This is a genomic window from Flavobacterium sp. CLA17, assembly GCF_013112255.2.
Lineage (GTDB): Bacteria > Bacteroidota > Bacteroidia > Flavobacteriales > Flavobacteriaceae > Flavobacterium > Flavobacterium circumlabens.
Genome location: NZ_CP068294.1, coordinates 4,721,312 through 5,182,684 on the forward strand (window position 1 = coordinate 4,721,312; position 461,373 = coordinate 5,182,684).

The window sequence follows — 461,373 nt, forward strand, 5'->3', positions numbered from 1 at the left end:
CCGTAACATCATTTAATTTTGGTGTTTTATCTGAAATTCCCATCTCAGATAAATTTTCTTTCCAGCCTGAATTGATGTATTCTGGTCAGGGATATGATCTAAATGATAATACAATTGCTTTAAGTTACCTGAACGTTCCTTTAATGGGAAAATATTATTTAACAAAAGGATTGAGTCTTGAAGCCGGACCACAAATAGGTTTTTTACTTGCTGCTAAAAATGAAAAGACAGATGTAAAAAATTCGTTTAATACTTTTGATTTTGGCGTTAATTTCGGTGTAGGCTATAAACTTGACAACGGACTAAATTTTAGTGCAAGATATAATCTGGGACTAACAGATATTAATAATTTAGATAGTTCTTCGAGTAAAAATAAAAACGGAGTATTTCAATTATCTGTCGGTTATTTCTTTTTCTAAAACTTAATAATTTCATCACTTTTTTTTACCATGGTATGGACCAAAAATTAGAAAGCTTAAATAATTAAACTAAAAATCCTTATTCAAAAAAAGAATAAGGATTTTTTTATGATGCTTACAGGTTCTTATAAAGAAATAATCCGTTGACTGTTTTACATAAGTTAACCCGTTGGGTGTAATTAGTTTTTGATGATGATTTTTGGTCAGTTCGAGTGATTTTCGATAGAAAATAGTATCGAGAACAGAGAAATTATCATTAAAAACGGTTCTCGATACACGTCACTTCTAGTGCGAAGCGTATCGAGAAGTTTGTTCCGTTTTACTACACAAAAAGCACTCGAACTGATTTTTTAATAATTTCACCCAACGGGTTATAAATAATATAGTATTCCCCTGATACATATAGATTTGTTTTAAATTTTCGCTTTAGAAACGGTTTTGAAAGATAAACTTTACAGCCTTTTAGACCTTCATTTTAGTTTGTGTTTTAATAAATAAAATTATGTTAATTAATTTTGCTGTATTAATGCTTTATTGCAAATTTACCGTCAGATTACCAAACCAAATACTCAAAAACTACCACAACAAAATTGCTGAAAAATACATTTAAAAGATCACTTCATTTTTATTTTTCACTTGGGATTATTATTGTCTCAATGAGTTTTTTTATATCCTTTGGACAATCTGTTGATTTGTTTAAAAGAGATGTTATTTTAATCAAAAGTAGTAGTTTTGTTCCTAATTTTGTTTTTCAAAAAAAGACAAACTTTCCAATAGCCTTATCCAATCAGAAACATAATAATAAGAAGAGAAATTCTCGTAACAAGTCCCGCGTTAATAATTTCCTTAAAAAAAAGAATATAAAAATCTACCAAACAAATCTTTTTGCTGGTTTAATTATTTTGGCAAATCAGCAAAACAGGGCTCTTTCTGAAAACACTTATTATTATTACCACTTTATTTCTTCTATTTTTCGTCCGCCACATTTTTAATTTAATTATCCGCTAAATCTTTAGTTCAAAATCACTGATCAAGATAGATTAATCTGGAAGTAAGCTTCTATTTAAATCTCTTTTTGAATCTTCTTTTCATTGGTTTTTTTTAAAGAAATAAACAAAAACAATAATTAAATAAAAAACTTAAAAACGATGAAAACATATATTAAACAAATAAGTATCGCATTAATAGCAACAGTAATGTTCGTTTCTTGTAATAAAGATGAAACGAATGAAACGAATGAAACTAATACGGAATTTCCAGAAGGCATAGTAAGTTATAATTATCCTCTTGGAACAACCAATATCCAGGGGCAATCGCCTATTAGCATCAACACAAGTACTACCGAAAAAATGAATACCACTGATCCTGTTATTCATTATAATGCTATAACACTTAGCAGCGTAGAAAACACAACCGAAAATCTGAAAGTAAGTTTATCAACTACCGATAAAGCAAACAATTACATTACGATTAAGGGTATGAAATATGAATTACAGCAATTTCACTTTCACCGTCATAGCGAACACAATGTAAACGGAGAATATGGTACTATGGAAATTCACTTTGTAAACAAATCAGAAACAGGTGCTTATGCTGTTTTGGGTGTAGTTATCAAAACCGGAACTGTTAATAGTGCTTTGCAAACGCTTATCAATGGATCTCCAACAGATAAAGGTATAAATGCAATGACTGATACTTTTTACCTAAGTTCTATCATGCCTTCAGACACAGGAAAATATTATAGCTACAGTGGTTCACTGACAACTCCAAATTTGGATTCAACTCCAAACCAAGGGCCAGTTACTTGGATCGTGTTCAAGAATAATATTCAAATGACAGCTGACCAATTAGAAGATTATGCGGATATATATGAAGAAGAAAATTTCCGTGCAATACAACCACTTAACAGCAGAACTGTTTACGAAAACATTAGATAAATTATACCTTTAAAAGGCTTAACTAATTCATAAGCTTAAGTTTTAAAAAATAAGTTACTTGAGCCTTATAAAATCTTCTAAATCTGTGCACCAAATTTTCCGCGCAGATTTAGAAGATTTATCGTTTTACTTAGTCTGAAGAGACTATGGAAATTAAGTTATGCAACAATCCTAATCAGTCATTTTCTTCTTCTCCCAACTCCCTATTTCAATATTGAGTCACAATTCAAAGAACTTATAATATCTAAAACTTTAAAATATTTTTTTACTATGTTTGACATAGATATTGGTGGCCTATCTACTTCAATACACTGAGATTCATCATCTTGACTAATATCTAAGCAATGTTTTTTACTTCAAATAATTACACCTAACGGATTAAATTAGTGAATAACATTCATATTTCTTTTATGGTTTTGTTTCTTATTTTCATAAATGGTTTTTCTACTGTCAAGTGAAGAATATAGGCTCCTAAAACACAAGTAATCATACAAATTAGAAGCATGACATTATTCTCTATTTCAAATTCTTTTAATAGCTGGTGGGTTGTATGAATTATTCCTTTATGTGTCAAATAAATTGAAAAAGAAAGATGAGCTATAAAGGTTGTAATTTTTGAATTCATTTTATATAAAAAGCTAATAGGACTAATCGAACCTGCCACCATAAAACCAAAGCCAAGTGCAATTAATGGAAATCCAAAAACAGATGCCTTGAAAGTCATTAAGTCTTCACATAAAAAATAAGCAGCTGTCAAAATACATAAACTGAATAAAATAAATTGATTCCCATATTTTGAAAGTTTGATCCATAAATTTGGTAAAAACTGATAAATGCCTGCAATAGAAACACCAACTAAAAGTCCGTCTAAGCGATTATACGTCGGATAGTAAATAAATTTATACCAGTACATCCAACTATTTTGTTCACCAATTTTCGGCAGATACAAGTGATTAAAACTATAAAATCTAATCGCAAAACCGAATAAAAACAAGCCTATTAATAGCCAATATGATTTAGAGAACAGTTTTGAAGTCTGTAGAAATATTAAAATAATTGGCAAAAAAAGATAAAAATGTTCTTCTACACATAGCGACCAGCAATGTGAAAATGTTCCGTAGTCCTTTAAATTAAGATTAAAATTCTGAGTAAAAGTAAGAAATCTCCAAATTGCAGGTAGTGCTTCTTTTTCTCTGAAATACGGGAAGCAAAAATAAATCCCAACTGTTGCTAAAAATGCCGGCACAATTCTAAAAAATCGTTTGATAAAAAAAACTTTAAATGAAATTAATTGCCCTTTTTTAATTTGTAGAAATAGTTGAGAAGAAATTAAAAATCCGCTTAACACAAAAAACAAATCAACTCCTGTCCAACCAAATGAAGCTACATCAGGAAGCCATTCGGGTTCTCCGTCACTTAGAATATAATAATGAAAAAAGAAAACTAAAATAATAGCTAAAGCCCGTAAATGATCAAGCCCATATAGTTTTTCAGGAACTTTAATCTCTAATTTATCTGTCATTACATCTTTTTAATTTTTCGCTGAACTGTGAACAAACATAACATTTAACTTTTCAATATACACGAAAAAGAAAAGTGAAATTTAAAGTTTATCATTCAAGCTAAAAAAAAGTAAAATCTTGCTGCAGCTTTATAAAAATTCCCTGTAAAATGGTTAGCTATTTGACTGCTTCCCCTACAAAGACAAAGCTTCAGAGAAATCTGGGGCTTTTTGTTTTTATACTAATTCGTAATACTGAGTAAAATAGTTAACTATTTAAAAAACGATTTTTTTTAAATCCGATTCCACGTCTAATCAAATAGGCGTGATAAGAACTGGGAATATCATGTTGCCACTTTGGTAATATCAAAATAATCAGAATAACATCTGCATGGGAAATAACAGCCATGATGATTGCAACGGCAAAAGGTATTCCCGTATGCCCAAATCCGATCATTGATGTAAATGCAAATAAGAGCGTAAGTCCCCAAACTTTTGATAAAAAAGCATGAGTACAGGTTTCCTTTTGAAATTTTATGATACTGATTACATAACATAATCCTTCCATAGCAAAAACAGTGAAAATATAATATTTGTTTTCACTTATCAATTCAGGATAGAGTAACCATGAACTTATTCCTATTGAAACCCAGAATATCATGTCGACCTGACTATCTAATCTTCGCAATTTTTCAGTAGAGCAATTTTGTTTTCTGGCAATTATTCCATCCAGAATATCACTAATTAAACCCAGATACATTAGAAATAAAATTAGTACCGCTCCTTTGGTACCCCATTGCCAGGCAATAAGTAGAATTAAAGGTGAAAGAAGTAATCGTAAGAGAATAAGTTTTTGAGGTGTGTTCATTCTGTTTTTAATAAATTTCATATTCGGCTCTCCGAAGTTTTTTTAAAAGCTACAATTGCAGCATGATTTGTAATGATTCTTGAAATTCTTTTTTTTGATATATCATTTGCATCTGAATTGATCTTGGAATAGAAAATTAAAATGTGTCCAAGAATCCGGCTATAATCTTTACATTTAATTGTAGCATTTCAGAATAATAAGCTTTTTAAGCTTTTCCTTGTAACAAAACTCTTAACTCTTTTGCTCCTATTTCTTTTATATTAAAAATTTTATAGCTATCGAAGTCAATACTATCTTCTTTAAAATACGAAATGAAATATATTGTTTTTTCTTTATGTAAAAATCTCACATCTTCAACAATACTTACTATAGAATCAAAAGACAAACCAGCTGTTCCTATTACTATACAGTCGGTTTTCTTCAAAAGGTAATTAACAACACTGTACAATTCATTTGGTAAATTTGATGCAGAAATAAGTGAATTTTTAATATAATCTAATTTGTTCTTTTTAAAATACTGATTAACTTTAATTGATTTTTTAAGATTTAAATTAACAAAAATACAATCAGAGAGATAATTCAAATCATTCTCAATTAAGTTTTCATTTTCACACAGAATCAAATAAATACCTTTTTCTCTTTTTAATTTCATATCTATTAATTTTTTTAATTGTCGAATATTACGCTTTGAATTCGCGAGACGCGTCAAGTAAATCTTTATAAAAGTTAATTTCTATTTCAATATTCAATCTTGACAGGTTTTCTTCAATACTTTTATAATAAGTGAATGTGGAATTTTGCCCAAAGTGCTCTGTTTCATCAATTAACGTCCTTTCTCTTCGAGGTAGTTTTCTTCGTAAAAGTCCACAATAAATCTCCCCTGAAGAAATATTTATTTTTTTTGAATTAATTGGAACTTGATCATTAATGTTACAGACCGTAATGTTTTCATTTTTGGTTTGATATTCATTTTGTCCGGTCTTGCATGAAAATGAAATGAGTAATAAAAGGATAATGAGTTTTTTCATAATTATTTTATTAAGCTTAGTGATTCTTGCGGTTTTTTTTTTGAATCTAATTTTCAAATAAAAATTTATTTATTACTTCCTGCTTTTATGCAACCCTTTTTTGTACCATTTTTTATTTTTATAAAATAGTTTTGTACTGTCAGGTTTAATTTCCGTTTTATAAAATAGTAATGTCTTTGGCTTGTCTAATAACTCTATCTTTCTTAAATATGAATAGGACGAAAATAATTTAATCGTACTATCATTTACAATTATCCCTTTATCTTCTATAACCCATCTCCTAAAAAACTCATTATTATTAGCTCCAAATACTTGAAAACAAATTGTATCGTTTGAAATGGAATATTGACCAAATACATCAGGTTTTATTTTGTACTTTTCTTGATATTTTAGCATTCGATTATATTCTTCATCCAGATAATATTTTGGATTTTTCCAAAAATTCTTATCCTGTGAATTTGGCAAGCAAAGGCCATTATTATACAGATAATAACACTCTTTTGAATTTATATATCCATTTACAGAGTCAACTACATAAACTCCATTTGTTTTTAATTTTACTGATTTTTCAAACCGTACAGGTTTTTCATAATTGGAAAAACCTTCCCATTTAACGGGACCAATTCCACAAGATGAAATAAATAGTAAAATGAGCATATAAATTGTCTTTCTCATATTAATTAGAATATAGAGTCAATGGATTATATGTGAAATTTTGTTGAAATACACTTGGTAATCAGTATTGAATAAGGTCTTTTTTCTTTTTTTTATGAATCTCGTTTATAATTTCAAATCATATCCTATATCTCTTCTTTCATCTTGTACCAATCGCCAACCTTGCCTTAATTTTTCTTCCGCCTCTTTACCTGCGTAAAAACCGTCTATTAACTTAAACTCTTTTTTTATTTTTTTTGAAAAAAAATCATACAAATCTTTAGAAAATTTTTCAACAAATAAATAACTTATACTAGACTCAACTAAAACATTTTGCTTTGCAGTGTATATTCCAGCAAATCTAAAATTAATACTATCCTTATTAGAATTTGAGTCTGCTGTAAATTTTAGACCTCCCTTTATTTGAGGTATTTCTTCTATATTTAAAGATGCCGTTTTTGGAATTAATAAATAATTAATACCAAAATTATTCCCTATTTCAGTGTATCCTAAATTAGGGATTTGTAATATCGAATCGTATCGTGTAAAGACTTTATCGTCTGACAAATATCTTTTTGTGTCATAACATTGTATATCAAAAACACTTTCTACACATTTTATAATTGGTTCAATATCATTTAATGTTGCAAAAAATCTAGTTACTTTTCCTTTCATTATTTTTATCTTTTAGGAATTAATATTAGATATTCTCCCGCTGATATTTTGATCAAACACGAACGATTCGTGCAGAAACGGGAACCTTCAGAGAACAGAACTGTAACTACTAACTTTACAAAACTTCATGCGAAACTTCTTTACATTTAATAATAAAAGTTGAATTGGGATTTTCTTCTAAATAATCAAAATGATCTATTGGAAAAAAATCAAAGGTTATTAACCCATCATTTTCTTTGATCAAAACATCTTTTGGTGCAAAATCAATTACATCTTCTCTTTTAATTAATTTATAACTAATAATTTTGTAAATGAAATTTTTACTTTTTCGTAACTATAATTTTTATTTTTATTAGAACAATGAATTATTAATTCAAGAGCGTTTTCATTACTATCCTTTACTAATTTAACTTCAGAAATCCAAGAATCTGAAAACTCACCATAATCTTCTATCATTTTCTTTATCATAAAATTCAATATTTAAAAATTTTATTTTTTTACCATTATATTTTTCACTCAATAGTCTATTTAGTAAATTCCCTTCAAAAGAAAATTTATTATTTAATTTAAATACATCGTCTTGATAATTAAACCAAAACATTGTTCTATCTATAACTAATTTCGTTTCTTATTTTATTAAGCTTAGTCGTTCTTGTGTATTTTTTGAATCTAATTTTCAAATAAAAATTTATTTATTACTTCCTGCTTTTATGCAACCCTTTTTTGTACCATTTCCTATCTAAAAACCAAGCTTTTGTACTATCAGGCTTTTTACTTATTGGATAAAATCTATATATAATTGGTTCGCCAAGAAGTTCCTCCTTGTTTAAGGTATAAGATGACAAAATTTTAACAATAGTATCACTTAAAATAACATCTTTATACTCTAATATTTTCTTACTGTAAAATTCATTATTATTACTATAAAAATCTTGAATAATTATTGTGTCTTTTCTAATTATATATTCACCAAAATCATTACTATTTTCATAATAAGAACTTCTTTTCTTCAATTCTTTTTCTGGTGATAGCCAAAAGTTGTCGTCAAAATATTCATAGTGATATATTCCATTTTTATATAAGTAAAACCCTTTAATTCCCTTAAGGCTATTTCCTTCATTAATCGAAACATAAATTCCATTTGTTTTCAATGGAAAAATAGAATTATTTAAAATAATAACCTTTTTATAATTATCAAAACCATCAATTTTTTTCGGACCTAATCCACACGAATAAATACTAATAAGCGCTAGTAAACAGATTTTTTTTTTCATTTAATTAGAGTATAATGTCCATGGATTATAAGTAAAATTCTGTTGAAACAGACTTGGTAATGATCCTAAATTAGTATTAAAATAAGGCCCTTTTACAACGTTTTTATGAATTCCATTTTGAAATAAATCTTGTACTTCTGGCCCATCATAACCTAATCTTTGTATATGATTTCCTCTTCTGACTCCAATATACATTCCCGCAAATACACGACTACCTTTTGAATAAGTTGCCCTGAAATTTCCCTCTTTGTCATTAGAATTTCTTTCCCAAATGGGAGAGTTATAATTCCTATTACCTCCTACATGTGGTTTCGACTTATATTCACTATCAGGTGGTGATGATGTATATATATTGTACTCCCTTTTACCAATCAGGTTTTGTTATCCTAATTTTTTTAGGAATGCTTTCTTTTGCATAAAATGATTTTACTTGAGCATCTAACTCAATATTTCGTTTAGTTAAAACCAAACTGTCTCGCTCAATAGATAATATTTGACTGTATAATTCCGAAGCATTTGCATTACTATTATAAAATTGAACAATAAAATCCTCCCCATTATAATTATAGTAGCCCATATATCCCTTTTTAGCTTCTAGGACACCGTGTTTTTTTAAATCAACATTACGATCATAAAACTCTGCAATCCGACCATTAGAATAAAACTTATAATATCTTGCTCTAAAATCTCCAGTAGCGTTTATGCGTTCTTCTCTAACTAACCTATAAATAACATTAGTATCAATTATCGCATAAGCTCTATCATCAGAATTTGGGGTTATAGTAAACTTTGAGAAACCAACCCTGTAAAAACCATATTCTTTATGCCTCATGCAGGAATTACAGCATACGATTATAAACGCAAAAAATAAAAGCCTTACCATGATGTAAATTTATTTGTAGTTCTGTATTATGAATATCCCTTCCAGTCCCATGATTGGTTTTCAAAACCCTGATCATGAATTACCCTATCTTCAATAGCATGCCTACATATTAGCTATTAACCCGTCTTTATAAGCTCTATAATTCATTTTTAATTGCACTACCAATCTGGTTTATAAATTAAAAACTCCCTGGGTAAATCGAGAATGTTGTAAATTCTTAACTGATTATAACCCGTCAATATTAATTGTTCTTTATCAATTTTATGCAATTTATATTTTAACAAACCACCGCCTTGTGGGTGCTCGAAATAAGTTTGAACGGTTAGAGTTTTACCATCATAATTATAATATGCCATTTTAGCTTTTTTGGGGTCTAATGATTTAACATCACTCTCATAATAAACTTCAAATTCTCCAACCCTACCATTGGCATAGAATTTAAAAAAATTCTTCCTTATATATGGCCTCTCATTGTATATTGTATCTATAACATCCACTAATTGATATAATTTTGTAGTGTCAATAATTTTATAAGCATCGGCATTTGAGTTTGGTTTTATTGTAAATCGATACGGTTTAAATCTAATATTACCATAATCTGTTCGGGTATAAAAACAACTTACCATACAAAGTAAGAGTGCTGATAGAATTACTTTTTTTACCATGATGTATATATATTAGTAGTTCTGTATTGACTATAACCATTCCAATCCCAAGAAGTATTCATAAATTCATTATCTCCAATCATTAAGAAATTTATTCTCAATATTTGGCACATTTTCATCTAGTTCAAACTTATAAACCAAATCTATTTTTTTTATTGTGTTCTTACGATAATTCTTTAATTTAGTTAAGCGAAATGTTTCATTGTTTATAATATACCCTGTAAATTCATACAAGAAATAGTCATTAAACGAATCTTTTTTTTCATTTTTCATTTCTGCTTTATAATATTGAATTTTAATAGAATCATTTTCTATCGTAAAAAGGCCTTTTCCATCAATATCGTTATTTTTTATTTTACAAGAACTAAATTTAGTACTATCAAGTATCTTAAGTCTTGATTTATACTTGCTGATTGCATTATCAAATGAATTTTCATTATTATTAGTTGTTGTACAATAATTTTTAGCATTGCCAAAATAAACCCCATCATATATAACATACCCATCTTTATATAACAATAATGTCATAATGGCTTTCGAATCGACATTATTATTTAATTCTGAAAATTCACAATAATAAAAGCCATTTATTTTTATTGGGATAGATTGGTTTGATATTAATTTTGCTTTTATAAAATCGCTTTTATTATGAACTAATGAAGTACATGAAATCATCAGAAACAATATGACAATGATTAAACTTTTTACCATGATGTATATATATTGTACTCCCTTTTACCAATCGGTTTTGTTATCCTATTTTTTTTTATTTCTAATTTTTTTCCCACTTGTCAGGTATGATTGTCTTAATATATACATGAGATTTTTTTCCATTATTAATACTTGTCAAAGTATCCCCATTATTACTTATTTTATATTTTATAATTATATATTTACCTCCTTCAGCAATCACAAAAGTTTCATAATTAATGATATTTTCTTTCGAATTGTAGAAATAATAATCAGTCAATCTTTGTTTAGGTCTTAAATTATTTTCTTCTAGTTTCTCAGTGCCAAAACTAAAAGCTTGACCATTTCGGTAAAATTTTTTATAAACTGCCCACTTTCCAAAATTTAAATCTTTAACTAATTTATTATTTTCGTAATAGCCGTAGAATCTATACACATTTAAAGTATCTAAGGAATCGGGAAATATAAAACCCTTTTTATCTTTCAGTGAATAATTAGGGTGCTTCGGTTGAAAAAAGCCGTACTCATTCTCAGAGTATCTCACACAGGAATTTAATAATAGTATTACTAATATTAGAAAAATGACTCTTACCATAATGTAAATATATTAGAAGTTTTGTATTGAGAATAACCTTTCCAATCCCCACTTTGCATTTCAAACATTCTTTGATTTGCAATAAAAGTACCATGGATTGCCACGTTTTGTATTGAATGTCTTACCCATTCGCTATTTGTTCCAACTCGATAGGATTTGTAACTAAAATATGCTGCTCCCATTCTATAAGCTTGTCCCCTTTCATTAACGAATCCATTTTTATAATGTTCACCAAATTTTCCATTTGAAGCATAACCTAATTCGCCGCCTAAAAAATTTTTCTCCAATTCATAATCGTCTTTCGTTCTAGCTCCAGTAAATAAATTAAAACCTGTACCAAAACTTCCGACATTCAAAGACAAAGCCGCGGTCCTATATTGATCATTTCCGTCACCAGACACTCCTGAAAATGGTTTTCCATCATTTTCATAAATAGCATTAAAATCGCCGAAATGTAATCCCAAAACTCCTGTTTGCTGTTTAAATTCCTTCATTCCGCCATTTCCACTCCAAAAATTAGTCCCAAGACTAAACCCAGTGTTTCCATCATCGTAAGCTGCCAGAATAGATTTCCGTATTTCTAAACCGCTTTTCCCAAAGCCATTATAATTGCTATTACTCATAATGCCGACTCCTGCAGAAAAACTAAAATCACCATTATTGTAAGTTACTGCTACATTTGCTCCAATACCCATAGTGTTTCCAAATGCAATGGCCGGCGATATACTAAACCCCCAATGATTATTCACTTGAATTCCGATAGGAGGCATAAAATAACTTACACCCGCACCCGCCGCAGAAGATGCTATAAAATTCCACATTCCTGTATTTCCATTAACACAACTATCTGAAAATGTTGATGCCCCCATTGTGTTATACCCTATCCATCCCATAGCTGCACTTATAAGTCCGGATTTTACGGAACTCCAACCCCAATTCCCCGTACTAATTGAACTTGAGACATAACCAATAACAAAAGAAGTTGCAGCAACAACTAAATCATCCCACCCAAACCATTCTCCATTATAGTCCGCATATTTGAGTGGATTATTCCAGCAGTAACTGTATCTGTTAAAACTCTGCGTATTATAAGGATCCTGCACAAAATTATCCGGCTGTAAAAAACGATGCAGTTTAGGATCGTAGATACGGCCGTTCATATTGATCAGGCCAACACTCTGCAAATGCTCGTGTCCGGTGTATCCGCGATCTAAAACGGTGAGACCAGTAAGCGTATTTCCGGCACCATCCTGTACCTTTGCAATATTTCCCCAGGCATCAAACAGGCGTTTTTCGATCACTGCCCCGGCCTGATTGGTTATCGATAGTATTGACCCCTGATAATCGCGTTGTAAATATAAATAATCAGATGTTGTTCCGTTGCTTCTGAGTACGATTGGTGCTGAGTAGCCATCACCGCCAATGTAGGTAATGAATTCAAAAGTACCCGTTGTCCTGTTGTGCTTAATCTCCATACTGCCATCGGCTGCATAATATTTTCGTAAAGGCCTTAGCAGAATTTCATCCTCCAGACCTCCATAAAACATAGCACTTCGGCTGTTGCTGTCATTGTAGGTAAAGCTGATTTTATCTACTCCTGTTTCCTCTATTTGTACGGGACTTTTAAAGGTATTACAACTAATGCTCAGTTTCCTGTCGGCAGTAACCGGATTGCCTGTTTTGCGAATCTGAACATCATCAAACCACACATTGCCCAGGCCATTGTTGTCCAGACGGATATTCAGCTTTTTGATATTGGCGGGTACCAGAACTGTTTTTTCAATTTTGGTCCATTGTTTTTTAATCCCCGAAACCGCATTATCGATCCCTGTGAAATACCCCGCTTCGTTGTCTTTTTTCATAAACAGGAATATTTCGGCCTGCGGATTGTCACTATACACCCATGCCGAATAGGTATAGGAAGTAGCAACCGCATTGTCAATCGCAATCCATTTATCGGAGTGCAGGTATTGTTCTGTTGTGGTGGTATTGGCTATTTTCAGGGCTGTTTTACCCGTATGAACATTTGCAGTATCATACGTATACACCATTGAAGCCGGGTATTTTGCCAATCCGAAACCGCTCTTTTCTTCCATGCCGTCACTGTAAATTCCCTCGCGGTTGGCATAATAGGCTAAGGCATCTGCTTCCACCGGATTGATGGAGGTCTGCTGATACGGTTTCGCTTTTTGGGTGTACTGATAGGTTCCTAAATTATTTTGTGTTATCCTTCCCTGATCATCATAGGCCTGTTTCTCCTGTACCCCCTGACCATTGGTATAGTCAGTGAGGCGATCCTGGCTATCGTAGTCAAAACTTTCATTTCTGTTAAACATACTATTGGTGCGGCTGTTCAGATTTCCTTTTTTGGCATCAAAAACCGTATTTAAAGTCAGTATATTGACAGAGCCGGCAGTTCTGTCGTATTTCAACTGAGACACTAAACCAGAGCTGCCATAGGTATTGGTTACCGTAGTGGGTCCGTTTTGTGCGCTGGTGAGCTGCCCTCTTGCGTTTACGGCATTGGTCTGCCATAAAACAGCATTGGTATCGTTGTCCAGTATTTGCCAGTGCGCTCCGTTTTTATAGGTGTTTTTTATGGTTTTGGAACTTGATTTTCCTCCTGCCGTCGCGCTTGACTTTTCGGAAGCGACCCGCCCGAAACCATCATAGCTGAATTCTTTTGTAAACACGGCATAAGGCGTCTGCTCTGTTGTTTTGGTGATTCTTTTTGAAGCATCGTAGGTAATCGAATTCAGTATGGTATGGGCTCCGTTAGTAAAGTCTTCGAATTTACTGCTCAACAGCAATTTACTGGACGGATCATAAGTATAGGCCGTCTTGGAATCAGTTTTCGTACCGAAAATTGTTTTTTGCGTTACTTTTCCGAAGGCATCCAGTGTATAATTGGTCGTTCCGTTGGGAGTCGTTTCTTTTGTAGTTTCTCCAATTGCATTGTATTCATATCTATACGTACCTGCAGAGGAATCGACCAATTCTATTTTTCTTCCCCAGCCATCCTGCGAAATAGTGGTTTTTACCCCGGCATAACTGGATTCGTAAAGATTTCCATTTGGGAAATAGGTGTAGGTAATCGTACCTCCCGGAGTATCGGTGACAGCGATCACATTTCCGATGGCATCCTTAACCGTCGTTTTCGATTTTGTACCGTCGTTTACCGTGGTGCGCAAACCGGAATAGGTAATACGGGTGTTCTTTCCGGTAAACGAATTATGCTCCGTGACCCTGCCGTAAATATCATATTTAGTTTCGTTCCATTGCGTTGGAACGTTTCCGAAATAGGGTTCACTTACTTTATAATTTCGATCGTAAATGTCATAGCCGTAATCGACATACGAGAACGTTCCCATACTATTTTTACTGCCTTCCCTTATTTTTCTGCCCAGATCATCAAAGGTTTCCTCGCTGGCACTGCCATCTTCTGCGGTTGCGGTAATGATGGTTTTCTCCGCACTGCGCGTATAGACGTACGTATTGTTCTTACCCAGATAATCTGTTGTTTTGATTTTCTTAAACCACGAATCGTAGGCATAAGAAGTGGTTAAGCCGTAAGGACTTGTTTCGGACAACAATAATCCGTTGCCCTGATTATATATGAAATTAGTAGACAAGCCTTCTATATCTGTACTTCTGATTAAAAAACGACCTGAAGCATCATACAAATAACCGGTTACACGCGGTGCAAGTCCTGTTGCCAGTATGGTTTTTTTGGTGATATTGCCAAAGGGGTCATATTGATTGTCTTCCGTTATATAATCTGTGTTGGTTCCTTTCTTTTTAACCCGGGTCAGTAGATTTCCGGAATAGGAATACAGCTCTTCGGTAAACATTGTATTTCCGGCAACGGTAATGCTTTGTTTTTTACTGATCGGCTGCCCGACTATATAAGGTGTTGCTGAAGAGGTATTCGCTGATGAAGGAACATTATAGGCTATAGTAGAAACGCTGCTTTGTACAATCGTTTTTCCTTCCTTTACCAAAGTTGTTGATTTGAGAGGGTTATTGTACCCATCATAATCTGTAACCGTCTCCGTACCGGTGCCTTCCAAAGTATTTACTTGTTCTGTTTTTAAAGCTTTAAGTTTAACTACCTTATTGCTTTGCAGGGCATCTGCAGCCGTATTATAAGTAACCGCCGATTTTGTAATAAAGGTGTCGGACAGATAATTCGCAGATACAAACCCCAGTATTGAATAATTTTCGGTATTGGCGCCTCTCAGACCAACGTCATTTCTGGAGATAGTAGAGATAACTTGTGAGTTGTCCTTATACCAATTGGTTCTCATTGTGGCCCGAAATCCTAAAAAGCCCAATCCCTGACTATTGGCCACAGCACCATAATAATTGAAGGATTGTTTTTTAGAACCGGCAGCACTCATTTTCTCCAGCATTTTTACGACTTTGAAATTAAGAGCTGTCTGAATATCAATATTGGGGTATATTTCCGTTAAAGGTGCCGGCGAATAGATGGTTTCGTAGGGATCCTGCTTTAAGAGACTATAGGTAATTGACTCGGTAACTCCATTGCCTGTAGTCACTTTCTTCAAGAGCACATCTTTCCTATGGTCTACAGCACTATTGAAGGATTGAATAGCATTGTCACTAATTAAGGAATATTCTAAATTTAAATTTATTTTGTTATGATTGATAAAAACAGGAATTGGATATCTTTTTGCCGCCGCAAATTGTGCACTGGTGTTCAACAAATTAAAAGTGATTGTATTTCCCGTACACGATTTATTTTCAAGTAAAACCAATTTAGTAATCTGAGACGCTCCTCTTCTTGCATAAACATTTCTTTTTTCAGACAGGATATATTCTACCGTAAGATTCTGCTGGTATAAAATATCTGTTTTACCATCGCCATTAAAATCGTTTGCTACAAAAGATCCTTCGTTTAAGCTGTACGTGTCAAAAGGAAATCCAACAACACCATAATAGCCCATTCTTGAAGTATCGTACGCCAGACCAATTGCCGTATTTAATGTACTGAAAGTGGTTCCTGTAGAAAAATAGAAGTTCCAGCTATCTTGATTAGTGGTTTGAGGAATTACAAAATCTGTTTTGCCATCTCCGTTATAATCTCCCATCAGAATTTGTTTATCCAAAATAATCCCTTCATCTGTTTTCGCAAACAATAATTCAAATTGTTTAGTATCGTTCAGTGCGTAAACAGCAACCTTTCCCTGATCAAATACACCAATATCCGATTTACCATCTCCGTTAAAATCGGCCACTATTAATTTACTAGCCGATCCTGCATTGATTCGGCCTGCATCCGTAACAAAGTTTGAGGTAACATTCTTATCTAAATTCACTAAATAAGTTGTACCATAATGAGTGCTGGTGGCATTAAGTACCTGACCGTCACTGTCACAGGGCCCCAGATAAGAGTAGGATGTGTTTCTTTCGACAACAATAATATCGGTGATACCATCTCCGTCAAAATCTCCGCTTAAATTAGATTTTGCTATTTGCGCGGTAAGTTCGCGAGGTTTTCTGTTACGTTGTACACAGCTTAAAGGGTGTTCTGAAAAATACGTTATAACCGGAAAATCATATTTCTTTTCATCATATTGTACAATCCCCATAGTTCCCTGAAAATAAGTGGTAAAACTATTCTCCTTGACAACAACCCAGGCTTGCATTGGCATTACTTTACGATCATACCCTAACCATGTTACCGGAAAAATTTCCTGAAATGAGCCAACGGACTGTCTGGTGCCGAAATTCACATTTCGTGTCGTAATATCGGTATATAGGCTGTACTCCTTTTTTGCATTGTCTCCTTTTGTAGGATACAAAATAAGATCCAGCTGGCCATCACCGTCAAAATCACCCGAAACATATTCGGTGTTTGTGAAACTAACTCCTGAGAGATCCAGTATTCCGGAATTTTTAACCTTTAGGGCACCTCCGCCTGCTTCAGTATGGTATTCAAACACTGTTGGATTATAATTTTTACTGCTATATCCATTTTTCTCTGTAATACCAGTTAACCTTTGATAGCCTAAGGAAGTAGTATCGTAATTGAGTGCATAATTTCTAAACCCCACACCATTTCCTGTTATCTGGATCTTATCTAAAATAGTATTTCTTAGCATACTCTGACCACCCACATATTCCTGCTCAGCTCTTTCTTTCTGTTTATAAATAAATTTAATTTGGTTGATTGGCGTCGCCCCTGGCCCTGAACCGTAAGTAATACTGGAGATATTCAGGGTATTATTGGCTAAAAAATAAGCATAGCTAATTCTGATGCCCTGGGGATTTTCCCAATAGGTAATGGCCCAGTCTGTTATGGAGCAGGAATCTGCAGCACTGCCATAATACGCCTTTGAACCATCCGGATATTCTACAATAAAATAAGCAGGTCCATAATTTATTCCTTTAGAATGAACGCCATAGGAGGTAATTTTGATATTCGAAAAGCTTTCCGTTTCATAGGCCGTACCGTTCAGACCGTATATTTTATTCGTCCCGTTTTTAACCAGTAGTCGCTGACCGTCCAATGCAAAACGATCGAAAATATCAAAATCTACGGGATCAATAGTCCCATCGTGAAATTTCGTTGACGGAATTCTGGAAATCGCAGAAACACCTCCTATATTCCACCCATATCCGGCGATGCCGTTTCCCCCCTGACTGTTGTAGGTTAGGCTAATCTGAGGTACCACTCCGTTTATACCGGGCGGCACTGCAATAGGAATGGTATAATTTGCAGCTCCGGTTAAAGACACTGCTAACTGACCTTCTGTAACACCCACTTCTGTTGAAGAACCGGTTGGTGCAGTCTGGGCATGTACCCATACCCCAACTAAAAAAACAAGGATAGAATAAAGACTTTTCATATCGTTATTGTTTGATGATTTTAACAGCTTTTTGAGAACCATTGCTGTAGTACAGCACTATGGCATAGATTCCTGCGGAATAATTTTGAAAAGGGACGTTCAGCTCATTGACCCCTGACTGGATGGGATAGGTTCCTAAAACCTGACCTTAAAGAGCGAAAACCTGAACCGAAGTCACCCCATTATTTTCCTGTAGTTGCCATTTCAGATACAAAGTTTCTTTGACCGGATTGGGATAATAAGAAAGAACCTCTTCCGATGAAAGTGTTAGTCCCTTTTCCTCCGCCAAAGCTTCAACTTCTTTTGTCTGATCTTTTTTGCCCGTTGCCGAGGGACATTTTAAACACAAAGATCTTTTTACCTGATTGCCGGCAGCATCGTATTCGAATACAATTTTATTGGTTTGTGCATTTGATAAGAAGGAAACCAGGAACATCATAAACAGGACTTCTTTTTTTATATGTGAGATTTATTTTTATAAAAACTTATCGTATTGTACGAAATAAGCTAAAAAAATAAACATCCACAATACCCTCTTTCCGGTATATTTCAATCAACCAAAAGGAATATTTTTAACTAAATGAGGTATCAAAATGGCTATAAGGGCATAAAAGCAACCCTTTTTTATTAAAAGATTTTGAAGCTGTTTAGGACAGAAATGTTGTGCTTCTAAGTTTAGCGCACGGCTTCTCACTCCGATTGTTGGAAAATTTAAATTAAAATCAACTTTCTCAACTTCATGTTTTCAAAAATTTCTGTTGTAAATCTTTTGTTGTAAAAAAATATTCAACAAAAATATTTCAACAGCTTTGTTGTAAAATGAAAATCAAAATAAAATTTTCAACAGCAAAACTGAAAATAAAATCAACTTTCCCACACTTGAAAATGCATAACCAAAAAAAAAGCCCCGCAATAACGGGGCTTTTGTGGTATTTGCAAAATTTAAATCCCGACAAATTAAGTTGCTTTCGCAGCTTTAATAGCAACGCAGGCTTTCTGAATTTGCTTGTCTGTAAAAGGAGACAGGGTTTCTGCCAGATTCCTGCTGGTTCTGAGACAGCTTAGCATTTTTTGTCGGAGCTCCTGATCATTGCCGAATTCAGTTTCGAGCATTAACTCGAAAATTTCCTGCAAATACAGCGGCTGTTCTTTAAAATTTCCTTCAAACCAAAGGTCGGAAAGGAAATGAACTACGGATGGCACTACATCCTGGTGCGATGTTTTTTGATTTTCATTTTGCATAATCGAAAATAATAGACACACGAAACCCCCGCTTTAGATGTGCTAAAATACCCAATTCGGATAGATTTACCATTGTTTCCGCAGGTACATCATGGCGAGGGAATCGCTTATATTAATTAATAAAGTTATTCAGGATAGAATCCTTAGGTATTTTAGCAAAGCAAAGATACACATTTTAAATAAAAAAGATGTATTTACTTACAAATAAAAACCTGTTCTACTAATTATTTGTTCTATATATAGTGTTGCAAATTGAAACGACGACAAAAGTATAAAAATGATAAACTAAACAAAGCAAAATTTGTCAGGAATTTGCAACTTAAAATATTTAAGGGCATTTCATCTAAAAATCAAAAACGAATGTTTTGTTTTTTGAATTATTAAAGTTTAATAGTCATTACAACTGCTCAGGTTCTTTTATGACTGAAAATAAAACAACACCTTGTTTCACAAACAAACATTTAAAAATCAGTATTTTAACCTGTACAAAAAGGGTGTTTTTCCCCTTTTTTGATACCTCTTCCTTTGTATAACTTCGACAATTCAATTAGCACCCGATTTAGTACCAATTGAAAGCACGCCGGAAGCCCCCACTTCTTTATTTTAAAATCTAAGCCTTAGATCACATCCGTCAGCAAATTCATATCGAGTTATCATAAACGGGATGTCTTTAAAAAAATAAAAATACCTGCTTGATTAACAATACTATAGAATGTATTAAAACCCATTATAAGATGATTTTTGAAGTTATTCAGATAATTACAGAACAAGTAAACAACTATCTCGACGAAATCGGATTGGATAAAACCGTTGTGGCTGAAAATATTGCTTTTTTAGAGTCCCAAAACGAAATCGTATCGGCTAATTTAGAAGATAAAGTAGCACTGACCTTAATCAATCTGGATGAGGAATCTACCTTAAAGAACTTTCCGAATCATGCGATTGAAAACAATAAAACCATTTATAAAAACAGTGTTATTAATTTAAATCTGTATTTACTTTTTAGCGCCAATAGAAATAAATACATCAACTCGCTGAATGATATTTCGAAAATTATAGCCTTTTTTCAGGGCAAAAAACTCTTTACACAAGCCAACACTATTTACAACCGAAATAATGTTGCCATGACCAACATTGACAACTTCAGATTCTCGGTGGAGCTCTACACGCCCACTTTTGAAGAGCTGAACTATATCTGGGGAACGTTAGGCGGTAAACAATTTCCGTCGGCTTTGTACAAAGTGAGCATGATACAAATTGAACGCAATATCGCTCAAAGCGAAGGACAACTGATCAGCAGGGTCAAAGGTATAACAAAAACAAAAGAGCAATCATGAGTTTTCATCTTACATACGGATTGTTATTTGAAGTAACATTTTTACACAATTATTTTCTGAACAGTGGTGAAGATACCTATGCCGGTATGTCGACAACGGATAAGGAAAAGATGCTGCAAAAATTCGATTATGATTCCTTTGCCGCTATCACCCCAACCGTAGAAACCCAAACAAGGTTAAGAAACTACAAAATGGCGTTTAAACCAACCAAAACGGGAATCCGGGTCTACGTTAAAGTGAAAGAAGCCGATGAAACTGATCCCTATATAAGTCTTCCTCCTGATTTGAAACTGGACTTTATAGTGTCTGTCAAGGACTATCAGTTTGAGAATTACACCGATTTGGAATTTGTCCCGGATCAACTGTTTTTATTCAGCAACGTCAAGCCTTCCACTGAGCCGGTAACGTTTCAATACATTTCAAAAAGCAATGAGAATGTCCTGATTTCAAATGCCTATTTAGTATCTGAAAAAACAACAGCGCAATTCCTATCCGAACTTCATACCGCAGAAAGACAAGATGTTTTCGGAATCCTGTCCCTGAGCATGAAAGCCGATACTGCTGCAAAAAACATTGTGACTGATTCGGGCAAAATGATCACCCCAAATTTTAAGATTCATTTTGACAACAGGAAAACGCTTTGGAGATATATCAACAGGAAAACAGCCATCACAATTAGAACCAATGCCGTCAAGCCCCTAACCTATTCGGGTTTTGTTGAAATTGATCCGGCGGCAGACTTTACTCCCTCTCAATTACCAGACACTCAATATCCTAATCCATCTGTAAAATCAATAACAAAAAATGATGGTGATTATTATTCGGAAATATTTATTTAATAATTAAAACAATCAATTATGGCAACAACTTACAAAACACCTGGCGTATATATTGAGGAAATCGTAAAGTTCCCTCCGTCCGTTGCCCAGGTAGAAACAGCGATTCCCGCTTTTATTGGCTATACAGAAAAAGCTGTTAAAAAAATCGACAACGATTTAGACAGGGTTCCTACCCGAATTACTTCTTTACTGGATTATGAAACGTATTTTGGGTTCGCGTATCCTGAAGACTCTATAGCCGTAGAAATTACAGATGTAGTCACTGACAATGTTCTTACCGATAGAAAAATTGTAGTAAATCAACCCAGCGATCCTAAGCCTTTTTTGATGTATTATGCCCTTCAGATGTATTTTGCAAATGGCGGCGGACCTTGTTATATTGTATCTGTCGACAGATATGAAGATCTGAATGGTAATCAAAATACTGTTCTGTTTAATGATTTATTAAATGGAAAAAGCTTAAAAAATGGTCTTGAATTGCTAAAGGGTGAAGATGAACCAACACTGATCTTATTTCCGGATGCAAAGGCCTTAAGTGAAGCTGATTTTTATGCGCTCTATGGTGATGCCTTGACACAATGCCATGATATGCAGGATCGTTTTACAATCATTGACACCTATGCTTCTGATGATATTGAAGATGATGCTGCTGCTTTGAGAGATCAAATCGTGCTGGAGAAAGACTATCTGAAATATGGTGCAGCTTACTATCCGTACCTGGAAACTATATTGGATTACCGCTACAACGAAGATGATATTTTAATCCATCATATCACGAATGTTCCTGACGCGATAAGTACAGCATCAAACGATGTTGATAAGGCCTTATTAACAATTCCAACCAGCCTTTCAAGCATTGTCAGTATTAGTAATGCAGGCGGAACTCCCGCAGATGATACTATCGAAGGAAAAATAGCGAATGTCCTTTTATTTATAGATTCTCCTAATCCGACTGGTTTTAATGTAGCTGCCGGGCCTGCCAATTATGCCCTTAATTTAAAAAATGGGTTTGCAGACAAGCTGACTACATTAACTGCCGATTTAGGTTTATTAATTGCCGATAAAAAAACAGTAGAAAACGCAGCCAATTCGGTGATAGCCTCTGTTAAAGATGATAATCCCGGTGCCGAAGCTCCTCTTGTGGCAGCCCTGGCAAAATTTGTGACTTTATTTGAAGGCACTGATAAAATTGAAAGTGTAAAAACAGCCCTGGATGACATGAGAGCAAAAGTACTTGCTTCCAAAACAACCGCAGCATTAGGTACAGTGGTAGATAATGTAGTGGTTGAGATTGCAAAATTATTTAAATTTTCTGCTCCGGCTTCTATTCTTGATTTACCGGATGATACCCTGACAATTGGAACGGACGTCTTTAACAAACCATTGCCCGGAAAAACCATAACTGCACTGGTTAATGATATCAAAACCGAAATTAATGCTATTAATTCTGAAGACACCAACAACGGTGCCATGAACGGCCGTTACCTGGGTGATATTGAGGGCTTAGACAACAAATCTTACAATGCCATAAAAGCAGAAATCGGAGCGCTTCCTCTTACACTGCCTCCAAGCAGCGCCGTAGCCGGAATCTACGCCCGTGTTGATTCTAACAGAGGCGTTTGGAAAGCTCCTGCCAATGTAGGGATCAATTATGTGATAAAACCAACACTTAAAATAACAAATGGTGATCAGGACAACTTAAATGTTGATACTGTAGCCGGTAAATCCATCAACGCCATCAGAAGCTTTACGGGTAAAGGGACCTTGGTTTGGGGGTCAAGAACCCTGGCAGGTAATGACAACGAATGGCGTTATGTACCGGTGAGACGCTTTTTTAACATGGCCGAAGAATCCATCAAAAAAGCAACGGAACAATTTGTATTTGAACCTAATGATGCCAATACCTGGATAAGAGTCAGAGCGATGATTGAGAATTTCTTAATCCTTCAGTGGAGAGCGGGAGCTTTGGCCGGAGCCAAACCGGAACAGGCTTTTTATGTAAGGGTTGGACTGGGTCAGACGATGTCGGCTTTGGATATCCTGGAAGGCAGAATGATTATTGAAATCGGAATGGCAGTGGTTCGTCCGGCAGAGTTCATCATCCTTCGTTTCTCTCACAAAATGCAGGAATCTTAATTTAACTATCAACATTAAAAAAATATAAATCATGAGTTATCCATTATCAAAGTTTCATTTCTCAGTAGACTGGGGCGGAACAAAAATAGGTTTTACAGAGGTCTCCGGATTAGATGTAGAAACTGAAGTGATCGAGTACCGTCAGGGCGCAAGTCCGGAGTACAGCAAAATCAAGATGCCGGGTATGCAGAAGTTCTCTAACATTACGATGAAAAGAGGGACTTTTAAAAGCGATAATGAATATTACGCCTGGTGGAATACGGTAAAACTAAACACCATCGAAAGAAGAGACATCACTATCAAATTGCTGAATGAGGAACACGAACCGGTGATTACCTGGAAAGTAAAAAATGCATGGCCCACCAAAGTGCAGTCGACTGATTTAAAAGCCGACGGAAACGAAGTCGCTATCGAATCGCTGGAATTAGTGCATGAAGGTTTATCGATTCAAAATGATTAATCATGGCTAACTATTATCCACCTGTCGGTTTTCACTTTTTAGTTGAATTTGAAGGTCTTGGTTCACAAACCAAAGACCATCAGTTTCAATCGGTTTCCGGTTTATCTGTCGATATTGAAACTGAAGAGATAGCCGAAGGTGGTGAAAACAGATTCAAACACAAACTTCCGGTCAAGACCAAATATCCAAACCTGACTTTAAAAAGGGGAATGCTGATTGATTCTGCCGTGATCGACTGGTGTCGGGATGCGATCGAAAACTTTTCGTTTAAGCCTGTCAACCTGACTATCAAATTACTCGATGAGGAACATCAGCCCCTGGTTTCATGGAATGTAGTGCATGCTTATCCCGTAAAATGGGCCGTTGAGGATTTTAATGCGGAAGAAAGTAAGCTCGTTGTCGAAAACTTTGAGCTTACCTACAATTATTTCACTTTAATTAAAAGTTAGTCATGCCGATAGAAATAAAAGAGCTTCACATCAGGATAAACGTCGATGAGGGAGCAAAACCAAATGCTAAAGCAGACGCTTCAAAAAGCAAAGGGGAAGATCCGGTAGCCGAATGTGTGGAACAGGTAATGAAAATTATGGAACGTAAAAAAGAACGATGATATGGCTGGTGAATTAGAAAAACTTAAAGTTGTGGCTTATAGTGATCCGGAATTTAACAACAAAATTGCGGATGGTGAATTTTCTACTTTAATGAATCCGGAAAAGTACACCTATCATTATAAAATTGAAACCGATGAAACTCAGGCTTCCGGCACGAGTACGGTTTCTCCGAAGTTCAATAAAAAATTACCCGAAAATCTGGAACTCGATTTCGTGTTTGACCGTTCGGGAGTAATTAACGGCTATGCCAGTTCTGACGATGGAATCATTGACGACATTGAGAAATTCAAGAAAGTGATCCTGGATTACAATGGTGACGAGCACAAGCCCAATTACCTGATTATTTCCTGGGGAACCCTGCTCTTTAAAGGCGCACTGACCGAAATGAATGTGGAATTCAAACTCTTCAAACCCGACGGTACGCCAATCAGGGCGATTGCAAAAGCAAAATTCCAGGGTTTTGTGGAAGATAATTTAAGGGCTGCCAAAGAAAACAATAAGTCACCCGATTTAACGCATTACAGAACGGTAACAGATGGTGATACTTTGCCGCTGATGTCCTTTACGATCTACGGCGATTCCAAATATTATCTGGAAGTCGCCCGGGTCAATAACATTGTCAATTTCAGAAAACTAAAAACAGGGCAAAAACTATTTTTTCCACCCTTACAAAAACCATCCTGATGAACAACAGCGGAGTCATACAAACCAGTAAAAGTGCCGATTTAGTAACGCATAAAATTTTAATTGAGGGAGAAGAGTTATCTAAAACCTATCAGGTAAAAAGTGTTGTGGTACAAAATGAGGTGAACCGGATTCCTATGGCCCAAATTGTGCTGACAGACGGAGAAGCTTCTGAAAGAGATTTTAAATTAAGCAATGAAGAGCTGTTAATTCCGGGTAAAAAAATTGAAATAACGGCCGGTTATCACAACGATGAAGAAACGATTTACAAAGGCATTGTCATCAAACATTCGATCAAAATAAAAAGCGGTGCCTCTTTGTTGATTATCGAATGTAAAGACGAAGCTGTAAAACTTACGATCGGCAGAAAAAGCAAATATTTCTATGATGTAAAAGACAGCGAAGCCTTTGAGGAAATCATTGATGCTTACGGATTGGAAAAAGAGGTAGAAGCCACGAATTTCAGTCATAAAGAACTGGTTCAGTACAATACCTCCGACTGGGATTTTATAGTGTCACGGGCGCAGGCCAACGGCAAACTTTGCTTTGTGGAGAATGGTAAAATCACCATCAGCAAACCCAATGTAACGGCAGCAGCTGTTGAAACGGTAACCTTCGGATCCAGTTTATTGGATTTTGATGCTGAAATAGATGCCAGGAATCAATTTGCAAAAGTGTCTTCGTACAGTTGGGATTACAGCAATCAGGAATTGGTTGAAATTGAAGCGACTGATCCGGCTATTTCCTTAAACGGAAATTTAACACCATCAGATCTGGCCGGAACAATCGAATTGGAAAACCTGCAGTTGCGTCATGGCGGCAATATATCGGATGTGGAACTTCAGGATTGGGCCGATGCCAAATTGCTCTTTCAGCAATTATCCAAAATCCGCGGAAGAGTGAAATTTCAGGGAATCCCTGCCGTAAAACCCAACACCATTATTACGCTCGAAGGCGTTGGTGACCGGTTTAACGGAAAGGCGTACATCACCGGAGTTTTTCATGAAATAGCAGCAGGAAACTGGACTATTGATGCACAATTCGGATTGAATCCGGAATGGTTTTCTGAAACATTTGACATTCATACGCCTACCGGTTCCGGAATCATTCCCGCTATAAAAGGGCTGCACACCGGAATTGTAACGCAACTCGAAAGTGATCCCAATGGTGAGGACCGGATTTTAGTAAAGATTCCCATCATCAACAATGAAGAACAAGGGATCTGGTGCCGCGTAGCTTCTCCGGATGCAGGAGAAAACAGGGGAATTTTTTTCAGGCCTGAAATTGAAGATGAAGTAATCATCGGTTTTATCAATGAAGATCCGAATAATGCCATTGTTTTGGGAATGCTGCACAGCAGCGGAAAACCTGCCCCGATAACAGCTGCCGATGCGAATCATCAAAAAGGAATTGTAACCCGCAGCGAAATGAAGGTTTTGTTTGACGATGAAAAAAAATCAATCGGAATTGAAACTCCTGCCGGGAAAAAAATCACGCTTGATGAAGACAAAGGCGTCATTATTATCGAAGATGAAAATTCGAACGTGATCACGATCGACAGCAAGGGCATCAAAATGGAAAGCGCCGGAAACATCGAAATAAAAGCGACCGGAGATGTCAAAATCGAAGGAACCAATGTTTCAATCAGTGCCTCCGCACAATTTAAGGCAGAAGGAAGTGCAGGTGCGGAAGTATCCTCCGGAGCCACTGCCATCTTAAAAGGAAGTATCGTACAAATAAATTAGCATCATGGGAGCACCAGCCGCAAGAGTTTCAGATATGCATGTCTGCCCAATGGTAACCGCAACCGTTCCGCATGTTGGAGGTCCGATTTTACCTGCCGGCGTACCCACGGTTTTAATTGGCGGAGTTCCGGCAGCCTGTGTTGGCGATATGGCCACCTGCAGCGGTCCGCCCGACAGCATTGCAATGGGCTCGTCAACGGTTTTGATTGGGGGGAAACCTGCAGCCAGAATGGGAGATTCAACCGCACATGGCGGAACAATAGTAGCGGGATTAGCAACTGTTTTAATTGGTTAATTATGGAAAGTGAACAAGCTTTTTTGGGAACCGGATGGAGTTTTCCACCCGAATTTAAGAAAACAACAAAATCTGTTGTAATGATTTCTGATGAGGAAGATATCAAGAGCAGTCTCGAAATTCTATTGTCAACCAAAATAGGAGAACGCATTATGCTGCCTAAATATGGCTGCAATATGGATGAACTTCTTTTTAATCCGCTGAACAGAACACTAAAAACTTTTGTGTCTGAATTAATAAAGACCGCCATTTTGTACCACGAGCCCCGTATTGATGTGGAGAAAATCGACATCAGCCAGGGAGATGATCTCAATGGGGAGTTGTTAGTGGTTTTAGATTATAAAATAAGGGCAACCAATTCAAGAACTAATATGGTTTATCCTTTTTATATAGAAGAGGGAACTAATATTTAGTATTGAGTTATGAGTTATGAGTTTTGGGTTGTGAGTGGTGGGTTGATAATTCTTTTTGATCACTATCTGGCTGGCTGAGCAACTCAATATTTGTCAGGCTGAGCGAAGTCGAATTGTCAGGCTGAGCGAAGCCCAAGTACCAATTGGAACGCCCTTTGACTCCTCTCAGGGTGACCATTCATAAGGCAAAATATATGCTAAAATATTTCGCCACAGATTAAAGAGATGAGAATGATTTTTTTTATCTCCAAAATCTCCAAAATCTGCGAGAGTAATTTTTTCCCGCAGATTTAGCAGATCAGGCAGATTTTTAATCCATTTAAATCCTTTGTCCTGATAGCTTTCGGGCGTGGCAAAAAATTGCGGTCTGCGGGAAAGAAGTAAAGCTATGCTTCTAAGTTTTTAATGAAACGTTTAATGAATAATACCCAACAGGGTTAATATTTAATAGTATTATGTGTAACAACAGCGACCATACAAACGATATATTATTTAAAAGAAATGGCACAGATCAGGGCGATCGCCTGAATACTATTCTCGATCCCGACAATCTGAAGCTCCATGACTTTGATATGGAAGACTGGTTGCTTTTTACCTATAATTTCGCCAAACAAGTTAATTTCTTTGAAACCAACGATAGCGAAAATGCAGCCGGTAACTGGCAGGAGATTTTTGATCATTTTGGCTTGCCAAAAGATATCCCGTACAGAAAAGACAAACCTTATAATGTTTTAAAACAAAACATATCCAAAACCCTTAGCAGCATCGAATTTGAAGGTACGCTAACCCCTCACATGACCCTTTTTGTATGTTTCTTAAAGCTATTGGAATTATCTCAGACACGCTTTAATTTAATTACAAAAAAACACCTGGATTTCTTTTATAAAGACATTTTACAAATCGGAAAACTTCCGGCAAAAGCCGATAAAGTGCATATCATTTTTGAATTGGCCAAAAAAAGTACCGAAGAACGAATTGCACCACAAACGCAATTAGATGCCGGAAAAGATGCTGAAGGAAACAAACTTATTTATAAAACTACCGAGGAACTCATTGCTAATAAAGCTAAGATCGTACAACTTAAAAGTGTATATAATGACATTAATCTGGGAGAAATAAAATCCAGTGAAGTGGCTAATTCCCTTGACGGATATGGAGAAAGCCTTAAAGAGGAATCAAAATACTGGCTGCCATTCGGATATACGTCTGCTGAAAAAAAATATACGGAACTGAAAACTGCCAAACTGGGTTTTGCAATCGCTTCTCCGTTATTGGCATTACAGGAAGGGGAAAGAAATATTGACATCACCATCAATTTTGAAGAAGTCTTTACTTTTAAATCCGGCCCCTTTACGGCAAATGATCTTACCGATACTATCAGTATTTTTTGCAGTGGTAAAAAAGAATGGCTGGGGGATTTTAAGCTGAATGGTGCAGCTGGTGCTTCCAGTATTTCAGGAAATCAGTTAAGACTTGTCTTTCAGGTTTCAAAAGATACTCCTGCCATTGTCAACTATGATCAAAAAATACTGGGCGAATCTTTTTCCGTTACGCAGCCTGTTGTTCGATTTTTAATTCATACCGAAAATAAAAAAGGGCATTCTTTGTTTCGAAATTTAGTCAACAAAACCATTAATGACATTACGGTAAAAGTAGATGTGAAAGATGTTAAATCTTTAGCACTGGAAAGTGACACAGGTCTGCTCAATGCGACCAAACCTTTCTACCCTTTTACGACACAACCCACTAAAGGTTCTTCGTTTCTTATCAATTATCCGGAAATCTTTTCGAAAAAATGGAAAAATGTTGACATTACTATCAACTGGAAAAATACGCCAACTTCTTTCCAGACCCATTATGACGCTTACAAAAGCAAATACCTTACTACAATAAGCAAAAACATTTTTTACCAGGGAATGTTTATGGAAGAAATAGTAAAGGAATTATCGGCCAACCAGCCGGAAGATCCAGAGCCGAAAGATAACATTGTGGTCACTACTCCGGATAAAGGCAAGCTGGTACTAAATTCGAATACATCGGATCTTATTGTAGATTCAGATGCTTATTTTAAAGCGACTGTGTCGGTATTGAATAAAGAAAACTGGGAGGCTAAAAATACCAGCACCGTACTGTTTACAAAGAAAGATACGCTGTATGAAACCAAATTCTCCGTAGCAGGAAATACCTATGACATTGACAAAAGCGGCCCGATTCGACTGACTTTAAATCAGTCCTTCCTGCATTCTTTGTATCCGAAAATATATACGCTCGCCATCATGAGCAAAATTCCCGAAACGCTTATTCCAAATGAAGCCTATACGCCATTTGCAGAAGCGATCAGTTTAAATTATACGGCGGAAGAAACCACCGATTTTACCAATGAAGCCGAAGAAGAATACCGAACCGAACGAATAAAACTGTTTCATGAAGCCCCTTTTGGCCAGAGTGAAGAACATTCTTATTTAAAAAAACTGGCGAGACAAAAAGCGGTTCTGGCTGTAAATAGTGCGATTGCAAGCCATCTGGTTCCTGATTATTGTAATGGAGGTGAATTTTATATCGGACTTGACGAGGCAGAAACAGCACAGCAGGTTGCTCTATTGTTTCAGATCCTGGAAGGAAGCGAGAATCCGCTGGCCGAATCCTTTACCGGGAAACAAAAAGTGGAATGGTTTGTACTCTGCGATAACTACTGGAAAAATCTTGAAAATGAAATTCTGGGAAATTCCATCGATAATTTTTTAAAGTCGGGTATCCTGAAGTTTAACATTCCTAAACAGACAACAAAAACCAATACTTTATTTCCGGAGAACCTCATCTGGATCAAAGCAAAAATGCATAAAGCGTACGATGCAGTCTGCAAAGTGATCGATGTAAAAACACAGGTCGTTACAGCCGAATTTTTCAACAACGAAAATGAGTTGTCGCATTTGGAAAAGGGATTGCCTGCCGAAACGATTTCCAAACTTATTAGCCGTATCACACAAATCAAAAGTGTATCACAGCCTTTTAATTCTTTTAACGGAAAACCCCAGGAATCGGATGATACGTATTACAAACGTGCAAGCGAGCGTCTGCGCCATAAAAACAGGGCCATAACACTTTGGGATTATGAACATCTGATCCTTCAGGAATTTCCGGAAGTATTCCGCGTAAAATGCCTGAACCATACCAACAATGCCACCAATTCCTTTCTTTCACCGGGCGATGTAACGCTTATTGTCGTTCCGGATATTATCAACAAAAATGTATTTGATATTTATGAGCCGCGAGTGAGTACGGCGACCTTAAATAAGATTCAGAATTACATCAGCAACTTAAACAGTATGCATGTAGAAGCTGCAGTCATAAATCCGGAATACGAAAAAGTGGTGGTCAAATTAAATGTCAGATTCTATCCGGAATACGATGAGAATTTTTATAAAAAACAGCTCAATGAAGATATCGCAAAATTCTTGTCTCCGTGGGCATTTGACACTTCTCAGGACATTCTTTTTGGAATTGAACTGCACCGAAGCACTGTAATTGACTACATCGAAAAATTATACTATGTAGATTATCTGGCAGAATTAGAAATGGCGAAACTGGACGATACTGCGGAACCCGAAAATGTAAATGATCCTGCTTATCAGGCTGTGCTGGAATTTTTACCGGTAGTGTCGCCATCGAACCCGAAACGTATTCTTGTATCCGTAAAAAACCATATCATTTCTACCGATATCAAAACTTGTAAAAACCCTAATATTCAAGCACCAGAGACATGTCAATATTAAATCCACATAACACTATTCCCAAAAAAGTTGCCACCGGAGACGACCTGGACTTCTTTTACCTGAGAAAAAAAGGTATTCAGTATATAGAGGATCTTGGGGGCAAATTATGGACTGATTTTAACTCGCACGATCCGGGTATAACGATGCTGGAGATGCTTTGCTACGCCATAACCGACCTTGGCATGCGAATGGATCTTCCGATCGAAAATATTCTGGCTTCCGATGACAAGAGCAAAGGGATTGCTTCGCAGTTTTTTAAAGCCTCGGAAGTATTGCCTACCAGTCCGGTAACAGCACTCGATTACAGAAAACTGTTTATCGATATTGACGGCGTTAAAAATTGCTGGCCTGCGAAACATAAAAAAACAGTCTATGTCAATTGTAAGGATAATGAATTGTCTTATGATTATAAAGATTTTAATGAAGTTCCGAGAGGTTTTAAAAAGCAGTTTGAACTTAAAGGATTGTATGATCTTTATGTAGATTTTGAAAGCAAAAAGCCTTCCGAAATTAATAGTGTCAAAGAAAAAATCAGAGCAAAATACCATGCCAACCGCAATCTGTGCGAGGATCTGATCAATATTATAAAAGTAGAGGAATATCCGATAAAAATCTGCGCCAGTATTGAAGTCGATACGCAAGCCGATGAAGAAATGGTGCATGCGCTTGTCTTACAGGCACTGGATGGCTATTTATCGACTACCGTTAATTTTTATTCGGTTCAGCAAATGATAGAGAAAGGCTATTCTTCCTTAGAAATTTTTGACGGCCCGATTCTGGAAAATGGTTTTATAGATACCAAAGAGTTAATGGAAGCGGAACTCACCAGTGAAGTACGATTGTCTGATATTATAAAATTAATAATGAATGTTCCGGGTGTTATAACCATCAAAGATATCTCTCTGGGAAATTGCGGCGATGGGGAACCTGATGCCAATCAATGGTTAATCTGTCTCAAGGAATACCAAAAACCGGTCATATGTTATAAAAGTGTTTTCAATTATAACAAAGGTTTGCTGCCGCTCAATATCAACAAAGCGCAGGTTCAGGTTTATCTTGATGAGATTAAAGCTGTAAAAGACGAGGCGACCGATTTTTCAAGCCACAATAAAGAACTGAAACTGCCTGCCGGCAATTATTTTGAAATAGACAGCTATACCACCATACAAAACGATTTTCCGGATACGTATGGTATTGGAGAAACCGGTTTGCCTACCAGAGCTACAATAGCCCGAAAATCACAGGCAAAACAACTCAAAGGCTATCTTTTATTCTTTGATCAGATTTTGGGCAGCTATTTTAAACATCTGGGTCAGGTTAATGAAATGCTTTCGGTAAGCGGCAATCTCACCAAAACATTCTTTACGCAGGCTATTAAAGACATCGACGGACTTAGTGAACTGGTAAGCGACTATCCTGAAAACAACGATGCATATCTGACCGAAATACTTTTTAAACAACTGGACAATAACATTGAGAGAAGAAATGATATTCTGGACCACCTTTTAGGGCGTTTTGCAGAGCGTTTTTCCGAATATGTTTTCATCAACAAAAGTATCTACGGTACGGCTACAGACGAAGTAGTCCTAAAAACCAAAGAAGACTTTCTGAAAGATTATAAAATCGTAAGCAAAAACCGCGGCAATTCTTTTAACTATTACAAGCAGCCGCACAGTAATTTATGGGATACCGATAATGTTTCAGGTGTAAAAAAGAGGATTTCCAGACTTTTGGGGATCAAAGATTACAACCGAAGACATCTTTCAGATTCTTTTGTCGATTTATACCATTTTATCGATTCCGACAATCAGCTGGTGTATCGATGGAGAATCAGGGATACTGAAAATAATATTATACTCTCGGCAACTGATGAGTATTATGATACCTCAGCAGCCAACAGGGAATTGTATTTTGCGGTTTTACAAATTATCCAGACGCGGGAATACAATGTAGAAGAAGCCTTTAAAAACGGAATTTCGGATCCTGAAGTTATTGATAACATTCAGATTCATCAGGCCGATTCGGGCAAATATTCGTATGACATCATTAATCCGTTAATTACAGACGAAGACAATCCCGACCGCATTATTGCAAAGCGATATACGTACTATGACACTTTACAGGAACTAAAACAGTCTATTCTGGATTTAATATACTTCATGAAAGAAGTTTTTACCGAGGAAGGCATGTTTATAGTCGAACATATGATGCTTCGTCCGGATGTAAATCTGACTACGGTAAATCCGGCAACCTTTTTACCGATTTGTACTGATGAGTGCAAAAGCTGCGAACCTTTGGATCCCTACTCCTATCGCGTAAGCATTGTACTGCCCGGATACACTTTGCGTTTCGCGAACACCGATTTCAGGAATTATATGGAAAAAGTAATTAAGGAAGAATTACCGTCACATGTTTTGGCAAAAATCTGCTGGATCGGACATCGGAAAAATGAAATTGAAAACCCGGCAGAGAATGAACTTTTGCAGTTGGAAAACACTTATAAAGCCTATTTGTTTGCTAAAACGGCACTGAACCAGGAACAACCGGAAACAGAACTTATACCCTTTATTAAGTCCTTATCCAGCCTTAGCAATTTATATCCTACGGGAAGACTATTTGATTGCAGCGACGAAAATGAAAATCAATTCGAAAAAATAATACTAGGAAAAACAAATTTAGGATCACTATAAATACCATTCAAAATGTTAGCAAAACTTTCAACCATAACAACTCTGTACCGAAAATTTACAAAAAATCAGGTACTTACAGAAGGACATCTTAACGAGATTGTAGATTATTTTGATGATCAGGACCGTCTTTCCAGAATTGGCCTCAGTGGCGTAGGGATCATTTGCGGTTTCCAGGTTTCTTATAATGAAGCTGCAAAAAACATCTCTATAACACAAGGCAGCGGAATATCTACTGATGGTGATCTTTTTCATCTCTATAATACTATTCCCAACGGTGAAAAAGTCATAGATTTTGAAAGCAAACAATACACGCATTATAAAGTATACGACAATAAAAAGGCCGCATACAAACCTTATTTCTATAATGGTACGGATCAGCTTGAAATTTTCGAACTCTTAACTTTTGAACAGCAAGCGCTCGATAATGCCAATACTTTCCCGATACAATATCTGAAAGACAATACAAAATTAGACGTAAATGATGCTGTAGTGTTATTGTATATCGAATCGTATGAAAAAGATCTGGATCTCTGTGTCAGCCTTTCGTGTGATAATCAGGGATTGGAAATTATTGGCAATCACAAGGCATTATTGGTTAGTAAGGATGTTGCTACACAAATCAACAGCCACGATACAATTATTACGGCCACCAATTTCGCTAACCTGTACTATAAATTACCGGACGTCATATCCAACCGTATCGTACTGCAGCCTGAAAATTTCATCAATTACAATGAAGTTAAAAAGAAATTCACCAAGGGTCTCTTTAAAAACAATGTGGTTAACAAATTGCGTGATGGTTTTGAAATACTATTGAATGGTCTGCAAATGCCGCTAATGCTGGCTTCTATTAAAAAAAATCTGGGCGAAATCTATAGTTTTAACGATGCGAATGTCCCTCCGGATTTTCAATACCGATACGATCTTCTCAAAGATTTAATTGATACGTACAAGGAGATAAAACTCTTATTGTCTGCTATGGATGGCGAATTTTGCTGCCCGGACCTCAAATCGTTCCCCAAACACTTAATGTTAGGAGAAGTATTAAAAAGCGGGCCTTATTTTGAATACCGACATGCTTTTTACAAATCACCTTTGCTTACGGGTCAAAACCTGAGTACAGCCAACGATTGTTTACCCTATGACCCGCTTTTGGAACCGGGTGCTGAAGGTACGGTTGCCGAATTTGTTATCGATCTGGAAGGCAAGGAAATTAAAATCTGCTACGGAAAAAGCACGGACCTGCAGCAATTGTACAGCCTTATAAAACGCTGTGTACAACTGTTGGCCAACTATAATGTGAATTACAATGCGATAAAAATAACACCCAGTTTTGAATTAGGTGTTTTAGGTAAAAAAGCGATTCCGTTTTATAATAATGTGGGAAATCACCTTATTGAACTTTGGGATTACGAAAAAACAGCTATCGGAAAACAACGCAGCAACAGAAGTTATCACGACAATTTTTTAAACACAAAACGTCCGCTGGAAGTGGTTGCAGACTCTGATTTTTACAGAATTGAAGGACATCACGGCAAGAACTACAAAGAGGCCTTAAAAATTATTCAGGATATCAGACGTCAGAACGGTTTAGGATTTAATGTAGTTGTTCTGGGCATCAATGCCTATGAAGCACAGGAAGTTATTGAAAATTTTACTTCTTACTACCTGAACAAAAATCATGGATACGAACATAAAGCTGGTGTAGCACCCGGAGGCACCTTTGTCATGATTTATATTGAAGGCGAATACAGCCAGTATCCGTATTATTATGGCTACGGTTATCCGTATGAATTTCCACGAGGCAATTCCCTGGCAGGTGATTTTGAAAAGGAAGGCGATAATGGCGAATCCGTTGTATTAAATCCAATCATAGCCGACTTTACGCTGCCTTATTTGTGCTGCGATGATAATTTCATAGCGCTGTCATTACCGGTAGACAAACTTTGTTTTGATGAAGCAACTCCGTATTACCCGTTTCATGTAACACCAACCGGAGGATTTGTAAAGGCCGATATAGACGAAGATTTAAACGGAGGAGTTACCAAAAATCAATATGGTGAATTTGTTTTTGATCCGAAACTGGTCAGCGAAGAACTCATTGGAAAAACAATAACTTTTACGGTTAATAATCTTGACACAAAATGTGAAGTAACCATTTTCAGAAAACCAAAATTTGATTTCACCATTGTAATCACCAAATCAGAGAAAACGAATGAAGTTACGGCCGATTTTACCATTACCGGAGAAAATCAGGAAGGCATGAAATACGTTTGGAATTTTGGTGACGGAACCGATAGCATCACTACTACAGAGACAAAAATTCAGCATATTTATACCTATGAAGTACCGGCTAAAGACAGCTATAGTTTTCCGGTAACCGCTATCGGGGACAATGGAAATTGCAGTTTTCAGGTGAACCATTCGGTAACTTTTGAGATTACGGATATTAAAGTGAGCATTGAAAGTAAATACATCTGCAGAAATGACGATACCCCGTATGTTCTTACCATAGAATCCAAAAACAAGGTAATCTTAAGTGGTGACGGTGTATCTCAGGATGATTCAGGCCAGTATGTTTTTATTGGTTATGATGTTCCTGAAAATGTAGACAAAGTCATTATACTGGCAAATGGCAAACCTACAGATCTTGTCATTACCATACAAAATCCGCCGCTAGCACGCTTCAACTATGCCATAAAAGAGGATGATCTTACACTTACCAATAATGCTACAGATGCGGAAATATATACATGGGATATTTCGGGAGAAGTAATAGAAACAGAATCTAAAGACCCCATAATACGCTCTGTCTCTAAATATAACACCGGATCTATAACCGTATCACTTACGGCAATGAATAAAAGATGCGGTGAAAGTACAGATGCAAAAGAAGTAATCCTCATAGAAAGGGTTCCTGTAAATACCTGCCTGAAAAATGCCGCGCTGTTTATCAAAAAAACACTTCCGGGTTTTGAAGATATCAAACAGCAGCCTGAAGCAAATGCATATAGTAAAGAAACTATTGGTCTCCTAACCGAAATTGAAAATCAATTTAACACTGTTGGTGAAAATACAAATGAATACATCAATGGCGATTTTAATGGTCAGTTAAGTGAAATGTTCAGAGACAGTATTTACGAGAATTTATTACTGGCTGTACAAAATACTAAAATCGATGCCGAAAGAACTGCACTGAGTTTTATCACCGAAAGTCATATCGAACTGTTTTACACGATCTTGAAATGTCAGAAGAAAGAAAACTTTACAGCATTCGAAAAACAGATTACAGCGATTACAACCCGCATGGATACACTGTTAAAAGGTTTTGTGAAAATGAAGTACAATACCGATCCTAACGGAACATTAAAAAAATTCCTGTCAGGCCTGATGGTTTCGTTTAAAGGCACCCAGTATATTTTGGACGCCATCCAATCACAATCCAGTAATTTAAGCTAGGTGCAGGCTGCTAACCGACATATTATCAATAAATTATTTGTTGAGGTGAATACGTCTTCCAAAGAAAACGCGTATTACCTCAAAGACAATCTGGACACGTTTCTAAAAGACGAGCTCCTTCCTATTTTAGAAACGTATTTTGATACGCTTGATAAAAAAATGTCCTTCCGCAGTCTTCAGATAGAAAAATTAAACATGGATCTTTCTATTGCTGCTGCTTTTGATTTCGAAATTATAAAACTCGAAATTATCAATCAATTTCAAAAACAAATTGAGAAACAAATGGAACAGGGCTTTCCTGATACGAAACAGTACCAATTCATTGATAATAAAGAAAAAAGCCTCAATGAGTTTTTCTGTTTTTTAGAAACCGGATCCCATTCCTGGTGGGCTGATTCAAAAAACAGGTCAAACCTGACAGCAGCTGATCCATTTGAAAAAATGATCGGCGACAAAACGTTTGGTTTTAAATTACGAAATGTATTAGAGAGCCGCTCCATCAGAATCCGCTTTATAAAACAATTATCGGATGACCAGATTTACACCATTCTAAAAAACACATTTCTTTTAGCATCAGCTCCCGAAGAAACGACCTCGAAAAATATCGACAGGATTAAAGCCAATATGACGGCTGTTCTTTCGCAATCTAAGACAGGATTGCATCAGCGAAATCTAATCTGGGATATCATCCTGTCCCAATTATTGAAGCATACTGAAAGTAGTATCAAAGAGAAATTACTTCTCCTGATTACTTCTTTTGAAGCTGTTCGAAAATACGAGACAAAATTTGTTTTAGAACACCTCAACGCACAAATCAGCAACAGATCTGTTTTAGAAGTACTGGGTAATCTTACTCAGGAAATCCTGACAACCACCACCATTCTGGAACAAAAAGCGTTAGAAATACTTCAAAAAAACAGCAACACACCGCTACAATCCAATTCTAAAACCGATGAAGCTCCGGCGTCCGGTACTCAAAAGGATTTAGAAATGAATTCGGTATTCAATACTAAAGAAACCCAAGAGGCTGAAATTTTGGATCCTGCTTTATTTTTAAAGGAAGTAATAGTTCCTGAAATTCCTTCCAATCATTATGTAAACAATGCGGGACTGATACTGATTCATCCCTTTTTGAAACAGCTTTTTGTGAATTGTGAATTACTGAACAAAGACAATACGATAAAGGATCCGGAAGTTGCAGTACATCTTTTACATTATATCGCCACAGCGAAAGAACAGGATTATGAAAATGAAATGCTGTTCGAAAAATTATTATGCAACATTCCTCTCAACCAAACCATTAACAGAAACATCATACTGTCTGAAGCGTTAAAAAAACATAGTAATGAAATGCTTCGGGCGGCTTTAGACCACTGGCCTGTTATGAAAAACTCCTCTGTCGCCTTATTACAAAACGAATATTTACAAAGACCCGGGAAAATAATCCTCACCGGAGATAATCCTAAAATCCTTGTCGAAAGAAAAACACAGGACATCCTGCTGGATAAGATTACCTGGAATTTAGGAATTGTAAAACTGGCATGGAAAAACAAAGTAATTTTTGTGGACTGGTAATTTTAAAAAATATGGATACCGAAGAAAAAACATTCCTGAAAGAAGATGAAAAAAACATTTTCTATGAGCAGCAACAGGCTCTTAAAAATATTTTTGAAAAACTCGATTTGTCAAAAATTGCGTTTGTAGGCGGAATTGCAGATTATATCAATCTCCGCAGTTATTATGATATGCCCGTAAATGATATCGATATTATTTATGAAAATGAAGAGGATTTATTGCCTATTGAAGAACAGGATGGAATAACAAGGTATTTCAGCAGGTTTTATAATATAAATGTCGGGGAAGTTTTAGTCTCGGAATTCTTTGTCAATAACAAGAATGTTCACACGGATTATTACAAAAGAATTTTTTCCAAAATACAACTCACGCAATCACCCTTACTCGGCAGAATGGTCTGGCATGCCACTTTTAATGAGATGAAAGTATTTCATAATACGCAGTTACCGGAAGTAACCTCACAGGCGATGGGTCATAAATACGAGTGGAAAAGGCTTTACAAACACAGTAAAAAGGCTTCGTTATACAACAACATTTCCTATTTAGAAGAAAAGCAGCTGCTCCAAACACTTAAAAAATAATTTTATGAAAGAAGAACCAAGAATTATATACAGTCTGGATGCTTTTCCGCTGATCAATAACCGCTGGCAGATGGGCAATAAACTCAAGGAAACCATCTACATGACGGCTTTGAGTGTTTTATACAGTCATCTTTGGTACAAGGACATTGAACTTTATGCAGATGAAACGGCTTATAAATTTTTATACATGCTGCCGTGCAGAGTTACAAGAGTGAGTAATGAAAAAAATAAGGAACTCTGGATGAAATCTAAAATTCATGCCATCGAAAAACAGACCAGACCATTCGTTCATCTGGATACGGATGTATTTATAAAAAGAAAAATCGATTTTAGTTTCGACAGTATTATCCTGGAACGAAAAGAATGCGGCTATGAAATGCACTATAAAAAACAAATTGATTTTTTTAACCAATATACGCAGCATTTACCGTATTGGCATTCCAATTTAGGACACTCGTACAGTTGTGGAGTACTGGGTTTTAATGATCTCACGCTTTGCAGGAAATTTGTAAACGCCTACTATGAGCTGGAAGAAATTTTTACAGCACATCGCGAAGAATTTACTCCCTTAAAAGAACAAGGATTTGAACCGTGTATTGTAATCGAACAATACAATCTCGCTTCTATATTAGACCATACTAACATTACACCTACACTACTTCTGAAAGGAAGAAACATAATGGAGCAAAGCGTCTATGCCAATGAAATGGGGTATAGCCATCTCTTTGGCATTAAAAAGTACAAAAAAGACATTACAGACGAAATTGAACACCGACTGTTTAAAATATTTCCGTACTGGTATGCCCAAATAAAGATTGAATTAGAAAAACATCAGATCATCCCGAAAGAAGAGGCTAACGCTAAAACTATGGTAGCATAGGTTGTTTGAGAAAAAATTAACCCTGTTGAGGTTAACAAGAATACTTATTTGTTTCAAATTGTAAAACCATAAAGTTATGAGAACTTTAGAAAATAAAAAGCCGGACAATCACACCTCATCTCCTTTTTTTGGACCCAAAATCCAAAAAAAACTAACGACTGGTACCGTGGGAGACAAATATGAGGTAGAAGCAGATAATGTTGCCGATAAGGTAGTGAACAAACAAAAAGGCGGCGGATTAATACAATCCAAAGGAGAAGGCGTACAGAAAAAACCAATTTCCGAAACCATATCCACCGTTCAGAAACAAGATTTAGAAAAAGAAAAACCGGTACAGAAAAAAGGCAAGGAAAAAGAGGAAAACAAAAAGAAAGTACAAAAAAAGGCCGATAAGGAAGAGGACAAAAAAGTACAAAAAAAGGGCAAGGAAAAAGAAGACGATAAAAAGAAAATTCAAAAGAAGGCGGATAAAGACGAAGATAAAAAAGTACAAAAAAAGGGTAAGGAAAAAGAGGACGATAAAAAGAAAATACAAAAGAAAGCAGATAAAGACGAAGATAAAAAGATACAAAAAAAAGGCAAAGAAAAAGAAGAAGATAAAAAGAAGCCCGTTCAGAAAAAATCAAATACTGGTGAATCTACTGTAAATGACACCAAAATAGAAAACAATCTAAAAAGCAGTAAAGGCGGCGGATCACCTCTTGCTAAAGGGGTAAAAAGTGAAATGGAATCCGGTTTCGGAACCGATTTCAGTCAGGTTCGCATCCATACCGACAGCAATGCCATGCAAATGAGTCAGGACTTAGGTGCTCAGGCTTTTACGAATGGAAATGATATTTATTTTAACTCCGGAAAATACGATGCCGACAGCAAACAAGGCAAACATTTGCTCGCACATGAGCTTACCCATACCGTACAACAAGGTTCTAATGTTCAAAAGAAAGAACAGACTCCAATACAAAGAAGCTGGCTTGGCGATGCCTGGGACAGTGCAACAGATACAGTCAGTGACGGATGGGATGCGGCGACAGGAGCCGTTTCTGGTGTAGCCTCAGGTGTTGCTGATACCGTAAGTGACGGATGGAATGCAGCGACGGGAGCAGTTTCTGGTGTGGCCTCGAGTGTTGCAGGTGGTTTAACTGCTGCCTGGGATACCGCTACTACCTTTCTTGGCGATACAGCTGCTGCTGCCTGGGGTGGTATGAAATCCTTAGGAAGCGATGCACTCAATTGGTTATCGGGTGCGGCCTCTTATGTCTGGGACGGAATTAAGTGGTTTGGAAGTAAAGCATGGGAAATCATTAAAGTTATTGGTACTTTTTTATGGGAAAAACTATGTCTTTTGGGCAACAACGTCTGGTCCTTCATTTCTAATATTCCATCCCGATTATGGAGAATACTTGTTCATGGCTGGGATGCAATAACAGGCGTATTAGGCTGGGCCTGGGACGGACTGAGTGCCGCCGCGGGACATTTATGGGAAGGTGTAAAAGGTGTCTTTAGCTGGTTGGGAAGCGGTATATCGGGAGCAGCAAACTGGATCTTAGAGGGTGTAGTTGCCGGGTATGACTGGGCTGTCGATTTTATTACAGCACCAAGCCTGTCCAAACTCTGGAATGCCTTAACAGGAACTTTAGACTGGTTAGGGAAAGGTATCTCCGGCTTTGCACAATGGGGATGGAACGGTATCGTTGGCGCAGCAGTCTGGGCCTGGCAGGGCATAAAAGGTTTTGCCTCCTGGATATGGGACGGCGTGTTGGGCGGACTTACCTGGGCAGGAAAACTTTTATTATATATTATCGATTTACTTGGAATCTTTGAAATATTACAGCTGATATGGGGACTGATCTTCAGAATGCGAAAATTAACCGATGTAGAAATAAATGCTTCGCTGCAAGTACATCCGGCAGGAATGATTCCGTACGATCAGGTCTATGTAGATGAAGGTTCTCTGGTAGCGTACATTTCCGGTTATTTTTCCGGAGGAGGTTACAGAGCCGTAACCACAGCGCATATCATTCATGCGGCACCGGGAGAAGATACCGCAACCATGGTTCACGAATTGTCACATGTGGCACAATATGAGCACGCAGGATCGGTATACATGGCGCAGGCGATACATGCACAGGCTTTTGGCGAAGGTTACAATTATATGAATAGTGACGGAACCTTTAAACATGCCCATTTTAATGAATTCAACAGAGAACAGCAGGCCTCCATATGTGAAGATTATTACAAATCCCTAAATGGCGGAGGAGGAAGTGCTTCCGGTGCTGCGCTGCAGCCCTTTATAAATGAAATGAGAAGTGGTCAATTTTAAAATTCAGCAATTATGAAATTAGTAATTCTAAATTCCAATAAGTATAAATTCCAAATTCCAATTTTAAAACAAGCCGATCAATTGGAGTTTAAAAATTGGGAGTTTAAATTTTTGGGATTTGCAGCTGTTTTCTGTTTGATGTGTTGCTGCTTTTCGGGATGTGACACGATTTATAAAAACAACTCAAACCCTTTATGCCTAAAAGCTGATTCGTCCCTGTCACAATCGCTTAGAGTTGAAGGCGTGTTAGCTGTTTTTCCAAGTTTAAAAGAAGTACATATCAATGCTAAGAACAGCAAGATTTTAAAAGACAAAATTCTGGTCCTTATTTTTCATGATAAAAAAGAGCTGTTGGCCTTTAGAAATAAAATAAGCCGGGACAGTAGCCAATCGATTGAGACTGTAAAATCAAAAATTGACACTCAAAAGGAAAATTATGCCGTAGTTCCGGCAACCAGCACGAGTCCGTATGTTTTGTCTTTAAGTAACATAACGGTATTTAAAGAAGGATTGTGGATTGTTTTTTATTCGGAAACCAGTCAGGACATAGAAACCTTTTTAGAATTTAAGAGAATAGGAGTTAATGAAATTCCCAAAACAAGTATAATTCCAATTTAATATTGATAAAGAATGTCATCCTTTTCACCCAAAACAAAAGCAAGTTCTCCGCACTCCTCCTCTCATCAGGATAAGGGGCCGGACTCTTTTTTTGGGGTACAGGCAAAATTAAATATCGGAAAATCCAACGACAAACATGAGGCCGAGGCCGACCGGGTAGCAGACCATGTAATCGCCAATAAAAAAACGGCAAATACGGAAACCTTCTTTTCCCCTTCATCAGTAGTCCAAAAGAAACTGGCCGAAGAGGTACAAAAACAAGAAGATCAAAACCAGGAAATTCAGCAAAAAACAGTAGCCGAAACCATCACTCCGGTGGTCCAGCTAAAAGAGAATCCAATCCAGAACAAGCTGGATGCTAAAAAACCGGAAAAGCGTGAAATCAATACAGATTTTTCCAAACCAAAAACAGTAATTCAGAATAAACCTGAAAATAAGGTTCAGCAAAAAGAAGAGCCGCCACAAAACAAAAAGGAAGTCAAAAAAACAGAAACGGTTCCCACAAAAAAAGTGGAACTTAAACCTGAAATCCAGACTAAAACGGAAGAAGAGGTTCAGAAAAAAGACGAGAAATCCAAAGACGAAAAAAAGACAGAAATACAGCAAAAGCCATTGGCAGAAACTGTAACTCCGCCCGTAGTACAGCCAAAAGCAGAAAACAGTACTAATACTGTAGCCGCTAAAGCAGTGATCCAGCCAAAACCGGAAAAAGAAATCCAGGCCAAAGAAGAAGAGGAAATCCAGGCCAAAGACGACGAAAAAGAACTTCAGATGAGTGCGGGGGCAGATGCCAACCCTTCTGACACTTCTAATCTTGAAAGCACTTTAAACAGCAGTAAAGGCGGCGGTTCTCCCCTGTCCGGAAAAGTAAAAACCGAAATGGAATCCGGTATTGGAGCCGATTTCAGCAATGTCCGCATTCACAATGACTCCTCCGCCGTTCAGATGAACAAGCAATTGGGCGCGCAGGCCTTTGCCACCGGAAACAATATTTATTTTAACGAAGGAAAATACAATCCCAATTCACAATCGGGCAAGCACCTGCTTGCGCACGAATTAACCCATACGGTTCAGCAAGGGGCAGCCATTAGAAAAAAACCGGAGCCGACGATCTCCCCTGCTCCCGAAATGATTCAGGGTTCGTTCCTGGATTTAGTTCCCGACTGGATCATCAATGAAGCACGACACATTCCCGGTTACACGCTTTTCACCGTTATTATCGGTTATGATCCCTTACGCGAGGTGGATGTAGAACGAACCCCTATTAACCTGGTAGAAGGATTAATGGGACTTGTTCCTTTTGGAACAGCCATATTCGACAAACTTCAGGAATATGGAATACTGCAACAGGTTTTTGACTGGGTTGAAGGAAAATTAGGTGAACTCGGATTAACCATCGACAGTATTTTAGATCTGGTTGAAGAAGTCTGGGACGAAGTATCCTTTCCTTACACCGATATCATTGATTTGGTTACTGAAAAATTCAACGAATTAGTAAACAGAATAACTTCTTTTGTAAGTGCCACAGTAGATCAGGTAATCACCTGGATAAAAGAAGCATTGATTGGTGTGGCAGAACCTATACTGGCAGAAAACAAGGCCTGGTCATTAATCAAAAAAATAATCAAATACGATCCGTTACGAGACGAAGAAGTAAATGCCACAACGGTAGAAATATTAGAAGATTTCTTAATCCTGATCGACAAGCAAACCGAACTGGAACAAATGCGTGAAAAAGGCACGCTTCAAAAAACAGCCGACTGGCTGGACACTCAGGTCGGAACTTTTACTTCGTTGTTGGGGGAACTTCGCGGACTTATCACTTCAGCCTGGGATGCTATTCAGCCTTCCAATCTGGCCAACATTGCCGATAATCTCTCGGCGCTTGCAGCTCAGGCGGGAGGATTCCTGCAAAGAGTTTGGGATTTTGCTGTAGGTGTGGCACTCAAAGTATTAGAACTTGTTAAAGAGTCCTTATTAGGATGGCTGTCTTCTCAGGCGGCTACCGTAAGAGGTTACTCCCTGGTAAAAGTAATTATAGGACGGGATCCTTTCACCAACGAAACGGTTGAGCGATCCATTCCAAATCTCATCAGAGGTTTTATGAGCCTGATGGACGGTGGCGAAGAACAATATGCACAAATGGTTGAAACGGGCGCCATAGCCCGAATTGCAGGCGAGATTGAAGCAGCTGTTGCGACTTTAAACATGACGCCTGCCGCTATTATTCAGCTCTTTACCGATCTCTGGAACTCGTTTACAATCGATGATCTTATTCATCCTCTTGATGCCTTTGTCCGTATTATTGAAAAATTCGGAGAACCTATAGGACGCCTTATTGCTTTTGTGGCAGAAATCGTGCGAATTGTGATTGTGGCCATACTCGAGATCATGAATTTCCCATTCGACCTCATCGGAAATATCATAACCCGGGCCATGCAGGCAATCGATGACATCAAAAAAGATCCGATTGGTTTCCTTAAAAATATACTGCGTGCCATCAAACAGGGATTTGTTCAGTTCTTTGACAATATTGTAACCCATTTAATCGACGGTGTTACCGGCTGGTTAATGAGTGAATTGAAAGATGCCAATATTCCGGTTTTAACCGATTTTACTTTAAAAGGAGTGATTTCATGGGTACTGGAAGTGCTGGGAATCTCCATGGAAAAAATATGGGAGAAACTGGCTGCCCATCCCAGAATTGGTCCTGCCCGTGTAGCCCGAATCCGTGGAATGATCAATACGCTTGAAGGCATCTGGACCTTCATCAAAGATGTTCAGGAGCGCGGTATGGCGGCGATTTGGGATAAAATTCAGGAACAGCTCAGTAATTTATGGAATACCGTTCTTGATGCCGTGAAAAACTTTATCATGGAACGCATCGTCAACCGCATCACTGCGCGACTGCTGAGCATGTTAGACCCAACCGGGATTATGGCGGTGATCAACGGGGCAATGGCTTTATACAGTGCGATTCAGAGTTTTATAAAATACCTGCGTGAAATGCTGGAAGTGGTCAATTCATTTGTCAACGGTGTGGCCGATATCGCCCAGGGAAATGTAACTACCGCCGCCAATTATCTCGAAAGAACCATGGGTCAGGCGATGCCAATTGTAATCGGGTTCCTGGCCAATCAGGTCGGACTTTCCGGAATTGGCGCAAGGGTTGGCGAGATGATTGTTTCGGTTCGTCAAATGGTTGATGAAGCACTGACCTGGTTAGTGAATAAGGCTGTGGATACGGGAATGAATATGTTGGATAGGTTGATGGGGAATGGTGATACAGACAGTCTTGCAGTTGTGAAACAAAACCTTCATCAGGAAGAACAATCGCGTTTAACAAATGGAGGAATCAAAAGAGAAGAAGCTCAGGAAGTGGCACAAAATGTAGCAACTAGAAATAACACTTTAGTAAATTCTATACAAGTAGTTGATGGAGGACAGAACTGGAATTATAACATTGTTCAAAAAGCAGAAGAAGAAAATGGTCCAAGAAAAGAAGAAATTGTTAGCGATGGTGCAACTCTTGAAGTGGTTTTTGAAGGAACTAAAATACGACTGAATTTTTTAGACGAAGAAACAACAGCTGAAATAGCTCCTGCAGTTAGTGATGCCAGATTGCTTCAAGTTCTGCGACAATTAAAAATGGATATGCCACAGGCGATTTTATTTTTTAATGAGCTAAAAGGAAAAAATATAATAAACACCAGTGAATTCAGACAATTGTTAATTGCTCATGCCAGACCTCAAAGCGCAGGAATGGATCCTATTACGTTTTTGACAAACAAGCTTAATATGAATCAGTCAACTGCCGCCGCATGGAGCAGTCCTCAAGGAAGTAGCATGAGAAACAGAGGTGTAAATCTCGGTCCTGATGAAGAAGGTAATCAACGGGAAACTCTTTCTCAATATGCTCAGATTTTTTATGAAAAAGAAGTTGGAGATTGGATAGGCAGACCATTAGAGAGAAGTGCAGGTCCTGACGAACCTCGTATATTAGAATATATATATCAAAAAGAAGGAAACCCAAACGTGGTCTCTTTAGGGGTTGTTGAACTAAATGATGCTGGAGAGATTATAAGAATCGTTACAGTAAATTCAGCTAATATAAGTGGAGGTGAACAAGGCTTGATTCAATTACTAACAAGAAAAAATTGGAAAATGAAATTTTAATAAAATGAAGTAGCGACCGAACAATATATCGTTCCAAAAACAATACATCTTTCAACATAATACTTTTTCAAATTCTAAACAAACCATTATAAGCAACTTTTATAACCTTAAAAAACTTTAGCCATGCAAAAAACATTCTACCAAAAAGAACTGCTTATTAAAGCCGATCAACAAAGAAAAGGCATCAATAATAACAAAAAAGACGTTGAAAAAATTCAGTCCTGGCTTAACTTATTTGCCTTGCAAAATCCAGGCTCCGGAACCGCAACGGGTATCGATGGTGATTTTGGACCTGCAACAGAAAAAGCCGTGCTGAATTTTCAGAAATTTAATGGCTTATCCCAAACCGGCAGTGTAGATCAAAAGGTATTTGATATACTTGTTACACCACTCAAAAAAGCTTTTGAAGATCCTGTTTCAGGTACTAATTTGAGAGAATTAGTTCTAAATACAGCCAAAAGCCATCTTAAAAATCATCCTTTTGAACTTGTAATCAACAATCAGAGTAATACGGGTCCGTGGGTGCGAAGTTATATGGATGGTCATGAAGGAACCGAATGGTTCTGGTGCATGGGATTTGTTCAGGCCATCATTGATCAGGCGGCTTCTGTTCAGAGAAAAAACTTCAAAACCCTGATGCCGTTAACTTACAGCTGCGACACTGTTGGTACAACCGGGATTCAGAAAAAACTATTGACCCGTTATCAGGTGGCAAGAACGAATCCGGCTTTAATAAAACCTGCAGATGTATTTCTGATTCAGAAAACAACAAACGACTGGTTTCATACCGGAATTGTAACTGCCGTTCATGGTGATATAATTGAGACTATTGAAGGCAATACCAATGCTGCTGGTTCCCAAAACGGAAATGCCGTTATGAACAGAATCAGAAACTATAAACAATCCAAAATAGATTTTTTTTCAATCGAATCCTTAGTAGTATAAAATGGAAAATGTATTCACTTACTTAAAAAACCAATTCGCATTTCAGCTGGACACCCTTTTTCAGGTCGAAAACCCAATGGAAAAACCGGTTTTGAATCAAATCGATTCAACCGGATTTATCAACGAGTTCATCATTGAAAACAATCTGACTGAAATCGATATTCTTTTATTGGGACTGGCGCTTGCTCCACACGTAAAACCGGATTTCCTGAGTTCGGTTATTGCCGAATATTTACCTAATGGCGGCGAATTGCCTGAATTTGGCGGCATCAAAACGAAGAACCACCGCGGCATTTTACCAACTGGTGAAACGGCTCAGTTTTTAGTGGGCGGAAATGATCTGGACAACCGAATTCTGTTCTATAATTACCTGCACAATCAGTCCTTTCTTTACCATAAAGGAATCATCAAAATAGATTCCGTTCCGAATGGCGAGCCGAAACTGAGCGGTCTGCTGATTTTAGAAGACGAATACATCGAAAAATTCATCACCGGAAAAATTTTAAAACCGCAGCTCAGCAGTGTCTTTCCGGCACAATTAATAGAAACTTCACTGGAATGGGACGATTTGGTGCTCAATACTACTACGCTAAATAACATCAGGGAAATCGAAACCTGGCTCAAATTCAACGAGATTCTGCTTCACGAATGGAACATGAAAGCCAAGATAAAACCGGGTTTCAGAGTCATGTTTTACGGCGCACCGGGAACCGGAAAAACGCTTACGGCTTCCCTGTTGGGAAAATATACCAAAAGAGACGTGTACCGAATTGATTTGTCTATGGTGATTTCGAAATACATCGGGGAAACCGAGAAAAACCTTTCTTCTCTTTTTGACAAAGCGGCTGACAAAGACTGGATTCTCTTTTTTGATGAAGCCGATGCCGTTTTCGGAAAAAGAACCAACGTCAGGGACGCACACGATAAATACGCCAATCAGGAAGTTTCGTATTTGCTGCAGCGTATCGAAAATCATCCCGGACTGGTTATTCTGGCTTCCAATTTTAAAACGAATATTGATACGGCTTTTACCCGAAGATTTCAGTCTATCATAGAGTTTGAAGTACCTTCGTCCGGAGAACGTTTACAGCTTTGGGAGAACAACCTGCCTAAAGGAATTAAAATTGCTGAAGACGTCAATCTTAACGAACTTTCAAAAAAATACGACATTACCGGTGCGAATATTGTCAACATCATTCAATACGCCTGCCTGCGAACATTAGAAGACGAAAACGAAAGTATTAATCTCCATCACCTTATTCAGGGCATTAAAAAGGAATATGCGAAAGAAGGGAAAATGATGTGAGCAGGGCTTAATGCGTTTTTTTTAATCAGAAAAAGATCGAAGCTTCAAAGAAATCGGTAGCTTTTTGTCCAGAATAAAATATCCGCAACATTGTCATTTCGACGCAGGAGAAATCACACAAGCAGATCGACAAAGATTGGCGACATTCTTTACTGAATTACGAATGTGATTTCTCCTGCGTCGAAATGACAAACTGTACTAGTAATATACATAAAATCAGCCTTCAATCAGACAAATCACAAAAGTCGTTTTATCCTCGTGATTTCTAAAATCAAGATAACCGCCATGCGCTTCAATGATACTTTTGGAAAGCGTTAAGCCAATTCCGGCACCTTCTTTTCGGGTTGTGAAAAACGGAAGGAATATTTTATTTTCGATCTCAGCATCAATTCCGTTTCCGTTATCGGTAATTTTTATGAATAACCTGTTTTCTCTGACTTCAGCAGCAATTACAATTTGTTTGTCTTCCCGGTCTTCCAAAGCATGCATGGAATTGGTTAAAAGATTAATCAGCACCTGCTCGATTTGCTGATGGTCGACCAGAAGCAAATGATCAAATGAAATGGTATTAAGGACTTTTATCTGTTTGTTTTTGAATAACGGATTCATGACCTGAAAACAGTTCTCAATGAGTTTCCCCAGTTCTATTTTTTCTTTTTTGGGTGAAGGCAGCATGGCTAATTTCCGGTACCCTTCTACAAATTTCTGCAGGAGATCACTTCGCCTCAGCATCGTTCCGACACCTTCTTTGATGTCTTCCAGATCATCGGATGAAATCGAATCCTGTTCGACCAGTTCCTGCAGGTTTTGGGAAATCGAACGAATGGGCGTGATAGAATTTAAAAGCTCATGGGAAATTACTTTCATCAAATTGACCCAGGCTTCTTTTTCTTTTTTCTCGACTACATTCTGAATGGAATCCAGCAAAACGATGAAATAATCCAATTCGCAGATTTCTGTTCTTGAGGTCTGCATGACGAATGTCTGCGCATTTCGCTCATTGACACGGATTTCTAATGACGTTTTGATTTCCTGAAAATCCTGTTCCTCGATGACTTCACATAAAGACGGCAGCTGGCTTTTAAGCAATTTCCATTTGGAAACTTTTGGCACATCAAAATGTTTCGAGAAATAATCGTTCATCAAAAAAACATTCCATTCGTTGTCTTCTTTTCTCAGAATAATAATTCCGGTCTCAATATTGTTTAAAATCGACGTATAAATAATATCTCGCGAAACCTGTTCGTTCTGTTTGTTTTTTAAGATGTCATAGAGCTTAAAGAGATCATTCTGATTCGACTGATATCTGGAAAAATCCGAGGTGAAATCGTTTTGTATGATCGAAGAAATGGTTTTGTCATACACCATAATAAGGCTCCTTACATAAAAATACAATTCAATGAGCAGAAAGAGAACAATCAGAAAACCAAAAACAGGCGCAAAAACAAATTTGATTTTGTGCAGGTAAAGCGAAAATTCAATCCCCGCCAGAATCAAAAGCAGTCTCAGGAAAATAAGGTTGTATGTTTTTAACGATTTGAGCATATTAGTTCGTGCTGATGTTATATTTTTCTAAACGGCGGTACAACGAACCTCGTGACAATCCCAGTTCTTCGGCCGTTTTGCTGATATTATTGTTGTTTTTTAATAAGGCTCTTTCTACGGTTGCTTTCTCGACAGCAGAAAGCTGAATGTCATCCGGATTGTCTTCATATTCCGTGATCTGCTCCAAATCCAGATCTGTAATTGTAATGATATTATTTTCACAGAGAATAACCGCCCGTTCTATTTTGTTTTCCATTTCACGGATGTTTCCGTTCCAGGCGTGCTTTTCAATTTGTTCGCGTACTTTATGCGCAAAAGTAATTTCGTCCCTTCCGTATTTTTCGATCATTTTTGAAAGAAGATATTCCGCTAATGGAATTTTATCTTCGTTTCGCTCGCGTAAGGGAGGCAGCACAATTTCCATCGTATTGATGCGGTAATACAAATCTTCCCTGAAATTTTTATCTGCCACTTCCAGTTTCAGGTTTAAATTTGTCGCGGTTATGATTCGGACATTCAAAGACCTTGGTTTTGATTCGCCCAGTCTGGTTACCGTTTTACTTTGAATCACCTGCAGTAGTTTGGATTGCAGATGTAGCGGAACATTCCCGATTTCATCCAAAAAAATAGTACCGTTCTGCGCCATTTCAAAGCGTCCTGGTGTATCGGTTTTGGCATCTGTAAAAGCACCTTTGGCATAACCGAACAATTCGCTTTCGAAAATATTGGTATTCAAAGAACCTAAATCAACTGCGATAAAAGGCTGGTTTTTTCGTTCTGACTGGCTGTAAATATGATGGGCCAGTACAAATTTTCCCGTTCCGTTTTCACCCAGTATTAAAACGTTGGCATCGGTTTTGGCTACTTTGTCTGCCAGTGAATAGGCTTTTTTTATAATGGGAGAATGACCTGTAAAAAACTCATCCTTAATTTCAGTATTCCTCTCCTTTTTCTGCTCTTTACGGCTTTTATCAACGGCTTGTTTCACCGATTCCAGCAATTTTATATTTTCCCAGGGTTTTAGAATATAATCAAACGCACCGTTTTTCAGGCCTTCAACGGCAGTTTCGACTTTTCCGAAAGCGGTCATTAAAATAACAACGGTTTTTGGCGAAAGTGTTTTTATTTCCTTCAATAGATACAAACCCTCTTTTCCGTCCTCAAAACCAATCCTGTAATTCATGTCGAGCAAAACAACATCAATGGTATTTTTGGCCAGTAATTCGACGATGTTTTTGGGATTATTGAGCATATAAATGGTCTCAAAATACTTTTTCAGATACAATTTCGACGCAAAAAGGATGTCTTCCTGATCGTCTATGATTAATATTGAAGCGTTGGTCTTTTTCATTTTTGTTCGGTTTTGGACTAAAGGTGTCCAATTATGGACAGTGGCTCTTTTTTTCAAATACTAAAACTTTAAAAATAAGTTAGTTACGCTATTTAAATTTCTGGCACGAAAATCACATTAGAGCTGATAAATCATTCATTATTAACCCCTTTCAAAAGTAAAAATAACAAAATAAATAGCTTTAAAACATGGTTAATTATCTTAATTTTCAGACATGGTTCTTTTACTTCGAAAACTAAGATTATTACGAAATCAATCCAATCAAAAAACAGCAATTATGATCACTATTAAAAAACTTTCCAAAATTTTCAGAACAGAAGAAATCGAAACCAACGCATTAGCAGAAATTTCATTAACGATTAATCAGGGTGATTTTGTTTCAATTATGGGTCCGTCCGGAAGCGGAAAATCCACTTTATTAAATATTGTCGGATTATTGGACAGCGCTTCAGCTGGCAGTTATTTGTTGCTTGGCCGGGAAATGATCGGATTAAAGGAGAAATTGAAATCGAAAGCCAGAAAAGAGAACATTGGATTTATTTTTCAGAATTTCAATTTAATTGATGAATTATCGGTTTATGACAATATCGAATTGCCACTGATTTACAATAATGTTCCTTCTTCGGAAAGAAAAACAAAAGTGCATGAAATTGCAACCAAATTAAATATTGCACACCGGCTGAAACATTATCCGCAACAACTTTCCGGAGGACAACAACAGCGTGTCGCGGTGGCCAGAGCCCTGATCAATGATCCGAAAATAATTCTTGCCGATGAACCTACGGGAAACCTGGACAGTAAAAACGGAAACGAAGTAATGGAATTACTAACGAATCTGCATGCCAACGGCGCTACGATTTTGATGGTAACGCACTCTGACTATGATGCTTCTTTTTCTCAAAAAACAATTTTAATGAAAGACGGAATTATTCTTTCTGAAAAACTGAATCATAGAAATGTAGATGTTTTGGTAACCAATTCTAACCACTAGGATCATGTTGAAAAATTGGATAAACGTTTTTATTTACCACACCAAAAACAACAAGCTGTTTACCGCTTTGAATGTTTTGGGCCTGAGTATTGGAATTTCCACCTTAATTTTTGCCATTCTGTATTGGAATGAAGAGCACTCCTACGACCAGTGGAATCCTGAAAAAGACAACGTATATGCTGTCTTAAATGATATGGGAGGCGGAAGCATCTGGACAGTAAATCCAACGGCAACGGCACCAGCCCTAAAAGCAATTTCTTCTGATTTAGAAAGTTACTGTTACTTTACTACCAATTATGCTAAAGAAACAATAATCTATAACGGAAAAAAAGAATTAGTCAATAAGATCTTTTCAGCGCAGCGTAATTTTTTCTCCTTCTTCCCTTTCAAATTTATTTACGGAAATGGAAAAACCGCCATTCAGGATAACAGCAGCATTGCCCTTTCTGAGGAAACTGCTTTGCGTTTATTCGGAAATGAAAACCCGATGGGCAAACTCGTAAAACATCTCGATCGGCTCTTTACGGTTCGGGGTGTCTATCAAATCACTGAAAAATCTTCCGTGATGCCCGAAGCGGTTACAAGCACCATTGAAGATGAATTAGAAAAAAACAAAGGACAATGGGGCTATAGTTATGGATTAATGCTAAAAATAAAAAATCCGAAAGCAACTGCCTCGATCATCAAGATCCTGGATGATATTTATATTGAGAACAATGCCAAAGTACAGGCAAAAGAAGCCGGATTATCTCTTGAAGAATATGTAAAAACGTATGGAGATCTTATTAAAGCTGTTTTATTGCCTTTACCGGAAGCAAGACTTTATAACGGAAATTATATTTTCCCGGAAGAAAACGGAAATAGGCAGTTTCTCCTGATTTCAATGGGTTTATCAATCTTAATCTTGTTGCTTTCTATAGTAAATTATATCAATCTGGCTACGGCCAATGCCATAAAAAGAGCTAAAGAAGTAGGTGTAAGAAAGATTACCGGCGCTGGAAAAGGACAAATTATCGCTCAGTTTGTATTTGAAACGGCCTTACTTACTTTTTTTTCTGTGCTGCTGGCCTTGGTAGTTGTCGAAATTGTACTTCCTTATTACAATTCTTTTTTAAATAAAAACCTATTGCTGATTGGGGCTCAGTTTTACATTCAGTTAATACTGATTTCCCTGATAGTCATTTTTGTTTCCGGAGTTTTGCCGGCGGTATATGTTTCCAATTTTGAAGTTTTAAAAGTGCTGAAAGGAAATTTTTCCCGCAGTAAAAAAGGAATCTGGCTGCGCAACGGAATGCTGATTTTACAATTTGCAATAGCCGCCTTTTTTATCACCGGATCTTTTATCGTCTACAAACAGGTAAATTATATGGCCGCCAAAGACTTAGGTTTTAAAGGAGCGCAGGTTCTGGACATTGTTTTTAAAGCAAAAAAAGGAATCAGTCCATACGAAAGATATAAAACAGTACAACAGGAAGCTCTTAAAATTAAGGGTGTTGAAGCCGTTTCGGGAGCCTTATTCTCTATGGGAACGCGTGACAATTCGTGGTCCAGTTTTACGTATAAAAACAGTAAGGCAATCATGATTCAGGAAATGGGAATTGATTTTGGAACGCTGGATGTTTTAGGTATAAAACTAAGCAAAGGAAGAGGCCTGAGTCCTGCCTTTTCTTCTGATACGATTTCTTCTGTCTTACTGAACGAATCTGCTCTTAAGGCAATCGGCGAAAAACAGCCAATGAACAAAATGATTGACTGGAGAGATCGAAAATTCAAAATAGTAGGTGTTGTGAAAGACTTTAATTATTTTGGACTGGAGAGTGATATATCGCCCATGATTTTCTATCATCTGACGACAAAAAATGTGAGTGAAATTAAAGATGATGTACACCATGTTTTTATTAAGATCTCGTCCCGGAATGTATCTCAGACTATTGCTGATCTGAATAAATTCTGGTCCGAAAAAGTAGATCCCGATTATCCATTTGAGTATAATTTTGTAGATAAAAACTTCGCCAGAACGTATAAAAAATACGAAGACCAGAGAGACTTATTTGCGCTCTTAAATGTAATCGTTATTCTGATTGCCGTTTTCGGATTATTTGCTTTAGCGTCTTTTTCAATGGAAAGAAGATTACGCGAGATCGCCATCCGGAAAACACTAGGTGCAGAAACCTCTGTTTTACTCCGCGAATTGTCCGGACAATATGTGCTCTATTGTCTGATTGGTTTTGTGATCGGAATTATTCCGGCCTATCTGTTATTACAAAAATGGCTCGAAAATTTTGCTTTCCGAATCGACATTCCGGTGCTGCCTTTTATCATCGCTTTGGTGTCTTTATTATTGCTGACACTTGCCATCGTTTTGGCAAAAGCCTATCAGGTCACAAAAGTTGATGTTTTACATTATTTAAAATACGAATAAGCAACATCGTTAAACCAACAGTTATTTTTAAATCTTGCTTCAATTAGTTCACAGATTGTCCTTTTAGGATTAATAATTAAAGCTTCGGAGAAATCTGAAGCTTTTTTTGTTTTGGCTTTTCATAGTTTAAGTATTAATTCGAAGTAATCAGGGGCTTTTCCGGACAGGGCATTTCTTTTCAGTAGAAAATTGATGCTGTTCTTCAAAATCAGGCATAAAAAAAGACTGTCTTACAAACAGTCTCTCTTTTTATTTTTTTCAATGCAAAAGCCTTAAGCCACAAACAAAGCGTATTTATTATAGTTGTATAAAACCTGATCGTAAGGCACCAGTTTAGAAGCGATCTTTTCTGAAGAAGCGTCAAATTTGATTCCGTTATACTTTCTAAACAAATAGATTTCTTTCAGGCAATTGGACAAACTTTGGTGAATTGCCGTTGTAAAAGTAGGGATTTGTTTGTCCCCTACCAGTAAATCGATCTGGTAATTAGAACTGCTTTTTGAAAGGTTATTTCCAATAATTCGTATCGTAAACGTTGTAGACTTTCCGTATTGTTCTCCTTTATACTGTACTACCATAATTTTAGGATTAAAAAGTTAAAATTAATTATTTCGGCACTTCGGCACGCTACTGCTGAATTGAATAATAAAGTTATGAAAAAAAATCAAATTCCTATTCAGACTGATGTATAATTATTAAATCGGCACAAAGTTAGTTCGAAAATTATTTTAAAAAAGGATTTTCAATGCACAACTTTTAATAAAACGGGAATCCATTCAAAAAAAGACATAAAAAAAACCGTAACGGAGTACGGTTTTCAGTAATGAACTAAATATATTTAATCAACTTTGTTAACGAGAGTAATTTTCATTCGTAAGCCCGATTAATTTTGGGTAAGAATTGTAGTTTCTTTTTCAGTATTAATTTGCAATAAAACCGGATTTCCGTTTTCATCAAACATAGTCATATTCAGCGCATCTAATAGTGCCAGATTTTTAGAAACAACTCCCTTAAATTTATTATACGAAAGATTCATTTCCGATAAATGATGCAGTTTCTCCAACCCTTTGGGAATTTCACCTTCAAAGCTATTATCAAACAAACTTAGATTTTCGAGAGCAGAAAAATTTAGCACTTCATTACTTAGATTTCCTGACATCTTATTATTATTCAAAAGCAGCACTTTCAGGGTCCTGATTTTATATAAGGAACTGGGTAATTCTCCCTGCAGATTATTGTCAAACAGCGATAGTGTTTCTAAGCTTCCTAATTTGCCAATCTCCGGAGGCAATTCACCTGAAATTTTATTCTCAAAAAGCGCTAAATCTTTGAGTTTTTTTAATTCGCAGATAGAAACCGGCAATGTTCCGGATAACTGATTAATCGAAACATCAAAAACTTCAAGTTCCTTCAGGTTGTGAATCGTATTAGAAAGCTGCCCTTTCAGATTATTTTTATGCAAATCGACAGCAACTAAATTCACTAAATCATAAAATGCACCGGGTAATTCTCCCTGCAGATTATTGTTGGCTAAATTAAGCCCGACTACTTTTCCGTTTTCAGCTGTCACTCCATACCAGGTTGATACTGAAGATGATAAATCCCATTTTATTTTCCATTGTGATCCATTTGTAGCATGGTACAATTTAATAAGGGCATCTTTTTCTTTATCAGAAACAGTATCAGCAAAAATAGTATTAGAAAAAACAAGTGCTAAAAAAAGAGTGATAAAACTTTTCATAACAGATTTGGGGATTTGTTTTCAGGGTAAAATTATACATTTTACAGCTATAATACACAGAATGTCGATAAACTGTTGATAAGTAAATATTTAACATTACTTATACTACTTACAGCTAAAAGCGAAAGTTTCTGTTTTTTTGATTAAATTTGAACAACTAATCCTAAAAACCTCATATTATGGAATTTAACTTTATTGCATTACTACTTGCCGGGCTTGTAACACTTGTAGTTGGATTTATCTGGTATCATCCGAGTGTTTTCGGAACCATCTGGATGAGAGAAAACAACCTTACCCAGGAGCAGCTCAAAACGGGTAATATGCTTAAGATTTTCGGCTTCACGTACATTTTTTCTTTAATGATTACGATGACCCTAATGTCGCTGACAATTCATCAGTCCGGAGCGATCGGAATGGTTGGCGGACCTCCGTTAGTTGAAAGTGCAAAACATTCCTTCGCCGCTTTTATGGCAGATTACGGAACAGCATACCGTACTTTTAAACATGGTGCCCTGCACGGTTTTATCTCAGGCCTGTTTTTTGCTTTTCCGGTAATTGGCATTAATGCCTTATTTGAAAGAAAATCATGGAAATACATTTTTATCCATGCAGGATTCTGGATGGTAACCTTAACTTTAATGGGCGGCATTATCTGCGGATTTGCTTAGATATCCTAAATATAAAACCCGCTTGAAAACAAAACTCAAACGGGTTTTTCTTAATAATAACTTAAACCCGCTTAAGTATTACAAATATTATCTAATTTTGAACAAATTAGCTTCACTTTTGAGTACAACTTATTCTTTCCAAATTTACAATCGCGTCTCCTTACTGCCTTTAGAATGGAATTCGCTTGCTGCAGAAAACATTTTCCTGACCAGGGAATATCTTGAAGTGCTGGAAAACTCTTCTCCGGTAAATATGATCTGTCATTTTATTGGAATTTTTAATGAAGAGAAACTGGCCGGAATCGTCGTAACTCAATTTTTATTTGCAGAAAAACTGGATTCCTTTGGAGAGCGCGATCAGTGTTTAAAAACTTCTGTACGTAATTTTGCTTTTAAAAATTTCGCTTCGCATGTATTATTTGTTGGCAACAATATGCTGACGGGACAAAATGCCTTTTCTTTTGATCCGTCTGTAAAGCAGTCTAAAGCAATTCAGACACTTCACAAAGCAATTAACCAGCTCAAGAAAGACCTGAAAAAAAGCGGAAAGAAAGTGCACATTACAAGTATAAAAGATTTTACTGCCTTACAAATTGAGCCATTACAAGCTGAATTTAAAAACAATTATACGTTTTCGACTCAACCTAATATGATTTTTGAAATCAATAAAAACTGGAAGTCGGAACAGGATTACATTGATGCCTTGTCAAAAAAATATCGGGATCAGTACAAACGTGCCCGAAAAAAAGCCGAAGGGATTAAAAAGCAAAAAATGTCTTTGACTGAAATTAAACAGTATGAAGACGTTATATACGATTTGTATTTTCATGTAGCTAAAAATGCCCCTTTTAATACTTTTTTTCTGGCGCGGAATCACTTTAGTTTTTTTAAGGAAGTAATGAAAGAAGATTTCCTGTTTTATGGCTATTTTCTGGATGAAAAACTTATTGGTTTCAATACGCTCATCAAAAACGGAACCGTAATGGATACTTATTTTTTAGGTTATGATGAAACTATTCAGCGCGATAAAATGTTATACCTCAATATGCTGTACGACATGATTGCTTATTCGATCAATCAGGGATTTTCTGAAATAGTTTTTGCACGAACGGCCCTGGAAATCAAAAGTTCAGTAGGCGCAAAACCACAAAAAATGTACGGATTAATTACGCACAGCAACGCGTTGATTAATCACAACATTGCCACACTGTTTAATTATCTGGAACCCAAAACCGACTGGAAAGAGCGAAACCCATTCAAAGAACAACTTTGACCGATAGTTAGTTGTAAACTGAGACTGTAAACTGTCACTGCAAACTTAGAGTACAAACTCCAATCAAGGAACCGCAATCTTCATTTGCTTGTGCAGAATATGAATTTCCAAAAGGCGCTGCGCCCCGCAATACTCACCGTCAATCTGAAAGTTAACTGCATAATCGGTTTCAATAGTCGCTTTATCAGTGGAGATAATCACAATATCATCCGAATCAATTGGCATATTTCCGGTAATGATTTTCCCAAGTAATAATAAATCCAGGCTTTTTAAAATTACCAATTCAAATTTTCCATCGTTTACAGCTCCATTCGGATTGATTGTAACTCCGGTTCCGTATTTCTGCGAGTTCGCAATTACGATCATTCTTGCCGTATGTTGAATGGTTTCTTTATTTGCCGTGATCGTTGCTACAAAAGGCTCATTAGAATCTACCAACGTCGTATAGGCCTGCAGGGCATAACCCCAAAATCCTCTCAGATCACTTTCTTCATAATTTTTAACCAGATCGGCATTAATACCAATGTCACTCAGGTGAATACTTTTTTTGCCGTTAATGCAAATCATATCCATTTCTATATAAGAATTTAAAAATGCAATTTTCAGGTTCTCTTCTATGGTACCGGGTAAATTTAAATCTACAGACAGCCCGTTGGCAGAGCCAGCCGGCAGAATACCAATAACAACATCATGCTGCTCCATCGCTTCGGCGACCATTTTTATAGTGCCATCCCCGCCGGCTACAATGATTCTTTCCGGATCAAACTCGTCGTAAAGTCGATGAATTGCTTTTATATCCTGCTCGCCGGTTGTCTCATGAACAACCAGATTGAAATTATGGGTAATCGAAAACTCATGCACAGCATCTATTAAATCAGATTTATCCAGGTCTCCGGAAATAGGATTTACAACAAAAATGATATTCTTTTTCAAAATTTAATTTTTAAAACCGATTAAAATAATTAATTTACAACATATATAAAAATACACAATTAATGAAACCAATCCTACAATTATATCGCGGTTATGCTAATGAACAAGAATTAATTGTGATGGGTCATGTTTTTAAAAGAATGTATGATTATGATTTTCAGAAGAAAAACTTTAAAAATGCTACTTCCGTAATTAATCAGTTTCGAATAAAAACCATTCAGAATTTTGATATTTATCTCAAATACGGCAATCAGGAAATCCATAGCAAGACATTAGACGATGGTTATTTTAAATTTTGTATTCCGCTTGAAGAAGAATTTAATTTTGGATGGATGGAATATGAAGTCAGTCTCAAATACAATTCTGAGGTGATTATTTCAAAAGGAAGTTTTATCAGGCCTCACAAAGGAAATCTCGGCATTATCTCTGACATTGATGATACTTTTCTGATTTCTCACACGCATAATTTCTTCAAAAAAATATATATTCTTTTGTTTAAAAACGTCAACGACAGAAAAGTTTTTAAAGATGTTGTTCCGCATTATCAGGCCCTGAGTTCTGCCGGAAGAAATAATAAGGAAGAAGAAAATGCTTTTTTTTATATCTCAAGCAGCGAATGGAATTTGTACAATTTCATTATAAAATTCACCAAAATTCACCAATTACCGAGAGCGGTAATTTTATTGAAAGACATTAAGAGAGGCATTACTGATTTTTTTATGAGCGGAAGAGGAAATCACGATCATAAGTTTGACAAAATAAAGCATGTTTTAGAATTTTATCCCAATCTTAAATATGTTTTATTGGGAGATGACTCCCAGCACGACCCCGTTCTCTACGAAAGGATTTGCAAAATATTTCCGCTTACCGTAACGGCCGTTTACATCAGGCAAACCGGTAAAAGTCAAAAGAAAAAGACTAAAACTATTTTGAAAAACATGGAATCCCTGAATATTGCTGTTTGTTACTTTAAAGACAGCAGCGAAGCCATCATGCACTCCAAATCGATTGGAATTATTAAGTAGTTTGATTTTTTGTAAAATGTAAAATATGGGATGTAAACTGTAAAATGTAGCAATTTAAGACTAAAAAAAAAACCTTTGCGAAAGTCCAAAACTTTGGCAAAGGTATATGATGAATGTTATTTTCAAAAAGTAAAAAGTGAGACTGCGACTGACAACTTTTTTACAAATTAGCGTTATCTATTTCCTCCTGAACGATCTCCCAATCCAATAAAAACTGTTCAAGATCTGCTTTTTTCTTATTGTAAGCGGTAAAGAATGATGCGTCTTCGATATGTTTGTCATAATTGGAAGCCAGCATCTTATCGTCATGCTGAATGTCTCTTTCTAATTGCTTGATCTGACTTTCAATTTTACTTAATTTGTTCTGAAGTGCTTTGCCTTTTTTCTGGTCTTCGTAAGAAACTTTATTGCTTTCTTTTGGAGCAGCAGCTTTGGCAACATCTTTTTTCTCGACTTCACGCATGTTTTCCATATTGCGCTGTTCCAGGAAATAATTAATATCCCCTAAATATTCTTTGATTTTCTGATCTTTGAATTCATAAACGATATTAGACATTCCCTGAAGGAAATCTCTGTCGTGCGACACCAATAGTAAAGTTCCGCCAAATTTTTGAAGAGCAGCCTTTAAAACGTTCTTAGATTTAATATCCAGGTGATTCGTAGGCTCATCCATCAGTAAAACATTGATCGGCTGCAGCAATAATTTACAAAGTGCCAAACGGTTACGTTCGCCTCCGGAAAGTACTTTTACTTTTTTCTCTACATCATCACCGCGGAATAAAAACGATCCAAGCATATCACGAACCTTTGAACGATTGGTATCCATTGCTGCATCTTCCATCGTCTGAAGCAGCGTAATTTCGCCATCGAGATATTCCGCCTGATTTTGGGCAAAATACCCTAACTGAACATTGTGTCCTAATTTGATATTTCCCTGGTATTCAAACTCGTTTACAATCGCTTTAATGAAGGTTGATTTTCCCTGACCATTTTGTCCCACAAAAGCAATTTTGCTTCCGCGTTCTACCAATAAATCAATATCCTTTAAAATAACTTTATCGCCATACGCTTTCGTTACATGTTCAGCTTCAACTACCACTCTTCCCGGCTCTTTTGAAACTGGAAAAGAAATATTCATAACCGAATTATCGTCTTCATCAACTTCAATTCTTTCTACTTTATCTAATTTTTTAATTAACGATTGTGCCATCGAAGCTTTAGAAGCTTTCGCACGGAATTTCTCGATTAATTTCTCTGTTTCCTCAATCTTTTTGGCCTGATTTTTCTGCGTTGCTAATTGCTTTTCGCGAATTTCATGACGCAATTCCAAATACTGGGAATACGGTTTATTAAAATCGTATGCTTTTCCTAATGAAATTTCGATAGTACGATTGGTTACGTTATCTAAAAACATTTTATCGTGCGATACAATTACCACAACTCCGGGATAATTACGAAGAAAACTCTCTAACCAAATGATACTCTCAATATCTAAGTGATTCGTAGGTTCATCCAGAAGCAATACATCATTTGCCTGTAATAATAGTTTCGCCAATTCGATACGCATTCTCCAGCCACCAGAAAAGGTCTCGGTTTGATTATTGAACACTTCTCTTTTAAAACCTAATCCTAAAAGAATTTTCTCGGTATCACCTACATAATTATAACCTCCTAAAAGTTCAAAACGATGGGTATAATCAGAAAGGTCTTCAATGATCTGACTGTATTCTTCACTTTCATAATCGGTTCTGGTAACCAATTGATGATTGATATGTGCTAATTTTTTTTCAACAATTTTAATATCAGTAAAGGCTTCATAAGCTTCCTCCAAAACGGTTCTTCCCTGTTCAAAATCAATATCCTGACGCAAGAATCCCATTCTGACTTCTTTTTCGGTAGCAATCTGTCCGGAGTCCGGTTTAAAATCACCCGCAAGGATTTTAAGCATGGTAGATTTTCCGGCACCATTTTTCCCGACAAGTCCAACACGGTCTCCCGCACCTAAACGAAAAGTAACTTCTTCGAATAAATATGTACCCCCAAAAGAAACCGATAAATTATGTATATTAAGCATGTATTGTTATTTTATAACTAATTGATTGTGTAAATTTACACTCCCAACTCAATGGGTAATTTAATTTTTTGCAAATGTTAAAAAAAGGATCCAAACTAAATAGTATTTTAACAGGAAGTTGTCCAAAATGTCAAAATGAAAGTATGTATTCAGACAAAAATCCGCTTCATTTGACTAAAGTTCTCAAAATGAACGAAAATTGCAGCCATTGTGGATTAAAATATCAGATTGAACCTTCCTTCTTTTACGGAGCAATGTATGTGAGTTATGGATTAAATGTAGCTGTCGGAATCGCAGCTTTTATTATTTCATTTGTCTTTTTTAAAACTACAATCGAAAAATCTTTTTTAATAATAGTAATAAGTCTGATTGCACTGTTTCCATTTGTATTAAGGCTCTCCAGAAATTTATATATTAATATGTTCGTTTCATATGATCCTACGGCCGGTCAGAAATAAGGGTCTTTAAATATCTTTTATGAAATCGCTGAATGTCGATTTCAAGATCTAAAGGAATTTCGTTTTCAATCTTATCAAAAAGGGCTTTCGCCATTGCAGGTCCCAACATTACACCGCGGGTTCCTAATCCATTAAGAATATGAAGTGATTTACGCTCGTGATGTGTTCCAATTAAAGGCCTTCTGTCTTTAACAGTGGGGCGAACTCCGCCAAAATGCTTTACGATTTCGAAATCGCAAGTGATAATTTCTTTAATTCGATCAGTTAACTCCTGCTTTCCTTCCTCAGTAGGCACAGCTGTTTTATCCTGCCAATTGTAGGTAGCCCCCACTTTAAACAGATCATTACCCAGTGGTAATATAAAGACGCTTGTATTGACAATAAGATCCAGGTCTAACTCCGGAGCTTTTATTATAAATAGCTCTCCTTTTGTACCATCTAATGGCAAATAATTGAAAAACGGGTTTTTATGCAGGCCAAAACCTTCGGCAAAAATAATGTGACGCGCCTGAGTATTTTTATATTGAATTCCGTAATCAAAAAATTCTATCAACGTACTATCGAAAGACTTTTCTAACAATAGTTCATTTTCTTTTAAATATGCTGTATACTTATCTAACAACAAAGCAGTGTCGACATATCCGGTATGCAGCACTTCTCCATAATCATAAGGAGAATCAATACTATTGTATTTTTTGGTAATGAGTTTGGTAGATAAAAAGGGCGCCAGATTTTTCTTGTCTGAAGCAGCAAACCAATTATTCTGTTCCTCAACAGAGAAGAACTTTCTTAAAATCGGCAATTTAAAATTAAACTTCGTCTGCAATTTATCTTCAATCTGATTGTAAAAATCATTCATTAACACCAATTGTTCCTGTGCTTTCCAGACTTCACTAAAGCGTTTTAAAATAACAGGATTATACAAACCTCCCGCTACTCTCGATGAATTTTGAGATTTATTATCAACAACTAAAATAGTTTTATTGTTTTTAAGAGCAACTTCTGCAAAAGAAATCCCGGCCAATCCGGATCCGATAATGAGATAATCAATCATAGTAATAGGTAAAATAAAAAAACTCTTACTACAAAGGTAGTAAGAGTTTTTGTTATAATGTAAATTTAGAAACTTAGTAGTTCCACATATCCTGCTCGAAGTTACGAATCTTCTCTTTTACTCTTTCTGATTCTAACAACTGGTTCTGCGCGTTATCTTTCATGTATTCTTTGATCTCACGATCTCCGTACAAGTTTTCTTCTTTGTAGACAACAGCATTAAAACGTCTTGAGTTCAAAATCTGATCGAATGAAATTGGAAGAGCTGAATTGTTGTCATTAAAAGCTTTTGCTTCGTGCAAAGCTTCTCTTGAGTTTGGATAGAAAATCCAGAACAACTCAATATAATCCTTTTCATCACTGTTCATTGTATAAACATCCGGAGTTACAGGACAAATTCCAAGTAAACGATATTTCAATTCACTTTGACGTTTGTCAAAATACCAATATCCTTTTATTTTGTATTGTGTAACGTCTGCAGAAGTAAGATCTTGTTTCAAGATATATTCAGCAGGAACAGTTCTGGTAGCACCTACAGTTTCATCAACATAAGTTACGACTTTCTTTTTACCAGTACCGGTAACCACTTTTTTCTTCACAACGTGAGTTTTGTAGTCGTCCGGGTATTGGTTAATTAATTCTCTACCTGCATCTGTTGTATCGATACGTGATAATGATCCCTGGATGTCTTTCAAAGATTTTTTAGTATTGAAATAACTATCAGAATAAACTTCAGTTATTTTGCCATTTTTCATAGCTTTCGTCAAAACATCATAAAGAGAACGTCTGTCAGAACCAATATTAGCTGTGTCTACTGGAAAGTACAATGGAAAATTGATTTTTTCATTCAAATCAATGATCTCCCAAGTAGTTTTTCCCATCAATACATCTCTATCATCCACATAACCATAAGCCAAAGGTTTATCATTATCTGAGATAAGCTGTGCAGGAGTTTTAAGTCCTATCTGTTCTGGTGTTTTTGCATTAAGCAAATTCGATTGCGCATTAGAAGCAAAACCTCCGGCGATAGAAACAATAGCTATTAAAAAATTTCTTACTTTCATCATGATATCATTATAAGATATTGAACGTAGTTTTACCTACTTTATTATTGTATTTCGTAAATTACCGGAGCAGTTCTTGGTAATAAGTAACTACCAGCTCCGACAAGTTTAGTTTTAATTTCAGAAATAGTAACCTGATCTCCTTTACCTGCTCTTGAAAGTATTTGTTTACATTGTGCATTTAATCTGTTACCAGTAACTACAACAGTAGGCTGTCCGGTAACTTTAAGGTTAAATCCAACAACGTCTAAACCAACTTCAAAGTCAAAATCAAGTAATTTAGCACCAATTGTAGCAATTTCTAAGTTAGATTTTGGTCCTTTAACAACACCCATCTCACCTCTAATTGTTCCTGTTGGTCCAGGAATACCTTTAATTCTGAACGTTTTCTTATCTGTAACTTTATCTCCGTTTGGTAAAGTACCAGTTACAGAAATAGTAGCTTCAGTACCCTGACCCGGGCTCATGTTATATTTACCTGGTTTACCAGCAGAAGCTAATCCCGGAGCACTTGCAACAATTTTGTTAGCATCAACACCAGCAAATGAAACAGAGATTGGGTTAACAACTCCTCTGTAAACAACATTCATTTTATCAGCAGAGATTGTAGCAGAGTTTGGTCTTGGTACAACAACATACTTTCCAGCAAATTTAAGAGGGATGTTTTTTCCATCTTCAAGGAATGTAAATTGACCATTAATGTCCTGCTCTCCAACACCACCTGCAGTTAATGAGATAACTGCTTGTCCGTTTACGATTTGCCCCGGACCTTGGAATGAAGTTGGTTTTGTGTTTTCGTCATAACGACCTAAAACTACTTTACCAGTTACTTTTTCTCCTTGGAAATAAGCATTTTTATCTAAAACAACAATTGCCTGATAATTACTGTAAGATGCAGCAGCAACAGCCGCTTTTCCTAAAGCACTGTTATAAACATCAGCTTCAACTTTTTTAACGTCATTCTGCCAAGCTGAAAGTTTAGCAGCCGATGCAATTGCAGGGAAACCTTTAAAATGATATGATAAGTATTTTTCTTTTATACCTTCTTTGTTTTTAACTTCAGAAACATCAAATTTTTTCTCAACTTCAGCGATAATACCAGCGTATTTTTTATCTGTTCCTAAAGCTGCTTTAATGTCTGACTTGTATTTTTCAATTTTAGAAATGATTTCGTTACCTTTTTTAGTGTAACCGTCGCCTGTGAACCAGTCATCGATATTATCACCTCTGTCCATAGACTCGTAAGGTAATTTTCCGGTTTCTTTATCTACTTCAAATCCTTTAATAGACTGTGCTTTTAAAGTTGCGATGTAATCATAAAATTCCTTTGAAATTGTTTCAACTTTATGAGCAGTTACTGCAGCAATAGCGAATTCTCCTTTTGCTTCAGCAGCTTTTTGATCTAATGCCGTCAATAATGAAGTGTTTGTTTCATTTGAAGAAGTATTTGCACTTTCAAACTTTTCATTCATCAGACCAAAAGCAGAAATTACTTCTTTTGATACGTTCATTGCTAACATTGCGATGAAAACCAGATACATTAGGTTAATCATCTTCTGTCTAGGGGTTAATTTTCCTCCTGCCATTTTTTTCTAATTAGTTCTTATTAATAATTTTAATATAATAGTTAAAAACTAATTATCCTTTGTTACTCATTGCAGAAAGCATACCACCGTAAACATTGTTCAAAGAAGCAATGTTTGCAGTCATTGATTGCATTTGTTCTTTTAATTTAGATGCATTATCAGCAATTTCTTTGTTAGCGTCAGCATTTCTTGCAGCGCTTTCCAATTGTACTTTGTACAAGCTGTTTAATGATTCCATTTGAGCAGCAGCCATTGATAATTCTTCGCTGTATTTTTTAGTAGAAGCGATAGAATCTACAGTAGGAGCAATTCCTTTAGCAGCTGATTCGAAATTTTTAATACTGTTTCCTAAACTTGACATTAATTCTCCGTCAATTTTAGCTTCTTTTAACATTACGTCTAACTTTTGAGACAATAATCCTTGAGCATCAGAAGGGGTTTCTTTTTTGTCAGCTTTTGTTCTGGCTTGACCGTTAGCTAATTCAGGGTACACAAGAGTCCAGTCCAACTCTTCATCAACAGGTTCAAAAGCAGAAAGAGCAAAAATTAATGCCTCAGTTAATAATCCCACTGAAAGCATAACTGTACCTGTTAGAGGTCCAAGTTCAAAGTGCGTAATTTTGAATAATGCTCCAACGATTACCACTGCCGCTCCCATACCATAAGCGAAATTCATTGCTTTTTTACTTAATAATGCCATAATACTTTTTTTTAGGTTTTAATTTGAAATAGATTTGATTTGGTTATTGAATTTATTATAATTTACTTTTTTCTGTTTCCGGTTACCTGAGTTCCCATGTAATCTTGTACAGTTCTGAAACCGATATAACTTCTTGCTGAATCCGCATATTCGTGATCACGAGTACTAACCTGAAGGAAATAAGCAACATCTTTCCAGGATCCTCCACGAACTACTTTTCTTTGATTGTTTCCATCAATTACGTTTGGATTCATTGTTGAAACATATTCGTAAGCATTTGGATTATAAGCTGAATCTGTCCATTCTGAAACGTTACCAGCCATGTTGTACAAACCATAACCGTTTACCTCGTAAGATTTTGCTTCAACTGTGTACAAAGCCTCATCTGCAGCATAATCTCCTCTGCTTGGTTTGAAGTTTGCAAGGAAACATCCTCTGTCACTCTTAGTGTAAGGACCTCCCCAAGGGTAAGTAGCTGATTCCAGACCTCCTCTTGCAGCATACTCCCATTCTGCCTCTGTTGGCAATCTGAAAGCATTTACTAAGTCACGTCCTTTTTTCTTAGATTTAATATAACTGTTTTTATTTAAAGTTCTCCAGGCACAAAATGCTTTTGCCTGTTTCCAGGTAACACCAACTACAGGATACTCTCCGTAAGCTTTATGCCAGAAATAGTCATTATGCATTGGCTCATTATAAGAGTAAGCGAAATCTTTAATCCAAACTGTTGTGTCAGGATAAACACTAACTTGCTCCGTTTTAACGAAATCTTTTCTTTTTCCAACTTTAGCTTTTGCAGCAGCCTGAATATCCATCCAGGAATAACGGAATTTCAATTTATTTACATCAATTGTTCTTAAACCATTATATGATTCTTCAATTGGCAAATACATAGAATCCATTACTTCCGTATAATACTCATCCGGATATGCTTTAGTATCTTTGATTAACTTTACTTTTTTGTTTAATTTTCTTCCTGCATAAGGATCATCTGCAGTACCTACACTATAATAGTTATCATACATGTATTTGTCATACGCAGTCATTTTTTCAGGATCTGAATCGTTAAATGCATAATCAGCAATACTACCTGCTTTTTTACCTTTAGCGTCACCTGCTCCTTTTTGCCCTGTCTCATCAGCTAAAATAGCCAGACGAACTCTCATTGTAGAATCTTTTACCCATTCCACAAATTGACGATACTCGCTGTTTGTAATTTCAGTTTCGTCCATATAAAAGGAACGTACCGTTACTGTTTTAGTTGGAGCATCTTCTACATTAGCCAAATCAGCATCTGATTTACCCATAATAAAAGATCCACCTGGAACCAATGTCATTCCATAAGGTTTTTCAGGATGCCATTTTCCTCCTGTAACACCAACTAACTCACCTTTATCACCTGATTTTCCACAGCCAATAACTAGGGTTAACATTGCTGCAAATGCAATAAACTTCTTCATATAAATTTGGGATTATCTATTCATTATTATAAGTCCGTAAACGTATTTATTATTTAGCTAAAAAACAATACTACTCACGTAATTTATTTCACCGTTCAAAAATAATGTTAAATAAAATAAAAAAAAAATATTTTGTCGATAAACTAACTTAAAAAATCGACGTAAAACGTTAAATTTTATAATATATACTTCTTTTCTTACTAATATTTTTTAACTTTTTTTTAATAATTTTGAAAAATTCTGATTTCTGTTAAAATTTCCTTCTACAAAGCATTTTTTCGCTGCGCTTTCCACCATCTTTCCGGTAGCTCTTGGTTACAAGCGAGCAAATATTCGTCGTAAGAACATGGTAATAACGTATTTCTTTTCAGTTTATTATGGCCGTTAGATTCGTAAGGAATTTCTATCCACCAACGATCTGTCTTGTCACTTTTATAAAAAATTAATTCTTCCTCTTCTAAAGGAACAATATATTTTAAATAATTGGCTCTGCTTCCAAATGGATATTCTTTGGAACGATAATGATACCCCTCGATAAAATACCAGACGATCTGAGCAATAATACCTGATTCCTGTACGGTACTATTATGATTAAATATTCCAAATGAGGAAACTTTATCACTGATACCGGCATATCTCGCCAGAGAACAAATCTCTTTCCCATTAAAACCATTCGGTTCAAAGGAAACATTATTTCCTGAATCTGAAGACTTTACCGAATTCAAATCAATACTAACCAAATCGGCATCTCTGAAAACCGGTTCCGCCAGTGCAATTTTATTCGAAATCTCTCCTAAACGGTAGGCATCAAAAAACAGCTTTTCAATTAAATCAATCTCTTCCTGAGAATTGTAATAGGTCTGATAACCAATATTACAATAGTTAAACAGGTTATTAGGTTCGTCAATTATGATTTTTGTCAGATAGGAATTAGCCGAAACCAGTTCATTTTCTTTACCAAAATCAAATTTATTATCTACCGAAACCATGTTTACCATCTGCTCTAAATCATCATAGGCACGATACAAAGCATAGGTCAGATCCTGTGAACCTCCCAGAACTATCGGAATCACTTTATTCTTAATCAAAGCAGCTGTTACTTTCTTAAGCGCAAAATAAGTATCCTCTACTGAATCTCCTGCAAGTATATCTCCCAAATCGGCAATTGACGCATCCCAGTTACCGGGGAACATACCGTAAAATTTCTTTCGGACCGCATTCAGATTTACTTCATTGAAACCATCTGTATTGCGTCGATCCTCTAAAACTCCAACAATTGCGATCGTAATTTTACTAATATCAGGAAACTGGTCCTGTGTATGAAAAACAACTTTACTGCCCAATTCCTGAGAAGACAACAAACTAATGAATTTTAAAATTCCATCATTAACTGGTTCTAGAAAATCAAATTCCATTTTTTATTTCTTTTTAGCAGCTGTTTTTTTAGCTGGGGCTTTTTTAGTTGTTGTTGCTTTTTTCGCTGGTGTTTTCTTAGCCGGTGTTTTTTTGGCGATCATTTCCTGAACTTCTTCCAATGTCAGCTTTGTAGCATCAACATCTTTACTCAGTTCAATTTTGATTTTACCTTTTGTAATCACCGAGCGGCCCCAACGTGCTTTTTCAACCAAAATCCCTTCATCCTCCCAATTATGGAGTACTTTATCTATATTTTTCTGCAATTTATCCTCAATCAGTTCTTCAACATCAGATTGGGATAAATTATCAAAATTGTATTTTTTACTTACGTTTACAAAAAGGCCGTTCCATTTGATGAATGGACCAAAACGCCCCACACCTTTCTGAACTCCCTCTCCTTTATAAACAGCGATTGGCGCATCTGCAAGCGCTTTTTCGTCAATCAGTTCCTGCGCTCTTTCTTTAGAGACACCCAAAGGATCTTCTCCTTTTGGCAAAGAAATAAAAGCACTTCCGTGACGTATATAAGGGCCGTAACGACCATTACTTACCTCTACGTCCTCTCCTTTATATTCCCCTAAGCTCTTCGGCAATAAAAACAAATTAAGTGCATCTTCTAAGGTGATGTTTCCAATATTCTGATCCGACATTAAGCTGGCGAATTTTTTATCTTCATCATCTGCTTCTCCAATTTGAGCCATTGGCCCGAATTTTCCTAAACGAACAGAAACCTGTCTTCCGTCAGCATCCTTCCCTAAAATTCTTTCACCGCTTTCGCGTTCCGCATTAGCCTCAACTTCTTTTACATTCGGGTGGAATTTATCGTAGAATTCCTGCATCATGGTTGCCCAGTCAATATTTCCTTCCGCAATTTCATCAAAATCCTGTTCTACTTTTGCCGTAAAATTATAATCAAGGATGTTTCCGAAATTCTTAACAAGGAAATCTGTAACGATAGTACCGATATCCGTTGGAACCAATTTTCCTTTATCAGAACCTGTATTTTCTTTTAACAGCTTTTCTCCAACTTTACTATTTTGCAAAGTAAGTTGCGTATAGTTACGTTCCTGACCTTCAAGAGTTCCTTTTTCAACATAATTTCTGTTGATGATAGTCGAAATAGTTGGTGCATACGTAGACGGACGGCCAATTCCTAATTCTTCTAACTTTTTTACCAGCGAAGCTTCTGTATAACGTGCCGGTGGTCTTGAATATCTTTCGGTAGCCGTAATATAATTATTGGCTAATTTTTCATTTACTTTTAAGGCCGGAAGCATACCTTCCTGCTCTTCCTCATCATCATCATGTCCTTCTAAGTATACTTTTAAGAAACCTTCAAAAAGTAAAACTTCTCCGGAAGCTGTAAAGATTTCACCGTGATTATTAGCTTCAATTTTTACGTTTGTTCTTTCCAGTTGTGCATCACTCATTTGAGATGCCAGTGTTCTTTTCCAGATCAAATCGTACAAACGTGCCTGATCACGATCAATATTTACAGTGTGACGAGACATGTCTGTCGGACGAATTGCTTCGTGAGCCTCTTGTGCCCCTTTACTTTTAGTAGCAAAAGTTCGGGGCTTAGAGAATTCTTTTCCGTATGATTTTATAATTTCAGCTTCTGCAGCATCCATAGCATCTTTAGAAAGGTTTACACTATCCGTTCTCATATAAGTGATAAGTCCGGCTTCATATAAACGTTGTGCTAACTGCATCGTGATTCCAACGGGCAAATACAATTTTCTGGCCGCTTCCTGTTGCAAAGTCGACGTAGTAAAAGGTGCTGTTGGAGATTTTTTGGTAGGCTTGGTTTCTAAATCCGCTACCTTATATATAGAACCGATATTTTGTGTTAAGAAATCTTCGGCCTCTTTTTTAGTCGTAAAGTTTTTTGGTAATTTGGCTTTGAATGCTTTTCCGGCTTCATTAACAAATTCTGCCACAACGGAATAACTCGCAACTGCATTAAAATTCTGAATTTCACGTTCTCTTTCCACAATTAAACGAACAGAAACAGATTGCACACGGCCAGCAGACAAACCGCCTTTAATCTTTCTCCATAAAACAGGTGATAATTCATAACCCACTAAACGGTCTAAAACACGACGCGCCTGTTGGGCATTTACCAAATTATAATCGATTTCTCTTGGATTTTCGATTGCTTTAAGAATGGCACTTTTCGTGATTTCGTGAAAAACAATTCTTTTGGTTTTTTTAGTATCCAGTTTTAATTCTTCCGCAAGATGCCATGAAATAGCTTCCCCCTCGCGGTCCTCATCACTTGCCAGCCAAACCATTTCGGCATTTTTAGATAGTGCTTTCAGTTTACTTACCAGGGCTTTTTTATCCGGAGAAACTTCATATTTAGGTTTAAATCCATTCTCTACATCTACTCCTATTTCTTTTGACGGTAAATCGGCTATGTGTCCATAACTTGACTCAACCTGAAAATCACTTCCTAGAAACTTCTCTATCGTTTTCGCCTTTGCAGGTGATTCCACTATTACTAAATTCTTTGCCATTGTTCTATATTTCTGCAACAAAAGTATCTATTTTTTTTAAATATCAACCTTGCTTATGCATTTTTGAAGTATTTTGATAATATGTTTCTAAAAATTACAGATTTATCTGTAAAGCTGTCGATAATATATATAGGTATAACCTTTAAAGGTTTATACTCCGGAAATGTGCTTTTTTTAACACTTAAAATCCCATAACCTAAATTACATCTTCACTTTAGAAGCACAGAATAAGAACAAACATTGAAAAAAAAAGAAACCTTTTCCCGACAAATCTTAAACCTGAACTCTAAAATTACCTGTATTAAAAATCTATCAACATTTCTGAAAACATTGTTAATTCTTTATCTGACATCTTGTCATCTTTATAGGTTTTGCGTTATCTTTGCACTTTGAAATTACGCAATGGAAAAGATTATTGAAGAAAGTAAGCAAGGTGAAAATCTTGTTTTAGAAAATAAACCTGAGAATACTAAAAAGCTTTTTATAGAAAGTTACGGCTGTGCGATGAATTTTTCGGACAGTGAAGTCGTAGCTTCCATTTTATACGAAGGCGGCTACAATACAACTTCAGTTTTAGAAGAAGCCGATCTGGTGCTCGTTAATACCTGTTCAATCCGCGATAAGGCTGAACAAACCATTCGTAAGCGTCTGGAGAAATATAATGCCGTAAAACGTATTAATCCGAAAATGAAAGTGGGCGTTTTGGGCTGTATGGCCGAACGTCTGAAAAGTCAGTTTCTCGAGGAAGAAAAAATAGTCGATCTTGTGGTAGGGCCTGATGCGTACAAAGATTTACCCAATTTACTGGCGGAAGTTGAAGAAGGCCGCGACGCAATTAATGTAATTTTATCGAAAGAAGAAACGTACGGTGATATTTCGCCAGTTCGTTTAATGAGCAATGGAATTACAGCTTTGGTTTCCATCACCCGTGGTTGCGATAATATGTGTACGTTCTGCGTTGTACCTTTTACACGTGGTCGTGAACGCAGCCGTGAGCCACAAAGTATCATGAAGGAAATTCAGGATTTATGGGACAAAGGTTTTAAGGAAATCACGCTTTTAGGACAAAACGTTGACAGTTACCTTTGGTACGGAGGCGGCCTGAAAAAAGATTTTGTAAATGCTTCCGACATGCAAAAAGCAACTGCTGTTGATTTCGATCAGTTACTAGAAATGGTTGCTGTTGGTTTTCCTAAAATGCGCATCCGATTTTCGACTTCTAATCCGCAGGATATGCACGAAAGCATCTTGCATGTTATTGCAAAATACCCGAATATCTGTAAACATATACACTTACCTGTTCAATCCGGAAGTAACCGAATTTTAAAAGAAATGAATCGTCTGCACACTCGTGAAGAATATATGACGTTGATTGACAAAATCAGATCTATTATTCCGAATGCATCGATTTCACAAGATATGATTGCCGGCTTCCCTACAGAAACAGAGCAGGATCACCAGGATACCATGAGCCTGATGGAATACGTAAAATATAATTTCGGTTATATGTATTCCTATTCGGAACGTCCCGGAACTTTGGCCGGAAGAAAAATGGAAGATGATGTTCCGGAAGAAACCAAAGCCAGAAGATTGCAGGAAATTGTAGACTTACAACAAAAACATGCCTGGTTCAGAAGCGAAGAGTTTGTGGGTCAGACGGTTGAAGTTTTAGTCGAGAAAGTTTCTAAAAAATCAACAGAGGAATTCTCAGGAAGAAATTCCCAAAGTATTACGGTCGTTTTTCCAAAAGAGAATTATAAAATTGGTGATTTCGTAAATGTAAAAATCACAAGCTGCACCAGTGGAACCTTAAAAGGAGAAGCTGTTGGGCTGAGTAGTATGAATTAATATTTTTTTTTGCCACAGATTATAAGATTAAAATTATTTTGTATTATTTTTCTTATTTTTAAAAACTGTGGTAAATAAATTAAATTATGCAATATTATAAAGAGAATGAAACATATAAGATTATCGGAATTTGCATGGAAGTGCACCGAAATCTTGGAGCTGGATTACTAGAAATAGTTTACAAAGACGCTTTAGAAATAGAATTTAAAGAAAATAATATTCTTTTTGAAAGGGAAAAAGAATATTCAATTGAGTATAAAGGCAAAATTTTGCCTCATAAATTTTATGCTGATTTTATTATTAATGAAGATATTGTTTTAGAGGTTAAGGCAATAAAAGAATTTTCAAGCGAACATATTGCTCAGATTTTAAATTATATAAAATTATCTAATTCAGAAGTAGGATTGCTTGTCAACTTTCAGACAAAATCCCTTCAATATAAAAGATATATTTTATAAAATATTTAAAAAAATCTGTGCTTATCATTTTAATCTGTGGCAAAAAAATAAATACATGGAAACAGTTCAGGCAATAAAACAACGATTTGAGATTATCGGGAATGACCCGAAGTTAAACCGCGCCATAGAAAAAGCCATTCAGGTTGCTCCTACTGATATTTCGGTAATGGTAACCGGTGAAAGTGGTGTTGGTAAAGAAAATATTCCTAGAATCATTCATTCGCTTTCACACAGAAAGCATGGTAAATATATTGCGGTAAACTGTGGAGCCATTCCGGAAGGAACAATTGACAGTGAACTATTTGGTCACGAAAAAGGTGCTTTTACAGGTGCAACCAGCACACGCGAAGGATATTTTGAAGTCGCTGACGGCGGAACAATTTTCCTGGATGAAGTAGGTGAATTGCCTTTAACAACCCAGGTTCGTTTACTTCGTGTACTTGAAAACGGAGAATTTATAAAAGTAGGTTCGTCTCAGGTTCAGAAAACGAATGTCAGAATCGTAGCCGCAACCAATGTCAATTTATTCAATGCCATCGAAAAAGGAAAATTCCGTGAGGATTTGTACTATCGTCTGACTACTGTAGAAATTACATTGCCACCACTGCGCGAAAGAAATGAAGACATTCATTTGTTATTTCGAAAATTTGTGGCCGATTTTGCACACAAATACAAAATGCCGCCCTTAAGACTGGACGACAATGCGGTGCTGCTCCTGCAAAAATTCAGATGGAACGGAAATATTCGTCAGTTGCGAAATGTGGCGGAACAAATTTCGGTTTTAGAAACCAATCGCGATATTTCACTGGCAACCTTGCAATCTTATTTACCAACTGAAGGAAGCAGTTTGCCTTCTGTAATCAATGATAAGAAAAAAGAAAGCGATTTCAGCACAGAAAGAGACATCTTATATAAGGTACTTTTTGACATGAAAAGTGATTTGAATGATTTGAAAAAACTGACTTTAGAATTAATGAAAAACGGTTCTTCGAAAGTACAGGATATCAACCCTAACCTGATTCAGAAAATATACGGTTCACAGGAAAATGAGAGCGAAATAGATTTCGAAGAAGAGCCAGGAACAGCCGTTATGGCCCCGGCAACCCGCGAAGATAATTATCACATACAAGATGATAACAATTATCTGGATGCCGAAACAATCGAGGAAGAAGAAATTTTACGCCTGGAACAAAAAGAAATCGAAATGATCAAAAAATCATTAGAAAAAAATAAAGGAAAACGTAAAGCTGCTGCCGATGAACTAGGGATCTCAGAACGAACTTTATACAGAAAAATTAAACAATTCGATCTCTAATAGAAAATTCCAACCCTGAAGCCCTCGGGATAAATTCCAAATTCCAAATTGCTATATTTGAAAAAAATTGGAACTAAACCCAACACCGGAGAATTGCAATGCAATTCTTAAAATTGGAATTTGGACCCGAGCGCTAGCGAACTGGCGCAGCAATTTAAAAAATTGGAATTTTTATTACCCCAACAATTTATGAAAAAAATATATTCTTTATTAGCCTTAATAAGCCTCTTTATGCTAAGTGGCTGCTCTGTTTATAACTTTACAGGGACAGGGAAAATTGATGCAAAAACGTTTCAGGTTAACTTTTTCCAGAATAATGCCGATTTGATCGAGCCGGGAATCGACAGGGATTTTACTTTGGCATTGCAGGATTTAATTCAGAATCAGACGAATTTAAACTTAGTCAGCAATGGCGGAGACTTGGTTTATGAAGGAGAAATCGTAGACTACAGAACAACTCCAATGACAGCAACTGCTGTGATATCAGGTGGTGATGTTGGAGCAGCACAAAACCGTTTGACAATCCGTATTAATGTGAGATTTACCAATAAGAATAAGGAGTCTGATGATTTCGAAAAAACATTTGAATTCTATAAAGATTACGCAGGAACAGAACAACTTGTAGGTTCTTCCCTGAATGCTGCCGTTAAAGAGATTTACGAACGAATTACCCAGGATATTTTTAACGAGTCATTAGCAAAATGGTAAAATATTGATTTGTACATCGGTTAATCGTCAAAGCGGTTTGCAAACGATTAAACAATGAAACGAATAAACGATTAAACAAACAAAAATGAATGTAACTGATTATACACACCTAATAAACAAACCCGATGCTATTACTGAAAAGCAAACGGAAGCATTAGGCAATGTTCTGAATGAATTTCCTTATTTTCAAAGTGCGAGGGCATTGCGATTAAAAGGACTTTACAATCAGAATAGTTTTAAGTATAATTATGCTTTAAAAGTTACGGCAGCTCATACTACAGATCGTTCCGTATTATTTGACTTTATCACTTCTGAAACCTTTGTCTCTATTCAAAATGAGTATTACGATCAAAAACTCAAAGATCTTTTGAACATTACTGTTTTTGAAAGTGAAGTTGTAATACCTGAAATCCAGAAGGTTCCTGCAATAAGAATTGATCCGATCGAACAATCTATTTTGTCTTCTATAAGAGAAGCCACAACAGTAGTTTTTGAAGAACATAAAAAACCAGAAGAAAAAACAGTTGATGTTGTTGTTGACCAACCTGTTCTGACTCCTGTAAAAGAAGAAGCTCCAGTTGTTATAGAAGAACCAATAGCAATCGAAGAAATCACTTTAGACTCTTTTGTAGAACAAATCGTTTCTCCTGCTGTCAAAGAAGAAGTTCCAATTGTTATTGAAGAACCCATTACAGTCGAAGAAATTACAATCGATTCTTTCGTAGAACAGTCAGTACCTACTTCTTTAGAAGAAGAAACTCCAATTGTTACGGAAGAACCAATCAGAGTAGAAGAGATTACAATTGATTCTTTTGTGGAACAGCCAGCTTCAACATCTGTAGAAGAAACCCCAACTCTTACGGAAGAACCAATTAGAGTAGAAGAGATTACAATTAATTCTTTTGTGGAACAGCCAGCTTCAACTTCTGTAGAAGAAACTCCAATTGTTACGGAAGAACCAATTATAGTGGAAGAGATTACAATTGATTCTTTTGTAGAACAGCCGGTGTCTGCTTCTGAAGAAGAAGAAACCCCAATTGTTACGGAAGAACCAATTATAGTGGAAGAAAGAGAACAAACTCCCGATATCCGTATTGAACCGATTGAAGAATCCGTATATAATTCTATAAAACAAGCTACAACAGTTGTTTTTGAAGATTTAAAAGAAACTGAAGTACCAAAAGAAGTTGAAGTTTCTGAAACAGTAAAAAATGCCGAGGAAAATCTGGAAATCGGAAAACCTTTGGATTTTTCTGTTAATGAAAAACATTCTTTCCAGGAATGGCTGCAACTAGCAAGAACAGAACCTATTGACAGAACAAAAGAAGGTCCTGCAGAAAATAAAGAAACCATAAAAGAAGTCGAAAAAACTCCTGAACCCATAACTCAGCCTATTGCTGAAACAGAAGAAACGGAGTCAATTGAAGAAGAAAAAAAGAAAAAAGCAGAGATTATTAATAAATTTATACAAACGAATCCGAAAATTCCGCCTATAAAACCAACTGCAATTGTTCCAACAGTAATGCTGGACCCCAACAAAAACGAGGACAATTCGTATTTAATGACCGAAACTTTGGCGCGGGTATATCTGGAACAAAAAAAATATACAAAAGCGATACAAGCATATGAAATATTAATTTTGAAATATCCAGAAAAAATTAGTTTCTTTGCAGACCGTATTTCGGATATAAAGATTTTACAACAAAATAACAATAATAATTAAACAATGAGCACATTTTCAATTTTTTTAGTTTTAATCACAATAGTTTGCTTTCTATTGATCGTAGTAATCATGGTTCAAAACCCTAAAGGAGGCGGATTGTCTTCTACTATCAGCGGAACTCAAATGTTAGGTGGAGTACAAAAAACAACAGACTTTTTAGATAAAAGTACCTGGACGTTGGCTACTATCCTTATTGCATTAATCTTACTTTCAAGCTTAAGCTTTACAGGATCATTAAGTGATACAGATTCTAAACTTATTGAAAAAACGGAAGCACCTGCGACTACGCCTGCAGCTCCGGCACAAGGAACTCCTGCTCCGGCAGCTCCAGCAGCAAAATAATATTTTTGATATAAAATTAAGATGCCAGCCTGTCAAAGCTGGCATTTTTTTTAGGAAATAATGTCAGTTTTTTGAGCATGGCACAATTTCTGAAAGTTTAATGAACGTTAAAAAAGTATAACCTAATATAAAATAAAATTATGGCTTTAAATATTAAACCGCTTTCAGACCGCGTACTTATTGAGCCTGTAGCAGCTGAAACCAAAACTGCTTCAGGAATTTTTATTCCGGACACTGCCAAAGAGAAACCACAAAAAGGAACTGTAGTAGCCGTAGGAAATGGATCTAAAGATCACACCATGACCGTGAAAGTTGGTGATACTGTTTTATATGGTAAATATGCCGGAACAGAATTAAAACTGGAAGGAACCGATTATCTGATCATGCGTGAGGATGATATCTTAGCGATAATCTAAAAATTGCTGTAAGCTGTAGGCTTTAAGCTATAGGCTTTTAAAAAAAGCTTAAAGCATATTGCCTAAAGCCTAATGCAAAAAAGATTGCTGTAAGCACTAAGCCGTAAGCTGTAGGCCTTAACAAAAAGCTTAAAGCATATTGCCTAAAGCCTAATGCAAATAAAGATTGCTGTAAGCTCTAAGCCGTAAGCTGTAGGCCTTAACAAAAAGCTTAAAGCATATTGCCTAAAGCCTAATGCAAAAAAGAATGAGAGATTTTAAAAAATATGATATCTGGCAATTAAGTCATTCTTTTACTTTAGAAATCTATAAAATGACTTCTAATTTTCCAAAAGAAGAATTATATGGATTGACGAGTCAAATCAGAAGAGCTTCTTCATCAATTCCAACGAATATTAGTGAAGGATGCGGAAGAAACAGTGACAAAGAATTCAATCAGTTTCTTAACATAGCTTTAGGCTCTGCCAACGAAACAGAATATCTTTTGATCTTAGCTAAAGATTTAAACTATATTCATAATGAAATTGCAGAAAATCATATAGAAAAAATCAACAGCATAAAAAGCAAAATTTACAAATTAAAACAAATACTAATTCAGCAGTAGGAAAAGCCTAAAGCTTAAAGCCTCCTGCCTAAAGCAAAAATAGAATGGCAAAAGATATAAAATTTGATATTGAAGCACGTGACGGATTAAAACGTGGTGTTGATGCATTGGCAAATGCTGTAAAAGTAACTCTTGGACCAAAAGGTCGTAACGTAATTATCGGAAAATCATTTGGTGGACCAACAGTTACCAAAGATGGAGTTTCGGTTGCAAAAGAAATCGAATTGAAAGACCCATTAGAAAATATGGGTGCACAAATGGTGAAGGAAGTTGCTTCTAAAACCAATGACTTAGCAGGAGACGGAACTACAACTGCTACAGTTTTGGCTCAGGCGATTGTAAAAGAAGGTTTGAAAAACGTTGCTGCAGGAGCAAATCCAATGGACTTGAAACGCGGTATCGATAAAGCAGTTGAAGCTATCGTTGCTGATCTTGCAAAACAAGCTAAAGTTGTTGGAAGTGATTCTGATAAAATCAAACAAATTGCTTCTATCTCTGCAAACAATGACGAAGTAATTGGTGATTTGATCGCTACTGCTTTTGCTAAAGTGGGTAAAGAAGGTGTAATCACTGTTGAAGAAGCTAAAGGAACAGATACCTACGTTGATGTTGTGGAAGGAATGCAGTTTGACAGAGGATACCTTTCTCCTTACTTCGTTACAAATCCGGAGAAAATGGAAGTTGAATTAGACTCTCCATACATCTTATTATACGACAAAAAAGTATCTTCTTTAAAAGAATTACTACCAGTTTTAGAGCCGGTTGCACAATCAGGAAAACCATTATTGATTATTGCTGAGGATGTTGACGGAGAAGCTCTTTCTACTCTTGTTGTAAATAAATTAAGAGGTGCTCTTAAAATTGCTGCCGTAAAAGCTCCTGGTTTTGGAGACAGAAGAAAAGCAATGTTAGAGGATATCGCCATCTTAACGGGTGGTACTGTAATTTCTGAAGAAAGAGGATATACTTTAGAAAACACTACAATTGAAATGTTAGGAACCGCAAAAAGAGTTTCTATCGATAAAGACAACACTACAATTGTAAGTGGTGCTGGTGAAGCTGATATCATCAAAAACAGAGTAAACCAAATTAAAGGTCAGATGGAAACCACAACATCTGATTATGATAAAGAAAAATTGCAGGAGCGTTTGGCTAAATTAGCCGGTGGTGTTGCTGTTCTTTATGTTGGTGCTGCTTCTGAAGTTGAAATGAAAGAGAAAAAAGACAGAGTTGACGATGCTTTACACGCAACTCGTGCTGCTGTTGAAGAAGGAATCGTTGCTGGTGGTGGTGTAGCGCTTTTAAGAGCTAAAGCCGCATTAGCAGATCTTAAAGCGGACAACGCTGACGAGGCAACAGGAATTCAGATTGTAGCCCGTGCTGTTGAATCTCCGTTAAGAACTATTGTTGAAAATGCAGGTCTTGAAGGTTCCGTAGTGGTAGCAAAAGTAGGTGAAGGTTCTGGTGATTTTGGATACAATGCCAAAACTGACGAATATGTAGACATGCTTAAAGCAGGAATTATCGATCCTAAAAAAGTAACTCGTGTAGCGTTAGAAAATGCTGCCTCTGTTGCGGGAATGATCTTAACTACTGAGTGTGCCCTAATTGATATTAAAGAAGAAAACGGAGGCGGAATGCCAATGGGTGGCGGTATGCCGGGAATGATGTAATCATTCTTCACTTCTTACTTATAAACGCCAGATTTGATCTGGCGTTTTTTTTTCCACAGATTTTATAGATTAAAATGATTTTTTTTGCCACGAATTACACGAATTTTCGCGAATTATTTTTTCTATTTATTGCGTATAAAAATTTATGAAAATTCATGTAATTGCTTCGCCTATTCCCTTCAATTGATCGGGTCGGGGCAAACTTTTTAGCCAAAGATTTAAAGATTTCCGCAGATCAATCTATTTAATCCGTTAATCTGTGGCAAACTTTTTTTACGTAAACATTCGTGGAAATTCGTGCAATTCGTGGCAAACTTTTTAAGCCACAGATTTAAAGATTCCCGCAGATTAATCCATTTAATCCGTTAATCTGTGGCAAACTTTTTCACACAAAACATTCGCGGCAAACTTTTTAAGCCACTGATTAAAAGATTTCCGCAGATTAATCTATTTAATCCTTCCATCTGTGGCTAAAAAATTTTCACACAAAACATTCGTGAAAATTCGTGCGATTCGTAGCAAACTTAACATTCCCTTTTTCATTAAAAAATCTGTTATGAATATCTTTGCAGTTCTATTAAATTACAAAATGAGAAAATTCACTACTCACCTATTAGCTTTTACATTCTTACTTCTAACCACGTTTTCACAGGCCCAGACCAATAAAGATACTTACGTAGTCTTAGTTTCTATGGACGGATTTCGCTGGGATTATGGTAAGCAATTTAATCTTCCGAATTTAAAGCAAATAGCCAAAGAAGGCGTTCATGCAAAATCAATGAAACCCTCCTATCCGAGCAAAACTTTTCCGAATCATTATTCGATTGTAACAGGTCTTTACCCGGACCATCATGGCATCATTAATAACGTTTTTTATGATGCTCAACTTAACGAATCCTTCTCCTTATCATCGAATGCTAAAAATGATTCCCGATTTTATGGCGGAAACCCCATTTGGAATGTTGCCGAACAACAAGGAGTAAAAGCCGCTTCTTTTTTCTGGCCGGGATCAGATACCGATCAGAAAAGACCTGGTATTTACAAAAAGTATGACGATAAAGTATCGTACGAAAGCCGAATTGACACCGTAATAAAATGGCTGCAGCTTCCTGAAAAACAAAGACCTCATCTGATTACTTTATACTTTGACCAGCCCGATCATACCGGACACAATTTTGGTCCGCTTTCTCCGGAAAATAAAAAAGTAATCATTCAGATGGATTCTATCATGGGACAATTGTCTGCAAAACTGGATCAATTGCCTATCGGAAAACAAATCAATTTAATCATCGTTTCCGATCACGGAATGGCCGATATCAGCAATGCTAAAAAGGTTGCCATTTTAGACTATCTAAAACCCGAATGGTTAGGGTACAAAGCTGTTATTAATCCGATTATGAGCTTGCAGGCCAAACCCGGTTGTCAGGATTCCATCGCAGTAGCTTTAAAAAAAGTACCGCACATCAAATTCTGGAGAGCCGGAAAATTGCCAAAAAGATTGCACTATGGCACCAATCCAAGGGTGCATGATTTTGTCATTGAAGCCGAGAAAGGATATAGTTTGGTAAATGATAAAGACCAAAATATAAAAGGAGGAACACACGGATACGACAATAAAAACAAAGACATGCAGGCTATTTTTTACGCAAAAGGCCCCGCTTTTAAAGTTAATAAAGAAGTCAGATCTTTTCAGAACGTTTCGGTTTATCCTTTAATCGCCCATATCTTAGGATTAAAAATCGATGAAGTGGATGGAAAGTTCAGCGAAGTGGAGGGGTTAATTAGGTAATTAGATAATGAGAAAATGAGATAATGTTTAAAATTTTCTAATTGCTTAATTTTCTAATTGACTCATTATCTAATTGACTAGTGAACTACTTTATACGTCGGATCCTCAATAACATTTACCGTAATAACTGCTTCGGCATTTTTGAGTAACAGGATGGAGTCAGGACTCAAATGCGTCAGTTCGACCGTTTTGTTTAACTGACTGTATTTTTTCGTCAGATTATTTAATGCTTCAATCGCAGACATATCGGCTATGCGGCTTTCTTTAAAATCAATAATCACGTGATTGGGATCATTCTGCATATCAAATTTTTCCATAAAAGCAGCTATTGAACCGAAGAATAAAGGCCCGTAAATTTCATAGTGTTTTACACCTTCTTCATCCGTGAAATGTCTTGCGCGGATTCTTTTGGCACTTTCCCAGGCAAAAACCAATGCCGAAATAATAACTCCGATTAATACCGCCAAGGCCAGATTATGCAGCAGAATTGTAATGAGGGCAACCAATATTCCAACAAAAATATCGTGTTTGGGCATCTTATTTATAATCCTGAAACTTGCCCATTCGAAGGTCGTTATCGCCACCATCATCATTACTCCGACCAAAGCCGCCATTGGTAATTTTCCGATTACGGGAGCTCCAAAAAGTATAATGATCAAAATGGTCAGTGACGCAATTATTCCCGAAAGCCGTGCTCTCGAACCTGCCGAAAGATTGACCAGTGTCTGTGCAATCATCGGGCAGCCGCCCATTCCGAAGAAGAAACCGTTTAAGATATTCGAACTTCCCTGGGCAATACATTCCCGATTGCTGTTTCCACGGGTTCCCGTAATTTCGTCCACCAGATTTAAGGTTAGCAGCCCTTCTGTTAAACCAACAGCTGCAACGATTACCGAATACGGAAATATTACTTTAAGCGTATCAAAAGAAAAAGCAATATTGGGAATATGAAAAGGCGGAAATCCACCCTGAACAGAAGCAATATCTTCTACCGTTTTGGTGTCGATATGAAACAAAAGTACAATAGCGAAAACCACCATTATGGCAACCAAAGAAGCCGGAACTGTTTTTGTAATTTTAGGAAAAAGAAGAACAATACCCACTGTCAAACCAACCAAACCCAACATAATGTAAAGCGGTGTGCCCTGTAGCCAGGAAACCTGCCCGTTTACAACCGTTTTAAATTGTTCCAGCTGCGACATAAAAATAACAACAGCTAGTCCGTTTACAAAACCAAACATGACGGGCTGCGGCACCAGTCTGATAAATTTCCCGAGTTTAAAAAGTCCGATACAGATTTGTACGATTCCACCGAGTGCTACGGCTGCAAACACATATTCAATTCCGTGCGATTTCATCAGGGCGATCAGAACAATTACCGTTGCTCCTGCCCCACCCGAGATCATTCCGGGTCTGCCGCCAAAAACAGCGGTAACCAAACCGGCAATAAAGGCAGCGTACAAACCAACCAACGGAGGAAAACCAGCCAGAATGGCGAACGATAAGGATTCGGGAATCATGGTCATGGCTACGGTTAGCCCTGCTAAAATTTCATTTTTATAATTAACCTTTTGCGAAAAGTCAAAGAGGGAGTAGGCTTTTTTCATAAGAGCACAAATTTAAAAAATTATGCGCATAAACAGAAGAAACCTTCTCAATACTGAAAAAGTCCGGAAATTTATTATCCGGAAGAAACCGTTCTTTTTAAAACTGATTCAATAATAACAATACAACCGAAAGGATAAAACTAATCATATAATAATTTATTGGATGCCTTTTTCTGGCTTGAATGTAACGTATGGTGAAGAAATTATGACAGCAAAAGTATCATTAATCTTTTATATAAAAAACGGGTATTTTCCCCTGATTTTGACCAGGAAAAATACCTCCGGTATGTTATAAATATTATTCTAAAGGCACACAGATATAGCCCAGGCAATTGACATAGTCGATTATATTTTTGGGTTCTAATGCAACACCTTCAACTCTCAGGATTTTGTCGCAATCCTCCAGGTCAAAATTGACTTTATAATCAGGAAACTGAGTTTGGATAACTGCAATAATGTAATTTTTGTCCAGCTCTCTCTGAACATTTGTTTTAAAAACCTCAACTGCCATAATCAATTATTTTAAGTACTAAAAAAACCGTAATTCTAATTTTCTAAAAAGGGTTGTACGATATTCCGAATCTAAAATACCCCTGGGTGTCTTCTTTATGATCGTAAACATATCGATTGGTTCGTTCTCCCTTTTCGGTAATTCTGGTGCTTAAAACGTTATTCACGCCGCCTTTTATCATGCCAATTACCTTTGGTGAGAAGTGATATTCATAAGTAATACCCGATTTTAGTTCCAGCTGGTTTAACTCATAAATTCCTTTTAAATTTGAGGTATTTAAATTTAAGTAAAAATTTTCTGAATTTAACTCCGTTCCTAAGGAAATTCTTCCATTTTCTAAAAGCTCCCTCCTGAACAGCAAACGCTGCGGAAGAATAAAATCAATATCCCATTTCGAATTTTCGAACTTATGGTTATACGTAAAAAGCGGTGTAACCGGGATAATCGCTGAAGGATCTAACATGGCCAGCGCTCCAATGGTTATAGTTGTACTGGCCGTTCTTTTAAGCACCAAACTGGCGGTTGCAAAACCTTTTACCCGTTGCACATTCTCCTCGTTTCCGTCTACCGTAGCGGTTGCGTTGTAAATAATAGGCTTCTTAAAAAGTGTAGACATATAGGTCGCACTTACAGCCGCCGCGAAGTAATGAAAATCCTCCTGATTCCGGGTATAAGATGTCGCTGTATTATAATTATAAATAGTTCCGAAATTGTAGGTTTCATATTTATAACGAAGCGAAGCTGTTAAAATAAAACGCTTCGAATCAGATACGTAAAACGGCATATTAAATGCTGCTTTTAGTCGACTGTGACTTTCAATTCTGCCTCTTTCCAAATCATTCCCAAAAAGCTCCGAATCATAATTGGCCGGGCCTAATTGTTCGTATTGTACATCAAAAGTCCGGGTGGCCGGGAATTTGTCGGTTATTGCTTTAGCAAAAGTTTTCATACCCGGTTCTTTTTCCTGAGCCATAATTTGCAACGATGTACAGACAAATAATACAGAAATGATTTTTGCTCTCATAAATTGGCGTAAAGTTTAATTGTTGCCGGGATTGCTGATTGAAACCCGGGATCAAAAGTAATGGAGATCCTTTTATTATAACAGCATAATTATACCAATGGCGTATTATTTATACCAACGGCGTTCGTATAATTTTCAGCTGACAAATACCTATAAACTATAATATTACCCTAATTTTGCCGTTATGACAATTCTTAAAATTTATCAGAATTTTTTCCTCCGGAACCTCATCATTAATACCATTATATTCGGAGTTATTTTAGCTTGTGCCTATGATGAAGTAAAGTTTGAGGGATACGACTTGACTTATATATGCTACAAAATTGCCATAGGCTATTTTCCGTGCATGATCTGGATTACTTTTTTTAACCTTTTTATTATAAAGCCCTTTTTATTCGAAAAAAAAATTAAAACATTCTTTTTCCTTTTGATCCTCTACTGGGTGGCTTTTTACTACTTTATGAGCTGGTATTTTCCGCTCGTCTTTTTAGGAAGATTCAAAACCCTGCCGGTTATATCCCTTGTAATAAACGGAATTGCTTTCTATTTACTTCATACAGGGATCATGAAAAAAATATCGCAGACCAATAAGGATCTTATCAATTTCAAGTCCGAACTTTCGTTTTTGAAACAACAGCTCAATCCGCATTTTCTGCTTAATGCGATGAATAATTTATACGGAGAATCCCTCTCTGATCCTGATAAAGTGCCGGACAGGATATTGAATCTCTCAGACATGCTTCGGTATCAGATTGAAGCTACTAAAAAAGATTATGTTTTCTTAAATGAAGAAATCGATTTTATTAAAAAATATGTGGAGTATTATACTTTTAGAAATGAAAGGCTTGTGATTACCCAAAATTTTGAAGGTACTGTTGACAGCATCGATATTCCGCCCTTGTTCTTTTTGCCTTTGGTAGAAAATGCCGTTAAATTTTCGGCAGAAATGCCGGAACCTTTTATCCATATTGATTTGAAGGTAAAATGCCAGAATTTGTCTTTTACCATAAAAAACAACTATCTGGATTCCGGTTCGCGGCTTTCAAGCACCGGAATTGGAATTGAAAACCTGAAAAGGCGCCTTGAAGTGTACGGACTAAAACATGAGCTGAGCTGTAAAAAAGAAAAAAATACCTTTATTGTAAAATTAAACATATGGCACTTACCTACCGCTGTCTCATAATAGATGACGAATCGCCGGCACACAAGGCGCTCGCATCGCACATTTCGAAGTTTGACGAACTGGAACATTCCGGAAGTGCCTTCAGCGGAATGGAAGCGGTAAAAATGCTCAACGAAAACAACTACGATATTATCTTTCTGGATATCAATATGCCCGTAATTTCGGGTGTTGAATTGATGGAATTACAGCCCAATCGCCCGCTTACGATTGTCACGACGGCATACTCTGACTACGCTCTTTCGGCTTACCAAAACGATGCGATCGATTATTTACTCAAACCCATTTCGTTTGATAAGTTTGCCAAAGCCATCGAAAAAGCCAAGATTTACTTTTCCGGAAATACGATTAAAAAAGGGACTACACCTAACGGAAAAATGCTTTCGCAACGTGTAAACGGCCAAATGACGGATATTCTTCTGAGTGATATTCTGTATATTGAAAGCTTAGGCAATTATATGAAACTCTATAGCGCAAGGCTCAATCTGCCACTCATTATTTACGGTTCGCTCTCGAGCATTGCGGCAGAAATAGACAGCGCTAATTTTCTTCAGGTACATCGTTCTTATATTGTAAACATCAATAAAGTGACCACTACGACTTTCAAAACCTTAACGATGTGTAATAATGAAATTATTCCGGTAGGAAGAAAATACCAGATTTTACTGGATAGTTTTTTCAAATAATTGTTAAATCTTGCTAATTTGTCCTATTTTATTATAAATATGCCTTTTTAAGGCTGTTCAATTCCTTAATTGACCTTTAGTTTACTGTTTCAATTATTTTTAATTAAAACCATAAACTATGGCAATCGAAAATTTAAATTCCCTGCACTACACTGCACAGGAAAAAACTATTGTAGCAAACGCTCTGGCCACTATTGAAGGTTCTCTTGCCGCAAAATTCAAGAATCTTACACCCGAAGAGCGAACGAAGTACGGTAGTGTAAACGAGCAAAACAAACTTGTAATCAACAAGGTAAAAGATTTCAGAACCAATCAGCCTGCTTTGAGCAGTCCGGATATTGACTGGGTCGAATTTCAGAATGATGTGGACTCGAGAGAGTTTCTTCAAAGTATCATCTCCCGTTTAGAAAGTCTGGCCAGCAGCCTTAAAAACAATAAAATCCTGCACGATTTCGATTGTTATCAGGCCGCACTTACCGATTATGATTTCAGTAAATACAAAGTCGGCACAAAAGCCGCTGGTTTTCAGGTCAAAGTAAATGAGTTGGCACAGTTCTTTAAAAAAACAACCCCAGCAAACGAAAATAAACCGGACGATCCTACCGTAAATAAGAAAGAATAACAAACAGCCTCTCCAGCGTAAAATCCGGGGAGGCTGTTTTATTAGAAAGGTGCTTCTCTGAGGTGCTATGACCTATCATTCGGGTTCTGACAGGCAGGATTGGCGTCCGGCAACGTATTATTTGGCGTTAGCAAACCCATCCGATACGTTCGGAACGCCAATCCTGGCGTATTAAGAGGCATTTTTGGCGTACCCAAACGTATATTTTGACGTTTAAAACCCCATTCGACAACTGCGGAACGCCAATCACGACTGATCGAACGTATCCTTATACGTTGGGGAACGCCATTGATGATTGTTTTTGATAGTCAGGTAACTGATTTCACGTCATCGCTTCTTTATCAAACCTCGCTGATGATGCATTTCAATAGTTAGTCACACATTTCATTTCGACCGAAGGGAGCCCCTAACAAACAATACTTAACCACAATATTTGTCATTTCGACGAAGGAGAAATCTCCGTTAGAAGCTCGAAAAAGTTTTATACCCACTGAAATGGAGTTACTTGCGGAGATTTCTCGTTCCTCGAAATGACAGAACTGCACGACAAACAATACTTATCCGCAATATTTGTCATTTCGACCGAAGGGAGAAATCTCCGTTAGAAGCTCGAAAAAGTTTTATACCCACTGAAATGGAGTTACTTGCGGAGATTTCTCGTTCCTCGAAATGACAGAACTGCACGACAAACAATACTCATCCGCAATATTTTTCATTTCGACGAAGGGAGAAATCTCCGTTAGAAGCTCGAAAAAGTTTTATACCCACTGAAATGGAGTTACTTGCGGAGATTTCTCGTTCCTCGAAATGACAGAACTGCACGACAAACAATACTTAACCACAATATTGTCATTTCGACCGAAGGGAGAAATCTCCGTTAGAAGCTCGACAAAGTTTTATACCCACTGAAATGGAGTTACTTGCGAAGATTTCTCGTTCCTCGAAATGACAGAACTGCATGACAAACAATACTTATCCACAATATTTGTCATTTCGACGAAGGAGAAATCTCCGTTAGAAGCTCGACAAAGTTTTATACATACTGAAATGGAGTTACTTGCGAAGATTTCTCCTTCGTCTAAATGACAGAACTGCACGATACAGGGATTTAACTCATACAAAAAGAGGATGCCAAATTTGACATCCTCTTTTATGTTTAAAATTAAATTATTCCTTACGGCTTGCTTTCTCCTAATGTTAGCGGTAATGAATAAAGAAATTTTACCGGCATACCTCTTACAAGTCCAGGGTTCCATTTTTTTGCTTTCTTTATTATTTTCATTGCCTTCTCATCCAGCATGGGGTGAACTCCTCGTATTATTTTAGGCTCAGTCAGGCTGCCGTCTTTCGCTACAATAAAACTCAAAAGCATTTTTTGTCCGTTAAAGCCCTCAAAGTTCATCATGTATGTTGACATTTCCCTTGCTACATAAGTATAAAAAGATTCTATACCTTTTTTGGGGACTGCACCCTGATTTACAACATTGTAAGAATGCTCAACATTCAGACTATCAATACTAACTCCAGATACCAGCTTCCCATTTTCATAATTCTCTGTAAAACTATATTTCTGATCGATATTTTTTCCTTTCCAGATCCCATCAGGATATCCGTTTTTTACTTTTCCTCCTTGTTCAAAATGGCCTTTACTATATTCATAGTCACCATTACCATTCGTTACCTTTTGCTCTTTTTGAGGATTCCAGTAATTGTTTATCTTAAATAGGTGTTGTCCACCTGTGTTTTCAAAATATTCAATTTCAGATTTTACATTTCCGTTTTCATACCATGAAAATTCTTTTCCAGTTTTCTTTCCATTCAAATAGCTAACTGTTAATTCCTTATTCCCGTTTTCATAATAGTAGATAAATTGTCCTTCCTCAATTATATTATCTCTACTTGATGACGTACCGATCATCTGCAAAGTCTTTGATTTATAGTAATCTTTAACTTTATACAGTTTTTTATCAGAGTAATAATCTTCAACCAGCCTAATATACTGATAGTTTTCACTGTTTGTCTCTGCCCATGCAGCGTCTAAATACGTTATTTTATTTTCCGTTGCCGGAGCCTGGCCGAATACTTTTGCCGTCAGGAACAAAAAACAGACTGCCCTAAAATAATAATGAACAAGAAGTTTCATAAAATGTGTTTTTAAAATTATAGAAATTTATTATTGTTAAAATAGATTATACTCCCAATCTACCTTGTATTTAAATAAAGTATTTTGATGTGTTTTTTCTAAAACAAATATTATAAAATACTTACAGAAATCTGTCGGAGGATACATAAATTGTTTCTTTTTATTTAGGAGTTAAATTATCCCCACTGCTGGCACGAGCGTCCCGCTCGTGAATATTGAGTTATAATACTAGTAACTTATGAACAAGCCTTCGTTACCTTTAATAATATAATCGAAGGAAATTATCTTATCATTTATCAAAGAAAAATACATTATAGGCTTATTCTTGCTTACTAAAATAAAAACATTATCTGTTCTTTTTTCAAAAACAACTTTATCGCCTTTATAGTCATTGTATGTTATAACATAGAAATCTGCAGCATCCAATAATGAGCTTTTTTCCTCCTTTATTTTTTTCAAATGTTTATCAAGAATTTTTACTCTTTGCGAAAGAGAATACTTTGTATTATTGATTGGTTCAAAATATATATAACTGTCAGCAATAGACTTTGCTGTATTTTTTTCAAAAAAAACTGCTTTTACAAAATCGTTTACAAGTAATTTCTCCTCCGTTTTGTTTTGACTTACAGAACTAACCGTTATCAATAACAATATAACTAGTAACATAGATTTATTTATTTTCATTTTAGCATCCTCCTTTCTTTTTCGGGGCATTCCCTTTTGTTACACTTTTTGTTGCACCACCAGGTGTATTCATATTTCTAATATCTTTACCTAAATCGCCAGGATTACGTCCTTTAAAATTCACAATAACCGCATTATAGGAACCGGTAGTCTTTAGTAATTTTAACCCTCCTTTTTCTGCAGCACCTATTGCAAAGTCACTACAATTATAATTATTTAAGTCATATGTTTTAGAGTAATCATTAATATAATTAATGACACTTGATAATTTGTCTGCATATAGTTTATTACATAATAAATACCATATATATTAAAAATAAAATCACTGCTTTATCTATCCTTTTTTACTAATGGTTCATATAAGATATATTTTCGAGACAAATCTCTTATGTAATATTTTTTGCCGCCAACATTTTTGAAAAGCAATTCTTCATTAACTATTTTGATTTCTTTCAAATAATACTTTTGCTCGGATATTTTTAAATCCCAAATTTGCTCGGGGTTAAAAACACCATCTCCAGGATAGTTATAACAAATGTCGATGGCATAAATTCTATTACCAAACCTTTTGATGTCAACATCGTTAATTACCTCAAAATCTGCGACAAAACCTATCCGTTTACAATTTGTTGTATCACTACATAATACTTTATTATGATCCGATTTTATCGCTCTTACTTTGATCGCATAATCTTCAAGAATAAAAGGCTTATTCTGAGCATAATTTATGCATGAAAACAAAGAAAGAATCAGTACTAAAAAAATATTTTTCATAATTTTGGTTGATATGGTAAGTCAAAATAATTTCAAAGTAAATAAAACAGCTTTCAAAATATTGAAAGCTGTTTTTATTTATTGCTATTGTTTATTTAATAACATTGATTTGGTTGGTAATATTTGCTCTGCTACTTTAGGGCATTTACTACCATCTATTATATCCTGATAAGCTGCTAAGTATAACTTCATTTGTTTATTATCTTTTGAAGTAGAAATGAAAAGATCGCCAGTTTGACCGCATTGTGAATTCTCGCCAATATAACTTAATACATAATAACCAAAATTTTTACCAAAATATAAGCCTGCTATTACTAAATTATTGCCATCTGGTAAACTTCTGGTATCTTGCAAAATAACTCCTGTATTTGAAGTGATTAAATAACGTATTGATAGTATATCACTAAAGACGCCCCTGAACTCCTTTTTGTATGGTGTTACTATAAAAGTGTAATTTTTATTTTCGTACGTACCTTTCCATGTTCCGATATATTTAGTAAGTAAACCATTACTATCCTTAAAATATGTTCCTACCGGGGCTTCATCTAATTTTGTCTCTAAAGCTACGATCTGTTGCGCTTTGCATGATAGAGTAATTAAAATTATGGTTAATCCTATTATTATCTTTTTCATAGTCTTATTTTTTTTAAATCCTCAAGTATAAAAGAATATTTGAGGATTTTAGACACAAACTATTGTTTGGTAAGCATTATTGAGTTCTGACGTGGAAATGTGAGTTCTGCTAATTTAAAACCGGGACAGGTTTTCTCAGAAATCATGATTTTATTTGGCTCAAAACCCAATGACATTAGTGTATTTGCTGCATTTTTGGTACGAATAAATACTGTTCCTGCATTTCCACACAGAGAATTTTTACCAGTAAAATCTGATGCATACGAAGTTAAATCCTTGCTGAAATAATTTCCTTTTATCACATAAGTATTGTTGTCCGGTACATTTCTAGTATCTTCCAATACAGTACCATTTGAAGACGTAATTAAATAACGTGTCAACAATATGTCTTCAGTTATTTTATCAAATTTTGAAGTATATTTGATTATAAAAAGCGTATAGTTTTTGCCTTCATAACTACCTTTCCAAGTGCCTACATACTTATTAAGTAAATTATTAATGTCTTTTAAATAAGTATTGTCTGGTATTCCATTTTCTGATGTTCTGTAGTCGATCGCTTTTTCGATAGGTTCAATTGTTTGTGCTTTGCAGGATAATGCAAATAGCAGAATAATTCCTAATATGAATATTTTTTTCATGTTTATTTTAATTACAATTAATAGTTGATACTTTTCCGTTAGTATCCAATGTTTTTCGAGAATTTCCTGAGGCTTCAATTTTATACAATTCAATACCGTTAATCCCTATTTGTTCATTTAAAAATTTTAAAAAACCCAATTCTTTATTTCCTCTCATTGCTACTTTATAGAGGTCATCTAATGCGTCCCAATTCATACTACCGCCTTTTAAACTAACATCAGCTATATTTCCTGTAAATCTCAGTTGATATGTTGCTGAACTGGAAACCATTGTTCCGTAAATATTATCAATAGGAATGTTGTTCCTACTGGCATTAAGAAGCAAAATTACAAATTGTTTCACATCTCCGGGAGAAAACATTTTTATCGGCGCTACAGATTGTGTCTCACCATTTGGCAGTACTCTTTCATAGGGGTCAAGATGGGTATGGATATAGCCTACTGTATTCGCATCTGATGCAAGACTTATCTTATCTGAATTTTCCGTACTTGAAGTTCCTGTAAGGGGTGTAAAGGGACCATTTTTACTTTGCGAATATCCAGACTCAACTTTCAAATTTGTTTTTTTAAGAAGTTCCTCTAGTTTAACAATAAAATTAGGGTTAGCCATTAGTATTTTCATTTTATCACATGGATTTAACGCCGTCGCAGGAGGAGGAGCAGAACCACCACCTCCATTTCCACCACCAGGTGAGGTATAACCCCCGGGAGTTGTTCCTCCAATTACAGGAGAACGTGGTCCATAGTAGGCCACAGGAGTTCCCAATTTAGGTTTAGGTCCGGTATAAGAATTAATCTTAACAACTTCTCTTAATTCGGTTGGTAGTATTCTTGGCACTTGAATTGGGTTGCCCCCACCTGCCCCATCATTGCAGCCATCACCACAAGGATTAAGAGAAGGTGCCCTGTAAGTTGTCTTATCTTCTCTGGGCAACACTTCTACAATTCCGTCTTCCACCGCGTGATTGTCTTTAAATTGAGCTGCTTTTACAAAACCTTTCTTGAGATCCCAGACGCTGATATATCCGTTAAAATTTCCGCCCTCCATAGACTGGTCCTCTTGTGGGGCGGCTTTGTCGGGATAGATTTCAACCACTGAGGCCTTGTAGCTGCCATCGGGTAATTTATAGAGATATAAGCGCTGTTGCCAGATTTCTGACTGGTTTATTTTTAATTCTTTTATCGGGACCACAATCATTTCAGTCCCGTCTTCAGCTTGTTTCACGATCGCCCCCGGCCAATCGTAAAGGAGGTTCTGGAGGTAAACATAATTATCTCCTTTTGCCTCATACTCTTTAAACCATTGTTTGGCGGAAGACAATGTTGTGCCCTGCGTACCTACTTCTTCATCTTCCTGCTGACATCTTGTAAAAAAGACAGCAATCAGCACAACAGTAATAACACCTGCTGCTCTCTTAAAATTTTCTTTCATCATGTAATTCTTTTAGGTTATTGTTTTGATTTTTTCTGAACAAAAACGCCCTTTTAAGCTGCTGCAGCTAAGGCTTAAAAGGTGTTCTTTTTATAAAGTAAAAGAATATTTTTTGTAGTTTGATACACCAATTGATAACTGTAGGGAACCAATTGATAAGTGTTGTTAATTGATTCGATGCAACCTAAATTTGGGTGGAATTCTCCTGAAAAAAGTGTCAAACGCTTTTCTGTCCCTGCTCTTTTTTTCAGGTTTTTATCAATTGGTAATCTTTCAAAAATTAAGAAGTAAAACCACCAACTATTAGTTGATTTTCATAGATTTGTAAAATCTATTTTCCGAAAGTCATCAGGAGGAAAAAAATTATAAAATCTTAGAACAATGAAAGCTGTTTTTTTAACATTTTTATTTTTAACGTTTGCCTGTTCAACTTGTTACTCGCAATTGAGTTCAGATAAAATATTCGAAAGTTTTAAACAGGGAGAACGCACCAACTGTTCTTCGATTGCTTTTATTAAGGCCGCTTTAAATATTTACGGACTGGATAATCTTTATACAGCCGAAAAAACAGCGGACAGTCTCTTTTATATCCGATTAAAAAACAACGCTTCCTTTCAGCTGAAAAAGGACGAACTGGAGAAAGCTCAGTTTTCTGCCGGTTTTGTATTTATCAAAACGAATGAAGAAAGCAAAAGAATAAAAGACTACGCCATACTGACCTATGCCGTGATGGCCAAATACAAACAAATTATCGACCGGGAGTCGACTTTTGACAAGGCCTTGGAGGATTTGGAAGATGGTGAAGTATATACCCCTACCATTTATAAATATTTGGGTTTCGAAAAAGACAAACAAATACTACCCTTAAAGCGACTATCCGGAAGTGAATATTGCGGCGTTGTGGCCTGGTCTACAGCACATGCCGTTTTTGTTTGTGAAGAATACATGGACTATTATGGCAACAAAAAAAACATCTGGGGAAAATATCCCGGGCGTTTTAGAATTGTCAATACGGAACCACTACTACCAAAAGTTTCAGAAAAAACAGATAACGCAGATAATTCAGATTTGTAATTCGTACCTTCTTATTTTTAAAACACAGCCCATTCATTAAAGTCCCCAACTGAATATGACACGAGAAAATTATATTCCGTTTAACAAGGAATTCTTGCTCGAACAACAAATAGCCACGTTCTCTGAAGACAAAAAAAAGGTTGATGATTTTAAAAAGCTTTTCGATATTGTCGAACACTACTTTCATTACGAGGCTTTTAACCTGAACCGGAATCTGAAGCAGCATTATGCTTTATTCGATCCCGACCTGAGTCCGAAAGAGCGGGAAGCGTTTATTGGTAAAAGTGATTTTTCGGTGTTTAAGGAAACTCTTCTCACAGTTTTAAAACATGGAAATTATACCCGCATAGATCAGGAAACTTTAGACAGGGCTTTTAAGGAATCTGATCTGATTGGCCTGAATCTTTCTATTGATTTTAATGCTTTTAAAGATTATGAATTGTACGTTCGCGGACATCATAAAGCGAAAGAAACGGTTAAGAAATTTATTTTCTGGAAAAAGGAAATACAAGTCGAATATTATGACCGCGTCATGATTTACCTGAACTATAACGAAGCCGATTATCTGAAAGAAAAGAAAGTAAAACTAGGAAAAATGCCTGTTGATCCGGGGTCCATCGGATTAAAGATTTTTAAACGGGTTCCTAAAAACGATCTTGAAACGATATTTCCTAATGCCATTCCGAGAATGTCTACCAGAGATAAGTTATTCTTCTGGGTTCCTGGAATCGGAGGCGGCATCTCTTTATTGAGTACCACCGTAATTCCGGCTTTAATTGGTATGTACGCAGCGTATCAGTCCGGTGAAGCAATTGATTTGTTAAACAGTAAAGCTTCGCTAAATCAGGGTTTAATTGCTTTGGGAATCTTGTCTGCCTACTTGTTTCGCCAGTACAGCAACTTTATCAATAAAAAAATCAAATACGGAAAAATGCTTTCTGACAGTCTTTACTTTAAGAATCTCGGAAACAACAGCGGTGCTTTCTATTCGCTCTTAAATTCTTCGGAAGAAGAAGTGCTTAAGGAAACGATACTCGCCTATGCTTTTTTAGACCGTAGTCCAAATCCGATCACTGCGGAAGAACTCGATCATCAAATTGAATCCTGGTTCAGGACTAAGTTTCATGCTGACCTTGATTTTGATGTAAAAGATGCTTTAGACAAGCTAAAAAATATTGGCCTGGGTTTAGAAACAAACGGAAAATGGGAAGTTATCGCTCTGGATAAAGCCCTCGTGAAGATTGATGCATTATGGGATAGTGTTTTTGAGTATAATGAGAAATAAGCGTTAAATGCAACTACGTTTATAAGTAAAAACAAAAAAGAGAACCAAATAGTTCTCTTTTTTGTTGTATAATATTGTGAATTATTCGTTTTCAACCTCAATAAGATCTTCTACGGTTTCTCCCATGTCACCAACAGCAACCAGTTCCGGTTTTGAAGCTTTTAGTGCATTGAATCTTTCCAATTGTTCTAATTCTCCTTCTTCTCCGCTAAAATAAGGGAAAACATCCATAATCGGCGACTCTGAAATAGCAGGAATAGTGTAATCTCCCATTGTATTTTTCATTACCGTAATGGTATTGTCATAGGCTTCTTTTACATCGTTGGCCTGAACCAAAAGATACATATTGGTTTTTCTTTCTTTACCGCTTTCTTCGTCATAAGCCATTAGCGTAACTTTTGACTTAAACCAGCGATCAGCATTTTCAAACGGGTGTATCTCGGCGTAATTCGCCACTTTTATATTGGTGATTTTAAATTCTTCACTCACATACGCCCCCATTTCTTCATTGATTCTGCTTTCTGCTTCTGTATAAGACACAGCGTCTACCAAATACGGCTCTGTAGTAACTTTTTGTCCTCCAGTCTCATCGGTCTTTCTATATTTTACTTTGCATTCGTACCAAATTGCGCTCATTTGTTCTGTTTTTTAAGGTTGCCAAAGATAGATTTTAACGGGCATAAAATCGACAAATCCCAAAATAGATATTCACAATTTCGAATGAATTTCAGGATAGATTATTCTTTGTTTTGTAACTCCTTATCTTTCAAACAGAAGCATTTTGCTATAGGGTCAAAACAATTAAAACCCTTCCGACCAGGTTAATAACCGAGGTGGTTAAAGCAAGGATTTCATTTACATTATTGAGTTTTTTCAGGCTCTTGGCCAAATTGTCGGCTTCTTCTTTTGTCGCAGTGGTGAGCTGGGTGTAACGGGGATTGTTTTGATCCAGTTCCCTTTTCAGAATTTCAAAATACGCATCCCGAAGTGCATCGTATTCTTCTACCAGTTTATCCAGTGCAGGTTCTCCTCCTTCCGTAAAGGCATCCTGCAAAAGCTGTGTTCTTCTGTTATTAAACTGGGTAATCGCTTCTGATAATGATTTTTTTAATTCTTCCTGCATTTTACTTGTCTTTTAGAAGTTCTTCGATTTTGTTTAAGGATGAAATAACAGTACTGATATCTGTGCTTTGTTTGGCAATTTCAGCATGCGCTTTGTTCAATTCTTCAAGTGCCTGACCGAAAGTGACGAGTTGCTTTTTCAGATCATTTTTTTGCATCAGGATGTCATCCCTGTTTCGCAGTCGGTACATCAGGATAATGGTGGCACTATCACTATAAGGCTCGGAATTGCTCTGAGAAATTTTGTTGACATCATACCGTTTGGAATCAACGGTATTGAGCCCTTCAGCATAGGAATTATAAATCAGATCGACATATTCGTTCCAGGTTTGTTTATCGGCATTCCATAACTCCAAATACACTTCGGAAAGGACATACAATATTTCATTATTTTTTTTCACTTCTTTTGCCTGAACGGCTTCTCCAACCATTTTCAAAACATTGGGCAGTTTTGTTTTGACATCAGCCGGTAAGTCGGGCATTTTTTCGATTGCGTCGTAACTATCCTGCAGGGCTTTCATCGCGTCTTTTGTTTTGTCCGAATACTTTGGGTCTGCTAAAAGCGAAAATGCTTTGTAAACCTCAAATAAATTTTGATACGCCTGTATTCTTGGTTGTAATTGTTTCGAAAAATCCGGGGCTTTGGTGTCCGGTAATGCCATAGTAGAAGGGCTTGGATGCGTAAGCACTTTTACTTTGTCCTGCTGCGACTTATCAATAGCAGACTGCTCTGATAACGTTGCATAAATTCCCTGTGCTTTTTGCGAGACATCCATCCCTTTTGTGGCTGTCGCACTTCCCAATTCAATAATTTTTGAGGAGGAACATGACGTTAAAAACACTACTAATAGTACAATCAGACTTTGTTTCATTTTTTTTGTTTTGGGGGTGGAACAGTGTTTTACAACTCCTTACTGTGAAGGAATAAAATTACAAAAAAAGTTTTTACCTATTAAAATAAATCAGGCTGATTCTTTGCCTTAAAATCTATTTAATCTTTGAAAGATGAACATCTGGCCGTCAAAAAATCTACTCGAAATTTCTGTTGCATAGTTTTATCCGGCCTAATGCTAAAAATGCAAAATATTCAATAGCTTTGTTAGATACCTAAATCCAAAAATATGAGAACATTAGAGCAATGGTTTGAAGAATATGCAGTAAGTCATCAGAATCCAAAAAACAAAGCGATTCATTATGTCTGTGTTCCGGCGATTTACTTTTCGATTGTTGGTTTATTAATGAGCATTCCGAGTGGTATTATTGCTTCTGTTTTACAATTAAACGCCCCTATTATAGAAAACTGGGCTTTTATTGTGCTGCTTTTTGTACTTGTTTTTTACATTCGGTTATCGGTTGCGATGGCGATGAAGATTGCTATTCTTTCTGCTGTTTGTCTGGTTATAAATTATTATATCGGACAGGTTTTACCTTTATGGGCGTTCTCAATCGGCGTGTTTGTAATCGCCTGGATCGGACAATTCTACGGCCATAACATTGAGGGTAAAAAACCTTCTTTCCTGAAAGATCTTCAGTTTTTAATGATTGGCCCGGCCTGGGTGGTAGAGAATTTGTTTTCCAGAAAGGGATGATTGTCTGTAACTTTTCTAACCAAAATTAATGTAATTGTTCCGATGATGCCCTAGCCCGGACAGGAACGGCATCCTTTTGTGGCGGTCCCGAGGCTTCGGGATGGCCACAAAAGATACAGTGGATGGCCAGAATCAGCTCCTAAACAAAATGGGGACAAAAAACTGCTTCTTTGTCTCCCTGATTATGATAATCTTTTAAAGGATTTTTTTAATTCCCGGAATTTGCAAAAGCAATGCTCCCAAAACATAACTTGCGATGACTATTATCGGTGCAATGATAATGAATTTGAAGGCCGGATCGATTTGCCAGTTTCTGATCATTAACGTTAAGCCTACAATTACCAAGGGATGAAAGATGTACACGACAAAATTACTGCGGGATAATTTAGCGCGTAACCCGGAGGTGTGGTTCCAGCTTTTTCTTCCTTTTGTAAGAAAGACGATTATGATGGAAAGTCCGATGCATTGTTCCCAAACGGCATACAACAGCGACTGCCAGTGAAATCCGCCTGAATACCACGAAACAGGCATGTCTAATTTTGCACGGATCAGGAAAAATATGGGAAAGAACAACAAAAATAACCATATTGATTGTTTCAGGTGTTTTCCGGTCTGGTCTGTGATCTGATCTAACCAATTGTTTCTGGCTGCCAGTATACCAATTATAAACAAGGAAATATATTGTGTAAAATGTCCTAATTGAAAACCAACCGACTCCAAAACCCATCCAACCGGAAATACTATTCTGACGATAAAACTGATTGTTCCTAATACAACTGCAAATGCCAGTATTTTAAATGCTCCTAGAGCGGGAATTGCTTTTTTAAAATCGGTTTTGACAAACTGCTGCACGAAGACATAGAGCATCGTGAAAACCAACAATGCCGCTACGAACCACATTACCCCAAAATCGATCCAGCTGTCGTAGCCTGAAAGATATTGAAGAAAGGTAATATGATCCCCTTTTGCAAAATAATACACCAAATAGCTCAATATCGGAGAAAGTACAAAGGAATAAAACAATAACGGTATTCCCAGCCTGACCAATCGGTCTGTAATGAATCTAGCGGTGCCTTTTTTGAGATAGGAGGACTCGGTAAAATAAGCGGCAAGCAGAAAGAAAAAGCCCATGAAAAAGGACTGGTTTATACTGACAAACATGGTCATTGGAACAAGTGCTGCAAAACAACTTGTTTTCTGAACCCAATACCAGCCGCCTGAACCTCCGTAGGTAATAACGGTGTGATGCAGAATGACCAATATCGTCAGTATTATTTTGATATTGTCTATGTATACTAATTTGTGTGATGAACCGGAAGTCGAAATTGCTGATGACATGATGGTTTGTTTTTACCGTTATTTTGCAACCGGCTATCGGTTGACTGCCGCAAACGTACAACAAGAAAAAGGCTTGTAACCCGGGGTTGTTATCAGCAACTAGCTTTTGTGATGAACAACAAGGTTAAGCTATATAACGCTGTCTGAGGCGTTGGTAACAGCTATTGAAACTGTCCAGCTGTTTTCTGGAGACCGGGATTTTTTCGTTGGTATCTGCAAACGATAATAGATATCCTTGTGAATTTCCGGTGACTTTTTGAATCCTGAACATGTTGACTAAATAGGTTCTGTGGCATCTGAAAAAATGAGGATAGGCCGAAATTTGCTTTTCAAATTGGGTGAGGGAAATTCTTTTTAATTCCGTTTCTATTTTAGTATGGACTGACTTTGTTAATTCGATATAATTTCCGTCTGCTTTTACAAATAATAAATCGTCTATATTCAGACTAAAATCATCTTGCTTTACTTGTGTATTGATGAAAAGTATGGCTGGAATCTCTTTTTTATCGTGCTCAGTTTGGAGTGGCTGAAATTGAAGCACAAATGGTGCTCCTTTCTGTGATTGAAAATAAAAACTTACCACTCTAAGGAAAAAGTAAAAGAAGATCCCGGCAATAAAACAGTTTCTGATTTCTTCATATAAATAAAGAAGCGACCAATTACCCGAGTTATTGTAGATGAGATCACGCATTAAGAAACTGGCCAAACCTGATAAAATAAGAAAACCTCCAATATTGAGATATTCTTTGAGCAAGTTCCAGTTATGAGATTGATCTTTTCCTTTTATGAAATAATTGACAATGGAGAAATAAACAACGAAAAGCAACGCAGGCGAAAAAGCATGCAAACCACAGATAAAAAAGTAATTCATTTTATGCTCGGGTTCATACACTCCAAATGGGGTAAACAGCAAAAGAAAAACCAAGAGCGTAACAAAAACAACAACAGCACTTTTGAGCAAATTTGCAGGCTGAAATCTCAGGGGATATTCTATTTCTTTAAGTAAATGTTCGCTGTTGATGTAGAATGGCATAATGATAAACGTGCTTTCGGTTGCTTTTTATTATACTCTGTTTTTGATATCACTGATCACTCTTTCTTCCGTTGGCCTTAACGCAATAAGATATACAATTAATAGTATTCCAGCCAGCAGGAAATCAGGTTTCAGGAACAATATGATAAAAGCGGCTCCTTCCAGAATCACCCAGCGCATAATGGAAGCCGTTTGGTAAATGGGTAAGTTTTCTTCGGGTTTTAATTCGGGATCGGTCTGTTTTAATTGTGATTTGAACATTAGATTACTCACCAACAAAGCTACAATTGGTATAATGAGATAGATTGCAGATGAAGCATCAATAGTTGGAATTTTCAGATGTGCCATAGAAGGCTGTTCTACAAGAAAGTAAGCAATACTCACTCCGGCGCTAACGGCAAGATGAACAATCTGCAGGATTTTTATTTTTTCTTTCATTGAAGTTTTGGTTCTGTAGATTTTGTAAAACGAATATAGGAAATAAAACGAGAATTTGTTTTAAATGTCAATTGTGGGAGACTTCAGGTTTAAAAGTTTATTTAAACTTATTTACATACTATAGAGAAATTTGTTGTTTAATAATTGAGTCCAAAAAAACAATTCTACTTGTAAAAATATAGTTTATATATTAGCACTTACAAAAACGAAAAATCAACTTTAATTCATAAATTTTATACATATGATTAAACTTAAAAAAGTAATTATTATTGGTGTTGCCATATTATCCAGCTCTTGTAATAAAAAAGATGAAGTTGTAAAGCCAAAGAAAGAGCATAATACAAATAAAAGAGATTTAGTTCTACACTATCATGAAAACTACTTTAAAAAGTTACGAAAAGAAATGGATAAAATAGAAATTTCTCTATATAAAATTAAAGATACTGATTCGCAGGACACTACCAAACTTGTTAGAATAGATAGAATTCTAGATGTAAAAAAAATAAAAGAATTTGATTCATTGTTTGATTCAACAAGAAACGGAGGATATTGCTGTTGTCCACAAACTCATTATATAATCGATTTATTCAAGCAAAAAAAAAGATTAAAAAGGTTCAATGTTGATACTTTAAGAGTAAAAGACAAAGCCTTTATTTTTGATACGAGTTATCAGACATCGTATATAATTCCTTTAAATGTCTGGAACAATTTCATAAGTGATTCCAGAGTAAACGCAAACAATCATTTACATTGAAAATTCCCGAAGGCACAATAAAGAGAATATTCTAAATAGTTTATAATTCTGCCCATTTAACCGCAAAACCATTCACCATTACTTTTATAAAAAGCCATAAAAAAAACCTATTTCATTACGAAATAGGTTTTTAGTGACCGCGACAGGGTTCGAACCTGCAACCCTCAGAGTCGAAATCTGATATTCTATCCAGTTGAACTACGCAGTCAATATTGTGAAAATTTCAATTTTTTTAAAACCCAAATCCCAAGTTGGAATTTGGAATTTTCTAGTTTTTTTGAAATTTCTACTAAACTAATAATTTCTTAACGATTGTAGAAATTGTTTTTCCTTCAGCAGTTCCGCCTAATTGTGCAGAAGCTAATCCCATAACCTTACCCATTGAAGCAATTCCTGAAGCTCCGGTTTCAGCAATAATTTTAGCAATTACAGCTTCTACTTCTTCTTCGCTTAATTGTGCAGGTAAGAATTTCTCGATTACAGCAATCTGAGCCAATTCAGGTTCCGCTAAGTCAGGACGATTTTGTTCTGTAAAAATTCTGGCGCTTTCTTTACGCGTTTTTACTAATCGCTGCAATAATTTAACTTCATCGTCTTCCGTTAATTCTTCTTTAGATCCGGAAGCCGTTGCTGCCAGTAACATTTCAGATTTAATGGCTCTTAATGCTTCTAATGCTACGGTATCTTTTGCTCTCATGGCTGTTTTAATCTCATCCATGATTTGTATTTGTAAACTCATTTTGTTTTTTTATTTAAATAAGCAGCAACGCTTATCGATTGATTATTTACCTGAAATTATAACTTCTTTAATACCTTAATCATTTGCATTCGGCTTTGCTCAGGATAAACTTAGTCGAAGCCTTTTTAGGTAATTAACCTTCGACTTCGCTCAGGGTGACAATATTTGTTAAATATAAACACTTTTAAAGTCAAATTTCTAAATTCTGTGCGAAGATAAAAAAAATAACCCGAAAATTAAATCCAATTTTCGGGTTATCCTGATATTGTGATTCTAATATTAATCTACGTTATCGTGCAAAAATGAATTATTTGAACGCAATTGCAAATCATTATTACTGTCAGTACCCACAGAGATTCTTGAATTGGTTGTATTTGACTGTGTATTTGAAAGATCGATACCTAATCTTTTGTAAGCAGGTTCTTTTTCAAGTTCATCAATTCTGGAAACATTATTATGGAATTTATAATTAAATTCTTTTAGTTTCTTTCTTCTTTCTTCTGCTCTCAGACGTAACGTTTCTTCGATTGTTAATTCCAGCGGGGAAACATGATCTGTTGTTGTAAAAGCTGGCTCCTGAGCAAAATCAACTCTTGGTTTCAACGTAATATTCAGTTCTTCAGGAACAACGTCTTCAATTACTTTTTCAGCCGGTTTTGAAGTGATCAGGTCATTTTCAACTTCCATGTATTCTTCCAGCGAATATTTGATGATTCCGTTATCCGAAAGTTCAGTTACCGGAACAAACTGTACCGGATCGTTTACTTTGATATTACGGGTATCACTTGTCAATTCGAACAAAATCTTATTGTCTTCAAAAACTGCCGGTTCTTTTTTCACTTCCGGTTCTGCTCTGAAAAGAGGCAAATCGAATGAAAAAGTGGTTTGTTCTTCTTTTTCGAAAACTCTTTGCTGAACAGGTTTTATTTCCTGAAAAGCGGGAACTTCCGGTGTCGAAATTTTAAAATCGATATCTGTAATTGGCGAAACGATTTCGAAAGTTACATCAAGGTTTTTGATAAACTCTGACATTACCACTAATTCTTCCTGATTCATTGTAGGAGCAACAGGCACCGGAGTAACCGGAGGAGCTATTACGGGAGCAACCGTATCTTCCATCAACTCAAAAACAATTTTTTGTTCTGATGAAGCACTAGTTGTTTCTGCATTTAAATCAAAAGAAGTTAGCGTTCTGTTCGTTAAATTATGAACGCTTCTTTGCTCATCTTCTAACGTATGAATGATTTTTTTAGGTTCTGTATTTACAATTTCGTTTTGCTGTTCAACATCAAAACCTGTCGCAATAATTGTCACGGCAATAGCTTCACCAAGAGTTTCGTCTTCACCAACTCCCATGATAATATTAGCGTTAAATCCGGCTTCAGCCTGAATGTGGTCGTTAATTTCTCCGATCTCATCCAATGTAATCTCATCTGATCCAGAAACGATAAGCAACAATACGTTTTTGGCTCCTGTAATTTTGTTGTCGTTTAACAACGGAGAATCCAATGCAGAAATAATTGCATCTTTTGCTCTGTTCTCACCTTCGGCAACAGAAGATCCCATGATCGCTGTTCCACTGTTTGACAAAACAGTTTTAGCATCACGTAAATCGATATTTTGAGTATAATGGTGCGTGATCACTTCAGCAATACCTCTTGAGGCTGTTGCCAAAACTTCATCTGCTTTTGAGAATCCTGCTTTAAAGCCAAGATTTCCGTATACTTCTCTTAATTTATTATTATTGATTACAATTAGTGAATCGACCTGCTTACGCAATTTTTCGATTCCTAAAAGTGCTTGTTCCTGACGTACTTTCCCTTCAAACTGAAAAGGAATTGTTACGATACCAACAGTCAGGATCTCTCTTTCTTTGGCCAGTTGTGCAATTACCGGAGCTGCACCAGTACCTGTTCCTCCACCCATACCAGCGGTAATAAATACCATCTTAGTACCACGGTCTAACATTTTTTCGATATCGGCGATACTTTCAATAGCAGACTGCTGTCCTACGTCAGGATTTGCTCCTGCTCCAAGACCCTCGGTTAAGTTCATACCTAACTGAATTTTATTTGGTACAGCACTATTTTGAAGTGCTTGTGAGTCTGTATTACAAACGATAAAATCTACCCCTTTAATACCTTGCTTGAACATGTGGTTGATTGCGTTACTTCCGCCTCCGCCTACACCTATTACTTTGATTACATTTGATTGGTTTTTCGGTAAATCAAATGAAATACTTCCAAATTCTGAGTTGCTCATCATCTTTTTGGTTTTGAAATTCTTATTAAATACATTTTTTACTTCTTGACTTGGGGCAAAAAGTAATCCTCTTCTTTTATTTTACTTATTCTGCGTTGTCTAAAAAATCTTTGATTTTATCGACATAGCGATCAAAAAATGATCTTCTTATTTTTGTTTCGGTAGATTCTTCCTGGCTCACGGCATTACTGACTTCTCTGTGATTCTCGAAAGTTTCTACTCTTTCAACGTAGTTTTCCTCCACTTCGTATCGTTGCTGTACAGCTTGCTGCGGCGGAGTGTTAACATTTTTGTAGACCACTCTTGGCTGCTCATTTACAAGTTCCATTCTAACAGCACTTTGTGTACTGTTTTCGATACTATTCATTACAAGACCGACTGCTGTTGCAAATAACGGACTTGAAATTTCTTCGCTTGAATTCCCTGCCAGATGCTCATTTGGATATCCGATTCTGGTATCCATTCCTGTGATATACTCTACTAATTGCTTAATATGTTTCAATTGCGCTCCACCACCGGTAAGAACGATTCCTGCAATTAATTTTTTACGCGGATCTTCGTGTCCGTACGCTTTAATTTCAGCAAAAACCTGCTCTACAATTTCTACCACACGGGCATGTATAATTTTAGATAAATTTTTAAGCGAAATCTCTTTCGGCTCTCTTCCTCTTAAACCCGGAATAGAAACAATTTCGTTATCTCTGTTTTCTCCCGGCCATGCTGATCCGAATTTTATTTTTAAAAGCTCTGCCTGCTTTTCTATAATCGAACATCCTTCCTTGATATCTTCTGTAATCACATTTCCTCCGAAAGGAATTACGGCAGTATGACGAATGATACCATCTTTAAAAATGGCCAAATCTGTTGTTCCGCCACCGATATCGATAAGTGCTACACCCGCTTCTTTTTCTTCCTGGCTTAAAACCGCATCAGCAGAAGCTAACGGTTCTAATGTTAATCCTGACAATTCGATTCCGGAACTCTGAATACATCTTCCGACGTTTCTGATAGAAGAGGCCTGCCCTACTACTACGTGAAAACTGGATTCGAGTCTTCCACCGTACATTCCGATAGGTTCTTTAATTTCAGACTGCCCGTCGATTTTGAATTCCTGTGGCAAAACGTGAATAATTTCTTCTCCCGGTAACATGGCTAATTTATTGACCTGATCAATTAAAAGCTGAATATCATTTTCACCGATTACTTCTTCCGGATTACTACGACTGATATAATCTGTATGCTGAATACTTCTGATGTGCTGTCCGGCAATACCCACAACTACATCTTTTATTTTATAACCTGAATTGTTTTCTGCTTCAAGTATTGCTTGCTGAATGGATTGAATGGTTTGCGTGATGTTGTTTACAACTCCTCTCGCAACTCCTAAACTTTTGGATTTACCAATACCCAAAATTTCCAGCTTTCCATACTCGTTCTTCTTGCCGATCATGGCAACTATCTTTGTCGTTCCAATATCTAGACCTACTGCAATGTTATCTTTTTCCATTTTCTATTATTTTGTGCAAACTACTTGTTCCGTAAACCTAAGGTCAATTTTTTTGTAATTGTATAACGAACTATCTAAAACTGCTTTTTGAAAAAAGGCTTTATAGTTTCTGAATTTTTTATCAACATTCATCGTTCTGCCAAAATCGATGAAGTAATTATAATTTCTGTTAAACATTTTTAAGCTGCCATTAGGCATAATTTGAATTGCAATGATGTTTTTTTTCAAAAACGCATCGTCATAAATTGTGCGAAACAGCGTAGCTAAATCTTCGTTATTTTTTTCATTTATTGCCCCGGAAACAAGCGGAACCCGAGCCGTAAAATTGTCCGACAAAGGCATTTTATTTCCCTCATAGTCAATATAAAAAGACCGGTCACCATCGTAAACACGGGCGATCGGAGTCTTCTGTTTTACTACCGCTTTCAGAACACCATCGATACTTACAAAAACGTCTGACTTTTCAATCATGTCCTGCGTATCGAGGTTTTTTTCTATCTTATTCAAATCTACTTCATCTTTTCGGATACTGGAAGCGTCTGTTTTATTTTCTATCAACAATTTATTAACCGTTTCAGGCTTTACAAACAGCGTATTTTCTCCTACAAAAACAACTGCAGATTTCTTTAATTTCCGATTCCCGTTTCGATGCTGGGCAAACGAATACAGAAAAAGTACCAGCCCAAAAATGAGAATTAACCGAATATTTGTCCAATTAAATATTTTCATTTAGCATTTTTTTAATTGACGGAACCATTTCACCAATATCACCAGCTCCTATTGTCACAATTATTGGCGCATCACTGGCTTCGATGGACGCTAATAAATCGCTTTTTGCAACAATTCTTTTGTTTGAATTTGTCATTTTACCTAGCAGCCACTCTGATGTAATCCCTTCCATCGGAAGTTCGCGTGCCGGGTAAATATCCATTAAAAACACTTCATCAAAAGCAGATAAGCTTTCGGCAAATCCATCAGCAAAATCTCTTGTCCTGCTGAACAAATGCGGCTGAAAAATCGCCAGTACTTTACGATTCGGATATAATTCCCTAACCGCCTGATGTACTGCATTTATTTCTGTCGGATGATGTGCATAATCATCTATATAAACTAACTGATCGGTCTTGATCTGATAGGAAAAACGTCTTCTGATTCCGTTGAATGAGCCAATAGCTCTTGCAATGGACTCGGTCGGGGTGCCAAAAGTTTTTGCCATTGCAATAGCCATCAGTCCATTCATCAAATTGTGTTTTCCAGGCAATCCGAAACGTAAATTTTCTATCGTTTCTGATGGCGTCTGCACATCAAAAACATAATTGGCATTTTCGATGCGAACATTGAATGCTTTGTATACGGCATCTTCATTTATAGCACACTGAACGCCTTCAAGAGGTAATTCCTTAGTTATAAACAGTTTACTTTTATCCTCAACTTTTGAAGCAAATTCCACAAACGAAGCTTCTATAGCCTCACTGGTACCGTAAATATCCAAATGATCCGCATCCATAGAGGTTATGCAGGCAATATTGGGGTGCAGGTGCAAAAAGGATCTGTCGAACTCATCTGCTTCTACAACGGTAACGGTTTTTCCGTTTCCGATTAAATTAGAGTTGTAGTTCTCTACAATTCCACCCACAAAAGCCGTTACATCAGCACCGCTTTCATGCAGAATATGCCCTAAAATACTTGATGTTGTTGTTTTTCCGTGTGTTCCGGCAACAGCGAAACAAAAAGTGTCTCTTGTAATGATTCCCAAAACTTCAGCACGCTTTTTAACCTCGTAATGTCTTTCTATGAAAAAATTCCATTCGGAATGCGTTTTAGGCACTGCCGGTGTAAAAATGACTAATGTATTTTCTACATAGTAATCACTCGGAATTAAACTTATATTATCTTCAAAATGAATATCAATACCACTTTCAATCAACTCATTGGTAAGCATTGACGGCGTTTTATCGTAACCTGAAACCTGTTTCCCTATGTATTTGAAATAACGGGCCAGGGCACTCATTCCGATGCCTCCAATACCAATAAAATAAACGTTTTGTATTTGATTTAAATTCATTTCAATTTATGTTTTCGACTTAAAACCAGACTTTTATATTTTATAAAAAACTAACCTTTAAGCCTTTGTATTTTCTTTTGTTTATGAATCAAAAATGCCTAAAATAACATAGTTCAATTCCTTTGATGTTCTACAATTATTATAAAAAATTACATTATAACAACTTTTTAATTTCCTCTACAATAACTTTTGTAGCATTTGGCATTGCCAGCTTTTTGATATTGTCGCTGAGCTGTTTTTGTTTGCCGTGATCTTTTAGTAAAGCTTCAAAAACAATACTAAACTGACTGTCTAATTCTGATTCTTTCAGCAAAATTGCTCCTTTTACATCTACAATTGCCTGGGCATTTTTGGTTTGATGATCTTCGGCTACATTGGGTGAGGGAATAAAAATTACCGGTTTTCCAACAATACATAATTCCGAAACTGATGATGCTCCTGCACGTGAAATAATCACATCTGCTGCAGCATATACAAAATCCATTCTTTCAATAAAATCAATGACCCTTACGTTCTGTTGATTGTATTTTTTATAATCTTCAAAATATAATTTTCCACATTGCCAGATGACCTGAACATCTTGTAAAAGCATATTTTGTAATTCTTTCTCGATTAACTGATTAATTCTTCTGGCTCCTAAACTTCCGCCTAAAACCAACAATGTTTTTTTACCGGGATCTAAACCGTAAAAGGTGATTGCTTCGTCCCGTTTACTTTCAATATCAATTAAATCCTGACGAACCGGATTTCCAGTGAAAACAATTTTTCCTTTAGGGAAAAATCGCTCTAAATTTCCATATGCCACACAAATAGCATTCGCTCTCTTGCTCAGTAATTTATTGGTAATTCCAGGAAATGAATTTTGTTCCTGAATTACGGTTGGAATTCCTGCTCCTCCGGCTGCCTGCAATAAAGGTCCGCTGGCAAACCCTCCCGTACCTATGACTACGTTAGGTTTGAATTGTTTGATGATTCGTCTTGACTCCAGCAAACTTGTTGCCAACTTTAACGGAAACATCAGATTTTGCAGGGTTAATTTTCTTTGCAATCCCGCAATCCAAAGTCCTTTTATCTCATAACCTGCCTGAGGCACTTTTTGCATTTCCATTTTATCCTGAGCGCCTACAAAAAGAAACTCAGCATCAGGGAATTGTGTTCTTAATTCATTAGCAATAGCAATTGCAGGATAGATATGCCCTCCTGTTCCGCCACCACTTAATATGAATTTATAATTTGCCATATTTTTAAAAGTTATTCTTTTTAAAAATTATTCTTTGTAATCTTATTTATTTAAAACTGCATGCATTGGATTTCTGGAATTATCTGCAATGGAGTACAGCTGCTCTTCTTCGTATATTTCTTCTCTTTCGTCAACAGGCAAATCTTCTTCGGCCAGTTCTTTATCAATCAATCTTTGAAGTGCTTCTTTTCTTCTTTCTTTTTCCTGTTGTTCTTCTACAATTTCTTCCTCTTTCTTGGTTACGCTAATGATAATTCCGAGAGAGAAACAGGTCATCCAGATCGAACTACCTCCACTACTGATTAACGGAAGTGTCTGCCCTGTTACCGGTAATAATTCAACGGCAACCGCCATATTGATCATCGCCTGAAAGATCATTGGAAAACCGAGTCCGACGACTACTAATTTTCCAAATAGTGTATTGGCTTTGTGTGATGCGATCACAAATCGAAACAACAGTAACAAGTACAAAAGCAATATCGAAACACCGCCAACCAAACCATATTCTTCCACAACAATGGCATAGATAAAATCTGAAGAGGATTGTGGCAAAAAGTTTTTCTGAACGCTTTTTCCAGGCCCTAAACCTCCAAATCTTCCGGATGCAATTGCAATTTTTGCTTTTTCAATCTGATAATCATCTTCATCGGGTTTATCTGTCGTAAAGTTTTCAATACGACTTCCCCATGTTCCTACCCTGCTGAAAAATCTTGATTCCGGAAATGCTTTTGCAATCAGAAGGAAAAAAAGCAGCATTGCCACTCCTGAACCTATAATGAATGCAATGTATTTTAAGGGATATTTTCCGATAAATGTCAGCATAATTACCATTGAAAAAATCAATGCGGTGGTCGAGAAATTCGCCGGTAAAATCAATGCCAATGTTATAAAAACCGGCAGCCAAAGCTGTACTAATGACGTTTGAAACGGCTCATTTTCTTCTTTTGTTTTTGACAAATAACGGGCAACATAGATGAACAATACTATAGAGGCCAGCGTTGACGTCTGAAACGTGATTCCGATAAACGGAACCTGAATCCAACGACTTGCATTTGCTCCTGCAATTACTGTTCCTTTTAGCAATGTATAAAGCAGCAGGATCCATACAACGGGCAATGCTATTTTAGAAATGGCCCTGAAATAATGGTACGGCACTTTATGCACCCAATAAATAATCAGGAATCCGATACAAATATGTGCCAGATGTTTTACCAGATAACCTAATGTATTTCCGGTTCCATGACCAATATAAGCCAGATTACTACTCGCACTAAAAACAGGCATAAACGAAAACAGCGCTAATAAAGCCACGAATGACCATATTACCCTATCTCCTTTTAGTTTGTTTACCAGCTCTTTCATAATTTTTTGTTTCAGGTTTTTCTTGTTTCAGGTTTCAAGTTCCTCGTAATGTGAAACCTGAAACTTTAAACTATTTTCTACAAGTTGTGTACCGCTTGCTTAAACTGCTTCCCTCTATCTTCGTAGTTTTCGAATAAATCGAAACTGGCGCAGGCCGGAGACAATAAAACCGCATCTCCTTTTTCTGTTAAACGCTGTGCTGTTTTTACGGCATCGCTCATATTGTTTACTTCCACCATGATGTCAACAACATTTCCAAAAGCTTCAATGATTTTTCTGTTGTCTACTCCTAAACAGATAATTGCTTTTACTTTTTCACGGACTAATGACATCAGCTCGTTGTAATCGTTTCCTTTATCAACTCCACCAACAATCCAGACTGTCGGAACGTTCATACTATCTAAAGCAAAGAATGTAGCGTTTACATTTGTTGCTTTTGAATCGTTGATATATTGTACGTTCTGAATTTTTAATACTTTTTCCAAACGGTGTTCCACACCTTGAAAATTAGATAAACTTTCGCGGATTGTTGCATTTCTAATTTGCATCAATTTTGCTACAGAGCTTGCTGCCATTGCGTTTTTCGTATTATGTTTTCCTTCTAACGCAATGTATTCTGTTTCCATTGTAAACTCTTCTTGGTTGATCTTTATTTCCATTTTGTTGTTATTTATAGAAGCTCCCTCATCGAATTTTTTTGACAATGAAAAAGGAATTAATTTTGCTTTTGTTTTGTTATTTTTTAACCATTCTGCAATTGCCTCATCGTCTGCATCGTAAATAAGGTAATCGCTTTCGGTCTGATTCATTGTTATTCGAAACTTTGAATCGATGTAATTTTGATATTTATATTCGTACCGGTCCAAATGATCCGGACTAATATTGGTAATTATGGCAATATCAGGTCTGTATTCTATAATTCCGTCGAGCTGAAAACTACTTAACTCGAGCACGTAGGCATCGAATTTATTCTCGGCTACCTGCCAGGCAAAACTTTTTCCGATGTTTCCTCCTAAACCAACATTTAAACCTGCGGATTTCAACAAATGATGTGTTAGCATCGTGGTTGTCGTTTTACCGTTACTACCCGTAATTCCGATAGTTAATGCTTCTGTAAAAGGTTTGGCGAACTCGATTTCTGAAATTACTTTAATTCCTGCAGCGATCAGTTTTTTTACTATGGGCGATTTTTCCGGAATTCCCGGACTTTTCATCACCACGTCGGCGTTTAAAATCAGGTCCTCAGTATGTTTTTCTTCTTCCCATGCAATCCCGTTAATGATAAGAACTTCTTTATAGCTTTCTTTTATTTTTCCAAAATCAGACACAAAAACATCGTACCCTTTTTTCTTCCCGAGAATAGCGGTACCTACACCACTTTCTCCACCTCCTAAAACAACTAATCTCATACGCTATGTAATTAAAAATTGAGAATTAAAAATTAAAAAACTTTTCAAATCAGGCTTTCAATCCAATTCTTATTTTCCTTTTAGGGTTATTATAATTTTTGCTAATATTCTGCAGATTTCATCAGCCTCACCAAAGATGCTGTCGAATTCACTTACAGAGATATAATCTGTTGCTTTTAACAATTTCAGCCAATAAATTGTTTCTCTCGCTTCTTTATATGAAATTTCAAGCTTAAATAAAAACTCTTTATCAGAACGTCCTCCAATTGACTCTTCAATGTTTGCCCCAATTGAAGTTCCACATCTTAAAATCTGTTTACTCAAGACAAATTCCTTTTTTTTAGTGGTTAGATATTTGTACAAATTGATTATTCTAACCGCAAAAAGAAATGATTTATCCTGAATAATATTTTCTTTCATTTTATAAGAACTGTTAACTTTTAATTTTTAATTTTTAATTCTCAATTTTTCATTGAACATTATCTTAATTTTAAAGTAACGATTGATAATATGGCTAACATGATCGCGACAATCCAAAATCGGGTCACAATTTTACTTTCGTGATATCCCTTTTTCTGATAGTGATGGTGCAATGGCGACATCAGGAAAATTCTGCGGCCTTCGCCGTAACGTTTTTTGGTAAATTTGAAATAACTTACCTGCAAAACCACTGAGAAATTTTCTACTAAAAAGATACCACACAAAAGCGGGATCAATAATTCTTTACGAACTGCAATTGCCAGAACTGCAATAATTCCTCCAATTGTCAAACTTCCCGTATCTCCCATAAAAACAGAGGCGGGGTAAGAATTGTACCAGAGAAATCCGATCAGCGCACCTACAAAAGCAGATATAAAAACCGTCATTTCTCCCGAATTGGGGATGTACATAATATTGAGATAGTTTGAAAAAAATATATTTCCTGATACAAACGTAAAAATCCCGAGTGCCAAAACGGAGATGGCCGAGGTTCCTGCGGCGAGTCCGTCAATTCCATCTGTTAAATTCGCTCCGTTAGAAACAGCCGTAATGATAAAAATAACCACGGGAATAAAAATAAGCCAGGCCCATTTCTCATATCCTTCACCTGTAAAAGCTAAAATTTCAGCATAATCAAACTCGTTATTTTTGACAAAAGGAATTGTTGTTGCCGTTGATTTTTCTTCAACCGGTGCAGGCAAAACTACTGTTGTGCTTACATTTTTATAAATATCTGTTTTTCCGGTATCTGTTCTTACTGTTACAGCCGGATTGAAATACAATACTGCCCCGACAATAATTCCTAAACCTACCTGACCGATAACTTTAAAAATCCCTTTAAGTCCTTGTTTGTCTTTTTTGAATATTTTAATATAATCATCCACAAAACCAATAGTTCCCATCCAAAGGGTAGTAACAATCAGCAGCACGATGTAAATATTATGCAGACGTGCAAATAACAAAACAGGCACAAGTGTGGCAAAAATGATAATCAGTCCTCCCATTGTCGGAGTTCCCGCTTTTTCATTCTGACCGGCAAGACCTAACTCACGAACCGTTTCACCCACTTGCTGGTTACGCAAAAAGTTGATGATTCTTTTTCCGTAAATCGTAGACAAAAGCAACGAAAGCAAGAATGCCAAAGCCGATCTGAAAGTGATATACTGAAAAACACCCGTTCCCGGTATGTCTAATGTTTTGTCTAAATATTCAAATAAATAGTATAGCATATATCTTTTATTTTAAATTTCGTTTTTGAAACTTAAATTCCAGTTTTTTAAATTCCAACGTTTCAATTGGATTTTGGAATTTGAAATTTGAAATTATTATTTTGTTATTTCCCCAGTTGATCTAATATTTCTTTGATGGTTTCCATATCATCAAAATGATGGCGAACACCATTTATTTCCTGATAGGTTTCATGACCTTTTCCTGCAATTAATATAATATCATTGGGCTGAGCCAATTGACAGGCTGTTTTAATAGCTTGTTTTCGATCGGTAATTCTTACTGTTTTTTTATAATTATGAGCTTCAACTCCTTTTTCCATTTCATCTAAAATCACCTCCGGATCTTCATTTCTTGGATTGTCAGAGGTTAAAATTGCTTTGTCACTAAGATCTGTAGCAATTTTTGCCATAATGGGTCTTTTTGTTTTATCTCTGTTTCCGCCACAACCCACAACGGTTATCAATTGTTCGTTTTTGGTACGGATATCATTAATTGTCTTTAAAACATTGTCCAAAGCATCCGGTGTATGTGCATAATCCACAATTGCTGTAATGTTTCCTTCTGAAACTATATACTGAAAACGGCCCGAAACACTTTCTAAATCAGACAGTAAGCGCAATGCCTCGAGACTGTCCATTCCTAATTCTACGGCAGTTCCGTAAATTGCCAGAACGTTGTATGCATTAAAAGTTCCGATTAGTTTTACCCAAACTTCATTATCATTTACTTTTAACAATAAACCTGATAACTGACTTTCTAAAATCTGTGCTTTAAAATCAGCATACGATTTCAGGGCATAGGTAAATTTTCTGGCAACGGTATTCTGTAACATTACCGCTCCGTTTTTGTCATCACTATTGGATAAGGCAAACGCTGTTTTGGGCAGTGAATCAAAAAATGACTTTTTCACATCTCTGTATTCTGCAAAAGTTGGATGGTAATCCAAATGATCGTGTGACAGATTCGTGAAAATTCCACCCACAAAATGCAAAGCTTCAGTACGTTTCTGATGAATTCCGTGTGAACTCACTTCCATAAAACAATGTGTCACTCCCGCTTCAATCATTTCATTTAAATAATGATTGATGGTGATCGAATCCGGCGTAGTATGTGTTGCTTTATATTCGGTTGCATCCACCATGATTTTTACCGTTGACAACAAACCAACCTTAAAACCTGCTTTTTCAAACAATTGAAACAATAAGGAAGCAATGGTTGTTTTTCCGTTTGTACCTGTTACGCCCACTAATTTTAATTTTTCAGAAGGATTTCCGAAATAATTAGCCGCCATAAAAGCCAAAGCCGAATTGGTGTCTAAAACTTTTATGTAAGTAATTCCTTTTTCAAGATTCGCCGGCAGCTCGTCACAAATAATCGCAACAGCACCCAATTGAATTGCTTTTTCAATAAAATCATGACCATTGGAAAGCGATCCGCGAATGGCTACGAAAACATCCTTTTCTTCGATTTTTCTGGAATCAAACTCAATTTTGTGTATATCGATATCCGTCGAACCTGTTACAGATTCAATAGCTACTTTGTATAATATGTCTTTCAGTATTTTCACGATAATTCTAATACTATTGTTTCGTTTTTACTAATCTGCTGTCCAGCCTGCAACGACTGTTTCTTTACTTTTCCTACTCCGTTTACTTTTACTTTTAAACCTAAGTTTTCCAGTAAAGCAATGGCATCCATCCCCGGCATTCCTTTTAAATCAGGAATTTGTTTTGTCTTCTTTTCCGCTTTGGCGTAATATTCGTTATAACTGTTTTCCTGTTTTGGAATTCTCAAGTCCAGTTGTTTGATTTTATTGGTGGAAGGCGCATCTGTAAATATTTTCTGGGCGATTCTTTTAAAAACCGGCCCCGCAACGTCTGCTCCGTAATAATTATTTTTTGATGTATTGGGTTTATGAACCACTACAATACAAGAATATTTAGGATGATCCGCCGGAAAATAGCCCACAAAAGAAGAGGCATAATACAATGCTGATTTTCCTTCTTTTCCTCCATAATTCATCTGGGCCGTTCCAGTTTTTCCTGCCATCGAAAAATCTTTCGAATACAATTTAGAAGCCGTTCCTTTTTTAACCACATTCAATAAAACAGCTCTTAATTTTTTAATCGTTTCCGGTGAACAAATCCTTGGATTAATCACTTCTGTATCGAATTTTTTAATTGTTTTGTTCCATTCTTTAATTTCAGATACAAACTGCGGTTTTACCATTACGCCGTTATTGGCAACCGAATTGTAAAATGCCAGTGTTTGCATTGGTGTAACTGAAACTTCATATCCAAAAGCCATCCACGGAAGTGAAATTCCTGACCAATGTTTGTCTCCGGGTTGTGGTATATAAGGCCTTCCTTCTCCTTTAAAATGCAATCCTAATGGTTTATCTAACCCATAACTCTTAATGTGATTCACAAACCTGGATGGATTGTTTTTGTAATTTTCATAAACCGCCTGAACCATTACTGTATTGGACGAGAGTTCGAAACCACGTGCTAATGAAACTTTACCATAACCTCCTCTGTGTGAATCAGTAACAGAACGGCCATAATATTTCACTTGTCCGTTGTGACTATCAAAAACAGTACTTGTATCGGCTACTTTATCTTCTAAAATTGCCATTAAATCAACTAATTTAAAAGTCGATCCCGGCTCATGAGATTCTGCAACAGCGTAATTTGTGGTTTCATAATACGATCCGTCTTCTGCTCTTCCTAAATTCGAAATTGCTTTTACATGTCCTGTTTCTGTTTCCATAACCACGACACAACCATGATCTGCTTCATAATCCTGAAGTTGTTTCAACAAAGCGTGATGCGCGATATCCTGGATAAAAACATCAATTGTCGAAATCACATCAAAACCATCCTGAGGATCCACTTCATTGACATCACGAATAGGCTTCCACTGTCCTTTTGCAATTTTTTGTTTTAAAATTTTACCGTCTGTCCCATTCAGGTAACTTTTGAAAGCCCATTCAATTCCTTTACCGACTTCTACTCCTGTTGCAGGGTCAATTCGGTCGTAACCAATAGTTCTTTCGGCAATTTTCCCGATTGGATGTTTTCTGACCGTTTCCTGTTCGATGATAATCCCGCCTTTAAAAGCACCTAAATTGAATAATGGAAAACCTTTAATTTTTACATAATCCGTGTAACTCAAATTTCGGGCAATCAAATAATAACGATTTTTATTGGCTCGGGCTTTTCTTAATTCCTGCTCGTAATAACCTCCCGGCCTGTCTAATACAGTTGCCAAAGAATCCGATAAGGCTTTTACATGTTTTTCGAAAGTTTCTGTTTTTGGCGCTTTGGCATCAAATCGAATTTCGTAATTCGGAATAGAGGTTGCCAGTAAACTCCCGTCTGCCGAATATATATTTCCTTTGTTTGCCGGAATTACAAAATTTCGAACGGTACGCTGTTTTGCCAATTTCCTGTAATAATCCCCTTCCACCCATTGAATATTGGTCAATTTAACAACAATAGCAATTGCCATCAAAAAGATGAAAACTGCTACGAGGTAAATTCTGTAGGATATATGTTTATCGTCTACTGCCATATTCTTTTAAGGAAACTTTTATCTTCTTCTTTTTTGACTTCTATTTTCACAGGAGGTACGGTTGATGGGAAAATTTGCTTTTCGAGCATCTTATCCGATATCGTTGACTCCATTTTCAATTTCATTAACTCTGAACGTCGATCTACAAATTCTGATCGCAATTCTTTTACATCATTATTCAATTTTGCAATTTCAAACACTTTTTGCTCGTATCGCTGCGTATTAGCAATCATTATTATTGCTAGCAAAATGATAAAAACAATGAATCTCCAGTTTTTTACTGCGTCATCGTTAATCAGAAATCTTGCTTTTAATATGCCAAATACTCCACCTTTCATCTTACCTATACATTATGCCTTTTCAGCAATTCTTAATTTTGCACTTCTTGCCCTGTTGTTGATCTTGATTTCAGCATCATCAGGAACAATCAGTTTTCCGATTGTTTTAAACGGAACCGAGAAATTTCCAAAAAAATCACGTTCCGGCTCCCCTTCAAACATTCCGTTTTTAATAAATCTTTTTACCAGCCTGTCCTCTAAAGAATGATACGAAATCACAGATAATCTTCCTCCCGGATTCAGAATCTCTAATGATTGTTCTATAAATTCTTTCAGAACGTCCATTTCCTGATTTACTTCGATTCGAATCGCCTGATAAATCTGCGCCAGTATTTTGTTTCGGACTCTTTCCGGTAAATATTTGGCCAGCACTTCTTTCAGTTCATCTGTCGTCTTAATGGGTAAATGCTCTCTGGCTTCTACAATTGTTCTTGCCAAAACCGGAGCGTTTTTCAATTCTCCGTAATCATAAAAAACACGACGTAAATCCTGCTCTTCATATTCATTCACTACGCGATACGCATTTAAATCATTTTTCTGACTCATTCTCATATCCAGTCCGGCATCAAAACGTGTTGAAAAACCTCTTTCGGGAACATCAAACTGATGGGATGAAACGCCTAAATCGGCTAAAATTCCATCTACCGATTTAACACCGTGAAAACGCAAAAATCTTTTTATGAATCTGAAGTTCTCATTAATTAAGGTAAACCTTTCGTCCGGCAACGCATTTGCCAACGCATCTTCATCCTGATCGAAAGCAAATAATTTTCCGTTTGGCCCCAGTCTGTTCAAAATTTCTTTCGAATGACCACCGCCGCCAAACGTAACATCTACATACACACCATCAGGCTTAATATTTAAACCATCAACTGTCGGATGAAGCAAAACCGGATTATGATATTCCATTGTCGTCGTCATTAATATTTCCCATTACTTCTTCGGCCAGATCTGCAAAATCCATATCTTCGCCGCTTATTGATTTTTCATATAAATCTTTATCCCAAATCTCTACAATATTAACCGCAGATGAGAAAACAACATCTTTAGCAATACCTGAAAAAGCTACTAAATCCTTCGGAACCAGTAATCTTCCCAACGCATCAATTTCTACCACTTTCACTCCTGCCGTAAATCTTCTGATGAAATCATTGTTCTTTTTTACAAAACGATTCAGTTTGTTGATTTTCTGCATCATCAAATCCCATTCTTCCATCGGATACAACTCCAGACACGGTTGAAAAACAGAGCGCTTCAAAACAAATCCGTTTTGAAGAGAAGAAGCCAATTGCTTTTTCAAAGGCGCAGGCATCATTAGCCTCCCTTTAGCATCGACCTTACACTCATATGTTCCTACAATTGTGTTCAAGAAAATGTTTTACTATAGTTGTACAGCAAAAATATAAAAAAAAATACCACATTCTACCACTTTATACCACTTTGTTGATAAGTTTAACCACTTTCACCCCTGAACGATTAATTAATAGACAATCAACACGTTAGATATAAAATATTTTGAAGACATTATTGTTTAACAATTGCAAAAAATAGATAGCCTTTCTCTTAAAAAACTAACAATTATGCAAATGTTTTAACATTCTATATCAAGTCAAATACCACCTCTAAAAGCTGACTTTTAAGGACTTAGTAATTCGACAAAAATTATCTAGTTAAAAAAGGGTGGCAAAAATTCATTTTTATTTTTTTAACCCTATATTTGTCCAAATTGAAATTGGCATTAAATTAAATGGACAAACACTACAAAAAAGAAGGCAAGTACAGCTATTATGAAGCTGGTGAAGGAACTCCTATCGTTATCTTACATGGCTTAATGGGAGGCCTAAGTAACTTTGATGCTGTAGCGCAATATTTTCCAACAAAAGGATACAAAGTCGTTATCCCTGATTTGCCAATCTACACTCAGAGCATTTTAAAAACTAACGTAAAGAGTTTTGCGAAATACGTAAAGGACTTTATCACTTTCAAAGGTTTTGACGAAGTTATTTTATTAGGCAATTCATTAGGCGGACATATTGCACTTTATCACACCAAATTATATCCTGAGAAAGTTGCCGGACTTGTCATAACAGGAAGTTCCGGTCTTTACGAAAGCGCTATGGGAGACAGTTATCCGAAAAGAGGGGACTACGAATACATCAAAAAGAAAGCTGAAGATGTTTTTTATGACCCGAAAATAGCTACTCCGGAATTAATCGATGAAGTATATGCTACTGTAAATGACCGCATCAAACTAATTAAAACACTGACTATTGCCAAAAGCGCAATTCGTCATAATATGGCAAAAGATTTACCAAAAATGACAGTGGAAACCTGTATTATCTGGGGTAAAAATGACGCCGTAACGCCTCCTAATGTGGCTGAAGAATTTGATAAATTATTGCCTAATTCAACTTTGTATTGGATAGACAAATGTGGGCACGCTGCTATGATGGAACATCCTCAGGAATTTAATAATATTCTTGAAGAGTGGCTCGTTAAAAAGAATTTATAGCACTCAACTTTCTTCTTACAGGAGGTTTTAAAATTAAACATCATGAAAATTAATACCGCCGAATTTATTATCAGCAATTCTGAAGTTGCAAAATGTCCACAGGATTTTTTGCCGGAATATGCTTTTATCGGCCGCTCAAACGTAGGTAAGTCATCGTTAATCAACATGCTTACCAATCATAAAAACTTAGCTAAAACTTCAGGAAGGCCCGGAAAAACACAGTTAATTAATCACTTTAAGATTAACAACAATTGGTTCTTGGTCGATCTACCCGGCTATGGTTATGCTAAAGTATCCAAAAAAACAAAATCGGTTTTCCAGCAATTTATTACGGATTACTTCGAAACAAGAGAACAACTGGTTTGTGCTTTTGTACTGATTGACATTCGTCACGAAGCGCAGAACATCGATATTGAATTTATGTCATATATGGGAGAAAGCGAAATTCCGTTTTGTATCATTTTTACGAAAGCCGACAAAATCAGCAAGACCAAAATTGATTCTCACATTGCTGCCTACAAAAAACAAATGTTTGCCAATAACTGGGAAGAAATGCCACATTATTTTGTGACATCCGCCACAGAGCAAACCGGAAAAGACGAGGTTTTAAATTATATTGATGAAGTGAATCAGGAAGTTTTTAAAAACAACAGTCAGTTTTAAATTCCAAATTTTTAAAATTCCAAATTCCAACATTTTTAAAAATTACAATAAAGAAATCCCAAATTCCAGTCTTACAATTGAAATTTGGGATTTTTTATATTGGAAGTTGCACAATGCAACCTCAATATTGTCATTCCGAGGAACGAGGAATCGCATGCGCTGAGCACATACTGTTGTCGAATATTGGATGTGATTCCTCGTTCCTCGGAATGACAACAAATAAAAAAAAATCTAAATTCCAAACCTTCGACTTCGCTCAGGGTGACAGACAGGAAGTTTCACAAAATAAAAAATCCCAAATCCCACCTTACAATTGGAATTTGGGATTTTTTAGTATTGGAATTTCCTTTCGATGTTGGAATTTGGAATTTATAACGAGGCTTTGGGATTGGAATTTCCTGAAAGAATTTATTTTGTCAATTCCAGCTTTTCTGCAAAATAATCACAGAAATCTTTCATTGTATCTGACATCTTCTCGTCGTCTGTAGCACGTTTAAAAGTATCTGACATGGCAACTAATGTCTGGTGAAAGAAAATTTTCATTTCATCTACCGGCATATCTTTTGTCCACAAGTCAATACGCATCGTTTCTTTGGCTTTACTGTCCCAAATAGACAACATGATGGCTTTGGCTTCTTCCGCCTGAACTCCTCCGTCCTGAGCGCTCCACGTTAGTTTTTCCGGAACACGGTTTTCATCTAATTCTATATTGAATTTAATTTCTGAGTTTATTGTATCTGACATTATTTCTTAGGTTTATATTTTGACTTTTCGAAAATCTCTTTTGCATTTGTTTTTAGCAATTCCGAAAGGGTTGCTTTATTATTTTTTATGTAAGAACGTACCATTTGCCAGCCAATCCAGGATCCGACTCTTCCCGGAGAATCATTATCGATTTCAAGAAAGAATTTAGAGAACGGTGCAGGTGCTATAAATCGGGTATTTAATTTTGGATCATCGCTATACAAGAGTTGATTTTCTATAAAGTAACGCCACATATAGCTTTCGTTTTCTTCACACCACTTAATTTGTTCCGGTGTGTAGCCCATTTTTTCAGCATCTGTATATTGTGGTAACAGTAAATCTTTTGCGTACAATTGCTTTCCTTCAAAAATCATCTGGGAAAGCAGGCTTCTGTCGGATGAGCCTGAAATTTTTCTGAACGCAAAACTCGACACCACATCGGGCATAATTTGTCTTTCTTCAAAATTTTGTTTCAGATAATTGGGAAACTCATAAAACTTATGCTCTTTTCCCAGATACAATTCCAATGAAACAATAACCAGACTATCTGCGTAAATTGCTTTGGCATTGTAATCCATCTCAGAAATTACAGTGATCACTTTAGGAATTTTAACTTCTGGAAAATAATACTTTACGTGCTGAAACAAGCTGTTAAATTCTTCTCTTACCGGTTCAAAATTCGAGTATTTTTTCTGAACTTCCGTATACACTTCTCTCCAGATCGGATCCTGCATTTTTTTGAGCCAGACACCATCATCATTGCCCGGAGGAAAAAAGAACGGATATTGTCTTTTTACCTTAGCTAAATCTTCGGGTTTGGTTTCAAAAAACACTTTGTCAAAACGTTCCACTTTAATATCTACAGGAATTTCTTCAACTTCTTTTTCGACTTTGCTTTTTTGATCACAAGACAAAAAAAACAAGCACAGAAGCACTATAAAGCGATAAATTTTCATTTTATTTTAATTAGATTTGTGTTGCTGGAATTCAAGTATTGTTCATACTTAAAAAAATAATTCTGCAAATATACATTCCTGTATCTTAAAACCTGACCTATTATGACTAAAAAAAGTACCATTCAAACAGAAAAAGTAAATATTCACATCGTAGAGTGGCTAAAAGATTACGCTACTAAAGCAAAAGTAAACGGATTTGTAATCGGAATTTCGGGCGGAGTTGATTCTGCGGTTACTTCTACCTTATGCGCCCAGACAGGATTACAAGTTTTATGTGTTGAAATGCCAATTCACCAGGCAGAGAATCAGGTTTCAAGAGGAAGAGAGCATATTGAACAATTAAAAAAGCGCTTCCCGAATGTTTCGAATACACAAACTGACCTGACTGCTGTTTTTGAAGCTTTTAAGACCTCTGTACCCAAAACAGATGATCATGCTAAAGTAAGTTTAGCATTAGCGAATACACGTGCTCGTTTGCGAATGACTTCTTTGTATTATTTAGCAGGAATTAACGGCCTTTTAGTTGCCGGAACAGGAAACAAAGTAGAGGATTTTGGTGTAGGATTTTATACCAAATATGGCGACGGCGGAGTCGATTTAAGTCCAATTGCGGACCTAATGAAGTCAGATGTGTATGCTTTGGGGGCATTTTTAGCAATTCCGGAATCAATTTTAACGGCTGCACCCACAGATGGATTATTTGGGGACAACAGAACAGATGAAGACCAATTAGGCGCCAGTTACGATGAACTTGAATGGGCGATGTTGGCCGCGGAGTCAGGAAAGACGCCAGCTGACTTCAACGGGAGAGAAAAATCTGTCTTTGAAATTTATAACCGTTTAAACACCAGCAACAAGCATAAAATGGATGCAATTCCGGTTTGTTTAATACCAAAAACGTTAAAATAAAACTTTTTAACATTTGTGTGTAATTAATTACAGAATTTATTTATTAATTTTACCGTTCCAAAAAACATGAACAATTCTAAAAAGGTAAAATTATGATTAAAGTATGTCTAGCAGACAATCATCCTGTTACGCACTTTGGCGTTAAGTCTTATTTTAAAGACCACGATCAAATTTCAATTGTTGCCAATGTCGGCAATTTTTCAATGGTTAGAGATATTCTTCAGACGAAGGAGATTGATATCCTAATTCTAGACTTAGAGTTAGAAGGTCTTTCGAGCATCTTTGAAGTTAAATCGATCCTAAAAAATTTCCCAAAGACAAAAATTGTGATTTTCAGCGACCTGGCTGAACAAATGTATGCTCCAAATGCTATTAAAGCAGGAGTTTCCGGGTATGTACACAAAACAGAAAAACTTGAAACATTAGGTCTTTCTATTATTAAAGTACATGAAGGAAAAATCATTATCAACGAAACTGTTCGCAAAAACATGGCCCTTATTGCTAAACAAAGCAAAAGCGAACGTCTTTACAGAAAACTTTCGAATCGTGAAATTGAAGTTTTACGTTACCTGAGTGACGGTAAGAAAAACAATGAAATCTCTAAAATCTTAAATCTGAACGAAAAAACGATCAGTACTTACAAACTAAGATTATTGACTAAATTAAATGTTACTAATTTAGTTGACTTAGTTAATAAAGCTAAGACTTTAGAAATTATTTAATGGTATCGCGACATTACTCTTCCTAGTTTTTTTGAAAAAGCATTAACTAACTTCGAGTAATCAACGACCATAGACAAAAGCTCTGTATTATCTGAATTATCAGGTTGTATAGAGCTTTTTAGTTCCTCTATGATTTTATCAACCAAATACCAGCGCATAGACATAATGGTTTCGGTCACATATTGACTGATACCCGCCTGTTTGTCTTTCGCAAAAATATTCTGTCCTTCCCAATTGTGCAGTGACACTTTTTCATCTTCCATTAAAATATCAGTTACTTCCTGAGCAAAATCAGGCTGCAAACGCATTAAATATTGTTCAAGACTGAATTTTTCATTTTGGTGATAGAAAGCCATGATATCCGTAAAAATATCCCGAAACAAATTATTCGAAAGCTCTACTTCATCTTCCTGCAAACTCAGATAAATGCGTTGATGCACTTTATATTCCCTTTTTTCAGAAACCATTTCGATTTCGCCTTCTTCATTGCTTTTTAAAAGTACATCTTCAAATATTTCCGTTTTATCTCCGTAAAGCAAAAGAATCTCAATCACTTTTCGTTCTAAACGGTACAATATATCAACTTTTTCTGTGGTTTGTTCCAGAAATCCCGGCTCTCCCGGATAATCCTCCGGTGGCCCATTTCTTGGATCTTCAGGATCTCCTCCTGAATATCCGGTATTTTTTGATTTTTGGTTTCTGTAAACTTCAAAAGGTTTTTGTTCCTGCTTTTGCTTTTTATTAACTTCTGCAAGATCTTTTTGAATCAACTGAGACAAAGTACTGACCAATACCTGCTCGGAAATATCCATAATTCTAGCACATTCCTGAGTATAAATTTCACGTTGGATACGATCCGGTATTTTAGAAATACTCGTTACCATATCCCTGATCAAATCGGCTTTCTTTATCGGATCGTTTTTAGCATCTTTCATTAAGAGCGAGGCTTTAAACTGGATAAAATCTTTGCTGTTTTCTTCCAGATAAGCCACTAAATCGTCATGCGAATTTTTTCTGGCAAAACTATCCGGATCTTCTCCGTCAGGAAAAGCACAAACCCTTACGTTCATTCCTTCCTCCAGAATCAAATCAATTCCACGGATCGACGCGCGCAATCCGGCAGCATCTCCATCAAAAAGAACAGTGATGTTTTTAGTCAGTCGATTGACCAGCCTGATCTGATCCGGCGTTAAAGCTGTTCCGGATGAAGCCACAACATTTTCTATTCCGGCCTGATGAAACTGAATTACATCTGTATACCCTTCAACCAAATAACAATTGTTCTGTTTTGCTATGGATTGTTTGGCCTGAAAAATTCCGTAAAGTACTTTACTTTTATGGTAAATATCACTTTCCGGCGAGTTTAAGTATTTCGCCGCTTTTTTATCATTTGTTAAAATACGCCCTCCGAAACCCAATACACGTCCGGACATACTTTCTATAGGGAACATCACACGACCTTTAAAACGGTCAAAAGGACGATCTTCTCTGGCAATTGTCAGACCGGTACTTTCCAGGAATTCCAGTTTGTATCCTTTACCCAAAGCTTCTTTGGTCAGGGCATCCCATGTTTCCGGTGAATAACCTAAAGAAAACTTTTTGATGGTTTCATTGGTAAACCCTCTTTCCTTAAAATATGAAAGTCCGATTGCCTTTCCTTCCTCTGAATTTAAAAGTGTTTTATGAAAATATTCTTTTGCAAATTCCGAGACCAGATACATGCTTTCGCGAACATCGGTCATGGCTTTTTCAGCATCGGTTTGTTCTGTTTCTTCAATCTCAATATTGTATTTCCTGGCCAGATAGCGAATGGCTTCCGGATAGGTAAACTGGGAGTGCTCCATTAGGAATTTAACAGAGTTCCCTCCTTTTCCGGTACTAAAATCTTTCCAGATTCCTTTGGCAGGCGACACCATAAACGACGGAGAGCGCTCGTCAGAGAAAGGACTCAATCCCTTGAAATTACTTCCGGCTCGTTTTAAATTGACAAAATCACCAATAACCTCCTCTACACGAGCAGTTTCAAAAACAGTATCAATTGTATTTTGTGAAATCAAAACGTAAAATATTTTTAAAGTTGAGAGCCTGTAAAAGTAAACAAAATCTTCCCTGAAATGTAACGATTTCAAATAAAAAAAAGTGCTTCTCCCGAAGCACTTCTCACTAACTAAACTTACTCATACTTAATTCAAATCAAATCGTAACCCTAGTGAAATATTATTTTCATCGATTAAATTATCCTGAAATAAAGGATTCAAATCATATTTTAAATACAAACTCATTTCTTTATAACCAACGTAGGAACTCAGTCCGTAAATAAAATTATTTACATTATAATCGCCTTTTATAGTGGTTTTATATTTTAAATCTTCCTCTTCAAATTTTAGGATTTGCTTGGATTTTACATTAATTCCCGCGTAACCTCCAATCCCGAAACGGAAACTTTTATGTGTTTTGAAATAGGTCTTTCCATTACTTTCTTTTGGTCTTGTAAAATCAAATTCCAAATGCACCGGCAAAACGATATACACATTTCTAAAACGAGATTCATCCATATTTATCGCGTTCACTTCAAGATTAGTCTGATTTCCGTCTACCACAAAACTGCGGTTATCCGTTGGACGAATATTGTTATACATTACCGAAAGACCGTATTTGGCATGTAACAAATTATCATTTTTCATTAATCTTGAATTATAGGTAAAACCCCATTCGTAAAAATGCGACCCTATAAAACTATACCTGGAATCCTGAAGTTTTCCGTCGATCATTGTATTGTTTAAACCCATTGCAAATACAAACTGCGAGGTGGTTCTTTTTTCACCGTGAATAGAATCTTTGCTTCTTTTCTTACCGCTCCAGTCTTTATCGTTCCAATGAATAATCAGAGTATGTTTGTTGATCGAATCTCCTTCTTTGATTTTGCCATCTACTTTTTGCTGTACCAAATCATTAAGTTCGTTTTGGGCTAAAGTAACTTTTTCTTCAATAATTACGGCTCTTGCTTCAGCCAGTTCTTTTTTGCGTTTATCCGCTTGCTCCTGCGTAATTTTGCCTTCTGACAACTGAACATTTACAGCTTCGATTTCTTCTTTTAATGCTTGTTTTTCTTCTTTGGTGACTTTCTCGATTTTATTGGCAATTTGCTTTGCTCTTGACTCAAAAGTTTCCTGACCCAATACCTTACTTACAAATAAGAAAACAAGGATTACGAGATAAATAGTAAAATTTTTCATGATTGATTGATTTTTTAAAATTGATTGATGATTGATGATATTTTTTAATTGTTTGATCGTTTATGGTTGATTGTTTATTTTTTATTCCTTCTGATTTCTGTTTGCCAGCGCGACTTTTACGGTTTGGTAGTTTTTATTGACTTTGGTAATTACTTTTTCTCTAAACGAAAGTTCCAATTCGCCATCGACCTGATTTAATAAATCGCTGGCGTTGACTTTAATTTTTGTTTTGGGTTTAACCGTATTTTCTGCAACCACAGTTTTTTCTGCAGTGTTTAGCAACTGATCTGCCGTTTCGTTTTTAACTGTTTCAGGTGCCGTAATTTGATTGTTAAGGGATGGTGATTGTTGATTTTTTTGATTGATGACTGAAAACTCCGCTATTGTATTGGTACTATTATTAACTGTTTTATGTGTTTTTTGATTTGAAATTTTTTCTTCTTTTTTTGAATCGCCTGCGTCCTGAGTTGGTTCTTTTTCTGAAACTGCTATTTGGTCTTTATTCGCATCTGTCTCTTTAAAACCTAGTTTAACAACGGAATCTTTTTGACTATTATCTTCAATAACCACTTGATTTTTTTGAAGTTCTACCTTTTTTTCCTGATTAAAAAAGAAAGTCCCTACCATTAAAAACCCCACAATACTGGCGGCGATATACAACCATCTGTTTTTCTTTTTTGGTTTCTTTTCTTCGGCGACACTCAACATGGCATCTAATCGGTCCCAGGCTTTTTCGCTTGGTTCAATCCTGCGCTGATTTAGTTTTTCACGGAAATCCTTTTCAAAATTATTCGGTTCCATTATCTTGTTTTTTTAAAGTATTAATTTGTGTTTGCAGCATTTTTCTGGCGTGCGATAATTGCGATTTCGATGTTCCTTCATTAATTCCTAACATCTTTGCGATCTCATTGTGTTTGTAACCTTCGATCGCATATAAATTGAAAACCATTTTATAGCCATCCGGTAAAGCATCTATTAAAAACTGAATCTGATCTGTCGAAAACTGGCTGTCGATGGCATTAAAACTTTCTTCCGTATAAAGCTCATCTTCGGCAAATTTCACTTTCTTCTGAACTCTTAAATATGATATACATTCGTTAACCATGATTCGGCGGATCCAGCCTTCAAAACTTCCTTTGTTTTCAAATTTGTTTAAATTGGTAAACACTTTCATAAAGGCAGTTATCATTACATCTTCAGCCAACTGAATGTCTTTTATATATTGTCGGCAAACGCTCAGCATTTTTGATGAAAACCGACTATAAATCTGTTGTTGCGCTTGTCGATTATTTTCGACAGCCAACTTTATGATTTCGGTTTCTTCTTGATGTAAACGAATAATTTTCATTAATAAGCGTTCTGGTTTTGTTTTTGGAATAGTCTTCTATTAGCATAGACGAGTGAAGTTGTAAAATGGTTGCATGAAGGGAAAAATATTTAAATTCCAAATCCAATAATTATCGGTAAAACTCCAAATACCAACATTACAGTATTGATAGACAATTAAATACAAATTTTCATAAAATTCAAAAAATGTAATTATTTTTACCGGAATAATACCACTCGGAAACAAAGTTAATCGAAAGTTATCCTTTGAGTTGCAAACCGTATTCTAATTTGGTATTTTTGAATGTAATAAAACTGTAGAAATTACAGCTAAAATCCCATAAAGAAACACTTCAGCATAAAATGAAAAATATTGACATCCGAAAAGTAACCCTAAACGATATTGATCAATTACAGCAAATAGGCAAGCAAACTTTTTCCGAGACTTTTTCAGGAGACAATTCTGAAGAGGACATGAACAAATATTTAGAGGAGCATTTTTCAATAGAAAAGCTGACGGCTGAGCTCAACAACACCGACTCTGAATTTTATTTCGCTGTTCTTGATACTGCTATCATTGGATATTTAAAACTAAACTTCGGAGCATCCCAAACAGAATTGAAGGACAGCAAAGCATTGGAAATCGAAAGAATTTATGTGCCAAAAGAATATCACGGTCAAAGTGTAGGTCAGATTCTTTATGAAAAAGCAATTCAAGTGGCCAAACATAAAAATGTAGATTATGTATGGTTAGGTGTTTGGGAAGAAAATCACAGAGCACTGAGTTTCTATAAGAAAAATGGTTTTACAGAATTTGACAAACACATTTTCAGATTAGGAAATGATGAACAGACGGATATCATGATGAAGTTGCAATTGAAACCGTAAATTACTTTAAAGCAAAAGGAATAGGATTTCTGAATAAAAACCTGACCTTATTTCTTTCGCTCAATAACATAATTCACCATCAAAATCAAAGCGTCTTTGTATTCAGAATCTTCAAAGTTCTGGAGTAATGCAAGTGCTTCCTGCTGGAATTCGACCATTTTGTTTTCGGCGTAAGCCAAACCATTATTATCCTTTACAAAAGCAATCACTTCTTTGACGCGTTTTTTGTCTTTATTGTGGTTTTTGATGGAGTTAATCAGCCACTTTTTTTCCTGAGGTGTGCAGGTGTTTAAAACGTGAATTAAAGGCAAAGTCATTTTTTGTTCCTTAATATCAATTCCGGTTGGTTTTCCGATGGCTTCTTCGCTATAATCGAATAAGTCATCTTTAATTTGAAAAGCCATTCCGATAAGCTCTCCAAACTTGCGCATGTTCTCGACCTGAATATCGTCTTCAATTACCGATTTTGCACCAAGTGCACAGCAAGCTGCAATAAGTGTTGCGGTTTTTTTTCGGATAATTTCGTAATAAATAGCTTCGGTAATGTCCAGTCTTCTGGCTTTTTCGATTTGAAGTAATTCTCCTTCACTCATTTCGCGAACGGCAACAGAAATAATTCGAAGCAAATCAAAATCGCCATTATCAATAGAAAGCAGCAGTCCTTTTGAAAGCAGGTAATCTCCAACCAAAACCGCAATTTTGTTTTTCCAAAGTGCATTGATCGAGAAAAATCCGCGACGGCGGTTACTATCGTCCACAACATCATCGTGTACTAAAGTTGCTGTATGAATCAGCTCAATTACGGATGCTCCGCGATAGGTTCTTTCGTTTACAACACCTCCTGAAACCATCTTGGAGGTTAAAAAAACAAACATCGGACGCATTTGTTTTCCTTTCCTGTTTACAATATAATAGGTAATACGGTTTAGCAGTGCGACCTTTGAAGTCATCGATTCGTGGAACTTTTTTTCAAAAAGTTCCATCTCGTTAAAGATGGGCTGTTTTATTTGAGAAGTAATATTCATTTCGATTTCAAATATACTATTTTAAATAAAAAAACGTTGTCTATTTTAGGTTAGTATACTAACAATTTACAGAATAATTAAGAAAACAGACCAAAAGCATTCCTGATTTAATACCAAAACTGACTTCTACTTTTATTACGGAAACAAACAGAGCTGAACAATAATAATCCTTTTTTGCCCAAAAAAGCATTAAGAACAAGAATAACTCTCGTTTTTAATGCTTTTTATTTATTTTGAAATTAGAAAACTTATCCTTCCTTATTCGCCAGTTGTCCGCAGGCAGCATCAATATCTTTTCCGCGGCTTCTGCGTACTTTACAAACTACTCCAATATTATCTAAGGCTTTTATATACGCCAGAATAGATTCTTCTGAAGCCTGTTGAAATTCACCGTCATCAATTGGGTTGTATTCGATTAAATTGACCTTACAAGGCACATATTTACAAAATTTAACCAGGGCATCAATGGAAGCTTTATCGTCATTGATTCCTTTCCAGACCACATACTCGTAGGAGATTTTGTTTTTGGTTTTTCTATACCAGTATTCTAATGCTTCCCGTAAATCCGCTAAAGGGAAATTTTTACTGAAAGGCATGATCCGGGCACGAATCTCATCAATCGCAGAGTGTAAAGAAACTGCTAATTTGAATTTCACATCGTCGTCGGCCATTTTTTTAATCATCTTCGGAATTCCGGATGTTGACACCATGATTCGTTTTGGTGACATTCCCAAACCTTCCGGCGAGGTAATCATATCGATGGCTTTGATAACATTATTATAATTCATCAGAGGCTCACCCATTCCCATAAAAACAATATTGGAAAGCGGATGATTGTAATACAGACGGCTTTCCTTATCTATTGCCAGAACCTGATCGTAGATTTCTCCCGGTTCCAGATTTCGCATTCTTTTTAATCTTGCGGTCGCACAGAAATTACAATCCAGACTACAGCCCACCTGGCTTGAAACACAGGCTGTTGTTCTGGTTTCGGTAGGAATCAAAACAGACTCTACCACCAGACCGTCATGTAAACGAACGGCATTTTTTACGGTTCCGTCACTGCTGCGCTGCATGGTATCTACCTTAATATGGTTGATTACAAAATTATCCTCCAACATGGCCCTGGTAGGTTTCGCTACATTGGTCATATCATCAAAACTGTGTGCTCCTTTACTCCATAACCATTCATAGACCTGGTTACCACGGAAAGCTTTGTCGTTATTGGCGACAAAAAAATCCCGTAATTGATCTTTTGATAAAGCTCGTATGTCTTTTTTCTCGATTTGCATGGTGCAAAGTTAATCACTTTTGTTATTTTTTCCTTATTTTATAACCATTCTTATTGAATATCAAAAATGCGAAACTTATTTTCCTGAAAATTTCCATCGTTCTACTGAAACCAAAACCTGTCAACACTTACTTCTTTTTTTACGAATTGTTTCTTTTTTCATGTTTCAAAAAGAAACACTGCGCCAAAACCACTTCTTTGTTTTTTTAGTATAAGTTTTTAATAAAATACTAACCATTAGCTAAATTTTTGAATAATTAAAACAAATCTCTGTACTAAGGTGCAGAGACTTATTTTTTATAACCCAAGCTGCTTAAGAGAGAAAACGTTGTAGTTATTAATTAAATATTTTAATAAAATTTTAACAATGATTTTTATCATAAAACCAACCGTATTATGGGCAGATCTTTGAATCGAGTTAAGATAGAAACCTTAGTACTAAATGAAATCGATCCCTTTTTAACTTATACTTTTTTAAACAAAAACATGACAAAATGAAAACTAAAAAAATCAAATTATTCGCATTTATAGTGACATTCTTAGGAATTACGTCATTTGTATCGGCACAGCGATCGTATACATTAGATGCTAAATCCGCTTTTTCCGTATCCGGAACTTCAACATTACATGATTGGGAAATGAAGTCGGGTTCCGGAACAGGAGCGGCAGGTTTTACAATTGCCAATTCAAAATTAACGGATATTGAATCGCTCTCTATCACCCTCCTGGCTGAAAGCATTAAAAGCGAGAAAAAAAGCATGGATAAAGTGGCTTATAAAACTTTGAAAACAGATAAAAACAAAAACATTAAATATGTTTTGAAATCTGCAGAAAAAGTAAACGAAAACACTTGGGAATTAACCGGAACGTATACTATTGCCGGGATAAGTAAAGATCTTAAAACAACTGTAAAAACAACTATTATCAAAGGAGGATTAAACCTGCAGGGATCTAATAAAATCACTTTTGGGGATTTTGGAATGAAATCACCAACTGCAATGCTTGGAACCATTAAAACGGGACAAGATTTAACCTTAAAATTTAATTTGAACTTTAATTTATAAACGCCATGAAAAAAAATTATATCCTGTTTATAGCATTCGTAAGCACATTTACTATTAGTGCACAAGTTAATTTTGGACATATCCAAAATCAAATTCCCAGAAATCAGAAAGGCATTAATCAATTTGACGTTAAAAAAGACACCATTGCTTACAAAGGAATTAGTGTTGATATGGGAGCGGCTTTTGCACTTCAGTTTCAGGCTTTAAATTCGTTTAACGATCAGAAGAATTTGGCTTCTGCGCCAAATTACAGATTAAACAATCTGGAAAACAATTTTAATTTACCAAATGCCAACTTCACGATTGGTGCCCAACTATATGATGGTGTTCGCGTTAACTTAGATGTGTATCTGGCTTCAAGACATCATAATGAAACCTGGGTTAAAGGAGGTTATTTGCAAATTGATAAACTGGACTTCATTAAAAAAGATTTTCTGGCTGATTTTATGCAATATACAACGATCAAGATTGGTCAGATGGAAAATAACTATGGTGATGCTCACTTTAGAAGATCTGACAACGGAAATGCAATTATGAATCCATTCGTAGGGAATAACATCATGGATGCCTTTAGTACAGAAATGGGAGCCGAAGTTTATTATAACAGAGGTGGATTTGTGAGTATGATTGGAGTTACGAACTCTAAACTAAATCAAAATGTTCAGGAAATTGTTCCGGCAGCTGCAACGCCTGCAAAACCGGATTCCAACACCACTATCAGCCCTTCTATTCTGGCAAAATTAGGCTGGGACAAACAAGTTAATGAGGATTTAAGAATCAGACTAACAGGATCTTATTATCACACGGCTAATTCCAGCGGAAATTTATATTCTTCCGACAGAGCAGGAAGTCGTTTTTATGGTGTAATGAGCCATTCTGAATATGCTATCATAGATCCTGCTACAGGAACTACAGTTAATACTGTTGCAAACAACTTTGATCCTACAGCAAACAAGGACACAGGAAGATTTAATCCCGGATACGGAAACTGGGCAACGTCATACATGGTAAACCCTTTTATCAAATATAAAGGTCTTGAGTTTTTTGGAACTTTGGAGTTTACCTCCGGCGGTGATTTTAAAGGAACTGATGCTACCCGTAAAATAAATCAATATGTAGGGGAATTAGTGTATCGTTTTGGAGAAAATGAAAGATTTTATGTGGGCGGTAAATACAACTTAGTCGACGGAAAACTTTCGAACACAAACGCTCAGTCTATTCAAATAAACAGATTTGAAGGCGCAGCGGGCTGGTTTATGACTAAAAATATTCTGGCAAAATTAGAGTATGTAGATCAAAACTATAAAAACTTCTCTCAGTTTAACGGAGCCACTCCAAACGATCTTTTTGGCGGCAGCTTTAAAGGACTTATGTTCGAAGCAGTAATTTCATTCTGATAAAATGTTCAAAAAGTCTCTATTTTTACTTATGGGTTTAGCAACTTTCTTTTTCTTAGGAAGTGCTAAACCCACTTTTTTCGCAGACGATGCAACTTTGGTAATAAATAAAATTAAAATAGAAATTACCGGACTATCAACTGTGGGCCATTACAATTGCTCCAATACTTTTACTACAAAAGATACCATTTTCTTAAATTCAAATAAAAAAAACATTTTTAATACCGCTATCAAAATGGCTAATTTTGATTGTCGCAATAAAATAATGACCAAAGATTTACAAGGTACCGTTAAGGCAACAGAATTTCCTAATAGCACCGTTTCTATCACAGATATAAAACAATGTGGCAAGAATTACAAATGCAGTCTAAGCTTTTTTATTACGGATAAAACACTAAAATACAAAGACTTTCCCTTATACACTACTAACGACAGAATTCAGGGAACACTAAATCTCAAATTTTCTGATATTGGACTAAAAGCTCCGGTAAAGATGGCTGGCTTAATAAAAGTGAAAGACGATATCGTAATCAATTTTTATCTGTACAAGGACTAGAATCTCAAAAAGCATCATATCTATGCTATTCTCTTTCTCCTTCAAAAAAAAAATTACTTCAACTTTACAAAACTTAAAACTTTGGCACGAGAATTGTCTTTCTGTCGACAGAAAGATAATCTTACAAAGAGCTCAATCATTTTAAAATTTGTACTTTTATTTTTTCAGCTTTATAACCTTTATATTTTATCAACTTTAAAAATTTAATTAATCATGAAAAAACAAATTTTAAGCTTAGCTCTTGTTGCTCTATTGGGATTCACTGCACAATCGTGCGGAGATAAAAAAGAAACCAAACCTGAAGAAGAATTAACCCTTGGCAACAAAGTAGATACATTGACAAATGATATCGAACAAGTAAAAGACAGCGCTGTAATCAAAGCAGAAAATGCTGCAGCTAAAGCTAAAGAAGCTTCACAAAATGCTGTACAGGACGTAAAAGATGCCACTAAAAAAGGGGCTGATAAAGTCGAAGCAGCTGCAAAGGCAGCTAAGGACGGAACTGTAAAAACAGCTAAAGATGTAAATGAAGCTTTGAAAAAATAATTTTTTTAGAATTCAAAATTAAAACCATTCGTACCAACGAATGGTTTTTTTATGCAAAAAAGTTACCCGATATTTTTTGTATTTTTGTGCTTTAAATTTAGAAGATCATCCCATGCATTTTATATCACAGGAATTAGAAGATTACATCGAACAGCATTCTGAAAACGAACCGGAATTATTGGCGAAATTAAATAAGGAAACGTATCAAAAAATACTTTTGCCGAGAATGTTGAGCGGGCATTTTCAAGGTCGTGTTTTAAGTATGTTATCCAAACTGATTCGCCCTGTAAACATCCTTGAAATTGGAACCTACACAGGTTATGCCGCTTTGTGTCTGTGTGAAGGAATGCAGGAAAACGGGCAACTGCACACTATTGACATTAAAGAAGAATTAGTTGATTTTCAACGAAAGTACTTTGATGCATCTCCCTGGGGAAATCAAATTTTTCAGCATTTAGGAGAAGCAGTCGATATCATTCCGGGGCTGGAGGTAAAATTTGATTTGGTTTTTATCGATGCTGACAAAGAAAACTACCTCAACTATTGGGAACTGATTGTTCCGAAAATGAATAAGGGCGGAATTATTCTGTCTGATAATGTTTTATGGAGCGGTAAAATCCTGGAACCGGTACATCCTAATGATGTGAGTACAAAAGTGCTTCTGGAGTACAATTTACTTCTTAAGAATGATCCGAGAGTTGAAACGGTTTTATTGCCGATTCGTGATGGTTTGACAGTGAGTAGAGTTTTGTAACATTCAGTTTGTATCTCATTCGAAGAACGAGAAATTACATCTAGTGTTCGACAACAGTGCGTTCTCTAGTTATGTGATTTCTCGTTCCTCGAAATGACAAATCTTACTTAAATTGTTCTTTAAAAAACCTTAGAATCTTAGCAACTTAGAACCTTCGAATCTTTTTCAAAAACTATCCCGGAAAATATTGTGGTTTTAATTTTTTATAAACTAAATAAAGTAAAAAACCGAAAAGTGCCCCAAAGAAATAACCCGTAAGAATATCTCCCGGATAATGTAGTCCCAGGTAAATACGGCTGTAAGCGAAAATTAAGGGCCACAAGAACAGGAATCCCAAATATTTAAAATGGCGTTTTAAAACTAAGTACAAAAAAGTGGCGACAGCCATTGTATTGGCAGCGTGACCTGAGAAAAAACTAAAGGATGTCCTAACCTGAACAATTCTTATAAACGATTTGATTTCAGGATTGTTACAGGGACGCAGACGCTCAAAAGTATGTTTAAACAAGTTGGTGGTCTGGTCTGTAAAAGCAATTAGAATGGCAATAAAAAGTAATAAATACAAGGTTTGTTTTCCTCCAATTTTTTTATAAATAAGAAAAAACAGGAATAAAAAAAACGGCGTCCAATACAATTGATTTGTAATGATCAGCCATAATTTATCGTAATTTTCAGAACCTAAACCATTAAGATACACAAAGAGTCTGGTATCTAATTCTTGTATTTTTTCGAGCATTATCCTTGGCGTTTTACAGGTCCGGAAATAGAGTCAATGTCTTCTTTTACTTTATTGATTTCTGTAGCAGTATCACCCAATAAATTACTTGATAAATTAGTAGTATCACCCAGCAAATTCGTTTTTGCATCGTTAATCTGGGCATTGATATTTCCGGTGATATCGGTCAAAGATTTCGCATCAAGACCATTAGCCTCAGCTCCTTTCTGAATTTCGCTTTTAATATCGTTGGTTGCATTTTTTAACTGCGCCATCGCCTTACCCATTGTACGGGCAATTTCCGGCACTTTTTCTGAACCAAAAAGCATTAATACTATAAACAATATAAAAACTAGTTCTCCTCCTCCTATACCAAACATATCTTTTATTTTTTATTGTGCCACAAAGATATTAAATTTTGTAGCCGAGAGTTTTAAAATTTACTTAAAAAGAAGCTCTAAGTACTATTATTTTAACCGCAAAGTTCACAAAGAACCGGAAAAACAGACAGAGGGAATTTCTACCTCAATACCTTACCAGCTTTGTGAACGTTGTAGCTAACTTTTTATTTTTAGTCAAATTTTGATTTCTGCTCTGTTTTTGGCCAGGAATTATTGGTTACATCAATATCAGCAGTCATTAATTTTGGATCGATCTGAATGCTTTTGATTGCTTTTTCAGTTGCATAAACTTTTTTAGCCGTATCATTGTTTTTTCTCCAGATTTGTGCCGGATATTGAAAGTTTTGAACAGAACCATCTTCGTAAGTGATCTCCACCAAAATTGGCATGATCATTCCGCCTGGTTTGTTAAACTCAACTTCATAGAAATATTTAGGAGATTTCAAACCTGCCTTCTCTTCCGCTGTAAAAGTCTGATCTACGTAATCCGCCAATAGCTTAACATCTTCTACTTTTAACGCTTTTTTCTTAGAAGCATTTACTTCGGCATTATCTCCGGACACTAAGTAAACGAATGGACCTTTTTCGAACCCGAAACGTCCTTTTCTAACTTTTACATCTTTAATATCTGCTGTTGGCGTATCAGAAACGTAATATTGTTTCACTTCTTTGATTCCGATATCTACAAAATCTGTTGAATAAAACCATCCTCTGAAAAACCAGTCCAAATCTACCGCAGAAGCATCTTCCATAGTTCTGAAGAAATCTTCAGGAGTTGGATGCTTGAATTTCCATCTGTTGGCATACGTTCTAAATGCATAATCAAACAATTCCCTTCCCATCACTACTTCTCTTAACATGTTAAGTCCTGTAGCCGGTTTTCCGTAAGCGTTATTACCAAACTGCGCAATGGTTTCAGAGTTTGACATAATTGGCTCTAAAAACTTTTGATCCCCACTCATGTAAGGAACAATGTTTTTCGCCGGACCACGTCTTGAAGGAAAATTAGGATCTAATTCCTGCTCTGCCAAATACTCTAAAAACGAATTTAAACCTTCGTCCATCCAGGTCCATTGACGTTCATCTGAATTTACAATCATCGGGAAGAAAGTATGACCCACTTCGTGAATTACAACACCAATCATTCCGTTTTTAACTTCTTTACTCGTCACTCCATTTTCATCAGGACGACCAAAATTCCAACAAATCATCGGATATTCCATTCCCTGGTCTTCTGCTGAAACAGAGACTGCTTTTGGATAAGGATAGTCGAAAGTATGTGAGGAATAACTTTTTAAAGTATGTGCCACTGTAATTGTTGAAGTTTCTCCCCAAAGCGGATTTGCTTCTTTAGGATAAACGGATTCTGCCATAACAATTTTACCCCCTAATTTTACAGCCATTGCATCGTAAATGAATTTTCTTGAAGAGGCAATTCCAAAATCACGTACGTTTTTAGCGCTGAATTTCCATGTTTTTTTCTTTTCAGAGAACCCTTTTTCAGTTGCTTCAGCTTCAGCCTGCGTTACAATTACTACTGGCTTATCAAATGATTTCTGAGCTTGTTCGTAACGTTTTACCTGTTCGGCCGTAAAAACTTCGGCTCTGTTGGTTAACTCTCCGGTAGCATCAATAACGTGATCTGAAGGAACGGTAATGTTCACATCAAAATTTCCGAAAGGCAGCGCAAACTCTCCGCTTCCCCAGAATTGCATGTTTTGCCATCCTTCAACATCGTTGTAAACGGCCATTCTTGGGTAGAACTGTGCAATTACATATAATTTATTTCCGTCTTTTTCAAATAATTCATAACCGGAACGTCCACCTTCTTTTCTGTAATTATTGATGTTGTACCACCATTTTATAGCCAATGCGATTTTTTCACCCGGTTTTAAGGGAGTTGCCAGATTAATACGCATCATGGTTTCATTAATGGTATACGACATTGGATTCCCTTTAGCATCTTTAACCTGCTCGATATTGAAACCGCGCTCTAAATCTTTTTTCAGATACTTGCCCGAAAACCCGTCAAGTGGTAAAACCTGATTTATTTTTTCGCTTTCAGCCAAAGAAGTCTGAGTGTTTGCTTTAGCCTGGTTCTGATCTAACTGAATCCATAAGTATTCTAAACTATCCGGAGAATTATTTGAATACGTAATAACTTCAGAACCCGTTAATTTTGAGTTCTTATCATCTAATTCAATATCAATTTTGTAATCTGCCTGTTGTTGATAATAAGCAGGTCCGGGTGCACCGGAAGCGGTACGAAACATATTAGGCGTTGCCAGTAAATCGTACATCTGGCTAAATTTGTTCGTATCGTATTTACCTTGTTGTTTGGGTGCAACAGGTGCCGACTTCTCCTGAGCTATCATCATAGCAGGGAAAAGTAGTAATAAAGAAAGCTTCTTCATAAATGCTTTTTGGTTTTTTTTGAGGTTGTGAAAATAACAATTAATATGATAATTCTACCTATCAATTAATACTTTAACACTTCTTTCCTTGAAGATTCTGTAAAAAGAACACTCTTTTTGATTCCAAATACTGAAACATGTGTAATATTCTGCTGTTCGCTATTCCAATCCACTAAAACAGAATTCGAAATTTCAATTGTTTTGAATTTATCGATGTCTTTTATTCGCGAATAACAAACTAAAACGTCACCTGCTTCTACTTCTTTAGACAAGAACGTAATCGTTTTGAGCTTACCGTCTGTCTTTACAGAAAAATTATCGGCAAGGTATTTTTTCAACAGATCAATATCAGCCTGAGTTTCCCTGTCTGTACCCACAAAGGTTTTTTTATGGTACTTTTTTTCCATCCCGTTATTAAGATCATCAACAAAAATACGGGAGGTAATCTGGATCATCTTTTTCTCAGTCACATAATTGACCTGAAAAACACCCATGTAAAACTTATGAAATGTAAACGCCGAAAGTGATAAAAATAAGACCCCGATTAAAGGATAAACTAATTTATTTTTCATTTTTGAATAATAGTAGCTTTTTTAAACTCTTTATTTTTATTGACCATAAAATCCATCAATTGGAATTTATCGTCCGGTTTTAAATATTTTTTTGATTCAGCATCGTTGGAGCAGTACATTAAAAACAGCTCAATTTCGTCCGGTTTTAAATCCAGGGTTTTACTGAAAAAATCTGGTGTAAAATTATCTTTCGCATATTCTGCAAATGCAATATCAGAAATCACATCTTCCTGTACATCTTCTTTTTTACGCAGCAGTTTCTTTACATCCTTAAAAATACGCACAAAATCGGTTCCGTATTTAATGGTTTGATCCGAGTACATCGCTGTATTTTTTGCGGTGGATTGTTTGTCATCTTCAAATTGCATGTCTACAAACTTCTGAGACCCGCCATCCAATGATTTCACTTTTAAATCTTTATGAACCACAACCTCTTTCAACTGATTGTTTACCAAATCTAATTTTACTGAAAAAAGTATCTGAGAGCAGTCTTTCTCTGTCAGAACAATCTTTTTAGACTGAAACGCCAAACCCGAAAACAACAATGTATCTTTTGGTTTCGCCATAATATCAAACAATCCGCCAGCTCCGATAAATGTTCTGACATTTGCATTGATATTCATTACATAACCACTTTCTATGGCAAGAAAATCATTTAATACCTGACCGTGCAATGATTTTCTTGAATTGCTCTGACCTAAAACGATTTGACAAAATAAGCACGCGATAAGTATTCCTAATTTATTTTTCATTTTCTAGAATTATTAAGTATTTTCTGGCTAGTTCGGTGATCAAAAACATGCTCATTGTTTTGTTCTTTGTATTCAAAGATACAGCAAATTCGGCATCATCTACACAATATAATTGAAATCCTTTTATATCATCCAACGGAATCCTCAAACGATTCGTATAATAATCCTCTTCAAAAAGATACTCTATTTTTCTGAAAAGAGCTTCTTTTTTCTCTACATTAGCTTCTTTTTTCAACATAGTAGTCCGACCCGAAATACTATTCAGCAGGTTATCTACCGAGGTTGAAGTTGCGGTATACACTTTTCTTTCAGCCGGCGTATATTTTTTTTGTCCATATGGAATAATCCCTAAATTTTCGGCAGTAATATTGGCATTTTCATTTACAATTACTTCTTTCAGTTCAACTTCATTAGCTGTCATTTTAATAAGAAGCGCAGCCTCACTTAAATCTTCTGTTGTAATGCGACGTTTGACCGGGTCTAAATTAACGGCTGAAAAAACCAGCACATCCCCTTCTTTCGCCACAATAGAAAATCGACCGTCTTTATCTGAAACCGTTGAAACCTGACTGTTATTATTGATAATATTCACTCCTTCAACTGTTACAGACTGCTGCAAAATCTGCCCAAGGATTTCTTTTGGCGCAGCCGACTGGCCAAAAGTGATTTCGGCAATGAAGAAAAAGAGGGCCAGTAAAATATTATTTGTTTTCAATAGCAAGTATTTCTTTATATTTCACCGCTAATTCGCCCAGCAAAAATTCAGTTGATGTTTTATTTTTAGAGTTCAAAACAATCGTAAATTTATCATTATCAACAGCGTAATACTCGAATCCTTTTACGTATTCAGCAGGAATTGAGAGCCTGTTCACAAAATGATCCAGGCTGAACATACTTTCCAAAAGTTTCATGAAAAATTCTTTTTTCTCTACTGCCACTTCTTTCTTCAGCATTGCCGTCCTGCCTGATAAAAAATTTAAGAAAGGGTCTGCCGAAATTGATCCTCCTGCCATTCCTCCGGCGCTTGCAGTTGGATTCAGAGCATTAGCCGTATGTAACTTTCTCTCTGCTTCCGTATAGGATTTTTGTCCCTGCGGAATAATTCCCAAAGAGACTGCATTAATATTATTATAATTTCGAACAATTACCTCCTGCAACTGATGTACTACCAAATTTAATTTTACGGAAAAATTGAGATCCGAAAAATTTTCCTGTGTCAATACGGTTCTGTTTTCTTTAAATTGTATGGAAGAAAAAACAAGTGTGTCTCCTGCCCTGGCTTTGATCGAAAAAGTTCCGTCGGCATTTGTTGTAACCATACTTTCTGTTTCGGCATTTACCACGTAAACACCTTCCAAATCATAGGTATTGGACGTTATCTTTCCATTAATAATGATACGTTCCTGATTTTGCCCCCATATAGTCTGGCTCAAAACAATAATAAAAAGACATAAAAACTTATCGCTCAAAATAAAAAAATTAGATTTACTCTTAAAAGTGTAAAAATATCTTAATGTCTTCCAAATTTAATACTAACGGCATGGTAAAAATATGTTAATTAAAGTTTGAAATTTCAACATCAAAAAGGAGTTTTTAATATCTTTAACGGCATCAATCTGAGTTAAAATTTTATGAAAAGCATTATCATCGCCAGCACTTCTACCTTACACGGAGGCAGCTATTTAGAATACTTATTACCTACACTAAAACAACATTTCGCCAACTGCAAAAGCATTTTATTTATTCCATTTGCGAGACCGGGCGGAATCACACACGACGAATACACTGAAAAAGCAGCCGCCGCATTTGCAACAATCAATATTGCCGTAAAAGGAATTCATGAATTTGAAAATGCAGAAAGCGCTATAAAAAATGCAGAAGCTATTTTTACAGGAGGCGGAAATACTTTTCTGCTGGTAACACAATTGTACCAACAAAACATCATGAAGCTTCTTTCTGAGACAGTGAAAAACGGAACTCCCTATTTAGGAACCAGTGCAGGAAGCAATATTTGCGGCCTATCGATGCAAACGACCAATGACATGCCTATTGTTTACCCTCCAAGTTTTCAGACTTTAGGATTAATTCCTTTCAATTTAAATCCGCACTATTTAGATCCCGAAACACAGTCCAAACATATGGGAGAAACACGCGAAACAAGGATTAAAGAATTTCATGCCTTCAATTCCATACCTGTTTTAGGATTACGAGAAGGAAGCTGGCTGGAAGTAAAAGAAAGCAGGATTACTTTAAAGGGAGATCTATCCGCTCGTCTATTTTTAAAAAATCAAAATCCGGAGGAATTAGCAACTGAAAGTGATTTGAGCAATCTAAACTAATTTGTAACCCTATAAGTGGTGTAAACTCATTTAAATAAGGCTGACAAAAAACTTATAATAACTTACATCACTTATATGATTTAAAAAAAAAGCATAAAAAAAATCCCCAAACAATTTGCTTGAGGATTTTGAAGAGCGAAAGACGAGGCTCGAACTCGCGACAACCAGCTTGGAAGGCTGGAGCTCTACCAACTGAGCTACTTTCGCATTAACAGGGTGCAAATGTAAAACAATTAAATCATTTAAAAAAACAAAAATCAATAATTATTTTAACTTTGATAAAAAAACCGAAACAAATTAAGTTTCGGTTTTTTAGAGCGAAAGACGAGGCTCGAACTCGCGACAACCAGCTTGGAAGGCTGGAGCTCTACCAACTGAGCTACTTTCGCATTACTGTGGTGCAAATATAAAAAATAAGTTAAGTTCAAAACAAGCTTTTTTTCAAAAAAAATCAATTAAAAACAAGAATTTCCCATAACCCATTTAAAATTAAAAAGTTATACATTTATTTTATTTAAACAAATCATGAATATCATCAAAGAAATAGCATCAAAAGAAACTTATATTGTTCGTCATCCCGTTTTAAGAAAAGGAAAACCTCTGGAAAGTTGCCTCTTCGAAGGTGATGATTTAGAAACCACACATCATTTTGGCTTATTTTTTGACAGTGAATTAATAGGAATTATTTCATTATACTCAAAAATCAACACTACCTTTGCACAGAAAAATCAGGCTCAGATCCGCGGAATGGCGGTTTTAGAGCAACATCAGAAAAAAGGAATTGGTGAAGCTTTGGTCAAACATTGCGAAAACTATTGCCTGCAAAAAAACACAGACCTGATTTGGTTTAACGCCAGAACAGCTGCTGTTGGATTTTATCAAAAAATGAATTACAAAACTGTTGGCGAAGCATTTGATATCAAAGATGTGGGCGAACATTATTTAATGTTTAAAAAATTGTAACATGAAGAAACTTTATCTTTTATTAGTATTATGCATTTTTATCGGCTGTAAAGACGATAAGCAGAAAGCTGTCCCTGTCAAAAAAAGCCAGCCTGCAATCATACTTACTAATGAAAGAACAGTTCAAATCGATACCTCAAAAATCAATGCTTTTAAAAGCGAAACACTGAAACAATTTTATAATTCTTCTGAAAACAAAACGGTTTGGGGAAATCTTAAAAAAAGAACCTACATTTTATCTTTATTGAAAAAATCAGACGAACTGGGTTTAAATTCAAATGATTACAAAACTGGAAAACTCGAGAAACTGGAGAAAAGGGTAAGTGCCCTGAGCGATGCTGATTTAGCCACTTATGACATATTGCTTACTTATAATTTTGAATTATACTTAACCCATTTGTACAAAGGCAAATTAGATCCAAAAAAACTATACGGCAATTGGGATTTAGCAGAGAAACCATTTGATGTAAATAATGCACTGATAAAAGCATTCAATAAAAACAAACTGGACAGCATTGCAGATCGTCTTCAATCGAAATCAGATACCTACAAACAATTACTGAAGGCACTTGAGGTCATTAAAACTTTTCCGGAGGACAATATTGGCAAGATAGAATCTGCTGAAAAAATAACACTCCATGACACCAATCCTGCTTTAATAAACATCAAAAAAAGACTTTTATTCTGGAAAGACATGTCCGGAAGGAAGGATAGCCTCACCAAAATTTACGATCAAAAAACTTTCGAAGCTATTAAAAAATTTCAGGAAAGACATGGTCTGGCTGCTGATGGCGTAATCGGAGCAGGAACTATAAGCGCTTTAAATTTTTCTAAAACCAAAAGAAAGGAACAAATCATTGCCAATTTAGAACGCTGGAGATGGTATAATAATGAATTTGCCGAAAATTATTTCATCATCAATATTCCGGATTACAGTTTACATGTTGTTGAAAGCAAAGACACTACCCTGGTTCGAAATGTGGTAGTGGGAACCAGCAAGAGAAAAACACCAATCATAACCTCTAAGCTCAAAACAGTCGTTTTTAATCCTACCTGGACAGTTCCGCCTACAATCCTAAAGGAAGATGTTGTTCCGGCAATGAAACGTAACCGAAATTATCTGGCTAAAAAAAATATTACCATATATGACAGTTCCGGAAATGTAGTAGAACCTGCTGCGTGGAATGAAAAAAATCCCGGTAAATACCGTTATGTACAAAGTCCGGGTTATAACAATTCGTTAGGATTGATGAAAATATTATTTCCAAACCATCATAGTGTTTACCTGCACGATACCAATCATCGTAATTATTTTGTAAGAAATAATCGTTCGTTAAGTTCAGGATGTGTACGTATTGAAAATCCGTTAGAACTGGCAAGGCATATTTTAGATTCTTCGGATAAGTCGGTAAGTTGGTCGAAGGAAAAAATTGATTCCATTATTGAGACTAAAAAAACAGTTAACATTAAAATCAAAAAAAAATACGCTTTATATCAATGGTACTGGACCGCATGGAGCAAAAAAAATCAGCTCATTTTCAGAGCTGATATTTATAATTTAGATTCGGATTTGTATGCTAAATTAAGAAATTAGCTTTTCTTCCATCGCAAAACTTCTTGACGGATGGTAAATGTACAAACACGATTTGTTTTTAATAACTTCAATAATTTTATTAGTCAATTCAACCGGAAGAGCCGGACATCCCTGACTTCTTCCTAATCTTTTATTATTATTGATAAAAGATTCCGACACATAATCTGCACCATGAACCACGACACCTCTTTCGCGGGCATTGTCATTAACACCTCTTTCCAGACCGTCTAAACGCAACGATGCTCCGTGTTTTCCCTTGTAAATCTCACCAGTGGCATAAAACCCTAAACTGCTTTTGAAAGAGGAATTTGAATTAGAAAATGCCGAAGCAAATTCTTCTCCTGTATTCCTGCCATGCGCAACCAGAGAATGAAACAAAATGGTATTAGTAGACAAATCAATCACCCAAAGACGTTTGGTGTTTGAGGATAAACTAAAATCAATTAACGTTAAAATATCTTTTTGAACGACACCTTTCTCTTTCAATAAGTAAAAACCTTTTAAAGCTTCTGAGAAAGTCCTAAGTTCCGGTAACGAAAAATTGTTGGTTTTTAAAGTGCTGTACACACTCTCAATTTTTGTGTCAATTGCAAGTTTTTCAACTTTAGCAATACTCTTCGATGTTACCTTTTTTAATTCGATTGTGTTTTTTGAATCTTTACCAAAAGACAATAGTAAAAACACCAATAATGGATAAATTTTGTAAATCATTGAATTCCTTTAGGTTAATAAAAAATTTGGGCATGACAAAAATAGACAAAAAATACAGGGGACAAAATAAAAGTCTATGAATCAGTGCATTTTTGTTTAAACTTTAACAATTCTAAAACAAAAAATTAGCAAAAAAGCATGAAAATGTTAATTTTACCAGATATTTACTTACAAAAATTAAAATCGGGATTTTAATTATATAACTTTTTCTGAAAATAATATAAATTTGTTTCCTTGAAACACTCTAGATTAAAGTGTAACAATTATAAAAAAAGACTGTCTATTACTCCGACAATTAATTATTCCAAAAATTACGTTTTAAAAACCACATGAAAAAATTAGTCTTTTTTACTCTCTTTCTTTCCTCGATGTACTCTTACAGCCAAAAGAAAACTTTGCAGGCACAGCAAATTTTGCAAAGTATTTCCATAGATGGGAAATTAGAGGAACCGGAATGGGAGCATGCAGCTATAGCATCAGATTTTGTCATGTTTGAACCTGATAATGGAAAACCAATTCCTGAGGGAAGAAAAACAGAAGTGAAAGTTTTATACAATAACGACGCTCTTTATATAGGTGCTGTTATGTACGATGATGAACCTAATAAAGTATTAAAAGAAATTTCACAAAGGGATAATTTCGGAACAGCAGATATTTTTGGTGTTTTTATAAACGGTTTTAATGACGGTCAGCAGAATTTTGAGTTTTTTGTGTCTGCAGCCGATGTGCAGGGAGACTGCATCATGACGGATTCCAACGGTGAAGATTATTCCTGGGATGCTATCTGGATCAGTAAAGCAGTACTTACAGATAAAGGATGGACTGTAGAAATGAAGATTCCATATGCCGCTTTGCGTTTTTCGGAAGGCAACAAACAAACCTGGGGAATTAATTTTTTCAGGGAAATAAAAAGGGAACGAAAAAAATATACCTGGTCGTTAATTGATACCAAAATTGGCACTTTTACACAGCAAAATGGGAATCTGGAAGGAATTGAAAACATCAAACCTCCTACCCGATTGTTTCTTATGCCTTATGCTTCTTATTACCTGAACGCTGCTGATAGCCAGAAAACGTACGGCACTATGAAAGGCGGAATGGATATCAAATACGGTATTAACGATGCTTTTACGCTTGATGCTATTCTGATTCCTGATTTTGGACAGGCCAAATACGATGATCAGATTTTGAACCTGGGTCCGTTTGAACAACAATTCAACGAAAACAGAGCTTTTTTTACGGAAGGAACCGATCTTTTTAACAAAGGAGGAATGTTTTACTCTAGAAGAATTGGTGGCAAACCTTCTGTCGAACCGGATTTAAAGGAGAATGAAGAGATAATTGAAGATCCGCAAAGCGTAAACCTTATTAATGCTTTAAAGGTCTCCGGAAGAACCAAAAAGGGACTTGGAGTCGGGATTTTAAATGCCGTAACCGAAAAAACATTTGCTACTATAAAAGACACCATCACCGGCGAAACCAGAAAAGAGATCGTCGAGCCTTTAATGAATTATAATGTTTTGGTCCTGGATCAGCGTTTTCGTAAAAACTCGTCGGTCACTTTTATCAATACAAATGTCACCCGAAATGGTCATTTCAGAGATTCTAATGTGTCCGGTTTGGCCTGGGATTTAAACACAAAAGCAAATACTTACAATTTATCCGGAAATGTCAAGTACAGCACTATCAATGATACTGAAGACACAAAAGGGCTTTACGCCTCAATTGGCTTTGCCGAAACCAGCGGAAAATACCGCTACAGTGTAGGTACCGATTTAGTTACGAAAGATTTTGATCCCAATGATCTTGGCATTAATTTCTATACCAATTATTACAACTTTTACGGAAATGCCAATTACAGGATCCTAAATCCGACAAAGCTTTTCAATAGTTTTAAACTCAATTATAATATGTATGCTGAGTTTAATAAAGAGTCCGGAAAAGTTCAGGAAAGCGACGTAAATGTCAATCTGAACCTGACAACTGTTAAAAATAATTATTATGGAGCAGGGATAACCATATATACTGAAGGAAATGATTATTATGAACCAAGGGCAGATAACCGGTATGTCATTGTTCCGGGCAGAATAGAAGCAACCGGAAGTATCTCGACCAATTACAATCATAAATTCGCATTGGATCTAAATCCTTCTATTGCCCTTTTTGATGAAAGCGAACGAATGAATTATGGTTTTGATATTGGCCCGAGATATCGTTTTAGCGACAAACTGCTCTTAACGTATACGTTTAGCTTTTTCAGAAAAAACAACAATAAAGGATACATTGACAGTTTTGATAATGACGATAATGAAAACACGCCGGAGGATATTGTTTTTGCCAATAGAAACGTTATTACCTATTCTAATATATTAGGTGGAAAATATGCTTTAAACAGCGCCATGACACTTAATCTTTCCGTACGCCAGTATTGGTCTTATGCGGAGAATAAAGACATTCTGCAACTTGAAACAGACGGAACTTTAACACCTTATACCGAATATACCAAAAACAAAAACTCAAGTTTTTATTCGTGGAATACCGATTTATCTTATTCCTGGTGGTTTGCTCCCGGAAGTCAGCTTTCGGTTTTATATCGAAATAATGCTTCTAATTTTGAACGTGTTATTGATAAGGAATTCAAAACAAGCGTTACCAATTTGCTTAATAACGATGCGTTAAAACATATTTTTTCTGTAAGTGTCAAATATTTTATTGACTATAATGCTGTCAAAAATAAGATTAGAAACAGAGCTTAGTCTGAATTAATTTTAAAAAATAAAGACTTCTATAATTAAATTAGTATTTTTCAATACAGTTCATTTTATTAAATACAATTGTAACCTGTGCTTACCTGCGCATTTTATAAATGGTTTATCTTTGTAGAAAACAAAAAAATAATGAACAAGAAAGTAATCCTTATGATTTTAGATGGTTGGGGAAAATCTCCTGACCCTAAAGTATCTGCAATAGACAATGCAAATGTTCCTTTTATAAACAGTCTTTACCGAAATTATCCCAGCGCCCAACTTAGAACTGATGGTTTAAACGTTGGTCTGCCTGAAGGGCAAATGGGAAATAGCGAAGTAGGTCACATGAATCTTGGAGCAGGAAGAATTGTATATCAGGATTTAGCCAAAATAAATTTAGCGGTAGCACACCAGACACTTGCTAAAGAACAAGTTCTTGTTGATGCTTTTACCTATGCTAAGGAAAATAATAAAAAAGTACATTTTTTAGGATTAGTTTCAGACGGAGGCGTTCACTCTCATACTTCTCACTTACGTGGCTTAATTGATGCTTCGCAGGAATATGGTTTAGAAAATGTTTTTGTTCATGCTTTTACAGATGGTCGCGATGTTGACCCGAAATCGGGTGCAAAATACCTTCATGATTTAGAAGATTATATTAAAGATACTCCGGTAAAAATCGCCTCTATCATTGGCCGTTACTATTCGATGGACCGAGACAAGCGTTGGGAACGTGTAAAACTGGCTTATGATTTGCTGGTAAATGCAAAAGGAACTCCCTCTCACAATGCCGTTGCAAGCATTCTTGACAGTTATGCCAACCATGTAACTGATGAATTCATTGCACCAATTGTAATGGTAGATGAGCAGGAAAAACCATTGGCAACTATTATTGAAGGTGATGTTGTCATTTTCTTCAATTTCAGGACTGACAGAGGGCGCGAACTTACAGAAGCTTTATCGCAACATGACTTTCACGAGCAAAACATGCACAAAATAAACTTGTATTATGTTACGCTTACCAACTACGATGAAACGTATCAAAACGTAAAAGTGGTTTACAATAAAGACAATATTACCGAAACGCTGGGTGAAGTTTTAGAGAAAGCGGGTAAAAAACAGATTCGTATTGCTGAAACAGAAAAATATCCGCACGTGACATTTTTCTTTTCGGGAGGAAGAGAAACGCCGTTTGAAGGCGAATCAAGGATTTTAAGAAACTCTCCAAAAGTAGCCACTTACGATTTACAGCCGGAAATGAGCGCTTTCGAGCTTAAAGATGCCCTTGTTCCTGAATTAAACAAAGGTGAGGTTGATTTTGTCTGTCTGAATTTCGCTAATGGTGACATGGTTGGCCATACGGGAATTATGAGTGCTGCAATTCTGGCTTGTGAAGCTGTTGATGCCTGTGTAAAAGAAGTGATCGAAGCTGCTTTGGCCAATGATTACACCACGATTGTTATTGCCGATCACGGAAATTGTGAAACCATGATTAACCCTGACGGAAGCCCGAATACCGCACACACGACAAATCCGGTGCCTATTATTCTGGTTGACAAACAACTGAAAAATATCAACGATGGTGTTTTAGGAGATATCGCTCCCACTATTTTAGAGTTAATGGGCGTTCAGCAACCAGCTGCGATGACTTGTCATTCGCTATTGTAAAAAATACTTTGAAGCATAAAAAAAGAGACAAGTTTTATAATTTGTCTCTTTTTTGTTTCTATCATTACGTTATGTCACCCAGAGCGAAGTCAAAGGCTTTTAATACAAAAAGGGCTTCGATTTCGCTCAGCCTGACATTCGTGTCTTGAAATAAAGGTATTAAACCAAAAAATGGTGATACATCCATTCGACACTATAAATGATAATACCAATTAATCCGCCCACCAAAGTTCCGTTGATTCTTATATACTGAAGATCCTTCCCTATTTCTAATTCTAATTTTTCAGAAACTTCTTTTCCGTCCCAGCTTTTCACTGTAGAGGATATCAGGTCTCCAATTACTTTTTTGTTATTCAGAAGAACCGACAACAAATCGTTTTTGATGAAATTATTGATTTTGTCAATCATCACCTGATCTTCTTTAAGTCCGTTTCCAAAACTTTGAATCAAACTGGAAAGATTCTTTTTAATGGAAGACTCATCCCCTTTCTCTAAATCATTCGTTATCGATAGTTTAATCTCATCCCAAATTCCGTTGACATACTCCTGAACTTCTTTTTTTCCGGCAAAATCCATAATCATCGTATTGATTTTCACTCTCATTTCTTCAGAGTTTTTAACTTTATCCAGAAAATTATAAACGTATTCGTCTATTTTAATCCTAATGTCACTTTCCGGATTTTTAGCTTCATCCAGGAAATCCTGTAATCCATTAAAAACCCCTTCTGAAATACTTTTATCGGCTAAGCCAAAACTCAGAAAAGGGGTTGATTCTTTTACTTTTTTTCGAATCAGGTCTTTATTATTACTCAATTCGCCACTCATTACTTCCAGAAGATTGGTCAGCAACTGGTCTTTTACATTTCCTTTCTGCAAAGGTTCCAGAGCCAGCGCGACCCAGTTCCCAAAATTTATAGATTCCAGTTTTGCAGCAAACTGTACCTGTATAAATCTTTTTACATCTTCATCTTTTATGGTTTTCAGAATGCCGGGAATGATGTTTACGACAACTAAATCAGCAATTTTATTTGCATGCTCTTCCTGCGATAACCAATCGGAAGCTTTTGTAGCAAAGTTAAATTCCTCCAGTTTAATTTCTAATTTTTCACGATTCAGGAATTCTTCCGAAACAAAATTTCCCAGATTCTCCCCAATCTCATTTTTTTTCGTGGGAATAATAGCCGTATGCCAAATCGGAATTCCCAACGGATGGCGAAATAAGGCAACGACAGCAAACCAATCGGCAATTCCTCCTACCATTGCGGCTTCGCTAAAAGCCTGCAGCATCGGAATTTTAAAATAAATAGCGATGATAAACAAAAGAACTGCAACACCTAAAAGTGCCAGAGCATTTCTCTTCATGCTTTTAAGAGCTTTTTCTTTGGATATATTTTCCTGATCAACAGTAGTTTTCATTATTGAAATGTTTTTATTACTAATTTACATTTTTCTGTTAAATAATACGCTGAAAAAGCATTGAGTTTTTAAGGAAAGTAATGAAAATTAAAAAGGTCCGCCACGAATTTCATTAATTTCCAATAAATTATTTAAGGTGTGAATTTTAAATGCAATGTAATTTCTGAATTCAATTTTTCTATTAATATTCAATTCGTGCTAATTCGTGAAATTCGTGACGAAAAATTTATATTAAAATTGTACTTTTGCGAACTGAAAATCCGAAATTATGATTATTGTAAAATCACGTGAAGAAATTGAATTAATGCGCGAAAGTGCCTTGATCGTTTCTAAAACATTAGGAATGATTGCCTCTGAAATTAAGGAAGGCGTTACCACATTATATCTTGACAAATTAGCCGAAGAATTCATTCGTGATCACGGTGCAACACCTAGTTTTTTAGGTTTATATGATTTTCCGAATTCACTTTGTATGAGTCCGAATGCACAGGTTGTACACGGAATCCCTAACAATACCCCTTTAAAAAGCGGCGATGTTATCTCTGTAGATTGCGGTGCTTACAAAAATGGATATCACGGAGATCATGCCTATAGTTTTGAAATTGGAGACGTTGCTCCGGAAACTAAAAAACTTTTACAAGTTACCAAAGAATCTCTTTACGTTGGTATCAGAGAATTTAAAGCCGGAAATCGCGTGGAAGATGTTGGAAATGCGATTCAAAAATATACAGAGTCTCATGGTTACGGCGTTGTTCGCGAATTGGTTGGTCATGGTTTAGGACAGAAAATGCACGAAGAACCGGAGATGCCAAACTACGGGAAACGTGGCCGCGGAAAACTTTTTGTAGAAGGAATGGTGGTTGCCATTGAACCGATGATAAACATGGGAACAAGAAACATCAAACAACTAAAAGACGGCTGGACAATCCTGACTGCTGACGGAAAACCAAGTGCGCATTTCGAACACGACGTTGCCCTGATTGATGGAAAACCGGAAATTTTATCGACTTTCTATTACATCTATAAAGCTTTAGGAATCGAAAGTACTGAAGAAGATGAATTTAGACAAGTGCCGTTGGTATTATAACACAAATTCCACAAATTAGCACGAAATAATATTTTGTCGAAATTTCACTAAATGAATGATGAGTGAATTATATTTAAAAGAAGAGTCTTATAAAATTATTGGAATTTGCATGGAAGTCCATAAAATTTTAGGAAAAGGACATAGTGAAAAAGTTTATAGTGATGCTCTGGAATATGAGTTTCAAAGAAATGAAATTCCTTATAAACGAGAATTAAAATATAACATCGCCTACAAAGACATTATATTACCAAGCTATTATTTTGCAGACTTTGTTCTTTATGATGAAATTATTTTAGAATTAAAAGCAATTGCAGCACTGTCAACAAGTGAAATTAAACAAACACTGAATTATTTAGCTGCATCAAAAAACAAACTAGGTTTATTAATCAATTTTGGAGAAGATAGCCTTACATATAAAAGAATAATACTTTAACCCCAATCAAGGTTCGTGAAATTTCACCCATGCAATTAATTTGTGTTAATTTGTGAAATTCGTGTTCAAATTTATTTAACCGTGAAGAAACTTTTTAAATTAGTACTTAACACAATACCACGTCCATTATTAATTCGTTTGAGTTACGTGGCCCGTCCGATTTTGGCTCTTTCGTTAAAAGGGAATAAATATACTGATCCGATTGACGGAAAAAGTTTCAGGATGTTTTTGCCTTATGGATATAGCAAACAACGTCCGAATGTACTTTCGCCAAGCACCTTGTCATTAGAGAGACATCGTTTGCTTTGGCTGTATTTAAACGATCAGACTGATTTTTTTACAGCTCCAAAAAAAGTGCTGCATTTTGCTCCGGAACAGGCTTTTTATAAAAGATTCCGCAAGCAGAAAAATCTTGATTATACTACAACTGATTTACTTTCGCCTTTGGCAGACGTAAAAGCAGATATTTGTAATTTACCTTTTAAGGATAATGAATACGATGTGATTTTATGCAATCACGTTTTAGAGCACATTCCGGACGACACCAAAGCCATGCAGGAATTGTACCGCGTACTGAAACCGGGCGGAATGGCAATTCTTCAGATTCCGCAGGATTTATCAAGAGCGACTACGTTTGCTGATGATTCCATCACAGATCAGAAAGAACGTGCTGCAATTTTCGGACAATACGATCACGTTCGTGTATACGGCCGCGATTATTTTGACAAATTAAGAAGTATTGGTTTTATCGTAATCGAAGAAGATTATACGCATAAAATATCACCCGAACTGGTAGAAAAATATTGTCTGGCAAAAGGCGAAATCATTCCGCTTTGCTTCAAACAGGAAAACTAAATAATTCGATTTTTTTTCACCATATAAGTGATATAAGAAATTACAAGCATTTGATTTAAAGCTTTCTGCTTCAAATTTAAATAAACTTATATCACTTATATGGTTACAAAACTAAATTACTTTCTCCAATTCCAACAGAATTTAAATTATTACCCTTGGAACTTTCAAAATCATTTCAGTTTTGTTTTGACATCAGTTTTGAAAAAAATCTGAATGTTTATACTCCAACCGCTTATATCGTTGAAAACACCAATGAAATTAAGTATTTGAATAAAAAAGCAACTACGGATGTGCTGGAAAGTTTTGGAATCATTTTTGAAAATTTAGATTCCAATACAAAAAAAATACTAACGATTTGCGAAGCCTTAAAACCTGAATTTATTTTCAAAAAATTCAGTGCAAAAATCAAGTCCGCAAAAACAATTGCTGACCTGCAAAAAGATTCCAAAATTGATTTTGCAATTCGTCAGCATTTAAAAATAAATTTAGATTCATTTTACACCCTGATTGTACAGGAACATTTTCCGTTATCTGTAAACATGGGAGCTGAAAAGGATTTTTATCGCTCGAGGGTTGCTACGAATCCACTTTATTTCGAACCTCAGATTCAATTTGACAAACATGCCGACGGAATTACGTATACTTTATCCTTAAAAGAAAACGAAACTACATTCTTTCCCATGAATTGTAATGTAGAGGCGCTGCTGGATGAGCCTGGATGGTTGATTATCGACAAAAAGTTAGGCCACTTAAAAGAACTTAATTCTAAAAAAATTTCTCCTTTTTTAAAGAAACAATCCATCGAAATACCTTCAAAATTAGTCGATGATTATTTTAAAAATTTCATTCCGCAAATAGCCAAAAAAATAGATATCGAAGCCACCGGTTTCGAAATTGAACATCGGGATAAAATCATTTCCTGCACGATTCAGCCGGTTTATGATTTTTTTAAAAACTGTTATTACCTCAACCTTTATTTTGATTATAACGGTTATGTATTTGAGGCCGGTAAAACTAAAAAAACACATTCGTTTGTCGATTTCAGCGTTGCCAATGAACCCAAAATAATTCAGTTTAAACGCAGTTCTGATGAAATTTCATATACCGATAAATTACTTGAAATTGGTTTAACAAAAGTCAAAAACGAATTATTTGGATCTAATCCTGATGCGGAAATTCATGATCCTTATTCCAATATTCAATGGATTATTGATTATAAGGAAGAACTGGAAAGTTTAGGGTTTACAATAGAGAATTTAAAACTGGAAAGCAGGGAAATCAGCACAGAAAACTATACCATTTCAGCTTCAAGAGAAGAAATAAAAGAAGATTGGTTTGACATCCGAATCATCATTACGATTGGAAATTGCACGATTAATTTCAGTGAAATTATCCCGAACATAAAAAGCAAAGAAAGGCTGTTTCTATTACCTGACGGAAGTTATTTTCTGATTCCTTCAGAATGGCTCAGCAAATATAGCGCATTGGCAAAACTGGCGAAAACAGAGAACGGAAATCTCCTTTTGCGTAAAAGTAATTTTGCTGCTTTGGATACGATTCCGGAAATCAAAAAAGATTTAATTCACAAAGCAGAATATACTTCTTCTGATTTGCTGAAAGCAACTTTAAGGCCTTATCAGATCGATGGCGTAAAATGGCTTTTAGGCCATTTTAATTCTAATTTAGGCGCTTGTCTGGCTGATGATATGGGACTTGGAAAAACATTACAAACCTTAGCGGTTCTGGTTGCCGTACAGGAACAGTTAGGATTTACAACTAAAACCACAAATTTTGATTTGTTTCAAAACGAAACTGTTATTGAAAGAGAACCTTTAAAAGCTTTGATTGTTTTGCCTTCTTCATTGGTTTTTAACTGGTATAACGAGGCCAGGAAATTTACACCGCATTTTTCAAAAATGCAATATATTGGTAACGACAGGAAACTATTGCTGAACAGACTGGAAGCGTCAGATTTAATTTTTACGAGCTACAACATTGTTCATCGCGATATTTCAATTTTGGAAAAATACAATTTCCGCTATCTAATTCTGGATGAAAGTCAGTACATCAAAAATAAAAATTCTAAAATTTTCAAAGCCATTAATAAAATAAATACGGCTCATAAAATGGCGCTGAGTGGTACGCCTATCGAAAACTCACTGGATGATTTATGGTCTCAAATGCAATTTATAAATCCGGATATTCTGGGCAGTTATTCCTTTTTTGCAGAAAATTTTAAAATTCCGATTGAGAAAAAGCAGGACGAAAATAGTTTATCTGAATTAAAAAACCTTATTCAGCCTTATATTTTAAGAAGAACCAAAGAACAGGTTTTAAAAGACTTACCTGAACTGTCTGAACAGATTTATTACTGCAATATGGATCCTGAACAGGAAAAGTTATATGAAGAAGAAAAATCTAAAGCACGGAATTTTTTACTGAAGACAGACGGATCAACGTCTGACAAAATTAGTATCATCAACACGCTGATGAAGTTAAGACAACTGAGCAATCATCCAAAAATGGTAGATCAGGATTCGGAAATTGATTCCGGAAAATATCTAGCAGTCACTAATTATTTGGAAACTTTAGTAAAAGAGAAACAAAAAACGATCATTTTCAGCTCGTTTGTTACTAATTTGAATTTTTACACCAACTGGTGCAAAGAAAATAAGATCGCATTTTGTGAAATTACAGGTGCCACTCCTGCCGGAAAAAGAGAGCAGCAGGTCAGTCTGTTTCAGGAAAACGAAGAGCCTTTGCTGTTTTTTATTTCGCTGAAAGCAGGTGGTGTCGGACTGAACATCACCAAAGCGTCCTATGTTTTGTTCCTGGATCCGTGGTGGAATCCTTTTGCTGAAAAACAAGGAGTTGGAAGGGCGCATCGAATTGGACAATTAAATAAAGTAAATGTTGTTCGGTTTATTTCGAAAAACACAGTCGAAGAAAAAATAATCAAACTCCAGGAAAACAAAAAGCTATTGTCTGATTCGCTTTTAGAAGAAAGCTATATTAATGATGAAATCGAAGCTAATCTGGAATACATTCTGGGTTCTTAATAAATTGCAGCTCGCCTCTCATTACGTGGCATAAATTCTTATATTTACAATCTTACAACCTAATAAGATGCCTAAATTTTTGTTTCAGAACCTACTTTTGTTTTTCTTTTTTGCTTCGGTGACTGCACAGGAAGTACAAAACGAAGTTCCGCCTCCCTACAATATTAAAACGGTTTCGTTTGTTCAGAATGGTGCGAATGTTATTCCGATATTTGAATTGGGTTCTGCTTTTGAACTCCAGTTTGATGACTTATTTGGCAGTGAAGCCAATTATTATTTTGATATCACCCATTGCGATTACAACTGGAAACCAAGCGATATTCCGAAAACGGATTATGTTCTTGGTTTTGACAATCAAAGGATTACTGATTATTCCAATTCCTTCAATACACTTCAGATTTATTCGCATTACCGACTTGCTTTCCCCAACCAGTTTACAACGCAATTAAGAATTTCAGGCAATTACATTTTAAAAATCCTGAATGAGGATAAAGATGTGGTTTTTTCGAGAAAATTCATTTTATATGAAGAGCATTCGACCGTAACTGCTCAGGTAAAAAGGACAAGAAACCTCACCAATATCGATTATAAACAGAATCTTGATTTTGCCATACTCTCTAATGATATTGTTTTTCAGAATCCTTTGCAAAATGTAAAAGTGCTTTTGCTGCAAAATGGAGATTTTAACACGACCATTAAAAACATTGTACCACAATACACTCTCGGAAACCAATTGGTTTACAAGTACGATAAAGAAACACAATTCTGGGCCGGAAATGAATTTCTGTATTTTGAGAATAAAGACATCCGGTCAGCAAGCAACAATGTTGGAAAAGTGGGTTCTAACAGTGATATTTACAATTCTTACTTATATACCAATCAGGCAAGAGCCAATCAGATTTATACTTTGAATCAGGATGTAAACGGAAACTTTGTGGTTAAAAATATAAACGGGTCCAATAACCAGATTGAAGCTGATTATGCCTGGGTCTATTTTACACTTTCTGCCCCTGCTTTTAGATTAAATAAAGACATTTACATAACGGGCATGTTTAACAATTACAGTTTAACTCCGGAATACAAAATGGATTACAATGCCGATAAAGGGGTTTACGAAAAAGCCGTGATGATCAAACAGGGTTTTACCAATTTTGAATATCAGATTGCGGATAAAAAAGGAGTTATTGATTATGAAAATGCGATTGACGGAAACTTCTACCAAACCGAAAATGACTACATCATATTGGTTTATTACAAGCAAAGTTCGGATCGTTATGAAAGAGTTATTGGAAAAGGAACTGCTAACTCCGTCAATATCACCAATTAAAAACATTGTTAAAGGATTTCGGTCAAAGGATTTTTTTTTGTAAGTTTGCAACTATAACACACACATATATACTACGTTAGTATGGTTTCTCAGATAACACGAGGCATAAAAATATCTGTTTTAACTAGTTTTGAAGGTACTTACTTCAAAAACTACAAGATTCATTTTGCCTTTAGTTACGTTATCACAATTGAAAATCACAGTAAAGATTCTGTTCAGCTGACGTCTCGTCACTGGGAAATTTTCGATTCCTTAAATGATATTGAAGTAGTTGACGGCGAAGGTGTTATTGGTAAAAAACCAGTTTTAAAACCTGGAGAAAATCACACTTACAGTTCCGGTTGTTTATTATCATCTCCTTACGGAGCCATGAAAGGTCATTTTAATATGATTAATTTTACCACTACAAAAACATTCAAAGTTATCGTTCCTACCTTCAGGATGTGTGCTCCGTTTGCTTTAAATTAAATCTAAGTTAAAACTATATTTCTTATAGTTATCTTATTCACAAAACTATCAAATTATTAATTTATCCTTTGTACTTTTGTGCAGCGTTAGATTATTCGTAACAAATCAAATTTTCTAACCGTTAAATTGTCTAATTATCTAATTTTAAATAACATGCTAAAAGGATTCTTTCATGTACCAAAAGCGGTAAACGAACCAGTAAAAGGATACGCACCCAATTCACCAGAAAAAGCAGCTGTTCAGGCAGCTTACACTACAATGTGGAACTCTAAAATTGATGTTCCTTTATATATTGGGAGTGAAGAAATTAAAACTGGAAATACGAAAACAATATCAGCTCCTCACGATCACAAACATATCGTAGGAACTTACCACTTAGCTGAAAAACAACATATCGAAAAAGCGATTGCTAATGCTCTTGAATCAAGAACAGCCTGGGCAAACATGGCATGGGAACAACGTGCAGCTATTTTCCTAAAAGCAGCAGAACTTATCGCCGGTCCTTACAGAGCCCGCATTAATGCTGCAACCATGATCGGTCAGTCTAAAAATATTCATCAGGCAGAAATTGATGCCTCTTGCGAATTGATCGACTTTTTACGCTACAACGTAGAATTCATGACGCAAATTTACAACGATCAGCCAAAATCAGATTCTACGGTTTGGAATCGTTTAGAATACAGACCCCTTGAAGGTTTTGTTTACGCAATCACACCTTTTAACTTTACTGCAATTGCTGCAAATCTTCCTGCCAGTGCCGCTATGATGGGTAACGTGGTAATCTGGAAACCAAGTGACAGCCAGGTATTTTCTACACAAATCATTATCGAAGTTTTTAAAGAAGCGGGTGTTCCGGATGGCGTTATCAACGTTGTTTTTGGTGATGCTTTAATGATTACTGATACTGTTTTGGCAAGTCGTGATTTTGCAGGAATTCACTTTACAGGTTCTACTCATGTATTTAAAGATATCTGGGCTAAAATTGGGGCAAACATTCACAACTATAAAACATACCCAAGAATTGTTGGTGAAACTGGTGGTAAAGATTTTATCATTGCACATCCAAGCGCTAAGGCAAAACAAGTGTCAACCGGAATTAGTCGTGGTGCATTTGAATATCAGGGCCAAAAATGTTCTGCGGCGTCAAGAGCTTATATTCCGCAAAGTTTATGGCCGGCTGTTAAAGAACAATTAATTGCTGATGTAAAATCTTTTAAAATGGGTTCTCCGGAAGATTTCGGAAACTTTATTACAGCAGTAATTCACGAAGGTTCTTTTGATAAATTGGCCAGTTATATTGATCAGGCTAAAAAAGATGCTGATGCTGAAATCATCGTTGGAGGAAATTATGATAAATCTGTAGGATACTTTATTGAGCCAACGGTTATTGTAACTACAAATCCTAAATATACTACAATGGAAACCGAATTATTCGGACCTGTAATGACTATTTATGTGTACGAAGATGCCAAATGGGAAGAAACTTTAGAACTGGTTGATACTACTTCTGAGTACGCTTTAACCGGAGCTGTATTTAGCCAGGATCGTTATGCGATTGAAGTAGCAACTACCAAATTGCAGAATGCTGCCGGTAACTTCTACATCAATGATAAGCCAACAGGAGCTGTTGTAGGAATGCAGCCTTTTGGTGGAGCAAGAGCTTCAGGAACTAACGACAAAGCAGGTTCTGCATTGAACTTATTACGTTGGGCTTCTCCAAGAACGATCAAAGAAACATTTGTAACTCCGGAAGATTACAGATACCCGTTTTTAGGATAATATTCTAGAAAACACCAATAATTACAAACCCGTAAGTTTCAATGCATTTGAAATTTGCGGGTTTTTTATTTAAAATTATTTCTTACTTAGTTTTTAACTCTAATTAATATGTAATCCTTTTCTTATTTTGTTAAAAATTAATCATTTATAATCAAAAAAAAACCTTATTTTATTATTTTAAAAGCTTTTACAGACATATTCAAAAGATTACTAAGGATAATTTTGTCCCTGATTCTAAAACTAAACATCTGTGTAGGATTATACAATGTTTATAAACTGAAATTAATTTTAACAAATGAGTATGAATATGAGAAATTTAGAAAAAGTACCCGAAGTAATTCAAAAATCAAAGTGTATGAACCACATTATTGATTACAAGTGGAATGAAAAAATCATGTTAGGATTATTAGATCCTTTTGAAGGAAATGATGAACTGGACAATACACTAAACAAAATTGGCCACAAAGCCGCAATAGGCCTGACTGCCTCCTTGCTCGAATGGGTTTACTGGTATTTTAAAGATTACACCACAATGTCTGATGACATACACCACCGAATTGAATCATTGTGGTATTCTGTTGAAAATCCTGAAGACACCAAACCACTGCTCTTTGATGCAGAATTAGACATTCCTGCTTCCGGTTTTATAAACGGCCCGATATGGATTGCGCTTATGAATGTCAGGATGATTGATGTTTTGTACAAAAAAAGATCCTTTATGCTTCAGAGTGAATTGGTTGGATTAGTGCTATTAGTGCGACATGTAGCGCCTAAGAGAAAGAAATTTGACAAATGGTTTGAAGGCACAATTTCTAAGCTTGTCAGTCAATTTCCAAACCAAAATCCAGAAGTTCCATTTTCTGAAGATGCCGTTTACGACTCGTCCGGTGAAGCACTTATTTGTCGTGAATTTTTCTTCGAACCCATGTTTAACAATTGTAATGAAGCTACAAAATCAGCATTAAATGATTTTATTTTAAATATAGATTACGAAGCAAATCCATTTTGCAGCAAAAACAAAAAGTTTATAAATGGATAAACTCTACAATAAAATATAATGCGGGTATATCTTTTAAAAGATTAAATCCAATAAAACCGCACAAGTATAAAAACTGGTGGGGTTTTATTGGATTTAGTATTTATTTTAAAATTGGAATCTTCACGAAACTATCCGTGCACCATTTTATTTTTAAAGGTTCTTTCGCATCCTTTATGGTTTCTTCTGCCACGACTTTTCCAGTGCCGTAATTGAGTTCCGAAAAGGGATTTTTATTGACATTTATAACAACAGCTAAACGGCTTCCTTTACTCAGTTGTTTACTTACCAGATGCGTATTCGAAAAAGGAACTGATTCTATGGTATCTGGTTTTAGCAAATTTCTTTTCGTACTGTCTTTAGCATAACTCGCACGACCTAAAAAATAAGACAAATGGAAATATTCTCCATTTGGCATTATTTCATATAGCGTAACGCCAATGTCCATATCTCTTTTGTTGATACTTGCTTTTATTTCCCCTAAAAACGAACCATTAATCAACATGGGTTCGTTGAGCAGTTCACTTATAAAAACAAATCCGTTACTGGTATCAATTTCTTTCCTAATAATCGGATCCGGATAATATTCATTATTCTGTGTTTGCCGGTCCGCAAAATTAACCTCCTGGTACAGGTATTTTTTTTGAATTGGTTTCCTGTCCTCCAAGGTGTAAAATTTTCCTGATTTGCTATCGGTCAAATACAGCTTTAGGAAACTATTATGCATTTTATCCAAAGAAGGCGCACTTCTCCACTCATTCGCTCCCATCACTTCATAGTTGATTTTATCTTTCAGCATTTCAGGTTTAGTACCGTTTTTTAAAATATAATCAAACCACTGATAGGTTATTTCTTTTATATTGAATAATGCTATTGAATCAACTTTGTAGTCATACAATTCACTTTCACCGCCAACTTGCGTACCAAAGTGACCGTAGGGTCCAATAATTACATATACCGGAGTTTGCGGATTGTATTTCTGCAGTTCTCTTACATAATACAAACCTGAATTTTGAGAGTCGTTATAATAGCCGTCAAATGCTAAGACAGGGATATTTATTTGTCTAAATTCTTTTCCGTAAGGAGCCATTTTTTGCCAATAGGCATCAAATGAGGGATGCTCCAGCCATCGCTGGAAAAGCTTGTTTGGTGTACCGTCTATACTATCCATTTTTTTGTAGGCAGTTCCGGTTTCCCACCATTTAAACATCATCTTCCTGAAACGCTGCCTGTCATTCCCTGCAAGAGTATCTAAATATTTATTGTTCCCTACATAAAAAGACCATTCGTAATTTGGATTTACAAAAACATTGTTCTCCATCGGCAGCCCCATTCCGGGTCTGTTGGCCACATAAGGCACTATCGTTTTAAGTGCCGGATGCATTTTTTTACAGGCTGCCCATTGCGTAAATCCGTTATAGCTTCCGCCATACATTCCCACGCTTCTATTACACCATTTTTGTTTACTGATCCAATCAATAACATCATAAGCATCATTTCCGTCATTCTCATACGGAAATATTTCATCCGTACTGAATCGTTTTCCCCTGGTATAGGCAATTACACCTATATAATCATGATCAGCAGCTTCCTTTAAGGATTTAATATCTATCCCTTTGTCCCGTACATAAATCGTGTACTGAAGTATAACGGGTTTAGGAGTAACCATTCCTTTTTTCCGAACAACGATCGCTGATATAAAAGCACCATCACGTGTTTTGATCATCACACTGTCCTGAATATCATAAGCAGTTTTTAAATCTTCTGATTTTGTTACACTGGTCTGCTGTGCGAATGCGTTTGATAGTATTAAAATAAGGAATGCAAAATTTAAGATTGGTTTCATCGAACGGCTTTTTTCGGAGTTTTCTAATTAGGTTTTACTTTTATCAGCTATGCTTAAGCATTATAAAGATTCAATACTTTATTTATTAAATACTATTGAGGTTTTTGAATTTGACCGCCTGCCGGTTTGATACTTCCAATAGTTCTCCGGTCTTTAGTTTTACTTCTAACCTACCGCTGACTGCCCTGTTTACTTCCTGTATATATTTAATATTTACAATTTCGGTTCTGTTTATTCTGAAAAAAATACTTTCATCCAGTATCTCTTCCCATTGGCGGAGGGAACGTCTTTGCAGTGCTTTTTTACCTTCAAAATAGAGTCTGGTGTAATTTTCAAGTGATTCTATCCGGTAAATTTCATCTATCCGGACAAAGAATCGCTTCTCTCCATCCTTAATGAAAATTTTGCGGTCTTTTGCTACATTGTCTAAAGAATATTTTGGTGTAATGGTATTCCTTATTTTTTCAATTGCTTTTGCAAAACGTTCTTTCCGTATAGGTTTCATTAAATAATCCAGTGCATTTACTTCAAATGCCTGCACCGCATATTGGTTATAAGCTGTAATAAATAATACTGCCGGCACGTTATCCAAAGATTCCAGTAAATCGAAACCGGATTTCTCAGGCATCTGAATATCCAAAAAAATCAGATCAGGCATTGTCGTTTCAATCAAATCCTTTGCTTCATCGGCATTTTCGGCCTCACCTGTAAGAACAAAGTCTTCATACTCCTTTAATGCTATTTTGAGTTCTTCCCTCGATGAACGTTCATCGTCTACTATTATCACTTTTATTTTTTTCATTTCGACGGTATTAAAATAGTTGCCAAAACCGTTTCGTCTTCCATTTCCTTAATTTCAAAAGAAGCCTTTTCGCTATATTGCAACAACAGCCTTTCTTTCAGGTTATGTAGTCCGATACCTGAATCTGTACTTTCTTTATTTAGCTTCCCGGAGTTTTGAACACTGATTTTTATAAAATTGTTTTCCTTTTCCACTTTTACAGTAATAAATCCGCCGGCTTTTCTTTTTTCAATTCCGTGTTTTATTGCATTTTCAGCCAGGGACTGAATACTCAAAGGCAGGATTAAATGTTTCGATAAATCAATGCTTGTTTCGATTTCTATTTGCAAACGCTCTTCAAATCGTATTTTTTCTAATTCCAGATAGTCTCTGACAAGATTAATTTCGTCATTTAAGGGTACTACTGTTTTAATGTTCCCGTTTAAGGAATTCCTTAGTAAATCAGATAAAAGGTCTATCGCTCTTCTGGCTGAATGTGGATTTTCTAATATTAGGAATTTTATCGTATTCAAAGAATTAAAAAAGAAATGCGGATTCAGTTGTGCACTCAGGTTATTGAGTTGTGCTTCTTGTACTGCGACTGACAATCGTGCATTTTCTTTCACCGTTTGTATTTCAAGCCTGGAATAATGGTACAGATGGTACGCCAATATCCAAATAGACATGAGTCTGATACCCGTGATAAAAAGCTGCACTTGTGTTACTTTAAAAAACGTGATAAATGAAACCGGATTACTTTGTAGAACAAACAAGCGTATCAGATAAAGCTTGCTTACAATCAAAAACATGTATAATAAAGAAAGCACTAAAACACTAACTGCCATTTTTGGGACTAAAGTTTTCAGGTTTACTTTATTCCATCCTTTTTTTAAGGCAAAATTCCTGTAAATATGGGTCAGTGTAATACCAACAAATACGTCCATTATTACATCTGCAATGCCTATTTTCCAAATAAAATTACCGCTGAAAAAAGCCGAAATGCCCCAATACAGTGAAGTCGTAATCCATCCTGTGAGCTGAATTTTCCAATATGCCGATATTCCTGTACCTATTTTCAAAATAAAAGTTGTTAATGCTGTAGTAAAGATATTTCTCTAATACAGACTGGACAAATAAAAGTACAGGAAAGGAAAATAATAGGGGATGAATGAAATTTAGCACTCGCATAGCCAGGAGCTATTTGTTTTCTGTACGATACAAACAGGCGATTTCTTCCAGATAATCTTCCGGATGGAAACCCTGTGAGTTGGTTAAAATTATGACCGAAATATTGTCTTTTGGATAAATGTACATTTTCTTGTTTCGATTTTAATTGTTTTCGGCTTTTAAAATTCAGTTTTTAATTCAGTTTACTTCCCAGAAAAAGGACTATTAGCAGAATAATTTTAATCATGATTATTTATTTTTAATCGAATATAATCTTCAAATATTTATCCGGTTGTGTACGCAAATGAAAACACCGGTTTAGCATTCAAATACTAAATTTTCAAAGAATAGTTCATTCGTATGCTAAAGGGTTATTTTCGGAAGCTAAATCCTCTTATTTATCCTGACGAAGAAGACCCGTTCCTATATTTTATTATCTTGCCGCCACTTAAAACCGAATATGATTTTTCTGAAAAACTTTGATTTAAAAAGAGTCCTTATGCATTGTGTATATTGGATTTCTTTTTTGCTTTTATATATTTCCGGCAAGTCTGAAGAAGACACTTATTTTGTTTTCACATTTATTTATATGTGGAAAATTTTAGCCGAGGTTACGGCTGCCTACGGATTGATTTACTGGATTATTCCGCAGACACTTAATAAAAAGAAATATCTCCTTTTTATTGTAAGCGCAACGGGTTGGCTTTATCTGGTTTTTGCTCTTTTAATGACTTTTAAATATTACTATCTCCAACCCAGGTTCCCTGCTTTCTTTGACGGCTGGCTGGGTCAGAAAATGACTGTTCCCGAAAGACTGACTTCTTTTAAATTAATCTTCAGAGAGTTTTCTTTTATCACCTATCCTATTATCATCCTGGGGTTTATCAGTTTTAACCGCAAGCAGCAACGCCTTTTAAAACTGGAGGAAGAAAAAAAATCAATGGAATTGAAGTTCCTCAAAAACCAGCTCAACCCTCATTTTCTTTTCAATACTTTAAATAATCTTTACACGCTGACGTTGAAAAAAGATGATAAAGCCCCTGAAGTAATTGCAAAATTATCGGAGATTTTAGATTTTGTTCTCTACCGCTGCACTGAGGATTATGTCTCAATAGAAAAAGAAATTGCTTTAATTGAAAATTATATCGCCCTGGAAAAACTTCGTTATGACCAAAACAGATTAAACATTTCGTTTACAAAAGACATTTCAGAAAACAATACAATATCTCCGTTAATAATTTTGACTTTCATCGAAAATGCCTTTAAACATGGAGTCGTAAACGAAACCGAAAAAGCCAAAATTCAATTGAATCTGGAAAGTAAAAAGAACCAGATTGTATTTTGTATTGAAAACACAAAACCTCAAAATGAATCGGCTTTCCTTACAGACAAATCTCAAATTGGACTCGAAAACGTGAGAAAACAACTGGACTTATTGTATCCGAAAAAACATCAGCTGGAAATTGAAGAAACACAAACCAGTTTTAAAGTCAAACTTTATCTCAACACCTAATATGAAAAACCTTTTTTTAATTTCTATTTTAATTTTCAGCACTTTTGCTGCAAGGAGTCAATCTAAAGTCATAGATACACTGGTTGATGTTGGTCATCATAAAATTCATTTTAAGATTGTAAAAGGTACAGGGAAACCAATACTATTTGATTCCGGTGGCGGAAACAATGGCGCTGTCTGGAATTCTATTCTCGATCAGACTTCCAACATAACAAATGCCCCTCTGATCACCTACGATCGTGCCGGATTTGGGACAAGTACTATTGATACTTTACAAACCGATGATTCCAAACACGGAATTATGAGTAGTATTGAAGATCTGGAAATCGGATTAAAAAAACTGGGATATGATAAGGAAATCGTATTGGTATCACATTCTTATGGCGGTTACCTTTCGGCTCTTTATTCTTCCAGACATCCTAAATTGGTGAAAGGTATTGTACTTATTGATGTGAATCACAACTACTTTGAAGATGGTGTTATCGAAAAGGAATTAGCGAAACAGGAAAAGCTGATTCCGGAATGGAAGAAAAACAACAAAGGAACTTATTATATGTCAGCCACTATTCTTGAAACAGTCAGGATAATGAGCAAAATAGAAATTCCACAGCATATTCCGGTTGTTGATTTTGTAAACGGAATTCCTTTTTTGAAAGCACCTGAGGAAATTGAACGCTGGAAAGAATGCCATAAAAAATATGTAGAAAACCATCCTAACGTTACTGGCATTACAGCAAATGACTGCGGACATGGGATCTGGGTTGGCAATCCACCTTTGGTAATCACTACAATAGCAAAAATGTATGCCAATGCGTCTAAACAAAAAGCAGAGATTCAGGAACGTGCGCTGCAATATGCTGTAACAGCTTGTAATGAAGAAAAAGCGGAAGATCTGGCTTTTTATCATTCAGAAGATGATTTAAATACCTGGGGTTACGCCTTATTACGAAAAGAAGAAAACCAAAAAGCAGCAGCCGTTTTTAAATTAAATCTGACATTAAATCCAGCAAGTGCAAATGCTTACGACAGTTATGGCGAAGCTTTATTAAAAACAAACCAAAAAGAAGAAGCGATAAAAATGTACCGGAAATCTGTTGAATTAAATCCTGAAAATAAAAACGGAAAAGAAGTTTTAGAAAGATTGGCAAAAGACAATCCAATACAGTAAATTAGATTTTAGACATTAAAAAACCTTTATTTTTAAATGAAATACAAATGTATTATCGTTGACGACGAACCTTTAGCCAGAGAATTAATTGCCTCCCATTTGGTGAATTTTGAAAGTTTTGAATTAGTCGATTCTTTCGAAAATGCCTTAAAAGCCTATGCTTTTTTAGAAACAAATACAGTCGATTTGATTTTTTTGGATATCGAAATGCCCTTATTAAAAGGAAATGATTTCCTGAAAAAACTAAAAAATCCGCCTAAGGTAATTTTTACGACCGCCTACAGAGAATATGCAATTGAAGGATATGAACTCAACGTGATCGATTACCTTTTAAAGCCCATTACTTTTGATCGTTTTTTTGTTTCAGTAGAGAAATTCAAACAGTTACAGCTTCCAAAAAAGGAAATAAAACCAACCAACGAGAATCATATTTTTGTGACCAGCGGAAATAAAAACATTAAAATTATATTTGACGAAATTTTATACATCGAAAGCCTGAAAGATTATATTACCATTCACCTAGAAAACGGGAAATCACATCATATCAAACAAAATATTTCTGTTTTTGAGAAACTGTTAGATGCTAATTTTGTCAGAGTTCATCGTTCTTTTATTATTCAAACCAAAAAACTCACCGCGTATTCTAAAAATGAAGTTGAAATAAATACGATCGAAATTCCCATTGGAAATAGTTACAAAGAAAATTGGCTAAGTCATTTAGAGACAATTATTCTAAAATAAAGCAGACTGAATAAATAGCTGCCAGTAATAGTCGATTTTCAAACGACACTGAAAAAAAATAACCCGGAAAGAATATCTATTCTTTTCGGGTTTCTGCTTTTTAAGCATAGAATACTCCGAAGCATTACAACTACATCCAGTTTTTAAAATTGTCTTATTATAGTATTTTAATGTCCTTTCGGGTCTATCGAACACAATAAATAGTTATTTCTTTGAAAAAAAAATAAAAAAATGAGAAACTATTTATATTTTATGTATTTAGCAATACTATTCTCTTGTAGTACAGAAGACCGTTCTTCAAAATCAGAAATTCGAAATCATAAAGCTGATTTCATTTTAACTAAAAACATTGAAAGAATTGACTGGAGCAATATTCAAACCGGAGAGCTCCTGAAGTTTGATGTCAAAATCAAAGATTTTGACACTAGTCCCGATGTACAATATGTCCTTAAACCAATTACAACAGACGTAACAAAACATCAGCGCAATAAACTTGACTATAATTTTCAGGAAGAAATAAAAGTATCCGCTTCTGGTATCATTTCTTCTGCAAAAGACAGTATTCTTATTAGGAAAACTAAGGATAGTATCATCATCAAAAGACCTAATTCCTCCTTTTTTGTTTCCATTTTAAATCCCGGGAATTTCACACAACAATACGAATTACGTAAAATGTCAGCAAACAAGTATGTTGCAGGATCTACTCAGGAAATACTATTTTCTGCTGTAAAAATTGAAGTGTATACATGGAACGAACAAACGGACAATTCTACCCTGTTTTCAAATTCGAAGCACAGCCGTTATTACGAATTTATCATAGACGATGGAGATCAAACAAACGATACATATCTCACCAACAGTGACTCAAAAGAAAATACATATGTGGCATTATATAACGGGAATAAATACAATGGAAGTATTTCTATAAATAAGCCAATGACATTTAGTGAGAAAATAAACACGCAGAAAGGTGCCCAGGTTGTACCGAACTGGATATTATCCGAACTTAAAATAACACAAAAAAGAAATCATGAACCTGATAACATTATTAATTACAATAATTTAATCCTTATCCAGAAATAGTAACTTAAAAACCAAAATATGAAAAAGCAAATGAAACACGCAATAGTTTTAGCATTGGCGATTGGTTCAACTTTATTTACTGCTTGCAGCAATGAGAACAGTAAAGACAGCACAGAGAGCAATTTAAACTCTTTACAACCGGTAACTTTTGTAACTAAACCGGACAAAACGATCAGCTCAAAAAAAACAGGAGTGCAAGAATTAAACCCTACTACAGGAAACAATGAGTATGTATACCTTACTACTGTAGAAAAACAAACAAATCTATCGCCGCTTTCTATTATAAACGAAGCAAATTTAGACGTTATCTACCCGGGAAGTATCTTGCGCGGCTCAAGTTTTATAAATGCAACTTATGATCCTCTTGTCCTAAAAAATGCATTTAAACCTGTCACTTTATCTATGTCTTTAAGAGGGGATTTATCAATTAGTGCTAACTCATTGCCAACTCCCAGTGAAGTAAACACTGTTATTAACGGTCTTATAAGTAAAAATAAAAATTTAATTGATTATACCTCTATTCCCACTTATTATGAATATCAAAGTGATGAAATAACAACTGGGGACAGTTTTAAAAAAGCACTTGATGCGCATTTAAATGTAAATGTGTTGGGAGGTTTAGTGAAAGCTAATTTTGGCTATAGTCAAAATAGTGGCTCAACCAATACCAAATCTTATGTAATGGTAAAAGTCAGACAACGTTTGTACAGCATGACTATCGATCCAAAATATTACACCGATTGGATTGATGGAGATATCAGCGCTAACAATTTTGGAACACACGAACCTGTATATGTAAGTAATGTAGATTATGGAAGGGTTGCTTACATACTAATTGAGACAACTAAAAATGAGTCTTATAATAACACAATGGTAAAAGCATCTGTCGGGGTGGCCTTAAAAGTTGTAGATATTGGTCTGGATCTGAACTACTCTGAAGAGTTTAAAAAATTATTTGCACAAAATAAAATAAAAATAATGATTGTTGGAGGTCCATTAGCTTTAGGTGGAAAAGTAACCGATTATAGTAGCTTTGTAAAATTTTTACAGGCTCCTACTCCTTCAGATTTAGTTTCATCATCAGCCCCAATATCATATAAAATACGCAGATTAAAAGACAATACCGAAGTGGAAGTAAAAGATATGTATACTGAGCAATTCAAGGAACTAAAAGCTAATTAAATATTTTTAATAAACCAATCGTTAAAAGGACTGGATTTAACTATTACGCTGAGTCTTTTAATTTCAAAATCAAAAAAGATTTTTTATTGAAAGTCAATTCTTAATACATAATAGTAAAAGCCGAATTTGAAATCAAATTCGGCTTTTTAATTCATTAAATCTTTCAGATTTTATAGTCCAGAGAATACCTAAACAGTAAACTTCAAAGGCAAATGCACTACTTTTTTGGTTTCGAAAAATTCGTCTTCAAAGATGGTAGACAGATCGTATAAAGTAGCTTTTGGAAAATCTTTTAATTCTTCTGTCAAATCTCCACCTTTAAGATATAGAATTCCGTTTTTCAACGTGTGTTTGTGTTGTTTTTTGATTTTGTCTTTAATCCACGAAACAAAATCGGGCATATTGGTTACGGCACGGCTTACAATAAAATCAAAATCACCTTTTACCAATTCAGCACGCTTTTGTTCGGCCTTTACATTTTTCAATTCTAAGGCATCAACAACACCCTGAACTACTTTTATTTTTTTGGCAATTACATCAATCAGGTAAAAACGCGTTTCCGGAAAAAGAATCGCTAACGGAATACCGGGAAATCCTCCTCCGGTTCCAACATCCAAAACAGTTGCTCCCGGTTCAAATTTCATTATTTTTGCGATTCCAAGTGAATGCAAAATGTGTTTTGTATATAAGGCATCAATATCTTTACGGGATATAACATTGATTTTTTCATTCCAATCGTGGTATAAAAAGTCTAATTTTTGAAATTGTTCGATTTGAATATCGGTCAAATCAGGAAAATATTTCAGAATCTCGTCCATTGCTCTAATTTTTTAACAAAAGTAATACTTTACGATTGAAATATTTAACTCAATTTTGCAAATTGAAAATTTATAATAATTACCTTTGAGACCTATTTAAAACAATTATGAATAACACTGCGCCAACATTTGCCAAGCAAGACAATCTGAAGTTCTTCAGAACCCTTAACTCACGAGTAAACAATTACTTCAAAGAGAATAACATTCAGAAAACCGGAAACTGGAAGCTGCATTTAAAAGCCATTATTCTTTTTGCCATTTTTCTGACCCCGTATTTTTTGATACTAACACTTAACATGCCTTTCTGGGCACAATTATTATTAAATATTCTAATGGGAATCGGAATGGCCGGAATTGGAATGAATGTGATGCACGACGGAAATCACGGTTCATACTCTTCTAAATCATGGATTAACAAAATCATGGGAGGAAGTATTTATATTTTAGCCGGAAACGTACACAACTGGCAAGTACAACACAATGTACTACACCATACTTATACCAATATTCACGGTCATGATGAAGATCTGGATGCGGGAAGAATTATTCGTTTTACAAAAAATGCAGAATGGCATCGTTTTCATAAATTTCAACATTATTATTCTTTTTTCTTATACGGATTATTGACTTTCAATTGGGCGCTAACAACCGATTTCAAGCAAATGAAAAACTATCTGAGAAGAAAATTATCATACGGAACACCTCAGAGTCCTGCTAAGTTATGGACGGTTTTAGTAATCACTAAAATAATATACGTTTTGATCTGGATGGCTTTGCCAATGCTTTTAGGCGTAACATGGTGGAAAGTGGTTATTGGGTTTTTCGTAATGCATTACACTGCAGGATTAATTTTAAGTATCGTGTTTCAATTGGCACACGTAGTCGAAGAAACTTCAAATCCGATTCCGAATGAAGAAGGGGAAATGGAAAACACCTGGGCAATTCACCAATTGTACACCACTGCCAATTTTGCTCCTAAAAACAAAATTGTCAATTGGTTTACCGGTGGTTTAAATCATCAGATTGAGCACCATATTTTCCCACATATCAGTCACGTTCACTACACTAAAATTGCTGAAATTGTAAAACAGACTGCAAAAGAATGCAACCTGCCTTATTATGAATTTAAAACCATGAGAGGAGCTGTTCTTGCACATTACAAGCATTTGAAAGAACTTGGAATGAAACCTGAATTATCCGTATAAACCAAAAAATCTATTAATAATTAACCTTCCTTAGTTAGCGTAGATAATTAAGGACATTCAAAAATTTTATAATGAATCATATTCTTTCGGACAGAATCAACAACTTAGCGACTTCGCAAACCTTAGCAATGGCTGCTTTAGCACGCGAATTAAAAGCACAGGGAAAAGACATCATCAGTTTAAGTTTAGGCGAACCAGATTTTAATACTCCTGACTTTATTAAGGAAGCTGTTAAAAAAGCAGTCGATGAAAATTACAGTACCTATTCACCGGTAGAAGGTTATTTAGAATTAAGAGAAGCAATTTGCAGAAAATTCAAAAGAGATAATAATTTAGAATACAAACCAAGTCAAATCGTAGTTTCTACGGGAGCAAAACAATCCTTATACAACGTTGCGCAGGTAATGTTAAATGATGGTGACGAGGTAATTTTACCGGCACCTTACTGGGTTTCTTACTTCGAAATTGTAAAACTTTCCGGCGGAGTTCCTGTTGAAGTTCCAACGTCTGTAGATACTGATTTCAAAATTACTCCGGAACAACTGGAAGCAGCCATCACACCAAAAACAAAAATGATGTGGTTCAGTTCTCCTTGTAATCCATCCGGATCTGTTTACAGCAGAGAAGAGCTAACCGCTTTGGCAAAAGTTTTAGAAAAACACCCAAATATATATGTAGTGGCTGACGAAATCTACGAGCACATCAATTTTTCAGGAACTTTCTGCAGCATAGGTTCAATCCCGGGAATGTTAGAAAGAACAATCACTGTAAACGGAGTGGCAAAAGCATTCGCCATGACAGGATACAGACTTGGTTATATTGGAGCTCCGGAATTTATCGCTAAAGCATGTACAAAAATTCAGGGACAAGTAACTTCAGGAGCAAACTCGGTGGCACAACGCGCTACAATTACGGCTGTAGATGCTGATCCAAGTGTATTGAATCACATGGTTCAGGCTTTCCACACGCGCAGAGATTTAGTGGTTGGACTGTTAAAAGAAATTCCAGGTGTAAAAATCAACGTTCCGGAAGGAGCATTTTACGTTTTTCCTGACGTCTCTTCTTTCTTCGGAAAAACTTTGAGAGGTACTGAAATTAAAAATGCAAACGATGTTTCGATGTATCTTTTAGCTGAAGCCAACGTAGCAACCGTAACAGGAGATGCTTTCGGAAATCCGGATTGTATTCGTTTCTCTTACGCCACAAGCGACGATATCTTAAAAGAAGCATTAAAAAGAATCAAAGAAGCTTTGGCATAATTCAAACTTCTGTTTTATATACCAAAAGCCTTAGGAAATCCTAAGGCTTTTTTTATGGGGGGTTGCCTTCGGCCGGTCTATCCGCTATATCTTTTATTTCGTTGCTCTTCATAAAAGGATACCGCTTCTATCCCTAACCCAAATCGGTAAACACGGAAATTTTATTTTCAAAACAAACACTCACTTTCAAAATTCCCATTCTACAATATTATAAATAACATCCAAAATTCTGTAAGACATAACGCTTCATAAAACCCCAACTTTGTAATATACATTAATTAAAAATTATTGATCATGATACATACAGATGAAACCACAAAAGAAGCAGTTAGTACATTAGAAGGATTAATTTCAATTCTGGAAGACGGAAAACTAGGATATACCAATGCTGCAGAACATGTAGACAGTCCGGCAATTAAAACCGACTTTTTAGAATATGCCCGCGAACGCGCGTTGTTTATTGTAGAAATACAAGACGAAATCAACAAACTGGGAAAATCAACTGATACAGCAGGTGGAGGTCCGTTAGGAGCAATACACCGTGCCTGGATTGATATTAAATCCTCTTTCACAAGTGGTGATACAGAAGCGATCATCAATGCTTGTGTAACGGGTGAAGAAGCAGCAATTGATAAATATAAATCTGCTTTGGCGAAAAATGAACTTGAAGCTACTCAGATTGCTATTGTTTCAAAACAATTGAACAGTATAGAGAATACTTTGACAAAAATTAAAGCGAAAAGATTGTCTTAATAATTGACACTATTTTTTGAGAATGAAACTATCCGGTTTATTAAACTGGGTAGTTTTTTTGTTTTTGGCCAAAACTGAAAAATAAATCTTATTTTCGTCGCAACCAATTTCTAAAATAAAAACTAAATTTTATGGCATTAACTTTACGCAGTATTTTTATTTGCACCCTTCTTACAATTCTATTTCCTAACCAAACAAAAGCCCAGGCAACGGGTAATGCCATAAAAGCGTCAATAGGTTTTGGCTCAAGTAGCTCTTATTACATTGAAAATTACGGCAGTCAGGATGAAATAGATGTCATGGGAGGTGGTTTATATTTTCAGGGAGAATATATCATTGGAATAAAATCATGGCTTAGTTTACGTCCTTACGCAGGAGCCATATTTACATCCGTTGATAAAAATCAAAATTTACAAAATCAACCGCAATACAAAGTAACAACCAATGCCTTTTTACTTGGAGGAAAACTTCGTCTGTGTGCGCCAATTCCTTGGGTAGCGCCTTTTATTGAAGGAGGTATCGGTACGTCAATAGGTAAATTCGAAACCATTACACCCGCAGTTAATTTTAACAAAAGCGATATCTTATTGCATATTCCTTTTAATGTTGGATTAGCCATTGGTCGAAGAAATAATTTTGAAATTGCTGTTTCGGGCTACTTTCATCCGGCAGCTAAACAATCATCCGGGGTATTTGCTGTAGGATATACTTTTCCCTTAGATTAATTTACTGTAAAATCTCAACTATACGTTTGACTTAAAAAATGACAAACAAAAAAGTAATATTAAATTTAGCCTTACCATTAAGCATCATCACATTTATTCTTTTTACAAAATGGTGGATTGCTGATGTTGTAGATGGAACTGACGGTGTTATGTATGGATTCCCACTAATTTATAAATCTCCCGCATTTTACACTTCTATGGCAGAACAATATTTTATAATGGAACTCTTAATTGATTTTCTTTTTTATTTTGCCGTTTTATCGACAATATTATTTTTGATAAACATATATATATCTGAAATTAAAATAAAAAGAAACCTATTAAGGTTCATTTACGTAATTGCAGTACTATTATTGGGTGTTGAAATCTTATTTGCAACAGTTTTTGAAACCAGTTTTTCAATCAAACGAGATTTTGATATAAAAATAAAACAAACCGGATTTAAATTTTATTTTTCAAATGAAGAAAGAAACGAATTTAATAAGTTACATCAATAAATTAAAAAAGATTAACCATCATAATTCCATATTACTTAACTATTTCAAAAAAAGTCACTTCAGCATTAGTAATCCCGAATTATTTATAAGAACTTTGCACACTTTTTTCCGTGAATACCACAAAAGCTTAAAGTTTTAGAAATGAAGAAGAAGATCGAAATATTAGCTCCTGCTAAAGATTTAATCCAGGGAATGGCCGCCATAAATAGTGGTGCCGATGCTGTTTATATTGGTGCCCCACAATTTGGAGCCCGCTCAAATGCCACCAACTCGATTGAAGATGTTGCGGCTTTGGTCAAATATGCACACTTATTTAATGCTCAGGTTTTTGTAGTAATGAATACTATTTTGTACGACAATGAATTGGAAACCTGTCGTCAAATGATATACGAATTGTATGATATCGGTGTTGATGCCCTGATTATTCAGGATATGGCGATAATGGAAATGGAATTACCTCCTATTGTTCTTCACGCCAGTACACAAGCCAATAATCGCGATGCCGACAAAATCAAATTCCTGAAAGATGCCGGAATCAAACGGGTGGTTTTAGCACGCGAATTGAACTTACATCAAATAAAAGAAATCTACGACGAAGCAGATGTTGAACTGGAATTTTTCGTAACCGGAGCCTTATGTGTATCCTTCAGCGGAAACTGTTACATGAGTGTGGCTAACGGAGAAAGAAGCGCCAATCGTGGTTCTTGTGCTCAAAACTGCCGTTTACCTTATAACTTAATCGACGGAAACGGAGAAACTTTAATCAAAAACAGTCACTTACTTTCGATTAAAGATTTAGATGTTTCTGATCAGATTCCAAATTTGATTGAAGCCGGAATTGTTTCTTTTAAAATTGAAGGACGTCTGAAAGATATCGTTTATGTAAAAAATAATGTATCTTATCTGCGTCAGAAATTAGACAGTTATTTAGAAGGAAGCGATAAATATACCAAAGCTTCTTCCGGAAAATGTACTTTTACTTTTGACTCTACTTTAAACAGAACTTTTAACCGTGGTTATACCGATTATTTCGTAAACGATAGAAATAACAGTATTGGTTCTTGGGAAAGCCCAAAATCAAAAGGACAATATATTGGTAAATTAATCCGAACCGTGGGAAATGCTTACGAAATCGAAAATGGCGAATTATTAAACAACGGCGACGGACTTTGTTTTATCAACGAAAATAACGAAGCAGACGGAATTTATGTAAACAAAGCGGAGAACGGTAAAATTTATCCAAACGTTTTAAAAGAAGTAAAAGACGGAACCTTTATTTATCGCAATAACGACGCTGCTTTTATCAAAATTGTAGAAAGAGAAGACAGTGCGATCAGAAAAATTGGCACTACGCTGCTGCTTACAGAAAATGAAGAAGGTTTTGAACTAATCGCGACAGATGAAGACGAAAATGTTAGTATTGTAAAACTTGCACATGCCAAAGAAAAAACCAAAAACAACGAATCGATTGAAGAAAACATCAAGGTTCAATTGGCAAAAACCGGTTTTACACCTTACAGTGCCGATGAAATAAATGTAATGTTCTCTGAAAACTGGTTCCTTCCTATTTCTAAAATCAACGAAATGAGAAGAACCGTTTACGAACAATTATCAGAAATTCGTTTGGCCAATTACAAACGTGAAGAACATCAGTTAGTAAAAACCTCGCATCCTTATCCGGAAACGAAGTTAGATTTCATGTACAATGTTTCGAACAAAACAGCTCGTAAATTCTACGAACGTCACGGCGTTACCGAAATCGAAAAAGCATTTGAATTGCAATGGGACCCCGGAAAATCCCGTGTAATGACAACAAAATATTGTATCAAATACGAATTGAAAAAATGCCCGATACACCAAAAAGATATTATGGGCGTTAAAGTAAAAGAGCCATTGGTACTGAAACAGGGAGAATTGGAATACAAACTAAAATTCAACTGCAAACCCTGCGAAATGGAAATATGGGAAAAAGATGCTGAATTTGAAATAGAGGAAGATCATTTTCATTAAGAAATAGATTTAACTGCAAAGGCCGCTATCCCGATAGCTATCGGGATACGCAAGGTTCGCAAAGGTTTATTATAAAGCCTTTGCGAACCTTTTTATTTTTACTTCAAAACAAAGCTTTGCGTACTTTGCGGTTAAATTAAAATCTCCCGAATCTGCAAAATCTGCGTGAGAATAAAATCCATTTTTTTATCTTTACTCTCAAAACTAATTTTAAATGGAAACAAAAAACAGCATTACAAAATATGCAATTATTGCTGGATTTTTGACATGCGCTATTTTTCCACTATTAATATTTTCAAAAAGCTATCTTATTGATCTTTGTATTCAAATATCTGATTTTGGCACCTTTTAGAATCCTGTCTTTTGGGGAATTCTTTTTCCGTTATTCCTGGTTTTTCTTTTTTGGAATTCAGCAAAAAAAATAAGCCCTTCATTAAACCAAATCGGTTATTTTCAAGCTTGCTCTCAATTTTCTTTTGGAATAAGTTCAAAACTCATTATAGCTCTTTTTACTATTTATATAATTGGATTATTGGTTAATGGAATATCTGTTGTATTAAAATCAATGATTTACGATCAGATTCTATTTTCAATACTGATGATTTTATTCCTATCATTTATATTGATGATAATTACCTTTTTTAGCAGCTTAATAATTGTAAAAATGAGCCGAAACGCTCAAACCTTAAACGAAACAAAATGAAAATACTACTCCTCGGTTCAGGCGAATTAGGCAAAGAATTTGTCATTGCCGCACAACGAATCGGACAAACCATAATCGCTGTTGACAGTTACGAAAATGCTCCGGCCATGCAGGTCGCTCACGGATTTGAAGTCATCAACATGCTGGATGGCGAAGCACTTGACCGGATTGTAGCCAAACACCAACCCGATTTTATCGTTCCCGAAATAGAAGCCATTCGCACCGAACGTTTTTACGACTACGAAAAGCAAGGCATTACCGTAGTTCCTTCTGCCAAAGCCGCCAACTTTACCATGAATCGTAAAGCCATTCGTGATTTAGCATCAAAAGAACTCGGACTTAAAACAGCGAAATACCAATACGCAACTTCTGCTGAAGAGTTACAAAAAGCCGTTCAGGAAGTCGGAATTCCGTGCGTCGTAAAACCATTAATGTCTTCTTCCGGAAAAGGACAATCGACAATAAAAACCGAAAGCGATATCGAAAAAGCATGGCAATATGCCGTTGCAGGTTCCCGTGGCGATGTTATTGAAGTTATTGTAGAAGCTTTTGTAAATTTCAATTCAGAGATTACACTTCTAACCATTACCCAAAATAACAATCCAACGCTTTTTTGCGCTCCAATCGGGCACAGACAAGAGCGCGGCGATTATCAGGAAAGCTGGCAGCCCGCAAAAGTTTCAGACAAAGATTTATATGAAGCGCAGGATATGGCGGAAAAAATCACCGAAGCGCTTGGAGGCGCCGGCCTTTTTGGTGTTGAATTTTTCCTGACTGATGAAGGTGTTTATTTCTCTGAACTTTCACCACGTCCGCACGATACCGGAATGGTTACTTTAGCCGGAACCCAGAACTTCAATGAATTCGAATTGCATTTGCGTGCGATTTTAAGCTTACCGATTTTCGAAATCATACTCGAAAAAGCCGGAGCAAGTGCCGTAATTTTAGCATCCGAAGATTCTGCTAATCCAACCTTTACCGGAATCGAAAAAGTAGCGGCTTTACCTAAAACCGATTTCAGGATTTTTGGAAAACCAACTTCAAGACCCTATCGCCGAATGGGCGTTGTTTTAAGTCATGATTCATTGGCAACTCCAATTGAAGAAGTCACAGAACGTGCCAAAGCAACTTCAAAACTAATCACCGTAAATTCTTAAAAGATGAAAAAAGTATTATTTATGTTATTCCTGTTTATCGGAATTGCCACTCAGGCTCAGGATAAAAAAACAACCGAGAAACCTCAGATCGTTGAAACCGCTTGTGGCGAATGTCAATTTGGGATGAAAGGCAATGGCTGTAATTTAGCCGTTCGAATTGATGGAAAAGCTTATTTTGTGGACGGAACTACTATTGATGAACATGGTGATGCGCATGCAAAAGACGGTTTCTGTAATGCGATCCGCAAAGCCGAAGTTACCGGAAAAGTAGAAAACAATCGTTTCAAAGCCACATCATTCACTTTGGTAAAACAAAAATAATGGAGTTAATTCTTGAAAACATAGCCAAACATGTTTCGCTGACACCTGAAGAACAAGCACTATTTTTATCCAGAACAGAGACAAAAATCTATAAAGCCAAAACCATTTTACTAAATGCCGGTGAGGTATGCAAACATTCGTATTTTGTCAATTCCGGAATTTTAAGAAGCTTTAATATCAACGATAATATTGTCGAACATGTTCTGGCATTTTCATGTCCCGGATGGTGGATGAGTGATATGTACAGTTTCTTTTCACAAAAGCCCGGACAGCTTTTCATAGAAGTTTTAGAAGAGGCGGAAGTGGTTTCATTATCGAAAGAAAATCAGGAACAATTATACCTTGAAATTCCAAAATTAGAGCGTTTTTTCAGGATTCTAATCGAAAATTCATTAGTGGCCAATCAACAGCGCTTAATGGACAATTTGAGCTTGCCTGCAGAAGAGCGATTTGAGAAATTCTGTACCAAATACGGAACACTGGTTCACAAAGTTCCTCAAAAACAAATCGCTTCTTTTATTGGTGTTACGCCTGAATTTTTCAGCAAAATGAAAGCCAGGCTTTTGAAGAAATAATTTTTTTTTTTGCCACAGATTTCACAGATTAAACAGATTTTTTTTGTTCGCCACGAATTACACGAATTTTCACGAATTTTTTTTAATTGCTTTGCTTCGTGAAAATTCGTGTAATTCGTGGCAACATTTTTTTAATCCTTTTAATCTGTGAAATCTGTGGCAAAAAAAACACGGCTCAATTAAGAACCGTGTTTTTTATTGAATTAAAATTGCTCCACCTCTGTAGAATGTTTCATTGCTGTTGTGGTTGATTTTCCTATGGTTACCGTGTTTTGAACGGCATCAAAATAAGAAGTCCCTACAAAAGCCTGGTGTTTAACCGCTCGGAATCCGTTTTTCTGTAGCGCGAATTCTCTTTCCTGTAATTCAGAGTAACCCGCCATACCACGCTCTTTATACGCTTTTGACAATTCGAACATACTCGTATTTAAAGCATGGAATCCTGCCAGAGTGATGAACTGGAATTTATACCCCATCGCAGCCAGATCCTCTCTGAATGTTTCCATTTCAGCCACTGATAATTTTGCAGCCCAGTTAAAAGAAGGTGAACAATTGTAGGCCAGCATTTTATCCGGAAATTCTTTTTTCATGGCATCGGCAAACTTTTTAGCATAAACCAAATCAGGATTACTGGTTTCCATCCAGATCAAATCGGCATATGGTGCATAACTCAACCCTCTGGCAATTCCCTGATCGATACCGCTGTTTACATAAAAGAACCCTTCATTGGTTTTTTCGCCTGTAATAAATTTTGCATCTCTCGGGTCAGCGTCGCTGGTCAGTAAATTAGCAGCGTCAGCATCGGTTCTTGCTACAATTAAAGTTGAAACCCCCATTACATCTGCCGCCAAACGTGCTGCAATCAGTTTATTGATTGCTTCCTGAGTCGGCACCAAAACCTTCCCTCCTAAGTGTCCGCATTTCTTAGCAGAACTTAACTGATCTTCAAAATGAACCCCTGAAGCCCCGGCTTCAATCATGGATTTCATTAATTCGAAAGCATTTAGATTTCCGCCAAAACCAGCTTCGGCATCAGCCACAATCGGAACCAGATAATCTTTTTTATCTTCAACTTCATTTACCACCTGAATCTGATCAGCACGCAATAAAGCACTATTAATTTTTTTAACCACCATTGGCACACTATTTACCGGATAAAGGGATTGATCCGGATACATTTCTCCTGCCAGATTTGCGTCGGCCGCAACTTGCCAGCCACTTAAATAAATCGCTTCCAATCCGGCATCGACTTCCTGAATCGCCTGATTTCCTGTTAAAGCGCCCAAACCAGCAACATAATCCTGACTTTTTAACTTTCTCCATAATTTCTCCGCTCCCATTTTGGCAATAGAGTGCTCAATTTTATAAGAACCCTGAAGCGTAACTACTTCTGTAGCCGTGTAAGGACGTTCAACACCTTTCCATCTTGGGTTCGTGATCCAATCGTTAATCAATTCCTGAATTCTGTCTTCTGTTGTTTTCATAAATAATATAGTTAAGTTGGTTAGTAAAGCATTCAATTAAAAATTTTGAATTAAAATTAAAAATCTGTGCTATCTGCTAAATCTGCGTGCTACTAATTTTTTCCCGCAGATCTAGCAGATCGGGCGGATCTTATTTAGAATTTTGAGTATGTAATATGTTTAACAATAAATTCGGCGTTTTTTACATTAAAAATCTGCGTTATCTTCTAAATCTGCGTGAAAAAATATTTTTAATTTTTAATTCCAAATTTTTAATTATCTAAAGGTATTTGTAACACGGAATAGTTAAAAAGTCAACAAAATCGGTATTTACAACCAATCTTTCCAGTACTTTTTCAGCCAGAGGAAATTGTCTTTTCTCGTAATTCTCTTCTCCTAATTCCGTTTTAATTTTATCGAATTCATCTAATGCCAATTCGTGATAATAGGCCACATTCAGCTGTTTGTCATTGTCTAAAACCACTTTATTCTGAAGCCATTGCCACAATTGCGATCTCGAAATTTCGGCAGTTGCTGCATCTTCCATCAAATTATGCAATGCCGCTGCGCCTTGTCCGTTCAGCCACGAAGCCAGATACAAAACCCCTACATTGATATTTTTACGAACGCCGTTTTCCGTTATGATTCCGATTGGTGGTTCAATCAAATCTGCTTCCGTAATTTTGCGATGTTCTCTTTTAATGTGAATTTGATTTGGAGTTGGCATTCCTTTATCAAAAATCTCTTTGGCTATTGTAACCAAATCCGGATGTGCCACCCAGGTTCCGTCATGACCGTTTCGAACTTCGCGTTCTTTATCGGTTTTTACTTTGGCGAAAGCAACAGCATTGGCTTCTTCGTTATTCTTAATCGGAATTTGAGCGGCCATTCCTCCTATAGCATGAATTCCTCGTTTATGACATCGCTGAATTACCAGATTCGAATATGCATTCATAAAAGGCGAAGTCATGTTTACCTGATCCCGATCCGGCACAATGAATTTCGGGTTCCTGCGGAATTTTTTGATGTAGGAGAAAATATAATCCCAACGCCCGCAATTCAAACCAACAATATGCTCTTTCAATTCGTAAATAATCTCATCTAGCTGAAAACTTGCGGTTATGGTTTCAATTAAAACCGTCACTTTTATGGTGCCTCTTTCTAATTTCAAATAATCTTCGGTAAAATCAAGTACTGTATTCCACCAGCGCGCTTCCAGATAATGTTCTAATTTTGGAATGTAGAAATATGGTCCCGAATTATTCTCTAATAATTGTTTATGATTATGAAAAACATACAATCCAAAATCTACCAAAGAACCTGAAACTTCCTTTCCTTCTATTAAAAGATGCTTTTCTGTTAAATGCAATCCTCGTGGACGAACAATCAATGTCGCGATTCTTTCATTTAGCTGATAACTTTTATTTTTAGCGGCATCTGTATAAGAAATTGTCTTTTTTACAGCATCAATTAAATTCAGCTGTCCCTCCATTAAATTTTGCCAGGTCGGAGAAGTACTGTCTTCAAAATCAGCCATAAACGTTTTCGCACCAGAATTCAGAGCATTTATGATCATTTTACGATCAACCGGTCCGGTAATCTCTACTCTTCGATCCAACAAATCCTTCGGAATTTCTCCAGCCACCCAATTACTTTCTCTGACGGTTTTGGTTTCTGAAGGAAAAGATGGCATGAAACCCTTATCAAACAAAACTTGTTTTTGATTGCGTTGCCCCAGCAACAATTTTCGCTGCGATTCGAATTTTCGATGTAAGGCGGTTATAAAAACAATCGCTTCTTCTGTCCAGATCTCCGGATAAGAAAGGCTCTTTTCGGCTAAAAATTCCATTGCCGTGTCGGTAATCTCTAATTGGTTTTTCATAGCTGCAAATTTTATTTTTCATTAATCAGATACATTCGTATTTGCTATTTCTGCGTTATTAAAAAACACTTTCAGCAATAGCGAACAAATAGCTAATCAGTTTCACAGTACAATGTTAGGTAAAAGTTTTTTACAAAACAAGCGAACGTTCGCTAAATATTAAAAATAATTTTTTGGCGATTATTTTTTTAATCGCTATATTTGATTTATGGATATCGAAAAAGACTATATAAAGCTGATCTTTGGGCTAAAACTCAAGCAAGTCAGAACACAAAAAAATCTTTCTCTTTTTGGCTTGGCCAAATTGACAAATCTTTCAAAATCGTACTTAAACGAAATTGAAAAGGGTAAAAAATATCCCAAAACAGATAAAATTTTGCTTTTGTGCGAGCATTTGGATATTAGTTACGACCAAATGGTTTCTTTAAAACTCGATAATAACCTTGCCCCGATTGGAGAAATTTTAAAATCCGGAATTTTAAAAGAGATTCCGTTAGAACTTTTCGGCATTCAGGAAGCGGATTTAATAGACATTATTGCCAATGCTCCCGCCAAAGTCAATGCCTTTATCAGTACCATAATTGAAATTGCACAGCATTACAATCTTAGCAGGGAAAGTTTCTTTCTGGCTGCCTTAAGATCTTACCAGGAAGCCCACAGTAATTATTTTGAAGATCTTGAAGATAAAGTGATTGCTTTTTCAAAATCATTTCAGATTAATTTGGATTCTAAAATCACGATTGAAGAACTGGAGGCCATTCTTACAGAGGAATTTGATTACACGATAAAAGAAATCGCTTTTACAGATCAGGAAGCTTTGGAAGATTTACGATCTATTTATGTTCCGAAAAGCAGGACTTTATTGCTTTCAACAGAAATTGACCATCCGCAGAAAGCTTTTATTCTCGCCAAAGAAATCGCTTACAATTATTTAAAAATATCCGATCGTTTGTTGACTTTTAGCTGGATAAAATTCGAAAACTTCGATCAGGTCCTGCATAATTTTTACGCTTCTTATTTTGCCGGCGCTTTATTATTACCAAGACAATTGGTAGTGGGCAAAATCAATGACTTCTTACATAATGAAAAACCAAATCCGGAAGAATTTGTCGCATTGATCGAAAGTTTCGAAGTTTCTCCGGAATCTTTCTACCAGAGACTGACCAATCTATTGCCTAAAGATTTTCATTTGAAAAACTTATTCTTTTTAAGAATGTCTCACAGAATTGGATCTGATGTGTATCAGATCAAAAAAGAATTACACATCACCAATCAACAGGAACCGCATGCAAATGAGACCAATGAGCATTACTGCAGAAGATGGGTTTCAGTAAAAACCATAGATGAAGCCATCAGGCAAAACAAACCCCACTTTTTTGATGCTCAGATTTCCAGTTATATACATAGTGGAAATGAATATCTGGTTTTTTCATCGGCTACAAAAGATCCTTTTGTAGAAAACAACATTCGCAGCATTTCTGTCGGAATTTTGATTACCCCAACAATGAAAAAGAAATTTAAATTCATTGATGCAAAACCTCTTATCAAACGAATTGTTGGTGTCACGTGCGAAACCTGCTCCGTGAAAGATTGCTTAGAAAGAGCTGCTCCTCCTATTGCCCTGGAAATGAAAAAACGCCATGACAACACGGATTTTGTTGTTCAGCAGTTCATTAATCAATATAGTTAGAAAATCATGAAATATTTATTTACAATAATAACGCTGCTTTTTATCAGCTTAAACCAGGAAACAGACAAACTTACCGGACGTTATAGTTACTTAACAGAAGACAATAATTTGTATATCCAAAAAGACAAAATTACGTTTAAGGATAGTGTTTTTGTGTTTGATAACAAGTATTTGCCAAAAGGAAAAATTTCTTATGGCAACACAATACTATTAGACAATTTCATAAATACTGATTTAATTATAAGCATTTCAAAAGATCAGATCAAAAAAGATACTATTCTGTTTTATATGCATGATAAGAAAAGTTCGGCTGCAAATTATCTTAATGAAATAGTTGGGAAAGGGAAATTAATCAGGATTAAATAATTCAGGTTTTTTACTTTCAAATAATGATTCAACACAATCTTGTCATCTCGACGAAGGAGAGATCACATTAGAAACTTCGATCCAATAATCTCCAATCTTTGTCGAGCCGCTTGTGTGATCTCTCCTTCGTCGAGATGACAAACCAGATAGCAAAACCTTTGAACCTTTGAACCTTTGCACCTTTGCACCTTCCTATAAAAATAAAACTTATAATTTAGCCCCGATAGAAGTGGAAATCCTTTTGTGCCGGGGTTCGGCGCAAAAGATTGAAACGGATAGCGGGACCAGACGTCTTTTGAAAACCAAAATTTCTGCTACAAAAAAACCTTAGAACCTTAGCCACTTAGAACCTCAGAACCTTTTTTTCTTAATCTAGGTTAAGTGCATTTCATGTATGTTGATCGTAAATTTGTACTATTAAAATAACAAAACACTTATCATCATGGAAAATATAGTATTACATAAAGCGGAAACAAGAGGAAATGCAAATCACGGATGGCTTAACGCTTATCACAGTTTTAGTTTTGCAAGCTGGTACAATCCGGACAGAATTCAGTTTGGAGCACTTCGCGTCTTGAATGATGACACAATTGCGGGAGGAATGGGTTTTGGTACGCATCCTCACGATAATATGGAAATCATTACCATTCCGTTAGAAGGCGATTTAGCCCACAAAGACAGTATGGGAAATACTGAAATCATCAAAAATGGTGATATTCAGGTTATGAGTGCCGGAACTGGAGTTCAACATAGTGAGTTTAATCCAAATGCGGATCAGCAAACTAAATTATTGCAAATCTGGCTGTTTCCAAACAAAAGAAACGTAGCGCCACGTTACCAGCAAATTACCCTGGATGTTGCTGACAGACACAATAAACTGTCTCAAATCTTATCTCCAAATGCAGACGATGAAGGGGTTTGGATTCATCAGGACGCCTGGTTCAACATGGGGAATTTTGATGCCGGAATTGCAACAGAATACAAAATCAAAAAAGAAGGAAACGGCGTTTACGCTTTCGTTTTAAAAGGAAATGTAACAATCAACGGTCAGGAGTTAAACACTCGTGATGCTGTTGGAATTTCAGGAACTGATACTTTAAATATCAAAGCAACTACTGATGCTGAATTTTTATTGATGGATATTCCGATGAACTATTAATTCATAAACAACACATACTTTTTTTTCAGAAAACGATAATAAATCTGCTTATCAGATTGTTATCGTTTTTTTTTACAGCTTTCACGAAATCACCCCGAGACTTTGAAAAAGGTCATTAAATTTAAAAACAGGTCGAATGAAAAAGGTCTCTCGCAGATTTTGCAGATTGAGCGGATTTTTATTCCTTGTTTAGATAGATTTTTTTAGAAAAAATAAGCAGTATAAGCAGATCATTTATAAACGCACTCTACAAAATAGATCTGCCCAATCTGCAAAATCTGCGGGAAACAAAAAACATTCTTAATCCGGAAATTAGCAGCAAAAGAAATAAATCTAAAATTATCGGTTTTTCATTTCTTAATCTAGGTTAAGTGCGATACCGCTACTACCAGCGTAACTTTGTCCTATCAAAATGAAATTATTATTATTTAAAAAATAAAATTATGGCAACTACAAAATGGTCAATTGACCCAACACATTCAGAAATTGGTTTTAAAGTTAAACACATGATGTTTACAAATGTTTCAGGAAAATTTGGAACTTACGATGCAACAATTACGACAGAAGATAATTACTTCGAAAACGCTGCAATCGAATTTTCAGGTGATATCGCTTCTATCGATACCGCAAATGCAGACAGAGACGGTCATTTAAGAAGCGCTGATTTTTTTGACGCTGAAAACAATCCTAAATTAACTTTCAAATCTTCTTCATTCAAAAAAATTGACGCCGGAGATTATGAAATCACCGGAGACTTAACGATTAAAGGTGTTTCTAAATCAGTAACTTTTCCGGTAGACTTCAGCGGAATCATGACTGATCCATGGGGAAATACAAAAGTAGGTTTAAGCATTGAAGGGAAAATTAACCGTAAAGACTGGGGATTAAACTGGAACTCTGCTCTTGAAACCGGTGGTGTTTTAGTTGGAGAAGAAGTAAAACTGAACATAGAATTACAATTTGCGAAACAAGCATAATCAGAATATTAGGTTTTAATTTGGTTGGTTTTAAAAGCCTGCACTTTTTAGAAAGTGCAGGCTTTTGTTTTTTTTTAATTTGCCACGAATTGCACTAATTTCCACTAATTTTTTACGCATAAAAAGTAAAAGATAATTCTTGTAAATTCTTGTAATTCGTGGCAAAAAAAACCTTTAGCGAATAGTACTATTTCTAAATTCAGTTGGTGATAATCCGGTTTGTTTTTTGAAAACTCTGGAGAAATACGAATAATCTTCGTAACCAACGGCATACGCAACTTCATTTATGGCTAATTGTTTGTCGGCCAGCATTCTTTTTATTTCGAGAATTACACGGTCCATAATCACCTCTGTGACTGTTTTTTGTAAAATTTCGTTACAAATTCTATTCAGATGTTTTAAGGTGATATACAATTGTCCTGCATAAAATGAAGGCAGTTTTTGAGTTTTAAACTGTTTTTCTAAAAGAACTTCAAATGCGCTGATCTTTATATTATAGGAATGTGTCTGATGAGAATAGGTTTCTCCATACTTACGGGCAATTTCGATATGAATGCAGTCTAATAAATCCAGCATTTTATCCAGCTGATATTTACCATCCTGATTGTTTTCGTGAATTAGTAAATCAAAATAAGGCAGGATCTTCGGAATTTCTTTTTCTTCAAAAACCATTTCCGGCCGATTGTGAATGGAATGATAAAAATTATACTCATTGATATTTTTCTGTCCAAAATACAGATTATAAAGCTCCTGCGAAAAGATAACCACAAAACCTTCAATATCTTCAGACAAACTCCAATGATGCATTTGTCCGGGCTGCAAAACGAACAAACTCCCTTTTTTAATTTCGAATTGATCAAAATCTACTTCATGCTGCCCCGACCCATTTGTAAAAAATACCATTAAATATGAATCATGCCGATGCGGTTCTTCGATAAAACTGTGGCTTTTTAAATGCTCCTTAAAAATATTGACGTAGAAATCACGATGAATATCATTGCAACTAAAATTCTGAACAGTATAAACTGGGTATTTCTTCATAACAAATGTCTTTATTGTGCTATAAGTAGCGAAGATATAAAAAAGAGTTTTAATGGATTGTAAAATACCTTTGTATAAATAAAAAAACAACAAAGTCATGTCAAATACACTAGTCCATATTTTGAAAAATGAATGTCCGAATTGTCATAAAGGAAAAGTTTTTAAAGACAAGAATATTTTTCTGAATTTCGGTTTTCCAAAAATGAACGAATACTGCAGCCATTGTAATTACAAGTTTCAAAAAGAGCCCGGTTATTTCTTTGGTGCCATGTATGTAAATTACGGATTAACAGTCGCTCAGGGCATTGCAACCTATTGTATCGCACAGTTTTTCTTTGAAAGAAATTTCGACCTGAGAATCATTCCGATTATTGCCGTTGTCATTACTTTATGTACTTCTTTCAATCTCCGATTTTCAAGATTAGTGTGGATTTATATGTTTAAGGATTATACAAGCTAAAAAAAGTGTTATTTTTGCCTTTCAATTGAAACTAATTTTCAATTCAATAAAATTCAATCTTAAATTAGACAGATGAAAGCATACGTATTTCCGGGTCAGGGCGCACAGTTTACAGGAATGGGCAAAGACTTATATGAAACATCGGCTTTAGCCAAAGAATTATTCGAAAAAGCCAATGAAATTTTAGGTTTTAGAATTACAGATATCATGTTTGAAGGTACTGCCGAAGAACTGAAAGAAACAAAAGTTACACAGCCGGCCGTTTTTTTACATTCGGTTATTTTAGCCAAAACTTTAGGCGAAGATTTTAAACCGGAAATGGTGGCGGGACATTCTTTAGGAGAATTTTCAGCATTGGTTGCTAACGGAACTTTATCTTTTGAAGATGGTCTTAAATTAGTTTCCCAACGTGCTTTAGCCATGCAAAAAGCTTGTGAAATTACTCCGTCTACAATGGCTGCCGTTTTGGGCCTTGCAGATAATGTTGTCGAAGAAGTTTGTGCTTCTATTGACGGGGTTGTCGTTGCTGCAAATTACAACTGTCCGGGACAATTGGTCATTTCCGGAGAAACTACTGCTGTTGAAAAAGCTTGTGAGGCGATGAAAGCTGCCGGAGCAAAACGTGCTTTGATTCTGCCTGTTGGAGGAGCTTTTCACTCGCCAATGATGGAGCCTGCAAGGGAAGAACTGGCTGCTGCGATTGAAGCAACAACCTTTTCAGCCCCAATTTGCCCGGTATATCAAAACGTAACTGCAAGCGCGGTTTCTGATGCAAATGAAATCAAAAAGAACTTAATTATACAATTGACTGCTCCGGTAAAATGGACACAGTCTGTACAACAAATGATCGCTGACGGCGCAACTTTGTTTACTGAAGTAGGACCTGGAAAAGTTTTAGCAGGTTTGATTAATAAAATTGATAAGGAAGCTGTTACGGCTAATGCTTAAATTTTAGTAATCAGTCGCAGTTTTTAGTTTTCAGTTGAAAAGCTATATAAAAATAAACCCTCATAAATTTTCATTATGAGGGTTTATTTTTATAATTCCTTAGCTTCTTTGCAATAATTATTTATAATTCCGGTAATCAGATAATTTTGGTTTCTCTTTTCAAAGAATATGTACCAGGTCGTTTTGGCATTGGCTTTATAAAAAATATAATTTGAACCCAGATATAGGAGTTTTTCCGAAGTTTTCTTGTGAGGTGTTTTTTTAATCCTTTCCGGAACAGCATCGTAAATCTTAGAAACATATTCTTCTGCAGATTCAATAAAACTAAAATATTCTTTTTTATATAATGTAATCATCAAGATATCGAATAATGTCTGATGTAAAGATAACTTCTATTTCCCCCACCATTCTCTTATTCTTCTAATTGACTCTACTTTTGCCTGCTCTGGCGTTAATCCTTTTGCAAATTCAGCATCAAAATCAAAAGTATCAGGATCAATTCCCTTCAATTTTGGTTTCTGAACTTCGTATTCTACCGCAGGTTCTTCTACCTTATTATTTTTCTGATTTTCATTCTTCTCATTCATAATCCCATTCTTTAGATAACGAATTTACAACAATTTCGTTAAATCAAAAAATTCCAAATAGTCCATCCTGATCATTTGGAATTTCTTTTGAAGCCGCGATATACAATGTTGTTCTTGCCTAGAGATTCTTTTCTTTCTTTTTATAATTAATAATAAACACGCCTAAAATAATAAGTATTGTTGCAATGATGAAATCAACTGTAATTTTTTCATTTAAAAGCAACCAGCCTAGAAAAACAGCTATAATTGTATTTACATAAGACAGGATAGAAACCTGTACTGCCGTAACACGTTTTAAAGCATAATTATAACAGAAAAACGCAATCACAGATCCAAAAACAGATAAATACAAAGAAGCAAAAATACTTCTTGAACTCCATGAACTCAAATCCGGATTTGGTGAAAAGATAAAAGCTAAAACAAGCTGAATACAAGAAGCCATTGTAAATTGATAAAATAAATTGAGTGCAATATTATTAGATTTATAGGCATGCGTTTTTGTATAAATCGTCCCGGCTGCCCAAGCCAAAATCGCCAAAATCATAAATAATACTCCAATTTTATAATCCTCATCCAAAAAGGAACTAAGTCCGTCTTTAAATATAAAAATAACGCCCGAAAATCCGATAAGTACTCCTATAAATCCTTTTAAACTTGCTTTTTGCAGCCCAAACAAAATACTGCCAATAAAAATAAGTATCGGAGACATGGCACTTATTACAGATGCTAATCCGCTTGGTAAAGTCTGCTCCGCAATTGTTGTAAAGCCGTTAGCAATAACAATCATTAGTACAGACGGAACGAGTTGGTGTTTCAGGTTTTCCCAACCGATCCATTTCAGTTCTTTTTTAAACAACAAAATAGTCATTACGATCAGTCCTGCCAATCCCTGACGTATAGAAGTTACAAACCAGGGCGGAATTGTTTCTACCGCAACCCTAATTCCTAAAAATGTGGTACCCCAAATAATGCCAACAGCTGCTAAGGCAAAAATTAATTTATAATCTAAACTTTGTTTCATGATAATTAAATTCCTTTTTTAAATAAAAAATCCCAAACTATATTACTATAATTCGGGATTTTTTGTTTGCAGTAAAGATGCACTGCTGTGAGTCTTTACGATCGTACTTTTTGTTCCCATTTCCAGGCGCTTGCCATTGCTTCATCTAATGTTAATTGTGCCTTCCAGCCCAAAACATCATTAGCTTTATCGGTATTAGCATACGCTTCAGTGATATCACCTTCCCGGCGTGGCATAATTTTATAGGGTAATTTGGTATTACTTACTTTTTCAAAACTGTTGATGACCTCAAGAACAGAACTTCCTTTTCCCGTTCCCAGATTAAAAGTCTCGACTTTAGCCAGATTCTTTTTATTGAACAAACGCTGCAACGCAATAACGTGTGCTTTTGCCAAATCTACAACATGAATATAATCACGGACTGCAGTTCCATCCGGCGTTGGATAGTCATTCCCAAAAACTGATAATTCCTTACGCAATCCCATTCCGGTTTGTGTAATAAAAGGAACCAGATTTTGAGGAACTCCTAATGGTAATTCTCCAATTTCCGTACTTGAATGCGCTCCAACCGGGTTAAAATAGCGCAATAAAATAGCACTTATATTAGTCACTTTGGCGGTATCTGTAATAATTTCCTCCCCGATCTGCTTTGTATTTCCGTAAGGAGACATGGCTGCCTGAATCGGAGCATCTTCTGTAATTGGCATTTTTTCAGCCTGGCCGTAAACCGTGCAGGATGAACTAAAAATGAAACTTGCCTCTGGTTTTTGCTGCAATTGCTGTAACAAATAAACTAAAGTACCAATGTTATTTTCGTAATATAACAGGGGATTTTCAACACTTTCGCCAACTGCTTTCGAAGCCGCAAAATGAATAACCCCGGTAACATCGTTATGTTTTTTAAAAAAATCCTGAACTGCTGTTTTTTCTCTTAAATCTATTTTTTCAAACAATGGCAGTTTTCCTGTAATTTTCTCAATTCCTTTTAAAACATCTTCCGAAGAATTAGAAAGATCATCAATTATTACTACTTCAAAGCCTTCATTTTGCAATTCGACTACAGTATGCGAACCGATAAATCCTAATCCTCCTGTTACTAATACTTTCATTTTGTGGTTGTTTTATGGCTAATATTTTAGTTTTATTTATTTTAAAAATTCAATTACACTGTCTGTAATAAATTTAATCTGCTCATCGTCAAGCTCGGTATGCATGGGCAAAGCAATTACTTCTTTTACCAATTGATTGGTTACAGGAAATTGTTCTTCTTTGTAACGAACATCAACATAAGCCTTTTGTGAATGCAGTGGAATTGGATAATAAATCGCACAAGGGATTGCTTTATCCAACAAATGCTGCATTAACGCATTACGATCCGCATCAACAATCCTTAGCACATATTGATGAAAAACGTGATCATTTGCATTGGCATCAAATTCCGGTGTAATTATATTTTTATGACCCGCAAAAGCTGCGTTATATTTTGTTGCAGCTAAACGACGTGCCGTATTATATTCATCCAGCAAAGGTAATTTTGCATTCAAAACTCCTGCCTGAATACTGTCCAAACGTGAATTTACCCCTACTACATCGTGATGGTAGCGTTCGTACATTCCGTGATTCACGATGCCACGGATAATGTGAGCCAGTTTATCATCATTGGTAAAAATTGCTCCGCCATCTCCATAACAACCTAAGTTTTTAGAGGGAAAAAATGAAGTTGCAGCCACATGACCAATAACTCCTACCTTGCTTTTTGTCCCTGATTTAGAAACATAATCAGCCCCTATTGCCTGCGCATTATCTTCAATCACATATAAATTATGCTGCGCGGCAATTTCCATAATCGCATCCATATTAGCTGCACGACCAAATAAATGTACCGGAACAATTGCTTTTGTTTTTGGTGTGATTGCTTTTTTTATCGCTTCAATGTCAATATTCATATTTGTAACATCAACGTCGACTAAAACCGGAGTTAATTGCAGTAAAGCAATTACTTCTACAGTCGCTGCAAATGTAAAATCAGCAGTAATAACCTCATCACCAGGCTTTAAATCCAGTCCCATCATTGCAATCTGTAAGGCATCTGTACCATTGGCACACGGAATTACATGTTTTGCTCCTAAATAATTTTCAAGATTTTTTTGAAACTGATGAACCAATGGCCCGTTTATATAAGTATTTGTATCTAAAACTTCCTGAATTGAAGCGTCAACGGTTGTTTTTATTTTTTCGTATTGACTCTTTAAGTCAACCATTTGAATTTTTTTCATTTATCTTTCTTTATTTTAAAACTTAAGATTTGTTTTCGGAATTCAATCTTCAAAACGAAGAACAAAAATAGTTATTTAATACCTTCAAACAATGAAAATAATCGAAAGAAACGTATTTTAGCACCAAAATTACACCCATGCTTTTTCTATACAATTTAGCCGTTTATCTTGCTGCCTTTTTTCTAAAAATTATCGCACTGTTTAGTCCGAAAATCAAGCTCTTTATCAACGGAAGGAAAGATGTTTTTACCATTTTGGAAGAAAGAATAAAACCCACAGACAAAACCATCTGGTTTCATGCTGCTTCCCTTGGAGAGTACGAACAAGGTTTACCGGTTATCGAAAAAATCAAAGAAAAATATCCTTTACATAAAATCATTGTTACTTTTTTTTCCCCTTCCGGATACGAAGTGCGTAAAAACAATACCGTTGCAGATGTCACTTTGTACCTGCCTTTGGACACTAAAAGCAATGCTAAACGGTTTTTGAAATTAGCACACCCGGAATTGGCGTTCTTCATTAAATATGAATTTTGGCTTAACTATTTAGGAGAACTCAAAAAAAACGAAACACCCACTTTTTTAATTTCCGGAATTTTCAGGGAAAGCCAGATGTTCTTTAAATGGTATGGCGGATTTTATCGAAAAGCACTAAAAACTTTCACTTATTTCTTTGTTCAAAATGAAAGTTCAAAACAAAAAATAGAAGCTATTGGTTTCCACAATGTAATTGTTTCCGGCGATACCCGTTTCGACCGTGTCAATGCAATCTTAGAAAGAGACAATACATTGGATTTTATTGAAAACTTCAAAAACAACCAAACCACAATTGTTATCGGCAGTTCCTGGCCAAAAGACGAAGCAGTATTAGCCGAATATATCAATCACGCTCCGGAGAATGTAAAATTCATTATTGCACCGCATAACATAAAAGGAGATCAAATTGCAAGCCTTAAATCTCAAATCACAAAATCAAGCATTTTATTTTCCGAAAAAGGAAACGCTGATTTATCAGACTACAACGTCTTTATTATCGACACCGTTGGCTTACTGACCAAGATCTATAGTTACGGAACGATAGCGTACGTTGGAGGGGGATTTGGAAATCCGGGAATTCATAATATTTTAGAACCTGCAACTTTTGGAATCCCGATTATAATTGGTCCAAATTATTCCCATTTTGCAGAAGCTACAGAGCTGGTAAAACTTGGAGGCTGCATTGTTATTAACAACAAAGAGGAACTTAAACAAAATCTCGATCGCTTACTTTCAGATGAAAAGTTTTTTAAAGAAAAATCTCAAATATGCAAGTCGTTTATTCAGAACAATACGGGAGCTACAGACAGCATTATGAAAATCGTTTTTTAACAACTCGAAATATCAAATGACAGGTTTTGAGTCGTAAATTATAAAAAAGAGGCTCAAAAGAGCTTATTTGCACCTTTAAAGCCTGCAGAATAATCAATAAAAAGCAAAACAAACCATTGGTAAGAGAATCAAAAAAGCTAATTTTCTTATTGAATATTCAATGAAAAATAATTTATACAAAAAATACAATAATATAACATAATTTTAGTATTTTGGCATCTTATTTGATAACTAAGATATTCGTGAGCAATGAAAATATTTTAAAAAAAAAATAAAAAAATATTTTACATATTAAAAAATTTATATCTTTGCCACGAATTAATAATTAACCTTTTATAATAAAGTAAGATGAAAAAAGTATTTTTAAGTTTAGCTGTTGTTGCTGTTTTAACTGTTGTATCTTGTAAAAAAGCTGATGCTCCAGCTACTGACGCTGTAGATTCTACTGCTGTTACTGTTGATTCTGCTGCTGCTGTAGTTGATTCTGCTGCTGCAACTGTTGACTCTGCTGCTGCTAAAGTTGATTCTGCTGCTGCTAAAGTAGAAGAAGTAAAAAAATAATTAGAACCTAAGTTCTAAAAATTTTAAAACCATCCTTGAGATGGTTTTTTTTTATGTTAAAATTTTATTTTGCATAAAATCCATAAAAAAAGCGTTTTGAAAATTTCAAAACGCTTTTTTTTTATTCCAACACTTCCTCATCGACTACCTCATCTTCAAAAATCGAATCACTGGACGAGAAATCCAAAATCTCCGACCTTGCAGCATAAGTGACAATTTCCTTGATTCCTTTCTGCAAAAGCAATTCTGTCGTGTATTTACGGCTTGTTGCAAAATGAAGCTCTCCCAACATCAGCTTAAAAAAATATTTCCCTCCGGAACCTTTAAATTTTAAAAACCTTGCCTGATCTATACTCAATTTAAATTTTTCAATATCTTCTTCACATTCGAACTTCAATTCATAACTCAAACTTGTAAAGATGATTTTTCCTTTTCTGGAAGTAAAAACAAATTTATATTCATCATTAAATCTTTTACTAATTACAAAAGCACCCATTTAGAATTTTAGATTTTAGATTATTGACTTTAGATTATTGATTTTAAACCTGATAGCCATCAGTTAGATTCTTAGATTCTTAGATTCTTAGATTCTTAGATTCTTAGATTCTTAGATTCTTAGATTCTTAGATTCTTAGATTCTTAGATTCTTAGATTCTTAGATTCTTTAAAATAAATTTACTTCGCAAATTTATTTTAAACTGCGCGGGTTTACGCCATAAAAAAAGCCTCTTCAAAAGAAGAGGCTTTAGTACTCAGAGCGGGACTTGAACCCGCACGAACATTGCTGTTCACTGGATTTTAAGTCCAGCGTGTCTACCAATTTCACCATCCGAGCATTATATGGTTTTGAGCGAAAAACGGGGCTCGAACCCGCGACCTCGACCTTGGCAAGGTCGCGCTCTACCAACTGAGCTATTTTCGCGTTTCAAATTCTAGTAAGAACCGCAACACTTGATTTGTTCTGTATTGCGGTTGCAAATTTAAGACATTTATTGAGTTATACAAGCGTTTTTTGAAAAAAAATTACACTTATTTTATAACCTTCTGATAACCTAAACTTTAAATATGAAAATTATTTCTTTACCAGCATTCTTTTGATCTCATTCAGCTTCATTAGTGCCTCCACTGGGGTGATCGCGTTTATATCAAGACTCATAATCTCTTCTTTTATCTCTTCTAACAGCGGATCATCCAGATTAAAGAAGCTCATTTGCATTTCATCATTAGCCGCTTTTATTCCGTTTAGAGCATCACTCGAATGATTCTTCTCTAATTTCTTCAATAACTTCTGCGCTTTCAAAATTACAATCTGAGGCATTCCGGCCATTTTTGCGACATGAATTCCAAAACTATGGGCACTTCCGCCTTTTACGAGTTTACGAATAAACAGAACCGTATCTTTTAATTCTTTTACGGCAACATTATAGTTCTGGATTCTCGGCAACGATTCGGTCATTTCATTTAACTCGTGATAATGCGTTGCAAACAATGTTTTTGGTTTTGAGGGATGCTCGTGCAAAAATTCAGCAATAGCCCAGGCAATCGATATTCCGTCATAAGTACTGGTCCCTCTTCCGATCTCATCCAGTAAAACCAGACTTCGATCTGAGATATTATTCAAAATAGAAGCCGTTTCATTCATTTCGACCATAAAAGTAGACTCTCCCATCGAAATATTATCGGAAGCTCCTACTCTGGTAAAGATCTTATCTACGATTCCCATTCTGACGCTGTCAGCAGGAACAAAACTTCCCATTTGAGCCAATAACACAATTAAAGCGGTTTGTCTCAGAATAGCCGACTTACCGGACATGTTGGGTCCCGTAATCATAATAAGCTGTTGCGTTTCCCTGTCCAGAAAAACATCATTGGCAATATAAGGAGTACCAACCGGTAATTGTTTCTCAATTACGGGATGTCTTCCGTTTTTGATTTCCAGTTCAAAAGTTTCATCTATTTCGGGACATACATATTGATTTTCTACAGCCAGTTGCGTAAACGAACACAAACAGTCTAATTGCGCTACCAAATACGCATTCATCTGAACCGGCTTGATATAAGTGGCAATCCAGGCTACGAGTTGCTCAAAAAGATCGGTTTCAATTTTGTAGATTTTCTCTTCAGCTCCTAAAATCTTGGTTTCGTATTCTTTTAATTCTTCCGTAATATAACGTTCTGCATTTACCAGCGTCTGTTTACGAATCCATTCTGTTGGCACTTTATCTTTATGTGTATTTCGAACTTCGATATAATAGCCGAAAACATTATTAAAAGAAATTTTCAAAGAAGATATTCCGGTTCGCTCGGACTCTCTTTTTTCAATTCCTTCCAAATATTCTTTTCCGGATGTCGAAATAGCGCGCAAATCATCTAATTCCTCACTGATTCCTTTTGCAATCGCATTTCCTTTTGAAATGGCTACCGGAGCATCCTGGTTTAAAGTTGTTTTGATTTTCTCTCTCAACAAATCACAGGAATGCAGGCTATCCCCAATAACTTTTACGGCTTCCTGAGGACTTTGTAGCGCCAGGGTTTTAATTGGAATAATAGCATCTAATGATTCTTTCAGATACACAATCTCGCGAGGTGAAATTTTTCCTGTCGCAATTTTAGAAATCAGGCGTTCCAGATCTGAAATTTGCTTGATCTGGTATTGAATATTATGCAAAACCTCGGGATTTGATTTCAAATAGGAAACTACATCATGACGGCCTTTTATTTTAGTACTGTCTTTGAGCGGCAGGGCAAGCCAACGTTTTAACAAACGGCCTCCCATTGGGGAAAGTGTTCTGTCAATTACATCTAAAAGCGTAACGGCATTCGGATTATAACTGTGATACAATTCCAGATTTCGAATGGTAAATCGGTCCATCCAGACATAGGCATCTTCGGCAATACGCTGAATTGTCGTAATATGCTGGACACGATTATGCTGTGTTTCGGATAAATAATACAAAATAGCACCGGAAGCTACAACTCCTTCTTTCAGTTCCTCAATACCAAAACCTTTCAGGGAAACTGTCTGGAAATGTTTGGTTAAAGTTTCTAATGCGTAATCTTCTTTATAAATCCAGTCTTCCAGATAAAAACTATGAAAATCATCTCCGAAAGCGTCTTTGAAATCACCTTTATTGTTCTTCGGAACAAGAACTTCACTTGGATTAAAGTTCTGCAATAATTTATCGATATATTCAGCATTTCCCTGAGCGGTTAAAAATTCTCCAGTGGAAACATCCAGGAAGGAAATCCCTATATTATTCTTAGCAAAATAAACAGAGGCCAAAAAGTTATTTGTTTTGGACTGCAAAACCTCATCATTTAAAGAAACCCCCGGAGTTACAAGCTCTGTAACACCTCGTTTAACGATTGTTTTAGTCATTTTAGGATCTTCCAGCTGATCACATATTGCTACACGAAGTCCTGCCTTTACTAATTTTGGCAAATACGTATTAATAGAATGATGGGGGAAACCCGCCAAAGCCGTTTCGGTTTCAGAGCCCGCTCCTCTTTTTGTCAATGTTATGCCCAGAATTTTAGAAGCTCTAATGGCGTCTTCTCCAAAGGTTTCGTAAAAATCACCTACTCTGAAAAGCAAACAGGCATCAGGATATTTTCTCTTGATTTCATTGTACTGTTTCATTAAAGGTGTTTCCTTCACCACTTTCTCTTTCGCTGCCAAATTATTATATTTTAAATGATCAATTTATGACAGCGAATTTATAATATTTTGAAGGAATATCGAAGAGCTGCAAAAATTAAAATATTTTAAGATTTTTTTAAGCACAGATATAAGAATTTTATATAGATTTGTTCATAATTAAAAAAGACTCTATAAAAGATGAAAAAAATAATTTTATTCGCTATGCTTGCTGTAGTTGGAATTACAGCTTCTAACGCTCAAAGTACTAAAAAAACAACTTCTAAAGCAGCTAAAGTAGCTAAAGTTGAAGGAGCAGGAATGGCTTTCGAAACGGAAACAATTGACTACGGAACTGTCGCTCACAATGCTGACGGGAAACGTGAATTTGTTTTTGTAAACAACGGAACTAAACCACTTATCATCACTAACACTCAGGGATCTTGTGGTTGTACTGTACCAACTACTCCAAAAGAGCCAATCGCTCCGGGTGCTAAAGGTATTATTGGTGTAAAATATGCTACTGACAGAGTTGGTGCTTTTACTAAAACAGTAACTGTTACTTCTAATGCTGAAGGACAACCAACAAAAGTACTTACTATTAAAGGTACTGTTTTACCAGATCCAGTAAAAAGCTAATCTGAAAAACAATCTAAAATAATTGAAAAAGCTTCCTTATCTTTGGAAGCTTTTTTTATGACCTGAATTCAACCCTAATGAGAAAACTTGAAAATAGTGAACTGGAACGAAAATCGATTGAAGATTTTAAAGAATCCGAAAAAACTCCTCTGATTTTAGTATTGGATGATATTCGCAGTTTACACAATATTGGATCTGTATTTAGAACTGCAGATGCTTTTTTGATTGAAAAAATAATCTTGTGTGGTATTACAGCTACTCCTCCCAATAAAGAAATTCATAAAACAGCTCTGGGCGCGACCGAAACTGTAGCCTGGGAACACCATGAAAATGTATTAGAGGTTATCGAGAACCTTAAAAAAGAAAACGTCTTAACACTTGCGATTGAACAAGTCGAAAGTGCTGTTTTTCTTCAGGATTTTAAAGTAGTCAAAGATCAAAAATACGCATTGGTTTTCGGAAATGAAGTTTATGGTGTTGCACAGGAAGCGGTTGCCATTTGTGATGGCTGTATCGAAATTCCGCAATTAGGAACCAAACATTCTTTAAATATTTCTGTAAGTGCCGGAATTGTGGTTTGGGATTTGTTTCAGAAGTTAAACTGGCCTCAATAGAAATATATTTTTTTATCGTTATAAAATTGATACTTTTATAAAATGAAAAATATCAGTTTCGCAATAATATCTATAATATTTTTTGTTTTCAGTTTTTATTCCTTACATGCGCGTGAAAAAAATAATATTTTTAACAGAAATATCACACATGCCGCAAATGACAGTGTGAAATCTGCGAAAAAAAAGTTAGCGACCATTGACCCGCCAGTTCTTATAGCAGCAGGAAACCAGATATACTGCCCGCAAACCTCACTAAACATTGTAACAAGCATAACAATCAATCACGATATTGCTGAAACAGCAACACAGGCCGTTTATATTCAGATTTCATCGGGGTATTCAAGCGGTTTAGACCAACTTGAACTTTCAAATACGGCATCTCATCCGTCAATTGTAACTAACTGGGATGCTACTGCCGGGAAATTAAAATTATCGAGTCCGACTGGTGCTGATGTTTCATATTCGGATTTTGAAGCGGCTGTAAGGGACGTTGTTTTTTCGAATTCATCAGCTGACGCGTCCGGAACCAGAACTTTTTCTATTACTATTGGTCAGGCCAATTACCTGCCTTCTACACAACATTATTATTTATTTATTCCCAGTATCGGTATTACCTGGACTGCTGCAAAAACGGCTGCCGAAGCAAGTACTTATTATGGCCTTAAAGGCTATTTAGCCACTATTTTAGCTGCAGATGAAGCACAATTAATTGGGGAACAGGCTTCAGGAACCGGTTGGATTGGCGGCAGCGATGCCGAAACCGAAGGTACCTGGAAATGGGTAACCGGACCGGAAGCAGGCACCGTAATGAACTATACTTTCTGGAATAACGGCGAACCTAACAACCAGGGAGATGAGGATTATGCCCATATAACGCAACCGGGAATAGGTATTAAAGGCTCATGGAACGATTTATCAAATACAGGATCATTAAATTCCGGCGACCCCTATCAACCGAAAGGATTTGTAGTAGAATATGGAGGAATGCCGGGTGAATCGCCTTTACAAATTGCAGCCAGTACCAAAATTACCATTCCGGAAGTCCAGCCTCTTATTCCGAATCCAGTTTGTGATTCGGGAAGTTTCACCATAACGGCAACACCAATAACCGGAATAACCATTAATTGGTACGATGTTCCTACAGGCGGAACAGCATTAGGAACAGGAAGCAGTTTTACGACTCCAATTTTAAATTCCACCACTATTTACTATGCAGATCCGGGCTGTGAAATCAAAAGAAAAGCTGTTACTGTTACTGTAAATCCAACTCCGGATATCCCGACCACGACTAATCCGACTGTGCCCAGATGTGGTGCCGGAAGTGTCAATTTACAAGCCAGTTCTAATATTGGTATCATAAACTGGTTTACTACTGCTATCGGAAACACAAGCATTTACACCGGCAATAACTTTCCTACACCTACAATTGACACCAATACTACTTATTATGCCGAAGCCTCAAACAACGGCTGTATAAATAATACCCGTACTCCTGTTGACGTTATTATTTACGCCCCTCCTGCGGTTACAGATGAAAAAGATATTCCGTTATGTCAAGGTCAAAAGATAGTGCTGGATGCCGGAATTACCGGAATGGCTTATAAATGGTCTACCGGCGCCACAACCCAAACCATTGAAGTAATGACAGGAGGAACTTACACAGTTGAAGTTACGAGTCCCGCTCCTGAAAGCTGCCCAAATACAAAGACTATAACGGTTAAGGAACACCTGATTCCTAAAATTGACCGTATAGAAACAAACGGAACCACCGCTATTATCTATCTTACGAAAGAAGAAGATTATTATGAATATTCTGTAGATGGCTTTAATTTTCAGGATTCCAATACATTTTATAATATACCGGGTGGCTTACAAACTGCTTACATCCGGGAGAAAAATGGTTGCGAGGGAACTACACAAAATTTTGTCATTCTGGTTTTCCCTGCTTTTTTCACTCCCAATAATGATACTTATAATGACGTTTGGGAAGTAACCGGAATAGAAAATTATCCTCAGGCACAAGTCACGATTTTTGATCGGTACGGAAAGCTCCTGATAGAATTGAAACCTTCTAAAATGTTCTGGGACGGAACTTTCAATAAAATTCCTCTACCCTCTTCCGATTATTGGTATGCCTTAAAAATAGACAATACAAAACCTGTTTTAAGAGGTCACTTTACCTTGAAAAGATAAAAAACTATTACGCTATTTTCTTTTTAATTTCTTCCAGGATGAAAAGATAATCTTCGTGTTTCTTTACAAAGTCACGATCCGAGACATCAATAATTAAAACATTGAGATCGGTTTGGGATTTTATGTAGTCTAAATACCCCACATTGATTTTATCCAAATATTCTGCTTCAATATTCTGTTCGTAGGCACGGCCGCGTCGTTTAATATTCTCTAACAATCTTGTTGTATTTTGATATAAATAAACATACAAATCAGGCTTTTGCATTTCTTTATAAATAATATCAAACAGGTTTCTGTACAAACGATATTCATCTTCTGCCAGAGTGATTTTAGCAAAAATCAGTGATTTGAAAATATGATAATCGGCTACTATGAAATCTTTAAACAAATCAAACTGAGCTAAGTCATCTGATAATTGCTGGTATCTGTCGGCCAGAAAAGACATTTCCAGCGGAAAGGCATACCGATTTTGATCTTTATAAAACTTAGGTAAAAACGGATTGTCTGCAAAACGTTCCAAAACGGTTTTAGCATTAAAATCTTCTGCAATTTTATGCGCCAGAGTTGTTTTTCCGGCGCCGATATTTCCTTCAAAGGCGATATAATTAAACTTCTCCAGCGGAATTTCCTGCAGTGGATTTTTCAAATCCTGCACAACAGTACAAAGACTGTCATCGGGAGTAATCGCTATCAGTTCGGATATGGTTTTTTGAAATACAGGATGTTTCCAGTCTAATTTTAAATCCTGCATTGGCAGTAATACAAATTTCCTGTTTTGCATTAACGGATGCGGAATTTCCAGTTTTTCAGATTTAATAATTTCATTATCAAAAACAATCAGATCGACATCAATGAGACGGGATTGATATCCCTCCTGATTCAAACGGATTCTGCCTAGTTGTTTTTCTATTTTTAAAACCTGATTGAGTATTTTTTGTGCCGAAGAGCTAGTGTGTATAATAAGCACACAATTATAAAAAGCGTCACTCTCAAATCCCCAGGCAGGTGTTTCGTAAAGCTTTGAAACCTTAATTACAGTTCCCACTTCCTGATGTATAAGCTGAATACAACTTTCGATGTTTGCTAACCGATTTCCCTGATTACTGCCTATTGCTAATACGACCTGATGCTGTGATTTCATAATAAATGCAAATTAACTAAAACTATTTCAGAATTAATTACATTATTTTAATAGATACTATTTTTAGATAAAGAAAAAAAATAGTATTTTTCAGGTGAAATTCACTTTGAAAAAGTATTCTATTCCAAAAACAATCTTGTTTATCAGAAGAATAAATGTGATATTTTCAATTATATTTGTAACAAACCAGCCTTTTTTAATACTTATTAAAAAAATATATTTATGAAATTTCTAGGAAATGTAGTTGCCACAGTGATTGGTATTTTTGTATTCATTATGTTATTCTTTTTTGGAGTAATTCTTATCGGTGCTATTTTTGGAGGAGAGGATACTGTTTCCGTTAAAGGTGATTCTGTTATAGAATTAGATCTGAAGAAAATCAAAAATGATTACGCCGGAAAATATAAAGATCCCTGGGTAACGGTCTTTTCGGACCAAAAAGGAGTTGGTTTAACCGATGTGATTAATGCCATTGAAGCTGCCGAAACGGATAGTAACATTAAAGGAATTTCTATTTTGAACGACCAGTCTTCCTTAGGTTTAGCACAATATAAAGATTTAAGAAACGCACTTGAAAAATTCAAAAAATCAGGCAAATTTGTCTGGGCTTACGCTAATACGTATTCGCAAAAAGAATATTATTTAAACTCTGTTGCCAACACGGTTTATTTAAACCCTGCCGGAGATCTTGATTTCAAAGGACTTTCGTCTGAAATCATGTTCTTTAAAGATTTTCAGGATAAATCCGGTATCCATATGGAAGTGATTCGTCATGGAAAATACAAAAGTGCCGTTGAGCCCTTTTTGGAAAATAAAATGAGCGAAGCCAACAGAGAGCAGATTACGGCTCTTCTGAATTCAATCTGGTCCACTGTTTCGAATGATATTTCGAAAAGCCGAAATATTCCTTTAGCGAAACTAAACGAAATCGCAGACGGTTTATTAGCCCGAACTCCTGAAATGGCAAAAGCACAGCATTTGGTAGATATTGTTGCTTATGAGGATGTTTATCACAACGCTATCAAAAAGAAATTAAACGTTGCAGATGATGAGGATTACCATAAAATTTCAATCCTGGATTACACTCAGAATAATATCACAACAGCACTGACGAACACCTCAAGTGATCAGATTGCTGTTATTTACGCTCAGGGCGAAATTCAAAGTGGTGAAGGCGATGTAACTGTAATTGGCGAAGGTGCGATGCGCCGTTCTTTACAGGAAGCCCGAAAAAATGAAGATGTCAAAGCTATTGTTTTAAGAATTGATAGTCCGGGCGGAAGCGCACTGACTTCTGATTTGATCTGGAGAGAAATTGAAATTACCAAAAAAGTAAAACCTGTTGTGGTTTCTATGGGTAATTATGCTGCTTCAGGCGGGTATTATATTGCTTGTAATGCCAATAAAATTTTCGCGGAAAGCAACACCATAACGGGCTCGATCGGAGTTTTCGGAATTTTGCCGAATTTCAGTCCGTTAGCAAATAAACTGGGCATCAATACCGAACAGGTAAAAACACACGAAAATTCAGCAAACTACAGTCCTTTTGTACCAATTGACGAAAAATTCAAAGCCTTTACCTTAGAAGGCGTAGAAAACATTTATAAAACTTTTGTAACACATGTAGCCGAAGGCCGAAAAATGACTTTTGCCCAGGTTGATGCTATTGCACAAGGAAGAGTATGGTCCGGTTCTGAAGCTATAAAAATTGGTCTGGTAGATAAAATCGGCGGACTGAATGATGCTATTGCAGAAGCTGCAAGAATCGCCAAAATAAAATCGTACAGTACACAGAATTATCCGGAGTACGAAAAGTCATTTGATGATCTGTTATCAAATTTACCTTTTGCAAAATCCAAAGAAGCTTTTATCAAAGAAGAAATCGGTGAAGAAAATTACATGATTATCGAACAGGTAAAAAGATTTCAAAAACAAAAAGGAGTTCAGGCGATGCTGCCTTTCGGATTAAACATTCAATAAAAAATAAAAAACATATAACTAAATCCGCCTGAGTCGTTTCTTAGGCGGATTTTTCATTTTAATTAACCAAAAGTTAATTCCCGCTTAACATCCGCAACCTGTAATCTCCCCTATTTTAGCCAAAAATTAAAAACCCGTAAAAATAAAAAAACTGCTCTTTCATAAAGTTTTAAAAACATAGAAAATTAATTTATTTTTTTTTGATAGCTTGTCCTAATCGAAATTCGATCTAAGGCAGGCTATTGTTTTTTATAGTAATTTTAAAATAAACTCAACTATAAAAGTCTATTTTTGCAAGAATAGCATTCCAATTAAGAACCTTAATCCTCAAATCTATAATTAATTATGTTAAAGAAAATTTTAAAAATCACAGCCATTGTCCTCGTGGTATTTATTGCCGCACTTTTCGCCATTCCTTATTTTTTTAAAGATCAGATAAAAGCGAAAATTTCAGAAGCTATTAACGAAAGTGTAGATGCCAAAGTGAGTTTTGCAGATGCCGATTTAAGTTTGTTTAAAAACTTTCCTAATGCTACGGTTGCAATTGACAAATTAGTGATCATCAACAAGGCCCCTTTTGAAGGAGATACTTTGGTTTCGTTAGGTAAATTAAACCTAAATATGAGTATCAAAGAACTTTTTAAAGGAAAAGACGAACCTTTGAACATTCAGGGCATTAGCTCCGAAAATGGTCTGATCAATATCATTTTTAATAAAGACGGTGTAGGAAACTTTGATATTGCATTGAAGGACAAAGAAAAAACAGAAAAAGAAGAAGCCGGTAAACCGCTTGCTTTAAAAATTCAAAACTATAAGATTGAGAATTTCACTTTCAGATATATTGATCAGGGTTCTAAAATCAGAATGGTCATTGACAGTTTAAATCACGAAGGAACTGGGGATTTTACCAATTCAAAACTTGATTTAACAACCAAATCTACAGCTAAAGTTTCTTTGGATATGGATAAGATCAATTACATGAAAAACATATCCCTGACTTTAGACGCTGTCCTGGGAATTGATATGGAAAAAAGCAAATATACTTTTAAAGAAAACAAAGCTTTAATCAACCAATTGCCATTAGAATTTGACGGATTCATTCAGATGGTGGAAGCTGGTCAGATTTATGATTTGAAATTCAAAACTCCGACTTCATCCTTTACCAATTTCTTAGGCTTGATTCCTTCTGCTTATGCTTCAGGTTTAGACGGTGTAAAAACAACAGGAGATTTTACGGTAACAGGTTTTGCAAAAGGAGAATTAACAGAGACCACTGTACCAAAATTCAACATTGCAATTGCATCAAACAATGCTTCGTTTCAATATCCGAACTTACCAAAGTCCGTTCAGAATATTGTAATTGACACTAAAATCATTAATGAAACCGGTATTCTGAATGACACCTACGTTAATTTAGACAAACTATCTTTCAGAATTGACCAGGATGTTTTCAGCGCTAAAGCGAATGTGAAAAACATCACTGTAAATCCGATTGTAGACGCAGCCTTAAAAGGAACAATCAACTTAGCTAATCTTTCCAAAGCATATCCGATCAAGCTTGACAAACCTTTGGCTGGTATTCTGAAAGCCGATGTAACGACAAATTTTGACATGGCTTCTGTGGAAAAAAGCCAGTATGAAAACATTAAAAATGCCGGAACGATGAGTTTGTCAGGGTTTAAATACACGGATGAAAACAACAAATCAATGAACATCAGCACGGCTTTGGTGCAATTTGACCCAAGCACAATCAACCTGAAACGATTTGATGCTACTACTGGAAAAAGTGATATCAGCATTAATGGTGTTCTGGAGAATTTCTACGGTTTTATGTTCAAAAAACAAGAACTTAAAGGAAACTTCAACATGAGTTCCAACCAACTGGCGGTTGATGATTTTATGACTTCAGGCGAACCTGCAACGACTACAACAGCCGCAAAACCATCGGAAGCCATGAAGATTCCCGCGTTTTTGAATTGTACGATAAATGCAAAGGCAACAACCGTTTTATATGATAATTTAAAACTAAAAGATGTATCCGGGAAATTAATTGTTAAGGATGAAAAAGCAACTTTAGAAAACTTTAAAACTTCTATTTTTGGCGGATCCATCGGCCTAACAGGAACCGTTTCTACAAAAGAAAAAGTGCCCACTTTTAATATGAATTTAGGGTTCAATCAGGTTGATATTGCACAGACTTTTACGCAATTGGACATGATGAAAAAAATTGCTCCACTGGCCGGAATTATCAACGGAAAATTGAATTCGACTATCAAACTGAACGGAAATTTAGATGCCAAGGAATTAACTCCGGACTTAAAATCACTTTCGGGAGATTTACTGGGTCAGCTACTTTCGACTACATTAAACAGTAAAAATTCGACTGTATTAAATTCTTTGACTTCCAATATTAAGTTCCTTGATGCCAGCAAATTAAACTTAAATGATTTAAAAATGGCAGTAACATTTGATAACGGAAAAGTAAATGTAAAACCATTTGACATCAAATATCAGGACATTAAGATTACGGTTGGCGGAACGCACGGTTTCGATCAAACGATGAATTACAACTTAAAATTAGATGTTCCGGCTAAATATTTAGGAACTGAGGCCAACGCATTAATTGCTAAAATGTCGCCTGCAGATGCGGCAAAACTAGACAATATTCCGGTCAATGCCATGATTACAGGTAATTTTTCCAATCCGAAAATAGCAACGGATATGAAAAGTGCTGTTAGCAGTTTAACAACTCAATTAGTCAAGCAGCAAAAGGAGAAGCTGACTCAAAAAGGTACTTCGGCCCTTACGGATTTAATTAACAAAAACACGAAAGCAAAAGATACAACGAAAGCTGCAGCAACTGAGAAAGAAAAGAATACTCAGGACGCTACCAAAAAAGCAAGCGATCTATTGAACGGTTTGTTTAAGAAGAAAAAATAATAAAGCAAGGCAAAGCAAAAAAAAGGTCAATCTAAACAGATTGACCTTTTTTATTTTAAACTGCTTTTGAATATATTTTCAGTTTTCCGTTATTGAGTATTTTATTGAGTATTTTGAAATAATCTTTTTTTGAACGCTTGATGATATTCACACCAATACTACAATTATCATAGGGCTCGTATTTTTTAATTTCCGAGACCGAAAACAAGCCAACTGTCGGGGTCTGAACCGAGCTTGCCAAATGCATCATTCCGCTGTCAGCTCCTATAAAAATGTCGGTATTAGCTATAAATGCGCCTATTTCCCTAATATCTTTACTATAAAATGATGGGGCCTGAAAAGCAATTTGCGACACATTTTCGATGGGTAAAACTTCAATTATATTATAATCGGCATATTCCTTTTTTAGTGCTTTATAAAAATCTTCCCACCATATTTCCGACAAACATTTTGTCCCCGTCGCGTAGGTAAACAAGCAGATTGTTCTTCTTGAATTATTATCAACTAATCCGGCCAGAATCTTTTTTCCTTCGGCGAACTCAGACAGACTTAATTTGAGATCTAAAGGAGCTATTATTTTGTTGCTTTTAGGTAATCCTAATTTTGTCAGATAGTTTCTGAAGTTGTAAACCGGATATTTTGCAATATGATCATAATCGCTTTTTACAATTTGAGTTTCTCCGTCTGAGTCTCCAAAAAATTTATATTTAGCATTAGAAAACTGAACTGCTAAACGTCCGGAAGAAGAATTCTGATCTACATTGATTGCAATATCATATTTCCGTCTTTTTATTGAAATCCAGACATTAAAATATTTTAGTAAATTTTTGAAGGGTTTTTTGGGCAAGTCAATCACCTTATCAATATTCTCGTAATTCTCAAAAATTATTGGAGCTAATGTTCCCTTAACAAATAAATCGACTTTACAATTTGGAAATATTTCTGTTACTTCCTGAACGAGCGGTGTAATCAATAATAAGTTTCCTAATCTTCCATTTGGTCTGCAGATTAAAACTCTTTTAATATCATTTTTATCCACCAAAACAATATCCCTCTGAAAATTTGATTTCCCAATATTCTTAGTAAGATTGCGCATTACACTACGCCTAAAAACATTTATTTTTTTTAAAACACCCATTTTATTAAATCGCTTAGAATTATTAAATCTTCATTTAAATTTTAAAAAAATCGAAAGATTGAACTAACTCAAAACTAGTCCCTTTTTTTTTCTAAAATTAAATTCTTTCAATAAGTAATTATTACAAAATTGTAACCGAATGTTCCAACATTCACATTTTCAACTTTTTGAAATAAATTTAAAAATAATAAAATCATTATATAAACAGGAAAACAATATACCGTTACCAAATAACACTAGACGGTTAAGGAATATATCTAGACGTTTATGGTAACAACATACCCTTCTGAACTGCGAACATTAAAAACCGTTCCGTTTTCAAAAATTAAATACTGCCCTTTAATTCCCGTTAATTTTCCATTAAAGGATTGAGTTTTATCAAGGTTCAGACTCGCCACTTTTGGCGGAAAATTCAAAACCGGATACTGCAATTCATATAAATCATTCTTTTGACTGTAAAAATATTCGCGGGCTTCCGCCGGAATTAAACTTTCGACTTTTTCTTTTTCTTTAATTAAATCAAAAGTCTCCGTTCCATTCTGAAGCATTTTTCGCCAATTGGTTTTATCCGTATAATGACTTTTTAAGGCAACCTCGGTGATTCCTGCCAAATATCGATTAGGAACCTCAACAATTGCGATTGCCTGACTGGCACCCTGATCAATCCAACGGGTTGGAACCTGTGTTTTGCGTGTTACTCCTACTTTTATCTCGCTTGCTACCGCTAAATAGACAATATGAGGCTGCAATTGCACTTTTTGCTCGTAATCCAGATCACGATCTGCAATTCCTAAATGGGCTGTACTCAATTCGGGTCTCATAATCCAGTCGCCCACGGCGGGACTGGAGTAAAAGCAATCATAACAAAAACCCTGTCTGAATATTTTCTTTTTTTTATTGCAATTCAAACATTGGTAACCCACAAAATTGATCTCAATTTCTTTATTCAATAATTGATTCATATTGAGAAAACTATCCTCAAAAACCAGATAATACTGGATAGGATTTCCGATTTCTGTCTGCATTTTTGTAAGTACTCCCTGGTATGTCATTAGATTTTTGAATTGCTGATTTTTGATTTCAGATTACTTTTGAAAGTTAAATTTCATTTTTGAAAGTTTAAATTTTGAAACGTAATCTTTCCCTTAAATAAATTGTTTCTTGTAAAAAAACACTATTTTTGATACAACGCCAAAGTTAATATTTGTATATCGATATTCAAATTTTAAATTTCCTGTTTTTTAATCCAAATTGGAAATCTAAAATCTAAAATCTAAAATTCCCATGCCCTTATCAATAATCAACTCGTTTGCATCCTGGGTTCTTAAACAAAGAATTCATCAAATAGAGCTCTTTTTAAAATACCCGAATGAAGTTCAGGAAGAATTGCTGCACAACTTACTGACAGCTTCTGAAAACACGATTATTGGGAAACAATATGAATTTTCATCTATCAACTCCTATCAGACTTTTACTGAAAGAGTGCCGATCGCTACTTATGAAGAATTACAACCTCTGATTGAACGAACGCGTCAGGGTGAACAGGGCGTTTTTTGGGAAACTCCAATTAAATGGTTTGCTAAATCAAGCGGAACTACGAATGCCAAAAGTAAATTTATACCGGTAAGCACCGAGGCTCTGGAAGATTGTCATTATAAGGGAAGTAAAGATTTACTTTGTTTATACCTGAACAATAATGAGGATTCTGAGTTGTTTCTGGGAAAAAGTCTTCGCTTAGGCGGAAGCTCTCAGATTTACGAAAACAACAATACTTTCTTTGGGGATCTCTCTGCCATTTTGATTGAAAACATGCCTATCTGGGCTGAATTCAGCAGCACGCCAAGTAATAAAACTTCCCTAATGAGTGAGTGGGAAGCTAAAATTGCGGCTATTATCAATGAAACAAAAAATGAAAATGTAACCAGCTTTGCCGGAGTTCCTTCTTGGATGCTGGTACTGATGAATAAAGTTCTGGAAAATACCGGAAAAGAAAGTTTACTGGAAATCTGGCCCAATCTTGAAGTTTATTTTCATGGAGGCGTAAGCTTTTCACCCTACAAAGAACAATACAAAAAAATCCTGCCCAGCAAAGATTTCAAATATTACGAAATATACAATGCTTCGGAAGGTTTTTTTGCGATTCAGGATCTGAATAATTCGAGTGATTTATTATTGATGCTGGATTATGGAATTTTCTACGAATTCATTTCAATGGATACTTTTGAAACTCCCAACCAGAAAGTAATTCGTCTGGCCGATGTTGAATTAAATAAGAACTACGCTATTGTAATCACCACTAATTCCGGTTTATGGCGTTATTTAATTGGAGACACGGTTCGTTTTAATTCTTTAAACCCTTACCGAATTCGCGTAACGGGAAGAACCAAACATCATATTAATGTATTTGGTGAAGAACTAATGGTCGAAAATACCGATCAGGCTATTGCCAAAGCCTGCGAGTTGACCCAGACGGAAGTGATTGATTATACGGTTGCTCCTATTTTTATGCAGGACAAGGAAAAAGGTGCTCACGAATGGATGATCGAATTCAAGAAAAAACCTGCTGATGTTGGTCTTTTTCAGAAAGTGCTGGATGAAACACTGCAGACGTTAAACTCTGATTATGAAGCCAAACGTCACAATAATATGACTTTAAATCCTTTGGTGATTAATGTGGCACGTGAGAATTTATTTTACGACTGGCTTAAAGAAAGGGATAAACTAGGCGGACAACATAAAATTCCAAGACTTTCGAATCAGAGAGATTATTTAGAGCAGTTGAAGGAGATGTAGTTCAAAGATCACTTCACTTATTCTCTGTGATTAACTGATTTATATTTTAAAATGAAAAAGTACATACTATTTTTTATTATCCTGTTTACTCAAAACCTAATATCTCAAAATATTGAGCCATTAAGCCCCGTTCAAAAGGAGCTCTACGGGTTTGAAACAGTTCAAGTAAAACCAGAATTTCCTGGTGGAAAAGAAAAATTTCTTGAATATATAAAAGCGAATTTCAAAAAGGCAAATATTGATAAAAATACTAAGGGACAAGTACTCGCTACTTTTATTGTTGAAATGGATGGTTCAATAACTACTATTAAGATTATAAAAGATGATGGAATCAAAACAGGAAAAATACTCAAGAAAGTACTAGAAAAATCTCCTAAATGGCTCTGTGGTGAACACGAAGGATATCATGTTAGAACAAAAGTAGATTTTACTTTTGAGATAAATTAAATCATTTTCTGCTAATAACAACATAGATTTCTCCTTCGTCGAAATGAAACGAAAGCTGCAATAGATACTGATCGCATGAGGGATAGTAGTGGAAATCCTTTTTTGTCCCGAGGATTCGGGAGCAAAAAAGATTGCAACGGATAGCCCGACCCGCTTTTTCTGCGGGTCATGCCCATAAAAAAACCTTAATTCAGGTTCTGAACTAAGGTTTTTCTTTTTATTATAAATTTCTCTCAGGCGAAGTTGAAGTTCTTTTCGTTTCATAAGCCTTCGACTTCGCTCAGGATGACAGTCGTTTTATTACATCATATCAATATACCTGTCATGATATCCTAATAAGTACAAAACACCATCAAGACCTAAGCTTGAGATAGAAGTTGAAGCGCTCTCCTTTACTTTTTGTTTGGCATGGAAAGCAATTCCTAAACCGGCTAAGTTCAGCATCGGCAAATCGTTGGCTCCGTCACCAACAGCTATTGTCTGGTTGATATGAATGCCTTCTTTGTCCGCAATAGCTTTTAAATGCTCTGCTTTTTTCTGACCGTCAATGATATCACCAATATATTTCCCGGTTAGCTTACCGTCTTTAATTTCTAATTGATTGGCGTGAACGTAGTCGATCCCTAACTCTTTTTGCAGATATTCCCCGAAATAGGTAAATCCTCCGGAGAGAATGGCCGTTTTATATCCGTAATATTTTAGGGCTTTCATCAAACGGTGCGCTCCTTTTGTTATGGGTAATTTTTCAGCAACTGATCGCAAAACATCTTCACTTAAACCTTCTAACAAAGCCATGCGTTGTTTAAAGCTTTCATTGAAATCAATTTCACCATTCATGGCCAGTTCGGTAATTGCTCTTACCTGTTCGCCTACTCCGTTCAATTCGGCTAATTCGTCAATTACTTCGGTCTGGATCAGTGTAGAATCCATGTCAAAACAAACCAGACGCCTGTTTCTTCTGTAGATATTATCTTCCTGAAAAGAAATATCTACATCCAACGTTCTTGAAATATGCATAAAACTGGCCGTCATCACGATCTTATTTACAATTTCCCCTGTTACGGACAATTGTATGCAGGAACGCGGATTTTCTTCTATTTCGATGATAGACGTTCTGCCTGTTAGTCTTATAATGGAATCAATATTTAAATTTTGGTCGGATAATATTTTAGTTACTGCAGCCAGTTGTGAAGCTGCTAACTTCTCTCCCAAAATATTAATAATGTATCGTTGTCTTGATTGTGATTTTACCCAGGTTTCGTAATCTTCAACAGAAATCGGAATAAATTTTACTTTAATTTCCAATTCATATGCTTTAAACAATAAGTCTTTTAAAACGGGTCCTGAACTTGAACCGGCTTCAATTTCAAATAAAATCCCTAAAGAAAGTGTATCGTGAATGTCGGCCTGGCCAATATCTAAAATAACGGCATCGTAAGTTGCCAATACTGCTGTCAAACCAGCTGTAACTCCGGGTTTATCGTGACCTGAAACTTTTAATAAAATAATCTCTTTATCTTCTATTGTCATTTTTTCTTTATTGATTAAGAAGCGACAAAAATCGGCAATCTATTATTGATAAAAAAGAATAATCTTTGTTTTTTTGAAAAGAAAAAGCACATAATGATGTGCTTTTTCAAGTAATTTAACAATTATGTTCCGCTATTACAATAACTTAACTTTATCCGTTAGGCATTTGGCTGTTTCTCGTCAAAATTTACCATCCAGCCCACACCAAACTTGTCTTTGAACATTCCGAAATAAGCGCCCCAAAAGGTATCATTCATAGGCATTTCTACTTCACCTCCAGCTGAAAGTCTGTTGAAGATTTTGTCTGCCTCGTCTCTGCTATCTGTATTGATGGAAATTGAAAAATTATCCCCAATACGAAGATTTCCGAATTTTGGATGACTGTCACTTCCCATTAGAATTGTATTTCCAATGGGCAGGCAAACGTGCATAATTCTGTTTCCGTCTTCTTCAGACATTTTGTCGCCACCATCTTCTTCCGGCATATCTTTGAACTTCCCGATATACGGAAATTCACCTCCAAAAACGGATTTATAAAATAAGAATGCTTCTTCACAATTCCCGTTAAAAAGCAAATAAGGATTTATTGCTGCCATACTATTTTGTTTTTTGTTGTTTCTATATTCTATTCTCTTTACTCTATTCTCTTTACTCTATTCTCTTTACTCTATTCTCTTTACTCTATTCTCTTTACTCTATTCTCTTTACTCTATTCTCTCTACTCTATCCACATATCTCCTCCGCTAGTTCTCTCACTGTTTCCATCTTTAATTTTCTTGGGGTAATTTACTAAAATCCATATATAAAATATTCCAGCGATGTCCGTCTAAATCGGCAAAAGCAGCAGCATACATCCAGCCCTGACTTTCGGCAGGAGGCGCAAAAACAGTACCGCCGGCTTTTGTTACTTTCTCCATCAATTCATCTACTTCTGCTGCACTTTCAGCATCAATCGAAATCAGGACTTCTGAACTTGATTGCGTATCTGTAATTTTGTTTTTAGAAAAGCTTTCAAACAAATTATCTTCAAAAAGCATTACTACAAAATTTCCTTCGCCTACCAACATACAAGTTGAGTTGGGTGTATCGTGCTGTTCATTAAAAGAAAAACCTATTTTCCAAAAAAAGTCTTTCGCTTTTGCCACATTTTTAACGGGCAGATTCAGCCAAATTTGTTTTGCCATCTTTTATTTTTTTTTTAAGTTTTACTTTCTACATAACTTTTAAAATTATCCAGAATTGCCTGCCAGCCACCACGCTGCATTTCTTCCGGATTTTGTGTTTCGGGATCAAAACTTTCTATTACCTCTACTCCGTTTGGAGTTGCTGCAAAACTAATTTCGACCTTACGGCCATCGGCCATTGCATATTCTATGGCTTCATTTTGCTTTATTAAAGTATATTCCCCTTCAAAATCAAAACTCATACTACCGTCTTTTGCCGCCATAGTCGATTTGAATTTTCCTCCTTCTCTTAAATCATTTTCTGCATAAGGCGTATGCCAGTCCGGTGAAGCGAAACTCCATTTTGTAATATGCTCCGGCAAGGTCCAGAATTCCCAGACTTTATCTATTGCCGCATTAATCGTGTTTTGTACTGTAATCATAATGTGTTTATTAAAATTTATATTTTTTATAGCTTTCGCCTAAAACTTTCAACATAGTCTTTGAAATTAGCCATAACTCCTTTTAAAAATTGCTCCTGCATTGCATCCGAATTGTCTTTTTCAGGTTCAAATGTTTCAGAAATTTTCACATTGTTGCCCTCAATTTCAAAACAAACTGTTCCTGTTCTGTTATCCAGAAGTTTATATGCTATCAATGCATGCTTTTCAACTTTAGTGTAGGTCCCCTCAAAATCAAAACCCATGCTGCCGTCTTTTGTTCCCATGGTGTATTTGAATTTTCCTCCCACTTTTAAATCATTTTCCGCATACGGATTATGCCAGTCTGGTGAAGGTATATTCCAATTGATAATATGTTCCGGCAAGATCCAGAAATTCCAAACGGTATCGATGGATGCCTTAATAGTGTTTTGCACTGTTATCATCTTTATATTTTTAACGCTGTTTATAGCTTATCATTAACTCATTTCCGGAATCTGACTTTCATCCATAAAGAAAATTTCCCAATGATGTCCGTCTGTATCCAGAAAAGTACGTTGATACATCCAGCCATAATCTTTTGTCGTTCTGTATTCTGAGCCCCCGGCTTTAATCACCTTCGCAATCATTTCATCAACTTTATCACGAGTTTCAAGTGAAATTGAAATCAGTACCTCGCTGGTCGTGTCCGTATTGCAAATTTCTTTATGGGTAAAAGTTTGGTAAAACTCTTCAACCAAAAGCATTGCATTTATATTTTCGCCAATCACCAGACAAGTTCCTTTCTCATTTGTAAATTTTGAATTGAATGAAAAGCCCAGTTGAGTGAAAAATGCGATTGAACGATTTAAATCTTTTACAGGAAGATTTAAGAATATTTTTGTTTCCATATCTATAAAATTACAAATTATTTAAAACAAATGTAAAATATTACAAAAAGCATAATACTACAATAGAAGTCAACTTTAGGGTCATTTAAGACAAATTTTATATTTTTGTAAGGAAGTTAATTTCCCAAAAAAGAAGAACCATGAGCAAAAAAACAGGTTTAATTGTGCCGCATGACTATAAATTACTAAGCATTGCAGCAATTTTAGAAGTTTTTGAAACGGCTAATAAATTGTATAAAGGAGCTGAAAAACCCTTTGACATTATGGTTTTTCAATCGTCAGAACAGATGAATCAGGAACAATTATTTGGATATACGGTCAATTCAATAGAAACTTCCAATCTGGAACTGGATTTGATTTTGATTCCGGCTTTCACCACAGATGATATGAGTGAGATGATTGCAAAGAACAAAAAATTTATTCCATGGCTACAGAAACAACATAAGGCCGGAGCTGAATTGGCCAGTTTTTGTACGGGTGCCTTTTTATTTGCGGCTTCGGGTTTATTAAATGAAAAACTGGCCACCACCCACGTTGATGCCTGCAGCGCTTTTACGAAAGCATTTCCACTCGTTAAATTAAAATCAGAAGAAACTTTAACCGCCGATGGAAGTCTTTACACCAGTGGCGGATCGACCTCCACCTTTCATTTACTGATTCTATTGGTGCAGAAATATTGCGGAAATGAAATTGCCGTTCAGATCGCCAAGATTTTCTCTATTGATTTAAACCGTTACAAACAGAGTTATTTCAGCACTTTCAGACCCAATCATTTACACAATGATACTTTGGTAGCCATGTTGCAGCAAAAAATAGAGAATCAGTACAGTACCATCGAAAAATTAGAAGAAATCACTAAAGACATTCCGACCAGTACCCGAAATATGACGAGACGTTTTAAACAGGTTACCGGAATTCCCCCAATAGAATATTTACAAAATATCAGAGTCGAAAGTTCTAAAAAATACCTGGAACAAACCCAGCTTTCTATTTCTGAAATCATTGAAAAAACGGGATATAATGATCCGAAAGCCTTTAGAAAAGTATTCTATAAAATGGTTGGCATGAAACCGATTGAATATAGAGAGAAATTTAGAGTGCAATAAATAAATCCCAGCGATAAGCCGGGATTATGATTTAATTATTTGATTTAGTCTTCTTTCTTAAAAATTTAATTAGTAGGTATATCAGATAGATAATTAAAAGCAATCCAATAATGTTTATGACCTGCCATAGAAGTACACTCCAGTCTAAGTCTTTAATCGTTTCATTCATCATTTAAAATTTTAGTACTTACAAAAGTAAGGAACCGCATCGGGAAAAATAAAGGGATAATAAAAAAACCTGTTCAAATAAATGAACAGGTTTTAAATATTAAAATCAATTGCTAATTAAGAAGCAATCTCCATACGCTTCAATAAGTTTTTATTTAAAGTATGTTTTGCATAATCTTTATCGATTGTCAGTACTTTATCGTCTGAACTTGGTAATTCGTACATGGCATCCGTTAAGATCGCTTCACATAAGGAACGCAATCCACGAGCTCCTAGTTTGTATTCCAGGGCTTTGTCTACAATAAAATCTAAAGCTTCATCCGTAATGCTGAATTCTACTTCATCCATCAAAAATAACTTCTGATATTGTTTGATTAAGGCATTTTTCGGCTGCGTTAAGATCGCACGCAAAGTTTCCCTGTCTAAAGGATCCATGTGCGTAAGAACCGGCAAACGACCAATAATCTCCGGAATCAGTCCGAAATCTTTGATATCTTTCGGGATGATGTATTGCAATAAATTGTCTTTGTCTATGTTGTCTACATTTTTAGAAGTAGAATAACCCACTGCCTGACGGTTTAAACGTTTAGAAATAATACGTTCTACTCCATCAAAAGCACCACCGGCAATAAACAAAATATTCTGAGTATTAACCTCAACAAATTTCTGGTCCGGGTGTTTACGTCCTCCTTTTGTTTGTACGTTTACCCCCGTTCCTTCTCCTCCTTTCAACCATGCCTGCTGTACTCCTTCTCCGGAAACGTCACGTGTAATGGATGGATTATCGCTCTTACGGGCGATTTTATCAATTTCATCAATAAAAACGATTCCTCTTTCTGCTTTGGCTACATCGTAATCGGCTGCCTGAAGTAAACGAGTCAAAATACTTTCGACATCTTCTCCCACATATCCGGCTTCTGTCAGTACCGTTGCATCTACAATGGCCAAAGGAACGTCTAACATTTTGGCGATTGTTTTTGCTACCAGTGTTTTTCCGGTTCCGGTCTGACCCACCATAATGATGTTACTTTTCTCAATCTCTACTTCGTCGTCTAATTGCTGTTGCATCAAACGTTTGTAGTGATTGTAAACCGCCACTGACATTACTTTTTTAGTCTGATCCTGACCAATAACATATTGATCTAAGAAAGCCCTGATTTCTTTTGGTTTCTTTAAAATTAAGTCCCCAACCAGTTTTGAGCTTCCACTTGATTTTAATTCTTCTAATACAATTCCGTGTGCCTGCTCAATACACTTATCACATATATGTGCATTGATGCCTGCAATCAATAAATTGGTTTCTGGCTTTTTCCTTCCACAAAACGAACATTCTAATACTACTTTAGCCATTCTTTTTTAGTTACTAAGCTGCAAAGTTACTAAGTTTCTAAGATTTATCAATACAACCTTAAAAACTTAGCAACCTCTTAACTTTTTATTTTTTTACATTCTTTCTTTAAATTTCAAAGTGACAAATTAGAAACCTCAGGACCTTAGTCCCTTTGCAACTTTGAACCTTAAAAAATTATCCTCTTCTCAACACTTCATCAATCATTCCGTACTCTTTAGCTTCGTCAGCTTTCATCCAGTAATCACGTTCACTGTCTTTGTGCACTCTTTCAAAAGATTGTCCTGAATGTTGTGAAATGATGTTGTATAATTCATCTTTCAGTTTCAACATTTCGCGTAAGTTGATTTCCATGTCAGTTGCAACTCCCTGAGCTCCTCCTGATGGCTGGTGAATCATTACTCTTGAATGTGGTAAAGCGGAACGTTTTCCTGCAGCACCTGCACACAATAAAACGGCTCCCATAGAAGCTGCCATTCCGGTACAGATTGTCGCTACATCCGGTTTGATGTATTGCATGGTGTCATAAATTCCTAATCCTGCGTAAACACTTCCTCCCGGAGAGTTTAAATAAATCTGAATATCTTTTGAAGCATCAGCACTTTCCAAGAAAAGTAATTGTGCCTGAACGATATTCGCGATCTGATCGTCAATACCTGTTCCTAAGAAGATAATTCTGTCCATCATTAATCTTGAAAACACGTCTAATTGAGAAATATTCAACTGACGCTCTTCGATAATATATGGAGTCATATTAGTCGGGTTCATTGCAGCTACGATTTTGTCATAGTACATTGCGTTTACTCCCTGGTGCTTTGTAGCAAATTTTTTGAATTCTTTACCGTAGTTCATATTTTAAGTGTTCTAAGTTTTACGTTATGTCTATACATTCCCCATCAAAGGTTATACCTCTTTCTAAAGGATGTCAATTTGTCTTATTTTTGTTTTAAAAGTTTCAGGTTTCAAGTTTCAGGTTGCTTCACGTGCGTTCCAATAAAAACCTGAAACCTGAAATAAAAAATAAAAACAAAAAAATGAGCGTCAGGAAAAAAATCTCCTGACGCTCAAATATACTTATTTTTTTAGAAATTATTCTCCGTAAGACGCAGCAATAAATTCGTCGTAAGTTACTTCTTTCGTTGTTGGATTTGCTTTTTCTTTAAACACCTCTAACAATTTTTCAGCTACAACCTGCTCAGAAAGTCTTTTTACTTCTTCCTGGTTAGATAAAACTCTGGCCACAATTCCCTGTACTTCTTCGTCAGTTGGATTTGTTTGTCCAAATTGAGCCATTTGTTGTCTGATTGATTTTGATGTAAAAGCTTTCAGGTCTTCAAATGTAATCTGAATATTACTCTGCGCCATTGCTTTTCCTTCGATTAATTGAAAACGTAATCCTTTTTCAGATCTTGCGTATTCAACTTCAGCTTCTTCTGCAGAAAGTTTTTTCTCTCCAACCGTTTGCAGCCATTTTTTAAGGAATGCAGCCGGTAAATCAAATTTAGTACTTTCGATCAGGAAGTCCTGAACGTCTAATAATAATTTCTGATCTGCCTGTTGCGCGAACTGAGCTTCAGCATCTTCTTTAATTTTAGCTTTCAAATCTTCAAGAGAAGCTACTTTTCCTTCTCCAAAAAGTTTATCGAATAACTCCTGGTTTAATTCTGCCAATTCAGCACCGTTGATTGCTTCGATAGTAAAGTCTACTTCGATATCTAAACCGTGAACATCATCATGACCTACTTTTAGGTAATCCATTAATTGGTGATCATCTTCGAATAAACCTTTAGTACTTACTTTAACTACATCTCCCACTTTTTTACCGATGAATTGATCACCTGCTTTTTTGTTGAATGTAGTAACTGAAATTGTAGTGGTATTGTTGATACCGTTTTCTTCGTTTGAGAAAGTTCCTGTCAAATCAGAATCTGCAGCAACCACTTCTTGTGGAATTGGTTTTCCGAATTGTTTCTGGATACGCTCTACTTGTCCGTCGATTAATTTATCATCAGCCGTCACGATATATTTTACGATATCATTTTTAGCTTCTAAATTAATTTCGAAGTTTGGCACTAAACCAATTTCGTATTCGAAAGTTAGTTCTTCAGCATCCCAGTCAAAGTTTTCGTTTTCTTTTGCAAGAGGAGTTCCCAAAAGATTTAATCTTTCAGACTGAACAAAACGCTCTAAAGCCAAATCAACTACTTTTTTTACTTCTTCCTGTTTAATCGCTTTTCCGTATTGTTTTTCAACAAGGTCTTTAGGTACCTGACCTTTTCTAAAACCCTTAACGGTAGCCAAAGGCATTTTTTCGTTTATTCTTTTTGCTACCTGACCTTTATAATCCATGTGAACAACTGTCATTACAATCGTTTCATTCACAGCGTCTGTTGCTATTCTTTTAATATCCATCTTCTTCTTTAATTTACATAATAAAATTGGGTTGCAAAATTATAAAATTTTTGCAACCCAACCAAGTTTTTAATCTATTGTATTTGAAGGAGTTTTTCTCCCGTTTTTAATTTTGATTTATTTATCGTCTCCTACTATTTTATAAGTAATTGACTGAAGTACAGACAATATAACACTAAATATTAATGCTGTCCAGAATGAATCAACCGCAAAACCTCCAACAATATGGGTACAAAGCAAAATAATGATTGCATTAATTACTAATAAAAATAAGCCCAGCGTAATAACTGTTACCGGCAATGTCAGGATAACTAATATTGGTTTTATAAAAATATTAAGCAATCCTAAAACCACTGCAACAATTACAGCTGTACCAAAACTGGCAACGTGAACGCCTGACAATACATTAGCGATTAACAAAACTAAAGCTGCTGTAACGAGGAGTCTTAGTAATAATTTCATATTTTTTTGATTTAAAGTTTCAATAAATGTAATGAATTTTATAATTATCCACCACTGCATTGTTATTTTTGCCACAGATTAAAGGATTTTCTCAGATTAAGATTTAAGCATTTTGAAAAAAAATCACGCCAATCCTTATAATCTGTGGCAAAAAAACTAAATTAATTATTCTTTTAAAAACGCAGTAGTTAATTCAAAAAACATTTTAGGATTTTCGGCATGAAGCCAATGTCCTGCATTTGGAATGGTTTCGAACTTCACATCCTGAAAATGCTGGCGTATCGCATCAAAATCCGAATCTAAGATATACTCGGAATTTCCACCGCGGATAAACAATGTTGGCTGATTGAAAACTAAATTGTCTGCCAGAGGTTTTCCAATTTCGTCCAGATTATTATTAAAAACGGCCAAATTAAAGCGGAATGCCAATTGTCCCGGTTCCTGCCAATATAAATTCTTTAGTAAAAACTGACGGGTTCCAAAATCAGGAACATATTGTGCTACAATTTCCTCAACATCATTACGGCTTGGTTTTACCGAAAAATCAACAGCATTAAGGCCTGCCAAAATATCCTGATGGTGCTGTTTGTAAAACTTCGGACCAATATCTGCCACAATTAACTTATCTGCTATCTCAGGATAAGTCGTTGCAAAAAGCATCGCTACTTTTCCGCCCATCGAATGCCCCAGTATATCTATCTTATTTAATTGATTGGCCTGACAATACTCGAATACGTCTTTTGCCATGGCTTCATATGTAAATTCATCCGAATGAAAACTACGCCCATGGTTTCGCAAATCTAAAACATGAACCTGAAAACCTGCTTCTGCATATTGTGCGGCAAGTGTTTTCCAATTATCTGACATTCCAAGAAAACCGTGCATTATGATGAATGGCTTTCCTTCACCTTCTATTTTTGAGTATAACATTTATCGTTTGTTTTAAATATTACAAAGGTAAAAAACTTATTTATCAATTTATTGCAGAATAATATCCTGACCAACAACTTTAGACTTAAATTATTAAAAAAAAGTTTACATTTTTACGGGTTTCCGTATAGAAAAATAAATCCATAATAGTACCTTGCGGCTTTAAAAATCAAACCAAATCCTTTGATTTATTTAATTAATTTAAACCTTAATCATGATTAAAAAAATTGTTTTAATGTCTTTAGTTCTTTCACAGCTTGCAATCTCTTGTTCCAGCGATGACAGTAACGACGAAATCACACCGGAAACAGAGCAAACTCTGGCTGAACAGATTGCAAATATCGTTAAACAGCCTTACTCTAAATTAACACCTACTGAACAAAAAACAAAATTAGAAGTAGAAGCTAATGAAATGTTAGTTCAGCTAGACAAATCAAAAACTTCCGGAGCAATTGAGGCCATACAAAATTTAGGTCGTTTATTCAGCCTGAAACACATTGATCTTTTTGATGGGAAAACAGACAATGGAGTTGAAGAGGTTTTAAACATTTCAGGAGTTTATGGGATCTATACCTGGAATAACGCACAGAAAAACTGGACAAAAACAGCTTCAACGACTGAATTGAAATTCGTTTTTCCTGCTAAGGAATCACAAACGGCAAACAACGCTGTATTATCCTCTAAAAGCACGTCTTCTGATATAAAATTTAAAAACATAGATACTTACAGCCAATGGGTTTACAATCCTGAAACAGGACAAGGAAGCTATACTGAATCTATAAATGACTGGTTCTTTTTACCGACCTCTGTAGATGCTGTTTTAACAATCGACGGTACTCAGTCTGCAACTCTGGCTTCAACTGCCAAATATTCAGCTGTTAACAAATCTCCGGAAGAATTCACGTATAAAGTAACTTTAAATGATGGATACACTTGGGAAATGAGTGGTAAAAAAGGAACTGAAACAACTGCAAAAGCTGCTTTTACTTTTAACGGAAAAAATTTAATTGAATTTAATTCGGGCAGCACAGCACAAATTGATGCTTTGATTGACAACGATGAAATTGCAGCTTATAAAGGAAAAGCAAATGGTCTGATCAAAATAATGGATAATTTTATCATTGTTGCCGAAATGGATCTTGCTACCGCAGCAGCTGATGATATTGCATTAGCTAAAAGCGTAACGTATCCTGTTCATCCTGATTACGAAAAAGCTAACAGTGACTTTAAAGCGTATTATACTGCTATTAACACCTACAATCAGAAATATGCTGCAGGTACTGCTGCTAATTTCAATAAAAACATGAAATTAATTTTAGTTTCTAAAAAAGACGGAACTAAGATAGCAGATATCGTTCAACATGAAGAAAAAGGATACAGCTATAATTTTAACTTACCGGTTTGGAATGCTGAATATGAGTATTGGCAATCAGGTCAAGGGGAATCATTTACACAACAGTATTATGATGAGATCTCTTATTTAAAATTCAATGACAATACCGAAGTAGCAATGAGTGTTTATTTCTCATCAGGATTTGAAAATTTAGAAACTAAATTCGAGGATTTCGCAAAATCTTTTAAAAAGTAATAAGCGATACCATTTTACAGAGAGCCGATTTGAAATATTCAAATCGGCTCTATTTTTTTGAAGGTGTCTTAACTATTAGGGTACTGTGTCCGTATCCGGCCCAAATACCAATACCTCCCTTTATATTCGATTTCAAACTGGTATTAGAAGGATAAATTGGATTTTTGCTGTTAACAATCTCATTTTGCCAGCTGTTCCAGAAATCTAAGGCATCTTTGTTTTGAGTTCTTAATTTTACAAAAATCACATCTCCGTCTGCAAAGTAAGGAGTGAATTTGGCTCTCGGAAAAAGCAAAACGCCTCTGTTAACCTGCATTGAAACCGATGCTTCCTGAAAGTTTCTATCATCTAAATTTCCGTAAAATGCCGGAACAAAAATAGCTTCTTTTCCATCGATTTTTGTAGCCACCTGATAATAATTCTTTTCTGCCACAGGATCATCAAATTTCACAAAAACATAACCTGTTGTATCAGCCGGATTCTTTTTTACATACGCTGCACTTTTTAGCGTGACACTTTTTGGGATTGTTGTTTTCGCTTCTACTATACGATTTAAATATTCTATTTTTAACGAATACTCTTTTCCTGCCTCGCCTTTTAACGTGGAGCCAAAATAGACAAAGGGAGGTATTCTGTCTTTATCATTTTTTACTCTTAAAACTTCAGAAGTCTGCCCGTCAGAAATTGTGATTTTGGCTGATCGTATTACGTGATTTAAAACATTGGCCGAATCAATAACATTCGTAACAGGAATGCTGCTCGATAAGAAAACCTGCGCAAAATCGCCTTCCTCAATCCAGCCTTCGACTACAATTTTAGACTCCACATTATCTTGTTTAACAAAATCATCACCCGAACAACTTATTGTCAGTACCACCAAAAGCAATAAAAAACCTTTTTTCATTTGTTAAAATTTAAACCTCCAGCTTATGGAAGGCAATATTCGATATAAAACCTTTTTTTCCTGTTTTACAATCACACTGCTCTTATCCTCGTTGACCTGAACATTGAGTACTACATAAACCGGATTTTCTATATTAAAAGTATTGTAAATTGAAAAATTAAGTGCGCTTTCTTTTTTATTTGTTTTTAGGAAAAAGTAATTGACCGAAAGGTCTGTCCGAATATAATTGGGCATCTGCGCGTTATTATATTCTGAATATTCCTTGACAGGATTATTATTTACAAAATACCAGGAGGTCGGCATTGTAAAACGACTGCCTGAACTGAATATCTGAGTCAGTCCAAAATTCCATTTTGCATTTAAGTCGTACATCCCAACCAAAGAAAGATTATGGCGTCGGTCGTATTTTGCAAAATAAGTATTCCCATTATTGAGTCCGTCAAAATTCCGATCCGACCAGCTTAATGTGTAACTCAGCCATCCATTCAGTTTTCCGTTGTTTTTTCGCAACATCATTTCAAGACCATAGGCTTTTCCTTTTCCTCTCAGCAAATCATTTTCAAGAGTAGTAGTTTCATTAAACTGCGTTACGCCGTAAGGGTATTCGAGTAAATCTTTCATAGAACGGTAAAACCCTCCAAAAGAGGAAACTATATTTTTCGAAATGTCCTGAGCAGAACCAACCGAAAACTCATTTGATGATTGTGGTTTTATTCCGTTTGAACTGGCAATCCAAAAATCTGTAGGAATCCCAACGCTTGAAGTAGTGATCAAACTTAAATACTGATATTGTCTGTTGTAGGAGGCATAAAAAGAATAGCGGTCATTCGCTATATAATTCAACAGAACACGAGGCTGAAAATGAAGATAGGAATCTGATTTGCCGGAAGTATAATAATTGATTCGAAGACCTAACTCGGCATTTAAATGATCCGTTAACTTTGACTTTATTGTCGTAAAAACCGCTGCTTCATTAGCATTAATTTTATTATTCCGGGTACTATTATTTGCATCGGTCAGGTTTTCAACATTCACTTTTTGAGGCTGTAAATCATGATAAACATATTGTAAACCCGATTCAAATACAATATTTTTAAAGGAATAACGAACTGAATTGTTAAATCCAAAATCCTTTACATAAGACGAAACCCCAAACTGAATTGTGGCCTGCTCCATCTGCAAATCATTTGAATAGTGACTAAAATAAACCGAATTGGTCATATTTACATCAGGAGAAATCGTAGTTGCCAGAGTAGGAGAAACGGTAAAGTTGCTCCACTTTAAATTTGTTTTTAAAATAAGATTATCATCCTTAATTTTCAACTCATCAGCACTAACGAATGCAGCAACAGAAAAAAGGTTTTTTTCAGAAAGCCGAGATACAAAAGTCATATTCGCATCTGAAAATCCGTATTTCATGTCCTGGACATCATTATTTTCGGAACCTGCTTTTATAAAGGGCCCAACAACTTCATCTATATATGTTTTCCTTCCGGAAATATAAAACCCGGACTTTCCGGTTAATGGAACAGACAGTGTTAACTGAGAAGCTAAGATTCCTAGATTTCCCTGAACCGCAAATTCTGAAGGCACTTTTTTATACGGAACCAATAACGTAGTAGAACTAAGTCTTCCGCCATATTTTGAATTGGAGCTCGATTTATCAAATTCAACTTCTTTAATATGATCGGTATTATAAAAAGGAAAAACACCCAATAAATGTGACATTCCATAAACCGGAGTTCCATCATACAATATCGCATTGTGCCCGGGATCTCCTCCCCTGACATATAAATATCCGTTGGCGTCACCTGAGTTTTGTACTCCCGGTGTTAATTGCAGCAGTTTAATAATATCTGTGGTTCCCAGAAGTGTGGGTACAGATGATAATTCTTTTAGATTAAAGACTAATTTGCCGCCTGATAAGGTTTTAATGCCCTTTTTATTATCATTATCAATTACTACTTCTTTTAAAAAAGAAATATCTTTTTCCATGACAATTGAAATTACAGTATCTTTTACAAGATCGAAAAAAAGGTCTTTTTGAATGTAACCTGCCGGGTTGACGGTCATTTTTATTTTCCCTAACGCAATGCTTTCCGAAAAATGACCCAGCGTATCGGTTATGGTGGAATAGTGAAGATTATTTACTGTAAAGGAAATATTTATCCCTCCGAAATTTTCATTTTCAGAAGATTTTATATTTCCGGTTATTACAGCCTTTGTTTGCGCAAACAAACCGGAAAGGCAGCATAAGAAAAAGAAAATTATAGATTTCAACACTTCATTTTAATAAGAAAAGCGCGAAAGTAAACAATTATAACCCAATTACATCAGGTTATAATTGTTTTAATTTTAGATTTATTTTAGTTTTTGCAGGTACATATTAACCACATTATCCAGACCCAGATAAAGGGCCTCTGAAATTAAAGCATGCCCAATAGAAACCTCTAATAATCCCGGAATATTTTGTTTGAAAAACTGAATATTATCCAGACTTAAATCATGACCTGCATTAATTCCCAAGCCTAATTCGTTTGCTAATTCCGCCGCTTTCACATAAGGATCAATTCCGTTTTTATTTCCCAGCTCATATTCGTGTGCAAAAGCTTCCGTATATAATTCGATTCTTTCGGTGCCGGTTTTTTTTGCTCCTTCAATCATTTCTAAAACCGGATCAACAAAAATCGAAGTTCGGATTCCGTTACGCTGAAATTCCCGGATAACTTCACTTAAATAAGATTGATTTTTCAGGGTATCCCAACCTGCAGAAGATGTAATAGCTCCTATGGCATCCGGAACCAATGTAACCTGTGTCGGTTTGCATTCTAAAACCAGATCGATAAAATTATGCTGCGGATTTCCCTCTATATTGTATTCGGTATGCACGATGGCTTTTAAATCACGAGCATCCTGATAACGAATATGACGTTCATCCGGACGTGGATGAATCGTGATTCCCTGTCCTCCAAAATTCTGGATATCTGTTGCTACTTTCAACAAATCAGGAACATTTCCGCCACGCGCATTTCTCAGTGTTGCAATTTTATTGATATTTACACTTAATTTTGTCATATAAATAGATAATTAATTCTAGTAACATTATATTTGTTACCACAAAAATACAAAGTAAAACGTAGCAGTTTTTGCTATTTTTTGATTATTTTGCGTTAAATATCTACAACTGATTTATGACAGAAATTACCAACTATATCACAAACGATTTTCGAGCAATCGACAGCCAGGAAACGATAGCGTCGGTTCAGGACTTTTTTGCAGACGTAAGTTTTTCCCATTTTCCGGTTTTAGAAGATGGCATTTTCATCGGAAGCATCGCGGCCGATGATGTTGAAACTTTTGATACAGACAAGAAAGCTATCGATTACAAATATACCTTAGAACGTTTTTTTGCACGAAAATCTATGATCTGGCTAGATCTTTTAGAAGTTTTTGCTAAAAATCATACCAATACTATTCCTGTTCTGGACGAAAATAACAGCTATATCGGCTATTATGAAATGGAAGATATTATGAAGTTTTTTAAGGACACTCCATTTTTAAAAGAACAAGGCGGCATCATTATCGTTCAAAAAGGGATTGTAGACTATTCCATGAGCCAGATAACGCAGATTGTAGAAAGCAATAACGGCAAAATTTTAGGCTGTTTTATCTCCGAAGCTGATATGGAAAACGTTCAGATTACCGTCAAAATCGGATTGGGTGCCATGAACGAAATCATTCAGACTTTCAGAAGATATAATTACGAAATTGTCTCTGAACATCAGGAAGACACCTATATCAACAGCTTAAAAGAGCGCTCTGATTATTTAGACAAATACCTTAATATATAAAATTAGAAAATTAGATAATGAGTCAATTGAATAATTCCTGAATGAGCGACACATTATCCAATTATCCAATTGACTCATTATCTAACTGCAAAAAATGAAAGTAGCCATTTACGGACAATATTATCAAAACAGTACCGAGCCTATCATAAAAGATATTTTCTCGTTTTTCCATTCGAATAATGTTGAAATGGTAATTGAAGAAAATTTCCTGAAAATGCTTTATGAAAAGCAACTCGTTAAAAATGACTACGCTACTTTTTCACCGAGCACCTCCTTAGATGATAGCTTTGAAATGTTGATTAGTATTGGCGGTGACGGAACTATTTTGAGAGCGGCCACGCTGGTTCGTAATTCAGGCGTTCCTATTTTAGGAATTAATGCAGGAAGACTGGGTTTTCTGGCTACCGTACAAAAAGAAAATATTGATATTTTTTTACAATTCGTAATTGACAAAAACTACACTACATCAGAAAGAACCTTATTGAGTTTAACTTGTGAGCCGGAAAATGACGCTATTGCAGAGATGAATTTTGCGATGAACGAGGTAACCGTAAGCAGAAAAGACACCACTTCGATGATTACTGTCGAAACGTATCTGAACAACGAATATTTAAATTCTTACTGGGCTGACGGCTTAATTATCTCAACACCAACAGGATCTACTGGATACTCCTTAAGCTGCGGAGGCCCGTTATTAACGCCTGATGTAAAAAGCCTGGTCATCACGCCAATTGCCCCTCATAATTTAACCGCAAGACCACTTGTTATTCCGGATGATACAGAAGTAAAACTTCGCGTTTCGGGAAGAGAAGACCAGTATTTGGTTTCATTGGACTCCAGAATTTCTTCTGTAAAAAACGAATCCATTCTGACGATTAAAAAAACAGATTTTAAAATAAAAATGGTTGAAATTCCGGGCGAAACCTTCCTGAAGACCTTAAGAAACAAATTGCTTTGGGGAGAAGATAAGAGAAATTAATCTTTTTTCTGATTCATTGCTATACGATTATAGCACTTTTTCCCGTTCTGCCTGTATCGAATCTTCATTAAATGTCTCAAAATCATAATGTAAATTGAAAAAAAAGCACATTTAACTAAACAAACGTTGATTCGTATTGATAATTATTATATTTGCACGCAATTTTTAATTAAATGAAGAAAATTTTTAATTTATTGTTATGTTTTTTCCCCTTCATCACACTGAACGCTCAAATCAATGAGATCGGTGTTTTTCTTGGCGGAAGTAACTTTGTGGGTGACGTAGGGAATACATCGTATGTTTCTCCTGAAAAACCGGCATTTGGTATTTTGTATAAGTGGAATAAAAGCCCCCGTCATGCTTATCGCTTCTCTTACACACAATCAAGTGTTATCGGAAACGATCTTGATTCAGAAGAAACAGGACGAAGCAGAAGAGGTTACAAGTTTAAAAACAACATTAAAGAACTTTCTGCCGGTTTAGAATTTAATTTTTTCGATTTTAATCTTCATGATTACCATCCAAAACTTACACCTTATATATATTCAGGATTAAGTTTTTTTTCTTACGATGAGTTATACATATCGGGAGGACAGACCAGAAAAGAGAAAACTTCGACTTCATTGGCTATACCTATAATATTAGGTCTAAAATCGAATGTAACTCCAAATTTAGTTTTAGGAGCTGAAGTTGGTGTACGATACACATTTACGGACAATATTGACGGAAGTAATCCCGACAATGGAAATTTAGCCCCCTTACGTTTTGGAAATTTAAATAATAATGACTGGTATGTCTTTTCAGGTATCACTTTAACTTATACCTTTGGACAAAAACCTTGCTATTGCGCAGAATAATAAAATGAACTTACTAGACTCTATAGATCAAACAAATTTACCCAAACATCTGGCCATTATCATGGACGGAAACGGTCGTTGGGCAAAACAACAAGGTTTTTTAAGAGCCTTTGGCCATGAAAATGGAACAAAATCTGTAAAAAAAACGATTACCACTTGTGCTAAACTTGGCATAGAGTATTTAACCCTATATGCTTTTTCAACAGAAAACTGGAATCGCCCAAAACTCGAAGTCGAAGCTTTGATGAAAATCCTAATCAATTCCTTAAAAAAAGAACTGGTTACTTTACAGGAAAACAACATCAAACTTAACGCAATTGGAAATCTTGACAAATTACCAAAATCGGCTCAAAAAGAGCTTTTGGATGTTATCGAGAAAACAAAAAACAATACACGTCTTACGCTAACTCTGGCTTTAAGTTACGGATCACGCGAAGAATTGGTAAATGCCGTGAGAATCATCAGTGATAAAGTTAAAAATAATATAATTTCAATAGACACTATTGACGATTCAATTATAAATGAGCATCTTTACACGCAAAATTTACCAGACGTAGATTTATTAATACGAACCAGTGGAGAACATAGAATAAGTAACTTTTTGCTGTGGCAGATCGCCTATGCAGAATTATATTTTACTAATGTGTTGTGGCCAGACTTTAAAGATCAAGATTTATATGAGGCTATTATTAGTTATCAAAAAAGAGAACGTAGATTTGGAAAAACCAGTGAACAAATTAAATAATTTTTTAGTGTTACAAAAAAGAGTAAAAATAGTCCTTACCCTACTTGTTTTGGGTAGTTTTTCACAAATAAAAGCACAAGAAAAAGTTCCTTTTGATCAGGGAAAAAAATATATTCTTGCTAAAGTCTCTGTTGTTGGTAAAATAAGCTTCAATGAGCAAACTGTTGTCACTTTTTCCGGCCTTCAGAAAGGACAGGAAATAACTGTTCCGGGAGAAGAAATTAGTGGCGCGATTAAAAAATTAGGTAAACTTGGCCTTTTTGATGAAATTGCTTTTTATGTAAACAGAGTCGAGAATGACAGTGTTTATTTAGACCTTGATATTGTTGAGCTTCCGAAACTAAATGAAGTTAAATTTGTTGGTATCAAAAAGAGCAAAGTAGAAGGACTGATTAAGGATAACAATTTGACGAAAAGTAAAATTGTAAACGAAAACTTAATTACGACCACCAAAAATTACATCGAGAATAAATACAAAAAAGATGGTTTTTACAACACTAAAGTGACCATAACAACTACTCCGGATACCACTGCAGGAAATCAGGTGAATATGCTTGTCAGGGTAGACAAAGGTGATAAGGTGAAAATCAGCAGTATCGATTTCATTGGCAATACGCAACTTACTGATAACAAGCTAAGAGCAGCCATGAAGGATACGAAGCAAAAAAACGTACTTCGTGTTTTAAAATCTTCCAAATTCATTCCTGAAAAATACAAAACCGACTTAGAAAAAGTAATTGCGACTTATAAAGAAAAAGGATATCGAGATGCCCGTATTATTTATGATTCTGTTACTTACAACAAGGAAAAAAACATGCTTGCCATTAAAATTAAAATGGAAGAAGGCAATAAATACTACTTCGGAAATATTAAATTTTTAGGAAATACCGTTTACTCTGACCAGTTGCTGAATCGTTATTTAGGTATTAAAAAAGGAGAAGTTTACAACGGTGTCCTTCTTGAAAAAAGAATTGCAGATAAATCAAAACCGGATGCGGAAGATATTACCAATTTATATCAAAACAACGGTTATTTATTCTCAAACATCAATGCTGTCGAAGTAAAAACAGTAAATGATACCATTGACTTTGAAATTAGAGTTACTGAAGGGCCAATTGCCTATTTCAATAAGATAACGGTTGTTGGAAACGACAAAACAAATGATCATGTAATCTACCGTGAGTTAAGAACCAAACCAGGTGAAAAATACAGTAAAGAGCAATTAGTAAGAACAATTCGTGAAATTGGACAATTAGGATTCTTTGATCCTGAAGCAATCGATCCGAAATTCAAAAATGTAGATGCCGGTGCAGGAACTGTTGACATCGAATACAATGTTGTTGAAAAAGGATCCAGCCAGGTTGAACTTCAGGGAGGTTACGGTGGTGGCGGTTTCATTGGAACTTTGGGACTTTCGTTCAATAACTTCTCTGCAAGGAATATATTCAATAAAGAATCATACAAACCATTACCTATGGGAGATGGTCAAAAAGTTTCACTTCGTTTACAAGGAAGTACCTACTTTCAAACCTATAGTGTATCGTTCTCAGAACCATGGTTTGGAGGAAAAAAACCGGTTCAATTCAGTTCTTCTATATCGTACAGTAAACAATACTTAAACAATTATGTGACAAGAGATGTAGATAAAAGCAAAAGTTTTAACATCTTAACGTTACAGGTTGGTTTAGCTAAAAGACTTACCGTGCCGGATGATTACTTCGTATTATCACAATCGATAAGTTATCAGCATTATGACCTGAACAATTATAATACAGGATTGTTTACCTTTGGTAATGGAGCGTCAAGAAATTTAGCGTACACTATCGGACTTTCAAGAAGTAATAAAGGGGTTAACCCGATATTCCCAACTTATGGTTCGGAGTTTAGTATTTCTGCAAAAGTTACACCTCCGTATTCATTATTTAATGGTATTGATTATTCAAAACTGGGTGACCAGAAAGAATATAAAAGAACCGCTGAAGCAGATGCCACACAAGGTGATGCAAACGGTATAGTGATCAGAAAAGGGGATTATCTTGATGCAAACGGAAATAAAGTAAATACGTATCAGGAGGCAGCAGCAGATCCTGCGAAAGTAGATCAGAAAAAATACAACTGGTTAGAATATTATAAAGTTAAATTCAAAGCTGACTGGTATACTAAAGTGTATGGTAAATTAGTTTTAAGAACACTGACCGAATTTGGTTTCTTAGGAGCGTATGACCAGTCACGAGGCTTAGTACCATTTGAGCGTTTCTATTTAGGGGGAGACGGTATGGCCAACTATTCAATGGATGGTAGAGAGACTATTCAGTTGAGAGGTTATCCAAACAATTCATTGACACCAATTATTGAAGACAAAACAGATTCGAGATACGGGCAGCAAATTGGGGCAACAATTTATAATAAATTCTCAATGGAGTTACGTTATCCGATTACGTTAAAATCATCAGCGTCTATTTATGCCCTGACGTTTTTAGAAGCAGGTTCATCCTATCCAACGTTCAAGGATTACAATCCATTTGACCTGAACCGTTCAGCGGGTGTTGGTTTACGTGTATTTATGCCTGCATTTGGATTATTGGGTATTGATTTCGGTTATGGTTTCGATGCTTTACCAGGATCTGTTACGAATAAAGCAAATGGTTGGGAAACACACTTTATCATTGGACAACAATTTTAGAGAATTAACGTTTGGTTAAAAATCATCAAATAAAGTTATGTTATGAGAAGACAATTTTTATTTATATTTTTAGCCTTGATTGTAGCTAATACAAGTCAGGCACAGACAAGATCGACAAGGATTGGTTATATAGATATGGAATATATCTTAGAAAATGTCTCTGACTATAAAGAAGCAACAGCACAATTAGAGTTAAAAGCTCAAAAATGGAAACAAGAAATTGAAGGCAAAAAATTAGAAATCAATACACTTAAGGAAAGTCTTAAAGCTGAAAAAGCATTATTGACCAAAGAGCTGATTGACGAAAGAGAAACGGAGATTAAATTTCTGGAAACAGAGATGTTAGATTATCAGCAAAAGCAATTTGGGGCTGATGGAAATTTAATTCGTCATAAAATGGCTTTGGCAAAACCAATTCAGGATCAGGTTTTCACAGCGGTTCAGGATATTGCAGAAGCTAAAAATTATGATTTTGTTTTTGATAAATCTGCAGATTTGACAATGCTTTTCAGTAATAAAAGATTTGACATCAGCGATCAGGTGATACGTGTCTTAAACAGAACCGATAAACGGGAACAATTGACTAAAAAACAATTGAAACAGCAGGAGGCAAAAGAAAATATTGAAAATGCCATTGATGAAAATCCTGCAATGAAGGACAGGCAGAAAGTATTAGATGACAGAAAAGCGGCCAGGGAAAAATTAATCGAGGACAGAAAACTCGAACAGGAAGCAAAGAAAAAAGAATACGACGATAAGAGAAAAGCAATAGCGGCAGAAAGAGAAGCCAAAAAAAATGGCACGGTTTCTGAACCTGCTAAAACAGATGGCACCACTGCCAAACCGGGTGAGGTAACAGAACCAAAAACAACAACCGGAGAGCCGGCAGCTGCTACTCCAAGTAAAGCAGAAGAAAGACAAAAACTTTTCGAGCAGCGTAAAAAGGAATTAGAAGAGAGGAAAAAGAAAATTTTAGAAGAAAGAGAAGCGGCTAAAAAAGCAAAAGAAGCCGAAACACAAAAAACAAATACGACCAATAATTAATTAATATTTTAAAAATGATGAAACAAATCAAAACTTTACTAATTGCTGCTATGTTAATTTTAGGAGCGAGTAACTCAATGAACGCACAGGCTAAGGTAGCTCATGTTGATGTTAGCGAGATTATGTCGAAAATGCCTGCAATGCTTGACGCTCAAAATCAACTGCAAAAATTAAGTGGTACATATGATACTGAATACAAAAAAATGGTTGATGAATATCAGGTAAAAATTAAAAAGTATGAAGCTGAAGCTGCTACTGTAACTGAAGCTGTAAACGGTGACCGTTCTAAAGAAGTTCAGGACATGCAAAAAAGAATTGTTGACTACAGAGACAATGCTCAAAAAGAACTTCAACAAAAAGAAACTGATATCGTAAAACCATTAATGGAAAAAGTAAGAGCTTCTATCCAAAAAGTTGGAAAAGCGAAAGGTTTCCAATATGTTTTGGACGGTTCTACACTTTTATTAGCTGATGGTCCAAACATCACTGCTGATGTAAAGAAAGACTTAGGATTCTAGGAGAAACATTCTTATTATAAAAAACGGCTCAACTTTTTAAGTTTGAGCCGTTTTTTATTTTTTTAATTATCATCAGCAGAATTTCACCGTAAACCTCAACTTTTTTTACTTGAAATTAGCTCAGCCACTCTGCTTTTTAAAATTACTTTACCTGAAATTTTCACGATATCTATGTCTTTAAAACCAGACTTTACAATGGTATTTTATTCCTGCTTAAATCGTATTTTATTTAAAATCGGGATTGTAGAGCAACTAAGAAATATGTAACTTTGTCTTATGACGAATAATAATCCTATAGGCGTTTTTGATTCCGGTATTGGAGGAACTTCCATCTGGAGCGCCATTCACGAACTGCTTCCTAACGAAAAAACAATCTATCTGGCAGACAGCAAAAATGCTCCTTATGGACAAAGAACCAAAGAAGAAATTGTTGCTTTAAGCAGAAAAAATGTTGATTTTTTAATCGAAAACAATTGTAAAATAATTGTCGTGGCCTGCAATACCGCTACCACAAATGCTATTCGTGAGCTTCGTGAAGAGTATGACATCCCTTTTATAGGAATTGAACCTGCCATAAAACCTGCCGCTACTAACTCAAAAACACAAGTAATCGGCATTCTGGCTACAAAAGGAACATTAAACAGTGAGTTATTCAACAAAACTGCCGAAATGTTTCAGAACACTACAATAATTGAACAGGTAGGTCATGGACTGGTTCAGCTTATTGAAGACGGTAATCTTTATTCACCGGAAATGACTCAATTATTGGAAACCTATCTGCAGCCAATGATAGAGGCTAATATTGATTACCTGGTTTTAGGCTGCAGTCATTATCCGTACCTGATTCCACAGATTAAAAAAATCCTTCCTGAGCATATTCAGATTATTGATTCCGGAGAAGCTGTTGCGCGTCAGACACAAAATGTACTGCGTGAAATAGCCGGACTTTCGGATGCAGAAGAAAGTGAACCTGTTTTTTATGTCAATTCAGATTCTGCTGTTTTAAACTCTATTCTCGAAAATAAATATACGGTTATAGAAAAGGATTTTTAAATCCCTATTCGAATTTTCGCTTGACAAACCAAATTCCATCCAGAGATAGATTAAGCGATATTTTATGGTAATTTTCTTTTATCAGATTATCTGAGACACTCCCTTTTTGCCCGTAAGAGTACGAGATATTCAAAGCCGAAAAGGTGTTTTCTATTGGCAATGAAAGTCCGACAGACAGGGCTGCGTTATTGACCCTTTTGCCATCGACTTCAAGATAGCCGGTATCAAAATTTGCACCTGCTGAATACTGAATTTTATCCCAGTACTTTCGGGTATCTTTTTTTGCTTTAAAGGTAAATCCTAATGCAAACCTGTCCTGATTCACAAAATTCCCGAATAACTCCGATTGATTCGTATCATTCCAAAGACTTTTTTCATAATCCAAAGTCATGTTCAAATTATTTTTGAAACGTTTGCTGATTCCTACACCAATTTCTAAAGGTAAATAATAATCATCGGTATCAGAAGCTTGGTTATATTCAAAAATAGTTTCAATTCCACCAGTTACACTTTCCGCACTCTGCACCTTGGACGCCCTTACCCTACTGGGCGCTTTAAAAGTGGAAGCAATAGTAAGGGTCGAATCAATTTTGTACTGAGCGCCCAGAGTTGCACGCACTCCATGATAACTTGTTTCTTTATTGATTGTTGTAAGCGAATTTGAAATCAGGTAACTCCTTTCGTCGGTAGTGTTTCCAAATAACCAGGTGGCAGAAAGACCTAGGGCAAGTTTATTTCCTAATCGGTAGCCGTATGAAAAATCAAAATTATTTAATCCTCCGGAGCCTGCCGCGGTTAAATAATAGGATTCCTGACTATTTTCGATCGGCAATTTTAAGTTAGAAATTTTAAATGAGGCACTCGAATAAGGTCTCAAAGCGGCACTAAATCCGGATTTTTTAGTTACCGGAAAAGCAAAAGCAATATGCGAGAACTGAAAATTATTTCTCTTTTCTGATCTTGAACCACTCTGATAAGTAGTCGCTATAGCTTTTCCGCCAAGATCAAACATAAAATGATTTAAAGGCATATATCCTAAAGAAGCTGGATTGAGATTATTGATAAAATTATCGGATGGCAAAGCTATTCCTGATGACCCGATAGAAGGAATGGAACCAAAATCTGAATCATACAAACTGCCTACACCGTATAAGGAATAAGGTGAACTTGAAATACTTTGAGAAAACGAGCTCAGCGACATTAAAATGAAGCAACTAAAAAAAACTATTTTATTTTTCATTTAATAAGTGATGTAATAAATTTTCAGCTGGATTTTATTGTTCAAATGTTTTTGGTCACCTAAAACAATTCTGTTTACAGCTTTATTAATTCCGGGTAATGTTAAAATTAAAGAAGATCTTGAGGCAGATTGTTTCAGTATTTCCCTTTGCAGAAAATTTCCAATACGAAATGAGTATCCCATATTTTCATTAAACTCGTCACTTTTCTTATTCAATATGCCATACACTGAATATCCTGCAGGATCCAATAAGTCACCGCTAATTCTGTTCAGATTATCAGCGACATGTACCTGAATCGAATCGGCCAGGGGATATTGCTCTGAAAAGGAATTATTAACCGGTTTTAAAATTAATTCGGCGTCAACAATTGCTCCTTTATCTGCAATATATTTCAGCTGTTTGATGTTTGGAAAATCGATTCTGCAGGCTACTCCGGTTCCTGATTGTATAAATCCCTGCCTGTTGGTTAGGGAACTGGAGAGCTTACTGCTTGAAATGGGCAGACTCTGAAGTATGGTGCCGGATTTATCTAATGAAATGGAATTAAATTGTTTTCCTGTATCTGTAATTACAAAATCTATGTACAACGATTTTTCGTCGGTGCTCTGGTATTTGGAGTAATACATCCTGACCACACTTGTACTCGGGTTAAAACCAATAATACTGGCAGAATCAGAGCCGGATGGCACCAGAACCAAACCTTTTAAGTATTCCGTAAAACTCGTAAAATCAGTGATTTCCCTCTTTTTTATTCTTTGAAAAATTTCCGATCCAAAAACGGGATCCATTTTTATATTAATGGAATCTTTTTCAACAGGCCTCGGTTTGTAGGAGACAGAGCCTAAACTTGCCGCACTGTAACTTAAAGTCGAGTTATTATAAAAATTATAATCATCTGTATTGGGCTTTATTTTCTGAAGTACCCGATGAATATCAAATGTCTGCACTTTAGTCGTATCTCCATAAAAATAATTATTATACTTTAAAATCATGGAAATCGAATCAAAAACATAATTCACCGCTTCTGTATCAGATCCCGGACTTGGCAGAGCATACGCATCCGATTCTAATTGGAAATAACTATCCGATTGTACTTTTCCGAAAACGGGATCTGTATAATTTCCTACCAGAATCCTGCTTTGACCTGAAGTAACAAGTGAGTCAAAATTGATTGTTGACATTTCTACTGTAACCGTATCAATTAAAATTACTTTATTATTTACGGTCAGATAATCCGACCCTACTACAAACTCTCCCGCATCCGTATCTGTTCCGCATGAAAATAGTGTAAAGGCAAAAAACAACATTAATATAAACTTGTGCATAATCAGATTTTTGAACAAATATAAATGCCGCTCTTCTGCATCACACTATAACATATACAGGCAGGCCTTTTTGTACTATAAAAAGCGAAAAAACATCTATAATAGGTTTATAACTAACAAATAGATCATTCAGCCATAAAAAAGGCTGTTTAGTCTATCAAAAAGTGCCATACATATATCTTCTTTTTTTTAAAAACATTAGGCACCTACTTTTGAGCCAATAATTTAAGTAATGAAAATAAGGCTTTTAATAGGTTCACTTTTTTTGATTTCATTTTATAATATGAAAGCTCAGGAAAAATTTTCTGCAGAAATCAATGTCAAAACAGAACCAACAGCAAAAATTGATTTTAATGAAACAAATGCTGTACTGTCATTCCATAAAAAAATCAGTACGGCTATTACCGTAACCAATACATTAGCATACACGAATTTGAAAGTAAATTATGAATTAGGGAGTTTTAAGACCTTTGAAAGTCTGGACCATTTTAACCGGCTTCAAAACAAATTTGAAATCACGCAGGAGTTTTCCAGTACAACAAAACTAAATGTTGCGGTTACCCCTACGGTTAATTTTCAGCAAAACCTTGACGCTTCTGATTTTTCGGTTTTAGGAAGTCTTGAAATCAGGCAGCAGCTGAATTCAAAAACTAGTATCAATGTTGGAGCTGCAAGAACAACCATTTTTGGATCTCCTAAATTCATTCCTACGCTGTCGTTACTTTATGCTGTAAACGATAAAAGTGCTTTACTGATCGGATTTCCGGATTCCAGACTCTCTTATTCTAATAATATTCGAAATACGTTCAGCCTGACAAATACTTTTAACGGCAGCTTTTACCATCTGGATCATTTGATTGCTACTACTGACAATGCTTCTAAAGTTACTATGTCGCAAATTACGTCTGCATTGGAATATGAAAGAAATGTCGATAAAAACTGGTTTATAAACCTGAAGGCCGGATATGATTTTAATAAAAAATACAATCTTATCGACGATGATAATCATAAAGTCTATGATTTTAATACGGGTAACGGATACATTTTAGGAATTGGGATCAAATACAAACAATAAATAAATTTAATACACTATGAATAATCTAAAAAAAGGAATATTATTCGCGGCACTGCTTTCCAGCCTGTTTTTTATAAGCTGTAGTAACGACGACGACGATGACGATTTAATTGGAAACTGGATAAAAAAATCATCCTTTGATGGCCCTGCAAGATCCAGTGCCAGCAGTTTTGTTATTGGAGACTATGCGTATGTGGCTACCGGATATACCGGGGATGAATATTTAAAAGATTTATGGGCTTATAACTCAAACGGTGATTATTGGGAACAAAAAGCAGATTTCACAGGTATTGGAAGAAGTTCTGCCTCAAGTTTTACGCTAAACGGGAAAGGATATGTTGGTCTTGGCTATGACGGGACGAACAAACTGAAAGATTTTTATCAATACGACCCTTCAGCCAATAGCTGGACTCAAAAAGCGGATTTCGCAGGTACGGCAAGATATGCTGCTGTCGGTTTTCAGGCAGGTGGAAAAGCATATTTTGGAACAGGTTATGACGGAAATTATTTAAAAGATTTCTACCGATATGACGATCAGACCAATACATGGTTTCTGATGAACGGATTTAGCGGAAATAAAAGACGTAATGCAGCTGTATTTGTAATTGATGACAAGGCGTATCTAGCCACCGGAATCAACAACGGCGTTTATCAGGAAGACTTTTGGGAATTTAATCCGGCTACCGATGTCTGGACCCGAAAAAGAGATATCGACAAGGATGAGGACGACGATGACTCTTACAACGATGATTATTCTATTGTTCGTTCTAATGCATCCGGTTTTGCTTTGAATGGATTAGGGTATATTGTAGGTGGAGAAGGCCTGAGTACCATTTGGGAATATAGCCCGTCAACTGATCTTTGGACGGAAAGAACTCCAATGGAAGGTGCCTCAAGAACAGATGCCGTTGGTTTTACGATCAACAGCCGCAGTTTCTATATGTTAGGAAGAATAGGCTCGACTTATTACGATGATGCCTGGGAATTTAAACCTTTAGAGGAACAAAATGATGATGACAATTAATACCAAAAAATTCTTCCGGTGCAACGGCCGGAAGAATTTGTTATTGATTTTACTTGTTGCACAACTGGCAGCCTGTACCAAAAGCAGTAAATTAAAAAGTGAAACTTTTAAAACAGCCTCAGGCTGGGGATATTCTATTGCTTACAAAGATAAAATGATCATCAGGCAATCTATTATTCCGGTAATAAGCGATTCTAAAAGCTTTTCGACAGAAGAAGATGCCCTTAAGGTCGCCAATCTGGTCGAAAAAAAACTCAGCCGAAACATATCGCCAACGGTAACTAAAAATGATTTAATTTTATTAAAAATAAAATTCTAAATGAATATAGGTGCCATAAAAAATACCAGCTCAAACAAAATCCTGTTCCATGTTATTATATGGGTCTTCTTTATATTGACGTCATTGATCCAGTTTTACGAAAGTCCGTTTACTATCAATAATGATTTTTATGTACAGTGGTTTACCGGTATTGTTTTGTTTTATCTGAATTATTTTTATTTGGTTCCTGTCCTGCTTTTAGAAAAAAAATACTGGCTTTATTTTGTTTTTGTTTTAGCTTTAATCATCCTTTTTATGATTATAAGGATGAATTATTTCATGCCTGAATTTAGGCCGGCAAGACCACCACTTAGAATGGCGCCTCCTCCCGAAAGTGTGAGGTTATACTTAAAAGGCCACTCCGTTAGGGCGGTGATGGCAAAACAGCCTTTGTTTTTTAAGATTGGTCCTTCTCTTTTTTATATTCTGATTATTACTATTAGTGCTATTATCAGAACATTAACTGAATTTTACAACAACCAGCAAAACAAATTAATTGCCGAAACCCATAGGACTAATACTGAATTGATTTATTTGCGAAAACAAACCAATCCGCACTTTTTATTCAATTCATTAAACAGTATCTATTCACTGGCACACAAGAAATCTGATTTGGTCCCTGATGCCATCGTGACATTATCTGAATTAATGCGGTATATGCTGTATGAAACAGACAATCAAACGGTGGCTTTAGAAAAAGAAATCAACTACATTCAGAATTACATCGAATTGCAAAAACTCAGGCTTAACAACATTGAGGACATTGTTATAAATGTCCATGGCGATACCCGTCATCAGTTTATTGAACCTTTGCTGCTGATTTCTTTTGTAGAAAATGCTTTTAAATATGGTACGGACTATAAAGGTGCCGCCCATGTAAAAATCAAAATTTTCATATTAGACAACAACCTTGATTTCTGGATCGAAAACACGATCGAACATTATGTCAAAGACCCTGAAAATTCAGGAATCGGATTAGTAAATATTCAAAGTCGCCTGGACTTACTTTATCCAAATGCACATGAACTTACCATCAATCAGGACAGTAAATTCTATCGTGTACATTTAAATTTAAAATTAGACAGTATTCAAACCGCAATAAATTAAGAACGTTATGGACAGAAAAAAGTTTATCCGAAATGGTATTTTAGGAATTGCTTCATTAGCAACCGCTGCCAAATTATTAGAATCCTGTTCTAAAGATGACAATAACAACACTGATGTCAACGCTTCCGATGATGGAACCTGTACCGTTTCCCCTTCTGAAACCAAAGGCCCTTTCCCTATTAAAACGCCAAGTCAGTTAGTTTTAGAAAACATCAAATCGGATCGAATCGGAATCGCCCTTCTTATTAATTTAACGATCGAAAACAAAAACAATAACTGCTTGCCCCTAGCGGGCGTTTTGGTTGATGTCTGGCATTGCGATAAAGACGGGAACTATTCGGAATATGGAGGAACTACAATGCAGCAAACAGATTATACATCAGTTCATTTTCTGAGAGGCAGGCAAACGACAGATTCTAAAGGTGAAGCCTCTTTTCTTTCGATTTTTCCGGGCTGGTATCAGGGCAGAGCACCACATATACATGTTGAAGTTTTAACAAGCAGCGGCACTTCTTTATTGGTCACTCAAATTGCATTTCCCGAAAATGTTTCCAGTGCCGTATATTCAAGTACCAATTATGCTTCTCATGGACAGGCCGACACATCAAACACAAAAGACAATGTGTTTTCCGATAGCCTGACAAATGAATTAGCCACCCTAACAGGCAATTTAACAGATGGTTATACATTAAGCAAAACTATTATTGTAAGCGGGTAATTTAAGCCGTAAAACGTTTTTTATGAAAACTTTAAAACTTATTTTAGGGGTTTCAAACTACTTTTGAGCACCAAAACAAATTTAAGAATCTAATTTCCAACAGATGAAATGTGTAATTATAGACGATGAACCGTTAGCGGTTGAATTATTAGAAGATTTTGTGAGAAAGATAGATTCGCTCGAATTGGTTAGTACGTTCAACAATGCCATCGATGCTGTTTCTTTTATCAATCAGAACAATGTCGATTTAATTTTTTTGGACATTCAGATGCCGCATTTCTCGGGAATTGAATTTCTGAATACAATCGAAAAAAAACCTCTGATTATTTTTACTACTGCCTATTCCGATTATGCTGTTGAAGGCTTCAATCTTGGTGCTGTTGATTATTTGGTAAAACCAATTCCTTTTCACCGCTTCTTAAAATCAGTCGTAAGAGCGCAACAGATTTTAAATCCGGCGGCTGCACTTCAAAACATTACTGAAACCACTACAACTCCGGAATCAGAACAGGATTTTATGTTCGTTAGAGCAGAATACGAAAATGTAAAAATGAATTTTTCGGAGATCTTATTTATCGAGGGGCTGAAAGATTACGTAAAAATTTATACGACAGATAATAAATTTACACTGACCTTAATCAGTTTAATCAAATTAGAAAATTTACTTTCCAGCAAAGGGTTTTCAAGAATTCACAGATCTTATATCATTAACATAAAACATGTAAAATCAATTCAGAAAAATAAAGTCCTGATTAGTGATAAAAGAATTCCTATTAGTGAAAGCTATAAAACTGCTTTCTTCGAGAAGATCAATTTATAATCTTAAAAAATAAATTCCAAATCCCAATACGTCAAGATTGGAATTTGGAATTTATTTTTTGGATTTTATAAATTTCTTTATAATTTATTCTTCGTTTTTAAACCAGCCCGAATACATGACATAATTGTTAGAAATACGCTCGATTTCTCCCGCGAAGTCAGACTGATCAATCTCTTTTACTTTTTTTGCCGGAACGCCTGCATAAATGCTTCCTGAAGTGACAACCGTATTTTGTGTTAAAACGGCTCCTGCTGCAATGATAGAATTGCTTTCTATGACACAGTTATCCATTACAATCGCTCCCATTCCGATTAAAACATTATCGTGAACCGTGCAGCCATGAACAATTGCATTATGACCTATCGAAACATTATTCCCTATAATAGTCGGATGTTTTTGGTAGGTACAGTGAATAACGGCACCATCCTGAATATTGACTTTGTTTCCGATTTTAATGAAATGCACATCACCGCGTATAACAGCATTAAACCAAACGCTGCAGGAATCTCCAAAAGTAACGTCTCCAACAATAGTTGCATTTTCGGCCACATAACAATCCTCAGGAATGGATGGAGATTTTCCGTTTACAGATTTAATTAACATAACAAAAGATTTTAATTAATAGCAGGACAATTACAATCGTAACGTTCCTTTTTACAAAACAAATTGATTCCTAAAGTAATCTGATGATAACCTCCGGTATCAAATTTCACATCTCCCGTAACTTGAGAATACGTATAAGCAAACATGAAATTTTTATAATTTAAACCTATAATAGGTGTAATATATTGTAATTTTTGAGAAGCAACCCCGCTTCCGGCACTATATTGTGCGCCATCAAAACTTCGTCTGTACGATAAGGCAGCCCATAAGCTTCCGAAATCCATATTTTTATAGGCCTTTAAATTTACATCTATTGATTTTTCCTTCGTCTCATCAAAGAGCTGAAATAAAACGGAAGGTTCCCATGTCATACTTTCTCTTTTACCAAAAACATATCCTGCACTCAGGAGATACTTTCTCAAATTATTACTTTCATACTCTGTATATAATTCCCTTCTGGTTTCTAAAACACCCTGAACAGTAGCATGCGCATAAAAGTTCAAATAATTATACGATGCTCCAAAATCGACATTGAAATAAGAATCTTTCTGAATAGATCCGAAGACAACGGGATCAAAAGTAGTTCCAAATTGCGTTTCGTCTAACTGACTCTGAATTACTCCGCCGCTGATACCAAAGGAAAGCTGATTCAAATCAACTTCATCTCTTGAAAACATAATATGGTGTGCATAAGTAAGCTTCAGTCCCTTTTGCGAATGGTATCCATTTTTATCATTAAAGACAATAATTCCGGCTCCGGAACGCTCTCCTATCCTTCCATTAAAACTTAACGTCTGAAGAGAAGGCGCATCTTCCTGTCCAAACCATTGCTTTCTGGCTGTCAATCGTATTTTTGCACAATTGGCCGCTCCCGCCATAGAAGGATGGATTAGATAATAATTGTCTGATAAATAGTCTGAATAAACCGGAATGCCTTCTTGTGAATAAGCGTATAAAGAGGTAACCAAAAAAATAAATAAAACCTTGATTCTAAATTCCATAAAGGCAATTTTGTTTAAATATATTTTTGACTCTTCTATTTTAATACGATTAATTTGAAAAGAGTCTTAATTATTTTATTAAAAAACCAAATATAGGTATTAGTAGAAAATAACTTTACTAAATTTGCCAAAAAATACAGCTCATGACAAAAATCACTATAAAAGAAACTCAAAATCCAACTATTTTAAAGTTTGAGTTTGAGGATTTCATTACTCAGAATCAAAATTTTGAATTTAAAAATATCGATGAAGCACAAGCTTCACCCCTGGCACAGCAATTGTTCTATCTTCCGTTTGTAAAAACAGTTTATATCTCCGGTAATTTTATTGCTATTGAAAGATATAGTATCGTAGAATGGGATGACGTAAAAGATGCCGTTGCAGAACAAATTGAAGCATTTGTAGACAAAGGCGGCGTTATTATAAAAATCGACGAAAACGCTGCAAAAAAGCAACCGATTACCGTTTATGGTGAATCAACTCCAAATCCTTCTGCACTAAAATTTGTTGTAAGCAGAATGCTGACCAGAAACGCTGTAGAATATAAAAATATCGATCAGACCGCTTCTTCTCCATTGGCAAAAGAATTGTTTAAATTTCCATACGTGAAAGAGGTTTTTATAGATGAAAACTACATCTCCGTAACCAAATATGACATTAATGACTGGCAGGAAATCACACTTGAAGTCAGAACTTTTATCAAACAGTTTATCGAAAACGGAGGAACTGTTCTAGATGAAACTTTAATTGAAGTTGCAACAAAAAACGATATCACCAAAGATGAAGCTTTTGACAAATTAGACGTGACTTCCCAACAAATCATTAACATCCTGGAAGAATATGTAAAACCGGCAGTAGCAGCTGACGGAGGAAATATTGCTTTTGATTCTTATAATGAAAATGACAAAACCGTAAAAGTGATTTTGCAGGGTGCCTGCAGTGGCTGTCCCTCTTCTACTTTTACGCTTAAAAGCGGTATCGAAAATATGCTGAAAAGCATGCTGAACGATGAAGCTATTAAAGTAGAAGCGATAAATGCATAAAAAAACGGAAGCGCCTTTTATTAAGGCGCTTTTTTCATAAAATCATATCTCCCTAATTTTCAGTAAATTATTCCACTTATAATACTATAAATTCTGTAGAAATAGTTAATATTGTAATATAAACTAATCAAAAACCAGAAACTATGGGATTATCTTCATTCTTTAAGAATTTATTTGGCTCAGCCAAAGATTCAGTTACAGATTTGGCCAATCAGGCAGAAACCACTTTTGATCACGCTAAAGAAGCCGCTGCTCCTTATATCGACAAAGCAGAAGCTTTTGCTGAAGAGACTATTGCAAAAGCCAAAGAAGCCTCAGAACCAATCCTTGAAAGTGCGGCTGAATACGCACATCAGGCAAAAGAAACAGTGAGTGAATATGTAGAAAAAGCCTCAGAATCAATAAGTGATGTAATCGATTCTGTAAAAGAAAAAACAAGCGAAGTTTCCGGCGAGACTAAAACTATAATCCCTGAAACGGTAATAGATGCCAGTGAAACAACAACAACTGCAACAGACGAAATTATTGATACTATTCCTCCTAAGGAATAAGGACTGATTTTTTCTTATAAAATAAATATATCTATATTTGCAGCATTAATACGCCTTCTCTTTTGAGAAGGTTTTTTTATTCGAAAAAACATGAACCTTGATCCAAATCAGTTTAGCAATTACGTCACGAAATATGCTGACGTATTAGTTGATTATTCTCTTAAACTAGTTTCTGCCTTTATTATTTTATTTGTTGGTATCTACGCCATCAGATTAATAAACAGACTTATTACGAAGGTAATGGTACAAAGAAATTTAGATCCTACTTTAACAAAATTTCTTTCGGACATCCTGATATGGGCACTCCGAATTTTATTGTTTGTTACTTTCATTTCAAAATTAGGAATTGAGACATCATCATTTGTTGCCATTTTAGGAGCAATGGGTCTTGCTGTTGGTTTATCTCTGCAAGGTTCGCTTTCTAATTTTGCCGGCGGAATGTTAATTATCGTTTTCAAACCTTTTAAAGTGGGAGACACAATTGAGGCTCAGGGCGTTATAGCCACTGTAGTTGAGATTCAGATTTTCGTAACTAAAATGCTGACCGCCAACAATCAAACTGTGTTTGTACCTAACGGCGCATTGTCAAACGGAACGATTATTAATTATTCGATGCAGGGAGAAAGAAGAGCTGATTTAACTTTTGCTATTTCGTACGATTCAGATATTAAAAAAGCAAAGGAAGTGCTTTTGAATGTTTTAAACACCAATCCTAAAGTACTTAAAAATCCAGCACCTGAGGTTTTCGTTAAAAATTTAACTGCAAGTTCTATTGAATTTTCTGTACGTCCATGGGCTAAAAACGAAAATTTCGGAGTTGTTTTTGCTCAGACCTTAGAAAATTGCAAAACTGCATTAGATGAAGCGGGAATTGCGATTCAGCCGTACACGCTTCAAAAATAAAATACTTTTACTGTTTTTTAGCTGGCGTAGTCATGATAAAATCTTTCAGGTAATAAGGTTCAAAATAAGCGACATCTACGGTGTCGTTTATTTTGTATTTATCATAACTAATTTTACTCATTGCAGCCGCTGAAGGATATTTGATGTATTCTAAAAAAACAAAATTTTCCTTAGTCAGGACTGGCTTGCATTTTTCGGCACAATCGCCAACAAAATAAACAGTTTCAGTAATATCCTGAAACGAATTTTCATCTATCACTTCTGCCTGAACGGGTCTTTCGGTTTCTAATCCCGCGCTAAAAACGGCACTGTATACTTCCATTCTTCTTGCATCCAGCATTGGAATGATTTTTCCATCTGAAATTTTAGCCTGAGAGGCCAAAGTCAGTAAGGTGTCTACCGCAATCAATGGGATATTTAATGCAAAACACAGCCCTTTTGCTGCGGAAACGCCAATTCGCAAGCCGGTATAAGATCCCGGCCCCTGACTTACGGCTATTGCTGCCAAATCATGTACGGAAGTCCCTGATTCTTCAAGTACTTCTTCAATAAAAACATGTAGTTTTTCGGCGTGTGAATAACCTTCTTCAGCAATTTCTTTACATAAAATGGTTTCACCATTTTTTGCAATTGACACAGAACAATTTTTCGTAGCCGTTTCGATATTGAGAATAAAAGACAATATGTTTATATTTAAAATTAAAAAATTATGTAAAGACAAAAGTCAAAGCAAATGTAAATATCCAAAATAAGAGAGTAGCAAAACATAGATTTACGATTAAAAATCCTAAATAGATGAACAGCTTTCTAACTACGGAAAAATAAACATATTCTTCGCTGTAATATTTTGTTTTGTACATTTTATAGTGCGCGTATACAACAAATATCGCTGCCCCGATAAAACCTCCAAAAAGGCTGAAAAGTATTTCTTGAGTAGGTCCGCAGCTAAGTGCAATAATCATATTCTGATTGGTTATTTCTTAGCCGAATCTGCCTTTTTAAGCTTTACCTTATCACCGGAATTCAAGTCCTTGGAAACCGTTGTGTAAGGCCCTGTGATTACAACGTCACCCGCTTTCAGGCCAGACATTACTTCTATATTGGTATCGTCCTGAATCCCCGTTTTGATAATTCTGATTTTGGCTTTATTTCCTGATTTCACAAACACACATTCGAATTTTTTATCGCTTTTTGGTGCTGCTTTTTTATCTTCGTTAGGATCTTCTACTTTAAAATCTTTTACCGCTGTGGTATCGGATTTAACAACAACAGAACTAATTGGCACTGCCAAAACATTCGATTTTGTTTTTGTAATAATATCAACTGTTGCCGTCATTCCGGGTCTGAAAGGCGAATATGTATCTGGCTTGCCTTCTAATAAATCCTGATAAGATTCTTTTAAAATTCTAACTTTAACCTTGAAATTTGTTACCTGATCTGATGTTAATGTACTGCTTGCAGAGTTAGAAATACTGGTTACAATTCCTTTAAATTTTTTCTTTAAATAAGCATCAACTTCAACATTTGCCTCGTCTCCAATTTTAATTTTTACGATATCATTTTCATTCACATCAACTTCAACTTCCATATTGTTAAGGTTTGCTACTCTCAACAACTCTGTTCCTGCCATTTGTTGCGTTCCTAAAACTCGTTCGCCAAGCTCTACATTCAATACAGAAATAGTTCCGTCAGCAGGAGCATAAATGGTAGTTCTCCCTAAGTTATCTTTTGCTTCATTTACAGATGCAGCAGCACTTTGAACTGTAAAATAGGCATTTTGTTTCGTTGCTTTAGCGACTTCAAAAGAAGCAATTGCTTTATCCCAATCTGACTTTGAAATAACGCCTTTATCATACAAGGTTTTATTTCGGTCGTAATTTGCTTTTGCCTCTTTATAAGATGCATCAGATTGTGTTAAACCTGCCTTTGTTCCAGACAGATTGGATACGGAACGGTTATAACTTGAGGTATATAAATCAGGATTTATTTTAACTAATAAATCTCCTTTTTTAACTACCTGCCCTTCTTTTACATTTAACAAAATAATCTCACCCGAAACTTCCGGTGAGATTTTTACTTCAATTTCCGGCTGAATTTTTCCTGTTGCCGAAACGGTCTCAACAATAGTTGAAGCTGTTACTTTAGAAATTTCTACTTCTTTTCCTTCATCCTTATTTCCTATTGCTCCCGATTTCGAAAGACCAATTAAAATGGCAATAAAAATTATTGCACCACCCACTAAGAAATAAATTGTTTTTTTTGACATAGTAAATTATTTTGTGATAATTGGAATAATTGGAATTCCAAAGTAGAATTCAAGTATTTTAATTTTAAAAATATAATCGTATTTCGTTCTTATAACATCTGATTGCGCGTTGGTTAACAAAGTTTGTGCTTGTGTAAAATCAAATGAGTTCATTAAACCTACATCGTATTTTTCTTTCGCATAATTATATGCCTGTTGTCTTGCCTCTAAAGTTACCGTTGAAGATTCATAAGTATTTAAAGCTCCTTTTGCATCTGTAAAAGCCGTATAAACATTACGCTGCAAATCTAAACTTTTTTGCTCTAAATCTATTTTAGATTTTTCAAAACTTACTTTATTACGCTCCACATTATTTTTGGCAGAGAACCCATTAAAAATTGGAACATTTAATTGAAATCCAAAATTATGACCTTTGTTATCGCTAAATTGGGTAAAAATAGGATCCGGGCCAAAAGTAATCGGGTTACCATTTGCATCCGATCCGGTTCTGTCACTGTAACTGGCACTGGTACTAAATTGATAAAATCCTTTAAGTGTAGGCTGATAAGCTCCTTTTGCAATCGAAACATTTTTTTCGGCAATTTCCAGATTGGTTTGTGCTATTTTTAAATCTGTTCTTATTTCTTTGGCTTTGTTGTATATGTCATCCGGACTTTGCAAAAGGATGCCGTTTTCATCTTTAGCATTCGTATCATCAATTACATCAAAATCTGTAAAATCTTTTAATTGTAACAACTGGGCCAAGCTTAATTTAGAAATCAGCAAACTGTTTTCAGCCACAATAATTGCCTGCTGATCTGTTGCATTAGTAGCTTTTAAATCAAATAAATCACCACGCGGAATTGTTCCTGCATTGACCATTTCTTCAGAACGGGCCAAACGTTTCTGATCAATAGAAAGCTGTTCTTTTTTTACTTTTAAATTTTCTTTGTTAAAAAGAATTTCCAGAAACGCATTGGCTACATTTAAGGAGACATCTTCCTGCATTTTAACCAATTGATATTGTGACGAGATAATAGAAAGCTTCGCTCTTCTGTACGTATTTTGATTTTGCAATCCTTTATAGATGTCAACACCTGCATTCACTCCTAATGAAGAATATTGGGTGGTTTGGGTGGTTGCAATATTGGTAACCGGGTTAACGTTCAAACCAATATTCCAGGAGTGGGAAGCATTTCCGTTTACTGATGGAAGGTAACTTCCTAATGCCCCTCTTTTATCAATTACTGCATTTTTTACATCTAGTTCTGATAATTTTATCGTTATATTATTATCCAATGCATAACGAACACATTCTTCTAATGTCCATTGTTTTGTCTGTGCCTGGCCTGATAAACCAAACCCAAACAACATAGCAAAAACAAGACTATTATATTTATTTATTTTCATATATTTTGAATGAAGCACAGTAAAGATACTGCACAAATTTAACATTTTTTAAAACTGCAAAACCTCTTTTTTGCGTTCGGATTATTTTTTCTCACCTTCAGTAATCAAACCCTGATTCCAGATTTTGATTTTATCTGATTTTTTGATCCCGCTTTTCACCTGAACATATATTCCGTCACTCACTCCCAAAACTAAATCTTTTCTTTGAAATTTCTGAGGAGCAGTTTCAATTTCAACATAAGGTTTTTGTGTTTTCTTGTCAAATTGAACCAGTGATTCTTTTATGGCCAGCACTTTATCCGCTTTTTCTAAAATAATGGAAGCATTGGCACTTAAGCCGGCTCTGATAAAAGTTGCATCCCTGTTTTCCAAGGAAGCTTTAATTTCGAACTGAATCGCACCATTTTCTACTACACCTTTTGGAGCTATATCTGTTAAAACTGCATCAAATTTTTTATTTTCAATGGCGCCCACTGTAATTTCAATCTGCATTCTTTCTTTGATTTTACCAACTTCAGATTCGTCAATTTTTCCAACAAAAATCATTCTTCCCACATCGGCAACACTGGCAATTGTAGTTCCTTCATTAAAATTATTACTTTCAATCACCTGATTTCCTACTTTTACCGGAACTGCTAAAACCATTCCGTTTACCGTTGAACGAATTAGGGTATTGGCATAACTTCCTAAAGAAGTTGTTGTTCCTGTTTTTACGATATCCAAACTTTGTCTTGCTGCTGAATAATTTTGCTTAGCCTGGGTATAAGCCAGTTGTGCAGCATCAAAATCGTTGGCCGAAATAACATCCTTATCGAACAACGTTTTTTGTCTTTTATAAATTTTCTCCTGATTATCTAAAGCAATTTTAGCGGTTTGCACCTGATTTTGCGTGCTGCTTACATTAGAAACATTGGCCACAACCCTGATTTTTGCAATCATATCACCTGCCTTGATTTTTTCACCAGCCTTGATATACACTTCCTCGATAATTCCCGAAATGTTTGGCTTGATTAGAACCTCTTCGTCGGGCTGAATATTACCGGTGGCAATAGTATTTTTTACAATCGTTTTAATTTCTGCTTTTTCAGTTTTGAAGACAATTGGTGACTCCTGATTTTTAGCGTATAAATAATATAATGCGCCAAAGAAAACTACAGCAATAAAAATTAAAATAGTTACTGTTACTCCTTTTTTCATTTGTTTTTGGTTTAATCGATTATTTTTTGATTGATAATTCTATTCTGTTCGCAAAGCATCTACCGGCTTTACATTGATTGCGGTCTGAGCCGGAATAAATCCTGCCAGCAAACCAGACCCTACTAATATTAATAATGCTACAAATACAACTCCTAAATCTACGCTTGGGTTAGAAAACATCGTATTACTTCCCGGCGGCATTGAATCTAAAAACATATTCAGCAATGCTATAATTCCGGTTGCGACGGCAATACCCAGCATGCCCGAAATAATGGTTAGAAATATTGCTTCTGATAAAATTTGTCCGCGAATAGCAGCAGGTGTTGCTCCCAATGCCCTGCGGATTCCTATTTCCTTAGTACGTTCTTTAACTACAATAAGCATAATATTTGAAATACCAATTACTCCGGAAATCAAGACCAAAGTTCCTACAAAATAAGCTATAATATTAAGAATACTAAATAAACTTTGCACTTTGTTAAACTGTTCGTATAAATCAAAATTTCCAACGGCTCTGTCATCCGTAGGATTTACGGAATGAAGCGATTTAATTAATTCTAAAATTTTTGGTTTTAAAGATGTAATTGATGTTTCGTCCTTTGCCGTTAGGGCCATCCACCCTACTTTATCTCCATAATTAAAAGCTTGCTGAAAGGTAGTAAACGGGATAAATATATTTTTTTGTTCCTGTTCTGCATTTCCTCCTTGTTGTTTAGAGTGATAAACCCCTACAACCATAAAATTAATGCCATTTACTTTTATATAAGTTCCGATTGCCTCTTCTTCTTTTCCGTAAAGTTCGCTAATAACTCCTTTTCCAATTACAGCAATTTTCCTTCTCTCATTAATATCCTGCTGATTTATAAAACGTCCTTTGATAATATCCATGGGTTGTTGTTTAATCAACTCGGGATAATCACCATAAATGGTAAAAGAAGAAGTTTTTGTTCCGCGTACGACATTATTTGTTCCGTTAAAATCTCCCAGCTGATTACGTGGCGAAACATATAACAAATCCGGAAATGACGCCTTTAAAGCCGCTACATCACTATTTCTAAAATCATATCGGCGTGTTTTAGGCAATCCTTTATAAGCTTTTGACGTGGTCTGGCTCCACATAAACATGGTATTGGTGGCAATTCCGTCAAACCCTTTTTTAATTCCATTTTCCAGGCCATTCCCCGCAGCAAGTAATATTACGAGAATAAATATTCCCCAAAATACCCCAAAAGCAGTTAGAACCGTTCTGAAAACATTGGCTGTTAAAGCCTGTAAAATTTCGTCCCAATTATCTTTTTTAAACATAATTATTCGTCTCTAAGTGCTACAATAGGTTTAATTTTGGCCGCTCTGTAAGCTGGGAAAAATCCGGCAAGCGCTCCCGCAAATACCAGTAAAACAAGCGTGGTTAAAGCCACACTAAAATCGACTTCAGGATTTTGAAAATATTCACTCTGCACCATTGGCCCAACAAATTCCAGCAATAATAAACTTGCCAGCAACCCAACAAAACCAGCAATTGTGGTTATAAAAATAGACTCGTGCAATATCATCGAAATAATAGAAAACGGAGAAGCTCCCAGGGCTTTTCTAATTCCAATTTCTTTTGTTCTTTCTTTAACTATAATAAGCATAATATTACTTACACCCACAACTCCGGCAATAATGGTACAAATACCAACCCACCAAAAAAACAATCTGATATAGAGATTTAAATCATAAAATTGCTTGGCATCCTTAACAGAATTATAAACACCGATACCGCCATCATCATCAGGCGCAACGGTATTTCTGCTTTTTAGCAAATCCTTTAAATCTTTTGTGAATTTTTCAGACTGAGCTAAAGCTTCGTCATAATTATCTGTTTTTTTCATTGTAAAAAACAGATTACTAATTTTATCTCCATTCCCAAAAGCCCTTTGTACAGTAGTTAAAGGCAAATAGGCTCTCGTTTCTTCTCTTTCTCCTCCGGGATCTGTAAAAATCCCAACTACTTTAAAATTGATGCCGTTGATTATGATTTCCTTGCCTAAAGCATCTTTATCCTTAAACAAATCTGTTTTAACTTTCATTCCAATACAAGCCACTTTTTCATTGTTGGCCAGATCTTTACTGTTTATGTATCGTCCCTGAACTATTGTTAGATTTTCAATTCCGCCATAATCCGGAGTAACTCCTCTGTATTGATAACTTCCTGATTCTTTTCCGTACGAAAATGGCGCTCCCCAGTAATTATAAGTTGATGCTCTTAAATCTAACTTGTCATCAAATTTCTGTACAGATTGTTTATAATCAGCATCCCGATACTGAATTTGTCTTCCGGGATTCAGCCCTTTATACTCTTTGGTAGTGGTACCGGACCAAACCTCTATAATTCCCGCAGCATCACGCTCGAATTGTTTTTCAATTCCGTTCTGAAGTCCTTTACCGGCACCCAGCAATATCACCAAAATAAAAATTCCCGAAGCTACAGAAATCCCGGTCAGAAAAGTTCTTAACCTGTTTTTAGAAATGGCTTCAAATATTTCCTGCCAGCGTTCAATATTAAACATAAGATGTAGCTCTAACTTGTTCTACCATTTTATCGTCGATAATTAATCCGTCTTTCAGGACCACATTTCTTTTGCACATTGCGGCAATATCCGGCTCATGGGTAACGATAAGGATTGTTTTACCTTCATCGTTAATTCCCTGAATAAGTTCCATTACTTCATAGGAAGTTTTGGTATCTAAAGCCCCCGTAGGCTCATCTGCTAACAATACTTTTGGGTTGGAAGCCAATGCTCTCGCAATAGCAACACGTTGTTTCTGACCTCCGGAGAGTTCATTTGGTAAGTGGTGCGAATGCGATCCTAAACCTACTTTCTCCAAATATTTCATCGCTATATCGTAACGTTCTTTTCTTTTTACTCCCTGATAATACAAGGGCATAGCAACGTTGTCAAGTGCGGTTTTGTAATTGATTAAATTGAAAGACTGAAAAACGAATCCTAAAAACTTATTACGATATTTTGAAGCTATCGTTTCGTTCAGGTTTTTTATTGGTGTTTTATCTAAAATATAACTCCCTGAATCGGCCTCATCAAGAATTCCCAAAATATTCAGAAGTGTGGACTTACCGGATCCCGAAGAACCCATAATCGCTACCAGTTCCCCTTCTGCGATATTAAAATTAATCCCTTTTAACACATGTAATTGTGAACTTCCCATTTTATAGGACTTGTGCAAATCTTTGATTTCGATCATGGATTGTTAAATTTAAAAACAATAATAACATTTTTTATAAGTAATTTACCATAAGAAAACGTTAATAATTCCGTTTAGTTATTACAATAAGACTCAATTCCTTATCAATTGTTACACTTTTTAAGATAATATAATTCTTTTCTTAATTTTGCATCAATAAAAAAAATCCCAACGATGAAGTTTTTGTCAATTATCTCTTTATTTACAGTACTTACAGCTGTTACAAGCTGTTCTACCTCCCAGAAATTAGAAACTTTAAAACCGGAGCCGGACGATGCAAGTCCGCTGGTTTACGATAGCAATCCCTCTTTTATAAACTTACCGATCACGGTTAAGCTTAATGATATTGAAAACCAGACGAATTCAATTTTAAATGGTTTAATTTATGAAGACAACAATATCGAAGATGATGATATTGAAATGAAAATCTGGAAACTGGCTCCAATAAAAATTCAAAATGATCCTGCCAATCCGGATAAAAAGATAAAAACGGTTCTGCCTCTAAAAGCAACTGTTAAATACAGGATCGGCACCAAAAAACTGGGAATTGAACTTTATGATGTCCGCGAATTTAATTTAAACGGAGTAATCACATTATCAAGTGAAGTAGCGCTGACTAACTGGAAGTTAAACACCAAAACCGAATTCAAATCGCTGGACTGGAATGAGAGCCCGACCATGATGGTTTTTGGAAAAAGCCTTCCTATCACTTATTTAGTAAATCCGGCGATTTCCATTTTTAAATCCAAAATTGAAAAAAGCATAGATGATGCTATTGAGAAATCGATGGATTTTAAACCGAATGTCTTAGCCGCTTTAGAAAAAATATGTACGCCTTTTCAAATGAGTGATACTTACGAAAGCTGGTTACGAATTGTTCCTGTTGAAGTTTATTCTACGAATGCCAAACTTAAAAACGATCAGTTTTTACTGGATATGGGGATGAAATGTAACATGGAAACCATCGTTGGTAAACAGCCTGAATCTAAATTTAATGCCAGCAAAATTGTTTTGAAACCCGTAGCCAAAATTCCAAATCAGATTTCTGCGAATATTGCAGCCATTTCGACTTATATGGACGCTTCTAAAATCATGACCAAAAATTTTGCCGGCCAGGAATTTGGATCGGGAAGCAAAAAGATTACGGTAAAAAATGTAGCCATCTGGCATAAAAACGACAAAATGGTAATTGCCCTGGATGTTTTAGGGTCCATAAACGGAACCATTTACCTGAATGGGTTTCCTCAATACAACCCACAAACCAAAGAGATCTATTTTGATAAATTAGATTACGTATTAGATACGAAAAGCAAGTTAATGCGCACTGCTAGCTGGCTCGCTCAAGGATTGGTACTAAGAAAAATGGAAGAAAGCTGTCGTTATTCGATACAGCCTAACTTAGAAGAAGGTAAAAAAAGCATGGCTGCCTATCTTAAAAATTACTCTCCTATGCCGGGTGTTTTTGTCAATGGAAAAATGGACGATATTCAATTTGATAAAATTCAGCTCACCAATCAGGCGATTATTGCTTTCATCAAAATAAACGGAACGGTAAATGTATCGGTTGACGGATTAAAATAAGGAACAAAAAAAGGCAGAATATTTATTCTGCCTTTTTCTTTTTTGACTGGTACATTCTGTAAATCAGAATTCCGATTACGCCAACCAATAAATAGGGAATTACCATCAGGTAAACAATTCCGTCGTTTACAGCCTCAGCTTTTTTAATGTTACTATCACCTGCCAAAGCAGCACGACACATGGCACATTGCGCGTTTGCGCTCAGAGAAAAGAAAATAGAGAAAAGAAAATAGAAGCATTTCGTTGAGAAAAAATTCACGAATCTATTTCTATTTGCCATTCTATTTTCTTTATTCTTTATTCTATTTTCCATTTTAAACATAATACGGAGATATCATTAAGTATACCACAACACCGGTTACAGCAACGTACAACCAAAGCGGGAATGTTATTTTAGCTATTTTTTTATGTCTGTCAAAACTCTGGGACAAAGCCCTTACGTAAGAAATCAATACCAATGGAATGATTGCAACTGACAATAAAATATGAGTAATTAAAATAAAGAAATACACATACCGTATTACGCCTTCACCACCAAATTTAGTAGAATTAGAAGTCATATGGTACGCCACATACATTACCAGAAACGCAACCGACAATGCAATGGCAAAAGTCATTAAGCGCTCGTGAAGTTTACGTTTTCCTTTTTTAATAGCCAATACAGCCCAAACCAAAACAATAGCTGTAACACCATTTGTGGCAGCGTAAATTGGAGGCAGGAACGAAAGAGGTTCTACCTGTATTCCCAAATCTTTTAACTTAACCCCAAATAAAATAGCAACTACAAGCGGAATCACAATGGATACTGCAACAATAAATTTGCTAAACTTTTTTTCTAATGACTGATCTTCCATTTTATTCTGCTAATAATATTTTAATGTCTTCCTGAATATCTCTAACTCCTTTTTTATCTAATCCGTCGTAATATAAAATCGGATTTCCGAAATCATCTTTACGACAACGAATATTTCCATCTTTATCGATTAAAGCAAATAAACCGGAATGCTCGAAACCACCGTTAACTTTAGCGTTCTCTCCGGCATACAGATTAAATCCTTTGTTTGACAAATCCATAATGGTAGCTTTATCACCCGTCAGGAAATTCCAATTAGACGATTTTACCCCCAATAATTTAGCGTGGTCTTTCAGAATTTGTGGTGTATCATGTCCCGGATCGATTGTAATGGATACGATTCCGAAATTAGGATTGCCAAAAAAGGTTTTTTCAATTTCCAGCATGCTCAAATTCATCTTTGGGCAGATAGAAGGACAGGTAGTAAAGAAAAACTCCAATACGTATACTTTTCCTTTATACGTTTCATTTGAGACTTTAAGGTTGTCCTGATTGGTCAGTTCAAATTTAGGTGCCGGACCGATTGTCAGTAATTTGGCATCTGATTTTGAACTTTTCAGGCCAACATTGTCCAGACGGTTTCCTTTTACCACTTCTCCATTTTTTACTCTGTCTACTATTTTTGGAATAGCGTAAATTCCGAAGATTAAAATGATAAATGAAATCCCGATATATGATTTGTTTTTAAACATTATGATTGAAATTTATAGTTGTTTAGTAGCATTGTGATTCTTTTTAAGGGCAGCACGATATTCATACAGAATAATTTTAAAATCATCCAGCATCTCATTGCTCAATTGAGACGGATGAAAAGTATCATATCCTTCCTTATAGTCCTTTTGCTCTTTTCTCCCTCTTAAATTTCTTTCTTTGTCGATGATATAAACATAGGAGGTTCCTAAATCATCTTTCAGCTTTCCTTTTAAATTTAGCTGCTTATAAAAGGTTTTGATTTCATCAGGTGAAGCGAAAATAAAATTCCACCCTGAGACATCTGTAAAGGGCTTTAATGCATCTACGAGTTTCTGAGCTTCTTTTTCTGTCCCTAACGGACAAAGCACCACAAACTGAAGATCTTCAAAACCATGGTACCGTTTATAAATCTTTTCATTTAAATTGAAATAATTACCACGATTGTTCAAAATATCAGCACCTGAAAAACCCAAAACCGTTATCTTTTTATCCAGGGATACTTTTTTGCCGTCTAAAGATTTCCAATTGCCAAAATCAGCAATCTTAGGTGTTATGACGGGGAGCTTTGTAAAACTATTTACTCCGGATGCAAAAAACAAATAGGCAACGATTGGCAAAACAAAAAGTACGAAGAGAACGATATTTTTTTTCATTATTTCGGTAGAAGTTATTGAGGTACAAAAATAAAAAAAGCTCCGCAAAACGGAGCCTCTTTTCGAATTAATATCATGTTAAAAATTCCATTTAATAGTAGAATCTTTAAAAACCCCATAAATATAATGTCCTTCTGTCAACAGAATAAACAATAAATATAATACCAGGAAAATAACTGGTGATACAACAGACCATCTAAGGCTGCTTTTTTCACCTTCCATGTGCATGAATGCCCATACAATATAATATGCTTTGAATATTGTTAAGATATAAAATATCCAATTCAATAAATTCAAACCTAAAAAATGATTAAATTCTAAACTTTCAGGCTTAATAATACCTAAAATCACTTCTACTGTAGTTACTGCAGACAATAATGCAAAAACAAACCAGATTCTTTTTGTATTTGATACGTGCTCGTGTGACATAATAATTAAAATCTAAAATTAAACTAAGTAGAAAACTGTAAATACAAATACCCAAACTAAATCGACAAAGTGCCAGTATAAACCCACTTTCTCTACCATTTCGTAACTTCTTCTTTTTTCGTAAGTTCCAACCAACACATTAAAGAAAATAATGATGTTAATAATGATCCCTGAAAATACGTGGAAACCGTGGAATCCTGTAATGAAGAAAAAGAAATCAGCAAATAATTTACTTCCGTATTCGTTTCTGGTTAAGTTTGCTCCTTCTACTACATATCTTGCATCGTTCAGACGAGATTCAGATTCTGCTCTTGTCAAAACTGTTTTTTTCTTTTTCGCAGTAAGATTCTCTGTTCTGATTAACAAATCAGGGTGCGCTTTGAAACCTGCCTGAATCTCAGCAACTGAATAAGTTGGTGTTGACTCTGCATCTTCCATAAACCACATACCTTCTGCTCTTGTAAGGGCTACTCTTTGTTCCGGTAATTTTACAGCAAACTCTTCAAGAGCTACTCTTTTACCTTCTTTATCCACAAACTGCAACAGGCTTCCTCCTTTTGTTTCTACTGCGCCATATTCTCCTTTAATGAAGTTTTTCCATTCCCAGGCTTGTGATCCAACGAAAATGATACCTCCAATAATAGTTAAGAACATGTAAATTGCAACTTTTGTTTTTTTCAATTGATGCCCTGCATCAACAGCTAAAACCATCGTTACAGAGGAGAAAATTAAAATAAAAGTCATTAAGGCTACATAATACATCGGAGCCGAAACGCCGTGCATAAATGGGAAGTGAGTAAACACTTCATCAGCCAAAGGCCATGTTTCAATAAATTTAAATCTAGAAAAACCATAAGCAGCAAGGAATCCAGAGAATGTCAGGGCATCAGATACGATAAAAAACCACATCATCATTTTACCATAACTTGCTCCTAATGGCTGGATATCTCCGCCTCCCCAAGTTTTTTCTTCGTTATTTGCAGTAGTAACTGTCGCTTCCATAAAAGATATTCGTTAAAAAGTTCCCAAATTTACGTTTTTTTCTTATTTAAAGAAATATAAAAATAAAAATAAATATACCCATAATAAATCCAAAAAGTGCCAATACATCGCACCTAGTTCTATACCAAGAGTTTGAGTCGAATTGTATTTTTGTTTAAAATGATTATAAATTATAATTAAAAGTGAAATCAACCCTCCAGCCAAGTGTAATAAGTGCGTAACCGTTACCACATAAAGAAAAGTTGTAGTAATAGAACTACCTTCCCCTGTAAAATAATAACCGCTTTTTACGATTTGCCCAAAACCAACAAACTGTAAAACTACAAATAAAATCCCTAAAGCCAATGTCCCTAAAAGTAATGCTGTAGTGGCGCTTCTGTTATCTTTCTGAATTGCTTTTTTAGCCAGATAAAAAGTCACACTGCAAGCCATAATCACCACCGTACTGTAATAAAATGCCGACGGCAGCTCGAAATTCTTCAACCAGTCTGCTCTGGATTTACTCACCACAAAGGCACTTGTAAGCCCCGCAAACATCATGGTCATACTGACCATCGCGAACAACAAAATCAGTTTTGCCGATTTTGCTTTCGTTACCTGTTCTTCGCTTATTTTCATTGTCATTTCCATAACCTATCTTAAAAATTTATCTACTATATATACAATTTGTAATAATGAAATATACGATACACTGACCAACATCAATGTTCTTGCAGCTTTTGCTGTGCGCAGCTGATACAGTCGTACGGCATAAAACAACATCCATAATCCCAGCAAAAAAACTAAAATCGCAGCAATTGGCGTAATAAACAATTGCCCTGTATATCCTAAAACGGGTAATAAAGAAGCGATTATCAGCCAAATGGTATACAACATAATCTGCATCGCGGTTCCTTTATCTTTTTTTCCTGTCGGAAGCATAAAGATACCTGCTTTCTCATAGTCTTCGTATAAAAACCAGCCAATTGCCCAAAAATGCGGAAATTGCCAGAAAAACTGAATCAAAAATAAGGTTCCGGCTTCTATACCGAAATCTCCGGTTGCAGCAACCCATCCTAACATAAAAGGAATTGCACCCGGAAAAGCCCCTACAAAAACAGATAACGAAGTTACCGTTTTTAAAGGTGTATATACGCTTGTGTATAAAAAAATTGAAATCGCGGCAAACATTGCCGATTTTGCATTTATGGTGTACAGCAACGATATCCCGACTATGGTGAGCAAACTTGCTACAGCCAAAGCCATTTTTGAAGACATACGCCCCGAAGGAACCGGACGGTTTTTGGTACGATCCATTAACGCATCTATATCTTTTTCAATTACCTGATTGAAAGCGTTTGATGCACCGACCATGCAATAACCGCCAATTGACAACACTGCCAGAACACTCCAGCTAAAAGGGTGTTCAGCATTTACACCTAACAAATATCCCGCAATAGAAGAAAACAAAACACTAATGGCTAAACCCGCTTTAGTGATTTCTTTGAAATCGAGAAATATTGATTTTAATAAAAATGTATTTTTAGTAGTGCTCAATATGGTGATTGTTTGAATATTTTTTTTGAGTGGTGCAAATGTACAAATTGATTATAGAATCAGAACCTATAAAATTAGATTTTTTTCAATAAAACCTTTACAAAATAAGGACTTGCAGATTTTTAACACAATCATTTCGAAAAATCTTATTAAATATCCTAGTAATCAAAATACCAGTTAAAGATATCAGAACGAAGTCCTATCGTAAACCAGGTGGTACTTTGCTTAAAAGTAGTTGCCGTTTCCTGTGTAGGATCAAAATTCCTGTAAATAAAACTTCCGAAGAATTTCAGATTGGTCATTGGGTTTATTAAATAACCTGCCTGAATATCTGCAATAAAAATATTTGTTTTATTACCCTGACCGACTTTTACTCCTTTGTCGTACGGGCGTTTTTCGTCATAATTTTTATAAATGTTTCCACCGTAATTAAAACTGTCTTCTGCCGTATCAAAATCCAAACCTCTGGTACCAACTGTAAATTTGGCATCGGCATAATAACGTCCTGCATGGTAACGCCCGATTACCAAAAGCTCTTCAAAGTTTCCTCCCCATTGATGTCCCATGCTCTGATTATTATGAGCATAATTGGTAATTACCGCACTATGCGAGTACACATACGGGCGTACATGATTGTATTCGACCTGCAATAATAAATCCTTTACTTTAAACGCATTAAAGTATTTGGCACCAATTTGATATCCGATTTTATTTTTCCAGCTGTTATCGCCCGCTTTTACATCTCCGAATGAAAATTCGTCAATCAAAAGCTGACCGTATAAATTAACCTGATTGTTCCACTTGTATTTTGAAGTAATCGCTAAAAGCGCATTACCACTTTTGGAAGACGATGTAAATTCAACAGTACGATAAAAAATAATCGGATTCACGAAATTAACATCAAAACCTCTGTTATTGGTATCTGCCCAGACAACGGATTCAAAAAAGCCTAAATTCAGTTTATTCGAAACATTCCAGCTCAGATAATGATTGGCCATAAATTTTGTCGCATATGTTCTTTCGACTGTTACATCGGGGCGAACATCTTTAAGCCACATATAGGTGTTGGTATATTTAATCTTCCAGAAGTTCGTATTAATTTTAAAATACGGATACGGGCTCGCTCCGTCACTTTCAATCAGTGAACGATATCCATCTCCGATAAAATTTCGGCCATATCCTAATTGCAAATCAAAAAACTTGCTTGGAGCATACGTAATATTGGCTTCCGCTAAAGGAAAATCGTAAGCGTCTGTTTTAAATCTTTTGGCAATTCCGATTCCGGGTACAATCGCAGGATTTCCTCCTGAAGGTTTTATCGATTCTGCATAATCATTAAAATAACCTGCAAATCGTCCCTGGCTTTCAAAAATTGTGGTGGTAAAATTAATCTGTTTCCCTAAACCTCCTCTGAAATTCAGCGCTCGCGTATTGACATAAGTAGACGGATCAATATCGGATGCTTTACCCATTTGTAAATCAAGAATAGGATTTAAGGCCAGCCAATAATCTTCTCCCTGAATCTGAACCAGATTCTCATTCCAGAATTTCCTTCCTAACCAGCCGGATGTTTTTTTCTGAAGCGATTCATTTACCGCTTTTAAATTGTAATATTTTGAAACCTCAGCATACGTATAAGGTTTGGAAGCGGTATGATTATTACTGCCTACCTGATTCATGGCTCCATCAAACTGTGCATAATAGCTATGAGAAAACGGGATATTCAGATGACTTTCGAATTCCGGGTTATTGTATTTTTTATATACAATACTATCCAGTTCCGTCATTGGCTTTTCTAACGGTTTTAAAATCTGAGCCGCTGCCAGCGCTTCTTCTGCAATCTGATCAGCACTTTTTAAAGGTATATTTATTGTAATGGTATATTTGGAATATGTTGGCTGTCCATTATAAGTGGATGGCTTTACTTTAGGGAATTTACCAAAAACACGTTTTGACTCCTGAACCAATAGTTCGTCTGCTGCATTTACATAAATCACTTTGAATTCTCCTTTTTCGTCCACTTCAAAAAGAACTTTCACTTCTCCTTTATAATCTGACTGTTTCAGATGCTGGGGAACTTCAAAATTATGAAAGACAAAATCCTGAACTTCTTTGTAAAAACAATTTTCCAGCTTTTTGGATTGCAAATTTTCACAATTAGGAAAAACAGGGAATTGTTCCGATGTAAAAGCAGGTGCAATGGAGGAGTTGTTATTTTCCTGCGAAAAAGCAAATAAGGATGATAATGTAAGAATAAAAGATAAAAAAATCTTATTCAAGTAGGTTTGGGTTTTCATTTAATATTGATTTGAGGTATTTTCTCCGTTAGCAATTGCCTTTGCTGCGGAAGTTCCGATGCGTTTAACACCTAAACGGATCATTTCTATGGCTTCATCGTAAGATCGCACGCCACCGGCCGCTTTTACCGGCAAAGGTGATGCATTTTCCAACATCATAATAACAGTAGGGATCGTGGCTCCATTTGGCAAATTATCTTTTGTCTTAAAAAATCCGGTTGATGATTTTACAAATACAGCACTGTAATTTTCTTCTTTAAAATTTGACATTACAACATTTTTTATCAAAGCAGAAAGCTGAATAATTTCTTTATCACTCAAAGCGGCGACTTCAATAATCCATTTTACGGTTTTATTATGTGCCAGTCCGATTTGTGTTCCAATCAGGATTTCTTCCTTCACCAGAGTAGTGTCGCCATTTTTAAAAGCTTCGTAATTGCAAACAAAATCCAGATCATCAGCGCCATTTTCAATCGCTTCGTTGGCTTCTTTTATTTTTGTTTCCAGATTTGATTTACCTTCCGGAAAATCGATAACGGTACCAATAAGCAAAGTCGAATTGGCCTTCGTAATTAATTCTTTCGCCAGAGCAACATATTCGGGCCGAATCATAATCAGCTTAAAACTTTCTGCAATTGCCTCAGCAATCGCTTCTTTAACCACAACAAGATTTTCGGCTTCAGAAAGCCCGGCTTGTGAAGCAGTTTTTAAGTAAGTAGCATCTAAATATTGCTTAACATTCATGATTTTGAAATTACATAGCACCGGCGACAAAAATACATTTAAAATTCAGAAAAAAATACTGTTTATTGCGCTTGATTTTCGGGCAACAAAAAACCCACCGAAGCGGGTCTTTATTTTCTTATATTTTATTGATTTGCTTTTTAAAAGCTATGGCTGTAAAAATTGCGGTTGTACCTCCAATTGTATTGGCTAAAATGTCTGTGACATCTGCTGCCCTGGTGGTCGTAAAAACACTTTGCAGAATTTCTATCGTAATTCCGAAAAAAACCGAAAATATAAACGAAACGAGATAGGCTTTAAAATCATCCGCTTCTTTGCCTTTTAATTCTTTTTTGAAAAACAAAATCCAGGAAATTGTAAATCCGAAATGAAAACAGAAATGTACAATTTTATCTATGCTTGGAAAACTTACTGCGGGAATGTTACTTGAATCTGTGAGACAGAAATACGTTATAACTCCCGAACAGATTATTGCCCAGCAAAGCAATAGTTGTTTAGGCACCGATTAGTTGTTTATAAGCTTCATCAGACAAAAGAGAATCAATTTCTGATGCATCAGCGATTTTTATTTTGATCATCCATCCAGCTCCGTAAGGATCAGAGTTTACCGTTTCAGGTGCGCTTTCCAAACTATCATTAAAAGCAATGATTTCTCCTGTCAAAGGCAAGAACAAATCAGAAACTGTTTTTACAGCTTCAACAGTTCCAAAAACCTCATCTTTATCAAGTGTCTGATCTAAAGTTTCTACTTCAACATACACGATGTCTCCTAACTCTTTTTGAGCAAAATGAGTAATTCCTACAGTTGCAACGTCTCCTTCGATGCTAACCCATTCGTGATCTTTTGTGTACTTTAAATTTGCCGGTATGCTCATAATAGTTGTATTTGAAAATTGATAATTGAATATTTAAGCCACAAATGTAATAATCTTCCAATGAAATCTCCTTTAGAAACTCAAAATTAATTTCCGAAATTATATCGAAGTGTAAATCCGGACCGAATATTAGTTAATGGAAATGAGGTTGAAATTACGGCTTTCGAGAACGAATGATCGTAATAGAATATGGCTGTTAAGTTTTTACTAAACGCATAATCCGCTGTCATTTTCAGCGACCAGATATTTTGTCCGGCAGCCAGCTGATTGTTGTCATAATCCAGATAGCGCACTAATGTTTCGTTGTTCCTTAAAGAGAAATCTGCTTTTATATTGATATCACTCTTAATAATTCCTGTCGGATTATCGGCAAGTCTTGTCGAGAAAATAACATCTTTAAAGCGGTATCCCAGCCCTATTATATATTCCATCCCTTTTACTTCTGTCAATAAATTATTGTCAAAACTCATGGATAGCGCTCTGTCTTTTTTGATTTCCGTCAGTACTCTCAAAGAACTTTTCAATTCAAAATCTACTCTGATAAGCGGACTGAACTGCTCTACCAAATTGACATTTGACATGATCGTTTTATTAAAGAAATTGCCATTTATATCCTGTCCTTCCGGTTTTTCATAATAATCAAAATTGGACCTAAACTGATTGATTGTATAGGAAGCCCTGTAATTATGCTGTAAAGAGAAACGTTTGAATTTATCTTTAAAGTATTTATAGCGCATCAGTCCATTGTACTTAATGCTCCAGTTTGGAATTGGAAAACTTCTGAAAATATCCGTTGAGGAATTTGAGGCATCTTTTCCGGAGTAAGCCGCTAAAAATGCAGGCAATAATACGGCCTGATTACTTTTTCCGAAACCTATCGGATATCCCTGATTAGAGGCATACAACTCCCTTTGTTTTTTAAACGGATCCTCATCTGCCGGATTTACTGGCGGCGCCGGAACATCATTAACATCATATCTCGGTATTGGATTCCCTGACCCGTAATGGTCTTCAGCCAGTCTGTTCGCAATTATCAGACGATTGTTTCTAAAATCATCGAATGCAGCAGATTGTGTTTCGTTACTGGTAGAAAAAGACGTTCCAATTAACATTGTTGAAATAGAGAACATTCCGTACGTGTAGCGCGACAGCGGTTTGTATTCAAGATCGTCCTGATCAACACTATATTGTTCTGAAGAATTTTCAGAATACGATCTGTCCATCGCCAGATCAATCTTGAAATCAGGAAACAAATCGACATTGGCGGTTACTTTCAGAGTCTTGTTGGTTACTTGTGTAAAGTTCTGGTTGAACTCCTGATAATCGGTCAGCCAGCCATTTTTAGCGGCTTCAAAACGCACATCATCCTGACTTCCGAAAACAAAACCTAATGTTGGTCTTGACGTTCCAAAGAAACCAACGCCCGGCGTGTATCCGGGTAATACAGTTCCGTTATTTACCGTATAATTCACCTGAATATTTTTAACACTGGTCAAAACTCCAATCAGGCCGTCATAAAAGGGTCTGCTGGCCGTAACCGGTTTTGCCGTATTTACAATTTTCTCTCCGGGTTTTGGCGGTGCTGCTGTTTTAGGTTTTGCCGGTTTTTTACCTCCCGGTGTCAAACCTAAATACTTGTACAACATGCCCATATTAAAGGTTGTCGTTAATGTATTTGAATTGGCATTCTGAATTGTATTTCCCAGATTATATTCCGTTGATGATCCATCCGGATTTTCCTCCACATATTGAGAAAAAGCTGTTGATGAACGCTGCCAGCTGTAATCTGCCGTATAAGAATAATTTGCTTTCACAAAACTTAAAACCGGAATTTTATTGATCGGAATATCATAATTCAATATCAATTGCTGCACGTGCTGATTCGGTGTTCCGATATCCCAGTAATCATCCCAGATATTAAAATCTTCTTTTGGTGAGTTATCGTCGTTTAGAAAGTTTCTAACAATATTATTGGAGGCCGCCGTGTAATTCAGCTTTAATGATTTTGTCAGGTTATAACCAAAACCATACTGATAATTGAACGCAAAATTTCTTCTGTAAAGCGGATCAATTTCGATTCCTGCAACATCTACATCCCTAAATTGCTGACGATTACTTTGTCTTATGATATTCGTATTAAAGGTCACGTTAGACGGCAGATAATTGACATTGAAATCACTTAATATTTTCCAATATTCACTTTTTTTCATGAATTGGGTTTTCTTAAACGGAACTACTTCTTTAGGCTGAAAAGTATAGGCATAATTTACTGCTGTATTCGATTGTTCGTCGTTATAATCAGCCACTTCATAATCGTGACGTTCTACCTGATTGTAGGATTGTGAAAAGGTGAAATTTTCAACATCATATACATGTTGTTTTTGCTCGGGAGCCCTGTCTTTTCTTACTCCGATAAAGTTGATGCTTTTTCGTTTTGTATAATCAACGGCACGGGTTCTGATATTCTCTTTCTCATTCTCATCAGTCGTTTCTCTCAGCAGCTGTTCTAATTTTATATCCTGATTAAAAGGATCATATTCAGGTGTAATTACTTCTTCTCCAATCGCATAATTAAATGGCAGATTGATTCCCCATTTCGGAGGTAATAATTTCCCTAAATTCCAATTGGTTACAATATTATATTGCTGAATGTCTTCTCTGTCTCTTTCGTTTGCACCTTCTTCAAGTGATCCGAAACCAATTGTACTTTTACGTCCCGTTGCAGAAATGGTTGCAAAATCAGCCATATTGGTATCAACGCTCAGTATTGCGGCCATTCCGCCTTTATTCTCTAAATCGGCCATACGAAGTTCGTTAAACCAGACTTCACCTTTAACATCCCGACGCTCTTCCCTGCTTTTTACTCCAATCATCAGGGTTCGCACCAAACCAAAATTAGGATTTCCTTTTATCCCTAATCTCAATCTGCTGTCTCCATCACCTCCTTCTGCTGATGCATCATCATCCGGGTAATACACACCATTAATATCTCTTTTATCAGAATTAATATCAAGAGGCATGGCTTTAATTTTCATTTTGGTTAACAAGTCAAGTGCCAGATCAATATCATTTTCTTCCGGCCAGACCTTCTCAGCGCTTACCCTGCCTGAGCCTTCCGGTCTGGTTACTTTTAAAGGAATTTCGATCTGATAATAGTTTTGTGTAAAGTCATTTCCAAAACGAATAAATGCTGCCATTTCATCATCCTGCAATTCAGTCTCATTCGGCAATGATTCTGCGTGCAAAAACATTTTCAGTTTTTTGTACTGACGCATATCAACACTTACATTTTTAAAAACAGCTCTTGAATCCTTATATTCCAATCCGCCACCGGAAACTCGTAAAGCCAATGATTGTTCGTTCTGATTGATCACCGTATTATTATTGTACAATTGTTCTCTTTGTACACCGGGAGGGGCTACATAATTTACAGGTAATTTTGTATCATTCTCCTGAACATTGACGGCCAGCACATCAAAATCTGTGTTGTCATTCGTAAGATCCGTATCATTTGCATCAAGTGTTCCTGTATATCTTCTCCACTCGCCTCTTACCAAATCCAATGCTCCAAAACGTACGGTCATCTGTTCATTAAAACCAGTCATGAACATACGCATGAATCTTATCGATCTGAAATCTGTAATATTCCCAATCGTATTTTGAGGTTGGGAAACCGGGATTTTAAACTGGATCCATCTGGCAGTTGTTGTACTTCCGTTTGGCAATTCAATATTACTCACGTCACGAATATCTGTAATGTAGTTTTGACCTATAGCCATTCCGGGTTTGATATCAATGCTATATTCATAATACGCATTGATTGTATTCATCGTGTTATCCCGATTGATATCTTCTACATCCGGTAAAGTAGTCGCACCCCTATTCGGGTCGTCTATACTAACGGCAGAGTTACCATCAACACCATTATATCTTTTATAGCGCTCCTGTACGCCTCCTTCTGTATTTAAGTAATATTTATAGTTGTCTGCTGCAGGATCTTCTTCTCCGGCGTAATTATTATAAATCGCACCTTCACTGGCATCCGGCAAACCATCCAAACCAACATCCTGATTTTTACGATTATCCGCATTGGTATCGAATGCATAAATCAACGATTGCGAAGCCGGAACGTCTCCCCAAAGCGGTTGCGGATTGACCTTTACCTGATCCGGACCTAATCCGTTTTCGTATTGTTTTCTTCCGTCTTTTAAGACATCTTCGGAAACTTCACCTAGGTTAAAGTAGATTTTTCCCGTGTTATTTTGTTGTGCCTGACCCGCACCCACATAAGGATCCAGTACCCAGAATTGTACATACTCTACATTGCCCTGCTCAAAATTGGTTGAATTTAGAGATCGCATTATACCTCCAAAATTGGACGTTGCCGGCTCTGTATTAAAATTTTGATTATTATTATAAGGTCCTCTTTCAGATGGGTAATAACTTAAATCAAGTGTGTTAATAACCTGAATCTGACCCTGCGCAATATCGGTATTGGGGTACAGTTCTTTACTGTAAACCCTTCTTGTGGTATTTAAAGATAAATCATCATTTGAAATTCCGGACGGTTTTGAAGAAAAGAAAACCGGATCTATGGTGTACCATGCCAGTTTTGCCCTTTTATGTCCATAACTTAGTGTATTGGAATTCGCATTAAACGTAGCGTCGTTTATCGAATTTATAAATGGTGTTGAGGCTAAACTCCACGCATAAGCAGAACGCATATCGATTGTAGATTGCGAGCCTTCAAAATCATCCACATAAATGGTTGCTTCTCCTTCAAAATCACTTGCTTTTGGAGCATCTGGTTTTAAAAAAGCAACTTCACCGCGTATCGAAAGATTAGAAGGAACGTCTGTATCGATATTCGGCAGTTTGTTTGCCAATCGGGTCAAAAAAGGAACTTCGGTTGCATAGTTTCCGTTAAAACCGAAAATCGTATTGTTTACGGATTCCTGACCATAACTTGATTTTTGGGTAAAAGGCCTTTCTGTCATTTTCAGGAAAGTCCCGCCCACAACAAAATTATCAGAGATTTTATGTTCTACATTCAACCCCATAAATCTTCGGGTTTGCTGTCCGAAAATGGAATTGTTTTCTAAAGAAACTTCAATTGGCGTATTGGATGCCTGAAGCGAAGGATCCAGAATCTGAACTCTTCCTAATTGATAATCGACACTATAGTCAATTCCTTCTACCAGCACCCTTCCGGCTGCCGTTACTACAACAGATCCCTGCGGAACATTAAAGGCGCCAATGGGTATACCGTTATTTCCTGAAGATTTGTATTTTCCGCGTAATAAGAACTTATTTTTATCACTATCCTGCAAAGCGCCGGACTGTGTACTTTTATACATGTTTCTAAACACGTATTTCTGCTGATTTACGTTGTAGGTAGTCGTGTTATTATAATCTTCTACACCACCCGTTTGTAATTTCTTAAACAAAAGCTCTCCAAAAGGTTCTTTGGTTGTAAAAATAATTCGTCCGTTTTGGGCATCAACGGTTATACCGGGAATATAATCGAAGAATCCATCACCACCCTTTTGCGGATCATTGTTGTAATTTAACTGGTCTAAGTTAAACACATTCAATAATGGTGTTTTTGTAATATAATAATTATTCGGATCAGGATTAGCAGGATTATCATCCGGAAAATTACTTCCGGGAACAGCAGTAATATAATTGATTGGAGACGGATCTGTATAAAGAATATTCAGTCTGAAGTCATCCGGTTTTATCTGGTAAGCCTGAGGAATCTGATACACGTTTTTCATCATCAAATCCCAAACCGGATTGTTTACGTTTGTCAAACTGCTTTTCAGCATTTTCAAAATTAAACTTTGCGTGATAATAGTCTGATTCGAAGTGTTATTACCATTTACTACCGTTCCGTCAACACCATCACTACCAAACTCTCCTACCTGGTATATTTTATCTCCAACCGTGTATTCGAAAGCTACTGCTAAAATTTCATCGTTTGCCAAACGCTGTTGCAGGGAAATATATCCTAATTGCGGATTAAATGTATATTCGTTGCTGGTTAATTTTCGGGCGTTTTCAAGTACAGAATAATCGGTTCCTTCACTGGCTGTTACAGAAGTAAATCCGTTTTTTGCCGTTACGATTTCTCTAATATTTTGATTCAGAAAACCACCGGTACCTATTGTTGCCGGATCGTATTTGTTATTCTTATTATCAGTCGGTGAATCGATGCCTGCAACAAAAAAACCTGTAGTAGGATTTATAACCACGACTTCATTATCAGGAATTCCGGTAATTTGGGCTTCCCCTAAATCCTGAAGTGCAATAATGTTTCTTAAGTTATTACCGGTTGTGCTTACCCGGTTCTGTTTGTTCGTTACCCAAACTTCCAGTCTTGTAATCTGAACACGACTGTCTATAAAAGGATATTTCCTTAACGAAGCATCGTATTTGTTTCTGAAGTATTGCGAAAGGAAGAAATGTCGGTCATTATCATAGTCTAAAGCATACAGGTCAAAATTCTGAACGGTACCGCCACCTTCTGCAACTATACTTTTGGTCTGAGACTTCTGTTCTGAAAAAACTCCGGTAATAGTCGTCTTTCCAAATTGCAATTGGGTTTTTACCCCAAATAAACTTTGAGCCCCTCTGATTAAGGTACTGTTAAGCGGCATACTGACATTACCCACCTCTACTTTCTGAATGATATCATCTTCAGAAGGGGTGTAGGCCAGTTTAAATAAATTCTGAAAAGCAAACGTTGACTGGGTATCATAATTGGCATTTACCTCTAACCGGGTACCCACTTTCCCCATCAGACTCATACTGATTCGCTGATCAAAATCAAAAGTCAGATTAGATCGGTTTCTGGGAGAGAAAGACGGATTGTCCTGCTTGGTATAACGAATTCCTAAATCCATTTCAACAGATCCTGTGGGCTTTACGTCAATGGTATTGCTTCCAAAGATACTTTCGAAAAGACTTGAATTAATATAATACCTCGGGAGCAAATCTTTTTTGGCGGCTTCACTTCCTAATTTTTTACCGTCAATTGCATCTGATTTTTTTCTGAAATAATCTCTTCTGGATTCTTTCAGCACTAAAGCTTCATATTCTTTAGGTGTTAAAACAATAGGATAATCGATAGAAAAACCATCTACCGACTTCGTATAAATATACCGGTCTGTAACAGGATCGTATTTATAAGCCGAAAGTATACTGGGTGGGTTTTCCAACTCTAGTGCCCCTAAGGAATACTGAGTTTTTGTTGTATCTTGAACTGCTGGATTTACTTGCGCCCGCAAAACATTACCGCAAAATAAAACCAGTAAAAAAATACAAATTTTACGCATACAATTCGTTTATATAAATTGAGTTTATAAGCTTTTTAATGCTTTTTTAATGATCGTTTCGACAGTTGCCTCCGGATCTTCTTTTACGATTTTTTCGACTACTTTTTCTGACGTTTTACGAACAAAACCTAAAACCTCCAAAGCAGATAACGCTTCATCTCGGTTTGTATTGTTCTGAACTACTGAAACTTCATCTAAATCGTATAACTTTAACACTTTTTCTTTTAAATCAAGTATAACTCTCTGTGCTGTTTTGTTTCCTATTCCTTTTATAGACTGAATAGCGACTACATCTCCAGAGGCAATGGCGTTTATAATTTGTCTTGGTTCTATAGACGATAACATTGTTCTCGCAATGTTGGCTCCTATGCCGGAAACCGACAGAAGCATTCTGAATATTTCTCTTTCTGATTTTTCTACAAAACCAAATAAAGTATGCGCATCTTCTTTAATTAGAAGATGCGTATACAATTTTATAAAATCTGTTTTGGGAAGTAACGAAAAGGTGTGCAGGGATATATTGATATGGTAACCCACTCCCCCGCAATCAATTACAACTTCTGTGGGGTTTTTTTCTACTAATTTCCCCTGCAAATGTGCTATCATAGTATAATTTGTTACCGTCAAATATAATAAAAATAAGACAATATTGTCCCTTCCTTATTTTATATACTATTTAGCTAATTTATTTTTTTTACTTTCTTTTTCCTGAGCATCAATAACCGCAATAGCAGCCATATTAACCATCTCTTCAACACTTGCTCCTAATTGGAAAATGTGGACCGGTTTACCCATTCCCATCATAATCGGACCAATTGAATTTACTTTGTACAATTCTTTTAATAATTTATACGTAATATTCGCTGATTCTAAGTTTGGAAAAATCAGGGTATTTACCTTTTTACCGGCTAATTTAGAGAATGGAAATTTCTCTGCAAGCATCTCCTGGTTCAGGGCAAAATCGGCCTGGATTTCTCCATCGACAATTAGATCGGGATGATTTTTATGCAAATACGCTACTGCTTCTCTTACTTTTGAAGCTCCAGGACTTGTAGAAGAACCGAAATTTGAGAATGAAACCATTGCGATAACAGGCTCAACACCAAACATTTTGGCTGTTTTTGCCGTCATAATTGCGATATTAACCAAATCTTCTGCAGACGGATTAATATTGATTGCTGTATCGGATAAAAACATTGGCCCACGGGAAGTCAGCATCATGTTTGCTGTTGCAACCAGTGAAGCTCCGTACGCTTTTTCAATTAATTGTAACATTGGTTTTACCACACTTGGGTAACTTCTGGTATGACCTGTAACCAAAGCATCTGCTTCACCTTCGTTTACCATCATTGCGGCAAAGTAGTTTCTTTCGCGCATGAATTTTTGCGCATCAAGCAGCGAAACACCTCTTCTGTCTCTGGTTTCCCAGTACGAAGTGGCAAATCTGTTTCTTCTTCCTTCTTCTTCGTTTGTTTTAGGATCAATAATTTCCAGTTCAGCATCAAAGCCCAATTCGGCTTTCAGCTCTAAGATGACATCTTTATTTCCTAATAAAATTGGAAAACCAATTCCGTCCTCATAAACAATCTGAGCTGCTTTTAAGACATTCAACTGATCTGCCTCTGCAAAAACAATTCGTTTTGGATCCATTTTCGCACGGTTAGTCATCAGACGAACCATTTTATTATCGTTCCCCATACGTTCGCGAAGCACATCTTCATAGGCTGCCCAGTCTGTAATAGGATTTTTGGCCACTCCAGATTCCATTGCTGCTTTTGCAACCGCTGGTGCTACAATCGTAATCAACCTTGGATCGAATGGTTTTGGAATGATATAATCTCTTCCGAAACCTAATTTTGTTGCTCCGTAAGCTACATTTACCTGCTCCGGAACGGGTTCTTTTGCTAAAATAGCCAATGCTTTTACAGCAGCCATTTTCATCGCTTCGTTGATTTTTGTAGCTCTTACGTCTAATGCTCCCCTAAAAATATAAGGAAAACCTAAAACGTTATTTACCTGGTTAGGAAAGTCAGAACGGCCTGTAGCCATAATAACATCTTTACGGGTTTCTGTAGCTAAATTATAATCGATTTCCGGATTTGGATTTGCCATCGCAAAAACAATCGGATTGTCATTCATACTTAGTAACATTTCCGGCAAAAGAATATCTCCTGACGATAATCCGATGAAAACATCAGCTCCTTTTATGGCTTCTGATAATTCAATCTTAGCACCGTCTACCGCATATTTCAATTGCAGTTCTGATAGTGAAGGATTGTCTTTCGTTAAAAGTCCTTTACTGTTAAACATTTTAATATTCTCTACTTTTACGCCCAGTAAAACATATAAGTCCGTACATGCGATTGCAGCCGAACCTGCACCGGAAACTACCACTTTAACATCTTCCGGTTTTTTTCCTGCCAGTTCTAATGCGTTGATTAAAGCTGCCGAAGAAATAATGGCCGTACCATGCTGATCATCGTGCATTACCGGAATATCTAATTCTTCTACCAGTCTTCTTTCGATTTCAAAAGATTCAGGCGCTTTAATATCTTCCAGATTGATTCCTCCAAAAGTCGGGGCAATATTTTTTACCGTCTGGATAAATTCTTCAATATCCTTCGTTCCGATTTCGATATCAAAAACATCAATATCAGAGAATATTTTAAACAACAAACCTTTTCCTTCCATTACGGGTTTTGAAGCTTCAGGACCAATATCTCCAAGTCCTAAAACAGCTGTACCGTTTGAAATTACAGCAACCAGGTTTCCTTTTGCTGTATATTTATATACGTCGTCAATATTTTTTGCAATTTCTAAACATGGCTCTGCAACTCCCGGAGAGTATGCCAAAGATAAGTCTCTTTGTGTTGCATATTTCTTTGTTGGAACTACCTGAATTTTTCCCGGAGTAGGCTTTGAATGGTATAATAATGCCTCTTCTCTTTTACTGTCTTTACTCATTGTTTTTAGCTTTTATTCTAGCTTACAAAGATATAAGTCTTCACTTAAAATGGCATGTTTTTGTTGCTTTCTTTTGTTAAAATAACAAGGACAGCCCTCAAAAAAAAATAGTCCGGCAGAATCCGGACTATTTTTTAAGGCTTATTTTTTGAATTTTACTTACTGTGAAATATAAGAATTGAGATGATGAATGGTATCTTTTTGAATTTCGATAATGGCCTTCACCACATCACTTATGGAGATGATTCCAACGACGATTCCGTTTTCTAAAACCGGTAAATGTCGGATACGTTTGGTGCTCATGAGTTCCATGCAGTCTTCGATATTATTGGAAAGTTTTACCGAGAAAACCGTGCTTTCCATAATTTCATGTACAAATGTTTCTTTTGAAGATTTGTCTTTCAGAACAATTTTTCGGGCATAATCTCTTTCGGATAATATTCCTTTTAAATCGGATCCGTCTATAACCAGAATTGCTCCTATGTTTTTTTCTCCCATTACTTTCAGTGCTTGATAAACCGTTGTGGTGGAGCGTACCGAATAAACATTTTTCCCTTTTGCGTTTAGTATTTGATCTACAGTCATATCTGAAAAATTTTAGTTCTATAAAGTTAAAAAAAATTGCATACACACGACAACGAAATCGATTTTTTAAAACTTAACATATTCATTTTAAATATAATACATTAAATTTCAAGTTTTAAAAATTATACCATAATGAAAGAAAACTTTTATAAAGCTTTTTTGTGAAAAATTAAGTTTTTTAACTTTAGATTCGTCTTATTGCTGCATTTTTTTTTACTGCAAGAAAATCCAACCCAATTTGTCATTTCGACGAAGGAGAAATCTTCGCGACAAAATTCTACAAAGCTTGGAAATACTTTGTAGAGTTACTTGTGAAGATTTCTCCTTCGTCGAAATGACAAACTAGACGAATGTAAGGCGAAGAATGGGTTCAGGCTATAACTAAAAAAGACCTTTCTAAAATTTAGAAAAGTCTTTTTGGGTAAGTGTATGTTATGAGATTTATTTAAAATCAAGTAATTCTCCTATTGATATTTCTAAACCTTTACATAATACAAGAAGATAAAGATAAGTAGGATTGAACTCACCTGCTTCAACTTTATTGATCGATTGTTGGTCTTTAAGTATCAATAATCCCAATTTAGCTTGTGACAACCCTTTGGAATTCCTCAGCTCTTTAATACGAGCACCTAACCGCTTTAATTCTTCTGACTTATCCACTTGTTTTAATTTCAAAATAAGCTAGTGATTTTCAGAAAATATTTTACTTAATAATATACTTGGATTTATTTTCAATGCATCAGCTATTGTAAAAAGTAAACTAATTGTAATATTTTGTTTTCCTTTTTCAATTCGCTGAATAGTTCGTACATCAACATTACATAATGTTGATAACTGTGCTTGTGTAATTTTTTCTTTTATTCTGAGTTCCCTGATCAGCAAACCTAATCTGACAATCTCTGACTCATATCTATTTTTTTCCACAAACCAAATCTATTAAACTGTGGAAAAAAACAACACGACATATATGACGTGTTAAGAATATAATACTATATTTGTAATACTAAACCTTCAAATAATTAATAATATAAAAACAAAAAATTAATTATAATCTATAAAAAAACTATCATGGAAAAAAATGAAATTAAAAAATTAGAAAATCTTAAAAAATTAATTGCTCCGTATTTCAACCCTCAAAAACCGTATGCTGATAAGACAAGAAGTTATTATACTGCTCAAATTAAGTTATCGAATTATTACGAGCTTGGCTCTACCATCACCAATATGCTAAAAATGTGCATTTTGGCATTGGAACAACAAGAGCATAAAATTTCGGAGACAGACCAATACTCTTCTATTAATGTGATGCTGATTTTAGAAATGGTGTTGGAAATGTTTCCTTTGGATGAATTTGAGGTATTCGATGAAATTAATAAAATGTGCCTTGCAGATTCTTAAAACACTCCTTAATAAATATTGAAAAAGTTTTATTCTATTGCCGCACTATTCCTCTTTTTCAGCATTTGTGTCATTTCGACCGAAGGGAGAAATCACACACGTAATTCGACAAAGATTTTTGACTTTTGTTACGGAGTTTCTGGTGTGATTTCTCCTTCGTCGAAATGACAAGCAGGGCGAATTTAACTTATAAACACTTTGTAGATTTTTGACTTTTGTTACGGAGTTTCTGGTGTGATTTCTCCCTTCGGTCGAAATGACAAACTAGACGAACTAAACGCGCGGAATGCATTCAGGCTATAACTAAAAAATCCCTTTTCTAAAATTTAGAAAAGGGATTTAAATAAATAAAAATGAAATTATAAATTCGTAATAATAAATTCGCTTCGTCTGTTTTGCTGATGCTGCTTTTCGGTACATTTTACACCGTCGGCACATTTGTTGACCAATTGCGTTTCCCCGAATCCTTTTGGAGCCAGTCGGCTGTCGTCAATTCCTTTCTGAATGAGCCAGTCTTTGGTCGATTGTGCTCTTTTTTCGGAAAGGATCATATTATTCGAAGCCGATTGTCGGCTGTCGGTATGCGAACGAATATCGAGCTTTATGGTCGGATATTGTTTCAGCACATCTACCAGTTTCTGCAACTGCGGTTCTGATGTTTTTTTGATCGTGGCTTTTCCTAAATCGAAAAAGTTCATCGGGATATTCAGTAATTTTGCCAAATCTGTTCCAACCGCGATAGGCTTGAGTGTTACGGCATTGATCTTGATTTTTTTAACTTCGATCGTTTTGGCAACTATAGGTTTGGCTTTCTTTTCCAGCGCAATCATAAAGATGGTTTTTCCGGATGCTTTTTTTATGCTTATCGGAGCTTCCTTGATCTCATAATCGGTTTTGGATGTTTTGATAAAATACTTTTTACCGCATTTTACATTCGGAAAAACATAATTTCCATTCTGATCCGAAACCGCTTCCAGAGAATTCTGACGCGTTTCATCGAACAAAATCAAAGCTACTCCCGGAAGATTTTCTTTCGTTTCGGCATCTGTAATCGTACCTGATAATTCCTGCTCACAGATCAGTTTTCGAATTTCGGTAAAGCGATACACATCATCCAATCCGTGACCGCCTTCTCTGTTGGAGGAAAAAAATCCGTTTCTGTTTTTACTGTTTATGACAAAAGCAAAATCGTCCTGCCTACTGTTTATGGGTTCTCCAACGTTTTGAACTTCTTCGAAAGTCCCTTCTTTATTTATTCTGGAAACAAACACATCCAGTCCTCCAAGACCCGGACGGCCGTCGCTGGCAAAATAAAGTTCATTATCAGCCGAGACAAACGGAAATGTTTCTCTTCCTTCGGTGTTGATTTCCGAACCTAAATTTTCGGGCTTGCCAAAAGTTCCGTTGGCCAGAATACTTACCTTAAATAAATCCGACTGACCGAGAGTTCCCGGCATATCTGATGTAAAATACAATGTTTTTTCATCAACACTTAGTGCGGGATGCGCCACACTATATTGATCGCTATTAAAAGGAAGTTCTTCAACATTGATCCACTCTTCATTGACAAGAGAGGCTTTGTAAAGTTTTAAAAAGGAAACTTTGTTTTCGTTTTCTCTTCTTTTTCCGTTTACAGAATTATTTCGGGTGAAATACATGGTTCTTCCGTCTTTTGTAAAAACGGGAGTGGACTGATTTAAATTGGTACTTAAATTCTTTTTGTGAAAAAACATGGTTTCTCCAATACTGCCGTCAGGCATCATTTCTACTGCGTATAAAGTCGAAATTGATTTATTCGTCCACTTAAAACTTTTCTTTACGATCGAACCGGTATCTCTGGCGGAGGTAAAGACTAATTTATCATTTAAAACCGTGCTTCCGTAATCAGAATCTTTCGAATTAATTCCGGCATCGGCAATTTCAAAACGGCCTGAATTGGTTTTAATATCTTCTAAATAATTTCTGTTTCTGCTAAATAAAATCGCTCTCTGATCCAAAGGCATTCTCTGGCTGAATTTTTCTAAAACCTGATCTGATTTGGTATAATTTCCGTCTGATTTTAAACATTGGGAATATCGGAAGATATAATCTGCTTCCTGGTTATCGTTCAATAGAAATAACTCGTCGTAATATTGTAAAGCTTGTTGTAAATCTCCGATAAAATAATACGAATTGGCAAGTCTTTGCAATATCTTCTCCTCTTTATAGCCTTTTTTAATTAACTTTTCATACGCTTTTACGGCATCAGCGTAAGCATAACTGTCATACTTTTTGTCAGCCTTTTTTATACTGGCAGTCTGAGCAATTGCATGGAATGAAAAGCAGAAAAACAAAAAGAAATAAAGTACGTTTTTAATTTTCATATTTAAATCAATTAAAAGAATCTTGGTGAGGTAATTTTATTGTAATTATTAAAAAAGTCAAAACGAAGAAAAATCTCATGCGATCCGGAATTGTATTTTCTCAACTGGGTAGTTTCATGATCGTACCCATATCCTATATACATGCCTTTCGTCACCTGAAAACCGGCCATTGCACTTACCGATGCACTCCAGCGATAGGCAACGCCAACCACAAACTTATCATTAAACATAAAATTACCCGAAACATCTACCTGCAGCGGGGCTCCTTCTACCATTTTTGCCAATATTGCCGGTTTAAATTTGATATATTCCAGACGATCTAAATTAAACACATAACCAGCCATCAGGTAGTAGTTTATTTTCTCTTTAAAAATAGCGGTATCATTATCGTCATAACGATTGGTTTCTAAAAAATTCGGGACGGACAATCCTACATACATTTTATCGGAATGCCAATAGATTCCTGCTCCGACGTTTGGCGTAATTTTGTTGCTTAAATCCTGAAATTGCGGATCGTTCTGATCTTCAAAACTTAATTTGCTTACGTCCAGATTGAAAAGATTTGCGGTTCCTTTTATTCCGAAAGAAAGCTTAAACGATTCGGAAGTCGGAATACTATAAGACAAATCGGCCGATAGCGTATTTTCATTCGTAGGTCCGATTTTATCGTTTACTAAAGAAACTCCCAAACCCAATTTACTGTTATTTAGAGGCGTGTTTATCGAAAACGTACTGGTTTCGGGCGCTCCGTCCAGACCCACCCACTGTGTACGATACAACCCAAAAACGCTTAATACACCACGAGAACCCGCATAAGCCGGATTGATTTCAATCGTATTGTACATGTATTGCGTAAATTGAGAATCCTGCTGTGCCGAACACACCACCGAGATAAACATAAAAACCAAAATTAACTTTTTCATTTAGTAAGCTTTAAAAACGGTTCAATTATGCACCAAACCGTTTATATTTTTTTATTTATTCATATACAGATACCCGCTTAATTCGTGTGAATTTGAGGCACTGTCTTTATATTTTAAAATGTAGAAATAGGTTCCTACCGGTAACCCGTCTGATTGTTTAACGGTGGCACGGCCTTCTGAGAATCCTTTGAATACTCTTTCTTCGTTGTTGTAATGATCAATATCATAAACCAAAACACCCCAGCGGTTATAAATTTCAACTATATTTTCAGGATAACATTCTATTCCACGAATGTAAAATCTTGCATTTTTATTATCTCCGTTTGGAGAGAATGCATTTAAAGGTTCAATCATACAACCGTTTAAGGCTAACACCGTTGGTTTATCTCCCAGATTGTCTTCGTTATCCGATTTATCATCAACCACAATTCCTCTGGCACTAACTCCCTGAGCGGTTGCCTGATTGCTTACACTTCCAAGATTGATATCAGACTGTTTTATTTTATACTGTGCTGTAAAAGTGTTCTCGTCTGTTTCATTGACATCCAGATCAATTGTCTGGCCTGAAACTTCAATACCCGGTAAAGGATCTCTAACCGTGATGCCTTTTAATGGAACGTTACCTGTATTGGTGATCTTAAACTTATACGTAATAGTTTCTCCTGCATTGGCATATCCGCTGGCATTTTCATCATTAAAGACTGCTGTTTTTATAATGGCAATAGCCGGAAATTCAACAAAAACATGTAATGTTGCCGTACTGCAATTTAAGGCACTTGCCTTTTCGCAAATCTGATACGTCAGGGTATAATGTCCGCCCGGAGTATTTGGCATTACATTTACAGTTCCGTCTGAATTCAATTCAAAATAAGGACTTGTTGACGTTTTGGTAATTTGTATTTCGGTCGGATTTATTGCCGCTCCGTTTAATAAATCATTATCCAGAACATTAATAAATTCAAGAGAACCGTTTATTCCATCGACAGCTACTTCTGCATCATCATTTGCCACAATTGGTGCTGTTGGAGTTATCGGATTCGTACTATTCAATACGGTAACAGTCACAATCGCCTGACTACAATTAGAAGGATTGGAAACATCGCAAATCTGATACGTAAACTGATATGTTCCTGATGGCGTTCCTGATTTCACATCAACAGAACCATTAGCATTTAAAATTAAATTAGCATTTGGAATCACCGTAGTTAAAACCGCATCTGCCGGATTTATTGCTGATCCGTTTAAAGTATCGTTATCAAATATATTCAATGAAGTACTTACTCCTTTGCTCGCGTCTATTGGGCCAGCCATATCATCTTTCGCCTGAATTATAAACGTTGGTGGTGCAACCACTGTGACTTTGATGGAAGCCGTGCTGCAACTTGTTGGATTTAACTTCTCACAGATTTGATAGGTTAACTCGTAAGTTCCTGCCGGTGCATTTGCTGCTAGTACCAGAGTTCCGTCAGAGTTTAATTTGACAAATCCTGTTGGATCTGATGTTAATACAGTCAGATTAATTTCGCTTACCACAATCGGTAAACCATTTTTAGTATCGTTTGAAAAAACATTCAAAAGATTTCTTGGCTGATTTGATCCAACTATTGATTCAAGTACATCCGCATTTGCTATCAATTCTGCTCCCGTCACAACAATTGTTGAAGTGGCCGTATCGCAATTCCCCGGATTGTTGATCTCACAGATCGTGTATTCTACATTATAACTTCCTGCTGCTGTATTGGCAGCAACTGTTACGGTACCATTGCTATTGATTGTAAGTCCTGCCGGTATCGGAGTCGTTACGGTTAATTTTACTTCTCCAGGGTTTGTTCCAATTACGGCCTGTGCTCCGTTTACGGTGTCATCTGCAATTAACGAAACTGTTGTGGTTCCTCCTGCATTTCCGTTTATGGATCCTAGGTTTTCTGCAACGGCATCGATTCCTGGTGCTGTAACCGTTACTTGTACTTGGTTTGAACTACAGTTGGTTGGGTTTAGCAACTCACAGATTTGATACGTCAATTCATAAGTTCCTGCCGGAGCGTTGGCGCCTAATATCGCGTTTCCATTTACATCTACTGTCAAATATCCTTTTAGATCGGCTGTCGTCACCGTCAGTTTTACTTCTGATGGAATTAAAGCTGCTCCGTTTTTAGTGTCATTGTCAAAAACATTAATCAGTGTCTTTGGCGCATTTGAACTAAGGGTTGAAGGAACGGCATCTAAATTGGCTATCAAAACGCCTGCTGCTACAACCACTGTTGAAGTTGCCATATCGCAGTTGCCCGGATTATTGATTTCACAGATCGTGTATTCTAAATTGTAACTTCCTGCAATTGTATTAGCGGCCACTGTTACGGTACCATTTGTATTGATAGTAAGTCCTGCCGGTATTGGAGTCGTTACGGTTAGTTTTACGTCTCCCGGGTTGGTTCCGATTACGGCTTGTGCTCCGTTTACGGTATCACCTGCTATTAAGGAAACTGTCGTTGTTCCGCCTGCATTTCCGTTGATAGAACCAAGGTTTTCTGCAACGGCGTCGATTGATGGAGCTGTAATAACAACTGTTGAAGTCGCGGTATCACAGTTGCCCGGATTATTGATTTCACAGATCGTGTATTCTAAATTATAAGTTCCTGCTGCTGTGTTAGCGGAAACTGTTACGGTACCATTTGTATTGATCGTAAGTCCTGCTGGTATTGGACTCGTTACCGTTAGTTTTACTTCTCCCGGATTTGTTCCGATTACGGCTTGTGCTCCGTTTACGGTATCACCTGCGATTAAGGAAACTGTTGTGGTTCCGCCTGCATTTCCATTTATGGAACCCAGGTTGTCTGCAACAGCATCGATTCCCGGTGCGCTAATCGTAACTTCTACTTTATTTGAACTACAGTTTGTTGGGTTTAGCAATTCACAGATCTCATACGTTAATTCATAAGTTCCTGCCGGAGCGTTGGCGCCTAATATGGCATTTCCATTGGTGTCTACGGTTAAATATCCTTTTGGGTCGGCCGTAGTCACCGTTAGTTTTACTTCTGATGGAATTACTGCTACTCCATTTTTAGTGTCATTGTCAAAAACATTTATAAGTGTTTTTGGTGTATTCGAACTAAGCGTTGAAGGAACGGCATCTAAATTCGCTACCAAAGTTGCTGCCGTTACTACAACTGTTGAAGTTGCGGTATCACAGTTCCCCGGATTATTGATCTCACAGATGGTATATTCTAAATTGTAACTTCCTGCCGGTGTATTGGCTGCCACTGTTACCGTACCGTTGGTATTGATCGTAAGGCCTGCTGGTATTGGAGTCGTTACGGTTAGTTTTACTTCTCCAGGATTCGTGCCAATTACGGCTTGTGTTCCGTTTACGGTGTCATCTGCAATTAACGAAACTGTTGTGGTTCCTCCTGCATTTCCGCTGATCGAGCCTAAGTTTTCTGCAACCGCATCGATTGATGGTGCTGTCACAACAACTGTTGAAGTTGCAGTATCACAGTTACCCGGATTATTGATTTCACAGATCGTGTATTCTAAATTGTAAGTTCCTGCAACTGTATTAGCGGCAACTGTTACGGTACCATTGGTATTGATCGTAAGTCCTGCCGGTATCGGAGTCGTTACCGTTAGTTTTACGTCTCCCGGATTGGTTCCAATTACAGCTTGTGTTCCGTTTACGGTGTCACTTGCTGTTAATGAAACTATTGTGGTTCCACCTGCATTTCCGTTGATCGAACCAAGGTTTTCTGCAACCGCATCGATTCCTGGTGCGCTAATGGTTACTTGTACTTGGTTTGAACTGCAGTTTGTTGGGTTTAACAACTCACAGATTTCATACGTCAGTTCATAAGTTCCTGCCGGAGCGTTGGCTCCTAATATGGCGTTTCCATTTACATCTACGGTTAAATATCCCTTTGGATCTGCTGTAGTCACGGTCAGTTTTACTTCTGATGGGATTACTGCTGCTCCATTTTTAGTATCATTGTCAAAAACATTTATGAATGTCTTCGGTGCATTGGAACTAAGGGTTGAAGGAACGGCATCTAAATTCGCCACCAAAGTTGCTGCTGTTACCACAATCGTTGAAGTCGCGGTATCACAGTTGCCCGGATTATTGATTTCACAGATCGTGTATTCTAAATTATAAGTTCCTGCTGCTGTGTTAGCGGCAACTGTTACGGTACCATTGCTATTGATCGTAAGTCCTGACGGTATCGAAGTCGTTACGGTTAATTTTACTTCTCCCGGATTTGTTCCGATTATAGTTTGTGTTCCGTTTACGGTGTCACTGGATATTAATGAAACTGTTGTGGTTCCTCCTGCATTTCCGTTTATGGATCCTAAGTTTTCTGCAACGGCATCGATTTCTGGTGCGCTAATCGTTACTTCTACTTTATTTGAACTGCAGTTTGTTGGGTTTAACAACTCACAGATTTCATACGTCAGTTCATAAGTTCCTGCCGGAGCATTGGCTCCTAATATCGCGTTTCCATTTACATCTACGGTTAAATATCCCTTTGGATCTGCTGTAGTCACGGTCAGTTTTACTTCTGATGGGATTACTGCTGCTCCGTTTTTAGTGTCATTGTCAAAAACATTTATGAGTGTTTTTGGTGCATTGGAACTAAGTGTTACCGGAACGGCATCTAAATTAGCTATCAAAACTCCTGCTGTCACAACCAATGTTGAAGTTGCCGTATCGCAGTTGCCCGGATTATTGATTTCACAGATCGTGTATTCTAAATTGTAACTTCCTGCCGATGTATTGGCTGCCACTGTTACCGTACCGTTGGTATTGATCGTAAGGCCTGCTGGTATTGGAGTCGTTACGGTTAGTTTTACTTCTCCCGGATTCGTTCCGATTATAGCTTGTGCTCCGTTTACGGTGTCACCTGCTATTAAAGAGACTGTTGTGGTGCCACCTGAGTTTCCATTGATCGATCCCAGGTTTTCTGCAACGGCATCGATTCCTGTTGCTGTAATTGTTACTTGTACTTGGTTTGAACTGCAGTTTGTTGGGTTTAACAACTCACAGATTTCATACGTCAATTCATAAGTTCCTGCCGGAGCATTGGCTCCTAATATCGCGTTTCCATTTACATCTACGGTTAAATATCCCTTTGGATCTGCTGTAGTCACGGTCAGTTTTACTTCTGATGGGATTACTGCTGCCCCGTTTTTAGTGTCATTGTCAAAAACATTTATGAGTGTCTTCGGTGCATTGGAACTAAGGGTTGAAGGAACGGCATCTAAATTCGCCACCAAAGTTGCTGCTGTTACCACAATCGTTGAAGTTGCAGTATCACAGTTGCCCGGATTATTGATTTCACAAATCATGTATTCTAAATTGTAACTTCCTGCAATTGTATTAGCGGCCACTGTTACGGTACCATTTGTATTGATAGTAAGTCCTGCCGGTATTGGAGTCGTTACGGTTAATTTTACTTCTCCCGGGTTGGTTCCGATTACGGCTTGTGCTCCGTTTACGGTATCACCTGCTATTAAGGAAACTGTCGTTGTTCCGCCTGCATTTCCGTTGATCGAACCAAGGTTTTCTGCAACGGCGTCGATTGATGGAGCTGTAATAACAACTGTTGAAGTCGCGGTATCACAGTTGCCCGGATTATTAATCTCACAGATCGTGTATTCTAAATTGTAAGTTCCTGCTGCTGTGTTAGCGGCAACTGTTACGGTACCATTTGTATTGATCGTAAGGCCTGCTGGTATCGGAGTCGTTACGGTTAATTTTACTTCTCCAGGGTTGGTTCCGATTACGGCTTGGGTTCCGTTTACGGTATCACTGGCTATTAAAGAAACTGCTGTTGTTCCACCTGCATTTCCGCTGATCGAGCCTAAGTTTTCTGCAACCGCATCGATTCCCGGTGCGCTAATCGTCACTTTTACTTGGTTTGAACTACAGTTTGCTGGGTTTAGCAACTCACAGATTTCATACGTCAGTTCGTAAGTTCCTGCCGGAGCGTTGGCTCCTAATATGGCATTTCCATTGGTATCTACAGTTAAATATCCTTTTGGGTCGGCCGTAGCCACCGTCAGTTTTATTTCTGATGGGATTACTGCTGCCCCGTTTTTAGTGTCATTGTCAAAAACATTTAGGAGTGTCTTTGGCGCATTTGAACTAAGGGTTGAAGGAACTGCATCTAAATTCGCCACCAAAGTTGCTGCTGTTACCACAATCGTTGAAGTTGCAGTATCACAGTTGCCCGGATTATTGATTTCACAAATCATGTATTCTAAATTGTAACTTCCTGCAATTGTATTAGCGGCCACTGTTACGGTACCATTTGTATTGATCGTAAGTCCTGCTGGTATTGGAGTTGTTACGGTTAGTTTTACTTCTCCCGGATTCGTTCCGATTATAGCTTGTGTTCCGTTTACGGTGTCACTTGCTATTAATGAAACTGCTGTGGTGCCTCCTGAGTTTCCATTTATGGATCCAAGATTGTCTGCAACGGCATCGATTCCTGGTGCTGTCACTACAACTGTTGAAGTTGCGGTATCACAGTTCCCCGGATTATTGATTTCACAAATCGTGTATTCTAAATTGTAGCTTCCTGCTGCTGTATTAGCGGCAACTGTTACGGTACCATTGCTATTGATCGTAAGTCCTGACGGTATCGGAGTCGTTACGGTTAATTTTACGTCTCCCGGATTTGCTCCGATTACGGCTTGTGCTCCATTTACGGTATCACCTGCGCTTAAGGAAACTGTTGTGGTGCCTCCTGAGTTTCCATTGATCGAGCCTAAGTTTTCTGCAACCGCATCAATTCCTGGTGCTGTCACTACAACTGTCGAAGTTGCGGTATCACAGTTCCCCGGATTATTGATTTCACAAATCGTGTATTCTAAATTGTAGCTTCCTGCTGCTGTATTAGCGGCAACTGTTACGGTACCATTGCTATTGATCGTAAGTCCTGACGGTATCGGAGTCGTTACGGTTAATTTTACGTCTCCCGGATTTGCTCCGATTACGGCTTGTGCTCCATTTACGGTATCACCTGCGCTTAAGGAAACTGTTGTGGTGCCTCCTGAGTTTCCATTGATCGAGCCTAAGTTTTCTGCAACCGCATCAATTCCTGGTGCTGTCACTACAACTGTTGAAGTTGCGGTATCACAGTTCCCCGGATTATTGATTTCACAGATCGTGTATTCTAAATTGTAGCTTCCTGCTGGTGTATTAGCGGCAACGGTTACGGTACCATTGCTATTGATCGTAAGTCCTGCTGGTATTGGAGTTGTTACGGTTAGTTTTACTTCTCCCGGATTCGTTCCGATTATAGCTTGTGCTCCGTTTACGGTATCACCTGCGATTAAGGAAACTGTTGTAGTTCCGCCTGGGTTTCCGTTAATGGATCCTAAGTTTTCTGCAACGGCATCAATTCCTGGTGCTGTAACTATAACTGTTGAAGTTGCTGTATCACAGTTACCTGGATTATTAATCTCACAGATCGTGTATTCTAAATTGTAAGTTCCTGCAACTGTATTAGCGGCAACGGTTACGGTACCATTGCTATTGATCGTAAGTCCTGACGGTATGGGAGTCGTTACGGTTAATTTTACGTCTCCCGGATTTGTTCCAATTACGGCTTGGGTTCCGTTTACAGTGTCACTTGCTATTAAGGAAACTGTTGTGGTTCCTCCTGCACTTCCGTTAATGGAACCCAGGTTTTCTGCAACGGCGTCGATTGATGGAGCTGATACTGAAATCGAAACTGTAGCGGTACTACAATTTGAAGAATTTAAATTTTCACAAATTGTATAATTAAATGTATAAGTTCCTACTGGAGTATTTGGCTTAACTACTACTGATCCTGTATTTGTATTAAAACTTAAAACAGAAGGTAAGCTACTTGCTAATGTAATAGTAACATCATTTCCATTGACAGCATTACAATTCAGAAGGTCATTACTCAAAACATTCGAAACAGCCGTTCCTCCTGAATAGCCATTAAATGAAGTTACGGTATCATCTTTAGCTAGAATTGGCCCTATGATATTTACATTCTGTGTACAACTTTCTGTATTTCCAGAATTATCCGTAACAGTCCACGTTACCGTTGTTACTCCAATTGGATAAGAATTTGGTGCATCGTTCGTAACCGAAGCCACTCCACAATTGTCTGCTGTCATTGGGGTTCCCAAAACAACTCCCGTTGCAGTACATGAATTGGCATCTGTTGTTTTTGTAACATTCGAAGGACAAGTGATTGTCGGTTTTTGGGTATCGGTTATCGTTACGGTTTGCGTACAAGTCTGCGTATTTCCTGAATTATCGGTAACGGTCCACGTTACCGTTGTCACTCCGATTGGATAAGAATTTGGTGCATTGTTCGTAACCGAAGCAACTCCACAATTATCTGCTGTCATTGGGGTTCCTAGTGTAACTCCCGTTGCAGTACATGAATTGGTATCTGTTGTTTTTGTAACATTCGAAGGACAAGTGATTGTCGGTTTTTGGGTATCGGTTATCGTTACAGTCTGGGTACACGTTTGGGTGTTTCCTGAATTATCCGTAACAGTCCACGTTACCGTTGTCACTCCGATTGGGTATGAACTTGGTGCATTGTTCGTAACCGAAGCCACTCCACAGTTATCTGCGGTGGTTGGGGTTCCTAGTGTAACTCCCGTTGCAGTACATGAATTGGCATCTGTTGTTTTTGTAACATTCGAAGGACAAGTGATTGTCGGTTTTTGGGTATCGGTTATCGTTACGGTTTGCGTACAAGTCTGCGTATTTCCTGAATTATCCGTAACAGTCCAAGTTACCGTTGTGATTCCGATTGGGTATGAACTTGGTGCATTGTTCGTAACCGAAGCCACTCCACAATTGTCTGCTGTCGTTGGGGTTCCTAGTATAACTCCCGTTGCAGTACATGAATTGGCATCTGTTGTTTTTGTAACATTCGAAGGACAAGTGATTGTCGGTTTTTGGGTATCGGTTATCGTTACAGTCTGGGTACACGTTTGGGTATTTCCTGAATTATCCGTAACGGTCCACGTTACCGTTGTGATTCCGATTGGGTATGAACTTGGTGCATTGTTCGTAACCGAAGCCACTCCACAATTGTCTGCTGTCGTTGGGGTTCCTAAAACAACTCCCGTTGCAGTACATGAATTGGCATCTGTTGTTTTTGTAACATTCGAAGGACAAGTGATTGTCGGTTTTTGGGTATCGGTTACGGTTACAGTCTGGGTACACGTTTGGGTGTTTCCTGAATTATCCGTAACGGTCCACGTTACCGTTGTTACTCCAATTGGATAAGAATTTGGTGCATCGTTCGTAACCGAAGCCACTCCACAATTGTCTGCTGTCATTGGGGTTCCTAGTGTAACTCCCGTTGCAGTACATGAATTGGCATCTGTTGTTTTTGTAACATTCGAAGGACAAGTGATTGTCGGTTTTTGGGTGTCGGTTACGGTTACAGTCTGGGTACATGTTTGGGTGTTTCCTGAATTATCCGTAACAGTCCACGTTACCGTTGTTACTCCAATTGGATAAGAAGTTGGTGCATTGTTCGTAACCGAAGCCACTCCACAGTTATCTGCGGTGGTTGGGGTTCCTAGTGTAACTCCCGTTGCAGTACATGAATTGGCATCTGTTGTTTTTGTAACATTCGAAGGACAAGTGATTGTTGGTTTTTGGGTATCGGTTATCGTTACGGTCTGGGTACACGTTTGGGTGTTTCCTGAATTATCCGTAACAGTCCACGTTACCGTTGTGATCCCGATTGGGTATGAACTTGGTGCATTGTTCGTAACCGAAGCCACTCCACAATTGTCTGCTGTCGTTGGGGTTCCTAGTATAACTCCCGTTGCAGTACATGAATTGGCATCTGTTGTTTTTGTAACATTCGAAGGACAAGTGATTGTCGGTTTTTGGGTATCGGTTATCGTTACGGTTTGCGTACAAGTCTGCGTGTTTCCTGAATTATCCGTAACAGTCCACGTTACCGTTGTTACTCCGATTGGGTACGAGGTCGGTGCGTTATTGGCTACCGAAGCCACTCCACAGTTATCTGCGGTGGTTGGGGTTCCTAGTGTAACTCCCGTTGCAGTACATGAATTGGCATCTGTTGTTTTTGTAACATTCGAAGGACAAGTGATTGTCGGTTTTTGGGTATCTGATACAACAGCAACAACATTACTGGTAATTGTACACATTCCAGCATTAGTCGCAATCACATAATAACCTGTACCTGCAGAAAGACCTGACCAGGTAAGGCCAGATCCTGTTCCTGCTTTTACTGCCTGAACAGCGGTATTCGCTGAATTGTATAATTGATAATTTACATTATTAACTGACGTTGTGGATGTAATTGTCCCTCCTGATGCAGGAATACAGATGGTACTTCCTGTTAGGGAAAGCGCTACTGGTAATGGCTTAGGGGTTGTTGAAACACTTGCCGAATTATTGGCCGAATTACTATCTACTGTAGAATTTGGTAATGCTGCCGTATTGTTATAAACTCCGGTAGCGTTTACTTTTGCGGTAATTTTTAATGTTCGGCTAACTCCTCCATCAACATCTCCAATACTCCATACCCCGGTTGTTGAATTATAATTTCCAATTGAGGCTACTGAACTTACATAAGTATATCCCGTAGGAAGCAAATCGTTTATAGAAACGCCTGTGGCATTGTTAACCCCTAAGTTGCTTAAAGTAACTGTAAATTCTACATTAGAGCCTACACATGGTGTTGCATTATCAACCGTTTTTGTAACTCCCAAATCTGTACATAAAGTAACTGAAACCGGTTTAGACTGCGTTTGAACACCACATGCTAAAGTGGAAGCTACTGCATAAGAACCTGTTTTGGTAGCTATATATGTATCTGAATTTGCACCAGAAATTGCTGTGCCATTATAAAACCATTGATAGGGTGCAAAACCGGAAGGAGTTGTTAGCGTTGCTGTGTTATTAGTACATCCTCCTCCAGAAACATACGCCATAGTAGGATCGTCAGGCAGAGCAGCAAAACTCGAGAAAAATCCTGCCATTGAGAATCCTCCTGCTTGTTGTACTATCGAAACGGTAAGTTTAGCATTACTTGCAATAGAAAGTACTTCCGGACTTCCAATTTGCACACTATTAAAGTTTATTAAATACCAGCCTGTTGAACCTATCTGATAACGGGCTGCAACACCAGAGATACTTGCAATATTAGTACCATTTACGGTTACAACTTCGGTAGCACTTCGTAAAAGGATGTACCCAAAATAATCTAAATTATTTGAAGCATAATTTTTAAATTTGGTTGTTTCTATAAAATTAGATCCTCCACATTCTGATACTGGTGCAATTGTTGAAATATCAACTTCACAATTCTGTGCAGTCCCTGAATACACAGCAACCCTCTTATCGGCAACGATATGAGATGCCGTAAAACTTGTGCCGGGAACACCATTTACAAAAGTATAAAACTTCCCTGCCTGCGCCAAAGTCTGAGTAGTTGTAGATATAAGTGCTCCGGTAGCTGAATAACCTTCTATGGTCACCTTGGTATTATCTTTTGTAGCTACTACAGTAGTCTGTTCTGCTGTATTATTTCCCGTTCCTCGTTCCAGAAAATATTCAGTTCCCAAAACGGATTCAGGAGGAATCTGATTAAAAGCGCCATCTCCACAACCACCCGGTACATCTATAGCAGCCGATGTATTCATCACTGATGGATTTGAAGACTCTACTAAAGTTCCCATTGGAGCCTTAAACAAATAACTTTGTCCCGCATTTAATGTCGCTTTAACAACGTTATCTATCTTTACAGATGTATTATCAACGGTAGCCATAATACTATAGATTGGCCTTTGATCTCCAAAGGTGCTAAAAGTTCCCAATGAACCATCTCTGTAATAACCTATTCGAAAACGGACTCCAATCCCTGCATCTCCAAAGCTTGTAAGTGCTGCATTTCCTTTTATATTAGCATCAACATTATCACCATTGGAATAATCATCCGAAGCAATATTTCGTAGATTTATAGCTACTGGTCCATCTGCAGTTACAATTAATCCCGCACCTGTAAGTACAGTATCTAAGGCATTCATTGGAAGATTTTTTGCTAAAAGCGGAAATCTGTAAACAGCCGGCGTCCCTTTTTTAGCCTTCAGTGAAGCTATAAAAGTGCCATCACTTTTCGCTACCGTTATATTTATTTCTGCAACAGAATTTGTTGCGATTACAATTTCATTCGCTTTACTAAAGTACTGCCAGGGTGCCGGCGCGATATAATGTTTTGTATAAAACTGAGCAGAAGCATTAAAATTTATAAAAAAGAAAAAAACTAAAAATGAGATTAATTTAAATAAACTAATCTTTTTAAAAGTAAAATTACGCATAGACAACCATTATTTGTGAAATAGAAATATCAGAAACCAAATAAACTAACTTAGTTTTCAAAATATAGAACACATACGATAAAAGGGAAGAATTGGTTTCTAAAAATCCAACAAAAGTCGTTTCAGAATTTTTAGCAGAATAACATCGCATGTGGACCATAAGGTTAAATAGTTTCAAGACTAAATAATACTGTCTAGGATTAAATTAGTAGTTTTGGTGCCGCGAAAATATGTAAAGTGCTCAATACTAAATACATTCGTCGACAAACTACCCATAAAGTCGTTGAAATACACCTTTTGTGAGTCCATATTCACATTTAAATAGCGAAAAAGTAATGATTTGATAACCAAAGACTAAAAAAATATTAAAATATTGCTGATATTTGACATTCTTACATATTTATCCGACAAAAACGTAAAATTTTTTCAAAAAAATAAAACTCAATACAAAATACAAATAATTATCTATCAGCATGTTAATTATTCAAAAGTAGACAAATACTTACTTTTGAAAAATAATTATGTTTGAGATAAAAATTAATAATTCTTATAAAAAGGGAAGAATGAATTTAAAAATTCAAGGTAAAATAAAACATAGAATTAACCTTACTGCAGAAATTTAATATTGCGTTTTAGACCATCAAACTTTGTTCTTTTGATAGGGGAATTCTTAAAGACCGCCCGAAAAGTTTCTTCAGTAATTTCAATCCAGTCTTTCTTTGAGAAAGAAAGCAATTCGGGATTTGGATTAAATAAGGGTTCTGCATGAGGTTTTGAGAACCGGTTCCAGGGACAAACATCCTGACAAGTATCACAGCCGAAAGCCCACTCATCAAATTTACCCTTCATTTCGGTGGGGATATTTTCTTTGAGTTCAATTGTATAATAGGAAATACATTTGCTTCCGTCTACCACATAGGGAGCAACGATTGCCTGCGTCGGACAGGCATCAATACAAGCGGTACAGGAACCACAATGATCTGTTGTGGCGTGATCATATTCTAAATCCAAGTCCAGGATAAGTTCGGCTATAAAGTAAAATGAACCTACTCTTTGGGTCAGTAGATTACTATTTTTACCAATCCATCCCAAACCGCTTTTTGCTGCCCAGGCCTTATCAAGAACGGGCGCTGAGTCAACAAATGCACGACCGGAAACCTCACCTATATTTTCCTGTATGGAGAAAAGAAACTCTTTTAGTTTGTCTTTTATAACAATATGGTAATCTTGTCCGTAAGCATATTTTGAAATTTTGAAACTCTCCTGATTTTGAGTTTCTCCGGGAAAGTAATTAAGCAAAAGCGAGACGACACTTTTTGCATCATCAACCAACAATGTGGGATCTAATCTTTTATCAAAATGGTTTTCCATGTAAGCCATCTGACCATTTCTGTTATTTTTCAGCCAGTTTTCCAATCGAGGGGCTTCTTGTTCCATAAATCCTGCTTTTGATATCCCACAGGATAAAAACCCAAGTCTTTTGGCTTCTGCTTTTATAAATTTAGAATATGTTTCTTTAGAATTAATCATTATCTCCTGTAAAAAACGACTTTAACACCTACAGGTTTTAAAGTGATTAACGGATTAAAATCAACCGTATTTTCAACCGAAACAACTTTGTAGTTTTTAACAATATGAGAAATTGCCAGACACATCTCATAAATAGCAAATCCTGCACCGATACACATTCTGGGTCCGGCTCCAAAAGGATAAAAATATTGCATAGAATGTTTTCTTTGTTCTCCGAGAAATCGCTCCGGATTAAACGTATCCGGATTTTCCCAATATTTAGGATTTCTGTGCAGCTCATAGAAAGAAACTCCAATCAAGGTTCCTCTTTTTATATTGAATTGTCCAAGGTTGTCGTCCTGTACATTTTGGCGATCTGTAATCCAGGCCGGGGGATAGAGGCGCATAGACTCATTTAAAACAGCATTTGTATAAGTCATTTTCTGAAGCTGTTCTACAACATCGTCCGTTTTTGACTGAATTTTTATAATTTCATCCAATACCTTTTGCTGAACAGCGGAATCATTTCCTAAAAGATGCAGTGTAAAAGTAAGCGCATTTGCTGTCGTCTCATGTCCGGCGATAAAAAGAATTTTAATTTCATCTATCAATTGACTAATAGACATGCCCTCTCCACTATCCTCGTATCGTGTTTCCAGAAGCATATTCAGCAAATCATTAACTTCATTCTTTGAAGTAATTCTTTCTTCGATAATTTCCTGAATTATGCTGTTATTTTCCCCTGCAAGTTCCAGATGTTTTTTTACCTGACCACTTAGCGAGAACCACCAGGCTTTATGCGGAAGTCTGATTTCCTTAATTAAAAAGTTTTGTACTTCTTCAATAATAAATTTAATCCGATTCAATTTCTCTTCCGCTATAGAAAACTGAAATAATGATTTAGCCACCACATTAAAAGCCAGTTCACTCATTAGAGGAAAAAGATCAACAACACTTTCTTCTACTAAACCATTTAACTCCAAAACGATCGTTTGCTGCATATTCTCAACCAGCTGATTCATCTTTTGTTTATGAAAAGCAGGTTGAATAAGTCGTCTTTGTTTTAACCAAAAATCGCCATCAACAGTTAAAAGTCCTTTCCCTAAATATTTCGAAAGATAAACGGACTGAAATTTAGACTTATGATAATTCTTTTGATTCTTTTGTAATATATATTGGGCAACGTCATTATCCCTGGATAAAATGATATGTTTTGACCTTCCAATTCTAATAGAAAAGGAATCACCCAATTTATCAAAATACCTCCTGTGAAACGGGATAGGATTTTTACGAACCCCTTCAGAATCCAAAAAAAATCGGGATATTGAAAGTTTTGCAGGATAATTATATTTATTATTCTCAGACATTTTGAATGAATTAAAACAGTCCTCCCTGAATATTTGTATTTATTTTTCCTAAGTGTTTATAAGCCTTATCTGTTACCTCACGTCCACGGGGAGTACGCATAATAAAACCTTCCTGAATCAGGAAAGGCTCATAGACTTCTTCGATGGTTTCGCTGCTTTCAGAGACAGCAGTTGCCAAAGTAGACAGTCCAACTGGTCCGCCATTGAACTTATTAATAATAGTAAGCAGAATTTTATTGTCCATTTCATCAAGTCCATGCGCATCTACATTAAGTGCTTTTAAAGCATAACGCGCAATTTCTAAATCAATGGTACCATTTCCCTTTATCTGTGCAAAATCACGAACCCTTCTTAATAAAGCATTTGCAATACGAGGTGTTCCGCGACTTCTTCCTGCAATTTCAATAGCAGCATCCAAAGAAATGGGCATTTTTAGAATAGAAGAACTTCTTTCGACAATAGTCGTTAAAAGTTCGGTGGTATAATATTGTAAACGGGATGAAATTCCAAAACGCGCACGCATAGGTGCAGTTAATAATCCGGAACGGGTTGTTGCTCCAATTAAGGTAAAAGGATTTAAATTGATCTGAACCGTTCTGGCATTTGGGCCGGATTCGATCATAATATCAATTTTGAAATCCTCCATCGCCGAGTATAAATACTCTTCAACAATAGGACTCAAACGATGAATTTCATCAATGAACAGAACATCCCTTTCATCCAGATTGGTAAGCAGACCAGCCAAATCCCCAGGTTTATCCAAAACCGGTCCTGAAGTGATTTTAATGCCCACTTCAAGTTCGTTTGCTAAAATATTCGCTAAAGTAGTTTTTCCTAATCCGGGAGGTCCATGAAAAAGGGTATGATCAAGTGCTTCGCCACGCTGATTGGCCGCAGCCACAAAAACTTTTAAATTCTCTAAAACTTGATCCTGCCCTGCAAAATCATCAAATGACAGCGGACGCAATTTTTTTTCAAGATCTAATTCTTCTGGATTATATCCGTTTGTAGTGGGATCTAGGTTCTCATTCATTTTACAAAGATAGACAAAGTAATCAGTTTGTAAAACAGTTAAATTCTAAATAAAAAAATGAAAATTCCAATATCTTAAATTCCAAATTTCAATGCTATGATGAACATGGCAGGAATTTGAAATTTAAGATATTGAAATTTATAGCTAAAAAAAAGACTGTCGGTTAGGACAGTCTTTTAAAATATTGTTAGTGGTGTAAAACTTCTTCACCTTCTTTCATCGGTACATTTTGCGGTACAAAATCTACATCGTGATTTGGGTTACTGTAGTCATACGGCCAACGATATACATGAGGAATTTCACCTGGCCAGTTACCGTGAATATGTTCTACCGGAGTTGTCCATTCTAATGTTGTAGATTTCCACGGATTCTGTACTGCTTTCTTACCGTAAAAAATACTACTAAAGAAATTGTACAAAAATACTAATTGGAAAGCACCTCCTACAAGAGCAAATGTTGTAATTAAAACATTCACATTTTGTAAATCATCAAATAATGGGAAGTTTGTATTTGTATAATAACGTCTTGGTAAACCAGCTAATCCGATAAAGTGCATTGGGAAGAAAACTCCGTAAGCACAAACTGCTGTTACCCAAAAGTGAATATAACCTAAGTTTTTGTTTAACATTCTTCCGTACATTTTAGGGAACCAGTGGTAAATACCAGCAAACATTCCGTAAAGTGCAGAGATACCCATTACTAAGTGAAAGTGAGCAATAACGAAGTATGTATCGTGAACGTTAATATCCAGTGTACTATCTCCTAAGATGATTCCGGTTAAACCTCCAGTGATGAAAGTAGAAACCATTCCGATAGAGAATAACATTGCAGGGTTGAATTGCAAGTTACCTTTCCATAAAGTTGTAATCCAGTTAAATGCTTTTACGGCAGAAGGAATTGCAATTAATAAAGTGGTAAAAGTAAATACAGATCCCAAGAAAGGATTCATACCCGAAATAAACATATGGTGACCCCAAACAATTGTAGATAAAAATGCAATTGCAAGAACTGACATAATCATGGCTCTGTATCCAAAAATTGGTTTACGAGAGTTCGTAGCCATAATTTCAGAAACAAGTCCCATTGCCGGTAAGATTACGATATAAACTTCAGGGTGTCCTAAGAACCAGAATAAGTGTTCAAACAATACTGGAGAACCCCCTTGGTAATGTAAAACCTCTCCTGCAATATAAATATCAGACAAGAAGAATGAAGTACCAAAACTTCTATCGAAAATCAATAATAATGCAGCTGATAATAAAACCGGAAACGAGATAACACCAATAATAGCTGTTACGAAAAACGTCCAGATTGTTAATGGAAGTCTGGTCATAGACATTCCTTTAGTTCTTAAGTTGATAACTGTTACAATGTAGTTTAATGATCCCATTAAAGAAGATGCAATAAATATAGCCATTGAAACCAACCATAAAGTCATACCTGTTCCAGATCCCGGAATTGCTTGTGGTAAAGCACTTAAAGGAGGATAAATTGTCCAACCTGCAGAAGCTGGTCCAGCCTCAACAAATAAAGAACATAACATAATTACAGCAGATAAGAAAAACAACCAGTATGAAATCATATTCATAAATCCGGAAGCCATATCTCGCGCTCCAATTTGAAGTGGAATAAGTAAGTTACTAAAAGTTCCGCTCAAACCGGCTGTAAGTACAAAGAATACCATGATGGTACCGTGAATTGTAACTAAAGCCAGATAAATATCATTAGCCATTACACCATCCGGTGCAAATTTATCCCCTAATAAAACATTAAATATTTTAAAAGATTCTTCCGGCCATGCTAATTGCATTCTAAAAAGTAATGACATTACAATACCAATAATCCCCATGATGATACCAGTAATCAGGTACTGCTTAGCAATCATTTTGTGATCAATACTAAATATATATTTGGTAATGAAAGTGTCTTTATGGTGATGTTCGTGCTCGTGATCGTGTTCGTGTCCGTGATCGTGTGCTTCTGCTGACATATATGTATACTTTAAATTTTCTTAATAAATATTATTTCATAGCCACTTTAGCTACAACAGCTTTAACAGTATCAATAACTGCTTTTACTGTATCTTTAGCTGTACTATCTGTAGTTGGTGCTTTTACTTCTTCAGCAGGTTTTTCAGCAGCAGCTGCAGCCTTAATATCCTGAGTTAACGTAGTTTTTTCGCTTAACCATTTTTTATAATCTTCCGGAGAATCAACAACTACTTTCATTTGCATGTTGTAATGAGAAGCTCCACAAATTTTATTACATAATAATAAATAATCAAATGTATAAGGATCTAAAGCTGTTCCGCCTTTAGCAACCAACTCTACACTTTTTTCAGCTCTAAGTTTATTGATGTTTGCCACTTTTTCAATCATAAATGGCAACTCTCTGTATTCAGCAGTTGTGTAAGTTGGAATAAAAGCAAACTCAGTAACCATCCCGGGAACACAGTTCATTTGTGCTCTAAAGTGTGGCATGTAAGCAGAGTGCAATACATCCTGAGAACGCATTTTGAAATGTATTTTTTTTCCTTTTGGGATATGCAATTCTGAAACTACGATATCATCCTGAGCATTAGGATCTGACATGTCAACTCCTAATGTATTAACACCTTCAATTAAACGAACATTGGCTTTTCCAAGAACATTGTCTTGTCCGGCATATCTTGCAGTCCATTTAAATTGTTGCGCATATAATTCTATTTCAATAACATCTTCATCTTTATCAACGAACATAATATTGTTCCATGCATATAATCCGTAAAGAATTAAACAAGCCAAAACAACAGATGGAATAATACTCCAGATTGCCTCTAATTTGCTGCTATCAGCAAAGAATAGCGCTTTTCTGTCTTTATGACCTCTATTTTTAAAAGAAAACCAGTATAATAAACCTTGCGTAATAAATTGTACTACAAAAATTAAAACCCAGGTAATATTCATCAAATTATCTACTAAAAGACCATGCTCTGATGCCGGAGTATGAAGTGCTAAACCACCCCATTTTAGTAAGCCGTAAATCGTAAATATATAGATGAATGCCAGAAAGCCAAACATAATATATCCCTGAATATTATTATCATTATCTGATGCAACCTGAGAATCGTCCGAAGAAGATCCCACTTGAGTAAGATCAAATATCTTGGTCAATTGCCATAATGCAACTGCTAATAAAACTAAAACTATAATTACCAACAAACTTGTCATCTGTTTACTTCTTTAAATATTAATAATGAAAATGTTTACTTTCTTCAATGAAAGGATTTCTTTTTGCTAACAAAGGAGCTTTAGTTAATGCAGTAAACACTACAAAAATAAACAAACCTAAGAAGAAAAGTATAGATGCAATTTCAGGAATTCCAATAAACCATTTATCTCCAACTGTACCAGGCATAATCATATTAAAGAAATCTACATAGTGACCTAATAAGATAACAATACCAGCCATTACAATAACCCAGCTAAGACGTTTAAAGTCTGTATTGATTAATATTAATAACGGGAAAACAAAGTTCATAACTACAGCTCCAAAGAATGGTAAGTTATACAACTGAATTCTTGTTATAAAATAGGTTACTTCTTCAGGAATATTAGCATACCAGATCAACATAAATTGAGAGAACCATAAATAAGTCCAGAAAACACTGATACCAAACATAAATTTAGCTAAATCGTGTATATGGCTTGTATTTACATATTCTAAATATCCTTTTGACTTTAAGTACACAGTAACTAATGCTATAGTAGTAATACCACTTACAAAGAAAGAAGCAAATACATACCATCCGAACAAAGTACTGAACCAGTGTGGGTCAATAGACATAATCCAATCCCAGGACATAATAGATTCTGATACAATAAAGAATACTAAGAAACCAGCAGTTAACTTGAAGTTCTTTTTGTAGTATAGATCATCCTTAGCATCATCCTGAGCCAAACAATTTTTTCTGGATTGATAACGATATAAGTTCCATCCTATTAAAAATATAGCAGCTCTGATAATCCAGAAATAAAAATTTAAATAACCCGCTTTACCAGCAATAATTTCATCATAATTTGCACTTGTAGGATCTGTAATTCCTTTGTCTAACCATACAAATATGTGATTAAAATGTAATCCGCAAAGAATTAATATGATAAAGAAAATAACAGAACCAACTGGCAAATAAGCTGTGATTCCCTGCATAACTCTAAACAAAACCGGAGACCAACCTGCCTGGGCAACTTGTTGAATAGCATAAAATGCTAAAGTTCCCATAGAAAGCAGTAAGAAAAAAATACAGGCAACATATAAAGCAGACCAAGGCTTATTTTGCAATTGGTGCAATACATGCTCTAAATGTTTTTCATGCTCATCGGCAACACTTACTTTTGCATGCTCACCACCTTCGTGTGATTCATGAGAAGCTTCTGCAGCTTCATGATGACCTGCTTCTTTGTGAGAAGCCTCAGCAGTAGCTTCATGCGCTGCACCATGAGAACCATGTGCATCTGCAGCTAGTATTTTTTCAACTTCTTGAATATCTTTAGGCGCACTTAAAAAACCATATCCAATTCCTAATATACCAACGGCCATTAGGATGATAGAAAAAGTTTTTAATTTACTTGAAAATGTATACATATCTATTACGATCAGTTTGTTCAACAATTATAATTGGCTTTTTAGTTTTAGAACATAGTCAGCAACTAACCAACGTTCGTGGGCACTTAATTGATTTGCATGTGAACCCATTGCATTTAAACCATAAGTTTCAACGTGAAAGATACTTCCTTCAGTGATTTCTCTGTCTTTGTAGCTAGGTACTCCAAGAAATTTTTCTCTTTCAACCAATTTACCTTTACCGTTTCCAGTTGCACCATGGCAACTAATACAATAAATTTCGAAAAGTTCTTTTCCTTTTCCTGAGTTTCTTTCGATAGAATCCAAAGGCGATTTTAGATTAGCTTTAGCCAATTCATAACCAGCAGTTGAATTTTCATATTCATAAGGCTCAAAACCTCTGTTAATAGTTCCGTCTACAGGAAGCTGTCCTTCTTTTCCTCCTTTAAATATTTTTGCTTCTGAATAGGTTTCATAACCTACAGACTCATACATATTAGGGAAATACTGATAGTTTGGTGCCGAATTATTGTGGCAAGATGAAACTAAAATAGTTATACCAACTAAAAGTGTTATTTTATATATCCTTTTCATAGCTACAATTAATTCTTTTCAATTACTTTAACTTCAACTGCTCCTGTACCTTCGAAGAAAGAAACTAGTTCTGCTTCGTTATCGTTTACGGCAACTTCCATTAAAAAATGGTCATCTGTTGTTCTTACATCAGGATTTTCAGCTTCTTTAAACGGCCATAATCTACTTCTCATATAAAAAGTGATTACCATTAAGTGAGCAGCAAAAAATACAGTCATTTCAAACATAATTGGCACGAATGCAGGCATATTCTGAATGAAACTGAAACTTGGTTTTCCACCAATATCCTGTGGCCAGTCATGAATCATAATGTAACTCATCATGGTTGTCGCAACAGAGATACCAACACATCCATACAAAAATGCGCAAATTGCTAATCTTGTTGGTGCTAATCCCATAGCTTTATCCAATCCGTGAACTGGGAATGGAGTAAAAACTTCTTCAATATGATGATGCGCAGCTCTGGTTTTCTTTACTGCATCCATCAAAATATCATCGTCATTATAAATGGCGTATATTACTTTATTACTCATGATGTGAATCTTTATTTGCTCTTTCTCTAATGTAATTATCTCCTGTTCCTTTCAAAATTGTTTTTACCTCTGCCTGAGCAATTACAGGGAATGTTCTTGAGTACAATAAAAACAATACGAAAAAGAAACCAATTGTTCCGATGAAAATTCCAATGTCAACAAATGTTGGTGAGAACATTGTCCATGAAGACGGAAGATAATCTCTATGTAAAGAAGTAACGATAATTACGAATCTTTCGAACCACATTCCGATGTTTACTACAATCGAAATAATAAATGAGAACATGATACTTGTTCTTAATTTCTTGAACCACATAAATTGCGGAGAGAAAACGTTACAAGTCATCATTGACCAATATGCCCACCAGTAAGGTCCGGTAGCTCTGTTTAAGAAAGCATATTGCTCGTATTCTACACCTGAATACCAAGCCACGAATAACTCAGTGATATAAGCAACACCAACAATAGAACCCGTAATCATAATTACAATGTTCATCAATTCGATATGCTGAAGTGTGATATAAGCTTCAAGGTTAGAAACTTTTCTCATGATAATCAATAATGTATTTACCATTGCAAATCCTGAGAATACCGCTCCGGCAACGAAGTACGGAGGGAAAATTGTGGTATGCCATCCCGGAATTACAGAAGTAGCAAAGTCCATCGATACAATAGTATGCACAGAAAGTACAAGTGGAGTAGCTAAACCTGCAAGTACTAAAGATACTTCTTCAAAACGTTGCCAGTCTTTTGCTCTACCGCTCCATCCAAAACTCAGGATCGAATATACTCTTTTATTGAAAGGTGTTATTGCTCTGTCACGCAGCATTGCAAAGTCAGGTAGTAAACCAGTCCACCAGAAAACCAGTGACACTGAAAGATAGGTTGAAATTGCGAATACGTCCCAAAGTAGCGGTGAGTTAAAGTTTACCCATAAAGATCCAAACTGATTCGGAATAGGTAAAACCCAGTATGCTAACCATGGACGACCCATGTGAATAATTGGAAATAAACCTGCCTGAACTACTGAGAAAATAGTCATAGCTTCTGCAGAACGGTTAATAGCCATTCTCCAACGCTGACGGAAAAGTAATAATACCGCAGAGATCAATGTTCCTGCGTGACCAATACCTACCCACCAAACGAAGTTAGTGATATCCCAGGCCCAACCAACTGTTTTATTTAATCCCCATGTTCCGATACCGGTAGATACAGTGTAAATAATACAACCCAGTCCCCAAAGGAAGGCCGTTAATGCGATTGAAAATACAATCCACCAATGTTTATTTGCTCTACCTTCAACAGGCGCAGCTACATCTACTGTTACGTCGTGATAAGATTTATCACCTATAACTAAAGGTTTTCTAATGGGTGCTTCGTAATGAGACGACATAATCCTTTATATTGTTTCTTAATTAATAATTCTTTGTACTACGTATTTCTAACTTTAACATGGTAAACCACATTAGGTTTTGTTCCAACATGCTCTAACAAATGGTATGATCTTTCATCAGCAGCTAATTTAGCCACTTTACTTTCTTTATCATTAACATCTCCAAATATCATTGCTCCAGAAGAACAAGCGCTGGAACAAGCTGTCTGGAATTCACCATCAACAACCGGACGTCCTTCATTTTTCGCTTTCAACTTTGTAGCTTGTGTCATTTGAATACACATAGAACATTTTTCCATAACACCACGAGAACGAACATTTACGTCTGGATTTAACACCATACGACCTAAATCATCATTCATGTGATAATCGAACTCACTGTTTTTGTTATACAAGAACCAGTTAAAACGACGTACTTTATACGGACAGTTGTTTGCACAATAACGAGTACCAACACATCTGTTGTATGCCATATGGTTTTGACCCTCACGACCGTGAGAGGTTGCAGCAACAGGACAAACTGTTTCACAAGGTGCGTGATTACAGTGTTGACACATTACTGGCTGGAAAGCAACCTGAGGATTATCTCCCGCTTTTTCCATTTCATTAAAAGTAGACAATGAACTGGATAAACCAGCAATATTCTCTTTTCTTTCATTATCACCTTCAAAAGTACTTTCAGAAGAATAATATCTGTCAATACGCAACCAGTGCATATCACGACTTCTTCTTACTTCAGCTTTCCCTACGACAGGTACGTTGTTTTCAGCATGACATGCAATAACACATGCACCACATCCTGTACAAGCATTCAAGTCGATAGAAAGATTAAAATGATGTCCTGTTGAACGATCAAATGACTCCCATAAATCAACAGTTGTAGCTTCAACTTCCTGGTGATCCAAAGACACCATTGGTTGTGGATTCCAATGTTCAGCATCTTTAGAATTAAATACTTCAAGAGTAGTTTCCTTAATAATATCTCCTCTACCCATCAAAGTTTTCTGACCCTGAACACAAGCAAACTCGTGTACTCCATTTGCTTTCACAATAGAAACAGCCTGAACACTATTAAAGTTTTTATATAAAGCGTAAGCATTTAAACCTACTTGCATTTCTTCTTTCAAAGCTGCTTTACGACCGTAACCAACAGCTAAACCAACTGTACCAACAGCTTGTCCTGGCTGAACAATTACCGGAACGTTTTCTAACTTAGTACCATCAGCTATTGTAATAGTAGCATAACTACCATTTAAACCTCCGTTAGCAACAATTTCATTTGTTAAACCCAATTTCTTAGCATCAGCATTCGAAACAGTAACATAGTTATCCCATGAAACTCTTGTGATTGGATCCGGAAACTCCTGCAACCAAGGGTTGTTTGCTTGTTGTCCGTCACCTAAACCTGTTTTAGTATATAATACTAATTCGAAATCACCAGCTGATTTTGATTTTGAAACTGCGTTTGCAGCAGCAGCATAATCAACAGCTCCACCTGCCAATGCAGCTGATCCAACTACAAAAACACCATCATGTAAAACTTTATTCCATGAAGAACCTACAGCAATACCAGCAGCATTAGCTTTGATATAATCATAGAAAGTTCCAGGAATTCCGTTTAACGATAATAAAACGTCTTGAAATTGTTTTGTATTAAATATAGGACGGATAGTTGGTTGTGTTAAACTATAAGTTCCTTTTGTTATCTCAACATCACCCCAAGCCTCTAAATAGTGAGCAACAGGAGCAGCAATCGTAGTAACTGATGCAGTTTCATCTTCTTTTAAAGAAAATGCAACTGATGTTTTTACTTTTTTCAATCCGGCTTCAAAAGAAGCAGAATCCGCTAATGTATAAACCGGGTTAACACCACTCATGATCAAAGTATGAACGCTACCTGCATTCATATCTTTTACCAATTGAGCAACAACCGCATTAGAACCTTTTCTAATCTGTCTTGTTCCAACAGTAGTAAAAGCTTCACTAGCTAATGCCTGGTTGATAGCCAAAACTAACAACTGAGCATTTTTATCTTCAATTCCAGATACTAAAACTCCTTTTGATCCAGCAGCTTTTAATTGCTGAGCAGCTTTAACAGCTTCTGTTTTAAATTTAGCTTCCAAAGAAACCGGAACAGAAGCACCTGCAACGATATTATATATTTGAACCAAAACTTGCTTCTGATCAGCTCCTGTCATAGGAATACGCTTATCAGCAGCAGCTCCGGATAAAGTCATATTTGATTCAAACTGAAAATGACGGGACATTTTTCCGTTTTGAGGAATACGTCCTTTTGCATATCCTGAATCATATCCTCCACCTTGCCAGTCTCCTAAGAAATCAGCACCAACAGAAACGATTAAAGATGCTTTTGAAAAATCATAATCAACTAAAGCTCTTTCACCATATACTGTTTGAAATGCATCTAAAGCATCTGAAGAAGATACTGCATCATAAACCACATGCTTAGCATTTGGATTTTTAGCAATAAATTCACCAATCAGTTTTTCAGTAGACGGACTCGCTAAAGTATTAGTCAACAATACAACTTGTCCACCTTTTGCCTTTGCATCAGCAATACTTGATTTAATTTTCAAATCAACAGCAGACCAGCTACTATTTTTTCCATCCAATTTAGGTTCTTTCAAACGCATACTGTCATATAGAGACAGGATAGACGCATGAATTCTGGCATTGGCTGAAAACTTAGCTCCGGAAATAGTATTGTTATCAATTTTAATTGGACGACCTTCACGGGTTTTCACCAAAAGGTTAGCAAAATCAAAACCATCAAAAACAGTAGTTGCATAATAATCAGCAACACCAGGAATGATTTGTTCTGGTTGCAACACATAAGGTATAGACTTGTGAACAGGGCCCTCGCAAGCTGCAAGCGTTACGGCTGCAGTACTAAACCCAACGTACTTTAAAAAGTCACGACGTGAAGTTCCAGATGAAGCTAATGCATCTGCGTTTCCTAAAAATTCATCAGTAGGAATCTCTTCAACAAATTCGTTATTTCTAAGCGCCTCAACAATAGAACTATTTTCTAGTTCCTCAACACTTTTCCAGTATTTTTTGTTTGATGACATTGTATATAAATATTAAAATCTTAATAATTCGATTAATAGTGGCATTTACCGCATTCTAAACCTCCCATTTGCGCTGCAGTCAATTTTTCTACACCGTATTTTTTAGAAAGTTCAGCATGAATTTTATCGTAATATGCATTTCCTTCCATCTTAACATCGGTTTTTCTATGGCAATCAATACACCATCCCATTGTTAATTTAGAATATTGCTTCATGATCTCAAATTCCTGTACCGGACCGTGACAAGTCTGACATTCAACACCTGCAACAGAAACGTGCTGAGAGTGATTGAAGTAAACAAAATCAGGAAGATTATGAATACGAACCCATTTTACCGGCTGCGTTTTTCCTGTATAAGCTTGTTTGGCTTTATCCCAACCAACCGCATCATATAGTTTTTGGATTTGAGCATCGTAAAACGCTTTGCTGTACTCAGGAGTAGCCGTAGTTTCAGCAACTTCAGAAATATTTTTATGACAGTTCATACAAACATTCAAAGAAGGAATACCAGCATTTTTACTCACACGGGCAGCAGAGTGACAATATTTACAATTGATCTCGTTATCACCAGCGTGAATTTTGTGAGAATAATGAATTGGCTGAATTGGCTCATAGTTTTGATCTACACCAACCTGCATTAAAAATCCATACACAAAATAGCCACTGGCTAAAAGCAAAAATATAGAAGTAACCAATACTAAAAACTGATTTTTAGCAAAAGCTTTCCAGATTGGCGTTCTCGTTTCTCTAGGAGCTACTACAATACCATTATTACTTGCGACCTTAGTCAATACTTTGTTCACCATGAACAACATTACCACTAAAATAGCCATTACAAGAGCAAGAGCCCCTAAAATGATATTGTTAGAAACACTTCCACTTTCAACGTTTGTTCCAGGAGGAGTAGCAGCACCACCGGCAACTACAGCAGGCTCAGCTTTTACTTCAGAAGTATAAGCGATAATATTATCAATATCACCTTCAGACAATTGAGGAAAAGCAGTCATAACAGACTTATTGTTTTCTTCAAAAAGCTTAACTGCAACAGCATCTCCTGATTTAATCATATCAGAGCTGTTATGCACCCACTTGTAGATCCAAGCCATTTCATGCTTAGCAGCAACTCCTCTTAAAGCAGGACCTGTTGATTTTGCATCTAATTTGTGACATGCAGCGCAATTTGCATTAAAAAGTTCCTTCCCTTTTACTGGATCACCACCTGAAGTTGCAGCCGGAGCAGCAGCTTCTGGCGCTGCAGGAGCAGCGGCATCTTGAGCAAATGAAGTTAGGGAGAAAATTAACGTTAGCGATAAGCTAAGTAATAATTTTCTTGAGATCGAATTATGGTTACCCACCTTTTTCATATAGTATAAAATTATCTACTAATTTTTGGTATGATTTTTTCTGTATTAAAACAATAAAAACCGAACACCTTCTTTTAAAACTTGCACAAAAATACGACTTATGAACTATTCTCAAAACCTTAAAATACTCTTAAATATCAATTTATATCAATTCTAAATAATATTGAAATTTTCAATATAAACTTTAAATACTATTTTTGCATAAAAACCATCACATTATGAGAATTTTAACCCCCACTAAAAGAGTTTTCTTAACACTAACAATGCTAACTTTAGCTTATAACATTAATGCTCAAGACCAAAATTTAACACTAAATCAAGACCCGAAATTTGAGCAATTACTGAATGACAAACGTAAAATTAACACATCAATAAGTACAAACGACACTTACAGAATTCAAATTTTTAGTGGAAAAAGCGATGAAGCCAAAAAAACGCTAACCGATTTTAAAAGAGAGTTTTATACCGTTGACGGCACTATAATTTTTAATACTCCAAACTACAAAGTACTTGTAGGTAATTTTAAAACCAGAATCGAAGCCGAACGTAATTTAGCCGAGATCAAAAAAAGATATAAAAGTGTTTTTTTATTGAAACCGGGTAAGTAATCACGAAACAAATTATAGCGAATCATAAAAAAAAGCAACTCCCGAATAGAGTTGCTTTTTTTGTGATTACCCAAAATTAAAAAAATACAAACTTCAGATAATTTTATCCTTTTACAAATCATACTAAACTAATTCATTGCAAAAATTCAAAATACACGACTAATAGCAACTACAGTTATTTATAAGGATCCAATACTCCTTCACAATTAATAAGTGGCCTATCCTCCTGTTCCAGATAAAAATCAATCTGCACCTCGTTTACATCATCAAATTCCAAATAATCTGTTCGAATGGTTTTATAACCCAAAGAAATTGCTTCAATGAAGAAATAATCTTCTTTAGAAAGTTTAATTTTATCTCCTTCTACAACTGTAAGTTTATAAGTGTATTCCCCTTCCGAGGAGGCCAAAATTTTAAAACACACTATATCCAATCGTGTTTCAGAATTTAATACACTACCCGTTTTAACATCAAACACTCTTCCCTTGATCATAAGTTCATTACGATTCTGTTTAGAGTTTTCTTTGATCACGGCTATTTTATAGCCTCTTTTATTACTTGTTGAGATCAGTTCATTTTTAAACATCGAACATCCGCCCAAAATAAATAAGAAAGCTAATGATAAACTATAATTATTCTTTTTCATGATAAATTAAGTATTAACATCCCGTCTTTTACCTTTTTGACTTTTTACATCTCCATCGACATCCTTTCCCTTCAACTCCACAGTGACACTATTTGAAATCCTTTTTTGATCACTTTTCGATAATGCTTTAAAGGCGTTTGTTTCATGTAGACCTCCCCAAGCCATATCCTGATAAAATTGCTTATCCAACTTATAACCTTTACTTAAACCATATGCTTCTAAAGCGTTACCAACATGTGCGACTAAAGTCTTGGCAATTTCTTCATGATGCGCCATATTAAGACCTCTAATTTACCAATCTTTAAGCATTTCAGGATAAGTAGCTTTCCAGCTTGACTCATTCACATTATAATACACAACTAAATAAGCGTGAATTGATTCATGTAACATAGTCCTGGCCCAAGACAAATCTGTCGCATTCGGCCAAGCATCAGAATCAAACGTAGTTATAACTCCAGTAGCCAGATTATAAGAAGCTAAGGTTTGAACCGTAGTAGACTGAACCCCTTTTATTCTTCCACTTTTCACCGTCCAGTTAAATCTGGTTGAATTCCAGGGGTCATTTGTAAAATTAGTAATCATATTACCAGGACTAGCACTTGTTTTTTTTAAATCATCAAGAATTTTTTGCAAACAAGGCGTAAGTTGAGAATCATTAATTGCATCATCAAAATTTTTAATATTCAACCTGCTATAATAAGCAGCATAAGCAATACCCATTGCAGAACCATTATTTTGCGTTCGCACAAACTGATAATTCATCCTTCTATAAGCATCATTTGTTACGGGGGCCTATGTAGGTATTTTTAACAACAACCTCTTTTAATGACACAGGATCCTTAATATAAGCCAAAGGACTATTCACACCAGTAATAATTCCCTTCTCCATTGTCGTTGGGCGCTCTTGCAGTTACAGAAGTTTTTCTGTTTTCAGAAATGCGATGGAACAAAACTGTCTGCACTTCTCCATCTATTTTGATTTGCAAAATTTCTGTCTCTACTCCTTCCAATCCGGTCGTAGCAGTCACAATATTTAATTTAGCATCTGTATCTGTGATGACCACTTGTTCTAAAGAGGATAAATCTATTTTTAGATCAATATAAGTATCTACTGCTTTTTTGTTTAATTGTTCATTATTTAATTCATTAAAGAAATCAAACGATTTTTCCAATGGCACTGCTTCCAGTTGGGGCGATTGAAAATCTAACTCAGCTATCGCATCGCTAGTGTCACGAGGCTCATCACTACAATTAAACATAAAAAATGTTAAAACAAAAAAGCCTCAACTTTCGTTGAGACTTTATAATGTAGTTATTTCATTTGAAATTGCAGCAAGCCTTAGTTTACCACCTTAATTCCATCAGCTACAAATCGAATTTCTTCTTTTGGTGCTGTAATGGCATCTATTTCTGATTGCGGTTTTTTAGCATCTTTTGCATAATGCTTTAGCTCTTCAACGGAGGTGATCTTTTTCTCGGCGACACCTTCTAAAACAACATTTTTCCCTTTTAAAGCTGTCGGCACAAAAAAAGCATAATCCTTCATTTTAACAAAAAACGAATTCCCTCCTTCTGTTTTAATTGTGAGCCAGCATCCTCTTTTTTCACAAACGTCGGTTACCACTCCTTTTACAGCAACATTTTCTATCTTTTTCGAATCCTTTAATCCGCTTTCCAGCTTATCAACCGGGATCGCTTTATTTTCAGATACTTTAGAAACATCGGCTCCATAATAATCTCCCACTAAAGCATTCCCTTCCGGCGGAGATTTTTTCTCTACGGCTTCTTGGGAAAAGGACAAAGTAGAAAAACTTACAAAAAGAAGTACTGTATATATTAATCGTTTCATAGTCAAATAATTTTAATCAAAAATAATATTAAAATTTGAAATAAATAAAAATATTCCTGCATTTGAAAATAATGATCTGGCACAAAAATATAAGAACAAAAAAAAGTCCCAACAAAAGCTGGGACTTTAAAATATAATTATTGAATTTTATTTCAATTTCTTTTTGATAGCCACTTCATGGTAGGCTTCAATAACATCTCTTTCTTCGATATCATTGTAACCTTTAATCTGAATACCACAATCGTAACCTTTAGCAACTTCTCTCACGTCATCTTTGAAACGTTTCAATGCCACAAGTTCTCCTGTATGCACTACTACTCCTTCTCTGATAACTCTAATTTTAGAAGTTCTCATAATTTTACCATCCATCACCATACATCCTGCAATAGAACCCACTTTAGAAATTTTGAAAATCTCACGAATTTCAGCGGTTCCTAAAATTTCTTCTTTCATCTCCGGAGCCAACATTCCTTCCATCGCATCTTTTAGGTCATCGATAGCAGCGTAGATAATAGAATAGTAACGAATATCGATTTCTTCTTTATCTGCCAGTTGTCTTGCATTTCCGGCAGGACGAACGTTAAATCCGATAATGATCGCATCAGAAGCAGAAGCCAACATAACGTCAGTTTCGGTAATTGCTCCAACACCTTTATGGATAATATTAATTTGAATTTCTTCTGTAGAAAGTTTAGAGAACGAATCTGATAATGCTTCAACAGATCCATCAACGTCTCCTTTAAGGATCACGTTCAATTCTTTAAACTGTCCAAGAGCGATACGACGACCAATCTCGTCCAGCGTAATATGTCTTTGTGTACGTACAGATTGTTCACGCATTAATTGAGAACGTTTAGATGCAATTTGTTTTGCTTCTTTCTCATCTTCAAATACATTGAACTTATCCCCTGCAGTAGCAGCTCCGTCTAAACCTAAAACCGATACAGGAGTTGAAGGACCGGCTTCTATAACGATATGCCCTCTTTCATCATGCATGGCTTTAATTTTACCATGATGTTTACCTGCTAACATATAATCCCCAACTTTTAAAGTTCCGTGTTGAACTAAAATTGTTGACACATATCCTTTTCCTTTATCCAAAAACGCCTCAACAACTGTTCCCTGAGCCGCTTTGTTTGGATTAGATTTTAAATCTAAAATTTCAGCTTCTAATAAAACTTTTTCTAATAATTCTTTTACTCCTGTTCCCACTTTTGCAGAAATATCGTGTGACTGAATTTTTCCACCCCAGTCTTCAACAAGTAAATTCATACCAGCCAAACGCTCTTTGATTTTCTCAACATTAGCATTTGGTTTATCAATTTTATTGATTGCAAATATAATTGGCACTCCTGCAGCTTGTGCGTGAGAAATGGCTTCTTTTGTTTGTGGCATGATATCATCATCCGCAGCAACAACAATAATAGCAATATCGGTAACCTGAGCTCCACGTGCACGCATCGCGGTAAACGCCTCGTGACCTGGTGTATCTAAGAATGCGATTTTCTGACCATTATCTAAAGTTACCCCGTATGCTCCAATGTGCTGTGTAATACCTCCGGACTCACCAGCTATAACATTTTCTTTACGGATATAATCCAGTAAAGATGTTTTACCGTGATCGACGTGACCCATTACAGTAACAATTGGTGCTCTAACTACTAAATCTTCTTCTCTGTCGGCAACTACCTCAATAGCTTCTTCGATATCAACTGTTATGAACTCAACTTCGTAACCAAATTCATCCGCTACAATCGTTAAGGTTTCAGCATCTAAACGCTGGTTCATGGTTACCATGATACCAAGAGACATACAAGTTCCAATTACTTTAGTAATCGGCACATCCATCATGATTGCAATTTCACCAACAGTAACGAATTCCGTAACTTTAATAGTTTTACTTCCTTCATCAATCGCTCTTTGCTCCTCATCAGATTTCTGACGGTGTGTATCTCTTTTATCTCTTCTGTACTTAGCCGCTTTTGATTTTCCACCTTTACCCTGAAGTTTTTCAAGAGTCTCTCTAATTTGGTTTTTTACTTCCTCTTCAGTAGGCTCAACTTTAGCAACAATAGCAGGACGGTTTCCTTTTACAAAACCAGGTCTTGCACTTCTGTTAGCATTAAAGCCTCCACCACCGGTATTTGGTGTAATTTTATTAGGATTTGGTGTTCCCGGCGCATTACCTGTAGCTGGTTTTGGCGCCCCCGGCGTTCCTGGTTTAGGAGCAATTCTTTTACGCTTATTTTTGTTAGCGTTATTTCCTGCACCCGGAGCTCCCGGTTTATTTGGTGTTATCTTAGGATCTTCTTTCTTTTTCTTAGGTTTGTTAAATTGAGATAAATCAATTGTCTGACCTGTAAGTGTCGTTCCTGATAACTTTTGATATTGAGTAGTGATCGTCTCTTCTGCAGTTGCAGGATCAGTTGATACAACCGGTTCCTGAGCTACTTTTGGAGTTTCAGCTTTTACTTCTTTTTTCTCTGTAATAATAGGTTTTTCAACTTTGTTCTCGGTAACTACAGGAGCTACTGGCTCAGGCTGTACTACTTCTTTTTGAACAGGTTTTTCCTCTTGAGCTGGAGTAGCAGCAACAACCTTAGGTTCTTCAGCTTTCACTGGCTCCTCTACAGGAGTAGCAACAGCCGCAGGCTTCTCGGGTTTCTTTGGATTTAAATCTATTTTACCAACCTGAACAGGCCCTGTAACAACAGCTTTCGCTTTTATAACTTCTTGTTGTTTTTGGCGCTCTTCGTCTTGTCTGCGTTTGTCCTCAATTTCTTTCTCACGTTCTACACGTAATGCTTCTTTCTCTTTTCTTTTCTCTTCTCCTACCTCTTTAGAAGCTTCCTTATTCCCCTTATCGCCCGCAAATTGGCTTTGTAGGATATTAAATTCGCTATCAGAAATTTTTGCATTCGGATTTGCGTCAATAGCAATTCCCTTATCTTTTAGATAATCAACAGCTCTTTCTAACGAAATATTTAATTCCCTTAAAACCTTGTTTATTCTTATTACTCTCTCTTCAGACATATAACCTTTTTATTATTACCTTTTTCGTTGTGTTGTTAGAGCAGATAACTAACTATCAAACTCTTCTTTTAGTATTTTCATCACATCAAGAATAGTTTCCTCTTCTAAATCTGTTCTTCTTACTAAGTCTTCTACTTCTTGTTTTAAAATACTTTTTGCAGTATCTAACCCTATTTTAGCAAATTCTTCTATTACCCAGTCTTCGATTTCATCTGAGAACTCTGTTAATTCAACATCGTCTTCATCTGCAGTTGCGCCAGCAACATCTCCTTCACGAATAACATCTAATTCGTAACCTGTCAGCTGACCCGCTAATTTTATATTATGACCACCTCTACCAATAGCTTTAGAAACCTCTTCTAATTTAAGGAAAACTTCAGCTCTTTTATTTTCCTCATCAATTTTGATAGAAGAAACTTTTGCAGGGCTTAATGCTCTGGTAATAAACAATTGAATATTACTTGTATAGTTGATTACATCGATATTTTCGTTTCCTAACTCACGAACAATTCCGTGAATACGGGATCCTTTCATACCAACACAAGCTCCAACAGGATCAATTCTGTCATCATAAGAATCTACCGCTACTTTCGCTTTTTCACCTGGAATACGAACTACATTTTTAACTGTAATTAAACCATCAAATACTTCAGGAATTTCTTGTTCAAATAATTTCTCCAGGAACTTTTCAGAAGTTCTGGACATAATAATCTGAGGTTTATTTCCTTTTAATTCAACGCTTTCAATGATTCCACGAACATTATCTCCTTTACGGAAAAAGTCAGATGGAATTTGTTTTTCCTTTGGAAGCACAATCTCATTTCCTTCATCATCAACTAAAATAACAACTCTTGGACGTACGTGATGTACTTCTGCGGTGTAAATATCGCCAATAATATCTTTAAATTGCTTATAAAGATTCGTATTATCGTGTTCATGAATTTTAGAAATTAAGTTTTGACGCAAGGCCAAAATAGCTCTTCTTCCTAAATCTATCAATTTAACTTCTTCGGAAACTTCTTCACCAATTTCAAAATCCGCTTCAATCATTCTGGCTTCAGTCAGGGTAATCTCTTCGTTTTCAAAATCCAGATCTTCATCAGCAACGATTACTCTTCTTCTCCAGATTTCCATATCTCCTTTATCAGGATTTATAATAATATCGAAGTTATCATCAGAACCGTATTTTTTCTTCAATGCATTTCTAAACACATCCTCTAAAATTGCCATAAGCGTTACACGATCAATAAGTTTATTATCTTTAAACTCTGAGAATGAATCGATTAATGCTAAATTTTCCATGCGAATTCTTTAATTAAAATGTTACTGTAACAATTGCCTCTTTAATTTCTGTATAAGGTATTTGTTGCTCTTTTTGAACTGTTTCTTTTCCTTTTCCTACTTTTTTCGGTTCTCTTGCTTTCCAAGACAAAATTATAAAAACATCGTTAGCTTCCACTAATTCTGCTTCAATTTTTTCAGTATTTGTAGTAACAATCAACGTTCTACCAATATTTTTAATGTATTGTCTGGTCAATTTCAAAGGAGATCCTACTCCAACCGATGCTACTTCAAGCGAAAAATCCTGCTCTTCACGATCCAGATTATTCTCGATTGCACGACTAATATCGATACAATCCTGCAGCGCCACTCCATTATCTCCGTCTAAACCTACACTAATTTTAAAAGAATCCGAAATAGACAAATCAATCAAAAAGACTGATGGCTTTTCCAGAAGAGCTTCTGTAATTAATGTGTTTACTTTTTCTTTAAATGTCATAATTTTATAAAAAGAGGGGACACTTAGTCCCCTCATTATTTAGATTTTAATAAATAACGGTGCAAATATAGTGTTTTTTTTATAAATCAAAATAAATAGATGGCGAAGAAAATATTTCTTATCTTTATGTAAGCATTAAAACAAAGGAAATTCACATTACTTAATCCCTAAAATTATGAAACGAATTCTACTACCTACTGACTTTTCAGAACACGCTGAAGACGCCTTAAAAGTTGCTGCTCAAATTGCCAAAAAAAACGGTTCTGAAATCGTGATTTTACACATGCTCGAACTACCGCATCAAATGAACGACGCTATTACCGGGGGTGCAAGCATTCCGGAAACCATGTTATTCATGAAAAAAGCCAACGAAATGCTTGACGAAGTTTCCGCCAGACCTTATCTGGACGGAGTTCCCGTGACTGAAATCGTAAAAATGGACAAACCGATACACGGCATCGCACAAGTAAGCAAAGATTACGAAATAGATTTAATCGTAATGGGGTCACACGGCTCTTCGGGTGTCGAGGAATTACTGATAGGATCGACTACTGAAAAAGTAGTTCGAAATTCAGAAATTCCGGTTTTAGTAGTCAAAAAAGACATTTCTAATTTCAATCCGGAAAATATTGTTTTTGCGTCAGATTTTTCGTATGAAACCAAAAAACCATTCGAAAAATTTCTAAACTTCACTAAATTCTTCGACTCAAAAATACATTTAGTTACTATTTGCACACCCAATAGTTTCAAACCTACCCATACGAGCGAAAAAGCCATGAATGAATTTGTTGCGGAATTCAATCTGACCAACTATTCTACTCATATTTACAATGACACAAATATCGAAAAGGGAATTATAAACTTCTCCAATTCCATAAATGCGGACATTATCGGAATGTGCACACACGGAAGAACCGGATTTGCTCATTTTTTTAACGGAAGCATCAGCGAAGGCTTGGTTAATCACGCTATAAAACCGGTGATTACTTTTAAAATCTAAACAAAATCTCCTATTTACTATCCCAAAGCTTCTCATCTGAGGGGCTTTTTTTTATTACCTCCCCAATCAAAACATGAGCTTTTAAACAAAGTTACATTGAGCTTTTCAACAAAGCCGACTCTTACATTCCTGCCGACCTTTGTCAAATAAAATCATAATAAAAAACAACATGAGAACAATTGACAAGATTTACATCAACGGAGAGTTTGTAACACCAAAAGGAAAAGGTCGTTTTGATCTTATTAGCCCCACTACCAATAAAAAACTAGGTGAAGTAGTTCTAGGAAACAATGAAGATACCTTTGCAGCAATAGACGCAGCAAAAAAAGCCTTCAAAACGTTCTCTAAAACTACTACAGCAGAAAGAATTACGTATTTACAAAATCTGCAGGCTTCCATCGAAAAAAGGAAACAGGAGTTTATTGATATTACAATTGAAGAATACGGTGGGACTTTTCAATTTGCCACAATCAGCTACCAGTACATGCTAAATAGTTTTACTTCGGCAATCAAACTTCTAAACACTTATTCTTTCAACAAAACAATGGGTGAATCTGAAGTTCAAATGGCTCCTGTTGGCGTCGTAGGGATTATTATCCCGTGGAACTCGAGCAACGGTTTTATTTGCGGAAAATTAGCAACTGCAATTGCTGCGGGCTGTACAGCAGTAATTAAACCAAGTGAAATGAGCGCCCAGCAAACCCAATTGATCCTGGAATGCTTTCACGAAGCCGGATTACCAAAAGGTGTGTTTAATATAGTGAACGGACTTGGCGAAGTTGTTGGTGCAGAGATTAGCCGTAATCCGGATATTGCAAAAATTTCATTTACCGGCTCTACTGTTGTGGGAAAATTGATTGCCAAAGAAGCGGTTAACACCATGAAACGCATTACATTGGAACTAGGCGGAAAATCACCGAATATTATTCTTGACGATGCCGATTTATCAAAAGCAATTCCGATGGCAATCGCTGCGGCTTTTATGAACAACGGGCAGGCTTGTATTGCAGGAACGCGTTTATTAGTACCTGAAAATAAATTAGAAGAGGTAAAAAAATTAGTGAAAGCTGTGGTATCAAAAACAATTGTTGGAGATCCGAAAAACGAAACTACTGCCGTCGGCCCGATGGTTAGTAAAAAGCAATACGAACGCGTACAAAATTACATCCAGATCGGGATTGATGAAGGCGCTGAAATACTGATTGGCGGATTAGGAAAACCTGAAGGATTAGAAAGCGGCAACTTTGTAAAACCAACCGTTTTTATACATGTAAATAATCAGATGAGAATTGCAAAGGAAGAAATTTTTGGACCGGTTTTATCTATTATCACTTATAAAACAGAAGAAGAAGCCATCGAAATCGCCAACGATACGACTTACGGATTACAAGCTTATGTAAGCTCTGAAAATGAAGACAGAGCGTACAGCGTTGCTTCACAAATAAATGCAGGACGTGTTCAGGTTAATATACTCAGCCACGATCCGATGGCTCCTTTTGGCGGATTCAAACAATCCGGAATTGGCAGGGAATTCGGAATTTTAGGCTTAGAAGCTTATTTGGAACCCAGAACATTGATTAGAAAATAATAATTTTAGACACAGAAAATTTTACAACCTAAATTCTCTGTGTCTTTTTAGTAACTTTACGGTATGTCATCCATCAAAGCAAATACAAAACCCAAAATTTTATACTCCTGTTATTATGCGCGTAGTCGTGAAGGAGAACATTTTATACCCGAGCATGTATTCAGCTATCAGATATCAGGCGAAATGATTGCTGCTGACGGAAAAAAATCCTATCACTCCAAACCAGGTGATTTTAGGATCAGTAAAAGAAATCATTTGGCCAAGTTTGTGAAAATTCCGCCGGAAGGAGCTGAATTTAAAGTCATATCGTTGTTTCTGGATCAGGAAATTCTGCGTGAAATCTACAAGGAATATCAATTTAAAATTGAAAAGAAACCTCAGGAAGCTGCAATAATTTCCTTAAATCCACATCCGCTTTACCAATCTTTTATGACTTCGCTCCTGTCTTATCTGGAAGTTGAACAGGAAAACAATGAAGTTTTATTTAATTTAAAAATCAAAGAAGCGGTTCATCTTCTACTCAAAGTAAACCCCGAACTTAAAGATATTTTATTTGACTTCAACGAACCCGGGAAAATTGACCTGGAAGCTTTCATGAACAGAAACTTTCATTTTAATGTACACTTAAATCGTTTTGCGTATCTCACCGGAAGAAGTTTAGCGACTTTTAAAAGGGATTTTCAGAAAGTCTTTCAGGAAACACCCGGACACTGGCTTCTGGACAAGAGACTTCAGGAAGCGTATTATCTTATTAAGGAAAAAGGAAAAGCACCTTCTGAGGTTTATATTAATGTTGGTTTTGAAGACTTATCACATTTTTCATTTTCATTTAAAAAGAAATTCGGGGTGGTTCCGTCTTCTTTATCAAATTCCAAATTTTAAAATTCCAAACTGTGTAAATTAAAAAACATTACACAGATAACACCACCTCTTAAAAACACCTAAAATTGAAATAAAACGCATTAAATTTCATGAAGAATATCCAGAAATTGGAATTTTAAAAATTGGAATTTATTTAAAAAACTTTATTCCATAAAAAAAGCCTCTCAATTGAGAGGCTTTTATGTTGGTCTACAAGGACTCGAACCTTGAAAGACTGCACCAAAAACAGTTGTGTTACCATTACACCATAGACCAGCAATGCTGTTAAGCGAGTGCAAACTTAAATCTTTTTTTTAGTTTGCGCAAATTTTTTAGCGCATAAAAAAAGCCTCTCTATTGAGAGGCTTTTATGTTGGTCTACAAGGACTCGAACCTTGAAAGACTGCACCAAAAACAGTTGTGTTACCATTACACCATAGACCAGCAGTGCTGTTAAGCGAGTGCAAATTTAAAGCTTTTTTTAGTTTGCACAAACTTTTTGATGAAAAAAAATCATTTTTTTTCATTTTATCTCCTTAAAAATCCGCAATCTTCACGCAAGTATTTCACAAACAATATATTACTCTTACCAAATACTTTTGCAGAATTTTTTGTTAATGCCCTATTCTTTACGCAAAAAAACATTTTCTTTGTAGGATAGAAAACAAACAAAATTTTAACATCTAAATATGGCACAATTCAATTTCAATAAATGGAATACAATTATTGGTTGGTTTGCATTTGCAATCGCTTTAATTACTTATACACTAACTGTTGAACCTACAATGAGCTTTTGGGATTGTGGCGAATATATTGCTACAGCGGCCAAATTGGAAGTTGGTCACCCGCCCGGAGCTCCTTTATTTCAAATGATGGGCGCTTTCTTTGCCATGTTTGCCATAGACAATCAGCATGTAGCCGTAATGGTAAATATGATGTCTGTTTTCTCAAGTGCCTTTACGATTCTGTTTCTGTTTTGGTCTTCTTCTATGATTTTGAAAAAAATTATAGCTCGTTTTGCTGAAATCGATCAAAATAATTCAATTGTCATCTTAGGAAGTTCTTTTGTCGGCGCTTTGGCCTTTACTTTTTCAGACAGTTTCTGGTTTAATGCCGTCGAAGCCGAAGTTTACGCAATGGCTTCTTTATTAATTGCCTTACTTTTCTGGCTTGGACTTCGTTGGGAACAAGACATGGACAAACCAACAGGAAACAAATGGTTATTGGTGATTTCACTTGTTATCGGTCTTTCGTTTGGAGTTCACTTCATGGCTTTGCTTACAATTCCTTCAATAGGATTTTTATACTATTTTAAACACTACGAAAAAGTTACGATCAAAAACTTTCTAATAGCCAATGTTGTCGTTATCGGTGTTTTGTTGTTTATCTTCAAATTACTTTTACCCTTAACAATGGCTTTCTTTGGAAAAACGGAAATTTTCATGGTAAACAGCATGGGATTACCTTTTAATTCAGGAACCATTTTTGTGCTTTTACTGTTTATCGCTTTCTTTTATTTCGGATTAAAATACACCAGACAAAAAGGGCTTGTTTTCTACAACACTATCATTCTTTGTGTCTTATTTATTTTAATAGGTTTCTCCACCTGGATGATGCTGCCGGTACGTGCTAATGCCAATACGGTAATTAATGAAAACAAACCATCGGATGCTACAGAGGTTTTAGCGTATTATAACCGTGAACAATATGGAGTAAATCCATTGTTTTACGGGCCTCAGTATACCGAAGTTTTTGCTGGTCTGGATGCTAAAACACCTTATTTGGACAAAAATCCAAACTACGAAAGAGATTATAAAACCGGTAAATACATTATTACCAACAATTATAAAAACGCGGAACAAAATACAGATGACAATCAAAAAACCATTCTGCCAAGAATGTGGAGTACTGAAACAAGTCACATTCAGAACTATATCAGTTTTACAAATCCTCCGAGTTTCAAAATAAATCCAAATTATCCTTACGAAGATGATTTGGCGAAATACGGAATCGACGCCAGTCAGTTAAGCGAAGACGAATACAATAAAGCTACTGCCCAATTGCGCAATGAAGTAGAAAAAACAGTTTCTGAATTCAGAAAAGCGTATGCTCAAAAACAAATTGACAACGAAGGTTACACCAAATTCCTGAAAAGTTATGGTGATTATTTAATTATTGAAAAACCATCTGCAGTAGACAACTTTAGTTTTATGTTCGAATACCAATTTGGATATATGTACTGGAGATACCTGATGTGGAACTTTGTCGGACGTCAAAACGACATTCAGGGGAAATACGATAATCTAGACGGAAACTGGATTAGTGGAATCAAACAATTGGACTCCCTACACCTAGGCTCTCAGGACAATTTACCTTCGGATGTACTAAATAACAAAGGAAGAAACGTTTATTTCTTCTTACCTTTTATTTTAGGACTGATCGGACTTATGTATCACGCTAATAAAGACCTTAAAAGTTTTTATGTTCTTTTAGCCTTATTTCTATTCACCGGAATTGCCCTGAAAATTTACCTGAACGAAAGGCCTTTCGAGCCTCGTGAAAGAGATTATGCCCTTGTAGGCTCCTTTTATGTATTTGCGATCTGGATAGGATTTGGCGTATATTCTTTATATGAAAGTATTCAGAAATATATCGCACCTAAGCTTGCCGGTCCGATTATTATAGCCGCAAGTTTACTGGCTGCTCCTGTTTTAATGGCTTCTCAGAACTGGGACGATCATGACAGATCCGGTAAATATACTGCTGTAGCAATGGCAAAAGCGTATTTAACTTCATGTGATAAGGATGCTATATTATTTACCATTGGAGACAATGATACGTTCCCGTTGTGGTACGCCCAGGAAATCGAAGGGGTGCGAACAGATGTAAAAATCGTAAATACGAGCCTTTTTATGACCGACTGGTACATTGATCAGATGAAAGCCAAATCGTACGAATCTGAACCACTGCCTATATCATTTACACATGCCGAATATGTGGGTGATAAACTGGATTATGTGGCTCACATTCCAAAAATAGAAACGCGCTGGAACATTAATGACTTTATCAGTTTTATTAAAAATCCAAAATCAACTGTAGGTCTACAAAATGGACAAACCATTCATTTTTATCCAACTAATAAAATCAGGATTACCGTTGACAAAGCTTTAATTATTAAAAACAAAGTGGTCAATCCTAAATACAATGACTCTATCGTTCCTTATATGGACATTAACATTAAAGGAAGCGCGTTATACAAAAACCGCTTAATGATGTTAGACATACTGGCAAACAATAACTGGAAGAGACCGATCTACTTTAGCGGAGGTGCTTTTGATGACGAAGATTATTTATGGCTGAAAGACTATTTACAATTGGATGGAATGGTTTACAAATTAGTTCCTGTCAAAAACACACCATCAAAAGACGGCGGACCAATGGACATGGGGCAAATTGATGCCGATAAAATGTACAATATTGTAATGAAATGGGACTGGGGCAACAGTGAAAGCACTAAAATCTATCACGATCCGGAAACAAGAAGAAACAGTATAACGTACCGCACTAATCTGTCTCGTTTAATGAATCAGCTTATTGAAGAAGGAAAAATTGACAAAGCTAAAAACGTTATCAATTTGGCCATGACAAAAATGCCTCTGGACAAGTTCGGATATTATTCATTAGTGGAACCTTTTGCCGGAGGATACTATAAGGTGGGAGAAAAAGCAAAAGCACAGGATCTGCTGAATAAACTGGTTCAGAAATACAAAGAAGAACTAAATTATTACGCAACCTTAAGCGCTTCTGACCAAACTGACTTAGCCCTTGATATTATTACTGAAATTGAGCGTTACAGAAGCTTATTGGAAGTAATGAAAGACAACAACGACAACGCGTTCTATGAAAAACATAAAGTAACTTTTAATACTTATGTAAATGTTTTCGAACGCTTTGGAAGAGAAAAGGAATAAAATACGAAAAACTTTGCAATTAAAAAAATGTAGCGCTGTTAGATAAATAGCGCTACATTTTTTATTTTTACATATCACTAAATCATTTTTGAAAAATGAGCTTCTATTGGGTAAAAACTAACACATTCATTAAAAGGGTATTTTCTAAATATTGTTGGGATATTCCGAACAATGAAAAGAAAATATACCTCACTTTTGATGATGGCCCAACGCCCGAAATTACGGACTGGGTTTTATCTGAATTGAAAAAATTTGATGCAAAAGCTACCTTTTTTTGTATCGGAAAAAACATAAAAGCGAATTCTTCCTTATTTGAAAAACTGATTACCGAAGGGCATTCTATCGGAAATCATACCATGAACCATATTAACGGATGGAAAAGTAAAACCAACGATTATATTGAAAATGTAAAAAATTGCGCTACCGTCCTGAATGAAGAAAAAAACTTAAATCCGCTGATATTTCGTCCTCCTTACGGGAAGATAAAAAAAGAGCAATCTAAGATTTTAAGAAATTTAGGCTACAAAATAGTAATGTGGGATGTTTTAAGTGCTGATTTCGATCAGAGTATTACCCCTGAAAAATGTCTTGAAAACGTTACTAAAAATGTAAAATCAGGAAGTGTTATTGTTTTTCATGACAGTGTAAAAGCATCACAAAATTTAAAATTTGCCTTACCTAAAACACTGCATTTCCTAAAAGAAAATGGATTTGCTTTTGATATTATTCACTAAAATAATATCCGGAATCTTTTATTATAAGTTAAATTGATCCTGAACAATTCCGATTATTGTATTGGCATCGAGTTCTCCTGACTGTCTCCAGATCATTTGTCCTTCTTTGTAAATCATTAAGGTAGGAAGTCCCTTTATACGCAAGGCTTCAGCAAGTTCCTGGTTTTTATCTACATCAATTTTAATGACTTTGGCCTTATCGCCAAGTGCAGCAGCCACATCCTTTATAACAGGATGCATTGACACAGATGATTCGTTCCAATCAGTATAAAAATCAATTAACACCGGAACCTGAGCATTTATAAGTTCTCCAAATTTTGACATAAAACCAAAAATTTAATTCTTTTAATCTATTAAAAAGAGATAGTTTAATACAAATGTAGCATTTTTAACGAATTAAGCCACATTCTTCCCTTTTTTTAGTTCAATGACCGTTATCTCCGGCATAATACCAACCCTTCCCGGATAGGCATGAAAACCAAAACCACGGTTCACATATACATATCGGCCAAACTCTTCATATAGTCCAGCCCATTGTTTGTAAATATATTGGGCAATACTCCATTTAAAATAGCCCGGTATTTCAATACCAAACTGCATTCCGTGTGTATGTCCGGACAACGTCAGATGAAAGTTTTTAGGATGGTTTTTAATTTCATATTCCCAATGACTTGGATCATGACTCATTAAGACTTTAAAATCATCCTGAGCTACATTTTGAGATGCTTTATTCAAATCTCCGGCTTTTTTAAAATTCTGCCCCCAGTTCTCTACTCCGATCAATGCAATTTTATCATCGCCTTTTTGGATGTAAGTATGCTCATTTAGCAATAAATTAAAACCAATCTGACCGTATAATTTTTTGATGTCCTGAAAATTTTCTTCTTTTTGCGTTTCCGATGGCCAGGTAACATATTCACCGTAATCATGGTTTCCTAAAACTGAAAATTTTCCGTATTTATAGTCTTTTATTCTATTGAAAGACGCTAACCAGGGATGCATTTCTTTTGCATGTGTATTTACAATATCTCCTGTAAACAAAATCATATCTGATTCCTGCTGATTGATCAGGTCAATAGCATAATTGATTTTCTCCGGATTATCAAAACTTCCACTGTGAACATCCGAAATCTGAGTAATTTTAAAACCATCAAAAGCATCCGGAAGGTCCGGAAAAAAGATGGTCTGCTTAATTACTTTAAAATTATACTTCCCTTCAAAAATTCCGTAAATTAAGGAAAGAAAAGGGACCGCAGCCAATCCTAAACCAATCTGGCTGATGAATTTTCGCCTTGACGGAATAGCTTCTGAACCACTTGAATTGTATACAAAATAATTCACTATTCCTGTTCCTGCTCTAAAAATATCTTCACCAAACATAATTAATGTCAGGACAATTTTAGGCACATAAACCATCAGCATCAGGCCAGTGGTTAACATAAACTGCCTCGTCTGTCCAACGGAGCGATCAACCTGCGAAAAAGAATAGATGATAAAAATTAAAAGCAGTACACTTATAATTTGATAACTGACCAAAACCCACCTTAATTTGATTAAAGTTCGAAAAGCCTGGTAAGAATAAAACTCAATAAATAAGAAAAGAGCACATAGAATTATAAAACGAACGATCATTAGTTATAGTTTTAAGCAAAGTAACAAAGAATGAATTTTTTATTGCTTTTTATTATCAAAAATTTAACTCAAAAATAAATCAAAAGGCTGATAAATTTCTTTACCAGCCTTTCTCTCTGCTCAAAATTATCTTTATTCATTATTAACAGCCAAACCAAAAGCTATGAAACCAAATAAAAATTACTTTTTATTTTTTTGTTTCTGCTTTAGCTGCTTCTGCTTTAACCTCCGCTTTCTTAGCTTTTTTCTCTGCCTTTTTCTCTTTTTTAGGAGCTTTTGCTTCTTTTACCGGAGTTGTTTGTGCCGGAGTTGTCTGAGCGTTTACCATTGCTGTTGTTCCTAAAACTGCTACTGCTAACATTACTAATTTTTTCATGACTTTGAATTTTATAAATTATTATTATTTGATTATTTATAAGCCAAAGATAGAATCAGTAAATGAAGATGAAATGAAGATTTGCCGTGTTAAAAAAAATTAACTTTAAATTAAGTTTTTGCAGTTTCCGGGAACAAAAGCAGAAATGTTGTTCCTTCATTAATTCCGGAGGTAACCTTAATTTCTATATGATGAAAATTAGCAATACTATCTGCAATAGCAAGCCCCAGACCTTGTCCGTCCTGATCTGAATTGATTCGGGTAAACCGGTTAAATATCTTTTCGATTTGAGAAGGATCCATACCAATTCCTGAATCGGTAATAGAAATAAAATAGTTTCGGTTTAGAAATCCGTCAGCGATTGTGATTTTTCCTTTTTGGGTATTGTATTTAATTGCATTTGTGATCAGATTATAAATGAGAATATGAATCAGTGTTTTATTTCCTTTAAAGCTAAAATCATGTTCCATTGTATTCGAAAACTCAATTTCTTTATCTTCAATTCTGTCCTGAAGATCTTCCTGCATGTCTGTTATGATTTCATAGAAATGAATCTCTTCTTCGGTTGTATACTGATTGTTTTCGATTCGGGAAATCAACAGCAGATTATTGATAATTTTTTTCAGCATATCCAATGTCTTCAGGGAACTCGCAATTTTATCAACCGCAGTATCATCTAAGGAATCATTCTGCAATAAATTTTCCAGCTTGTTTTTGAGTAAAGCGATTGGTGTAAGAAGTTCGTGCGAAACGTTGGAGATAAATTGTTTTTCTTTTTTAAAAAGCTCTCCGATACGATCCATCATCTGATTTAAAACCAAATCAAGTTCCCTGAAATCCCGTGATTTTGCTTTTATTGGCGTATGATCGAAAGTTTCGGGTTCATTGACCCGTCGAATTTTAGTATCAATTATTTTATAAAAAGGTTTCAGCAGATATTCAATATAAACTGTATCAGCCAGAAATGTAACCAGAAGAATAATCACCAAAACAATAATAATAAATAACCTGATAATAAACGTGAGGTCGTTTACTTCGCTAAGATCACTGCCAATTTCGAGTTGATATCCTTCCTTTTCATAGGTGAAATGATATTGGAGAATTCTGTACTCATTCTCTTCACCCTCAATAATCCGATAGTCATTACTAAAAGTGGTTTCTTTTTGACGAGGCTTTACGGGAACTTTCGAAAGTACCAGAAACTCACTGTGAAGCGTGGAAAATTGCGAATACGTTTCGGTTGAATCACCGGGATTTTCGATAAAATCATTAATCTCATTTTGATTTAAATGGTCAATAAATTTTTTCTTTTTCTCCAGCAATCCATTATTAATATGCCTGTAAACTACATTTTCGACCAAAATGGGCAACATTAACCATAAAACCAAAATGACCAACAATCTTGTCAGTGCATTAAAAATCGCCAATTGGTGTTTTATCTTCACAATATCTTATTTTACTCATTAATTCGATAGCCGACATTTCTGACTGTTTCAAACCAGCCGATATCGGTATGTTTGTCTAACTTTTTTCGAAGATTCCGAACATGAACATCTATAAAATTAGAATCTGAATTCACTTCCAGAATATCACCCCAAATATGCTCGGTTAATTGCAGCCGGGTAATCACCCGATTTTTATTCAGCACCAAATACTGAAAAATATCAAACTCTTTTTTGGTCAGATTAACAGGAATAGCATTGTAGCTTACCTTATAGTCCTGCAATTGCAGGGAGAAGCCATGAACTACCAGGTCATTCAATGTAAAACCATGCATTCTGCGAATAACCGCAAACAAACGGGCACTCAATTCGGTTAAGGCAAACGGTTTTGTGAGATAATCATCGGCGCCAAGATGCAAACCATTAATTCTGTCGTCTAATTCGCCACGAGCTGTAATGACAATGACAGCAATCTTTGATTTGGTTTTCCGAACAGCCCTCAAAACCTCAAAACCATCACCATCAGGCAGGCCAAGATCGAGCAGCATAGCATCATAATTATTACTGTTTACCTCTTCTAAAGCATCACCGCAATTATGAGTAATCTTGCACACATAACCCGTGTTGCATAAAAAATCATACACTTCTGCAGCGAGTTCCTTATTATCTTCAACAATTAAAATATTCATATATACAAATTCTAAGCGCAACTAAAATTAGGCAATTATAAAAAGCCCTGTTGCCTGTTATTAAAAAATTAACGAATCAAAAAAAGCTGATAAATCTCTTTATCAGCTTTCTCCATAATTATCCTTTCTGTTTTGCTCCCCTTACAATCCTTCGACAGCAAAACAAAAACAACTCTTATTTTTTCATTGTTGAGGCTTCTGATTTTGGAGCTTCTTTTTTATCTGATTTTGCTTTTTTATCAGATTTTTTTCTGGGATGTTTTGTAGCTTTAACCTCTTTTACGGGAGTTGCTTTAACTTCTTTTACAGGACCAGCTTTTAAAGCCGGAAATGCATGTACCATTGCTGTAGTTCCTAAAACTGCTACGAATAACATTAAAAAATTTCTCATGATTTCTACAATTTAAAATTAATAACCTTTTTAATTACAGATCAAATTTACTCCTGTAAAATGAAGACTAAATGAAGAAAAGATACTTCTCGGAAATTTTAACTTCAGATTAACTTATTAGTCCATTTGAGGCATTTTCGACCATCTAAGTTATATAAGTTTATTTCAGCTTATAAATAGGATACTGTTTTAAGCACGCTGCATTACGCATTTACTTAAATGAACTTATATAACTTACATGGTTAAAAAAAAATCCTGTCAGGCTAATTTTTGAGAACCCAATTGTTTATTTTTACAGACTAATATTTTTTTTATGTCAACTCAAAAACGTCTTTTTCTTCTTGATGCTTATGCACTAATATTCCGTGGTTATTATGCTTTCATAAAAAACCCGAGGATTAACTCCAAAGGAATGGATACATCTGCCATTATGGGTTTTATGAATTCCCTTCTGGATGTCATCAAAAGAGAAAAACCGGATCATCTGGCGGTTGCTTTTGACAAAGGCGGAAGTCATGTGCGAACAGAAATGTATACCGAATATAAAGCCAATCGTGACGAAACTCCGGAGGCTATAAAAATTGCGATTCCCTATATTCAGAGTTTATTAAGCGCAATGCACATTCCAATTATTGAATCTAATGGTTGTGAGGCCGATGATTTAATTGGTACCATTGCAAAACAGGCCGAAAAAGAAAATTACAAAGTCTACATGGTTACGCCTGATAAGGATTTTGCACAATTGGTTTCTGAAAATATTTTCATGTATAAACCGGCCCGAATGGGTAATGGAATTGAAATCTGGGGTGTTCCCGAAGTTTTGGCCAAGTTTGAAATTGAAAGACCGGAGCAGGTGATTGATTTTCTTGGAATGATGGGTGATGCTGTCGATAACATTCCCGGATTGCCTGGTGTTGGAGAAGTGACGGCAAAGAAATTCCTGAAAGAATTCGGATCAATGGAGAATCTTTTGGCCAATACGCATTTGCTGAAAGGAAAAATGAAAGAAAACATCGAAGCCAATAAAGAGAAAGGAATTCTTTCTAAAAAACTGGCTACCATTATTATAGACTGCGATGTTGTTTTTAATGAAACGGATTACGAATTAACGCGTCCGGATATCGAAAAAACAGATGCTATTTTTCAGGAACTGGAATTCAGAAGAATGGCTGAGCAGTTTGACAATTTGTTTAAAACAGGCGGAACTTCAACTGCAAATGAAGCCCCTGATGCCAAAGTATACAAAAAACCACAGCCTAAAAACGAAGATCAGTTTGATCTTTTCGGAAGTGCAACTTCAGATGAAAATCCTGAAACCGCAAGAACTTCTTTCTACACTACATTAGAAAATACCCCTCACTCCTATCAGGCTGTTGAAGGCGATTTGGGCGTCAAATTACTTTTGCAAAATTTACAAAAACAGCCTTCTGTTTGCTTCGATACCGAAACGACAGGTTTAGATGCGTTACATGCGGAGTTGGTTGGGATTTCTTTTTCGTATGAAAAAGGAAAAGGATATTATGTTCCGTTTCCGGAAAGTCAGGAAGAAGCTCAAACTTTAATCAACAAATTTATTCCGTTTTTTGAAAATGAAAACATCGAAAAAATTGGTCAGAATTTAAAATACGATTTAAAAATTCTTTCTAATTACGGCGTTACTGTAAAAGGAAAGCTTTTCGATACTATGATTGCACATTATCTGATTAATCCGGATATGCGTCATAATATGGATATTTTAGCAGAGACTTATTTAAAATATTCGCCCAAATCAATTGAAACCTTAATCGGTAAAAAAGGTAAAAATCAAATTTCCATGCGCGATGTTGCGCTTGAAGAAATCAAAGAATATGCTGCCGAAGATGCTGATATCACTTTGCAGTTAAAAGAAATTTTCACAACAGAATTAGACAAAACAGAAACTAAAAAGTTATTTGATGAAATCGAAATTCCGTTAGTAAGTGTTCTGGCTGCTATGGAAACCGAAGGAATTCGTCTGGATGTTGAATTTTTAAGTGCCATGTCTAAAGAAATGGATGTTGAAATTAAATCTCTGGAGCAAAAAATTTATGAAAGTGCCGGAGAGAAATTTAATCTGGCCTCGCCAAAACAATTGGGTGATGTCTTATTTGATAAAATGAAAATAGGAGGCGCCAAACAAAAGAAAACCAAAACGGGTCAGTACGCGACCGGGGAAGAAGTTTTAACCTATTTAGCCAACGACAATCCAATTGTAAAAGAGATCCTGGACTGGCGTCAGATGGTAAAATTACAGAGCACTTATATTTTGGCTTTACCGGAACAGGTAGACAAAAAAACATTACGTGTTCATACCGATTATATGCAAACCGTTGCCGCTACCGGGCGTTTGAGTTCTAACAATCCGAACTTACAGAATATCCCGATCCGTACCGAAAGAGGCCGTCAGATTCGTAAGGCATTTGTCGCAAGAGATGAAAACCATACGTTGATTTCTGCCGATTACTCTCAAATTGAATTGCGAATTATTGCGGCTCTAAGCGGAGAAGAAAATATGATTGCTGCTTTCCAGAACGGGGAAGACATTCACAAAGCAACTGCCGCGAAAGTATTTGATGTTCCGTTAGAAGAAGTTTCCCGCGAACAAAGAAGCAATGCCAAAACAGTAAACTTCGGAATTATCTACGGCGTTTCTGCCTTTGGACTGAGCAACCAAACTTCATTATCACGCAGTGAAAGTGCCGCTTTAATTGAGGCTTATTATAAAACATACCCACGATTGAAATCTTATATTTCGGACCAAATTGAGTTTGCCCGCGAAAAAGGATATGTACAGACTATTTTAGGTCGTCGTCGTTATCTGAAAGATATCAATTCGGCAAATGCAGTGGTGAGAAGTGCCGCTGAAAGAAATGCCGTAAATGCTCCTATTCAGGGAAGTGCTGCAGATGTCATTAAAATTGCCATGATCAACATTCACAAAAAATTAAAAGAAGAAAACTGGAAATCAAAAATGCTGCTTCAGGTACATGATGAGCTTGTGTTCGATGTTCACAATGATGAACTTGAAAAAATCCAGCCCATGATCAAACACGAAATGGAAAATGCTTTTAAAATGGCCGTTCCTTTAGAAGTGGAATTAGGAATGGGTAAAGACTGGCTGGAGGCGCATTAATTTTATTTTAGATTGTAGAGTGTAGATTGTAGATTTCTGCAATCTTGTCATTTCGACGGAGGAGAAATCACATAAAGTGAAGACATACAGTGTGCCGTACTCTGGATGTGATTTCTCCTCCGTCGAAATGACACAATAAAAAAAGACTGTCCTTTTGGAACAGTCTTTTTTTATATATCTCTTTTTTTGAACTATAATTTCCGAGTAGATTCTCTTTCTTTCAATACCGTCTTAATAACGATTGTTTCGTAATCCGAAGTTTCTTCTTCGTTTTCTTCCAGTCTTTTGATTAATCTTTTGGCAGCGACTTCTCCAATCTCAATTCCGTGCTGACTTACTGTAGTTAAACTTGGTGACAGACGTCTTGAAGCCAAAATTCCATCAGCAAAACCAATGATCGATAAATCTTCGGGAACTCTGTATCCTTTTTTCAATCCAACCCTTAGGGCGGCAACAGAATCATTTTCATCCAAAGCAAAAATTCCGTCGATTTTGTTGTTATCAAAAATCGCATCAATTTTAGCTTTCATATCCTCTTCAGAATCGGTACGAAGAATGATCTTTTCGTTTACCGGAATATTATTGTCTTTTAGAGCTTTCAAATATCCATCGGCCCTTAATTTTCCAACGCTCAGATTATCAACTGAAGAGATTAAGGCAATATTTTTACATCCTATATTGATTAAATGCTGAGTTGAATTTAAAGCCGAATCAAAATCATCAACGACAACCTTGTCACATTCTACTTCATCTGCAATTCTGTCAAACATTACAATAGGAGTTCCGTCATTTATAATCGCCGAGAAATGGTTGTATTCCTGTAGTTTTTGTGCTTCTTCCGAAACGGACAATATAAAACCGTCAATAGTTCCGTTACTAAGCATTTCAAGTGTATGAATTTCTTTTTCCAAAGACTCATTAGAAATACAGGTAATTACGTTATATCCTTTTTTGTCTGCTACTTTTTCGATACCGCTAAAAACCTTCGCAAAAAAGGAGTTTAATATATTAGGTATAATAACTCCAATTGTTTTTGTTTTACGATTCTTCAAATTCAGACCAATAACGTTTGGTTTGTAATTTTTTAGTTTAGCATACTCTTTAATTTTTATTTTAGTCTGCTCACTGATTTCAGGGCTATCATTAAGCGCTTTAGAAACTGTTGATACAGAAACATTAAGTTCTTTCGCGATTTGTTTTAAAGTTGCTTTAGCTTTCATTCTATCATAATTTATGGAATTAGTACAAATATAGTAGAATTAGTGAAATTACAACAAAAACCAAATAAAAGCTGAGTGAAATTATAAAGTAGATTCATTTCTTATTTTATAATGATTTAAAAAAAAACATGAAGAATCAGAAGTTTATTTCTTAAAAGCCATAAGTAATTTCTATTAAATTACGATGTAAAAACTTACTTATAATAAATATTTATGTTAAAAAAAGAAAATACAACGATCTGTTTTAAACTCAATATTTATAAAACTCTCCTGTAAATACATCAATTTCATAAGTAATCACGCACTCTTCTTCAGAATCACAGTTACTAAAACCCCTGAAAACAAAGGCATTTTACAGATTATCAGAAGATTAACCTATTTAAAAACGGAATTTTACTACAAAATTTAATCTGCCTTTAAGTAAGAAATAAGTATCAAAATTTTTACAAACTCCTAAAACCGCACTCTTTAAAATTTCGTTAATACTTATTTACAGATAATTATGATTTGCTATTAATAACCTTAAAAAATTTAATTATGAAAAACGAAGTAAGAATTCATGAGGTTGACACTTCATTGAACAACAGAAGGAATTTTCTCAAACTTAGCGGACTGACTGTTGTTGGTGCGGGGTTACTTATGGCCGGGTGTAGTGATAATGATAATGACGACCCAGTTGTAGATAATATGTTACCGGGAATCAGAAATGGAAAATTTGACTTAGGTGCCGGAGATTTTGGCGTTTTAACATATGCATATGCTTTAGAACAATTAGAAGCTGACTTTTATACTAAGGTGGTAAATGCTTCAAATTTCAATGCCACTTTTAATGAGATCGAGAAACAAGTACTTACCGACTTGTATTATCATGAAGTCGTGCACAGAGATTTCTTTAAGGCTGCTTTGAGCGGCGGACTACCAGATCCGAGTTCTCAACTATTGCCGACACTGGCCTTTAATTACGGAGCGTTAAACTTTAACAGCCGTACTGATGTTCTCGCGACTGCTAAAGCTCTTGAAGATACTGGTGTAGCTGCATACAATGGTGCCGGAAAACTGATCAAAAGTCCGGATTATCTATTATTAGCCGGGAAAATTGTTTCAGTAGAAGCAAGACATGCGTCTGCAATCAGAAGTTTAATTAATCCTAATTCTAAAGACTTTGCAGGAGATGATATCGTAAATATGACTACCGGATTGGATGATGCAAAAGACCCGTCTAAAATATTGGCCATTGCAGGTGGATTTATTACAACACAATTTACAGCTCAATTTTTACCTTAATATTAATGCACTTTAAAAACTAGAAATTATGAATATATTAAAATTTATAGAGTCATTTACTAATGAAGGTATTATGGCCAGCACAGGTTCAAGAAGAGACAGTTTTACACAATTTGGAAATCTTGGAAAAAATTTAGCATTTGCATCCATTCCATTCGGTTTATCAGCATTAGCAAATAAAGCAATGGCACAAGATATAACTGCCACTCCGGCAACACCAATCGGAGCTTTGCAATTTGCACTGACATTAGAATACCTGGAAAATGAATTTTATGCAATGGCATTAGATTCAGGAGTTATTCCGGCATCAGAAAATGGTGGTCGCGATTTAAAAGTTTTTCAGCAAATAGCAGATCATGAAGCCGATCACGTAAAATTTCTAATTGCCGGATTAGGAGGCACCTCGAGTGCTAACTTTGTTCCGAAACCAACTTTCGACTTTACGGTTGGCGGTGCTTTTGATCCTTTTGGAAATTATCAGACATTTTTGGCGTTAGCCCAGGCATTTGAAGATACAGGTGTAAGAGCCTACAAAGGTCAGGCCGCAAACCTGATTTCAGCTCCGGCTTTACTTACCGCAGCATTACAAATACATTCTGTTGAAGCACGTCATGCCTCTGAAGTACGAAGACTGCGTGGTTTAAAAGGATGGATTTCTAATAGCGACAGAGGTACCGGAATGCCAGCGGCCACACAAGCCGTATATGATGGTGAAGGACTAACCATGCAGGCAGGATATAATACTGCAACCTTATTTGGAGCTGCCGCCGGATCTGAAGCTTATGACGAACCACTTACTACACAACAAGTTGTAGACATAGCCAATATATTTATAGTGTAAATTATTTTTTTATAAGCCTTTTATAAACCATCTTTACTCCATTTTGTAAAGATGGTTTTTTTATTGTTTTAGATGAAAAAATAACTCCTGAAAATCAGCAGTTAAAATAATCATTTAAGGTATTTGGTTTTAAAATAATTAATTGTACTTTTGCATCCCCTTTATTGGGGATGGAATGTTTAATTAAAATAATATTATGGACGCATTAAGCTACAAGACAATTTCAGCTAGCAAAGCCACTGTAACGAAAGAGTGGATTGTTGTTGACGCTGAAGGTCATAACTTAGGTCGTCTTGCTTCAAAGGTTGCAATGATCTTAAGAGGTAAGTACAAGCCAAGTTACACACCGCACGTTGACTGTGGAGATAACGTAATTGTTATCAACTCAGAAAAAATTAACCTTACAGGTACAAAAATGAATGACAAAATTTACATGCGTCATACAGGTTACCCAGGAGGACAAAGAACTTTAACTGCTAAAGTATTGCAATCTAAAAACCCTGCATTACTAGTAGAGAAAGCTGTAAAAGGAATGTTACCTAAAAACAAATTAGGGGCTGAACTTTTTAGAAATCTAAATGTTGTTGTAGGATCTGAGCACAAACAAGGAGCTCAAAAACCTAGAACTGTTAACCTAAACGATCTTAAGTAATGGGAGTTATTCACAAAATCGGTAGAAGAAAAACCGCTGTTGCACGTGTATATGTTTCTGAAGGAACAGGAAAAATCACTGTAAACAAAAAAGAATTCGCAACTTACTTTCCAACTGCAACTTTACAATACAAAGTTTTACAACCAATGTCTATGACAGAAAATGTAAACAACTTTGATGTAAAAGTAAACGTTTACGGAGGTGGTTCAACTGGTCAGGCAGAAGCTGTAAGAATGGCATTAGCACGTGTTATGTGTGAAGTAAATGCTGAAAACAGAGCTATCCTTAAACCAGAAGGTTTATTAACAAGAGATCCAAGAATGGTTGAACGTAAGAAATTCGGTCAGAAGAAAGCTCGTAAGAGATTCCAATTCTCTAAACGTTAATATTACCTGTCTTGTTCAATTAGGACAAGACATGATCAATTATTTATTGAAATTAAAAAACACAGTTGTTGTTGCTCTCCTACCGAGGTAGGAAATAGTTTAGCATCTAAATGTATAAAGCCTGGGAAACCGCCATTTATACATTGCTAATCAACAGAACGTAAACTAGTACAAAAATGGCAAACAAAATAGAAGTTAAAGACTTACTAGAAGCAGGTGTTCACTTTGGACACATGACTAGAAAATGGGATCCAAACATGGCTCCTTACATTTATATGGAGCGTAATGGTATACACATTATCAATCTATATAAAACTGCAGCTAAAATTGAAGAAGCTAATGAAGCTTTGAAAAAAATCGCTGCATCAGGTAGAAAAATCTTATTCGTAGCTACCAAAAAACAAGCAAAAGACATCGTTGCTGAAAAAGCAAAAGCTGCAAACATGCCTTATATCACTGAAAGATGGCCTGGTGGAATGCTAACTAACTTCGTAACTATCAGAAAGGCAGTTAAAAAAATGTCTTCTATTGATAAAATGAAGAAAGATGGTACTTTCATGACTCTTTCTAAAAAAGAGCGTTTGCAAGTTGATCGTCTACGTGCTAAATTAGAGAAAAACTTAGGTTCAATCGCTGATATGTCTAGACTACCTGCAGCATTGTTCGTAGTAGATATCAAAGCTGAACATATCGCAATAAAAGAAGCACAAAAATTAAACATTCCAGTTTTCGCAATGGTTGATACGAATTCTGACCCAAGAGAGGTTGATTACGTTATTCCTGCAAATGATGATGCTTCTAAATCAATTGACAAAATTTTATCTTTAGTAACTGCTGCTGTAATCGAAGGTCTTTCTGACAGAGGTTCTGACAAAGAAACTGAAGTTTTTACTGAAGAAGCTGCTGTTGAAGCTGCTCCTGCTGTAGAGGCTGCACCAGCTGTTGAAGCTGCACCGGCTGTTGAAGCTGCTGCTCCTGCAACTGAAGAATAAATAACAATTTAAATTCCAAATTTTAAATTCCAAAATCCAAAAAAAAAAAATTAAAAACATTATGTTGATAATTTAATAAAATTGGAGTTTGGGATTTAAAAGATGGAATTTTTACTTTTAACATTAAAATTCAAAATATTATGGCAACAATTACTGCTGCAGATGTAAATAAATTAAGACAAACTACAGGTGCCGGAATGATGGACTGTAAAAAAGCTTTAGTTGAGGCTGATGGAGATTTCGATAAAGCTATTCAAGTCCTTAGAGAAAAAGGACAAAAAGTTGCTGCTAACCGTTCTGACCGTGAGTCTTCTGAAGGAGCTGCTGTTTCTTTTATCAATGCTGACAATACTAAAGGAGCTATCATTACTTTAAACTGCGAAACTGATTTCGTAGGTAAAAATGAGGCTTTCGTAACTTTGGCTAAAGAATTAGTAGAAAAAGCTATCAATTTCTCTTCTAAAGAAGAATTCTTAGCTTCAGATTTCAACGGAATTACTGTTGCTGAAAAATTAATTGAGCAAACTGGAGTTATCGGAGAAAAAATCGAAATCGGTGGTTTTGAAATCTTAGAAGGTGCTTTTGTTGGATCTTATGTTCACGTTAACAAAATTGCTGCATTAACTGCAATTTCTGCTGCAGTTCCTAACGCTGACGTTTTAACTAAAGATGTTTCTATGCAAGTTGCTTCTATGGGAGCTGATACATTATCTTACAAAGATTTTGATCCTGCTTTCGTTGAATCTGAACTTGCTGCTCGTATTGCTGTAATCGAAAAGGATAATGAAGAAGCAAAACGTTTAGGAAAAACTTTAAAAAATGTTCCTAAATATATTTCTTTCTCTCAATTAACGGAAGAAGTTTTAAAACAAGCTGAAGAAGATGCTAAAGCGGAATTAAAAGCGGAAGGTAAACCAGAACAAATTTGGGACAAAATTATTCCGGGAAAAGTGCAACGTTTCATCTCTGACAATACTACTTTAGACCAGGAGAAAGCTTTACTAGATCAAAACTTCATCAAAGATGACAGTAAAAAAGTTAGTGATTATGTTAAAGGATTCAACGTTGAAATTTCAGGTTTCAAAAGAGTTACTTTAGGTTAATATATTATTATTTCAATATAAAAAGCCCGAATATTTATTTATTCGGGCTTTTTTATTTGCTGATTTCAGGCTCTTAGTTTTTCTTCTCTACGATCGGAAAGTTTCTCGCACGCATTAAAGCATCAGACTTAGGGGCTCTTCCTCTGAAGTTCTCATATGCTTTTTCCTGATCGATCGTGTTTCCGACACTAAATACAGTATCATAAAGACGTTTAGCCACTTCTTTGCCATAAGGGCCTTTTCCTTCAAGGAAAGCTTCGTAGGCATCTGCATTTATAACATCAGCCCATAAATAACTATAGTATCCGGCTGCATATCCATCACTCGAAAAAATATGTCCAAATTGTGGAATCCTGTGACGCATTACAATCTCAGAAGGCATATGTAGCGCATCTAATGTTTCTTTTTCAAATTTATGAGGATCAATAGCTGTCGTAGTCAAATGAAGCTTCATATCTATTAAAGAACTTGAAATAGTTTCTACAGTAGAGAATCCTTCACCAAAGTTGGCTGCTCTTTCAATTCTTTCCACCAATGCATGCGGCAAAGGCTGATTCGTTTTGTAATGTAAGGCAAATTTATTCAAAACTTCAGGAGTAGCCAGCCAATGCTCTAACAACTGAGAAGGAAACTCTACATAATCCCTGGCTACCGATGTGCCGGATAAACTAGGATAGGTTACATTGGAACATAAACCATGAAGCGCATGCCCAAATTCATGAAATAGTGTTGTAGCATCCTCCCATGAAATTAAAATAGGCTCATTTGCAGTGCCTTTAATAAAATTGCAATTGTTAGAAACAATCGTCAGCACGTTACCATCCAGTTTTTGCTGATCCCTGTAAGAATTCATCCATGCTCCGGAACGCTTTCCTGTACGTGCATAGGGATCAAAATACCACAATCCGACCACTTTACCGTTTAGCTTATTACTTACCTCCCAAACACGCACATCCGGATGATATACCGAAACATTTGTAATTTGTTTAAAACTTAAGTTGAATAATTCACCCGCAACCCAAAACATTCCTTCTCGCAGGTTTTCTAACTGCAAATAAGGCTTCACCTCATTTTGGTCTAAATCATACTTTGCTTTCCTTACTTTTTCAGCATAGAAACGATAATCCCAAGGCTGAATTTTAAATGTACCGCCTTCCGCATCCACAATCTTTTGCATTTCAGCAACATCATGATGTACTTTTTCTACAGCCGGAGTCCAGACAGATTCCATTAGTGCCATTGTTTTCTGTGGGTCTTTCGCCATTTTATTTGACAAACTCCAATGAGCGAATGAAGGGAAACCAAGTATTTTGGCTTTTTCCGTACGTAATTGCAAAATAGAGACTAAAGTGGCATTATTATCATTCGCATTTCCGTTATCACCTCGTTTCACAAAAATATTAAAAGCCTTTTCGCGCAAATCCCTGCGATTGGAAAAGGTCAGAAAGGGTTCGATTGAAGAACGTGTATTGGCAACACATCCCATTACGCCCAATTTTCTTTCTTTCGCTTCTGCAATTGCTGCATTTTTCACTTCAGCAGGAAGGCCGTCGAAATCGGCTTCAGTCTTTAATTCCACATACTGATCATGTTCTTCTGCCAGCAAATTTTGACTGAATTTCGTAAAAAGTGTCGCCAGCTGCTTATTGATTTCAGCTACTTTTTCTTTATCCGCATTATTTAATTTTGCTCCTTCACGAACGAATTCTGTATAATACAACCAAATTAAGCGTTGTTGTTCACTCGTAAATTTTTTACTTTCTTTTGAATTATATAACGTTTCGATCCTTTCGAAAAGCTTTTTATTCTGATTGATCTTATCATTGAATTCAGAAAATTTAGGAGACATTTCCGTATCTACGGCATTAAACTCCGGACTGCTTAAATTTGATCTGTAAATTCCGTAAACTGTAGCAATTCTTGTAATTGTTTTTCCGGAAAGCTCTAAGGCGGCTATCGTATTGTCAAAAGTCGGAGCTTTTGGATTATTGGCAATAGCATCTACTTCGTTAAGTTTTTCCTGAATTCCGAACTCAATTGCCGGTTTAAAATCTGATACTTTATACTCATTAAAAGCAGGAACGCCTCCATAAGGGCCGATCCATTTTTTAAGCAGCGGATTCTCAGAATTGGTTTGTGCGTGTGACGCAAAAAAAGTTGTACCCATAAGAAAAATTCCTATTATTTTTTTCATTACCATTAATTTACTTGATCTAAATGAATTTTGTTAGTATTTCAAAAATAACTAAAAAACGCCATTGAATAGAAAAATTTAACTTTCAGTATTCTTAAATCGGCTATTATTTAATTTAAATTCAAACTGTTTTATGTTATAAAGAAAAAACTTAAATTTGAAACTTCAATCACAAAAAGATATGTTCAAAACCAAAAAAGAAATTGTCTTTGTTATTCTTGCAGGAATTTTTATCACTAATGCTGTAGTAGCCGAATTAATTGGAGGAAAATTAATTCAAATTGGGCCATTTGTAATGAGTATCGGAATTCTGCCCTGGCCTATCGTTTTTCTTACAACCGATTTAATCAATGAATATTTTGGAGAAAAGGGAGTTAAAAAACTTTCTTTTATAACAGCTTGTCTGATCGCTTATGCCTTTCTAATCTTATTTATGGCTATCGTAATTCCCGCGGCAAAAGGCATCAGCCCGGTAAATGATGAACAATTTCTCGCTGTTTTCGGACAAAGTATGTGGATTATTGTCGGAAGTCTTATTGCCTTTATGGCCTCTCAGCTTATAGATGTATGGATCTTTTGGTTTTTTAAAAGACGCACAGGTGAAAAAAAAATATGGCTGAGAACTACCGGATCTACCGTAGTCTCTCAATTATTTGATTCGTTTATTGTTCTCGGAATTGCTTTCTGGCTACCGGGAAAAATCAATTTTGACACTTTTATTTCTTCAGCCTTAACGGGTTATGTTTTTAAACTGTCAGTCGCCATTTTATTAACTCCGTTAATTTATCTGGGGCATCATTTAATCAAAAAATATTTGAAAGAGGATTCTTCTGTTAAAGATTAAGCGTACCTTGTAGTTATGAAAAAGATAATTGCCATCTTACTCCTTTCAATAGCCTGTTTTTTTACAGGCTGTGGTGACGATGCAAAAAAACAGGCTAAACAAGAAACCGTTTATCCGGTCAATAAATTAAACCCTGCTCCGGTAAAAATCTTAAAAAAAGCAACACCGAAAACTACACTTATTTCAAATTCCAAAAAAAGAGCTCTTGCTGAAAAAAAGAATATTTTTTCAGTAAAAGCAGAACATGATTTTGAGCCGCAAATTAAAAACCAACAGATTATAACAAACAGTCCTAAATTAGATCTTAGTGAAGAGGCAAATAAAACCCTGATGACGTTCGTTAATTTGCGCAAAATACTTTACGGAAGCAAAATTGGACAGACTTTAACTCAGGAGGAACTCACTCAAAAATTTGAAATTCCGGAAGAAGCTGTTAAACTTGTAAAAAGTATTACAAAAACCGACGATGATGAAATTGCCGTAAAATGGCGTTCGACATGGTTGGTAGAAAAGATTTCCGATGCTAAATTCAGAGACGGCCTGATGAAAATCACCTTTAAAGCCAATAAACTATACACTTCAGGGACTGCAATTGGCATCAAATACGACAAGAAGATTTATAATGAACTGGTTATAATTGGCCGTTCTGCTTATATTCCGGGCGTAAAAGGATATAGCTGGCAAATTGGAAAATGACAACGTAAGCCAATCTTAATTAAAAGATTTAATCACATTAATATTCTTAATAATCATAAAAATATATTTCTAAAAATTATTTAAAACCACAATGAAACAACTAACCATTTTATTTTTATTTATAACAGCACTAGGATTAACTTTTACAAGCTGCAGCAACGACAGTGATAATGACAACAATGCATCAATTGTTGGTAAATGGGAATTCTCACAATATGGAATTGGGAGTATCGGTCAAGAAATTTTAACAGACCGGATTAACGTAGTTGAATGCGGCAAAGATTATATGGAGTTTCTTTCTGACGGAACCTATAAAGTGATCCTATTTAGAAAAGAAAACGGAAAGTGTATTACTTTAGAAGACAGTGGGAAATACACAAAAAACGGATCAACTCTTTCTCTTATAAAAAATAACATAGAAGAACTGGAGCCAGCAGATTCTGAAATCATAATACTAAATAATACTACTTTAAAAATTAGAATTATATCTCAAATCGAAAAAGAAACGGTTTCAGAATTAGTAATATTTAAAAAAGTATAAAGGGGAAACAAAAACCTAATCAGGCGCGATTTTGTATTGAGCATGTGATTTTTACACAAAAAAACATCATGATAAAGAGTACGGCGATTTAATTTTTTTTAGAGAAGTACAATTATAAGTACACCGTAAAACAAAATTTAATAAATGTAAATCTTGAATTTTCACAAAATGTCATTATCGATTTATCGAATCCGGACAAAATTCGAATAAGTGATCAGATTATAAGCTGGATTTTAATTTTTACAATCTTTTACTTTATCAAACCTTAAAGTTTTAAACTACAACTTGTAGCAGCTACAAAATAGATTTATAAATCTCAAACTTACTAATTGAGATTCTTTATATTTGAAATAAAAAATGGAGCCTATTCGATGCGGCTGGTGTTCCGCCAGTGATTTATACAAAAAATACCATGACGAAGAATGGGGCGTTCCGGTATATGACGATGCCTCATTATTCGAATTTTTAATTCTGGAAACTTTTCAGGCAGGTTTGAGCTGGATTACCATTTTAAATAAAAGAGAAAATTTCAGGACTGCTTTTGATGATTTCGATTATAAAAAAATAGCCCATTATCCGGAAGATAAAATTGAATCTTTATTACTCGATACCGGAATTATCCGCAACAGGCTTAAAATTCGAGCTACCATTTCAAACGCTCAGGCTTTTATAAAAGTACAGGAAGAATTTGGAAGTTTCTCTGACTATATCTGGAAATTCACCAATGGAAAACCAATCATAAACAATCCGAAGACATCAAAGGATGTTCCTGCTACTACTCCACTCTCCGATGAAATCAGTAAAGATTTAAAAAAAAGAGGCTTCAAATTCGTAGGTTCAACGGTTATTTATGCTCATATGCAGGCTACGGGCATGGTCAACGATCACGTTGAGGACTGCTGGACAAGGACTTAGTAGACTGTCTTCACTCGCAGTTTTCAGTCTGTTTGCAAGTCCCCTTTCTCAGTCGCAGTTTCAGTCTCTTTGCGGGTTTCCAGTTTTCAGTTTTATGAAAATCTGAAAACTGCGGCTAAAAACTGCGACTGAAAACTTTTTTTCCTTACATTTGCTTCACACTTTAGGGGTGTCTGCAACATTGCAGGCTGAGATTTTACCCTCTGAACCTGATCTAGTTCATACTAGCGTAGGGAAAAGTAAGATGACTTCTTCGCGCATTTTTGTGCGCAATTGTAGCCATTCCTAAAGTATTATTATATACTAAACTCAAAAGGAATGGAACTAAAAATCAACCAACAAATCAAAAAATTCAATGCTGAAACACTTAGCGTTCAGGCATTGCTCGATCTCGAAATTCCAAACAAACAAAACGGAATCGCCGTGGCGGTCAACAGCACCGTAATTCCAAAACTACACTGGAATTCACACCTTATTCAGGAAACAGACGAGATTCTAATTATTTCAGCAACCCAGGGTGGATAAAAGTTAAATTCCAATCTTGAGGGTTTGGGATAAATTCCAAATTCCAATTTTACTTTGTAACAAATCCTTTCACATTTCACAACACACCTCTTACATAAAAAAGCTATGACGAACGAAGAACAAATATCCAGAACACCCTTTCCAAATTCTCAAAAAATATACATCAGCGGAGAAATACATCCGATAAAAGTGGCAATGCGTGAAGTAATTTTAAGCGATACAAGGCTTTCAAACGGCGGGACAGAAAAAAATCCGCCTGTAACTATTTACGACACATCTGGTGCTTACACAGATCCAAACATCACAATCGACATTCGAAAAGGGTTGCCCCGATTAAGAGAAGAATGGATTTTAGACCGAAAAGATGTAGAAATCTTATCTGAAATAACTTCCGATTACGGGCAAATGCGTTTAAAAGATGAGAATCTTGATCATTTAAGATTCGAATACCTGCATCAGCCAAAAAGAGCAAAAAAAGGGGCTAATGTCACACAGCTTTATTATGCCAAACAAGGAATTATTACTCCTGAAATGGAATATATCGCCATTCGAGAAAATCAGCGAATTGAACTTTTAAACGAACAAACCAAAGCCATGCAATGCCAGCATGCAGGTCATAGTTTTGGAGCAAATACACCCAAAAGTAAAATTACACCGGAATTTGTCCGCAGTGAAGTGGCTATCGGACGCGCTATTATTCCAAATAATATCAATCACCCTGAAAGCGAACCCATGATTGTGGGCCGCAATTTCCTTGTAAAAATAAATGCGAACATTGGCAATAGCGCTGTGACCTCAAGCATCGAAGAAGAGGTCGAAAAAGCCGTTTGGGCCTGCCGTTGGGGAGCAGACACCATCATGGATTTATCGACAGGAAAAAACATTCATGAAACCAGAGAATGGATTATCCGCAACTCCCCCGTACCCATCGGAACGGTGCCCATTTATCAGGCTTTGGAAAAAGTAAAAGGCATCGCCGAAGATTTAACCTGGGAAGTTTTCCGCGATACCTTAATCGAACAGGCAGAACAAGGCGTTTCTTATTTCACGATTCATGCCGGCGTTTTATTGCGTTACATTCACTTAACTGCTGATCGCGTTACCGGAATTGTTTCCCGCGGAGGATCGATTATGGCGAAGTGGTGTCTGTTTCATCATAAAGAGAATTTTTTATACACCCATTTTGAGGAAATCTGCGAAATCATGAAACAATACGATGTCGCTTTTTCCCTTGGAGACGGTTTGCGTCCGGGTTCTATTGCTGATGCCAATGATGCTGCGCAATTTGCCGAATTGGAAACACTTGGAGAATTAGCTAAGATTGCCTGGAAACATGATGTACAGGTTTTCATAGAAGGTCCGGGTCACGTGCCCATGCACATGATTAAAGAGAACATGGACAAACAGTTAGAACACTGCAATGAAGCTCCGTTTTACACACTCGGCCCGTTAACAACAGATATTGCGCCGGGATACGATCATATTACCTCTGCAATCGGAGCAGCTATGATTGGATGGTACGGCTGTGCAATGCTTTGTTACGTGACTCCAAAAGAGCATTTAGGCCTGCCCAATAAAAAAGATGTAAAAGACGGTGTCATCACCTATAAAATTTCGGCACATGCCGCAGACCTTGCCAAAGGACATCCGGGTGCTCAGTATCGGGATAATGCTTTAAGTAAAGCCCGTTTTGAATTCCGTTGGGAAGATCAGTTTAATTTATCGCTGGATCCGGATACGGCAAGAGAATTTCATGATGAAACACTTCCGGCCGAGGGTGCTAAAATTGCACATTTCTGCTCGATGTGCGGTCCGAAATTCTGCTCCATGAAAATCTCTCAGGAAATCCGTGACGTTGCTGCTGCCGAAAAAGGTATGCAGGAAAAATCAGAAGAGTTTATTGAGCAGGGGAAAGAGATTTATATCTGAGAAAGAAAATACAGAAAAGAGTAAAGATTAAAGAAATAAATCAGGCTATGATTGTTATTACCAATCCTTCTGCTATTGCAAATGAAATCAACCTGATCAATTCTCTTTTTGAGGAAGGATTAGGTCTATTTCATGTTCGAAAACCTGAATTTTCTGAAATTGAAATGGCAAAATTCATTCATCAGATCAAACAGGAGTTCAGATCTAAATTGGTATTACACAATCACCATCAAATTGCAGCAGATTTTGGAATTGACAGGATTCATTTTTCCGAAAAAGAAAGAAAAAAGACTTCGGAAATTTCATCAGAGAACAAAATAATTTCAACTTCTGTGCATTCAATTGAAGCTTTTAATGCATTGAATCCGAATTTTGAATATGCTTTTTTAAGTCCTGTTTTTAAAAGTATTTCGAAACAAAATTATGCATCCGAAACTGATCTTTTTGAAGCTTTGAAATCAAGAACAAATTTCAAAACAAAAATTGTTGCCTTAGGTGGAATTCATCCAGAAAACATTCAAAAAGTACTTAAAAACGGCTTTGATGACATTGCCCTTTTAGGAGCGATCTGGAATCATAAAAATCCTGTAAACCAATTTAAATTATGCCAGAAAATCGTCCATACGCACTCTCTATAGCAGGTTTTGACCCGACCGGTGGTGCAGGAGTTTTAGCTGATATTAAAACTTTCGAACAGCATCAGGTCAGCGGTTTTGCCATTTCGACAGCGAATACACTTCAGACCGAAAATCAGTTTTATGACATTCAATGGACTGATTTAAGTTTTGTTATCCGGTCTGTGGAGACCTTATTTCAAAACTATAAAATCAAAGCCGTGAAAATCGGAATTACTCCGGATTTACATTATTTAAGCCGAATTGTTTCAGCCATAAAACTTGCCTCTTCAACCACAAAAATTGTCTGGGACCCGGTTTTAAAATCAACAACTCAATTTGAGTTCCTTAAAATCACAGCTGATTTGAATCTTTATAAAATCTTATCTCAAATTGATCTGATTACACCCAATTACAAGGAAGCAGCGCTATTATTTCCGGACTTTTTATCGGAAGATTTTCAGAATAAAAACGAAATACCAACAGCTGTTTTAGTAAAAGGAGGACATAACGAAGCGAAAACCGGAACCGATTATCTGTTTCTTAAAGATGAAATAATAACATTACTGCCTTCTGAAAAAAAATGCTTCGAAAAACATGGTTCAGGCTGTGTGCTATCGGCAGCGATTGCCTCAAATCTTGCCTTAAGTCAGACCCACGAAGAGGCTTGTAAAAACGCTAAAATTTACATAGAAAAATACCTCAGTTCAACACCAACTTTAATTGGCTATCATTATGTACCATAAACTACAATACATTTCGCAGGGAAATACAATTGAAAAGCAGTTGTATAACATTCATGATGCACTGGACAGTGGATGTGACTGGATCCAAATGCGTTTCAAAAATCAAAGTGCGAGAAACTGTTTTGCTTTGGCGGAAGCAGTAAAATTTTTATGCGAAGAATACCTGGCCAATTTCATTGTAAACGACAATGTATATCTCGCACAACAAATTGCTGCTGACGGTGTACATTTAGGGCTCCTTGATACTAAAATTGAAGAAGCGAGAGCCATTCTTGGAAATACCAAAATCATCGGGGCAACTGCCAATACATTTGAAGATATTCAGAATCACATTAAAAATGGCTGTGACTATATTGGTTTGGGGCCACTGCGCTTTACAACAACAAAAGAAAAATTAAGTCCGATTTTAGGTTTTGAAGGGTATCATGCAATTCTTCAAAAATTAAAAGAAAACCACCTTGACATTCCGGTTTATGCCATTGGCGGAGTGACCTCTGAAGATATCGATCAACTGATGGAAATTGGACTCCATGGAATTGCTGTTTCCGGAATACTTACCAAAACTGATCAGAAAGAAAAACTCATTCAACAATTAAACGAAAAATTATATGCAAACGTCGTTATTTAAAATTGGTGATAAAACCTTAACCTCACGCCTGTTTTTAGGAACCGGAAAGTTTGGTTCTAATTTAGAAATGGAAGAAGCAATTTTGGCTTCTCAAAGCGAATTGGTAACGGTTGCCTTAAAACGAATTGATTTAGAAACCGAAACGGATGCTATTTTAGCACATTTGAAACATCCGGGAATTAATCTGTTACCCAATACATCAGGCGCAAGAAATGCCAAAGAAGCCATTTTTGCCGCTCAATTAGCCCGCGAGGCCCTAGAAACGAACTGGCTGAAACTCGAAATACATCCGGATCCCAAATACCTCATGCCGGATGCGATTGAAACTTTAAAAGCAACAGAAGAATTAGCAAAACTAAGTTTCATTGTTCTTCCCTACATTCATGCCGATCCTGTTTTGTGCAAACATTTAGAAAACGCCGGAACTGCAGCCGTAATGCCTTTAGGGTCTCCAATTGGCAGTAATAAAGGACTCAAAACTATCGATTTCCTCGAAATAATCATCGAGCAAAGCAATGTTCCTGTCATTATTGATGCGGGAATTGGCTCTCCGTCTGATGCTGCAAAAGCAATGGAATTAGGTGCTGATGCTGTTTTGGTCAATACAGCAATTGCTGTCGCCGGAAATCCGAAGTTAATGGCGGAAGCTTTTAAAGAAGCTGTAATCGCCGGGAGAAAGGCTTTTGAGGCTAAACTTGCAAATCAACAAAATCATGCCATTGCTTCTAGTCCTTTGACGTCTTTTTTATATGACTGATTTTTGGTCTCTCTCGTAGATTTGGCAGATTGCGCAGATTATTTTGACACGTTTAAATTCAAATAAATCTGCCAAATCTACGAGAAAACATTTTCAAACAAAAAAGTAAGAAATTTCGTTATATTTGATTTAAAAATTCAAATCATAATTATGTCAGAAAATGAAATTTCATATAAAGTAAGAGGAGCTATTTTTACAGTATACAACACATTAGGTCCTGGACTATTAGAATCAGTTTACGAAAGCGCTCTATATTATCAATTAAATAAAGATGGATTAAGCACAACTAAACAAATTAATTTACCCGTTAGATATGATGATGTAGAATTAGATATTAGCTTCCGATTGGATTTACTAGTTGAGAACAAAGTAATTGTGGAGTTGAAATCAGTTGAAGAATTAAAATCTCTTCATTTTAAACAATTAAATACTTATTTAAAACTAACAAATAAAAAATTGGGATTATTAGTCAATTTTAATTGTATCAATATTCTAGACAATATACATCGAGTAGTAAACAAAATTTAATCTGCCAAATCTGCGAGAAAAAAAACAAGCCCAATGAAAACATTTAAATCGGTTTTTGGCCAGTATGACTGGGATTCCATTCAATCTAAAATATATCAAACCTCGTCAAAAGACGTAGAACGTTCTTTGGCAAAAACCAAACGAAATCTGGATGATTTTTTAGCTTTGATTTCTCCTGCGGCACAACCTTATCTGGAGCGAATGGCCCAAGAGTGCCATGAGCTGACGAAGAAACGCTTTGGTAAAACAATTCAGATGTACGCACCTTTGTATTTAAGCAATGAATGTCAGAATATCTGTACCTATTGTGGCTTTAGTCTCGATAATAAAATCAAGCGAAAAACGCTCTCTGACGAAGAAATTAAGCTGGAAACCCAAGCTTTAAAAGCAGCGGGTTTTGACCATGTTTTACTGGTTACGGGCGAGGCTAACTATACCGTTAATATTAATTATTTCCTGAATGCAATTACCCAAATCAAAGAACAATTTTCGATTATTTCGGCAGAAGTTCAGCCCCTTTCAACAGAAGAATACGAGCGTCTGCATGAAGCGGGTGTTTATTCGATTTTGGTTTATCAGGAAACCTATCATCAGGAAGTGTATAAAAAGTACCATACCAAAGGCAAAAAATCAAATTTTGATTTTCGTCTGGAAACTCCCGACAGAATAGGAACCGCGGGGATTCACAAAATGGGCTTGGGTGTTTTGTTAGGGCTGGAAGACTGGCGAACGGATAGCTTTTTTAATGCCTTACATATCGACTACCTTCAGAAGAAATACTGGCAAACTAAATATTCCGTTTCATTTCCGAGATTACGTCCTGCCGAAGGAATTATCGAACCTAATTTTATTATGGATGATAAAGATTTAACACAGCTGATCTGTGCGTACCGTTTGTGGAATGAAGATCTGGAAATTTCAATTTCTACACGTGAAAACGAAAAATTCAGAAATAATATTATTCCGATTGGGACAACTAGTATGAGTGCCGGTTCTAAAACGAATCCGGGTGGTTATGTGGTTGACCCGCAATCACTGGAACAATTTGAAATCAGTGATGAGCGTTCCGCCAAAGAAATCGCCCAAATTATAAAAAATTCAGGCTACGAACCCGTCTGGAAAGATTGGGACAGAACATTTAATCCCACTATCAAAATTTAGAGACATCTCACTTTTCACATTTCACATCTCACTTTTCACAACCTCACACTTCCCTTTAAAATGAGCATTATACAAGAATTTTTACGCTACAACAGACAAACTATACTTCCTGAAATTGGAGATGAAGGACAGGGAAAAATCAAAAAAGCAAGCGTATTGGTTATTGGTGCGGGCGGATTGGGCTGTCCGGTTTTACAATATTTATCAACCGCAGGAGTCGGAACAATAGGTATCGTAGATTTTGACACCATCGAAATTCATAATCTTCACCGTCAGATTTTATATACCGAAAATGAGATTGGTCTGCCCAAAGCTTCGACTGCCAAAAAAGTGTTGGAGAAACTAAATCCGTTAATTCAGGTTATCGCTATTGAAGAGAAAATAACTCCGGAAAACGCCTCTGAGCTTATTCAGTATTATGACATTATTATTGATGGTTCCGATAATTTCAAAACGCGTTATTTAGTAAATGATACTTGTGTCAGTTTAAAGAAAACGCTGGTGTATGGAAGCATTTTAAAATTTGACGGACAACTTGCTGTTTTCAATCATAAAGGAAGCAAAAATTTACGCGATTTGTTTCCTGAAATGCCCGATCCCAAAGATGTTCCAAATTGTAATATGAATGGAGTTCTGGGAACTTTACCTGGAATTATCGGTACTATGATGGCACACGAAACTTTAAAAGTAATCCTGGAATTACCTTCTTTAAAAAATGAATTGGTACTTTTTAATACCTTAAACTGGAGTTTTACCAAATTGAATTTCTAAAAAACAATTGGATCACCAACCCTTATAATTCCTGAATTTAAACTTACAATATTAGTTCCGAAGAAAACTGAATTTTCTACTTTTCTATACGTGCTTAAAGTTTTTAAAGGTTCCTTTTTCAGATTTCCATTCTGCGGATCGTTATTGACCATAATACATCTTCCGCAGGGTTTTACATTTTTAAATTGAACTTTTCCGATTTTAAAAGTATCAAAGTCATCTTCTTCATGAGCTGTTTTTGAGCTGATGACAATGTTCGGGCGAAATCTTAAAACAGTGATTTTATCTTTTAATTTTTCATTTAAAAAATCCAGGCTTTCTGATCCCACCAATAAATAAGGATAGCCATCCGCAAGGCTAACGTTGAAGATTTCTTTGAGCCTTGAGCTTTCATGTTTACGGCCTCCAATTTTCATGATTTTGACCAACTTACACTCAAAACCTAAATGTTTGCTAAACCATTCTGAAGTTGTTTTATTCACTTCAACAACTTCGCTTTTATCCTCCCAGACCGTCGTTTCGATTGGAATGCTTAAATGCTCGTCTATTGAAAATTCATGTTTATGGTCTCGAAAAACAATGCTGATTTTTCCATCTGAAATCTGCGGATAAAACTGGCTCATGATTCGGTGTTCCCGTTGTGTTATCATTTGATTTTCAGCATCAAGTAACATCCATCTTCGATCGTTTTCGAAACCCATTTCTTCTGCCAGAGCTTCCTGGCAGCTAATTCCGGCCAGGCTTTTTACCGGATAAATATAAATTTCTTTTACCACATGAATTGTACTCATCTTACTCACTTTTTAAAATAGACATAAATGCTGAGCGGTCAATTTCGCAACAGCCTAAACTTTCCAAATGCGGATTATAAACCTGGCAATCCAAAAGTTTATAATTATTTTTTCTTAAATGCTCAACCAAAGCAATAAAAGCAACTTTTGAGGCATTGGATACTTTTGAGAACATACTTTCTCCGCAGAAAACATTTCCCAGATCAATTCCGTACAAACCTCCAACTAAAACTTCGTCCTGCCAAACCTCAACCGATTTTGCGATTCCGCTTTCGTGAAGCTTGCAGTATGCCTCAATCATTTCATTGGAAATCCACGTTCCGTCCTGATCGTTCCGTTTTATTTTCTGGCAATTCGAAATCACCTCCTTGAAATTTTGATTAAAACTAACTTTAAACTGATTTCTATTCAAAATATTCCGCATGCTTTTGGACACATTCAATTCATCCAAAAACAAAACCATTCTGGGATCGGGCGACCACCAAAGAATGGGCTCTCCTTCGTTAAACCACGGAAAAATACCGCTTTTGTATGCTAATTGCAAACGTTCCGGACTCAAATCGCCGCCAATAGCTAGAATTCCTTCTTCATCGGTTTCTGAAACTGGCGGAAAAAATAACGCTTCGGATAAATAATACATTTTTAAAAAATTCCAATAAAATTAAAAGGGGAATTCCAATATTGAAATTCCAAATTCCAACTTTTATGTGATTTCTCCCTTCGGTCGAAATGACACAAAATATATGCAAAAACAAAATTCCAAATTCCAAATACGTTATTGATTTGGAATTTGGAATTTATAATTTTTGTAATTTAAACTTTTAGAACGGCAAATCGTCCGGTTCGTCGTCGTTTACGTTTGTAGCCGGAGCAAAAGCTTCTGCAGCAGGCATTGGCGGAGCTTGTGAAGGAGCTTCAGCACCTGCTCTTTCAATTCTCCAACCTTGAATACTATTGAAATATCTGGTTTCTCCTTGTGGATTAACCCATTCTCTTCCTCTTAAATTGATAGAAACTTTTACTGCCTCTCCTTGCTTATAGCTACTTAACAAATCGCATTTATCTTGTGTAAATTCGATTAAAATATGTTGTGGATATTGTTCATCAGTAGTAACAACTAATTCTCTTTTTTTGAATGAGGCACTAACTTGTTGCTCCGGGTTAACCACTTTTACTTTTCCTGTAACTTCCATCTTCGTTTATATTAATTATTGATTCTTTTCTTATTTTTTTGCTAAAAGTACTTTCCAGGCAGATACAATATCATCATTGTTGAGATACTTCTTGGCCTCTAAATGTATTTTTTCCTGATCATCGGAGCTTAGAACTCCTTTGACTGAAAAATTTTCTTTCACAAATATACTAACTTCTTCCTTTGTAGGCAAGGCCTCAATATTTCCTAGTTTTCCAAGATCATTTCCGTCAAAAACGTGACTTTCCCTGATAAAATTCGGAATGACATCTACTCCAACCCCTAAGGTTGTAAGTGGTTTTGGCACTTCAAAAAGTCCCAGGTTTGACCTTGAATACCAATTATTTCCCAATCTAGAAACCAAATCAATTTTATGTTGGTCGATGGCTCCATTTTCATCCAGAACAGCCTCGTGAATGTGGATTTTTACGACTTCGCAAAGAATCAGGTTTCCAGCTCCTCCTTCGGTTCCCAACGGAATAATCTGCGTGATTTTACACTCAAATTGTACCGGAGATTCTTTTACGCGATAGGGCTTTACCAGATCTGAAGGGATTTGTGTTAAACCTGCCTTGATAAATTCATTTACACCCTCTCCGTATTCGGTACTGGCTAAAGAAGTCTGCTGTACCAAATCATAATTAACCACATTGATTACTACTTCACGGGTCGCTTCGGCATTGATCAGCGTATGTTTGACCGTATTGTCCCGGACGCGTCGTGCAGGCGAAAAAATCAGGATTGGCGGATTGGCACTAAACACATTAAAGAAACTGAACGGTGACAAATTCGGAATTCCTTTTGCACTAATTGTACTTGCAAAAGCAATAGGTCTCGGTCCGACGGCACTCTGCAGATAACCATGCAATTTTGCGGTCGGAATTTCTTTTGGGTTAATGCTGATCATATTTTCCTTTTTAACCGAATCTCTTTTCGGTAACTACAAAAGTATAGAAATCGTTACTGACTAAGAAATAGTTTTAGACTTAAAAACAAAAATCTTTCGCAGCTCACGAAATATTAAATGTGTTTATTTCGTTATATTTATACCTCAAAATTTAAGATATGTTTTTTTCTGACCGAAGAAATACTACCCGTTGGGTTATTATCAGCATCTCCTTTTTAATCATTTCCCTGATTCTCTGGAATACTTATACCTTTTTTCAAATTTTCAAAAATGAAGAAAGGATAAAAATGAAGTTACTGGCGAACGCACAGATTGCTTTAATTAACGCTGATGAGAATACAGATCTGGAACTTCCACTTCAGATTTCCAGCAACAACACTTCTATTCCGGTAATCCTGACGATGTACGACAAGATTCTAACGGCCCGGAATGTTCCTGAAGCCATCTTACTGGACGAAAAAAAATCAATGTCGTTTTTGAACAGCCTGCAAAACGAAAACGAACCTATCGTTTTTGAATATGCTCCCGGAAAATATCAGAAATTGTATTATGGCAATTCGGCCTTACTGAATAAACTTAAATATTATCCGATTGCTTTATTGCTGATTATCTTTTTGTTTGGCGCTTTAATCTATAATTTTTACAAAAGCACCAAAATGGCGATTCAAAATAAACTTTGGGCGGGAATGGCAAAAGAAACGGCACATCAGATCGGTACTCCGTTGTCTTCGTTAATTGGCTGGATTGAAATTTTAAAAACGGAGGAAATCGATCAGTCGATCACTGTAGAGATCGAAAAAGATGTGGACCGCCTGCAGACCATTACGGATCGTTTTTCGAAAATCGGATCTGTTCCGGTACTGGAGCTTCATGATATCGTTACCGAGACCTTAAATAGTTATGAGTATTTACAATCCCGTTTTTCTAAACAGGTTGCTTTTTCGCATCATGTTCCGAAAGAAGCAATTTTTGTGATGATCAATCCAATATTACACAGCTGGACCATAGAGAATCTGGTAAAAAATGCAATTGATGCCATGAAAGGAAAAGGCACCCTGGACCTTAAGATTGAACAGGATACACACCATATAAAAATCATTGTAAAAGATTCGGGTACGGGAATTCCGAAGAATCAGTTCAAAACCATCTTTGAGCCCGGTTACACCACCAAAAAACGCGGCTGGGGACTCGGACTTTCGCTAACGAAAAGAATTGTAGAGGAATACCATAACGGAAAGATAAAAGTTTTGCATTCTGAAATAGGAAAAGGCACTACTTTTCAGATTCAGTTAAATAAAAAAGTGCAGCAAAAATAATTTTACTGCACTTTTTTATTTCTGTTCGAATGTCAGACTGAGCGAAGTCGAAGCCTCTTTATGTTTTACAAATTCGCCTGAATACTTTTGGCCAGCGCTTCAAATTCTTCTTTAGAAAGTGATACTTTATTTTGAAAACGCATTTCATCCATTTCATTCAACGGAATTAAATGTACGTGAGCATGAGGAACTTCCAGACCTACAACGGCCATTCCGACTCTTTTGCAGGGAACTGTTTTTTCTAAAGCAATGGCTATTTTCTTAGAAAATTGCATTAACCCCAAATACAGTTCGTCATCCATATCAAAAATCTTATTGATTTCCTGTTTTGGAATACAAAGCGTATGCCCTTTTGCATTTGGATTTACGTCTAAAAAAGCAAGATAATTATCGTCTTCAGCTATTTTATATGCCGGGATTTCTCCGTTGACTATTTTGGTAAATATTGTTGACATTGTTTATTTTTAAAAATCTTAATAGTGAGATTGCTTGGTTCGTCGCAATGACTTAGTCCCTTGAAATTTCAAGGATTTCGAATTTCAAAACTCCGTTTGGCACCGTGATTTCAGCTACTTCTCCAACCGATTTCCCCAGTAAACCTTTTCCAATAGGAGACGTTACCGAGATTTTTCCGGTTTTAAGATCTGCTTCACTTTCTGCAACCAATGTATATTTCATTTCCATTCCGTTGCTTTGGTTCTTGATTTTAACATTCGAAAGTACCAATGCTTTAGAAACATCTAATTGTGATTCGTCTATTAATCTGGCGTTTGAATATACTTCTTCCATCTTAGCAATTCTCATTTCTAATAATCCCTGAGCTTCTTTAGCTGCATCATATTCTGCATTTTCAGATAAATCGCCTTTGTCTCTTGCTTCCGCTATATCCTGAGATGCCTTTGGACGCATTACACTTTTTAAATGCTCCAACTCATCTTTTAATTTTTTTAATCCTTCTGCTGTATAATAAGATACTTTACTCATAACTTCATCGTTTATATAAATACAAAAAATCCCATCAGGACGGGATTTCTTATTACAAATATACTATTATTTTTTATAGTACATAATTATATGTTAATCATATAGAATTCAAATCTAAATAATTTAATTTTGTTTCACTAATTCATATTAAAATAATGAAAAAAATCTGGCTCTTCATCGTATTAACTTCGCTGTTTTTATCTTGTAGCGATAAGGAACGTAGTAATAATAATCCTTACATACCCAATTATACTGTAAATTTATCTGTAAATATGAGTCTGCCCGCTTATTCAGATCTTAAATATGCAAGCAATGGCGTTATAGTATCTGGTTTTGGAGCAAAAGGGATTATTATTTTTAATACCGGCAGTGGTTATACTGCTTTCGATGCAGCATGTCCAAATCAGGAATTATCTTCCTGCGTTGCAATGACAATTAAAGGCATTAATGCTGTTTGTTCCTGTGATAAAACAGAATATAGTTTATTTACCGGTCTCGGAGGAAAAGAATATCCGCTAAAACAATATAAAGTAGACGTTGCCGGATTGGTAATTCGCGTTTATAACTAATAAAAAAAGCCTGAAAGTTTTAAATTTTCAGGCTTTTTTATTTTAGAATTTCAACGTCAATCCCAGAAGGAAATTAATTCCGGCCTGAGGGTAATAGTACGGATACACATCATACATGGCTCCGTTTGAAACATATTGTTTGTCTAAAAAGTTATTTAGCAAACCCGTTACCATAATGGATTTGAATACTGTTTTTGGTTTTATTTCATAAGATACATTCAAATCATTTACAAAATAATCAGCCAGTTTAGCTTCCGGTAATTCGATATTATTCATGTATTGTTCCCCGACAAATTTCTGCAATAAGGAAAGATGCAAGCTCTCAATCGGACTATAGACAATAATATTTCCCGCAATAACCGACGGAGAATAAGCGATGTCTTTTGTTCCGTAATTCTGCCCTTCAACAGCCAGATCTACATTTTTATTATTGCTTAAAGTAAAGTTAGGACGCAGTATTATTTTTTCCGAAAGCACAATTGTAGCATCAACTTCAAGACCTAAACGATAGCTTTTTTCGCTATTAGAACGAATCGGAGAACCAACATCGTCTAATCTTCCTGTTAGAATCAACTGATCTTTGTAGCCCATATAGTAGAAATTCGAATTCAATTGAAATTTCTCGGAATTGAACCTCCAGCCTAATTCAAAATCGTTTAATTTCTCCGGTTTTACATTCCCTCCTTCGTAATCTGTTCTGTTTGGTTCACGATTGGCTCTTGCGTAAGAGAAATATAAAGTGTTTTTTGGATTGATTTCATAATTTAATCCTGCTTTTGGATTAAAGAAATTAAATGCATCATCTACAATACCTGTTTCATAACTATTCGCTTTATACGTTACCCTTCTGTATTGTAAATCTCCGTAGAAACTTAATTTTTCGGTGAATTGATAATTTGCCTTTGCGAAAATATTCCCATCTGTCTTTGTTGAAAAATCGTCATAATAATGATCTTCCAGTTCTGTTTGTGAAGCATTTCTGGCCCAGATTACTTTTCCGAAATGATCTCCTTCATATTTATTCCAGCCTCCGCCAAAAATAACATCCAGTTTTTCATCTTTATATTTTACAGAGAAAGTCGTTCCGTAAAAATCATTGTCCAGCCATTTCTGACGAATTAAATCGGTTCCCGGAACCAATTCTCCATTACTATTTTCAACCATTTTAGTCGGCAGGATTGCTCCATAGCCTTCAACAGGTTCATCAAATTTATAATTTTCGTAATACCCAAGCCCCTTTGTATAATGCAGAGCCAGATTCGTACTCCATTTATCCGAAAACGATTCGCTCCAATGCAATTGGTAATGATCTTGTTTGTAGTTATCCGTTTCGTTATCATAAAATCGAATATTACCAGCCTCATCGGTAAACTTTCCTGCCGAATTGTAAGTCCGGTTATTGTTTAATGTTTCGGCATCAATTCCGTTCCAGGACTGGTATGTTTTTTCTGTTCCTCCAAAAACCAAGGCTTTAATCAAAGTGGTTTTACCTACATAGGTGGCCTGTAGGAAATAGGACTTTAAATCAGAACTTGCTCTGTCAACATAGCCATCAGATTTTAATGCAGACAAACGTCCGGCAATTTCAAAATGATCGTTTAACAAACCTGTACTAAACTTTACGGTATGTTTACGGGAATTGAAACTCCCGAAAGAATTTGAAATTTCACCGGTAGGTTTAGAAGCGTAATTATCGGTCAACATGTTTAAACTCGCCCCAAAAGCTCCGGATCCGTTAGTTGAAGTCCCAACACCACGCTGTAATTGCAGGCTCTCGACTGAAGAAGCAAAATCGGGCATATTTACCCAAAACGTACCCTGACTTTCTGCATCATTGTACGGAATTCCATTAATCGTAACATTAACCCTTGTAGCATCGCTTCCACGTACGCGTATCCCGGTATATCCCATGCCATTTCCGGCATCCGAAGTTGTAACTACCGACGGCAAATAATTCATAAGAATTGGAATATCCTGACCCAGATTTCTGAATTTAATTTCCTTTTTGTCCATATTACTAAAGGAAACTGGTGTTTTTGTAGTAACACGAACAGCTGAAACTAACACATCATCAAGCTTGTTGACTTTGGTTGAATCTTGTTCCTGCGCAAAAGAAAAAAGAGTTGAAAAAATAGAAAATAGAAAATAGAAAATAGATTTGGTTCCGGCTACATTTTGAACCTTAGAACCTTTGTAACTTAGTACCTCAGTACTTTTAATAATAGTTTTCATCCGTAAAAAATTACGAATAAAAGGGGGAATTATTCTTTTTGTTAAATTAATAAAATTGTTTCACGACAAAGTATAGTATACACGCTAAAATTTGTCGTTTTTTCCCTTAGCGACATTACTCGCTCAGGTTCTTTGGGTATGATCTCAGCTCGTTATTTAGAGCACCCCTTTGAGACGAGGCAAATGTAGTGTTTAAAAATTAAACTCCCAAAAATGAAAATTCCAAATTCCAAAAACCATTTTAGATGAATTTTTATTGGAATTTGGAACTTATAAATTGGAATTTAATCCAAATTCGGCTTTCTGCGGGATTGTTTTATCTCAGAAATATTCTTTTTGTCTTTGATTCGTTTTTTAATCACCGATTTCGGGATCTTGGTTGCTTTACGAATTTTTGGAACGAATAATCCTTTTTTGATGATTTCTAAAAAACGTTTTATGACAATATCCTTATTTTTAAGCTGACTTCTGTCTTCGTCGCAATTTAAAATTAAGCTGTTTTCAGAAGTTAAGCGTGACGAGATATTAGTTAGTAAAAGCAATTTTTCCTCGTCAGATAAAGCCTGAGAAGTATTCAGATCAAAAGTCAATACCACTTTTGAAGATACTTTGTTTACATTTTGCCCTCCTGCTCCACTGCTTCTAACGGCCTTAAAACTTAATTCTGATATGATTTTTTCGGTATCCATTATTGTGGCTGATGTGCTGGTTTTAACAAATCGTTTACTGTCTTTACAGGATTAAAAGTTATCAGCGGAACCGCTACAAAAATAGTTAGCCAATTTGCCATTGCACCATTCCATAATCCCGGTAATTCATAACTCTTTACCGTTTTTCCGTCAACACTTTTTTCTACAATAAAACCTGCTTTGGAGTCAACAAATTCATTCAGATCGAATTTTGTGTTTTTATAATTCTTTATTCCGCAAACTAAATCTACCGGATTAAAATGTGTGGCTGCCGATAAGATTCCGAGTTGCTTTTGATTAGTTAAATCGACTTGCGATGTTTCTACAATCTGAAGCGAAATTTTCCCTTTCTCATTCATCACCCAAAACGGTCCTCCACCTGGTTCTCCTTCATTTTTAACCATGCCGCAAACTCTGATTGGCCTGTTCAATAGTCCTTTAATTTTAATAATTTTATTCTCGAAAGTAAACTTATTAAAATCTTTAGTCATTTGAATATTAAGCTTTTTAGTCAAAAAACGAACAATCTCGTCGATATGATCTTCCTGGATTTCCTGCCTTTCAATGGCGTTCAGGTAACCGAAGATTTTTTTCTGAATTTCGATTAAAATCCCGGCTAAAGCTTTTTTATAGAGCGTAATTTTATCAATATGATTCTGAATTACATTGTCAATATTTTTTATAAAGATAATATCTGCATCCAGTTCATTTAAATTTTCAATCAAGGCACCATGTCCGCCAGGTCTGAAAATCAATGATTCTTCTTTATCTCGTACAATTTTATTTTTAGCATCAACAGTGATGGAATCTGTGCTTTTATTTTGATAGGAGTAACCGATATTTATCAGCGTACCGGAATCCTTTTCTACTTTTTCTTTAACAACTTCAATAGCTTTTTCAAACAGGCTTTGATGCGCTTCCGATACGGTAAAATGCAAATTCGAAATTTGATTTGCCGTAGCGTAATGCACACATTCGTTTAAATGCTCTTCAATCGGAATGGCAATATGCGTTTTATACTGATGAAATGGTAAAACTGCTTTTGGCTTGTTTGCAAAATCAAAGGAATCAGGTGATAAAAGCAATTTTATAAAATAGTAATTTTTATAATCCCTATCCAGAGTTTCAAAATCAGGATATACTTCTCTAAGTTTTTTATCTAAAGCTTCAAAAAACGGAAATTTATCCATAGCTACGATAAAAATAGACAAATTGCTGTCTTTTTTTCTATTGATATAGGCATTGATAGTTTCTGTCTGAATATCGAAATCGTTCAGAAAAGCAGTTAAAAACTTAAACATTCTGCTGGCAGCTCCCGAAGCCGGAACAAATTTTTTCAGTTTTAAACTCTCCTTCTGAAGATCAAAAAAAGCAGCTTTTTGTTCAAAATCGCTTTCTGTCAGGCTTAAAATTCCGTTGTTAATAGTTGCCGGACTTATTAAATTACTCTTTGCAATTCCATTTTTAAAAATCTCTAATTGTTTTACTATTTTTTCAAAAGGAATTCCATGTTCATAAATCTCAACAAAATCGGCAGATGAGAAACCTTTTTCTTTGGCTATCGTAAGAGTATTGATAATAGCGGTAGCTTTTGCCAATCGATTTTCTTTATTTCCTGAAAGCGTAATAAACGGCTTTTTGGCATTGATTAAGGTTTGTTTAAAGACGGAAAACACCGTTTCCCTTCCGTCAGGAGTATCTCTGATGTCATCTTTTTCCCAGGGCACATCTATATCGGTAAGAAAAAACAAATCATAATCATGTTCAAGTGAAGCTTCGTTCAGAAGCGGATCGCAAAGCCCGTAATACATTTCGGAAAAAACTTTGGTAACCATAAGATTGGTATCACAAAACAAATATTTCTTTGCCGAAGAAAGTTTTTGATTTTCTAATGCAACCTGTCCGTAAGCAATCGGCATCATATCATCAACTACACATATATGCTGATTCTCTTCCCATTTTTCCTGCAAATAATCACGTGCAAATTCCGGAACCCATTCGGTTTCATAATACTCTGCAAGCTGTTTTGCTAATGTCGTTTTACCTGTACTTTCAGGGCCAAACAAAGCAATTTTTATGATAGCTGTTTTTTGCTGTCTAAGATTTTTCTCCATTCTAAATAAGCTGAAATAGCCAAAATTGTAAAAATTAAATATTGAAGTGACAGCATCCCTAAGCCACGATGAGCGTAAAGAGGTACTACAATAATATCACCAATGATCCAAAGTGTCCAGTTTTCGATTTTTTTTCTGGCCATGTACCACATTCCTGCAAAAAATATTCCTGAAGAAACCATATCTACATAATTGTCATTTTTGATTTCGTAATTAAAATATTTATAAATCCCGAAGACTACAAAAACAGTTACAAAGAACAGTATAATCCCGATTATTTTTTCATTAAAATTAGTTCGTGTAATAGGCAGATTTTCTTCAACTGTTCCGCCTTTTGCCCAAACATACCAGCCATAAATGCTCATGATAGAAAAATATCCATTTATGATCATATCTCCAATATAACCTGCAACATATAAAAGATACACGGAGATTACCGTAGCAACTAAACCCGTTGGATATACCCAGATATTTTCTTTCTTCGCAAACCAGACACTTAAAATTCCGCACACAAAAACCAGAAACTCTAAAACAATATGCCATACAGGAGCATTTTTATAACTGTCGAGAAAAAAATCAATCATTATAGCAGGTTATTTTGGTTGTTGTGTAACTCTTTATGCTTCAAAAAAGTGGCTATTATTTTCAAAAGCAGTTCCAATCACTACTAAATCTGCACCTGCATTATATGCTTTTTGAATTCCCTGCAAATCTACAATTCCTCCGCCAACAATTATCGGAATTTCAATATTTTGCGCAATCAACTCAATCATTTCTAACGGAACAGCTTTTTTTGCTCCGCTTCCGGCTTCGAGATAGACTAATTTATTTCCCAACATTTCGCCAGCCAGTGCCGTTGCCAAAACCAGATCCAAATCCTTACGATCCAGAGGCTGTGTTTTACTCACTCTGGCTACAGCCGTTTCATTACCACTTTCTATTAAAATATATCCTGTTGACAGGACTTCGAGGTTTGTTTTCTTCAAAATAGGTGCCGCCTGCACCTGATATTCTATCAAATAATCAGCGTTTCTGCCAGACAATAAGGACAAGAACAAAATAGCATCAGCCTGAGCTGAAATTTGTGACGGATCTCCCGGAAATATAACAACGGGCAAGTTCGTTTTTTGTTTCAATTCCGTCATTAATTCTTCTAAAATAGTAGTCTGGACAATACTTCCTCCCACAAAAATATGAGTTGCAGGTGACTGGTTTATTTTAAACAAAAGAGCCTCTAAATTTTCCCAAACAATTTTATCCGGATCCAAAAGAATAGCAAGCAGTTTTCGCCCATCAATCTTGGCCTGGATAATTTGCTGGTAAATATTCGGTATTTTTTGTCTCATAATCGGGCGTAAAAGTAAAAGTTTTTTAATGCACAAGAACTATTTTGAATGAATTATATTTGCGTAACGCTTTTGACAACCTAAGAAACAAATTATGATTGCTGCCGATCTTTTAGAAAAATATGGTGCCTCAAAGAAATTTTACGAAAAAACAGCAACTGTTTTTGAAGAAGGAAAACTACCAACCCATTATTATCAGATTGTGTCAGGTGAAATCAAAATGAACAATTACAATGATGACGGACGCGAATTTATTCAGGGAATTTTCTACAAAGAGCAATCTTTTGGAGAACCACCCTTATTCTTAAATCAAAAGTATCCTGCAAGTGCTGTGGCTGTTGAAGAATCTCAGATTCTTTGCCTTCCCAGGTCAAACTTCATGAAATTACTGGAGGAGAACCCGGCAATAAGCATTAAAATAATCGAAAATTTAGCCCAGCGACTCTATTATAAATCGGTTATGGCAGCCGAAATGTCTACTCAGGAACCCGAACATCGTGTTTTGAAACTTATTGATCACGGAATAGCCTATTTTAATTTTAAGAAAGATGCAAACGGCTACCTCATCAATTTTACAAGGCAGCAGATTGGAGATTTAACGGGATTGCGTGTAGAAACCGTTATTCGGACTATTAAAACATTGGAAAAAAAAGGTGTTTTGAAGATCATAAACAGAAAAGTATACCGATAAAAAAGTTCCCGTTTTATGATTTAAGTCATAAAACGCAGCGGTATTGTGAGCGTATCTTTGTGGTATAAAAATCTCAATATCATGACACTATATCAAACAACATTCGAAAATTTCAATAAAAGTTATATGGGTTCTGCTGCAATGGCTGTAATTGGTCAGAGCTGTTTAGGAGGCGCTGCCGCAATGTACGTTCTGGCAAATGGAACTTCTATTCTTCAAATGACGCAACTGGCAATTGTTGTCTTAGCCTGTATTTTTGTAAATACTTCAATATTGGCACAAATGAAACACAAAATCGTTTTTAATCTTTTAATTCTAAGTGCATTTTTAAGTGTATCATTAATTGTTTTAAATAATTTTATTCTGTGAAAAAACAAATAGAAAACAGAGCTGATGTTTCTTTTTTAGTACATCAGTTTTATGCTAAGATAAGAGCCGATGAAGAAATCGGCTTTTATTTTAATACAATAATCCAGGATTGGGATGCACATCTGGAAAAGCTAACCGATTTTTGGGAAACGAATTTATTTGCCGTAAAAAAATACAAAGGCAATCCACATGAAGTACACAATGAAGTTGATGCACGTTTTGATGGAAAAATCACCTCAAATGAATTTGGAATCTGGCTTAACTATTGGTTTCAGACTTTAGAAGAACACTTTGAAGGCGAAAATGTCGAAACACTAAAAAGACGCGCCAGAAAAATGGGAACTTTTCTGTTTGTGAGTATGTTTGAGCATCGTAAAAAAATGGCGGAGGCAAACACTTAACTTTGTCAATTGCGGGTAATTTGGCAAAGTGAGATTGCTTCGTTCTTCGCAAAGACTCACTTTGGCGTTTTTTTACTGAAAACTGTGACTCAAAAATCACTTCTCAAAAGCATACACCAAAGTAAACTTTCCTTCAAAATTATCCGATTTGATTTCTTTATAATGCACATCAAAATCTTTAATGAGATCATCAAAATGAAGGCTCGCTTCTGTCTGGTTTTTGTTTAAAGAGAAATCTTCAACCTTAATATGATCCTTAAAGCTAATGCCTTTTTCGTTTCTGATTTTAAAAATGGCTTCTTTAGCTCCCCAGATTACGGTGAGTTTTTTTACATATTCTTCAATGGAATCAGGTTTTAAGTAATCGCATTCGAAATCGGTAAATTTATCGGCAATGCGAATAATTTTTTCCCGTTGTAATTCCATATCAATTCCAACCGTTTCATGACTGATGATGATCGCTGCAAAATGATACGAATGTGTAATCGAAATATAATTATGGCAATCGAAATAGGGTTTTCCAAACTCGTCATAATGCAAATCATGATCCGTAAAACCCATTTCCTGAATCAGCATCCGAACGCTCAGAAAAGCACGCTGATGCATTTGGGATTTCATTCCGTTCAGCCTTTGCTGCGTTTTTTCTTTTAAAACAACTTTAGCTGTTAACTCTTCAAAAGATTCCGTTGTTTCCCAAATTAAAATTTTAGTGGTTTCGTTAAACTGTATGGTCTGAAATAAAGGCATGCTTTTGTAATTATGAATTATGGCTTCGTGGTTTAAACCATATAAGTGATGTGAGTAAATATAATTTGTTCTCTGAAAAAATGTATTAGTAAATTTAAGCAATTAGCAATTAAGTTTGTTATAGAGAGCCTTTTTTAAATGAACTTAGATCACTTATACGGTTAAAAACATTTTACAAACTAATGTTCTAAAGATTAAGAAATTAAACATTTCACAATTCTTACATAAGATAGTAAAAATTCTAAAGTTATTACGTAAATTTGCAAAAATTTTACAATACAAATATACTATAAATGAGTACTACAACTACGCCTTTTGTGGCTTTCAAAGTAAAAGACATTTCTCTAGCGGCTTGGGGAAGAAAAGAAATTGAACTGGCTGAAGCTGAAATGCCAGGTTTAATGGCGCTTCGTGCTGAATATAAAAACGAACAACCTCTTGCAGGTGCTCGTATTGCCGGATGTTTACACATGACGATTCAGACTGCAGTTTTGATTGAAACTTTAATTGCTCTTGGTGCTGAAGTTACCTGGTCTTCTTGTAACATTTTCTCTACTCAGGATCAGGCTGCCGCTGCTATTGCTGCTGCCGGAATTCAGGTGTATGCCTGGAAAGGTCTTGACGAAGAGTCATTTGACTGGTGTATTGAGCAAACATTATTCTTTGGTGAAGACAGAAAACCATTGAACATGATTTTGGATGACGGTGGAGATTTAACTAACATGGTTATTGACCGTTTCCCGGAATTGGTTCCTGGAATCAAAGGATTGTCTGAAGAAACTACAACTGGTGTTCACAGACTTTACGAAAGAGTTAAAGCCGGAACTTTACCAATGCCTGCAATCAACATTAACGATTCTGTTACTAAATCTAAATTTGATAACAAATACGGTTGTAAAGAATCTGCTGTAGATGCTGTACGTCGTGCAACTGATTTAATGTTAGCCGGAAAAAGAGTGATCGTTTGCGGATACGGTGATGTTGGAAAAGGAACTGCTGCTTCTTTCAGAGGTGCGGGATCTATTGTAACGGTTACTGAAATCGATCCAATTTGTGCTTTACAGGCTGCAATGGATGGTTACGAAGTTAAAAAATTAAATACTGTAATTGCTAATGCTGATATCATCATTACCACTACAGGAAATAAAGATATCGTTCTTGGAGAGCACTTCGAGCAAATGAAAGACAAAACTGTTGTTTGTAACATCGGACACTTTGATAACGAAATTGATATGGCCTGGTTAAACAAAAACCACGGTGCATCTAAAATCGAAATCAAACCTCAGGTTGACAAATATACTATCGCCGGAAAAGATATCATCATTTTGGCTGAAGGCCGTTTGGTAAACCTTGGTTGTGCTACAGGTCACCCAAGTTTTGTAATGAGTAACTCATTCACCAACCAGACTCTGGCTCAAATCGAATTATGGAAAAACAGCGCTGCTTACAACAATGACGTTTATATGTTACCAAAACATTTAGATGAAAAAGTGGCTGCTTTACACTTAGCTAAATTAGGCGTTGAATTGGAAACTCTACGTGACGATCAGGCTGCTTATATTGGTGTTCCGGTAGAAGGTCCATTCAAACCAGAGTACTACAGATACTAAATCAATTTTAGATTTAAGATTGAAGTCCCGAAACTTCGGGATTAGATTTTTAATTCATATTCAAACCCGACAGGTTTTAAAACCTGTCGGGTTTTGTTTTTTTAAGTACTCCCATTGCAAAAACCGCGAATTTAACCAGATATTCTATATAGTTGTTAGAATTTAAGTTTTACATTTGAAACACAAATCCCAAGTTATAAAACCAAGTTATGAGAACACGCCTGATTTTAATGTTACTAATGCTCTTGCCATTTTTTACTAATGCTCAATCTAATATGCAAAGACAGATGCAGGTTAATAGCGCAATGTTTAGACAGCAAAACCAAATGTTTCTGCAACAGCAACAACAACAGCGCGATATGTCCCGCATGCTTACTAACATTCAAACTACTGAAGATAAACTGGCAAATGAAGAAAGAAAACTAAAAAAATCACAAACCAAGTTACTAGAAATAGAAACCGATTTAAAATCGAAAAAAGGAGAATTAGCTAATCTTGAAAACAATTCAAAAGATAACAATAGTGATCTTCAAAAAGACATCGAAAAGTCTAAAAAGGAAATTGCAAAGTCTGAAGAAAAATTAAGCAAAACAAATGGCAAAATACAGTTAAGTTCAAAAAAAATTCAGGATTTTCAAAAGAAAATTGAAACTTCTAAAGCAGAAAAAGAAGAACTAGCCAAAAAACACGAAGAGGAGAAAAGAATTAAAAAAGAAGAAAAAGAAAGAAAAGAGAAAGAGAAAAACTAAATTCTTAGTTGTCTTTTTGATAATTGAATATCAATAATATGATCGAAAAAGTTATATGTGAGCAACATGGAACAAAAGAAATGTCTTTCTCCTGTATTCATATTGCAATTGCTTTAGACCAAAAAGAAAAAGTTGGCTTTTTCTTTTCAGAGGCAGAAGATGATCTCCCGCAAATTGCATGGTGCGGAGATTGTGAAAAATGGCTATTAGAGAATGGTGAAGAATGGAATGATGCTTTTGAAACCTTAGCCGATTTTAAAATATTATGTTCTGATTGCTTCGAAGAAGCAAAAGAAAATCAGTTTGGAACTGATAAAATTTAAATAATCCTTCATGAAACAAACTATTTTGGTTTATATATTTCTTTCTTTAAACTGCGGTCTGTTTGCACAAAATAAAGACAGCTGGATTGCATTTTGGGATAAAGACACCACACATATCGGTTTTAAAGACAGCAGTGGCCATATCAAAATAGAACCCAAATTTATGAGTTTAACTATAGCCTATAAATTTGATGCTATTATTGCGGTGGCTGAAGATGTAAAAGATACCTGGAAAAGTTATTATATTACCAAAAACGGAAAAATAGTCGGACTTGACAGCATGTATGTTTACGACAATGGTTTTGATTGCGAAAACGAAGGTTTTATACGCTTTAAAGATCCAAGGACAGACAAAATGGGTTTGTTTAATGGTGAAGGGAAAATCATAATTCCGGCAGAATACAGTGCTTTAACAAAAGTTCGAAACGGAATGATTATCGCGCTGAAAGGTGCTGAAAAGATAAAAGATCCCGGCGGAGATGGCCATTTTAGCTGGGCTGGCGGAAAAGAATATCTCATCAATACGAATAATAAAATCCTAATTGAGAATTTCGGATATAATGACGAGCTGAATTTTTATTCTTTACAAAAATCAAAAGAACCGGGTAAAGAGGAAGTCAGAGAATATTTTCGTGGCATTGATGGCGAATACTATTCGTTTGTCAATTTTGACAAGGAATTCAAATTGTGGCTGAAAACGAATTTGCTTTCCGATTTATCCAAAGACAATTTACTACAGCATTCTTTTGATACCATAACCTACTGGAAAGAGCCGAATGGCTGGACTAAGGAATCGAAAACTAAATTTATCAATCAAAATTATAAATTTATAAAATCTAAACTTCAGGAACTTACCTCAAAAAATTGCGAGTATTTTATTTCAACTGATGGCTTAAACAGGTTTATTTTCGACACAAGCGAATTCGAAACTTATTTCAACAATTGCAATGAACCTAAAGAATGGATATATCCGGTGAAAAATATCGTGATCTCGCCAAAGAATAAATTAGATTCAGGACAAGATCATTTTGAGTTTTTAAGAACTGATAAGGGATATAAACTGATCAGTGTTTCAGCTGCAAAAAACAACCTAAAGTAATTTTTAGTATATTAAAACTCAAAAACAGAACACCGCAAGTTTCGGATTTTATTACTGCAAAAACCTCTTGATATTTGTATTATAAAATGGACCTAAAATGGATACACAGGAAAATATCAATTATAACCGGATTGCAGATGCGATCGATTATATCAAAGCCAATTTTCGCGAACAGCCGAATCTTGATGCCGTTGCCGAAAAAGTACATCTAAGCCCTTTTCACTTTCAGCGTTTGTTTACGGAATGGGCAGGAACAAGTCCGAAGAAATTTTTGCAGTATATCAGTGTCGAACATGCCAAGAAAATCCTGAAAGAAAACCAGCAGGCGACTTTATTTGATACAGCTTACGAAACAGGCCTGTCAGGCACCAGCCGCTTACATGATTTATTTGTAAACATCGAAGGAATGACACCGGCAGAATATAAAAACGGCGGTAAAAACCTTTTCATTAATTATAGTTTTGCCGAAAGTCCGTTTGGGAATATCATTGTAGCTTCAACTGAAAAGGGAGTTTGTTTTATGGCTTTCGCAGAAAATGAAGCCATCGGATTGGAAGATTTAAAACACAAATTTCCGAACGCGACATTTGCCCGAAAACTAGATTTAGTACAGCAAAATGCCTTATTTATTTTCCAAAACGACTGGAGTAAATTGTCTGAAATAAAACTGCATTTAAAAGGAACCGATTTTCAGTTGAAAGTTTGGGAAACCCTGCTTAAAATTCCAATGGGGCAACTTTCTACTTACGGATCGATTGCACAACAAATCGAAAAACCAAATGCCTCAAGAGCCGTAGGAACTGCAATTGGCAGCAATCCGGTAGCCTTTTTAATTCCTTGTCATCGCGTTATTCAGTCTTCTGGAACCTTTGGCGGTTATATGTGGGGTAATACCCGAAAAACGGCTATTATTGGTTGGGAAGGCGCTCAAATTAATTTATAACAGAGCAAGAAACAGATTTTATCTTCTTGGTTTCAACGGTACTTTTGTCTTATCAATAACAAAAAGTACAAAGATGAAAACATTTATTTTAATTCATGGCTCGTGGCATAGCGCCTGGAATTGGCACAAAGTAATTCCGGTTTTAGAAAGCAGAGGACATAAAGCAATTGCCATAGATTTGCCGGGAATGGGAAGAGACAAAACACCGATTCAAGAGGTTACATTAAAAACTTCAGTAGATAAAATTTGCAATTTAATTGATACTTTAGATGAAAAAGTAATTCTTGTCGGACACAGCAAAAACGGAATTATGATTTCGCAAGCTGCAGAATATCGATCTGAAAAAATAGAAAAATTGATTTACCTGGCTGCTTATTTAATTCCGGACGGCAAAACGCAAAGCGAATATTCGGCTCAGGATACAAATGGTGCATTAAAACCTTATGTAACGCGATACCCGGAGTTAAATGCGCATACTTTACAAGCGGAAATATACAAAGAGGGTCTTTATCATGATTGTGATGATTCTATAACGCAGCTGGCAAAATTATTATTAAGCCATGAACCTGTAGCTTCAGGAATTACGCCTTTAGCATTATCGGAAGAAAAATACGGCAGTGTTCCGCGATTTTATATAGAATGTACGGAAGATAAAGCTGTAACACCTTTTATTCAAAGAAAAATGTACACCGAAACTATTTGCGAAAAAGTGTACAGTATGCCAACCAGCCATTCTCCTTTTTTTAGCCAGCCGGAAGAACTGTCTGGTCTCTTTTGTGAAATAGCAACATTTTAAAAATGCAAAATATACCATCAAAAATTGCTTCTCTCAACTGGGAAAGCATCACTGAATCTATGCATGAAAATGGGTTTTCAATTATTTCCAATCTTCTTGATGACGAACAATGTGAAACTTTGAAAGAAGCTTATTCTCATCCCCATTTATATCGAAAAACGGTTGTTATGGAACGCTATCGATTTGGTTTAGGCGAATATAAATATTTCAATTATCCATTGCCCGATTTGATTCAGGATATCCGATCATCGGTTTATCCTAAATTGGCTCCGATTGGAAATGCTTGGATGAAAGCGTTAAATATAAACACTATTTTTCCTGACACACATGAAAAACTATTGGAACAATGTCACGACAATAACCAACTTAAAGCGACTGTTTTAATTTTAAAGTATGGCCACGGTGGATTTAATACTTTGCATCAGGATTTGTACGGTGATGTTTATTTTCCGATTCAAACGGTACTTTTCCTGAACGAACCTGACGAAGATTTTACGGGTGGTGAATTTGTTCTGACGCAACAAACACCGCGAGCACAGTCTAAAGCGATTGTTCTGAAACCTAAAAAAGGGGATATGCTGATTTTTACAACAAATTTCCGCCCCGTAAAAGGAACAAAAGGTTATTATCGTGTAAATATGAAGCACGGTGTCAGCGAGATCCATAGTGGTGAACGACATACACTTGGTATTATTTTTCATGATGCGTTATCTTAATCGAGAGGTACAAAGGCACAGAGGTTCAGAAGTACAAAGTTTTTTGAACATATCCCAAAACCTCTGAACCTCTGTTACTTTGGACCTTTTCACCTTAAAAAAAAATGATTCAACATTCTAAAATTTTAGACTCCGAATTACACCATAAAATTAAAAATGCCGAGATTTGCTTTGGTGGAAACCAAAAGCTAAAAATTTACGGAACACTGAAATGTTCTTCCGGCAAAAGAATGAAACGCGAAAACCGGGTTTTCTTTTGTTCCGAAGAAGAAGCTAAAAAAAACGGTTTCAGACCTTGCGGGCATTGCATGAAAACCGAATATCAAAAATGGAAAAATGGACTTATTTAATCCTGAAATAAACGAAAATACCAATTTATTACCCCAAGACGGAACCGTAAATTATTACGGAAAACTTTTTGAGAAAGAAAAAGCTAATTTCTATCGTGATACCTTATTAAATACAATCGAATGGAAAAATGACGAAGCGATTATCTTTGGAAAATTAATTTTAACCAAAAGAAAAGTAGCCTGGTACGGAGATCAGGAATTTGAATATACGTATTCTAAAACCACAAAAAAAGCCATTCCGTGGACAAATGAGTTATTGGAGCTTAAAGCCGTAATTGAAGAAAAAACAGGCGAAACATTCAATTCGTGTCTGCTCAATTTGTATCATAACGGTGATGAAGGAATGGCGTGGCACAGCGATGCTGAAAAGGATTTAAAGAAAAACGGAGCCATCGCTTCCGTAAGTTTTGGTGCTGAGCGCAAATTTGCTTTCAAACATAAGGAAACCAAGGAAGTCGTTTCTTTAATTCTCGAACACGGCAGTTTACTGGTTATGAAAGACACCACTCAAACACATTGGCTGCATCGTTTACCTCCAACAAAAACAACTGTAAAACCCAGAGTTAATCTTACTTTCAGGACTATTATTGTATAAAAAAGTCAGTAAATCTTAATTCGTAAATAGTAAGGAATCTATTTTTTACCGAATGCTACTGTATTGTACGAAAGCAACAGAGCATCCTGAAACATTTCGATGGGAACTTTGGCTAAATCTACAAAAGTCCAGCCTTGTTTTCCCCATTTGTTTGGAATTGGGTAAAAAATCATTTCGCTTGACGCGCAAAATACAGATTGATCAATTTCGTTCAATTTAAAAACGCCTCTGTTGTTTTTCTCGTCAATTGTGGCAAATATTTTTTTCTTTATCCGGAAGGAAGTCTTCTCAAAATGGGGTTCTTCAGTTGCTTCCGGAAAAGCTAACGCTAACGTTCTGAATGTTTCAATAGTTACCATAATCGTTTCGTTCAAATTAAACTTTTATCCTCACCAACCCTGATTCAAACCGTTTTTAAGGACTTCTTCGTATTTTTCTTTATCAAAAGTGTACAGATTCGGTGCTTTGTGTGCTACGTTGCTTTTCTTTTCGTCCAGCTTATTGAGAATTCCGATGTTGGTTATTTTTCGGAGAAAATTTCTTCTGTCGAGTTTTTTATCTAAAATGGTTTCATACAATTTCTGCAGTTCCGGAATCGTAAATTTTTCGGGCAATAAATTATATCCAACCGGCATTAAATTGAGCTCAGTCCGAAGAGTGTCTAAAGCCTTATCGAGAATCTCTTTGTGGTCTAAGATAAGTTCGGGAACCTCTTGATGATCAATCCATTCTATGATTTCCTGATTATTTCCTTTTTGTGGTACTGCTTTTAGAAAATCTACTAAGGCATAATAGCCAATGGTTACGAATCGCTGGGTGAACCATTTTCCTGCTTCCTCGGGGATTTTAAAATAATCTAATACTGCATTTCCAAAATGTTGATCGTTCCGTTTTACCCTTCCAAAAGTGGCAAATTGCCTTAAAAAAATTCCCTGCATTCCCGTTCGTTCATTTAAAACAGTAACGGCAGCAGTGTCAATATCCTGATTAAGGGGAACAAATCCACCGGGTAAAGACCATTTATTTTCATACGGGGTTTTAATCAGCAGCACTTTAAGCTGATTGTCATGAAACCCAAAAATAACACAGTCAATAGAAAGGCCCGGCTGGTAATTTTCGCTGTTCAATAGTATTCCTTTCAACATTTATATTTTATTAATTCACTATTCGTTCCTTCAAACAAACCTGCAATTTAAGCCATTTTTATAAAAGAAAATATTTTTTTACAAATCACTGTTTATGAGTACCCATTTTCTTAAAAAAACAGAAAAGTGTGTGAATCACAATTTTGACTTAAAATTACAATTGAATTGAAAAAATAAGTACATTGCGTCAAAATAACACACATGATAAAAAATGTTATTATTTTTACCTAAAAGAAAGAATAATACTACAAATAATGCTATATTTGTATTTTCTTACACAAAATTGAAAACTATAAAAAGTTAATGCAGGAGATATGATTACCAATGCGCTAAAAAATATAAATAAAAAAATTACAACTAAAATCTGGACGTCATTCGGATTTGTGTCAAAAACGTATCTTTTAGAGGCTTCTCTAAAGTATAGTGAAGAGCAGGAAAGAATTTTCAATGAAATGATTATTGAAACTGAAGCCAAAGATAAAAAAGCAAAACGTGAAGCTTTTGACAAAGCACTGTACGCCTCGTACAAAGGAATCGGAGCGATGGATTTTATAAATATTGTCCTGAAATAATTTTCAGTTTCAATTTGTTATCCATCGGGCAATTCTTGCTTTTACTTCAAAACAACTGTTTGACGATTACACTTTTCAGGATTAAGGCTATTTCTGTTTTTAGTCGAAATGCGCTTTGCAATTTTCTCAATCCTTTGCAAATTTCTTTAAATTATTGAAGATAAATTTTCTTTAAATTCAAATTACAGCTTATTTATTGTAAGAAAATAAAACTTACCTCAATAATCAATCAGGCTCTGTTACATATTAGTAAAATTCTATATTTTTGTTAGAGACGAAAGATTTTACGTACTCAAATAAAAGCCTTACTATGGAACAAGCCATTCAATCAGAAAATTACAAAATTCAAAAACCGGAACAATGGGCAAGCAATATTAATGATGCTCAGCTTGTTGACTTTATCAAGGAATCTGAATTTTCTCAGAAACAAGCAGATGAAGGACGTGACTACTGCTACTTTTTAGATAAAATTTATTATACTACTGACAACGAAAACAGCGAATATGCTTGTTTAGCCTATACCTTAAACGAACCTTCCAATTTAGAAAGAGCTTCTGTAGTGGATGTCGTGCTGGAGGAAAACGAAACTTATGTGATACACAGAATCAGCGTTTTGAGAGATGGTGTTTTAGTAGATAAAATTCCGGATACCAAAATTAAAATACTGGACAGTGAAAACCAAAGTGGCGGAGGTGTTTTGAGCAGCAACAAAAAAATCAATCTTACCATAAAAGATCTTCGTCTTTATGACATTCTAATTATGGAAGATTCAAGGATTAAAATTTTTACGGAGCGTGATTTTTTACGAAAAGAATTCTCTAAATATGTTTGGGTAGGTCCTGATAGTTATTGGGCTTACGGAAAGTATAAATTCACTTTTAAAAACGATCGTGAAAAAACAATTGCGTACAAAAAAACCTTTTTCAGAGATGAGGACGGAAATGTGCTGGAACCGGAAATTAACTATTTAAAAAAAGGTGATCAATTTGTAATTGAAGAAGATAATTACATCAATTTTGTTGATACCAACAGGGAAGTTTCACCATTTATAGATTTTGCGACAGAAGGCAGCTGGAAAGAATTTTCGAATTATATTTCTCCTATTTATGAGGCTATTTTTGCCAAATCGTCAGTAACTGAATTTGCTCCCAACCTGGTTGAAAAGCTTGATGCAATTACTGATAAAGACGAACAGCTTCAATTTGCGATCGAATATGTGCAAAACCACATTAATTATATCTACAACGCCGATGAAATGAACGGTCACAAACCGCAGGAACCCGCTGTTACTTATGAGAATAAGCAGGGAGATTGCAAAGCAAAATCGGTTTTACTGAAAGTTATTTTAGATTATATCGGGATTGATTCCTCCATTATTTTGGTCAATTTTAGTACCGACTTCTACATGAAGTATTATTTGCCGTCTTTACTGACTTTTAACCATGTAATTGTAAAAATCAATTATAAAGGCGAAAGTTATTTTGTTGATGCAACGACCCGCGATGAATTTGGATTGATCGAGAACCGTGGCTTTATCTATTTCATGCATTATCTGGAGGTTAAACCAAATCTGGAATTACAGATTAAACCACCTCATCGTTTTTCGTATTATGCAGTTGATGAAAAATCAGAACTCTCTGTTGAAAATACTATTGGCAAACTCAAATTAACGACCATCTACAAAGGAAACCGCGCCAATAATATGCGCAAGTACTTTAAAAATACAAACAAAAGAGAAATTATAGACAGCTGGAATAATTTCTTCTTTTATACGCTGAACTACAATAATGACCGAAACGGAACTGATCTTAGAAATATATTTAAAGACGCTGTAATTGAAATTGTCAGTGATGACAAAAAAAGCAATGAATTTAAGATTGAATACAAAACAACTATCGAAAATCCGTATTTTACAGATGCTAAAAACAACCGTTTTTTAATGTATTTCGATCGTAATATCGTGAAGAACAGCGCCAGGGATTTTATACACAAAGACATTACTTTCTGGCACAATTTCGACAATGAAAGATATGAAATTTCTCTTTTCACGGATCAGAAAATAGATGTGACAGAAAAATTCACGATACAGGAAAGCACAATCAATAATCCGTATTTTGATTTTGTAAGCCGTAAAAAAATCAATAAAAACGGAGGAACCATCTTTATTGACTATAAACCTTTAGTTAATTTAGAAATTCCGGAAAAAGACTTTGAAGATTTCAGAAGTGCACATCACGAAGTTGCGGACAGTAATTTTGGAATCGGCGTTGATATTATAGAAGATGGTTTCATGAATAAATTGAAATTCAATTTCAAAAAACATTTTAACTAAGAATCAATTCTTTTTAAATAAAAAAAGCGGAGTATTTACTACTCCGCTTTTTTAAATTTATGATTTTAATTTAATTCAAAATCCGATTTAAGTTTAATATCTGCTGATGAAGATCCAATCATGACTTCAAAATCTCCCGGTTCCGCAATCCATTCTAATTTGTCGTTGTAAAAAGAAAGTTTCTCTTTGTCGATTGTAAATTCGATTGTTTTTGATTCTCCCGCATTTAATTTTACTTTTTGAAAATCTCGCAGTTCTAAAACTGGCCGCACTACAGACCCGAATTTATCTTTTAAATACAACTGAACCACTTCCTCACCTGCCACTTTTCCGGTATTCGATAACTGAAAAGAAACTTTTATCGTTTCATTGCTTTTTATTTTAGTCGAAGATAATTTCAAATCAGAATAATTGAATTTTGTATAACTCAATCCATATCCAAAAGGAAATTTAGGCGAATTTTTCAAATCAATATAAGAAGAAACATAACCTTTTGAATTTTCATCCGCAGGTGGTCTGCCGGTACTGAAGTGATTGTAATAAATTGGAATTTGCCCTACTTCTCTTGGAAAAGTCATTGGCAACTTTCCGGAAGGGTTGTAATCCCCAAATAAAACATCGGCAATAGCATTCCCTGCTTCTGTTCCCAGCCACCAAGTGTATACAATTGCCGGAACATTGTCTGCTGTCCAGTTAAAAATAAGTGGTCTTCCCGCGTTTACCAAAACGATAACCGGTTTTCCTGTTGCCTGAATTGCTTTTACCAAATCTTCCTGGACACCCGGTATATGAAGATCACTTCTACTTTTGGCTTCTCCGCTCATATCGCGTTTTTCACCAATACTCAGGATAACCACATCTGCCTGTTTTGCTGTGGCAACTGCTTCTGCAAAACCCTCTTTATTGTCTCCTTCAACCTCACAGCCTTTCGCATAAAGCAATTTGGTGCTTTTACCTACTTTATTCTGCAAGCCATCCCATTGCGAAACGACCCATTTCTCATAATCCAGATCCGGTAATTCAACGGACCAAAATCCCATATTGGCTTTGTATTCTTTCACCATCGGTCCGATAAATGCAATTGTTTTAAGGTTTTTAGAAAGTGGTAATGTTTCGTTATCATTCTTTAATAAAACAATACTTTTTTCCGCTACTTCTCTGGCTGCTTTTCTGTTTTCGGGATTATTCAGCACTTTTTCAGCTCTCTTTTCATCTGAATATCGGTATGGATCTTCAAATAAGCCCAATTCGAATTTTTTACGAAGAATACGTTTTACGGCATCATCAATCAGATCAACAGAAACTTTTCCTTCTTTTACCAATTCAGCTAAATTATAGCGGTATGCATTACTTTCCATATCCATATCACTTCCTGCTGTAATTGCAGATAGAGCTGCGGCTTTCAGGTCTTTCGAATAACCGTGCGCCACCATTTCCCCGATAGAGCCCCAATCTGACACTACAAATCCCTGAAAGTTCCATTTTCCTTTTAAAATATCACGCTGCAAATGTGCATTTCCTGTCGCGGGAATTCCGTTTACATCATTAAATGAATTCATAAATGTTGCTGCTCCTGCATCTAAAGCCGCTTTAAAAGGAGGTAAATAGGTTTCAAACAGCATTCTTTCACTCATGTCCACAGAATTGTAATCTCTTCCTCCGGTAGCGGCACCATACGCTGCAAAGTGTTTTACACAGGCCATAACCGAATTTAAATCTCCCAATTTATTTCCCTGAAAACCTTTTACTCTCGCGTAAGCAATTTTAGATCCTAAATAAGTATCTTCCCCTGCTCCTTCCATAACTCTTCCCCAACGCGGATCACGCCCGATGTCTACCATTGGTGCAAAGGTCCAGTGAATTCCACTTGCTGCAGCTTCTGTAGCTGCAACTCTGGCAGCCAGCTCTATTGCCCCTAAATCCCAGCTTGCCGCTTCGGCCAACGGAATTGGAAAAGTGGTTTTGTATCCGTGAATAACATCCTGACCAAATAACAACGGAATTTTAAGACGCGACTGCATCGCCAGTTCCTGATATTGTCGTGTATATTTTGTTCCGATGATATTTAACATCGAACCAACCAAACCTGCTTTTATCTCAGCTTGCTTATTGGGATTGATGGTAATTGGCCCCGTTGCAGAATTATCTCCTGTATACTGATTAAGCTGGCCAATTTTTTCTTCAATGGTCATTTTTTTCAACAGGCCATTTACTTTCTGGTCTATTGTTTCTTGTTGGGCTGTCGCAAAGAGCGAAACCATCAGCAAGAGGAATGTGGCATTTTTTTTCATGAATTTAATTTTAGTTACCAAACGTAAGTGGCGACTGCACCAGCGTTTAAAGTAGTGGAAATTTGTTTTTGGTTATATTTGATATTAAATGTTTCTGCTGCGGTTCCATCATTTTCTATCACCAGAACTATTTGTCCGGAGGGCGTTTTGAAAGCGACATTGTGTAGATTACCACTATTATTACTTCCAATTCTAACCGATCCTTCCGGAACAAATTTGGATGCATGGGCAATAATATAATAGCCGACTTCCCTTTTTATGTTTTGGTTTTGATCGATCATTAAAGCGCCTTTACAAGTAGAACAGCCACCTGGTGTAAACGGTTTGTAATATTCGTCATTTGCCAGTCCCCAGGAAAGTGCATTGACGCTCCAGTTACGCATAGAACCGATTACTACATTTTTTACGCTCCACTTCAAATCCGATTCGAAACTACTTCCGGATCCGGTGTATTGTTCTGTAAAATATACGTCTTTGTCGGGAAAAGCATCATGAACTTTTGAAAGCGCACTGATATCGCCTTCGTATAAATGGAATGCGGAACCGGCAACAAAAGGCAGTGCTTTTGGATCATTTAATATCGCCAAAGGATATTCCGGTTTGTTGCAATTGTGATCGTAAACTACGATTTTGGTTTTGATTTTTGCTTTCGCAAAAGTGGGACCTAAATTCGATTTAATAAATTCTGCCTGCTGCAAAGCCGTCATATACATACTAGGATTATTCCCGGGATGCAATGGTTCGTTTTGAGGTGTTATGGCATCAATCACAATGCCGTGCGATTTCATTGCCTGAATGTATTTTAGAAAATATTCCGCATAAACCTGATAATATTGTGGCTGTAAACTTCCTCCTTTTGAGCTTCCGTTGTCTTTCATCCAGACGGGTGGAGACCACGGAGAACCCATAATTTTTATCTTTGGATTTATAGCTAAAATTTCTTTCAAAAGCGGCACCACATCTTGTAGGTCCGGACCAAGATTAAAGTGTTCCAGTTTTAAATCGGTTTGGCCTTCCGGCCTGTCATCATACGAAAAAACTCTTTCATTCAAATCAGAAGCTCCAATACTAATGCGCAGATAACTCAATCCGATAGCGTCTTTTTTGTTGGAAAATAATTCCTCAAGCAGGGCTTCTTTTTTGGCTTTATCCAGTTTTAAAATAGCCTGCGCACTTCCTCCCGTCAGTGAAAACCCAAAACCTTCAATGGTCTGAAATTTTTGAGCCGGATTGACTTCGATCGTTTGGTTTGAATTGATTTCGGTATTAAAAACCAAATCATTTTGCTTTTGCAGTTTAGAGGATTCATCTGTAGTTGTAATCCACGCTTCCGCTTTACCGGAACTGGCCACTGATTGTTTTGAAATTCCACATTTTACCTGAACTGCAATAAGCGGCAGCAAAAGTAAAATCTGTAGTTTTTTGTTGATGTTTTTCATTTTAATCTATTTCTATTAACACAGGTAAATGATCCGACGGATATTTTAAATCTTTAGAATCACTTAAAACTGCGTGTTTTTGAATTTTAAGTCCGCTATTTTTAGAAACAAAAATGTAATCTATTAATAATGTTACCGGTTTGTCGTATTGGAATCCATTGAACGTTCCTGAAGGTCCGAACGGCTTTTCTTTTGAGACAGCTCTGGTGTCATCCATTGCTTTTTTTATTTCTACAATCTGCGGTGTATCAGGTTCTGAATTAAAATCTCCCATTAAAAAAACAGGATATTTTTTCGAATTAATTTCTTTTATTTTAGACAGAATTAGCTGCACACCCTTCACTCTTGCTTCATTCCCCATATGATCGAGGTGTACATTAAAAACCCAAAATATCTTTTTGCTTTTTATATCTTTAAAAAGACCGTACGTACAAACCCTGTTACAAGCTGCATCCCAGCCTTTTGATACTACAGCCGGCGTTTCTGACAACCAGAATGTATTCGATTCCTGTAGCTGAAAGCGGTCTTTTTTATAATAAATCGCACAGGCTTCTCCTTTTCCTTCACTTTCTCTTCCAATGCCAAATTTGTTATAATCCGGCAAAGCCGTAGCGATGTCAGCTACCTGATTTGGCAGTGCTTCCTGTACTCCAAAAATATCGGGACTGTAAAATTGTATCTGAGAAGTAAAAAAATCCTTTCGGTTGGGCCATGCGTTTTCTCCGTCCGAAGCAACATCCAAACGGATATTATAGGTCATAATTTTTAAGTTCTGACCATAAAATGAACTACTTACCAAAAGCAATACCAGTACTATAACAACTTTGTTTATCTTTTTCATGTTAAAAAATTTTTAGTCCTGTAAAGCTACCATTTCATTGGCCTTAATAAAAAAACAATGTTTAAAATTTATGTTAATTATCCCTTTTTATGTCATCCTTTTCAAAGGTTGTTACCCTTGTTTTGTTTTAAATATTCATTATTGTTTTTGAGACCTACAAACAGCTTACCCTCTAAAGTTGATTGTAAGCCGTTTTTTTCCTTTTTAATAACCCGGATTTTGGGTTAAATTAGGATTTGCATCTTTTTTAGTTTGTGGAACTGGCCACAACAATCTATTCTGATTCAGGTTTCCTGCATACGGTAAAATGATGCCTTTCCCATCTTTTTGTTTCGAAAGAATTTCAATTACCTTACCTGTCCTTTTTAAATCAAACCAGCGATGTCCTTCGAAGGCAAGTTCCATTTTTCTTTCTTTAAGAATTAAATCTAATGCATCTCCCTGACTGGCGGCACTAACTTTTGGTAAACCTACTCTTGCTCTTACCTGATTGACTAATGTCATTGCTCCTGCATTATCTCCGGTTTGTGCCAATGCTTCGGCTTTTAAGAGAATAATATCTGCTAATCTTAAAAGATAAAAATTTTGCTTACCATCCGTAATTCGCATTTTATAAGCAAACGGATAGTTGGAAGAGGCCCAATAGTTATCTGTCCAGCTTACATCTTTTCGAATTATTGATGATTTTTCCCTAACGACATCTCCTTCATTTGTAAAGGTTTGGATTAAATCATTCGATGGTGTCATGAATTTCTTCCAGTCTGTTCCATAAAACATTGAGGTTCCCCATGCTCCGATAGGAGATCCCCAGCCTTCTCCATTCGCTTCCCAGATCGATTCAGAATTTCCTTCGTGTGCCGTATCGAAAAGATTATCGTAATTTGTCAGAAGCGTGTATCCTCCTGTGATTACAGCATCGCTATATTGTTTTACTTTTGCCCAGTCGGGATTGTCTTTAGTCGCGTAAACTTTTGCTAAAAGCGCATTTGCAGCACCTTTATTTGCTCTGAATTTATTCGTTGACGCAGGCGCTTTTTGTATGGCTGTTTCGCAATCTGCAATAATGGCTGCATACACTTCTTGTCTGGGCTTGCGTGTAGGATATAATTGCGGATAGACCTCCTCAAAATTATCCTGATTTACATTTACAACTGCTTTTGTCGCAATAGGCACATCTCCCCATAACTGAACCGCATGAAATAAATTTAAAGCTCTTACCAAAGATGCTTCTCCTGTCATTTCTTCCTTTCTGGCTGCCGGTAAATCTTTTGGCTCATCGATATAATTCAAAATAAAATTACACTTATTGATGTTATCATAAATATATCCCCAATCTCTGCTGACATTTGTATTTGTTGATAAAATACGATATTCGTCCTGCTGAAAATTTTGCGTATTATCAGATCCTGCGTAGGCATTATCGGTTTGGGCATCTCCGTTGAAAAAATAATCCAGCTGCCAGTACTCTCCTCCAAAACTTGCATAAACAGAGGTCATTCTGCTTTCTGCCTCCGCTGCGGTTGCAATTACTTTTCCTGTACTTTCAACCGTTGTTTCTGTAGTAGGCTCTGTATTTAAATAATCAGAGCATGAACTTAAACTTAGCACTGTGAAAGCACTAATGATAAGCGTTATATTTTTTATTGTATTTTTCATCTTAATTTCTTTTTATAATTAACAATCGGCTAGAAGCTTGCTTTTATACCAAAAACAAAGGTTTTTACCTGAGGGTATGTTCCTAAATCTATACCGGGAGTAACTCCTTTATTATCATTAAAGGCACCTACTTCCGGATCAAAACCCTTGTATTTTGTAAAAGTGTACAGGTTTTGTGCCGTTGTATATATACTAAGACTATTAAGTCCTAAAATTGGTTTAGTAAATTTATATCCTATTGTCACGGCTTTGATACGCACATAAGAACCGTCTTCTACAAATCTGTCGGAAACATGCAATGCATTAGGATCATTTGCTCTGGGCGTATTGGTCACTTGTCCCGGAGTTGTCCATCTATTTAATACTTCTGTAGATTGGTTTTTAAAATCACTCATCAGGGTTAAGTCCATTCGGGATGCGTTGTAAACGTCGTTACCCTGTGAACCTGTAACCAGTACATCTAAATACGCTCCTTTATAAGAAAAGCTGTTAGTCAATCCGAAAACATAATCTGGCATGGCACTGCCTATTTCCGTTCTGTCGTCAGGGGTTACCTGGCCATCTCCGTTAGTATCTTTGTACAATAATGCCCCTGATGCAGCATCTACTTTATCTACTTTGTAACCGTAAAAAGTTCCCAGCGACCTTCCTTCTTTCAGGCGTACTACTTTTTCTCCGACCGAAGTCAGCGTTTGCAAATCAAGTGTTTTCTGAAGTCCTAATTTGTTTATTACATTGGTATTAAAAGAAATATTAAAATTGGTATTCCATTTAAAATCTCCTTTAAAATTTTGTGTATCGATAGAGAATTCTACCCCTTTATTTTCGATTTCTCCTACATTATAAAAGTACGGCTGACTGAATCCCGGAAAATAAATTACCTGAAGTAAATTTTTAGTATTCTTTTTGTAAACGTCGGTCGTAAATTTGATTCTGTTATTTAAAATGGCTAAATCGAGTCCAATATTAATGTCGGTATTGGTTTCCCATCTTAAATCGCTGTTTCCAATCTGATCTAATGAAGTGCCTCCGTTAATAGGGTCTGTATAATTTAAATCATATGATGAGTAGGCCGGAATTCCGGATACATTACCGGTCTGTCCCCAACCTCCACGGATTTTTAATTGATTTACAACCTTATTTTCTTTTAGGAAATTTTCGTTAGAGATAATCCACGCTGCAGAAACACCAGGAAAATAGCCCCATTTGTTATCTTTACTCAATTGCGAAACACCACTAGCCCTAAAAACTCCGGATAGAATATATTTATTATCAAAGGTGTAAATCGCACGTCCGAAAAAAGATGCGTTTGTTATTTCTTTTTCTCTGACCTGGTTTTCGGTTATTATTTTTGCTTTGTTAGTTTCGAAACTTCGTACAGCAGTATCAAATCCTCTTCCTGAAATTCTTGCCCAGTCTTCTTTATTTTTTTGCACAGAATTTCCAAAAAGTAAGTTTAAGTCGTTTTTGTCTTTTGAAATTTTATATCCCAGCGTATTTTCAAAATTGATATTTACATTTTGGCTATTGGTTACATTTCCATATCCTTTATCTACCGTACTATCGTTATCATTTACACGACCTGCTGAAGAGCGATAGGCATCTACAAAATATTTATCTTCCTGTACTTTTATGTCGGTTGATAAATTGGTTTTCCAAACCAGATCTTTTAAAAGGGTAGCTTCGAATCCGAGATTGCTTAAAACTCTGTTTACATTCGAAATATTTTGTCTCGCCAATAACGAAACCGGATTTTCCCACGCGGATTGATAGGGATTTTTAGCAAATTGCCCCTCTTTGTAACCATCAGTATAATTCCCTGAGGCATCTTTATCCCTTACTTTTAACTCAGAACCATAAGTCGGCATAAAAGCCGGAGTTACAAACAGACTCATTACAGCCCCGCCCTGACCTACACTATTATTATCGCCAATATTACTTAAATCAGAATTGATTATATTAAGACTGGCATTAAGTTTCAGCCATCCGGTAAGATTAGCGTCTACATTTAATTTTCCTGAAAGTCTTTTGTATTCCGATGGACTGATGACTCCATTTGTGTTTTGGTACCCCAAAGCTCCGTATATTCTCAGATTATCTGTTCCTCCAGCATACGAAAAATTATAATTCTGATCTACTCCGGTATCCAACACCTGATCTGCCCAATTGGTATTGATCCCTTCATAACGGGGATTATTTGCATTGGAAAGATAGGAAGGATTGATCTCTGATAACATTGTTTTGTATTGTCCTAAATTTAATACGTCAATATTTTTTACGACGTTAGAAATACCAACAAAGGAGTTAAACTCAAATATATTTTTGTTTGCTTTTCCTCTTTTTGTGGTAATAATTATTACTCCTGATGCTCCATTGACACCATAAATGGCGGTTGCGGAAGCGTCTTTAAGTATTTGCATATCTACGATATCATCTGTGTTTATACCGTCAATATTAGTCGTTTGTATTCCGTCAATAACATACAGGGGGTTATTTCCTGAATTAATCGAATTCAAACCTCTAATCCTGACATCTAAACCTGATCCGGGTTTACCGGAAGGCTGAGTTACCGTAATTCCTGCTGCATTTCCCTGTAAGGCCTGTGCTACAGAATATATGGGTCTGTCTGCAAAAGCATCTGCCCTCACAGTAGAAACGGCGGTGGTGAGTTTGCTTTTCTTTTGAGAACCGTAACCTACATTTATGACCACTTCTTTCAATGATTGTAATTCAGGTTCTAATTGAAAATCAATTTTTGTACGGTTGTTTACCATTTCATTAACCGTAACATATCCCACATAACTCACAATTATAACCCCGTTTGTCGGTGTTTTTAATTGAAAATTTCCATCCATATCTGATATTGTCGATCTGGCTGTCCCTTTTAATGAAACAATAGCATTTGAAACAGGCATTCCTCTTTCGTCCTTTATCCTACCACTCACGGTAACATCCTGAGCCATCGCAATAAGCGAAAACAACAAGGATGTAATGGAAAAAATAAGTGATTTTGTGAATTTCATCTTTTAAGATTTAAATTAATAATAATGTAATAATACTACAATATTACTAATTTATAAGTTATAATTAAAGATAAAATCCTACAAATAAGAATGAGCACAATGTTAAATATGCTAAAAATCAACTCTATTATCTCTAAACAACTACAACACAACATTTTAACCAATAAATCTACACTGCAACAGCATCGCAGTTTCTTTACTAAAATTATTTTTCACTCTTAGAAAACTCCAGATAATTCAAATTAAAGCCGCCTTTATCAAATACTACCTTAACTTTTTGTGGTCCTGCATTCAATTCTACTCCGGATAAAATAAGGGTTTTCCAATTGTCATTTCCTCCGGTTGGCGGAAGTGAAATACTATTGGTTTTCTTTCCGTTCTCTATTTCTAAATGAAGTTTTCCTTCTGCCTTATCCCCTGAATAGCGAATTGCTATATTGTATCTGTTTTGTCTGGCAACTTCAACCGTGTATTGCAGCCATTCTCCATCTTCAATAAAGGATACCTGATAGCCGTTGGAATCCATATCTTTACAGGGTAAAATATCAACTCCGTCATTTCGCATCGAATTTCCTTCATTCCATTCGTCAAATTTTCCCGTTTCCACTCTGTAATTCACGAAATCTTTATCTGAATAAGCATATTCATTAGTTCCTAAATCGTAGTATGTTGCCGCAATTCTTCCGGGAACTGCATTTTTCTTATATGGTTTTGTATCATTCGTCTCTACCTGTCTGAACATGGCATCGATTACATCGGGTTTAACGGTCACGTTTTCCATTTTGTAATTGTCTGCTATTTTCATTAACGTCTTTTTAGCAAAATCTACGGATGGTTTTTCTCCGCCGTCTTTCCAGTATTTCAATAAAACATCGTACTCCGGAATTTTGGTAACCGAAGTTACTCCTGCAATATTTTCGATCTTTTTCATGGGCCAGAACGCCCAGCCGATATTATTGCTTTCGACCAGGGAAAGAGCGTCTTTAAACCACACATTCGAATTTTCCCCGCTTTCTCCAAGCCAGATCGGAACGTTATATTGTGTTCGGTAATCCAGCATTTTCTGAATCGATGCGGTGGTGTTGTAATTCCAGTATTTATGAAAACTCAGTGCCATGTTTTCATCCCATAAAGGAAAGATTCCGTTGTAATTATTACCCCAGCAATTTCCTTCTATAAAAATTAAGTGATTGGTATCGACTTCCCGAATTGCTTTTGTAACGGCTACCATTAAATCTCTTAAGGGCCCGTTTGAATTTTCATCACAGCCATTTTTATTCGTTCCGGTAAAATTCCAGTTGGGTTCATTAATAATATCATAAGCGCCAATCCACGGATTATCCCTGTAACGGGAAGCCAGTTTTTTCCAAAGGGCAATCATCTTTTTCTGATTGGCTTCACTTTCCCAAAGAGATGGTTTTGTAGTATCAAAATCTGAAATGGCAGCGTCATTTCCCTGTCCACCCGGAGCTGCATGCAAATCTAAAATAAGGTACATTTTGTTTTCTGCACACCATTTCAGCAAATTATCGGTCATGAAAAAACCTTCTTCGATCCAGGTAATCTCACCGTTTTTTTCTGCTTCAATAGCAGGTGTGTATAAATTGTAGTGCATGGGCAGACGAATCGAATTGAATCCCCAGGCCGCCAGCGAATCAACATCTCTTTTGGTGATTCCGTTAGCTTTGTAGGCTGCATAAAATTCTTTTGTGCCCTGCTCTCCAATGACGTCCTGAATTTTTTGCTTAATCACATATTGCGGACTGGCAAAGGGCTGCGTTTGCAGCATATATCCTTCCTGTACCATCCAGCCTCCTGTACCTAAACCTCTTAGAATTATATCCTTTCCGGTTCCGTCTACAATTTTCTGTCCTTCCCTATGCAAAAAACCCTGCCCGAAAGTCGCAATTGAGCATAAGAGTTGTACTATTAGAATTGTTTTTTTCATTATTGCTTCCTTATGATAACGCCTTTGTTTTTTGATTTTCGTATAAAAACATCTTTCCTTTCAGAAAGATGTTTTATGTATTTTACGCTATTTTAATCTTTTTTATTTCAGCAAAAAATCCTTTTTAAGGTTGTCTATCTGAACGGTAAAAGTGCCTTTTTCCGAAATCCACTTTAGATCTTCATTCACAAATTGCAGGTCTTTTTGATTTAAGGTAAACTTCACTGTTTTGGTTTCGTTTGGCTCTAAACTGATTTTATCAAATCTTTTTAATGCCTTCACTTCCGGTGTTATGGAAGCAAAATTATCCGACAGATACAATAAAACAGCTTCTTTACCGGCTCTTTTCCCTGCGTTTGTGACATCAACCGTAATATTTATTTCATCTGTATTGTTAATTTCGGTTTTGTCGATTTTTAAATTGGAATAATTGAAAGTCGTATACGATAATCCGCTTCCAAATTCAAATTGCGGGGAATAGCTTTTTTCGTATTTCGCATCATTATTCTGCTCTTCGTCAGCTAAACTTTCTGTGTATTTTCTGTTGTATTTTTCTAATGAATTTGGATATCTTGGGTAATTGTAAGGCAATCTTCCGCTTGGATTTACGTCTCCGTATAAAATATCAACTATTGCTCTTGCACCTTCATTACCGGGCAAATAACATTGTACTACAGCACTCATTTTATCTTCGAAATCACTAATCAGTCTTGGTCTTCCTTCATTCAAAACTAAAATAATCGGCTTGTTTACTTTGGCTAAGGCCAGTGCTAATTTCACCTGGGATTTACTCATAAAAATATTGCTGATATCCCCGGGAGTTTCAGTATAATTTTTTTCTCCAAGGCAAAGCACAATTTTCGAAGCACTTTTGGCAAGTTCTACGGCTTTTTGAATTTCGGCATCATCTTCTTTTTCAATATCGGTTCCGGGGGTATACAATACATTTTCTTTGCCCAGTTTTGCCTGAAAAGCTTCTAAAATCGTTAATTTTTCAGCCGCATAGGTGTCTGCATTTTCACCTTGCCAGGTGTAAGACCAGCCTCCGTTGAGGTTTTTCATACTGTTGGCAGTTGCTCCTGTTACAAGGATTTTTTCGCTTTTGTTTAAAGGTAAAACGGCATCTTTATTTTTTAATAAAGTAATCGATTCCGCAGCTGTTTTATAGGCCTCCTGAATATGTTCGGCAGAACCAAACTTTGGATAGTCTTTTAAATTTGCTACCGTATTCTGAAATAAATTCAGTTCGAATTTCATTCTCAGAATTCTGGTTACGGCATCATCAATACGGGACATTGGAACTTCTCCTTTTTTAACTAAATCTACCAGATCGGTATAAAAAGTAAATTCTTCCGGTACCATACTCATGTCGATTCCGGCCATAACGGCGATACGAACGGCATCTCTTTTGGTTTCGGCAACTTTATGTCTGGTGTTCAGATAAATAATATCTTTCCAGTCTGTTACCACAACTCCTTCAAAACCTAATTCGTTTTTAAGAATATCTGTAATTAAATGTTTACTTGCGTGTACCGGAGTTCCGTTAATTTCACCTGAACTTACCATTACACTTTTAGCACCTGCTTTTATGGCAGCCTGATAAATGGTCAAATCATATTGTCTTAAAGTGCGTTCCGGGATAATACTTGGCGTTCTGTCTTTTCCGGTGGTTGTGCTTCCGTAACCGATGTAGTGTTTCATACAGGAAGCCACACTATATTTTGAACCTACGTTACCTCCTTCAAAACCATCTACTAATGCAACAGCCATTCTGGAAGACAAATAGGCATCTTCACCAAATGATTCCCACATTCTGGACCAGGCCGGGTTTCTTGGAAAATCTAAATCCGGAGAAAAAACCCATGGAATAGATGAGGCTCTGGTTTCGTAAGCCGAAATTTCGGCACCACGTTTCACTAACGCTGTATTAAAAGTTGCTGCTAAACCAATTTGCTGCGGAAATAATGTCGCTCCAGCCGTATAACTTGCTCCGTGTATCGCATCAATACCGTACAAAATCGGGATTTTAAGTCTTGATTTATTCGCTTCATTTGTAATAGCCGTCATTGTTTCCTGCCATCTTTGTAAAGTTGGGGCTCCCGGATTGGGTACATTCAGAATAGAACCTATATGATAGTCCTGAATTCCCTGCTTTAATTTAGCAGCATCAAAATAGCCCGGTTTTTTAGGATCTTCAAAAATAGTCACCGTAATCTGCGTCATTTGCCCCACTTTTTCTTCAAGTGTCATTTTAGATAATAACTCAGAAACTTTAGCGTCTATTTCTGATCTTGTCTTTTTTACTTCCTGGCTCCATGTTGCTCCGCAAAACAGGAAGGCAATCACTAGAAACTTTGTATTTTTCATTTTATCTTTTTATATTAATATCGTATTAAAAAACTCTAATAGACCAGAGTCTGCATCGCATGTGCTGGTATTGTAATTGTATTTTTGAAAGAATCAATTATGATTTCATACACCACTTCTTTGTCAGATGCATTCATCACAATTGTTGCCGTTTTTCCGTTTGTATTCAAAAAAGAAGTGCTTAATAAACTTTTATCACTTGTGGTATTGCTTATTCTTTTGGCTCCCGGTCGGATAAATTTTGATAAATGGCCAATATAATAATACATTGGAGTGTAGATTAATTCGTCTTTTGTCGTATCTGCATGAATGGGTGCGAAACAGAAATTGCCTACATGATTTGGGCCTCCGTTTTGGTCCAGAAGAATATTCCAGTCTGTCCAGCCTGTCGTTCCATTATTGAAATCATTGATCATATTGATTCCGTAACGCTCGGCATTTCCCCAAAACTGAAACTTTGCTGCATCAAATTTTTCAATACAACCTTCCGTAAAAAGTAAATTTTTCTCCGGAAAAGCTTCGTGAACCTTCCTTACTGATTCAAATTTCGGAGTTCCGCCGTTCCATGTTTCATACCAGTGAAATCCAATTCCCCATGCATATTTTGAAACTTCGGGATCTGAGAAAACAAGATTGGCTCTTTTTTCCAGCATATCTCCACGGTTGTGATCCCAGATAATAATATTTTTAGAACCCAGCCCGTCCTTTTGTAATGTTGGCCCAAGAAAGTTTTTCAGAAAGTCCCTTTCGGCTTCCGGAGTATAAATACAGGATTCCCATCTCTGACTTGCCATGGGTTCATTCTGAATGGTTAATCCCCAAACCGGGATCCCTTCTTTTTCGTACGCTTTTATAAATTTGGAATAATAATTGGCCCAGGATTGTGCAAATTCAGGCAATAAAACGCCGCCGTGCAAAATATCATTATTGTCTTTCATGAAAGCTGGGGGACTCCACGGACTAACAAATAAAGTTAAGTTACCGCCGGCAGTTTCAATTGCTTTTTTAAGTAAAGGGATTCGGTATTTCCTATCGTGATCAATATTGAAGGTTTTCAGGTCTTTGTCACCTTCTTCAATATACGTATAACTGTCGCTGCTAAAATCGCAACTATGAATATTGGTTCTGGCTAAAGAATAACCAATTCCTTTATTTTTATCATAGTAAGCGGTTAGAAATTCCTGTTGCTTTTTGGGTGATAATTTGGCGAAAACTTCAGCACTCGCATCTGTAATTGCCCCGCCTATCCCAAGAAAAGCCTGATCGGTTTTTTTACTGTCAATGGCAATTGAATGTATTGACTTTGTTTGTTGTGAAGTTGGATTTAAGATAAAATTACCAGATAACGACAATCTTAAACTGGTATTTTCGGCTGTCGTATAAACTTCTATCTTTTTATTTGATTTTGATGCAGAAACAGTAGAATTGTCCACAATTCTGGATGAAGAACAGCTTAATTGCAGAACGAGTAATGGTGCTATTAAAATTCTGTTTATAGGTTTCATGTACTTTCAGAAAAACGATTTATTTTAATTAAAAAAATGAGGGTTAAAATGGATGATCACATTAACCCTCTAACTAACTCAAAAAATGCTAATACACAAGCGTTTGTATCGCGTGTGATGGAATTTTTACAATTGCCTGCTCAGTTGCAATTATAAAATTGTAGGTAATCTCATTATCTGTATTATTCATTACTACGGTCGCCATTTTTCCATCCTTATTCAAAAAAGAAGTGCTTGAAAGATAACTGCGGCTTACCGATGTACTCACTCTTACTGCATCAGGGCGAATAAATTTCGAAAAATGACCAATATAATAGTACGACGGAGTGTAGATCAACTCACCGGTAGTGGTGTCTGCGTGTATAGGCGCAAAGCAAAAATTACCTACGTGATTGGGACCTCCAAACTGGTCCAGAAGTATGTTCCAGTCTGTCCAGCCAACAGTTCCATTATTAAAATCATTAATCATAGAAGTCCCGTATCTTTCCGCATTTGGCCAGAACTGGTATTTTGTAGCATCAAATTTTTCGACACAACCTTCTGTAAAAAGAAGCTTTTTGTCCGGATATGCTTCGTGTACTCTTGCAACATTGTCAAACATTGGCTGAGCACCTGTCCAGGTTTCATACCAGTGAAAACCAATTCCCCAAACATATTTGGAAGCTTCCGGGTCAGAGAAAATAACATTGGCTCTTTGCACCATTAAATCACGGTTATGGTCCCATGCAATTATTTTTACATTCCCCAGTCCGTCCTTTTTTAATGTTGGCCCAAGAAAATTCTTCAGGAAGTCTCTTTCTTCATCAGCAGTATACAAACAAGATTCCCAGGTTTGAGTAGCCATTGGCTCATTTTGAACGGATGTTGCCCAAATTGGAATTCCCTCTTTGTTGTATGCTTTTATAAATTTTGAATAGAAATTAGCCCAGGACTGAAAATATTCAGGTAGTAATTTCCCTCCTTTTAGTACATTTTTATTACTTTTCATGAAAGCATTTGGTGACCACGGTGTGGCATAGGTAACTAATTTTCCACCTGCGGTTTTAATGGCTTCCTTGATCATCGGAATGCGATATTTACGGTCATGATCAATCGAAAATGTTTTTAAATCTTTATCTCCTTCTTCGATATAGGAATAACTTCCGCTGCTAAAATCAGAACTTTGAATAGTTGTTCTTAGCAATGAATATCCGATTCCTTTTTGTGTATCGTAATAGGCATTTAAAAATTCCGTTTGTTTTTCTTTTGATAATTTGGCGAAAATTTCGGCACTTGCATCTGTAATGGCACCTCCGATTCCCAGAAAACTCTGAAAACGTTTTGATGGTTCAACAAAAACGGATATCTCTGTCTCTATTGGCTGTTTTGATGCGGTAAAATATAAATTATCTGTAGGGGTTAACCTTAATTTTGTATTAGCTGCTGTAGTGTAAACAGTAATTTTTTTATTGGTAGTGGTAAATTTTTGTTGTTGCTTTTGGTTTTTCTGTTGCGAAAAAACAGATATAGAAAAACATAAACAAGTAATAATAAAGCCAAATTTTTTCATTGAGTATGTTTTAAATAATTTAATAGCTTTTGAATTTCGTAGTCAAATCTTTAGCCGTCCTGATTAAAAAATAGCCCATACTCATAATGATTATGGGCTATTTACAACCAAACTTAAACTTAACTTATATTAACGTAAATTGAGATTTCTTTTAAAAACAGCTGACAAAACAGCTGTTTTTTGTTTCAACTCTTTATATTAATTTTGAATATATCCATCATTCTGTTCCATTTTAGTGTTGTTGAATTCAGTATATGGAATTGGGAAAGCTTCATTTTTATTTGGTATAAATCCTTTAAAAGCAAGTTTAGCAGCTGCCTGACCTGTTCTTACTAAATCATACCAACGGTGTCCTTCTCCTGCAAGTTCCAGTCTTCTTTCTGCGTAAATAGCATTTAAAGAAACCGGAACAGGTCCTAATCCAACTCTATTTCTAACAGCATCCAGAAGTGCCTGAGCTCTTGGCCCGGTTCCTCCTAAAGCTTCTGCTTCTAACAAATAAGTATCAGCCAAACGAATCACATAAGTATTGATAGCAAAATTTAAGAAAGGATTTGTTGCTGTAATATCTTTGTTTACGGCTGCATACTTTATAAAATGGTATCCTGTTTCATTATAACTATCTGTAAAAGTTATGCGGCCTGCAGCTTTTTCTGCATTAGCATCAAATATTGTAGATGCAAAGCGAGGGTCTGTTTTTAATGCATTAGCTAAATCTGTTGTAACAACCATGAACCCCCATCCATTGATGTAATCAGGCAAACCTGCCGCTTCTCCTGCATCAGTTCTGGAATAATCTCTCATTCCCATTAACTGTGCAGCCACATTTCCTTCGTCATTTCCTGTTTCAAAATTACCCCAGTCCGCATTTGATTTGTCAGAGTAAGCAATTTCAAAAATAGATTCTGTGTTGAATTTATTAGCATGATTCCATAATGAAGCGAAAGTCGGCATCAATTTATAACCAAAACTACTTGTACCACCTGGCGTACCATTTACTTTTTCTAGTTGAATAGCAGCTTCAGCTTTTTTGTTGTCGTATAAGTACACTTTTCCTAAAAGTGCTGTTGCTGCACCTTTTGTTAAACGTCCTGACTCATTTGCTGGTAGAGTAACAGGTAAATCTGCGATAGCCTCGTTTAAATCCTTTTCGATTTGCAAATACACATCCTGAGGTTTTGCCTGCAAAACATTGTGAACCTCGTCCTTAGTAAGTGGTGCTAATATTAAGGGAACATTTTTGAACATTCTTACAAGATCAAAATAATAATAAGCACGTAATGCTTTTACTTCACTCATAAATCTTGCTTTTTTAGCAGCATCCATAGGAACGGCAGGAAGTTTTTGAATCATAACATTACATCTAAAAACACCTTGGTAATAATTTGCCCAGATTGCAGGCGGAATATTACTAGGGGTCACAGTATAATTTGATGCCACCTGAAGACCTGGCTGATCACCAGAGTTTCCACCTCCCGCATAAAAATCATCTGAAGCCGAATTTAAAAATAACAATGGTGCAGTTTCCATGGATCCTGCAAATTTTCCTATTTTATCATAAGCCGCTACTAAACCGGAATACGCTTCTGTTTCATTTCTGTAAAAATCCTCCTCAAATACAACTCCATTTCCTTTTACATCTAACTTTTCGTCGGTATCACACGCTCCAAGTGTAAGCAACACTCCAAAAGCGATGAACGATTGTTTAAAACTAATAAGTTTCATAATATTTTATTTTTTAATTAAAATTGCAAATTAACTCCTAACATGTACGATTTTGCCTGAGGATAATATCCTCTGTCAACACCTTGTACATTGTCCATACCAGCCGCAGTTGGCCCTCCGATTTCTGGATCAAAACCACTATATTTAGTGATCGTGAAAAGATTTTCCCCTGTCAGGTACAACCTAACTCTTTGTAATGCAATACTTTGTATCCATTCTTTTGGTAATGAATATCCAAGTTGAATTGTTTTGAATCTAAAGAAGTCTCCTTTTTCCAAATTAAAATCAGATGGATTACTAAAGTTTTTGTTGGTATCATCTGTAGTAACTCTTGGATAACTGTTTGTAGATCCTGGTCCTGTCCAACGACCTAAAACGTCAGTTGAGTAATTTGCATTTATGATATCTAACCTTCTTAATCCCTGATAAATTTTATTTCCTCCGGCACCCTGACCAAACACCAACAAGTCAAATCCTTTATAATCCAGATTTAATGTAAATCCATACGTATATTTAGGTAAAGAAGTTCCTAAGAAAGCTCTATCATTTCCATCAATAACTCCATCATCATTTAAGTCTTTCCAACGGAAATCTCCTGGCTTAGCATTAGGCTGTATTACAGTACCTCCTGAACTTGTGTAAGCATTAACTTCTGCCTGAGATTGAAAAATACCATTTGTTTTGAATCCGTAAAATGAATTGTAAGCTTGTCCAATCTGAGTTCTGTTAATTTCATAAGAACTTGATTGCACTGTCTCGTCTCCTGCAATAAATCCGGTTCCTTCAGCGATATATGTGATTTCATTTTTGATGTAAGAGAAATTACCATTTACAGAAAGGTTTAATTCACCTATTTTTTTTCTGTAACCTAACTCAATATCAAAACCTTTATTCTCCATACTGGCTAAATTGGCATAAGTATCTCCGGTTGCTCCTACATATCCAGGGTTTGGCACTGGCATAATAATCCCTTCCGTTTTTTTGTTGAATAAATCTACGCTTAAATTGAAATCCTGAAATAAAGTAGTCTCAAATCCAACATTTGCTTGTTTTGTTTCCTCCCATTTCAAATCAGGATTAGGAATCGCATTTGGACTTTGTCCAGGTGTAGGTATTCCTCCTACAGTATAATTTCTTTTAATACCAACAGTTGAGATAAATAAGAATTCTGGTGAAGAGTCATTACCTGTTACCCCGTAACCACCTCTAATTTTTAAGTTGCTGATTACGTTATTTTCTTTCCAAAAACCTTCTTTTGATGGTACCCATCCTAAAGATACAGATGGAAAAGTTCCATATTTATGAGTTGGTCCGAATCTGGTAGAACCATCACGACGAATAATACCTGTAAAAATGTATTTTTCTTTGTAGTCGTAATTTAATCTTCCAAATAAAGACTCCACTCTGTGCTCATATGCCTGAGAATCATAAGCATTAGCAATTTTATCTGTTATAGGAACTTCTACATTAAAAGAAGCATCAGCATGAGTTGTTGCAGGAACCCCTTGATAAGTAACATCATTACCTGAAGTAATATTATCAACATAAGTCCCTTTTCCTACTAATACACTAAAATTATGATCACCAAATTTTTTGCTATAGTTTAAAGTATTCTCCCAGTTCCAGCTGAATGACTTTTTGTATGATCTGAATAATTCGTTTTTATCTCTCTTTGTAGCTCCGTTAAGGAAAAACACCGGAGTAAAATTATCTGATCCGTAGTAGGCTAATTTACCACCGGCAGTAGATCTGAATTTTAATCCAGGTAAAATTTCTGCTTCAACAAATATGTTACCAACAAAATTATCAGAAAAATCATTGTTACCTAATCTGGTTTGCGTGTAAGCTAGTGGATTTGTATTTTCCTGAGTTACAATAGTAGAAATACCATAATAATTACCATTTGCATCTTTAAGAGCATTAGGATTATTTTGATAAATTGGCTGATTTGGATTGGTCTCAATAATTGGAGTCAATGGATCTAAATTGATCGCAGATGCCAAAGGACCTCCAAATTCGTCATTCGTATTACCAATACCAATTGTTTTTTCGTTAGAATATCCTAAAGTCTGACCAATTTTAATATACTTCCCTAATTTATGGTTCGAGTTTAAACGGATATTTTTTCTGGTGTAGTTAGAAATTTCAGTTGTTACAATACCTTCCTGATCTAATAATCCAAATGACATGTAGAATGTAGAAGTGTCATTTCCTCCGCTAAAACTTAACTCATGAGAGTAACGTTGTGCATGATCATTAAATATAGCATCTTGCCAGTTTGTACCTTTACCGTAATTTGTTGTAGTTGAAAATGGTGCCGGTTTACCTCCATTAGTGTAAGCCTCGTTCATAATTCCAACATACTGAGTTGCATCTAGTAAATTTATTTTGTTAGAAGCTTGTGAAGTACCTGCATAACCACTATAATTTACTGAGATTCCACCCGATTTACCTTTTTTTGTAGTTACTAAGATAACCCCTGCAGCTGCACGGGAACCGTAGATTGCACCCGAAGCACCATCTTTTAGCACCTCGATAGATTCGATATCAGACTGATTCAGGTATCCTATACCTCCGTTATCAACGATAACACCATCCACTACCCATAAAGGATCGTTATTGTTTAAAGTAGTAAAACCACGAATACGGATCGTAGAAGCTGATCCCGGCTGTCCTGCATTTGCTGCAATAGAAACCCCGGAAACTCTACCTTGCAAAGATTGCTCGATTCTGGTTACAGGAAGATTCTCCAAAGCTTTTGCTTTAACGCTGGAAATAGATCCCGTCACGACACTTTTCTTTTGTGTGCCGTATCCTACTACTACTACTTCATTTAAACTTTGAGATTCAGCTTTCAACCTGATTTCTAGTTTAGTTCTTCCGTTTACAGCTTCCTGTACTGTATTATAACCTACAAAACTAACTGTTAAAGTACCATTTGACGGAACATTGATTTGAAACTTTCCATCAAAGTCAGAGGCGGTTGCCTTATTTGTACCTTTAATTAAGATTGTTGCCCCTGGGACGGGTAAGCCACTTTCATCATTTATAATTCCATTTACCGTAACATCTTGTGCCATTGCGATAACTGAAAACAATAGAGATGAAAAACAAAAAATAAGTAATTTTGTTAATTTCATTTTTCTAAAAATTTTGGTTAATTAATTAGTAATTTGATGCAATAATAAAGTTAAATTTTTACTATTTATAATTAAAATTCATTACAAAAACACATCAAAAGATAAAATTGCACATTACAAAAACACATCAATATATTTTTAAATAATTGATATAAAGCTATTTAATAATAAATTTATATTGTTATAGAATTGTTAACTAAACAAAATAAACACTACATTTAATGAAAATGAATTATTTTCGTTATTATTCGAAATTTTTCAAATAAAATACAATAAAGCATCTGCAATAATCAGAAAAAAAGCAGATTATAAAACATTACTAATAAAAATACCGATTTAAAATTATGAAATTCATAAATACATATATTTCTCTTTTTCTCCTTTTTATCGTGCCTTTTACTATTTTCTCTCAAGTAAAAAACATCGGACTTCCCGCAATTAAGAACTATAAGCGATCCGACTATAAGGGAGGCACTCAAAACTGGAATATTGATCAGGATAAAAATGGTAATGTGTACTTTGCAAACAATAGTGGATTAATCCAATTTGACGGCTCCACCTGGAACAAATATTCCCTTCCAAATAATACGGCAATCCGAAGTCTCAAAATAGATGGTTCAGGAAAAATTTATGTTGGAGGAAATAATGAATTTGGATTTTTTAAAAGTGATGAAAAAGGAAAGCTAAAATACCATTCCCTTTCTGACTTAGTCAGCAAAAAAGACAGCAGAAATATCAATTTAATCTGGAGAATACATATATATAAAGGAGAAGTAATATTTCAATCTTTTACGAAAGTCTTTTTTTACAGGAATAATAAGCTCATTGTTATAAATGCTCCTAATAAATTTCAATTTTCTTTTATTATAAATAAACACCTTTATTTTCAGGATAAAGTTTTAGGTATCCTGGAATACAAAGATCAAAAACTGATTGCCCTGAAAGGCACTACGTCCTTAAACGATAAAGAAATATGGGCGATGTTTCCATTACCCAATAATAAGATACTGTTTGCAACGTTAGAAAAGGGGCTTTTTGTTTACGACTACAATAGCGTTAAATCCTGGGAAACTGAAGCTAATACTTTTATAAAGAAAAACACGTCCCTTGGCGGATCGATCATAAAAAATAAATTCATTGTTCTGAACTCCGTTCTTAATGGCATAATTATTTGTGATTTAAACGGAAAAATAATCCAGCATCTCAACCGGCAAAAGGGGCTGCAGAACAATACTATTCTAACCTCATTTGTTGACAACAAAAACAACTTATGGCTAGGCCTCGATAATGGAATTACATTTATAAATCAAAACTCACCCTTTACCTTTTTCGACTACAGTTATAATATAGGCACTGTCTACGCTTCCGTAATTTTCAACAAAAATTTATACGTAGCAACTAATCAGGGGCTGTTTTACCATTCCTGGACAACTCCTTTTAAAGACGAACCTTTTACGCGCGTTGAAGGAACAATTGCACAAGCCTGGAATATTCAGGTATTAAACAACAATCTTCTCTGCGCAAGCAATAGCGGAGCATTGGTAATAAATCAAAATAAAGTTTCGAAAATATTAGACAGTAGAGGTTATTTCGGTTTCAAAACAATTCCCAGTCATCCCGGTTATATTATCGGGGAAAGTTATAATGGATTTTCAATCTTTAAGAATTCATCAAATGAAATTAATTTCATTAATCAGGTAAGTGGATTTGATGAAACAACCAATACTTTCGAAATTGAGCTGGATAACAATTATTTGTGGTTAAAAAAAGAGCCTTACTTGTATCAAATGAAATTATCTGAAGATCTGAAAAGATTTGACTATATCAAAAAACACATGCAAATTTCACCTTCCTATAAGGGAATAGGAAGTTTACAATCGATAAACAACAAAGTATATTTTCAAACCAAAAATCATTTTTACAGATATAGTGATGAACAGGAAAACTTTTTTGAAGACAAAAAACTAACCAATTTGTTTCAAAAAATCCCACCTATAAACACCTTAATAGAAGACAGCAATAGCAATCTATGGTATTCTTATAACGAATCTATTGGGGTTCTGTTAAAAATGAAAAATGGAACTTACAATAGCCAGAACGCACCGTTTTCTAATCTGACAGGTAATTTAGTAAACAATTACATTTCTGTTAATACAATTGACCCTAATAACATTTTCATCGGCCTGACGGATGGACTGGCCCATTATGATTCTAAAATATCGAATAATTTCATCACAACACCAAAAGTCTTTTTTGAAAGCTTTTCCTCTACCAGTGATACAATTATAACCGGAAATCTCGAAAAACAATTAACAGATCTTACAATTCCTTACAATTCCAATCACGTAAAATTCACTTTTTCGTCCCCAACTTATGAAAATCAGGAAAACGTAACATACTCGTACAAATTAGAACCATTTGAAGAAAACTGGCGTAATTGGTCTACTACTTCTGTAAAAGAGTATACAAATTTGAGAGAAGGAAATTACAAAATGCAAATCAAGGCAAAAAACAGCTATGGTGTAGAATCGGAAGCTTCAGAAATTAATTTCACCATTTCACCTCCCTGGTACAGGCATTTTTTAGCGTATCTGACTTATTTTTTCCTTATTCTTGCCGGGGTGTATATTACCTCGAATAGAATAAAACTTAAAATCAGAAAAAATAAATATTACGAAACCATAGAACAAAGAAGATTGTATCTGGAAAAAGAATCCAAAATCAGGTCCGATCAACATGAGCTCGAAAAAGAAATTGAGAGACTAAAAAGTGACAAACTTCAGATAAAAATCCTGGCCAAGGACAAGGAGCTGGTAAGTAATTCGCTTCAGGTAGTAAAGAAAAACAAAGTCCTGAATGGCATTATTCAAAAAATAAAGGACATAGACACCAATACTTTGGATGATTCCACAAAATTTGAATTTAACAAGCTGCACAAAAGTATCGTCAAAGAGGTTAACACCGATAAAAGCTGGAAAGACCTGGAGAAACACATTAAAAACGTGCATTTTGAGTTTTTGAAAAGATTAAAAGAAAAATACCCAACCATTTCACCCCGGGAACTGGATTTATCTACTTATCTTTTAATGAATATGTCAACAAAGGAAATCGCCGAAATCATGAATATTTCAACAGGAGGTGTAGAATTAGCAAGGTATCGTCTAAGAAAAAAACTTGGACTGAATAAAAAGGAAAATCTTATCGGCTTTTTAATGAGCATATAAATCAAGCAAAACGCCATCAATGTTGATGGCGTTTTTACTTGATTTATTTAGATATATTCTAATGTACGTTCTAATGCCATTCCTCGGGAGCCTTTTATTAGAATTGTATTGTCGTTAAATTTAATCGTCTTTAAGTAATCTGCAAAAGCATCAAAAGTCTCAAAGAAAAAAACATATTCATTAGAAATTTTGTGCGCGTAGAAATCTTTTCCGATCAAATAACAAACCGATTGATTTTGACCGATTACTGAATCAACAATAATTTTGTGTTCCTGGCTGCTTTCGTTTCCAAGTTCAAACATATCCCCTAATATCATTATTTTCTTAGAATTGTCCAATTGTATAAAATTAGCAATTGCAACAGCCATACTACTTGGATTTGCGTTGTAAGCGTCCAATATAATCTGATTGGTTCCCTTTTTTAATAACTGAGATCTGTTATTGTCTGGCGTGTAACTTTCAATCGCCGCTTTAATATCGTTATTTCCAACATTAAAATAAATACCTATTGCAACTGCCGCATTAATGTTATTTGCGTTATAAAGTCCTATTAAATTAGAATTAACAACAAACTCTTCATATTCTATAACCACAAAAGGATTCGCTTCTATAGTATTGATTCTAACATTTGCTTCATTCTTTTTAATTCCAAAGGTAAAACGTTTGATCTCTTTAGATTTCTCTACCTGAATAGGATCTTCAAGATTTACAAAAACCGTTTTATCATGCTCCGCAAGATACTTATACATTTCACTTTTTCCTTGTATAACACCTTCAACACCTCCAAAACCTTCTAAGTGTGCCTTGCCAAAGTTTGTGATATAACCGTAATCCGGCTGCGCTATTTCACATAGGAACTCAATCTCTTTTTTATGATTGGCTCCCATTTCAACAATTCCGATCTGGGTATCTTTTGTAAAAGACAACAGAGTTAACGGAACCCCGATATGATTATTCAAATTACCGATAGTAGCTTTAGTCTTAAACTTTTTAGATAAAACGACATTTATAAGTTCCTTGGTTGTTGTTTTACCATTACTCCCGGTCAATGCAACAACAGGAAGATTTAAGTAAGTGCGGTGAAACTTTGCTAGTTCCTGTAAGGTGTGCAGGCTATTTTCAACCAGTACTGTTCTTTCATCAATAAAATAAGAAGCATTGTCAATAACAACAAATAAAGCACCTAAATCAAGCGCCTGTTTTGCAAAAGTGTTTGCATCAAAGTTTTCGCCTTTTATGGCAAAAAACATAGAATTGGTTTCAATTTTTCTTGTATCTATTGAAACCGATTTACATTGCAAAAATAAATTATGAATGTCCTGAATATTCATTTGTAAAATTTTTTATTATGATAAAAATAGAAAAAAAAGAATAAAAAAATTCCAAATTCCGTACTGAAGATTCAGCTTTTGGAATTTGGAATTTTTTTTATTGAAATTTTCTAAAACCTAGTTTCTAGGTGACTTTCTTTTTTCAGCTTTTGAACCTACTCTTGACATAGCACATCTGAATCCGATGTAATCTGTTGCCATATCCTGAGGGAAATATCTTCTTTGAGCCGGATCTAACCAGTAAGCTCTGTCTCTCCAGGATCCTCCTTTGTAAACTCTAACTTTATCATCGATTAAAGTAGTACGTTTACTAGAGTTGTCGTATTTTCTTACCATTTTACCTAAACTATCTGTAGTGATATTGTGTTTAGGAGAATTGTACATGTTTTGATCTGCTTTTGCTCCAGCTTCAGAATCTCCAAAGTCAAAATATTTAGATGATTGTTTATCACCATCTCTATAGTTGATATTGTCGCTTGTACTGAAATTAGTTCTCAAATAGGTCTCATTTTCGTCAACCGGAACCTGAGCAATTTCTCCCGGAAGGTTTCTTGCTACAACTTTACCATTACTTAAAGTATCGTATTTGATATTTTCTTTAGTGATAATTTCAAGTTTACCATCTTTACCAATTTTGTTTTTAGCATATTGATTTCCTCTATAGTAGTTAAAATCATTCGCTTCATTATCAATAATAGGTCTGTAAACGTCAGCTACCCATTCTGCAACGTTACCTGCCATATCATATAGACCGAAATCATTTGGCGCGTAACTTTTTACAGAGTTTGTAATATCTGCTCCATCATCTGACCAGCCAGCAATTCCACCGTAATCACCGTTACCTTGCTTAAAGTTAGCCAATTGATCTCCTTTGTTTTTACGTTTAGAAGAACGTGTATAATCTCCGGACCAAGGGTATTTCTTTTGTCCTTTATATATATTGTATTCTCTTTGTCCAACATCAGCAGCAGCAGCGTACTCCCATTCTGCTTCAGTAGGAAGTCTGTATTCCGGTAAGATAACACCGGAAGAACGTTGTGCGTACACATTTTTCTCATCTGGAACTACACCGTCTTTACCAGCTTTTGGTCTTCTTCCATTAGGATTTTTCTTTAATACCAATTCTTCATTACCACCATAGGTAGTAGATGGAGAAGCAACATAAGCCTCAGTATTAAACAAACTTTCTGCACTAACATCTTGTGTTTTTGCACCTTTTTTAATATATCCTTCTTTTTCTAAAACAGCTTCGTTTACACGGTCTGTTCTCCATTTACTAAATTCAACTGCCTGAATCCAGTTAACACCAACCACAGGGTAGTTAGCATAAGAAGGATGTCTTAGGTAGTTGTTTGTCATCGTTTCGTTGTATCCTAAACGATTTCTCCATACCAAAGTATCAGGAGATGCTCCTTCATAAATATTTTTGTAATTTTCTTCTGTCGGAGGGAAAACCTTTTTAAGCCACTCCAGGTACTCTAAATACATACCGTTCGTAACTTCAGTTTCGTCCATGTAGAATGATTGAACGTGTTGTTGAGTTGGAGTGTTATTCCAATCGTGCATAACATCATCCTGTACTTTACCCATAGTAAACGTACCTCCTTCAACAAAAACTAAACCAGGACCAGCCTGTTGTTTTTTCCCTGCATTTCTGGCAGAAGTTCCATTCTGACTATCTACATCCCAACCAGTTGCTCTGGAAGCGTGACTGGAACTCGATTTTTTGCTACAACTAGCCGTGCCCAACATCAATACAATTGACATCATTAATTGCAAGACTACAATTTTGTTTACTTTCATACTCATTCTTAGGTGATAAATTTAGGTGCTGCAATATAATAATTAACATTTAATTAGCAACATCTGTTCTCATAATTTTATTTAGCCGTTTTTTACCAGAAAATAACCTATAGTTACGAACGCAAAAATATACTTTTTATTATTTACTATAACATGAAATACTATATTTTTACTTACTAAAATATTTTAAATTTAATTTCGATTTTTCAGTCTATGAAACAAACCTTTTTTCTATATCTGTTTTTCATTTCATTTGCTTCATTTTCCCAGATAAATGGGAGCTTTACGCTAGATTGGCAAAGTAAAAAGGAGACAGGTTTCGGCGACAATAGAATTGTTATCCCCTACTTTTCAGGAGACGCTTTTCGACTGGATACTACTAAAAAAAGCATAACATTGCTACTTAGCTTAGCCGAATCAAGCTACTCAAACGGCAGTTCTCTTCAAATTACCAACATCACTTATGAAACAATTTCAATTACAGAGCTTGGAGATTTAACACTTAAAAACATACCTTTCAAACTAAATGAAGCGCTGGAAATCGCTTTGGCAAGAGATAAAACGCAAGCTTTTATTTCTCTTAGTCCAATTATAAAGGACGGAAATGGCTACAAACGTGTAAGATCCTTTTCCTATTCCATAAACAACTCAGCATCAAAAAGCAGCAACGCTTCTTCTTTTCAGAAATCAAAAGAAATCCACAATTCGGTTTTGTCATCGGGAGATTGGTATCGATTTTATATCGAAAAATCAGGCGTTTACAAAATTTCAAAGTCCTTTTTACAAAGTTTAGGATTTGATGCCGACAAAGCTGATCCAAAAAGAATCAAAATTTACGGAAATGGCGGTAAAATGCTTCCACTTGCCAACAATATCTATTATCCTGATGATTTAACCGAAAATTCCATTCAGGTTATTGGAGAAAGTGACGGAGCTTTTAACAATGACGATTATATTCTTTTTTATGGTGAAGGAATTGACAACTGGAATACAGAAAGCCAGACCAACATTAATATATTCGATACAAAATCGTACTATTATATAACAATCGCTGGCGGAGACGGAAAAAGGATTACAACCCTAAATCAACCCACAAGCAACAGCACGCTCGAATTAAATACTTACGACGACTATCAATACCATGAAATTGACAAAATAAATATTGCTCACACGGGGCGTCAATGGTTTGGAGAGGCTTTTGATATTGATACAGAGCAGGAATTCGATTTTAGTTTTCCTAACCTTGAAGTGACAACTCCTATAAAAATAGAATTAAATGCCGTTTCAGCAGCCTACACCGCTACTACGTTTACAGTTTCTGCAAACGGACAAAACATCAGCACTCTTAATTTCGCGCCCTTAGAATCGAATTCTGAAGTAAAATTCAGCGATAACAAACTTCCTGCTAACACTTCTTTTTCAGGTGCTGAAAATGTAAAAATCAAATTGGTATACAATAATAATGGTGTTCCGGGATCTAAAGGATATCTGGATTATATCAATTTAGTTGCCAAAAGGAAACTATTGGGAACTGGCAAACAATTTAAATTTCAATATGACCTGGCCGGTTCAACACCGGGAACAGTCAATTATACCATTGGCAACGCAACGGGTATCACGCAAATCTGGGACGTTACTGACCTATATAATGTATCAAAAATTGAAAATACAGGTCAGGCAAATTTCAGCTTCAAAGCTTCTTTAGGAGAAATCCGAAAATACATCGCAATTGATCCGGCAGATTACTACAGTCCGTTAAAAGAAAATCAGTCTAAAATTGCCAATCAGAATTTAAAAGGAACACTCTTCAAAAATGCACAAAACACATTTCAGGATATTGATTACGTAATTGTTTCCCCAAGATTTCTGCTTTCCCAGGCGGAGAATCTGGCCAATTTTCATCGTACGTATTCTAATTTAAACGTAAAAGTAATTGCATTGGAAAATATCTACCAGGAATTCTCCTCCGGAAAGCAGGATATTGCAGCTATCAGAAACTGCATCAAATACATATACGACAACGCTTCTTCAACAGATAAAAAAATAAAATACCTGAATTTATTCGGTGACGCCTCATTTGATTATAAAAACCGCACTCAAAACAACAATAATATTGTACCTATATATCAATCGCTAGTAAGCAATACAATTGGAGAAGCCTCATTTGCTTCTGATGATTTTTTCGGACTGATGGATTCCAACGAAGGGAACCTGACTTCTTTTGCCAAGGGAATTGACATTGCCGTTGGAAGAATGCTTGTTTCAAGTACTACTCAGGCTCAGGAAATGGTCAACAAAGTTTTAGAATACCACAATGAGAAATCGTACGGAAACTGGAGAAACAACTTTGTTTTAATCAGCGATGATTCCGATAAAGATTCTGACGCCAGTTTACAATCCAGACAAAACACCCTGGCAGATGTGATAGCCACAGAAAAACCTTTTTTCAATGTGGATAAAATCATCCTTGATGCCTACACCCAGGAAGCTTCTTCGGGCGGATCCAGATACCCAAAGGCAAGAACAGATTTATTTAATGCTTTTGAAAAAGGCGCTTTGGTCTTTAATTATTTAGGTCACGGAGGAGAAGACGGTCTGGCAAGCGAACGAATCTGGGAGAAAACCGACGGTCAAAACCTGAACAACCAATACAAATATCCTTTATTTATTACCATTACCTGCGAGTTCTCCCGATTTGACGACCCGACCCGGCCCACTGCCGGCGAGTACACTTTCTGGAATCCGAAAGGCGGTGCAATCTCCATGCTGACCACCATTCGTTCTATCGGACAATATAACGCTGAAAATTTCAACGACAGCCTAAGCAAAAACTTACTCGCATACGGATCAAATCAATATACAACAATTGCCGAAACACTTCGAATTTCTAAAAATGAAAAACCAAGTTCTTCCAGCAATGTTATCTTTTACCTGGGAGATCCTGCTTTAATGCTGGCTATTCCAAAACCCAGAATTAATTTAACAAAAGTAAACGATGTTGTTATTTCACAGCCCATTTCTGACTTTAAATCGCTGTCTAAAATGAAGATTACGGGTGAAATAACCGATGAAAACAACACATTGTTAAGCAATTATAATGGAGAATTATTTACCGCTATTTTTGATAAATCCATTACATCTACAACATTAAACAACGATGGCCTTAGCCCTGCGATGTACTTTAAAACTTTGGGAGAAACGATTTTTAGAGGAAATGCTTCTGTAAAAAACGGACAATTTGAGTTCAGCTTTATCGTACCAAGAGACATACGAATTCCGCTTGATAATGGCCGTATTAGTTTTTACGCAAAGAAAGACAGCCCTCTGGAAAACCAATCCGGCTACAATACCGTCATTAAAATTGGCGGAATAAATGAAAATGCACCTCTGGACAATATAAATCCAAAAGTGAAGTTATATATGAACGACGAAACATTTGTATCAGGTGGAATTACAAATAGTTCCCCCTTCTTACTGGCTTTTTTAGAAGATGAAAATGGTATAAATACCGCTAGTGGAATTGGTCATGATATTGTAGCGATTTTAGATGGAGATGTTAGTAATCCTTATGTTTTAAATGATTATTATCAAACTAAATTAGACGATTATACAAACGGAAATTTGCGTTTTCCGTTAAGAAATTTAACAACAGGAATACACACTATAAGTTTTACAGCATGGGACGTTTACAACAACCCTGTGACAAGCGAAATACAATTTATAGTGGCAGGAGATGAATCTCTGACCCTTTCGCACGTTCTTAATTATCCAAATCCGTTTTCAACCTATACCCAATTTTGGTTTTCGCACAACAGACCTTATGAACCGCTGGATGTTCAGGTTCAGGTAATGACCATTACCGGAAAAGTGGTATGGACTAAAAATCAAATCATTACAACAGAAGGATTTTTATCAAGAGAGATCACCTGGGACGGAAAAGATGATTTTGGAGACCGAATCGGAAAGGGAGTTTACATTTACAAACTTACCGTAAGGTCTAATTTAACTAATAAAAAGGCAGAAAAGTACGAAAAGCTTGTCATCTTATAAAAATATATATATTTGTACCATAAACATATTTAGCTCCCATAAATGAAAAAAATAGCACTCTTCTTAATTTGTTTTCTCGTTATTTCATACGCAAAAGCCCAGAACATCGTACCGATTACCACCGGAGTTCCATTTTTATTAGTAGCAGCAGATGCCAGAGCAGCCGGTTTGGCAGATCAGGGTGTTGCAACGTCAGCCGATGCATACTCACAACAATGGAATCCTGCCAAATACGCCTTTTCAGTCGACAAGCAAGGTTTCTCCGTTAGTTACACTCCTTATTTAACAGACTTAGCCAACGACATTTCCCTTGGACAAGTAACCTATTACAACAAGATCAACGAAAGAAGTGCCTTCGCGGGTAGCATCCGTTATTTTGGTTTTGGTGACATTGAATTAAGGAGAGATCCTAATGATATTCCAAATATTGTATCTCCAAACGAATTTGCTTTAGACGGTTCTTACTCTTTGAAATTGAGTGATGAATTCTCGATGGCAGTTGCGGCAAGGTATATCCGTTCTAATTTAAAAGTTGCTTCAGAAGATACTGATGCCTCAGCGGCGGGTTCTTTTGCCGTAGACGTTGCTGGATTTTATCAGTCAGAAGAAATTGCCTACAACAGCTTCAACGGAAGATGGAGAGGTGGTTTTAACATTCAGAATATAGGCCCTAAAATAAGTTATGATAATGACGATTTAAGTTCCAATTTCTTACCTGCGAACTTAAGAGTGGGTGGAGGTTTTGATTTTATCCTTGATGATTACAACAAAGTTGGAGTAAGTCTTGAATTTACAAAACTTTTAGTACCGACTCCTCCGGGACCAGGAACTCCTGTTGACACCAATGGAGATGGCGATTTTACGGATGCTGACGACATTACCCAGGAAGAAGCAAACTCAATTAGCTACAACAAATACAATGAAACAGGCTGGGCTTCGGGAATCTTTAAATCTTTTGGAGATGCACCGGGCGGTTTTAGTGAAGAATTAAAAGAAATTACCTATAGCTTAGGAGCAGAATATATGTATCAGGATTCATTCGCAGTACGAGCAGGTTATTTTCATGAAAGCCCTGAAAAAGGAGCCCGTCAGTTTTTCTCTCTGGGAGCCGGATTTAAATACAATGTAGTAAAAGTTGACGTTTCTTACTTATTTTCATCATCAAAAGTTAAAAATCCGTTAGAAAATACACTTCGTTTTTCTTTAACCTTTAACTTTGGCGACAAATACGAAGTTTACTAGACGAAATAAATAAAAGAATAATTACAATCCAAATTTCTACTTTATAGGAATTTGGATTTTTTTTCCCTTAAAAAGAATGAAAGAAATTAGTGTTACATCATCATTTACGGCATACGATTCCTTAAACGAACTCCCGAAAGATGTTCAGGATTTAATGACTGAAGCAGTCGAAATTCGCAAAAAAGCTTACGCTCCCTATTCACAATTTAGAGTTGGAGCCGCTTTACTTTTAGATAACGGAAAAATAATTTCAGGCTCGAATCAGGAAAACGCCGCTTATCCATCAGGATTATGTGCCGAAAGAACTGCTATTTTTTACGCAGGAAGCAAGTATCCTGAAGCCAAAATTCTAAAAATGGCCATTACTGCCGCTTCCGATACCAACCAGACCAAAGCGCCAATTCCTCCCTGCGGGTCTTGCAGACAATCAATTGCAGAATATGAAATTAAACAGGACACCCCTATAGAAATCTATTTTATGGGTGAAATTGGCGAAATTTACAAATCTGCATCCCTAAAAAATCTGCTCCCTTTTATGTTCGATAAAAAGTTCTTGTAAAAAAAGACCAAAAAGTAGCTTTTAAATTTTAGTTCTTAAACGGAATGTCTTATTTTTGCATCCCGACCTTTCGGGCGCAAATTTGTGGGAGGAAACTATTTTGCGTTATAGGCAACAATTGATAACACAAACAACTTTAGCAAAAGAAAGAATTCAGATGAAAGAAGTTACAAAAGAAGTATATTTAAAGTGGTACGAAGACATGCTGCTTTGGAGAAAGTTTGAAGACAAACTTGCAGCATTATACATTCAACAAAAAGTTAGAGGTTTTCTACACTTATATAATGGACAGGAAGCTGTATTAGCAGGTGCTTTACACGCTATGGACCTGACAAAAGATAAAATGATTACTGCTTACAGAAACCACGTTCAGCCAATTGGTATGGGAGTGGATCCAAGACGCGTAATGGCTGAACTTTTAGGAAAAGCAACAGGAACTTCTAAAGGTATGGGAGGTTCTATGCACATTTTCTCTAAAGAACACCGTTTTTACGGAGGACACGGAATCGTAGGTGGACAAATTCCGGTAGGAGCTGGTTTGGCTTTTGCTGATAAATACTTCAACACTGGCGGAGTTACCATGACTTATTTTGGTGATGGAGCTGCAAGACAAGGATCCTTACACGAAGCATTCAACATGGCGATGCTATGGAAATTACCAGTTGTATTTATCGTTGAAAACAACGGCTATGCAATGGGAACTTCTGTTGAAAGAACAGCAAACCATACTGATATCTGGAAACTTGGTTTAGGATATGAAATGCCATGTGGACCAGTTGACGGAATGAATCCTGTGAAAGTAGCTGAAGCAATGACTGAAGCTATTGACAGAGCCCGTCGTGGAGACGGACCAACTTTCCTTGAAATGAAAACATACCGTTACAGAGGACACTCTATGTCTGATGCACAATTATACCGTTCCAAAGAAGAGGTTGAAGAATACAAAAAAATTGACCCGATTACTCAGGTTTTAGATGTAATTATGGATCAAAAATATGCTACAGAAGAAGAAATTGAAGCAATTGACCAAAAAGTTAAAGATTTGGTTGAAGAGTGTGTGAAATTCGCTGAAGAATCTCCATATCCTGAATTGCAACAATTATACGATGTAGTATACGCACAAGAAGACTATCCATTCACACCTCATAAACTATAACATATTATGGCGATAAAAGTAACAATGCCTCGTTTGAGCGATACTATGACGGAAGGAACGGTAGCGACCTGGTTAAAAAAAGTAGGCGACAAAATCAGTGAAGGTGATATCCTTGCTGAAATTGAAACAGATAAAGCAACAATGGAATTTGAGTCTTTCAACGAAGGAACTCTTTTACATATCGGAATTCAGGCTGGAGAAACTGCTCCCGTTGATTCCTTATTAGCGATCATTGGTAACGAAGGAGAAGATATTTCTGCTCTTTTGGCGGGTGGTGATGCTCCTGCTGCGGAAACTCCAAAAGCAGATGCTGCTCCGGCTGCTGAAGCAAAATCAGAAGAAACTAAAACTGAAGCTCCTGCTCCGGCTGCAAAAGCGGCAACGGAATTACCTAAAGGTGTTGTAGTAGTAACTATGCCACGTTTGAGTGATACAATGACGGAAGGAACTGTAGCAACCTGGTTGAAAAAAGAAGGTGATGCCGTAGCTGAAGGTGATATCCTGGCTGAAATTGAAACAGACAAAGCCACTATGGAGTTTGAGTCTTTCAATGCCGGAACATTATTATACATCGGAATTCAGGAAGGGAATACAGCTCCTGTTGACAGCTTATTAGCGATCATCGGACCTGCAGGAACTGACATTTCAGGAATTGCAGACAATTATACTGCCGGAGGAACTGCAACTGCAAGTGCTCCAGCAACTGAAGAAAAAGCGGCTCCTGCTGCTGAAAAAGCAACTGAAGCTGTAGCTGATACTTCATCAAATGGAGGAAGAATTTTAGCTTCACCACTAGCTAAAAAAATCGCTTCTGACAAAGGAATCCAGTTAACTCAGGTTAAAGGTTCAGGAGAAAACGGACGTATCGTAAAAAGCGATATCGAAAACTTCACTCCTGCTGCTCAGGGACAACCTGCTGCAAACGCAACTGCTGCCGCACCAAAAGCGGAAACTGCTGCACCTGCTGCTCCAAAAGTATTTGTTCCTGCCGGAGAAGTTTTCACAGAAGAGATCAAAAACTCTCAAATGCGTAAAATCATCGCAAAACGTTTAGCAGAATCTTTATTTACAGCACCTCACTACAACTTAGTGATCGAAGTAAGCATGGATGACGCAATGGCGGCAAGAGCGACAATCAATACGGTTCCGGATACAAAAGTATCTTTCAACGATATGGTTATTAAAGCCTGTGCTTTAGCCTTGAAAAAACATCCAAAAATCAACTCTCAGTGGAAAGAAGATGCTATCATCATCAACCATCACGTTAATATTGGAGTTGCTGTAGCTGTTGAAGACGGATTGGTAGTTCCTGTATTGAAATTTACAGATGCTATGAGTTTATCTCAAATTGGCGCTTCAGTAAGAGACTTGGCCGGAAGAGCTAAAAACAAAAAATTAGGACCACAGGAAATGGAGGGAAGCACTTTTACAGTTTCTAACCTTGGAATGTTTGGTATTACTGAATTCAATTCAATTATAAATCAACCGAATTCTGCTATCCTTTCTGTAGGCGCAATTGTAGAGAAGCCAGTGGTTAAAAACGGTCAGATTGTAGTAGGAAACACCATGATGTTATCGTTAGCGTGTGACCACAGAACAATTGACGGTGCTACCGGAGCTCAATTTTTACAAACCTTAAAACAATACATCGAAAGCCCGGTAACCATGTTGGCATAATTTCCATGTCAGCCTGAGCGAAGTCGAAGGCAGCTTAAGAGAAGTCGAAGGCAGCGTGAGCCGAGTCTGAGGTAATTTATATTAAAATCCCGTTTTGAACTTTCAAAACGGGATTTTTTATTTAATTTAGATTCATAATTCAACTTTTAACCTATGAAAAAAATAGTTCTCCTCACTTTATTTATGGCGGCACTGGCCTGTCAGAAAAAAGAAACTACCAAAGAAACAGATAAAGAAACGACAATCGTTAAAGACGAACATACTTTCTCCAAACCGGATTTAGCGGTTGTAAAACATTTAGATCTCGACATCAAAGTTGATTTTGACACCCAAACCATTTCAGGAAAAGCTTCCTGGCAGATTGACAACATCAGCAAAGGAAATGAAATCATTTTCGATGAAAACACACTTACTATTACAAAAGTAACCTTAGGTGATGACGAAAAAGAGACCAAATTCGAGCTTGGTTCCGAAGTTGAATTCCATGGAAAACCACTTCACATCACAATCGAGCCCAGTACGACCAAAGTCAATATTTATTATAGCACCACGAAAGACGCGGTGGCATTACAATGGCTAAACCCACAGCAAACCGCAGACAAAAAGAAACCGTTTCTTTTTTCTCAGGGAGAAAGCATATGGTCCCGTACCTGGATTCCATGTCAGGATTCTCCGGGCGTTCGTTTTACGTATAACGCAAAAGTTACGGTTCCTAAAGATTTACTGGCTGTCATGAGTGCTTCTGTCAATCCGCGGAAAAAGAACGATACAGGTGTTTACACTTTCAAACAAGACAAGGCAATCCCGTCTTATTTAATGGCAATTGCGGTTGGTGACATTGAATTTCAATCTATTGACAACAGAACCGGAGTTTATGCGGAACCATCTTTACTAAAAAAAGCGGCATGGGAATTTGCTGAACTGGGAAAAATGGTTGGTGCTGCTGAAAAGCTATACGGACCTTATCGCTGGGGACGTTATGATGTATTGGTTTTACCTCCAAGTTTTCCTTATGGCGGAATGGAAAATCCAAACCTGACATTCTTAACACCGGGAGTCATTGCAGGAGATCGCTCGCTGACCAGTTTACTGGCGCATGAATTAGGACACAGCTGGAGTGGTAATTTAGTTACTAATGCCACTTGGGATGATATTTGGCTAAACGAAGGTTTTACAACCTATGTGGAACACCGTATCGGAGAAGAGATTTTTGGTGTAAAAGAGGCTAAAATGCAGGATGTACTGACCCGTAAAGACCTGGATGACAACATAGAAGAGTACGGAGCTACAAATCCGGATACCCGTTTAAAAGTGAGCCTTACCAACAGAAATCCTGACGATGGAATCAGCCAGATCCCTTATGTGAAAGGTTACAACTTCTTAAAAGTAATAGAAGCTGCCGTTGGGCGTGAAAAATTTGATCCGTTTATTAAAAATTATTTTAATGCACATGCGTTCAAATCCATCACAACAGAAGATTTTATCAAGTACCTGAATGAAAACCTTATCAAAGGCGACAAAGCTCTTGCTGATAAAATAAAAGCTGACGAATGGATTTACAAACCAGGAGTTCCTTCCAACATTACCCCATCCGTTTCGGAGGATTTTGCAGCAATCGATGCTATTCAAAAAAGCTGGAGAACAACCGGAGTTAAGGGTTTAAGTCAGAAAATTAAATCTACAACAGAAAAACAACATTTCATAGATTATTTACCGGAAGATGTAACTCCGAAAGAAATGGCGGAAATTGATGCCGAATTCAACTTCACGAAAGGCGGAAACTTCGTCATCAGACGTCAGTGGTTTGTTCCTTGCATCCGCAGTCATTATACTATTGCTTATCCTGCAATCGAACAATTTATGATTGGAACGAGCAGAACAGGATCTTTAATGACACTTTACAAAGAATTGGTAAAGACTTCTCCGGGCAAAGACTGGGCGAAAAAGATATTCGAAAAAGCAAAATCAGGTTACCACGCTACAACTGTTCAGGCGGTTGAAGGCGTTTTGAAATAGTTTTCAGTCTCAGTCTCAGTGTTCAGTCTCAGTCGCGGTTTTCAGTTTGCAGTTCACCGAACACTGAGACTGAGACTGAACACTAAAATTTTTCATCCCCGGTTACACCTCGTAATCGGGGATTTTTTTATAAAGAACTCCTGTGGGAAAATTGTCCATCACATAGCGTACATTCTCCATGTTCTAAAAACTGTGATCGTCGCATCTTTGTAATGTCAAAAGACAACAACCAATAATAACATTAAAAATTAAATAAGATGACACGATTAACAGCATTAAACCCGGAAGAAGTAACAGGAAAAACTAAAGATTTATTCAATGCCGTACAAGCGAAACTAGGAGTCGTACCCAACATGATGAGAACAATGGGGAATTCACCAGCAGTACTGGAAGGTTATTTAAATTTAAGCGGCGCTTTGAGCCATGGTAAATTAAGTGCAAAAACCGGTGAACTTTTAGCTTTAGCAATTTCAGAAGAAAACTCTTGTGATTATTGTCTGGCAGCCCACACTTTTATCGGAGAAAAACTGGTAAAAGCTGATCCTGCCGTTTTACACGCTGCAAGAACAGGAAACTCAACAGATGCAAAAACGGAGGCCATTTTGCAATTCGCCAAAACTTTGGTCAGCAAAAATGGTTTAGTAAATGATGAAGATGTAAACAACGTAAAAAATGCAGGCGTTTCTGATGCTGAATTAGCTGAAACTGTAGGTCATGTAGCGTTAAATATCCTGACCAACTATTTCAATAATACTGCCAATACAGAAATTGATTTTCCGGCAGTTCAAAGTTTAGCATTACAGAACTAATTACAAAAAATAACAATCCCTAAAGATAGTCATGATTCATTTCATGACTATCTTAGTATAAAAAAAATCATGGAAACACCAAGACATCCTTTACCACCATTTACAATGGAAACCGCACTGCAAAAAGTACAAATTGCAGAAGATGCGTGGAATACAAAAGATCCGGAAAAAGTAGCTTTAGCTTACACTATCGATACGGAATGGAGAAACAGAACCGATTTTATTAATGGACGTGAGGAAGTAAAAGCGTTTTTAACCCAAAAATGGCAAAAGGAACTGCATTACAAACTTAAAAAAGAGCTGTGGGGTTTCAAGGAAAACAGAATGGCTGTTCGATTTGAATATGAATGGCAGGATCATTCAGGTCAATGGTTTAGAAGTTATGGAAATGAACTGTGGGAGTTTGACGAAAATGGCTATATGCAAAAACGATATGCCAGCATTAACGATTTGGCCATAGAAGAATCCGATCGTACATTATAAAATAGTGAAGCCATGGCGCATCAGAATGTTTTTACTTTAATAAATCCTCAAAATGGCAATCTGGCATTCAAACTACTTTGGTTTGATGACAATAGCCATTTTGATCATTTACAGCGCAATAATTATTTCTCTTTAATCTGGATTACCAAAGGCAGCGGTAAGGTAAAAGCTGATTTTGCCGAACATCAGTTTGAGAAAGATTCGCTGCTTGCTTTTTCGCCCTATCAGCCTTTTATGATTTGCACAAAAGAAGACATTCAGGGGATTGCGATCAATTTTCATCCTGATTTTTATTGCATTCATATGCATCAAAAAGAAGTTTCCTGCAACGGCGTTTTGTTTAATAACGTTTATCAGCCTCCTTTTACCTCTATAACCGATCAGGCAAAAATAACTTTACAAATGGTCATTGATCAAATGAAAACAGAGATTCAGAATGCGGAATTAGCACAATATGAATTACTGATTTCGTACCTGAAAATATTCCTGATTACCGCTTCCCGCCTGAAAAGAGAACAACTGGAGGAATTAAAAGCAACACCGGATTCCAAAGAACCTTTTATCCTTCAAAATCTTAAAGATGCAATCGAAGATCATTTCAAGACCAAGCATTCAGCCGGGCATTATGCCGAAATGCTTAATATTTCGCCGAAAGCTTTAGGCAAATTATCTAAAAATTATTTCAACAAAACACTCACGGATCTTATCGCAGAAAGAATAATCATTGAAGCCAAAAGAGAATTGTATATGACCAACAAAACCGTCAAAGAAATCGCTTACGAATTAGGTTATGATGATGAACATTATTTTAGCAGATTCTTTAAAACCAATGCCGACGTTTCGCCGCAACTGTATCGTGAAACAGTAGGGTTTGGAAGAATGGTTTAGTTTTTATTTTTTGCTTCAATCCACTTTGCCATGTATTTTGTGCTTTTTAAAGTATGATGCTGCAGCAGGCTTCCCATAAAATTATGAAGACGATGATTTTCTGAATCAGCCATCAGGGAATTAATTTTATCAATCAATACTGTATCAAAGCTGCTTTTCTGATAACATTGATTTATAATTTCGATTCCGTTTTGCTGCGCTTGTTTCCAAAGTATTTCATTGTTATATAATTCGATCGCTTGTTTTGCAAAAAGTGCTGTATCATTTGTAATAAATCCATTCCATGGTAAATCGGCATGCATGGCTTCTGCCCCTGTTGCTGTTGTTATACTTGGTGTTCCGCATTGCATGGCTTCCAGTAATTTTCCTTTTAAACCTGCTCCAAAACGAATGGGCGCCAGAACAACTCTGGCCTTTTTTACAATTTCGTTAGCGTCAGCAGCTCTTCCCATTATAAAAAAACCATTTTTAGGCTGATGCAACTGCAATACTTTTTGCGACGGATAAGCACCGTAAACCCTCAAAACGGCTTCCGGAAAGTCTTTTTTTATGAAAGGCCAAATGGTTTCTTTTAGGTACTGTACCGTATTCCAGTTAGGCTCGTGAAGGAAATTTCCAATAAAGACAAAATGCTCCCGATCTTCGAATAAAGGTAAATTCGTCAGTTCATTTTGAGTCATTTCAGCAACCAAAAAAGGAAGATAAAACAATATTTTCGAATCAATTTTAAAAACATCGTTCAAAATTTTCATTTCGAATTCCGAAATAATAAACGAAACATCACATCTCAGAATACTGGCGATTTCCCTTTTTGCAACTTCTTCAGACAGGAGATCATTCAATTCAAAAGTTCTGTTTTCCCTAAAAGCTTTTTGTCTGGCTGCCCTCAGGCAATGTAAATCTTCGGTATCCAGTAATCGTATGGCGTTCGGGCAGTTTTCAGCAACTCTCCAGCCAAATTGTTCTTCAATCATAAAGCGATCAAATAAAACGACATCCGGATTTAATTCAATCACAAAATCATCAAAACTGGAATTATTGAGTGCAATGGCTTTTTTTTCAATTCCAAAAGAAGCCAGATCCACCATAAAATCACTGTCTAGTGCCGCACTGGCAAATGTAATTTCAAATCCATTTTTTTTGAAGACCGAAATCAACTGCATCATTCTGCCACCCGCCGCAGACGAATTGGGTTCCGGCCACACAAAACCAATAATTAAAAGTTTTTTTATCTGACTCATTTTAATTCTTTGAACCTGCAAAATAATGCTTTTTTGGGCGTAATAACACGATGTTTCCTGATTTTCGGTTGTAAAAAAGACTAATTTTGCAGTATTCAATTTTTCAATAAAATTATGTTAGGATTAAAATTAGCCACAGACCCCCGCTGGGTAAATATCGTTGAGTCGAATATCGAAGAAATTCTGACCGATCATGCCTGGTGTGAGCAAAAAGCAGCTTCAAATGCCATTAGTTTAGTTACCTACAACTCTGAATTAGAGGAATTAGTAACCGAAATGCTGGTTATTGCCAGAGAAGAATTAGAGCATCTGCAAATGGTTCACGACCTAATCAAAAAAAGAGGCCTGACATTGGGGCGTGAAAGAAAAGATCATTATGTAAATGAACTTTTTAAATTCATGAAAAAAGACGGAAGCCGTAAAGATGCGCTTTGTGATCGCCTCCTGTTCTCAGCTATGATTGAAGCCAGAAGCTGTGAGCGTTTTAAAGTCCTTTCCGAAAATATAAAAGACGAAGAACTGGCTGCATTTTATCGTGACCTGATGATTTCTGAAGCTGGTCATTACACTACTTTTTTAGGATTTGCCCGAAAATATAAAGACAATATAGATATTGATAAGCGTTGGAAAGAATGGATTGAGTTCGAAGGTTCCATTATTACCAATTACGGTAAAAGCGAGACCGTTCACGGATAATTTATCCTTTTTTTATCATCGTTTTTTATAAAATTTAATCTTAACAATTTTTGTTATGCAAAAAAATAAGTCCAGATCGATCGTATTTAAAATAGTAAAATACGTCGGAATAACGTTTGCTGTTATTTTAGGATTATTGTTTTTAACCCCTATACTTTTTGCCGATCAGATCAAAGAGCAGATTAAAAAAACGGCAAACGAAAGACTGAGTGCCGAATTGAATTATTCTGATGTCTCTGTTTCTTTTTTTCACCACTTCCCTTCCCTAACCCTGACTTTAAACGACTTAAAACTAAACGGATCAGCACCTTACAAAAACGAAAAATTTATCACGGCCAAAGAAGTCTCTTTTGGAATCAATGTCGCGAGTCTTATTTTTAGCAAATCGGTAAAAATTGACCAGATTTATTTATCTGACTCGTTTATTAATGTAAAAGTGAATTCGAACGGAGAAGCGAATTACAACGTTTACAAGTCAACATCAAAGACTTCAGCCTCAAAAGATACTACTGACACCGCATTAAAACTGGAACGAATCGAGATTCTGAACAGTAAAATTATTTATGACGATAAATCTACGAAGGTTCATTTTGATGCTTTTGGTTTTAATTACTTAGGAAAAGGAAATCTGGACAAAGCCGTCTTTGATTTGTATTCAAAAGCAAAAATTGAAAAATTAAATATCGTTTATGAAAATGAACCTTATCTGATGAACAAACAGATTGATGCTGATTTGATCACCAAAGTAAACGTAAACTCTTTATCTTTCTTTTTTGAGCAAAATAACCTGAAAATCAATCAGCTCCTGGTCGATTTTAAAGGAAAATTCGATTTCCTGAAAGATGGCTACAACATGGATCTTGTTCTGAAATCCGACAACAGCAAACTGTATGATGTTTTTACCGCTTTTCCTCCCAAATATATTACCTGGCTTTCCAAGACTGAATTAAAAGGAAACACGAACTTACTTCTAACTGTAAAAGGCAATTATATCGCTTCCCAAAACATAGCTCCTGATCTGAATTTAGATTTAAAATTAGACAACGGATTTGTGAATTATAACAAAAGTGCTTTCCCGGTTTCCAACTTAAATCTGGAAGTAAAAACAAAAGTACCTTCTTTAAATCCGGAGCTTTTAATTGTGGATGCGAAGAATTTATCTCTGAATGTAGGCAAAGATTATCTTAAATCTAAATTCTACATGAAAGGCATGACCACACCGGATATCAATGCTGAATTTAGAGCGAAAATTAATCTTGAAAAACTAAACAAAGCTTTGGGAATCCCTGATGTAGAACTGAAAGGAATTTTAATCAGCGATGTTAAAACCAACGGTAAATTTGATCAGAAAAACAAATTTTTTCCTGTCACAAAAGGAGTAATCGATTTGACAAACGGTTATTTGAAAACCAAATATTACCCCAATCCCATTACCAATATTGTGGTAAAATCTAAAATTGAAAATCAGAAAGGAACTTTCCAGGATCTAAAAGTCAATCTAAAACCCGCTCAGTTTACTTTTGAAGGAAAACCTGTTTTTGTACAGGCTGACCTGAGCAATTTTGATGATTTAAATTATGATATTAAAGCAAATGGCGAAATGGATGTCAATAAAATATATAAAGTCTTTTCTCAAAAAGGACTTGATCTGGATGGTTTTGTAAAAGCAGATTTGGTTTTGAAAGGCAAACAAAGCGATGCTGAAAAAGGAAATTACAGCAAACTACACAACAAAGGAACGCTTGAACTCAGAAATATCGGGATCGCTTCCGAATATTTACCTAAAAAGTTCATTATCAAAGAAGGTATCTTTAAAATCAATCAGGATAAAATGTCGTTCAATAATTTTCTGGCTGCTTACGGACAGTCTGATTTTACAATGAATGGCTACATGCAAAACGTTTTCAACTTCGTAACTACCAACACGGGGGTTTTAAGAGGCTCTTTTAAAGTTTCAGCAAGATATATCAATGTTGATGAATTTATGTCCAATACAGCTGCAAATACAACTGTAACAGAAGCGCAGACAAAACCTGAAGCAACAAAAACAGCAGCAAAAGAAACGGGCGTAATTATAATCCCGGCTAATCTGGATTTGCAATTATTGGCCCATGCACAAAAAGTAAGTTTCGACAAACTAAACCTTCAAAATGCTGTCGGGAATTTAAAAATGAAAAAAGGAAAACTCAGTATGCAAAATACCGGTTTTAATTTAATTGGCTGCAAAGTGACCATGAATGCGAATTATCAGGCTGTAACTCCTCAAAAAGCCAACTTTAATTACGGAATTAAAGCAACTGATTTTGATATCAAAAGAGCTTATAATGAAATTGAAGTGTTCCGAAAAATGGCCAGTGCGGCAGAAAAAGCACAGGGAATTGTTTCTTTAGATTATCAGCTTAAAGGAAGATTAACCGGAAATATGGAACCCGTTTATCCCTCCCTTGTGGGCGGTGGAACACTTTCGGTGAAAGATGTTAAAGTGAGAGGCCTGAAAATGTTCAATGCCGTAAGTAAAGAGACAAGTTCTGAAGCAATGAAAAATCCGGATCTTTCCAAAGTAGAAATCAAAACAACTATCAAAAATAATATCATGACTGTTGAACGGTTTAAATTTAAGTTTGCCGGCTTCAGACCCAGAATTGAAGGAACAACAAGTTTAGACGGAAAATTAAACTTAAAAATGCGTTTAGGCCTTCCTCCGCTTGGGATATTCGGAATTCCATTAACGGTTACCGGAACTCAGAATGCTCCAAAAGTAAAAGTGGGAAGAAAAACCCAAGATCTGGAAGAAACTAAAGATATTGAATAGTAAAATTCCAATAGCAAAAATTCCAAATTCTAATTTATTTGCAAGAAACACAAACCTGTTCATAATAGAGCAGGTTTTTTTTATGAATTTAGCTTTACATAATCTTGTCATCCGGCAAGAAACTAACACAAAGAATTCCTTAGATTGCCGGGTTACTTACGGCGATTCCTTGTTCCTCAGGATGACAAAAAAAGAAACATTACACATACAAATCAAACTTAAATTCTCTTATACAACTTATATGGTTTAAATTTCTTCAAATGGTTTAGCCTAAAAACAAAAAACCCGCTCTTTTCAGAACGGGTTTTGTAATAAGTAATCTAATGATTATGCTTCGAATGGAAGGATAGATACATAAGATTTGTTATCTCTTTTCTTTTGGAACTTAACAACTCCAGCTACTCTTGCGTGTAGTGTGTGATCTTTACTGATGTAAACATTTTCACCTGGATTATGTTTTGAACCTCTTTGTCTAACGATGATGTTCCCAGCAATAGCAGCTTGTCCACCAAAAATCTTAACGCCTAGACGTTTTGATTCTGATTCTCTACCATTCTTCGAACTACCGACACCTTTCTTGTGAGCCATGACGTATGAGTTTAAATATTGTTATTATTCTTTAGTAGCTTCTTTTTTTGCTTTTGGAGCTGCTGCTTTCTTTGCTTTTGGAGCTGCTTCAACTTCAGTTGCCGGAGCATCTTCTGCTACAACCGCTTTTTTAGCTGCTGCTTTTTTAGTTCCTCCTGCTGCAGTAATACCTTCAATTACAATTTGAGTAAGATATTGTCTGTGACCATTTCTCTTTTTGTAACCTTTTCTTCTTTTCTTTTTGAAAACGATTACTTTATCTCCTTTTAAGTGTTGTAACACTTTAGCTTCTACTGAAGCACCTTCTATAGCTGGGGCGCCTAAAGTTACATTACCATTATCGTCTAATAAAAGAACTTTGTCAAATGAAATACTTGAACCTTCTTCGTTAGCCAAACGGTTAACATAAACCTTTAAGTCTTTGCTTACTTTAAATTGTTGCCCTGCTATCTCTACGATTGCATACATACCAAATTGATTTATTGATTTTTAAGGTTGCAAATATACAATTAATAATTTACTGTGCAATCTCTTATTTCAAAAATATTTTTATCTGTCTAAAGGCTGTCTGTCAGGGCATTTTATTAAGCCATAAACTATTTTTATAGGTAAAATAGTACCAAATTTTAAAACAATTATTACTTAGTAAGTAAAAAAAAGTTATTTTTGATGTAACTAATATTAACTCTTAGCTACCTATTAACTATTAGGTAATTAAAATTATTAATCTTTATGAAAAATTCGATAATGATGTTAAGCGCTGCACTAATGCTCGGCGGAGTAGCTCATGCCCAAAAAGTAGCTTTTGAAGAATACAATTTAGATAACGGCATGCACGTTATTCTGCACAACGACCCTTCTGCTCCGGTAGTTATTACTTCTGTTATGTATCATGTAGGATCAAAAGATGAGCGTCCTGACCGAACGGGTTTTGCACATTTCTTTGAACATTTATTATTTGAAGGAACTGAAAATATAAAACGTGGCGAATGGATGAAAATCGTTACGGCAAATGGCGGCGTAAACAATGCCAACACTTCTGACGACAGGACGTATTATTACGAAGTCTTTCCTTCCAATAGCCTCGAATTAGGTTTATGGCTGGAATCGGAGCGATTGATGCATCCTATAATCAACAAAATTGGTGTTGAGACACAAAATGAAGTCGTAAAAGAAGAAAAAAGAATGCGTTACGACAATCAGCCGTACGGAAATATTCTTCCGGAAGTAAAGAAAAACATGTTCAAAAACCATCCGTATCGCTGGACAACAATTGGTTCCATGAAAGATCTGGATGCTGCAACCCTTGAAGAGTTTCAGGCATTTAATAAAAAATTCTACACGCCGAACAATGCCGTTCTTGTTGTTGCCGGAGATTTTGATAAAAGCAAAACCAAAGAATGGATTCAGAAATATTTCGGCCCGATTCCAAAAGGAGAAGAAGTAAAAAAACAAACCTTTACAGAAGCACCGATTACCGAAACCATAAAAGCAACTTACGAGGATCCGAACATCCAGATCCCAATGGTGGTGGCCGCTTACAGAACACCATCAATGAAAACAAGAGACGCCAGAGTTTTAGATTTAATCTCTTCTTATTTAAGTGACGGAAAAAGCTCGAAATTGTACAAGAAAATCGTTGATGATAAAAAAATGGCCCTTCAAATTGGTGCAGTAGGTTTTAGCCAGGAAGATTACGGAATGTATATTTTGTATGGTTTACCAATGGGAACTCACACGACGGCCGATATCTTAAAAGAAATGGACGAAGAGATTGTAAAAATCCAAACCGATTTGATTTCTGAAAAAGATTATGAAAAACTACAAAACAAATTCGATAATAATTTTGTCAATGCAAATGCAAGCGTTGAAGGAATTGCTGAAAATTTAGCCTCTTTTTATTTACTTTATGGAGACGTAAATCTTATTAATACCGAAATCGACCTCTATCACTCTATAACCAGAGAAGAAATCAGAGAAGTTGCCAAAAAGTATTTAAACCCTAATCAGCGTTTAATTTTAGATTATGTTCCTTCAAAAAAAGTTCAAAACTAAGAAAATCGAATCATGAAAAAAATACATACCGTTTTAATCCTTTTATTCCTAACTGGAATTATGCAAGCACAAGATCGTCCACAGCCCAAACCCGGAAACTCACCAGTTGTCAATATCAAAAAACCACAAACTTTTGTTTTGGCAAACGGCATGAAAGTTTTGGTAGTTGAAAACCATAAATTACCAAGAGTTAGCTTCAACCTTACTTTAGACAATGCCCCATTTACTGAAGGAAATAAAAAAGGTGTTGATGAACTAACCAGCAGTTTAATCGGAAATGGCACAAAAAAAACCACCAAACAAGCCTTCAACGAAGAAATTGATTTTTACGGTGCAAACATCAACTTTAGTTCCAGCGGTGCTTCTGCCAGCTCCCTGTCAAAATATTCAGGGCGTGTTTTAGAACTTTTAGCGGAAGGTGCTTTACAGCCTAATTTTACACAAACAGAATTCGACAAGGAAAAAGCAAAATTATCAGAAGGACTTAAAGCAGAGGAAAAAAGCGTTCCGGCGATTGCAAATCGCGTTGTAGACGTTTTAGCCTTTGGGAAAAACCATCCTGCAGGGGAATATATTTCTGAGGAAACCTTAAAAAACGTAACCCTTGCTGATGTTCAGGCTAATTATACTTCTTATTTTGTGCCTGAAAACGCGTATCTGGTTATAATTGGTGATGTTAAGTTCAAAGAAACAAAAGCAGCTGTCGAAAAACTTTTCGGCGGATGGAAAAAGCAAGCTACTCCAAAAAACACCTACCCAAATCCGGAAAACGTTTCAAAACTTCAAATTGATTTTGTTGATGTTCCGAATGCAGTTCAGTCTGAAATTTCACTGGTTAATACCGTGAATTTAAAAATGAATGATCCTGATTTTTTCGCTGCCGTAATTGCAAATCAAATTCTGGGAGGTGATTTCAACAGTTATCTGAATATGAATTTACGCGAACAACACGCCTGGACTTACGGAGCAAGCTCAAACATTGGAGCCGGAAAGTACACCACTAAATTCAGAGCTTCATCTGCTGTAAGAAATGCCGTTACAGATAGTGCTGTAGTTGAATTTGTAAAAGAAATAAAAAGAATCAGAACCGAAAAAGTTGCTGAAGATGTTCTGAAAAATGTAAAAGCAGGTTATATCGGAAGATTTGTAATGCAGGTTGAAAAACCGCAAACAGTTGCCCGTTATGCCTTAAACATTGAGACGGAAAAACTTCCTGCCGATTTCTACGAAAAATACATTCAGACTATAAACAGTGTAACTGCAGACGATATTTACCGTGTAGCCAACAAATATTTCCTGTTGGATAATATGCGTATCGTAATTGCCGGAAAAGGTTCGGAAGTAATTGCCGGTTTAGAAAAACTTCAGATTCCTATTTTCTATTATGATAAATACGGAAATCCGATTGAAAAACCGGTTACCAAAAAAGAAGCTCCTGCAGGAATTACAGCAAAAACGGTTTTCGACAATTATATCAAAGCAATTGGTGGCGAAAAAGCAGTTTCCGCAGTCAAAACACTGGCTATGACTGGTACAACAACAATCCCGCAAGCTCCTTCTCCGTTGAGTTTTACTTCTAAATTAGACTCTAATGGAAAAATGATGATTTCGCTTAATATGGGAAGCATGCCCTTAATGAAACAAGTGGTAAACGAAAAAGGTGCTTATATCGAACAACAAGGACAACGTAAAAACTTAGAAGGTGATGATTTAGCCGAAATGAAAGCAAGCGCAACTCCTTTTGAAGAATTACGCCTGAGCAAAAGAACAGATCTAAAAGTTGACGCAATAGAATCCATAAATGGACATGATGCTTATTCCATAAAAGACGGCAAAACCGTTTATTATTATGATGTAAAATCAGGCCTGAAGGTTGCCAAACTTAAAGTAAAAGAACAAAGCGGACAATCTACTACGCAAACTACCTATTTCAATGATTATAAAGACGTAAAAGGAGTAAAAGTGCCTTTCAATATAATTCAGAATGCAGGCTTTGAGTTAGACATCAAAATGTCTGATATCAAAATCAACGAAGGAGTTTCGGAAGCGGATTTTCTTTAGTGAAGGTCCTGAGGAACTAAGTTTCTAAGGTGCTAAGATTTTTAAAAGCTCTGTCAAAGTTTTAGACTTTAACAGAGCTTTTTTATATATTATTTTTGTCACGCTGAGCGAAGTCGAAGCGCCGTTCCAATTGGTGTGCGCTTCGACTTCACTCAGCGTGACATTGAAAATCTTTATTTTTTTGCGGATAAATAGACTCCGATTAAAATAATAAAAGCTCCGAAAAATTGTATTGGTGTCAGCATTTCATTGTCTAACAATCCCCAGAAAAAGGCTACTATCGGAATCAGATAGGTTACCGATGTGGCAAATACAGGCGATGACATTTGTATTAATTTAAAGAAAATAACATTTGCAATTCCTGTTCCTAAAACTCCTAAAATCAGCACAAACAAAATCGAATGCTGTGTAACTTCTAAATTTATTCTCTGTGTAATATCTGTTGTACTTAAAATAAGCAAAGCCGGTAAAAGCAAAACAGCGAAATTTCCGGTTGTAATGCTTAATGAATTTAAATCGGATAAATATTTCTTAATCAAATTGACATTCAAAGCATAACAAATCGTTGCGATTACGACTAAAATTACATAGTAATAGTTTTGACCGGGATGTGTGGAAGCCCCACTCAAAACCAGCAGTAAACAACCTATTAAGCCAATAAAAACTCCCAGAATCTGTCTTTTCTGAAATTGGATTCCAAAAGCAATTGTCCCTAAAACCAATGTATTTAAGGGCGTAAGTGAATTTAAAATGGCTACTATGGAACTATCGACTTCCGTTTCTGCAATAGCAAAAAGATAGGCCGGCATAAAGGTCCCGAAAAGAGAGGTTAAAGCAATAAATTTCCATTGCTGACGCGAAATCTTCTTTAGACTATTAAATCCAACGATAAGCAAAAAAAGAGAAGCGAAAATAATCCGGAACGAACCAACCTGAATCGCCGTTAACCCTACCAATCCCCTTTTAATTAAGATAAAAGAGCTTCCCCAAATTAGTGAAAGCACCAATAAGTAAATCCACTTTAACTGTTTTGTATCCATAAAACATATTTTAGACTGCAAATTTGTACTATTTTTATGAACTGACCTTCCGTTTTTTATTAATTTTGCAGGAAAGTTAATAGCAATTTAAAATCATATATAATGAAATTCACAAAAGTCATAACTGCTGCGGCAATTGCAGCTTTAATATTAGCCGGATGCAAAAAAACAGAATCCGAAAAAATAATACCAAACACAGCTGAAGTAAAAAAAGCTAAAGAACCTGTAGTAATCGCTCCAGAAAATGTGCAGACTGCAAGTTTTACTATCGAAGGAATGACCTGTGCGGTTGGATGTGCTAAAACAATAGAAGAAGAATTATCCAATCTGGAAGGAGTTGAAAAAGCAGCTGTTGATTTTGACAAAAAAACAGCCACTGTAACTTTTGACAAAACCATTCAAAACCCTGAAAACCTAGCAAAAATTGTTCAGGAGACCGGAGACGGAAAGACCTATAAAGTTTCGAATATGAAATCATAATCAAAGCAATTTACATAAAAAAAGCGTCCAACTCCGGACGCTTTTTTTATTTATTTCCACTTCAGGGTTTCCATCAATTGTCGCATGTCATTTTTGATATAACTCGCAGCTGGCATAATAGAATCAAAGTTAGGCTTTGCATAAAAATATACCGATCCTGTTATAAAATGTTTTGTACTGTCTGTCACATAAAATTGGGAGTTGGTAGCAGCGTTTCCATCGACCTGATAAAACATTCCGTACACTTTTTTTTCGGGGTTTAAATACGGCTGTTCTAAAATATCATCTGCTTTTATAACGTGCTCGTAAGTTAACTTCTGTGCATCTTTCAATAATTTCTCAATATCATTATTGACCGGTTTATATGTCAGGTAAATGGTCGCTTTCATTTTGGGATACGTAATAGCAAAACCGCAATTTTTTTCTCCTTTTATTACAGCGCCTTCATTCATTTCAAAAGTAAACGGACAATTATTTTCAAAATTCACATATTTAGCTTCCGGATAATCTAAACGCAAGTAACTGGATGGCTTAGGCAATACCTCATTTTTGCAACTTATAATTGTAAAAATCAGTAAAATTGTCAATGTTGAAATTATTTTTTTAAGCATTTTATTCTAATGTTACTTTTATTTGTTTTATGCGTTTTTTGTCCACTGCTTCGATTGTAAAGACACAGTTTTCAAACGTTACTTTCTGATCTTTTTTAGGGAAGTTACCCAGGATTTCCAATATAAAACCGGCTAAGGTTTCTGCTTCGCCCTTGCGGGATTCAAAAACATCTTCATCGACTTCAACAATCCTGTAAAAATCTTTCATGTTGATCTTTCCTTCAAACAGAAAGTTTTTTTCGTCTATTTGCGAGAAGTTTAAATTCTCATCATCAAATTCATCACTGATATCCCCGACAATTTCTTCAATAACATCCTCTAAAGAAACCAATCCCGATGTTCCGCCATATTCATCCACCACAATGGCCAAATGACTTTTAAGGCTCTGAAAATCTTTTAGTAAATTATCCAGTTTTTTATTCTCGGGAACAAAAAAAGCATCTCTTATTAATGAGGTCCAGTCAAATTCTTTTTTATCGATATGAGGCAATAAATCCTTCACAAAAAGAACGCCTTCGATTTGATCAATATTGTCTTTGTAAACCGGAATTCTCGAAAAGCCCTTTTCGACTATCTTCGGACAAATCGTTTCAAATGCCTCTGAAATTTCCAAAGCAAAAATATCAATCCTTGGACTCATAACCTGCTTTGTATCTGTATTTCCAAAAGAAACGATTCCTTCCAGTATTTTTTGTTCTTCGCTTGACGTTCCTTCAGAATCAGTAAGCTCTAACGCCTGTGACAACTGATTTATCGAAAAATTATTCTTTTGTTTCCCTAATTTATTTTGCAAATATAAGGTAAGACTTCGCATAGGCAAGCTGATAGGCGAAAGTAATTTATCCAGAAAAGCCATTGGATAAGCTACCCATTTTGCAAATTTTATATTGTTTCGGCTGGCATATACTTTTGGTAAAACTTCTCCAAACAGCAAAATTAAAAAAGTCACCAGAATTACTTCTAAAATAAATTTAAAAGCCGGCGATTCTACATTCGCGAAAATATTCTGTCCTATAAAGGAGAACAAAATAACAACTCCGATATTTAGAAAGTTATTGGCTACTAAAAGCGTTGCTAAAAGTTTTTTGGGTTTATCTAAAAGATTAGAAATGATTTTTCCTTTTGAAAGGTTTTCCTGAAGTGTCTCGTCAATATCTTTTTGCGACAAAGAAAAAAGTGCCACTTCGGCACCTGAGACAATTGCTGATAAAAACAGCAAAATAAATATTCCGACAAAACCAATGATTAAATTGATGTCTAGATTTGTACTAAAAAGTAAACTGGGCTCCGGGTCCAAACTGAAAAAAATTAGTTAAACAATCAAAAAGGCAAGTCATTTACAGGCAAGTCTTCGTTAGTCGCTTCAAAGTTAGTGTTTTTTACGGATTCTGAATCGGTATTTGGCTTCTGTATTGTAGTTTCTTTTTTGGTTGTCAGGAAAGTAAATTCCGTGACCTGAATTTCTGTAGTATATTTTGTGGTGCCGTCTTCAGCTTGCCACTGACGTGATTTTATACGTCCTTCAATATATATTTTATCTCCTTTAGAAAGATATTTTTCGCAAATTTCAGCCGCTTTATTGCGCACGACGAGATTATGCCATTCCGTCGAAGTTATTTTTTCGTTTGTAGTTTTATTGATGTAAATTTCATTTGTAGCCAGCTGAAAACGTCCGATGCAGTTTCCTCCATCAAAATAATGCATTTTTACATCATCGCCCAAATGGCCAATGAGCATCACTTTATTTAATGTTCCGTTCATGGTTTATTTGTGGTATTTATCCCAAAGATACATTTTTTTAGCAATTTATTTCCTGCTTTTCAATAAAATTATATACCACAATCGGAAAGGGAAATGTTTTCAAATTGTTAGCATTGATACCATTTTCGATTATTTCCTTAATTTTAATTTTCCAAAACTGAATATGTAAATGCTGATGGGACAGTTTATGAATTACCGTCTCATCACTACATTCTTCTAAACCTATTATTGTATAGGCGGAAAACAGGTCATTTTGAACCGCTTTTGAAACAAAATCAAAATCGGCAATTTCCTGAGTCTCCAAAAGAGGAAATTCATATAAATTGTGCCAGATCCCTTTTGCCGTTCTTTTTTGAATTAAAGTATTCCCCAAAACATCTTCCAGAATCAAATAATTAAAAAACCGATTGGTGACTTTTATCTTTTTGGATTTTACGGGCAATACATTTACTTTCTTCTTTTGCAGTGCGAGACAGCTGGCATTAAAAACACAAATAGTACAGTTAGGACTTTTAGGTACGCACTGCAAAGCGCCAAACTCCATAATCGCCTGATTGAAAATCGCCGGGTTATCTTTTGGCATTAATTCCCTGGCAAGCTCCGTAAACTCTTTTTTTGTGGCAGGCGATGCAATATCAGATTCTATATCAAAATAACGAGAAAGTACCCGAAATACATTTCCATCAACAACAGGCACTGCTTCATTATAGGAGAAAGAAGCGATTGCAGCAGCCGTATATTCGCCAACACCTTTTAGTTTTAGCAACTCATTATAACTGGGAGGAAAAACACCATTCAGCTCATTTGCCACATATTGAGCTGTTTTATGCAAATTTCTGGCACGGGAATAATACCCTAAACCCTGCCAAAGTTTCAAAACCTGCTCTTCATCAGCATTTGCCAAATCAAATACAGTAGGAAATTCCTTCGTAAAAGAAAAAAAATACGGCATTCCCTGCGCAACTCTTGTCTGTTGCAGCATAATTTCTGAGAGCCAAATTAGGTAAGGATTAGTCGTTTTTCGCCATGGCAAATCACGTTTGTTTTGTAAATACCAATTTATCAATATGTTATGAAAATTCATCGCAAAATACTTAGAATACAAAAGTAAATGTTTATGTAATTAAAATTTAACGAATTAGCTTGATTAATTATTTTTTTAATTCCTATATTTGCAAACTCAAAAAAATAGTACACCATTTATAAAATTAAATAGGAAAGAAAATGACGAAAGCAGATATCGTAGCGAAAATTTCAGAGAAACTTGGTCTTGAAAAAGGAGATGTTCAGGCAACAGTAGAAACTTTTATGGAAGAAGTTAAAACTTCATTAGAAACTGGAGACAATGTTTACCTAAGAGGTTTTGGAAGTTTCATCGTAAAAACCAGAGCTGAAAAAACAGGTAGAAACATTTCTAAAAACACCACTATCAAAATTCCAGCACACAACATTCCTGCTTTTAAACCTGCAAAAGTATTTGTAGAGGGAGTTAAAACAAACAACGAAGCAAAATAATACTATTAATTAATCATAAAATCGACACGATATGCCAAGTGGTAAAAAAAGAAAGAGACATAAGGTAGCTACTCACAAAAGAAAAAAAAGAGCGAGAGCTAACCGTCACAAAAAGAAAAAGTAGTTTTAAACTACTTTTTTCTTTTTAACCGTTCATTGAAATTGGAATTTAGTCTCAGTCCAAAGTCACAGTCCGCAGCTTAAACTGCCACTGATACCGAAAACTGCTTACTAAAATTCCCCCGGGTTCAATACCTGTTAAAAAATATTGTTTAATCCATCCTTACAATTCAGTTATGAGTTATAAGTTGTGAGTTATGAGTTGTAAAACCTGAAACTTGGAACTTAAAAACCTGAAACTAAAAGTCTGGATAAAAATTTACAGTGTGAATAAAGAATTAATCATTAGATCTAGTTCTGAAGCCGTAGATTTTGCCTTATTAAAAGATGGAAAACTAATTGAATTACACAAGGAAGAAGAGAAAAGCAACTTTCAGGTTGGTGATATTTTTATTGCCAAAATCAGAAAACCAGTTGCCGGACTTAATGCTGCTTTTGTAAACGTAGGCTTCGAAAAAGACGCTTTTTTACATTATCACGATTTAGGACCTAACTTAGCTTCCCAACTGAAATTCATAAAACTTGTAAGCGCAGGTAAAATAAAAGATTTCTCCCTAAAAACCTTTCAGTTTGAAAAAGAGATTGACAAAGATGGCATCATTACTGATATTTTAAGTGCCAATCAATCTGTTTTAGTACAAGTCGTAAAAGAACCTATATCTACCAAAGGTCCAAGGATAAGCGCTGAGCTTTCACTGGCAGGAAGATTTATTGTTCTCGTTCCGTTTTCTGACCGTGTTTCTATTTCTCAAAAAATAGAAGACAAAAAGGAAAAGGATCGTCTAAAAAGACTTGTGTTATCGATCAAACCTAAAGGATTTGGTGTTATTGTTCGCACAGTAGCCGAAGGCAAAAATACAGCCGAATTAGAAAAAGATTTGCAGAACCTGCTAAGCAGATGGACTGCAATGTGTAAAAAATTACCAACTGCTCATCATCCATCAAAAGTATTAGGAGAGCTTAACAGAGCTTCTTCAATATTAAGAGATGTATTTAATGATACCTTTAGTGGTATTCAAATAGATGATGAAGAGTTGTTCCAGCAAACGAAGGAATATCTGCAGGAAATTGCACCTTCAAAACAATCGATTGTTAAGTTTTATCAATCAAATGATACTCCAATTTTTGAGAAATACAATATAGAGAGACAAATCAAAACTTCATTTGGAAGAACAGTTTCGATGAGTAAAGGCGCTTATCTTATTATAGAACACACTGAAGCTCTTCACGTTATAGACGTAAACAGCGGAAACCGTTCGAATAAGGCGACTAATCAGGAAGATACTGCCATGGAAGTAAATATGATTGCTGCCGCTGAAATTGCCAGACAACTTCGTCTGCGTGATATGGGCGGAATAATCGTAGTTGATTTTATCGATATGTCTAATCCCGAAAACAGGAAAGTCCTGTTCGACTTCTTGCGAGAAGAAATGAGCGACGATAAAGCAAAGCATAAAATCTTACCGCCTAGTAAATTTGGTTTAGTCCAGATTACCAGACAACGTGTAAGACCAGAAGTAAATATTAAAACTAGAGAAGAAGATCCAAACAATGAACATGGCGAAATTGAAGCGCCAATTTTAATCATTGATAAAATCGCATCTGATTTAGAAAGAATTTTAAAAATCCACAAAAGTGTTGTGCTTAATGTACATCCGTTTGTGGCTGCATACCTCAGTAAAGGTTTTCCATCATTACGTTCAAAATGGTTTTTTGAACATAAGAAATGGGTGAAAATCATACCTCGTGACGCTTACACGTACTTAGAATACCATTTCTATGATAAAAAAGGAAATGTTATTTCAGAATAAATTAAAAAACCGCTTCCCGAAAGAGTAGCGGTTTTTTTATGTCTTTTTTTTACCTTTTTTTTGCCACGAATTGCACGAGTGGACACGAATAAAAACTATTATTCAATTGTCACCCTGAGCGGAGTCGAAGGCTTACTATCTAAGAGGGGCTTCGACTCCGCTCAGCCTGAGTATTACTCCCTTATAATTTCTACTTTTCTGCTGATTTCATTACCTGATTCATCAACAACAGTAACATAATGAAATCCCGCACTCATTATAATTGGTTTTTCATGAAAAACTTTGGTCACGCCTTTGTAAACATGATCTACATACCAGAACAATTGTTTTTCTCTTTGTGAATAAGCAATTTTAAAAATTACCGGCTGTACTTCGCTGTTAAAATCCTTCGTTAAATAAATTTTACTATTCGTTTTCGGATAAATAAAATCCATAGCAACAGTCTGTGTTCCCATACAATCTTCTTTAAAAGGAGGCAACGGTAGATATTCAATATGTTTGCTTTTGTAATACCAGGCCATGACCGGAGGCAATATGAACCAGTTTTTTGTCACTATATTTTCAACACTTTCACAACTGCTGTTTACCTGAAATTGCTGTGTCTGATCCAGATGGACTGTTTTATGATAAGGGCAGACCGTTGTCGTTTTTCCTTTTTTAGTAACCCACTGTTTTATTTTGGGACAGCCTTCTTTTGCCAGATGCCCGCTTAAGCTGCAGACCTCAACTTCATTTAAATCTTCATACGGAATTCCAAACCATCTTTGTCTGGGCAATAAATTAAATACATCAAATAAAATTGGTGCTGCGCTCGTCACTCCTGTTAATGTTGGTCTTCCCTCACCTGTTGCATTTCCAACCCAGATTCCGACTACATATCTCGAATTTGTTCCAATAGCCCACGCATCACGATTACCAAAACTGGTTCCTGTTTTCCAGGCAATTTTAAGCGAACTGTCGTAAAATTTCCAGGCTTCATCTCCTTCGGGGCGGTTTACTTCTTCCATTGCGTTATACGTAAGCCAGATTGATCCGGCACCCAAAATATTCTTCTGATCGCTTTCTGATCCGAAATCAGGCTGAAAATCAGCATTATAATTAAGTTCTGTAAATTCTTTTGTCCTGTACTTTCCGTGGCTTTTATTAAAATAATTGACTGTGGAAGACAAATTGGAATAGGTTCTGCATAAATCCCATAAATTACTTTCGGCACCTCCCAAAATAAGCGACAATCCGTAATGATCCGGAGATTTATCAATGTCTCTCAACTGAAATTTCTGCAGCTCTTCATAAAATTTATTCACTCCAAAATCCTGCAGCATCAAAACGGCCGGAATATTTAAAGAACGTGATAAAGCCCGGTGTGCCGGAACAGCGCCATCAAAAGTCAGATTAAAATTCTGAGGGGTGTAACCCGCAATCTGGGTCGGAACATCGGCAACTAAGGTGTTTGGCAGTAATTCGCCATCATCAAGCATTGCCGCATACAATAAGGGCTTAAGAATACTTCCCGTACTTCTTGGCGCCTCAATAATATCAACGTCTTTTTGGTGATCACCATCTGTTGGCGAATTTCCAACATAACTAATCACATTTCTATTCTGAACATCAATAACCAGAATCGCCAGATTGCTGACTTCATTTTGCCTGTATTGATTATAATAATATTTCGCAATTTGATTTACCCTGTTTTGCAGTGTAAAATCCAGTGTTGTTTTTACCCGGGTTCCTTCTTCATTTTTCGCCACACGTTCTAATAAATGGGAGGCAATTTGGGGCAAATTATAAGGCTTTTGCGGCAATGGCTCATCTACAGAAAGTTCATATGTCTGTCTATCAATGATACCTTCCTGATTTAGTTTTAATAAAAGCCGATTACGCTTCTCCAGTAACTTTATTTGGTTTTTCCCGGGATAAATTAAACTCGGCGCATTGGGCAAAACCGCCAAAGTCGCACTCTCTGCCCATGACAACTGATTGGATTGTACTCCAAAATAACGCCATGCCGCCATTTCGAGTCCGACAACATTTCCTCCAAACGGAGCGTGAGCGGCATATAACTCTAAGATTTCATTTTTAGAATATCCTAATTCCAATCTTGTGGCGAGAATGACTTCTATGAATTTTTCAAAATAAGTTCTTCCCTTTCCTTTTCTCGATAACCGTATCACTTGCTGTGTCAATGTACTGCCTCCGCGGACTACTTTTCCGGCTTTTCTGTTTTGCCGGATTGCATTTACCATCGCAACCGGATTAAAACCCGGATGTTTATAGAAATATTCATCTTCAAAATAAACAATACATTTTTTAAATTTATCCGGAACACTGTCCTGTGCCGGAAAACGCCATTGTCCGTCGCGGGCAATTTTAGCGCCTAACAATTCTCCTTCTTTACTCTCAATGACCGTAGAATAGGGCTCCTGAAATAAAGTTCGGGGTATGGAGAAATAATAAATCAGCAAGAGCAGAAATGCAATTGCTGATTTTATTTTATTCTTTTTTATCCAGTTTATAAGGCGTTGTGAGAACGCAATTAATTTATTTTTCAAAGTTTAATCATAATTTAACCGCAAGGAACGCGAGGTTATTTGCAAAGTTTATAAAGTTTTTTCCACGCAGATTTTGCAGATCTTGCAGATTTTTTTTATCTGCCAGATCTGCAAAATCTGCGTGAAACTTTATTTAACTACCTGAACCCAAAATCCTTTGGTTCTGGCCAGGAAAGTATGATCATACATGGCTTCACATTGCAAGCCCGGTAAATAATAAGTTCCCAGATACGAGGCATTCAGTAAAATTTTGAATGTTTTGGTTTCTCCGGCTTTCAGTCCAAAATAGAAATTCGTCCTGTCATCGCGTATATCAATATAATCGGCTGTATTGTTGGTCGCTTCCCCATAATCGGTAAAACGGGTGTTTACAATTTCGAAACCGGATGGCAAAATCTGAGACAAAGCAACATTTTGTACATATTCGTTTTTCAAATTTTTAATGGTAACCTCAGCAACAAACTCCGTTCCCTGAGCAATTTTCGAAACATCAATGACACTGCCTTTTCTGTTTCTGAAAACAATTCCGGCAGAAAGATTACTTTCAACCGCATTTTCCTGACCAATCGGAAGAATTCCGGTATTTAAGACACGGACATAAATCGTATTCTTTTTATTGTTTTTCAGAGTAATGCTATTAGATCCTGATTTAACCACCAGGTTTCTGTCCGCAACGGTTTTAGCGGTTTTTATGCTTTGTGCTTTTCCGTCTTTACTAAACTGAAGATCAATTCCTTTCGGGCCGTTATTTAATGAAAATTTCGACATGGCATACAAACAATAGGCAGTTGTCTGCGTACTCATCCATTGATCACTTGCCATGTTTTTAGCCAGTTTTTTGGCCATTAAAAAGGAATTTTCTTTTTGGTTTAGCAATAATAATGTTTCCAGTGCCATAGCTCTGTTTCTGTCTCCTGAACCATAGTAATAGTAATTATAATCACTGGAAGTATCATCAATTTTACTATGCAGCAACAAGGTCAATCCGGCACTTTTTTGTCCTGCCAGCACATAAGCCGCTGCCAGTCGTAATTTACTTTCGTTTGAGATTCCGGTTGTTTCGCGTAATCTGTTCATCGAAGATAAATCGGGAGAACCGGCCAATGCTAATGTATACAATCGATAGGCCTGCGCCATATCATTTCCATAACGTGGTTCAAAACGCCATTTTTTAGCTTCTTTTTGCTGATACGAAATCCATTTTGATTTGAAGTTAATAGGCAAAACATATCCTTTTTTCTCTGCTTCTATTACAAAATGTCCGGCATACGAAGTTCCCCAATCGTCTGCAATCGTATTTCCCTGCCAGTAGGCAAGTCCGCCGTTTGGCAACTGGAAACCTCCTAATCTTGTGATTCCTGCCGTTACATTCTTTTGAATAAGCTGTTGGCGAATGGCATCAATATCTGCTACATCACTCAAAAACAATTGCGGAAAAACAGCTGAAGTCGTTTGCTCTACACAACCATGCGGGTATTGAATCAGATATTGCAATCTTCCATTCAGATTAATGGTCGGCATAGAAGAAACTTCCAGCTTGGCTTTGTTACTTCCCGAAACGCCGAAGGTTTTCCAGGAAATCGTTTTAGAACTGCCGGGTGCTAAAATCACATCTGTATAGGTATTTGTAACCGGATTCGGATTGGTCATATCAATTTCGACCTCATAAGATGATTTTTCTTTTCCGGAGGTGGCGATAATCTGCACTTTTGCAATTCCGGTCAGGCTTCCCACTGCAAGATTGAAATATGCCATTTTCTCATCCGGCTGTGCAAAAGTTACATTTTGAGCAGCACTTCCGATTACCTGTAGCCCTTTGCTGGTTTTTATCTGAAGTTTTACATTTTTAACATTTTTCTCCGTTGCGAAAACCGTAACCGGAATGGTCACTTTTTCTGATGGTGAAATTTTTCTTGGCAACGAAGCCAGCACCATTAACGGACTGCGAACCGGAGTTGCTTTTTCTACACTTCCATAAGCGCTTGTTGCAGCATCACCCGCAACAACCATTGTTCGTACTGATCCTATATATTTTGGTAACGTAACCTGATGGGTTTTGGTCTGTCCTTTTTCCAGTTTGAAGGGTCCCAGATAAATTACAACCGGTTTAAAACGATTGGCTTTCTTAGCCTTTCCTCCGCCTAAATCCTGATCTCCACCAATACTGAAAATCTGATTTACTTTTCCGCCGTAAGCGCCAATCACATCATCGTAGACATCCCAGGTTTTTACACCTAAGGCTTCGCGAACGTAAAAACTATCCCATGCATTTGGTGTTTTAAATCGGGTTAAATCCAATAATCCTTCATCGACTATGGCAATGGTATATGTCATTTCTTTACCTGACTTCTCACTCACTTTTACAGGGAATGATTGTTCCGGTCTTAAAACATCCGACATGGTAATCGTTGGTTCCAGTTTTGTATTTTTATCGACTACTCCAATCGGAACAATTCCGTACATACGAATCGGAGAATCATTTTTAGTCGAGGCGTGCGGTTGCAAAAGTGTAATATTGAAATAAACATTTGGAGCCATTGCCGCCGTAATCGGAATTTCGACTTTTGTTTCTCCTTTTTTGGTTTCTACCCAAAGTGTCTGTACTACTTTTGATCCATTTTCGACAGAAACCAAAGCACGTCCGCCTGCACTTGAAGGGAAAGAAATCTGTGCTTTCTCGCCTACGGCATAGTCTTTTTTATCTGTAGAAAAAACAAGCATATTGGCTGTTGAAGCATCTGTATTCCTCGTTTTTCCGGACCAGATGGGCCAATCTATATTTACGGTTAGTGCTGTTGCATGCCCTCCGGTTTCATTAGAAACACGAATCATATAGCGTCCCCACTCTTCATCGGTTAAGGCGAACTGAATACTTCCCTTCCCTAATGAATCGGTGTTTACTTTAAAGGTTTTATAAGAAGTTGTAGCTTCGGATGAATTGTAATTGGATAAGTTATCACTTGAAGCATCCCACCACCAGCGCCATTCTACTTTATAAACTTTTACTTCCAGATCCCTTACCGATTTTGGTCTTCCGTTTTCATCAACGGTTACAATATCAAAACGATTGTTTGTTCTGGTTTCCAGCATTCCGTATTTGTTGACTTCCGGTGCTTTTACGCCCACATATGTTTTGTACGGAGAATAGGTCGTAGCCATTGCATCCATACTGAAATCCCCGCCTTCTTCATATACTTTTGTAATGAAAGAAGCTCTCAGCATTCCGGGTGCCTGTCCTTGTAACTTTGGATTAATATTGACCGATGCTTTTCCGTTTGCGTCTAATTTTCCGGAAAAAACATTCACTTCTTCGGTACTGAATCTGCGAACGAGGTCATCAAAGGTATATTTGTCATATCCTTTGAAAGTGGTTTTCTGTTCAGAGAATTTAGCCTGCATTTCCACATTCAGATTTTTAGCGATGGCGCCATGAAGCCACGTCACTTCAAGATTACTGGTGTTTGGATATGACGAAGACAATATGGTTCTTTGGAAACTATTCTTGATTTTTAAACGATTGGGTTTTATCGTTTCAATCTTTATGTTTTTATAAAATTTTGCTCCCCCAACACTTACCATTGCTTCCCAGCTTCCTGTTGGTGCATCGGGATCTGTCGGCACGATAAATGCATAATGATTTAACTCATTCGATTTCTGAACGGTCTGATAGGATACTTTTCCGTTTGGATCGGTTAGCCTGAATTTTATCGGGTGAGCTTTTGGCAATTTATTCGAAGCATCATTCAAGATAAAAGACAAGTACAAATTATCTCCCGGACGCCAAACGCCACGTTCTCCATAAATAAATCCTTTCAGCCCTTTCTGAAGCGTTTCTCCGGCTACATCAAAATTACTTACGGATAAGGAATTTCCGTCATCAAGCTTTACGTAAGTTGACTGATCTCCTAAAGTAACGATTGCAAAATAGGCGAATTTATGGATCTGGAAGGTGGCAATACCTTCACTGCTGGTCGATGCAGTTGCAATTTTTTGCTGCTGATAGGTGTATAAATCAACACGTGCGTTCGAAACCGGTTCGGTTGTAATGATATTATTTACGGCAAACAAATACGATTTATTCTCTCCTCTTTTGGCAATTACCCCTAAATCGGAAGCTAAAATATTGGTTGCAATTCGGGCATTGTAATAATAGGAACCTGTACAAGGATCCTGGCTTTCTCTCCACTGATAATCGTCGTAATAGTAGTCATCATAGGGATTCTCACTATAATTCACATCATCTTCATCCACTTCTTCTTCTTCCTCATTTTGATTGGAATCTTCTTCTGATGTTTCACATTTGTATAGAGAATATTTCTTTTTATAAGAGAATTCTACGCGGTAAATCGCTCCCGGTTCCGGCTTAATAATTTTAGATAAATCTAAAGCAAAGGTGTTCCATTTGCTTAGGTTGACCAACGTATTTTCTTTAAGATTAATGGTCGTTTTGGCAACGGGCTGAGAAACACGTTTTAAATTTTGAGATCCTTTTAGTTCATTATTCTGAAGAAACTGCAGAATGTTATTTTTATAGATTTTGTATACTTTTACGTCTACGGCACTAAGATTTGCAGCTTCAAAATTCAGTTTCAGGTTATTGGAACTTGGCAGAATCGTTCCGTTTTTTACAAATCGGACATTTGGTTTTATCTGGTCGAAAGAAATTTTCTGAGAATAACTCTCCTTCATTTTCTGGCCATACTGACTTTCTATTCCCTGAAAAACTTCAAGCAACAATTCGCCCGTTATATTTTGCTCCGGTGTGGCTTCTTCTTCTATCACTTCCGGTTCTGCTTCGACCGTTTCTTCCGGTGTTGCGACTGCTGCACTATCAACCGTAACGCTTGCTGAATCTACCGTAACTGTTGCAACCGGTTCTTCTACTACCACTTCGTGCACTACTTCGGGAGCCGGTTTCTCATTACTGAAATAAACTTTCAGCACATTTCCCTGTGTCGAAAATTTTAAATTATTGGTGTTCTGAATGGCGACCAGACCTTTAAAATCCTGGCCTTTCTCTAAAGGTTCCGAGAAATTGATTAAAACGGACTGATTATTTTCGTCTGGAACATCGACTTTTATAACTTTAAATTCATTTATGGAAGTAATCGGAAAGTCAATTTTTCCTTTTTGGTCAATATCAAAATCATTCCCGTCATAAGCGATTTCAAGTTCACTTGGCTCAGCAAAACGCTGAATACTGTCAATGATGAATTTGAATTCTTTTCCTGATTTTACATTTTTATCAAATTTAATTTTAAGCTGATTTCCTTTCTGGCTGGCTAAGATTAATTTTTGAGCCGTTTCAGCATCGATATCGTCTGCTGTTTTCAAGACGCAGTTCAGGTACTGATATTCTTTACTGTGGGATTGAATATCGAGCGTATTAATAGTAAAATCCTGTTTTATGGTTTTAACCGTAAAATTAAATTTCGAAAGCTCTTTCTCTTTTTCTTTGGGAAGCGTAATCAGTTTGTCTAAGTTCAGCGTAACCTGATACTCTGTTCCCGGTTTTAATTTTTTCTCCGGAATAAAAGCAATAGTATTGCCCGAAAGCGCCACCACTTTTCCATTCACACTTGGCGAAATATCAAATAAATCGTCATCTAAAACCTCATTGACTTTCCATTCTTTTTTTTCGAAAGCCAAAACGACGCGTATGTCCGAATCTGAAGGGACAATTCCACCCGTAAAACTACTTATGTACTCTTTGAATAATGAAAAATCGGAATTAAAATCGGCAGCTGATTTTCTACCGCAAGATTGAAAAATAAAAAACACACAAAACACGAGAACTAATCCTTTTGCTTTCACTTTTATTTAGAGTTATAAGGTTACAAATTATAGAAAATGACAGAACGTTTTAACATTTGACAGTTAAAGAGCATAACTATCGAAATGTCAAATATATTGTAGTAAATGTAGAATATTTTTTGAAATCTTTAAGAGGAAAATTCAGTGTAATGAATTATTTTTTTTGCACTGAAAAATGATCAATTATTTACGCCTTTCTATAAAAAATCGTTTCATCAAATCAGCCGCTTCATTGGCCATGATTCCGGAAACCACGGTAGTTTTAGGATGTAATTTGGTTCCCATGGTCATAAAACCGCGTTGCTCATCCCTCGCACCAAAAACAATTTTAGAGATCTGGCTCCAGTACAAAGCTCCTGCACACATCTGACAAGGTTCGAGTGTGACATATAAAGTACAATCTTTGAGGTATTTTCCGCCTAAGAAATTAGCCGCGGCAGTAATCGCCTGCATTTCGGCATGAGCCGTAACATCATTTAATAACTCGGTGAGATTGTGACTTCTGGCAATCACTTTATCGGCAACGACGATTATGGCTCCAACAGGAATTTCGCCTTTATCAAAAGCCATTTCAGCTTCCTGCAAAGCTTTTTTCATAAAGTACTCGTCGGTGAAGGGATTTATCATAGTTGCAAAAATAAGGTTTTTGAAATAATTTTCATTAGTTAAACATACGAGAACACACGAATTGTTTCTAAACTCACAGCTGCCAATTGTACTTCGCGAGGCATTTTTTAAATTTAATCACCTCAAATATTGAGCTTTTTTGAGGCGATTAACCGAAATAATCGCCTCATTTTACGTAAACTGCTATTTATGAAATCTACGAAAGGATTTATCACCATTGAAAAGTTCATTTTTACTTTATATTTTTTTATTACATTTAAACACTGATATTTCAAATAATGGATACAAAACCAAAAATCACCATTCCGGAACCCTGCAACGAAAACTGGGATAAAATGACTCCAAAAGACAATGGAAGATTTTGTTTAAGCTGCGCAAAAACTGTTGTGGATTTCACTACAATGCTTCCAGATGAAATTCAGCATTTTTTCATTCAGAATCAAAGTAACAGCGTTTGCGGCAGGTTTAAAAACACGCAATTAGATACAATCTCGATTCAGATTCCAAGCCGTGTTTTATATACTCAGACATCCTATTATAAAATGTTTGTACTCGCCTTGTTTATTTCTATGGGAACTACTTTGTTTAGTTGTGCCGATAAAGACGGCAATAAGAAAAAGATCAACAAGATAGAAGTTGTTGATAAAGAAGAAACTCCCAACAACTATGAAACGCTTGGAAAAGGATTACCTCCCAAGGGCTCTTCAGAACATACTCTTCCACCGCCTCCCCCGCCAAAAGTAGATCAGGTAAAATTTGTAAAACCAGTAACTAAAGATTGTACCAAACCGACTAAAAATAAAGTAAAATCCTCAAATGAAGGTCAGGAAGAGGAATCTGCATTTGTTACTGGTGCAGTAATGCAAACCAATGCGGAATTTCCGGGTGGCATTGAAGCATTTTATAACTTTTTCGGAAAAGAATTTAAAAATCCCGAAAATGTAAATGCTACAAACAACAAATTCAGGATTTCTTTTGCCGTTGAAAAAGACGGTTCTTTAACTTATCTGGAATCCACACCAGGTATGGATCAGACTATAGAAAAGGAAGTAATCCGGGTTTTAAAATTATGCCCAAAATGGCAGCCGGGAGAATCAAATGGAAAAAAAATAAAAATGCAATATTCTTTACCAATAACGCTGGAATAAACATTCGGAGCAATAACTGAGTAATAAAATTAAATTTAAAACCGTAAATTTGTTTTTTACAAAAAAATGAAAAGCAATTTACTCTCCAACATAAGCAATCCGGCCGATTTACGTTTACTTGACGAAACGCAATTACCACAATTAGCGAAGGAATTACGTGATTTTATCATTGACATTGTTTCGGTAAAAGAAGGGCATTTGGGTGCCAGTTTAGGTGTGGTAGAATTGACAATTGCTTTGCATTATGTATTTAATACACCCGAAGATTTATTGGTTTGGGATGTGGGACATCAGGCGTACGGACACAAAATTCTGACCGAAAGACGAGAAAATTTCGACACTAACAGACAACTAGGCGGTATTTCCGGTTTCCCTAAAAGAAGTGAAAGCATTTATGATACTTTTGGTGTAGGACATTCCTCTACTTCTATTTCTGCCGCTTTAGGAATGGCAATTGCCTCTCAGCTAAAAGGCGAAACCAACAAACAGCATATTGCCGTTATCGGTGATGCTTCCATAGCATCCGGAATGGCTTTTGAAGGTTTAAATCATGCCGGAGTTACGGATGCCAATTTACTGGTCATTCTTAACGACAATGCGATTGGTATTGATCCCAGCGTGGGCGCTCTTAAAAAGTACCTTACTGCTGTAAAAGAGGGAAAGAATCCGAAGAAGAACAACATGATCAAATCGCTGAATTTTGATTATTCCGGCCCGATTGACGGACATGATTTGATTGGTCTTATAAAAGACCTGAATCGCTTAAAGCATATAAAAGGTCCCAAATTTCTTCACATCGTAACCACAAAAGGAAAAGGCCTGCAACAGGCTGAAGAAGATCAGGTGAAATATCATGCTCCCGGAAAATTTGATGCTTCTACAGGAGAAATCCATTTGAAATCTGAAGAAAATTTACCACCTAAATATCAGGATGTTTTTGGTTTAACAATTTTAGATTTAGCCAGAAAAAACGAAAAAATCATCGGAATTACACCGGCAATGCCATCAGGCAGTTCCCTGAAGTTTATGATGGACGAAATTCCCGAGCGGGCTTTTGACGTTGGAATTGCGGAACAGCATGCGGTAACGCTTGCGGCCGGAATGGCGACTCAGGGCATGATAGTTTATTGTAACATTTACTCGACCTTTTTACAGCGTGCCTACGATCAGGTCATTCATGATGTGGCATTGCAAAACTTACCCGTAATTTTCTGTCTGGACCGAGCTGGTCTGGTGGGCGAAGATGGTGCAACCCATCACGGTGTTTTTGATATTGCTTATTTGCGATGCATTCCGAACCTGATTATTTACGCTCCTATTAATGAAATTGCATTGCAAAACATACTTTATACCGCACAATTAGGCTTAGATCATCCGATTGCGATCCGATATCCGAGAGGAAGAGGCGTCCTGCCTCGGTGGGAAGTAGAAAATTTCGGACATTATGAAAATGTTAAAATCGGGAAGGCAAATTGCCTGAAAAAGGGAACGAAAACAGCCGTTTTATCGACCGGAACTATTGGTAATAATGTGATCGCCGCCTTAAACGAATGTTCGAATCCCGATACAATTGCGCATTATGACTTTCCATTCGTTAAACCATTAGATATCAATTTACTACAAGTAATATTCACTACTTTCGATACGCTTATTACTATTGAAGACGGAACAATAAATGGCGGTTTCGGAAGCTCTGTTTTAGAATTTGCAGCAGCAAACAACTTCAATAATCCGGTGAAAATTTTAGGCATTCCAGATACGTTTATCGAGCATGGAACTGTACTGCAGTTACAACAATTGTGCAAAATTGACGTTAAAAATTTATCAAAACTTTTTTCAAACCATTGAAAAGAATTATTTTGCAAAGCCAAAAAAAAAATAAAAAGTCAAGCCTAATGAAATTATTTCGATTCACTCTCTTACTATTCCTTTTTACTTTTACCGTTACTATTTCTGCCCAGAGTATTATTAAAACCACTTTAGAACCCAATCAGGCTCCTGAACCTCCTTCCAACTGGACTAAAAAAAATCAGCTTGGTTTTGATATCTCCGAAATTGCTTTCGTCAACTGGAGTGCGGGGGGAACAAGTTCTATTTCAGGTTTGTTTAAGGGAGAATTTGCAAGAACCTACGCAAAAGGAAATCACAAATGGTTTAACGAATTAATTGTTAAGTACGGCTTAAATAAACAGGATGGTACGGAGCTTAGAAAAACAGACGATGCTCTTATTTTCAACTCCACCTACGGATTCCGAAAAGATACCACCTCAAACTGGTACTATTCTGCCAAATATAATTTCAGCACTCAGTTTACAGATGGTTACAATTATCCGAACAAGGACATTGCGATATCGAAACCGTTTGCACCTGCTTATATCTTTTTAGGAGCCGGAGCTGAGAATTCAAATAAAGCTAAAAACAGGACTTTCTATTTCTCCCCAATCACTTTAAAGACTACTTTGGTTTTAGATCAATATCTGGCAGACCAGGGAGCATTTGGTGTTAAAAAAGCTGTTTATGCCACAGACCCTCTTGATCCCACTAATACTATTCTAATTGAACAGGGACAAAAAGTAAAAGCGGAGTTTGGTATTCTGCTTACGGGCTACATGAAAAGTGAAATTTTCAAAAACATTTTTTACGAAAACAGACTGAGTTTATATACCGATTACCTAAACAGATTTGGAAACGTCGATGTTGATTACGATACGCGTCTGGACCTTGTTGTAAATGCTTATGTAAAAGCCAATATCGGGATTCATCTGGTGTATGACGATGATATCAAAACTAAAAAAGATGTTGTTGACCCGATAACCGGAACAACAAGTCAGGTAAATGACGGGCCAAGAGCACAGCTGAGACAGGTTTTAGGTGTAGGTCTTGTTTACGCTTTTCAATAATTAATTCGGTTTTCTTCCGTTAATCATTTCGAATAATTCCAGCGCATTTCCGTCTGTTAAAAGTGAAACATAGTGACAGATATGAAGCAAACGCTCGTATAAATTCGTTTTCTCCAAATGGTGTTTTTCCGGCAGCATTTTCAGAAGCAATTTATCATAATTGGATGCTTTTCCTTCATATTTGTTATTGAAAGCAATAATGAATTTATCCAGTAAAGTCTGGATGATCTGATAACCGACAATTTCTTTCTCGATTACTTCACGGCTCTGATAGATTTTTTCAACACTTAATTTGATAATATCGTCCATTTGGGCTTTGTACTTGCTTTTATCTGTTAAAGCGAAAGGAAATTTCCCGGCCAGGATTGCTTCTTCGTTTTCGATAAAAACATCAACGGCATCACTAATTAAGGCACCAATTGCTAAAGCACGCAAATAACTAATTCGATCTTCTTTGGTCTCCAGCAATTTATATTTCGCTACACCAATATTATCTTTTACGAGTTTAATCAGATATTCCAAAGCATAATCTTCAGACACCAGACCCAGATTTATTCCGTCTTCAAAATCTATGATGGTGTAACAGATATCATCTGCTGCTTCAACCAGATACGCTAAGGGATGTCTTTCAAAACCAATATCATCTCCTGATTTATTGGCGATCATTCCCATGTCTTTGGCTACTTCTTCAAAAAAGGCTTTATCGGTCTGGAAAAAACCATATTTTTTATCAGCAATATTTTGCGTTGGTTTTTTAGGCAAACTTTCTTTCGGATATTTCATAAAAGCGCCCAGAGTGGCATACGAAATTCTTAAACCGCCTTCAATTCCGGGACGGCTCGCGGTAAGGACTGAAAATCCGTTTGCATTTCCTTCAAAATCAATTAAATCCTGCCACTGCTTATCTGTTAATTCTTTTTTATACTGTTTTCCATTTCCTATCGAAAAATATTCACCAATAGCTTTCTCTCCGGAATGTCCAAAAGGCGGGTTTCCGATATCATGCGCCAAAGATGCAGCGGCCACAATTGCTCCAAAATCATTCATATGATAGCCATCAACTTCTTTTAAATAGGGATATTTTTCTATGATTTTTTTGCCAACCAAACGTCCCAGAGAACGCCCAACCACTGAAACTTCTAAACTGTGGGTAAGTCTTGTATGCACGAAATCTGTTTTAGAAAGCGGAATCACCTGCGTTTTATCCTGCAATGATCTAAAGGCTGACGAAAAGATAATCCGGTCATAATCTACCTCAAAACCTAATCGGGTATCGTCTTGTTCTATACGTAATCTTTTGTCTGTGTCGCCTTGCTTTTTAAGAGATAAAAGTTGTTCCCAGTTCATTTTCAATTTTAAATTTCAGATTATTGATTTTAGATTTTTGATCTAAACACCAAAAATACGTTTTATTTTAGGACAATGTTGAATAAAAATATGCCACTGATTAATTTGATTTAAAAAATTAAATGCTTTTTTCGCCACAAATTTCACGAATTAATTTAACCACAATGATTTGCGGCAATTAGTGAAATTCGCGGCGAAAAAACCTAAACACCAATTATAAAAAATCATTATAATCTGCGTAATCTGTGGCAAAAAATATTAAAACTCTAATGCCGTACTATGTTTGATTTCGCCCATTACAAAAATACTGTTGGTGTTTCCGATATTTTCGATAGTCGATAATTTATTCATTACAAAATCCTGATAACTAGTCATATCCTGCACCAGAATCTTCAGCATAAAATCATAATCCCCGGCAATATTATAACATTCAATAATTTCGGGAAGTGCCACAATATCTTTCACAAAATTGCTTCCGACGTTTTTGGCGTGCTCTTTTAAACGGACATTACAAAAGACGGTCATCCCGCGATTCATTTTTTTCTTGTCCAGAAGTGCCACGTATTTGGTAATGTATCCGTCACGTTCCAGTCTTTTGATACGCTCATAAACCGGCGTAACGGTCAGGAATAATTTTGCGGCGAGATCTTTTGTGTTGATATTAGAGTTCTCCTGAAGGTGCTTCAGGATTTGCAAATCGGTTTTATCGAGGTTTTCCATAGTAATTTTTACGGCTAAAGGTTCTTTTTAAAGAATTCATCAGTAATATAATCTTTAAAAACAGATTCTAAAAACACAATTCACTGAAATAAAACTCAAATTTAAGTATTATAATCTAATACAATACATTTGTTCAGTAAAAAATACTGAATCAAAATGAAAACAAACAACTTAGGTTATCCAAGAATTGGCAGTAACAGAGAACTTAAAAAAGCCAGTGAATTGTACTGGGGAGGGAAAATTTCGGTTGAAGAACTGATCCGGACCGGAAAAGACATTCGCCGTACCAACTGGCAATTACAAGCTGAAGCCGGAATAGATTTAATCCCGTCTAATGATTTCTCTTTTTATGATCAGGTGCTTGATTTAACTTTGGCAGTGGGAGCCATTCCGGAGCGTTACGCTGATTTTGCCAAATCAAATTCGGCCATAGATTTGTATTTCGCCATGGCGAGAGGGGCACAAAGAAACGGACAGGATGTGGTAGCAATGGAAATGACCAAATGGTTTGACACCAACTATCATTATATTGTTCCTGAATTTACAAAAAACCAAAAGTTCACTTTGTTTTCAGAAAAAATAATTACCGAATTCAGAGAAGCCAATGCTTTAGGAATTGCCACAAAACCGGTTCTAATCGGGCCTGTTTCTTATTTGCTTTTAGGAAAGGAAAAAGAAGAAGGCTTTCACCGAATTGATCTTATCGACGAATTGCTACCTGTTTATTTTGAAATTTTCGAAAAACTACAAGCCGAAAATGTCGAATACATTCAGTTAGACGAACCTTTTCTGGCTTTAAACCTAACGGACAAAGAGCGTAAGACTTTCACGGAAGTGTATAATGAAATTAATATCCGTTTTCCAAAAATTAAAATCATTCTGGCCAATTACTTCGATTGTTTCGGAGAAAATCTGGCCACGGCTCTGGCTTTACCAGTTGATACCTTACACCTGGATTTAGTACGTTGTCCATCACAATTAGATGATATTTTAGAATCCGGGCAATTGAATCCAAACGTAAATCTTTCCCTTGGAGTTGTGGACGGAAGAAATATCTGGAAAAATGATTTCAAAAATTCTTTAGGTCTTATCAAAAAAGCAACCGATGCCTTAGGAGAAAAAAGAGTGCTGGTCGGACCATCCTGTTCTTTAATTCACAGTCCGTGTGATCTGGATTTAGAAACAAACAATGCCACCCTGACGCCCGAAATCAAACAATGGCTGGCTTTTGCCAAACAAAAAATCCAGGAAATTGTAGCGTTGAAACAATTTGCCTCTAATGAAACTGATCCTACAACTTCGGCTGCATTTGAAGAAAATACGATTGCAAATGAAAATCGTAAGACTTCAAAATTAATTCATAATAATGAAGTAAAAAACCGTGTTGCCGGTATTTCCGTTTCTGACGACAAACGAAAAAGCACTTTTGCAACCCGAAGAAAAAGCCAGATTGAGGCTTTAAACCTTCCTTTGTTTCCAACCACCACCATTGGTTCTTTCCCACAGACCGCAGAGGTGAGAAGCTGGAGAGCCAAATTTAAAAAAGGAGAATTAACAGCGGAACAATACAATGACTTAATCGAAAAAGAAACCGAAGCAACCATTCGTTTCCAGGAAGAAACCGGTATCGATGTCCTCGTTCATGGTGAGTTTGAACGTAATGACATGGTGGAATATTTCGGAGAACAACTTGCCGGTTTTACGTTT

Annotated in this window: 389 protein-coding genes, 7 tRNA genes and 1 riboswitch (2 of these 397 only partly in view); of the genes, 183 read left to right on the plus strand and 213 right to left on the minus strand. The window is 36.0% G+C overall.

All coding sequences use genetic code 11. From position 1 onward, the window contains the following. The 3 genes from HAV12_RS19370 to HAV12_RS19380 all read left to right on the plus strand — a co-directional run. A protein-coding gene (locus HAV12_RS19370) for a porin family protein (RefSeq protein ID WP_171571082.1) crosses the window boundary here: on the plus strand, positions 1–419 show its 3' portion. Its footprint begins 136 nt before the window's first position; the window shows 419 of its 555 coding nt (coding positions 137–555); its start codon lies beyond the left edge, outside the window; it ends in the stop codon at positions 417–419. A gap of 590 nt (positions 420–1,009) precedes the next feature. Then, complete coding sequence (locus HAV12_RS19375; RefSeq protein WP_171571083.1) at positions 1,010–1,411, plus strand: hypothetical protein; 402 nt, start codon at positions 1,010–1,012, stop codon at positions 1,409–1,411. A 156-nt stretch (positions 1,412–1,567) separates the two neighbouring features. After that, positions 1,568–2,356, plus strand: a complete 789-nt coding sequence (locus HAV12_RS19380) for a carbonic anhydrase family protein (RefSeq protein WP_171571084.1) — start codon at positions 1,568–1,570, stop codon at positions 2,354–2,356. A 397-nt stretch (positions 2,357–2,753) separates the two neighbouring features. On the opposite strand, the gene HAV12_RS19385 is transcribed toward HAV12_RS19380, so the two are convergent. The 16 genes from HAV12_RS19385 to HAV12_RS19460 all read right to left on the minus strand — a co-directional run bounded on the left by HAV12_RS19385 (position 2,754) and on the right by HAV12_RS19460 (position 19,303). After that, the gene (locus tag HAV12_RS19385) at positions 2,754–3,878 is read right to left on the minus strand and encodes an acyltransferase (protein ID WP_171571085.1); all 1,125 of its coding nucleotides are present in this window, start codon (positions 3,876–3,878) and stop codon (positions 2,754–2,756) included. Between the two features lie 247 nt (positions 3,879–4,125). Next, positions 4,126–4,725 carry a CDP-alcohol phosphatidyltransferase family protein gene (locus HAV12_RS19390; RefSeq protein ID WP_171571086.1) on the minus strand — a complete coding sequence of 200 codons (600 nt, stop codon included), beginning with the start codon at positions 4,723–4,725 and terminating at the stop codon, positions 4,126–4,128. A 205-nt stretch (positions 4,726–4,930) separates the two neighbouring features. Beyond that, the gene (locus tag HAV12_RS19395; RefSeq protein WP_171571087.1) at positions 4,931–5,377 is read right to left on the minus strand and encodes a hypothetical protein; all 447 of its coding nucleotides are present in this window, start codon (positions 5,375–5,377) and stop codon (positions 4,931–4,933) included. A gap of 28 nt (positions 5,378–5,405) precedes the next feature. Further along, the gene (locus tag HAV12_RS19400; RefSeq protein ID WP_171571088.1) at positions 5,406–5,753 is read right to left on the minus strand and encodes a hypothetical protein; all 348 of its coding nucleotides are present in this window, start codon (positions 5,751–5,753) and stop codon (positions 5,406–5,408) included. A 72-nt stretch (positions 5,754–5,825) separates the two neighbouring features. After that, positions 5,826–6,428, minus strand: coding sequence for a hypothetical protein (locus HAV12_RS19405; protein ID WP_171571089.1), 603 nt, complete (start codon positions 6,426–6,428; stop codon positions 5,826–5,828). 105 nt (positions 6,429–6,533) lie between these two features. Beyond that, positions 6,534–7,082, minus strand: coding sequence for a hypothetical protein (locus HAV12_RS19410; protein ID WP_171571090.1), 549 nt, complete (start codon positions 7,080–7,082; stop codon positions 6,534–6,536). Between the two features lie 285 nt (positions 7,083–7,367). Continuing rightward, complete coding sequence (locus HAV12_RS19415; protein WP_205423336.1) at positions 7,368–7,550, minus strand: hypothetical protein; 183 nt, start codon at positions 7,548–7,550, stop codon at positions 7,368–7,370. Positions 7,551–7,777: 227 nt separating this feature from the next. Beyond that, positions 7,778–8,356, minus strand: coding sequence for a hypothetical protein (locus HAV12_RS19420; protein ID WP_171571092.1), 579 nt, complete (start codon positions 8,354–8,356; stop codon positions 7,778–7,780). Beyond that, positions 8,357–8,731, minus strand: a complete 375-nt coding sequence (locus HAV12_RS23105; RefSeq protein WP_171571728.1) for a polymorphic toxin type 23 domain-containing protein — start codon at positions 8,729–8,731, stop codon at positions 8,357–8,359. Further along, positions 8,721–9,188, minus strand: coding sequence for a hypothetical protein (locus tag HAV12_RS19430; protein WP_171571093.1), 468 nt, complete (start codon positions 9,186–9,188; stop codon positions 8,721–8,723). The genes HAV12_RS23105 and HAV12_RS19430 overlap by 11 nt, the downstream gene beginning before the upstream one ends. A 209-nt stretch (positions 9,189–9,397) precedes the next feature. Further along, positions 9,398–9,904: a hypothetical protein gene (locus HAV12_RS19435; protein ID WP_171571094.1), complete on the minus strand. Its 507-nt coding sequence runs from the start codon at positions 9,902–9,904 to the stop codon at positions 9,398–9,400. A gap of 69 nt (positions 9,905–9,973) precedes the next feature. Continuing rightward, the gene (locus HAV12_RS19440; RefSeq protein WP_171571095.1) at positions 9,974–10,615 is read right to left on the minus strand and encodes a hypothetical protein; all 642 of its coding nucleotides are present in this window, start codon (positions 10,613–10,615) and stop codon (positions 9,974–9,976) included. Between the two features lie 61 nt (positions 10,616–10,676). Beyond that, on the minus strand, positions 10,677–11,189 hold the full coding sequence (locus tag HAV12_RS19445; protein ID WP_171571096.1) for a hypothetical protein: 513 nt from the start codon (positions 11,187–11,189) through the stop codon (positions 10,677–10,679). Continuing rightward, entirely contained in the window at positions 11,183–18,061 is a 6,879-nt protein-coding gene (locus HAV12_RS19450; protein WP_171571097.1) for a polymorphic toxin type 23 domain-containing protein, read from the minus strand. Before HAV12_RS19450 ends, HAV12_RS19445 begins: the two co-directional genes overlap by 7 nt. Before the next feature lie 148 nt (positions 18,062–18,209). After that, positions 18,210–18,500, minus strand: coding sequence for a hypothetical protein (locus HAV12_RS19455; RefSeq protein ID WP_240345195.1), 291 nt, complete (start codon positions 18,498–18,500; stop codon positions 18,210–18,212). A 518-nt stretch (positions 18,501–19,018) separates the two neighbouring features. Beyond that, the gene (locus HAV12_RS19460; RefSeq protein WP_132037626.1) at positions 19,019–19,303 is read right to left on the minus strand and encodes a hypothetical protein; all 285 of its coding nucleotides are present in this window, start codon (positions 19,301–19,303) and stop codon (positions 19,019–19,021) included. A 734-nt stretch (positions 19,304–20,037) separates the two neighbouring features. On the opposite strand from HAV12_RS19460, the gene HAV12_RS19465 reads away from it, so the two are divergent. The 21 genes from HAV12_RS19465 to HAV12_RS19565 all read left to right on the plus strand — a co-directional run bounded on the left by HAV12_RS19465 (position 20,038) and on the right by HAV12_RS19565 (position 50,146). Beyond that, complete coding sequence (locus HAV12_RS19465; RefSeq protein ID WP_132037627.1) at positions 20,038–20,640, plus strand: DUF4255 domain-containing protein; 603 nt, start codon at positions 20,038–20,040, stop codon at positions 20,638–20,640. After that, positions 20,637–21,479, plus strand: coding sequence for a hypothetical protein (locus tag HAV12_RS19470; RefSeq protein WP_171571098.1), 843 nt, complete (start codon positions 20,637–20,639; stop codon positions 21,477–21,479). Before HAV12_RS19465 ends, HAV12_RS19470 begins: the two co-directional genes overlap by 4 nt. Positions 21,480–21,497: 18 nt before the next feature. Continuing rightward, positions 21,498–23,615 carry a phage tail sheath C-terminal domain-containing protein gene (locus HAV12_RS19475; protein ID WP_171571099.1) on the plus strand — a complete coding sequence of 706 codons (2,118 nt, stop codon included), beginning with the start codon at positions 21,498–21,500 and terminating at the stop codon, positions 23,613–23,615. A gap of 31 nt (positions 23,616–23,646) precedes the next feature. Then, positions 23,647–24,075 (plus strand): phage tail protein, encoded by a 429-nt coding sequence (locus HAV12_RS19480; RefSeq protein WP_132037630.1) that lies wholly within the window; start codon positions 23,647–23,649, stop codon positions 24,073–24,075. Between the two features lie 2 nt (positions 24,076–24,077). Next, positions 24,078–24,524 carry a phage tail protein gene (locus HAV12_RS19485; RefSeq protein ID WP_171571100.1) on the plus strand — a complete coding sequence of 149 codons (447 nt, stop codon included), beginning with the start codon at positions 24,078–24,080 and terminating at the stop codon, positions 24,522–24,524. A 2-nt stretch (positions 24,525–24,526) separates the two neighbouring features. Beyond that, the gene (locus tag HAV12_RS19490; RefSeq protein ID WP_164502544.1) at positions 24,527–24,685 is read left to right on the plus strand and encodes a DUF5908 family protein; all 159 of its coding nucleotides are present in this window, start codon (positions 24,527–24,529) and stop codon (positions 24,683–24,685) included. A 1-nt stretch (position 24,686) separates the two neighbouring features. Further along, complete coding sequence (locus tag HAV12_RS19495) at positions 24,687–25,370, plus strand: LysM peptidoglycan-binding domain-containing protein (RefSeq protein WP_132037632.1); 684 nt, start codon at positions 24,687–24,689, stop codon at positions 25,368–25,370. After that, positions 25,370–27,115, plus strand: a complete 1,746-nt coding sequence (gene vgrG, locus HAV12_RS19500) for a type VI secretion system tip protein VgrG (RefSeq protein ID WP_171571101.1) — start codon at positions 25,370–25,372, stop codon at positions 27,113–27,115. Before HAV12_RS19495 ends, vgrG begins: the two co-directional genes overlap by 1 nt. A 4-nt stretch (positions 27,116–27,119) precedes the next feature. Further along, positions 27,120–27,410: a PAAR domain-containing protein gene (locus HAV12_RS19505; RefSeq protein ID WP_127339440.1), complete on the plus strand. Its 291-nt coding sequence runs from the start codon at positions 27,120–27,122 to the stop codon at positions 27,408–27,410. Positions 27,411–27,412: 2 nt separating this feature from the next. Next, on the plus strand, positions 27,413–27,823 hold the full coding sequence (locus HAV12_RS19510; RefSeq protein ID WP_132037634.1) for a GPW/gp25 family protein: 411 nt from the start codon (positions 27,413–27,415) through the stop codon (positions 27,821–27,823). 455 nt (positions 27,824–28,278) lie between these two features. Next, positions 28,279–31,596 (plus strand): baseplate J/gp47 family protein, encoded by a 3,318-nt coding sequence (locus tag HAV12_RS19515; RefSeq protein ID WP_171571102.1) that lies wholly within the window; start codon positions 28,279–28,281, stop codon positions 31,594–31,596. Further along, positions 31,584–34,286, plus strand: coding sequence for a hypothetical protein (locus HAV12_RS19520; protein ID WP_171571103.1), 2,703 nt, complete (start codon positions 31,584–31,586; stop codon positions 34,284–34,286). Before HAV12_RS19515 ends, HAV12_RS19520 begins: the two co-directional genes overlap by 13 nt. Before the next feature lie 12 nt (positions 34,287–34,298). Beyond that, on the plus strand, positions 34,299–37,745 hold the full coding sequence (locus HAV12_RS19525) for a PKD domain-containing protein (protein ID WP_171571104.1): 3,447 nt from the start codon (positions 34,299–34,301) through the stop codon (positions 37,743–37,745). A gap of 45 nt (positions 37,746–37,790) precedes the next feature. Beyond that, a complete protein-coding gene (locus HAV12_RS19530) occupies positions 37,791–39,320 on the plus strand; it encodes a contractile injection system tape measure protein (RefSeq protein ID WP_205423337.1) in 1,530 nt (509 codons plus the stop codon). An 11-nt stretch (positions 39,321–39,331) separates the two neighbouring features. Further along, positions 39,332–39,901, plus strand: a complete 570-nt coding sequence (locus tag HAV12_RS19535) for a hypothetical protein (protein WP_132037639.1) — start codon at positions 39,332–39,334, stop codon at positions 39,899–39,901. Between the two features lie 4 nt (positions 39,902–39,905). Next, positions 39,906–40,781: a DUF6734 family protein gene (locus HAV12_RS19540; RefSeq protein ID WP_171571106.1), complete on the plus strand. Its 876-nt coding sequence runs from the start codon at positions 39,906–39,908 to the stop codon at positions 40,779–40,781. Between the two features lie 76 nt (positions 40,782–40,857). Then, positions 40,858–43,101, plus strand: coding sequence for a DUF4157 domain-containing protein (locus HAV12_RS19545; protein WP_171571107.1), 2,244 nt, complete (start codon positions 40,858–40,860; stop codon positions 43,099–43,101). 12 nt (positions 43,102–43,113) lie between these two features. Next, positions 43,114–43,719 (plus strand): hypothetical protein, encoded by a 606-nt coding sequence (locus HAV12_RS19550; protein ID WP_171571108.1) that lies wholly within the window; start codon positions 43,114–43,116, stop codon positions 43,717–43,719. 12 nt (positions 43,720–43,731) lie between these two features. Beyond that, positions 43,732–47,895, plus strand: a complete 4,164-nt coding sequence (locus tag HAV12_RS19555) for a DUF4157 domain-containing protein (RefSeq protein WP_240345196.1) — start codon at positions 43,732–43,734, stop codon at positions 47,893–47,895. A gap of 123 nt (positions 47,896–48,018) precedes the next feature. Then, a complete protein-coding gene (locus HAV12_RS19560; protein ID WP_171571109.1) occupies positions 48,019–48,840 on the plus strand; it encodes a peptidoglycan-binding protein in 822 nt (273 codons plus the stop codon). A 1-nt stretch (position 48,841) separates the two neighbouring features. Continuing rightward, positions 48,842–50,146: an ATP-binding protein gene (locus tag HAV12_RS19565; protein WP_171571110.1), complete on the plus strand. Its 1,305-nt coding sequence runs from the start codon at positions 48,842–48,844 to the stop codon at positions 50,144–50,146. A 216-nt stretch (positions 50,147–50,362) separates the two neighbouring features. Here HAV12_RS19565 and HAV12_RS19570 read toward each other — a convergent pair whose 3' ends face one another. Together HAV12_RS19570 and HAV12_RS19575 are read right to left on the minus strand one after the other, a co-directional pair. After that, on the minus strand, positions 50,363–51,691 hold the full coding sequence (locus HAV12_RS19570) for a PAS domain-containing sensor histidine kinase (protein ID WP_171571111.1): 1,329 nt from the start codon (positions 51,689–51,691) through the stop codon (positions 50,363–50,365). 1 nt (position 51,692) lies between these two features. Then, complete coding sequence (locus HAV12_RS19575) at positions 51,693–53,042, minus strand: sigma-54 dependent transcriptional regulator (RefSeq protein ID WP_171571112.1); 1,350 nt, start codon at positions 53,040–53,042, stop codon at positions 51,693–51,695. Between the two features lie 277 nt (positions 53,043–53,319). Between HAV12_RS19575 and HAV12_RS19580 the strand changes: the two genes are divergently transcribed. Together HAV12_RS19580 and HAV12_RS19585 are read left to right on the plus strand one after the other, a co-directional pair. Further along, entirely contained in the window at positions 53,320–54,033 is a 714-nt protein-coding gene (locus HAV12_RS19580) for an ABC transporter ATP-binding protein (protein WP_171571113.1), read from the plus strand. Between the two features lie 4 nt (positions 54,034–54,037). After that, positions 54,038–56,455, plus strand: coding sequence for an ABC transporter permease (locus HAV12_RS19585; protein ID WP_171571114.1), 2,418 nt, complete (start codon positions 54,038–54,040; stop codon positions 56,453–56,455). 272 nt (positions 56,456–56,727) lie between these two features. Here HAV12_RS19585 and HAV12_RS19590 read toward each other — a convergent pair whose 3' ends face one another. Further along, positions 56,728–57,033, minus strand: coding sequence for a hypothetical protein (locus HAV12_RS19590; RefSeq protein ID WP_132037651.1), 306 nt, complete (start codon positions 57,031–57,033; stop codon positions 56,728–56,730). A gap of 305 nt (positions 57,034–57,338) precedes the next feature. Further along, positions 57,339–58,196 carry a Two component regulator three Y domain protein gene (locus HAV12_RS19595; RefSeq protein ID WP_171571115.1) on the minus strand — a complete coding sequence of 286 codons (858 nt, stop codon included), beginning with the start codon at positions 58,194–58,196 and terminating at the stop codon, positions 57,339–57,341. 179 nt (positions 58,197–58,375) lie between these two features. Between HAV12_RS19595 and HAV12_RS19600 the strand changes: the two genes are divergently transcribed. Beyond that, the gene (locus HAV12_RS19600) at positions 58,376–58,864 is read left to right on the plus strand and encodes a DUF1761 domain-containing protein (RefSeq protein WP_171571116.1); all 489 of its coding nucleotides are present in this window, start codon (positions 58,376–58,378) and stop codon (positions 58,862–58,864) included. 118 nt (positions 58,865–58,982) lie between these two features. Next, positions 58,983–60,137 (plus strand): GNAT family N-acetyltransferase, encoded by a 1,155-nt coding sequence (locus tag HAV12_RS19605; RefSeq protein WP_171571117.1) that lies wholly within the window; start codon positions 58,983–58,985, stop codon positions 60,135–60,137. 63 nt (positions 60,138–60,200) lie between these two features. On the opposite strand, the gene HAV12_RS19610 is transcribed toward HAV12_RS19605, so the two are convergent. Beyond that, positions 60,201–61,070, minus strand: a complete 870-nt coding sequence (locus tag HAV12_RS19610; protein ID WP_171571118.1) for a diacylglycerol kinase family protein — start codon at positions 61,068–61,070, stop codon at positions 60,201–60,203. 62 nt (positions 61,071–61,132) lie between these two features. Between HAV12_RS19610 and HAV12_RS19615 the strand changes: the two genes are divergently transcribed. Then, on the plus strand, positions 61,133–62,095 hold the full coding sequence (locus HAV12_RS19615; protein WP_171571119.1) for an App1 family protein: 963 nt from the start codon (positions 61,133–61,135) through the stop codon (positions 62,093–62,095). A gap of 160 nt (positions 62,096–62,255) precedes the next feature. On the opposite strand, the gene HAV12_RS19620 is transcribed toward HAV12_RS19615, so the two are convergent. Further along, complete coding sequence (locus HAV12_RS19620) at positions 62,256–64,169, minus strand: ABC-F family ATP-binding cassette domain-containing protein (protein ID WP_171571120.1); 1,914 nt, start codon at positions 64,167–64,169, stop codon at positions 62,256–62,258. Positions 64,170–64,243: 74 nt separating this feature from the next. On the opposite strand from HAV12_RS19620, the gene HAV12_RS19625 reads away from it, so the two are divergent. Beyond that, positions 64,244–64,627, plus strand: a complete 384-nt coding sequence (locus tag HAV12_RS19625; protein WP_171571121.1) for a DUF983 domain-containing protein — start codon at positions 64,244–64,246, stop codon at positions 64,625–64,627. Here the strand turns inward: HAV12_RS19625 and HAV12_RS19630 are convergent. From HAV12_RS19630 to topA, 7 genes are all read right to left on the minus strand, one after another. After that, on the minus strand, positions 64,608–65,681 hold the full coding sequence (locus HAV12_RS19630; protein WP_171571122.1) for an FAD-binding oxidoreductase: 1,074 nt from the start codon (positions 65,679–65,681) through the stop codon (positions 64,608–64,610). The two genes, HAV12_RS19625 and HAV12_RS19630, sit on opposite strands and share 20 nt — an antisense overlap. Positions 65,682–65,754: 73 nt before the next feature. Next, a complete protein-coding gene (gldN, locus tag HAV12_RS19635; protein WP_171571729.1) occupies positions 65,755–66,744 on the minus strand; it encodes a gliding motility protein GldN in 990 nt (329 codons plus the stop codon). 44 nt (positions 66,745–66,788) lie between these two features. After that, entirely contained in the window at positions 66,789–68,330 is a 1,542-nt protein-coding gene (gldM, locus tag HAV12_RS19640; RefSeq protein WP_171571123.1) for a gliding motility protein GldM, read from the minus strand. Between the two features lie 52 nt (positions 68,331–68,382). Continuing rightward, positions 68,383–69,030 carry a gliding motility protein GldL gene (gene gldL, locus HAV12_RS19645; protein WP_132037660.1) on the minus strand — a complete coding sequence of 216 codons (648 nt, stop codon included), beginning with the start codon at positions 69,028–69,030 and terminating at the stop codon, positions 68,383–68,385. Between the two features lie 62 nt (positions 69,031–69,092). Then, a complete protein-coding gene (gene gldK, locus HAV12_RS19650; protein ID WP_171571124.1) occupies positions 69,093–70,490 on the minus strand; it encodes a gliding motility lipoprotein GldK in 1,398 nt (465 codons plus the stop codon). 263 nt (positions 70,491–70,753) lie between these two features. Next, entirely contained in the window at positions 70,754–71,905 is a 1,152-nt protein-coding gene (locus tag HAV12_RS19655; RefSeq protein WP_171571125.1) for a formimidoylglutamase, read from the minus strand. A 3-nt stretch (positions 71,906–71,908) separates the two neighbouring features. Next, the gene (topA, locus tag HAV12_RS19660) at positions 71,909–74,425 is read right to left on the minus strand and encodes a type I DNA topoisomerase (RefSeq protein WP_171571126.1); all 2,517 of its coding nucleotides are present in this window, start codon (positions 74,423–74,425) and stop codon (positions 71,909–71,911) included. Positions 74,426–74,827: 402 nt separating this feature from the next. On the opposite strand from topA, the gene miaB reads away from it, so the two are divergent. The 10 genes from miaB to HAV12_RS19710 all read left to right on the plus strand — a co-directional run bounded on the left by miaB (position 74,828) and on the right by HAV12_RS19710 (position 85,301). Next, entirely contained in the window at positions 74,828–76,273 is a 1,446-nt protein-coding gene (gene miaB, locus HAV12_RS19665; protein WP_171571127.1) for a tRNA (N6-isopentenyl adenosine(37)-C2)-methylthiotransferase MiaB, read from the plus strand. An 86-nt stretch (positions 76,274–76,359) separates the two neighbouring features. After that, entirely contained in the window at positions 76,360–76,731 is a 372-nt protein-coding gene (locus tag HAV12_RS19670; protein ID WP_171571128.1) for a GxxExxY protein, read from the plus strand. A 55-nt stretch (positions 76,732–76,786) separates the two neighbouring features. Next, positions 76,787–78,046 (plus strand): sigma 54-interacting transcriptional regulator, encoded by a 1,260-nt coding sequence (locus tag HAV12_RS19675; RefSeq protein WP_132037664.1) that lies wholly within the window; start codon positions 76,787–76,789, stop codon positions 78,044–78,046. Between the two features lie 189 nt (positions 78,047–78,235). Beyond that, entirely contained in the window at positions 78,236–78,754 is a 519-nt protein-coding gene (locus HAV12_RS19680; RefSeq protein ID WP_171571129.1) for an LptE family protein, read from the plus strand. Between the two features lie 85 nt (positions 78,755–78,839). Next, positions 78,840–80,477: a tetratricopeptide repeat protein gene (locus HAV12_RS19685; RefSeq protein ID WP_171571130.1), complete on the plus strand. Its 1,638-nt coding sequence runs from the start codon at positions 78,840–78,842 to the stop codon at positions 80,475–80,477. 3 nt (positions 80,478–80,480) lie between these two features. Next, positions 80,481–80,819, plus strand: coding sequence for a preprotein translocase subunit SecG (gene secG / locus HAV12_RS19690; RefSeq protein ID WP_132037667.1), 339 nt, complete (start codon positions 80,481–80,483; stop codon positions 80,817–80,819). A 140-nt stretch (positions 80,820–80,959) separates the two neighbouring features. After that, the gene (gene groES / locus HAV12_RS19695; RefSeq protein ID WP_012023920.1) at positions 80,960–81,235 is read left to right on the plus strand and encodes a co-chaperone GroES; all 276 of its coding nucleotides are present in this window, start codon (positions 80,960–80,962) and stop codon (positions 81,233–81,235) included. A gap of 247 nt (positions 81,236–81,482) precedes the next feature. After that, positions 81,483–81,839: a four helix bundle protein gene (locus HAV12_RS19700; protein WP_171571730.1), complete on the plus strand. Its 357-nt coding sequence runs from the start codon at positions 81,483–81,485 to the stop codon at positions 81,837–81,839. Positions 81,840–81,883: 44 nt separating this feature from the next. Continuing rightward, positions 81,884–83,512, plus strand: coding sequence for a chaperonin GroEL (groL, locus tag HAV12_RS19705; RefSeq protein WP_132037668.1), 1,629 nt, complete (start codon positions 81,884–81,886; stop codon positions 83,510–83,512). Between the two features lie 556 nt (positions 83,513–84,068). Continuing rightward, positions 84,069–85,301: an ectonucleotide pyrophosphatase/phosphodiesterase gene (locus HAV12_RS19710; RefSeq protein ID WP_240345197.1), complete on the plus strand. Its 1,233-nt coding sequence runs from the start codon at positions 84,069–84,071 to the stop codon at positions 85,299–85,301. Between the two features lie 77 nt (positions 85,302–85,378). Here the strand turns inward: HAV12_RS19710 and HAV12_RS19715 are convergent, their stop codons facing one another. The 3 genes from HAV12_RS19715 to HAV12_RS19725 form a co-directional block, all read right to left on the minus strand. After that, complete coding sequence (locus HAV12_RS19715) at positions 85,379–86,908, minus strand: SulP family inorganic anion transporter (RefSeq protein ID WP_171571131.1); 1,530 nt, start codon at positions 86,906–86,908, stop codon at positions 85,379–85,381. A 298-nt stretch (positions 86,909–87,206) separates the two neighbouring features. Beyond that, positions 87,207–87,419 (minus strand): hypothetical protein, encoded by a 213-nt coding sequence (locus HAV12_RS19720; RefSeq protein ID WP_171571132.1) that lies wholly within the window; start codon positions 87,417–87,419, stop codon positions 87,207–87,209. Between the two features lie 43 nt (positions 87,420–87,462). Continuing rightward, positions 87,463–88,443: a hypothetical protein gene (locus tag HAV12_RS19725; RefSeq protein WP_171571133.1), complete on the minus strand. Its 981-nt coding sequence runs from the start codon at positions 88,441–88,443 to the stop codon at positions 87,463–87,465. A gap of 184 nt (positions 88,444–88,627) precedes the next feature. Between HAV12_RS19725 and HAV12_RS19730 the strand changes: the two genes are divergently transcribed. From HAV12_RS19730 to HAV12_RS19740, 3 genes are all read left to right on the plus strand, one after another. After that, positions 88,628–89,626 (plus strand): sensor histidine kinase, encoded by a 999-nt coding sequence (locus HAV12_RS19730; protein WP_171571134.1) that lies wholly within the window; start codon positions 88,628–88,630, stop codon positions 89,624–89,626. Next, positions 89,599–90,309, plus strand: coding sequence for a LytTR family DNA-binding domain-containing protein (locus tag HAV12_RS19735; protein WP_171571135.1), 711 nt, complete (start codon positions 89,599–89,601; stop codon positions 90,307–90,309). The genes HAV12_RS19730 and HAV12_RS19735 overlap by 28 nt, the downstream gene beginning before the upstream one ends. A gap of 118 nt (positions 90,310–90,427) precedes the next feature. Next, the gene (locus HAV12_RS19740) at positions 90,428–90,931 is read left to right on the plus strand and encodes a hypothetical protein (protein WP_171571136.1); all 504 of its coding nucleotides are present in this window, start codon (positions 90,428–90,430) and stop codon (positions 90,929–90,931) included. A 1,174-nt stretch (positions 90,932–92,105) separates the two neighbouring features. On the opposite strand, the gene HAV12_RS19745 is transcribed toward HAV12_RS19740, so the two are convergent. The 6 genes from HAV12_RS19745 to HAV12_RS19770 form a co-directional block, all read right to left on the minus strand. After that, positions 92,106–93,074: a toxin-antitoxin system YwqK family antitoxin gene (locus HAV12_RS19745; RefSeq protein ID WP_171571137.1), complete on the minus strand. Its 969-nt coding sequence runs from the start codon at positions 93,072–93,074 to the stop codon at positions 92,106–92,108. A 228-nt stretch (positions 93,075–93,302) separates the two neighbouring features. Continuing rightward, entirely contained in the window at positions 93,303–93,788 is a 486-nt protein-coding gene (locus HAV12_RS19750; RefSeq protein ID WP_205423338.1) for a hypothetical protein, read from the minus strand. A 300-nt stretch (positions 93,789–94,088) separates the two neighbouring features. Then, positions 94,089–94,532: a hypothetical protein gene (locus tag HAV12_RS19755; protein WP_171571139.1), complete on the minus strand. Its 444-nt coding sequence runs from the start codon at positions 94,530–94,532 to the stop codon at positions 94,089–94,091. A gap of 84 nt (positions 94,533–94,616) precedes the next feature. Then, positions 94,617–95,165, minus strand: a complete 549-nt coding sequence (locus HAV12_RS19760) for a DUF6705 family protein (protein ID WP_132037678.1) — start codon at positions 95,163–95,165, stop codon at positions 94,617–94,619. Positions 95,166–95,224: 59 nt separating this feature from the next. Continuing rightward, entirely contained in the window at positions 95,225–95,803 is a 579-nt protein-coding gene (locus tag HAV12_RS19765; protein WP_171571140.1) for a DUF6705 family protein, read from the minus strand. Between the two features lie 7 nt (positions 95,804–95,810). Beyond that, complete coding sequence (locus HAV12_RS19770; protein ID WP_171571141.1) at positions 95,811–97,238, minus strand: hypothetical protein; 1,428 nt, start codon at positions 97,236–97,238, stop codon at positions 95,811–95,813. A 378-nt stretch (positions 97,239–97,616) separates the two neighbouring features. Here HAV12_RS19770 and HAV12_RS19775 point away from each other — a divergent pair, with 378 nt between their 5' ends. Next, positions 97,617–98,309 (plus strand): hypothetical protein, encoded by a 693-nt coding sequence (locus HAV12_RS19775; RefSeq protein ID WP_171571142.1) that lies wholly within the window; start codon positions 97,617–97,619, stop codon positions 98,307–98,309. A 55-nt stretch (positions 98,310–98,364) separates the two neighbouring features. Further along, complete coding sequence (locus HAV12_RS19780) at positions 98,365–99,594, plus strand: TMEM143 family protein (RefSeq protein ID WP_171571143.1); 1,230 nt, start codon at positions 98,365–98,367, stop codon at positions 99,592–99,594. An 81-nt stretch (positions 99,595–99,675) separates the two neighbouring features. Here HAV12_RS19780 and HAV12_RS19785 read toward each other — a convergent pair whose 3' ends face one another. The 3 genes from HAV12_RS19785 to HAV12_RS19795 all read right to left on the minus strand — a co-directional run bounded on the left by HAV12_RS19785 (position 99,676) and on the right by HAV12_RS19795 (position 101,588). Next, the gene (locus tag HAV12_RS19785) at positions 99,676–100,230 is read right to left on the minus strand and encodes a DUF4494 domain-containing protein (RefSeq protein WP_127339400.1); all 555 of its coding nucleotides are present in this window, start codon (positions 100,228–100,230) and stop codon (positions 99,676–99,678) included. A gap of 148 nt (positions 100,231–100,378) precedes the next feature. Further along, entirely contained in the window at positions 100,379–100,717 is a 339-nt protein-coding gene (locus HAV12_RS19790) for a hypothetical protein (protein ID WP_171571144.1), read from the minus strand. Position 100,718: 1 nt separating this feature from the next. After that, positions 100,719–101,588, minus strand: coding sequence for a hypothetical protein (locus tag HAV12_RS19795; protein WP_171571145.1), 870 nt, complete (start codon positions 101,586–101,588; stop codon positions 100,719–100,721). Between the two features lie 249 nt (positions 101,589–101,837). On the opposite strand from HAV12_RS19795, the gene HAV12_RS19800 reads away from it, so the two are divergent. Continuing rightward, the gene (locus tag HAV12_RS19800; protein ID WP_171571146.1) at positions 101,838–102,305 is read left to right on the plus strand and encodes a DUF962 domain-containing protein; all 468 of its coding nucleotides are present in this window, start codon (positions 101,838–101,840) and stop codon (positions 102,303–102,305) included. Positions 102,306–102,500: 195 nt separating this feature from the next. Here HAV12_RS19800 and HAV12_RS19805 read toward each other — a convergent pair whose 3' ends face one another. From HAV12_RS19805 to HAV12_RS19815, 3 genes are all read right to left on the minus strand, one after another. Continuing rightward, positions 102,501–103,643 (minus strand): acyltransferase, encoded by a 1,143-nt coding sequence (locus HAV12_RS19805; protein ID WP_171571147.1) that lies wholly within the window; start codon positions 103,641–103,643, stop codon positions 102,501–102,503. A gap of 124 nt (positions 103,644–103,767) precedes the next feature. Then, complete coding sequence (locus HAV12_RS19810; RefSeq protein ID WP_171571148.1) at positions 103,768–104,676, minus strand: LytTR family DNA-binding domain-containing protein; 909 nt, start codon at positions 104,674–104,676, stop codon at positions 103,768–103,770. 30 nt (positions 104,677–104,706) lie between these two features. Next, positions 104,707–105,114: an MFS transporter gene (locus tag HAV12_RS19815; RefSeq protein WP_171571149.1), complete on the minus strand. Its 408-nt coding sequence runs from the start codon at positions 105,112–105,114 to the stop codon at positions 104,707–104,709. Positions 105,115–105,355: 241 nt separating this feature from the next. Here HAV12_RS19815 and HAV12_RS19820 point away from each other — a divergent pair, with 241 nt between their 5' ends. Then, entirely contained in the window at positions 105,356–105,868 is a 513-nt protein-coding gene (locus HAV12_RS19820) for a hypothetical protein (protein ID WP_132037693.1), read from the plus strand. Positions 105,869–106,002: 134 nt separating this feature from the next. Here the strand turns inward: HAV12_RS19820 and HAV12_RS19825 are convergent. The 16 genes from HAV12_RS19825 to HAV12_RS19900 all read right to left on the minus strand — a co-directional run bounded on the left by HAV12_RS19825 (position 106,003) and on the right by HAV12_RS19900 (position 123,442). After that, positions 106,003–106,076 (minus strand) — tRNA-Arg (locus HAV12_RS19825). An 81-nt stretch (positions 106,077–106,157) separates the two neighbouring features. Continuing rightward, positions 106,158–106,607 carry a GatB/YqeY domain-containing protein gene (locus HAV12_RS19830; RefSeq protein ID WP_132037694.1) on the minus strand — a complete coding sequence of 150 codons (450 nt, stop codon included), beginning with the start codon at positions 106,605–106,607 and terminating at the stop codon, positions 106,158–106,160. Positions 106,608–106,886: 279 nt separating this feature from the next. Next, the gene (gene ftsZ, locus HAV12_RS19835; protein ID WP_171571150.1) at positions 106,887–108,872 is read right to left on the minus strand and encodes a cell division protein FtsZ; all 1,986 of its coding nucleotides are present in this window, start codon (positions 108,870–108,872) and stop codon (positions 106,887–106,889) included. 82 nt (positions 108,873–108,954) lie between these two features. Then, positions 108,955–110,376, minus strand: coding sequence for a cell division protein FtsA (ftsA, locus tag HAV12_RS19840; RefSeq protein ID WP_171571151.1), 1,422 nt, complete (start codon positions 110,374–110,376; stop codon positions 108,955–108,957). Between the two features lie 6 nt (positions 110,377–110,382). Then, positions 110,383–111,105 carry a cell division protein FtsQ/DivIB gene (locus tag HAV12_RS19845; protein WP_132037697.1) on the minus strand — a complete coding sequence of 241 codons (723 nt, stop codon included), beginning with the start codon at positions 111,103–111,105 and terminating at the stop codon, positions 110,383–110,385. Beyond that, positions 111,092–112,441: a UDP-N-acetylmuramate--L-alanine ligase gene (gene murC / locus HAV12_RS19850; protein WP_132037698.1), complete on the minus strand. Its 1,350-nt coding sequence runs from the start codon at positions 112,439–112,441 to the stop codon at positions 111,092–111,094. Before murC ends, HAV12_RS19845 begins: the two co-directional genes overlap by 14 nt. Before the next feature lie 154 nt (positions 112,442–112,595). After that, positions 112,596–113,681, minus strand: a complete 1,086-nt coding sequence (gene murG / locus HAV12_RS19855) for an undecaprenyldiphospho-muramoylpentapeptide beta-N-acetylglucosaminyltransferase (RefSeq protein ID WP_171571152.1) — start codon at positions 113,679–113,681, stop codon at positions 112,596–112,598. Between the two features lie 42 nt (positions 113,682–113,723). Next, a complete protein-coding gene (locus HAV12_RS19860) occupies positions 113,724–115,043 on the minus strand; it encodes an FtsW/RodA/SpoVE family cell cycle protein (RefSeq protein ID WP_171571153.1) in 1,320 nt (439 codons plus the stop codon). Positions 115,044–115,120: 77 nt separating this feature from the next. Further along, entirely contained in the window at positions 115,121–116,452 is a 1,332-nt protein-coding gene (gene murD / locus HAV12_RS19865) for a UDP-N-acetylmuramoyl-L-alanine--D-glutamate ligase (RefSeq protein ID WP_132037701.1), read from the minus strand. A gap of 69 nt (positions 116,453–116,521) precedes the next feature. Beyond that, the gene (locus tag HAV12_RS19870) at positions 116,522–116,872 is read right to left on the minus strand and encodes a four helix bundle protein (RefSeq protein ID WP_132037702.1); all 351 of its coding nucleotides are present in this window, start codon (positions 116,870–116,872) and stop codon (positions 116,522–116,524) included. Positions 116,873–116,931: 59 nt separating this feature from the next. Continuing rightward, on the minus strand, positions 116,932–118,161 hold the full coding sequence (gene mraY, locus HAV12_RS19875) for a phospho-N-acetylmuramoyl-pentapeptide-transferase (RefSeq protein WP_132037703.1): 1,230 nt from the start codon (positions 118,159–118,161) through the stop codon (positions 116,932–116,934). Positions 118,162–118,265: 104 nt separating this feature from the next. After that, positions 118,266–119,729 (minus strand): UDP-N-acetylmuramoyl-L-alanyl-D-glutamate--2,6-diaminopimelate ligase, encoded by a 1,464-nt coding sequence (locus HAV12_RS19880; protein WP_171571154.1) that lies wholly within the window; start codon positions 119,727–119,729, stop codon positions 118,266–118,268. Beyond that, positions 119,726–121,735, minus strand: coding sequence for a penicillin-binding protein (locus HAV12_RS19885; protein WP_171571155.1), 2,010 nt, complete (start codon positions 121,733–121,735; stop codon positions 119,726–119,728). The genes HAV12_RS19880 and HAV12_RS19885 overlap by 4 nt, the downstream gene beginning before the upstream one ends. Further along, a complete protein-coding gene (locus HAV12_RS19890) occupies positions 121,726–122,073 on the minus strand; it encodes an FtsL-like putative cell division protein (protein ID WP_132037706.1) in 348 nt (115 codons plus the stop codon). The genes HAV12_RS19885 and HAV12_RS19890 overlap by 10 nt, the downstream gene beginning before the upstream one ends. A gap of 12 nt (positions 122,074–122,085) precedes the next feature. After that, entirely contained in the window at positions 122,086–122,994 is a 909-nt protein-coding gene (gene rsmH / locus HAV12_RS19895) for a 16S rRNA (cytosine(1402)-N(4))-methyltransferase RsmH (RefSeq protein ID WP_171571156.1), read from the minus strand. Then, a complete protein-coding gene (locus HAV12_RS19900) occupies positions 122,969–123,442 on the minus strand; it encodes a division/cell wall cluster transcriptional repressor MraZ (protein WP_127339382.1) in 474 nt (157 codons plus the stop codon). The genes rsmH and HAV12_RS19900 overlap by 26 nt, the downstream gene beginning before the upstream one ends. Before the next feature lie 378 nt (positions 123,443–123,820). On the opposite strand from HAV12_RS19900, the gene HAV12_RS19905 reads away from it, so the two are divergent. Together HAV12_RS19905 and yihA are read left to right on the plus strand one after the other, a co-directional pair. Further along, positions 123,821–124,585 (plus strand): alpha/beta fold hydrolase, encoded by a 765-nt coding sequence (locus tag HAV12_RS19905; RefSeq protein ID WP_132037708.1) that lies wholly within the window; start codon positions 123,821–123,823, stop codon positions 124,583–124,585. Positions 124,586–124,627: 42 nt separating this feature from the next. Next, a complete protein-coding gene (gene yihA / locus HAV12_RS19910) occupies positions 124,628–125,248 on the plus strand; it encodes a ribosome biogenesis GTP-binding protein YihA/YsxC (RefSeq protein ID WP_132037709.1) in 621 nt (206 codons plus the stop codon). Between the two features lie 408 nt (positions 125,249–125,656). Here the strand turns inward: yihA and gldC are convergent, their stop codons facing one another. Then, complete coding sequence (gene gldC, locus HAV12_RS19915) at positions 125,657–125,992, minus strand: gliding motility protein GldC (RefSeq protein WP_026985662.1); 336 nt, start codon at positions 125,990–125,992, stop codon at positions 125,657–125,659. Then, positions 125,992–126,948, minus strand: coding sequence for a gliding motility lipoprotein GldB (gene gldB / locus HAV12_RS19920; RefSeq protein ID WP_171571157.1), 957 nt, complete (start codon positions 126,946–126,948; stop codon positions 125,992–125,994). The genes gldC and gldB overlap by 1 nt, the downstream gene beginning before the upstream one ends. A 102-nt stretch (positions 126,949–127,050) precedes the next feature. On the opposite strand from gldB, the gene nadE reads away from it, so the two are divergent. Then, positions 127,051–127,857: an NAD(+) synthase gene (gene nadE / locus HAV12_RS19925; RefSeq protein ID WP_171571158.1), complete on the plus strand. Its 807-nt coding sequence runs from the start codon at positions 127,051–127,053 to the stop codon at positions 127,855–127,857. 92 nt (positions 127,858–127,949) lie between these two features. Next, positions 127,950–128,579, plus strand: a complete 630-nt coding sequence (locus HAV12_RS19930; protein ID WP_026730588.1) for a response regulator transcription factor — start codon at positions 127,950–127,952, stop codon at positions 128,577–128,579. On the opposite strand, the gene dnaG is transcribed toward HAV12_RS19930, so the two are convergent. The 4 genes from dnaG to HAV12_RS19950 form a co-directional block, all read right to left on the minus strand. Beyond that, the gene (gene dnaG, locus HAV12_RS19935) at positions 128,576–130,636 is read right to left on the minus strand and encodes a DNA primase (protein ID WP_171571159.1); all 2,061 of its coding nucleotides are present in this window, start codon (positions 130,634–130,636) and stop codon (positions 128,576–128,578) included. The two genes, HAV12_RS19930 and dnaG, sit on opposite strands and share 4 nt — an antisense overlap. A gap of 126 nt (positions 130,637–130,762) precedes the next feature. Next, positions 130,763–131,815 carry a hypothetical protein gene (locus HAV12_RS19940; protein WP_171571160.1) on the minus strand — a complete coding sequence of 351 codons (1,053 nt, stop codon included), beginning with the start codon at positions 131,813–131,815 and terminating at the stop codon, positions 130,763–130,765. A gap of 81 nt (positions 131,816–131,896) precedes the next feature. After that, entirely contained in the window at positions 131,897–132,616 is a 720-nt protein-coding gene (locus HAV12_RS19945; RefSeq protein ID WP_171571161.1) for a hypothetical protein, read from the minus strand. Next, positions 132,603–133,163 carry an RNA polymerase sigma factor gene (locus HAV12_RS19950; protein WP_171571162.1) on the minus strand — a complete coding sequence of 187 codons (561 nt, stop codon included), beginning with the start codon at positions 133,161–133,163 and terminating at the stop codon, positions 132,603–132,605. The genes HAV12_RS19945 and HAV12_RS19950 overlap by 14 nt, the downstream gene beginning before the upstream one ends. Positions 133,164–133,504: 341 nt before the next feature. Between HAV12_RS19950 and HAV12_RS19955 the strand changes: the two genes are divergently transcribed. Next, positions 133,505–134,029 carry a GNAT family N-acetyltransferase gene (locus tag HAV12_RS19955; RefSeq protein WP_171571163.1) on the plus strand — a complete coding sequence of 175 codons (525 nt, stop codon included), beginning with the start codon at positions 133,505–133,507 and terminating at the stop codon, positions 134,027–134,029. A gap of 47 nt (positions 134,030–134,076) precedes the next feature. Here the strand turns inward: HAV12_RS19955 and HAV12_RS19960 are convergent, their stop codons facing one another. Next, entirely contained in the window at positions 134,077–135,054 is a 978-nt protein-coding gene (locus tag HAV12_RS19960; RefSeq protein ID WP_171571164.1) for a polyprenyl synthetase family protein, read from the minus strand. Between the two features lie 248 nt (positions 135,055–135,302). Beyond that, positions 135,303–136,346 carry a 23S rRNA (adenine(2503)-C(2))-methyltransferase RlmN gene (gene rlmN, locus HAV12_RS19965; protein ID WP_132037718.1) on the minus strand — a complete coding sequence of 348 codons (1,044 nt, stop codon included), beginning with the start codon at positions 136,344–136,346 and terminating at the stop codon, positions 135,303–135,305. 493 nt (positions 136,347–136,839) lie between these two features. On the opposite strand from rlmN, the gene HAV12_RS19970 reads away from it, so the two are divergent. The 5 genes from HAV12_RS19970 (at position 136,840) to HAV12_RS19990 (ending at position 140,662) form a co-directional block, all read left to right on the plus strand. Then, complete coding sequence (locus HAV12_RS19970) at positions 136,840–137,409, plus strand: YceI family protein (RefSeq protein ID WP_171571165.1); 570 nt, start codon at positions 136,840–136,842, stop codon at positions 137,407–137,409. 5 nt (positions 137,410–137,414) lie between these two features. Next, positions 137,415–138,806: a hypothetical protein gene (locus HAV12_RS19975; protein WP_171571166.1), complete on the plus strand. Its 1,392-nt coding sequence runs from the start codon at positions 137,415–137,417 to the stop codon at positions 138,804–138,806. 31 nt (positions 138,807–138,837) lie between these two features. Further along, complete coding sequence (locus HAV12_RS19980; RefSeq protein ID WP_240345198.1) at positions 138,838–139,362, plus strand: hypothetical protein; 525 nt, start codon at positions 138,838–138,840, stop codon at positions 139,360–139,362. Between the two features lie 213 nt (positions 139,363–139,575). Further along, a complete protein-coding gene (locus HAV12_RS19985; protein ID WP_171571168.1) occupies positions 139,576–139,908 on the plus strand; it encodes a hypothetical protein in 333 nt (110 codons plus the stop codon). A gap of 112 nt (positions 139,909–140,020) precedes the next feature. Further along, positions 140,021–140,662 (plus strand): O-methyltransferase, encoded by a 642-nt coding sequence (locus HAV12_RS19990; RefSeq protein ID WP_171571169.1) that lies wholly within the window; start codon positions 140,021–140,023, stop codon positions 140,660–140,662. A 172-nt stretch (positions 140,663–140,834) separates the two neighbouring features. On the opposite strand, the gene HAV12_RS19995 is transcribed toward HAV12_RS19990, so the two are convergent. The 7 genes from HAV12_RS19995 to HAV12_RS20025 form a co-directional block, all read right to left on the minus strand. Next, a complete protein-coding gene (locus HAV12_RS19995) occupies positions 140,835–141,398 on the minus strand; it encodes a phosphatase PAP2 family protein (protein ID WP_171571170.1) in 564 nt (187 codons plus the stop codon). Then, positions 141,398–141,757: a twin-arginine translocase TatA/TatE family subunit gene (locus tag HAV12_RS20000; RefSeq protein WP_171571171.1), complete on the minus strand. Its 360-nt coding sequence runs from the start codon at positions 141,755–141,757 to the stop codon at positions 141,398–141,400. Before HAV12_RS20000 ends, HAV12_RS19995 begins: the two co-directional genes overlap by 1 nt. A 191-nt stretch (positions 141,758–141,948) precedes the next feature. After that, entirely contained in the window at positions 141,949–144,192 is a 2,244-nt protein-coding gene (locus HAV12_RS20005) for a M1 family metallopeptidase (protein ID WP_171571172.1), read from the minus strand. Between the two features lie 65 nt (positions 144,193–144,257). After that, positions 144,258–144,764: a DUF6702 family protein gene (locus HAV12_RS20010; protein ID WP_171571173.1), complete on the minus strand. Its 507-nt coding sequence runs from the start codon at positions 144,762–144,764 to the stop codon at positions 144,258–144,260. Then, a complete protein-coding gene (locus HAV12_RS20015; RefSeq protein WP_132037727.1) occupies positions 144,761–145,516 on the minus strand; it encodes a hypothetical protein in 756 nt (251 codons plus the stop codon). The genes HAV12_RS20010 and HAV12_RS20015 overlap by 4 nt, the downstream gene beginning before the upstream one ends. Then, a complete protein-coding gene (locus HAV12_RS20020) occupies positions 145,506–146,231 on the minus strand; it encodes a carboxypeptidase-like regulatory domain-containing protein (protein WP_171571174.1) in 726 nt (241 codons plus the stop codon). The genes HAV12_RS20015 and HAV12_RS20020 overlap by 11 nt, the downstream gene beginning before the upstream one ends. Beyond that, positions 146,218–146,985, minus strand: coding sequence for a carboxypeptidase-like regulatory domain-containing protein (locus HAV12_RS20025; RefSeq protein WP_132037729.1), 768 nt, complete (start codon positions 146,983–146,985; stop codon positions 146,218–146,220). The genes HAV12_RS20020 and HAV12_RS20025 overlap by 14 nt, the downstream gene beginning before the upstream one ends. Before the next feature lie 162 nt (positions 146,986–147,147). On the opposite strand from HAV12_RS20025, the gene pepE reads away from it, so the two are divergent. Then, positions 147,148–147,855, plus strand: a complete 708-nt coding sequence (pepE, locus tag HAV12_RS20030) for a dipeptidase PepE (protein ID WP_171571175.1) — start codon at positions 147,148–147,150, stop codon at positions 147,853–147,855. Between the two features lie 134 nt (positions 147,856–147,989). Here pepE and HAV12_RS20035 read toward each other — a convergent pair. Beyond that, positions 147,990–148,062 (minus strand) — tRNA-Gly (locus tag HAV12_RS20035). A 109-nt stretch (positions 148,063–148,171) separates the two neighbouring features. Beyond that, positions 148,172–148,244 (minus strand) — tRNA-Gly (locus tag HAV12_RS20040). Positions 148,245–148,380: 136 nt separating this feature from the next. Between HAV12_RS20040 and HAV12_RS20045 the strand changes: the two genes are divergently transcribed. Further along, positions 148,381–148,818 (plus strand): GNAT family N-acetyltransferase, encoded by a 438-nt coding sequence (locus tag HAV12_RS20045; protein WP_171571176.1) that lies wholly within the window; start codon positions 148,381–148,383, stop codon positions 148,816–148,818. Between the two features lies 1 nt (position 148,819). After that, the gene (locus HAV12_RS20050) at positions 148,820–150,412 is read left to right on the plus strand and encodes a murein L,D-transpeptidase (protein WP_171571177.1); all 1,593 of its coding nucleotides are present in this window, start codon (positions 148,820–148,822) and stop codon (positions 150,410–150,412) included. On the opposite strand, the gene HAV12_RS20055 is transcribed toward HAV12_RS20050, so the two are convergent. Continuing rightward, on the minus strand, positions 150,401–151,123 hold the full coding sequence (locus HAV12_RS20055) for a murein L,D-transpeptidase catalytic domain family protein (protein ID WP_132037733.1): 723 nt from the start codon (positions 151,121–151,123) through the stop codon (positions 150,401–150,403). The genes HAV12_RS20050 and HAV12_RS20055 overlap by 12 nt on opposite strands. Before the next feature lie 329 nt (positions 151,124–151,452). On the opposite strand from HAV12_RS20055, the gene HAV12_RS20060 reads away from it, so the two are divergent. Both HAV12_RS20060 and gpmI read left to right on the plus strand, forming a co-directional pair. Then, the gene (locus HAV12_RS20060; protein ID WP_171571178.1) at positions 151,453–153,879 is read left to right on the plus strand and encodes a DUF5916 domain-containing protein; all 2,427 of its coding nucleotides are present in this window, start codon (positions 151,453–151,455) and stop codon (positions 153,877–153,879) included. A 141-nt stretch (positions 153,880–154,020) separates the two neighbouring features. Further along, positions 154,021–155,538 carry a 2,3-bisphosphoglycerate-independent phosphoglycerate mutase gene (gpmI, locus tag HAV12_RS20065; protein ID WP_171571179.1) on the plus strand — a complete coding sequence of 506 codons (1,518 nt, stop codon included), beginning with the start codon at positions 154,021–154,023 and terminating at the stop codon, positions 155,536–155,538. 159 nt (positions 155,539–155,697) lie between these two features. Here gpmI and HAV12_RS20070 read toward each other — a convergent pair whose 3' ends face one another. Then, positions 155,698–156,954, minus strand: coding sequence for a DUF445 domain-containing protein (locus HAV12_RS20070; RefSeq protein ID WP_171571180.1), 1,257 nt, complete (start codon positions 156,952–156,954; stop codon positions 155,698–155,700). Between the two features lie 268 nt (positions 156,955–157,222). Here HAV12_RS20070 and map point away from each other — a divergent pair, with 268 nt between their 5' ends. The 8 genes from map to HAV12_RS20110 all read left to right on the plus strand — a co-directional run bounded on the left by map (position 157,223) and on the right by HAV12_RS20110 (position 167,001). Beyond that, a complete protein-coding gene (map, locus tag HAV12_RS20075) occupies positions 157,223–158,041 on the plus strand; it encodes a type I methionyl aminopeptidase (protein WP_171571181.1) in 819 nt (272 codons plus the stop codon). A 58-nt stretch (positions 158,042–158,099) separates the two neighbouring features. Next, positions 158,100–158,474, plus strand: a complete 375-nt coding sequence (locus HAV12_RS20080; protein WP_171571732.1) for a GxxExxY protein — start codon at positions 158,100–158,102, stop codon at positions 158,472–158,474. A gap of 81 nt (positions 158,475–158,555) precedes the next feature. Continuing rightward, on the plus strand, positions 158,556–159,329 hold the full coding sequence (locus HAV12_RS20085) for a class I SAM-dependent methyltransferase (protein ID WP_171571182.1): 774 nt from the start codon (positions 158,556–158,558) through the stop codon (positions 159,327–159,329). 155 nt (positions 159,330–159,484) lie between these two features. Further along, positions 159,485–162,388, plus strand: a complete 2,904-nt coding sequence (locus tag HAV12_RS20090) for a DEAD/DEAH box helicase (protein WP_171571183.1) — start codon at positions 159,485–159,487, stop codon at positions 162,386–162,388. Between the two features lie 67 nt (positions 162,389–162,455). Further along, on the plus strand, positions 162,456–163,715 hold the full coding sequence (locus tag HAV12_RS20095) for a DUF5103 domain-containing protein (RefSeq protein ID WP_171571184.1): 1,260 nt from the start codon (positions 162,456–162,458) through the stop codon (positions 163,713–163,715). A gap of 81 nt (positions 163,716–163,796) precedes the next feature. After that, complete coding sequence (gene apaG, locus HAV12_RS20100) at positions 163,797–164,183, plus strand: Co2+/Mg2+ efflux protein ApaG (protein WP_132037741.1); 387 nt, start codon at positions 163,797–163,799, stop codon at positions 164,181–164,183. A gap of 153 nt (positions 164,184–164,336) precedes the next feature. Then, entirely contained in the window at positions 164,337–165,962 is a 1,626-nt protein-coding gene (gene pruA / locus HAV12_RS20105) for an L-glutamate gamma-semialdehyde dehydrogenase (RefSeq protein WP_171571185.1), read from the plus strand. Positions 165,963–166,269: 307 nt separating this feature from the next. After that, positions 166,270–167,001 carry a hypothetical protein gene (locus tag HAV12_RS20110; RefSeq protein ID WP_171571186.1) on the plus strand — a complete coding sequence of 244 codons (732 nt, stop codon included), beginning with the start codon at positions 166,270–166,272 and terminating at the stop codon, positions 166,999–167,001. Positions 167,002–167,101: 100 nt separating this feature from the next. On the opposite strand, the gene HAV12_RS20115 is transcribed toward HAV12_RS20110, so the two are convergent. The 3 genes from HAV12_RS20115 to HAV12_RS20125 all read right to left on the minus strand — a co-directional run bounded on the left by HAV12_RS20115 (position 167,102) and on the right by HAV12_RS20125 (position 170,704). Then, positions 167,102–168,844: a CocE/NonD family hydrolase gene (locus HAV12_RS20115; RefSeq protein WP_171571187.1), complete on the minus strand. Its 1,743-nt coding sequence runs from the start codon at positions 168,842–168,844 to the stop codon at positions 167,102–167,104. Positions 168,845–168,929: 85 nt separating this feature from the next. Next, a complete protein-coding gene (locus HAV12_RS20120; protein ID WP_171571188.1) occupies positions 168,930–169,646 on the minus strand; it encodes a LytTR family DNA-binding domain-containing protein in 717 nt (238 codons plus the stop codon). After that, on the minus strand, positions 169,643–170,704 hold the full coding sequence (locus tag HAV12_RS20125; protein WP_171571189.1) for a sensor histidine kinase: 1,062 nt from the start codon (positions 170,702–170,704) through the stop codon (positions 169,643–169,645). Before HAV12_RS20125 ends, HAV12_RS20120 begins: the two co-directional genes overlap by 4 nt. 587 nt (positions 170,705–171,291) lie before the next feature. Here HAV12_RS20125 and HAV12_RS20130 point away from each other — a divergent pair. The 5 genes from HAV12_RS20130 (at position 171,292) to HAV12_RS20150 (ending at position 176,479) form a co-directional block, all read left to right on the plus strand. Beyond that, entirely contained in the window at positions 171,292–172,305 is a 1,014-nt protein-coding gene (locus tag HAV12_RS20130) for a sensor histidine kinase (RefSeq protein ID WP_171571190.1), read from the plus strand. Position 172,306: 1 nt separating this feature from the next. After that, a complete protein-coding gene (locus tag HAV12_RS20135) occupies positions 172,307–173,473 on the plus strand; it encodes an alpha/beta fold hydrolase (RefSeq protein ID WP_171571191.1) in 1,167 nt (388 codons plus the stop codon). A 36-nt stretch (positions 173,474–173,509) separates the two neighbouring features. Continuing rightward, positions 173,510–174,214: a LytTR family DNA-binding domain-containing protein gene (locus tag HAV12_RS20140; protein ID WP_171571192.1), complete on the plus strand. Its 705-nt coding sequence runs from the start codon at positions 173,510–173,512 to the stop codon at positions 174,212–174,214. Between the two features lie 231 nt (positions 174,215–174,445). After that, positions 174,446–175,297 carry a hypothetical protein gene (locus tag HAV12_RS20145; RefSeq protein WP_132037751.1) on the plus strand — a complete coding sequence of 284 codons (852 nt, stop codon included), beginning with the start codon at positions 174,446–174,448 and terminating at the stop codon, positions 175,295–175,297. Positions 175,298–175,327: 30 nt separating this feature from the next. Further along, positions 175,328–176,479 carry a thiol-activated cytolysin family protein gene (locus HAV12_RS20150; protein WP_205423339.1) on the plus strand — a complete coding sequence of 384 codons (1,152 nt, stop codon included), beginning with the start codon at positions 175,328–175,330 and terminating at the stop codon, positions 176,477–176,479. A 188-nt stretch (positions 176,480–176,667) separates the two neighbouring features. On the opposite strand, the gene rsmG is transcribed toward HAV12_RS20150, so the two are convergent. Further along, positions 176,668–177,297: a 16S rRNA (guanine(527)-N(7))-methyltransferase RsmG gene (gene rsmG / locus HAV12_RS20155; protein ID WP_089354210.1), complete on the minus strand. Its 630-nt coding sequence runs from the start codon at positions 177,295–177,297 to the stop codon at positions 176,668–176,670. A gap of 107 nt (positions 177,298–177,404) precedes the next feature. Here rsmG and HAV12_RS20160 point away from each other — a divergent pair, with 107 nt between their 5' ends. The 9 genes from HAV12_RS20160 to HAV12_RS20200 all read left to right on the plus strand — a co-directional run bounded on the left by HAV12_RS20160 (position 177,405) and on the right by HAV12_RS20200 (position 186,502). Then, a complete protein-coding gene (locus HAV12_RS20160) occupies positions 177,405–178,502 on the plus strand; it encodes an acyl-CoA desaturase (protein ID WP_171571194.1) in 1,098 nt (365 codons plus the stop codon). A gap of 71 nt (positions 178,503–178,573) precedes the next feature. Continuing rightward, positions 178,574–179,761, plus strand: a complete 1,188-nt coding sequence (locus HAV12_RS20165) for a pyridoxal phosphate-dependent aminotransferase (protein WP_171571195.1) — start codon at positions 178,574–178,576, stop codon at positions 179,759–179,761. A gap of 294 nt (positions 179,762–180,055) precedes the next feature. Continuing rightward, positions 180,056–180,514, plus strand: a complete 459-nt coding sequence (locus HAV12_RS20170) for a PA2169 family four-helix-bundle protein (protein ID WP_171571196.1) — start codon at positions 180,056–180,058, stop codon at positions 180,512–180,514. A gap of 131 nt (positions 180,515–180,645) precedes the next feature. Then, complete coding sequence (locus HAV12_RS20175) at positions 180,646–181,239, plus strand: hypothetical protein (protein WP_132037756.1); 594 nt, start codon at positions 180,646–180,648, stop codon at positions 181,237–181,239. A gap of 38 nt (positions 181,240–181,277) precedes the next feature. Beyond that, the gene (locus HAV12_RS20180; RefSeq protein ID WP_171571197.1) at positions 181,278–181,736 is read left to right on the plus strand and encodes a hypothetical protein; all 459 of its coding nucleotides are present in this window, start codon (positions 181,278–181,280) and stop codon (positions 181,734–181,736) included. Positions 181,737–181,877: 141 nt separating this feature from the next. Then, positions 181,878–183,746 carry a U32 family peptidase gene (locus HAV12_RS20185; protein WP_171571198.1) on the plus strand — a complete coding sequence of 623 codons (1,869 nt, stop codon included), beginning with the start codon at positions 181,878–181,880 and terminating at the stop codon, positions 183,744–183,746. 699 nt (positions 183,747–184,445) lie between these two features. Beyond that, on the plus strand, positions 184,446–185,606 hold the full coding sequence (gene purT, locus HAV12_RS20190; protein WP_171571199.1) for a formate-dependent phosphoribosylglycinamide formyltransferase: 1,161 nt from the start codon (positions 184,446–184,448) through the stop codon (positions 185,604–185,606). Positions 185,607–185,609: 3 nt separating this feature from the next. After that, on the plus strand, positions 185,610–185,927 hold the full coding sequence (locus HAV12_RS20195; RefSeq protein WP_132037760.1) for a DUF6370 family protein: 318 nt from the start codon (positions 185,610–185,612) through the stop codon (positions 185,925–185,927). After that, entirely contained in the window at positions 185,927–186,502 is a 576-nt protein-coding gene (locus tag HAV12_RS20200) for a Crp/Fnr family transcriptional regulator (protein WP_132037761.1), read from the plus strand. The genes HAV12_RS20195 and HAV12_RS20200 overlap by 1 nt, the downstream gene beginning before the upstream one ends. 203 nt (positions 186,503–186,705) lie before the next feature. On the opposite strand, the gene aceA is transcribed toward HAV12_RS20200, so the two are convergent. Beyond that, on the minus strand, positions 186,706–187,986 hold the full coding sequence (gene aceA / locus HAV12_RS20205; RefSeq protein WP_132037762.1) for an isocitrate lyase: 1,281 nt from the start codon (positions 187,984–187,986) through the stop codon (positions 186,706–186,708). Between the two features lie 259 nt (positions 187,987–188,245). Then, a complete protein-coding gene (aceB, locus tag HAV12_RS20210) occupies positions 188,246–189,847 on the minus strand; it encodes a malate synthase A (protein ID WP_171571200.1) in 1,602 nt (533 codons plus the stop codon). A 208-nt stretch (positions 189,848–190,055) separates the two neighbouring features. Between aceB and HAV12_RS20215 the strand changes: the two genes are divergently transcribed. The 4 genes from HAV12_RS20215 (at position 190,056) to HAV12_RS20230 (ending at position 194,039) form a co-directional block, all read left to right on the plus strand. Then, positions 190,056–191,537: a helix-turn-helix domain-containing protein gene (locus HAV12_RS20215; protein ID WP_171571201.1), complete on the plus strand. Its 1,482-nt coding sequence runs from the start codon at positions 190,056–190,058 to the stop codon at positions 191,535–191,537. Between the two features lie 6 nt (positions 191,538–191,543). Then, positions 191,544–191,903: a hypothetical protein gene (locus HAV12_RS20220; protein ID WP_171571202.1), complete on the plus strand. Its 360-nt coding sequence runs from the start codon at positions 191,544–191,546 to the stop codon at positions 191,901–191,903. 442 nt (positions 191,904–192,345) lie between these two features. After that, positions 192,346–193,062, plus strand: a complete 717-nt coding sequence (locus HAV12_RS20225; protein ID WP_171571203.1) for a pirin family protein — start codon at positions 192,346–192,348, stop codon at positions 193,060–193,062. A gap of 443 nt (positions 193,063–193,505) precedes the next feature. Continuing rightward, positions 193,506–194,039, plus strand: a complete 534-nt coding sequence (locus tag HAV12_RS20230; protein WP_171571204.1) for a YceI family protein — start codon at positions 193,506–193,508, stop codon at positions 194,037–194,039. 174 nt (positions 194,040–194,213) lie between these two features. Here HAV12_RS20230 and HAV12_RS20235 read toward each other — a convergent pair whose 3' ends face one another. Then, positions 194,214–195,080, minus strand: coding sequence for an AraC family transcriptional regulator (locus HAV12_RS20235; RefSeq protein WP_171571205.1), 867 nt, complete (start codon positions 195,078–195,080; stop codon positions 194,214–194,216). A gap of 97 nt (positions 195,081–195,177) precedes the next feature. Here HAV12_RS20235 and HAV12_RS20240 point away from each other — a divergent pair, with 97 nt between their 5' ends. Both HAV12_RS20240 and fabD read left to right on the plus strand, forming a co-directional pair. Beyond that, positions 195,178–195,540, plus strand: a complete 363-nt coding sequence (locus HAV12_RS20240) for a DUF983 domain-containing protein (RefSeq protein WP_132037768.1) — start codon at positions 195,178–195,180, stop codon at positions 195,538–195,540. Positions 195,541–195,612: 72 nt separating this feature from the next. Beyond that, the gene (gene fabD / locus HAV12_RS20245; RefSeq protein ID WP_171571206.1) at positions 195,613–196,488 is read left to right on the plus strand and encodes an ACP S-malonyltransferase; all 876 of its coding nucleotides are present in this window, start codon (positions 195,613–195,615) and stop codon (positions 196,486–196,488) included. 89 nt (positions 196,489–196,577) lie between these two features. Here fabD and HAV12_RS20250 read toward each other — a convergent pair whose 3' ends face one another. The 5 genes from HAV12_RS20250 to HAV12_RS20270 form a co-directional block, all read right to left on the minus strand. Further along, on the minus strand, positions 196,578–196,844 hold the full coding sequence (locus HAV12_RS20250; RefSeq protein ID WP_171571207.1) for a hypothetical protein: 267 nt from the start codon (positions 196,842–196,844) through the stop codon (positions 196,578–196,580). 36 nt (positions 196,845–196,880) lie between these two features. Then, the gene (locus HAV12_RS20255) at positions 196,881–197,075 is read right to left on the minus strand and encodes a hypothetical protein (RefSeq protein ID WP_171571208.1); all 195 of its coding nucleotides are present in this window, start codon (positions 197,073–197,075) and stop codon (positions 196,881–196,883) included. Between the two features lie 118 nt (positions 197,076–197,193). Further along, on the minus strand, positions 197,194–198,096 hold the full coding sequence (locus tag HAV12_RS20260; RefSeq protein ID WP_171571209.1) for a DMT family transporter: 903 nt from the start codon (positions 198,094–198,096) through the stop codon (positions 197,194–197,196). 95 nt (positions 198,097–198,191) lie between these two features. Further along, positions 198,192–199,205 (minus strand): UDP-glucose 4-epimerase GalE, encoded by a 1,014-nt coding sequence (galE, locus tag HAV12_RS20265; RefSeq protein ID WP_171571210.1) that lies wholly within the window; start codon positions 199,203–199,205, stop codon positions 198,192–198,194. A gap of 36 nt (positions 199,206–199,241) precedes the next feature. Further along, positions 199,242–200,372 carry a DegT/DnrJ/EryC1/StrS aminotransferase family protein gene (locus HAV12_RS20270; protein ID WP_171571211.1) on the minus strand — a complete coding sequence of 377 codons (1,131 nt, stop codon included), beginning with the start codon at positions 200,370–200,372 and terminating at the stop codon, positions 199,242–199,244. A gap of 137 nt (positions 200,373–200,509) precedes the next feature. On the opposite strand from HAV12_RS20270, the gene HAV12_RS20275 reads away from it, so the two are divergent. Beyond that, positions 200,510–201,739 (plus strand): 3-deoxy-D-manno-octulosonic acid transferase, encoded by a 1,230-nt coding sequence (locus HAV12_RS20275; protein ID WP_171571212.1) that lies wholly within the window; start codon positions 200,510–200,512, stop codon positions 201,737–201,739. A gap of 348 nt (positions 201,740–202,087) precedes the next feature. After that, on the plus strand, positions 202,088–202,300 hold the full coding sequence (locus HAV12_RS20280) for a hypothetical protein (protein WP_132037776.1): 213 nt from the start codon (positions 202,088–202,090) through the stop codon (positions 202,298–202,300). A 121-nt stretch (positions 202,301–202,421) separates the two neighbouring features. On the opposite strand, the gene HAV12_RS20285 is transcribed toward HAV12_RS20280, so the two are convergent. The 4 genes from HAV12_RS20285 to mutS all read right to left on the minus strand — a co-directional run bounded on the left by HAV12_RS20285 (position 202,422) and on the right by mutS (position 205,979). Next, on the minus strand, positions 202,422–202,796 hold the full coding sequence (locus HAV12_RS20285; RefSeq protein WP_171571213.1) for a DUF1508 domain-containing protein: 375 nt from the start codon (positions 202,794–202,796) through the stop codon (positions 202,422–202,424). 253 nt (positions 202,797–203,049) lie between these two features. Further along, positions 203,050–203,135, minus strand: a tRNA-Leu gene (locus tag HAV12_RS20290). A gap of 14 nt (positions 203,136–203,149) precedes the next feature. Beyond that, positions 203,150–203,222, minus strand: a tRNA-Gly gene (locus tag HAV12_RS20295). A 150-nt stretch (positions 203,223–203,372) separates the two neighbouring features. After that, positions 203,373–205,979, minus strand: coding sequence for a DNA mismatch repair protein MutS (mutS, locus tag HAV12_RS20300; protein WP_171571214.1), 2,607 nt, complete (start codon positions 205,977–205,979; stop codon positions 203,373–203,375). Positions 205,980–206,138: 159 nt separating this feature from the next. Here mutS and HAV12_RS20305 point away from each other — a divergent pair, with 159 nt between their 5' ends. The 3 genes from HAV12_RS20305 (at position 206,139) to HAV12_RS20315 (ending at position 209,383) form a co-directional block, all read left to right on the plus strand. Further along, a complete protein-coding gene (locus HAV12_RS20305) occupies positions 206,139–206,576 on the plus strand; it encodes a DUF1573 domain-containing protein (protein WP_171571215.1) in 438 nt (145 codons plus the stop codon). 77 nt (positions 206,577–206,653) lie between these two features. Next, complete coding sequence (locus HAV12_RS20310) at positions 206,654–207,190, plus strand: RNA methyltransferase (RefSeq protein ID WP_132031508.1); 537 nt, start codon at positions 206,654–206,656, stop codon at positions 207,188–207,190. Positions 207,191–207,232: 42 nt separating this feature from the next. Further along, on the plus strand, positions 207,233–209,383 hold the full coding sequence (locus HAV12_RS20315) for a T9SS type B sorting domain-containing protein (protein WP_171571216.1): 2,151 nt from the start codon (positions 207,233–207,235) through the stop codon (positions 209,381–209,383). 7 nt (positions 209,384–209,390) lie between these two features. Here the strand turns inward: HAV12_RS20315 and folK are convergent, their stop codons facing one another. Then, positions 209,391–210,524: a 2-amino-4-hydroxy-6-hydroxymethyldihydropteridine diphosphokinase gene (gene folK / locus HAV12_RS20320; protein WP_171571217.1), complete on the minus strand. Its 1,134-nt coding sequence runs from the start codon at positions 210,522–210,524 to the stop codon at positions 209,391–209,393. Between the two features lie 222 nt (positions 210,525–210,746). On the opposite strand from folK, the gene sppA reads away from it, so the two are divergent. Together sppA and HAV12_RS20330 are read left to right on the plus strand one after the other, a co-directional pair. Further along, positions 210,747–212,504, plus strand: a complete 1,758-nt coding sequence (gene sppA / locus HAV12_RS20325) for a signal peptide peptidase SppA (RefSeq protein ID WP_171571218.1) — start codon at positions 210,747–210,749, stop codon at positions 212,502–212,504. Between the two features lie 345 nt (positions 212,505–212,849). Next, complete coding sequence (locus tag HAV12_RS20330) at positions 212,850–215,444, plus strand: AsmA-like C-terminal region-containing protein (RefSeq protein WP_171571219.1); 2,595 nt, start codon at positions 212,850–212,852, stop codon at positions 215,442–215,444. 55 nt (positions 215,445–215,499) lie between these two features. Here HAV12_RS20330 and HAV12_RS20335 read toward each other — a convergent pair whose 3' ends face one another. Continuing rightward, a complete protein-coding gene (locus tag HAV12_RS20335) occupies positions 215,500–216,540 on the minus strand; it encodes a glycosyltransferase family 9 protein (protein ID WP_240345199.1) in 1,041 nt (346 codons plus the stop codon). Between the two features lie 299 nt (positions 216,541–216,839). Continuing rightward, complete coding sequence (locus tag HAV12_RS20340) at positions 216,840–217,634, minus strand: DUF2797 domain-containing protein (protein ID WP_171571221.1); 795 nt, start codon at positions 217,632–217,634, stop codon at positions 216,840–216,842. A 232-nt stretch (positions 217,635–217,866) separates the two neighbouring features. Here HAV12_RS20340 and HAV12_RS20345 point away from each other — a divergent pair, with 232 nt between their 5' ends. Beyond that, positions 217,867–219,375: a GH3 auxin-responsive promoter family protein gene (locus tag HAV12_RS20345; protein ID WP_171571222.1), complete on the plus strand. Its 1,509-nt coding sequence runs from the start codon at positions 217,867–217,869 to the stop codon at positions 219,373–219,375. A gap of 51 nt (positions 219,376–219,426) precedes the next feature. Beyond that, positions 219,427–219,822, plus strand: a complete 396-nt coding sequence (locus tag HAV12_RS20350; RefSeq protein WP_132031524.1) for a hypothetical protein — start codon at positions 219,427–219,429, stop codon at positions 219,820–219,822. Between the two features lie 300 nt (positions 219,823–220,122). Here the strand turns inward: HAV12_RS20350 and serB are convergent, their stop codons facing one another. The 6 genes from serB to HAV12_RS20380 all read right to left on the minus strand — a co-directional run bounded on the left by serB (position 220,123) and on the right by HAV12_RS20380 (position 223,845). Then, on the minus strand, positions 220,123–221,352 hold the full coding sequence (serB, locus tag HAV12_RS20355) for a phosphoserine phosphatase SerB (protein ID WP_132031526.1): 1,230 nt from the start codon (positions 221,350–221,352) through the stop codon (positions 220,123–220,125). 158 nt (positions 221,353–221,510) lie between these two features. Continuing rightward, a complete protein-coding gene (locus tag HAV12_RS20360; RefSeq protein ID WP_171571223.1) occupies positions 221,511–221,948 on the minus strand; it encodes a VOC family protein in 438 nt (145 codons plus the stop codon). Positions 221,949–222,119: 171 nt separating this feature from the next. Next, complete coding sequence (locus HAV12_RS20365; protein ID WP_171571224.1) at positions 222,120–222,536, minus strand: VOC family protein; 417 nt, start codon at positions 222,534–222,536, stop codon at positions 222,120–222,122. A gap of 14 nt (positions 222,537–222,550) precedes the next feature. Beyond that, positions 222,551–222,958, minus strand: coding sequence for an SRPBCC family protein (locus HAV12_RS20370; RefSeq protein ID WP_171571225.1), 408 nt, complete (start codon positions 222,956–222,958; stop codon positions 222,551–222,553). 26 nt (positions 222,959–222,984) lie between these two features. Beyond that, positions 222,985–223,401 carry an SRPBCC domain-containing protein gene (locus HAV12_RS20375; protein WP_171571226.1) on the minus strand — a complete coding sequence of 139 codons (417 nt, stop codon included), beginning with the start codon at positions 223,399–223,401 and terminating at the stop codon, positions 222,985–222,987. Positions 223,402–223,434: 33 nt separating this feature from the next. Next, positions 223,435–223,845 carry a VOC family protein gene (locus HAV12_RS20380; protein ID WP_171571227.1) on the minus strand — a complete coding sequence of 137 codons (411 nt, stop codon included), beginning with the start codon at positions 223,843–223,845 and terminating at the stop codon, positions 223,435–223,437. Between the two features lie 140 nt (positions 223,846–223,985). On the opposite strand from HAV12_RS20380, the gene HAV12_RS20385 reads away from it, so the two are divergent. Further along, entirely contained in the window at positions 223,986–224,951 is a 966-nt protein-coding gene (locus HAV12_RS20385; RefSeq protein ID WP_132031538.1) for a GlxA family transcriptional regulator, read from the plus strand. 285 nt (positions 224,952–225,236) lie between these two features. On the opposite strand, the gene clpX is transcribed toward HAV12_RS20385, so the two are convergent. The 5 genes from clpX to HAV12_RS20410 form a co-directional block, all read right to left on the minus strand. Continuing rightward, positions 225,237–226,469 carry an ATP-dependent Clp protease ATP-binding subunit ClpX gene (clpX, locus tag HAV12_RS20390; RefSeq protein ID WP_171571228.1) on the minus strand — a complete coding sequence of 411 codons (1,233 nt, stop codon included), beginning with the start codon at positions 226,467–226,469 and terminating at the stop codon, positions 225,237–225,239. A 175-nt stretch (positions 226,470–226,644) separates the two neighbouring features. Continuing rightward, entirely contained in the window at positions 226,645–227,319 is a 675-nt protein-coding gene (gene clpP, locus HAV12_RS20395; RefSeq protein WP_132031542.1) for an ATP-dependent Clp endopeptidase proteolytic subunit ClpP, read from the minus strand. Positions 227,320–227,556: 237 nt separating this feature from the next. After that, complete coding sequence (locus tag HAV12_RS20400) at positions 227,557–228,879, minus strand: trigger factor (protein WP_132031544.1); 1,323 nt, start codon at positions 228,877–228,879, stop codon at positions 227,557–227,559. A 117-nt stretch (positions 228,880–228,996) separates the two neighbouring features. After that, entirely contained in the window at positions 228,997–229,341 is a 345-nt protein-coding gene (locus HAV12_RS20405; protein WP_132031546.1) for a phage holin family protein, read from the minus strand. Positions 229,342–229,506: 165 nt separating this feature from the next. After that, positions 229,507–230,271, minus strand: a complete 765-nt coding sequence (locus HAV12_RS20410; RefSeq protein WP_171571229.1) for an alpha/beta fold hydrolase — start codon at positions 230,269–230,271, stop codon at positions 229,507–229,509. 214 nt (positions 230,272–230,485) lie between these two features. Between HAV12_RS20410 and HAV12_RS20415 the strand changes: the two genes are divergently transcribed. After that, complete coding sequence (locus HAV12_RS20415) at positions 230,486–231,859, plus strand: hypothetical protein (RefSeq protein WP_171571230.1); 1,374 nt, start codon at positions 230,486–230,488, stop codon at positions 231,857–231,859. A gap of 49 nt (positions 231,860–231,908) precedes the next feature. On the opposite strand, the gene HAV12_RS20420 is transcribed toward HAV12_RS20415, so the two are convergent. The 3 genes from HAV12_RS20420 to HAV12_RS20430 form a co-directional block, all read right to left on the minus strand. Then, complete coding sequence (locus tag HAV12_RS20420) at positions 231,909–232,763, minus strand: DUF4249 domain-containing protein (protein WP_171571231.1); 855 nt, start codon at positions 232,761–232,763, stop codon at positions 231,909–231,911. Positions 232,764–232,766: 3 nt separating this feature from the next. Then, a complete protein-coding gene (locus HAV12_RS20425) occupies positions 232,767–235,046 on the minus strand; it encodes a TonB-dependent siderophore receptor (protein ID WP_171571232.1) in 2,280 nt (759 codons plus the stop codon). A 78-nt stretch (positions 235,047–235,124) separates the two neighbouring features. Then, entirely contained in the window at positions 235,125–235,838 is a 714-nt protein-coding gene (locus HAV12_RS20430; protein WP_171571233.1) for a pyridoxine 5'-phosphate synthase, read from the minus strand. Positions 235,839–235,954: 116 nt separating this feature from the next. Between HAV12_RS20430 and HAV12_RS20435 the strand changes: the two genes are divergently transcribed. From HAV12_RS20435 to murI, 8 genes are all read left to right on the plus strand, one after another. Then, a complete protein-coding gene (locus tag HAV12_RS20435) occupies positions 235,955–236,614 on the plus strand; it encodes a CBS domain-containing protein (RefSeq protein WP_132031558.1) in 660 nt (219 codons plus the stop codon). Between the two features lie 94 nt (positions 236,615–236,708). Beyond that, positions 236,709–237,593 carry an NAD kinase gene (locus tag HAV12_RS20440; protein WP_171571234.1) on the plus strand — a complete coding sequence of 295 codons (885 nt, stop codon included), beginning with the start codon at positions 236,709–236,711 and terminating at the stop codon, positions 237,591–237,593. Between the two features lie 173 nt (positions 237,594–237,766). Next, positions 237,767–238,450 carry a DUF6089 family protein gene (locus tag HAV12_RS20445; protein ID WP_171571235.1) on the plus strand — a complete coding sequence of 228 codons (684 nt, stop codon included), beginning with the start codon at positions 237,767–237,769 and terminating at the stop codon, positions 238,448–238,450. Between the two features lie 4 nt (positions 238,451–238,454). Then, the gene (locus tag HAV12_RS20450) at positions 238,455–239,195 is read left to right on the plus strand and encodes an isoprenyl transferase (protein WP_171571733.1); all 741 of its coding nucleotides are present in this window, start codon (positions 238,455–238,457) and stop codon (positions 239,193–239,195) included. Then, entirely contained in the window at positions 239,128–241,878 is a 2,751-nt protein-coding gene (locus tag HAV12_RS20455) for an outer membrane protein assembly factor (RefSeq protein WP_171571236.1), read from the plus strand. Before HAV12_RS20450 ends, HAV12_RS20455 begins: the two co-directional genes overlap by 68 nt. 42 nt (positions 241,879–241,920) lie before the next feature. Then, positions 241,921–242,922: an OmpH family outer membrane protein gene (locus HAV12_RS20460; RefSeq protein ID WP_171571237.1), complete on the plus strand. Its 1,002-nt coding sequence runs from the start codon at positions 241,921–241,923 to the stop codon at positions 242,920–242,922. Positions 242,923–242,936: 14 nt separating this feature from the next. Beyond that, a complete protein-coding gene (locus HAV12_RS20465) occupies positions 242,937–243,440 on the plus strand; it encodes an OmpH family outer membrane protein (protein ID WP_171571238.1) in 504 nt (167 codons plus the stop codon). Positions 243,441–243,716: 276 nt separating this feature from the next. Beyond that, on the plus strand, positions 243,717–244,493 hold the full coding sequence (murI, locus tag HAV12_RS20470) for a glutamate racemase (protein ID WP_171571239.1): 777 nt from the start codon (positions 243,717–243,719) through the stop codon (positions 244,491–244,493). Between the two features lie 4 nt (positions 244,494–244,497). Here murI and HAV12_RS20475 read toward each other — a convergent pair whose 3' ends face one another. Both HAV12_RS20475 and HAV12_RS20480 read right to left on the minus strand, forming a co-directional pair. Beyond that, entirely contained in the window at positions 244,498–245,733 is a 1,236-nt protein-coding gene (locus tag HAV12_RS20475) for an aromatic hydrocarbon degradation protein (RefSeq protein WP_171571240.1), read from the minus strand. Then, entirely contained in the window at positions 245,734–247,059 is a 1,326-nt protein-coding gene (locus tag HAV12_RS20480) for a DUF4270 family protein (protein ID WP_240345200.1), read from the minus strand. Between the two features lie 232 nt (positions 247,060–247,291). On the opposite strand from HAV12_RS20480, the gene HAV12_RS20485 reads away from it, so the two are divergent. The 6 genes from HAV12_RS20485 (at position 247,292) to HAV12_RS20510 (ending at position 252,122) form a co-directional block, all read left to right on the plus strand. Beyond that, positions 247,292–248,134: a DUF6268 family outer membrane beta-barrel protein gene (locus tag HAV12_RS20485; protein ID WP_171571241.1), complete on the plus strand. Its 843-nt coding sequence runs from the start codon at positions 247,292–247,294 to the stop codon at positions 248,132–248,134. A gap of 16 nt (positions 248,135–248,150) precedes the next feature. Continuing rightward, positions 248,151–249,158, plus strand: coding sequence for a kelch repeat-containing protein (locus HAV12_RS20490; protein ID WP_171571242.1), 1,008 nt, complete (start codon positions 248,151–248,153; stop codon positions 249,156–249,158). Between the two features lie 43 nt (positions 249,159–249,201). Next, on the plus strand, positions 249,202–249,477 hold the full coding sequence (locus HAV12_RS20495; RefSeq protein ID WP_240345201.1) for a DUF4907 domain-containing protein: 276 nt from the start codon (positions 249,202–249,204) through the stop codon (positions 249,475–249,477). Further along, a complete protein-coding gene (locus tag HAV12_RS20500) occupies positions 249,478–250,584 on the plus strand; it encodes a sensor histidine kinase (protein WP_171571243.1) in 1,107 nt (368 codons plus the stop codon). Positions 250,585–250,591: 7 nt separating this feature from the next. Beyond that, positions 250,592–251,302: an intradiol ring-cleavage dioxygenase gene (locus HAV12_RS20505; RefSeq protein ID WP_171571244.1), complete on the plus strand. Its 711-nt coding sequence runs from the start codon at positions 250,592–250,594 to the stop codon at positions 251,300–251,302. A 103-nt stretch (positions 251,303–251,405) separates the two neighbouring features. Continuing rightward, entirely contained in the window at positions 251,406–252,122 is a 717-nt protein-coding gene (locus HAV12_RS20510; protein WP_171571245.1) for a LytTR family DNA-binding domain-containing protein, read from the plus strand. A gap of 84 nt (positions 252,123–252,206) precedes the next feature. Here HAV12_RS20510 and HAV12_RS20515 read toward each other — a convergent pair whose 3' ends face one another. Continuing rightward, on the minus strand, positions 252,207–252,725 hold the full coding sequence (locus HAV12_RS20515; RefSeq protein ID WP_171571246.1) for a gamma carbonic anhydrase family protein: 519 nt from the start codon (positions 252,723–252,725) through the stop codon (positions 252,207–252,209). An 11-nt stretch (positions 252,726–252,736) separates the two neighbouring features. Beyond that, on the minus strand, positions 252,737–253,726 hold the full coding sequence (locus HAV12_RS20520) for a type IX secretion system membrane protein PorP/SprF (protein ID WP_171571247.1): 990 nt from the start codon (positions 253,724–253,726) through the stop codon (positions 252,737–252,739). A gap of 143 nt (positions 253,727–253,869) precedes the next feature. On the opposite strand from HAV12_RS20520, the gene HAV12_RS20525 reads away from it, so the two are divergent. The 3 genes from HAV12_RS20525 to HAV12_RS20535 all read left to right on the plus strand — a co-directional run bounded on the left by HAV12_RS20525 (position 253,870) and on the right by HAV12_RS20535 (position 256,223). Further along, a complete protein-coding gene (locus HAV12_RS20525; protein ID WP_132031588.1) occupies positions 253,870–254,769 on the plus strand; it encodes a NifU family protein in 900 nt (299 codons plus the stop codon). Between the two features lie 143 nt (positions 254,770–254,912). Next, positions 254,913–255,320 (plus strand): YtxH domain-containing protein, encoded by a 408-nt coding sequence (locus HAV12_RS20530; RefSeq protein ID WP_171571248.1) that lies wholly within the window; start codon positions 254,913–254,915, stop codon positions 255,318–255,320. 90 nt (positions 255,321–255,410) lie between these two features. Then, a complete protein-coding gene (locus tag HAV12_RS20535; RefSeq protein ID WP_171571249.1) occupies positions 255,411–256,223 on the plus strand; it encodes a mechanosensitive ion channel family protein in 813 nt (270 codons plus the stop codon). A 7-nt stretch (positions 256,224–256,230) separates the two neighbouring features. On the opposite strand, the gene tsaB is transcribed toward HAV12_RS20535, so the two are convergent. From tsaB to HAV12_RS20570, 7 genes are all read right to left on the minus strand, one after another. After that, complete coding sequence (gene tsaB / locus HAV12_RS20540; protein ID WP_171571250.1) at positions 256,231–256,905, minus strand: tRNA (adenosine(37)-N6)-threonylcarbamoyltransferase complex dimerization subunit type 1 TsaB; 675 nt, start codon at positions 256,903–256,905, stop codon at positions 256,231–256,233. Between the two features lie 291 nt (positions 256,906–257,196). Next, on the minus strand, positions 257,197–258,489 hold the full coding sequence (locus HAV12_RS20545) for an efflux RND transporter periplasmic adaptor subunit (protein WP_171571251.1): 1,293 nt from the start codon (positions 258,487–258,489) through the stop codon (positions 257,197–257,199). A 6-nt stretch (positions 258,490–258,495) separates the two neighbouring features. Next, positions 258,496–259,878: a TolC family protein gene (locus HAV12_RS20550; protein WP_171571252.1), complete on the minus strand. Its 1,383-nt coding sequence runs from the start codon at positions 259,876–259,878 to the stop codon at positions 258,496–258,498. 81 nt (positions 259,879–259,959) lie between these two features. Further along, positions 259,960–261,075 carry an efflux RND transporter periplasmic adaptor subunit gene (locus HAV12_RS20555; RefSeq protein WP_171571253.1) on the minus strand — a complete coding sequence of 372 codons (1,116 nt, stop codon included), beginning with the start codon at positions 261,073–261,075 and terminating at the stop codon, positions 259,960–259,962. A gap of 39 nt (positions 261,076–261,114) precedes the next feature. Beyond that, positions 261,115–262,380 (minus strand): ABC transporter permease, encoded by a 1,266-nt coding sequence (locus HAV12_RS20560; protein WP_171571254.1) that lies wholly within the window; start codon positions 262,378–262,380, stop codon positions 261,115–261,117. A 2-nt stretch (positions 262,381–262,382) separates the two neighbouring features. Further along, positions 262,383–263,627 carry an ABC transporter permease gene (locus HAV12_RS20565; protein WP_171571255.1) on the minus strand — a complete coding sequence of 415 codons (1,245 nt, stop codon included), beginning with the start codon at positions 263,625–263,627 and terminating at the stop codon, positions 262,383–262,385. Beyond that, positions 263,620–264,321 (minus strand): ABC transporter ATP-binding protein, encoded by a 702-nt coding sequence (locus tag HAV12_RS20570; RefSeq protein WP_132031606.1) that lies wholly within the window; start codon positions 264,319–264,321, stop codon positions 263,620–263,622. The genes HAV12_RS20565 and HAV12_RS20570 overlap by 8 nt, the downstream gene beginning before the upstream one ends. 174 nt (positions 264,322–264,495) lie before the next feature. On the opposite strand from HAV12_RS20570, the gene HAV12_RS20575 reads away from it, so the two are divergent. After that, positions 264,496–265,902, plus strand: coding sequence for a DUF4403 family protein (locus tag HAV12_RS20575; protein ID WP_171571256.1), 1,407 nt, complete (start codon positions 264,496–264,498; stop codon positions 265,900–265,902). Positions 265,903–265,924: 22 nt separating this feature from the next. On the opposite strand, the gene HAV12_RS20580 is transcribed toward HAV12_RS20575, so the two are convergent. The 18 genes from HAV12_RS20580 to HAV12_RS20665 all read right to left on the minus strand — a co-directional run bounded on the left by HAV12_RS20580 (position 265,925) and on the right by HAV12_RS20665 (position 286,794). Then, positions 265,925–266,224, minus strand: coding sequence for a hypothetical protein (locus HAV12_RS20580; protein WP_171571257.1), 300 nt, complete (start codon positions 266,222–266,224; stop codon positions 265,925–265,927). Next, the gene (locus tag HAV12_RS20585) at positions 266,217–266,756 is read right to left on the minus strand and encodes a DUF420 domain-containing protein (protein ID WP_171571258.1); all 540 of its coding nucleotides are present in this window, start codon (positions 266,754–266,756) and stop codon (positions 266,217–266,219) included. Before HAV12_RS20585 ends, HAV12_RS20580 begins: the two co-directional genes overlap by 8 nt. Position 266,757: 1 nt before the next feature. Then, positions 266,758–267,447: an SCO family protein gene (locus tag HAV12_RS20590; RefSeq protein WP_171571259.1), complete on the minus strand. Its 690-nt coding sequence runs from the start codon at positions 267,445–267,447 to the stop codon at positions 266,758–266,760. A gap of 12 nt (positions 267,448–267,459) precedes the next feature. Next, the gene (locus tag HAV12_RS20595; RefSeq protein WP_171571260.1) at positions 267,460–268,101 is read right to left on the minus strand and encodes a hypothetical protein; all 642 of its coding nucleotides are present in this window, start codon (positions 268,099–268,101) and stop codon (positions 267,460–267,462) included. Positions 268,102–268,179: 78 nt separating this feature from the next. Then, on the minus strand, positions 268,180–268,530 hold the full coding sequence (locus HAV12_RS20600; protein ID WP_127337685.1) for a cytochrome C oxidase subunit IV family protein: 351 nt from the start codon (positions 268,528–268,530) through the stop codon (positions 268,180–268,182). A gap of 18 nt (positions 268,531–268,548) precedes the next feature. Next, positions 268,549–269,532 (minus strand): cytochrome c oxidase subunit 3, encoded by a 984-nt coding sequence (locus HAV12_RS20605; RefSeq protein WP_171571261.1) that lies wholly within the window; start codon positions 269,530–269,532, stop codon positions 268,549–268,551. A 42-nt stretch (positions 269,533–269,574) separates the two neighbouring features. After that, a complete protein-coding gene (locus HAV12_RS20610) occupies positions 269,575–270,162 on the minus strand; it encodes a cytochrome c oxidase subunit 3 (protein WP_171571262.1) in 588 nt (195 codons plus the stop codon). 3 nt (positions 270,163–270,165) lie between these two features. Then, entirely contained in the window at positions 270,166–271,068 is a 903-nt protein-coding gene (gene cyoE / locus HAV12_RS20615; protein ID WP_171571263.1) for a heme o synthase, read from the minus strand. 158 nt (positions 271,069–271,226) lie between these two features. Then, positions 271,227–273,365: an energy transducer TonB gene (locus tag HAV12_RS20620; protein ID WP_240345203.1), complete on the minus strand. Its 2,139-nt coding sequence runs from the start codon at positions 273,363–273,365 to the stop codon at positions 271,227–271,229. After that, positions 273,366–274,109, minus strand: coding sequence for a deoxyribose-phosphate aldolase (gene deoC / locus HAV12_RS20625; RefSeq protein WP_171571264.1), 744 nt, complete (start codon positions 274,107–274,109; stop codon positions 273,366–273,368). Positions 274,110–274,227: 118 nt separating this feature from the next. Then, positions 274,228–274,611: a VanZ family protein gene (locus HAV12_RS20630; protein WP_132031626.1), complete on the minus strand. Its 384-nt coding sequence runs from the start codon at positions 274,609–274,611 to the stop codon at positions 274,228–274,230. After that, a complete protein-coding gene (gcvH, locus tag HAV12_RS20635; RefSeq protein ID WP_056188370.1) occupies positions 274,604–274,984 on the minus strand; it encodes a glycine cleavage system protein GcvH in 381 nt (126 codons plus the stop codon). Before gcvH ends, HAV12_RS20630 begins: the two co-directional genes overlap by 8 nt. Positions 274,985–275,070: 86 nt before the next feature. Further along, positions 275,071–282,321, minus strand: coding sequence for a cell surface protein SprA (gene sprA / locus HAV12_RS20640; RefSeq protein WP_171571265.1), 7,251 nt, complete (start codon positions 282,319–282,321; stop codon positions 275,071–275,073). 24 nt (positions 282,322–282,345) lie between these two features. Then, the gene (gene ruvA, locus HAV12_RS20645) at positions 282,346–282,927 is read right to left on the minus strand and encodes a Holliday junction branch migration protein RuvA (RefSeq protein WP_171571266.1); all 582 of its coding nucleotides are present in this window, start codon (positions 282,925–282,927) and stop codon (positions 282,346–282,348) included. A 66-nt stretch (positions 282,928–282,993) separates the two neighbouring features. Beyond that, positions 282,994–285,285 carry an NADP-dependent malic enzyme gene (locus HAV12_RS20650; RefSeq protein WP_171571267.1) on the minus strand — a complete coding sequence of 764 codons (2,292 nt, stop codon included), beginning with the start codon at positions 285,283–285,285 and terminating at the stop codon, positions 282,994–282,996. Positions 285,286–285,444: 159 nt separating this feature from the next. Further along, positions 285,445–285,870, minus strand: coding sequence for a CBS domain-containing protein (locus tag HAV12_RS20655; RefSeq protein WP_171571268.1), 426 nt, complete (start codon positions 285,868–285,870; stop codon positions 285,445–285,447). A 441-nt stretch (positions 285,871–286,311) separates the two neighbouring features. Continuing rightward, positions 286,312–286,545: a helix-turn-helix domain-containing protein gene (locus tag HAV12_RS20660; protein ID WP_240345204.1), complete on the minus strand. Its 234-nt coding sequence runs from the start codon at positions 286,543–286,545 to the stop codon at positions 286,312–286,314. Positions 286,546–286,551: 6 nt separating this feature from the next. Further along, the gene (locus tag HAV12_RS20665; protein ID WP_197984820.1) at positions 286,552–286,794 is read right to left on the minus strand and encodes a helix-turn-helix domain-containing protein; all 243 of its coding nucleotides are present in this window, start codon (positions 286,792–286,794) and stop codon (positions 286,552–286,554) included. 144 nt (positions 286,795–286,938) lie between these two features. Between HAV12_RS20665 and HAV12_RS20670 the strand changes: the two genes are divergently transcribed. After that, entirely contained in the window at positions 286,939–287,268 is a 330-nt protein-coding gene (locus tag HAV12_RS20670; protein ID WP_171571270.1) for a hypothetical protein, read from the plus strand. Between the two features lie 359 nt (positions 287,269–287,627). Here the strand turns inward: HAV12_RS20670 and HAV12_RS20675 are convergent, their stop codons facing one another. The 14 genes from HAV12_RS20675 to HAV12_RS20740 form a co-directional block, all read right to left on the minus strand. Beyond that, entirely contained in the window at positions 287,628–289,631 is a 2,004-nt protein-coding gene (locus HAV12_RS20675) for an OmpA family protein (protein ID WP_171571271.1), read from the minus strand. 11 nt (positions 289,632–289,642) lie between these two features. Next, positions 289,643–290,554: a type IX secretion system membrane protein PorP/SprF gene (locus tag HAV12_RS20680; protein ID WP_171571272.1), complete on the minus strand. Its 912-nt coding sequence runs from the start codon at positions 290,552–290,554 to the stop codon at positions 289,643–289,645. A 51-nt stretch (positions 290,555–290,605) separates the two neighbouring features. Next, positions 290,606–302,905, minus strand: coding sequence for an HYR domain-containing protein (locus HAV12_RS20685; RefSeq protein WP_171571273.1), 12,300 nt, complete (start codon positions 302,903–302,905; stop codon positions 290,606–290,608). A gap of 606 nt (positions 302,906–303,511) precedes the next feature. Beyond that, on the minus strand, positions 303,512–304,435 hold the full coding sequence (queG, locus tag HAV12_RS20690; protein WP_171571274.1) for a tRNA epoxyqueuosine(34) reductase QueG: 924 nt from the start codon (positions 304,433–304,435) through the stop codon (positions 303,512–303,514). Beyond that, positions 304,435–305,781 carry a cytochrome P450 gene (locus HAV12_RS20695; protein WP_171571275.1) on the minus strand — a complete coding sequence of 449 codons (1,347 nt, stop codon included), beginning with the start codon at positions 305,779–305,781 and terminating at the stop codon, positions 304,435–304,437. Before HAV12_RS20695 ends, queG begins: the two co-directional genes overlap by 1 nt. Before the next feature lie 10 nt (positions 305,782–305,791). After that, entirely contained in the window at positions 305,792–306,814 is a 1,023-nt protein-coding gene (gene ruvB / locus HAV12_RS20700) for a Holliday junction branch migration DNA helicase RuvB (protein WP_171571276.1), read from the minus strand. A 187-nt stretch (positions 306,815–307,001) separates the two neighbouring features. After that, positions 307,002–308,804 (minus strand): cbb3-type cytochrome c oxidase subunit I, encoded by a 1,803-nt coding sequence (locus HAV12_RS20705; protein ID WP_171571277.1) that lies wholly within the window; start codon positions 308,802–308,804, stop codon positions 307,002–307,004. Positions 308,805–308,835: 31 nt separating this feature from the next. Next, positions 308,836–310,023 (minus strand): cytochrome c oxidase subunit II, encoded by a 1,188-nt coding sequence (locus tag HAV12_RS20710; RefSeq protein WP_171571278.1) that lies wholly within the window; start codon positions 310,021–310,023, stop codon positions 308,836–308,838. A 19-nt stretch (positions 310,024–310,042) separates the two neighbouring features. Beyond that, entirely contained in the window at positions 310,043–311,437 is a 1,395-nt protein-coding gene (locus HAV12_RS20715) for a quinol:cytochrome C oxidoreductase (RefSeq protein ID WP_171571279.1), read from the minus strand. A 27-nt stretch (positions 311,438–311,464) separates the two neighbouring features. Then, complete coding sequence (locus HAV12_RS20720; RefSeq protein ID WP_171571280.1) at positions 311,465–312,010, minus strand: cytochrome c; 546 nt, start codon at positions 312,008–312,010, stop codon at positions 311,465–311,467. 8 nt (positions 312,011–312,018) lie between these two features. Further along, entirely contained in the window at positions 312,019–312,543 is a 525-nt protein-coding gene (locus HAV12_RS20725; protein WP_041516373.1) for a DUF3341 domain-containing protein, read from the minus strand. Further along, positions 312,536–313,936 carry an NrfD/PsrC family molybdoenzyme membrane anchor subunit gene (nrfD, locus tag HAV12_RS20730; protein WP_171571281.1) on the minus strand — a complete coding sequence of 467 codons (1,401 nt, stop codon included), beginning with the start codon at positions 313,934–313,936 and terminating at the stop codon, positions 312,536–312,538. The genes HAV12_RS20725 and nrfD overlap by 8 nt, the downstream gene beginning before the upstream one ends. 38 nt (positions 313,937–313,974) lie before the next feature. After that, on the minus strand, positions 313,975–317,028 hold the full coding sequence (locus HAV12_RS20735) for a TAT-variant-translocated molybdopterin oxidoreductase (protein WP_171571282.1): 3,054 nt from the start codon (positions 317,026–317,028) through the stop codon (positions 313,975–313,977). A 32-nt stretch (positions 317,029–317,060) separates the two neighbouring features. Beyond that, a complete protein-coding gene (locus tag HAV12_RS20740) occupies positions 317,061–318,392 on the minus strand; it encodes a c-type cytochrome (RefSeq protein ID WP_171571283.1) in 1,332 nt (443 codons plus the stop codon). A gap of 218 nt (positions 318,393–318,610) precedes the next feature. On the opposite strand from HAV12_RS20740, the gene HAV12_RS20745 reads away from it, so the two are divergent. Beyond that, positions 318,611–319,000: an SPOR domain-containing protein gene (locus HAV12_RS20745; RefSeq protein ID WP_171571284.1), complete on the plus strand. Its 390-nt coding sequence runs from the start codon at positions 318,611–318,613 to the stop codon at positions 318,998–319,000. A gap of 175 nt (positions 319,001–319,175) precedes the next feature. On the opposite strand, the gene HAV12_RS20750 is transcribed toward HAV12_RS20745, so the two are convergent. From HAV12_RS20750 to rimP, 8 genes are all read right to left on the minus strand, one after another. Next, positions 319,176–319,646, minus strand: a complete 471-nt coding sequence (locus HAV12_RS20750; RefSeq protein ID WP_171571285.1) for a hypothetical protein — start codon at positions 319,644–319,646, stop codon at positions 319,176–319,178. A 6-nt stretch (positions 319,647–319,652) separates the two neighbouring features. Further along, positions 319,653–319,922, minus strand: coding sequence for a hypothetical protein (locus HAV12_RS20755; RefSeq protein WP_171571286.1), 270 nt, complete (start codon positions 319,920–319,922; stop codon positions 319,653–319,655). Between the two features lie 15 nt (positions 319,923–319,937). Then, positions 319,938–320,393 (minus strand): hypothetical protein, encoded by a 456-nt coding sequence (locus HAV12_RS20760; RefSeq protein ID WP_205423340.1) that lies wholly within the window; start codon positions 320,391–320,393, stop codon positions 319,938–319,940. Between the two features lie 110 nt (positions 320,394–320,503). After that, complete coding sequence (locus tag HAV12_RS20765) at positions 320,504–320,905, minus strand: hypothetical protein (RefSeq protein WP_171571288.1); 402 nt, start codon at positions 320,903–320,905, stop codon at positions 320,504–320,506. Positions 320,906–320,985: 80 nt separating this feature from the next. Then, entirely contained in the window at positions 320,986–321,495 is a 510-nt protein-coding gene (locus HAV12_RS20770) for a DUF4920 domain-containing protein (RefSeq protein WP_171571289.1), read from the minus strand. Between the two features lie 147 nt (positions 321,496–321,642). After that, positions 321,643–324,528 carry a translation initiation factor IF-2 gene (infB, locus tag HAV12_RS20775; protein WP_171571290.1) on the minus strand — a complete coding sequence of 962 codons (2,886 nt, stop codon included), beginning with the start codon at positions 324,526–324,528 and terminating at the stop codon, positions 321,643–321,645. A 48-nt stretch (positions 324,529–324,576) separates the two neighbouring features. Then, a complete protein-coding gene (nusA, locus tag HAV12_RS20780; RefSeq protein ID WP_127337718.1) occupies positions 324,577–325,830 on the minus strand; it encodes a transcription termination factor NusA in 1,254 nt (417 codons plus the stop codon). Positions 325,831–325,843: 13 nt separating this feature from the next. Next, the gene (rimP, locus tag HAV12_RS20785) at positions 325,844–326,308 is read right to left on the minus strand and encodes a ribosome assembly cofactor RimP (RefSeq protein ID WP_171571291.1); all 465 of its coding nucleotides are present in this window, start codon (positions 326,306–326,308) and stop codon (positions 325,844–325,846) included. A gap of 175 nt (positions 326,309–326,483) precedes the next feature. On the opposite strand from rimP, the gene HAV12_RS20790 reads away from it, so the two are divergent. The 3 genes from HAV12_RS20790 (at position 326,484) to HAV12_RS20800 (ending at position 329,778) form a co-directional block, all read left to right on the plus strand. Then, positions 326,484–327,308 (plus strand): universal stress protein, encoded by an 825-nt coding sequence (locus tag HAV12_RS20790; RefSeq protein WP_171571292.1) that lies wholly within the window; start codon positions 326,484–326,486, stop codon positions 327,306–327,308. 169 nt (positions 327,309–327,477) lie between these two features. Further along, positions 327,478–328,896 (plus strand): aldehyde dehydrogenase family protein, encoded by a 1,419-nt coding sequence (locus HAV12_RS20795; RefSeq protein ID WP_171571293.1) that lies wholly within the window; start codon positions 327,478–327,480, stop codon positions 328,894–328,896. Positions 328,897–328,959: 63 nt separating this feature from the next. Next, positions 328,960–329,778, plus strand: coding sequence for an AraC family transcriptional regulator (locus HAV12_RS20800; RefSeq protein WP_171571294.1), 819 nt, complete (start codon positions 328,960–328,962; stop codon positions 329,776–329,778). Between the two features lie 184 nt (positions 329,779–329,962). Here the strand turns inward: HAV12_RS20800 and HAV12_RS20805 are convergent. Together HAV12_RS20805 and HAV12_RS20810 are read right to left on the minus strand one after the other, a co-directional pair. Beyond that, positions 329,963–330,033 (minus strand) — tRNA-Gln (locus tag HAV12_RS20805). Positions 330,034–330,130: 97 nt separating this feature from the next. Next, positions 330,131–330,201 (minus strand) — tRNA-Gln (locus HAV12_RS20810). A gap of 245 nt (positions 330,202–330,446) precedes the next feature. On the opposite strand from HAV12_RS20810, the gene HAV12_RS20815 reads away from it, so the two are divergent. Continuing rightward, entirely contained in the window at positions 330,447–333,728 is a 3,282-nt protein-coding gene (locus tag HAV12_RS20815; protein WP_171571295.1) for a DUF2723 domain-containing protein, read from the plus strand. 95 nt (positions 333,729–333,823) lie between these two features. Further along, positions 333,824–334,462, plus strand: a complete 639-nt coding sequence (locus HAV12_RS20820) for a polysaccharide deacetylase family protein (RefSeq protein ID WP_132031684.1) — start codon at positions 333,824–333,826, stop codon at positions 334,460–334,462. 21 nt (positions 334,463–334,483) lie between these two features. Here the strand turns inward: HAV12_RS20820 and HAV12_RS20825 are convergent, their stop codons facing one another. From HAV12_RS20825 to HAV12_RS20850, 6 genes are all read right to left on the minus strand, one after another. Continuing rightward, positions 334,484–334,786: a co-chaperone YbbN gene (locus HAV12_RS20825; protein ID WP_132031686.1), complete on the minus strand. Its 303-nt coding sequence runs from the start codon at positions 334,784–334,786 to the stop codon at positions 334,484–334,486. 72 nt (positions 334,787–334,858) lie between these two features. Continuing rightward, complete coding sequence (locus HAV12_RS20830) at positions 334,859–336,094, minus strand: metallophosphoesterase (protein ID WP_171571296.1); 1,236 nt, start codon at positions 336,092–336,094, stop codon at positions 334,859–334,861. Between the two features lie 187 nt (positions 336,095–336,281). Next, positions 336,282–336,470 (minus strand): hypothetical protein, encoded by a 189-nt coding sequence (locus HAV12_RS20835; RefSeq protein WP_132031690.1) that lies wholly within the window; start codon positions 336,468–336,470, stop codon positions 336,282–336,284. 110 nt (positions 336,471–336,580) lie between these two features. Then, the gene (locus tag HAV12_RS20840) at positions 336,581–337,915 is read right to left on the minus strand and encodes a cell wall metabolism sensor histidine kinase WalK (RefSeq protein ID WP_240345205.1); all 1,335 of its coding nucleotides are present in this window, start codon (positions 337,913–337,915) and stop codon (positions 336,581–336,583) included. An 11-nt stretch (positions 337,916–337,926) separates the two neighbouring features. Continuing rightward, on the minus strand, positions 337,927–338,601 hold the full coding sequence (locus HAV12_RS20845; RefSeq protein WP_171571297.1) for a response regulator transcription factor: 675 nt from the start codon (positions 338,599–338,601) through the stop codon (positions 337,927–337,929). Between the two features lie 175 nt (positions 338,602–338,776). Continuing rightward, positions 338,777–338,992, minus strand: a complete 216-nt coding sequence (locus tag HAV12_RS20850) for a hypothetical protein (RefSeq protein WP_171571298.1) — start codon at positions 338,990–338,992, stop codon at positions 338,777–338,779. Between the two features lie 313 nt (positions 338,993–339,305). On the opposite strand from HAV12_RS20850, the gene polA reads away from it, so the two are divergent. Beyond that, positions 339,306–342,143 (plus strand): DNA polymerase I, encoded by a 2,838-nt coding sequence (gene polA / locus HAV12_RS20855; protein ID WP_171571299.1) that lies wholly within the window; start codon positions 339,306–339,308, stop codon positions 342,141–342,143. Positions 342,144–342,334: 191 nt separating this feature from the next. Here polA and HAV12_RS20860 read toward each other — a convergent pair whose 3' ends face one another. After that, on the minus strand, positions 342,335–343,363 hold the full coding sequence (locus HAV12_RS20860) for a LacI family DNA-binding transcriptional regulator (protein ID WP_171571300.1): 1,029 nt from the start codon (positions 343,361–343,363) through the stop codon (positions 342,335–342,337). 537 nt (positions 343,364–343,900) lie between these two features. Between HAV12_RS20860 and HAV12_RS20865 the strand changes: the two genes are divergently transcribed. The 6 genes from HAV12_RS20865 to tsf all read left to right on the plus strand — a co-directional run bounded on the left by HAV12_RS20865 (position 343,901) and on the right by tsf (position 348,621). Continuing rightward, a complete protein-coding gene (locus HAV12_RS20865; RefSeq protein ID WP_171571301.1) occupies positions 343,901–344,647 on the plus strand; it encodes a ferritin-like domain-containing protein in 747 nt (248 codons plus the stop codon). A gap of 28 nt (positions 344,648–344,675) precedes the next feature. Continuing rightward, the gene (locus HAV12_RS20870) at positions 344,676–345,488 is read left to right on the plus strand and encodes a ferritin-like domain-containing protein (RefSeq protein WP_132031702.1); all 813 of its coding nucleotides are present in this window, start codon (positions 344,676–344,678) and stop codon (positions 345,486–345,488) included. A 196-nt stretch (positions 345,489–345,684) separates the two neighbouring features. Further along, complete coding sequence (gene rplM / locus HAV12_RS20875; protein WP_007808911.1) at positions 345,685–346,140, plus strand: 50S ribosomal protein L13; 456 nt, start codon at positions 345,685–345,687, stop codon at positions 346,138–346,140. Next, entirely contained in the window at positions 346,140–346,526 is a 387-nt protein-coding gene (gene rpsI, locus HAV12_RS20880) for a 30S ribosomal protein S9 (RefSeq protein ID WP_007808909.1), read from the plus strand. The genes rplM and rpsI overlap by 1 nt, the downstream gene beginning before the upstream one ends. A gap of 176 nt (positions 346,527–346,702) precedes the next feature. Further along, positions 346,703–347,518 carry a 30S ribosomal protein S2 gene (gene rpsB / locus HAV12_RS20885; RefSeq protein WP_132031704.1) on the plus strand — a complete coding sequence of 272 codons (816 nt, stop codon included), beginning with the start codon at positions 346,703–346,705 and terminating at the stop codon, positions 347,516–347,518. A gap of 140 nt (positions 347,519–347,658) precedes the next feature. Further along, positions 347,659–348,621 (plus strand): translation elongation factor Ts, encoded by a 963-nt coding sequence (tsf, locus tag HAV12_RS20890; protein ID WP_132031706.1) that lies wholly within the window; start codon positions 347,659–347,661, stop codon positions 348,619–348,621. 73 nt (positions 348,622–348,694) lie between these two features. Here tsf and HAV12_RS20895 read toward each other — a convergent pair whose 3' ends face one another. Next, positions 348,695–350,815 (minus strand): M3 family metallopeptidase, encoded by a 2,121-nt coding sequence (locus tag HAV12_RS20895; RefSeq protein WP_171571739.1) that lies wholly within the window; start codon positions 350,813–350,815, stop codon positions 348,695–348,697. 181 nt (positions 350,816–350,996) lie between these two features. Here HAV12_RS20895 and HAV12_RS20900 point away from each other — a divergent pair, with 181 nt between their 5' ends. The 13 genes from HAV12_RS20900 to HAV12_RS20960 all read left to right on the plus strand — a co-directional run bounded on the left by HAV12_RS20900 (position 350,997) and on the right by HAV12_RS20960 (position 361,470). After that, on the plus strand, positions 350,997–351,659 hold the full coding sequence (locus HAV12_RS20900; RefSeq protein WP_132033164.1) for a queuosine precursor transporter: 663 nt from the start codon (positions 350,997–350,999) through the stop codon (positions 351,657–351,659). A 15-nt stretch (positions 351,660–351,674) separates the two neighbouring features. Further along, positions 351,675–352,355, plus strand: a complete 681-nt coding sequence (locus HAV12_RS20905; protein ID WP_171571302.1) for a hypothetical protein — start codon at positions 351,675–351,677, stop codon at positions 352,353–352,355. 91 nt (positions 352,356–352,446) lie between these two features. Next, entirely contained in the window at positions 352,447–352,896 is a 450-nt protein-coding gene (locus HAV12_RS20910; RefSeq protein ID WP_171571303.1) for a lipocalin family protein, read from the plus strand. Positions 352,897–353,253: 357 nt separating this feature from the next. Beyond that, a complete protein-coding gene (locus HAV12_RS20915; protein ID WP_171571304.1) occupies positions 353,254–353,811 on the plus strand; it encodes a DNA-3-methyladenine glycosylase I in 558 nt (185 codons plus the stop codon). A 155-nt stretch (positions 353,812–353,966) separates the two neighbouring features. Continuing rightward, positions 353,967–354,064: riboswitch (TPP riboswitch) on the plus strand. Between the two features lie 65 nt (positions 354,065–354,129). Continuing rightward, entirely contained in the window at positions 354,130–354,336 is a 207-nt protein-coding gene (thiS, locus tag HAV12_RS20920; protein ID WP_171571305.1) for a sulfur carrier protein ThiS, read from the plus strand. 105 nt (positions 354,337–354,441) lie between these two features. After that, positions 354,442–356,265, plus strand: a complete 1,824-nt coding sequence (gene thiC, locus HAV12_RS20925) for a phosphomethylpyrimidine synthase ThiC (RefSeq protein WP_132031716.1) — start codon at positions 354,442–354,444, stop codon at positions 356,263–356,265. Positions 356,266–356,312: 47 nt separating this feature from the next. Further along, the gene (locus HAV12_RS20930; protein WP_171571306.1) at positions 356,313–356,903 is read left to right on the plus strand and encodes a thiamine phosphate synthase; all 591 of its coding nucleotides are present in this window, start codon (positions 356,313–356,315) and stop codon (positions 356,901–356,903) included. Further along, entirely contained in the window at positions 356,870–357,625 is a 756-nt protein-coding gene (locus tag HAV12_RS20935; protein ID WP_171571307.1) for a hydroxymethylpyrimidine/phosphomethylpyrimidine kinase, read from the plus strand. The genes HAV12_RS20930 and HAV12_RS20935 overlap by 34 nt, the downstream gene beginning before the upstream one ends. Further along, a complete protein-coding gene (locus HAV12_RS20940; protein WP_171571308.1) occupies positions 357,615–358,253 on the plus strand; it encodes a thiamine phosphate synthase in 639 nt (212 codons plus the stop codon). Before HAV12_RS20935 ends, HAV12_RS20940 begins: the two co-directional genes overlap by 11 nt. Continuing rightward, positions 358,234–359,010: a thiazole synthase gene (locus HAV12_RS20945; RefSeq protein WP_171571309.1), complete on the plus strand. Its 777-nt coding sequence runs from the start codon at positions 358,234–358,236 to the stop codon at positions 359,008–359,010. The genes HAV12_RS20940 and HAV12_RS20945 overlap by 20 nt, the downstream gene beginning before the upstream one ends. Positions 359,011–359,160: 150 nt before the next feature. Further along, positions 359,161–359,538, plus strand: a complete 378-nt coding sequence (locus tag HAV12_RS20950) for a GxxExxY protein (protein WP_171571310.1) — start codon at positions 359,161–359,163, stop codon at positions 359,536–359,538. 33 nt (positions 359,539–359,571) lie between these two features. Beyond that, complete coding sequence (gene thiH, locus HAV12_RS20955; protein WP_171571311.1) at positions 359,572–360,699, plus strand: 2-iminoacetate synthase ThiH; 1,128 nt, start codon at positions 359,572–359,574, stop codon at positions 360,697–360,699. Between the two features lie 60 nt (positions 360,700–360,759). Beyond that, on the plus strand, positions 360,760–361,470 hold the full coding sequence (locus HAV12_RS20960) for a HesA/MoeB/ThiF family protein (protein ID WP_171571312.1): 711 nt from the start codon (positions 360,760–360,762) through the stop codon (positions 361,468–361,470). Here HAV12_RS20960 and HAV12_RS20965 read toward each other — a convergent pair. From HAV12_RS20965 to HAV12_RS20980, 4 genes are all read right to left on the minus strand, one after another. Continuing rightward, positions 361,467–362,261, minus strand: coding sequence for an MOSC domain-containing protein (locus tag HAV12_RS20965; RefSeq protein ID WP_171571313.1), 795 nt, complete (start codon positions 362,259–362,261; stop codon positions 361,467–361,469). The two genes, HAV12_RS20960 and HAV12_RS20965, sit on opposite strands and share 4 nt — an antisense overlap. Position 362,262: 1 nt before the next feature. Then, a complete protein-coding gene (gene aat / locus HAV12_RS20970) occupies positions 362,263–362,901 on the minus strand; it encodes a leucyl/phenylalanyl-tRNA--protein transferase (RefSeq protein WP_171571314.1) in 639 nt (212 codons plus the stop codon). A gap of 181 nt (positions 362,902–363,082) precedes the next feature. Then, complete coding sequence (locus tag HAV12_RS20975) at positions 363,083–363,454, minus strand: DUF3127 domain-containing protein (RefSeq protein WP_132031736.1); 372 nt, start codon at positions 363,452–363,454, stop codon at positions 363,083–363,085. Between the two features lie 30 nt (positions 363,455–363,484). Continuing rightward, on the minus strand, positions 363,485–364,360 hold the full coding sequence (locus HAV12_RS20980; RefSeq protein ID WP_171571315.1) for a flavin reductase family protein: 876 nt from the start codon (positions 364,358–364,360) through the stop codon (positions 363,485–363,487). A gap of 158 nt (positions 364,361–364,518) precedes the next feature. Between HAV12_RS20980 and HAV12_RS20985 the strand changes: the two genes are divergently transcribed. Further along, positions 364,519–365,676: a PAS domain-containing sensor histidine kinase gene (locus HAV12_RS20985; protein WP_171571316.1), complete on the plus strand. Its 1,158-nt coding sequence runs from the start codon at positions 364,519–364,521 to the stop codon at positions 365,674–365,676. Between the two features lie 65 nt (positions 365,677–365,741). On the opposite strand, the gene HAV12_RS20990 is transcribed toward HAV12_RS20985, so the two are convergent. After that, positions 365,742–366,131, minus strand: a complete 390-nt coding sequence (locus tag HAV12_RS20990; protein ID WP_132031742.1) for an HIT family protein — start codon at positions 366,129–366,131, stop codon at positions 365,742–365,744. A gap of 52 nt (positions 366,132–366,183) precedes the next feature. Beyond that, entirely contained in the window at positions 366,184–366,660 is a 477-nt protein-coding gene (gene greA / locus HAV12_RS20995) for a transcription elongation factor GreA (RefSeq protein WP_056190394.1), read from the minus strand. A 155-nt stretch (positions 366,661–366,815) separates the two neighbouring features. Between greA and HAV12_RS21000 the strand changes: the two genes are divergently transcribed. Next, positions 366,816–367,229: a hypothetical protein gene (locus HAV12_RS21000; RefSeq protein ID WP_132031744.1), complete on the plus strand. Its 414-nt coding sequence runs from the start codon at positions 366,816–366,818 to the stop codon at positions 367,227–367,229. Between the two features lie 42 nt (positions 367,230–367,271). Here the strand turns inward: HAV12_RS21000 and HAV12_RS21005 are convergent, their stop codons facing one another. The 5 genes from HAV12_RS21005 to HAV12_RS21025 form a co-directional block, all read right to left on the minus strand. Then, complete coding sequence (locus HAV12_RS21005) at positions 367,272–369,461, minus strand: TonB-dependent receptor (RefSeq protein WP_171571317.1); 2,190 nt, start codon at positions 369,459–369,461, stop codon at positions 367,272–367,274. Positions 369,462–369,745: 284 nt separating this feature from the next. Beyond that, positions 369,746–370,150 carry an alternative ribosome rescue aminoacyl-tRNA hydrolase ArfB gene (gene arfB, locus HAV12_RS21010; protein WP_171571318.1) on the minus strand — a complete coding sequence of 135 codons (405 nt, stop codon included), beginning with the start codon at positions 370,148–370,150 and terminating at the stop codon, positions 369,746–369,748. Next, entirely contained in the window at positions 370,150–372,264 is a 2,115-nt protein-coding gene (locus HAV12_RS21015; protein ID WP_171571319.1) for a DUF4301 family protein, read from the minus strand. Before HAV12_RS21015 ends, arfB begins: the two co-directional genes overlap by 1 nt. Beyond that, on the minus strand, positions 372,225–372,848 hold the full coding sequence (gene pnuC, locus HAV12_RS21020) for a nicotinamide riboside transporter PnuC (protein WP_171571320.1): 624 nt from the start codon (positions 372,846–372,848) through the stop codon (positions 372,225–372,227). Before pnuC ends, HAV12_RS21015 begins: the two co-directional genes overlap by 40 nt. Before the next feature lie 33 nt (positions 372,849–372,881). After that, entirely contained in the window at positions 372,882–373,610 is a 729-nt protein-coding gene (locus HAV12_RS21025) for a geranylgeranylglyceryl/heptaprenylglyceryl phosphate synthase (protein ID WP_171571321.1), read from the minus strand. Between the two features lie 94 nt (positions 373,611–373,704). On the opposite strand from HAV12_RS21025, the gene HAV12_RS21030 reads away from it, so the two are divergent. From HAV12_RS21030 to HAV12_RS21040, 3 genes are all read left to right on the plus strand, one after another. Further along, positions 373,705–374,301 (plus strand): Crp/Fnr family transcriptional regulator, encoded by a 597-nt coding sequence (locus HAV12_RS21030; RefSeq protein ID WP_171571322.1) that lies wholly within the window; start codon positions 373,705–373,707, stop codon positions 374,299–374,301. Between the two features lie 81 nt (positions 374,302–374,382). Continuing rightward, positions 374,383–374,670 (plus strand): hypothetical protein, encoded by a 288-nt coding sequence (locus HAV12_RS21035; RefSeq protein WP_132031762.1) that lies wholly within the window; start codon positions 374,383–374,385, stop codon positions 374,668–374,670. Further along, entirely contained in the window at positions 374,667–375,071 is a 405-nt protein-coding gene (locus HAV12_RS21040) for a group III truncated hemoglobin (protein ID WP_171571323.1), read from the plus strand. Before HAV12_RS21035 ends, HAV12_RS21040 begins: the two co-directional genes overlap by 4 nt. A 96-nt stretch (positions 375,072–375,167) precedes the next feature. Here HAV12_RS21040 and HAV12_RS21045 read toward each other — a convergent pair whose 3' ends face one another. After that, a complete protein-coding gene (locus tag HAV12_RS21045) occupies positions 375,168–375,818 on the minus strand; it encodes a 4'-phosphopantetheinyl transferase superfamily protein (protein ID WP_171571324.1) in 651 nt (216 codons plus the stop codon). A 293-nt stretch (positions 375,819–376,111) separates the two neighbouring features. Here HAV12_RS21045 and ahcY point away from each other — a divergent pair, with 293 nt between their 5' ends. The 9 genes from ahcY to HAV12_RS21090 all read left to right on the plus strand — a co-directional run bounded on the left by ahcY (position 376,112) and on the right by HAV12_RS21090 (position 382,999). Then, positions 376,112–377,428: an adenosylhomocysteinase gene (ahcY, locus tag HAV12_RS21050; RefSeq protein WP_171571325.1), complete on the plus strand. Its 1,317-nt coding sequence runs from the start codon at positions 376,112–376,114 to the stop codon at positions 377,426–377,428. A 209-nt stretch (positions 377,429–377,637) separates the two neighbouring features. Then, positions 377,638–378,177, plus strand: coding sequence for a hypothetical protein (locus HAV12_RS21055; protein WP_171571326.1), 540 nt, complete (start codon positions 377,638–377,640; stop codon positions 378,175–378,177). 38 nt (positions 378,178–378,215) lie between these two features. After that, on the plus strand, positions 378,216–378,500 hold the full coding sequence (locus HAV12_RS21060) for a hypothetical protein (RefSeq protein WP_171571327.1): 285 nt from the start codon (positions 378,216–378,218) through the stop codon (positions 378,498–378,500). A gap of 10 nt (positions 378,501–378,510) precedes the next feature. Then, positions 378,511–379,599, plus strand: coding sequence for a hypothetical protein (locus HAV12_RS21065; RefSeq protein WP_171571328.1), 1,089 nt, complete (start codon positions 378,511–378,513; stop codon positions 379,597–379,599). A 97-nt stretch (positions 379,600–379,696) separates the two neighbouring features. Beyond that, positions 379,697–380,542 (plus strand): methylated-DNA--[protein]-cysteine S-methyltransferase, encoded by an 846-nt coding sequence (locus tag HAV12_RS21070; protein ID WP_171571329.1) that lies wholly within the window; start codon positions 379,697–379,699, stop codon positions 380,540–380,542. 73 nt (positions 380,543–380,615) lie between these two features. Further along, the gene (locus HAV12_RS21075) at positions 380,616–381,338 is read left to right on the plus strand and encodes an alpha/beta fold hydrolase (protein WP_171571330.1); all 723 of its coding nucleotides are present in this window, start codon (positions 380,616–380,618) and stop codon (positions 381,336–381,338) included. 2 nt (positions 381,339–381,340) lie between these two features. After that, a complete protein-coding gene (locus tag HAV12_RS21080) occupies positions 381,341–382,054 on the plus strand; it encodes a 2OG-Fe(II) oxygenase (RefSeq protein WP_171571331.1) in 714 nt (237 codons plus the stop codon). Between the two features lie 104 nt (positions 382,055–382,158). Continuing rightward, positions 382,159–382,404 (plus strand): Ada metal-binding domain-containing protein, encoded by a 246-nt coding sequence (locus HAV12_RS21085; protein WP_171571332.1) that lies wholly within the window; start codon positions 382,159–382,161, stop codon positions 382,402–382,404. Beyond that, positions 382,391–382,999 (plus strand): alpha-ketoglutarate-dependent dioxygenase AlkB, encoded by a 609-nt coding sequence (locus tag HAV12_RS21090; RefSeq protein WP_171571333.1) that lies wholly within the window; start codon positions 382,391–382,393, stop codon positions 382,997–382,999. Before HAV12_RS21085 ends, HAV12_RS21090 begins: the two co-directional genes overlap by 14 nt. Before the next feature lie 38 nt (positions 383,000–383,037). On the opposite strand, the gene HAV12_RS21095 is transcribed toward HAV12_RS21090, so the two are convergent. Further along, positions 383,038–383,358: an MmcQ/YjbR family DNA-binding protein gene (locus HAV12_RS21095; protein WP_171571334.1), complete on the minus strand. Its 321-nt coding sequence runs from the start codon at positions 383,356–383,358 to the stop codon at positions 383,038–383,040. Positions 383,359–383,388: 30 nt separating this feature from the next. Continuing rightward, positions 383,389–384,144 (minus strand): NUDIX domain-containing protein, encoded by a 756-nt coding sequence (locus tag HAV12_RS21100; RefSeq protein WP_171571335.1) that lies wholly within the window; start codon positions 384,142–384,144, stop codon positions 383,389–383,391. Positions 384,145–384,458: 314 nt separating this feature from the next. Between HAV12_RS21100 and HAV12_RS21105 the strand changes: the two genes are divergently transcribed. Together HAV12_RS21105 and HAV12_RS21110 are read left to right on the plus strand one after the other, a co-directional pair. After that, on the plus strand, positions 384,459–384,716 hold the full coding sequence (locus HAV12_RS21105; protein WP_132031790.1) for a hypothetical protein: 258 nt from the start codon (positions 384,459–384,461) through the stop codon (positions 384,714–384,716). 310 nt (positions 384,717–385,026) lie between these two features. After that, on the plus strand, positions 385,027–387,048 hold the full coding sequence (locus tag HAV12_RS21110; RefSeq protein WP_171571336.1) for a DUF3857 domain-containing protein: 2,022 nt from the start codon (positions 385,027–385,029) through the stop codon (positions 387,046–387,048). Between the two features lie 65 nt (positions 387,049–387,113). Here HAV12_RS21110 and bglX read toward each other — a convergent pair whose 3' ends face one another. The 11 genes from bglX to HAV12_RS21165 all read right to left on the minus strand — a co-directional run bounded on the left by bglX (position 387,114) and on the right by HAV12_RS21165 (position 408,532). Further along, entirely contained in the window at positions 387,114–389,339 is a 2,226-nt protein-coding gene (bglX, locus tag HAV12_RS21115; RefSeq protein ID WP_171571337.1) for a beta-glucosidase BglX, read from the minus strand. A gap of 14 nt (positions 389,340–389,353) precedes the next feature. Continuing rightward, entirely contained in the window at positions 389,354–390,778 is a 1,425-nt protein-coding gene (locus HAV12_RS21120; protein WP_171571338.1) for a glycoside hydrolase family 30 beta sandwich domain-containing protein, read from the minus strand. Position 390,779: 1 nt separating this feature from the next. Then, positions 390,780–391,619: an endonuclease/exonuclease/phosphatase family protein gene (locus tag HAV12_RS21125; protein ID WP_171571339.1), complete on the minus strand. Its 840-nt coding sequence runs from the start codon at positions 391,617–391,619 to the stop codon at positions 390,780–390,782. A gap of 204 nt (positions 391,620–391,823) precedes the next feature. Beyond that, the gene (locus tag HAV12_RS21130; protein WP_171571340.1) at positions 391,824–393,275 is read right to left on the minus strand and encodes a RagB/SusD family nutrient uptake outer membrane protein; all 1,452 of its coding nucleotides are present in this window, start codon (positions 393,273–393,275) and stop codon (positions 391,824–391,826) included. Positions 393,276–393,304: 29 nt separating this feature from the next. Further along, entirely contained in the window at positions 393,305–396,298 is a 2,994-nt protein-coding gene (locus HAV12_RS21135; protein WP_171571341.1) for a TonB-dependent receptor, read from the minus strand. 205 nt (positions 396,299–396,503) lie between these two features. Continuing rightward, the gene (locus tag HAV12_RS21140) at positions 396,504–398,246 is read right to left on the minus strand and encodes a cellulase family glycosylhydrolase (protein WP_171571342.1); all 1,743 of its coding nucleotides are present in this window, start codon (positions 398,244–398,246) and stop codon (positions 396,504–396,506) included. Between the two features lie 102 nt (positions 398,247–398,348). Continuing rightward, entirely contained in the window at positions 398,349–400,613 is a 2,265-nt protein-coding gene (locus HAV12_RS21145) for a glycoside hydrolase family 3 N-terminal domain-containing protein (protein ID WP_171571343.1), read from the minus strand. Between the two features lie 35 nt (positions 400,614–400,648). Further along, on the minus strand, positions 400,649–402,118 hold the full coding sequence (locus HAV12_RS21150; protein WP_171571344.1) for a glycoside hydrolase family 30 protein: 1,470 nt from the start codon (positions 402,116–402,118) through the stop codon (positions 400,649–400,651). 88 nt (positions 402,119–402,206) lie between these two features. After that, positions 402,207–403,667: a glycoside hydrolase family 30 protein gene (locus HAV12_RS21155; RefSeq protein WP_171571345.1), complete on the minus strand. Its 1,461-nt coding sequence runs from the start codon at positions 403,665–403,667 to the stop codon at positions 402,207–402,209. Positions 403,668–403,865: 198 nt separating this feature from the next. Further along, positions 403,866–405,392 carry a RagB/SusD family nutrient uptake outer membrane protein gene (locus HAV12_RS21160; RefSeq protein WP_171571346.1) on the minus strand — a complete coding sequence of 509 codons (1,527 nt, stop codon included), beginning with the start codon at positions 405,390–405,392 and terminating at the stop codon, positions 403,866–403,868. Between the two features lie 17 nt (positions 405,393–405,409). Continuing rightward, positions 405,410–408,532: a TonB-dependent receptor gene (locus HAV12_RS21165; RefSeq protein WP_171571347.1), complete on the minus strand. Its 3,123-nt coding sequence runs from the start codon at positions 408,530–408,532 to the stop codon at positions 405,410–405,412. A gap of 344 nt (positions 408,533–408,876) precedes the next feature. Between HAV12_RS21165 and HAV12_RS21170 the strand changes: the two genes are divergently transcribed. Next, complete coding sequence (locus HAV12_RS21170; RefSeq protein ID WP_171571348.1) at positions 408,877–411,756, plus strand: triple tyrosine motif-containing protein; 2,880 nt, start codon at positions 408,877–408,879, stop codon at positions 411,754–411,756. Positions 411,757–411,803: 47 nt separating this feature from the next. Here HAV12_RS21170 and murF read toward each other — a convergent pair whose 3' ends face one another. Beyond that, complete coding sequence (gene murF, locus HAV12_RS21175) at positions 411,804–413,087, minus strand: UDP-N-acetylmuramoyl-tripeptide--D-alanyl-D-alanine ligase (RefSeq protein ID WP_171571349.1); 1,284 nt, start codon at positions 413,085–413,087, stop codon at positions 411,804–411,806. Between the two features lie 117 nt (positions 413,088–413,204). After that, complete coding sequence (gene gldJ / locus HAV12_RS21180; protein ID WP_132031832.1) at positions 413,205–414,890, minus strand: gliding motility lipoprotein GldJ; 1,686 nt, start codon at positions 414,888–414,890, stop codon at positions 413,205–413,207. Between the two features lie 213 nt (positions 414,891–415,103). Between gldJ and porU the strand changes: the two genes are divergently transcribed. From porU to HAV12_RS21225, 9 genes are all read left to right on the plus strand, one after another. Continuing rightward, complete coding sequence (gene porU, locus HAV12_RS21185) at positions 415,104–418,940, plus strand: type IX secretion system sortase PorU (protein ID WP_171571350.1); 3,837 nt, start codon at positions 415,104–415,106, stop codon at positions 418,938–418,940. 42 nt (positions 418,941–418,982) lie between these two features. Next, on the plus strand, positions 418,983–420,182 hold the full coding sequence (porV, locus tag HAV12_RS21190; RefSeq protein ID WP_171571351.1) for a type IX secretion system outer membrane channel protein PorV: 1,200 nt from the start codon (positions 418,983–418,985) through the stop codon (positions 420,180–420,182). A 76-nt stretch (positions 420,183–420,258) separates the two neighbouring features. Beyond that, positions 420,259–420,741 carry a cytidine deaminase gene (cdd, locus tag HAV12_RS21195; protein ID WP_171571352.1) on the plus strand — a complete coding sequence of 161 codons (483 nt, stop codon included), beginning with the start codon at positions 420,259–420,261 and terminating at the stop codon, positions 420,739–420,741. Between the two features lie 157 nt (positions 420,742–420,898). After that, positions 420,899–421,897, plus strand: a complete 999-nt coding sequence (pdhA, locus tag HAV12_RS21200; protein WP_171571353.1) for a pyruvate dehydrogenase (acetyl-transferring) E1 component subunit alpha — start codon at positions 420,899–420,901, stop codon at positions 421,895–421,897. A 6-nt stretch (positions 421,898–421,903) separates the two neighbouring features. Further along, positions 421,904–423,574 carry a pyruvate dehydrogenase complex dihydrolipoamide acetyltransferase gene (locus tag HAV12_RS21205; protein WP_171571354.1) on the plus strand — a complete coding sequence of 557 codons (1,671 nt, stop codon included), beginning with the start codon at positions 421,904–421,906 and terminating at the stop codon, positions 423,572–423,574. Between the two features lie 153 nt (positions 423,575–423,727). After that, positions 423,728–425,590 (plus strand): hydrolase/aminopeptidase, encoded by a 1,863-nt coding sequence (locus HAV12_RS21210; RefSeq protein ID WP_171571355.1) that lies wholly within the window; start codon positions 423,728–423,730, stop codon positions 425,588–425,590. Between the two features lie 257 nt (positions 425,591–425,847). Beyond that, positions 425,848–426,399 (plus strand): carboxymuconolactone decarboxylase family protein, encoded by a 552-nt coding sequence (locus HAV12_RS21215; RefSeq protein WP_171571356.1) that lies wholly within the window; start codon positions 425,848–425,850, stop codon positions 426,397–426,399. Between the two features lie 69 nt (positions 426,400–426,468). After that, positions 426,469–426,882 carry a nuclear transport factor 2 family protein gene (locus HAV12_RS21220; RefSeq protein WP_132031848.1) on the plus strand — a complete coding sequence of 138 codons (414 nt, stop codon included), beginning with the start codon at positions 426,469–426,471 and terminating at the stop codon, positions 426,880–426,882. A gap of 12 nt (positions 426,883–426,894) precedes the next feature. Beyond that, a complete protein-coding gene (locus tag HAV12_RS21225; RefSeq protein WP_171571357.1) occupies positions 426,895–427,770 on the plus strand; it encodes a helix-turn-helix domain-containing protein in 876 nt (291 codons plus the stop codon). Here the strand turns inward: HAV12_RS21225 and HAV12_RS21230 are convergent. Then, a complete protein-coding gene (locus HAV12_RS21230; protein ID WP_171571740.1) occupies positions 427,767–429,011 on the minus strand; it encodes a glycosyltransferase in 1,245 nt (414 codons plus the stop codon). The two genes, HAV12_RS21225 and HAV12_RS21230, sit on opposite strands and share 4 nt — an antisense overlap. 114 nt (positions 429,012–429,125) lie before the next feature. Between HAV12_RS21230 and HAV12_RS21235 the strand changes: the two genes are divergently transcribed. After that, the gene (locus HAV12_RS21235) at positions 429,126–429,707 is read left to right on the plus strand and encodes a tRNA-(ms[2]io[6]A)-hydroxylase (RefSeq protein WP_132031854.1); all 582 of its coding nucleotides are present in this window, start codon (positions 429,126–429,128) and stop codon (positions 429,705–429,707) included. A gap of 55 nt (positions 429,708–429,762) precedes the next feature. Beyond that, positions 429,763–432,519, plus strand: a complete 2,757-nt coding sequence (locus HAV12_RS21240) for an AsmA-like C-terminal region-containing protein (RefSeq protein ID WP_171571358.1) — start codon at positions 429,763–429,765, stop codon at positions 432,517–432,519. Between the two features lie 327 nt (positions 432,520–432,846). On the opposite strand, the gene rpmA is transcribed toward HAV12_RS21240, so the two are convergent. Together rpmA and rplU are read right to left on the minus strand one after the other, a co-directional pair. Next, a complete protein-coding gene (rpmA, locus tag HAV12_RS21245) occupies positions 432,847–433,107 on the minus strand; it encodes a 50S ribosomal protein L27 (RefSeq protein WP_035685981.1) in 261 nt (86 codons plus the stop codon). 24 nt (positions 433,108–433,131) lie between these two features. Further along, entirely contained in the window at positions 433,132–433,575 is a 444-nt protein-coding gene (gene rplU / locus HAV12_RS21250; protein WP_056190314.1) for a 50S ribosomal protein L21, read from the minus strand. Positions 433,576–433,839: 264 nt separating this feature from the next. Here rplU and HAV12_RS21255 point away from each other — a divergent pair, with 264 nt between their 5' ends. Together HAV12_RS21255 and HAV12_RS21260 are read left to right on the plus strand one after the other, a co-directional pair. Beyond that, complete coding sequence (locus HAV12_RS21255) at positions 433,840–435,162, plus strand: pitrilysin family protein (RefSeq protein WP_171571359.1); 1,323 nt, start codon at positions 433,840–433,842, stop codon at positions 435,160–435,162. Positions 435,163–435,174: 12 nt separating this feature from the next. Next, on the plus strand, positions 435,175–437,223 hold the full coding sequence (locus HAV12_RS21260) for a pitrilysin family protein (protein WP_171571360.1): 2,049 nt from the start codon (positions 435,175–435,177) through the stop codon (positions 437,221–437,223). A 173-nt stretch (positions 437,224–437,396) separates the two neighbouring features. On the opposite strand, the gene HAV12_RS21265 is transcribed toward HAV12_RS21260, so the two are convergent. Beyond that, entirely contained in the window at positions 437,397–438,263 is an 867-nt protein-coding gene (locus tag HAV12_RS21265) for a DMT family transporter (protein WP_171571361.1), read from the minus strand. Positions 438,264–438,365: 102 nt separating this feature from the next. Here HAV12_RS21265 and HAV12_RS21270 point away from each other — a divergent pair, with 102 nt between their 5' ends. Further along, entirely contained in the window at positions 438,366–438,743 is a 378-nt protein-coding gene (locus tag HAV12_RS21270) for a heavy-metal-associated domain-containing protein (protein WP_171571362.1), read from the plus strand. 50 nt (positions 438,744–438,793) lie between these two features. Here the strand turns inward: HAV12_RS21270 and gldD are convergent, their stop codons facing one another. From gldD to mutY, 4 genes are read right to left on the minus strand one after another with little or no spacing between them, the layout of a single operon-like run. Further along, positions 438,794–439,354 (minus strand): gliding motility lipoprotein GldD, encoded by a 561-nt coding sequence (gene gldD / locus HAV12_RS21275; protein ID WP_171571363.1) that lies wholly within the window; start codon positions 439,352–439,354, stop codon positions 438,794–438,796. Between the two features lies 1 nt (position 439,355). Then, positions 439,356–440,651, minus strand: a complete 1,296-nt coding sequence (locus tag HAV12_RS21280; RefSeq protein WP_171571364.1) for a gliding motility-associated protein GldE — start codon at positions 440,649–440,651, stop codon at positions 439,356–439,358. Between the two features lie 23 nt (positions 440,652–440,674). Further along, positions 440,675–441,115, minus strand: coding sequence for a single-stranded DNA-binding protein (locus tag HAV12_RS21285; protein ID WP_171571365.1), 441 nt, complete (start codon positions 441,113–441,115; stop codon positions 440,675–440,677). Positions 441,116–441,152: 37 nt separating this feature from the next. Next, on the minus strand, positions 441,153–442,199 hold the full coding sequence (gene mutY / locus HAV12_RS21290) for an A/G-specific adenine glycosylase (RefSeq protein ID WP_171571366.1): 1,047 nt from the start codon (positions 442,197–442,199) through the stop codon (positions 441,153–441,155). A gap of 140 nt (positions 442,200–442,339) precedes the next feature. On the opposite strand from mutY, the gene HAV12_RS21295 reads away from it, so the two are divergent. Continuing rightward, entirely contained in the window at positions 442,340–442,630 is a 291-nt protein-coding gene (locus tag HAV12_RS21295; protein ID WP_007805026.1) for an HU family DNA-binding protein, read from the plus strand. Positions 442,631–443,016: 386 nt separating this feature from the next. Next, positions 443,017–444,561: a ribonuclease E/G gene (locus HAV12_RS21300; RefSeq protein ID WP_171571367.1), complete on the plus strand. Its 1,545-nt coding sequence runs from the start codon at positions 443,017–443,019 to the stop codon at positions 444,559–444,561. Positions 444,562–444,734: 173 nt separating this feature from the next. Here the strand turns inward: HAV12_RS21300 and pbpC are convergent, their stop codons facing one another. From pbpC to HAV12_RS21315, 3 genes are all read right to left on the minus strand, one after another. Then, a complete protein-coding gene (pbpC, locus tag HAV12_RS21305; RefSeq protein WP_171571368.1) occupies positions 444,735–447,110 on the minus strand; it encodes a penicillin-binding protein 1C in 2,376 nt (791 codons plus the stop codon). 129 nt (positions 447,111–447,239) lie between these two features. Further along, positions 447,240–452,924: an alpha-2-macroglobulin gene (locus HAV12_RS21310; RefSeq protein ID WP_171571369.1), complete on the minus strand. Its 5,685-nt coding sequence runs from the start codon at positions 452,922–452,924 to the stop codon at positions 447,240–447,242. Positions 452,925–453,107: 183 nt separating this feature from the next. Beyond that, complete coding sequence (locus tag HAV12_RS21315; protein ID WP_041516481.1) at positions 453,108–453,551, minus strand: nucleoside deaminase; 444 nt, start codon at positions 453,549–453,551, stop codon at positions 453,108–453,110. A 278-nt stretch (positions 453,552–453,829) separates the two neighbouring features. On the opposite strand from HAV12_RS21315, the gene HAV12_RS21320 reads away from it, so the two are divergent. The 3 genes from HAV12_RS21320 to HAV12_RS21330 all read left to right on the plus strand — a co-directional run bounded on the left by HAV12_RS21320 (position 453,830) and on the right by HAV12_RS21330 (position 457,599). Continuing rightward, positions 453,830–454,699: a hypothetical protein gene (locus HAV12_RS21320; protein WP_171571370.1), complete on the plus strand. Its 870-nt coding sequence runs from the start codon at positions 453,830–453,832 to the stop codon at positions 454,697–454,699. A 66-nt stretch (positions 454,700–454,765) separates the two neighbouring features. Continuing rightward, positions 454,766–456,547: a 1-deoxy-D-xylulose-5-phosphate synthase gene (locus HAV12_RS21325; RefSeq protein ID WP_171571371.1), complete on the plus strand. Its 1,782-nt coding sequence runs from the start codon at positions 454,766–454,768 to the stop codon at positions 456,545–456,547. Between the two features lie 47 nt (positions 456,548–456,594). Continuing rightward, positions 456,595–457,599, plus strand: a complete 1,005-nt coding sequence (locus tag HAV12_RS21330; RefSeq protein ID WP_171571372.1) for a DUF3078 domain-containing protein — start codon at positions 456,595–456,597, stop codon at positions 457,597–457,599. On the opposite strand, the gene HAV12_RS21335 is transcribed toward HAV12_RS21330, so the two are convergent. Both HAV12_RS21335 and HAV12_RS21340 read right to left on the minus strand, forming a co-directional pair. Further along, a complete protein-coding gene (locus HAV12_RS21335) occupies positions 457,600–458,946 on the minus strand; it encodes a deoxyguanosinetriphosphate triphosphohydrolase (protein ID WP_171571373.1) in 1,347 nt (448 codons plus the stop codon). 258 nt (positions 458,947–459,204) lie between these two features. Then, a complete protein-coding gene (locus HAV12_RS21340; RefSeq protein ID WP_132031894.1) occupies positions 459,205–459,666 on the minus strand; it encodes an Lrp/AsnC family transcriptional regulator in 462 nt (153 codons plus the stop codon). A gap of 156 nt (positions 459,667–459,822) precedes the next feature. On the opposite strand from HAV12_RS21340, the gene metE reads away from it, so the two are divergent. Further along, a protein-coding gene (gene metE / locus HAV12_RS21345; protein ID WP_171571374.1) for a 5-methyltetrahydropteroyltriglutamate--homocysteine S-methyltransferase crosses the window boundary here: on the plus strand, positions 459,823–461,373 show its 5' portion. 768 nt of this gene lie beyond the right edge of the window; 1,551 of the gene's 2,319 nt are visible here — the first part of the coding sequence; the start codon lies at positions 459,823–459,825; the stop codon falls past the right edge of the window.

What these genes read in the sequence shown, in the direction of transcription:
- HAV12_RS19380 (WP_171571084.1), top strand. Translation starts at nt 1,568, where the DNA reads ATGAAAACATATATTAAACAAATAAGTATCGCATTAATAGCAACAGTA.
- HAV12_RS19385 (WP_171571085.1), bottom strand. Translation starts at nt 3,878, where the DNA reads ATGACAGATAAATTAGAGATTAAAGTTCCTGAAAAACTATATGGGCTT.
- HAV12_RS19390 (WP_171571086.1), bottom strand. Translation starts at nt 4,725, where the DNA reads ATGAACACACCTCAAAAACTTATTCTCTTACGATTACTTCTTTCACCT.
- HAV12_RS19395 (WP_171571087.1), bottom strand. Translation starts at nt 5,377, where the DNA reads ATGAAATTAAAAAGAGAAAAAGGTATTTATTTGATTCTGTGTGAAAAT.
- HAV12_RS19400 (WP_171571088.1), bottom strand. Translation starts at nt 5,753, where the DNA reads ATGAAAAAACTCATTATCCTTTTATTACTCATTTCATTTTCATGCAAG.
- HAV12_RS19405 (WP_171571089.1), bottom strand. Translation starts at nt 6,428, where the DNA reads ATGAGAAAGACAATTTATATGCTCATTTTACTATTTATTTCATCTTGT.
- HAV12_RS19410 (WP_171571090.1), bottom strand. Translation starts at nt 7,082, where the DNA reads ATGAAAGGAAAAGTAACTAGATTTTTTGCAACATTAAATGATATTGAA.
- HAV12_RS19415 (WP_205423336.1), bottom strand. Translation starts at nt 7,550, where the DNA reads ATGATAAAGAAAATGATAGAAGATTATGGTGAGTTTTCAGATTCTTGG.
- HAV12_RS19420 (WP_171571092.1), bottom strand. Translation starts at nt 8,356, where the DNA reads ATGAAAAAAAAAATCTGTTTACTAGCGCTTATTAGTATTTATTCGTGT.
- HAV12_RS19430 (WP_171571093.1), bottom strand. Translation starts at nt 9,188, where the DNA reads ATGAGGCATAAAGAATATGGTTTTTACAGGGTTGGTTTCTCAAAGTTT.
- HAV12_RS19435 (WP_171571094.1), bottom strand. Translation starts at nt 9,904, where the DNA reads ATGGTAAAAAAAGTAATTCTATCAGCACTCTTACTTTGTATGGTAAGT.
- HAV12_RS19440 (WP_171571095.1), bottom strand. Translation starts at nt 10,615, where the DNA reads ATGGTAAAAAGTTTAATCATTGTCATATTGTTTCTGATGATTTCATGT.
- HAV12_RS19445 (WP_171571096.1), bottom strand. Translation starts at nt 11,189, where the DNA reads ATGGTAAGAGTCATTTTTCTAATATTAGTAATACTATTATTAAATTCC.
- HAV12_RS19450 (WP_171571097.1), bottom strand. Translation starts at nt 18,061, where the DNA reads ATGAAAAGTCTTTATTCTATCCTTGTTTTTTTAGTTGGGGTATGGGTA.
- HAV12_RS19455 (WP_240345195.1), bottom strand. Translation starts at nt 18,500, where the DNA reads ATGATGTTCCTGGTTTCCTTCTTATCAAATGCACAAACCAATAAAATT.
- HAV12_RS19460 (WP_132037626.1), bottom strand. Translation starts at nt 19,303, where the DNA reads ATGCAAAATGAAAATCAAAAAACATCGCACCAGGATGTAGTGCCATCC.
- HAV12_RS19465 (WP_132037627.1), top strand. Translation starts at nt 20,038, where the DNA reads ATGATTTTTGAAGTTATTCAGATAATTACAGAACAAGTAAACAACTAT.
- HAV12_RS19470 (WP_171571098.1), top strand. Translation starts at nt 20,637, where the DNA reads ATGAGTTTTCATCTTACATACGGATTGTTATTTGAAGTAACATTTTTA.
- HAV12_RS19475 (WP_171571099.1), top strand. Translation starts at nt 21,498, where the DNA reads ATGGCAACAACTTACAAAACACCTGGCGTATATATTGAGGAAATCGTA.
- HAV12_RS19480 (WP_132037630.1), top strand. Translation starts at nt 23,647, where the DNA reads ATGAGTTATCCATTATCAAAGTTTCATTTCTCAGTAGACTGGGGCGGA.
- HAV12_RS19485 (WP_171571100.1), top strand. Translation starts at nt 24,078, where the DNA reads ATGGCTAACTATTATCCACCTGTCGGTTTTCACTTTTTAGTTGAATTT.
- HAV12_RS19490 (WP_164502544.1), top strand. Translation starts at nt 24,527, where the DNA reads ATGCCGATAGAAATAAAAGAGCTTCACATCAGGATAAACGTCGATGAG.
- HAV12_RS19495 (WP_132037632.1), top strand. Translation starts at nt 24,687, where the DNA reads ATGGCTGGTGAATTAGAAAAACTTAAAGTTGTGGCTTATAGTGATCCG.
- vgrG (WP_171571101.1), top strand. Translation starts at nt 25,370, where the DNA reads ATGAACAACAGCGGAGTCATACAAACCAGTAAAAGTGCCGATTTAGTA.
- HAV12_RS19505 (WP_127339440.1), top strand. Translation starts at nt 27,120, where the DNA reads ATGGGAGCACCAGCCGCAAGAGTTTCAGATATGCATGTCTGCCCAATG.
- HAV12_RS19510 (WP_132037634.1), top strand. Translation starts at nt 27,413, where the DNA reads ATGGAAAGTGAACAAGCTTTTTTGGGAACCGGATGGAGTTTTCCACCC.
- HAV12_RS19515 (WP_171571102.1), top strand. Translation starts at nt 28,279, where the DNA reads ATGTGTAACAACAGCGACCATACAAACGATATATTATTTAAAAGAAAT.
- HAV12_RS19520 (WP_171571103.1), top strand. Translation starts at nt 31,584, where the DNA reads ATGTCAATATTAAATCCACATAACACTATTCCCAAAAAAGTTGCCACC.
- HAV12_RS19525 (WP_171571104.1), top strand. Translation starts at nt 34,299, where the DNA reads ATGTTAGCAAAACTTTCAACCATAACAACTCTGTACCGAAAATTTACA.
- HAV12_RS19535 (WP_132037639.1), top strand. Translation starts at nt 39,332, where the DNA reads ATGGATACCGAAGAAAAAACATTCCTGAAAGAAGATGAAAAAAACATT.
- HAV12_RS19540 (WP_171571106.1), top strand. Translation starts at nt 39,906, where the DNA reads ATGAAAGAAGAACCAAGAATTATATACAGTCTGGATGCTTTTCCGCTG.
- HAV12_RS19545 (WP_171571107.1), top strand. Translation starts at nt 40,858, where the DNA reads ATGAGAACTTTAGAAAATAAAAAGCCGGACAATCACACCTCATCTCCT.
- HAV12_RS19550 (WP_171571108.1), top strand. Translation starts at nt 43,114, where the DNA reads ATGAAATTAGTAATTCTAAATTCCAATAAGTATAAATTCCAAATTCCA.
- HAV12_RS19555 (WP_240345196.1), top strand. Translation starts at nt 43,732, where the DNA reads ATGTCATCCTTTTCACCCAAAACAAAAGCAAGTTCTCCGCACTCCTCC.
- HAV12_RS19560 (WP_171571109.1), top strand. Translation starts at nt 48,019, where the DNA reads ATGCAAAAAACATTCTACCAAAAAGAACTGCTTATTAAAGCCGATCAA.
- HAV12_RS19565 (WP_171571110.1), top strand. Translation starts at nt 48,842, where the DNA reads ATGGAAAATGTATTCACTTACTTAAAAAACCAATTCGCATTTCAGCTG.
- HAV12_RS19570 (WP_171571111.1), bottom strand. Translation starts at nt 51,691, where the DNA reads ATGCTCAAATCGTTAAAAACATACAACCTTATTTTCCTGAGACTGCTT.
- HAV12_RS19575 (WP_171571112.1), bottom strand. Translation starts at nt 53,042, where the DNA reads ATGAAAAAGACCAACGCTTCAATATTAATCATAGACGATCAGGAAGAC.
- HAV12_RS19580 (WP_171571113.1), top strand. Translation starts at nt 53,320, where the DNA reads ATGATCACTATTAAAAAACTTTCCAAAATTTTCAGAACAGAAGAAATC.
- HAV12_RS19585 (WP_171571114.1), top strand. Translation starts at nt 54,038, where the DNA reads ATGTTGAAAAATTGGATAAACGTTTTTATTTACCACACCAAAAACAAC.
- HAV12_RS19590 (WP_132037651.1), bottom strand. Translation starts at nt 57,033, where the DNA reads ATGGTAGTACAGTATAAAGGAGAACAATACGGAAAGTCTACAACGTTT.
- HAV12_RS19595 (WP_171571115.1), bottom strand. Translation starts at nt 58,196, where the DNA reads ATGAAAAGTTTTATCACTCTTTTTTTAGCACTTGTTTTTTCTAATACT.
- HAV12_RS19600 (WP_171571116.1), top strand. Translation starts at nt 58,376, where the DNA reads ATGGAATTTAACTTTATTGCATTACTACTTGCCGGGCTTGTAACACTT.
- HAV12_RS19615 (WP_171571119.1), top strand. Translation starts at nt 61,133, where the DNA reads ATGAAACCAATCCTACAATTATATCGCGGTTATGCTAATGAACAAGAA.
- HAV12_RS19620 (WP_171571120.1), bottom strand. Translation starts at nt 64,169, where the DNA reads ATGCTTAATATACATAATTTATCGGTTTCTTTTGGGGGTACATATTTA.
- HAV12_RS19625 (WP_171571121.1), top strand. Translation starts at nt 64,244, where the DNA reads ATGTTAAAAAAAGGATCCAAACTAAATAGTATTTTAACAGGAAGTTGT.
- HAV12_RS19630 (WP_171571122.1), bottom strand. Translation starts at nt 65,681, where the DNA reads ATGATTGATTATCTCATTATCGGATCCGGATTGGCCGGGATTTCTTTT.
- gldN (WP_171571729.1), bottom strand. Translation starts at nt 66,744, where the DNA reads ATGAAAGTAAGAAATTTTTTAATAGCTATTGTTTCTATCGCCGGAGGT.
- gldM (WP_171571123.1), bottom strand. Translation starts at nt 68,330, where the DNA reads ATGGCAGGAGGAAAATTAACCCCTAGACAGAAGATGATTAACCTAATG.
- gldL (WP_132037660.1), bottom strand. Translation starts at nt 69,030, where the DNA reads ATGGCATTATTAAGTAAAAAAGCAATGAATTTCGCTTATGGTATGGGA.
- gldK (WP_171571124.1), bottom strand. Translation starts at nt 70,490, where the DNA reads ATGAAGAAGTTTATTGCATTTGCAGCAATGTTAACCCTAGTTATTGGC.
- HAV12_RS19655 (WP_171571125.1), bottom strand. Translation starts at nt 71,905, where the DNA reads ATGGAATTTGATTTTCTAGAACCAGTTAATGATGGAATTTTAAAATTC.
- topA (WP_171571126.1), bottom strand. Translation starts at nt 74,425, where the DNA reads ATGGCAAAGAATTTAGTAATAGTGGAATCACCTGCAAAGGCGAAAACG.
- miaB (WP_171571127.1), top strand. Translation starts at nt 74,828, where the DNA reads ATGGAAAAGATTATTGAAGAAAGTAAGCAAGGTGAAAATCTTGTTTTA.
- HAV12_RS19670 (WP_171571128.1), top strand. Translation starts at nt 76,360, where the DNA reads ATGCAATATTATAAAGAGAATGAAACATATAAGATTATCGGAATTTGC.
- HAV12_RS19675 (WP_132037664.1), top strand. Translation starts at nt 76,787, where the DNA reads ATGGAAACAGTTCAGGCAATAAAACAACGATTTGAGATTATCGGGAAT.
- HAV12_RS19680 (WP_171571129.1), top strand. Translation starts at nt 78,236, where the DNA reads ATGAAAAAAATATATTCTTTATTAGCCTTAATAAGCCTCTTTATGCTA.
- HAV12_RS19685 (WP_171571130.1), top strand. Translation starts at nt 78,840, where the DNA reads ATGAATGTAACTGATTATACACACCTAATAAACAAACCCGATGCTATT.
- secG (WP_132037667.1), top strand. Translation starts at nt 80,481, where the DNA reads ATGAGCACATTTTCAATTTTTTTAGTTTTAATCACAATAGTTTGCTTT.
- groES (WP_012023920.1), top strand. Translation starts at nt 80,960, where the DNA reads ATGGCTTTAAATATTAAACCGCTTTCAGACCGCGTACTTATTGAGCCT.
- HAV12_RS19700 (WP_171571730.1), top strand. Translation starts at nt 81,483, where the DNA reads ATGAGAGATTTTAAAAAATATGATATCTGGCAATTAAGTCATTCTTTT.
- groL (WP_132037668.1), top strand. Translation starts at nt 81,884, where the DNA reads ATGGCAAAAGATATAAAATTTGATATTGAAGCACGTGACGGATTAAAA.
- HAV12_RS19710 (WP_240345197.1), top strand. Translation starts at nt 84,069, where the DNA reads ATGAATATCTTTGCAGTTCTATTAAATTACAAAATGAGAAAATTCACT.
- HAV12_RS19715 (WP_171571131.1), bottom strand. Translation starts at nt 86,908, where the DNA reads ATGAAAAAAGCCTACTCCCTCTTTGACTTTTCGCAAAAGGTTAATTAT.
- HAV12_RS19720 (WP_171571132.1), bottom strand. Translation starts at nt 87,419, where the DNA reads ATGGCAGTTGAGGTTTTTAAAACAAATGTTCAGAGAGAGCTGGACAAA.
- HAV12_RS19725 (WP_171571133.1), bottom strand. Translation starts at nt 88,443, where the DNA reads ATGAGAGCAAAAATCATTTCTGTATTATTTGTCTGTACATCGTTGCAA.
- HAV12_RS19730 (WP_171571134.1), top strand. Translation starts at nt 88,628, where the DNA reads ATGACAATTCTTAAAATTTATCAGAATTTTTTCCTCCGGAACCTCATC.
- HAV12_RS19735 (WP_171571135.1), top strand. Translation starts at nt 89,599, where the DNA reads ATGGCACTTACCTACCGCTGTCTCATAATAGATGACGAATCGCCGGCA.
- HAV12_RS19740 (WP_171571136.1), top strand. Translation starts at nt 90,428, where the DNA reads ATGGCAATCGAAAATTTAAATTCCCTGCACTACACTGCACAGGAAAAA.
- HAV12_RS19745 (WP_171571137.1), bottom strand. Translation starts at nt 93,074, where the DNA reads ATGAAACTTCTTGTTCATTATTATTTTAGGGCAGTCTGTTTTTTGTTC.
- HAV12_RS19750 (WP_205423338.1), bottom strand. Translation starts at nt 93,788, where the DNA reads ATGCCCCGAAAAAGAAAGGAGGATGCTAAAATGAAAATAAATAAATCT.
- HAV12_RS19755 (WP_171571139.1), bottom strand. Translation starts at nt 94,532, where the DNA reads ATGAAAAATATTTTTTTAGTACTGATTCTTTCTTTGTTTTCATGCATA.
- HAV12_RS19760 (WP_132037678.1), bottom strand. Translation starts at nt 95,165, where the DNA reads ATGAAAAAGATAATAATAGGATTAACCATAATTTTAATTACTCTATCA.
- HAV12_RS19765 (WP_171571140.1), bottom strand. Translation starts at nt 95,803, where the DNA reads ATGAAAAAAATATTCATATTAGGAATTATTCTGCTATTTGCATTATCC.
- HAV12_RS19770 (WP_171571141.1), bottom strand. Translation starts at nt 97,238, where the DNA reads ATGATGAAAGAAAATTTTAAGAGAGCAGCAGGTGTTATTACTGTTGTG.
- HAV12_RS19775 (WP_171571142.1), top strand. Translation starts at nt 97,617, where the DNA reads ATGAAAGCTGTTTTTTTAACATTTTTATTTTTAACGTTTGCCTGTTCA.
- HAV12_RS19780 (WP_171571143.1), top strand. Translation starts at nt 98,365, where the DNA reads ATGACACGAGAAAATTATATTCCGTTTAACAAGGAATTCTTGCTCGAA.
- HAV12_RS19785 (WP_127339400.1), bottom strand. Translation starts at nt 100,230, where the DNA reads ATGAGCGCAATTTGGTACGAATGCAAAGTAAAATATAGAAAGACCGAT.
- HAV12_RS19790 (WP_171571144.1), bottom strand. Translation starts at nt 100,717, where the DNA reads ATGCAGGAAGAATTAAAAAAATCATTATCAGAAGCGATTACCCAGTTT.
- HAV12_RS19795 (WP_171571145.1), bottom strand. Translation starts at nt 101,588, where the DNA reads ATGAAACAAAGTCTGATTGTACTATTAGTAGTGTTTTTAACGTCATGT.
- HAV12_RS19800 (WP_171571146.1), top strand. Translation starts at nt 101,838, where the DNA reads ATGAGAACATTAGAGCAATGGTTTGAAGAATATGCAGTAAGTCATCAG.
- HAV12_RS19805 (WP_171571147.1), bottom strand. Translation starts at nt 103,643, where the DNA reads ATGTCATCAGCAATTTCGACTTCCGGTTCATCACACAAATTAGTATAC.
- HAV12_RS19810 (WP_171571148.1), bottom strand. Translation starts at nt 104,676, where the DNA reads ATGCCATTCTACATCAACAGCGAACATTTACTTAAAGAAATAGAATAT.
- HAV12_RS19815 (WP_171571149.1), bottom strand. Translation starts at nt 105,114, where the DNA reads ATGAAAGAAAAAATAAAAATCCTGCAGATTGTTCATCTTGCCGTTAGC.
- HAV12_RS19820 (WP_132037693.1), top strand. Translation starts at nt 105,356, where the DNA reads ATGATTAAACTTAAAAAAGTAATTATTATTGGTGTTGCCATATTATCC.
- HAV12_RS19830 (WP_132037694.1), bottom strand. Translation starts at nt 106,607, where the DNA reads ATGAGTTTACAAATACAAATCATGGATGAGATTAAAACAGCCATGAGA.
- ftsZ (WP_171571150.1), bottom strand. Translation starts at nt 108,872, where the DNA reads ATGATGAGCAACTCAGAATTTGGAAGTATTTCATTTGATTTACCGAAA.
- ftsA (WP_171571151.1), bottom strand. Translation starts at nt 110,376, where the DNA reads ATGGAAAAAGATAACATTGCAGTAGGTCTAGATATTGGAACGACAAAG.
- HAV12_RS19845 (WP_132037697.1), bottom strand. Translation starts at nt 111,105, where the DNA reads ATGAAAATATTTAATTGGACAAATATTCGGTTAATTCTCATTTTTGGG.
- murC (WP_132037698.1), bottom strand. Translation starts at nt 112,441, where the DNA reads ATGAATTTAAATCAAATACAAAACGTTTATTTTATTGGTATTGGAGGC.
- murG (WP_171571152.1), bottom strand. Translation starts at nt 113,681, where the DNA reads ATGGCAAATTATAAATTCATATTAAGTGGTGGCGGAACAGGAGGGCAT.
- HAV12_RS19860 (WP_171571153.1), bottom strand. Translation starts at nt 115,043, where the DNA reads ATGAAAGAGCTGGTAAACAAACTAAAAGGAGATAGGGTAATATGGTCA.
- murD (WP_132037701.1), bottom strand. Translation starts at nt 116,452, where the DNA reads ATGAGATTAGTTGTTTTAGGAGGTGGAGAAAGTGGTGTAGGTACCGCT.
- HAV12_RS19870 (WP_132037702.1), bottom strand. Translation starts at nt 116,872, where the DNA reads ATGAAAGAAAATATTATTCAGGATAAATCATTTCTTTTTGCGGTTAGA.
- mraY (WP_132037703.1), bottom strand. Translation starts at nt 118,161, where the DNA reads ATGCTATACTATTTATTTGAATATTTAGACAAAACATTAGACATACCG.
- HAV12_RS19885 (WP_171571155.1), bottom strand. Translation starts at nt 121,735, where the DNA reads ATGGCAGTAGACGATAAACATATATCCTACAGAATTTACCTCGTAGCA.
- HAV12_RS19890 (WP_132037706.1), bottom strand. Translation starts at nt 122,073, where the DNA reads ATGAAAGGTGGAGTATTTGGCATATTAAAAGCAAGATTTCTGATTAAC.
- rsmH (WP_171571156.1), bottom strand. Translation starts at nt 122,994, where the DNA reads ATGACGACGACAATGGAATATCATAATCCGGTTTTGCTTCATCCGACA.
- HAV12_RS19905 (WP_132037708.1), top strand. Translation starts at nt 123,821, where the DNA reads ATGGACAAACACTACAAAAAAGAAGGCAAGTACAGCTATTATGAAGCT.
- yihA (WP_132037709.1), top strand. Translation starts at nt 124,628, where the DNA reads ATGAAAATTAATACCGCCGAATTTATTATCAGCAATTCTGAAGTTGCA.
- gldC (WP_026985662.1), bottom strand. Translation starts at nt 125,992, where the DNA reads ATGTCAGATACAATAAACTCAGAAATTAAATTCAATATAGAATTAGAT.
- gldB (WP_171571157.1), bottom strand. Translation starts at nt 126,948, where the DNA reads ATGAAAATTTATCGCTTTATAGTGCTTCTGTGCTTGTTTTTTTTGTCT.
- nadE (WP_171571158.1), top strand. Translation starts at nt 127,051, where the DNA reads ATGACTAAAAAAAGTACCATTCAAACAGAAAAAGTAAATATTCACATC.
- HAV12_RS19930 (WP_026730588.1), top strand. Translation starts at nt 127,950, where the DNA reads ATGATTAAAGTATGTCTAGCAGACAATCATCCTGTTACGCACTTTGGC.
- HAV12_RS19940 (WP_171571160.1), bottom strand. Translation starts at nt 131,815, where the DNA reads ATGAAAAATTTTACTATTTATCTCGTAATCCTTGTTTTCTTATTTGTA.
- HAV12_RS19945 (WP_171571161.1), bottom strand. Translation starts at nt 132,616, where the DNA reads ATGGAACCGAATAATTTTGAAAAGGATTTCCGTGAAAAACTAAATCAG.
- HAV12_RS19950 (WP_171571162.1), bottom strand. Translation starts at nt 133,163, where the DNA reads ATGAAAATTATTCGTTTACATCAAGAAGAAACCGAAATCATAAAGTTG.
- HAV12_RS19955 (WP_171571163.1), top strand. Translation starts at nt 133,505, where the DNA reads ATGAAAAATATTGACATCCGAAAAGTAACCCTAAACGATATTGATCAA.
- HAV12_RS19960 (WP_171571164.1), bottom strand. Translation starts at nt 135,054, where the DNA reads ATGAATATTACTTCTCAAATAAAACAGCCCATCTTTAACGAGATGGAA.
- rlmN (WP_132037718.1), bottom strand. Translation starts at nt 136,346, where the DNA reads ATGCAAATCGAGAAAAAAGACATACGAGCTTTATCAAAAGATCAATTA.
- HAV12_RS19970 (WP_171571165.1), top strand. Translation starts at nt 136,840, where the DNA reads ATGAAAACTAAAAAAATCAAATTATTCGCATTTATAGTGACATTCTTA.
- HAV12_RS19975 (WP_171571166.1), top strand. Translation starts at nt 137,415, where the DNA reads ATGAAAAAAAATTATATCCTGTTTATAGCATTCGTAAGCACATTTACT.
- HAV12_RS19980 (WP_240345198.1), top strand. Translation starts at nt 138,838, where the DNA reads ATGGGTTTAGCAACTTTCTTTTTCTTAGGAAGTGCTAAACCCACTTTT.
- HAV12_RS19985 (WP_171571168.1), top strand. Translation starts at nt 139,576, where the DNA reads ATGAAAAAACAAATTTTAAGCTTAGCTCTTGTTGCTCTATTGGGATTC.
- HAV12_RS19990 (WP_171571169.1), top strand. Translation starts at nt 140,021, where the DNA reads ATGCATTTTATATCACAGGAATTAGAAGATTACATCGAACAGCATTCT.
- HAV12_RS19995 (WP_171571170.1), bottom strand. Translation starts at nt 141,398, where the DNA reads ATGCTCGAAAAAATACAAGAATTAGATACCAGACTCTTTGTGTATCTT.
- HAV12_RS20000 (WP_171571171.1), bottom strand. Translation starts at nt 141,757, where the DNA reads ATGTTTGGTATAGGAGGAGGAGAACTAGTTTTTATATTGTTTATAGTA.
- HAV12_RS20005 (WP_171571172.1), bottom strand. Translation starts at nt 144,192, where the DNA reads ATGAAGAAGCTTTCTTTATTACTACTTTTCCCTGCTATGATGATAGCT.
- HAV12_RS20010 (WP_171571173.1), bottom strand. Translation starts at nt 144,764, where the DNA reads ATGAAAAATAAATTAGTTTATCCTTTAATCGGGGTCTTATTTTTATCA.
- HAV12_RS20015 (WP_132037727.1), bottom strand. Translation starts at nt 145,516, where the DNA reads ATGAAAAATAAATTAGGAATACTTATCGCGTGCTTATTTTGTCAAATC.
- pepE (WP_171571175.1), top strand. Translation starts at nt 147,148, where the DNA reads ATGAAAAGCATTATCATCGCCAGCACTTCTACCTTACACGGAGGCAGC.
- HAV12_RS20045 (WP_171571176.1), top strand. Translation starts at nt 148,381, where the DNA reads ATGAATATCATCAAAGAAATAGCATCAAAAGAAACTTATATTGTTCGT.
- HAV12_RS20050 (WP_171571177.1), top strand. Translation starts at nt 148,820, where the DNA reads ATGAAGAAACTTTATCTTTTATTAGTATTATGCATTTTTATCGGCTGT.
- HAV12_RS20055 (WP_132037733.1), bottom strand. Translation starts at nt 151,123, where the DNA reads ATGATTTACAAAATTTATCCATTATTGGTGTTTTTACTATTGTCTTTT.
- HAV12_RS20060 (WP_171571178.1), top strand. Translation starts at nt 151,453, where the DNA reads ATGAAAAAATTAGTCTTTTTTACTCTCTTTCTTTCCTCGATGTACTCT.
- gpmI (WP_171571179.1), top strand. Translation starts at nt 154,021, where the DNA reads ATGAACAAGAAAGTAATCCTTATGATTTTAGATGGTTGGGGAAAATCT.
- HAV12_RS20070 (WP_171571180.1), bottom strand. Translation starts at nt 156,954, where the DNA reads ATGAAAACTACTGTTGATCAGGAAAATATATCCAAAGAAAAAGCTCTT.
- map (WP_171571181.1), top strand. Translation starts at nt 157,223, where the DNA reads ATGATTATTGTAAAATCACGTGAAGAAATTGAATTAATGCGCGAAAGT.
- HAV12_RS20080 (WP_171571732.1), top strand. Translation starts at nt 158,100, where the DNA reads ATGAGTGAATTATATTTAAAAGAAGAGTCTTATAAAATTATTGGAATT.
- HAV12_RS20095 (WP_171571184.1), top strand. Translation starts at nt 162,456, where the DNA reads ATGCCTAAATTTTTGTTTCAGAACCTACTTTTGTTTTTCTTTTTTGCT.
- apaG (WP_132037741.1), top strand. Translation starts at nt 163,797, where the DNA reads ATGGTTTCTCAGATAACACGAGGCATAAAAATATCTGTTTTAACTAGT.
- pruA (WP_171571185.1), top strand. Translation starts at nt 164,337, where the DNA reads ATGCTAAAAGGATTCTTTCATGTACCAAAAGCGGTAAACGAACCAGTA.
- HAV12_RS20110 (WP_171571186.1), top strand. Translation starts at nt 166,270, where the DNA reads ATGAGAAATTTAGAAAAAGTACCCGAAGTAATTCAAAAATCAAAGTGT.
- HAV12_RS20115 (WP_171571187.1), bottom strand. Translation starts at nt 168,844, where the DNA reads ATGAAACCAATCTTAAATTTTGCATTCCTTATTTTAATACTATCAAAC.
- HAV12_RS20120 (WP_171571188.1), bottom strand. Translation starts at nt 169,646, where the DNA reads ATGAAAAAAATAAAAGTGATAATAGTAGACGATGAACGTTCATCGAGG.
- HAV12_RS20130 (WP_171571190.1), top strand. Translation starts at nt 171,292, where the DNA reads ATGCATTGTGTATATTGGATTTCTTTTTTGCTTTTATATATTTCCGGC.
- HAV12_RS20135 (WP_171571191.1), top strand. Translation starts at nt 172,307, where the DNA reads ATGAAAAACCTTTTTTTAATTTCTATTTTAATTTTCAGCACTTTTGCT.
- HAV12_RS20140 (WP_171571192.1), top strand. Translation starts at nt 173,510, where the DNA reads ATGAAATACAAATGTATTATCGTTGACGACGAACCTTTAGCCAGAGAA.
- HAV12_RS20145 (WP_132037751.1), top strand. Translation starts at nt 174,446, where the DNA reads ATGAGAAACTATTTATATTTTATGTATTTAGCAATACTATTCTCTTGT.
- HAV12_RS20150 (WP_205423339.1), top strand. Translation starts at nt 175,328, where the DNA reads ATGAAACACGCAATAGTTTTAGCATTGGCGATTGGTTCAACTTTATTT.
- rsmG (WP_089354210.1), bottom strand. Translation starts at nt 177,297, where the DNA reads ATGGACGAGATTCTGAAATATTTTCCTGATTTGACCGATATTCAAATC.
- HAV12_RS20160 (WP_171571194.1), top strand. Translation starts at nt 177,405, where the DNA reads ATGAATAACACTGCGCCAACATTTGCCAAGCAAGACAATCTGAAGTTC.
- HAV12_RS20165 (WP_171571195.1), top strand. Translation starts at nt 178,574, where the DNA reads ATGAATCATATTCTTTCGGACAGAATCAACAACTTAGCGACTTCGCAA.
- HAV12_RS20170 (WP_171571196.1), top strand. Translation starts at nt 180,056, where the DNA reads ATGATACATACAGATGAAACCACAAAAGAAGCAGTTAGTACATTAGAA.
- HAV12_RS20175 (WP_132037756.1), top strand. Translation starts at nt 180,646, where the DNA reads ATGGCATTAACTTTACGCAGTATTTTTATTTGCACCCTTCTTACAATT.
- HAV12_RS20180 (WP_171571197.1), top strand. Translation starts at nt 181,278, where the DNA reads ATGACAAACAAAAAAGTAATATTAAATTTAGCCTTACCATTAAGCATC.
- HAV12_RS20185 (WP_171571198.1), top strand. Translation starts at nt 181,878, where the DNA reads ATGAAGAAGAAGATCGAAATATTAGCTCCTGCTAAAGATTTAATCCAG.
- purT (WP_171571199.1), top strand. Translation starts at nt 184,446, where the DNA reads ATGAAAATACTACTCCTCGGTTCAGGCGAATTAGGCAAAGAATTTGTC.
- HAV12_RS20195 (WP_132037760.1), top strand. Translation starts at nt 185,610, where the DNA reads ATGAAAAAAGTATTATTTATGTTATTCCTGTTTATCGGAATTGCCACT.
- HAV12_RS20200 (WP_132037761.1), top strand. Translation starts at nt 185,927, where the DNA reads ATGGAGTTAATTCTTGAAAACATAGCCAAACATGTTTCGCTGACACCT.
- aceA (WP_132037762.1), bottom strand. Translation starts at nt 187,986, where the DNA reads ATGAAAACAACAGAAGACAGAATTCAGGAATTGATTAACGATTGGATC.
- aceB (WP_171571200.1), bottom strand. Translation starts at nt 189,847, where the DNA reads ATGAAAAACCAATTAGAGATTACCGACACGGCAATGGAATTTTTAGCC.
- HAV12_RS20215 (WP_171571201.1), top strand. Translation starts at nt 190,056, where the DNA reads ATGGATATCGAAAAAGACTATATAAAGCTGATCTTTGGGCTAAAACTC.
- HAV12_RS20220 (WP_171571202.1), top strand. Translation starts at nt 191,544, where the DNA reads ATGAAATATTTATTTACAATAATAACGCTGCTTTTTATCAGCTTAAAC.
- HAV12_RS20225 (WP_171571203.1), top strand. Translation starts at nt 192,346, where the DNA reads ATGGAAAATATAGTATTACATAAAGCGGAAACAAGAGGAAATGCAAAT.
- HAV12_RS20230 (WP_171571204.1), top strand. Translation starts at nt 193,506, where the DNA reads ATGGCAACTACAAAATGGTCAATTGACCCAACACATTCAGAAATTGGT.
- HAV12_RS20235 (WP_171571205.1), bottom strand. Translation starts at nt 195,080, where the DNA reads ATGAAGAAATACCCAGTTTATACTGTTCAGAATTTTAGTTGCAATGAT.
- HAV12_RS20240 (WP_132037768.1), top strand. Translation starts at nt 195,178, where the DNA reads ATGTCAAATACACTAGTCCATATTTTGAAAAATGAATGTCCGAATTGT.
- fabD (WP_171571206.1), top strand. Translation starts at nt 195,613, where the DNA reads ATGAAAGCATACGTATTTCCGGGTCAGGGCGCACAGTTTACAGGAATG.
- HAV12_RS20250 (WP_171571207.1), bottom strand. Translation starts at nt 196,844, where the DNA reads ATGATTACATTATATAAAAAAGAATATTTTAGTTTTATTGAATCTGCA.
- HAV12_RS20255 (WP_171571208.1), bottom strand. Translation starts at nt 197,075, where the DNA reads ATGAATGAGAAGAATGAAAATCAGAAAAATAATAAGGTAGAAGAACCT.
- HAV12_RS20260 (WP_171571209.1), bottom strand. Translation starts at nt 198,096, where the DNA reads ATGAAACAAAGTTTAGATTATAAATTAATTTTTGCCTTAGCAGCTGTT.
- galE (WP_171571210.1), bottom strand. Translation starts at nt 199,205, where the DNA reads ATGAAAGTATTAGTAACAGGAGGATTAGGATTTATCGGTTCGCATACT.
- HAV12_RS20270 (WP_171571211.1), bottom strand. Translation starts at nt 200,372, where the DNA reads ATGAAAAAAATTCAAATGGTTGACTTAAAGAGTCAATACGAAAAAATA.
- HAV12_RS20275 (WP_171571212.1), top strand. Translation starts at nt 200,510, where the DNA reads ATGCTTTTTCTATACAATTTAGCCGTTTATCTTGCTGCCTTTTTTCTA.
- HAV12_RS20280 (WP_132037776.1), top strand. Translation starts at nt 202,088, where the DNA reads ATGAAAAAAGTATTTTTAAGTTTAGCTGTTGTTGCTGTTTTAACTGTT.
- HAV12_RS20285 (WP_171571213.1), bottom strand. Translation starts at nt 202,796, where the DNA reads ATGGGTGCTTTTGTAATTAGTAAAAGATTTAATGATGAATATAAATTT.
- HAV12_RS20305 (WP_171571215.1), top strand. Translation starts at nt 206,139, where the DNA reads ATGAAAAAAATAATTTTATTCGCTATGCTTGCTGTAGTTGGAATTACA.
- HAV12_RS20310 (WP_132031508.1), top strand. Translation starts at nt 206,654, where the DNA reads ATGAGAAAACTTGAAAATAGTGAACTGGAACGAAAATCGATTGAAGAT.
- HAV12_RS20315 (WP_171571216.1), top strand. Translation starts at nt 207,233, where the DNA reads ATGAAAAATATCAGTTTCGCAATAATATCTATAATATTTTTTGTTTTC.
- folK (WP_171571217.1), bottom strand. Translation starts at nt 210,524, where the DNA reads ATGAAATCACAGCATCAGGTCGTATTAGCAATAGGCAGTAATCAGGGA.
- sppA (WP_171571218.1), top strand. Translation starts at nt 210,747, where the DNA reads ATGAAATTTCTAGGAAATGTAGTTGCCACAGTGATTGGTATTTTTGTA.
- HAV12_RS20330 (WP_171571219.1), top strand. Translation starts at nt 212,850, where the DNA reads ATGTTAAAGAAAATTTTAAAAATCACAGCCATTGTCCTCGTGGTATTT.
- HAV12_RS20335 (WP_240345199.1), bottom strand. Translation starts at nt 216,540, where the DNA reads ATGCGCAATCTTACTAAGAATATTGGGAAATCAAATTTTCAGAGGGAT.
- HAV12_RS20340 (WP_171571221.1), bottom strand. Translation starts at nt 217,634, where the DNA reads ATGACATACCAGGGAGTACTTACAAAAATGCAGACAGAAATCGGAAAT.
- HAV12_RS20345 (WP_171571222.1), top strand. Translation starts at nt 217,867, where the DNA reads ATGCCCTTATCAATAATCAACTCGTTTGCATCCTGGGTTCTTAAACAA.
- HAV12_RS20350 (WP_132031524.1), top strand. Translation starts at nt 219,427, where the DNA reads ATGAAAAAGTACATACTATTTTTTATTATCCTGTTTACTCAAAACCTA.
- serB (WP_132031526.1), bottom strand. Translation starts at nt 221,352, where the DNA reads ATGACAATAGAAGATAAAGAGATTATTTTATTAAAAGTTTCAGGTCAC.
- HAV12_RS20360 (WP_171571223.1), bottom strand. Translation starts at nt 221,948, where the DNA reads ATGGCAGCAATAAATCCTTATTTGCTTTTTAACGGGAATTGTGAAGAA.
- HAV12_RS20365 (WP_171571224.1), bottom strand. Translation starts at nt 222,536, where the DNA reads ATGGCAAAACAAATTTGGCTGAATCTGCCCGTTAAAAATGTGGCAAAA.
- HAV12_RS20370 (WP_171571225.1), bottom strand. Translation starts at nt 222,958, where the DNA reads ATGATTACAGTACAAAACACGATTAATGCGGCAATAGATAAAGTCTGG.
- HAV12_RS20375 (WP_171571226.1), bottom strand. Translation starts at nt 223,401, where the DNA reads ATGATAACAGTGCAAAACACTATTAAGGCATCCATCGATACCGTTTGG.
- HAV12_RS20380 (WP_171571227.1), bottom strand. Translation starts at nt 223,845, where the DNA reads ATGGAAACAAAAATATTCTTAAATCTTCCTGTAAAAGATTTAAATCGT.
- HAV12_RS20385 (WP_132031538.1), top strand. Translation starts at nt 223,986, where the DNA reads ATGAGCAAAAAAACAGGTTTAATTGTGCCGCATGACTATAAATTACTA.
- clpX (WP_171571228.1), bottom strand. Translation starts at nt 226,469, where the DNA reads ATGGCTAAAGTAGTATTAGAATGTTCGTTTTGTGGAAGGAAAAAGCCA.
- clpP (WP_132031542.1), bottom strand. Translation starts at nt 227,319, where the DNA reads ATGAACTACGGTAAAGAATTCAAAAAATTTGCTACAAAGCACCAGGGA.
- HAV12_RS20400 (WP_132031544.1), bottom strand. Translation starts at nt 228,879, where the DNA reads ATGGATATTAAAAGAATAGCAACAGACGCTGTGAATGAAACGATTGTA.
- HAV12_RS20405 (WP_132031546.1), bottom strand. Translation starts at nt 229,341, where the DNA reads ATGAAATTATTACTAAGACTCCTCGTTACAGCAGCTTTAGTTTTGTTA.
- HAV12_RS20410 (WP_171571229.1), bottom strand. Translation starts at nt 230,271, where the DNA reads ATGTTATACTCAAAAATAGAAGGTGAAGGAAAGCCATTCATCATAATG.
- HAV12_RS20415 (WP_171571230.1), top strand. Translation starts at nt 230,486, where the DNA reads ATGATTAAAAAAATTGTTTTAATGTCTTTAGTTCTTTCACAGCTTGCA.
- HAV12_RS20420 (WP_171571231.1), bottom strand. Translation starts at nt 232,763, where the DNA reads ATGAAAAAAGGTTTTTTATTGCTTTTGGTGGTACTGACAATAAGTTGT.
- HAV12_RS20430 (WP_171571233.1), bottom strand. Translation starts at nt 235,838, where the DNA reads ATGACAAAATTAAGTGTAAATATCAATAAAATTGCAACACTGAGAAAT.
- HAV12_RS20435 (WP_132031558.1), top strand. Translation starts at nt 235,955, where the DNA reads ATGACAGAAATTACCAACTATATCACAAACGATTTTCGAGCAATCGAC.
- HAV12_RS20440 (WP_171571234.1), top strand. Translation starts at nt 236,709, where the DNA reads ATGAAAGTAGCCATTTACGGACAATATTATCAAAACAGTACCGAGCCT.
- HAV12_RS20445 (WP_171571235.1), top strand. Translation starts at nt 237,767, where the DNA reads ATGAAGAAAATTTTTAATTTATTGTTATGTTTTTTCCCCTTCATCACA.
- HAV12_RS20450 (WP_171571733.1), top strand. Translation starts at nt 238,455, where the DNA reads ATGAACTTACTAGACTCTATAGATCAAACAAATTTACCCAAACATCTG.
- HAV12_RS20455 (WP_171571236.1), top strand. Translation starts at nt 239,128, where the DNA reads ATGAGGCTATTATTAGTTATCAAAAAAGAGAACGTAGATTTGGAAAAA.
- HAV12_RS20460 (WP_171571237.1), top strand. Translation starts at nt 241,921, where the DNA reads ATGAGAAGACAATTTTTATTTATATTTTTAGCCTTGATTGTAGCTAAT.
- HAV12_RS20465 (WP_171571238.1), top strand. Translation starts at nt 242,937, where the DNA reads ATGATGAAACAAATCAAAACTTTACTAATTGCTGCTATGTTAATTTTA.
- murI (WP_171571239.1), top strand. Translation starts at nt 243,717, where the DNA reads ATGACGAATAATAATCCTATAGGCGTTTTTGATTCCGGTATTGGAGGA.
- HAV12_RS20475 (WP_171571240.1), bottom strand. Translation starts at nt 245,733, where the DNA reads ATGAAAAATAAAATAGTTTTTTTTAGTTGCTTCATTTTAATGTCGCTG.
- HAV12_RS20480 (WP_240345200.1), bottom strand. Translation starts at nt 247,059, where the DNA reads ATGCACAAGTTTATATTAATGTTGTTTTTTGCCTTTACACTATTTTCA.
- HAV12_RS20485 (WP_171571241.1), top strand. Translation starts at nt 247,292, where the DNA reads ATGAAAATAAGGCTTTTAATAGGTTCACTTTTTTTGATTTCATTTTAT.
- HAV12_RS20490 (WP_171571242.1), top strand. Translation starts at nt 248,151, where the DNA reads ATGAATAATCTAAAAAAAGGAATATTATTCGCGGCACTGCTTTCCAGC.
- HAV12_RS20500 (WP_171571243.1), top strand. Translation starts at nt 249,478, where the DNA reads ATGAATATAGGTGCCATAAAAAATACCAGCTCAAACAAAATCCTGTTC.
- HAV12_RS20505 (WP_171571244.1), top strand. Translation starts at nt 250,592, where the DNA reads ATGGACAGAAAAAAGTTTATCCGAAATGGTATTTTAGGAATTGCTTCA.
- HAV12_RS20510 (WP_171571245.1), top strand. Translation starts at nt 251,406, where the DNA reads ATGAAATGTGTAATTATAGACGATGAACCGTTAGCGGTTGAATTATTA.
- HAV12_RS20515 (WP_171571246.1), bottom strand. Translation starts at nt 252,725, where the DNA reads ATGTTAATTAAATCTGTAAACGGAAAATCTCCATCCATTCCTGAGGAT.
- HAV12_RS20520 (WP_171571247.1), bottom strand. Translation starts at nt 253,726, where the DNA reads ATGGAATTTAGAATCAAGGTTTTATTTATTTTTTTGGTTACCTCTTTA.
- HAV12_RS20525 (WP_132031588.1), top strand. Translation starts at nt 253,870, where the DNA reads ATGACAAAAATCACTATAAAAGAAACTCAAAATCCAACTATTTTAAAG.
- HAV12_RS20530 (WP_171571248.1), top strand. Translation starts at nt 254,913, where the DNA reads ATGGGATTATCTTCATTCTTTAAGAATTTATTTGGCTCAGCCAAAGAT.
- HAV12_RS20535 (WP_171571249.1), top strand. Translation starts at nt 255,411, where the DNA reads ATGAACCTTGATCCAAATCAGTTTAGCAATTACGTCACGAAATATGCT.
- HAV12_RS20545 (WP_171571251.1), bottom strand. Translation starts at nt 258,489, where the DNA reads ATGTCAAAAAAAACAATTTATTTCTTAGTGGGTGGTGCAATAATTTTT.
- HAV12_RS20550 (WP_171571252.1), bottom strand. Translation starts at nt 259,878, where the DNA reads ATGAAAATAAATAAATATAATAGTCTTGTTTTTGCTATGTTGTTTGGG.
- HAV12_RS20555 (WP_171571253.1), bottom strand. Translation starts at nt 261,075, where the DNA reads ATGAAAAAAGGAGTAACAGTAACTATTTTAATTTTTATTGCTGTAGTT.
- HAV12_RS20560 (WP_171571254.1), bottom strand. Translation starts at nt 262,380, where the DNA reads ATGTTTAAAAAAGATAATTGGGACGAAATTTTACAGGCTTTAACAGCC.
- HAV12_RS20565 (WP_171571255.1), bottom strand. Translation starts at nt 263,627, where the DNA reads ATGTTTAATATTGAACGCTGGCAGGAAATATTTGAAGCCATTTCTAAA.
- HAV12_RS20570 (WP_132031606.1), bottom strand. Translation starts at nt 264,321, where the DNA reads ATGATCGAAATCAAAGATTTGCACAAGTCCTATAAAATGGGAAGTTCA.
- HAV12_RS20575 (WP_171571256.1), top strand. Translation starts at nt 264,496, where the DNA reads ATGAAGTTTTTGTCAATTATCTCTTTATTTACAGTACTTACAGCTGTT.
- HAV12_RS20580 (WP_171571257.1), bottom strand. Translation starts at nt 266,224, where the DNA reads ATGTTTAAAATGGAAAATAGAATAAAGAATAAAGAAAATAGAATGGCA.
- HAV12_RS20585 (WP_171571258.1), bottom strand. Translation starts at nt 266,756, where the DNA reads ATGGAAGATCAGTCATTAGAAAAAAAGTTTAGCAAATTTATTGTTGCA.
- HAV12_RS20590 (WP_171571259.1), bottom strand. Translation starts at nt 267,447, where the DNA reads ATGTTTAAAAACAAATCATATATCGGGATTTCATTTATCATTTTAATC.
- HAV12_RS20595 (WP_171571260.1), bottom strand. Translation starts at nt 268,101, where the DNA reads ATGAAAAAAAATATCGTTCTCTTCGTACTTTTTGTTTTGCCAATCGTT.
- HAV12_RS20600 (WP_127337685.1), bottom strand. Translation starts at nt 268,530, where the DNA reads ATGTCACACGAGCACGTATCAAATACAAAAAGAATCTGGTTTGTTTTT.
- HAV12_RS20605 (WP_171571261.1), bottom strand. Translation starts at nt 269,532, where the DNA reads ATGGAAGCGACAGTTACTACTGCAAATAACGAAGAAAAAACTTGGGGA.
- HAV12_RS20610 (WP_171571262.1), bottom strand. Translation starts at nt 270,162, where the DNA reads ATGGAAATGACAATGAAAATAAGCGAAGAACAGGTAACGAAAGCAAAA.
- HAV12_RS20620 (WP_240345203.1), bottom strand. Translation starts at nt 273,365, where the DNA reads ATGAAAACCCAAACCTACTTGAATAAGATTTTTTTATCTTTTATTCTT.
- deoC (WP_171571264.1), bottom strand. Translation starts at nt 274,109, where the DNA reads ATGAATGTTAAGCAATATTTAGATGCTACTTACTTAAAAACTGCTTCA.
- gcvH (WP_056188370.1), bottom strand. Translation starts at nt 274,984, where the DNA reads ATGAGCATACCGGCAAATTTAAAGTACACAAAAGATCACGAATGGGTT.
- sprA (WP_171571265.1), bottom strand. Translation starts at nt 282,321, where the DNA reads ATGCGTAAAATTTGTATTTTTTTACTGGTTTTATTTTGCGGTAATGTT.
- ruvA (WP_171571266.1), bottom strand. Translation starts at nt 282,927, where the DNA reads ATGATAGCACATTTGCAGGGGAAATTAGTAGAAAAAAACCCCACAGAA.
- HAV12_RS20650 (WP_171571267.1), bottom strand. Translation starts at nt 285,285, where the DNA reads ATGAGTAAAGACAGTAAAAGAGAAGAGGCATTATTATACCATTCAAAG.
- HAV12_RS20655 (WP_171571268.1), bottom strand. Translation starts at nt 285,870, where the DNA reads ATGACTGTAGATCAAATACTAAACGCAAAAGGGAAAAATGTTTATTCG.
- HAV12_RS20670 (WP_171571270.1), top strand. Translation starts at nt 286,939, where the DNA reads ATGGAAAAAAATGAAATTAAAAAATTAGAAAATCTTAAAAAATTAATT.
- HAV12_RS20675 (WP_171571271.1), bottom strand. Translation starts at nt 289,631, where the DNA reads ATGAAAATTAAAAACGTACTTTATTTCTTTTTGTTTTTCTGCTTTTCA.
- HAV12_RS20680 (WP_171571272.1), bottom strand. Translation starts at nt 290,554, where the DNA reads ATGAAAAAGTTAATTTTGGTTTTTATGTTTATCTCGGTGGTGTGTTCG.
- HAV12_RS20685 (WP_171571273.1), bottom strand. Translation starts at nt 302,905, where the DNA reads ATGCGTAATTTTACTTTTAAAAAGATTAGTTTATTTAAATTAATCTCA.
- queG (WP_171571274.1), bottom strand. Translation starts at nt 304,435, where the DNA reads ATGATTAATTCTAAAGAAACATATTCTAAATTTATAAAAGCAGAAGCC.
- HAV12_RS20695 (WP_171571275.1), bottom strand. Translation starts at nt 305,781, where the DNA reads ATGTCTGAGAATAATAAATATAATTATCCTGCAAAACTTTCAATATCC.
- ruvB (WP_171571276.1), bottom strand. Translation starts at nt 306,814, where the DNA reads ATGAATGAGAACCTAGATCCCACTACAAACGGATATAATCCAGAAGAA.
- HAV12_RS20705 (WP_171571277.1), bottom strand. Translation starts at nt 308,804, where the DNA reads ATGTCAGCAGAAGCACACGATCACGGACACGAACACGATCACGAGCAC.
- HAV12_RS20710 (WP_171571278.1), bottom strand. Translation starts at nt 310,023, where the DNA reads ATGACAAGTTTGTTGGTAATTATAGTTTTAGTTTTATTAGCAGTTGCA.
- HAV12_RS20715 (WP_171571279.1), bottom strand. Translation starts at nt 311,437, where the DNA reads ATGTATACATTTTCAAGTAAATTAAAAACTTTTTCTATCATCCTAATG.
- HAV12_RS20720 (WP_171571280.1), bottom strand. Translation starts at nt 312,010, where the DNA reads ATGAAAAGGATATATAAAATAACACTTTTAGTTGGTATAACTATTTTA.
- HAV12_RS20725 (WP_041516373.1), bottom strand. Translation starts at nt 312,543, where the DNA reads ATGAGTAATAAAGTAATATACGCCATTTATAATGACGATGATATTTTG.
- nrfD (WP_171571281.1), bottom strand. Translation starts at nt 313,936, where the DNA reads ATGTCGTCTCATTACGAAGCACCCATTAGAAAACCTTTAGTTATAGGT.
- HAV12_RS20735 (WP_171571282.1), bottom strand. Translation starts at nt 317,028, where the DNA reads ATGTCATCAAACAAAAAATACTGGAAAAGTGTTGAGGAACTAGAAAAT.
- HAV12_RS20740 (WP_171571283.1), bottom strand. Translation starts at nt 318,392, where the DNA reads ATGAAAAAGGTGGGTAACCATAATTCGATCTCAAGAAAATTATTACTT.
- HAV12_RS20745 (WP_171571284.1), top strand. Translation starts at nt 318,611, where the DNA reads ATGAGAATTTTAACCCCCACTAAAAGAGTTTTCTTAACACTAACAATG.
- HAV12_RS20750 (WP_171571285.1), bottom strand. Translation starts at nt 319,646, where the DNA reads ATGAAAAAGAATAATTATAGTTTATCATTAGCTTTCTTATTTATTTTG.
- HAV12_RS20755 (WP_171571286.1), bottom strand. Translation starts at nt 319,922, where the DNA reads ATGGCGCATCATGAAGAAATTGCCAAGACTTTAGTCGCACATGTTGGT.
- HAV12_RS20765 (WP_171571288.1), bottom strand. Translation starts at nt 320,905, where the DNA reads ATGTTTAATTGTAGTGATGAGCCTCGTGACACTAGCGATGCGATAGCT.
- HAV12_RS20770 (WP_171571289.1), bottom strand. Translation starts at nt 321,495, where the DNA reads ATGAAACGATTAATATATACAGTACTTCTTTTTGTAAGTTTTTCTACT.
- infB (WP_171571290.1), bottom strand. Translation starts at nt 324,528, where the DNA reads ATGTCTGAAGAGAGAGTAATAAGAATAAACAAGGTTTTAAGGGAATTA.
- nusA (WP_127337718.1), bottom strand. Translation starts at nt 325,830, where the DNA reads ATGGAAAATTTAGCATTAATCGATTCATTCTCAGAGTTTAAAGATAAT.
- rimP (WP_171571291.1), bottom strand. Translation starts at nt 326,308, where the DNA reads ATGACATTTAAAGAAAAAGTAAACACATTAATTACAGAAGCTCTTCTG.
- HAV12_RS20790 (WP_171571292.1), top strand. Translation starts at nt 326,484, where the DNA reads ATGAAACGAATTCTACTACCTACTGACTTTTCAGAACACGCTGAAGAC.
- HAV12_RS20795 (WP_171571293.1), top strand. Translation starts at nt 327,478, where the DNA reads ATGAGAACAATTGACAAGATTTACATCAACGGAGAGTTTGTAACACCA.
- HAV12_RS20800 (WP_171571294.1), top strand. Translation starts at nt 328,960, where the DNA reads ATGTCATCCATCAAAGCAAATACAAAACCCAAAATTTTATACTCCTGT.
- HAV12_RS20815 (WP_171571295.1), top strand. Translation starts at nt 330,447, where the DNA reads ATGGCACAATTCAATTTCAATAAATGGAATACAATTATTGGTTGGTTT.
- HAV12_RS20820 (WP_132031684.1), top strand. Translation starts at nt 333,824, where the DNA reads ATGAGCTTCTATTGGGTAAAAACTAACACATTCATTAAAAGGGTATTT.
- HAV12_RS20825 (WP_132031686.1), bottom strand. Translation starts at nt 334,786, where the DNA reads ATGTCAAAATTTGGAGAACTTATAAATGCTCAGGTTCCGGTGTTAATT.
- HAV12_RS20830 (WP_171571296.1), bottom strand. Translation starts at nt 336,094, where the DNA reads ATGATCGTTCGTTTTATAATTCTATGTGCTCTTTTCTTATTTATTGAG.
- HAV12_RS20835 (WP_132031690.1), bottom strand. Translation starts at nt 336,470, where the DNA reads ATGAAAAAATTAGTAATGTTAGCAGTAGCAGTTTTAGGAACAACAGCA.
- HAV12_RS20845 (WP_171571297.1), bottom strand. Translation starts at nt 338,601, where the DNA reads ATGAATATTTTAATTGTTGAAGATAATAAGGAACTCGCTGCAGAAGTG.
- HAV12_RS20850 (WP_171571298.1), bottom strand. Translation starts at nt 338,992, where the DNA reads ATGAGAAATTTTTTAATGTTATTCGTAGCAGTTTTAGGAACTACAGCA.
- polA (WP_171571299.1), top strand. Translation starts at nt 339,306, where the DNA reads ATGTCAACTCAAAAACGTCTTTTTCTTCTTGATGCTTATGCACTAATA.
- HAV12_RS20860 (WP_171571300.1), bottom strand. Translation starts at nt 343,363, where the DNA reads ATGAAAGCTAAAGCAACTTTAAAACAAATCGCGAAAGAACTTAATGTT.
- HAV12_RS20865 (WP_171571301.1), top strand. Translation starts at nt 343,901, where the DNA reads ATGAAAAACGAAGTAAGAATTCATGAGGTTGACACTTCATTGAACAAC.
- HAV12_RS20870 (WP_132031702.1), top strand. Translation starts at nt 344,676, where the DNA reads ATGAATATATTAAAATTTATAGAGTCATTTACTAATGAAGGTATTATG.
- rplM (WP_007808911.1), top strand. Translation starts at nt 345,685, where the DNA reads ATGGACGCATTAAGCTACAAGACAATTTCAGCTAGCAAAGCCACTGTA.
- rpsI (WP_007808909.1), top strand. Translation starts at nt 346,140, where the DNA reads ATGGGAGTTATTCACAAAATCGGTAGAAGAAAAACCGCTGTTGCACGT.
- rpsB (WP_132031704.1), top strand. Translation starts at nt 346,703, where the DNA reads ATGGCAAACAAAATAGAAGTTAAAGACTTACTAGAAGCAGGTGTTCAC.
- tsf (WP_132031706.1), top strand. Translation starts at nt 347,659, where the DNA reads ATGGCAACAATTACTGCTGCAGATGTAAATAAATTAAGACAAACTACA.
- HAV12_RS20895 (WP_171571739.1), bottom strand. Translation starts at nt 350,815, where the DNA reads ATGAAAAAAATAATAGGAATTTTTCTTATGGGTACAACTTTTTTTGCG.
- HAV12_RS20900 (WP_132033164.1), top strand. Translation starts at nt 350,997, where the DNA reads ATGTTCAAAACCAAAAAAGAAATTGTCTTTGTTATTCTTGCAGGAATT.
- HAV12_RS20905 (WP_171571302.1), top strand. Translation starts at nt 351,675, where the DNA reads ATGAAAAAGATAATTGCCATCTTACTCCTTTCAATAGCCTGTTTTTTT.
- HAV12_RS20910 (WP_171571303.1), top strand. Translation starts at nt 352,447, where the DNA reads ATGAAACAACTAACCATTTTATTTTTATTTATAACAGCACTAGGATTA.
- HAV12_RS20915 (WP_171571304.1), top strand. Translation starts at nt 353,254, where the DNA reads ATGGAGCCTATTCGATGCGGCTGGTGTTCCGCCAGTGATTTATACAAA.
- thiS (WP_171571305.1), top strand. Translation starts at nt 354,130, where the DNA reads ATGGAACTAAAAATCAACCAACAAATCAAAAAATTCAATGCTGAAACA.
- thiC (WP_132031716.1), top strand. Translation starts at nt 354,442, where the DNA reads ATGACGAACGAAGAACAAATATCCAGAACACCCTTTCCAAATTCTCAA.
- HAV12_RS20930 (WP_171571306.1), top strand. Translation starts at nt 356,313, where the DNA reads ATGATTGTTATTACCAATCCTTCTGCTATTGCAAATGAAATCAACCTG.
- HAV12_RS20935 (WP_171571307.1), top strand. Translation starts at nt 356,870, where the DNA reads ATGCCAGAAAATCGTCCATACGCACTCTCTATAGCAGGTTTTGACCCG.
- HAV12_RS20940 (WP_171571308.1), top strand. Translation starts at nt 357,615, where the DNA reads ATGTACCATAAACTACAATACATTTCGCAGGGAAATACAATTGAAAAG.
- HAV12_RS20945 (WP_171571309.1), top strand. Translation starts at nt 358,234, where the DNA reads ATGCAAACGTCGTTATTTAAAATTGGTGATAAAACCTTAACCTCACGC.
- HAV12_RS20950 (WP_171571310.1), top strand. Translation starts at nt 359,161, where the DNA reads ATGTCAGAAAATGAAATTTCATATAAAGTAAGAGGAGCTATTTTTACA.
- thiH (WP_171571311.1), top strand. Translation starts at nt 359,572, where the DNA reads ATGAAAACATTTAAATCGGTTTTTGGCCAGTATGACTGGGATTCCATT.
- HAV12_RS20960 (WP_171571312.1), top strand. Translation starts at nt 360,760, where the DNA reads ATGAGCATTATACAAGAATTTTTACGCTACAACAGACAAACTATACTT.
- HAV12_RS20965 (WP_171571313.1), bottom strand. Translation starts at nt 362,261, where the DNA reads ATGAGTACAATTCATGTGGTAAAAGAAATTTATATTTATCCGGTAAAA.
- aat (WP_171571314.1), bottom strand. Translation starts at nt 362,901, where the DNA reads ATGTATTATTTATCCGAAGCGTTATTTTTTCCGCCAGTTTCAGAAACC.
- HAV12_RS20975 (WP_132031736.1), bottom strand. Translation starts at nt 363,454, where the DNA reads ATGGAAGTTACAGGAAAAGTAAAAGTGGTTAACCCGGAGCAACAAGTT.
- HAV12_RS20980 (WP_171571315.1), bottom strand. Translation starts at nt 364,360, where the DNA reads ATGATCAGCATTAACCCAAAAGAAATTCCGACCGCAAAATTGCATGGT.
- HAV12_RS20985 (WP_171571316.1), top strand. Translation starts at nt 364,519, where the DNA reads ATGTTTTTTTCTGACCGAAGAAATACTACCCGTTGGGTTATTATCAGC.
- HAV12_RS20990 (WP_132031742.1), bottom strand. Translation starts at nt 366,131, where the DNA reads ATGTCAACAATATTTACCAAAATAGTCAACGGAGAAATCCCGGCATAT.
- greA (WP_056190394.1), bottom strand. Translation starts at nt 366,660, where the DNA reads ATGAGTAAAGTATCTTATTATACAGCAGAAGGATTAAAAAAATTAAAA.
- HAV12_RS21000 (WP_132031744.1), top strand. Translation starts at nt 366,816, where the DNA reads ATGAAAAAAATCTGGCTCTTCATCGTATTAACTTCGCTGTTTTTATCT.
- HAV12_RS21005 (WP_171571317.1), bottom strand. Translation starts at nt 369,461, where the DNA reads ATGAAAACTATTATTAAAAGTACTGAGGTACTAAGTTACAAAGGTTCT.
- arfB (WP_171571318.1), bottom strand. Translation starts at nt 370,150, where the DNA reads ATGGATACCGAAAAAATCATATCAGAATTAAGTTTTAAGGCCGTTAGA.
- HAV12_RS21015 (WP_171571319.1), bottom strand. Translation starts at nt 372,264, where the DNA reads ATGGAGAAAAATCTTAGACAGCAAAAAACAGCTATCATAAAAATTGCT.
- pnuC (WP_171571320.1), bottom strand. Translation starts at nt 372,848, where the DNA reads ATGATTGATTTTTTTCTCGACAGTTATAAAAATGCTCCTGTATGGCAT.
- HAV12_RS21025 (WP_171571321.1), bottom strand. Translation starts at nt 373,610, where the DNA reads ATGAGACAAAAAATACCGAATATTTACCAGCAAATTATCCAGGCCAAG.
- HAV12_RS21030 (WP_171571322.1), top strand. Translation starts at nt 373,705, where the DNA reads ATGATTGCTGCCGATCTTTTAGAAAAATATGGTGCCTCAAAGAAATTT.
- HAV12_RS21035 (WP_132031762.1), top strand. Translation starts at nt 374,383, where the DNA reads ATGACACTATATCAAACAACATTCGAAAATTTCAATAAAAGTTATATG.
- HAV12_RS21045 (WP_171571324.1), bottom strand. Translation starts at nt 375,818, where the DNA reads ATGCCTTTATTTCAGACCATACAGTTTAACGAAACCACTAAAATTTTA.
- ahcY (WP_171571325.1), top strand. Translation starts at nt 376,112, where the DNA reads ATGAGTACTACAACTACGCCTTTTGTGGCTTTCAAAGTAAAAGACATT.
- HAV12_RS21055 (WP_171571326.1), top strand. Translation starts at nt 377,638, where the DNA reads ATGAGAACACGCCTGATTTTAATGTTACTAATGCTCTTGCCATTTTTT.
- HAV12_RS21060 (WP_171571327.1), top strand. Translation starts at nt 378,216, where the DNA reads ATGATCGAAAAAGTTATATGTGAGCAACATGGAACAAAAGAAATGTCT.
- HAV12_RS21065 (WP_171571328.1), top strand. Translation starts at nt 378,511, where the DNA reads ATGAAACAAACTATTTTGGTTTATATATTTCTTTCTTTAAACTGCGGT.
- HAV12_RS21070 (WP_171571329.1), top strand. Translation starts at nt 379,697, where the DNA reads ATGGATACACAGGAAAATATCAATTATAACCGGATTGCAGATGCGATC.
- HAV12_RS21075 (WP_171571330.1), top strand. Translation starts at nt 380,616, where the DNA reads ATGAAAACATTTATTTTAATTCATGGCTCGTGGCATAGCGCCTGGAAT.
- HAV12_RS21080 (WP_171571331.1), top strand. Translation starts at nt 381,341, where the DNA reads ATGCAAAATATACCATCAAAAATTGCTTCTCTCAACTGGGAAAGCATC.
- HAV12_RS21085 (WP_171571332.1), top strand. Translation starts at nt 382,159, where the DNA reads ATGATTCAACATTCTAAAATTTTAGACTCCGAATTACACCATAAAATT.
- HAV12_RS21090 (WP_171571333.1), top strand. Translation starts at nt 382,391, where the DNA reads ATGGACTTATTTAATCCTGAAATAAACGAAAATACCAATTTATTACCC.
- HAV12_RS21095 (WP_171571334.1), bottom strand. Translation starts at nt 383,358, where the DNA reads ATGGTAACTATTGAAACATTCAGAACGTTAGCGTTAGCTTTTCCGGAA.
- HAV12_RS21100 (WP_171571335.1), bottom strand. Translation starts at nt 384,144, where the DNA reads ATGTTGAAAGGAATACTATTGAACAGCGAAAATTACCAGCCGGGCCTT.
- HAV12_RS21105 (WP_132031790.1), top strand. Translation starts at nt 384,459, where the DNA reads ATGATTACCAATGCGCTAAAAAATATAAATAAAAAAATTACAACTAAA.
- HAV12_RS21110 (WP_171571336.1), top strand. Translation starts at nt 385,027, where the DNA reads ATGGAACAAGCCATTCAATCAGAAAATTACAAAATTCAAAAACCGGAA.
- bglX (WP_171571337.1), bottom strand. Translation starts at nt 389,339, where the DNA reads ATGAAAAAAAATGCCACATTCCTCTTGCTGATGGTTTCGCTCTTTGCG.
- HAV12_RS21120 (WP_171571338.1), bottom strand. Translation starts at nt 390,778, where the DNA reads ATGAAAAACATCAACAAAAAACTACAGATTTTACTTTTGCTGCCGCTT.
- HAV12_RS21125 (WP_171571339.1), bottom strand. Translation starts at nt 391,619, where the DNA reads ATGAAAAAGATAAACAAAGTTGTTATAGTACTGGTATTGCTTTTGGTA.
- HAV12_RS21130 (WP_171571340.1), bottom strand. Translation starts at nt 393,275, where the DNA reads ATGAAAAATACAATAAAAAATATAACGCTTATCATTAGTGCTTTCACA.
- HAV12_RS21135 (WP_171571341.1), bottom strand. Translation starts at nt 396,298, where the DNA reads ATGAAATTCACAAAATCACTTATTTTTTCCATTACATCCTTGTTGTTT.
- HAV12_RS21140 (WP_171571342.1), bottom strand. Translation starts at nt 398,246, where the DNA reads ATGAAAAAAACAATTCTAATAGTACAACTCTTATGCTCAATTGCGACT.
- HAV12_RS21145 (WP_171571343.1), bottom strand. Translation starts at nt 400,613, where the DNA reads ATGAAAAATACAAAGTTTCTAGTGATTGCCTTCCTGTTTTGCGGAGCA.
- HAV12_RS21150 (WP_171571344.1), bottom strand. Translation starts at nt 402,118, where the DNA reads ATGAAACCTATAAACAGAATTTTAATAGCACCATTACTCGTTCTGCAA.
- HAV12_RS21155 (WP_171571345.1), bottom strand. Translation starts at nt 403,667, where the DNA reads ATGAAAAAATTTGGCTTTATTATTACTTGTTTATGTTTTTCTATATCT.
- HAV12_RS21160 (WP_171571346.1), bottom strand. Translation starts at nt 405,392, where the DNA reads ATGAAACTTATTAGTTTTAAACAATCGTTCATCGCTTTTGGAGTGTTG.
- HAV12_RS21165 (WP_171571347.1), bottom strand. Translation starts at nt 408,532, where the DNA reads ATGAAATTAACAAAATTACTTATTTTTTGTTTTTCATCTCTATTGTTT.
- HAV12_RS21170 (WP_171571348.1), top strand. Translation starts at nt 408,877, where the DNA reads ATGAAATTCATAAATACATATATTTCTCTTTTTCTCCTTTTTATCGTG.
- murF (WP_171571349.1), bottom strand. Translation starts at nt 413,087, where the DNA reads ATGAATATTCAGGACATTCATAATTTATTTTTGCAATGTAAATCGGTT.
- gldJ (WP_132031832.1), bottom strand. Translation starts at nt 414,890, where the DNA reads ATGAAAGTAAACAAAATTGTAGTCTTGCAATTAATGATGTCAATTGTA.
- porU (WP_171571350.1), top strand. Translation starts at nt 415,104, where the DNA reads ATGAAACAAACCTTTTTTCTATATCTGTTTTTCATTTCATTTGCTTCA.
- porV (WP_171571351.1), top strand. Translation starts at nt 418,983, where the DNA reads ATGAAAAAAATAGCACTCTTCTTAATTTGTTTTCTCGTTATTTCATAC.
- cdd (WP_171571352.1), top strand. Translation starts at nt 420,259, where the DNA reads ATGAAAGAAATTAGTGTTACATCATCATTTACGGCATACGATTCCTTA.
- pdhA (WP_171571353.1), top strand. Translation starts at nt 420,899, where the DNA reads ATGAAAGAAGTTACAAAAGAAGTATATTTAAAGTGGTACGAAGACATG.
- HAV12_RS21205 (WP_171571354.1), top strand. Translation starts at nt 421,904, where the DNA reads ATGGCGATAAAAGTAACAATGCCTCGTTTGAGCGATACTATGACGGAA.
- HAV12_RS21210 (WP_171571355.1), top strand. Translation starts at nt 423,728, where the DNA reads ATGAAAAAAATAGTTCTCCTCACTTTATTTATGGCGGCACTGGCCTGT.
- HAV12_RS21215 (WP_171571356.1), top strand. Translation starts at nt 425,848, where the DNA reads ATGACACGATTAACAGCATTAAACCCGGAAGAAGTAACAGGAAAAACT.
- HAV12_RS21220 (WP_132031848.1), top strand. Translation starts at nt 426,469, where the DNA reads ATGGAAACACCAAGACATCCTTTACCACCATTTACAATGGAAACCGCA.
- HAV12_RS21225 (WP_171571357.1), top strand. Translation starts at nt 426,895, where the DNA reads ATGGCGCATCAGAATGTTTTTACTTTAATAAATCCTCAAAATGGCAAT.
- HAV12_RS21230 (WP_171571740.1), bottom strand. Translation starts at nt 429,011, where the DNA reads ATGAGTCAGATAAAAAAACTTTTAATTATTGGTTTTGTGTGGCCGGAA.
- HAV12_RS21235 (WP_132031854.1), top strand. Translation starts at nt 429,126, where the DNA reads ATGTTAGGATTAAAATTAGCCACAGACCCCCGCTGGGTAAATATCGTT.
- HAV12_RS21240 (WP_171571358.1), top strand. Translation starts at nt 429,763, where the DNA reads ATGCAAAAAAATAAGTCCAGATCGATCGTATTTAAAATAGTAAAATAC.
- rpmA (WP_035685981.1), bottom strand. Translation starts at nt 433,107, where the DNA reads ATGGCTCACAAGAAAGGTGTCGGTAGTTCGAAGAATGGTAGAGAATCA.
- rplU (WP_056190314.1), bottom strand. Translation starts at nt 433,575, where the DNA reads ATGTATGCAATCGTAGAGATAGCAGGGCAACAATTTAAAGTAAGCAAA.
- HAV12_RS21255 (WP_171571359.1), top strand. Translation starts at nt 433,840, where the DNA reads ATGAAAAATTCGATAATGATGTTAAGCGCTGCACTAATGCTCGGCGGA.
- HAV12_RS21260 (WP_171571360.1), top strand. Translation starts at nt 435,175, where the DNA reads ATGAAAAAAATACATACCGTTTTAATCCTTTTATTCCTAACTGGAATT.
- HAV12_RS21265 (WP_171571361.1), bottom strand. Translation starts at nt 438,263, where the DNA reads ATGGATACAAAACAGTTAAAGTGGATTTACTTATTGGTGCTTTCACTA.
- HAV12_RS21270 (WP_171571362.1), top strand. Translation starts at nt 438,366, where the DNA reads ATGAAATTCACAAAAGTCATAACTGCTGCGGCAATTGCAGCTTTAATA.
- gldD (WP_171571363.1), bottom strand. Translation starts at nt 439,354, where the DNA reads ATGCTTAAAAAAATAATTTCAACATTGACAATTTTACTGATTTTTACA.
- HAV12_RS21285 (WP_171571365.1), bottom strand. Translation starts at nt 441,115, where the DNA reads ATGAACGGAACATTAAATAAAGTGATGCTCATTGGCCATTTGGGCGAT.
- mutY (WP_171571366.1), bottom strand. Translation starts at nt 442,199, where the DNA reads ATGAATTTTCATAACATATTGATAAATTGGTATTTACAAAACAAACGT.
- HAV12_RS21295 (WP_007805026.1), top strand. Translation starts at nt 442,340, where the DNA reads ATGACGAAAGCAGATATCGTAGCGAAAATTTCAGAGAAACTTGGTCTT.
- HAV12_RS21315 (WP_041516481.1), bottom strand. Translation starts at nt 453,551, where the DNA reads ATGATAAATCCCTTCACCGACGAGTACTTTATGAAAAAAGCTTTGCAG.
- HAV12_RS21320 (WP_171571370.1), top strand. Translation starts at nt 453,830, where the DNA reads ATGGATACAAAACCAAAAATCACCATTCCGGAACCCTGCAACGAAAAC.
- HAV12_RS21325 (WP_171571371.1), top strand. Translation starts at nt 454,766, where the DNA reads ATGAAAAGCAATTTACTCTCCAACATAAGCAATCCGGCCGATTTACGT.
- HAV12_RS21330 (WP_171571372.1), top strand. Translation starts at nt 456,595, where the DNA reads ATGAAATTATTTCGATTCACTCTCTTACTATTCCTTTTTACTTTTACC.
- HAV12_RS21335 (WP_171571373.1), bottom strand. Translation starts at nt 458,946, where the DNA reads ATGAACTGGGAACAACTTTTATCTCTTAAAAAGCAAGGCGACACAGAC.
- HAV12_RS21340 (WP_132031894.1), bottom strand. Translation starts at nt 459,666, where the DNA reads ATGGAAAACCTCGATAAAACCGATTTGCAAATCCTGAAGCACCTTCAG.